Origin of the sequence: Stakelama marina, from assembly GCF_018122655.1 — a bacterium.
GTDB classification, from domain to species: Bacteria; Pseudomonadota; Alphaproteobacteria; order Sphingomonadales; family Sphingomonadaceae; genus Sphingomonas; species Sphingomonas marina.
This window is the reverse complement of sequence record NZ_JAGRQC010000001.1, coordinates 228,186-679,513: the sequence shown is the minus strand read 5'-3', so window position 1 is coordinate 679,513 and position 451,328 is coordinate 228,186. Positions and strand designations below refer to the sequence as shown.

Annotated in this window: 437 protein-coding genes, 4 tRNA genes and 1 pseudogene (1 of these 442 only partly in view); 213 read left to right on the top strand and 229 right to left on the bottom strand. The window is 64.0% G+C overall.

Annotated features, from left to right (window positions below; all coding sequences use genetic code 11):
* The first annotated feature begins 46 nt into the window (after positions 1–46).
* From J7S20_RS03210 to J7S20_RS03200, 3 genes are all read left to right on the top strand, one after another.
* A complete protein-coding gene (locus J7S20_RS03210) occupies positions 47–1,888 on the top strand; it encodes a pilus assembly protein (RefSeq protein WP_284052783.1) in 1,842 nt (613 codons plus the stop codon).
* The gene (locus J7S20_RS03205) at positions 1,885–2,511 is read left to right on the top strand and encodes a TadE/TadG family type IV pilus assembly protein (RefSeq protein WP_284052782.1); all 627 of its coding nucleotides are present in this window, start codon (positions 1,885–1,887) and stop codon (positions 2,509–2,511) included. The genes J7S20_RS03210 and J7S20_RS03205 overlap by 4 nt, the downstream gene beginning before the upstream one ends.
* Positions 2,512–2,606: 95 nt before the next feature.
* Positions 2,607–3,167: a pilus assembly protein gene (locus tag J7S20_RS03200; protein ID WP_284052781.1), complete on the top strand. Its 561-nt coding sequence runs from the start codon at positions 2,607–2,609 to the stop codon at positions 3,165–3,167.
* Between the two features lie 36 nt (positions 3,168–3,203).
* On the opposite strand, the gene J7S20_RS03195 is transcribed toward J7S20_RS03200, so the two are convergent.
* The 3 genes from J7S20_RS03195 to J7S20_RS03185 all read right to left on the bottom strand — a co-directional run bounded on the left by J7S20_RS03195 (position 3,204) and on the right by J7S20_RS03185 (position 6,123).
* The gene (locus tag J7S20_RS03195; protein ID WP_284052780.1) at positions 3,204–4,649 is read right to left on the bottom strand and encodes a pyruvate dehydrogenase complex E1 component subunit beta; all 1,446 of its coding nucleotides are present in this window, start codon (positions 4,647–4,649) and stop codon (positions 3,204–3,206) included.
* A gap of 1 nt (position 4,650) precedes the next feature.
* Positions 4,651–5,697 (bottom strand): pyruvate dehydrogenase (acetyl-transferring) E1 component subunit alpha, encoded by a 1,047-nt coding sequence (gene pdhA / locus J7S20_RS03190; protein ID WP_284052779.1) that lies wholly within the window; start codon positions 5,695–5,697, stop codon positions 4,651–4,653.
* Positions 5,698–5,808: 111 nt separating this feature from the next.
* Complete coding sequence (locus tag J7S20_RS03185; RefSeq protein ID WP_284052778.1) at positions 5,809–6,123, bottom strand: FtsB family cell division protein; 315 nt, start codon at positions 6,121–6,123, stop codon at positions 5,809–5,811.
* Positions 6,124–6,168: 45 nt separating this feature from the next.
* Between J7S20_RS03185 and J7S20_RS03180 the strand changes: the two genes are divergently transcribed.
* The gene (locus J7S20_RS03180; RefSeq protein WP_284052777.1) at positions 6,169–6,540 is read left to right on the top strand and encodes a tRNA-binding protein; all 372 of its coding nucleotides are present in this window, start codon (positions 6,169–6,171) and stop codon (positions 6,538–6,540) included.
* Here J7S20_RS03180 and eno read toward each other — a convergent pair.
* Positions 6,537–7,814, bottom strand: coding sequence for a phosphopyruvate hydratase (gene eno / locus J7S20_RS03175; protein WP_284052776.1), 1,278 nt, complete (start codon positions 7,812–7,814; stop codon positions 6,537–6,539). The two genes, J7S20_RS03180 and eno, sit on opposite strands and share 4 nt — an antisense overlap.
* Positions 7,815–7,961: 147 nt before the next feature.
* On the opposite strand from eno, the gene J7S20_RS03170 reads away from it, so the two are divergent.
* The 5 genes from J7S20_RS03170 (at position 7,962) to J7S20_RS03150 (ending at position 9,971) form a co-directional block, all read left to right on the top strand.
* Positions 7,962–8,480, top strand: a complete 519-nt coding sequence (locus J7S20_RS03170; RefSeq protein ID WP_284052775.1) for a hypothetical protein — start codon at positions 7,962–7,964, stop codon at positions 8,478–8,480.
* A 17-nt stretch (positions 8,481–8,497) separates the two neighbouring features.
* Positions 8,498–8,854: a phage holin family protein gene (locus J7S20_RS03165; RefSeq protein ID WP_284052774.1), complete on the top strand. Its 357-nt coding sequence runs from the start codon at positions 8,498–8,500 to the stop codon at positions 8,852–8,854.
* 9 nt (positions 8,855–8,863) lie between these two features.
* A complete protein-coding gene (locus J7S20_RS03160; protein WP_284052773.1) occupies positions 8,864–9,139 on the top strand; it encodes a hypothetical protein in 276 nt (91 codons plus the stop codon).
* 66 nt (positions 9,140–9,205) lie between these two features.
* The gene (locus J7S20_RS03155) at positions 9,206–9,652 is read left to right on the top strand and encodes a hypothetical protein (protein ID WP_284052772.1); all 447 of its coding nucleotides are present in this window, start codon (positions 9,206–9,208) and stop codon (positions 9,650–9,652) included.
* 88 nt (positions 9,653–9,740) lie between these two features.
* Positions 9,741–9,971: a DUF4170 domain-containing protein gene (locus J7S20_RS03150; RefSeq protein WP_284052771.1), complete on the top strand. Its 231-nt coding sequence runs from the start codon at positions 9,741–9,743 to the stop codon at positions 9,969–9,971.
* On the opposite strand, the gene J7S20_RS03145 is transcribed toward J7S20_RS03150, so the two are convergent.
* The 5 genes from J7S20_RS03145 to carA form a co-directional block, all read right to left on the bottom strand.
* Entirely contained in the window at positions 9,955–10,620 is a 666-nt protein-coding gene (locus J7S20_RS03145) for a rhomboid family intramembrane serine protease (protein ID WP_284052770.1), read from the bottom strand. The two genes, J7S20_RS03150 and J7S20_RS03145, sit on opposite strands and share 17 nt — an antisense overlap.
* Before the next feature lie 4 nt (positions 10,621–10,624).
* Positions 10,625–11,101, bottom strand: a complete 477-nt coding sequence (gene greA, locus J7S20_RS03140) for a transcription elongation factor GreA (protein WP_284052769.1) — start codon at positions 11,099–11,101, stop codon at positions 10,625–10,627.
* Between the two features lie 84 nt (positions 11,102–11,185).
* The gene (carB, locus tag J7S20_RS03135) at positions 11,186–14,575 is read right to left on the bottom strand and encodes a carbamoyl-phosphate synthase large subunit (RefSeq protein WP_284052768.1); all 3,390 of its coding nucleotides are present in this window, start codon (positions 14,573–14,575) and stop codon (positions 11,186–11,188) included.
* Entirely contained in the window at positions 14,575–15,276 is a 702-nt protein-coding gene (locus J7S20_RS03130) for a hypothetical protein (RefSeq protein ID WP_284052767.1), read from the bottom strand. The genes carB and J7S20_RS03130 overlap by 1 nt, the downstream gene beginning before the upstream one ends.
* Positions 15,273–16,526 carry a glutamine-hydrolyzing carbamoyl-phosphate synthase small subunit gene (gene carA / locus J7S20_RS03125; protein ID WP_284052766.1) on the bottom strand — a complete coding sequence of 418 codons (1,254 nt, stop codon included), beginning with the start codon at positions 16,524–16,526 and terminating at the stop codon, positions 15,273–15,275. Before carA ends, J7S20_RS03130 begins: the two co-directional genes overlap by 4 nt.
* A 136-nt stretch (positions 16,527–16,662) precedes the next feature.
* Between carA and J7S20_RS03120 the strand changes: the two genes are divergently transcribed.
* The 11 genes from J7S20_RS03120 to J7S20_RS03070 all read left to right on the top strand — a co-directional run bounded on the left by J7S20_RS03120 (position 16,663) and on the right by J7S20_RS03070 (position 27,194).
* Positions 16,663–17,112, top strand: a complete 450-nt coding sequence (locus J7S20_RS03120; protein ID WP_284052765.1) for a GatB/YqeY domain-containing protein — start codon at positions 16,663–16,665, stop codon at positions 17,110–17,112.
* Positions 17,113–17,156: 44 nt separating this feature from the next.
* Positions 17,157–17,318, top strand: a complete 162-nt coding sequence (locus J7S20_RS16330) for a DUF559 domain-containing protein (protein WP_430980895.1) — start codon at positions 17,157–17,159, stop codon at positions 17,316–17,318.
* Positions 17,290–17,532: an endonuclease domain-containing protein gene (locus J7S20_RS03110; protein WP_430980894.1), complete on the top strand. Its 243-nt coding sequence runs from the start codon at positions 17,290–17,292 to the stop codon at positions 17,530–17,532. Before J7S20_RS16330 ends, J7S20_RS03110 begins: the two co-directional genes overlap by 29 nt.
* The gene (gene dnaG / locus J7S20_RS03105) at positions 17,529–19,385 is read left to right on the top strand and encodes a DNA primase (RefSeq protein WP_284052763.1); all 1,857 of its coding nucleotides are present in this window, start codon (positions 17,529–17,531) and stop codon (positions 19,383–19,385) included. The genes J7S20_RS03110 and dnaG overlap by 4 nt, the downstream gene beginning before the upstream one ends.
* A 13-nt stretch (positions 19,386–19,398) precedes the next feature.
* Positions 19,399–21,429, top strand: coding sequence for an RNA polymerase sigma factor RpoD (rpoD, locus tag J7S20_RS03100; RefSeq protein WP_284052762.1), 2,031 nt, complete (start codon positions 19,399–19,401; stop codon positions 21,427–21,429).
* 217 nt (positions 21,430–21,646) lie between these two features.
* On the top strand, positions 21,647–22,585 hold the full coding sequence (locus J7S20_RS03095) for a PAS domain-containing protein (RefSeq protein WP_284052761.1): 939 nt from the start codon (positions 21,647–21,649) through the stop codon (positions 22,583–22,585).
* Between the two features lie 155 nt (positions 22,586–22,740).
* A complete protein-coding gene (locus J7S20_RS03090; protein WP_284052760.1) occupies positions 22,741–23,346 on the top strand; it encodes a DUF6975 family protein in 606 nt (201 codons plus the stop codon).
* 77 nt (positions 23,347–23,423) lie between these two features.
* Complete coding sequence (locus J7S20_RS03085; RefSeq protein ID WP_284052759.1) at positions 23,424–24,275, top strand: AAA family ATPase; 852 nt, start codon at positions 23,424–23,426, stop codon at positions 24,273–24,275.
* A gap of 18 nt (positions 24,276–24,293) precedes the next feature.
* Positions 24,294–25,187 carry a DUF817 domain-containing protein gene (locus tag J7S20_RS03080; protein WP_284052758.1) on the top strand — a complete coding sequence of 298 codons (894 nt, stop codon included), beginning with the start codon at positions 24,294–24,296 and terminating at the stop codon, positions 25,185–25,187.
* A gap of 191 nt (positions 25,188–25,378) precedes the next feature.
* Positions 25,379–25,942, top strand: coding sequence for a CHAP domain-containing protein (locus tag J7S20_RS03075; RefSeq protein ID WP_284053388.1), 564 nt, complete (start codon positions 25,379–25,381; stop codon positions 25,940–25,942).
* Between the two features lie 73 nt (positions 25,943–26,015).
* Positions 26,016–27,194, top strand: coding sequence for a vWA domain-containing protein (locus J7S20_RS03070; RefSeq protein WP_284052757.1), 1,179 nt, complete (start codon positions 26,016–26,018; stop codon positions 27,192–27,194).
* A 1-nt stretch (position 27,195) separates the two neighbouring features.
* Here J7S20_RS03070 and J7S20_RS03065 read toward each other — a convergent pair whose 3' ends face one another.
* On the bottom strand, positions 27,196–27,489 hold the full coding sequence (locus J7S20_RS03065) for an Hpt domain-containing protein (RefSeq protein WP_284052756.1): 294 nt from the start codon (positions 27,487–27,489) through the stop codon (positions 27,196–27,198).
* Between the two features lie 82 nt (positions 27,490–27,571).
* Between J7S20_RS03065 and J7S20_RS03060 the strand changes: the two genes are divergently transcribed.
* Positions 27,572–29,875, top strand: coding sequence for a coiled-coil domain-containing protein (locus J7S20_RS03060; protein ID WP_284052755.1), 2,304 nt, complete (start codon positions 27,572–27,574; stop codon positions 29,873–29,875).
* Positions 29,876–29,886: 11 nt separating this feature from the next.
* Here the strand turns inward: J7S20_RS03060 and J7S20_RS03055 are convergent, their stop codons facing one another.
* From J7S20_RS03055 to ndhC, 21 genes are all read right to left on the bottom strand, one after another.
* Complete coding sequence (locus J7S20_RS03055) at positions 29,887–30,144, bottom strand: DUF1467 family protein (protein WP_284052754.1); 258 nt, start codon at positions 30,142–30,144, stop codon at positions 29,887–29,889.
* 7 nt (positions 30,145–30,151) lie between these two features.
* On the bottom strand, positions 30,152–31,789 hold the full coding sequence (locus tag J7S20_RS03050; RefSeq protein ID WP_284052753.1) for a ribonuclease J: 1,638 nt from the start codon (positions 31,787–31,789) through the stop codon (positions 30,152–30,154).
* A 34-nt stretch (positions 31,790–31,823) separates the two neighbouring features.
* Positions 31,824–32,612: a type III pantothenate kinase gene (locus J7S20_RS03045; RefSeq protein ID WP_284052752.1), complete on the bottom strand. Its 789-nt coding sequence runs from the start codon at positions 32,610–32,612 to the stop codon at positions 31,824–31,826.
* Between the two features lie 18 nt (positions 32,613–32,630).
* The gene (locus J7S20_RS03040; RefSeq protein ID WP_284052751.1) at positions 32,631–33,368 is read right to left on the bottom strand and encodes a biotin--[acetyl-CoA-carboxylase] ligase; all 738 of its coding nucleotides are present in this window, start codon (positions 33,366–33,368) and stop codon (positions 32,631–32,633) included.
* On the bottom strand, positions 33,335–34,780 hold the full coding sequence (nuoN, locus tag J7S20_RS03035) for an NADH-quinone oxidoreductase subunit NuoN (RefSeq protein ID WP_284052750.1): 1,446 nt from the start codon (positions 34,778–34,780) through the stop codon (positions 33,335–33,337). Before nuoN ends, J7S20_RS03040 begins: the two co-directional genes overlap by 34 nt.
* Positions 34,780–36,315 (bottom strand): NADH-quinone oxidoreductase subunit M, encoded by a 1,536-nt coding sequence (locus J7S20_RS03030; protein WP_284052749.1) that lies wholly within the window; start codon positions 36,313–36,315, stop codon positions 34,780–34,782. The genes nuoN and J7S20_RS03030 overlap by 1 nt, the downstream gene beginning before the upstream one ends.
* Before the next feature lie 13 nt (positions 36,316–36,328).
* Positions 36,329–38,431 (bottom strand): NADH-quinone oxidoreductase subunit L, encoded by a 2,103-nt coding sequence (gene nuoL, locus J7S20_RS03025; protein WP_284052748.1) that lies wholly within the window; start codon positions 38,429–38,431, stop codon positions 36,329–36,331.
* Between the two features lie 7 nt (positions 38,432–38,438).
* Complete coding sequence (nuoK, locus tag J7S20_RS03020) at positions 38,439–38,744, bottom strand: NADH-quinone oxidoreductase subunit NuoK (RefSeq protein ID WP_284052747.1); 306 nt, start codon at positions 38,742–38,744, stop codon at positions 38,439–38,441.
* Complete coding sequence (locus J7S20_RS03015) at positions 38,741–39,355, bottom strand: NADH-quinone oxidoreductase subunit J (RefSeq protein ID WP_284052746.1); 615 nt, start codon at positions 39,353–39,355, stop codon at positions 38,741–38,743. Before J7S20_RS03015 ends, nuoK begins: the two co-directional genes overlap by 4 nt.
* Before the next feature lie 108 nt (positions 39,356–39,463).
* Positions 39,464–39,949 (bottom strand): NADH-quinone oxidoreductase subunit NuoI, encoded by a 486-nt coding sequence (gene nuoI, locus J7S20_RS03010; protein WP_284052745.1) that lies wholly within the window; start codon positions 39,947–39,949, stop codon positions 39,464–39,466.
* Positions 39,946–41,001 (bottom strand): NADH-quinone oxidoreductase subunit NuoH, encoded by a 1,056-nt coding sequence (gene nuoH / locus J7S20_RS03005; protein ID WP_284052744.1) that lies wholly within the window; start codon positions 40,999–41,001, stop codon positions 39,946–39,948. Before nuoH ends, nuoI begins: the two co-directional genes overlap by 4 nt.
* Positions 40,998–43,016, bottom strand: a complete 2,019-nt coding sequence (nuoG, locus tag J7S20_RS03000; RefSeq protein WP_284052743.1) for an NADH-quinone oxidoreductase subunit NuoG — start codon at positions 43,014–43,016, stop codon at positions 40,998–41,000. The genes nuoH and nuoG overlap by 4 nt, the downstream gene beginning before the upstream one ends.
* 40 nt (positions 43,017–43,056) lie before the next feature.
* Positions 43,057–43,656: a hypothetical protein gene (locus J7S20_RS02995; protein WP_284052742.1), complete on the bottom strand. Its 600-nt coding sequence runs from the start codon at positions 43,654–43,656 to the stop codon at positions 43,057–43,059.
* Positions 43,653–44,957 carry an NADH-quinone oxidoreductase subunit NuoF gene (nuoF, locus tag J7S20_RS02990; RefSeq protein ID WP_284052741.1) on the bottom strand — a complete coding sequence of 435 codons (1,305 nt, stop codon included), beginning with the start codon at positions 44,955–44,957 and terminating at the stop codon, positions 43,653–43,655. Before nuoF ends, J7S20_RS02995 begins: the two co-directional genes overlap by 4 nt.
* Entirely contained in the window at positions 44,958–45,116 is a 159-nt protein-coding gene (locus tag J7S20_RS02985; RefSeq protein WP_284052740.1) for a hypothetical protein, read from the bottom strand.
* Entirely contained in the window at positions 45,113–45,781 is a 669-nt protein-coding gene (locus tag J7S20_RS02980) for a complex I 24 kDa subunit family protein (RefSeq protein ID WP_284052739.1), read from the bottom strand. The genes J7S20_RS02985 and J7S20_RS02980 overlap by 4 nt, the downstream gene beginning before the upstream one ends.
* A complete protein-coding gene (locus J7S20_RS02975; protein WP_284052738.1) occupies positions 45,771–45,983 on the bottom strand; it encodes a hypothetical protein in 213 nt (70 codons plus the stop codon). The genes J7S20_RS02980 and J7S20_RS02975 overlap by 11 nt, the downstream gene beginning before the upstream one ends.
* Positions 45,980–47,191, bottom strand: a complete 1,212-nt coding sequence (locus tag J7S20_RS02970) for an NADH-quinone oxidoreductase subunit D (RefSeq protein ID WP_284053387.1) — start codon at positions 47,189–47,191, stop codon at positions 45,980–45,982. The genes J7S20_RS02975 and J7S20_RS02970 overlap by 4 nt, the downstream gene beginning before the upstream one ends.
* Before the next feature lie 20 nt (positions 47,192–47,211).
* Positions 47,212–48,045, bottom strand: coding sequence for an NADH-quinone oxidoreductase subunit C (locus J7S20_RS02965; protein WP_284052737.1), 834 nt, complete (start codon positions 48,043–48,045; stop codon positions 47,212–47,214).
* The gene (locus J7S20_RS02960) at positions 48,042–48,578 is read right to left on the bottom strand and encodes a NuoB/complex I 20 kDa subunit family protein (protein WP_430980893.1); all 537 of its coding nucleotides are present in this window, start codon (positions 48,576–48,578) and stop codon (positions 48,042–48,044) included. Before J7S20_RS02960 ends, J7S20_RS02965 begins: the two co-directional genes overlap by 4 nt.
* Positions 48,569–48,943 (bottom strand): NADH-quinone oxidoreductase subunit A, encoded by a 375-nt coding sequence (gene ndhC, locus J7S20_RS02955; protein WP_284052735.1) that lies wholly within the window; start codon positions 48,941–48,943, stop codon positions 48,569–48,571. The genes J7S20_RS02960 and ndhC overlap by 10 nt, the downstream gene beginning before the upstream one ends.
* Positions 48,944–49,199: 256 nt before the next feature.
* On the opposite strand from ndhC, the gene J7S20_RS02950 reads away from it, so the two are divergent.
* Positions 49,200–49,724 (top strand): YbjN domain-containing protein, encoded by a 525-nt coding sequence (locus J7S20_RS02950; RefSeq protein ID WP_284052734.1) that lies wholly within the window; start codon positions 49,200–49,202, stop codon positions 49,722–49,724.
* A gap of 16 nt (positions 49,725–49,740) precedes the next feature.
* On the opposite strand, the gene J7S20_RS02945 is transcribed toward J7S20_RS02950, so the two are convergent.
* The 6 genes from J7S20_RS02945 to J7S20_RS02920 all read right to left on the bottom strand — a co-directional run bounded on the left by J7S20_RS02945 (position 49,741) and on the right by J7S20_RS02920 (position 54,455).
* Positions 49,741–50,562 (bottom strand): inositol monophosphatase family protein, encoded by an 822-nt coding sequence (locus tag J7S20_RS02945; protein ID WP_284052733.1) that lies wholly within the window; start codon positions 50,560–50,562, stop codon positions 49,741–49,743.
* Between the two features lie 129 nt (positions 50,563–50,691).
* Positions 50,692–51,255 (bottom strand): elongation factor P, encoded by a 564-nt coding sequence (gene efp / locus J7S20_RS02940; protein WP_284052732.1) that lies wholly within the window; start codon positions 51,253–51,255, stop codon positions 50,692–50,694.
* 157 nt (positions 51,256–51,412) lie between these two features.
* Positions 51,413–52,048, bottom strand: coding sequence for a M23 family metallopeptidase (locus J7S20_RS02935; RefSeq protein ID WP_284052731.1), 636 nt, complete (start codon positions 52,046–52,048; stop codon positions 51,413–51,415).
* Between the two features lie 157 nt (positions 52,049–52,205).
* Positions 52,206–52,874 (bottom strand): thiamine phosphate synthase, encoded by a 669-nt coding sequence (gene thiE, locus J7S20_RS02930; RefSeq protein ID WP_284052730.1) that lies wholly within the window; start codon positions 52,872–52,874, stop codon positions 52,206–52,208.
* On the bottom strand, positions 52,871–53,542 hold the full coding sequence (locus tag J7S20_RS02925; RefSeq protein ID WP_284052729.1) for an O-methyltransferase: 672 nt from the start codon (positions 53,540–53,542) through the stop codon (positions 52,871–52,873). The genes thiE and J7S20_RS02925 overlap by 4 nt, the downstream gene beginning before the upstream one ends.
* A gap of 4 nt (positions 53,543–53,546) precedes the next feature.
* On the bottom strand, positions 53,547–54,455 hold the full coding sequence (locus J7S20_RS02920; protein ID WP_284052728.1) for a class I fructose-bisphosphate aldolase: 909 nt from the start codon (positions 54,453–54,455) through the stop codon (positions 53,547–53,549).
* Positions 54,456–54,587: 132 nt separating this feature from the next.
* On the opposite strand from J7S20_RS02920, the gene J7S20_RS02915 reads away from it, so the two are divergent.
* Positions 54,588–55,823, top strand: a complete 1,236-nt coding sequence (locus tag J7S20_RS02915) for an MFS transporter (protein ID WP_284052727.1) — start codon at positions 54,588–54,590, stop codon at positions 55,821–55,823.
* 44 nt (positions 55,824–55,867) lie between these two features.
* A complete protein-coding gene (locus J7S20_RS02910; protein WP_430980892.1) occupies positions 55,868–56,383 on the top strand; it encodes a TlpA family protein disulfide reductase in 516 nt (171 codons plus the stop codon).
* On the opposite strand, the gene J7S20_RS02905 is transcribed toward J7S20_RS02910, so the two are convergent.
* From J7S20_RS02905 to tkt, 4 genes are all read right to left on the bottom strand, one after another.
* Positions 56,380–57,576 carry a phosphoglycerate kinase gene (locus J7S20_RS02905; protein WP_284052726.1) on the bottom strand — a complete coding sequence of 399 codons (1,197 nt, stop codon included), beginning with the start codon at positions 57,574–57,576 and terminating at the stop codon, positions 56,380–56,382. The two genes, J7S20_RS02910 and J7S20_RS02905, sit on opposite strands and share 4 nt — an antisense overlap.
* A complete protein-coding gene (locus J7S20_RS02900) occupies positions 57,551–58,033 on the bottom strand; it encodes an MOSC domain-containing protein (RefSeq protein ID WP_284052725.1) in 483 nt (160 codons plus the stop codon). Before J7S20_RS02900 ends, J7S20_RS02905 begins: the two co-directional genes overlap by 26 nt.
* Positions 58,034–58,143: 110 nt before the next feature.
* Positions 58,144–59,151: a type I glyceraldehyde-3-phosphate dehydrogenase gene (gene gap / locus J7S20_RS02895; RefSeq protein WP_284052724.1), complete on the bottom strand. Its 1,008-nt coding sequence runs from the start codon at positions 59,149–59,151 to the stop codon at positions 58,144–58,146.
* Between the two features lie 24 nt (positions 59,152–59,175).
* The gene (gene tkt, locus J7S20_RS02890; protein ID WP_284052723.1) at positions 59,176–61,152 is read right to left on the bottom strand and encodes a transketolase; all 1,977 of its coding nucleotides are present in this window, start codon (positions 61,150–61,152) and stop codon (positions 59,176–59,178) included.
* 156 nt (positions 61,153–61,308) lie between these two features.
* On the opposite strand from tkt, the gene J7S20_RS02885 reads away from it, so the two are divergent.
* From J7S20_RS02885 to J7S20_RS02870, 4 genes are all read left to right on the top strand, one after another.
* On the top strand, positions 61,309–61,509 hold the full coding sequence (locus tag J7S20_RS02885; RefSeq protein WP_284052722.1) for a hypothetical protein: 201 nt from the start codon (positions 61,309–61,311) through the stop codon (positions 61,507–61,509).
* Positions 61,509–61,811 carry a cell division protein ZapA gene (locus J7S20_RS02880; RefSeq protein ID WP_284052721.1) on the top strand — a complete coding sequence of 101 codons (303 nt, stop codon included), beginning with the start codon at positions 61,509–61,511 and terminating at the stop codon, positions 61,809–61,811. The genes J7S20_RS02885 and J7S20_RS02880 overlap by 1 nt, the downstream gene beginning before the upstream one ends.
* A 174-nt stretch (positions 61,812–61,985) precedes the next feature.
* Positions 61,986–62,543: a 5-formyltetrahydrofolate cyclo-ligase gene (locus J7S20_RS02875; RefSeq protein WP_284052720.1), complete on the top strand. Its 558-nt coding sequence runs from the start codon at positions 61,986–61,988 to the stop codon at positions 62,541–62,543.
* Positions 62,543–62,752, top strand: coding sequence for a DUF2842 domain-containing protein (locus J7S20_RS02870; protein ID WP_284052719.1), 210 nt, complete (start codon positions 62,543–62,545; stop codon positions 62,750–62,752). The genes J7S20_RS02875 and J7S20_RS02870 overlap by 1 nt, the downstream gene beginning before the upstream one ends.
* Positions 62,753–62,813: 61 nt before the next feature.
* Here J7S20_RS02870 and J7S20_RS02865 read toward each other — a convergent pair.
* A tRNA-Asp gene (locus tag J7S20_RS02865) sits at positions 62,814–62,890 on the bottom strand.
* 43 nt (positions 62,891–62,933) lie between these two features.
* Complete coding sequence (locus J7S20_RS02860) at positions 62,934–64,091, bottom strand: AI-2E family transporter (RefSeq protein ID WP_284053385.1); 1,158 nt, start codon at positions 64,089–64,091, stop codon at positions 62,934–62,936.
* 218 nt (positions 64,092–64,309) lie between these two features.
* Here J7S20_RS02860 and glpK point away from each other — a divergent pair, with 218 nt between their 5' ends.
* Positions 64,310–65,782, top strand: coding sequence for a glycerol kinase GlpK (glpK, locus tag J7S20_RS02855; RefSeq protein ID WP_284052718.1), 1,473 nt, complete (start codon positions 64,310–64,312; stop codon positions 65,780–65,782).
* Between the two features lie 24 nt (positions 65,783–65,806).
* On the opposite strand, the gene J7S20_RS02850 is transcribed toward glpK, so the two are convergent.
* A complete protein-coding gene (locus tag J7S20_RS02850) occupies positions 65,807–67,483 on the bottom strand; it encodes a class I adenylate-forming enzyme family protein (RefSeq protein ID WP_430980912.1) in 1,677 nt (558 codons plus the stop codon).
* 225 nt (positions 67,484–67,708) lie between these two features.
* Between J7S20_RS02850 and J7S20_RS02845 the strand changes: the two genes are divergently transcribed.
* The 6 genes from J7S20_RS02845 (at position 67,709) to J7S20_RS02820 (ending at position 75,746) form a co-directional block, all read left to right on the top strand.
* Positions 67,709–68,929 carry a serine hydrolase domain-containing protein gene (locus J7S20_RS02845; RefSeq protein WP_284052716.1) on the top strand — a complete coding sequence of 407 codons (1,221 nt, stop codon included), beginning with the start codon at positions 67,709–67,711 and terminating at the stop codon, positions 68,927–68,929.
* Positions 68,930–69,044: 115 nt separating this feature from the next.
* The gene (locus J7S20_RS02840; RefSeq protein ID WP_284052715.1) at positions 69,045–71,072 is read left to right on the top strand and encodes a 3-hydroxyacyl-CoA dehydrogenase NAD-binding domain-containing protein; all 2,028 of its coding nucleotides are present in this window, start codon (positions 69,045–69,047) and stop codon (positions 71,070–71,072) included.
* Entirely contained in the window at positions 71,072–72,388 is a 1,317-nt protein-coding gene (locus J7S20_RS02835; protein WP_284052714.1) for an amidase family protein, read from the top strand. The genes J7S20_RS02840 and J7S20_RS02835 overlap by 1 nt, the downstream gene beginning before the upstream one ends.
* 2 nt (positions 72,389–72,390) lie before the next feature.
* Positions 72,391–73,578, top strand: a complete 1,188-nt coding sequence (locus J7S20_RS02830; protein WP_284052713.1) for an acyl-CoA dehydrogenase family protein — start codon at positions 72,391–72,393, stop codon at positions 73,576–73,578.
* A 147-nt stretch (positions 73,579–73,725) separates the two neighbouring features.
* Positions 73,726–74,853 carry an acyl-CoA dehydrogenase family protein gene (locus J7S20_RS02825; RefSeq protein WP_284052712.1) on the top strand — a complete coding sequence of 376 codons (1,128 nt, stop codon included), beginning with the start codon at positions 73,726–73,728 and terminating at the stop codon, positions 74,851–74,853.
* Positions 74,853–75,746: an acyl-CoA thioesterase gene (locus J7S20_RS02820; protein ID WP_284052711.1), complete on the top strand. Its 894-nt coding sequence runs from the start codon at positions 74,853–74,855 to the stop codon at positions 75,744–75,746. The genes J7S20_RS02825 and J7S20_RS02820 overlap by 1 nt, the downstream gene beginning before the upstream one ends.
* A gap of 49 nt (positions 75,747–75,795) precedes the next feature.
* Here the strand turns inward: J7S20_RS02820 and J7S20_RS02815 are convergent, their stop codons facing one another.
* From J7S20_RS02815 to J7S20_RS02795, 5 genes are all read right to left on the bottom strand, one after another.
* Entirely contained in the window at positions 75,796–76,596 is an 801-nt protein-coding gene (locus J7S20_RS02815; protein ID WP_284052710.1) for an SDR family NAD(P)-dependent oxidoreductase, read from the bottom strand.
* A gap of 11 nt (positions 76,597–76,607) precedes the next feature.
* Positions 76,608–77,372: an SDR family NAD(P)-dependent oxidoreductase gene (locus J7S20_RS02810; RefSeq protein WP_284052709.1), complete on the bottom strand. Its 765-nt coding sequence runs from the start codon at positions 77,370–77,372 to the stop codon at positions 76,608–76,610.
* Positions 77,373–77,394: 22 nt separating this feature from the next.
* A complete protein-coding gene (locus J7S20_RS02805; RefSeq protein WP_284053384.1) occupies positions 77,395–78,378 on the bottom strand; it encodes a phosphotransferase family protein in 984 nt (327 codons plus the stop codon).
* A 44-nt stretch (positions 78,379–78,422) separates the two neighbouring features.
* Positions 78,423–79,508, bottom strand: a complete 1,086-nt coding sequence (locus J7S20_RS02800) for a Zn-dependent alcohol dehydrogenase (RefSeq protein WP_284052708.1) — start codon at positions 79,506–79,508, stop codon at positions 78,423–78,425.
* Positions 79,509–79,613: 105 nt separating this feature from the next.
* Complete coding sequence (locus J7S20_RS02795; protein WP_284052707.1) at positions 79,614–80,897, bottom strand: acyl-CoA dehydrogenase family protein; 1,284 nt, start codon at positions 80,895–80,897, stop codon at positions 79,614–79,616.
* A gap of 176 nt (positions 80,898–81,073) precedes the next feature.
* Here J7S20_RS02795 and J7S20_RS02790 point away from each other — a divergent pair, with 176 nt between their 5' ends.
* Positions 81,074–82,318, top strand: a complete 1,245-nt coding sequence (locus tag J7S20_RS02790) for a TetR/AcrR family transcriptional regulator (RefSeq protein WP_284052706.1) — start codon at positions 81,074–81,076, stop codon at positions 82,316–82,318.
* A 5-nt stretch (positions 82,319–82,323) separates the two neighbouring features.
* Here the strand turns inward: J7S20_RS02790 and J7S20_RS02785 are convergent, their stop codons facing one another.
* From J7S20_RS02785 to J7S20_RS02770, 4 genes are all read right to left on the bottom strand, one after another.
* Positions 82,324–83,622 carry a spinster family MFS transporter gene (locus J7S20_RS02785; RefSeq protein WP_284052705.1) on the bottom strand — a complete coding sequence of 433 codons (1,299 nt, stop codon included), beginning with the start codon at positions 83,620–83,622 and terminating at the stop codon, positions 82,324–82,326.
* Positions 83,623–83,693: 71 nt separating this feature from the next.
* Positions 83,694–86,477, bottom strand: a complete 2,784-nt coding sequence (locus tag J7S20_RS02780) for a TonB-dependent receptor (RefSeq protein WP_284052704.1) — start codon at positions 86,475–86,477, stop codon at positions 83,694–83,696.
* Positions 86,478–86,705: 228 nt separating this feature from the next.
* A complete protein-coding gene (locus tag J7S20_RS02775) occupies positions 86,706–87,779 on the bottom strand; it encodes an acyl-CoA dehydrogenase family protein (RefSeq protein WP_284052703.1) in 1,074 nt (357 codons plus the stop codon).
* A gap of 97 nt (positions 87,780–87,876) precedes the next feature.
* Entirely contained in the window at positions 87,877–89,094 is a 1,218-nt protein-coding gene (locus J7S20_RS02770; protein WP_284052702.1) for an acyl-CoA dehydrogenase family protein, read from the bottom strand.
* A 166-nt stretch (positions 89,095–89,260) separates the two neighbouring features.
* On the opposite strand from J7S20_RS02770, the gene J7S20_RS02765 reads away from it, so the two are divergent.
* The gene (locus J7S20_RS02765; protein ID WP_284052701.1) at positions 89,261–89,962 is read left to right on the top strand and encodes a glutathione S-transferase N-terminal domain-containing protein; all 702 of its coding nucleotides are present in this window, start codon (positions 89,261–89,263) and stop codon (positions 89,960–89,962) included.
* A gap of 105 nt (positions 89,963–90,067) precedes the next feature.
* Here the strand turns inward: J7S20_RS02765 and J7S20_RS02760 are convergent, their stop codons facing one another.
* The gene (locus J7S20_RS02760; RefSeq protein ID WP_284052700.1) at positions 90,068–90,880 is read right to left on the bottom strand and encodes an SDR family NAD(P)-dependent oxidoreductase; all 813 of its coding nucleotides are present in this window, start codon (positions 90,878–90,880) and stop codon (positions 90,068–90,070) included.
* Between the two features lie 70 nt (positions 90,881–90,950).
* Between J7S20_RS02760 and J7S20_RS02755 the strand changes: the two genes are divergently transcribed.
* The 9 genes from J7S20_RS02755 (at position 90,951) to pyrF (ending at position 100,402) form a co-directional block, all read left to right on the top strand.
* Positions 90,951–92,492: a class I adenylate-forming enzyme family protein gene (locus J7S20_RS02755; protein ID WP_284052699.1), complete on the top strand. Its 1,542-nt coding sequence runs from the start codon at positions 90,951–90,953 to the stop codon at positions 92,490–92,492.
* On the top strand, positions 92,489–93,262 hold the full coding sequence (locus J7S20_RS02750; RefSeq protein ID WP_284052698.1) for a thioesterase family protein: 774 nt from the start codon (positions 92,489–92,491) through the stop codon (positions 93,260–93,262). Before J7S20_RS02755 ends, J7S20_RS02750 begins: the two co-directional genes overlap by 4 nt.
* A gap of 141 nt (positions 93,263–93,403) precedes the next feature.
* Positions 93,404–94,114 (top strand): EF-hand domain-containing protein, encoded by a 711-nt coding sequence (locus J7S20_RS02745; RefSeq protein WP_284052697.1) that lies wholly within the window; start codon positions 93,404–93,406, stop codon positions 94,112–94,114.
* A gap of 84 nt (positions 94,115–94,198) precedes the next feature.
* The gene (locus J7S20_RS02740) at positions 94,199–94,918 is read left to right on the top strand and encodes a response regulator (protein WP_284053383.1); all 720 of its coding nucleotides are present in this window, start codon (positions 94,199–94,201) and stop codon (positions 94,916–94,918) included.
* On the top strand, positions 94,915–96,273 hold the full coding sequence (locus tag J7S20_RS02735; protein WP_284052696.1) for a sensor histidine kinase: 1,359 nt from the start codon (positions 94,915–94,917) through the stop codon (positions 96,271–96,273). The genes J7S20_RS02740 and J7S20_RS02735 overlap by 4 nt, the downstream gene beginning before the upstream one ends.
* 48 nt (positions 96,274–96,321) lie before the next feature.
* Complete coding sequence (locus tag J7S20_RS02730; protein WP_284053382.1) at positions 96,322–97,017, top strand: endonuclease/exonuclease/phosphatase family protein; 696 nt, start codon at positions 96,322–96,324, stop codon at positions 97,015–97,017.
* Positions 97,018–97,036: 19 nt separating this feature from the next.
* The gene (locus J7S20_RS02725; RefSeq protein WP_284052695.1) at positions 97,037–99,328 is read left to right on the top strand and encodes a patatin-like protein; all 2,292 of its coding nucleotides are present in this window, start codon (positions 97,037–97,039) and stop codon (positions 99,326–99,328) included.
* Between the two features lie 52 nt (positions 99,329–99,380).
* On the top strand, positions 99,381–99,731 hold the full coding sequence (locus J7S20_RS02720) for a lipopolysaccharide assembly protein LapA domain-containing protein (RefSeq protein ID WP_284052694.1): 351 nt from the start codon (positions 99,381–99,383) through the stop codon (positions 99,729–99,731).
* On the top strand, positions 99,728–100,402 hold the full coding sequence (gene pyrF / locus J7S20_RS02715; protein WP_284052693.1) for an orotidine-5'-phosphate decarboxylase: 675 nt from the start codon (positions 99,728–99,730) through the stop codon (positions 100,400–100,402). Before J7S20_RS02720 ends, pyrF begins: the two co-directional genes overlap by 4 nt.
* Before the next feature lie 31 nt (positions 100,403–100,433).
* Here pyrF and J7S20_RS02710 read toward each other — a convergent pair whose 3' ends face one another.
* The gene (locus tag J7S20_RS02710) at positions 100,434–100,583 is read right to left on the bottom strand and encodes a lmo0937 family membrane protein (protein WP_284052692.1); all 150 of its coding nucleotides are present in this window, start codon (positions 100,581–100,583) and stop codon (positions 100,434–100,436) included.
* Positions 100,584–100,739: 156 nt separating this feature from the next.
* On the opposite strand from J7S20_RS02710, the gene J7S20_RS02705 reads away from it, so the two are divergent.
* From J7S20_RS02705 to J7S20_RS02670, 8 genes are read left to right on the top strand one after another with little or no spacing between them, the layout of a single operon-like run.
* On the top strand, positions 100,740–101,378 hold the full coding sequence (locus J7S20_RS02705) for a phosphoribosylanthranilate isomerase (protein ID WP_284052691.1): 639 nt from the start codon (positions 100,740–100,742) through the stop codon (positions 101,376–101,378).
* Positions 101,379–101,422: 44 nt separating this feature from the next.
* Positions 101,423–102,652, top strand: coding sequence for a tryptophan synthase subunit beta (gene trpB, locus J7S20_RS02700; RefSeq protein ID WP_284052690.1), 1,230 nt, complete (start codon positions 101,423–101,425; stop codon positions 102,650–102,652).
* Entirely contained in the window at positions 102,649–102,873 is a 225-nt protein-coding gene (locus J7S20_RS02695; protein WP_284052689.1) for a hypothetical protein, read from the top strand. Before trpB ends, J7S20_RS02695 begins: the two co-directional genes overlap by 4 nt.
* The gene (gene trpA, locus J7S20_RS02690; protein ID WP_284052688.1) at positions 102,873–103,688 is read left to right on the top strand and encodes a tryptophan synthase subunit alpha; all 816 of its coding nucleotides are present in this window, start codon (positions 102,873–102,875) and stop codon (positions 103,686–103,688) included. The genes J7S20_RS02695 and trpA overlap by 1 nt, the downstream gene beginning before the upstream one ends.
* On the top strand, positions 103,685–104,542 hold the full coding sequence (accD, locus tag J7S20_RS02685; RefSeq protein WP_284052687.1) for an acetyl-CoA carboxylase, carboxyltransferase subunit beta: 858 nt from the start codon (positions 103,685–103,687) through the stop codon (positions 104,540–104,542). Before trpA ends, accD begins: the two co-directional genes overlap by 4 nt.
* Positions 104,543–104,588: 46 nt before the next feature.
* Entirely contained in the window at positions 104,589–104,984 is a 396-nt protein-coding gene (locus J7S20_RS02680) for an endonuclease domain-containing protein (RefSeq protein ID WP_284052686.1), read from the top strand.
* 3 nt (positions 104,985–104,987) lie between these two features.
* Positions 104,988–106,310 carry a bifunctional folylpolyglutamate synthase/dihydrofolate synthase gene (locus J7S20_RS02675; RefSeq protein WP_284052685.1) on the top strand — a complete coding sequence of 441 codons (1,323 nt, stop codon included), beginning with the start codon at positions 104,988–104,990 and terminating at the stop codon, positions 106,308–106,310.
* A 49-nt stretch (positions 106,311–106,359) separates the two neighbouring features.
* On the top strand, positions 106,360–106,797 hold the full coding sequence (locus J7S20_RS02670) for a DUF6628 family protein (RefSeq protein WP_284052684.1): 438 nt from the start codon (positions 106,360–106,362) through the stop codon (positions 106,795–106,797).
* A gap of 2 nt (positions 106,798–106,799) precedes the next feature.
* Here the strand turns inward: J7S20_RS02670 and J7S20_RS02665 are convergent, their stop codons facing one another.
* On the bottom strand, positions 106,800–108,140 hold the full coding sequence (locus J7S20_RS02665; protein WP_284052683.1) for an AmpG family muropeptide MFS transporter: 1,341 nt from the start codon (positions 108,138–108,140) through the stop codon (positions 106,800–106,802).
* A gap of 63 nt (positions 108,141–108,203) precedes the next feature.
* On the opposite strand from J7S20_RS02665, the gene J7S20_RS02660 reads away from it, so the two are divergent.
* The 4 genes from J7S20_RS02660 to J7S20_RS02645 all read left to right on the top strand — a co-directional run bounded on the left by J7S20_RS02660 (position 108,204) and on the right by J7S20_RS02645 (position 113,987).
* Positions 108,204–109,334, top strand: coding sequence for an aromatic ring-hydroxylating oxygenase subunit alpha (locus tag J7S20_RS02660; RefSeq protein WP_284052682.1), 1,131 nt, complete (start codon positions 108,204–108,206; stop codon positions 109,332–109,334).
* 71 nt (positions 109,335–109,405) lie between these two features.
* Positions 109,406–110,755 (top strand): 30S ribosomal protein S12 methylthiotransferase RimO, encoded by a 1,350-nt coding sequence (gene rimO, locus J7S20_RS02655; protein WP_284052681.1) that lies wholly within the window; start codon positions 109,406–109,408, stop codon positions 110,753–110,755.
* 395 nt (positions 110,756–111,150) lie between these two features.
* Positions 111,151–112,521, top strand: a complete 1,371-nt coding sequence (locus J7S20_RS02650; RefSeq protein ID WP_284053381.1) for a serine hydrolase domain-containing protein — start codon at positions 111,151–111,153, stop codon at positions 112,519–112,521.
* Positions 112,522–112,598: 77 nt separating this feature from the next.
* The gene (locus J7S20_RS02645; protein ID WP_284052680.1) at positions 112,599–113,987 is read left to right on the top strand and encodes a leucyl aminopeptidase family protein; all 1,389 of its coding nucleotides are present in this window, start codon (positions 112,599–112,601) and stop codon (positions 113,985–113,987) included.
* A gap of 9 nt (positions 113,988–113,996) precedes the next feature.
* Here the strand turns inward: J7S20_RS02645 and J7S20_RS02640 are convergent, their stop codons facing one another.
* Together J7S20_RS02640 and tpiA are read right to left on the bottom strand one after the other, a co-directional pair.
* Entirely contained in the window at positions 113,997–114,395 is a 399-nt protein-coding gene (locus tag J7S20_RS02640; RefSeq protein ID WP_488578130.1) for a GFA family protein, read from the bottom strand.
* Positions 114,392–115,144, bottom strand: coding sequence for a triose-phosphate isomerase (gene tpiA, locus J7S20_RS02635; protein ID WP_284052678.1), 753 nt, complete (start codon positions 115,142–115,144; stop codon positions 114,392–114,394). The genes J7S20_RS02640 and tpiA overlap by 4 nt, the downstream gene beginning before the upstream one ends.
* A 128-nt stretch (positions 115,145–115,272) precedes the next feature.
* Between tpiA and J7S20_RS02630 the strand changes: the two genes are divergently transcribed.
* Together J7S20_RS02630 and trpE are read left to right on the top strand one after the other, a co-directional pair.
* A complete protein-coding gene (locus tag J7S20_RS02630) occupies positions 115,273–117,216 on the top strand; it encodes a peptidylprolyl isomerase (protein ID WP_284052677.1) in 1,944 nt (647 codons plus the stop codon).
* Positions 117,217–117,221: 5 nt separating this feature from the next.
* Positions 117,222–118,727: an anthranilate synthase component I gene (gene trpE, locus J7S20_RS02625; RefSeq protein WP_284052676.1), complete on the top strand. Its 1,506-nt coding sequence runs from the start codon at positions 117,222–117,224 to the stop codon at positions 118,725–118,727.
* A 21-nt stretch (positions 118,728–118,748) separates the two neighbouring features.
* On the opposite strand, the gene J7S20_RS02620 is transcribed toward trpE, so the two are convergent.
* Positions 118,749–119,144 (bottom strand): hypothetical protein, encoded by a 396-nt coding sequence (locus tag J7S20_RS02620; RefSeq protein WP_284052675.1) that lies wholly within the window; start codon positions 119,142–119,144, stop codon positions 118,749–118,751.
* Positions 119,145–119,297: 153 nt separating this feature from the next.
* Between J7S20_RS02620 and J7S20_RS02615 the strand changes: the two genes are divergently transcribed.
* Genes J7S20_RS02615 through lexA form a run of 6 tightly spaced genes read left to right on the top strand, consistent with a single transcriptional unit; the run spans position 119,298 to position 124,036 of the window.
* Positions 119,298–119,882: an anthranilate synthase component II gene (locus J7S20_RS02615; RefSeq protein WP_284052674.1), complete on the top strand. Its 585-nt coding sequence runs from the start codon at positions 119,298–119,300 to the stop codon at positions 119,880–119,882.
* Entirely contained in the window at positions 119,879–120,874 is a 996-nt protein-coding gene (gene trpD, locus J7S20_RS02610; protein WP_284052673.1) for an anthranilate phosphoribosyltransferase, read from the top strand. Before J7S20_RS02615 ends, trpD begins: the two co-directional genes overlap by 4 nt.
* Positions 120,871–121,656: an indole-3-glycerol phosphate synthase TrpC gene (trpC, locus tag J7S20_RS02605; protein WP_284052672.1), complete on the top strand. Its 786-nt coding sequence runs from the start codon at positions 120,871–120,873 to the stop codon at positions 121,654–121,656. The genes trpD and trpC overlap by 4 nt, the downstream gene beginning before the upstream one ends.
* Complete coding sequence (gene moaC / locus J7S20_RS02600) at positions 121,653–122,126, top strand: cyclic pyranopterin monophosphate synthase MoaC (RefSeq protein WP_284052671.1); 474 nt, start codon at positions 121,653–121,655, stop codon at positions 122,124–122,126. Before trpC ends, moaC begins: the two co-directional genes overlap by 4 nt.
* Entirely contained in the window at positions 122,123–123,310 is a 1,188-nt protein-coding gene (locus tag J7S20_RS02595) for a molybdopterin molybdotransferase MoeA (RefSeq protein ID WP_284052670.1), read from the top strand. The genes moaC and J7S20_RS02595 overlap by 4 nt, the downstream gene beginning before the upstream one ends.
* Positions 123,311–123,364: 54 nt before the next feature.
* On the top strand, positions 123,365–124,036 hold the full coding sequence (gene lexA / locus J7S20_RS02590) for a transcriptional repressor LexA (RefSeq protein WP_284052669.1): 672 nt from the start codon (positions 123,365–123,367) through the stop codon (positions 124,034–124,036).
* Here lexA and J7S20_RS02585 read toward each other — a convergent pair.
* Entirely contained in the window at positions 124,030–126,129 is a 2,100-nt protein-coding gene (locus tag J7S20_RS02585; protein WP_284052668.1) for a ComEC/Rec2 family competence protein, read from the bottom strand. The two genes, lexA and J7S20_RS02585, sit on opposite strands and share 7 nt — an antisense overlap.
* Before the next feature lie 108 nt (positions 126,130–126,237).
* Between J7S20_RS02585 and gltX the strand changes: the two genes are divergently transcribed.
* Both gltX and J7S20_RS02575 read left to right on the top strand, forming a co-directional pair.
* Positions 126,238–127,677, top strand: coding sequence for a glutamate--tRNA ligase (gltX, locus tag J7S20_RS02580; RefSeq protein ID WP_284052667.1), 1,440 nt, complete (start codon positions 126,238–126,240; stop codon positions 127,675–127,677).
* Between the two features lie 27 nt (positions 127,678–127,704).
* Entirely contained in the window at positions 127,705–128,988 is a 1,284-nt protein-coding gene (locus J7S20_RS02575) for a citrate synthase (protein WP_284052666.1), read from the top strand.
* A 206-nt stretch (positions 128,989–129,194) separates the two neighbouring features.
* On the opposite strand, the gene J7S20_RS02570 is transcribed toward J7S20_RS02575, so the two are convergent.
* From J7S20_RS02570 to J7S20_RS02550, 5 genes are read right to left on the bottom strand one after another with little or no spacing between them, the layout of a single operon-like run.
* The gene (locus tag J7S20_RS02570; protein ID WP_284052665.1) at positions 129,195–130,556 is read right to left on the bottom strand and encodes a sensor histidine kinase; all 1,362 of its coding nucleotides are present in this window, start codon (positions 130,554–130,556) and stop codon (positions 129,195–129,197) included.
* A 2-nt stretch (positions 130,557–130,558) separates the two neighbouring features.
* Positions 130,559–131,665 (bottom strand): DUF2336 domain-containing protein, encoded by a 1,107-nt coding sequence (locus J7S20_RS02565; protein ID WP_284052664.1) that lies wholly within the window; start codon positions 131,663–131,665, stop codon positions 130,559–130,561.
* A 36-nt stretch (positions 131,666–131,701) separates the two neighbouring features.
* Positions 131,702–132,877, bottom strand: a complete 1,176-nt coding sequence (locus J7S20_RS02560; protein ID WP_284052663.1) for a hypothetical protein — start codon at positions 132,875–132,877, stop codon at positions 131,702–131,704.
* Positions 132,878–132,936: 59 nt separating this feature from the next.
* Positions 132,937–134,133, bottom strand: a complete 1,197-nt coding sequence (locus tag J7S20_RS02555) for an exo-beta-N-acetylmuramidase NamZ family protein (RefSeq protein ID WP_284052662.1) — start codon at positions 134,131–134,133, stop codon at positions 132,937–132,939.
* A complete protein-coding gene (locus J7S20_RS02550) occupies positions 134,130–134,690 on the bottom strand; it encodes a DOMON-like domain-containing protein (protein ID WP_284052661.1) in 561 nt (186 codons plus the stop codon). Before J7S20_RS02550 ends, J7S20_RS02555 begins: the two co-directional genes overlap by 4 nt.
* Positions 134,691–134,806: 116 nt before the next feature.
* On the opposite strand from J7S20_RS02550, the gene tyrS reads away from it, so the two are divergent.
* A complete protein-coding gene (tyrS, locus tag J7S20_RS02545) occupies positions 134,807–136,036 on the top strand; it encodes a tyrosine--tRNA ligase (protein ID WP_284052660.1) in 1,230 nt (409 codons plus the stop codon).
* Positions 136,037–136,139: 103 nt separating this feature from the next.
* Positions 136,140–136,460 carry a PilZ domain-containing protein gene (locus J7S20_RS02540; protein ID WP_284052659.1) on the top strand — a complete coding sequence of 107 codons (321 nt, stop codon included), beginning with the start codon at positions 136,140–136,142 and terminating at the stop codon, positions 136,458–136,460.
* Here J7S20_RS02540 and recG read toward each other — a convergent pair.
* The 5 genes from recG to J7S20_RS02515 all read right to left on the bottom strand — a co-directional run bounded on the left by recG (position 136,457) and on the right by J7S20_RS02515 (position 144,133).
* Positions 136,457–138,520: an ATP-dependent DNA helicase RecG gene (gene recG, locus J7S20_RS02535; RefSeq protein WP_284052658.1), complete on the bottom strand. Its 2,064-nt coding sequence runs from the start codon at positions 138,518–138,520 to the stop codon at positions 136,457–136,459. The genes J7S20_RS02540 and recG overlap by 4 nt on opposite strands.
* 294 nt (positions 138,521–138,814) lie before the next feature.
* A complete protein-coding gene (locus tag J7S20_RS02530; RefSeq protein WP_284052657.1) occupies positions 138,815–140,116 on the bottom strand; it encodes a tetratricopeptide repeat protein in 1,302 nt (433 codons plus the stop codon).
* A 2-nt stretch (positions 140,117–140,118) separates the two neighbouring features.
* Positions 140,119–142,473 (bottom strand): glycosyltransferase family 2 protein, encoded by a 2,355-nt coding sequence (locus tag J7S20_RS02525; RefSeq protein ID WP_284053380.1) that lies wholly within the window; start codon positions 142,471–142,473, stop codon positions 140,119–140,121.
* Complete coding sequence (locus J7S20_RS02520) at positions 142,470–143,399, bottom strand: ATP-grasp domain-containing protein (protein WP_284052656.1); 930 nt, start codon at positions 143,397–143,399, stop codon at positions 142,470–142,472. Before J7S20_RS02520 ends, J7S20_RS02525 begins: the two co-directional genes overlap by 4 nt.
* The gene (locus tag J7S20_RS02515) at positions 143,396–144,133 is read right to left on the bottom strand and encodes a PIG-L deacetylase family protein (protein WP_284053379.1); all 738 of its coding nucleotides are present in this window, start codon (positions 144,131–144,133) and stop codon (positions 143,396–143,398) included. Before J7S20_RS02515 ends, J7S20_RS02520 begins: the two co-directional genes overlap by 4 nt.
* Positions 144,134–144,586: 453 nt before the next feature.
* Here J7S20_RS02515 and J7S20_RS02510 point away from each other — a divergent pair, with 453 nt between their 5' ends.
* Positions 144,587–145,744, top strand: a complete 1,158-nt coding sequence (locus J7S20_RS02510; RefSeq protein WP_284052655.1) for an isovaleryl-CoA dehydrogenase — start codon at positions 144,587–144,589, stop codon at positions 145,742–145,744.
* Positions 145,745–145,893: 149 nt separating this feature from the next.
* Here the strand turns inward: J7S20_RS02510 and J7S20_RS02505 are convergent, their stop codons facing one another.
* Complete coding sequence (locus J7S20_RS02505) at positions 145,894–147,978, bottom strand: M13 family metallopeptidase (protein WP_284052654.1); 2,085 nt, start codon at positions 147,976–147,978, stop codon at positions 145,894–145,896.
* Positions 147,979–148,114: 136 nt separating this feature from the next.
* Between J7S20_RS02505 and J7S20_RS02500 the strand changes: the two genes are divergently transcribed.
* A complete protein-coding gene (locus J7S20_RS02500; RefSeq protein ID WP_284052653.1) occupies positions 148,115–149,716 on the top strand; it encodes a carboxyl transferase domain-containing protein in 1,602 nt (533 codons plus the stop codon).
* A 17-nt stretch (positions 149,717–149,733) separates the two neighbouring features.
* On the opposite strand, the gene J7S20_RS02495 is transcribed toward J7S20_RS02500, so the two are convergent.
* Positions 149,734–150,165, bottom strand: a complete 432-nt coding sequence (locus tag J7S20_RS02495; protein ID WP_284052652.1) for an endonuclease domain-containing protein — start codon at positions 150,163–150,165, stop codon at positions 149,734–149,736.
* 80 nt (positions 150,166–150,245) lie between these two features.
* Here J7S20_RS02495 and J7S20_RS02490 point away from each other — a divergent pair, with 80 nt between their 5' ends.
* From J7S20_RS02490 to J7S20_RS02470, 5 genes are all read left to right on the top strand, one after another.
* Positions 150,246–150,743 carry a nuclear transport factor 2 family protein gene (locus tag J7S20_RS02490; protein WP_284052651.1) on the top strand — a complete coding sequence of 166 codons (498 nt, stop codon included), beginning with the start codon at positions 150,246–150,248 and terminating at the stop codon, positions 150,741–150,743.
* A complete protein-coding gene (locus J7S20_RS02485) occupies positions 150,733–151,041 on the top strand; it encodes a DUF3088 family protein (protein WP_284052650.1) in 309 nt (102 codons plus the stop codon). Before J7S20_RS02490 ends, J7S20_RS02485 begins: the two co-directional genes overlap by 11 nt.
* Positions 151,042–151,207: 166 nt before the next feature.
* Positions 151,208–153,094 (top strand): acetyl/propionyl/methylcrotonyl-CoA carboxylase subunit alpha, encoded by a 1,887-nt coding sequence (locus J7S20_RS02480; protein ID WP_284052649.1) that lies wholly within the window; start codon positions 151,208–151,210, stop codon positions 153,092–153,094.
* The gene (locus J7S20_RS02475) at positions 153,091–153,564 is read left to right on the top strand and encodes a GNAT family N-acetyltransferase (RefSeq protein ID WP_284052648.1); all 474 of its coding nucleotides are present in this window, start codon (positions 153,091–153,093) and stop codon (positions 153,562–153,564) included. Before J7S20_RS02480 ends, J7S20_RS02475 begins: the two co-directional genes overlap by 4 nt.
* 158 nt (positions 153,565–153,722) lie before the next feature.
* Positions 153,723–154,175, top strand: a complete 453-nt coding sequence (locus J7S20_RS02470; RefSeq protein WP_284052647.1) for a MaoC family dehydratase — start codon at positions 153,723–153,725, stop codon at positions 154,173–154,175.
* Here the strand turns inward: J7S20_RS02470 and J7S20_RS02465 are convergent, their stop codons facing one another.
* From J7S20_RS02465 to J7S20_RS02440, 6 genes are all read right to left on the bottom strand, one after another.
* Entirely contained in the window at positions 154,176–155,567 is a 1,392-nt protein-coding gene (locus tag J7S20_RS02465; RefSeq protein WP_284052646.1) for an alpha,alpha-trehalose-phosphate synthase (UDP-forming), read from the bottom strand.
* Positions 155,564–157,363 carry a glycoside hydrolase family 15 protein gene (locus J7S20_RS02460; protein ID WP_284052645.1) on the bottom strand — a complete coding sequence of 600 codons (1,800 nt, stop codon included), beginning with the start codon at positions 157,361–157,363 and terminating at the stop codon, positions 155,564–155,566. The genes J7S20_RS02465 and J7S20_RS02460 overlap by 4 nt, the downstream gene beginning before the upstream one ends.
* The gene (otsB, locus tag J7S20_RS02455; protein ID WP_284052644.1) at positions 157,360–158,142 is read right to left on the bottom strand and encodes a trehalose-phosphatase; all 783 of its coding nucleotides are present in this window, start codon (positions 158,140–158,142) and stop codon (positions 157,360–157,362) included. The genes J7S20_RS02460 and otsB overlap by 4 nt, the downstream gene beginning before the upstream one ends.
* A gap of 77 nt (positions 158,143–158,219) precedes the next feature.
* Positions 158,220–159,716: a flavin-containing monooxygenase gene (locus J7S20_RS02450; protein ID WP_284052643.1), complete on the bottom strand. Its 1,497-nt coding sequence runs from the start codon at positions 159,714–159,716 to the stop codon at positions 158,220–158,222.
* A gap of 62 nt (positions 159,717–159,778) precedes the next feature.
* Positions 159,779–164,002, bottom strand: a complete 4,224-nt coding sequence (locus J7S20_RS02445) for a translocation/assembly module TamB domain-containing protein (protein WP_284052642.1) — start codon at positions 164,000–164,002, stop codon at positions 159,779–159,781.
* Complete coding sequence (locus J7S20_RS02440) at positions 164,002–166,158, bottom strand: autotransporter assembly complex protein TamA (protein WP_284052641.1); 2,157 nt, start codon at positions 166,156–166,158, stop codon at positions 164,002–164,004. Before J7S20_RS02440 ends, J7S20_RS02445 begins: the two co-directional genes overlap by 1 nt.
* A 192-nt stretch (positions 166,159–166,350) precedes the next feature.
* Here J7S20_RS02440 and J7S20_RS02435 point away from each other — a divergent pair, with 192 nt between their 5' ends.
* Positions 166,351–167,352, top strand: a complete 1,002-nt coding sequence (locus tag J7S20_RS02435; RefSeq protein WP_284052640.1) for a YihY/virulence factor BrkB family protein — start codon at positions 166,351–166,353, stop codon at positions 167,350–167,352.
* Here J7S20_RS02435 and J7S20_RS02430 read toward each other — a convergent pair.
* Both J7S20_RS02430 and J7S20_RS02425 read right to left on the bottom strand, forming a co-directional pair.
* Positions 167,327–169,450 (bottom strand): malate synthase G, encoded by a 2,124-nt coding sequence (locus tag J7S20_RS02430; RefSeq protein ID WP_284052639.1) that lies wholly within the window; start codon positions 169,448–169,450, stop codon positions 167,327–167,329. The two genes, J7S20_RS02435 and J7S20_RS02430, sit on opposite strands and share 26 nt — an antisense overlap.
* Positions 169,451–169,525: 75 nt before the next feature.
* Complete coding sequence (locus J7S20_RS02425) at positions 169,526–169,978, bottom strand: MarR family winged helix-turn-helix transcriptional regulator (protein ID WP_284052638.1); 453 nt, start codon at positions 169,976–169,978, stop codon at positions 169,526–169,528.
* Between the two features lie 90 nt (positions 169,979–170,068).
* Here J7S20_RS02425 and hppD point away from each other — a divergent pair, with 90 nt between their 5' ends.
* The 4 genes from hppD to J7S20_RS02405 all read left to right on the top strand — a co-directional run bounded on the left by hppD (position 170,069) and on the right by J7S20_RS02405 (position 173,929).
* Positions 170,069–171,145, top strand: a complete 1,077-nt coding sequence (gene hppD, locus J7S20_RS02420) for a 4-hydroxyphenylpyruvate dioxygenase (RefSeq protein WP_284052637.1) — start codon at positions 170,069–170,071, stop codon at positions 171,143–171,145.
* A gap of 184 nt (positions 171,146–171,329) precedes the next feature.
* The gene (gene hmgA, locus J7S20_RS02415) at positions 171,330–172,595 is read left to right on the top strand and encodes a homogentisate 1,2-dioxygenase (RefSeq protein ID WP_284053378.1); all 1,266 of its coding nucleotides are present in this window, start codon (positions 171,330–171,332) and stop codon (positions 172,593–172,595) included.
* A gap of 63 nt (positions 172,596–172,658) precedes the next feature.
* The gene (gene gntA, locus J7S20_RS02410) at positions 172,659–173,345 is read left to right on the top strand and encodes a guanitoxin biosynthesis heme-dependent pre-guanitoxin N-hydroxylase GntA (RefSeq protein WP_284052636.1); all 687 of its coding nucleotides are present in this window, start codon (positions 172,659–172,661) and stop codon (positions 173,343–173,345) included.
* Positions 173,342–173,929 carry an urea carboxylase-associated family protein gene (locus tag J7S20_RS02405; RefSeq protein ID WP_284053377.1) on the top strand — a complete coding sequence of 196 codons (588 nt, stop codon included), beginning with the start codon at positions 173,342–173,344 and terminating at the stop codon, positions 173,927–173,929. The genes gntA and J7S20_RS02405 overlap by 4 nt, the downstream gene beginning before the upstream one ends.
* A 297-nt stretch (positions 173,930–174,226) precedes the next feature.
* Here the strand turns inward: J7S20_RS02405 and J7S20_RS02400 are convergent, their stop codons facing one another.
* The 3 genes from J7S20_RS02400 to J7S20_RS02390 are packed head-to-tail and all read right to left on the bottom strand — an operon-like array spanning position 174,227 to position 176,671.
* A complete protein-coding gene (locus J7S20_RS02400; protein ID WP_284052635.1) occupies positions 174,227–175,645 on the bottom strand; it encodes a coniferyl aldehyde dehydrogenase in 1,419 nt (472 codons plus the stop codon).
* A 23-nt stretch (positions 175,646–175,668) separates the two neighbouring features.
* On the bottom strand, positions 175,669–176,418 hold the full coding sequence (locus tag J7S20_RS02395) for a prepilin peptidase (protein ID WP_284052634.1): 750 nt from the start codon (positions 176,416–176,418) through the stop codon (positions 175,669–175,671).
* Positions 176,411–176,671 (bottom strand): hypothetical protein, encoded by a 261-nt coding sequence (locus tag J7S20_RS02390; protein ID WP_284052633.1) that lies wholly within the window; start codon positions 176,669–176,671, stop codon positions 176,411–176,413. Before J7S20_RS02390 ends, J7S20_RS02395 begins: the two co-directional genes overlap by 8 nt.
* Before the next feature lie 246 nt (positions 176,672–176,917).
* Here J7S20_RS02390 and J7S20_RS02385 point away from each other — a divergent pair, with 246 nt between their 5' ends.
* Both J7S20_RS02385 and J7S20_RS02380 read left to right on the top strand, forming a co-directional pair.
* The gene (locus tag J7S20_RS02385) at positions 176,918–178,105 is read left to right on the top strand and encodes an acetyl-CoA C-acyltransferase (RefSeq protein ID WP_284052632.1); all 1,188 of its coding nucleotides are present in this window, start codon (positions 176,918–176,920) and stop codon (positions 178,103–178,105) included.
* A 61-nt stretch (positions 178,106–178,166) separates the two neighbouring features.
* Entirely contained in the window at positions 178,167–179,897 is a 1,731-nt protein-coding gene (locus tag J7S20_RS02380) for an SLC13 family permease (RefSeq protein ID WP_284052631.1), read from the top strand.
* Positions 179,898–179,907: 10 nt separating this feature from the next.
* Here the strand turns inward: J7S20_RS02380 and J7S20_RS02375 are convergent, their stop codons facing one another.
* Positions 179,908–180,423, bottom strand: coding sequence for an SH3 domain-containing protein (locus J7S20_RS02375; protein WP_284052630.1), 516 nt, complete (start codon positions 180,421–180,423; stop codon positions 179,908–179,910).
* 74 nt (positions 180,424–180,497) lie between these two features.
* Here J7S20_RS02375 and J7S20_RS02370 point away from each other — a divergent pair, with 74 nt between their 5' ends.
* Positions 180,498–181,496 (top strand): 2-hydroxyacid dehydrogenase, encoded by a 999-nt coding sequence (locus J7S20_RS02370; RefSeq protein WP_284052629.1) that lies wholly within the window; start codon positions 180,498–180,500, stop codon positions 181,494–181,496.
* Positions 181,497–181,526: 30 nt separating this feature from the next.
* Here J7S20_RS02370 and J7S20_RS02365 read toward each other — a convergent pair whose 3' ends face one another.
* The 3 genes from J7S20_RS02365 to J7S20_RS02355 form a co-directional block, all read right to left on the bottom strand.
* Positions 181,527–182,930, bottom strand: coding sequence for an NAD(P)H-dependent flavin oxidoreductase (locus J7S20_RS02365; protein WP_284052628.1), 1,404 nt, complete (start codon positions 182,928–182,930; stop codon positions 181,527–181,529).
* Between the two features lie 64 nt (positions 182,931–182,994).
* A complete protein-coding gene (locus tag J7S20_RS02360; protein ID WP_284052627.1) occupies positions 182,995–184,125 on the bottom strand; it encodes a glycosyltransferase family 4 protein in 1,131 nt (376 codons plus the stop codon).
* Complete coding sequence (locus tag J7S20_RS02355; RefSeq protein WP_284052626.1) at positions 184,122–185,015, bottom strand: alpha/beta fold hydrolase; 894 nt, start codon at positions 185,013–185,015, stop codon at positions 184,122–184,124. Before J7S20_RS02355 ends, J7S20_RS02360 begins: the two co-directional genes overlap by 4 nt.
* A gap of 18 nt (positions 185,016–185,033) precedes the next feature.
* On the opposite strand from J7S20_RS02355, the gene J7S20_RS02350 reads away from it, so the two are divergent.
* The 8 genes from J7S20_RS02350 (at position 185,034) to J7S20_RS02315 (ending at position 193,461) form a co-directional block, all read left to right on the top strand.
* Positions 185,034–186,407: a protein adenylyltransferase SelO family protein gene (locus J7S20_RS02350; RefSeq protein WP_284052625.1), complete on the top strand. Its 1,374-nt coding sequence runs from the start codon at positions 185,034–185,036 to the stop codon at positions 186,405–186,407.
* A gap of 82 nt (positions 186,408–186,489) precedes the next feature.
* The gene (gene astD, locus J7S20_RS02345) at positions 186,490–187,905 is read left to right on the top strand and encodes a succinylglutamate-semialdehyde dehydrogenase (RefSeq protein ID WP_284052624.1); all 1,416 of its coding nucleotides are present in this window, start codon (positions 186,490–186,492) and stop codon (positions 187,903–187,905) included.
* 73 nt (positions 187,906–187,978) lie between these two features.
* Positions 187,979–189,316: a glycoside hydrolase 5 family protein gene (locus J7S20_RS02340; protein WP_284052623.1), complete on the top strand. Its 1,338-nt coding sequence runs from the start codon at positions 187,979–187,981 to the stop codon at positions 189,314–189,316.
* Positions 189,317–189,408: 92 nt separating this feature from the next.
* A complete protein-coding gene (cobA, locus tag J7S20_RS02335; protein WP_284052622.1) occupies positions 189,409–190,209 on the top strand; it encodes a uroporphyrinogen-III C-methyltransferase in 801 nt (266 codons plus the stop codon).
* A complete protein-coding gene (locus J7S20_RS02330; protein ID WP_284052621.1) occupies positions 190,206–190,502 on the top strand; it encodes a DUF2849 domain-containing protein in 297 nt (98 codons plus the stop codon). The genes cobA and J7S20_RS02330 overlap by 4 nt, the downstream gene beginning before the upstream one ends.
* 149 nt (positions 190,503–190,651) lie before the next feature.
* Entirely contained in the window at positions 190,652–192,283 is a 1,632-nt protein-coding gene (locus tag J7S20_RS02325) for a nitrite/sulfite reductase (RefSeq protein ID WP_284052620.1), read from the top strand.
* Complete coding sequence (locus J7S20_RS02320) at positions 192,276–192,701, top strand: DUF934 domain-containing protein (protein WP_284052619.1); 426 nt, start codon at positions 192,276–192,278, stop codon at positions 192,699–192,701. The genes J7S20_RS02325 and J7S20_RS02320 overlap by 8 nt, the downstream gene beginning before the upstream one ends.
* Positions 192,694–193,461 carry a phosphoadenylyl-sulfate reductase gene (locus J7S20_RS02315; protein ID WP_284052618.1) on the top strand — a complete coding sequence of 256 codons (768 nt, stop codon included), beginning with the start codon at positions 192,694–192,696 and terminating at the stop codon, positions 193,459–193,461. The genes J7S20_RS02320 and J7S20_RS02315 overlap by 8 nt, the downstream gene beginning before the upstream one ends.
* A 191-nt stretch (positions 193,462–193,652) precedes the next feature.
* Here J7S20_RS02315 and J7S20_RS02310 read toward each other — a convergent pair whose 3' ends face one another.
* Positions 193,653–195,167 (bottom strand): replicative DNA helicase, encoded by a 1,515-nt coding sequence (locus J7S20_RS02310; RefSeq protein WP_284052617.1) that lies wholly within the window; start codon positions 195,165–195,167, stop codon positions 193,653–193,655.
* Positions 195,168–195,292: 125 nt separating this feature from the next.
* On the opposite strand from J7S20_RS02310, the gene J7S20_RS02305 reads away from it, so the two are divergent.
* The 4 genes from J7S20_RS02305 (at position 195,293) to dcd (ending at position 197,527) form a co-directional block, all read left to right on the top strand.
* Positions 195,293–195,775 (top strand): UPF0262 family protein, encoded by a 483-nt coding sequence (locus tag J7S20_RS02305; RefSeq protein ID WP_284052616.1) that lies wholly within the window; start codon positions 195,293–195,295, stop codon positions 195,773–195,775.
* Between the two features lie 7 nt (positions 195,776–195,782).
* On the top strand, positions 195,783–196,460 hold the full coding sequence (locus tag J7S20_RS02300) for a glycoside hydrolase family 25 protein (protein ID WP_284052615.1): 678 nt from the start codon (positions 195,783–195,785) through the stop codon (positions 196,458–196,460).
* Complete coding sequence (locus J7S20_RS02295; RefSeq protein ID WP_347709215.1) at positions 196,457–196,906, top strand: cytidine deaminase; 450 nt, start codon at positions 196,457–196,459, stop codon at positions 196,904–196,906. Before J7S20_RS02300 ends, J7S20_RS02295 begins: the two co-directional genes overlap by 4 nt.
* A 66-nt stretch (positions 196,907–196,972) precedes the next feature.
* Complete coding sequence (gene dcd / locus J7S20_RS02290) at positions 196,973–197,527, top strand: dCTP deaminase (RefSeq protein WP_284052613.1); 555 nt, start codon at positions 196,973–196,975, stop codon at positions 197,525–197,527.
* A 43-nt stretch (positions 197,528–197,570) separates the two neighbouring features.
* Here the strand turns inward: dcd and J7S20_RS02285 are convergent, their stop codons facing one another.
* The 5 genes from J7S20_RS02285 to J7S20_RS02265 all read right to left on the bottom strand — a co-directional run bounded on the left by J7S20_RS02285 (position 197,571) and on the right by J7S20_RS02265 (position 200,663).
* On the bottom strand, positions 197,571–197,942 hold the full coding sequence (locus J7S20_RS02285; protein ID WP_284052612.1) for a tetratricopeptide repeat protein: 372 nt from the start codon (positions 197,940–197,942) through the stop codon (positions 197,571–197,573).
* A gap of 150 nt (positions 197,943–198,092) precedes the next feature.
* Positions 198,093–198,518, bottom strand: coding sequence for an ExbD/TolR family protein (locus J7S20_RS02280; protein WP_284052611.1), 426 nt, complete (start codon positions 198,516–198,518; stop codon positions 198,093–198,095).
* Positions 198,519–198,542: 24 nt separating this feature from the next.
* On the bottom strand, positions 198,543–199,022 hold the full coding sequence (locus tag J7S20_RS02275) for an ExbD/TolR family protein (RefSeq protein ID WP_284052610.1): 480 nt from the start codon (positions 199,020–199,022) through the stop codon (positions 198,543–198,545).
* Positions 199,023–199,106: 84 nt separating this feature from the next.
* A complete protein-coding gene (locus J7S20_RS02270; protein WP_284052609.1) occupies positions 199,107–199,913 on the bottom strand; it encodes a MotA/TolQ/ExbB proton channel family protein in 807 nt (268 codons plus the stop codon).
* A gap of 72 nt (positions 199,914–199,985) precedes the next feature.
* Positions 199,986–200,663 carry an energy transducer TonB gene (locus J7S20_RS02265; RefSeq protein WP_284052608.1) on the bottom strand — a complete coding sequence of 226 codons (678 nt, stop codon included), beginning with the start codon at positions 200,661–200,663 and terminating at the stop codon, positions 199,986–199,988.
* A 224-nt stretch (positions 200,664–200,887) separates the two neighbouring features.
* On the opposite strand from J7S20_RS02265, the gene J7S20_RS02260 reads away from it, so the two are divergent.
* Positions 200,888–201,745 (top strand): hypothetical protein, encoded by an 858-nt coding sequence (locus J7S20_RS02260; protein WP_284052607.1) that lies wholly within the window; start codon positions 200,888–200,890, stop codon positions 201,743–201,745.
* Here the strand turns inward: J7S20_RS02260 and J7S20_RS02255 are convergent.
* The 3 genes from J7S20_RS02255 to J7S20_RS02245 form a co-directional block, all read right to left on the bottom strand.
* Positions 201,742–202,497, bottom strand: a complete 756-nt coding sequence (locus tag J7S20_RS02255; RefSeq protein ID WP_284052606.1) for an SDR family oxidoreductase — start codon at positions 202,495–202,497, stop codon at positions 201,742–201,744. The genes J7S20_RS02260 and J7S20_RS02255 overlap by 4 nt on opposite strands.
* Positions 202,498–202,505: 8 nt before the next feature.
* A complete protein-coding gene (locus J7S20_RS02250) occupies positions 202,506–202,877 on the bottom strand; it encodes a dihydroneopterin aldolase (protein ID WP_284052605.1) in 372 nt (123 codons plus the stop codon).
* A gap of 63 nt (positions 202,878–202,940) precedes the next feature.
* Entirely contained in the window at positions 202,941–203,573 is a 633-nt protein-coding gene (locus tag J7S20_RS02245; RefSeq protein WP_284052604.1) for a glutathione S-transferase family protein, read from the bottom strand.
* An 89-nt stretch (positions 203,574–203,662) separates the two neighbouring features.
* Here J7S20_RS02245 and J7S20_RS02240 point away from each other — a divergent pair, with 89 nt between their 5' ends.
* From J7S20_RS02240 to J7S20_RS02225, 4 genes are read left to right on the top strand one after another with little or no spacing between them, the layout of a single operon-like run.
* Positions 203,663–204,208 carry a GNAT family N-acetyltransferase gene (locus J7S20_RS02240; RefSeq protein WP_284052603.1) on the top strand — a complete coding sequence of 182 codons (546 nt, stop codon included), beginning with the start codon at positions 203,663–203,665 and terminating at the stop codon, positions 204,206–204,208.
* Between the two features lie 11 nt (positions 204,209–204,219).
* Positions 204,220–204,786: a DUF1285 domain-containing protein gene (locus tag J7S20_RS02235; protein ID WP_284052602.1), complete on the top strand. Its 567-nt coding sequence runs from the start codon at positions 204,220–204,222 to the stop codon at positions 204,784–204,786.
* The gene (locus J7S20_RS02230; RefSeq protein ID WP_284052601.1) at positions 204,783–205,385 is read left to right on the top strand and encodes a CoA pyrophosphatase; all 603 of its coding nucleotides are present in this window, start codon (positions 204,783–204,785) and stop codon (positions 205,383–205,385) included. The genes J7S20_RS02235 and J7S20_RS02230 overlap by 4 nt, the downstream gene beginning before the upstream one ends.
* Positions 205,373–206,593 (top strand): CCA tRNA nucleotidyltransferase, encoded by a 1,221-nt coding sequence (locus tag J7S20_RS02225; RefSeq protein ID WP_284052600.1) that lies wholly within the window; start codon positions 205,373–205,375, stop codon positions 206,591–206,593. Before J7S20_RS02230 ends, J7S20_RS02225 begins: the two co-directional genes overlap by 13 nt.
* On the opposite strand, the gene J7S20_RS02220 is transcribed toward J7S20_RS02225, so the two are convergent.
* Together J7S20_RS02220 and parC are read right to left on the bottom strand one after the other, a co-directional pair.
* Complete coding sequence (locus J7S20_RS02220) at positions 206,566–208,170, bottom strand: putative bifunctional diguanylate cyclase/phosphodiesterase (RefSeq protein ID WP_284053376.1); 1,605 nt, start codon at positions 208,168–208,170, stop codon at positions 206,566–206,568. The genes J7S20_RS02225 and J7S20_RS02220 overlap by 28 nt on opposite strands.
* Before the next feature lie 173 nt (positions 208,171–208,343).
* Positions 208,344–210,590: a DNA topoisomerase IV subunit A gene (gene parC / locus J7S20_RS02215; RefSeq protein ID WP_284052599.1), complete on the bottom strand. Its 2,247-nt coding sequence runs from the start codon at positions 210,588–210,590 to the stop codon at positions 208,344–208,346.
* Between the two features lie 146 nt (positions 210,591–210,736).
* On the opposite strand from parC, the gene J7S20_RS02210 reads away from it, so the two are divergent.
* The 4 genes from J7S20_RS02210 (at position 210,737) to J7S20_RS02195 (ending at position 215,163) form a co-directional block, all read left to right on the top strand.
* A complete protein-coding gene (locus J7S20_RS02210) occupies positions 210,737–211,606 on the top strand; it encodes a DUF4349 domain-containing protein (protein ID WP_284052598.1) in 870 nt (289 codons plus the stop codon).
* Positions 211,607–211,712: 106 nt separating this feature from the next.
* A complete protein-coding gene (purC, locus tag J7S20_RS02205; RefSeq protein WP_284052597.1) occupies positions 211,713–212,492 on the top strand; it encodes a phosphoribosylaminoimidazolesuccinocarboxamide synthase in 780 nt (259 codons plus the stop codon).
* Between the two features lie 86 nt (positions 212,493–212,578).
* On the top strand, positions 212,579–213,808 hold the full coding sequence (locus tag J7S20_RS02200) for a transferrin-binding protein-like solute binding protein (protein ID WP_284052596.1): 1,230 nt from the start codon (positions 212,579–212,581) through the stop codon (positions 213,806–213,808).
* Entirely contained in the window at positions 213,808–215,163 is a 1,356-nt protein-coding gene (locus J7S20_RS02195) for a surface lipoprotein assembly modifier (protein ID WP_284052595.1), read from the top strand. Before J7S20_RS02200 ends, J7S20_RS02195 begins: the two co-directional genes overlap by 1 nt.
* Positions 215,164–215,167: 4 nt before the next feature.
* On the opposite strand, the gene J7S20_RS02190 is transcribed toward J7S20_RS02195, so the two are convergent.
* The gene (locus J7S20_RS02190) at positions 215,168–215,317 is read right to left on the bottom strand and encodes a hypothetical protein (RefSeq protein WP_284052594.1); all 150 of its coding nucleotides are present in this window, start codon (positions 215,315–215,317) and stop codon (positions 215,168–215,170) included.
* Between the two features lie 148 nt (positions 215,318–215,465).
* Between J7S20_RS02190 and purS the strand changes: the two genes are divergently transcribed.
* Positions 215,466–215,696 (top strand): phosphoribosylformylglycinamidine synthase subunit PurS, encoded by a 231-nt coding sequence (gene purS / locus J7S20_RS02185; RefSeq protein WP_284052593.1) that lies wholly within the window; start codon positions 215,466–215,468, stop codon positions 215,694–215,696.
* Complete coding sequence (gene purQ / locus J7S20_RS02180) at positions 215,693–216,361, top strand: phosphoribosylformylglycinamidine synthase subunit PurQ (RefSeq protein ID WP_284052592.1); 669 nt, start codon at positions 215,693–215,695, stop codon at positions 216,359–216,361. The genes purS and purQ overlap by 4 nt, the downstream gene beginning before the upstream one ends.
* A gap of 11 nt (positions 216,362–216,372) precedes the next feature.
* Here the strand turns inward: purQ and J7S20_RS02175 are convergent, their stop codons facing one another.
* Positions 216,373–217,122 (bottom strand): queuosine precursor transporter, encoded by a 750-nt coding sequence (locus J7S20_RS02175; RefSeq protein ID WP_284052591.1) that lies wholly within the window; start codon positions 217,120–217,122, stop codon positions 216,373–216,375.
* Between the two features lie 58 nt (positions 217,123–217,180).
* Between J7S20_RS02175 and J7S20_RS02170 the strand changes: the two genes are divergently transcribed.
* Positions 217,181–217,257, top strand: a tRNA-Arg gene (locus J7S20_RS02170).
* Between the two features lie 36 nt (positions 217,258–217,293).
* Here J7S20_RS02170 and J7S20_RS02165 read toward each other — a convergent pair.
* A complete protein-coding gene (locus J7S20_RS02165; protein ID WP_284052590.1) occupies positions 217,294–219,951 on the bottom strand; it encodes a bifunctional acetate--CoA ligase family protein/GNAT family N-acetyltransferase in 2,658 nt (885 codons plus the stop codon).
* 164 nt (positions 219,952–220,115) lie between these two features.
* Here J7S20_RS02165 and J7S20_RS02160 point away from each other — a divergent pair, with 164 nt between their 5' ends.
* From J7S20_RS02160 to J7S20_RS02145, 4 genes are all read left to right on the top strand, one after another.
* Entirely contained in the window at positions 220,116–221,180 is a 1,065-nt protein-coding gene (locus tag J7S20_RS02160; protein WP_284052589.1) for an AI-2E family transporter, read from the top strand.
* A gap of 68 nt (positions 221,181–221,248) precedes the next feature.
* A complete protein-coding gene (locus tag J7S20_RS02155; RefSeq protein WP_284052588.1) occupies positions 221,249–222,484 on the top strand; it encodes a glycoside hydrolase family 130 protein in 1,236 nt (411 codons plus the stop codon).
* A 61-nt stretch (positions 222,485–222,545) separates the two neighbouring features.
* Positions 222,546–224,972 (top strand): phosphoenolpyruvate synthase, encoded by a 2,427-nt coding sequence (gene ppsA / locus J7S20_RS02150; protein WP_284052587.1) that lies wholly within the window; start codon positions 222,546–222,548, stop codon positions 224,970–224,972.
* Positions 224,969–225,898 carry a 1-phosphofructokinase family hexose kinase gene (locus tag J7S20_RS02145; RefSeq protein ID WP_284052586.1) on the top strand — a complete coding sequence of 310 codons (930 nt, stop codon included), beginning with the start codon at positions 224,969–224,971 and terminating at the stop codon, positions 225,896–225,898. The genes ppsA and J7S20_RS02145 overlap by 4 nt, the downstream gene beginning before the upstream one ends.
* Here J7S20_RS02145 and J7S20_RS02140 read toward each other — a convergent pair.
* Positions 225,895–226,284 (bottom strand): DUF302 domain-containing protein, encoded by a 390-nt coding sequence (locus J7S20_RS02140; RefSeq protein ID WP_284052585.1) that lies wholly within the window; start codon positions 226,282–226,284, stop codon positions 225,895–225,897. The two genes, J7S20_RS02145 and J7S20_RS02140, sit on opposite strands and share 4 nt — an antisense overlap.
* A gap of 36 nt (positions 226,285–226,320) precedes the next feature.
* On the bottom strand, positions 226,321–226,686 hold the full coding sequence (locus tag J7S20_RS02135; protein ID WP_284052584.1) for an ANTAR domain-containing protein: 366 nt from the start codon (positions 226,684–226,686) through the stop codon (positions 226,321–226,323).
* Between the two features lie 156 nt (positions 226,687–226,842).
* On the opposite strand from J7S20_RS02135, the gene J7S20_RS02130 reads away from it, so the two are divergent.
* From J7S20_RS02130 to J7S20_RS02100, 7 genes are all read left to right on the top strand, one after another.
* Positions 226,843–227,835 (top strand): zinc-dependent alcohol dehydrogenase family protein, encoded by a 993-nt coding sequence (locus J7S20_RS02130; RefSeq protein WP_284052583.1) that lies wholly within the window; start codon positions 226,843–226,845, stop codon positions 227,833–227,835.
* 123 nt (positions 227,836–227,958) lie between these two features.
* Positions 227,959–229,299, top strand: a complete 1,341-nt coding sequence (locus J7S20_RS02125; RefSeq protein ID WP_284052582.1) for an erythromycin esterase family protein — start codon at positions 227,959–227,961, stop codon at positions 229,297–229,299.
* A 3-nt stretch (positions 229,300–229,302) separates the two neighbouring features.
* A complete protein-coding gene (locus tag J7S20_RS02120) occupies positions 229,303–229,953 on the top strand; it encodes a dienelactone hydrolase family protein (RefSeq protein ID WP_284052581.1) in 651 nt (216 codons plus the stop codon).
* A gap of 14 nt (positions 229,954–229,967) precedes the next feature.
* Complete coding sequence (locus tag J7S20_RS02115) at positions 229,968–230,651, top strand: phosphoribosyltransferase (protein WP_284052580.1); 684 nt, start codon at positions 229,968–229,970, stop codon at positions 230,649–230,651.
* Position 230,652: 1 nt separating this feature from the next.
* Complete coding sequence (locus J7S20_RS02110; protein ID WP_284052579.1) at positions 230,653–230,784, top strand: hypothetical protein; 132 nt, start codon at positions 230,653–230,655, stop codon at positions 230,782–230,784.
* 102 nt (positions 230,785–230,886) lie between these two features.
* Positions 230,887–231,549, top strand: coding sequence for an OmpW/AlkL family protein (locus J7S20_RS02105; protein ID WP_284052578.1), 663 nt, complete (start codon positions 230,887–230,889; stop codon positions 231,547–231,549).
* A gap of 114 nt (positions 231,550–231,663) precedes the next feature.
* Positions 231,664–232,740 (top strand): NAD(P)-dependent alcohol dehydrogenase, encoded by a 1,077-nt coding sequence (locus J7S20_RS02100; RefSeq protein WP_284052577.1) that lies wholly within the window; start codon positions 231,664–231,666, stop codon positions 232,738–232,740.
* Here the strand turns inward: J7S20_RS02100 and J7S20_RS02095 are convergent.
* The 4 genes from J7S20_RS02095 to J7S20_RS02080 all read right to left on the bottom strand — a co-directional run bounded on the left by J7S20_RS02095 (position 232,737) and on the right by J7S20_RS02080 (position 237,391).
* The gene (locus J7S20_RS02095; protein WP_284052576.1) at positions 232,737–234,371 is read right to left on the bottom strand and encodes a bifunctional aminoglycoside phosphotransferase/ATP-binding protein; all 1,635 of its coding nucleotides are present in this window, start codon (positions 234,369–234,371) and stop codon (positions 232,737–232,739) included. The genes J7S20_RS02100 and J7S20_RS02095 overlap by 4 nt on opposite strands.
* Positions 234,372–234,444: 73 nt before the next feature.
* Entirely contained in the window at positions 234,445–235,140 is a 696-nt protein-coding gene (locus J7S20_RS02090; protein ID WP_284052575.1) for an ABC transporter ATP-binding protein, read from the bottom strand.
* On the bottom strand, positions 235,137–236,387 hold the full coding sequence (locus J7S20_RS02085; protein WP_284052574.1) for an ABC transporter permease: 1,251 nt from the start codon (positions 236,385–236,387) through the stop codon (positions 235,137–235,139). The genes J7S20_RS02090 and J7S20_RS02085 overlap by 4 nt, the downstream gene beginning before the upstream one ends.
* Positions 236,384–237,391: an efflux RND transporter periplasmic adaptor subunit gene (locus J7S20_RS02080; RefSeq protein WP_284052573.1), complete on the bottom strand. Its 1,008-nt coding sequence runs from the start codon at positions 237,389–237,391 to the stop codon at positions 236,384–236,386. Before J7S20_RS02080 ends, J7S20_RS02085 begins: the two co-directional genes overlap by 4 nt.
* A gap of 140 nt (positions 237,392–237,531) precedes the next feature.
* Between J7S20_RS02080 and J7S20_RS02075 the strand changes: the two genes are divergently transcribed.
* Entirely contained in the window at positions 237,532–238,668 is a 1,137-nt protein-coding gene (locus J7S20_RS02075; RefSeq protein WP_284052572.1) for a site-2 protease family protein, read from the top strand.
* 25 nt (positions 238,669–238,693) lie between these two features.
* The gene (locus J7S20_RS02070) at positions 238,694–239,515 is read left to right on the top strand and encodes a universal stress protein (RefSeq protein ID WP_284052571.1); all 822 of its coding nucleotides are present in this window, start codon (positions 238,694–238,696) and stop codon (positions 239,513–239,515) included.
* A 15-nt stretch (positions 239,516–239,530) separates the two neighbouring features.
* Here J7S20_RS02070 and J7S20_RS02065 read toward each other — a convergent pair whose 3' ends face one another.
* Positions 239,531–240,361 (bottom strand): universal stress protein, encoded by an 831-nt coding sequence (locus J7S20_RS02065; RefSeq protein WP_284052570.1) that lies wholly within the window; start codon positions 240,359–240,361, stop codon positions 239,531–239,533.
* A gap of 4 nt (positions 240,362–240,365) precedes the next feature.
* Positions 240,366–242,966 (bottom strand): cation-translocating P-type ATPase, encoded by a 2,601-nt coding sequence (locus J7S20_RS02060; protein WP_284053375.1) that lies wholly within the window; start codon positions 242,964–242,966, stop codon positions 240,366–240,368.
* A 232-nt stretch (positions 242,967–243,198) separates the two neighbouring features.
* Here J7S20_RS02060 and J7S20_RS02055 point away from each other — a divergent pair, with 232 nt between their 5' ends.
* Positions 243,199–244,191: a sodium:calcium antiporter gene (locus J7S20_RS02055; RefSeq protein WP_284052569.1), complete on the top strand. Its 993-nt coding sequence runs from the start codon at positions 243,199–243,201 to the stop codon at positions 244,189–244,191.
* Between the two features lie 10 nt (positions 244,192–244,201).
* Here J7S20_RS02055 and trxC read toward each other — a convergent pair whose 3' ends face one another.
* From trxC to J7S20_RS02030, 5 genes are read right to left on the bottom strand one after another with little or no spacing between them, the layout of a single operon-like run.
* The gene (gene trxC / locus J7S20_RS02050; protein WP_284052568.1) at positions 244,202–244,636 is read right to left on the bottom strand and encodes a thioredoxin TrxC; all 435 of its coding nucleotides are present in this window, start codon (positions 244,634–244,636) and stop codon (positions 244,202–244,204) included.
* Positions 244,633–244,959, bottom strand: coding sequence for an ArsR/SmtB family transcription factor (locus J7S20_RS02045; RefSeq protein ID WP_284052567.1), 327 nt, complete (start codon positions 244,957–244,959; stop codon positions 244,633–244,635). Before J7S20_RS02045 ends, trxC begins: the two co-directional genes overlap by 4 nt.
* Positions 244,956–248,171 carry an efflux RND transporter permease subunit gene (locus tag J7S20_RS02040; RefSeq protein ID WP_284052566.1) on the bottom strand — a complete coding sequence of 1,072 codons (3,216 nt, stop codon included), beginning with the start codon at positions 248,169–248,171 and terminating at the stop codon, positions 244,956–244,958. The genes J7S20_RS02045 and J7S20_RS02040 overlap by 4 nt, the downstream gene beginning before the upstream one ends.
* Positions 248,168–249,190 (bottom strand): efflux RND transporter periplasmic adaptor subunit, encoded by a 1,023-nt coding sequence (locus tag J7S20_RS02035; protein ID WP_284052565.1) that lies wholly within the window; start codon positions 249,188–249,190, stop codon positions 248,168–248,170. The genes J7S20_RS02040 and J7S20_RS02035 overlap by 4 nt, the downstream gene beginning before the upstream one ends.
* 16 nt (positions 249,191–249,206) lie before the next feature.
* Entirely contained in the window at positions 249,207–249,542 is a 336-nt protein-coding gene (locus tag J7S20_RS02030) for a rhodanese-like domain-containing protein (protein WP_284052564.1), read from the bottom strand.
* Between the two features lie 117 nt (positions 249,543–249,659).
* Between J7S20_RS02030 and J7S20_RS02025 the strand changes: the two genes are divergently transcribed.
* Genes J7S20_RS02025 through J7S20_RS02015 form a run of 3 tightly spaced genes read left to right on the top strand, consistent with a single transcriptional unit; the run spans position 249,660 to position 252,426 of the window.
* Complete coding sequence (locus tag J7S20_RS02025; RefSeq protein WP_284052563.1) at positions 249,660–250,943, top strand: NAD(P)/FAD-dependent oxidoreductase; 1,284 nt, start codon at positions 249,660–249,662, stop codon at positions 250,941–250,943.
* 11 nt (positions 250,944–250,954) lie between these two features.
* Entirely contained in the window at positions 250,955–251,158 is a 204-nt protein-coding gene (locus J7S20_RS02020) for a YgaP family membrane protein (RefSeq protein WP_284052562.1), read from the top strand.
* An 8-nt stretch (positions 251,159–251,166) separates the two neighbouring features.
* Positions 251,167–252,426, top strand: coding sequence for a TolC family protein (locus J7S20_RS02015; protein WP_284052561.1), 1,260 nt, complete (start codon positions 251,167–251,169; stop codon positions 252,424–252,426).
* A 24-nt stretch (positions 252,427–252,450) separates the two neighbouring features.
* Here J7S20_RS02015 and J7S20_RS02010 read toward each other — a convergent pair whose 3' ends face one another.
* The 9 genes from J7S20_RS02010 to J7S20_RS01970 all read right to left on the bottom strand — a co-directional run bounded on the left by J7S20_RS02010 (position 252,451) and on the right by J7S20_RS01970 (position 258,977).
* Complete coding sequence (locus tag J7S20_RS02010; protein WP_284052560.1) at positions 252,451–253,275, bottom strand: universal stress protein; 825 nt, start codon at positions 253,273–253,275, stop codon at positions 252,451–252,453.
* Between the two features lie 64 nt (positions 253,276–253,339).
* Positions 253,340–253,780, bottom strand: a complete 441-nt coding sequence (locus J7S20_RS02005; protein ID WP_284052559.1) for an Hsp20/alpha crystallin family protein — start codon at positions 253,778–253,780, stop codon at positions 253,340–253,342.
* A 60-nt stretch (positions 253,781–253,840) separates the two neighbouring features.
* The gene (locus J7S20_RS02000; RefSeq protein ID WP_284052558.1) at positions 253,841–253,993 is read right to left on the bottom strand and encodes a hypothetical protein; all 153 of its coding nucleotides are present in this window, start codon (positions 253,991–253,993) and stop codon (positions 253,841–253,843) included.
* Positions 253,994–254,075: 82 nt separating this feature from the next.
* Positions 254,076–254,678 carry a Crp/Fnr family transcriptional regulator gene (locus J7S20_RS01995; protein WP_284052557.1) on the bottom strand — a complete coding sequence of 201 codons (603 nt, stop codon included), beginning with the start codon at positions 254,676–254,678 and terminating at the stop codon, positions 254,076–254,078.
* Positions 254,679–254,818: 140 nt separating this feature from the next.
* The gene (locus J7S20_RS01990) at positions 254,819–255,220 is read right to left on the bottom strand and encodes a response regulator (RefSeq protein ID WP_284052556.1); all 402 of its coding nucleotides are present in this window, start codon (positions 255,218–255,220) and stop codon (positions 254,819–254,821) included.
* A gap of 44 nt (positions 255,221–255,264) precedes the next feature.
* Positions 255,265–255,888 (bottom strand): response regulator FixJ, encoded by a 624-nt coding sequence (gene fixJ / locus J7S20_RS01985; protein ID WP_284052555.1) that lies wholly within the window; start codon positions 255,886–255,888, stop codon positions 255,265–255,267.
* Entirely contained in the window at positions 255,885–257,384 is a 1,500-nt protein-coding gene (locus J7S20_RS01980; RefSeq protein ID WP_284052554.1) for a PAS domain S-box protein, read from the bottom strand. The genes fixJ and J7S20_RS01980 overlap by 4 nt, the downstream gene beginning before the upstream one ends.
* 87 nt (positions 257,385–257,471) lie before the next feature.
* Complete coding sequence (locus J7S20_RS01975; RefSeq protein WP_284052553.1) at positions 257,472–258,158, bottom strand: NAD(P)H-dependent oxidoreductase; 687 nt, start codon at positions 258,156–258,158, stop codon at positions 257,472–257,474.
* A 15-nt stretch (positions 258,159–258,173) separates the two neighbouring features.
* Entirely contained in the window at positions 258,174–258,977 is an 804-nt protein-coding gene (locus tag J7S20_RS01970) for a universal stress protein (protein ID WP_284052552.1), read from the bottom strand.
* Positions 258,978–259,238: 261 nt separating this feature from the next.
* Here J7S20_RS01970 and uxaC point away from each other — a divergent pair, with 261 nt between their 5' ends.
* Both uxaC and J7S20_RS01960 read left to right on the top strand, forming a co-directional pair.
* Positions 259,239–260,654 carry a glucuronate isomerase gene (uxaC, locus tag J7S20_RS01965; protein ID WP_284052551.1) on the top strand — a complete coding sequence of 472 codons (1,416 nt, stop codon included), beginning with the start codon at positions 259,239–259,241 and terminating at the stop codon, positions 260,652–260,654.
* Positions 260,651–262,117 (top strand): mannitol dehydrogenase family protein, encoded by a 1,467-nt coding sequence (locus J7S20_RS01960; protein ID WP_284052550.1) that lies wholly within the window; start codon positions 260,651–260,653, stop codon positions 262,115–262,117. The genes uxaC and J7S20_RS01960 overlap by 4 nt, the downstream gene beginning before the upstream one ends.
* Positions 262,118–262,130: 13 nt before the next feature.
* Here the strand turns inward: J7S20_RS01960 and manD are convergent, their stop codons facing one another.
* Entirely contained in the window at positions 262,131–263,381 is a 1,251-nt protein-coding gene (manD, locus tag J7S20_RS01955; protein WP_284052549.1) for a D-mannonate dehydratase ManD, read from the bottom strand.
* Between the two features lie 103 nt (positions 263,382–263,484).
* Positions 263,485–264,240, bottom strand: coding sequence for a FadR/GntR family transcriptional regulator (locus tag J7S20_RS01950; protein WP_284052548.1), 756 nt, complete (start codon positions 264,238–264,240; stop codon positions 263,485–263,487).
* Positions 264,241–264,426: 186 nt separating this feature from the next.
* On the opposite strand from J7S20_RS01950, the gene J7S20_RS01945 reads away from it, so the two are divergent.
* Positions 264,427–264,684, top strand: a complete 258-nt coding sequence (locus J7S20_RS01945) for a hypothetical protein (protein WP_284052547.1) — start codon at positions 264,427–264,429, stop codon at positions 264,682–264,684.
* A gap of 2 nt (positions 264,685–264,686) precedes the next feature.
* Here the strand turns inward: J7S20_RS01945 and J7S20_RS01940 are convergent, their stop codons facing one another.
* The 4 genes from J7S20_RS01940 to J7S20_RS01925 form a co-directional block, all read right to left on the bottom strand.
* Positions 264,687–266,183, bottom strand: a complete 1,497-nt coding sequence (locus J7S20_RS01940; protein ID WP_284052546.1) for a UxaA family hydrolase — start codon at positions 266,181–266,183, stop codon at positions 264,687–264,689.
* 53 nt (positions 266,184–266,236) lie between these two features.
* Positions 266,237–267,244, bottom strand: coding sequence for a sugar kinase (locus J7S20_RS01935; protein WP_284052545.1), 1,008 nt, complete (start codon positions 267,242–267,244; stop codon positions 266,237–266,239).
* Between the two features lie 190 nt (positions 267,245–267,434).
* Entirely contained in the window at positions 267,435–268,211 is a 777-nt protein-coding gene (locus tag J7S20_RS01930) for a sulfite exporter TauE/SafE family protein (RefSeq protein WP_284052544.1), read from the bottom strand.
* 79 nt (positions 268,212–268,290) lie between these two features.
* Positions 268,291–269,244: an MBL fold metallo-hydrolase gene (locus J7S20_RS01925; RefSeq protein ID WP_284052543.1), complete on the bottom strand. Its 954-nt coding sequence runs from the start codon at positions 269,242–269,244 to the stop codon at positions 268,291–268,293.
* 107 nt (positions 269,245–269,351) lie between these two features.
* On the opposite strand from J7S20_RS01925, the gene J7S20_RS01920 reads away from it, so the two are divergent.
* From J7S20_RS01920 to J7S20_RS01905, 4 genes are read left to right on the top strand one after another with little or no spacing between them, the layout of a single operon-like run.
* A complete protein-coding gene (locus J7S20_RS01920; protein ID WP_284052542.1) occupies positions 269,352–270,008 on the top strand; it encodes a peroxiredoxin in 657 nt (218 codons plus the stop codon).
* The gene (locus J7S20_RS01915; protein WP_284052541.1) at positions 270,005–270,361 is read left to right on the top strand and encodes an ArsR/SmtB family transcription factor; all 357 of its coding nucleotides are present in this window, start codon (positions 270,005–270,007) and stop codon (positions 270,359–270,361) included. The genes J7S20_RS01920 and J7S20_RS01915 overlap by 4 nt, the downstream gene beginning before the upstream one ends.
* A gap of 16 nt (positions 270,362–270,377) precedes the next feature.
* On the top strand, positions 270,378–270,962 hold the full coding sequence (locus J7S20_RS01910; RefSeq protein ID WP_284052540.1) for a methyltransferase family protein: 585 nt from the start codon (positions 270,378–270,380) through the stop codon (positions 270,960–270,962).
* Between the two features lie 31 nt (positions 270,963–270,993).
* Complete coding sequence (locus J7S20_RS01905) at positions 270,994–271,827, top strand: class I SAM-dependent methyltransferase (RefSeq protein ID WP_284052539.1); 834 nt, start codon at positions 270,994–270,996, stop codon at positions 271,825–271,827.
* Between the two features lie 3 nt (positions 271,828–271,830).
* Here the strand turns inward: J7S20_RS01905 and J7S20_RS01900 are convergent, their stop codons facing one another.
* Positions 271,831–272,724 (bottom strand): MBL fold metallo-hydrolase, encoded by an 894-nt coding sequence (locus tag J7S20_RS01900; RefSeq protein WP_284052538.1) that lies wholly within the window; start codon positions 272,722–272,724, stop codon positions 271,831–271,833.
* A 154-nt stretch (positions 272,725–272,878) separates the two neighbouring features.
* On the opposite strand from J7S20_RS01900, the gene J7S20_RS01895 reads away from it, so the two are divergent.
* Entirely contained in the window at positions 272,879–273,421 is a 543-nt protein-coding gene (locus J7S20_RS01895) for a hypothetical protein (protein WP_284052537.1), read from the top strand.
* Here the strand turns inward: J7S20_RS01895 and J7S20_RS01890 are convergent.
* From J7S20_RS01890 to J7S20_RS01875, 4 genes are read right to left on the bottom strand one after another with little or no spacing between them, the layout of a single operon-like run.
* Positions 273,418–274,128 carry a Crp/Fnr family transcriptional regulator gene (locus J7S20_RS01890; protein WP_284053374.1) on the bottom strand — a complete coding sequence of 237 codons (711 nt, stop codon included), beginning with the start codon at positions 274,126–274,128 and terminating at the stop codon, positions 273,418–273,420. The two genes, J7S20_RS01895 and J7S20_RS01890, sit on opposite strands and share 4 nt — an antisense overlap.
* 48 nt (positions 274,129–274,176) lie before the next feature.
* Entirely contained in the window at positions 274,177–274,299 is a 123-nt protein-coding gene (cydX, locus tag J7S20_RS01885) for a cytochrome bd-I oxidase subunit CydX (protein WP_284052536.1), read from the bottom strand.
* A gap of 11 nt (positions 274,300–274,310) precedes the next feature.
* Positions 274,311–275,450, bottom strand: a complete 1,140-nt coding sequence (gene cydB, locus J7S20_RS01880; protein WP_284052535.1) for a cytochrome d ubiquinol oxidase subunit II — start codon at positions 275,448–275,450, stop codon at positions 274,311–274,313.
* Positions 275,451–275,465: 15 nt separating this feature from the next.
* On the bottom strand, positions 275,466–277,037 hold the full coding sequence (locus J7S20_RS01875) for a cytochrome ubiquinol oxidase subunit I (RefSeq protein WP_284053373.1): 1,572 nt from the start codon (positions 277,035–277,037) through the stop codon (positions 275,466–275,468).
* Positions 277,038–277,163: 126 nt separating this feature from the next.
* Here J7S20_RS01875 and cydD point away from each other — a divergent pair, with 126 nt between their 5' ends.
* Both cydD and J7S20_RS01865 read left to right on the top strand, forming a co-directional pair.
* Positions 277,164–278,825: a thiol reductant ABC exporter subunit CydD gene (gene cydD, locus J7S20_RS01870; RefSeq protein WP_284052534.1), complete on the top strand. Its 1,662-nt coding sequence runs from the start codon at positions 277,164–277,166 to the stop codon at positions 278,823–278,825.
* Positions 278,822–280,441, top strand: coding sequence for an amino acid ABC transporter ATP-binding/permease protein (locus J7S20_RS01865; protein WP_284052533.1), 1,620 nt, complete (start codon positions 278,822–278,824; stop codon positions 280,439–280,441). The genes cydD and J7S20_RS01865 overlap by 4 nt, the downstream gene beginning before the upstream one ends.
* Here the strand turns inward: J7S20_RS01865 and hemN are convergent, their stop codons facing one another.
* From hemN to J7S20_RS01845, 4 genes are all read right to left on the bottom strand, one after another.
* Complete coding sequence (hemN, locus tag J7S20_RS01860; RefSeq protein ID WP_284052532.1) at positions 280,442–281,764, bottom strand: oxygen-independent coproporphyrinogen III oxidase; 1,323 nt, start codon at positions 281,762–281,764, stop codon at positions 280,442–280,444.
* A gap of 231 nt (positions 281,765–281,995) precedes the next feature.
* The gene (locus J7S20_RS01855; protein ID WP_284052531.1) at positions 281,996–282,829 is read right to left on the bottom strand and encodes a 4-(cytidine 5'-diphospho)-2-C-methyl-D-erythritol kinase; all 834 of its coding nucleotides are present in this window, start codon (positions 282,827–282,829) and stop codon (positions 281,996–281,998) included.
* 7 nt (positions 282,830–282,836) lie between these two features.
* Positions 282,837–284,399, bottom strand: coding sequence for a tetratricopeptide repeat protein (locus J7S20_RS01850; protein WP_284052530.1), 1,563 nt, complete (start codon positions 284,397–284,399; stop codon positions 282,837–282,839).
* A 43-nt stretch (positions 284,400–284,442) separates the two neighbouring features.
* The gene (locus tag J7S20_RS01845; RefSeq protein WP_284052529.1) at positions 284,443–286,104 is read right to left on the bottom strand and encodes an electron transfer flavoprotein-ubiquinone oxidoreductase; all 1,662 of its coding nucleotides are present in this window, start codon (positions 286,102–286,104) and stop codon (positions 284,443–284,445) included.
* Positions 286,105–286,217: 113 nt separating this feature from the next.
* On the opposite strand from J7S20_RS01845, the gene J7S20_RS01840 reads away from it, so the two are divergent.
* Genes J7S20_RS01840 through moaB form a run of 3 tightly spaced genes read left to right on the top strand, consistent with a single transcriptional unit; the run spans position 286,218 to position 289,217 of the window.
* Positions 286,218–286,931, top strand: coding sequence for a uracil-DNA glycosylase (locus tag J7S20_RS01840; protein WP_284052528.1), 714 nt, complete (start codon positions 286,218–286,220; stop codon positions 286,929–286,931).
* 41 nt (positions 286,932–286,972) lie between these two features.
* Positions 286,973–288,700 carry a lytic transglycosylase domain-containing protein gene (locus J7S20_RS01835; RefSeq protein ID WP_284053372.1) on the top strand — a complete coding sequence of 576 codons (1,728 nt, stop codon included), beginning with the start codon at positions 286,973–286,975 and terminating at the stop codon, positions 288,698–288,700.
* Positions 288,690–289,217, top strand: a complete 528-nt coding sequence (moaB, locus tag J7S20_RS01830) for a molybdenum cofactor biosynthesis protein B (RefSeq protein WP_284052527.1) — start codon at positions 288,690–288,692, stop codon at positions 289,215–289,217. Before J7S20_RS01835 ends, moaB begins: the two co-directional genes overlap by 11 nt.
* Positions 289,218–289,223: 6 nt before the next feature.
* On the opposite strand, the gene J7S20_RS01825 is transcribed toward moaB, so the two are convergent.
* Positions 289,224–289,577, bottom strand: a complete 354-nt coding sequence (locus J7S20_RS01825; protein ID WP_284052526.1) for a VOC family protein — start codon at positions 289,575–289,577, stop codon at positions 289,224–289,226.
* 53 nt (positions 289,578–289,630) lie between these two features.
* On the opposite strand from J7S20_RS01825, the gene J7S20_RS01820 reads away from it, so the two are divergent.
* Positions 289,631–290,704 (top strand): PA0069 family radical SAM protein, encoded by a 1,074-nt coding sequence (locus tag J7S20_RS01820; RefSeq protein ID WP_284052525.1) that lies wholly within the window; start codon positions 289,631–289,633, stop codon positions 290,702–290,704.
* A 63-nt stretch (positions 290,705–290,767) separates the two neighbouring features.
* Entirely contained in the window at positions 290,768–293,386 is a 2,619-nt protein-coding gene (locus tag J7S20_RS01815) for a M1 family metallopeptidase (RefSeq protein ID WP_284052524.1), read from the top strand.
* 63 nt (positions 293,387–293,449) lie between these two features.
* Here the strand turns inward: J7S20_RS01815 and J7S20_RS01810 are convergent, their stop codons facing one another.
* Both J7S20_RS01810 and dnaE read right to left on the bottom strand, forming a co-directional pair.
* Positions 293,450–295,063 (bottom strand): long-chain fatty acid--CoA ligase, encoded by a 1,614-nt coding sequence (locus J7S20_RS01810; protein ID WP_284052523.1) that lies wholly within the window; start codon positions 295,061–295,063, stop codon positions 293,450–293,452.
* Positions 295,064–295,082: 19 nt separating this feature from the next.
* Positions 295,083–298,622 carry a DNA polymerase III subunit alpha gene (gene dnaE / locus J7S20_RS01805; protein ID WP_284052522.1) on the bottom strand — a complete coding sequence of 1,180 codons (3,540 nt, stop codon included), beginning with the start codon at positions 298,620–298,622 and terminating at the stop codon, positions 295,083–295,085.
* Between the two features lie 115 nt (positions 298,623–298,737).
* Here dnaE and J7S20_RS01800 point away from each other — a divergent pair, with 115 nt between their 5' ends.
* Positions 298,738–299,307 (top strand): HdeD family acid-resistance protein, encoded by a 570-nt coding sequence (locus tag J7S20_RS01800; protein ID WP_284052521.1) that lies wholly within the window; start codon positions 298,738–298,740, stop codon positions 299,305–299,307.
* 3 nt (positions 299,308–299,310) lie between these two features.
* On the opposite strand, the gene J7S20_RS01795 is transcribed toward J7S20_RS01800, so the two are convergent.
* The 5 genes from J7S20_RS01795 to J7S20_RS01775 all read right to left on the bottom strand — a co-directional run bounded on the left by J7S20_RS01795 (position 299,311) and on the right by J7S20_RS01775 (position 303,383).
* Positions 299,311–299,790: a glutathione peroxidase gene (locus J7S20_RS01795; RefSeq protein ID WP_284052520.1), complete on the bottom strand. Its 480-nt coding sequence runs from the start codon at positions 299,788–299,790 to the stop codon at positions 299,311–299,313.
* Complete coding sequence (locus J7S20_RS01790) at positions 299,753–300,268, bottom strand: hypothetical protein (RefSeq protein ID WP_284052519.1); 516 nt, start codon at positions 300,266–300,268, stop codon at positions 299,753–299,755. Before J7S20_RS01790 ends, J7S20_RS01795 begins: the two co-directional genes overlap by 38 nt.
* Positions 300,269–300,524: 256 nt before the next feature.
* Positions 300,525–301,466 carry a hypothetical protein gene (locus tag J7S20_RS01785; protein WP_284052518.1) on the bottom strand — a complete coding sequence of 314 codons (942 nt, stop codon included), beginning with the start codon at positions 301,464–301,466 and terminating at the stop codon, positions 300,525–300,527.
* Positions 301,466–302,140 carry an ABC transporter ATP-binding protein gene (locus J7S20_RS01780; RefSeq protein WP_284052517.1) on the bottom strand — a complete coding sequence of 225 codons (675 nt, stop codon included), beginning with the start codon at positions 302,138–302,140 and terminating at the stop codon, positions 301,466–301,468. The genes J7S20_RS01785 and J7S20_RS01780 overlap by 1 nt, the downstream gene beginning before the upstream one ends.
* Complete coding sequence (locus J7S20_RS01775; protein WP_284052516.1) at positions 302,133–303,383, bottom strand: lipoprotein-releasing ABC transporter permease subunit; 1,251 nt, start codon at positions 303,381–303,383, stop codon at positions 302,133–302,135. Before J7S20_RS01775 ends, J7S20_RS01780 begins: the two co-directional genes overlap by 8 nt.
* Before the next feature lie 549 nt (positions 303,384–303,932).
* Here J7S20_RS01775 and J7S20_RS01770 point away from each other — a divergent pair.
* Positions 303,933–304,409: an Hsp20 family protein gene (locus tag J7S20_RS01770; RefSeq protein ID WP_284052515.1), complete on the top strand. Its 477-nt coding sequence runs from the start codon at positions 303,933–303,935 to the stop codon at positions 304,407–304,409.
* Positions 304,410–304,504: 95 nt separating this feature from the next.
* Here J7S20_RS01770 and pyrG read toward each other — a convergent pair whose 3' ends face one another.
* Together pyrG and secG are read right to left on the bottom strand one after the other, a co-directional pair.
* On the bottom strand, positions 304,505–306,139 hold the full coding sequence (gene pyrG, locus J7S20_RS01765) for a CTP synthase (protein WP_284052514.1): 1,635 nt from the start codon (positions 306,137–306,139) through the stop codon (positions 304,505–304,507).
* A gap of 85 nt (positions 306,140–306,224) precedes the next feature.
* Positions 306,225–306,608 (bottom strand): preprotein translocase subunit SecG, encoded by a 384-nt coding sequence (secG, locus tag J7S20_RS01760; protein ID WP_284052513.1) that lies wholly within the window; start codon positions 306,606–306,608, stop codon positions 306,225–306,227.
* 226 nt (positions 306,609–306,834) lie between these two features.
* Here secG and J7S20_RS01755 point away from each other — a divergent pair, with 226 nt between their 5' ends.
* The 8 genes from J7S20_RS01755 to eda all read left to right on the top strand — a co-directional run bounded on the left by J7S20_RS01755 (position 306,835) and on the right by eda (position 314,539).
* Positions 306,835–307,161, top strand: coding sequence for a MarR family transcriptional regulator (locus tag J7S20_RS01755; RefSeq protein ID WP_284053371.1), 327 nt, complete (start codon positions 306,835–306,837; stop codon positions 307,159–307,161).
* Positions 307,091–307,849 (top strand): C40 family peptidase, encoded by a 759-nt coding sequence (locus tag J7S20_RS01750; RefSeq protein WP_284052512.1) that lies wholly within the window; start codon positions 307,091–307,093, stop codon positions 307,847–307,849. The genes J7S20_RS01755 and J7S20_RS01750 overlap by 71 nt, the downstream gene beginning before the upstream one ends.
* On the top strand, positions 307,846–308,790 hold the full coding sequence (gene argC / locus J7S20_RS01745; protein WP_284052511.1) for an N-acetyl-gamma-glutamyl-phosphate reductase: 945 nt from the start codon (positions 307,846–307,848) through the stop codon (positions 308,788–308,790). Before J7S20_RS01750 ends, argC begins: the two co-directional genes overlap by 4 nt.
* 102 nt (positions 308,791–308,892) lie before the next feature.
* The gene (gene zwf / locus J7S20_RS01740; protein WP_284052510.1) at positions 308,893–310,350 is read left to right on the top strand and encodes a glucose-6-phosphate dehydrogenase; all 1,458 of its coding nucleotides are present in this window, start codon (positions 308,893–308,895) and stop codon (positions 310,348–310,350) included.
* 74 nt (positions 310,351–310,424) lie between these two features.
* Positions 310,425–311,129: a 6-phosphogluconolactonase gene (gene pgl / locus J7S20_RS01735; protein ID WP_284052509.1), complete on the top strand. Its 705-nt coding sequence runs from the start codon at positions 310,425–310,427 to the stop codon at positions 311,127–311,129.
* Positions 311,129–312,949, top strand: coding sequence for a phosphogluconate dehydratase (edd, locus tag J7S20_RS01730; protein ID WP_284052508.1), 1,821 nt, complete (start codon positions 311,129–311,131; stop codon positions 312,947–312,949). Before pgl ends, edd begins: the two co-directional genes overlap by 1 nt.
* 22 nt (positions 312,950–312,971) lie before the next feature.
* A complete protein-coding gene (gene glk / locus J7S20_RS01725; RefSeq protein ID WP_284052507.1) occupies positions 312,972–313,940 on the top strand; it encodes a glucokinase in 969 nt (322 codons plus the stop codon).
* The gene (eda, locus tag J7S20_RS01720; RefSeq protein ID WP_284052506.1) at positions 313,937–314,539 is read left to right on the top strand and encodes a bifunctional 4-hydroxy-2-oxoglutarate aldolase/2-dehydro-3-deoxy-phosphogluconate aldolase; all 603 of its coding nucleotides are present in this window, start codon (positions 313,937–313,939) and stop codon (positions 314,537–314,539) included. The genes glk and eda overlap by 4 nt, the downstream gene beginning before the upstream one ends.
* Positions 314,540–314,648: 109 nt before the next feature.
* Here the strand turns inward: eda and mltG are convergent, their stop codons facing one another.
* From mltG to fabD, 7 genes are all read right to left on the bottom strand, one after another.
* Entirely contained in the window at positions 314,649–315,617 is a 969-nt protein-coding gene (mltG, locus tag J7S20_RS01715) for an endolytic transglycosylase MltG (protein ID WP_284052505.1), read from the bottom strand.
* Complete coding sequence (locus tag J7S20_RS01710) at positions 315,614–315,934, bottom strand: GIY-YIG nuclease family protein (RefSeq protein ID WP_284052504.1); 321 nt, start codon at positions 315,932–315,934, stop codon at positions 315,614–315,616. Before J7S20_RS01710 ends, mltG begins: the two co-directional genes overlap by 4 nt.
* 230 nt (positions 315,935–316,164) lie before the next feature.
* Positions 316,165–317,424, bottom strand: coding sequence for a beta-ketoacyl-ACP synthase II (fabF, locus tag J7S20_RS01705; protein ID WP_284052503.1), 1,260 nt, complete (start codon positions 317,422–317,424; stop codon positions 316,165–316,167).
* Between the two features lie 120 nt (positions 317,425–317,544).
* Entirely contained in the window at positions 317,545–317,781 is a 237-nt protein-coding gene (locus J7S20_RS01700) for an acyl carrier protein (RefSeq protein ID WP_184002312.1), read from the bottom strand.
* 159 nt (positions 317,782–317,940) lie between these two features.
* Positions 317,941–318,678, bottom strand: coding sequence for a 3-oxoacyl-[acyl-carrier-protein] reductase (gene fabG / locus J7S20_RS01695; RefSeq protein ID WP_284052502.1), 738 nt, complete (start codon positions 318,676–318,678; stop codon positions 317,941–317,943).
* Positions 318,679–318,682: 4 nt separating this feature from the next.
* A complete protein-coding gene (locus J7S20_RS01690) occupies positions 318,683–319,108 on the bottom strand; it encodes a GxxExxY protein (RefSeq protein WP_284052501.1) in 426 nt (141 codons plus the stop codon).
* A 38-nt stretch (positions 319,109–319,146) separates the two neighbouring features.
* Entirely contained in the window at positions 319,147–320,082 is a 936-nt protein-coding gene (gene fabD / locus J7S20_RS01685) for an ACP S-malonyltransferase (protein ID WP_284052500.1), read from the bottom strand.
* A 176-nt stretch (positions 320,083–320,258) separates the two neighbouring features.
* Here fabD and J7S20_RS01680 point away from each other — a divergent pair, with 176 nt between their 5' ends.
* The 5 genes from J7S20_RS01680 to J7S20_RS01660 all read left to right on the top strand — a co-directional run bounded on the left by J7S20_RS01680 (position 320,259) and on the right by J7S20_RS01660 (position 322,844).
* Positions 320,259–320,669 carry an RcnB family protein gene (locus J7S20_RS01680; protein ID WP_284052499.1) on the top strand — a complete coding sequence of 137 codons (411 nt, stop codon included), beginning with the start codon at positions 320,259–320,261 and terminating at the stop codon, positions 320,667–320,669.
* A 214-nt stretch (positions 320,670–320,883) separates the two neighbouring features.
* Entirely contained in the window at positions 320,884–321,249 is a 366-nt protein-coding gene (gene rpsF, locus J7S20_RS01675; protein WP_284052498.1) for a 30S ribosomal protein S6, read from the top strand.
* 18 nt (positions 321,250–321,267) lie between these two features.
* Positions 321,268–321,492, top strand: a complete 225-nt coding sequence (rpsR, locus tag J7S20_RS01670; protein WP_284052497.1) for a 30S ribosomal protein S18 — start codon at positions 321,268–321,270, stop codon at positions 321,490–321,492.
* A gap of 13 nt (positions 321,493–321,505) precedes the next feature.
* Positions 321,506–322,126 carry a 50S ribosomal protein L9 gene (gene rplI, locus J7S20_RS01665; RefSeq protein WP_284052496.1) on the top strand — a complete coding sequence of 207 codons (621 nt, stop codon included), beginning with the start codon at positions 321,506–321,508 and terminating at the stop codon, positions 322,124–322,126.
* 379 nt (positions 322,127–322,505) lie between these two features.
* On the top strand, positions 322,506–322,844 hold the full coding sequence (locus tag J7S20_RS01660) for a hypothetical protein (protein ID WP_284052495.1): 339 nt from the start codon (positions 322,506–322,508) through the stop codon (positions 322,842–322,844).
* A gap of 10 nt (positions 322,845–322,854) precedes the next feature.
* Here the strand turns inward: J7S20_RS01660 and J7S20_RS01655 are convergent, their stop codons facing one another.
* The gene (locus J7S20_RS01655) at positions 322,855–323,535 is read right to left on the bottom strand and encodes a L,D-transpeptidase family protein (RefSeq protein WP_284052494.1); all 681 of its coding nucleotides are present in this window, start codon (positions 323,533–323,535) and stop codon (positions 322,855–322,857) included.
* A 345-nt stretch (positions 323,536–323,880) separates the two neighbouring features.
* Here J7S20_RS01655 and J7S20_RS01650 point away from each other — a divergent pair, with 345 nt between their 5' ends.
* From J7S20_RS01650 to J7S20_RS01640, 3 genes are read left to right on the top strand one after another with little or no spacing between them, the layout of a single operon-like run.
* Positions 323,881–324,483, top strand: a complete 603-nt coding sequence (locus tag J7S20_RS01650) for a murein L,D-transpeptidase catalytic domain family protein (RefSeq protein WP_430980891.1) — start codon at positions 323,881–323,883, stop codon at positions 324,481–324,483.
* Positions 324,484–324,536: 53 nt separating this feature from the next.
* Positions 324,537–325,043 (top strand): CinA family protein, encoded by a 507-nt coding sequence (locus tag J7S20_RS01645; protein WP_284052493.1) that lies wholly within the window; start codon positions 324,537–324,539, stop codon positions 325,041–325,043.
* The gene (locus J7S20_RS01640) at positions 325,040–327,097 is read left to right on the top strand and encodes an NAD(+) synthase (RefSeq protein WP_284052492.1); all 2,058 of its coding nucleotides are present in this window, start codon (positions 325,040–325,042) and stop codon (positions 327,095–327,097) included. Before J7S20_RS01645 ends, J7S20_RS01640 begins: the two co-directional genes overlap by 4 nt.
* Here J7S20_RS01640 and J7S20_RS01635 read toward each other — a convergent pair whose 3' ends face one another.
* From J7S20_RS01635 to J7S20_RS01625, 3 genes are all read right to left on the bottom strand, one after another.
* Positions 327,098–328,201: a transporter substrate-binding domain-containing protein gene (locus J7S20_RS01635; RefSeq protein WP_284052491.1), complete on the bottom strand. Its 1,104-nt coding sequence runs from the start codon at positions 328,199–328,201 to the stop codon at positions 327,098–327,100.
* Between the two features lie 237 nt (positions 328,202–328,438).
* Positions 328,439–329,596, bottom strand: coding sequence for a sensor histidine kinase (locus J7S20_RS01630; protein ID WP_284052490.1), 1,158 nt, complete (start codon positions 329,594–329,596; stop codon positions 328,439–328,441).
* A gap of 7 nt (positions 329,597–329,603) precedes the next feature.
* The gene (locus tag J7S20_RS01625; protein WP_284052489.1) at positions 329,604–330,914 is read right to left on the bottom strand and encodes a sigma-54-dependent transcriptional regulator; all 1,311 of its coding nucleotides are present in this window, start codon (positions 330,912–330,914) and stop codon (positions 329,604–329,606) included.
* Between the two features lie 42 nt (positions 330,915–330,956).
* Here J7S20_RS01625 and J7S20_RS01620 point away from each other — a divergent pair, with 42 nt between their 5' ends.
* From J7S20_RS01620 to J7S20_RS01590, 7 genes are all read left to right on the top strand, one after another.
* A complete protein-coding gene (locus tag J7S20_RS01620; RefSeq protein WP_284052488.1) occupies positions 330,957–332,321 on the top strand; it encodes an efflux RND transporter periplasmic adaptor subunit in 1,365 nt (454 codons plus the stop codon).
* 16 nt (positions 332,322–332,337) lie between these two features.
* Positions 332,338–333,015: an ABC transporter ATP-binding protein gene (locus tag J7S20_RS01615; RefSeq protein WP_284052487.1), complete on the top strand. Its 678-nt coding sequence runs from the start codon at positions 332,338–332,340 to the stop codon at positions 333,013–333,015.
* 27 nt (positions 333,016–333,042) lie between these two features.
* The gene (locus J7S20_RS01610) at positions 333,043–333,711 is read left to right on the top strand and encodes a head GIN domain-containing protein (RefSeq protein ID WP_284052486.1); all 669 of its coding nucleotides are present in this window, start codon (positions 333,043–333,045) and stop codon (positions 333,709–333,711) included.
* Positions 333,712–333,742: 31 nt separating this feature from the next.
* Positions 333,743–336,145 (top strand): ABC transporter permease, encoded by a 2,403-nt coding sequence (locus tag J7S20_RS01605; protein WP_284052485.1) that lies wholly within the window; start codon positions 333,743–333,745, stop codon positions 336,143–336,145.
* 87 nt (positions 336,146–336,232) lie between these two features.
* On the top strand, positions 336,233–336,415 hold the full coding sequence (locus J7S20_RS01600) for a hypothetical protein (RefSeq protein WP_284052484.1): 183 nt from the start codon (positions 336,233–336,235) through the stop codon (positions 336,413–336,415).
* Positions 336,405–337,013 carry a DUF6151 family protein gene (locus J7S20_RS01595; RefSeq protein WP_284052483.1) on the top strand — a complete coding sequence of 203 codons (609 nt, stop codon included), beginning with the start codon at positions 336,405–336,407 and terminating at the stop codon, positions 337,011–337,013. Before J7S20_RS01600 ends, J7S20_RS01595 begins: the two co-directional genes overlap by 11 nt.
* Before the next feature lie 979 nt (positions 337,014–337,992).
* Positions 337,993–338,934, top strand: a complete 942-nt coding sequence (locus tag J7S20_RS01590) for a TQO small subunit DoxD (RefSeq protein WP_284052482.1) — start codon at positions 337,993–337,995, stop codon at positions 338,932–338,934.
* Positions 338,935–339,018: 84 nt separating this feature from the next.
* Here the strand turns inward: J7S20_RS01590 and J7S20_RS01585 are convergent, their stop codons facing one another.
* The 3 genes from J7S20_RS01585 to J7S20_RS01575 form a co-directional block, all read right to left on the bottom strand.
* Positions 339,019–339,510, bottom strand: a complete 492-nt coding sequence (locus tag J7S20_RS01585) for a cytochrome b (RefSeq protein WP_284052481.1) — start codon at positions 339,508–339,510, stop codon at positions 339,019–339,021.
* A gap of 49 nt (positions 339,511–339,559) precedes the next feature.
* Positions 339,560–340,918, bottom strand: coding sequence for a hypothetical protein (locus J7S20_RS01580; protein ID WP_284052480.1), 1,359 nt, complete (start codon positions 340,916–340,918; stop codon positions 339,560–339,562).
* A 349-nt stretch (positions 340,919–341,267) separates the two neighbouring features.
* Entirely contained in the window at positions 341,268–342,200 is a 933-nt protein-coding gene (locus J7S20_RS01575) for a YihY/virulence factor BrkB family protein (RefSeq protein WP_284052479.1), read from the bottom strand.
* Positions 342,201–342,275: 75 nt separating this feature from the next.
* Here J7S20_RS01575 and J7S20_RS01570 point away from each other — a divergent pair, with 75 nt between their 5' ends.
* Complete coding sequence (locus tag J7S20_RS01570) at positions 342,276–344,492, top strand: adenosylcobalamin-dependent ribonucleoside-diphosphate reductase (protein WP_284052478.1); 2,217 nt, start codon at positions 342,276–342,278, stop codon at positions 344,490–344,492.
* A 77-nt stretch (positions 344,493–344,569) separates the two neighbouring features.
* Here the strand turns inward: J7S20_RS01570 and J7S20_RS01565 are convergent, their stop codons facing one another.
* From J7S20_RS01565 to J7S20_RS01550, 4 genes are all read right to left on the bottom strand, one after another.
* The gene (locus J7S20_RS01565) at positions 344,570–345,970 is read right to left on the bottom strand and encodes an alginate export family protein (RefSeq protein WP_284052477.1); all 1,401 of its coding nucleotides are present in this window, start codon (positions 345,968–345,970) and stop codon (positions 344,570–344,572) included.
* A 274-nt stretch (positions 345,971–346,244) separates the two neighbouring features.
* Positions 346,245–346,616, bottom strand: a complete 372-nt coding sequence (locus J7S20_RS01560; RefSeq protein WP_284053413.1) for a phage integrase central domain-containing protein — start codon at positions 346,614–346,616, stop codon at positions 346,245–346,247.
* Positions 346,510–346,779: an Arm DNA-binding domain-containing protein gene (locus J7S20_RS01555; protein WP_284052476.1), complete on the bottom strand. Its 270-nt coding sequence runs from the start codon at positions 346,777–346,779 to the stop codon at positions 346,510–346,512. Before J7S20_RS01555 ends, J7S20_RS01560 begins: the two co-directional genes overlap by 107 nt.
* A gap of 159 nt (positions 346,780–346,938) precedes the next feature.
* Positions 346,939–347,028 (bottom strand) — tRNA-Ser (locus tag J7S20_RS01550).
* Positions 347,029–347,165: 137 nt separating this feature from the next.
* Here J7S20_RS01550 and hspQ point away from each other — a divergent pair.
* The 6 genes from hspQ to J7S20_RS01520 all read left to right on the top strand — a co-directional run bounded on the left by hspQ (position 347,166) and on the right by J7S20_RS01520 (position 350,669).
* A complete protein-coding gene (hspQ, locus tag J7S20_RS01545; RefSeq protein WP_284052475.1) occupies positions 347,166–347,546 on the top strand; it encodes a heat shock protein HspQ in 381 nt (126 codons plus the stop codon).
* 137 nt (positions 347,547–347,683) lie between these two features.
* A complete protein-coding gene (gene rplU / locus J7S20_RS01540) occupies positions 347,684–348,106 on the top strand; it encodes a 50S ribosomal protein L21 (protein WP_284052474.1) in 423 nt (140 codons plus the stop codon).
* A gap of 28 nt (positions 348,107–348,134) precedes the next feature.
* Positions 348,135–348,404 carry a 50S ribosomal protein L27 gene (gene rpmA / locus J7S20_RS01535; protein ID WP_284052473.1) on the top strand — a complete coding sequence of 90 codons (270 nt, stop codon included), beginning with the start codon at positions 348,135–348,137 and terminating at the stop codon, positions 348,402–348,404.
* A 171-nt stretch (positions 348,405–348,575) separates the two neighbouring features.
* On the top strand, positions 348,576–349,130 hold the full coding sequence (locus J7S20_RS01530; protein ID WP_284052472.1) for a GNAT family N-acetyltransferase: 555 nt from the start codon (positions 348,576–348,578) through the stop codon (positions 349,128–349,130).
* A 108-nt stretch (positions 349,131–349,238) separates the two neighbouring features.
* Complete coding sequence (locus J7S20_RS01525; protein ID WP_284052471.1) at positions 349,239–349,769, top strand: MafI2 family immunity protein; 531 nt, start codon at positions 349,239–349,241, stop codon at positions 349,767–349,769.
* Between the two features lie 81 nt (positions 349,770–349,850).
* The gene (locus J7S20_RS01520) at positions 349,851–350,669 is read left to right on the top strand and encodes a DUF2711 family protein (protein WP_284052470.1); all 819 of its coding nucleotides are present in this window, start codon (positions 349,851–349,853) and stop codon (positions 350,667–350,669) included.
* A 756-nt stretch (positions 350,670–351,425) separates the two neighbouring features.
* On the opposite strand, the gene J7S20_RS01515 is transcribed toward J7S20_RS01520, so the two are convergent.
* The 3 genes from J7S20_RS01515 to J7S20_RS01505 form a co-directional block, all read right to left on the bottom strand.
* Positions 351,426–352,664, bottom strand: a complete 1,239-nt coding sequence (locus tag J7S20_RS01515; RefSeq protein ID WP_284052469.1) for a Shedu immune nuclease family protein — start codon at positions 352,662–352,664, stop codon at positions 351,426–351,428.
* 371 nt (positions 352,665–353,035) lie between these two features.
* Positions 353,036–353,338 carry a HigA family addiction module antitoxin gene (locus J7S20_RS01510; protein WP_284052468.1) on the bottom strand — a complete coding sequence of 101 codons (303 nt, stop codon included), beginning with the start codon at positions 353,336–353,338 and terminating at the stop codon, positions 353,036–353,038.
* Positions 353,328–353,618: a type II toxin-antitoxin system RelE/ParE family toxin gene (locus tag J7S20_RS01505; protein ID WP_007014453.1), complete on the bottom strand. Its 291-nt coding sequence runs from the start codon at positions 353,616–353,618 to the stop codon at positions 353,328–353,330. Before J7S20_RS01505 ends, J7S20_RS01510 begins: the two co-directional genes overlap by 11 nt.
* A gap of 115 nt (positions 353,619–353,733) precedes the next feature.
* Between J7S20_RS01505 and J7S20_RS01500 the strand changes: the two genes are divergently transcribed.
* Complete coding sequence (locus J7S20_RS01500; protein WP_284052467.1) at positions 353,734–354,366, top strand: tyrosine-type recombinase/integrase; 633 nt, start codon at positions 353,734–353,736, stop codon at positions 354,364–354,366.
* A gap of 151 nt (positions 354,367–354,517) precedes the next feature.
* Positions 354,518–354,892 carry a CPCC family cysteine-rich protein gene (locus J7S20_RS16325; protein ID WP_430980890.1) on the top strand — a complete coding sequence of 125 codons (375 nt, stop codon included), beginning with the start codon at positions 354,518–354,520 and terminating at the stop codon, positions 354,890–354,892.
* A gap of 164 nt (positions 354,893–355,056) precedes the next feature.
* Here J7S20_RS16325 and J7S20_RS01495 read toward each other — a convergent pair whose 3' ends face one another.
* Positions 355,057–355,218, bottom strand: coding sequence for a hypothetical protein (locus tag J7S20_RS01495; protein WP_284052466.1), 162 nt, complete (start codon positions 355,216–355,218; stop codon positions 355,057–355,059).
* A gap of 299 nt (positions 355,219–355,517) precedes the next feature.
* On the opposite strand from J7S20_RS01495, the gene J7S20_RS01490 reads away from it, so the two are divergent.
* From J7S20_RS01490 to lptG, 9 genes are all read left to right on the top strand, one after another.
* Positions 355,518–356,108, top strand: a complete 591-nt coding sequence (locus J7S20_RS01490; protein ID WP_284052465.1) for a TetR/AcrR family transcriptional regulator — start codon at positions 355,518–355,520, stop codon at positions 356,106–356,108.
* Between the two features lie 43 nt (positions 356,109–356,151).
* Positions 356,152–357,204: a GTPase ObgE gene (gene obgE / locus J7S20_RS01485; protein ID WP_284052464.1), complete on the top strand. Its 1,053-nt coding sequence runs from the start codon at positions 356,152–356,154 to the stop codon at positions 357,202–357,204.
* A gap of 37 nt (positions 357,205–357,241) precedes the next feature.
* Entirely contained in the window at positions 357,242–358,369 is a 1,128-nt protein-coding gene (gene proB, locus J7S20_RS01480) for a glutamate 5-kinase (protein WP_284052463.1), read from the top strand.
* Between the two features lie 121 nt (positions 358,370–358,490).
* Positions 358,491–359,402 carry an NAD-dependent epimerase/dehydratase family protein gene (locus J7S20_RS01475; protein ID WP_284052462.1) on the top strand — a complete coding sequence of 304 codons (912 nt, stop codon included), beginning with the start codon at positions 358,491–358,493 and terminating at the stop codon, positions 359,400–359,402.
* Between the two features lie 83 nt (positions 359,403–359,485).
* On the top strand, positions 359,486–359,728 hold the full coding sequence (locus tag J7S20_RS01470; protein WP_284052461.1) for an acyl carrier protein: 243 nt from the start codon (positions 359,486–359,488) through the stop codon (positions 359,726–359,728).
* 5 nt (positions 359,729–359,733) lie between these two features.
* Positions 359,734–360,990, top strand: coding sequence for a serine palmitoyltransferase (gene spt / locus J7S20_RS01465; protein WP_284052460.1), 1,257 nt, complete (start codon positions 359,734–359,736; stop codon positions 360,988–360,990).
* A gap of 51 nt (positions 360,991–361,041) precedes the next feature.
* Entirely contained in the window at positions 361,042–363,021 is a 1,980-nt protein-coding gene (locus J7S20_RS01460; protein WP_284052459.1) for an ATP-binding protein, read from the top strand.
* Positions 363,022–363,112: 91 nt separating this feature from the next.
* Complete coding sequence (gene lptF, locus J7S20_RS01455; protein WP_284052458.1) at positions 363,113–364,303, top strand: LPS export ABC transporter permease LptF; 1,191 nt, start codon at positions 363,113–363,115, stop codon at positions 364,301–364,303.
* Positions 364,300–365,397, top strand: a complete 1,098-nt coding sequence (gene lptG, locus J7S20_RS01450; protein ID WP_284052457.1) for an LPS export ABC transporter permease LptG — start codon at positions 364,300–364,302, stop codon at positions 365,395–365,397. The genes lptF and lptG overlap by 4 nt, the downstream gene beginning before the upstream one ends.
* A gap of 15 nt (positions 365,398–365,412) precedes the next feature.
* On the opposite strand, the gene J7S20_RS01445 is transcribed toward lptG, so the two are convergent.
* Positions 365,413–366,516 carry a fatty acid desaturase family protein gene (locus tag J7S20_RS01445; RefSeq protein ID WP_430980910.1) on the bottom strand — a complete coding sequence of 368 codons (1,104 nt, stop codon included), beginning with the start codon at positions 366,514–366,516 and terminating at the stop codon, positions 365,413–365,415.
* A 272-nt stretch (positions 366,517–366,788) separates the two neighbouring features.
* Between J7S20_RS01445 and J7S20_RS01440 the strand changes: the two genes are divergently transcribed.
* Complete coding sequence (locus tag J7S20_RS01440) at positions 366,789–367,817, top strand: N-acetyltransferase (protein ID WP_430980889.1); 1,029 nt, start codon at positions 366,789–366,791, stop codon at positions 367,815–367,817.
* A gap of 18 nt (positions 367,818–367,835) precedes the next feature.
* On the opposite strand, the gene J7S20_RS01435 is transcribed toward J7S20_RS01440, so the two are convergent.
* From J7S20_RS01435 to J7S20_RS01400, 8 genes are all read right to left on the bottom strand, one after another.
* Positions 367,836–368,642 (bottom strand): transporter, encoded by an 807-nt coding sequence (locus tag J7S20_RS01435; protein WP_284052454.1) that lies wholly within the window; start codon positions 368,640–368,642, stop codon positions 367,836–367,838.
* A gap of 134 nt (positions 368,643–368,776) precedes the next feature.
* Positions 368,777–369,022, bottom strand: coding sequence for a hypothetical protein (locus tag J7S20_RS01430; RefSeq protein ID WP_284052453.1), 246 nt, complete (start codon positions 369,020–369,022; stop codon positions 368,777–368,779).
* A 164-nt stretch (positions 369,023–369,186) separates the two neighbouring features.
* Positions 369,187–369,957 carry an exodeoxyribonuclease III gene (xth, locus tag J7S20_RS01425; protein WP_284052452.1) on the bottom strand — a complete coding sequence of 257 codons (771 nt, stop codon included), beginning with the start codon at positions 369,955–369,957 and terminating at the stop codon, positions 369,187–369,189.
* A gap of 7 nt (positions 369,958–369,964) precedes the next feature.
* The gene (erpA, locus tag J7S20_RS01420; protein WP_284052451.1) at positions 369,965–370,306 is read right to left on the bottom strand and encodes an iron-sulfur cluster insertion protein ErpA; all 342 of its coding nucleotides are present in this window, start codon (positions 370,304–370,306) and stop codon (positions 369,965–369,967) included.
* 60 nt (positions 370,307–370,366) lie between these two features.
* Positions 370,367–371,515, bottom strand: a complete 1,149-nt coding sequence (locus J7S20_RS01415; RefSeq protein WP_284052450.1) for a M23 family metallopeptidase — start codon at positions 371,513–371,515, stop codon at positions 370,367–370,369.
* 151 nt (positions 371,516–371,666) lie between these two features.
* Positions 371,667–372,458, bottom strand: coding sequence for a ferritin-like domain-containing protein (locus J7S20_RS01410; protein ID WP_284052449.1), 792 nt, complete (start codon positions 372,456–372,458; stop codon positions 371,667–371,669).
* Complete coding sequence (locus J7S20_RS01405; protein ID WP_430980888.1) at positions 372,458–372,925, bottom strand: peroxiredoxin; 468 nt, start codon at positions 372,923–372,925, stop codon at positions 372,458–372,460. Before J7S20_RS01405 ends, J7S20_RS01410 begins: the two co-directional genes overlap by 1 nt.
* On the bottom strand, positions 372,922–375,615 hold the full coding sequence (locus J7S20_RS01400; protein WP_284052448.1) for a bifunctional [glutamine synthetase] adenylyltransferase/[glutamine synthetase]-adenylyl-L-tyrosine phosphorylase: 2,694 nt from the start codon (positions 375,613–375,615) through the stop codon (positions 372,922–372,924). Before J7S20_RS01400 ends, J7S20_RS01405 begins: the two co-directional genes overlap by 4 nt.
* 139 nt (positions 375,616–375,754) lie before the next feature.
* Here J7S20_RS01400 and J7S20_RS01395 point away from each other — a divergent pair, with 139 nt between their 5' ends.
* Positions 375,755–375,895 carry a hypothetical protein gene (locus J7S20_RS01395; RefSeq protein WP_284052447.1) on the top strand — a complete coding sequence of 47 codons (141 nt, stop codon included), beginning with the start codon at positions 375,755–375,757 and terminating at the stop codon, positions 375,893–375,895.
* Between the two features lie 18 nt (positions 375,896–375,913).
* Here J7S20_RS01395 and J7S20_RS01390 read toward each other — a convergent pair whose 3' ends face one another.
* The 3 genes from J7S20_RS01390 to J7S20_RS01380 all read right to left on the bottom strand — a co-directional run bounded on the left by J7S20_RS01390 (position 375,914) and on the right by J7S20_RS01380 (position 377,631).
* Complete coding sequence (locus tag J7S20_RS01390) at positions 375,914–376,552, bottom strand: sigma-70 family RNA polymerase sigma factor (protein ID WP_284052446.1); 639 nt, start codon at positions 376,550–376,552, stop codon at positions 375,914–375,916.
* Between the two features lie 95 nt (positions 376,553–376,647).
* The gene (locus tag J7S20_RS01385; protein WP_284052445.1) at positions 376,648–376,788 is read right to left on the bottom strand and encodes a hypothetical protein; all 141 of its coding nucleotides are present in this window, start codon (positions 376,786–376,788) and stop codon (positions 376,648–376,650) included.
* A gap of 42 nt (positions 376,789–376,830) precedes the next feature.
* Complete coding sequence (locus J7S20_RS01380; RefSeq protein WP_284052444.1) at positions 376,831–377,631, bottom strand: response regulator; 801 nt, start codon at positions 377,629–377,631, stop codon at positions 376,831–376,833.
* A gap of 235 nt (positions 377,632–377,866) precedes the next feature.
* Here J7S20_RS01380 and J7S20_RS01375 point away from each other — a divergent pair, with 235 nt between their 5' ends.
* From J7S20_RS01375 to J7S20_RS01365, 3 genes are all read left to right on the top strand, one after another.
* Complete coding sequence (locus J7S20_RS01375) at positions 377,867–378,040, top strand: NepR family anti-sigma factor (protein WP_284052443.1); 174 nt, start codon at positions 377,867–377,869, stop codon at positions 378,038–378,040.
* Between the two features lie 10 nt (positions 378,041–378,050).
* Positions 378,051–379,634 (top strand): sensor histidine kinase, encoded by a 1,584-nt coding sequence (locus J7S20_RS01370; protein ID WP_284052442.1) that lies wholly within the window; start codon positions 378,051–378,053, stop codon positions 379,632–379,634.
* 293 nt (positions 379,635–379,927) lie between these two features.
* Positions 379,928–380,068, top strand: a complete 141-nt coding sequence (locus J7S20_RS01365) for an entericidin A/B family lipoprotein (protein WP_284052441.1) — start codon at positions 379,928–379,930, stop codon at positions 380,066–380,068.
* Between the two features lie 52 nt (positions 380,069–380,120).
* Here the strand turns inward: J7S20_RS01365 and tatC are convergent, their stop codons facing one another.
* From tatC to argS, 8 genes are read right to left on the bottom strand one after another with little or no spacing between them, the layout of a single operon-like run.
* Entirely contained in the window at positions 380,121–380,894 is a 774-nt protein-coding gene (tatC, locus tag J7S20_RS01360; protein WP_284052440.1) for a twin-arginine translocase subunit TatC, read from the bottom strand.
* Positions 380,891–381,364: a Sec-independent protein translocase protein TatB gene (tatB, locus tag J7S20_RS01355; RefSeq protein ID WP_284052439.1), complete on the bottom strand. Its 474-nt coding sequence runs from the start codon at positions 381,362–381,364 to the stop codon at positions 380,891–380,893. The genes tatC and tatB overlap by 4 nt, the downstream gene beginning before the upstream one ends.
* Before the next feature lie 52 nt (positions 381,365–381,416).
* Positions 381,417–381,659 (bottom strand): twin-arginine translocase TatA/TatE family subunit, encoded by a 243-nt coding sequence (locus tag J7S20_RS01350; RefSeq protein WP_284052438.1) that lies wholly within the window; start codon positions 381,657–381,659, stop codon positions 381,417–381,419.
* 29 nt (positions 381,660–381,688) lie between these two features.
* Entirely contained in the window at positions 381,689–382,264 is a 576-nt protein-coding gene (gene scpB / locus J7S20_RS01345) for an SMC-Scp complex subunit ScpB (RefSeq protein ID WP_284052437.1), read from the bottom strand.
* Positions 382,261–383,001 carry a segregation and condensation protein A gene (locus tag J7S20_RS01340; RefSeq protein WP_284052436.1) on the bottom strand — a complete coding sequence of 247 codons (741 nt, stop codon included), beginning with the start codon at positions 382,999–383,001 and terminating at the stop codon, positions 382,261–382,263. Before J7S20_RS01340 ends, scpB begins: the two co-directional genes overlap by 4 nt.
* A 48-nt stretch (positions 383,002–383,049) precedes the next feature.
* Complete coding sequence (locus J7S20_RS01335) at positions 383,050–384,069, bottom strand: glycoside hydrolase family 3 N-terminal domain-containing protein (RefSeq protein WP_284052435.1); 1,020 nt, start codon at positions 384,067–384,069, stop codon at positions 383,050–383,052.
* 58 nt (positions 384,070–384,127) lie between these two features.
* On the bottom strand, positions 384,128–384,880 hold the full coding sequence (locus J7S20_RS01330) for an SPOR domain-containing protein (protein ID WP_284052434.1): 753 nt from the start codon (positions 384,878–384,880) through the stop codon (positions 384,128–384,130).
* Positions 384,880–386,607 carry an arginine--tRNA ligase gene (gene argS / locus J7S20_RS01325; RefSeq protein WP_284052433.1) on the bottom strand — a complete coding sequence of 576 codons (1,728 nt, stop codon included), beginning with the start codon at positions 386,605–386,607 and terminating at the stop codon, positions 384,880–384,882. The genes J7S20_RS01330 and argS overlap by 1 nt, the downstream gene beginning before the upstream one ends.
* A 135-nt stretch (positions 386,608–386,742) precedes the next feature.
* Here argS and J7S20_RS01320 point away from each other — a divergent pair, with 135 nt between their 5' ends.
* Positions 386,743–387,204 (top strand): low molecular weight protein-tyrosine-phosphatase, encoded by a 462-nt coding sequence (locus J7S20_RS01320; RefSeq protein WP_284052432.1) that lies wholly within the window; start codon positions 386,743–386,745, stop codon positions 387,202–387,204.
* Positions 387,204–388,007, top strand: coding sequence for a fructosamine kinase family protein (locus J7S20_RS01315; protein ID WP_284052431.1), 804 nt, complete (start codon positions 387,204–387,206; stop codon positions 388,005–388,007). The genes J7S20_RS01320 and J7S20_RS01315 overlap by 1 nt, the downstream gene beginning before the upstream one ends.
* A gap of 101 nt (positions 388,008–388,108) precedes the next feature.
* On the opposite strand, the gene J7S20_RS01310 is transcribed toward J7S20_RS01315, so the two are convergent.
* From J7S20_RS01310 to J7S20_RS01210, 21 genes are all read right to left on the bottom strand, one after another.
* Entirely contained in the window at positions 388,109–389,272 is a 1,164-nt protein-coding gene (locus tag J7S20_RS01310; RefSeq protein WP_284052430.1) for a deoxyguanosinetriphosphate triphosphohydrolase, read from the bottom strand.
* Positions 389,269–390,849, bottom strand: coding sequence for an SPOR domain-containing protein (locus J7S20_RS01305; protein WP_284052429.1), 1,581 nt, complete (start codon positions 390,847–390,849; stop codon positions 389,269–389,271). Before J7S20_RS01305 ends, J7S20_RS01310 begins: the two co-directional genes overlap by 4 nt.
* A 168-nt stretch (positions 390,850–391,017) precedes the next feature.
* Positions 391,018–392,544: a cell division protein FtsZ gene (ftsZ, locus tag J7S20_RS01300; protein WP_284052428.1), complete on the bottom strand. Its 1,527-nt coding sequence runs from the start codon at positions 392,542–392,544 to the stop codon at positions 391,018–391,020.
* 115 nt (positions 392,545–392,659) lie between these two features.
* Entirely contained in the window at positions 392,660–393,919 is a 1,260-nt protein-coding gene (ftsA, locus tag J7S20_RS01295; RefSeq protein WP_284052427.1) for a cell division protein FtsA, read from the bottom strand.
* A 35-nt stretch (positions 393,920–393,954) separates the two neighbouring features.
* Positions 393,955–394,863 carry a cell division protein FtsQ/DivIB gene (locus J7S20_RS01290; protein ID WP_284052426.1) on the bottom strand — a complete coding sequence of 303 codons (909 nt, stop codon included), beginning with the start codon at positions 394,861–394,863 and terminating at the stop codon, positions 393,955–393,957.
* Positions 394,860–395,780: a D-alanine--D-alanine ligase gene (locus tag J7S20_RS01285; RefSeq protein WP_284052425.1), complete on the bottom strand. Its 921-nt coding sequence runs from the start codon at positions 395,778–395,780 to the stop codon at positions 394,860–394,862. The genes J7S20_RS01290 and J7S20_RS01285 overlap by 4 nt, the downstream gene beginning before the upstream one ends.
* Positions 395,777–396,676: a UDP-N-acetylmuramate dehydrogenase gene (gene murB, locus J7S20_RS01280; RefSeq protein WP_284052424.1), complete on the bottom strand. Its 900-nt coding sequence runs from the start codon at positions 396,674–396,676 to the stop codon at positions 395,777–395,779. The genes J7S20_RS01285 and murB overlap by 4 nt, the downstream gene beginning before the upstream one ends.
* The gene (gene murC / locus J7S20_RS01275; protein ID WP_284052423.1) at positions 396,673–398,091 is read right to left on the bottom strand and encodes a UDP-N-acetylmuramate--L-alanine ligase; all 1,419 of its coding nucleotides are present in this window, start codon (positions 398,089–398,091) and stop codon (positions 396,673–396,675) included. The genes murB and murC overlap by 4 nt, the downstream gene beginning before the upstream one ends.
* Complete coding sequence (gene murG, locus J7S20_RS01270; protein WP_284052422.1) at positions 398,088–399,200, bottom strand: undecaprenyldiphospho-muramoylpentapeptide beta-N-acetylglucosaminyltransferase; 1,113 nt, start codon at positions 399,198–399,200, stop codon at positions 398,088–398,090. Before murG ends, murC begins: the two co-directional genes overlap by 4 nt.
* Complete coding sequence (locus J7S20_RS01265; RefSeq protein WP_284052421.1) at positions 399,197–400,426, bottom strand: FtsW/RodA/SpoVE family cell cycle protein; 1,230 nt, start codon at positions 400,424–400,426, stop codon at positions 399,197–399,199. The genes murG and J7S20_RS01265 overlap by 4 nt, the downstream gene beginning before the upstream one ends.
* Positions 400,423–401,706, bottom strand: coding sequence for a UDP-N-acetylmuramoyl-L-alanine--D-glutamate ligase (gene murD / locus J7S20_RS01260; RefSeq protein WP_284052420.1), 1,284 nt, complete (start codon positions 401,704–401,706; stop codon positions 400,423–400,425). Before murD ends, J7S20_RS01265 begins: the two co-directional genes overlap by 4 nt.
* Entirely contained in the window at positions 401,703–402,773 is a 1,071-nt protein-coding gene (mraY, locus tag J7S20_RS01255; RefSeq protein WP_284052419.1) for a phospho-N-acetylmuramoyl-pentapeptide-transferase, read from the bottom strand. The genes murD and mraY overlap by 4 nt, the downstream gene beginning before the upstream one ends.
* A complete protein-coding gene (locus J7S20_RS01250; protein ID WP_284052418.1) occupies positions 402,773–404,158 on the bottom strand; it encodes a UDP-N-acetylmuramoyl-tripeptide--D-alanyl-D-alanine ligase in 1,386 nt (461 codons plus the stop codon). Before J7S20_RS01250 ends, mraY begins: the two co-directional genes overlap by 1 nt.
* Positions 404,155–405,570, bottom strand: coding sequence for a UDP-N-acetylmuramoyl-L-alanyl-D-glutamate--2,6-diaminopimelate ligase (locus tag J7S20_RS01245; protein WP_284052417.1), 1,416 nt, complete (start codon positions 405,568–405,570; stop codon positions 404,155–404,157). Before J7S20_RS01245 ends, J7S20_RS01250 begins: the two co-directional genes overlap by 4 nt.
* Positions 405,567–407,285, bottom strand: coding sequence for a peptidoglycan D,D-transpeptidase FtsI family protein (locus J7S20_RS01240; RefSeq protein ID WP_284052416.1), 1,719 nt, complete (start codon positions 407,283–407,285; stop codon positions 405,567–405,569). The genes J7S20_RS01245 and J7S20_RS01240 overlap by 4 nt, the downstream gene beginning before the upstream one ends.
* On the bottom strand, positions 407,282–407,899 hold the full coding sequence (locus J7S20_RS01235) for a hypothetical protein (protein WP_284052415.1): 618 nt from the start codon (positions 407,897–407,899) through the stop codon (positions 407,282–407,284). Before J7S20_RS01235 ends, J7S20_RS01240 begins: the two co-directional genes overlap by 4 nt.
* A complete protein-coding gene (gene rsmH / locus J7S20_RS01230; RefSeq protein WP_284052414.1) occupies positions 407,899–408,852 on the bottom strand; it encodes a 16S rRNA (cytosine(1402)-N(4))-methyltransferase RsmH in 954 nt (317 codons plus the stop codon). The genes J7S20_RS01235 and rsmH overlap by 1 nt, the downstream gene beginning before the upstream one ends.
* Positions 408,849–409,313, bottom strand: coding sequence for a division/cell wall cluster transcriptional repressor MraZ (locus J7S20_RS01225; RefSeq protein ID WP_284052413.1), 465 nt, complete (start codon positions 409,311–409,313; stop codon positions 408,849–408,851). Before J7S20_RS01225 ends, rsmH begins: the two co-directional genes overlap by 4 nt.
* A gap of 331 nt (positions 409,314–409,644) precedes the next feature.
* A complete protein-coding gene (locus tag J7S20_RS01220) occupies positions 409,645–409,992 on the bottom strand; it encodes a hypothetical protein (RefSeq protein ID WP_284052412.1) in 348 nt (115 codons plus the stop codon).
* A gap of 47 nt (positions 409,993–410,039) precedes the next feature.
* Positions 410,040–411,032 (bottom strand): cysteine synthase A, encoded by a 993-nt coding sequence (locus J7S20_RS01215; protein WP_284052411.1) that lies wholly within the window; start codon positions 411,030–411,032, stop codon positions 410,040–410,042.
* Between the two features lie 73 nt (positions 411,033–411,105).
* The gene (locus tag J7S20_RS01210; RefSeq protein WP_284052410.1) at positions 411,106–411,513 is read right to left on the bottom strand and encodes a hypothetical protein; all 408 of its coding nucleotides are present in this window, start codon (positions 411,511–411,513) and stop codon (positions 411,106–411,108) included.
* 133 nt (positions 411,514–411,646) lie between these two features.
* On the opposite strand from J7S20_RS01210, the gene J7S20_RS01205 reads away from it, so the two are divergent.
* Positions 411,647–412,852, top strand: coding sequence for a patatin-like phospholipase family protein (locus J7S20_RS01205; RefSeq protein WP_284052409.1), 1,206 nt, complete (start codon positions 411,647–411,649; stop codon positions 412,850–412,852).
* A gap of 18 nt (positions 412,853–412,870) precedes the next feature.
* Here the strand turns inward: J7S20_RS01205 and J7S20_RS01200 are convergent, their stop codons facing one another.
* Complete coding sequence (locus tag J7S20_RS01200; protein ID WP_284052408.1) at positions 412,871–414,742, bottom strand: ABC-F family ATP-binding cassette domain-containing protein; 1,872 nt, start codon at positions 414,740–414,742, stop codon at positions 412,871–412,873.
* A 157-nt stretch (positions 414,743–414,899) separates the two neighbouring features.
* Between J7S20_RS01200 and J7S20_RS01195 the strand changes: the two genes are divergently transcribed.
* Positions 414,900–415,880 carry an aldo/keto reductase gene (locus tag J7S20_RS01195; protein ID WP_284052407.1) on the top strand — a complete coding sequence of 327 codons (981 nt, stop codon included), beginning with the start codon at positions 414,900–414,902 and terminating at the stop codon, positions 415,878–415,880.
* A gap of 6 nt (positions 415,881–415,886) precedes the next feature.
* Here J7S20_RS01195 and J7S20_RS01190 read toward each other — a convergent pair whose 3' ends face one another.
* A complete protein-coding gene (locus J7S20_RS01190; RefSeq protein WP_284052406.1) occupies positions 415,887–417,845 on the bottom strand; it encodes a M1 family metallopeptidase in 1,959 nt (652 codons plus the stop codon).
* A 256-nt stretch (positions 417,846–418,101) separates the two neighbouring features.
* Here J7S20_RS01190 and J7S20_RS01185 point away from each other — a divergent pair, with 256 nt between their 5' ends.
* Positions 418,102–418,479 (top strand): hypothetical protein, encoded by a 378-nt coding sequence (locus tag J7S20_RS01185; RefSeq protein WP_284052405.1) that lies wholly within the window; start codon positions 418,102–418,104, stop codon positions 418,477–418,479.
* Positions 418,480–418,620: 141 nt separating this feature from the next.
* On the top strand, positions 418,621–419,367 hold the full coding sequence (gene aat / locus J7S20_RS01180; protein WP_284053368.1) for a leucyl/phenylalanyl-tRNA--protein transferase: 747 nt from the start codon (positions 418,621–418,623) through the stop codon (positions 419,365–419,367).
* Between the two features lie 35 nt (positions 419,368–419,402).
* Here aat and J7S20_RS01175 read toward each other — a convergent pair.
* From J7S20_RS01175 to J7S20_RS01150, 6 genes and pseudogenes are all read right to left on the bottom strand, one after another.
* Positions 419,403–419,636 (bottom strand): annotated as a pseudogene (locus J7S20_RS01175) (DUF2155 domain-containing protein); the annotation flags it as partial.
* A 224-nt stretch (positions 419,637–419,860) separates the two neighbouring features.
* Complete coding sequence (locus J7S20_RS01170; RefSeq protein ID WP_284052404.1) at positions 419,861–420,253, bottom strand: NADH:ubiquinone oxidoreductase subunit NDUFA12; 393 nt, start codon at positions 420,251–420,253, stop codon at positions 419,861–419,863.
* 49 nt (positions 420,254–420,302) lie between these two features.
* On the bottom strand, positions 420,303–421,301 hold the full coding sequence (locus J7S20_RS01165) for an alpha/beta hydrolase (RefSeq protein ID WP_284052403.1): 999 nt from the start codon (positions 421,299–421,301) through the stop codon (positions 420,303–420,305).
* 86 nt (positions 421,302–421,387) lie between these two features.
* Positions 421,388–421,894, bottom strand: a complete 507-nt coding sequence (locus J7S20_RS01160) for a DUF192 domain-containing protein (RefSeq protein WP_284052402.1) — start codon at positions 421,892–421,894, stop codon at positions 421,388–421,390.
* 5 nt (positions 421,895–421,899) lie between these two features.
* The gene (locus J7S20_RS01155) at positions 421,900–422,481 is read right to left on the bottom strand and encodes a cold shock domain-containing protein (protein ID WP_284052401.1); all 582 of its coding nucleotides are present in this window, start codon (positions 422,479–422,481) and stop codon (positions 421,900–421,902) included.
* A 66-nt stretch (positions 422,482–422,547) separates the two neighbouring features.
* Positions 422,548–423,078: a regulatory protein RecX gene (locus J7S20_RS01150; protein WP_284052400.1), complete on the bottom strand. Its 531-nt coding sequence runs from the start codon at positions 423,076–423,078 to the stop codon at positions 422,548–422,550.
* A gap of 121 nt (positions 423,079–423,199) precedes the next feature.
* Between J7S20_RS01150 and J7S20_RS01145 the strand changes: the two genes are divergently transcribed.
* From J7S20_RS01145 to J7S20_RS01135, 3 genes are all read left to right on the top strand, one after another.
* Positions 423,200–424,966, top strand: a complete 1,767-nt coding sequence (locus tag J7S20_RS01145) for a fatty acyl-AMP ligase (protein ID WP_284052399.1) — start codon at positions 423,200–423,202, stop codon at positions 424,964–424,966.
* A gap of 74 nt (positions 424,967–425,040) precedes the next feature.
* Complete coding sequence (locus J7S20_RS01140) at positions 425,041–427,410, top strand: putative bifunctional diguanylate cyclase/phosphodiesterase (protein ID WP_284052398.1); 2,370 nt, start codon at positions 425,041–425,043, stop codon at positions 427,408–427,410.
* A 60-nt stretch (positions 427,411–427,470) separates the two neighbouring features.
* Positions 427,471–427,546: transfer RNA gene (locus tag J7S20_RS01135), tRNA-Trp, on the top strand.
* Positions 427,547–427,608: 62 nt separating this feature from the next.
* On the opposite strand, the gene J7S20_RS01130 is transcribed toward J7S20_RS01135, so the two are convergent.
* Positions 427,609–427,740 (bottom strand): entericidin A/B family lipoprotein, encoded by a 132-nt coding sequence (locus J7S20_RS01130; RefSeq protein WP_284052397.1) that lies wholly within the window; start codon positions 427,738–427,740, stop codon positions 427,609–427,611.
* A 234-nt stretch (positions 427,741–427,974) separates the two neighbouring features.
* Between J7S20_RS01130 and secE the strand changes: the two genes are divergently transcribed.
* Positions 427,975–428,172: a preprotein translocase subunit SecE gene (gene secE / locus J7S20_RS01125; protein ID WP_284052396.1), complete on the top strand. Its 198-nt coding sequence runs from the start codon at positions 427,975–427,977 to the stop codon at positions 428,170–428,172.
* A 14-nt stretch (positions 428,173–428,186) separates the two neighbouring features.
* On the top strand, positions 428,187–428,723 hold the full coding sequence (gene nusG / locus J7S20_RS01120; protein WP_284052395.1) for a transcription termination/antitermination protein NusG: 537 nt from the start codon (positions 428,187–428,189) through the stop codon (positions 428,721–428,723).
* A gap of 93 nt (positions 428,724–428,816) precedes the next feature.
* Here nusG and J7S20_RS01115 read toward each other — a convergent pair whose 3' ends face one another.
* Entirely contained in the window at positions 428,817–429,596 is a 780-nt protein-coding gene (locus J7S20_RS01115) for an SDR family oxidoreductase (RefSeq protein ID WP_284052394.1), read from the bottom strand.
* Positions 429,597–430,450: 854 nt separating this feature from the next.
* Here J7S20_RS01115 and J7S20_RS01110 point away from each other — a divergent pair.
* Positions 430,451–431,353, top strand: a complete 903-nt coding sequence (locus J7S20_RS01110; RefSeq protein ID WP_284052393.1) for an OmpA family protein — start codon at positions 430,451–430,453, stop codon at positions 431,351–431,353.
* Positions 431,354–431,423: 70 nt separating this feature from the next.
* Here J7S20_RS01110 and J7S20_RS01105 read toward each other — a convergent pair whose 3' ends face one another.
* Positions 431,424–433,280, bottom strand: coding sequence for a M61 family metallopeptidase (locus J7S20_RS01105; RefSeq protein ID WP_284052392.1), 1,857 nt, complete (start codon positions 433,278–433,280; stop codon positions 431,424–431,426).
* Positions 433,281–433,529: 249 nt separating this feature from the next.
* On the opposite strand from J7S20_RS01105, the gene rplK reads away from it, so the two are divergent.
* From rplK to rplL, 10 genes are all read left to right on the top strand, one after another.
* A complete protein-coding gene (gene rplK / locus J7S20_RS01100) occupies positions 433,530–433,961 on the top strand; it encodes a 50S ribosomal protein L11 (protein WP_284052391.1) in 432 nt (143 codons plus the stop codon).
* 4 nt (positions 433,962–433,965) lie between these two features.
* Entirely contained in the window at positions 433,966–434,658 is a 693-nt protein-coding gene (gene rplA, locus J7S20_RS01095) for a 50S ribosomal protein L1 (RefSeq protein WP_284052390.1), read from the top strand.
* A 143-nt stretch (positions 434,659–434,801) separates the two neighbouring features.
* The gene (locus J7S20_RS01090; protein ID WP_284052389.1) at positions 434,802–435,785 is read left to right on the top strand and encodes an MBL fold metallo-hydrolase; all 984 of its coding nucleotides are present in this window, start codon (positions 434,802–434,804) and stop codon (positions 435,783–435,785) included.
* Between the two features lie 111 nt (positions 435,786–435,896).
* Positions 435,897–436,538 carry a peptidylprolyl isomerase gene (locus J7S20_RS01085; RefSeq protein WP_284052388.1) on the top strand — a complete coding sequence of 214 codons (642 nt, stop codon included), beginning with the start codon at positions 435,897–435,899 and terminating at the stop codon, positions 436,536–436,538.
* 54 nt (positions 436,539–436,592) lie between these two features.
* The gene (locus J7S20_RS01080) at positions 436,593–437,669 is read left to right on the top strand and encodes a phosphatase PAP2 family protein (RefSeq protein ID WP_284052387.1); all 1,077 of its coding nucleotides are present in this window, start codon (positions 436,593–436,595) and stop codon (positions 437,667–437,669) included.
* Between the two features lie 60 nt (positions 437,670–437,729).
* On the top strand, positions 437,730–438,158 hold the full coding sequence (locus tag J7S20_RS01075; protein WP_284052386.1) for a DUF2946 family protein: 429 nt from the start codon (positions 437,730–437,732) through the stop codon (positions 438,156–438,158).
* A 94-nt stretch (positions 438,159–438,252) separates the two neighbouring features.
* Entirely contained in the window at positions 438,253–440,421 is a 2,169-nt protein-coding gene (locus tag J7S20_RS01070) for a TonB-dependent receptor (protein ID WP_284052385.1), read from the top strand.
* 3 nt (positions 440,422–440,424) lie between these two features.
* Positions 440,425–441,102, top strand: a complete 678-nt coding sequence (locus tag J7S20_RS01065; RefSeq protein ID WP_284052384.1) for an energy transducer TonB family protein — start codon at positions 440,425–440,427, stop codon at positions 441,100–441,102.
* A gap of 472 nt (positions 441,103–441,574) precedes the next feature.
* Positions 441,575–442,090: a 50S ribosomal protein L10 gene (gene rplJ / locus J7S20_RS01060; protein WP_284052383.1), complete on the top strand. Its 516-nt coding sequence runs from the start codon at positions 441,575–441,577 to the stop codon at positions 442,088–442,090.
* A gap of 56 nt (positions 442,091–442,146) precedes the next feature.
* Positions 442,147–442,524: a 50S ribosomal protein L7/L12 gene (rplL, locus tag J7S20_RS01055; RefSeq protein WP_284052382.1), complete on the top strand. Its 378-nt coding sequence runs from the start codon at positions 442,147–442,149 to the stop codon at positions 442,522–442,524.
* 85 nt (positions 442,525–442,609) lie between these two features.
* Here rplL and J7S20_RS01050 read toward each other — a convergent pair whose 3' ends face one another.
* The 6 genes from J7S20_RS01050 to J7S20_RS01025 form a co-directional block, all read right to left on the bottom strand.
* The gene (locus tag J7S20_RS01050) at positions 442,610–443,380 is read right to left on the bottom strand and encodes a hypothetical protein (protein WP_284052381.1); all 771 of its coding nucleotides are present in this window, start codon (positions 443,378–443,380) and stop codon (positions 442,610–442,612) included.
* Positions 443,377–443,604 (bottom strand): helix-turn-helix domain-containing protein, encoded by a 228-nt coding sequence (locus J7S20_RS01045; protein ID WP_284052380.1) that lies wholly within the window; start codon positions 443,602–443,604, stop codon positions 443,377–443,379. The genes J7S20_RS01050 and J7S20_RS01045 overlap by 4 nt, the downstream gene beginning before the upstream one ends.
* A 5-nt stretch (positions 443,605–443,609) precedes the next feature.
* Entirely contained in the window at positions 443,610–444,077 is a 468-nt protein-coding gene (locus J7S20_RS01040; RefSeq protein ID WP_284052379.1) for a DUF2975 domain-containing protein, read from the bottom strand.
* A gap of 191 nt (positions 444,078–444,268) precedes the next feature.
* A complete protein-coding gene (locus tag J7S20_RS01035) occupies positions 444,269–445,684 on the bottom strand; it encodes a M16 family metallopeptidase (RefSeq protein ID WP_284052378.1) in 1,416 nt (471 codons plus the stop codon).
* Positions 445,681–447,099 carry a M16 family metallopeptidase gene (locus tag J7S20_RS01030; protein WP_284052377.1) on the bottom strand — a complete coding sequence of 473 codons (1,419 nt, stop codon included), beginning with the start codon at positions 447,097–447,099 and terminating at the stop codon, positions 445,681–445,683. The genes J7S20_RS01035 and J7S20_RS01030 overlap by 4 nt, the downstream gene beginning before the upstream one ends.
* A 101-nt stretch (positions 447,100–447,200) precedes the next feature.
* The gene (locus J7S20_RS01025; RefSeq protein WP_284052376.1) at positions 447,201–447,959 is read right to left on the bottom strand and encodes a hypothetical protein; all 759 of its coding nucleotides are present in this window, start codon (positions 447,957–447,959) and stop codon (positions 447,201–447,203) included.
* 301 nt (positions 447,960–448,260) lie between these two features.
* Here J7S20_RS01025 and J7S20_RS01020 point away from each other — a divergent pair, with 301 nt between their 5' ends.
* On the top strand, positions 448,261–448,437 hold the full coding sequence (locus J7S20_RS01020; protein ID WP_284052375.1) for a hypothetical protein: 177 nt from the start codon (positions 448,261–448,263) through the stop codon (positions 448,435–448,437).
* Between the two features lie 194 nt (positions 448,438–448,631).
* Here J7S20_RS01020 and J7S20_RS01015 read toward each other — a convergent pair whose 3' ends face one another.
* Positions 448,632–449,690, bottom strand: coding sequence for a hypothetical protein (locus tag J7S20_RS01015; protein WP_284052374.1), 1,059 nt, complete (start codon positions 449,688–449,690; stop codon positions 448,632–448,634).
* 380 nt (positions 449,691–450,070) lie between these two features.
* Between J7S20_RS01015 and rpoB the strand changes: the two genes are divergently transcribed.
* Positions 450,071–451,328 carry the 5' end (the start) of a DNA-directed RNA polymerase subunit beta gene (rpoB, locus tag J7S20_RS01010; RefSeq protein ID WP_284052373.1) on the top strand. Its footprint extends 2,897 nt past the window's final position, so only the first 1,258 of its 4,155 coding nucleotides appear in the window; it begins with the start codon at positions 450,071–450,073; its stop codon lies beyond the right edge, outside the window.

Here is a 451,328-nt window from a genome sequence, read left to right as displayed (position 1 = left end):
TCGGCCATAACCCGACATTGGACCGGAATATCATAAGAGCGATTGCATGGGGAAAAAGTCCGAACGCCGGGCGAAACGCGCTCGCACATTCCTGTCGCGGCTCGCCGGAGACGTCCGCGGAAACACGCTGGCGATCATGGCCGCTGCGCTGATACCGCTCGCCGGAATGGTCGGTGGCGGGGTCGACCTGTCGCGCATGTACATCGTCAAGACGCGCCTGCAGCACGCCTGCGACGCCGGGGCGCTTGCCGGGCGCAAGGCAATGGGTGGCGGCGCCTGGTCGCAGGACAATTACTACCCCAAGAAGATGGCGGAACGCTTCTTCATCGCGAATATCAACGACACACTGTACGGCGCCGACAACGTCAGCAAGACGTTTACCGAAAGCGCCGGCAAGGTGGCTGGCCAGGCGTCCGCGCAGCTGCCCATGACGCTGATGCGGATATTCGGCCAGACGACCAAGACGCTGACCGTTACCTGCGACGCCGAAATGCGCCTGCCGAATACCGACGTGATGTTCGTGCTCGATACGACCGGATCGATGGGCGATCCGCAACCCGGCGACAGCCAGACGAAATTGTCGGCGCTCAAAGAGTCGGTGAAGTGCTTTTACGAAATCATGGCCCGGCTCGATACGAACGCGAATTGCACCACGGGCACGCCTTCAGGCGGAACTTCCGATCAGGTCCAGATTCGCTTCGGCTTTGTGCCCTATGCCACCAACGTCAACGTCGGATATTTGCTGAAGCCGCAGTGGATCGCCGACAGCTGGCCATATCAATCGAGAGAGCTTGTTTCGGGCGGCGTCGACGACGGCGGATATTGGGACGCAAACTGGCAAGACGATGGCTGGCATTATTGCAGCCAGATTCCGTCGGATACTCAATCTACAAAATATCAAGTCTCTTATACGTATAATAAATACTTATGCAGATTAGAGCACAAGAGTTACCATCTCAACAATCCTGCTGTTTGGAATTACGGCAAGATAACCAAGGACATATCCGCGCTGAAAAGCGGTTCGACCTTCAATCATTCGTTTCAGTTGAAGATCGGCGACGACGGAACAATGAAGACAATCAAATGGGATGGTTGCATCGAAGAGCGCGCGACGGTCCGCAAGAGCACATATTATCCGATTCCAGCGGGTGCGAACGATCTAAATATCGATATGGTTCCAACCGGCGCGTCAGGAACTCAGTGGGGTCCTGCGCTACCCGACCTGATCTACACGCGAAAGCGCGTCCCCTACTATAATGGCTTTTCCGGCTACTACGATATCGACCCGGTAAACGGCACAACAACAAATTATGGTTCGGACATTTATTACGCTTGTCCTACCGAAGCAACACGTCTCAGCGAATGGAAAGACCCTGTCGCGTTCGACAACTATGTCGACAGCCTAAAAGCGGAGGGTAACACCTATCACGATATCGGCCTGTTGTGGGGCGCGCGTCTCATGTCGCCCGACGGGATTTTCGCGGCGGACAACAAGTTGACCGCCAAGGGCGGCGAAATTGAGCGTCACTTGATCTTCATGACCGACGGTGACGCATGTACCGGGACTAATAATTACACCGCCTACGGTGTAAATTGGTTCGACCGTCGAGAAACCGATCCAAATAGTGCGCCGAGTGCCGGCTGCGGCGAAAAAGGCACGTTAACGCAGCAAGTCAATGCCCGGACGGAAGCACTCTGCACCGCGATAAAGAACAAGAATATTACCCTTTGGGTAATTGCTTTCGGCGACCTTGAAACCTCCACCGAAAATCGGCTTCAGAAATGCGCTACCCCCGGCCGGTATTTCAAAGCAACGAACGCGGCTGCCTTGCAATCGACCTTTAAGCAGATCGCCGATGAAATTTCGCAATTGAGGCTGACCAAATGACGATATGGCTACCCGTCAGAACGTCGATTGGCGTCCTTTCACAGGATCGGCGCGGTATTACCGTTGTCGAATTCGCGATGGTCGCCCCCGTCATGTGCATCATGCTTCTTGGGGGATTCGACGTAGCGCACACCTTGTATATGGATGCCGCGCTTCAGGGCGTTGTCCAGAAAGCAGCGCGCGACTCAGCCCTGGAAACAGGAAGCAGTCAGCAACAACAACAGTTCATCGACGACACGGTGAAGGAAAATGTAAAAGCGTTGGCGAACAATGCTGACGTGCAGATAAAGCGGCGCTTCTATCGCACCTTCACCGAAGCCGCCGCTGCGAAGCCCGAAGACTGGACCGACACCAACGGCGACGGCATCTGCGATGCTGGCGAGCCCTATGAGGACGCCAACCTCAACAATGTCTGGGATAAGGATGGCGGCGACCAGGGTCAGGGCGGCGCGCGGGATGCGACGGTTTACACCGTGACGGTCACCTATCCGCGTATGTTCCCAATTCAGAAATTCATCGGCGGCAGCGATACCACCAGCGTCCAGGCCGTCACCGTCCTGCGTAACCAGCCCTTTGGCGACCAACAGAGCTATGGCACAGCAAAGATACGGAATTGCCCATGAGGACAAGATCGCTTCCGCAGCTTGTACGCCGAGCCACGCGCTTTTGCAGTGACCAAAGCGGCCTTGCGCTGATCGAGTTCGCGTTAACGCTGCCCTTGTTCCTGACTCTTAGTCTAACCGGGGCCGAGATTACGAACTATACTATTACACGGATGCGCGTAAGCCAGTTGGCGTTGCATATTGCCGATAACGCTTCGCGGATCGGCACCGGCAGCCAGCTTCAGGCAAAAACGATCAGCGAGAGCGATATCAACGACCTGCTAACCGGTGCCGGTCTGCAGGCTGGCTCACTAGACCTCTACACGCGCGGACGGGTTATCGTTTCCGACCTCGAACCGATGAGCAATCCCAACACCAGCGGGAAATTCCGGATCAAGTGGCAGCGTTGTCGCGGTGCGATCACGACTCATAAGTCGAGCTTTGGCGAGCAGGGCGACACCGACCTCGATGGAATCGGCAATACCAACCACAAGGCCACGGCAATCGACACCGGCGCGACGATGTTCGTCGAAGTCTTCTACGAATATCAGCCGTTGATCGAAACCTCGCTATCACCGTCGCGCACGATGATAGAAACCGCGTCGATGATGGTCCGCGATAAACGCGACCTCACCAAGATCTACAACACCGAAAACGCGCCGGTTTCATCCTGCTGATGGGAGGCACCGGCTAGCCGTGCCTCCCACTCGGTATCAATCGACGTAACAGACCTTGCGGACCGCTGCGACGACCTTGTCGGCATCGATCAGCGCCATCTTTTCGAGGTTCGCGGCATAGGGAAGCGGCACGTCCTCGTTGGTCACGCGCAGCACCGGTGCATCGAGGTCGTCAAAGCCTTCCTCCATGCAGATCGTCGCGATTTCGCTCGCGATCGAGCAGGTTGGCCAGCCCTCTTCGGCCACGACCAGACGGTTCGTCTTGGCGAGGCTCTTGAGAACGGTAGCCTTATCGAGCGGACGCAGCGTGCGAAGGTCGATGACCTCTGCATCGATATCCTGTTCGGCGAGCTTCTCCGCTGCCTCAAGCGCGACCCCGACACCAATCGAATAGCTGACGATCGTCACGTCCTTGCCCGGCTTCATGATCCGCGCCTTGCCGATCGGCAGCACGAAATCATCGAGCTTCGGCACCTCGAAGGTACGACCGTACATCAGCTCGTTTTCGAGGAAGACGACCGGGTCTTCGGACCGGATCGCAGCCTTCAACAGGCCCTTGGCATCGGCCGCGTCATAAGGCGCGATCACGATCAGGCCCGGCACGCTCGCATACCAAGGGCCGTAATTCTGGCTGTGCTGCGCGGCGACGCGGCTTGCCGCGCCGTTGGGGCCACGAAACACGATCGGACAGCGCATCTGACCGCCCGACATATAGTTGGTCTTGGCAGCCGAATTGACGATGTGGTCGATCGCCTGCATGGCGAAGTTGAACGTCATGAACTCGACGATCGGCTTCAAACCGCCCATTGCCGCGCCCGTACCGACACCGGCAAAGCCATATTCGGTGATCGGCGTGTCGATGACGCGCTTGTCGCCGAATTCGTCGAGCAGCCCCTGCGTGACCTTGTACGCGCCCTGATACTCGGCGACTTCCTCGCCCATCACGAACACGCGGTCGTCGGAGCGCATCTCCTCGGCCATCGCGTCGCGCAGCGCTTCACGGACGGTGGTCTTCACCATCTCAGTGCCCTCCGGGATTTCCGGATCGGCGTTTTCCGCGTCATGCTCGGCCGCGTCGAACATCTTGCGCGCGCCGGTTTCTACCTTGTGCGGGGTCGGGCTCTCGGGAGCGTTAGGTGCCTTGTCAGCAGGCTGATCTTCCTTGGGTGCGGCATTGGCACCCTCGCCCGCCTCGGCCTTGTCCGCCTGGCTCGGCGCCTCGATCGAATCGGCGTCCTCGCCTTCTTCGGCGAGCATCGCGATCACCGCGCCGACCTTCACATTGTCGGTGCCCTCGGCCACGAGAATCTTGGCGATCGTGCCTTCATCGACGGCTTCGAATTCCATCGTCGCCTTGTCGGTTTCGATCTCGGCCATGATGTCGCCGGATTTGACCTCATCGCCTTCCTTGACCAGCCACTTAGCGAGCGTGCCCTCTTCCATCGTCGGCGACAGCGCCGGCATCTTCAGTTCGATCGCCATCTCAATAGGACTCCACCAGCACGTCGGTATACAGTTCGCCGCCCTCGGGTTCGGGCGCATTCTCGGCAAAGTCCGCCGCCTCGTTGATATGTTTGCGCATTTCCTTCTCGACGGTCTTGATATCGTCCTCGCTGACACCGGCCTCGATCAGCTCACGCTTGGCATGTTCGATCGGGTCGGACTTGTCGCGCACCGACTGCACCTCATCACGGCTGCGATATTTGGCGGGGTCGGACATCGAATGACCGCGATAGCGATAGGTCTTCATCTCGAGGATGATCGGCCCCTTGCCGTCACGCACCCACTGGAGCGCTTCTTCGGCCGCGCCGCGTGCAGCCAGCACGTCCATGCCGTCGACCTGGATGCCGGGGATGCGGAAGCTTTCGCCGCGCTTGTAGAGTTGATCCTCGGCCGAGGAGCGATTCACGCTCGTGCCCATCGCATATTGATTGTTCTCGATCACGAAGACGATCGGAAGCTTCCACAGCTCGGCCATGTTGAAGGCCTCATAGACCTGGCCCTGATTGGCCGCGCCGTCGCCGAAATAGGCAAGGCTGACGCCGCCGTCGCCGCTATACTTGTGCGCGAACGCCAGCCCGGTGCCGAGCGGCACCTGCGCGCCGACGATGCCGTGGCCGCCATAAAATTTATGCTCGACCGAAAACATGTGCATCGAGCCGCCCTTGCCCTTGGAGATGCCGGCCTGACGCCCGGTCAGCTCGGCCATGACGTCCTTGGGCGGAATGCCGCACAGCAGCATATGGCCGTGATCGCGATATCCGGTGATCACCGAGTCCTTGTCGGATAGCGCCGACTGTACGCCGACCGCGACCGCTTCCTGACCGATATAAAGGTGGCAGAAGCCGCCGATCAGGCCGAGGCCGTAAAGCTGGCCGGCCTTTTCCTCGAAACGGCGAATGAGCAGCATGTCCTTGTAGAACTGCAGCAGCTCGTCTTTCGACGCCTTGTAGCGCTGCGGCTCTGCCGGGCGTTCGCGGTTGTCCTTGGGGGGTGTACTTTTTCGGCTGCGTGCAGGTGCCTTGGCCACAAATTACCTCTTCTCGTTCCTGGGGGAGGAAGACGGAGGTGCCTATAGTCTCGTTTTCCGCCCGACTGCAACGCCAACGCGCCACAACCGCCGACGTTCACCGCGCACGCGTCATTTATTCAGCGGAATGATAACCTCATCGGGGTGCACCACGTTCAGCTCCTTACGAACCATTTCGTCAGCAAGGTCGGGATTCACATGGCGCGGATCGAGCAGGTCCTTGCGGTTGCGCAGGGTCGCGCGCTGCTTGTCGAGTTGCGCATATTGCGACTTCGCCTGCACCAGCTGACGCTGATAATCGTGATAGGCAAGGATGCCGTTCGGCCCCAGCACGGCGTAATAGACGAAGAACGCCATCAGGATGATCGCCGCCGCCGGCAGTCCGGCGGTGCGAAGTATCGACGATATGGGACGACTGCGAGCCATAGTTAATTTTCGCCCAACCATGTGAACAACGCAAGGATTTTCGACATGCACCTGACGCCGGAAAAAGGCGCTCCACCGGCGCCCGAGATCGAGTTCGACCAGTTCCTCGCGGTCGATATCCGGATCGGAACGATTATCGCCGCGGAAGACTTTCCCGAGGCACGCAAGCCCGCGATCAAGCTCCGCATCGATTTCGGTGACCCGATCGGCGTTCGCAAATCGAGCGCGCAGATCACCCGGCATTATGAACCCGAAACGCTAATCGGTCGCCAGGTCGCTGCGGTCGTCAACTTCCCGCCGCGCCAGATCGGCCCCTTCATGTCGGAGGTGCTGACGCTAGGCGTGCCCGATGGCGACGGGGAAGTCGTGCTGTTCGCGCCCGACCAGCCCGTCGCCAACGGTTCGCGAATCTTCTAGCCGCGCAGCACCGAGCGACCGGCATAGCGCGCCACGTCGCCCAGTTCCTCCTCGATGCGGATGAGCTGGTTGTATTTCGCAAGCCGGTCCGACCGCGCGAGGCTGCCGGTCTTGATCTGGCCGCAATTGGTAGCAACCGCCAGGTCGGCAATCGTCGCATCCTCGGTCTCGCCCGAACGATGCGACATTACCGCCGTGTAGGATGAACGCTGCGCCAGGCTGACCGCCTCCAGCGTCTCGGTCAGCGTACCGATCTGATTGACCTTCACGAGCAGCGAATTGGCCAGCCCGCGCTTGATCCCGTCGGCAAGCCGCTTCGGATTGGTCACGAACAGGTCGTCGCCGACCAGCTGCACCTTGTCGCCCGACAGGTCGGTATGCGCCTTCCAACCCTCGAAATCGTCCTCGGCCATACCGTCCTCGACCGACAAGATCGGATAGCGACCGATAAGATCATCGAGATATTCGGCCATTTCCTGCGGGCTGAGCGTCTTGCCCTCGCCTTCCATGTGGTACGCGCCGTCGCGGAAAAATTCGGTCGAAGCGCAGTCGAGCGCCAGCATGACGTCGTCGCCGGGCTTGTAGCCGGCGGTCTCGATCGATTTCATGATGACGTCGAGCGCATCGGTGGTCGAGGCAAGCGCCGGCGCAAAGCCGCCCTCGTCGCCGACAGACGTCGAAAGGCCGCGTTCGCTGAGCGCCTTTTTCAGCGTATGGAAGATTTCCGAACCGCAACGGACCGCCTCCGCGATGCTGTCGGCCCCGACCGGCATGACCATGAATTCCTGGAAATCGATCGGGTTGTCGGCATGTTCGCCGCCATTGATGATGTTCATCATCGGCACGGGCAGCAGATGTGCGCCGACGCCCCCGACATAGCGATACAGCGGCAGGCCACGCGCATCGGCCGCAGCCTTGGCGACGGCCAGGCTCACGCCCAGGATCGCGTTCGCGCCAAGCCGCCCCTTGTTGTCGGTGCCGTCGAGCTCGATCATCATGGCGTCGATCTCGCCCTGATCCTCGGCCTCGACGCCCAGCAAGGCTTCGGCGATATCGGCGTTGACCGCTTCGACCGCCTGGCTGACGCCCTTGCCCATATAACGTGACTTGTCGCCATCGCGCTTTTCGACGGCCTCGTGCGCACCGGTCGACGCGCCCGACGGCACCGCTGCGCGACCGAAGCTGCCGTCTTCGAGCATCACGTCGACCTCGACCGTCGGGTTGCCGCGACTATCGAAAATCTGGCGCGCGTGGATGTCGATGATTGCGGTCACGAAATGATCTCCCTACCTGTAATGACGGGCCGGCGGTTGGCTGCGCAGCCCTCTACGCCGTCACGCGGCACAGGGCAATTCGCATCGGGCATGGAACCGGCCAGCGCGCTTGTGGTTGTTTCGCTTGAATGATGAAAGGGTTCCGAAATGGCTGAAGAAAAGACTCCCGCGACCCCGATCAAGGAGGGACCGGGAAGTGCGACACCTTCCTCGACTGCGACTGCACCGAAAGCGCCCAGGGCGTCACCCAAGCCCGCCGCGCCTGTGAAGGACGGCGCCGGCAAGGCCAAGAACGCAAAGGAAGTGATAAAGGAGGAAGCCGGAAAGGCCTCCCGCCAGGCAGGCGACAAGGCCCGCGGCTATGCCGAGCAGGGCAAGGAAAAGGCGACGGGCGCGCTCGACGAAGCGGCCAAGGTCATCAAGGACGCAGCCGGCAGCGTGGATGACAAGTTCGGTTCGGAATATGGCCGCTATGCGCACAGCGCCGCCGGTTCGGTTTCCGATCTCGCAGACCGGCTGCGGGACGCCGATGTCGACGACCTTCTCGAAGAAGCGCGCCAGTTCGTTCGCAAAAGCCCCGCCATCGCGCTGGGCGCCGCGGCCGCGGTCGGATTCATTTTCGCCCGCATCCTCAAGTCCGGCATCGATTCGGACACATCGATCTGACATTGAAACGAGGCACCGTGCAGAACAACGGACCGGAAGAGCCCGGCCTCGGCACCCAACTCGCACAGCTCGCGCGCGAAACGCGCGACTGGGCGAGGGCCGAAGGCGAATATTACAAGGCGCTGGCCCGGGATCGCGCCAACGACGTGAAGCTGGCGCTGGCGCTCGGCGTGGCGGGAGCGACGCTCGCTTACGCCGCGCTGATCGCGTTGCTCGTCGGCGCGATCATCATCCTCATGCCTGTGGTGGGCGCGATATGGGCGGTGGTCATTGTGACGGGCATAGCACTCGCAATGTCCGCCCTCATGGTTCGCGCGGCACTGCGCTTTTTCCAGAACGCCAAGCGCCCGGCGACCCCACGCGACAAACTATAGGCCGAATCATTGAGCGACAGTCAGCAACTCCGTACCGCCAATGCCGAAGCGCTGCAGGCACGTTATCAGATGCTCGCGACGTTCGAGCAGGTGAAGCGCCGCATGCGGCCCGCCAACCTGGCCGACGAAGCCAGGGGCAAGATACGCGACAAAACAGAAATCGCGGTGGCAACGGGCGCTCGCGCCCTTTCCCGACACCCCGTACTGTTGCTTGGTATGGCGACCGTCGCCGTGTTGTTCCTGTCCAAACGATCGCGTCGCGGTAGCCGCGCGAAGGCGGCATGAAACCGCTGACCGCATCAGGAGTTTGAACTAGAAATGGGCGCACCGCCCGAAGAAAGGATACCGTCCATGACCGACACCCGGACCCCGCCCCAGAGCAAGAGCGGAATCCGCGCCAAGGCGCGCTCGGCAATCGACAAGACACAGGAAAGCGCAAGCGAAACCTATTCCAGCGCTCGCAAGCGCACGCGCGATGCCGCGCACCGTGCCGGCGAGGGCGTTGAGGCCAACCCGCTTGCCGTTCTGATCGGCGGAGCAGCGGTGGGCATGCTCGCAGGCGCGCTCATCCCGAGTTCGGAACGCGAAAAAGAAGCGCTTCGCCCGGTCGGAAAGCGCGTCGCCGAAGGAGCAAAAGCCGCGGCGCTCGCAGCACGCGACGCGGGCAAGGAAGAATTCGAATCGCTCGCCCCCGATCGTGAGACCGCGAAGAACAAGGCCAGCGGCATCCTGGGTCACATCGCAAAGGCCGCGGTTGACGCGGGGAAATCGGCCGCGACCGAAAAGAAATCGTCCTGAGGCGGAGATTCAGGCGTTCGGGGGCTTGAGTGACGCGCATGAGCGGCTATGCGCTTTCGCCGAACCTGATCCCCCGGGAGTTTGAACGATGAGCCTTTTGCACCTCGTATTCGGCGGCCGCGTCAGCGACCCGCAGACGCTGGATTTCACCGACCTGAAGGATATCGACGTCGTCGGCATCTTTCCCGACTACAAGAGCGCCGAAAAGGCGTGGCGCGCCGCCGCACAGCGCACCGTGGACGATGCCGAGATGAAATATGTCGTCGTACATCTGCACCGGCTGCTCGAGCCCGATATCGCGCTCACTCCGAAAAGCTGACGGGACGAGGCTCCGCCGCGCCGGAGCGCCACCTCAACAGCGGGCGGGCAAGCACCAGCCCAGCAATAAAGCCACCGACATGCGCCGGCGCTGCGACCGGCATGTCGGTGCCTGCGCTCATGATCCCGATCATCAGGTTGAGCACGGTCCAGGCAACCGCCAGCCACACGACGTGAACAACGCGCGCCGGTATCGGACCGATCGCCTTCGCCCGCGAACGGCCATAGAGCAGCGCATAGGTCCCCATCAGCGCCGAGATCGCGCCGCTCGCGCCGATCATCGGCACCTGCGCACCCGGACCGGCGAGCCACTGCGCAGCAACCGATGCATAGGCGCCGACCAGATACAGCACCGCAACCGCCTTCCATCCGAGCAGCTTTTCGCATTGCTGCCCGGCGAACAGCAGCATGAACAGGTTGAAGCCGAGGTGGAGAAAGCCGCCATGTACCAGCGTGGCGGTAAGCGGCGTCAGGATCAGCGGCGCCAGCTTGTACTGCGCCGCGAAATAGGACGTTCCCGATACGCGCGCAGGAATGAACCCGGCCCATAGCGCAGCGGGTTCGATCCAGTTCAGCAGGATGATAGCGACGCTGACGACGAAGGTCAGCGCCGCGATTGCAAAGGTCGCAGGCGCACCGCGCGCCCGCATCGGCTTAAATGAACTCGATTTTGGACACGAGATAGTAACGGTCGCCCGAAGGCACCGTCACTTCGACCTCGTCATCGACACGCTTGCCGATCAGCGCGCGGCCCATCGGCGAGTTGTACGAGATGCGACCCGCCTTGGCATCGGCCTCGGTCTGACCGACGATCTGGTACTTCACCGGCTTGTCGTCCTCGTCGAGCATCGTCACCGTCGCGCCGAACACAACCTTGTCGCCCGAAAGCTCCTTGGGGTCGATGACCTGCGCGCGGCTCAGCTTGTCCTCGATATCTGCAATCGAGGCCTCGATCTGGCCCTGGCGCTCTTTCGCTGCGTGATATTCGGCGTTTTCCGACAGGTCGCCGTGCGCGCGCGCCTCTTCGATCGCATCCACGATCTGCGGACGTTCCGCCTTCAGCGCCTTCAACTGCTCGGTCAGCTTTGCATGGCCCTCGGCCAGCATCGGCATCTTTTCGACCGTCGCCATAGATCTCGAATCCCTTGTCTCACAGCCCCTGTTTCAAGCGTCCCATATCCGGGCCGCCCGCACCTTAACATCGATTGGGGAGGTTCAGTTGTGCGGTTGCGAATAATAGGTCTGCAAGGACCGCACTTCAAGGGACTGGCGCGAAAGTGCCACAATCGCCTGCGCCGCCGCGTTGCTGGCAGGTGCCGTGGTGAAGTACGGAACCTTCTGGCTGACCGCCGATGCGCGGATCGATTTCGAGTCCTGAAGCGACTGCCAGCCTTCGGTCGTGTTGAAGATCAGATCGACGCCGCCGTCGAGGATCCGGTCGACGATATGCGGCCGCCCCTGCGCAACCTTGTTGATCCGCTCGATCTCGATGCCCTGCTGCGTCAGATAGTCCGCGGTTCCGCCAGTCGCGACGATCTTGAAACCATGATCGGCGAGCATCTTCGCGCCCTCCACGATCACGGGCTTGTCGCTGTCCTTCACGCTGATGAAGACGGTGCCGCCCGTCGGCAGGACCACGCCCGCGCCGAGCTGCGACTTCGCGAAGGCGACGGCGAAATCGCTATCGATCCCCATGACTTCGCCGGTGCTCTTCATTTCCGGCGAGAGCACGGGGTCGACACCGGGGAAGCGGCTCCAGGGGAATACGGCTTCCTTCACCGCGACATAGTCGATCGCGCGGTCGATCCTCGGCAGATCAGCAAGCTTCTCGCCCGCCATCACGCGCGCGGCGATCTTGGCGATGGGCGCGCCGATCGCCTTGGCGACGAAGGGCACGGTGCGGCTCGCGCGCGGGTTGACCTCGATCAGATAGACCTCGCCATCCTTCACCGCGAACTGGATGTTCATCAGGCCGCGCACCTTGAGCGCCCGCGCCAGCGCCTCGGTTTGCTTCTCGATCTCGGCGATGATGTCGTCGGGCAGGCTATGCGGCGGAATCGCGCAGGCGCTGTCGCCCGAATGGACGCCGGCTTCCTCGATATGCTGGAGCACGCCCGCGACGACGACGTCGGTGCCGTCGGCAATGGCATCGACATCGACCTCGATCGCGTCGCGCAGATACTGGTCGATCAGCACCGGACTGTCGCCCGAAACCTGCACCGCGGTTTCGATATATTCCTCGAGCTGCTGCGTGGAATCGACGATCTCCATCGCCCGACCGCCGAGCACATAGCTCGGGCGTGTCAGCACCGGATAGCCAATGCGTTCGGCCACCGCGATCGCCTCGTCACGGCTGCGCGCGATGCCGTTGTCGGGCTGTTTCAGGTCGAGCTTGGCAACCATCGCCGCAAAGCGTTCGCGATCCTCGGCAAGGTCGATCGCATCGGGCGCGGTGCCGAGGATCGGAATCCCCGCTTCCTCAAGAGCACGGGCCAGGCTGAGCGGCGTCTGCCCGCCGAACTGGACGATGACCCCCGCCAGTTCGCCCTTCGACTGTTCGACATGCAAAATCTCGAGAACGTCCTCGACGGTCAGCGGTTCGAAATACAGCCGGTCTGAAGTGTCGTAATCGGTCGAAACCGTCTCGGGATTGCAATTGACCATGATGGTCTCGAACCCGGCCTCTTCGAGCGCGAAACAGGCGTGGCAGCAGCAATAATCGAACTCGATGCCCTGCCCGATCCGGTTCGGCCCGCCGCCGAGGATCACGACCTTCTTGCGGTCGCTCGGCATCGCCTCGTTCTCGGGCTCGCCAAAGCTCGGCGCCTCGTAGGTCGAATACATGTACGGCGTCTTCGCTTCGAACTCGGCGGCGCAGGTGTCGATGCGCTTATAGACCGGGCGCACGCCCAGCTTGTGGCGCAGCTTGCGCACCTCGGCCTCGGTCACACCGCCGGTCATCGCCTTGACCGCCTCGTGAATCAGCCCCGAGCCACGCGCCACCGCGCGCTCGCTGCCCTCGCGCAGATTCGCCGATTGCAGCGCCAGCCAGGCGAGCCGCTTGTCCGAAAAGCCCATCGATTTGAGCTTGCGCATACCGGCGGCATCCTGCGGCAGGCCGCCGCGGCACACCTGCTCCTCGGCACGCACGATCTCGGCGATGCGTTCGAGGAACCACGGATCGTATTTGGTGATCGCCTGCACATCAGCGACGGTCAGTCCTTCGCGCAATGCCTGCGCCACGACGAGCAGGCGTTCGGGCGTCGGCTTAGCGAGCGCCGCCTCGATCACCGGACGTGTCGCGCCGCGCAGCCGCTCGACCGTGTTGAAGCCCGAAAGCCCGGTTTCCAGCCCGCGCAGCGCCTTCTGCATCGATTCGTGGATGTTTCGGCCGATCGCCATGACCTCGCCCACCGACTTCATCGCGGTGGCGAGCACGGGTTCGGCGCCCTTGAACTTTTCGAAAGCGAAGCGCGGGATCTTTGTCACGACATAGTCGATCATCGGCTCGAACGATGCGGGCGTGACGCCGGTGATGTCGTTGTCGATTTCGTCGAGCGTGTAGCCGACCGCCAGCTTCGCCGCGACCTTGGCGATCGGAAAGCCCGTCGCCTTCGACGCCAGCGCAGAGGAACGCGACACGCGCGGGTTCATCTCGATGACGACCAGCCGGCCGTCCTTCGGATTGACTGCGAACTGTACGTTCGAACCGCCTGTTTCGACGCCGATTTCACGCAGCACCGCCAGGCTGGCATTGCGCATGACCTGATATTCCTTGTCGGTCAGCGTCAGCGCCGGTGCGACGGTGATCGAATCGCCCGTGTGCACCCCCATCGGGTCGACATTCTCGATCGCGCAGATGATGATGCAGTTGTCCGCGCGGTCGCGGACCACCTCCATCTCATATTCCTTCCAGCCGAGCAGCGACTCGTCGATCAGGATCTGACCGACCGGCGATGCCTCGATGCCGGAGCGCGCATAATGTTCGAATTCCTCGCGGTTATACGCGACGCCGCCGCCGGTGCCGCCCAGCGTGAAGGCCGGGCGGATGATCGCGGGCAGGCCGATCTCGTCCATCAGCTCCATCGCGCGCACGACGCCGCGCGGCTTGTCATAGCCGATAACGCGGCCGTTCTCGTCCTTGATCTCCGGCGCGGCGGCGATCGCGGCGCGCGGGGATTCGAGGCCGATCCTGTCCATCGCCGCGCGGAATTTCTCGCGGTCCTCGGCCTTGTCGATCGCCTCTGCATTGGCGCCGATCATCTGGCAGCCGAACTTCTCCAGCGTACCGTCGCGGTCGAGCGCGAGCGCGGTGTTGAGCGCGGTCTGCCCGCCCATCGTCGGCAGAACGGCGTCGGGCCGCTCCTTCTCGATGATCTTGGCGACGATCTCGGGCGTGATCGGCTCGACATAGGTCGCATCCGCCAGCTCGGGATCGGTCATGATCGTCGCCGGGTTCGAATTGACGAGGACGATCCGGTAGCCTTCCTCGCGCAGCGCCTTGATCGCCTGCGTACCCGAATAATCGAACTCGCACGCCTGCCCGATGATGATCGGACCGGCGCCGATGACGAGGATGGAGGAAATGTCAGTGCGTTTGGGCATTATTTGAAAGCCTGAGAAAAAATAGTAAAAAACAGGCCAGCCAATCCAATGATATCGGCAGCTCGACTAATAAGACGCCAGATTTCTTCGGAGGGCGGTTCGGGCGCATCAACCAATTCACGCGCAGCTTTTAGGTAAGCTGCCGCTTGCATTGTTTTGAAGTTGTCGGCATGCGCGCCTGGCAGACTATCCAGCGCCTTGTTAATCAAACTGCTTACAACTCTCGCATTACGCGCATCAACAATGGTTTTCGTTAATCCAGTCCACTCAGCACTATTCACTGTGATGGCAGCATGACGGATGTCAGCCTCGGGAACGTCACCGACTATAATAAAGTCGCCGCTTTCCGTGACGATTGGAACTCCGTCTTCGGTGACTAGCGAATTCGCAGGTGTGCCAACTGCTAACTGGTCGAATCCGCTTGCCTCATAAACGCCTTGGTCAGTCAGACAATAAGACGCCTCGTAGTCCCGTTCTCCCATTTTAGTCTCTAACAGTCCGTCAGAAACCATCTGGTCAAGAATCACGCGAAGTGCTTCTTTGGAATAGACTTCATCCTCCACGTCGTAGCTATCTGCGTACGGAACTGATTGACCTGCCACGTTTTCAAACAGCGTCGTTAGACTGCGAAACGGGTTCTCATCCTCGCGAGAGGAATTAAAATAATCGAGCACTGCTCGCTCGGTCCCTTGTTCGCTCACCCCAACATCCCCACAAAGCGCTCGAACAGGTAGAAGCTGTCCTGCGGGCCTGGGCTGGCTTCGGGGTGATACTGGACGGCGAAGACGGGCTTGTCGGTCAGTTCGAACCCGGCGTTGGAGCCGTCGAACAGCGACACATGCGTCTCGCGCGCATTGGCGGGGAGCGTATCGCCCTTCACGGAAAAGCCGTGGTTCATGCTGGTGATCTCGACCACGCCGTCGCTCAGCCGCTTGACCGGGTGGTTGGCACCGCGATGCCCCTGGAACATCTTGGTCGTCTGAGCCCCCACCGCGAGCGCGAGGAGCTGATGGCCCAGGCAGATGCCGAAGATCGGCAGGCCCGTGTCGATCAGCTTCTGGATCACCGGCACGGCATATTCGCCGGTCGCCGCCGGATCGCCGGGGCCGTTCGACAGGAAAATGCCGTCGGGCTTCAGCGCCATGACATCGTCGAAGCTGGCGGTGGCGGGAAGGACGGAGACCTTTGCGCCGGCCTCCACCAGGTTGCGGTAGATGTTGCGCTTGGCACCGTAGTCGATCGCGACGACATGGGGGCGAGCCCCGGTTCCGGGTTTCTCGACTTCGCTCGAAACCAACGGTTGGCTTGTGGAGTCGTCGCCTACATCTCCGTTCGTGCCGAGCGAAGTCGAGACACGTTCGCCCTCGCCCTCATACCCGAACCCCAGCCGCCAAACGCCGCCTTCCCAGCCGTAATGCGTCTCGGTCGTGACCTCTTTCGCGAGGTCCATGCCCTCGAGCCCCGGCCAGTCGCGCGCCATCTGGAGCAGCTTCGGAATGTCGAACTCGCCCGCCTTCGAATGCGCGATCACGCCGTTGGGCGCTCCGCCCTCGCGGATACGCCGGGTCAGCGCGCGGGTGTCGATACCGGAAAGGCCGATGCGCGCGTGGCCCGCCATCCACTGGTCGAGCCGCTCGACCGAGCGGAAATTGGACGGCTCGGTCACGTCCTCGCGCACGATCATGCCGAGCGCATGCGGGTCGTTCGCCTCGATATCTTCGGCATTGGTGCCGACATTGCCGATATGCGGAAAGGTGAAGGTGATGATCTGCCCGGCATAGGAGGGATCGGTCATCACCTCCTGATAACCGGTCATCGCGGTGTTGAAGCAGACCTCGCCGACGGCCTCGCCCTCGGCACCGAAGCCCCTGCCCCACAACACGTCGCCTGACGCCAGAACCAATACCCCCGTCGCTCCTTCGGGCACGAGGTGGCGTTTGGCGTCGGCCATGGTGGCGGGCACTCCTAAAGACTAAGGTTCCGGCGATGTCGCTAAGCCGTGTCCGCTAGACGCACCCGCCGGGGTCGTCAACCGCCTCTCGTTGCATTACATCGCACGCGACACTGATTCCAACGAAAGCAGTTCCATGATCCGCGACGATATCAAAGCCGCACTCGTCACCGCGATGAAGAGCGGCGACAAGCAGACCACCGCCACGATCCGCCTCGTTCAGGCGGCCGTAAAGAACCGCGACATCGAAGCGCGCGGCAGCGAGGTGGCCGATGACGACGCGCTGGTGACCGAGGTGCTGCAGAAGATGGTCAAGCAGCGCCGCGAATCGATCGACATGTATGAAAAGGGCGGCCGCGCCGAACTGGCGGAGGCCGAGGCGGCGGAAGTCGCCGTCATCGAACAGTTCCTGCCCGCCCAGATGGACGAGGCCGAGACCAAGGCCGCGATCGAGCAGGTAAAGGCCGATGTCGGCGCGACCGGCATGAAGGATATGGGCAAGGTGATGGCCGAACTGAAAGCGCGCCACGGCACCCAGCTCGACATGAGCAAGGCCAGCGGACTGGTGAAGGCGTCTTTGGGTTAAGGGCAGGTCTCCCCTCCCGCTAGCGGGAGGGGTCGGGGGAGGGAATGGAAACTCGGACCAAAGCCCGTAGGCTCAGGCGCGATGCGACGCCGGCGGAGCGCCGCCTATGGGAATTTCTGCGAGCGCGTCAGGTCGCAGGAGTCCGGTTCAATCGCCAAGGTCCCCATTGGTCCTTTCGTGTGCGACTTTGTCTCCCGGGGTGCTAAACTCGTCATCGAAGTCGATGGCGGGCAGCACGCTTCGCAGACGGAACAGGATCGCGATCGCTCGCGCTTTCTGGAAGCCGAGGGGTATCGCGTGATCCGGTTCTGGAACAACGATGTGATAGAGCGGGTCGAAGGTGTGGTGACGGAGATCGAGCGCGTATTGGTCGAAATGCCCTCCCCTAACCCCTCCCGCAAGCGGGAGGGGAACCCATGACCCTCACCCCCGCATTCCTCGACGAACTGCGCGCTCGCACGACGCTGTCCACGCTCATCGGCAAGTCGGTGAAGCTCCAGCGCGCGGGGCGTGAATGGAAGGCGTGCTGCCCGTTCCACCAGGAAAAGACGCCCAGCTTCACGATCAACGACGACAAGGGTTTCTACCACTGCTTCGGCTGCGGCGCGCATGGCGATGCCATTCGCTGGATGACCGATCAGCGCGGCCTGCCCTTCATGGACGCGGTGAAGGAACTCGCCGCCGCCGCCGGCATGGAAGTACCCGCCCCCGACCGCCGCTCCGCGGAACGCGCCGAGCGGCAGAAGGGGCTCCACGAGCTGATGGCCGACGCCGCGCAGTGGTTCACCGAACAGCTTCACGGCCTGCCCGGTGCCGAGGCTCGCGCGGTGCTCGAACGGCGCGGGATCAGTGCAGAGACGGCGCGCCGGTTCGGGTTCGGCTTCGCTCCCGATTCGCGCAGCAAGCTCCGCCAGGCGCTGTCGAATTACGGCGATCCCAAGCTGGTCGAGGCGGGCATGCTGATCCAGGTCGAGGGCAAGGAGCCCTATGACCGGTTCCGCGGGCGGCTGATGATTCCGATTCGCGACGTTCGCGGCCGCGTGATCGCATTTGGCGGACGGATCATCGGCGACGGTGAGCCGAAATATCTCAACTCGCCCGAAACCCCGCTCTTCGACAAGGGACGTAACCTCTACAATCTCGACCGGGCACAGGCCGCCGCGCGCAAGGCTGGCCGGGTGATAGCGGTCGAGGGCTATATGGACGTGATCGCGCTCGCCCAGGCCGGGTTCGAGGAAGCGGTAGCGCCCCTCGGCACCGCGATGACCGAGCAACAGCTCGAGCGGCTGTGGCGGATGGCCGATGTTCCGCTGCTCTGCTTCGACGGCGATTCGGCGGGACAAAAGGCGGCGATGCGCGCGGCCTTGCGAGCACTGCCGATGCTCCAGCCCGGACGCAGCCTGGGATTCGTGGTGCTGCCCGAGGGACTCGATCCGGACGATCTGGTCCGCCAGCGCGGTCCCGCCGCCTTCGAACAGCTGCTCAAGAAACCCGAACCTCTGGTCGAGCGCATCTGGGCGCACGAGGTCACAGCCGAACCGATCGAAACGCCCGAAGCGCGCGCCGGGCTGCGCCACCGCCTGACCGAACATGCGCAGACGATCGGCGATCCGGTGGTACGCTCCGAATATCTTGCCGAATTTCGGCGGCGCTTCGACCAGCTTTTCGCGCCTCCCCCGCGCCGCGCCTTCCAGCCGCGTCAGGGCGGCCAGCGCCGTGGGCCGTGGAAGCCGCCCGAACCGCCCCCTTCCGCCGAGGCGCGCAACGTCAACAGCGGTGGTATCGACCGCGTTCTGGCGAAAGCCGTACTGGCCGGACTGATTCGCCATCCCGCCGAAATCGCCCGTCATATGGAGGTGCTCGGCACGCTGAAAATGGCAGATGGAGCGCTTGGGAGACTGTTCGAGGCGGTAATCGACGTCGCGCTTGAAGATCAGGCGCTTGATGGCGCGCGATTGCGCACCATATTGGCATCGTCCGGGTTCGACGAGATGGCCAGCGACCTGTTGCGAGCTGACACGCTACCTTTCTCTTTCACGCAAAGCGGCGCCGACGAAAGCCGTGCGCGGGCGGATCTGGACGAGGCGATAGCAGTGCTCGCAGCGCGACCCGCGGTCGATGCGGCACTGGCCGATGCGACGGCTGCGGTGCAGAATGGCTTTACCGAAGAGGCCTTTGCGCGGCAGGTGGCGCTGGTAAAGGAACGACAAATGCTGGAAGCGCGTCTTGCAAATCTGATGCTGGGCGACGAAGACAGCGGCACTATTGCGTAATCGAGGGCAATTGATGGCGAAGGCGAATACGGCGGAAGTCGCTGACAACGAGACGGGCGACGCTCCGCTGATCGATTTGAACGAGGGGTCGCTCAAAAAGCTGGTCGCCCGTGCGAAGAAGCGCGGGTACATCACCGTGGACCAGCTCAACGAGATGCTCCCGCAGGACCAGATGTCCTCCGAGCAGATCGAGGACGTGATGGCGGCGCTCAACGATATGGGCGTGAACGTCGTCGAGAATGAGGAAGCCGGCGAGGACGGCGAACCGGACGACGACACGCCCGATGAGGTCGATGCGGGTTCGGACAGCTCGAAAAAGGCTTCGACCAACGAGGCTCCGAAGAAGAAGGAAACGGTCGATCGCACCGACGATCCCGTGCGGATGTATCTGCGCGAGATGGGCGCGGTCGAACTGCTCAGCCGCGAGGGCGAAATCGCCATCGCCAAGCGCATCGAGGCCGGCCGCGACACGATGATCCTCGGCCTGTGCGAAAGCCCGATCACCTTTCACGCGATCATCGACTGGTCGAACGCGCTGAACGAAGGCGAAATGCAGCTGCGCGAGATTCTCGATCTCGACGCGATGCTGACCAAGGAACCGGCGCCCGAAAGCCTCTCCGACGAGGATGAGGACGATAATGGCGAGATTTCCGAAAAGACCGCCGGCCCGTCGTTCAAGGAAGACGACGATGTCGAGGACGAGTCGGAGGATGACGAAGAATCGTCGATGACCGAGCGCCGCGCCAAGCGGAACGAGGATGACGACGAAGAGGACAACACCCTCTCGCTCGCGCAAATGGAAGAGACGCTCAAGCCGCAGGCGCTCGAGAAATTCGCGACGATCACCGAGCTCTACAAGAAATTCTCGGCGATGCAGTCGAAGCGGCTCGACGCGATGGCGGCGGGCGGTGAGCTTTCCGCAGCCGATGAGCGCAAGTACCAGAAGCTGCGCGAGGACCTGACGGCAGAGGTCGAAAGCGTCCAGTTCCACCAGGCGAAGATCGAATATCTCGTCGACCAGCTCTACAGCTTCAACCGGCGCCTGACCGCGCTGGGCGGACAGATGCTGCGCCTTGCAGAGCGGCACAAGGTCAAGCGCCGGGACTTCCTCACCCAATATGTCGATCACGAGCTCGACGAGGGCTGGCTGACCGCCGTCGCCAAGATCGACAAGAAGTGGAAGGCCTTTGCCGACGCCGAGGGCAATGCCGTCGACCGCATCCGCACCGAAATCGCCGAGATTTCTCAGCAGACCGGCATGGCGCTCGCCGAATTCCGCCGCATCGTGAACATGGTGCAGAAGGGCGAACGCGAGGCGCGAATCGCGAAGAAGGAGATGGTCGAGGCGAATCTGCGCCTCGTGATCTCGATCGCGAAGAAATACACCAATCGCGGATTGCAGTTCCTCGACCTGATCCAGGAAGGCAATATCGGCCTGATGAAGGCGGTCGATAAGTTCGAATATCGCCGCGGCTACAAATTCTCGACCTATGCGACCTGGTGGATTCGCCAGGCGATCACTCGCTCGATCGCCGACCAGGCGCGCACGATCCGTATCCCGGTCCACATGATCGAGACGATCAACAAGCTGGTCCGCACCAGCCGCCAGTTCCTCCACGAGCAGGGCCGCGAGCCCACGCCCGAGGAAATGGCCGAGCGCCTCTCCATGCCGCTCGAAAAGGTGCGCAAGGTGATGAAGATCGCCAAGGAGCCGATTTCGCTCGAAACGCCGATCGGCGATGAGGAAGACAGCCATCTCGGCGATTTCATCGAGGACAAGAATGCGGTCATTCCGGTGGATGCCGCCATTCAGTCCAATCTGAAGGAAACGGTGACGCGCGTCCTCGCCAGCCTGACGCCGCGTGAGGAGCGCGTGCTGCGCATGCGTTTCGGCATCGGCATGAACACCGATCACACGCTTGAGGAGGTCGGCCAGCAGTTCAGCGTGACCCGCGAACGTATCCGCCAGATCGAAGCGAAAGCGCTGCGGAAGCTCAAGCATCCCAGCCGCAGTCGCAAGATGCGGAGCTTCCTCGACCAGTGATATGATCGATTCCCGGCGGCCCCGCGAAGGAGCCGCCGGGAATTTTCTTTTCCGGCCACACGAGCGCCTCGCTAACAGGGGCTCAGATCAATTTTCTCGGCCATGCCGGACGCTCGTGTTTTCGCTGCCGTCGACAATCGCATCCAATTCGGTTCGAACCCATTGTTTCTCGGTTCGTCCAACTGACTCTCCGCGGATAACGGGGAGTATCAATCACATGGCCAGCAGTGTGCAGACGGGCGAGTATGAACAGCTTGCGCAGCATCAATGTGTCACCGCATCCGAAATCGTCCGGCATTTTGGCGTCTGGCAAGACCGGGCGCACGATCATCCGATCTATATCGTCCAGAACGGTCAACCCGACCTTGTGCTAGGTTCGGTCGACATGATGCAAAACGGCGGCGACGGCGCAGAGCCTGGCGTCGCCCCGGCGCTTGCGGCCGACGACCTGCTCGACCTCTTCAGCGAAACAGTGTTCCTGCTCGACGAAGCGTTGCGGATTTCGAAAAGCAACGCCTCCGCGCGGCGGTATTTCGGATGCAGCGAAGTCGCCTTGCGCGGCAAGACGCTGGCGCAGGCGTTACCCAAACCGTTCGGCACTTGCCTCGATCAGGTCGCCGAGCGCGTTGCGCGCTGCGGTTCGACGGAGTGCGTCGAAATCGAGCTTGAAAGCGGATTGGAGCGCGCTCTCGCGGTAACAATAGCGCCCGTCGGAGGCGGGCTGGCGCTCGTCGGCGAAAATATCGCCATTCGCGAACAGCGCGACCGCGCGGTGGCATCGCTTGGCGCGCTCGATTCGGCACTGGCCGCCATGCGCGGCATTGCCGAGGTCCGAATCAACGCCAGGGGGTTCGTCGACGCGCCGACCGAAAGCTTTACCGCCTTCATCGGCCATGACGCCGAAATGGTCCGGAGCGTCCGCTTTGCGAGCCTGTTCGACATGGGGTCGCGCGCCGGCGTCAACGAGGCGATCGAAACGGTCTTCAGGGAAGCGAAGTCGATCGGGATTGCAGCCGACCTGCTGGCCGACGGCACCCAGACGGTGCCGGTACGCCTCGGCCTTGCGCCCCTGCGACGGAATCTTGCGGTTGTTGGAGTGAAAGTGGTGATCGCGCTCGAAAATCTCTCCGGTTCCGGAAAGCCTAACGCGTCGTAAACCACGTCTTTACGTGCTTCGGTATATGCCTTTCGTGCATTTGGGGGTGACAGCATCGGCAATAGGGCCCGATGCGAAGCAAGGCAGAGGAACCGATGTCAGTCCACTCCGCAGAAATCGCAGGATTCGGGGGCGCATGGGAAACCTTGCGGGCGTTGGTTCGCACCGACGGTAGCGCGACTCAGGCCGCTGTCTGGCATCTTGCCAATCAGAATACGCCGATCCGCGATCTTGCCGACGCGGTGCATTTCCTCTGCGTGCTGCACGGCCGCCATCCCGGGGTTATCGAGCTTGCCGCGAATCACTCCGGCACCGACGCGGCCCAGGGGTGGCTCAGCGTCGCTGCGGATGCGTTTGCGCAAGAACGCGGCTATCTGGCGACGCTTGCCGCGGCCGCCGGTCCTCCGCCCAGCACGCCCGGTCAGGCCGATTCGGAAACCGCAGTGATGGCGCAACATCATGCGCTTGAAACCCTCGGGAAGTCGGACCGGATCGGATGTGCGCTCGGCGCCGCCATTACGCTCGTTCTGGAGTGGCACGCCATCCGGCAAGCGCTGGACAGCACGGCGCGGCGGCTGGGTGTCGATGTGCCGGATTGCGACCTGCCTCCCGATCATGAAAGCGCAGCACTCGTTTCCGCGCTGGCGGGTTCGCTGTCGGTGGAGCGTGCGCTGCTCTTCGGTGCGGACCAGTTGCTCGCACAACATCGCGGGCTGTGGCAGCTCGTTGAAACACGGGTCGAGGCGCGCGACCAGCTCTGACGCGACCATGCGGCTTGCGCTGCACCTGCCCGGCCCGTTATCGCATACCCGGAATTCTAATCACGATCGGGAATGCAATGCGCTTCGAAGGCACCCAGAGCTATGTCGCCACCGACGATCTGAAGGTCGCGGTCAACGCCGCCGTCACCTTGCGCCGCCCCCTTCTCGTGAAGGGAGAGCCCGGGACCGGAAAGACGGTACTCGCCTATGAAATCGCCAAGGCCGTCGAGGCGCCGCTGATCGAATGGAACGTCAAATCGACGACCAAGGCGCAGCAGGGCTTGTACGAATATGATGCGGTTGCTCGGCTACGCGACGGCCAGTTGGGCGACGAGCGCGTCCATGACATCTCCAACTATATCCGCAAGGGCAAGTTGTGGGAGGCGTTCACCTCCGAACAGACCCCCGTCCTGCTGATCGACGAGATCGACAAGGCGGATATCGAGTTCCCCAACGACCTGCTTCAGGAACTCGATCGCATGGAATTCCATGTGTACGAAACGAAGGAGACGGTCCGCGCCAAGGAACGCCCGATCGTCGTCATCACGTCGAACAACGAAAAGGACCTGCCCGACGCGTTTCTGCGCCGCTGCTTCTTTCACTACATCAAATTCCCCGACCGCGAGACGATGCAGGCGATCATCGACGTGCACTTCCCGGATATCCAGAAGCTGCTCGTGTCGCGCGCGATGGATATCTTCTACGATGTTCGCGAAGTGCCGGGGCTGAAGAAAAAGCCATCGACCAGCGAGCTGCTCGACTGGCTGAAGCTCCTGATGCACGAAGACATGCCGCTCGACGTGTTGCAGTCCAGGGATCCGTCGAAGGCCATCCCTCCCCTCCACGGCGCGCTGCTCAAGAATGAGCAGGACGTGATGCTGTTCGAACGCCTCGCCTTCATGGCGCGGAGGCAAGGCGGCAAGGGCTAACGGGCGGAGCGCTGGTCGGTGAGCGCGCCACCACCGCCGCGCGGTGCCACCCGCTTCGCTCGTATCCGGGCGCGGCTTGAGGCTGCGCAGCCGACCGGCGGGTGGCAGGCTCATTTATACGAATTCCTGTTGTTCGGTTTCAAACAGGGCTGGGCGTGCCTGTTTGGCGGATTGATGGTCGCGCTGCTGCTCGCGACGCATTTTTTCTATCCCGCCGACGCCTGGCTGGCTCGCTATGATTTCCTCACGCTATGCGCGCTCGTGATCCAGATCGCGATGCTCGCATTCCGCCTCGAAACGATCTCGGAGGCCAAGGTGATCCTGGCCTTTCACGTCGTCGGCACGGTCATGGAAATCTTCAAGACTGCCCACGGATCTTGGATCTACCCCGAACCCAGCGTCCTCCGTATCGGCGGCGTGCCGCTATTCTCCGGGTTCATGTATGCATCGGTCGGCAGCTATATCGCGCGTGTCTGGCGCATCTTCGACTTTCGCTTCGACGGATATCCGCCGCGTTGGACGACCTACGCGCTCGCCCTGGCGATCTATACCAACTTCTTTTCGCACCATTGGCTACCCGATATCCGCATCTTGCTTTTCGCGGCGACGGGAATGCTGTTCTGGCGCACGCGAATATGGTTCACGCCCTTCCGCAAGCCACGCTGGATGCCGCTGCTGTTCGGCTGGCTGCTCGTCGCGCTCTTCATCTGGCTGGCGGAAAATGTCGGGACCTTCTCGCACGCCTGGCTCTACCCCGGGATGCGCGAAGGCTGGGCGCCGGTCTCACCCCAGAAGCTCGGCGCATGGTACCTGCTGATGATCATTTCCTTCGTTCTCGTATCGATCGTCCAGCGAACCGATCGTATCGCGAACCGGGGAAGTCAGCCCCGCGCCGCAGCGCCGACCGGCTGACGACACGCTAACCGGCGTCGGTCTCGCGCTACGGCTTTCGTTATCGAAGGATCGCCCAGCGACGCAGTTTCGCGCTCTCCGGATTCGACTGGATATTGTACGCAAGGCAAGGTGAGGTCGAACACGGTAAATCGGTAACTAACCAGCTTCGCCAACCTTCCGGATAGCGCAACGCGCCATGATCCGTGGTGATGAAGCTTCGCCGCGCACATTTGCTCGCCGCAATCGTATCGCTGGCCGCGACGCCTGCCAGCGCGGGATCGATTCTCGATTATGTCGGTCAGTGCGTTCCCTTTGCCCGTCAGGCATCGGGGATTCAGATCCACGGCGACGCCTGGACCTGGTGGGCAAAGGCCAAGGGTAGATATGAACGCGGACAGACGCCCGAGATCGGCTCGGTACTGGTCTTCGCGAAATCGCCGCAACTGCCGCTCGGGCATGTCGCGGTCGTCAGCCGGATCGTCGACAGGCGTGTGCTGATGATAACCCATGCCAACTGGTCACGCATCGACGGCGAGCGCGGCCATGCCGAGCGCGATGTCACGCTGTTCGACGTGTCGAAGGCCGGCGATTGGAGCGAAGTCCGCGTCTGGTACCGCGACAGTCACGGTCTCGGCGCCACCACCTATCCGACCTATGGCTTCATCTACGGCGAAAGCGCGAGCGCCAATGTCGCCGATGCGCAGCCATCGCCCGAACTCACCGAAAGACATCCCGACTATGTCGCATCGCTGCTCGACGCCTATGCCCGGTAGGCGTCCCCGGGCTTTACGCGGCGACTAAGCGGCTGCAAAATGCGGGCTTTGGCCGATCTGGTGGAAGCCTTCGATGTTCTTTTCCTTCGTCGATGAATTACGGGCCGCGGGCATCCCTGCGAGCATGAAGGAGCATCTGGTGCTTCTGGAAGCGCTGGACCGCAACGTCATCGAGCGCACGCCCGAGGCGTTCTATTACCTGTCGCGTTCGATCTTCGTGAAGGAAGAAGGGCTGCTCGACCGGTTCGACCAGGTCTTTGCCAAGGTCTTCAAAGGCATCGCATCGAGCTATGGTCAGGAACCCACCGAAATTCCCGAGGAATGGCTGCGCGCGCTCGCGGAGAAATATCTCTCGCCCGAAGAAATGGCGAAGATCGAATCGCTCGGATCCTGGGACGAGATCATGGAGACGCTCAAAAAGCGGCTCGAGGAACAGGAAGGGCGGCATCAGGGCGGCAACAAGTGGATCGGCACCGGCGGCACCTCTCCCTATGGCAATTCGGGCTATAATCCCGAAGGCGTGCGGATCGGCGGCGAGAGCCGGCATAAGCGAGCGCTGAAGGTCTGGGAAGGCCGCGAATTCCGAAATCTCGACAGCACCCGCGAACTCGGCACGCGCAACATCAAGGTCGCGATGCGCCGGCTACGTCGCTTCGCGCGGGAAGGTGCCGCCGAAGAACTCGATCTCGACGCGACCGTCGAGGACACTGCCAAGCAGGGCTGGCTCGACGTCCATATGCGGCCCGAACGCCACAATGCGGTCAAGCTGTTGCTGTTCCTCGACGTCGGCGGGTCGATGGATCCGTTCATCAGGATCTGCGAGGAGCTGTTTTCCGCAGCGACGAGCGAGTTCAAGAACCTGGAATTCTTCTATTTTCACAATTGCGTGTACGAGGGCGTGTGGAAGGACAACCGCCGCCGCTTCACCGAACGAACGCCGACCTGGGACGTGCTCCACAAGTTCGGGCACGATTACAAACTGATCTTTGTCGGCGATGCCGCGATGAGTCCCTATGAGATCAGCCATCCCGGCGGATCGGTCGAGCACTTCAACGAGGAGGCTGGCGGATTATGGATGCAGCGGCTGACCAACACCTATCCGTCAGCTGCGTGGCTGAACCCGGTGCCGCAGGAACAATGGGGGTATTCGCAGTCCACCCGCATGATCCGCGAGTTGCTCGACGACCGGATGTATCCGCTGACGCTCTCCGGGCTCGATGACGCGATGCGCGAACTCAGCCGCAAGAAATAGCTTAGAGCCGCGATACCGCGCGGTGCAGCTTGCGGAGCATTTCTTCGCTTCCCGCTCCCGCGCGCGCAGCCTCTTCGGCAAGCCCCATCAGCCGCACGGCGCCGAAGCTCGCCGCAAGACCCTTTATCCGCATCGCGGCACCGCGCCAGGCAGCGTCGGTGTCCGCGCTTTCCATCGCTTCCATGTGCCGTTTGGAACTCTCGAGGAACGCCTCGCGCAATTCGGCGATCAGGCCGGGCTCGTCGCCCACCGCCGCCGCCAGAGTCGCATCGATTGCACCGGGATCATAAGCCATGCCCCATGGGTACCCGAAAGAGCTTAACGCAACGTATCGCAAAACTGTTTGCCCTGCGCGAATTCGTGATAAACATGTGACCATGAACGGGGGATCGCAGATCGTCGGGCTTCGACCCAATCAGGAACCGGATCCGCAGGATGCGGAGCCCATTGCTGCCGAACAGCCGGCAGAAACTTTCGAAGAACAGGATGAAGCGGTCGAATTCGACGACCCTGACGCCTATCCCCGCGCACCGTGGCTATGGCCCGCAATCGCCATTCTTGCCGCCGCGGCATGGCTCGGCGCGATGCTGTACCTCAGCCTGCCCGCGCTTTCGGCCCCGATGCAGCCGGTGGCGCTTGTCGAGTTCATCGCGGCGCTTTGCATTCCGCCGACGCTGATCGGCATCATCTGGCTGCTTGCCATGCGGACCAGCCGGGCCGAAGCATATCGCTTCGGCGCGACCGCCCGTGCGATGCGCGCCGAAGCCGAAAGCCTCGAGCGGATGGTCGCCGCACTGTCGCGCAAGATCGAGGCGAACCGTGCCGAACTCGCCGAACAGACCAATGCGCTGATGGCGATGGGCGACGATGCGGCGGAGCGGCTGCGCGCTGTGAGCAACGGCATGGGCGACCAGGCCAAGGCAATCGACAATTCGACGCGCACCCTGGCGAGCGCGGCCGGCGACGCTGAAAAGTCGCTCAATGTCGTCCTTGCCTCGCTGCCCAAGGCGCATGAGGAAACCGTCGCACTATCGAAAACGCTCGAAGAATCGGGGCTGACCGCCGGCAAGCACGCAGCCGCGCTCGATGCGCAGCTCGCCTCGCTCGCGCAGCGCGGGCGCGAAGCGGACTCGGTCGCAAATGGCGCCGCCGAAAAACTCGCCGCGCATATCAGCCGGATGGAGGCGACCAGCGAATCCGCTAGCGCCCGGCTCGAACAGGTGACCGGCGAAATGTCGAGCGCGGTCGATCATGTTCTCGAACGCGCGGCACAGGCTGTCGACGAGGCGCGCAAGGGCATCACCGCACAGGGCGAAGCGATGCTGGCGATGATCAGCACCAACCAGAGCGCGATGGAGCGAGCTGGCGAGGAAGGTATCGCGGCGCTCGCTCAGCGGATCGAAACGGTCGATGCCGCCATCGCCCAGATTGCCGAAAAGCTTGGCCAACAGCACGAAAGCGGCACCGCGCTTTTCCAGACGATCGAAAGCGGTGCCGAGGCCGCCGACGCCCGCTTCGAACGACTCCATGCCGACGGGACGAAGCGTGCGCAGGAACTGGCCGCGTCGTTCAGCGCGCTTACCGAAACCGCCGCGGCGATGCGCGAAGCGATGAAGTCGGGCGACGAAACCGCGCATCAGGTGATCGCGACCGCCGAACATCTTCTCACCGCGCTCGATGCCACTGCGCGTGAAATGGACGAAACGATGCCGGGCGCGCTCGAGCGGCTCGACCAGCGCATCAATGCCAGCCGCGAAGTTGTGGCGGCATCCAAGCCCGAACTCCTTGCGCTTGTCACCGCCGCCGAGAGCACGCACGACGCGATCGAGGCGATTGCGGTCGTGGTGGCCAACCAGCGCGATACACTCGGAACGATCACCCAGTCGCTTCTCGAAAATCTGGATATCGGGCGCGGGCGGATTTCCGATGTTCAGAAAATCGTAGATGCGACAGTCGAAAGCACGCAGCGTTTCGCCGACGAAGCGGCGCCGCAACTTGTCGAAGCGCTCACCAAGATCCGCGAAACTGCTACATCGGCGAGCGACAAGGCGCGTTCGACGCTGGCAAGCGTGATCCCCGCGGCCGCCCGCAAGCTTGAACAGGAAGGCGCCGATGCGCTGGGTCGCGCGGTCGACAGCTCGGTCAACCGTCAGATTGCCGAGCTCCACCGCACGACCGAAGAGGCAGTGGCGATGGCAGCAAAGGCGTCGGAACGCCTTGCCGGCCAGATGCAGTCCATTTCGGAAACGAGCTCGCAGATCGAAGCAAGGATCGAAGAAGCGCGCGCCGAACGCGAGGAAAACGACCGCGACAATTTCGCGCGCCGCGTCTCGCTGCTGATCGAAGCGCTCAACTCAGCCTCGATCGACATCACCAAGACGTTCAGCCACGAAGTCTCCGACAGCGCGTGGGCAGCCTATCTGAAGGGCGATCGTGGGGTCTTCACCCGGCGTGCGGTGCGTCTGCTCGAACCGCACGAAGCGCGCGAAGTCGGCCGGATGTACGACGAAGACGGCGAATTCCGCGAGCAGGTCAACCGCTACATCCACGATTTCGAAGCGATGCTGCGCCATATCCTGTCGCTGCGCGATGGATCGCCGCTCGGCGTCACGCTGCTTTCGTCCGATATGGGCAAGCTCTACGTCGCGCTCGCGCAGGCAATCGAGCGGCTCCGCACCTGACCGCTTGCGCGTCAGTTGTAGAAGTCGAGCATTTCGACCGTCACCCAGCCATATTCCCAATTGACAATGAACAGGGCGAAGACGAAGGTCGCGACGATCGTGGTCTGGATCGCGATCCGGCGTGCCGGAAACTGGCCGGGCGCGCCGTCGGCCTGACCCGGCACCCGGTCATGATCTTCCTCGCCGGGCCTGACATTGAACGGCAGCACGAGCAGTGCGCACAGCACCCAGACGAGGAAATAGACCGCAATCGCCGATTGCCAGGCCACGGTACGGTCAGACCTCTACGATCAGCACATCGACGACAGGCTTCTTGCCTGTCCAGCGAGTCGCGGTCCGGCGAACTGCGAGCCTCAGGCTCTCGCGCAGGCCCTCTATATCGCCGGCGCCCTTGCCCGCCGCCTCGGCAGCGGCATCGGCCGCCTCATCGATAAAGGCATCGCGATCTTCCTCGATCGGTACCCCCGAAAGGCGCAGTTGCGGCGCACCGACGAGCTTGCGCCTCGCATCGACCGCGACTGCGACCGAAATCTGGCCATTGAAACCCAGCTTGCGCCGCTCGTTGATCGTGCTGCCATCAGCCGGAAGGATGACATCGCCATCAAGCGCGAGCCGACCGATCGGCGCGTGCCCGACCTTTTCCGGCGTTCCGGGCGCAATGCGAACGATGTCGCCATCGGTCTGCACAAGCGCACGGGGAATTTCATTGGCAAGGCCGAAGCGCGCATGTTCCATCAGATGGCGCATCTCGCCATGGACCGGGATCAGCAATTCGGGGCGAATCCAGCGGTACATCTGCTGCAACTCGGGGCGCCCGGGATGGCCGGACACATGCACATGCGCCTGGCGCTCGGTAATCATCTCGACACCCTTCGCCGCGAGCTGGTTCTGGATTCGCCCGATCGCGACTTCGTTCCCCGGGATTTGCTTCGACGAGAAGATCACGCGGTCGCCGGCGTCGAGAGAGAGCGGGTGCGCTCCGTCGGCAACACGCGCCAGCGCTGCGCGCGGTTCGCCCTGCCCGCCCGTCGCGATTATCATCACGTCCTTGCGCGGCAGCCCCATCGCGGTATCGAAATCGACCGTCTTCGGGAAATCCTTCAGATAGCCGGTTTCCTTCGAAACCCGCAAAATGCGTTCGAGCGAACGCCCTGCGATACACACCGTTCGACCGGCGTCGCGCGCAACTTCGCCGAGGGTCTTCAGTCGCGCAGCGTTGGATGCGAAGGTGGTTACCAGCACACGTCCCGCCGCTTCTTCCACTACCTTGTCGAGGCCCGCCCGAACGCTGGTTTCAGAGCCTGACGCGTCGGCATTGAAAACGTTGGTGGAATCGCACACCAGCGCCAGAACGCCCTCATCGCCGATCGTCGTCAGCATGTCGGCCGTTGCCGGCGAGCCGAGCACCGGCGCGTCGTCGAGTTTCCAGTCGCCGGTGTGGAGTACCCGGCCATAGGGCGTTTCGATCAGGACGGCATTGCCCTCGGGAATCGAGTGCGCAACGGGAACGAAGCGAATTCGGAACGGATCGACATCGAAAGCCTCGCCGGGGTTGATGACGTGCAGATCAACGTCGTCCGCAATCCCTTCCTCTTCCAGCTTGCCCCTCACCAGTCCTGCGGTGAACGGCGTCGCATAGATCGGCACGCCGAGATCGAGCGCGAGATAGGGCAACGCCCCGATATGGTCCTCATGACCATGGGTGATTACGATGCCGGTAAGGCCGTCGAGCTGCTCCTCGATGAACTGCAGATCGGGCAGCAGCACGTCGATGCCCGGATAGGCCGGGTCGGCGAAGGTCACGCCGCAATCTACCATCAGCCAATGGCCCTTACAGCCATAGCAATTGACGTTCATACCGATCTCGCCCGATCCGCCGAGCGCGACAAAAAGCAGTTCGTTTCCTGGAGTCACTCTATCCCTGTCATGGTTGCGAGGATGCGCCGATTCAGCGCGCATTCCCTACATGGGCGCGCGACCACAATAAGGCCAGCCCCTGCAAGGTCAGGTCGGTTTCGACCGCGTCGAAGATATCGGTATGTTTTTCGAACAATATGGCGAGTCCTCCGGTCGCAACGACCTTTACCGGGCGGCCGATCTCCGCCTTCATCCGCGCGGTCAGGCCTTCCATCATCGCGATATAGCCCCAATAGACGCCGATATTCATCTGCTCGACGGTATTTCGGCCGATGACCGAGTCGTTCGCCGGTGCCTCGATCGCGATTCGCGGCAATTTGGCCGCGGCGCTGACCAGCGCATCGATCGAAAGATTGATGCCCGGCGCGATCACGCCGCCCTTATAGGCACCGCGATAGTCGATGACGTCGAACGTGGTGGCCGTCCCGAAATCGATGATGACGAGATCGCCGCCAAACTGTTCGTGCGCGGCGATCATGTTGAGCGCTCGGTCAGCGCCCAGATTCTGCGGTTCCTCGACATCGAGCGCCATGCCCCATCCGGCATCGCCCTGCCCCGCGACAACCGGGTCGACGCCGAAATATTTGGTCGAAAGCACTTCGAGATTGTGAAGCGCGCGCGGTACGACCGTACCGATAATCACGGCATTCACATCGCTGCGCTGATACCCTTCCAGGTGCAGCAACTGGCTTAGCCAGACCGCATATTCGTCGGCGGTTCGCCGCGCATCGGTGGTGATCCGCCAGCGCGTGCGGATTTGGCCGTCCTCGAACAGCGCGAACACGATATTGGTGTTTCCGGCATCGATCGCGAGCAGCACGACCGCATCTCCTTCAGATCAGATCAGGAATATATCACCTGCGTGAATGACACGCCGCTCGCCAGAGGCCAAGCGCAGGATCAGCGCACCATCGCGGTCGAGGCCGTCGAACAGTCCCTCGATGCTGTCGCCATCGCCCGTGCGCGCGGTGAGCGCAGTGCCGACCGGATGCGCCAGTTCCAGCCAGCGCGCGCGCACCGGTCCCAGGCCCTCGCTGCGCCAGCGTCCGAGCCAGCGCGCGAAGCTTTCGGCAAGCGTTTCGGCAAACGGCCCGGGTTCGACCTGCGCTCCCCGCTCGGCGAGTGATGTGGTGGCACGGTCGAGCCCGACCGGGTGATGCGCCAGATTGACACCGAACCCGATCACCACGGCGTTGTCCGCGCGTTCGAGCAGGATACCCGACAGCTTGGCGCCGTCGATCAACAGGTCGTTCGGCCATTTCAGCGTGACCTGCGCGCGGCAATATACCGTGACCGCTTCGGCAAGCGCGACGGCGGCGACCAGCGCAAGCGTCGCCGGAGCCGGGTCGCCGGGCCGTAGCCGAACCAGCGTGCTGGCATAGAGGTTACCGACGGGCGATTCCCACGCCCGCCCCTGACGTCCGCGCCCTGCCGTCTGGCGATCAGCACGGAGCCAGAGGCCCTCGCGCGCACCGCTACGCGCAAGGGCAATCAGATCGGCATTGGTCGATCCCGTCTCCGCGAGCGACTGTATTTCGGGCGTCAGAACAGCGCCCGTGCCGCGGTTGCTGCCCATGCGCCCAGCGCCGGAATCAGCAGATAGCCAAGCGGAGAGATGAACGCGGCGGACAGCGCGATCAACCCGCCCTCGACAACGCTTCCCGTCTTCGGAAAGGCCGGCGCGGCTTCATCGAAATACATCGTCTTGACGATACGCAGATAATAATATGCGCCGATCACCGAGGCGGCGATACCGATCACCGCCAGCGGGAACAGCCCCGCCTGGACCGCGGCGCTGAACACGACGAACTTCGCGTAGAAACCGAACAGCGGCGGGATACCGGCAAGCGAGAACATGAACATCGCAAGCGCCGCAGCAAGTGCGGGACGCGTCTGCGACATCCCCGACAGCGCGGCAATGTCTTCGACCGGTCGTCCTGCCTCGTCGCGCATCTGGAGCACGATCAGGAAGCTGCCCAGCGTCATGGCGATATAGATCGTCATGTATATCAACACCGACGACACGCCCGCCTGCGTCCCGGCGGCAAGGCCAATCAGCGCGAAACCGATATTGTTGATCGACGAATAGGCAAGCAGCCGCTTGATGTTCGACTGGCCGATCGCGGCCACCGCACCGAGCACGATAGAGGCGAGTGCCGCGAAGATGACGATCTGGCGCCACTCGGCCGCCGCCGGCCCCATCGCCTCCACAGCGACGCGAAGCGCCAATCCGATGGCGGCAACCTTCGGCGCGCTCGCGAAGAACGCGGTTACCGGCGTCGGCGCACCTTCATAAACGTCGGGCGTCCACATATGGAACGGCACCGCCGAAATCTTGAACGCCAGCCCCGCGAACACGAACACCAGCCCGAACAGCAGCCCCGTCGAGGTCCCCGCCGCATAGCGCGCGGCGATATCGTCGAACAGCGTCGTGCCGGAGAAACCATAGACCAGCGAGATACCGTAAAGCAGGATGCCGCTCGCCAGAGCGCCGAGCACGAAATATTTCAGCCCCGCCTCTGCCGACCGCGTGTCGCGCCGCATGAAGCTCGCCAGCACATAGGCGGCGAGGCTCTGCAGTTCCAGGCCGACATAAAGCGTCAGCAGGTCGGCGGCCGACACCATGATGCCCATGCCGACTGCCGAGAGCAGGATCAGCACCGGATATTCGGGTTTCAGGTCATCACCGCTCGTCGCGCCGAAGAAGCGCGGGGCGATAATGATCGATACGCCCGCGGCGATATAGATAAGCAGCTTGGCGAACGCCGCAAAAGCGTCGGCGCGATAAAGGCCGTAGAACGCTTCGCCGCCGCTCGAAGCCGGGCCGATAAGCGAGATACCCGCGCCGACAAGCACGGCCACCGCGGCCCAGCTAACGCCGCGCGAAGATCGCTGACCGCCCCATGCGGCGACCATCATCAGCACGAGCGCGCCGATCGACAGCACCACCTCGGGCAGCGTCATGACGAGTTGCGATGCGTAGGACATCAGTGCGCCTCCCCATGGCTTGCTTCTGCGGCATGCGCCTGCGGAGCGCCGGCTGTCGGCAGCGAGTCGCCCTTGGGCTGTGCGCGGTCGATGCGGTGGAGCAGGATCGTCACGTCCTGCCGCATCGGCGCGATGAAGCTTTCGGGATACACGCCCATCCACAGCACAACCGCTGCGATCGGCACGAGAAGCGCCAACTCGCGCTTGCTCAGGTCAGGCATCGCCTTCACGTCGTCCTTGGTCAGTTCGCCGAATACCACGCGGCGATAGAGATAGAGCATGTAACCGGCACCGAGGATGATACCCGTGGTGCACAGCAAGGTGATCGTCGTCGACACCTGATAGGTGCCCATCAGGCTGAGCAGTTCGCCGACGAAGTTGCTGGTGCCCGGCAGGCCGATCGAGGCCATCGTGAACAGCAGGAACAGCACGGCATAGCGCGGCATATTGATGGCGAGGCCGCCATAGCGGTCGATCTCACGCGTGTGCAGCCGGTCGTAGATAACGCCGACGCACAGGAACAGCGCGCCCGAAACCAGACCGTGGCCGAGCATCACCAGCATCGCGCCCTCGATGCCCTGCCGGTTGAACGCGAACAGGCCGATCGTGACGATCGCCATGTGCGCCACCGATGAATAGGCAATCAGCTTCTTCATGTCGCTCTGCACCAGCGCGACGAGCGAAGTGTAGATCACCGCCACCGCCGACAGGCCGAAGATCAGCCAGATGAGCTGCGACGAGGCCTCGGGGAACATCGGCAACGAAAAGCGCAGGAAGCCGTATCCGCCGAGCTTCAGCAGCACGCCGGCCAGAATAACCGACCCCGCGGTCGGCGCCTGAACGTGCGCATCGGGAAGCCAGGTGTGAACCGGCCACATCGGCATCTTCACCGCGAAAGAGGCGAAGAAGGCGAGGAACAGCCAGGTCTGCGCGTGAACCGGGAAGTTGTACGCCATCAGGTCGGGAATGTAGGTCGTGCCTGCCGTCTGGCTCATCCACAGCATCGCGATCAGCATCAGCACCGATCCGAGCAGCGTGTAGAGGAAGAATTTGTAGCTGGCGTAGATGCGGTTCACCCCGCCCCAGATGCCGATGATGAGGAACATCGGAATCAGGCCCGCTTCGAAGAACACGTAGAACAGGAACAGGTCCTGCGCCGCGAACGTACCGATCATCAGCAACTCGGTCAGCAGGAACGCCGCCATATATTCGGGCACGCGGGTCTGGATCGCTTCCCAGCTCGCGCCGATGCAGATCGGCATCAGGAACACCGACAGCATGATCAGGAGCAGCGCAAAACCGTCGATGCCCAGCGCCCAGGAGAAGCTGCCGAACAGCGGACCGCTATTTTCGACGAATTGCCACTGCGCGCCGCCGATGTCGAAATTGGCCCACATGACAATGCCGAGCGCCAGATCGACGAGCGTAGCGGCAAGCGCCAGCCAACGCGCCGACTTTGCGTCGAGAAACAGGCACACGATAGCGGCGACCGCCGGGATCGCGAGCATGACCGAAAGGATAGGAAAACCGTTCATCGCTCTGCCACCCTTACCGCGTGATTGCCCAGGTAACCGCGGCGGTGAGGCCGATCAGCATGACGAATGCATAAGCGTAGACATATCCTGACTGGAGGCGCCCCGCGAGGCGGCTGCCGAAAGAAACAACCGCGGCAGAGCCGTTGGGACCGAAGCGATCGATCGTGCCTTCATCGCCGCGCTTCCAGAAGAAGCGTCCGATGGCGAATGCGGGACGCACGAAGATCGTGTGATAGATCTCGTCGAAATACCATTTGTTGAGCAGGAACCGGTGGAGCACCCGGAACTGGCTGACGAACTGCGCCGGCAAATCCTTGTTGCGGATATACGCATACCACGCGGTGAACAGGCCGATCAGCATCACGACAGTCGCCGCCAGCTTGCCCCATTCCGGAATCTCATGCGCTGCATGCGCAAGATGTTCGTTGAAGAAGATGCTGCCCTTCCAGAAATTCGCTCCCGCCTGCGGGTCGATGAAGAACTGGTGGAAGAACACGCCCGCGAACACCGCGCCCGTCGAAAGGACGATCAGCGGGATCAGCATGTTGATCGGGCTTTCGTGCGGGTGATAGCCGCCGGTACCTTCGGGCAACTGTGCCGGATCGACACCATGCGTCGACGGTTCGTGCCCGGCATCTTCGGCATGCGGATTGTCGGGCACTTCCTGTGACGGGTGCTCGACATGCGCATCTTCGGCTTCATGATGGCCATGCGCTTCGTGGATCGCGTGCTGGACATGTTCCGAATTGGCCCAGCGCGGCTTGCCCCAGAAGGTCAGGAACATCAGGCGCCATGAATAGAAGCTGGTCAGCAGCGCCGCGATGACACCCGCCCAATAGGCCGGATAGCTGCCCGCCGCGAACGCGCTCTCGATGATCGAATCCTTCGAATGGAAACCGGCGAAACCGATATCGACAAAGGGAAGCCCGACGCCGGTAATCGCCAGCGTCCCCGCCATCATCGCCCAGAAGGTGACCGGGATTTCCTTACGCAGCGCGCCGTAATAGCGCATGTCCTGCTCATGGTGCATCGCGTGGATGACCGACCCCGCGCCCAGGAACAGCAGCGCCTTGAAGAAAGCGTGGGTGAACAGGTGGAACATCGCCGCGCCATAGGCGCCGACGCCCGCTGCAAAGAACATATAGCCAAGTTGCGAACAGGTCGAATAGGCGATCACGCGCTTGATGTCGGTCTGAACCGTGCCGATCGTGGCTGCGAAGAAGCAGGTCAGCGCGCCGATAAAGGTCACGAAGCCGAGCGCCGTCGGGCTGGTTTCGAACATCGGCGACAGGCGGCAGACCATGAACACGCCCGCGGTCACCATCGTCGCGGCGTGGATCAGCGCGGAAACCGGCGTCGGGCCTTCCATCGCGTCGGGCAACCAGGTGTGGAGCCCGATCTGCGCCGACTTGCCCATCGCGCCGACGAACAGCAGCAGGCACAGCACGGTCATCGTGTCGTAACGGTGGCCAAGGAACCCGATCGTCGATCCGGCCATGCCGGGCGCCGCCGACAGGATGTCGGGGATCGACACCGTGCCGAACACAAGGAAGGTGCCGAAGATGCCGAGCATGAAGCCAAGATCGCCGACGCGGTTGACGACGAATGCCTTGATCGCGGCGGCGTTGGCGCTCGGCTTCCTGAACCAGAAACCGATCAGCAGGTAGCTGGCGAGGCCGACGCCTTCCCAACCGAAGAACATCTGGATCAGGTTGTTCGCCGTCACGAGCATCAGCATCGCGAAGGTGAACAGCGACAGATAGGCGAAGAAGCGCGGCTGATCCGGGTCCTCTTCCATATAGCCCCAGCTATACAGATGGACGAGCGCGGAGACGGTCGTGACGACCACCAGCATTACCGCGGTCAACGCATCGACACGCAGCGCCCAGGCAACGTCGAGATCACCCGACTGCAGCCAGGTCAGCACCGGCGCGACATAGGGCTCGCTCGTCCCCGACAGGAATCCGATGAAGATCGGCCAGGCGAGGATGCACGCGATGAACAGCGCGCCCGTCGTTACGACCTTCGGCAGCACCGTGCCGAACGCCCTGTTGCTAAGCCCCGCGAAAGCGGCAGCGAGCAGCGGAAGAAATACAATGAACTGGATCGAAGTCACCGAACGATCACCCCTTCATCCGGTTGACGTCATCGACCGCGATCGAGCCGCGGCCACGGAAATAGATCACCAGGATCGCAAGCCCGATCGCCGCCTCACCGGCAGCGACGGTCAACACGAACATGGCGAATACCTGCCCCACCAGATCGTGGAGATAAGCGGAAAAGGCGACCAGGTTCAGGTTCACCGACAGCAGGATCAGCTCGATCGCCATCAGGATGACGATCAGGTTCTTGCGGTTGGCGAAGATGCCGAGCACGCCCATCGTGAACAGGATCGCCGAAACGACGAGATAATGCGTAAGGCCGATCACAGCTCCACCCCCTGCCCCACGGGCGCATCGACGTTGCGGATCGCGTCCTTTGCGCGACGATTGATCTGGCGGCTGATCTTCTGCGGCCGCGCATCCTTGCGCTGGCGATGCGTCAGAACGATGGCGCCGATCATCGCGACGAGCAGCACCAGCCCGGCGCCTTCGAACACGAACAGATAGCGCGTGTAGAGAAGCTCGCCGATCGCCTGGATATTGGGGACCGACGGATCAACGGGCGCAATCGGCTTGGCCAGTTGCAGGCTGCCGGTCCACACGCTGCCGAACGCATAGAACACGATTTCCGCGACCAGCCCCAGCGCAAGCGCAAAGCCGATCCAGAAATATTTGACGAATCCCGCCCGCAGCTCGGCAAAGTCGATGTCGAGCATCATCACGACGAACAGGAACAGCACCGCGACCGCGCCGACATAGACGATGACCAGCAGCATGGCGATGAATTCCGCCCCCACCAGCACCATCAGCCCGGCGGCGTTGAAAAAGGCGAGAATCAGCCACAGCACCGAATGCACCGGGTTGCGGGCCGATATCGTCATGGCGGCGGAAATCAGCACCACCGCGGCGAAAAGGTAAAAGGCGATTGCTTGGATCACAGAATGAACGTGCCCCTTGCGATCCGTTGGCCCTGGGCGTTGGAACCGACGAGCAGGACGCCCGCGAGACCCAAACCGAACGGATAGGAATCAGATGTCACGGCGCGCTTAACGGTACGGCGCGTCGGCGGCAAGGTTCGCCGCAATCGCGCGTTCCCAACGATCGCCATTTTCGAGGAGTTTGTCCTTCTGATAGATCAGCTCCTCGCGCGTTTCCGTCGAAAATTCGAAATTCGGCCCTTCGACGATGGCATCGACCGGGCAGGCCTCCTGACAGAGGCCGCAATAGATGCACTTCGTCATGTCGATGTCGTAGCGCGTCGTGCGGCGCGACCCGTCGTCGCGCGGCTCCGCCTCGATCGTGATGGCAAGCGCCGGACAGATCGCCTCGCACAGCTTGCACGCGATGCAGCGTTCCTCGCCATTGGGATAGCGGCGGAGCGCATGCTCGCCGCGAAAGCGCGGGCTTACCGGATTGTGCTCATAGGGATAGTTGATCGTCGCCTTCGCCTTGAAGAAGTAGCTCAGCGTCTTCAGGTGAGCGCCGATGAACTCCCAGAGCGTGAAGGATCGTATCGTCTGCGCGACACTCATGCGGGAACTCCGAAACGGGTGAACATCAGAAAGCCCGACACCAGGACCACGAAAATCAGGCTGAGCGGCAGGAAGATTTTCCATCCCAGCCGCATAAGCTGGTCATAGCGATAGCGCGGAACCGTCGCCTTCACCCAGCTGAACAGGAAGAAGAAGAACGACATCTTGGCGAGCATCCAGATGATGCCCGGTACGGCGTATAGCGGCGCCCAGTCGAACGGCGGCAGGTAGCCACCCCAGAACAGCACGGCGTTGAGTGCGCACATCAGGATGACGTTGGCATATTCGCCGAGCCAGAAGAGCGCGAAGCTCATCGACGAATATTCGGTCTGATAGCCGGCAACGAGTTCCGATTCGGCCTCGGTCAGGTCGAACGGCGCGCGCTGCGTCTCCGCCAGCGACGAGATGAAGAATACAACCGACATCGGGAACAGCAGCAGGTTGAACCCGAAACCGTTGAAGATGCCGAACCCGTACACCCCGCGCTGCGCCTCGACGATGCCCGTCAGGTTGAACGTGCCCGCCCACAGCACGACCGAGATCAGGACAAAGCCGATCGAGACTTCGTAGCTGACCATCTGCGCCGCCGCGCGGATCGCCGAATAGAAGGGATATTTGGAGTTCGACGCCCAACCCGCGAGGATGATGCCGTACACCCCAAGGCTCGACGCCGCGAGCACGTACAACAGGCCGACATTGATATTGGCGAGCAACACGCCGGCCTGGAACGGGATCACCGCCCACACGATCAGCGCGACCGTGAAGGTGATGATCGGCGCCATCAGGAACAGCACCTTGTTCGAGCTCGACGGGATGATCGTTTCCTGAAGGAATACCTTCAACCCGTCGGCGAACGATTGCAGCAGCCCCAGCGGCCCGACCACATTGGGTCCGCGCCGGAGCGCCATCGCCGCCCAGATCTTGCGGTCGGCATAGATGATCATCGCGACCGCCAGCATCAGCGGCAGAGCGATCACCAGAATGCCGATGATCGTGGCGAGGAACCACGCCCAGCCATGCATCATGCCCAGGGATTCGAACCAGGCGGTCATTCGGCGGCCTCCGCAAAGTCTTCGCCATGCACGAGTTCGGCCGAACAGCGCTGCATCGTCGGGCTGGCGCGGCAAATGGCGTTGGTCAGGTAGAAATCGGCGATCGGATAGGCGACCTCACCCTCGCTCTTCTTGTCGAGCGCGGGCGGGTTCCATTCGAACGTCATCAGGCCTTCGTTCGCGAGCGCGGGAGCATCCGCCGCCATCTGCGCACGCAATTCCTCGAACGTGTCGAACGGCAACGTGTGGCCCAGCTTTTCGGACAGTGCGCGCAGGATCGTCCAGTCCTCGCGCGCATCGCCCGGCGCGAACACCGCGCGGTCGCCGCGCTGCACGCGCCCTTCCAGGTTCACATATGTGCCCGGCTTCTCGGCATAGCTTGCGCCCGGCAGAATGACGTCGGCGGCATGCGCGCCGACATCGCCGTGATGGCCGATATAGACCTTGAAGCTGTCGGCGAAGCGCGAATAGTCGACTTCGTCGGCGCCAAGGAAGAAGGCGAGCTTGGGCCTGGCCGCAACGATATCGCCGATTCCGCCCGGCTGCGCATAGCCGAGCATCAGCCCGCCCATCCGCGCCGCCGACATGTGCAGCACGTTGAAGCCGTTCCACTTCGTGCCGTCCTCCAGCTCGCGAACGAGCTTGAGCGACTTGGCGAGCGCCAGCGCACCGCCATGGCCGCCGGCAAGCGCCGCACCGCCGACGATGACCACCGGCTTCTCTGCATCCTTGAACGCATCCTTCACCGCCTTGGGCAGCTTGCCCAGCAGCGACAGATCGTTGCCCAGCCATTCGACCTTGTAGGTCAGATCGGTTTCGGGACCGATGCCGAAGACCTTCGCACCGCGCTTGCGGATCGCCTTGCGGATGCGCGTATTGACCAGCGGTGCTTCCCAGCGAACATTCGATCCGACGATCAGGATCGCATCGGCCTCTTCAAGCCGCGCGATGGTGGTGTTGAAATTTACGGCCGACAGGCTGGAGACATCATAGTCCATGCCCGTCTGCCGCCCCTCGATCAGCGAGGAGCCCATATCCTTCACCAGCGCCTTGGCCGCGAACATCGTCTCGCAATCGACAAGGTCACCGGCGATCGCGGCGACGCTCGATCCGGCATTAACCGCGGCGATCGCATCGAACGCCTCTTCCCACGTCGCCGGATGCAGCTTGCCGTCGCGGCGGACATAAGGCTTGTCGAGACGGCGCCGGACGAGCCCGTCGACCGCGTGGCGGGTCTTGTCGCTCGCCCACTCCTCGTTGACCTCGTCATTGACGCGCGGCAGCGAACGCAACACCTGCCGACCGCGACTGTCGAGGCGGACATTGGTGCCGACCGCGTCCATCACGTCGATGGCAAGCGTCTTTTTCAGCTCCCACGGCCGCGCCTCGAACGCATAGGGCTTCGACGTCAGCGCGCCGACCGGGCACAGATCGACGACATTGCCCGAAAGCTCGCTCGTCACCGCCTCTTCGAGATAGCTGGTGATCTGCATGTCCTCGCCGCGATAGATCGCGCCGATCTCCTCGACACCCGCGACTTCCTCGGCAAAGCGCACGCAGCGGGTGCAATGGATGCACCGGGTCATGATCGTCTTGACGATCGGCCCCATATATTTCTCGGTGACCGCGCGCTTGTTCTCGTCATAGCGCGACCAGCCCTTGCCATATGCCATGGCCTGGTCCTGCAGGTCGCATTCACCGCCCTGGTCGCAGATCGGGCAGTCGAGCGGATGGTTGATGAGAAGGAATTCCATCACGCCTTCGCGCGCCGCCTTCACCATGGGCGAATCGGTGCGGATTTCCTGCCCTTCATTCGCGGGCAGCGCGCACGAAGCCTGCGGCTTGGGCGGCCCCGGCTTCACCTCGACAAGGCACATGCGGCAATTGCCGGCGATCGACAGCCGCTCATGATAGCAGAAGCGCGGGATCTCCTTGCCGGCAAGCTCACACGCCTGCAGCACGGTCGCCCCCTGCGGGACTTCGATCTCGGTTCCGTCTACGGTTACCTTGGGCATTATCGATTCATTCCATCGGTCGTATTCTGTCGGTGCATTTTCATGCGCCGGCTTCCAGCGTTCGGAAGGCTGCGGTAGCAAGCATCGCGCGCTCACCCGCCGCGCTGATGTTCAGCGGCGCGATCATCCGGCTGCAGGCATGGAGCGCCGGAGCAAGTGCCTCGATCGCATCGCTCTCGTTCACAGTCGCGACCTTCGTGTCGAACAGGGCGGCAGCTCGGTCGGGCGCCGAGCGCACTACACAGGCCGCGACCTTGTCACTGGGGGAAAAGGCCGGCGTCTCGGGTCCGGCAGCCGCCTTCGCGAAACGCACGTTGAGCGGCTGCGAACCCTTTTCAATCAGCCGTTCAGCGATCGCGCCGGCGAATAGCAGGTTGCTCGACTTCAGCTTTCCATATTTGCGGAAGCAATATCCATTGTTGCGTGCCAGCACCTTCAGCGAGGCCTGATAAGCCGGGCTGCGAAAGTCCTGACGCAACGTCTCGGCGGACTTTTCCGGGCTTTGATCCGCGACGCAAGCACCGAAATCCTGCACCGTTTGACGCGCTTCGGGCGATGCACTCGACTGATCACGCGCATCCGCCGAGGACAGTGTGGCAGCGAAAACTGCGACCGAGCATAGGGTAGCGACCAGCCTCACTCTGCAGCCTCCATCATCGGTTCGGTGCCGCCACCGCGCTTTTCGGTGATGCGGCGCTCAAGCTCGGGGCGGAAATGGCGGATCAGGCCCTGGATCGGCCATGCCGCAGCATCGCCGAGCGCGCAGATGGTGTGGCCTTCGACCTGCTTGGTCACCTCGAACAGCGTATCGATTTCAGAAATATCCGCGTCGCCGGTGCGCAGCCGCTCCATCACGCGCCACATCCAGCCGGTGCCTTCGCGGCACGGTGTGCACTGGCCGCAGCTTTCGTGCTTGTAGAAATAGCTGATCCGGCTGATCGCCTGAACGATGTCGGTGGACTTGTCCATGACGATGACGGCAGCGGTGCCGAGGCCCGATTTGAGGTCCTTCAGCCCGTCGAAATCCATCGGGCAGTCCATGATCTGCTCGGCCGGGACCAGCGGGACCGACGATCCGCCCGGAATGACCGCGAGCAGATTGTCCCAGCCGCCCCTGATCCCACCGCAATGCGTCTCGATCAGTTCGCGGAAGGGAATGCTCATCGCCTCTTCGACGACGCACGGCCGCTCGACATGGCCCGAGATCTGGAAGAGCTTGGTGCCCTTGTTGTTCTCGCGCCCGAAGCTCGCGAACCATTCGGGTCCGCGCCGCAGGATCGTCGGGACGACCGCGATCGATTCGACATTGTTGACCGTCGTCGGGCAGCCATACAGCCCCGCGCCCGCCGGGAACGGCGGCTTCAGCCGCGGTTGCCCCTTCTTGCCCTCGAGGCTTTCGAGCATCGCGGTCTCTTCGCCGCAGATATAGGCGCCCGCGCCGCGGTGGCAGAACACGTCGAAATCATAGCCCGAACCGCACGCATTCTTGCCGATCAGCCCCTTGTCATAGGCTTCGGCGATCGCGGCGAAGAGAACCTCCGCTTCGCGGATATATTCGCCGCGGATATAGATATATGCCGCCCGCGCGCGCATCGCGAAACCGGCGACCAGCGCGCCTTCGATCAGCTTGTGCGGATCGTGGCGAATGATCTCGCGGTCCTTGCACGAGCCGGGTTCGGATTCGTCGGCATTGATGACGAGGAAGTTCGGCCGGTCGGGCTTCGGCTCCTTGGGCATGAAGCCCCATTTGACACCGGTGGGGAAGCCCGCGCCGCCGCGCCCGCGAAGCCCCGAGGCCTTGACGCGGTCGATGATCGTGTCCTGCCCGATTTCGAGCAGCTTCTTCGTATCGTCCCAATCGCCGCGCTTCACCGCAGCATCGAGGTTCCACGGCTGATAACCGTAGAGATTGGTAAAGATGCGGTCCTTGTCGGCGAGCATCTAGCGTCCCTTCCCGATCAGCTTTTCGGCGAAGAAATAGGCGACCACGGCAAGGCCCAGCCCAACCGCGAACACGATCAGACCCAGCGCGATCTTGAGCACCAGGACCAACAGCACGATGGCTAGGATGCCGATGGCGAGCGCGATCAGCAGGTTCATGCCCATTCCCCGCGATAGTCGTGATTTTCCTCGACCATGTCCTTGAGCGTCGTCGGCCCGCCGACGGGCTCGCTGGTCTGGCGGCCCGGCTCCTGCGTGCCCGTCTTGGGCTGCTTGCCCTCGGCCAGCGCATCGAGCACGGCGACGGTGCGCTCGTAATCGAGGTCTTCGTAATTGTCGTCGTTGATCTGGACCATCGGCGCGGTCGCGCAATTGCCCATGCACTCGACTTCGGTCAGCGTCCACATGCCGTCCTCGGTCGTGTGGCCCTTCTTCATGCCCTTCGACGCGCAGGCGCGGAACACCTCGTCCGATCCGCGCAGCCAGCACGGCGTCGTGCCGCATACCTGCACATGGTATTTACCGACCGGCACCAGGTTGAACATGGTGTAGAAGGTCGCGACTTCGAGCACGCGGACATAGGGCAGATCGAGTTCGCGCGCGACGAACTCGATGACCGGAATGGGCAGCCACCCTTGCGTGTTCGTCTCCACACCCACCTGCCGCTGGGCAAGGTCGAGAAACGGTATCGTACAAGATTGCTGCCGTCCTTCGGGATAGCGCGCCAGCACTTCCTTCGCCTTGGCGGCATTTTCCTCGGTCCACGCGAAAGCGCCCCAGCGCTCGCGGATTTCCGGCGTATCGGGGATGGTTTTAGCGGCCATTGCGTTCACACTTCCCGTTCTTGCGGCGGCGCGCAATGATGGACACCCAGATCGGCGTGAAGATGGCGACCATGATCGCGAGAGACACTCCGTGATTCTTGCTCGGCGTCGCGTCGTGCGGAGCGACGAAGGGCACCAGCAATCCCGTCGCCGCGAAAATCAGCGCCGCCAAGGCAATCAAGATCGTCTTGCGCTGGCTCACCGGTCACACTCCCCGAACACGATATCCATCGCGCCCAGAATGGCGGTGGTGTCGGCGAGCATGTGCCCCTTCGACATGAAATCCATCGCCTGCAAATGGCTGAATGCCGTCGGGCGGATCTTGCAGCGATAGGGTTTGTTCGATCCGTCGCTGACCATGTAGATGCCGAATTCGCCCTTCGGCGCCTCGGTCGCGACATACACCTCGCCCTCGGGCACGTGATAGCCCTCGGTATAGAGCTTGAAGTGATGGATCAGCGCTTCCATCGAGTGCTTCATCTCGCCGCGCTTGGGCGGGCCGACCTTGCGGTCCATCGTCATGATCGGACCTTCGGGCATTTCGGCCAGGCACTGCTTCATGATGCGCGCCGACTGATAGACCTCTTCGACGCGGACCATGAAACGATCATAGCAATCGCCATTGGTGCCGACGGGAATTTCGAAATCCATCCGGTCGTACACGTCATAGGGCTGCGACTTGCGGATATCCCAGGGGATGCCGGCCGCGCGGATCATCGGACCCGAAAAGCCCCATTTGATCGCGTCGTCGCGGCTGACGACCGCGATATCGACGTTGCGCTGCTTGAAAATCCGGTTTTCCGCGACCAGGCTGATGGCATCGCCGAACAGCTTGGGCAGCCGCGTATCGAGCCAGTCGCCGATATCGGTGAGCAGCTTCAGCGGCACGTCCTGATGGACGCCGCCGACGCGGAAATAGTTCGAGTGCATCCGCGCGCCGCTCGCGCGTTCGAAGAAGTTCATGCAGTCTTCGCGAATCTCGAACATCCACAGGTTCGGCGTCATCGCGCCGACGTCCATGACGTGGCTGCCGAGGTTGAGCATGTGGTTCGAAATGCGCGTCAGCTCTGCGAAGAACACGCGCAGATACTGCGCACGCAGCGGCACCTCGAGGTCGAGCAGCTTCTCGACCGCCAGCACGAAGCTGTGCTCCATGCACAGCGGCGAACAGTAATCGAGGCGGTCCATATAGGGGAGCGCCTGCGCATAGGTCTTGTACTCGATCAGCTTTTCGGTGCCGCGGTGGAGCAGGCCGATATGCGGATCGACGCGCTCTACGATTTCACCGTCCAGCTCCATGACGAGGCGCAGAACGCCGTGCGCCGCTGGATGCTGCGGCCCGAAATTGATCGTGTAGTTCTGGATCTCGACATCGCCCGTGGTCGGGTCGGGCGACTGCTGCTGAACCATTTCTTCTGCGATTTCGGCCATTATTCGTCCTGGCCTCCCTGCTTGGTCGGCACGACATCGGGGTCCTTGGGCTTGTCCTTCGGCTGATTGCCGGGATCATCTTTGCCCGCCCCCGTCTGTTCTGGCCTTTCGGTCGTCTTGGGCTCGGTGGCCTTGGGCTCGACCTTGGCGTCGTCGGCCTTTTTCTGTTCCTCGGCCGTCACCGGCGACGGAGCGCCCTTTGCCTCGGGCTCTGCACCACCCGCCTTTTCATCGCCGGGGAGCACATATTTCGCACCCTCCCAAGGGCTCATGAAGTCGAAGGTGCGGAAGTCCTGCGCCAGCTCGACCGGTTCATAGACCACGCGCTTCGCCTCTTCCGAATAGCGCAGCTCGACATAGCCCGTCAGCGGGAAGTCCTTGCGCTGCGGATGCCCGCGAAAGCCATAGTCGGTCAGGATACGGCGCAGATCGGGATTGCCGTCGAACAGCACGCCGTACATGTCGTACACCTCGCGCTCCAGCCAGCCCGCGACCGGCCAGATACCCGTCACCGACGGCACCGGCCTTTCCTCATCGGTGCGCACATGGACGTGAAGCCGGTGATTGCGCGTCAGGCTGAGCAGGCAATAGACCACCTCGAACCGCTCATCGCGCTCGGGATAATCGACGCCAGCAATTTCCATCAGCTGCTGATATTCCAGCCCCGGCGTATCGCGCAGCGCGACCATCGTATCGACCAGCCCATCGCGCGTGACGTGCAACTGCACCTCGCCCACGCGCTCGACCGCGTCGAACAGCCGATTACCAAGCGCGGAGCGCGCCGTCTCGATCACGCCGTCATTATCGGCAAATTTAGGTGCGGGCGCCCTCATCGTTCGATCGTCCCTGCACGACGAATCTTCCGCTGCAACTGCATCACGCCATAGAGCAGAGCCTCGGCAGTCGGCGGGCAGCCCGGCACATAGATATCAACCGGCACGATGCGGTCGCATCCGCGCACCACCGAATAGCTGTAATGGTAATAGCCGCCGCCATTGGCGCAGCTGCCCATCGAGATGACGTATTTCGGTTCCGACATCTGGTCGTACACCCGGCGCAGCGCGGGCGCCATCTTGTTGCACAGCGTGCCGGCAACGATCATCACGTCCGACTGGCGCGGCGAAGCGCGCGGCGCGGCGCCGAACCGCTCCATGTCATAGCGCGGCATGTTGACGTGGATCATCTCCACCGCGCAGCAGGCAAGGCCGAACGTCATCCACCACAGCGAGCCGGTACGCGCCCATTGAAACAATTCTTCGGTTGATGTGACAAGGAAACCCTTGTCGGTCAGTTCGCCGTTCAGATCGTTGAAAAACTGCTGATCGGGCAGCTTCCCTTCGGGCGGAGCCGTAAGTTCTACTCCCACTCCAACGCTCCCACTTTCCATGCATAGGCAAGACCCAGCGCAAGCTCGGCGATGAACACCATCATCGAGATCCAGGCCGTCCAGCCGATATCAAATACGCTCACCGCCCACGGATAGATGAACGCCGCCTCCAGGTCGAAAACGATGAAGAGGATCGCCACCAGGTAAAAGCGCACGTCGAACTGGTTGCGCGGGTCCTCGAACGCCGGAAAGCCGCACTCATATTCGGTGAGCTTTTCCGGATAGGGCTTGTGCGCGCCCGTCAGGCGACCGACGATCATCGGCAGCACGACGAACGCGATCGAAAGCGCCAGGGCCACCCCCAGAAACAGGAGGATCGGCAGATATTGCGAAAGGTCGACCAAATGTCATCTCGCGGTTGCGGAAACTTGGGGCGCTTCTAGGACGCTCCCCCCGCTCCCGCAAGGCCCGGAACCGATGAAAATTGCTCGCAATTGCGGGGCGGCGATCACCCGTTCCTCGCGAGACGCGCATACACGGTGGCACCAAATCCGCCGCTGATACGTTCATCGCCACGATAATGCCGAAAATGCCATCCATTACGGCAACTTCACCGGAGGGCCGCCCGGCCTGTCGACCGACTTTCGTGAGGGGTTCCAGATGATTAAGGCCGCGATTCTGGCGGGCGCCGCTATGTCGCTCCTGTGCCAACCGGTCACCGCGCTCGCCGCCGCCCGGGGACAGAACACGGCGGTCGCCCGGCCCGTTCGCGAACCGAGGAACATCACCGCCGATCCCAACAAGATCGCGGAGATTCTGCGGGCCTATGGGTTCAAGCCGCAGATCAGCCAGTCCTCGAACGGCGATCCCTATATCGCCATCGCCAATTCGGGCACGCGCTTCCTGATCTTCTTCAACAACTGCGTCGAGGGCCAGAACTGCACGACGATCCAGTTCTATGCCGGCTTTTCAACCGATACGCCGCCGCCGTGGAAGCTGATCAACCAGTGGAATCGCGACAATCGATTCGCCAAGGCCTATATCGACGATGAAAACGATCCGCGCCTCGAAATGGACATGAACCTGAACGAGGGCGGGATCGCGCGCAGCAATTTCGTCAGCAATTTCCTGATCTGGCTACGCCTGCTGAACGCCTTCAAGACGCATATCGGCTGGGAGAAATAAGGCCCCGTCGCCTTGATCAGCGGTTGCGCAGTGCCCCCGCGACAAGCTTGTGCAGCTTGGAATGCAGCGTGTCGTTGGCTGCGAGGAACTCGCTGCGCTCCATCGCGCGGTCGGCACCGCGAAAATCGGTGACGAAGCCGCCTGCTTCGCGGACGAGCAGCAGCCCCGCCGCGACATCCCACGGCTTCAGGTCGCTTTCCCAGAACCCGTCATACCGACCGGCCGCCACCCAGGCGAGATCGAGCGCCGCCGATCCGAACCGGCGAATCCCCGCAACCTCGGGAGCAACCGCGCCGAAAATCCGGCTCCACTGCGCAAAATTTCCATGGCCGAGGAACGGGATGCCGGTCGCGATCAGCGCCTCGTCGAGATTGCGACGCGACGATACGCGCAGCCGCCCGTCGTGCAGCCATGCACCCCTCCCCTTTTCGGCCCAGAAGCTTTCGTCGGTCAGCGGCTGATAGACGAGCGCGGTCGTGATTTCGGGCTTGCCCTGGCTGCCGTGCGGGTCTTCCACCGCGATCGAGATCGCGAAATGCGGGATGCCGTGGAGAAAGTTTGTCGTGCCGTCGAGCGGATCGACGATCCAGCGCGGCTTGTCGGGATCGCCTTCGATCTCACCGCCCTCTTCGAGCAGAAAGCCCCAATCGGGACGCGCTTTCTTGAGTTCGTCGTACAGCGTGCGCTCGGCGCGCTGATCGGCCATCGACACGAAGTCGGCCGGCCCCTTGCGGCTGACCTGCAGGTGCTGAACCTCGTTGAAGTCGCGGCGAAGGCGCGGCGCAGCCTTGCGCGCAGCGCGCTCCATGACGGTTAGAAGGCCGGAATGGGCAACCACAACAATCTCTCCTGCCGCTTGCGGGAGGGGCCGGGGGTGGGCTCCCGGTCGACCGCAAACGGTGGCATTCGCAACTCAGCGCGCGCCCACCCCTCGATCCGCTCCCGCCTGCGGGAGGGAAAAATCAGGCTATTCGGCCCGCTTCACATATGCCTGTTCGTACACATCGACGACAACGCGGGTTCCCGCGCTGATGTGCGGCGGAACCATGATGCGCACACCGTTGTCGAGCACGGCGGGCTTGTACGACGACGATGCGGTCTGACCCTTCACGACGGCGTCGGCCTCGACGATCTCGGCCTCGACCTGGTCGGGCAGTTGAACGCTGATCGGCTTTTCCTCGTGCAGTTCCATGACGACATCCATGCCGTCCTGAAGGAACGCCGCTGCGTCGCCCAGAATGTCGGTCGGCAGCGTGATCTGCTCGAACGTGTCCTTGTCCATGAAGGTCAGCATGTCGCCGTCCTGGAACAGGAACTGGAAGTCCTTGGTGTCGAGCCGGACCTTCTCGACCGTCTCGGCCGAACGGAAGCGCACATTGGTCTTGCGGCCGTCGATGAGGTTCTTCATCTCGACCTGCATATAGGCGCCGCCCTTGCCGGGCTGGGTGTGCTGAATCTTGACGGCGCGCCAGATGCCGCCCTCATATTCGATGATGTTGCCGGGACGAATGTCCACGCCGCTGATCTTCATGGGTCTACCCGTTTGGAAAGAGCATTATGACGGCTCACGACAAGCCGTCTCGTGCGCGGCCCTTTAAGGGCTCTACCCGCGAAGGGCAATCCCGCGATGGCGGTTGCGACCGACCACCATCGGTCCGCGACCGGGACACCGGCGATACGGAGATCAGTCAGCTCGGGCCTGTCGTCCCGACAAGCAGCGGATAAGGGTCGACCGGGGTTCCTTGCCACCAGCCATCCTTCGGCCCCATGCGCGACACCGCAAAATGCAGATGGTAGTTGCCGACCCCAGCGTTGCCGCTATCGCCGACGCTCGCGATCCACTCGCCCGCCTTCACCTTCTGGCCCTCGTGCAGTCCGGGCGCATATCGGTCGAGATGGGCATAATAATAGGTCGTCTTGCCATCGGATGAGCGCTCATAGATCGTGATCCCGCCGCCGCCTTCGCTGAAATAGAGCTTCTCGATCGTTCCCGGTGCCGCGGCCACGACCGGAGCCCCTTGCGGCGCCATGATGTCGAGCCCTTCATGCGTGCGCCCGCCTTCCCCGCGGGGGTCTCCGAAATTGGGTTTCAACGCGCTGCGCGAAACGTCGGCTACCGGGACGGTAAGCAGATCGGGCTTGGCGGCCAGCGTAGCGGGCTGATCAACCCGATCGGGCGTGCCGAAGGTCATCAGCCGCTCGCTCGCCGGTGTAGCGGCCTCCGTAGGCGCCGGCGCGACGGAGATCACGCGTGTAGTCGCGGCGAAAAGCGCCACGACAACCAGCATGAGCGAGACCATCACCCATCCAAAGCGTGACAGCATCACGCCGCTTCACGCCTGATCAGGGCCAGACAGGCGACAGGGAAAACGGGCGCAAGGCCCGCCAAATCAGGCAATTGGTTTCGCACGAACGTCCTTTCAGCAGTCGAAGCTACCGGAGAAGAACGATTTTTCGCCGAACTGTTTCCCGGTCGCGGCCTCAGCCCCGGTCGAGCAGCTTTGCGAAGGCGCGCACCGCCGTGGCCTCGTCGCCATTCCAGACGCTTCCGCACACCGCCAGAAAATCTGCCCCCGCCTCGATCAGCGGCGCGGCATTGTCCGGCGTGATCCCGCCGATCGCGACGCAGGGAAGCTCGAACAGCGTGGTCCACCAGGAGAGGATCGAGGGATCGGGCCTATGGCTCACCTCCTTGGTGATGGTCGGATAGAAGCTTCCGAACGCGACATAGTCGGCCCCAGCCTCGCCCGCCTCCATCGCGAGGTGGCGGCTGTCATGGCACGTAACCCCGATCTGTACATCGGGGCCGAGGATGCTCCGCGCCTCGCGCGGGTCGCCGTCGTTCTGGCCGAGATGCACGCCGTCGGCGCCGAGCCGCTTGGCCAGGCTGACACTGTCGTTGACGATAAAGGCAACGTCATAGTCGGAGCAAAGCGCCTGAAGAGGCTCGGCCGCACGCGCCGCGGCATGCTGGTCGATGTCCTTCACGCGGTACTGAAACGCCGCAACCGGCCCCGAATCCAGCGCGCGTGCCAATCGCTCGACGAAATCGCCCGACACATCGAGCGGGGAAATCAGGTAGAGCTGGCAGGGATCACGATCTTCGCGTTCAAAGCTGTCGGCAAAGCCGGGGTCGAGTTCGTCTGTCATTCGTCGCCAACGATCATCAAGGCAAATCCGTCCCATTTTTTTGCGCCGACCGTCTGCACCGCCGTTGCGTCGAGGCGCGGCTCGGCAGCAATCGCTTCGAACAGCCGCCGCGTACCCACGATCCGGGAGTCGCTGCTGTCGCCGTCGAGGACTCCGCCTTCACGAACAACGTTATCGACCACGATCACCGTACCCGGCCGCGATAGCGCCACTGCCGCACGCAGATAGTCGGCATTGTTTTCCTTGTCAGCGTCGAGAAACACGAAATCGAACGGTGCTTCGTCGTTCTCCAGCATGTCCTTCAGCGCTTCAAGCGCCGGGCCGACGCGAACCGTCACCCGGTCCGCGACCCCGGCACGTTCGAGATTGCCGGCCGCGACCGCGGCATGATGCGGATCGATCTCCAGCGTCACGACGCGACCTCCATCGGGCACCGCGCGCGCCAGCCAGACGGTCGAATAGCCGCCCAGCGTCCCGATCTCGAGGATGCGCCTCGCGCCCGACATCCGCGCCAGCAGATGCAGCATCTTGCCCTGCGCCGGCGACACGTCGATCGCTGGCAGCCCCGCCCGGACATTGGCCTCCAGCGCATCGTCGAGCGCACCGTCGCGCGCGATCAGATGTTCCTCGATATACGTATCGACCGCGCGCCAGTCGTTGTCGGCCAAGGATTTATTCCTCGTTCTTGTAAATCCGGATGATCCTGTCGAGCATCGCCAGCGCTTCGTCGCGCGGCCGCTGGAAGGTGTTGCGACCGATGATCGAGCCGTTGCCACCGCCGTCGCGAATATCGCGCGCGTCCTGATATACGGCGTCCGAACCCTTTGCCGCGCCGCCCGAGAACACGACGATCCGGCGCCCGTTGAAACAGCTCTTTACGACATGCGCCACGCGCTTAGCCTGGGTCGAGGCGTCGAAATTCTCATACGCCTTCTGCGCTTCCTTCTGCTCGATATGGTCGGTCGGCAGCTTCACCTTGATGACGTGCGCTCCGAGCAGCGCCGCCATGTGCGCGGCATAGGCGCCGACGTCGAGCGCGAGTTCACCCGCCTTGGAAAGCTCGCCACCGCGCGGGTAGGACCAGATCACGGTGGCCAGTCCCACCGACTTCGCCTCCAGCGACAGTTCACGGATTTCCTCGGCCATGTCGAAGAAATGCTCCGACCCCGGATAGACGGTGAAACCGATCGCCGAACAGCCGAGGCGCAGCGCATCGTCGACGCTGCCGGTCACCGCCTGATCGCGCTCGGTCGCCCAGCTGTTGGCGCTGTTCAGCTTCAGGATCGTCGGTATCTGCCCCGCGAAAGTGTCGGCGCCCGCTTCGAGCATGCCGAGCGGCGCCGCATAGGCCGAAAGCCCGGCATCGATCGCCAGCTGATAATGGTAATGCGGGTCATAGGCCGGTTCGTTTACGGAGAAGCTGCGCGCCGGGCCATGCTCGAACCCCTGATCGACGGGCAGGATGACCATCTTGCCCGTCCCGCCGAGCCTGCCCTGCATCAACATGCGCGCCAGGTTCGCCTTCGTCCCCGGGCAATCCGATTCATATTTGTCGAGAATGGCCTTAACAGTCGGCGTCATCAGTTCTTCCCCGTCGGCTATGGTTATGCATTCGTATGTGGTCCGCCTGATAGCCAGCCACCCTGTATGCTGCAACGAAGATTGCGGCGCAGTCACTTGCGCTATGCGCTTCGGCTTCCTCTATGGGGTGCGATGCACGCGCCCTCTCCATCGCAACCGCCCGCCCAGCGCAACCTTTCCAAAGGCCTGACGCTGCTCCTCGCCATCGCGTGCGGCGCGCTGGTTGCAAATCTCTATTATGCGCAGACGCTGATCGACACGATCGGGCCGGAGGTCGGCCTTTCGCCTCAAATCGCGGGCTCGATCACCACGCTGACGCAGCTCGGCTACGGCGCGGGTCTCGCACTGTTCGTCCCCCTTGGCGACCTGTTCGAGAACAAGCGGCTGGCGCTCGTGACGACGTTCGGCGCGATCCTCGGCAGCGTCGGCATAGCACTTTCGGGCGGCCCGGCGATCTTCCTCGCTGCATCGCTGGTTACCGGCGTCTGCGCGACGGGCGCGCAGGTTCTGCTACCGCTGGCGTCGCACCTTGCGACCGAGGAGCGCCAGGGACGCGTTATCGGCACGATCATGAGCGGATTGCTGTTCGGGATCATGCTCGCCCGGCCCGCGGCCAGCTTTCTCGCCCACCTTCTTGGTTGGCGGTCGATCTTCTACGTATCGGCGGCGCTGATGACCGCAATCTGGCTCGCGCTCTTCGTTTACTGTCCCGAACGGCGGCCGGAGGGCAAGCTGGGCTATGGTCAGATACTGGCGTCGGTTGCCGGGCAGCTCCGGCAGTATCGAGCGCTTCGCCTGCGCGCATTCTACCAGGCGATGCTGTTCGCGGCGTTCAATTTGTTCTGGACGGCGGCACCGCTTGAACTGCTCCACAATTTCGATTTCAGCCAGGAACAGGTCGCCTGGTTCGCGCTCGCCGGAGCAGGTGGCGCGCTGGCCGCGCCGCTCGCCGGCAGCCTGGCCGATCGCGGGCTGATGTGGTGGACGTCGCTCGGCGCGCTGTTGATGCTGACGCTATCGTTCGTCGGCGCAGACTTTGCGGCCGCCGCAACCAGCGTAATCGCCTTCGCGGTTACCGCGGTGCTGATCGATGCGGCCGTGCAGCTCAACCAGATCACGGGGCAGAAGATCATCTTCGCGCTGTCCAAAGAAGCGCGTGCCCGCGTCAATGCAGCCTATATGACCGTCATGTTCGTATTCGGCGCCAGCGGATCGCTGATCGGTTCGGCCACCTTCGAAAGCGGTGGCTGGACGCTAAGCGCGCTCACCGGCGCCGCGATGGGTGGCATCACGCTGATCGTGTTCATCTTTTTTGATCGCGGTGCCAGCGCCACAACAAACAGCGCTGGGGGCAACTCGCCCGCTTGACGCCCGCCCCGTCAGGCGGCACGACCTGTTTGGGGGGGGATATCATGAAACGCAGACTGGTTATCGCATTTGCCATGCTTAGCCTGGGCGCGTCGCTCAGTCCGGCAGTTGCCGAATCGCCCGAACTCAATCAGCCCGCACCCGATTTCAAACTATATCTGGTTGACGGAACGAAGGTTCGCTTAAGCGATCTTCGCGGTCAGGTCGTCGTGCTCAACTTCTGGGCGACCTGGTGTGCGCCCTGCCGCGAGGAACTGCCGTTGCTTGACCGATATTACCGAGTTCAGAAAGCGCATGGCCTGAAGGTTTTTGCGATCACGACGCAGGACTCGGTGCCGCTTTACAGGATGCGAAAGCTTTTCGCCGCGATGGCGATACCTGCGGTTCGCAGGGTATCCGGCCCCTATCACGACCTCGGTGCGGTTCCGACCAACTACGTCATCGGACGAGCAGGCCTGATCCGCTATGCGAAGGCCGGGGCGTTCGATCTCGACACGCTTAACAGCATCTTGGTTCCGCTGCTCAACGAGCCTGCCCCCGAAGGCACCCCCCTGAATTAAGAAGCAAGCGCCGCGACGCCGGGCAGGTCCTTGCCTTCCATCCATTCTAGGAACGCGCCGCCCGCGGTCGAGACGAAGCTGAATTCGTCCGCAACGCCCGCCTGATTGAGCGCGGCGACGGTATCGCCGCCACCGGCGACCGACACGAGCTGACCTTCCTTGGTCAGCGCCGCCGCCGTCTTGGCGAGCGTTACCGTCGCGACGTCGAACGGCGGTGTCTCGAACGCGCCCAGCGGACCGTTCCACACCAGCGTCTTACACGTCTTGAGTGCATCGGCCAGCGCCTCGGTCGCCGCCGGACCGATGTCGAGGATCATCTCGTCCGCCGCAACCTCGTGCACGTTCACAGTGCGCGTTTCGGGGTTGGGCTTGAATTCCTTTGCCACCACCACGTCATAGGGCAGGTGCACGGTGCAGCCCGCGCTGTCGGCGGCGTCCATGATCGCCTCGGCAGTGTCGGTCAGGTCGTGCTCGCACAGGCTCTTGCCGACATCGACGCCGCGCGCGGCGAGGAAGGTGTTGGCCATGCCCCCACCGATGATCAGATGATCGACCTTGCCGACCAGATGCTTGAGCACGTCGAGCTTGGTCGAAACCTTGGCCCCGCCGACGACCGCAGCCACAGGATGCTCGGGATTGCCCAGCGCCTTGTCGAGCGCGTCGAGTTCGGCCTGCATCGCACGCCCGGCAAAGGCGGGCAAACGGTGTGCGAGCCCCTCGGTAGAGGCATGCGCACGGTGCGCCGCCGAAAAGGCGTCGTTGACGTAGAAGTCGCCGAGCTTGGCCATGGCATCGGCAAGCGCGGGATCGTTCTTTTCCTCGCCGGCATGGAATCGCGTATTCTCGAGGATCGCGATATCGCCCTCGCCCATCGTCGCGACCGCGTCCTGCGCGCCTTCACCGACGCAATCGTCGATGAACCGCACCGGGCGGCCAAGCACCTGCTCATAGGGCTTGGTCACCAGCGCCAGCGACATCTCCGGCTTGCGCTCGCCCTTGGGCCGACCGAAATGCGCGAGCAGCAGCACGATCGCGCCCTTGTCGGCAAGCTCGGTAACCGTCGGGATCGTCGCCTTCAGCCGCGTGGCGTCGCTCACCTTGCCATCGGCCATCGGCACGTTGAGGTCTTCGCGAACGAGCACGCGCTTGCCGCGCACATCGCCCATGTCATCCAGCGTCTTGAAGCTGCGCATCCTGTTCGATCCTTATCCTGTCGCCGACCGCGATACGGCCGGGCGTGATCACCTTGGCGAGCGCGCCGCCGCGCCAGTCGGGCGTCAACGCCGCCTTCAGCCCCGGCGCCACTTCTTCCATTCGGCTGCACGGGTCGCATTCCTGCGTGATTTCGAGGACGAGCGTGTCGCCGATGCGGACCCGCGTTCCCGGCATCTGCGGCAGGTCGAAATCCGCGACCAGCAGATTGGCCCGCCGGTTCCACCAGTCGAGGCTATGACCAAGTTCGGCCATCGCCGCATCCCAGTCACCCGCCTCGATCAGCGACACCTGACGCCGACCCTTGCCACCCGGCTTCACGCTGCCGCGAAAGTCGCCGGCAAGCCCGCCCTCCACGCTGACCTCGATCGCGTCGAGCGTCTCCATGGGCCCGCGCGGACGACCATGGCGGGCAATGCCGGCGAGCTCACCGTTCATATGCAACGTCCCTCCGTTCGCTTCGAACGTATTCGAGAAGTGCCGCTGCACAGACCGCGGCCATGTGTCTCGACGTCGCTCGACACGAACGGGGGTGGGTCATTCTACGCTCAGCCGAGCTTCGCCATCGCGCCGGCGGTGTCGACCATGCGGTTCGAGAAGCCCCATTCATTGTCGTACCAGCTCACGACGCGCACAAGCTTGCCGTCGAGCACCGCGGTTTCGAGGCTGTCGACCGTCGATGAAGCCGGCGTGTGGACGAGGTCGATCGATACCAGCGGCTCGTCGGTATAGGCGAGCACACCCGCCAACGGACCGCTTTCCGCCGCCTTTTTCAGGATCGCGTTGACCTCGTCCTTGGTCACGTCGCGCTTCGGCGTGAAGGTCAGGTCGATAAGGCTGCCATCGGGAACCGGCACGCGCACGGCCGATCCGTCGAGCTTGCCCTTCAGCTCGGGAAGCACCTCGCCCACCGCGCGCGCAGCGCCCGTCGTGGTCGGGATCATCGACATACCCGCGGCACGCGCGCGGCGCAGGTCCTTGTGGATCTGGTCGAGAATCTTCTGATCGTTGGTGTAGGCGTGGATCGTCGTCATCAGGCCACGCTCGATGCCGATCTCGTCGTTGAGCACCTTGGCGACGGGGGCAAGGCAGTTGGTCGTGCACGACGCGTTCGACACGATCTTGTGATCGTTGGTCAGCTTGTCGTGGTTGACGCCGTACACCACCGTCAGGTCAACATTCTTGGCGGGCGCGGAAATCAGCACCTTCTTCGCACCGGCATCGATATGCTTCTGCGCGCTGTCGCGGTCGGTGAAGAAGCCGGTGCATTCGAGCACCAGATCGACGCCGTTATCCTTGTGCGGCAGGTTGGCCGGGTCGCGCTCGGCGGTAACGTGGATCTTCTTGCCGTCGATGACGATGTCGTTGCCGTCGACTTCCACCTTGCCCGGATAGCGGCCATGGACCGAATCGCGTTCGAACAGCCAGGCGTTGGACTTGGCGTCGGCGAGATCGTTGATCGTCACCAGTTCGAGCCCGCAATCCGGACGCTCCAGGATCGCGCGTGCTACCAGGCGACCGATGCGCCCGAACCCGTTGATCGCAACCTTCGTCATCTGTCCAAATCTCCTGTCTGGATGTTAGCCGAGCGTCGAGACGATCTTCGCCTCGATCGCGCCCGCGGTAAGTTCGAAATGGTCGTACAGCCGCGCACCCGGCCCGGAAGCGCCGAAACGGTCGAGCCCGAACCGCAGCCCGTTCACCATGGTGTAGCGTTCCCAGCCCATCGTCGTTCCCGCCTCGATCGATACACGCAGGATTTTCTCGGGCGCGACATTGGGCAGGATATCGTCACGATAATCCTGCGGTTGGGCATCGAAGCGCGACCAGCACGGCATGGACACCACATCGGCACCGATACCGCGTGCTTCAAGTTTTTCGCGAACCTCGACGGCGGTTTCGACTTCCGAACCGCTGGCGATCAGGATCACGCGGCGCTCGGCCTCCGCCGCCTTCAGCCGGTACGCGCCGCGTGCGCAACGATTTTCCTCCGCTTCCGCGCGAAGCTGCGGGAGGTTCTGGCGTGAGAGTGCGAGCAGCGACGGCCCGTCCTTGCGCGACACCGCCAGCTCCCAGCATTCCGCCGTCTCGACGGTATCGGCGGGGCGATAGGTATCGAGATTGGGAATGACGCGCAGGCTCATCATGTGCTCGATGGGCTGGTGCGTCGGGCCGTCTTCACCCAGTCCGATCGAATCGTGCGTCATCACATAGACGACACGCGCGCGCTGCAGCGCCGAAAGCCGGATCGCCGGACGCGCATAATCGGAAAAGACGAGGAAGGTGCCGCCATAGGGGATGACACCGCCGTGCAGCGCCATGCCGTTCATCGCCGCGGCCATGCCGAACTCGCGAATGCCGTAATAGACATAGCGGCCGCCGTAATCGTCGCGGTCGAACGTGCCGAGCCCCTTGGTCAGCGTGTTGTTCGACCCCGTCAGGTCGGCCGACCCGCCGACCGTTTCGGGCAGCGCGGCGTTGATTGCCTCAAGCGCCATCTCGGACGCCTTGCGCGTCGCCACCGTCTTCGGCTCGCCGAGCAGCCTGGTGACATGATCCCTGACCGAAAAACCCTGCGGCAGATCGCCGGCCATGCGGCGTTCGAATTCTTCGCGCTGGTCGCTATTTGCGAGGCGTTCCTGCCATTTTGCGTGAGGCGCAGCACGGCTCTTTCCGTTCTGCAGCCAGACCTCGCGAATGTCGCCCGGAACCTCGAACGGCGGATAATCCCAGCCGAGTTCCTTGCGCGCCGCTGCGACCTCTTCATCGCCAAGCGGCGAACCGTGCGTCTTGGCCGTACCCTGCTTGTTGGGCGCACCCTTGCCGATGATCGTGCGGCAACGGACGAGCGTCGGCCGGTCGTCCTTCACCGCCGCATCCATCGCCCGCGAAATATCGGCGAAACTATGCCCGTCGCATTCGACGACGTGCCAGCCGGTCGCTTCGTATCGCGCGGGAATATCCTCGCTGGTCGACAAACCGGTATCACCGTCGATGGTGATCTTGTTGTCGTCCCACAGCACGATCAGCCGGCCCAGCTTCAGATGCCCGGCAAGCCCGATCGCCTCGTGATTGATGCCTTCCATCAGGCATCCGTCGCCGGCGATCACCCAGGTGCGGTGATCGACCAGGTCATCGCCGAACTCGGCATTCAGGTGCCGCTCGGCCATCGCCATGCCGACCGCCATCGCCAGCCCCTGCCCCAGCGGCCCGGTCGTGCATTCGACACCCGGCAGTTCGAAATTTTCCGGGTGGCCCGCGCACGGGCTGCCGACCTGACGAAAATTCTTGATGTCTTCGATCGTCGGACGCGCATAGCCGGTCAGATGGAGCAACGAATAGAGCAGCATCGACCCATGCCCCGCCGACAGCACGAAGCGGTCGCGGTCGGCCCATTTGGGTTCCGCCGGATCATATTTCAGATACCGGGTGAACAGCACCGTCGCGACGTCTGCCATGCCCATCGGCATGCCCGGATGGCCCGAATTCGCGGCCTGAACCGCATCCATCGAAAGGGCTCTGATCGCGTTGGCGAGGTCGGTGTCGGTAACGGGCATCGCGCTCTCCGGAAACGGCGTGACAATGGGCGCGCCGGACGAAGCGGAGTCTGCACCGGCGAATCGTTGGTTGCCACGCCTTTGGGGCGACGACCCGCCTTCGTCAACCGGCGACCGGTGCTTGCCGCCCGCCCGCGCCCGGCTTATCCATGCTGCATGGCCGATGACAGTTCAGACGCAACCATGGATCGCATCGAGAAGGCATTGGCGCGCATAGAAAAGGCCGCCGCCGCCCGGGCCTTCGCCGCGGACTCGATCGCGCGCCGACACGCCAAGCTGCGCGCGCGGATGGAAGAGGCGGTGCAGGCGCTCGACGAATTGATCGAGCGTCAGGATGGCAAGGGGGCGGACGAATAATGGCCGAAGTCACGCTGAACGTCGCCGGTCGCGCCCATACCGTCGCCTGCCGCGACGGAGAGGAACCGCAACTTCGCGAACTGGCGGCGATGCTCGACAACCATGCCGACACCGCCATCAAGGCGTCGGGCGGCCTTTCGGCCGAACGCACCATGCTCATCATCGCGCTGATGCTGGCCGACGAACTGGCAGAGGCGCGGCGCAACCCGCCAAAGGGCGTTCCCGATTCGACGCTCGATCGCATCGCGGACCGACTCGAAGCAGTTGCCAGCGCCCTTGAGGACGAAACCGCAAGCTCCTAAATATCCTCATGGCGGGCACTGCCTGGTACGAGCTTTAGCGATTATCCCTGAGGCGATAGAAACATCCAAGGGAGCTGTCCCTGTTCGGGCCCTGGCCCGATGCACACGGCGCCCACCTGACGTTACTGGCGTCAGAGGATATTCGAGCAAACGGCCTCAAGGTGGTCCCGCCACATGACTTTTCCCCACGATCACAAGCAAGCCCTGCGGGCGAAGATGCGCGCCGAACGCGATCGGTTCGCGGCGTCGAACCAGATGGTCATCATGCCTCCGCGCGCCTTGCTCACCCGGCTGAAACCGGGCCTGATCGTTGCGTCCTACCATCCGATCGGGGCGGAGGCCGATCCTTCCCACCTCCACATGGCGGCGCATGACGCAGGCGCCCGCCTGGCGCTGCCCCATGTCACCGGCAAGGCGACACCGATGCGCTTCCTCGCCTGGCATCCCGACCACGATCTGGCCGAGGGTCCGTTTGGCCTGCGGCAACCGCTGGGCGATGAGGAACTTGCCCCCGACATCATCCTGACGCCGTTGATCGCCTTTGACCGCGATCTGAACCGGCTGGGCCAGGGGGCGGGACATTACGACCGGGCATTCGCCCAATATCCCCGGGCATGGCGGCTGGGCGTCGCATGGTCGGTACAGCAAACCGATTCGCTTCCCAGCGATTCGTGGGACATACCGCTCCACGCGATCGTCACCGAACGCGCTTATCTGGAAAAGGAAGATTGATGCAGCCGACCTGGCGCAAACCAGCGGGAATGTTGATGATCCTGGCGCTGATCGCGCTCTGGGTCGTGCTTATCGCCAGCTTCTCGGCAGGAATCGGCTCGCTTCCCGGGATCGTGCAACTGCTCGTTTATATCGTCACCGGGATGATCTGGATCGCACCGCTGAAGCCGTTGCTTCGCTGGATGGAAACCGGGCGCTGGAAAGCCTGAGCGACGTCGCTCGAAACCTTTCGCCAAATCCGTGCGGTGAGGAAAATTCACCAGCAGAAAATGGCGCGAGTGACGGGACTTGAACCCGCGACCTCCGGCGTGACAGGCCGGCGCTCTAACCAACTGAGCTACACCCGCGTGCTAGCGAGGAGGCGGCTGTTAGAGGAGCGATTCCGGGGTGTCAACCGGATTGCGCACCATTTTCGCCGGAAGTTTTTTCCGGCGGCGCCGGATCGTGGACCAGCGTGCCGTGTTCGAACAGGAAACCGGCGATGTCGGGCTTGCCCGCGGCCTCCAGAATCGTCTGGATGATGATGAGCAGCGGCACCGCCAGCAGCGCGCCGGGGGTCCCCCACACCCAGCCCCAGAAGCTGAGCGAGATGAGAATCAGGATCGGATTGATCGTCAGTCGGTGACCGACGATGGTCGGGGTGATGATGTTCGCCTCGATCAGATGCGCGCCGATCATGATAAGCGCCGGCAACAGCGCCCACCACAAATCATTATAGGTCATCAGACCGCCGACGGCGAGCAGCAGCGCGGCGACGATCGGACCCAGATAAGGGATATAGTTGAACACCGCGACCAGACCGCCCCACATCAGCGGCGTCGGCATCCCGACCAGCCACAGCGCAAGCGCCACGCTCAGCCCCAGCGAGATGTTGATGACGGTGATCGTGCCGAGATAGGCCGAGGTGTCATCGACCACGTCCTGAATAACGCGCGCGGTGGCCATCGCTCCGTCGAAACTTGTCCGGCTCGTGATCGCGCTCCGCCGCAGCCGGGTCCAGCCGGACAGGAAGAAGAAGATGACGAGGATCGAAAAGAACATCTCGATCAGCGCCGACGGCGCGGACGTCGTGAACAGGTCCATCAGCGACTGCGGCGGCGCGGCGGTCGACACGACCTCGCGCTGATTCACCGGCGCCGAGGCGAGGTTCTGGATCAGCCGGTTCACGAAATGCTCGAGATTCGAATAGAAATCGATCAGTGGCGCGACGTTGCGCTGAATCTGGTCGATCCGGTCGGGCAGGATCTGCGCCCAGCCCCAGGCGGGGACGACAATCGACGCCAGCGCCGCGTTGGCGAGGATCAGAAACAGAAGCACGCATATCAGCGATGCGAAGGGTGCCGGCATCCGGTGCCGCTCGAGCCATTCGAGGACCGGCACCAGCGCGATGGCGACGACGATCGCCGCCGTCAGCGGAAGAAAGAATTCGGACCCGGCCTGCAGCGCAAAGGGAATGGCGAGCAGCAGGCCGATCGTCGCGACCAGCGTCAGCCCCGCGAGCAGACGGTCGCGGCGAAGCTCTTCGGCGGCAACCGCATCGCGCAGCATCCGTTCGCGTTCGGCGACGTCATCGTCGACCGGCGATGCGTTGCTAACCTCGGCTTCTCCGATGCCCGACTGATCGTTCAATCTTTTCCCTTTCGACCTGCAAGGCCACTCTAACGCGAACGGGCGCGCTTGTAATCAGGTCAGCGCCCAATCTCGATCAATGCTTTCGCGCGCCGCAAGCGTTGCCCGGCACCGGCACAGGCTCTAGCGTGCCCACCATGTCGCAATATATTCTGGTCCTCGACGAAGGGACGACCTCGACCCGCGCGATGCTGTTCGATCAGGGCGGCGCCTGCCATGGCAGCCGCTCCGCCGAGCTGACGCAGCATTATCCCGAGCCCGGCCGTGTCGAACATGACGCCGCCGAAATCTGGAACCGGACTTTCGCCTGTGCGCAGGCGATGGTCGAAAAGGCCGGCGGGCCGGAGCGTATTGCCGCGATCGGCATCACCAACCAGCGCGAAACGATTATCTTCTGGGACCGCGTCACGGGAGAACCGCTCGCTCCCGCCATCGTCTGGCAGGACCGCCGCACCGCCGCCTTCTGCCGCAAGCTCCGCCAGTCGGGCGAGGAGAGCGCGGTCCAGGCGCGCACCGGCCTGCTGCTCGACCCGTATTTTTCAGGCTCGAAGATTTCGTGGGCGATGCACAATCTGCCCGAGGTCGCCGAAGCAGGCGACCGTCTCGCCATCGGCACCGTCGAGAGCTGGCTGATATGGAAGCTCACCGGCGGCCTGCACGTCACCGACGCGACCAACGCATCGCGCACGCTGATGATGGCACTGGGCAGTGGCAGCTGGGACGACGGCCTGATCGACCTGTTCTCCGCACCGCGCGATGCCTTGCCGGAGATCATCGACTGTGCCGGGCAGTTCGGCACGACCACCCTTTTCGGCGGCGAAATCCCGATCTGCGGACTTGCGGGCGATCAACAGGCGGCGACGATCGGACAGGCCTGCCTCGAAAAAGGCGAGAGCAAGGGTACCTATGGCACGGGCGCCTTCGTCCTCACCAATGCGGGCAGCACGCCGCCCAAGTCGCGCAAGCGCCTGCTCTCGACGGTCGCCTGGCAGATCGGCGGCAAACGCACCTATGCGCTCGAGGGATCGATCTTCGTCGCGGGCAGCCTGATCCAGTGGCTACGCGATTCGGTGGGACTGATCGGAACGGCCGCCGAAACCGAGGAAATCGCGCGCAGCGTCACCGACAATGGCGGCGTCTATTGCGTGCCGGCGCTGAGCGGCATCGGCGCTCCGCACTGGCAACCGGACGCGCGCGCCGCGATTTCGGGCATGAGCTTTTCGACCGGGCGTGCGCACATCGTCCGTGCCGCGCTTGAGGCGATGGCGCATCAGACGGTCGATCTGAAGACTGCCTTTGCCGCCGACGGCGCCGACTGGTCGCGGCTCAGGATCGACGGCGGCATGGTCGCCAACGACTGGATGGCGCAGGACCTCGCCAACATGCTCGCGATCACTGTCGAGCGCCCGCAATTTGCCGAGACCACGGCGCTGGGCGCAGCGATGCTCGCAGGCGTGGGCTGCGGATGGTTCGAAGACCTCCACGCTGCCGCCGCGATGCGCGGAGCCGTCGACGAGTTCGAACCGACGATTGCCAAGACCGTGCGCCAGAAACGGCTCGACGGCTGGCAGCACGCCGTAGAAAGCGTGCTCGGCGCCGCGCACGACTAAGATGCTGGCCGGAACCGCTCCCGGCTAAGCCGCCTGCTCCGACGGGAACAAGGTCTTCAGCTCGCGCTTCAATATCTTGCCATTGGCGTTGCGCGGCAGCGTTTCGTCGGTGAAGCGCACCGCCACCGGAACCTTGAACGCCGCCAGACGCTCGCGCACCCAGTCCTGAAGCTCGGCCTCGGTCGCTGTCATTCCGGGCGCGAGGTGCACGACCGCCGCCGGTTCCTCGCCCAGCGTGCGGTGCGGAATACCGATCAGCGCGGCATCGGTGACCGCCGGATGCGAATAGAGTACGTCTTCGACTTCCGACGAATAGATGTTCTCGCCGCCACGGATGACGATGTCCTTGGCGCGATCGACGATGAAGCAGAAGCCCTCCTCGTCGAGCCGCGCAAGGTCGCCGGTGCGCACCCATCCATCGACGAAGGTTGCAGTCGTCGCCTCGGGCTTGTTCCAATAGCCCTTCACGATCATTGGCCCCTTCGCCCACAGCTCGCCGACCTGCCCTACGGCCAGTTCGCGTTCGCCGTCTTCGGACATGATCTTCAGGTCGGCGACCGGCACCGGCGGGCCACAACTTGTCGGGCGGTTGAGATAATCCTCCGCACCGTGGCTCGTCACCGTCGCCATCGTCTCGGTCATGCCCCAGCCATTGCCGGGAAGCGCACCGAATTCGGTATAGATGCGCTTGACCAGTTCGGGTGCGGCGGGCGCGCCGCCATAGGCGATGTTCTCAAGGCTCGACAGGTCGTATTTGTCGCGATCGGGGTGTTCGAGCAGCTGCCACGCGATCGTCGGCACGCCGCCCGTCATCGCGACCTTTTCGCGCTCGATGATCTCCATCGCCTTTACGGGATCCCATTTGTACATGAAGACCATCGCCGATCCGCTGGCGATCGTCGTCATCATTCCCGCACTGCATGCCGTCACATGGAAAAGCGGAATGACAAGCAACGAGGTGCGCGGTTCGGGCTCGGGCGGCTGTTCGCCGCGGCGCAGATAGGATCGCGCTGCCGAATATCCGCCCGAAAATATGTTGGTGACGATGTTGCGGTGCGTGCCCAGCGCGCCTTTCGGATTGCCGGTCGTGCCGCTGGTATAGAAAATCGTCGCATCGTCATCGGGCGCGATCTCGGCGGACGGAAACGCGATGTCAGACAGATTGGCCCAGGTTTTCGCGCCCCCGATCAGCTCCTCGAAATGGCCGAACTTGCCGTCCAGTTCGGCATCGGTGCGACTGACGAAAACACGCTCGAGCTTCGTCATATTGGGATAATGTTCGGCCAGCCGCCCATGCCTGCCGCCGTCGAGGAACAGGATTTTCGCGCCCGAGTCGTTGATGCCATATTCGAGCTCGCCGCCCGTCCACCAGGCGTTCAGCGGAACGATGATCGCGCCGATGCTGGTCGCGGCGAAGAAGATCACCGGCCATTCGGGCAGGTTGCGCATGGCAAGACCGACGCGGTCGCCCTTCCCCACCCCCATCTCGCGCAGTTTGGTCGCAAGATGCGCGACCGCGCGGTAGTTCGCTTCGTAGGTGACGCGTTCATCCTCATAGATGGTGAACAGCCGCGCCCCATGGCCGCGCGAGAGCTGGATCAGCGCCCCAAGCGAGGGCGGCGCATTCTTCCACACGCGCGTCGGCACGCCCCGAATGGTCGCCATATCCATTTCGAAACGCTGGCCGGGTGCGCACAGCATGTCCTGTATTTCAGCCAGGCTGAGCTTGGGCCAGGACGGGTCGAGTTCGATCAGGGGTTCGGTGGCCAAGGCGTCCTCTCTTCGCGGTCTTGAATGTTGGGTTTGCTCGGGCAACCCGTTTTCACGAACGTTAGTGTTGATTCAGGCAGCGCTCAAGGCAATAGATAATGCGCAGAAAAGATGATCGCGGCAAAACGCGATTCGAACCGGAGGTATGGAGGCCTGATGAAAATCGCACGCGCAGACAAGCATGGCTTTGACGCCAGTCGATTGGCGCGGATCGATGACTTCCTGAAAGAGCGCTATATCGACTCGGGCAAGCTGCCGAACGCGCAGTTGCTGATCGCGCGCGACGGCCAGCCGGTACATTTTTCACATCAGGGCGCCGCGCGCGAAGGCGGCAAGACGATCGACGAGGGCTCGCTGTTCCGCATCGCGTCGATGACCAAGCCGATCACGTCGATCGCATTCATGACGCTGGTCGAACAGGGCAAGGTCGCGGTCGATACGCCGGTCCATCACGTCCTTCCCGAATTCAAGGGCGTCGGCGTCTATGACGGCGGTGGCGGCGGCGTTCCCTTCGTCACCCGGCCGACCGCGCAGCCGATGCGGATGGTCGATCTGCTCCGCCACACCTCCGGCCTCACCTACAGTTTCCAGAACCGTTCGAACATCGACGCCGCGATGCGCGAGGGCAAGCTGGAGAATTGGCATGGCGGGCTGACGCTCGACGAATTCGTCGCCGCGGTCGCCAAGCTGCCGCTCGAATTCTCGCCGGGTGATGCATGGAATTATTCGGTATCGACCGACATTCTCGGCGCCGTCGTCCAGCGCGTCTCCGGTCAGCCATTCGACGCGTTTCTGGCCGAAAATATCTTTCGGCCGCTCGGCATGAACGACACCTTCTTCCAGGTGCCGGAAGGCAAGCTCGACCGATTGACCGACTGCTACACACTCGCGCCCGGCAAGGGGCGCGAGATGTACGATCGCGGCGAATCCTCGGCATGGTCGCGCAAGCCGAAGCTCGTCTCCGGCGGCGGCGGGCTCGTCTCGACGGCGCTCGACTATCACCGTTTCTGCACGATGTGCCTCAATGGTGGTGAACTCGACGGCGTCCGCATCGTTGGTCGCAAGACGATCGACCTGATGACGATGAACCATCTGCCGGGCGAATCGGACCTGTCGAGCATGTCCAAATCGCTGTTCAGCGAAGCCGCCAATGCCGGAACCGGGTTCGGCCTCGGCTTCGCGGTGACCGACGATGTCGCGAAATCGATGATCCCCGGATCGAAGGGCGAATATTATTGGGGCGGAATGTTTTCGACGGCGTTCTTCATCGACCCCGTCGAGCGGCTGCACATGGTCTTCATGACCCAGGTCAGCCCGTCGAACACCTACCCCATCCGCCGCGAACTGAAGACGCTGATCTATTCGGCGCTGACTTGAAATTTTTGCCCGTCATCCCGGACTTGGTCCGGGATCCAGAGCGGCGGGCGCAACACAGATCGGCTCTGCATTCCGGCGTTCGCCGGAATGACGGAGCAGCAAAGGAGAACAACACATGACATCCCCCATCCGCACCGAACGCCACGGCGACGTGCTCGTCATCATTTCGGACAATCCTCCCGTCAACGCGCTCGGCGCCGCGGTCCGCCAAGGCCTTGAGGCCGGGATCAAGGAAGCGCAGGGCGACAGCGCGGTGAAGGCGGTCGTCATCCGCTGCGACGGCAAGACCTTCTTCGCCGGCGCCGACATCACCGAATTTGGCAAGCCGATGCAGGAACCGGCCCTGCCCGTCCTCGTCGACATGATCGAAGCCTGCGACAAGCCCGTCGTTGCCGCGATCCACGGCACCGCGCTCGGTGGCGGCTGCGAGGTTGCGCTCGGCTGCCACTACCGCATCGCCGTCCCCTCGGCGAAGCTCGGCTTCCCCGAAGTGAAGCTCGGCCTGCTTCCCGGTGCCGGCGGCACGCAGCGCGCACCGCGCATCGCGGGCGTCCCGCTCGCGCTGGAAATGACCGCGAAGGGCAATCCGATCTCGGCCAAGAAGGCGAAGGACGCCGGGCTGGTCGACCGCCTCGCCGGTGAGGACAGCCTTGTCGAGGACGCTCTCGCCTTCGCAAACGAGATGATCGGCAAGACGCCACTGCCGCGCGCGAGCATGATGGACGCCAAGCCCGATCCGCAGGCGGTCGAAGAGTTCAAGAAGAAGAACGCCCGCCGCTTCCGCGGTTTCGACGCGCCCGCCGCCAACATCGCCTGCGTCGTCAAGGCGACCGAGGTACCGTTTGAAGAAGGCATCCAGTTCGAACGCCAGGAATTCATGAAGCTGATGATGGGCGTCCAGTCGGCGGCGCAGCGCCATATCTTCTTCGCCGAGCGCAAGGCGGCCAAGATCGACGACGTGCCCGATGACATCCAGAAGCGCGACATCAAGCGCGTCGGCGTCATCGGCGCCGGCACGATGGGCGGCGGCATCAGCATGAACTTCCTGTCGGCGGGCATTCCGGTGACCATCGTCGAGATGAACCAGGAAGCGCTCGATCGCGGCACGGGCGTCATGCGCAAGAATTACGAAAATACCGCTGCCAAGGGCCGGATCACGCAGGATCAGGTTGAGCAGGCGATGGGGCTACTCAATCCCACGCTCGACTTCGACGCGCTCGGCGAATGCGACCTCATCATCGAGGCGGTCTATGAGAATATGGACGTGAAGAAGGATATCTTCGGCCGGCTCGACAAGATCGCCAAGAAGGGCGCGATCCTCGCGTCGAATACCAGCTATCTCGACATCAACGAGATCGCCGCCAGCACCTCGCGGCCCGAGGATGTCCTGGGCATGCACTTCTTCTCGCCCGCAAACGTCATGAAGCTGCTCGAGGTCGTGCGCGGCGACAAGACCGCGAAGGACGTCCTGGCGACCGTCATGGCGCTCGCCAAGAAGATTCGGAAGGTCGCGGTCGTCGCCGGCGTCTGCCACGGCTTTATCGGCAACCGAATGCTGATGCCGCGTCAGGTCGAGGCGCAAAAGCTCCTCATGGAAGGCGCGACGCCTGAACAGATCGACAAGGTCCATGTCGAATTCGGCATGCCGATGGGGCCGTTCCAGATGTCCGACCTCGCCGGCGTCGATATCGGCTGGCACCGCGACGAGAGCCGCATCGAAAGCATCCGCGACGCGCTGTGCGCCGAGGGCCGCTGGGGCCAGAAGAAGAAGGCGGGCTTCTACGATTACGACGACAAGCGCAATCCGTCGCCGAGCCCGCGCGTTGCCGAGATCATCGAGGATTTCCGCAAAAAAACGGGCGCCGAACAGCATGAGGTGACCGAGCAGGAAATCGTAGAGCGCACGCTCTATCCGATGGTCAACGAGGGCGCGAAGATCCTCGAGGAAGGCAAGGCGCAGCGCGCGTCGGACATCGATGTCGTGTGGATCTACGGCTATGGCTGGCCGGTCTATCGCGGCGGCCCGATGTTCTGGGCGGACACGGTAGGGCTGAAGACCATCGTCGAGGGACTTGAAAAGCACGGCTTCGACGTCGCCCCGCTGCTGAAGCAGAAGGCCGAAAAGGGCGAACGGTTCAACTGATGCCCGACCGGACCGCCTTAGACGTCGCCCAGCAAATCCGCGCCGGCCAGTCAACGGCCGTCGCGGAGTGCGAGGCGGCGATCGCGCGGATCGAGGAGCGCGACGGCGACATCAACGCCGTCGTCATCCGCGATTTCGACCGCGCAAGGGCGCTGGCCGAGGCGGCCGACCGCCGCCTCGCCGCCGGCGACACGGCACCGCTGCTCGGCGTGCCGATGACGGTCAAGGAAAGCTATGACGTCGCCGGGCTCAAGACGAGCTGGGGCTTTGCCGAGCACCGCGACCACGTCGCGAAAAAGGATGCGGTCGCGGTCAAGCGCCTGAAACGCGCCGGCGCCGTCATTCTCGGCAAGACCAATATCCCCGTCGGTCTTGCCGATCTGCAATCGAACAATCCCAATTACGGCCGGACCAACAACCCGCACGATCACAGCCGGACCTGCGGCGGTTCGTCGGGCGGCGCGGCGGCCGCACTCGCAAGCGGAATGGTACCGCTCGAAATGGGCTCGGACATCGGCGGTTCGATCCGTGTGCCTGCGCATTTCTGCGGAGTTTGGGGCCACAAATCGACCTTCGGCATGCTGCCGACCGACGGCCATTTCTTCCCCGGGACGGATGGCGCACGAGCGGTGCTATCGGTGATCGGGCCGATGGCGCGCGATCCCGACGACCTGATCTGCGCGCTCGATATCGTCGGCGACCTGCCCCTCCCCCGCCCGGAACCGCGCGACACCGGCGACTGGCGTATCCTTGTCCTTGCCGACCACCCGAAAGCGGTGACCTCGGACGACACGAGAAAGATGCTCGACGACGTTGCGCACTCCTTCGAACGGCAAGGCGCGACCGTCGCCAGGTCGTCCGATCTCGTTCCCGATCTCGCGCAGCAGCACCGCGACTACATGCATATGCTGAACATCGCGATGACGCGCGGCCAGCCGGTCGGCGACCATCCCAAGCCGACGCTGATCGAATGGTTCGACCTCCAAGACCAGCAGGCGCGCAACCGTCGCCAGTGGAACGCGCTGTTCGAAAAATTCGACGCGGTGATCGCGCCTGTGCTCGGCACCAATGCCTTCCCGCACGACGACACCCCGCTCGCCGATCGCGTTCTGGCGATCGACGGCGAGGAAACGCCGTTCGGCGCGCAATTCGCCTTTCCCGGCCTCGCCACCTTCCCCGGCCTGCCCGCGACGAGCGTGCCGATCACGCGCGATGCCGACGGCCTGCCGATCGGCGCGCAGGTCATCACCGATACCTATCAGGACCATCAGGCGATCGCGGTCGCGCGCCTGGCGGCCTCCCTCATGAGGAGCTGATCATGTCCGACCTTGAAACCTTTCGCGCCGAAACGCGGGCCTGGCTCGAAGAAAACGTCCCCGCCTCGATGCGCGAACCCGTGCGCAGCGAAGCCGACGTCAACTGGGGCGGCCGCCGCGCCGACTATTCGAAGAACCCCGACCAGAAGCTCTACATGGAGCGCATGGCGACACGCGGCTGGACGGTGCCAGACTGGCCGAAGGAATATGGCGGCGGTGGCCTGAGCCCGGCCGAAACCAAGATACTTCGCGAGGAAATGCGGCGCATCAACGCCCGCAATCCGCTCAACAGCTTCGGCATCTCAATGCTTGGCCCGGCGCTCCTCAAATACGGCACCGAAGAGCAGAAGCTCGAACATCTGCCGAAGATCGCGCGCGGCGAAATCCGTTGGTGCCAAGGCTATTCGGAGCCCGGCGCCGGGTCCGACCTCGCCGGATTGCAGACCTGGGCCGAGGATGCGGGCGATCATTACATCGTCAACGGCCAGAAGGTCTGGACGAGCTATGCCGACAAGGCCGACTGGATTTTCTGCCTCGTCCGCACGTCGAAGGAATCGAAACAGGGCGGCATCAGCTTCGTGCTGTTCGACATGGAATCGGACGGCGTCTCGACCAAGCCGATCCTGCTCATCTCCGGCTATTCGCCGTTCTGCGAGACCTTTTTCGACGATGTGAAAGTACCCAAGGCAAACCGCATCCATGATGAGAACAAGGGTTGGGACGTCGCCAAATATCTGCTCGGCCACGAACGCGAGATGATCTCGGGCATGGGGCTTTCGACCAGCAGCGGCAATCCGCTGATCGACGGCGCGATCGCGACCGTCGGGCTCGATAAGGACGGTCGACTCGCCGACCCTATCCTGCGCGCCCAGCTTGCGCTGTTCGAGGTTCGCGCCAAGGCCTTCACGGCGATGTCGGAGCGCTTCATCGACGAGCTGAAGGCAGGCCGCGCGCATCCCGCGCAACCGAGCATGATGAAATATTACGGCACCGAACTGAACAAGAGCCGCAACGAACTGGCGATGGCCGCAGGCGGCTCCGACGCGCTCGACTGGGACAGCGAACAGTCGAACGGCGGCGCCGCCTCACGCGCATGGCTGCGGTCGAAGGGCAATTCGATTGAGGGCGGCACCAGCGAAATCCAGCTCAATATCATCGCCAAGCGGATATTGGAGTTGCCTTCAACCTAACGGTCGTTCCTGCGCAGGCAGGGACCCATGACTGTTTCCCGCAAAGGACCGACGCCAACAACAATCGCCACCGCCAAGTTCAGCCAAAGTGGCCCATGGCCGAAGCGATAGCCCCCCTGCCTCCGCAGGGGCGACGGAGAGAATGGAATGCCCCTCTACCTCAACGACGAACAGACGATGCTCGCCGACACCGCGAAGGATTTCGTCGCCGAACACGCGCCCGTAAAACACCTTCGCGAGCTTCGCGATGCTGGTGATTCCACCGGGTTCAGCCGCGATCTGTGGAAGCAATTCGCCGAAATGGGCTTTACCGGCATCCTGATCCCCGAAACCGATGGCGGGCTGGGACTGGGTAATGTGGAAGCGGGCGTGGTGCTCGAGGAGATCGGCCGCAACCTGTCGCCCTCCCCGTTCCTTTCGACAGCGGTCGCGGCGGTCGAGGCGCTGAAGCACTCGCCCCAGCGTGATCGCTGGTTTCCGGGCATCGTCTCAGGCGAAACCGTCGCCGCCATCGCCATCGACGAAAAGGCCAAACACGGCACCGGCATCGCGATGAAAGCGGAACGCTCGGGCAACGGATTCAGGCTGACGGGGAGCAAGCAATTCGTCACCCACGGTCATGTCGCCGACCTGGTTCTCGTCGCCGCGCGCACCGCCGGATCAGCCGACGACAAGGACGGCATCACTCTTTTCGCGGTCCCGAAGGATGCCGCCAACATGACCGCCGACCCGCGTCGGCTGGCCGATTCCAGCCTCGCCTCTCATCTGGCGTTTGACGGCGTGGAAGTCGATGCCGACGCAGTCATCGGTGAGGTCGACCAGGGTGCCGGCCCGCTTCGCGCTTTGCTGTCGGCCGGTCGCACGGGCGCATCGGCCGAAATGCTCGGCGTGGGCGGCGGCGCGATGGACATGACCTTCGACTATCTGAAGGAACGCAAGCAGTTCGGCGCCCATCTCGGCAGTTTTCAGGCGCTCCAGCACCGCGCAGCGCATCTCTATTCGGAAATGGAGGTGGCGCGCGCCGCCGTCCTTAAGGCGCAGCAACTGCTCGATGCCGGGTCGGAAGAAGCCGAAGGCGCGGTCTCGGTGGCCAAGGCGATGACCGGCCTCGCCACCACGCTGGCGGTGCAGGAAGGCGTGCAGATGCACGGCGGCATCGGCATGACCGACGAATATGACATCGGTTTCTATATGAAGCGCGCGCGCGTACTTGCCGAAATGTTCGGCGATGCCAATTATCACGCCGACCAACTCGCCCGCGCAGCAGGATATTGATGGAAGACACAAACTCGAGACCCGCCACCCCCGAAGCGCTCACCAAACAGCTCGTCGAGCTGCTCGATGTCGAGGAGGTCGATACCGACCTCTATCGCGGAGCTCGCCAGCCGGGCGGCGTCGGCCGCGTGTTCGGCGGACAGGTGATCGCGCAGGCGCTCCAGGCCGCGCAGCGCTCGACCGACGAGCATGGCAAGGTCGCGCACTCTCTCCACGCCTACTTCATGCGGCCGGGCAACGAAGACTATCCGATCATCTACCGCGTCGTTCGCGACTTCGAAGGGCGCAGCTTCGCGACGCGCCGCGTGATCGCGATGCAGCGCGGCAAGCCGATCCTCAATATGGCCGCATCGTTTCAGGCACCCGAAGACGGGCTGCACCATCAGGATGCGATGCCCGATGTTCCGGGCCCGGACGACCTGCGGTCCGAAAGCGAATTGCGCGCGGAAATAGAGGATCAGGTGCCGGAAAAGATGCGCGCCTTCTTCCTGCGCCCGAGGCCGATCGAGATTCGCCCGGTAAACCCGCGCAACTGGTTCTCTCCGAAAAAGGGGCCGCCGGTTCAGCATAGCTGGTTCCGCGTCTCCTCGGCGCTACCCGACGACGCCGCGATGCACCGCGCGATGCTCGCCTATGCCTCCGACATGTCGCTGCTCGGCACGGCCATGATCCCGCACGGGGTCAACTGGATGACCAACAGGATGCAGAATGCCAGCCTGGACCACGCATTATGGCTTCACGAACCGTTCCGCGCCGACGAATGGCTGCTATACGCCTGCGACAGCCCATGGTCGGGCCATGCCCGCGGTTTCAACCGCGGCCGCATCTTTTCGCAAGACGGAAAGCTGGTTGCGGACGTTGCGCAAGAAGGGCTAATCCGCCTTCGCGAATAGCGCTGTTTGGCGTTCGTGTTTGCCTCGACCCAACCCAAGCCGAGGTTCGCTAAACCGCGGTCTTGCCATATTCCTGCCGCGTGACCGGATGACTGGACGAAAGCCCGCCATCGACCGCGATAGCCTGTCCATTGACATAGCTCGCCGCGTCCGATGCGAGGAACGCTACCACCTCGGCCAGTTCCTCCGGCTGCCCGGCGCGGCGCAGGGGATTGAGCCTCCCCACCCGATCCATTTTTCCGGCATCGCGCGCATAGTCGAACGTTGGCTTGGTCATGCCGGTTTCGGTCAGCCCCGGGCAAACCGCGTTCACCCGAACGTTCGATCCCGAAAGCTGTTGCGCGGCGACCTGCGCCAGGTTGATGACGCCGGCCTTCGACGCCGAATAGGCCGGCGATCCCGCACCGGAACGGATGCCGGCGACACTCGCCGTCAGCACGATCGCACCGCCGCCGCGCTCGACTATCTTCGGTGCGGCGTGCTTGATCGCGAGAAACGGGCCGACCAGATTGACCCTCAGGACTTCGGTCAGCAGCTCGACGGACGTATCGAGGATATTCGCCAGCCCGCCGGAAATGCCGGCATTGGCGAACATGATATCGATGCCGCCGAATTTCTCGACGGCGAGCGCCACCGTCCGTTCGACATCGCTTTCGACACCCGCGTCGATCTGGGTGGCTACCGCCTTGCCACCGGCCGCCGTGACAATATCCGCCGTTTCCGCCGCGCCCTCGGTCTTGTCGGCGCAGATGACCCGGCCGCCCTCCGCCGCGAAGAGTTTCGCCGCAGCACGCCCGATCCCCGATCCGGCGCCCGTGACGATGATCGACTTTCCTTCGAAACGCATCATCGGCCCCTTCCTCAGATCGTCGCGCCGCCATCGACGACGACAGCTTGTCCGGTCATGTAGCTGCTCGCCGGCGAAGCGAGGAACACGACCGCGCCCGCAATCTCTTCGGGCTGGCCGATCCGGCGCATGGGCAGCGTCTTGTTCACCGCCTTTTCGCGCTCGGGGTCTTCCCACAAAGCACGGGCGAAGTCGGTCTTGATGAGCCCCGGCGCGATGCAGTTCACGCGGACATTATCCTTGCCATATTCGACGGCATAGTTGCGCGCGAGCTGGAAGTCCGCCGCCTTGGAAACATTATACGCTCCGATCACCGGTGAACCGCGAAGCCCGCCGATCGAGGAAACGATGATGATCGATCCATCGCCGCGCTCGCGCATTTCGGGGGCGACCATCTGGATCAGCCAGTGGTTGGACACGATGTTGTTGTCGAGGATCTTGCGGAATTGCTCGTCCTCGATTCCCGCCATCGGTCCGTAATAGGGGTTCGATGCGGCATTGCAGACGAGGATGTCGACCTGCCCCCATTCGCGCCGCGCCGTGTCGACGAGATTCTGAAGCGCCGCCTTGTCGGAAATATTGGCCGCCACCGCGATCGCGCTGCCCTCGCCGCACCGAGCGTTGATTTCGGCGGCTGCCTCGTCGCAGGCCTCCTGCTTGCGGCTCGAAATCACGACCTTCGCGCCCTGTTCGGCAAGCGCCATCGCCGACGCCTTGCCGATGCCGCGCGACGATCCGGTGATGATGGCAACCTTGCCGCCTAAATCGAACAGTCCCATTCACGCTCTCCCGTCGTTTTTTTCAGCCTGCTCCGGCCTTTTTCGCAAACTCCCACGCGGCCTCGGCAAGCCCCGGCACACGCGCCGCGGTCGCCTCCGCCTTGGCGTTCGAGGCATTGCCGTCGAGCCAGCGCTTCTTGATCCCCTGAACGATCCCCATCAGGCGAAACAGATTGTACGAAAAATACCAGTTGAGATCGGGCACACCGTCACGCCCGGTCTTTTCGCAATAGCGTTCGGTGACCGCTTCCAGCGTCGGAATGCCGGTCTCCGGCCCGGTACGGCCCATCACGCCCGAACGCCCCTCCGGCTCGGTCACCCAGTTCATTGCGAAATACGCGAAATCGGCCAGCGGATCGCCCAGCGTCGACAATTCCCAATCGAGCACCGCCAGAATCCGTGGCTCCTGCGCGGCGAAGATCATGTTGTCGATGCGGTAATCGCCGTGGACGATCGAAGTGCGGTCCTGCTTCGGAACCGTGCGGGGCAGGAACTCGATCAGCTTTTCAGCAGCCTCGATATCGTCGGTCTGGCTGGCACGATATTGCTTCGTCCAGCGACCTACCTGGCGCTCGAAATAGTTGCCCGGCTTGCCATAGCTGCCCAGCCCGACCGCTTCGTAGTCGATGGCGTGCAAATCGGCGAGCGTATCGACCATCGCATGATAATGCGCGGTCCGCTCGGGCGGAGTCAGGTCGGGCAGCGTCCCGTCCCACAGCGTCCGCCCCTCGACCATCTCCATGATGTAAAAGGGCGCGCCGATAATGGTGTCGTCCTCGCACAGGCCATAGGGTCGCGCGACCGGAAAGCCTGTCGGATGGAGCGCGTCGATCAGACGATATTCGCGGTCGACGGCATGCGCTGACGGAAGGATCGGCCCGAACGGCTTGCGCCGCAGGACATAGGCGCCGCTCGCCGCATCGATGCGATAGGTCGGGTTGCTCTGTCCGCCCGCAAACTTTTCATAGGTCAGCGGCCCTTCGAACCCCGCGACATGCTCGCGCATCCAGTCGGTGAGTTTTTCCGCATCCAGATCCTGCACCGTCTCGCTCACGAGAAGTCGATCACGGAGCGCACCGTGCTCCCCTCGCGCAGCTTGTCGAAGGCGCTGTTGATGTCTTCGAGCCGGATCGTTTCGGCGACCATCGTGTCGAGGTCGAGCTTCCCGTCGAGATACATCTGCACCAGTCGCGGCATGTCGGTCGGGAATTGCGTCGATCCCAGCAGCGAGCCCTGCATCTTCTTGCCCGTCAGAAAGGTCGGCCCGGGAATGCTCACGCTGTTACCCGGCGCGATCATGCCGAGGATCGTTGCCGTGCCCCCGCGCCGCAGGATATTCCACGCGAGTTCGGCCGTATTGGGGCGCCCGACCGCCTCGATGGCGTAATGCACGCCGCCTTCGGTCAGGCCCAGCACCTGCTTGACCAGATCATCGGCGGCGGCATCGAAGCTGTGCGTCGCGCCCATCTTCTCGGCAAGCGCGCGCTTCTCGGGCACCGGATCGATCGCGATGATCTGTCCCGCACCGGCAATCTTCGCGGCGTTGATCGCCGACAGGCCGATCCCGCCCGCCCCGATCACCGCGACGCTTTCGCCCGGCTTCACCTTGCTGTCGTTGAACACCGACCCCGCTCCGGTGATGACCGCGCAGCCGAGCAGCGCCGCCCGGTCGAGCGGCATCTCCTTCGAAATCGCGACGCACGCGTTTTCGTGGACCAGCATCATCTCGGAAAAGGCCGAGAGGTTCAGGAACTGCGCGACGGGCGTGCCATCGGCAAGCGCGATGCGCGGTTCGGCCTCCTTGGGCCTGCGCGTGGACGGATTGACGCACAGCGAAGGCCGCCCGGTTACGCACATCTCGCAACTGCCGCAGAACACCGTGAAAAAGGTGATGACATGATCGCCGACCTTCAGATTGGCGACATCGCTGCCCACCGCTTCGACCACACCCGCCGCCTCATGGCCCGGGACGGTCGGGACCGGATGCGGAAACGCGCCATCGACGAAATGCAGGTCCGACCGACACACGCCGCAGGCAACGGTGCGGATCAGCACCTCGCGCGGCGCGGGATCGGACAGCCGGATATCCTCGATCGTCAGCGGCTGCTTGGCCTCGTGCAATATGGCTGCCTTCAACGCTTCTCTCTCCTCTCGTCGGCCCTGCGCAGGCAGGGGCCTGTCGCTTTCCGTCGTGTCCCCCTCGCCAGCGTCATGGACTCCCGCTTCCGCAGGAGCGATGGATCAGCGCGACGCCGCCATCTGTCCGCTATCCGGCCGATCCGCCTTGAACTCCGCGTATTTGCCGAACTCGGAACGCGCGATCGCGCGGTTATGGACCTCGTCGGGACCATCGGCAAAGCGCAGCGTCCGCATGCTCGCCCAGGCGCTCGCCAGTCCGAAATCACCCGACACGCCGGCGCCGCCATGCGCCTGGATCGCATCGTCGAGAATCTGCAGCGCCATCATCGGCGCCTGCACCTTGATCATCGCGATCTCGTCCTTGGCCGCCTTGTTGCCGGCCTTGTCCATCATGTCGGCGGCCTTGAGGCAGAGCAGCCGCGTCATCTCTATATCGATGCGCGCGCGGGCGATGCGCTGTTCCCATACCGAATGATCGGAAATGCGCTTTCCGAACGCGATACGCGACACCAGTCGCTTCGCCATCGCCTCGATCGCGGTCTCGGCCACGCCGATCGTCCGCATGCAGTGATGGATCCGCCCCGGGCCGAGCCGCCCCTGCGCGATTTCAAAACCGCGCCCCTCGCCAAGGATAACATTTTCCACCGGCACGCGGACATCCTTCAGCACCACCTCGCCGTGACCGTGCGGCGCGTGGTCATAGCCATAGACGCTCAGCATCCGTTCGATCGTCACCCCCGGGGTGCCGAGCGGAACCAGGATCTGCGATTGCTGGGCGTGGCGCGCGGCGTCGGGATTGGTCTTGCCCATCACGATCGCGATCTTGCAACGCGGATCGCCGGTACCGCTCGACCACCATTTGCGCCCGTTGATGACATAATGGTCGCCATCGCGGACCATCGACGTTTCGATATTGGTCGCATCCGACGAAGCCACGGCGGGCTCGGTCATCAGGAAGGCGGAACGGATTTCGCCTTCCATCAGCGGCTTGAGCCAACGGTCCTTCTGGTCGCGCGTGCCATAGCGGTGGAGCACCTCCATGTTGCCGGTGTCGGGCGCCGAACAGTTGAAGCATTCGCTCGCCCAGCCGATCTTGCCCATCTCCTCGGCGCACAGCGCATATTCGAGGTTGGTGAGTTGTTCGCCTTCAAACTCGAAGCTGTCGTCGACATGCTGCTGGCCCGAATGCGGCGGCATGAAGAGGTTCCACAGCCCCTCCTGCTTGGCGATCGCCTTCACCTCTTCGACGACGGGCACGACCTGCCAGCGATCGCCCTCGCGCACCTGCGCCAAATATTCCTTCTGGCGCGGTCGGACATGCTTGTCGATAAAGGCCTTCACCCGGTCCCGAAAATAGGTTTCGCGCTCGGTAAGGGTAAAGTCCATCGCCACTCTCCATCGCTGACCGTTATCGGCCGTTTGCCCATCGCTTAAACCGTACCCGTTTTTCGGTAAAGCCATATCGGGCATCTTTTTGCGTCGCGGCGACGGAGCGAAACCCTAGCGCTTCGCGATATGCAAAAAATGCTGTCGCTTCGAACCCGATTTGCTAAACAGGTGGAATGAGTGGAGCGGATGCTGCCGCGGGGGCGGCGGAAAAGGGGACGAAGCGTTTTCAGGCGAAGCGGGATTCGATCCTCGCCGCAGCCGCGGACGCGATCAACGAGCAGAGCGCGAAGGGCATGACCTTCGCCGACGTCGCACGGCGCGTCGGGCTCAACACCACGAGCGTTACCTATTATTTCAAACGCAAGGAAGACCTTGCGGCGGCGTGTTTCGACTACACGCTCAACTATCTTCAGGCGATGCTCGACGAGGCGATGGAGGAACCCACGCCCGAGGCGCGCGTCGACAAGCTGCTGTCGATCAACATCGCGCGGCTCGCCCGCATCGAACGCGGCGACGAAACCGCCTATGCCGTGCTGTCCGACCTTCGCGCCATGGAGGGCGAGGTCAAGATCGAGCTGCTGCGCAAATGGCAGAAGGTCTTCCGCTCGACCCGCCAGCTATGGGGTGAGGAAAAGTCCCGCGAGCACAAGGATCTGCTCGGCGCGAGGGCACACGTCCTGCTGGAAAACATCTTCTGGCTTGCGGCATGGCTCGATCGCTACTCGCTCGACCAATATGACCGGGTCGAGGCGCGGCTTATGGAGGTATTTCGCTACGGCGTCGCGGTCGACGGCGCACGGTGGCAGCCCCGGCTGCTCGATGTCGCCTATAAAGAGCCGGAACCGGGCCGCGAATCGTTTCTCGTCGCGGCGACGCGCCTCATCAACGAACTCGGTTATCGCGGCGCGTCGGTGCAGAAGATCGCGTCCGAACTAAACGTTACCAAGGGCAGCTTCTACCATCATCTCGATGCCAAGGACGATCTGGTAATCGAATGCTACAAGCGCAGCTTCGACACGATTACCGAAGCGCAGCGAGAGGCCGACGCCGGCGGCGGAACGCACTGGCAGCGCCTGTCGAGCATGATCGCGACGCTGCTTGACGTACAGTTTTCCGAACACGGACCACTGCTGCGCACGACCGCGCTTTCGGGGCTTCCGCCGCGCGCGCGACAGGTGATGATCGACCGTTCGAACCGCATCGCGCGCCGCTTTGCCGGAACGATCAGCGACGGCATCGCCGAACAGTCAATCCGTCCGGTCGATCCGCTGATTGCATCACAGGCGCTGATGGCCGCGCAGAACGCTGCATTCGACCTGCGCAAATGGGCGTCGACCATGCCGAGGGAGCGCGCAATCGCCTATTACGGATCGACGATCGCCTTCGGAATGTTCGACGACCGCATTCTCGATTTCTGATGGGATCAGCGGACAGCCGTTCCGGCGTGGCGCTTGAGCAGCGTGGCAGCGCGCCAGTAGTGGAAGATCGCCCAGGGCGTAACCGCCGCGAAGATCAGCATGGCATAGCGCAGCGAATCCTCGCCCATCTGTGGCCGTAGCGCATCGCTGATGATGCCGACCAGCGTCGGCCCGAGGCCGAGGCCGATCAGATTGATGACGAGCAGCGTGATCGCCGCCCACAATGCGCGCAGCCGGACCGGCGCCAGCCCCTGGATCAGCGCGAAGGTGGGGCCGAGATAGCTATTGGCGAGCAACACCGAGGCGAAATAGCTGGCAACCGCGATCACAGGATCGCCGATCAGGTAGAATCCGGCGAGAAAGGGCAGCGCCAGCAGCTTCAACACCGCGACCATCGAACTCTGTGCATGAAGCCCGCGCGTGCGCGCCAACCGGTCGGCCAGCTTGCCGCCGCCCACCGCAGAAATGGTTCCGCAGATTCCGCCGATAGGCGCGACATATAACGCAATCTGCAACACCGTGATGTCGAGCGAGCGCTGCATGAAGCTCGGCCCCCAGGCGGTGAGCCCATAACCGATCATCGATGTCAGGGTGACGCCGATCACCAGATGCACCGCAGGCGCATTTCGCCCGAGCGATGCGAAGCCCGCGAGCAGGCCCGGCATCGTATCCTGATCATTCTCGACCACGCGGTCGGGGTCCGAAAGCCCGCGTCGCGGCTCGATCACGAAAAAATACACCGCCAACGCCAGGATAAGCCCGGGCACGCCAACGGCGAACATCGCCGCACGCCAGCCATAGAAACTGGCGACCGTTCCGCCGACGATCGTCCCGATCGACGCGCCCAGCACGACGCCGAGCGAATATATCCCCATCGCACCCGCTCGTTTTTCGGGCGGATAGAGGTCGGCGATGATCGAATGGCTGGGCGGCGACGATCCCGCCTCGCCGACCCCCACGCCGATCCGCGCGGCGAGCAGATGTCCGAAATTGAGCGCAAGTCCACCCGCCGCGGTCATCGCGCTCCAGATCGCCAGCGCGGCAGTGATGATGTTCTTGCGATTGAAACGGTCGGCAAGCCGCGCGACCGGGATGCCGAGCGTCGCGTAAAACAGCGCGAAGGCGAAGCCCGCGAGAATGCCGAGCTGCGTATCGCTCAGCTGAAGATCGTGTTTTATCAGCTCCTGCAGGATCGCCAGGATCTGACGGTCCATATAGCTGAAGAAATAGGTGAGCGTCAGCAGCGCGAGCGTCAGTCCGCGCCGCCGCATCGCGAGCGCATCGCGATCGGCCGCCCCGGCCATATGCTGGTCAGCAGGCCCGGCGTTCCCGTGCCGGGCGGACGACCGATTATCGGCCGCCCGCCCCGCCAGGGTCAGAACTTGCCCCGCAGCGTGATACCGTAGGTCCGCGGTTCGGCAAGGAAGGCCGAATAGGTCTGTTGCGGCGCTATGAAGGACGTGTTGAACGCGACCTGCGTATATTGGGTGTTGGTCAGGTTCTGCGCCCAACCCTCGATCGCCCAGCGCTGGTCAGGCCCGCGAATACCGATACGCGCGTTCACAAGGACATATCCGTCCTGTTCCTTGCCGTAGAGCAGATCGGAACCGGTGTTGTAATCGCTCGTCATCCGGGCGTTGACGTAGAACAGCCCGGACAGACCCGAATTGCCAAGCGGCGGGGTGTAGGACATCGACGCCGTGCCCGTAATCTCCGGCGCGTTCGACAGATTGTCGCCGGGCAGCAGGCGCAGCGCCGGATCGAGCGGCGTACCGTTGTCGTTGCCGATCAGATTGTGACGATACCGCGTGTCGGCATAGGTGATCGCCATCGTCATGTTGAGATAGCGAACCGGATCGAGCGACGTCTGGAGTTCGACACCCTGCGCGATCACACCGGCCTGCACATTGTCGGGCGAACACGCCCCGGTAGTCCCGCTGGCGTCCATGTCGGCACCGTTCAGATCGCTCGAGCAGGAATTGATGTTCTGCACGAGGAAGACCGAACCGTTGAACGTGTTGAGCTGGAAATTCTTGAACTCCTGACGGTACGCAGCGATGCTTGCCGAGAATTTCCGCGTGGCGTATTTCGCGCCGATCTCGAACGCGTTGACTGTTTCCGCGCCGAACTGAAGATTCGCGGTGCTACCCGCCGCGATCGGTCCGACCAGGATGCCGACCGGGCTGGTTCCGGTCAGGGCCGAACGGTCGAGGTTGAAACCGCCTGCCTTATATCCGTGCGAATAGCTGGCGTAGACCATCAAATCGTCGATCGGCTTGTAGGAGACGATCGCGGTGCCGGTAAACTCGTCGTCGCTGCGCTTGTCGTTCAACGTGACGCCGTTGAGTTCGGCGGTGGAATTGCCTTGGCATGACAGGGTGATGATCCCTGCAGCCAGCGCCGACGCCCCCGTGGCGAGCAGCGGCGACAGCAAGGCCCGGTTGGCGGGGCAGATCGTGTTGTCGTTCTGAAACGCGGCGTCAAACTTCTTCGTCTCGTGGGTGTAGCGAAGGCCGAGCGTCACATCGAGCTTGTCAGTGACGTGAATGATATTGTGCGTGAACCCGGCGAAGCTCTCACTCTTCTGGTTATAGACGTCGACAACACTGCCCATGTCGTTGAGCTGCGCCAGATTGTCGAGCCCGGCGACGATCAGCGCTCCCGCGCCGCCCAGTGGCGTGAGCCCGCTATTCAGCGCGGCTCGCGTTCCGCTGCCCAGACAACCTGTGTTCCCGGGATTAACAGCCGAATCACCGAAGCCAGCAGCCGCAAGGCCGAGCGTCACCCGGCAGGGCGCAAAGGCACCATATTGCGACCCAAAGCGCAGATTGTCGCGAACCTGCAGATCCTCATTGGCGTAGAAGGCGCCGACCAGCCAGTCGAGCTTGTTGTCGAGCAGCGACCCGTTGAAGCGCACTTCCTGCGTGAAGGTCTTGAACGCGCGCGCACCGGCATTTTCGTTCGGCGCGCGGTAGAGAATATCGACGCCGGTATAGTCGGTATCCGAACCCTGATAGTTCGAATATTCGCGGTAACCGGTGATCGACGTCATCTTGATGTCGCTGAACTGGTAATCGGCCTGCAACGAAACGCCGTAATCCTCGGTCTGTCCCTCATAGGAGCGTCCCGGGCTCAGATAGAGCGTGCGGTCGAACGTACTCTGGTTGAGTGCGCGCGGGTCCTGTCCCAGCGCGAGCAGGACCGGAATGATCGGATTCTGCGTGCTGGTAAGCGCAGGCGCGCCCGGCAGCGGCCGCGCATAGGAATCGAGACCGGGGCTGACGCGCGCGAGCGGCGCGAATTCGGGCTGTACGAAGGTCGCCGCGCAGCACGCCTCGTTCTTTTTCGAATAGTCGCCGATCAGGCGCAGGCTGAGGTCCGAATTGGGCTCGTAGAGCAACTGCCCGCGGACGAGATAGCGATCCTTGTTGTTGATCCGCGTATCGTTGACCGCATCGTAATAAAAACCGTCGCGCTTCACATAAACGCCGTCCACACGCGCCGCGAGCGTCTGGCCGAGCGGGGCATTCACACCGCCTTCGACGCGGATGTGATCGTAATTGCCGTAGGTGAAGGCGCCATAGCCCGAAAATTTGAACTCGGGCGGCGCGGTATAGATGCTGATAAGGCCGGCCGAAGAGTTGCGCCCGCCCAGCGTTCCCTGCGGACCGCGCAGAATCTCGACGCGCTCGATCGGCCCGAGCTCGCCAAGCGCGTTGCCGCTGCGCGAGCGATAAACACCGTCGATGAACACCGCGACGGAGCTTTCCAGCCCGGGATTGTCCCCCACGGTGCCGATGCCGCGGATACGCGCCGAACCGTTCGCCTCGTTACCGGTCGAGGACACCAGCAGCGACGGAGCGACCTGGTTCAGCTCGCGAATGTCGCTCGTGCCCGACTTTTCGAGCGTGGCGGAGGAAACCGCCGAAATGGCGACGGGAACGTCGGCGAGCACCTGGGCGCGACCCTGTGCCGTGACGACGATTTCATCATTTGCCTGAACATCGGCCTCGGTCGTGGCCGGGCTCGCTTCCGGGGCGGGCGTTTGCGTCTGCTGCCCCGCGGGCTCCGCGGCCTTTTCCGCCGCATGCGCCGGCATCGCCAGCGAAAGACCCAGTACCGGAGCGGCGCAAGCCGCGAGAAGGTGGCGCTTCGTCATATGTCATCCTCCCTGGCGGCTGCACTTATTAGTCTGCATACCGCATCATCGAATAAGACCAGATTTCGATTTTTCGTCAAGTCGGCACATTCTCCATTATGCCGCTTTTTTAGCTGCGTTGCCTTTATGCCATAGTGGCAATCGGCACCCGGAAACCACTCCGTCCAAACTGAAACCGGATTTTCGAAAGCTGCTCGCTTACGCCAGCGTCGCCGCCGGCGCCCGCGATCAGTATCCGCTCAGCCGCGCGAAACGCTCGCGGTGCCAGGCCGCATTGCCCCATATAGTCTCAAGCACCTGCGCACGCTTTATGTAAAAGCCCGCATCATGCTCGTCGGTCATGCCGATGCCGCCATGGAGCTGGATCATCTCGCGGCTGACGAGATGCAGCGTATCGCCCGCCACCGCCTTTGCCAGGCTGACCGACTGTGCGACGTCCGGCCGATCGGCATCGATCGCCTCGAGCGCACCCTCGACCGCCGAGCGCATCATCTCCAGCTCGGTGAACATCTTCGCCATGCGGTGCTGCAGCGCCTGAAAGGTCGATAGTTTCTGGCCGAATTGAACGCGCGTCTTGAGATAGTCGTTGGTCTGCTCGAACGCGCTTTCCGCCATCCCGAGCATTTCGGCGCAGGTGGCCGCCGCCGCGCGGTCGCACACCTTTTGCAGCAGATCATCGCCCCCGTTCGCGAGCTTGTCAGCGGGCGCGCCGTCGAAGGCCACCTGCGCATGGCTGCGCGAATCGGCCATTTTTCGCGTCGCGCGTGCCACACCGGCATCGCCCTCAACGAGATACAGCCCATCCGACGCGGCAACCACGAACAGCTGCGCGCTATCGCCCTCGGCGACGAACTCCTTGGTGCCCGACAGCTTGCCGCCCGAAACGCTCGCCTCGATACGAACGGGATCGAAATTCGGCCCCTCATCGACGGCAACGGTCGCCACGACCTCTCCCGCCGCGATCTTCGGCAACCATTTCGCCTTCTGCTCATCCGAGCCGCCAAGGATGATCGCAGCGGTCGCCGCCGCGGTCGCGCCCAGCGGCGTCGCAACCAGCGTCCGCCCGAGCTGTTCGAGAACCGAGCCGAGCGCCAGATATCCCATGCCCGCACCGCCATGTTCCTCTGGCACCAGGATGCCGGCCCAGCCCATCTGCGCCTGTTCGGACCATGCCGCCGGGTCATATCCTTCGACCGGCGCAGCCGCGCGCATCTTGCGGAACGCGGTCACGGGCGATTCATTGTCCGCCCATTCGCGCGCCATATCGCGCAGCATCGTTTGTTCTTCGGTCAATACGGCCATTATTCCCTCTCCGGACCGATCGTCATGCCGGCGAAAGCCGGCATCTCCCGCCACATTCCCTGCGGCCGGCGACCCCGGCTTTCGCCGGGTGACGAAATTACTGGTGATCGAGCATCCCGAGGATGCGTTTCGCAATGATGTTGTTCTGGATCTCGGTCGACCCGCCATAAATCGACACCGCCTTGCCCCACAGCCAGGTGCGCGTCTGCGCCAGTTCTTCCTCGCTGAAGCCCTCGCCTTCCCAGCCGAGGCCGGCCATGCCCATGATCTCCATGCCCAGCTCGGCACGGTTCTGGGTGATGCGCGCACCCACATTCTTCATGATCGACGACGCCGCCGACGGCCCCTGATTGGCCTTCGCCTCCAGCGCCGCCCTCCGCATCGTCAGCATGAAGGCGCGCGTGTCCATCTCGTGCCGTACGATCCGCATCCGCAGATCGGGGTCGGCGATACGACCCTCGGCATCCTCTCCGCGATATTGCTTGGCGAGCTTGCTCAGCGGCGTTCCGCCGAGCAGCCGGCTTGCCGACCCTCCACCCGACAAGCTGGTCCGCTCATGCTGAAGAAGCCTTTTGCCGATCGTCCAGCCCTGCCCTTCCTCACCGACACGGTCCTTCTTGGGGACCTTCACATCGTTGAAGAAAGTCTCGCAAAAGGGCGATTGGCCGGAGATCAGGCGGATCGGCCGCACCTCCACGCCCGGATCGTTCATATCGATCAGGACGAAGGTGATGCCCTCATGCTTCTTGGTCTTGTCAGTGCGCACCAGCGCGAAACACTTGTCGGCCCATTGCCCACCACTGGTCCAGGTCTTCTGCCCGTTGACGACATAATAGTCGCCCTTGTCCTCGGCGAAGGTCTGAAGGCTCGCAAGGTCCGATCCCGCGCCCGGTTCCGAATAGCCCTGGCACCAGCGCACTTCGCCCTTGGCAATCGCCGGAATGTGCTCGTGCTTCTGCTCTTCGGTGCCATATTCGAGCAGCGTCGGCCCGAACATCATCACGCCCATGCCGCCGATCGGATTCCACGCCCCGATCCGGCCCATTTCCTCCTGCAGCACGCGCGCCTCGGCCCGGCTCAGGCCGCCGCCGCCATATTCCTTCGGCCAGGTCGGAACACCCCAGCCCTTTTCGCCCATCGCCTTTTTCCACGCGACCTCGTCGGCGGTCGGCTCCGAGCCGCCCTCTACCGCCGACATGGCGTTGTCCTTGCCTTTCAGCGACGACGGAAAATTTTTGGCCAGCCATTCCCGCGCCTCAACGCGGAACGCGTCGAGCGGATCGGCGAGCGTCTCTGTATCGGGTGCGGTGGCCATGCCTCTCTCCTGAATTCGGGCGCGTCGGACTGCGCACATCATTTGATTTGAAGATGCGGTATGGCGAAACGCGCGTCAAGCCGGTTCAGCGTTCGTGAAAGACATGCTTGCAGCATATCGGCTGCGCCCCCAAGTGCACGCCAGCAGCAACAAGGGCACAGCGCGCATGATCGATCTGCATTACTGGCCGACGCCGAATGGCCATAAAATCACGATGTTCCTCGAAGAGGCCGGGCTCGACTACGCAATCCAGCCGGTGAATATCGGCGCGGGCGACCAGTTCGCCCCCGACTTCCTGAAGATCGCGCCGAACAACCGGATGCCGGCTATCGTCGATCATGACCCCGCCGGCGGCGGCGAACCGGTCGCGATCTTCGAATCGGGCGCCATCCTCATGTATCTGGCGGAAAAGACGGGACGTTTTCTGCCCACCGATACGCGCGAACGCTATCAGGTCATCCAATGGCTAATGTGGCAGATGGGCGGCCTTGGGCCGATGCTTGGCCAGAACCACCATTTCAATCGCTACGCGCCTGACAAGATACCTTATGCCATTGATCGGTACGTCAACGAAACGAACCGGCTCTACGGTGTCCTCGACCGCCGGCTGGAGGGTCGCGATTTCATCGCCGACACCTATTCCATCGCGGACATGGCCTGTTATCCGTGGATCGTGCCCTATGAAGCACAGGGCCAGGACCTGAACGACTTCCCCAACATCAAGCGCTGGTTCGAGGCGATCCGCGACCGTCCGGCGACCGTCGCGGCTTACGCCAAGGGAGAGGACGTCCGCCCGTCGAGTCAGAGCGAGATGACCGACGAGCAGAAGAAGGTGCTGTTCGGGCAGACGTCGAAGTCGGGACGCTGAGCTTCACCAAACCGTCACTCTGAACCCGTTTCAGCGTCCATTGTGCCAGATGATCCGGCGGCCGAGACGGCAATGTGAACGCTGAAACAAGTTCAGTACGACGGACTAGACGTCGCGCCCCGGCCGTCGCGACAGACCGACATCGAGGTGCATGCCGGCATCGAGCAACATCACCTCGCCCGTGACCACATGCGAGGCTGGGTCGAGCAGCATCTCGATCGGGCCGGCAATATCCTCGGCCATCGCCGCCATGTGCATCGGCGTACTGGCGGCGATGCGCTCGTTGAGCCGGGCAAAACCTTCCGCACCCAGTCGCTCCTCGAACCAACCAGTCCCGACATAGCCGGGCGCCACCGCGTTCATGCGGATCTCGGGCGCCAGAACGCGTGCCAGGCTCTTGGTCATGGTAATCAGCGCCCCCTTCGATGCGGCATAGGCGACCGACGATCCGATCCCGAAAACGCCCGCGACCGAGGCGACATTGACGACCGCACTCGCCGGCCCCTGCCTGAGCGCGGGCGCACAGGCGCGGATCATCTGAAACGCCGCAACGACGTTGAGCTGGTAAATGTCGTGAAAGTCCTTGCCCGACAGCGCGTCCATATCCTCATGGTCGGCGAATTTGGTGCGCCCTGCGTTGTTGACGAGATAGTCGAGCCGCCCGAACGCGTCGGTCGCCGCGCCGGCAAGTGCGCGGCACTGCGCATCTTCGGCGATGTCCGCCTGCACCGCGATCGCATCGTTCCCGACTTCTTCGGCGAGTGCCTCCGCCGCGTCCCGGCTATGCGCATAGTTGATAACGCAGCGCACACCCCGCACCGCCAATCGCCGAACCACCGCTGCGCCGATTCCGGTCCCACCGCCGGTAACGACCGCAACCTTGCCCTCCATCGCCTCGTCCATGTCCTTCTCCGTCATTTTCGAAAATCGCGTATGGCATTTCGCGCTGCGCTCGCCTAGCCAAGGGCGCGAAATGCAAGGAGAGACGATGCCGACCGCCGAGGCGATGCTGCAAAGCGACTTCGCGACCATGCCCGACCTGATTCGCGCGCACGCCGCGGAACGGCCGGACAAGACCGCGATCGTCAGTCCCGGCAGGGTGATAGATTTCCGCACGCTCGATGCCCGCATGGACCGCGTCGCGGCCGCGTTGCAGCGCGACAGTGTGCCTCGGAAAAGCGCCGTCGCCATCCTCGCCGCACCGTCGATCGACTATGCCGTGGTTTTTCTCGGCGCGGTCCGCGCAGGCTGCGCGGCGACGCCGATCGCACCCTCCGCCACGCCCGAACAGATCGCCGCGATGGTCGCAGACAGCGGATCGCCACTGCTGTTCGTCGATGCCGCAAACGCCGCCGCCATCGCCGGGGCGGGCATCACTGCCGAACAGATTCGCCTCGACAATAGCGACGGCGGCCGCGCACTTTCGGACTGGCTCGCACCAGAGGGCGCGGCACCATCGCCGGTCACCATTGCACCGCAAGACCCGTTCAACATCATCTATTCATCGGGCACGACCGGCACGCCAAAGGGCATCGTCCAGCCGCACGCGATGCGCTGGGCGCATATCGCGCGCAACGCCGCCGCCGGGTTCGGCAACGCGGTGACGATGATTGCCACCCCGCTCTATTCGAACACCACGCTCGTCAGCTTCCTGCCCACGCTCGCCTGGGGCGGCACGGTCGTCCTGATGCCGAAATTCGACGCGCACCAGTATCTCGAGCTCGCCGAACAGCACCGTGCGACGCACACCATGCTCGTGCCCGTCCAATATGCCCGCATCATGGCTTTGCCCGATTTCGACCGTTTCGACCTGACCAGCTTCCGCCTCAAGACGAGCACCAGCGCCCCCTTTGCACCGGCGCTGAAGGCCGACATCGTCGCGCGCTGGCCGGGGCTGCTCGTCGAATATTACGGCATGACCGAAGGCGGCGGGACCTGCATCCTCAACTGCACCGCCAATCCGACCAAGCTCCATACCGTCGGCCAGCCGGTCGAGGGCCACGACATCCGCCTGATCGACGACGACGGTAACGAAGTGCCGCAAGGCCAGACCGGCGAGGTCGTCGGCAGGTCGCCGGCGATGATGAGCGGCTATCACGGCCGCAAGGATGCCACCGACGCCGCGACCTGGCGCGACGCGCACGGCAACCTCTTCATCCGCCACGGCGACATCGGCCGCTTCGACGAAGACGGCTTCCTCCAGCTCATGGACCGCAAGAAGGACATGATCATCTCGGGCGGGTTCAACATCTACCCCTCCGACCTCGAGGCGGTGCTGCGCGAACATGAAGGCGTCATCGATTGCTCGGTCATCGGCGTGCCATCGGAACGTTGGGGAGAAACCCCCGTCGGCTTCTATGTCGGTAACGGCGATGCAGACCCCGACGCCATACTCGACTGGTTCAACGGCAAGGTCGGCAAGACGCAGCGTCTCGCCGCGCTCGAACCCATCGACGAACTGCCGCGCAGCGCGATCGGCAAGGTCCTGAAGCGCGAACTGCGCGACCGCTGGCTGGAGAAACACGCATGACCCCGCTCGCCGACATCCTGTCGCAGGCAAGCGCCACCGATACCGGCTTCACCACCGCAATTCCCGCCGACTGGATGCAGGGCCGCACCGCCTATGGCGGGCTGTCGGCAGCACTCGCGCTCGATGCCGCGAAGCAGATCGAATCCGACCTGCCGCCGCTGCGCTCGGCACAGATTGCGTTCATCGGCCCGCTCGCCGGCAAGGTGACGGTCGAGGCGTCCAAGCTACGCCGCGGCCGCAACGCCGCCTTCATTCAGGCCGACGTGACGAGCGAGGCCGGGTTGGGATTGCGCGCCACCTTTTGCTTCATGGCCGCGCTGTCCTCGGCGATCCGCCACGATGCGACACCCAGGGCCCCGATCACGCCGCCGGGGAAAGGCGCGAAAATCTACACCGGCCCCGACGAGTTCTTCACCGGCAATTTCAACTTCGTCGACACGAAAGACGGCCTCGACGCTGCCGAGTGGCTGCGTTGGGGTCGCCTTCGCGCGCGCGACGGCCTCGATCCCACGACCGAGCTGATCGCGGTCGCCGATGGCCTGCCGCCCGCCGCGTTCAAGCTCGCCGAACAGAAACAGACGCCGCTCAGCTCGCTCACCTGGATCATCAATCTGCTGACGCCAGAACCGACCACGCGCGACGGCTGGTGGCTGCTGAGCGCCAAGACCGACAGCGCGCATGACGGCTATTCCAGCCAACGCATGGCGCTCTGGAATGCCGATGGCGAACAGGTGGCGGAGGCCATGCAGGGCGTCGCCATCTTCGGCTGAGCGCTCGATCGCACACCGCGACAATTTGCGACAATTTCCTGGCTTGCTGACAAATCCTCGCGACAGCCGGCCCGTAGAAGGGTCACCGTAGCGCGAACGGAATGAACCTGGCGCGCAAGCTTGCAGAGGATTATCGCAGTCATGAAGAAACTCATCATTTCAGCCGCTCTGGCGGCCACGTCGCTGACCGGTGTCGCCGTCGCGGCGCAGCAGCAGCCTGCTCCCGCCGGTCGTCACCACCTTCGCGCGGACGCGAACAAGGATGGCGTCGTCACCCGCAACGAAGCCCTCGCCGCTGCCGATGCCCGGTTCGCCCGTATGGACGCGAACAAGGACGGCCAGCTCTCGCCCGACGAAATGGGCCGTCATCACAGAGGCATGCGCGGACATCACGGCAAGCGCGGCGCTCGCTGGATGAAACGGCTCGACACTAATGGCGACGGCACCGTGTCCGCCGAGGAGAAGCAGGCCGCCCGCGCCAAGTGGCAGGAGCATCGCGGAGAGCGTGGACATATGCGCGGCCAGATGCACGAACGCATGATGCAGCGGTTCGACACCAACAAGGACGGTACGCTTTCCGATAGCGAGAAACAGGCCGCCCACGCCCAGTTCGAAGCGCGCCGCGACCAGATGCGCCAGCGCATGATGGCAAGGCTCGATACCGATGGAAATGGCGTCATCAGCCAGGCCGAGTTCCGCGCAGCGGCGATGAAGCGCTTCGCAATGGCCGATACCAACAAGGACGGCAAGATCGACCAATCAGAGCGCGCCGCCGCCCGCGCCGCGATGAAGGCACGCTTCGACCAGATGCGCGGTGCCGGTGGTCCTCCGCCGCCCCCGCCGGCCCAGTAACTCTCTCCCTGAACTGCCGGGTGGCTTGCCCCCTCGCCGCCCGGCCCCTTTTTCTCACATCAATTTATGGCTACCGCGATGGACATGGCCGAAACCCCGCACCTGCTGCTGGTCGATGACGAGCGCTCGATACGCGAACCGTTGGCGCAATATCTGACGAAGCAGGGATTTCGCGTCACCCAGACCGCGGATGCCGAAAGCGCGCGCGCGCGGCTGAACGCCTATGCCATCGACCTCGTCATCCTCGACATCATGATGCCCGGCGAGGACGGGCTTTCGCTGTGCCGCCACATCCGCGAAACGAGCGAAACGCCCGTCATCCTTCTGACCGCGAAAAGCGAGGAGACCGACCGTATCGTCGGGCTTGAAATGGGTGCCGATGATTATGTCGTGAAACCCTTCTCCCCGCGCGAGCTTGCCGCCCGGATCAAGGTGGTGCTGCGGCGCATGGCGGCAGGCGGTACGCGCCAGACCGCACCCGAAGCGGGGTCCTTTGCCTTTGCCGGCTGGGTTCTGAAGACCGGCGAGCGCACACTGGTCGATCGCGAAGGCGTTTCGGTGCCGCTTTCGACCGGTGAATATAACCTCCTCCTCGCGCTCGCGCAGCGGCCGCGCCAGGTGCTTACGCGCGACCAGCTGCTCGACCTGACACAGGGCCGCGAAGCTGCCGCGTTCGACCGTGCGATCGACAATCAGGTCAGCCGCCTGCGCAAGAAGATCGAGGCAGACCCGAAGAACCCGGCGCTCATCAAGACCGTCTGGGGCGGCGGCTATACGCTCTCGGCAGAGGTCACGCGGCTATGATCCGCTCGTTCTGGCCGCGCAGCCTCCCCGGCCAATTGATGTTGCTGGTCGCGATCCTGCTCTTCGTCGCCCAGGCGATCAATTTCGCGCTGCTGCTCAACGGCAGGCGCCAGCTTCGCTATGCGCAGTACACCGTGCCCGCGATCAACCGCGTCGTCGATTCGATGGAAAGCCTGCGTTCCGGCCAACCGGTCGTCGATCACCACGGCATGCGCCAGACACGTACCGGTCCGGTCAGCCTGATCCCGACCGACCGGCATGATGCGCCGCAAGTCGAACAGGGCATTCGTGACGGGCTCGCCACCTCGGGCATCAAAGTCGGTACGATCGCGACGATGGTCCGCGATATGCGACCCGGTGATATGCGGTTTCGCCATCTCGGCCCGCGCCGCGCCGCGCGAATGCGACGCCTTGGCAACGAATTGCTGATCGCGGTCGAACTGCCGGCCAAGGGCTGGCTCAACGTCCGCATGCCGTGGCCCGGTGCGAACAACTTCATCTTCTGGCAGCTGATCGCGCAAACGCTCGTCATCTATCTCGTGACGCTTATTCCGATGTTCTGGATCGGGCGGCGCATCGCGCGGCCGCTGCGCGACCTGACCGCCGCCGCACGCAGCTTCGATCCCACCACGCCCGGCACGCCCGTCGCCGAACGCGGGCCCGGCGACGTCCGCGCGGTCATCACCGCGTTCAACAACTTGTCGGACCGGGTGACGGCAATGCTCGACGAAAAGGACCGGATGCTGGGCGCGATCGGCCACGATCTGCGCACCCCGCTCGCCGCGCTGCGCGTGCGCATCGAATCGGTCGAGGATGAAGGCGACCGGTCGAAAATGGCCGACACGATCGACGAGATGAACCGGACGCTCGACGACATCCTTTCGCTTGCCCGGCTGGGCCGCCCCAGCGAGCCCGCGACGCAGGTCGATCTTTCGGCGCTGGTCGATGCGGTCGTCGACGATTTCCGCGATATCGGCGCGGACGTCACGGCGGTCGATGCACCGCGCATGCCGGTGCTGATCCGCCCGTCGCTGATGCGTCGCGCGCTGCGCAACCTGATCGAAAACGCCGTCAAATACGCCGGTTCGGCCGAAGTCGCGCTGCGTCAGGACGACGGCCATGTCAGCATAGAGGTGGCCGACCAGGGCCCCGGTATTCCCGATGCGCAACTGGCAGCGGTGTTCGATCCGTTCACCCGGCTGGAAACGTCGCGAAATCGCGAAACGGGTGGTATCGGCCTGGGCCTCGCGCTTGCCCGCGCCATCGTTCGCGAGGCCGGAGGCGATATCATATTGGCCAATCGCGATGGCGGGGGCCTGTCGGCGACGATACGGCTGCCGCGCAGACGCGGTTGATGATTGCGTTCGGACCTTTTTAGGCGGTGGAGCGATACAATCGTGAAGATGATAAAGGTCGCGAGCTACAACACCCATAAATCGGTTGGCACCGATCGCCGGCGCAGCCCCGAGCGCACGCTCCACGTCCTCAACGAGATCGACGCCGATATCATCGCGTTGCAGGAGGCCGACCGCCGCTTCGGCAAGCGGATGAGCGTCATCGCGCCGCATCTGCTCGACGAACATACCGACTGGAAGCCCGTTCCGGTCACGATGCGCCCGATGAGCATGGGCTGGCACGGCAATGTCATCCTCGTTCGCAAGGACGCGCAGATCGTCGATTGCGAACCGATCCACCTGCCCGCGCTGGAACCGCGCGGCGCAGTGATGGCGGATGTCAGGGTAAAGGGCATACTGGTTCGCGCCATCGGAATGCACCTCGACCTGTCTGGGCTGTGGCGCCGGCGTCAGGCGCACGCCATTCTGACGCATGTCGGGTCGAGCACGAAGGCGCTTCCATCGGTCCTGATGGGCGATCTCAACGAATGGAGCGCGGCGCGCGGGTGCCTGCGCGACTTCGGCCACCATTATAATTTCGCATCATGCGGGCCGAGCTTTCACGCCCGTCGGCCCGTCGCCCGTCTCGACCGGATCATGGCGTCACAGGACCTGAAAATCGTCGATGCCGGCGTGCATGACAGCGCGGCTGCGCGCACCGCTTCCGATCACTTGCCGATCTGGGCTACTATAAAGACCAGATGAGCGGGATGGGCCGATAGGCATGCAGGACAAGGAACTTCGCCTGGCGCTGGTGTGCTATGGCGGCATCAGCCTTGCCGTCTATATGCACGGCATCACCAAGGAAATCTGGCGCCTGGCGCGCGCGAGCCGCGATTTTCGCGACGGCGAGGACAGCGGCAATGGCAGCCAGGCGGTGTACCGCGAACTGCTTGCCGAAATCGGCGAGGCGGCGGACCTGAAACTTCGGGTGATGGTCGACATCGTCGCGGGGGCCAGCGCGGGCGGCATCAACGGCGTTTTCCTGTCGCAGGCGATCGCGACCGGACAATCGCTCGAACCGCTGACCGACATGTGGCTGGAAAAGGCCGATGTCGAGGCACTGCTTGCCCCGGCACGCGCTCCTTCCACCAGGCTCACCAAATTCTGGGCGCTTCCGATCGCCTGGATGGTCGCCGGACGCGGCACCAATGTCGATGAAACGGTCGACCCCGAGTCGCGCGACGAGGTCCGTGCCAAGCTCGAACATTTCGTGCGGTCGCGCTGGTTCGAACCGCCCTTTGGCGGCGAACAGATGCTGACGATGATGTTCGACGCGCTCGACGCCATGGCGAAGACGCGAGTCAGCCCCCGCCTGCTTCCGCCCGATCAGCCGCTCGATCTGTTCGTCACCATCACCGATTTTGCCGGTCACCCCGAACGGTTGCGACTCAATTCGCCGCCCGAAGTCGTCGAGACCGAGCATCGGCTGGTCTGTTCGTTCAGCGACCGTGGGCATATCGGCGACGCGCTCGCGCATCCGGCCGAACTCGCCTTCGCCGCGCGCGCGACGTCCAGCTTTCCAGGTGCCTTTCCGCCGTTCACCGTCGCCGAAATCGACAAGGTCGTCGCCGATCGCAAGGTCGAGTGGTCGCACCGCGAGGCGTTTCTGGAACATGCGCTTCCGCGCCAATATGCCGCGGGCGCAATCGATTCCGCGGTGCTGATCGACGGATCGGTTCTCGCCAACGCGCCGTTCCGTCCGGCGATCGAGGCGCTGCGCGAACGCCCGGCGCGCCGTCAGGTCGATCGCCGCTTCGTCTATATCGACCCCACGCCAGGCCACCGCTTCGCGGCGTCGAACCGTTCGAAAGAGGCACCCGGTTTCTTCCAGACGATTATCGGCGCGCTGTCCGAACTGCCCCGTCAGCAGCCGATCCGCGACAATCTGGAAGAACTTGCCCGGCGGTCGGAGCAGATCACGCGGATGCTCGCCATCGTCGACAAGATCCGCGCCGAGGTCGAAACGCAGGTCGTCTCGCTGTTCGGCTATACGCTGTTTCTCGATTACCCGACGCCGAAGCGGATCGTTGGATGGCGCCGCCGCGCGCAGGTCGGTGCTGCCGCGAAGGCCGGGTACGGACACGCCTCCTACGGCCTTTTGAAGGTCGACGGCATGATCGACCGTATCGCCGACCTCTTTCACGCGATCGGCGACCAGCCCGGACCCGATCGTCGCCGGACGATCCGCGAAGCCGTCGACAAGGCGGTTCGCCAGCGCGGCTATGACGATTTCAGCGGAGCCGGCGGCGACAATGCCTCTCCCGCCACACTCGATTTTCTGCGCAAGCACGATCTCGCCTTCCGCATCCGCCGCCTGCGGCTCGTCGCCCGGCGCCTGACCGAACTCGATGCCGAGCACCGGCAGGCCGAACTGACACCGGTCCGCGACGCGGTGTACGAGGCCTTGTCGGCCTATCTCGAATGCGAGCGCGCCGAAACCTTCGCCGAATTGAAGCCCGAAATCCGCAAGCTCGGTGCCGATGCCGACCCGCTGCTCGACCGCCTGGCCGAGATGATGGACCTGCCCGCACTCGATGCGCGAACCGATGAATTGCTCTCGGCCGGGCTTAGCGCACTGTCGAAGGAACTTCGTCGCCCGCTGCTCCTCGCTTATCTCGGCTTTCCCTTCTTCGACATCGCCACGCTGCCGCTCTTGCAGGGCGAAGGCCTTGACGAGTTCGACCCGATCCGCGTCGACCGGATCGCACCCGACGACGCGACGGCCATTCGCAAGGGCGGTGCGGAGGCCACGCTCAAGGGTATCCAGTTCAACAGCTTCGGCGCGTTTTTCAGCCGGGGCTACCGCGAAAATGATTATCTGTGGGGTCGCCTCCACGGCGCCGATCGGCTGATCGACATCGTGCTTTCGACGCTTCCGCCAACCTCGCGCCTCAAACCGGGCCACGTCACGAGCATCAAGCGCCGCGCCTTTCACGCCATTATCGACGAAGAGGAACCCCGGCTCGTCAATATCGCGGGACTCATCAAATCGCTTCGCGAAGAAATCGGTTAGCACCAGCGCCGGGCTTTGCGCCCATCGCGCCAGCGGTTATGACATCGATTCGATGCAGTTCTTAAAAACCCTCTTCTGGGCGCTCCTGATCGGCCTTGCCGGTGCCTTCACCTATGGCAACTGGACAACGGTCCAGATTCATCTGTGGGGCGGCCTGATCGCAGAGGTGAATCTGCCATTGCTGCTGCTCGTCGTGTTCCTGCTCGGCTTCGTGCCTATGCTGCTCGCCTATCACGCGGTACGCTGGCGCCTGCGACAGCGGCTTGCGAGCAGCGAGCGTGCGCTCAACGACCTTCGCAAGGCACAGGCGGGATCGGCATCGTCCCCGGCGCAGGACCCGGGCGACGCTCCGCCGTCCGCGCGTGTCGAAGGCGACGCGACCAGGCCGGTGGACCAGCCATGAACTCCCCCATCTATGTTGCACTCGACACGCCCGATATCGACCGGGCGAAAGCGATCGCGAAAAAGGTGCAGTCGCATGTCGGCGGAATCAAGCTGGGGCTTGAATTCTTCATGGCCAATGGTCGCCACGGCGTCCACGCGATGGCCGAAATCGGTCTGCCGATCTTTCTCGATCTGAAGCTGCACGACATTCCCAACACCGTCGCCAAGGCGATTCAGGCGCTACGTCCGCTCGACCCGGCGATCCTGACGGTGCATGCCGCCGGCGGGCGCGCGATGCTCGAGGATGCAAAGGCCGCGGCCCCGACGGGTACGAAGGTCGTGGCGGTCACGATGCTGACCAGCCTCGACGACAGCGACCTGCGCTCGGTAGGATTCCCGCCCGACCCGCACGAACAGGTGCTCCGGCTTGCCGACCTCGCCAAATCGGCGGGCGTGGACGGCATCGTATGCTCTGGTGCGGAGGTAAAGGCCGCCCGCAAGGCGTGGAAGGACGGATTTTTCGTCGTTCCCGGCGTTCGTCCGAAAGCTGGCAATTCGGGCGATCAGAAGCGCGTCGTGACACCGCGCGCCGCGCTGGACGGCGGTGCATCGGTGCTCGTCATCGGACGGCCGATCACCCAGGCCGACGATCCCGACCAGGCCGCCCGCGCGATCGAGGCGACGCTTTAGGCCCTGCCCACAGCGCCGCCCCCATCCATGTTCAAAGCCTGCGACGGCCCGAAATCAGCTGGAACAGGATCACGATGACCGCGATCACGAGCAGCAGGTGGATCAGGCCGCCCGCGACGTGGAACGCGAAAAAGCCCAGCAGCCACAGCACGAGCAGAATGATGGCAATGGTCCACAACATCGGAAAACACCCTTTCAGAACAACCACCTCTCCGGCGGTCCGGTAGGGTACCAACCCCGAACACAGCCAACCGTTCCACAGCGGGAACGACCCTGCCCGCTTTTTCCGGACGAATTGCGCCTTGCGGCAGGCGCATCGAAGCGCGACATGCAGGACATGCCGACCACCGCCAAGATTTGCGGACTTTCCGAACCCCATACGCTGGAAGCCGCGATCGTCGGCGGAGCGAGCCATGTGGGATTCGTCTTCTTTCCGCCCAGCCCGCGCAATCTGGAGTTCAGCCGCGCTGCCGGGCTTGCCGCTCAGGTGCCCGCGCGAGTGAGCAAGGTCGGCGTCTTTGTCGATCCCGACGACACGCTGCTCGATACGGCAATCGCCTCGGCGAGGCTCGACGCGCTGCAACTCCACAAGACCACCCCGGCGCGCGCCGCCGCCATCCGTGCGCGCACCGGTCGCGAGGTCTGGGCGGCCGTCGCGGTCAGGAAGCGCGAAGACCTCGGCGCCGCGCGCGGCTTTGCGCAGGCTGCCGACCGCATCCTGTACGACGCGAAGACGCCCGACAATGCCGCGCTTCCGGGCGGGATGGGGGTGCGGTTCGACTGGTCGCTGCTCGATGGCTTCGATCATCCCCTGCCCTGGGCGCTCTCGGGGGGGCTCGATGCCGCCAACGTTACCGAAGCGATCCGGCGCACCGGAGCGCGGACCGTCGATGTGTCGTCCGGCGTTGAAATTGCGCCCGGAACCAAGGACGCCTCGCGGATCGCAGCGTTTCTCTCGGCGGTCGCGAGCGCCTAGCTTCTCTCGACAGACGAAACGAAATCGCTAAACAGCGACGCACAATGAACGCACCCAACTCCTATCGCGCACAGCCCGACGAGCGCGGCCATTTCGGCGACTATGGCGGCCGCTATGTCGCCGAGACGCTGATGCCGCTGGTTCTCGAACTCGACCGCGCCTATCGCGCGGCCAAGGACGATCCCGCTTTCACCGCGGAATTCGAAGATCTGCTCGAACATTATGTCGGCCGCCCCAGCCCGCTTTATTACGCCGAGCGGCTGACCGAGGCGCTGCGCGAGGATGCGGCTCCGGGCAAGGGCGCGCAGATCTGGTTCAAGCGCGACGAGCTCAATCACACCGGCGCGCACAAGATCAACAACTGCATCGGCCAGATCCTGCTCGCCCGCCGCATGGGAAAGACGCGGATCATCGCTGAAACCGGCGCCGGCCAGCACGGCGTCGCCACCGCGACGGTCGCTGCCCGCTTCGGCCTGCCCTGCGTCATCTATATGGGTGCCAAGGACGTCGAGCGTCAGCAACCCAACGTGTTCCGCATGAAGCTGCTCGGCGCCGAGGTGCGCGCGGTGGAATCGGGCGCGCGCACGTTGAAGGACGCGATGAACGAGGCGCTGCGCGACTGGGTCGCCAATGTCCACGACACCTTCTACATCATCGGCACGGCGGCGGGGCCGCATCCCTATCCCGAGCTCGTCCGCGATTTTCAGAGCGTCATCGGCCGCGAAGCCCGCGAACAGATGCAGGCGCGCGCCGGACGCCTGCCCGATCTGCTCGTCGCCGCGATCGGCGGCGGATCGAACGCCATCGGCCTGTTCCATCCCTTTCTCGACGACCCCGATGTCAGGATGCTCGGCGTCGAAGCGGCAGGCGAAGGGCTGGAAAAGAAGCACGCCGCCAGCCTTGCCGGGGGCTTTCCGGGCGTTCTCCATGGCAACAAGACCTATCTGTTGCAGGATGAGGACGGCCAGATCGCGGAGGCGCACTCGATCTCGGCAGGCCTCGATTATCCCGGCATCGGCCCCGAACATGCCTGGCTGAAGGATATCGGCCGCGTCGACTATATTTCGGTGACCGACGATCAGGCGCTCGACGCCTTTCAGCTCCTGTGCCGCACTGAAGGGATCATTCCCGCGCTCGAACCCTCGCACGCGATCGCGGCGGTGGCGTCCAGGGCGCGCGAGATGGACGATGATCGCATCATTCTCGCCAATCTGTGCGGTCGCGGGGACAAGGACATCTTCACCGTCGCCGAAGCACTGGGGGTCGCGATATGAGCCGTCTGCAATTCCTGCTCGTCAATTTCTTCGGCTGGTTTCTCGTAATAGAACTGCTCGGCATCCTCGCGCTCAACCTGATCGACAATGCGGCGATCAGCCTGTCGCCCTCGACCATTTCATCGACGGCGCTCGTGATCCTGTTCCTCGTCGCGATCCTCGGGTCGGCGCTCTTCACGCGGCATTTCCTGCGCCGGCGTGCGCGGCAGGGTATTCGCTGATGACGCAGCGCCTTGCAGATACATTCGCCTCCGCACGCGGGGCGGGCCGCGCCGCGCTGGTGACCTTCATCACCGCGGGCGATCCCACGCCCGCCGCCACCCCGGCTATTCTCGACGCGCTCGTCGAAGGCGGTGCGGACATAATCGAACTCGGCATGCCGTTTACCGATCCGATGGCCGACGGTCCCGCGATCCAGGCCGCCGATCTTCGCAGCCTCGCCGCCGGTACGACGACCGCCGATATCCTTTCGATCGCGCGCGCCTTTCGCGAGCGGCATCCCGATGTCCCGCTCGTCCTGATGGGCTATGCCAACCCTATGGTCCGTCGCGGGGCCGATTGGTTCGCGGCAGCGGCGCGCGACGCGGGCATCGACGGCGTGATCTGCGTCGACATTCCGCCCGAAGAAGATGAAAGCCTTGGGCCTGCACTGCGCGACGCGGGTATCGCATTGGTCCGCCTCGCGACGCCGACGACCGACGCCGCGCGCCTTCCCACCGTCCTGAACGGCGCGGACGGATTTCTCTATTACGTCTCGGTCGCCGGCATCACCGGCAAGCAGCAGGCCGCGCAGGACACGATCGAAGCCGCGGTCGGACGGCTGAAGGCGGCGACGGACCTGCCCGTCGCGGTCGGCTTCGGCGTTCGCACACCAGATCAGGCTGCCGCCATCGCGCGCGTCGCCGACGGTGTCGTGGTCGGCTCGGCCATCGTCGAGCAGATTGCCGAACACGGCGCCGACGCACCCGGCCCGGTGCGCGATTATGTTCAGACACTGGCGGCCGCGATCCGCGCCGCAGCAAAGGAAACCGCATGAGCTGGCTCAACCGCGTTCGCAACGCGATCCCCTTCATCACCAAGCGCGAAACGCCCGACAATCTCTGGCACAAGTGCAAGGGGTGCGGGCAGATGGTGTTCCGCAAGGAATGGGAAGACAATCTGCACGTCTGCCCCAATTGCGAGCATCACGGCCGGATCGGCCCGCATCTGCGCTTCCAGTATCTGTTCGACGATCAGAAGTTCACCATTCTCCCCAGCCCCAAGGTTGCCGAGGACCCGCTCAAGTTCCGCGATTCGAAACGCTATGCCGACCGGCTGAAGGCGGCGCGCGCGCAGACCGGTGACCAGGACGCCTTTCTGAATGCACGGGGCACGATCGACGGCAAGAAGGCGGTGGTCGGCGTCCAGAACTTCGCCTTCATGGGCGGGTCTATGGGCCAGGCGGTCGGTGAGGCTTTCATCGCCGGCGTCGAAGCAGCGATTGCCGACAAGGCGCCCTTCATCGTCTTCACCGCGAGCGGCGGCGCGCGCATGCAGGAAGGCATCCTCAGCCTGATGCAGATGCCGCGTTCTACCGTGGCGATCGAGATGCTTCACGATGCAGGCCTTCCGTACATCGTCGTCCTTACCGACCCGACCTCGGGCGGCGTGATGGCGGCCTATGCGATGCTCGGCGACGTGCATATCGCAGAGCCGCAGGCGACGCTGGCCTTCACCGGTCGCCGCGTGATCGAAAGCACAATCCGCGAAAAACTGCCCGAGGACTTCCAGACCAGCGAATATTATCTCGAGCACGGCCTGATCGACATGGTCACCCATCGCAAAGACCTGCGCGAAACGCTGGGCAAGCTGATCGGCTTCCTCAGCAACGGCCGTGCCGAGGCGGCTTAGGGCCTAAAGCCCTCTCCCCTGCGGGGAGAGGGTTGGGAGAGGGGCAGTGCCCAAAACCGACGAACATCTCCTCCGGCACGCCAAAGCAATGCGAAGCGAAATGACCGAACCGGAACGCCGGCTTTGGCAAGCTATTCGCGGAAAGCGATTGTGCGGAACCAAGTTCAGTCGCCAAGTGATCGTCGGCCCTTACATCGCCGATTTCGTGGCCAGATCTCACAAGCTTGTGATCGAGATCGACGGCGACACCCATGCCGATACCGGGCGCGATGTTTGTCGGACAGGCTATTTGGAATCACAAGGTTATCGCGTGATCCGTTTCACCAATAATGACGTAATGGCAAACCTCGAAGGAGTCGCCGAAGCGATACTGGCTGCCGTTTCGGCTACCCCTCTCCCAAACCCTCTCCCAAACCCTCTCCCCGACGGGGAGAGGGCTTAATCGATGCCCGACCACGCCGTTTCGACCGATGCAGCGGTCCAGCAACAACTCGACCGGCTGTGGGCACGTGGTCCCGGCGCCGACATACTCGGGCTCGACCGCATCACCCGGCTGCTCGACCGGCTGGGCAATCCGCACCGTAATCTGCCGCCCATATTCCATGTCGCGGGGACCAACGGAAAGGGGTCGACCTGCGCCTTTCTGCGCGCCGCACTCGAAGCGGATGGCAGGCAGGTTCACGTCTTCACCAGCCCGCATCTTGTTCGGTTCAACGAACGCATACGCCTTGCCGGAAAGCTGATCGAAGACGCGGCGCTCGCCGCCCTGCTCGCCGAAGTGCTCGACCGCGGCGGAGACATTGGCGCGAGCTTTTTCGAAGTCACCACCGCCGCCGCATTCCTCGCCTTTTCGCGCGTACCGGCCGATGCCTGCATCATCGAGGTCGGGCTCGGGGGTCGGCTCGATGCGACCAACGTCATCGAACATCCAGCAGCCTGCGGCATCGCGCAGCTCGGCATCGACCATGAAGCGTTTCTTGGCAGTTCGCTGACGGGAATCGCGAAGGAAAAGGCAGGCATCGCCAAAGCCCGTGCGCCGCTCGTCACGCTCCCCTATCCCGCCGACATCGCCGCCGCGGTTCGGGAGATCGCGGACGCGAAGCAGGCGATGCTCGCTGCGGGGGGCACCGACTGGCACTTCGACCGCACCGACGAACAGGTGGTCGTGACCGCCCCACACGGAGAGATTTCGGTTCCCGCACCGCGACTGGCCGGCGTCCATCAGGGCGCAAACCTCGCGCTCGCGCTCGTCATGCTCCGCGCTCAGACGCAGCTCGCGGTGAGCGACTACGCGCTCAAGGAAGCTGCGACCCGCGCGGATTGGCCGGCGCGCATGCAGCGTCTTGCCCCCGGCCCACTCACCCGTCGCCTGCCCGCCGGAAGCAGCGTATGGCTCGATGGCGGACATAACCGGGCAGCGGCCGCCGCCGTCAGCCAGGCGCTAGCCGAACGCGCAGCGGGTCGCCGCGTCCACCTCGTTCTCGGCATGCTGTCGAACAAGGACGCTCGCGGACTGCTCTCGCCCTTCATGACGTTGGCCGAGTCGCTGACCGCCGTCCCCGTTCCCGGCCACGACCATCACGCTCCCGATAGCCTGACCGCGCTGGCCGAAAGCCTTGGCATTCGCGCCACCGCGACCGCACCCGATGTCGTGTCGGCCATCGATCACATCGCGGCCACCGGCGAGTCGCAGCCGCTCGTGTGCATCCTCGGTTCGCTCTATCTGGCGGGCCAGGTCCTCCGCGAAAATGACGAGCATCCCGACTGATCCCTTATTGCTATTGACTTGCAATAGAGGATTGGAGAGGCTGCGCAACATGACGACGAACAGCCCCCAGCCGCTCGATGCGCTCACCACCATGCTGCCGCACCGCCAGCCCGATTCGCGCATGGCGCGCCTGGCGCTGTTCGCGGTCCGGCAGATGGGCGCCAACGGTCTCCACGACGCGCATGCGCAGCACGCACTGTTCCTGACCTTCGGCCAGCGCTATCGGCGGCCGCTCACGGCGCTGCGCACGCTGGTGTTCGAACTGTCGCAAACGTCCTCGCGCCCGATCAGAATCGCGCCGCGCTGCTGCTGCCGCATGACCGCCGATGAAGAGGCGCTGGTCACGATCCTCCAGCGCGCCACCGACAATGCGCCCGCCGCCGAAATGCTGCTCGCCGACCTGACCGGTTGCCGCACGACGCCCGGCCTGTTCATGACGGTGCAGTTCGTCGCCGACGCCTTCGCCGACGCGGGACGGCCGCTTTAACGCTATTCGGCGGCCTCCGCTGCCCGCGCGTCGCCCTCGCCCTGCGTTCCCGCGCTGCCGATCGACCGATCGACCAGCCCGCTCTTCATCATCCAGGCGTACAGGATCACGCCGGGCAGCGCGACGACGGTGGTGAGCAGGTAGAAATCGACATACCCCATCCACTCGATCAGCGCGCCCGCCGTCGTGCCGGTGATGAACCGCCCGACGATCGCCGCTCCCGCCGAGATCAGCGCATATTGGAATGCGGTAAAGCGCAAGTCGCAAAGCGCGGAGAAATAGGCGACGACGACGACACCGCCGAAGCCGCTCGCGAAATTCTCGAACCCGATCGCGCCGCCCATGCCCCAGTTCGAATGCCCCATCGCGGCAAGGCCGGCGAAGCTCAGATTAGAAATTGCCATCAGGATCAGCGCGAGCAGCACCGATCGTTTCATGCCCATCCGTGCATAGAGAATGCCGCCGACGAAAATCCCGATCAGATACGCCCAGAAACCCAGCCCGACATCGAAGAACGCGATCTCGTCATTGCTGAACCCCAGATCGTCGAACAGCAGCCGGAAGGTCAGATTCGCGAGCGTATCGCCAATCTTGTGGACGAGAATGAAGATCAGAACGATCACCGCGCCCTCGCGTGAGAAGAACTGCGCGATCGGGTCCCATACGGTGTGCAGCATCGCCTGCACGCCTTTGCGCTCTATGGGGTCGCGGTGCCGCTGCGGCTCGCCGAGCAGCAGCCCGGTCAGCATCGCCGGAAGCGCGAGCAGCGCGCAGGCGAGATACGCTGCTTCCCAGCCATAGCGCGCTGCCATGACCAGCGCGATCGCGCCTGCGCCCGCCGATCCGATCCGCCAGCCATATTGCGACATGCCCGACCCGACGCCGAGCTGGCGCGGCTCGAGGATTTCGATGCGATAGGCGTCGATGACGATGTCGAAGGTCGCGCTGGCAAATGCGACGAGGATCGCCGCGATCGCCGTCGCCTCTATATCCTTGGTCGGCTGCTGGATCGCCAGATTGGCGACCGCCAGCATCACCAGGACACCGGTAACCAACAGCCACGACACGCGCTGGCCCAGCCGCCCGAGCAGCGGAATATGCACGCCGTCGACAATCCACGCCCACAGCCATTTGAACGAATACACCAGAAAGGCGAGGCTGAACGCCGTCACCGTCGATTTCTCGATATTCGCCTGCGCGAGCCGCGTCGTCAGCGTCGCCGCGATCATCGCGAAGGGAAAGCCGGACGAGATACCGAGCGCAAGCGCCGCAAGCGGCGCCTTTTCGAAATACGGCTTCACCCCGTCGATCCAGCTTCCGCCGCCGGCGCTCGATTCACGCATTTACCACTTGCTCCCCGAACTGATTTGGCGCGACACTAGCGGAAAAGGTGGAGAGGAACAGCCATGAACGCGCTCACGCCCACCCGCGGACAACTCGCTTTGGCGAAGCAGCTCGCCGAGGGCGGGTCACGTGCGCATGGCGGCACCAGCCATGTCGATGCCTCGGTCTATACCGATCCTTCGCGCCACGCGCTCGAACAGCAGCGTATCTTCGGAAAGGTACCGCTCGTCATCGCGCCGTCCGCGCTGCTTCCCGACAACAACATGGCCGTGCCGCATGACGGTTTCGGCAAGCCGCTCCTCATCGCCCGCGACGGCGACGGACGGGCGCATGTCTTCCTGAACGTCTGTCGCCACCGTGGCACGCGCCTTGTCGAGGGCTGCGATGCGGTGAAGTCGCCGCGCCTCGTCTGCCCCTATCACGCATGGACCTACAAGCTCGACGGATCGTTGACGGGCGTCCCGCGCCCCGAAACCTTTCCCGGCCTCGACAAATCCCAATTCGGCCTGAAGCGGCTTCCGACCTGCGAGGCAGGCGGCCTCATCTGGTTCAGCTTCGACGAACAGGCCGATTTCGCCGAGGCCGAAGCGCTGGGCGAGGATTTCGCGGCGTTCGACCTGTCGGGCCAATATTGCTTCCGCAGGCGCACGCACGATGTCGCCGCCAACTGGAAACTCATCATGGATGCGTTTCTGGAAAGCTATCACGTCGCTCGCCTCCACGCGCAGACGATCGGCAAGTTCTTCAAGGACGGCGTTTCGACCGCCGACACGATCGGCCCGCACCAACGCTCCGCCGTCGGCCGCGCCGCCGAAGACGACGCGCTGTCGTCGAGCGACTGGCAAGTGCTGCGTTCCGCGATCACCTTCACCTATCAGATGTTTCCCGGAACCGTGCTGATCGTCAGCCCCGATTACATGAACCTGATGACGCTGATGCCGCAGAGCGAATCGCGCGTTCTGGTCGAGGATTTCATGCTGATTCCCGAACCACCCGCCACCGACAAGGCGCGCGACCACTGGGAACGCAGCTGGTCGCTGCTCGATGGCGGCGTGTTCGCCAGCGAGGATTTCCGCGCCGCCGCGCTTTGCCAGCAGGGGCTGATGTCCGGCGCGCTCGACCGCATTACGCTCGGCCAGCTCGAAACCGGCATCCGTACCTTTCACGACGCGGTCGAGGCGCGGCTCGGCTAGCGCGATGTGCAGCGCCGCCCGCGCGTCGCCACTGGCAATTGCCGCAAAAATCGCTATGTCGCGCGGCAATCATGGCAACCAAACTTCCTGAACCGCCCAAGGTGGGCATGGTGTCGCTCGGCTGTCCCAAGAATCTGGTCGATAGCGAGCGCATCCTCACCAAGCTGCGTTCCGACGGCTATCAGCTGTCGGGCGACTATTCCGGCGCGGACGTCGTCCTCGTCAACACCTGCGGCTTTCTCGACAGCGCCAAGGAGGAAAGCCTCGAAGCGATCGGAGAGGCAATCGCGGAAAATGGCCGCGTCATCGTCACCGGCTGCATGGGCAAGGAAGCCGAGACGATCCGTACCCGCTTCCCTGACGTCCTCGCCGTCACCGGCGCGCATCAGTATGAAGAGGTGGTCGGCGCCGTCCACACCGCCGCGCCGATGCCGCCCAGCGCCTATCTGAACCTCGTCCCCGAAAGCGGGCTGAAGCTCACACCGCGCCATTACAGCTATCTGAAGATTTCGGAAGGCTGCAACCATCGCTGCTCCTTCTGCATCATCCCCAGCCTGCGCGGCGACCTCGTCAGCCGCCGCCCCGACGCGATCCTTCGCGAGGCCGAAAAACTGGTTGCCGCGGGCACGAAGGAACTGCTGGTCATCAGCCAGGACACCAGCGCCTACGGCATCGACATCCGCAAGGAACCGCGCATGTGGAAGGACCGCGAGGTCGTCCCCCACATGACCGATCTGGCACGCGAACTTGGCCGCATCGCTCCGTGGGTGCGGCTCCACTATGTCTATCCCTACCCCCATGTCGACAGCGTCATCCCGCTAATGGCCGAGGGGCTGGTCCTCCCCTATCTCGACATCCCGTTCCAGCATGCCAGCCGATCGGTGCTGAAGGCGATGCGCCGCCCCGCCAACGAGGCGAAGGTCCTGGAGCGCATCAAGGGCTGGCGCGAGATCTGCCCCGACATCGCGATCCGTTCGACCTTCGTCGTCGGCTTTCCCGGCGAGACGGCGGACGATTTCGAATATCTGATGGACTGGCTCGACGAAGCGCAGCTCGACCGTGTCGGCGCGTTCCGCTTCGAACCCGTCGAAGGCGCAGCCGCCAACGACCTTCCCGGTGCCGTGCCCGAGGAGGTGAAGGAGGAACGCTACGCCCGCCTGATGGAAAAGACCGCTGCCATCTCTGCGGCGAAGCTGCAGGCGAAGGTCGGCCGCACGCTCGACGTGATCCTCGACGCGGTCGACGAGGAAGGCGGCGCCACCGGCCGCTCGACCGCCGACGCACCGGAGATCGACGGCGAAGTCTTCCTCCGCGACGCCGGCCACCTGTCGCAGGGCGACATCGTGGCGATCGAAATCGAGGACGCCGACGAGCACGATCTGTACGGCGTGCCGGTCGGCCAGGCCGATCGGATCGTCTAAAGCGCACCGTCACTCGTCACCCCGGACTTGATCCGGGGTCCATGGCGCAACATCCGATCCCTTCGCTTCGGCGAATGTCCGCCCATGGATGCCGGATCAAGTCCGGAATGACGAATGCGATAACCCAGCCCCCCAACACAATCTCCGTCACTCTGAACTCGTTTCAGGGTCCACCGAACGGCAAACGTCGGCGTCGCTTTCAGCGTGAACAACCCTCGTCGCCAAAAATTCCCTGTCCTACCTGCTCACGTTTTGCCACAACGCCGTCCATGACTATCTCAGCCACCTCCGCCCGCCCGACCCGCACTTTTGACCGGGAGGGTGATCCGGGGGGGACGTACCGCTTACTTCGCAAACTTTCACCGCGCCGGGCCGCGCGGATCGGCTTGGCCGCGATGCTGCTCGCCGCGCCCTTGCCCGCCCTCGCGCAAGCACTGACCGCCGATCAGAGCGCGAAGGTCGACACCATCGTTACCGACGCACTCAAATCGTCGCAGGTGCCGTCGGCCTCGATCGCGATCGTGCGCGACGGCAAGATTGTCTATGCCAAGGCCTATGGCGATCAGGGGCCGAATGTCGCGAAGACCACGCCCGATGCCCGGTACCAGATCGCCTCGATCTCAAAGCAGTTCACCGCCGCGGCGATCCTGCTGCTGGAGGATCAGGGCAAGCTCAGCCTCGACGACAAGGTCGCCAAATACTTCCCCGAAATAACCGGATCGGACACGATGACGATCCGTAATCTGCTGAGCCACACATCAGGCCTGCAGGATTACTGGCCGCAGGATTACAGCTTCGCGCTGATGGAAAATCCGGTCACGCCGCAGCAGATCGTCGATCGCTGGGCGAAGAAGCCGCTCGATTTCAAACCCGGCACCAAGTGGCAATATTCGAACACCGGCTATGTCGTTGCCGGCATGATCGTGGAAAAGGTGTCGGGCGAAAAGCTGCTGCCGTTCCTGCGCGAACACTTCTTCCAGCCGCTCGGCATGGACCCGATCAATCAGGATCTTGCGCAGGGCAAGGGCTTTCCCACCGGCTATCATCGCTATGCGCTCGGCCCGGTGCGCCCCGAAAAGCCCGCCGCGGCCGGCTGGCTGTGGGCGGCCGGTGAACTGGCGATGACGGCAAGCGACCTCGCCCGCTGGGACATTGCCCGCATCGACCGCAAGATCATGCCCGCCAGCGACTGGGAGGAACAGGAAACCAATATCCGCCTCGCCGACGGATCGCCCACCGGCTACGGCCTCGGCGTCTCGATCTCGCAACGCGACGGCGACAAGGTCGTCAGCCATGGCGGCGAAGCGGTTGGCTTCCTCAGCGACAATGTCGTCATCCCGGCGGAAAAGTTCGCGGTCGTCGCGCTCGTCAACGCCGATTTCGGCCGGGCGACGGGGCAGATCACCCACGGCATCGCCAACTTGCTGCTACCGCCCGCGCAGGATCAGACGGTCGAGGATGCGCGCACCGATCTCGCCCGCAAATTCTACGCCGAGCTACAACAGGGCGAGCCCGACCGATCGCTGCTGACCGAGGACGCGGCCTATTATTTCACGCCGCAAGCGGTGAAGGACTATGCCGACAGCCTAGGCCCGCTCGGCAAGCCCGAAAGTTTCGAACCGATCGGCGGGCCGCGCCTGCGTGGCGGCTTCGTCAATCGCAACTACCGGATCACCTATCCCGACCGGAAACTGCTCCTCGTCACCTATGCCGAACAGGGCAAGGACGGAAAATTCGAGCAATATATCGTGATGCCGGGCGGCTGATCCCGACGGCGTCGGCGCGCAGGCCAATGTGAAGCATTCGCTTTGCGCCGCGCCGCTTCCGCCCTACATCAACCGGCATGACCGATTACGCCAAGCTTCTGAAGGCCGATAACGGCCAATCCGCCCGCACCATCCACCTCGTCGACAAGTCGACCTTCGACGACTGGCTCAAGGCGCAGCCGCAGCGTCACCGTACCGCCGTCGCGGCGCAGAAACTGACGCCGACCGGCTATGCCAGCGCGATCCTGCCGGGCGACGGCGCGGAAGACTGGTCGGTCGTCTCGGTTGTGGCGAACGTCGACGCGCTGTCGCCCTGGTGCCTGGCAAAGCTCGGCGAAACGCTGCCCGAGGGTACCTATCGGCTGGCCGAAGGCGAACCCGGCCCGGCGATGTTCGGATGGTTGACCGCGCAATACCGCTTCACCCGCTATAAGGACGACAATGGCGGCGGCGAGCGCGTGCTTCTGACCGGCGAGCCGGCGCGGATCGAAGAAACGGTGCGGCTGGCGGAAGCGACGGCGAAGGTCCGCGACCTCATCAACACGCCCGCGGGCGACCTTGGCCCGGCGCAGCTTGAAGCTGCGATCAAGGACCTCGGCGAAACGCACGGTGCGACGGTTGGTGTAATCCAGGGCCGCGAGCTAGAACGCGACTATCCGATGATCCATGCCGTCGGACAGGCCGCCGGAGAGGGCCGCGAACCAAGGCTGATCGAGCTCGAATGGGGTCGCGATGGCGATCCGCGCATCGCCATTGTCGGCAAGGGCGTGTGCTTCGATTCAGGTGGCCTCGACATCAAGCCCGCCGCCGGCATGAAGCTGATGAAGAAGGACATGGGCGGCTCCGCGCACGCCATCGCGCTGGCCGGTCTGGTAATGGCCGCGCGGTTGCCGGTTCGGCTTCACCTCCTCGTTCCCGCCGTTGAAAATTCGGTTTCGGGCAATGCTTTCCGCCCCGGCGACGTCCTGCGCACCCGCAAGGGCCTGACCGTGGAAAATACCAACACCGATGCAGAGGGTCGGCTGATCCTCGGCGATGCGCTCGCCAAGGCGGGCGAGAGCAATCCCGAGCTGATCGTCGATTTCGCGACGCTTACCGGCGCCGCCCGAGTCGCGCTCGGTCCCGATCTGCCCGCGACCTTCATCCGCGACGAAGATCTGGCGAGCCAGTTCCAGGCGGCGGCCGATGCGGAGAGCGACCCCATCTGGCGGATGCCGCTATGGGATGCGTATGACGAGATGCTAAAATCGGACATTGCCGATCTGGTGAATGCTCCAGAGGGCGGCTTTGCCGGCGCCGTCACCGCCGCATTGTTCCTGCGCCGCTTCGTGCCGGAAGGCACCCCATGGGCGCATCTCGACGTGTTCGGATGGCGGCCGAGCGCCAAGCCCGGCCGTCCCAAGGGTGGCGAAGCCTATGCCCTGCGCGCCGCCTACCGGATGCTCAAGGATCGATATGACGGGTAAGGGACCGCCTCAATCGAAGTGTTCGATGCCCTCGCCAACGACCGCGACCCAATCCAGCTTGCGCTCTTCATACACCGAATAGAGCGGCGTCGGCAGTTTTTCGGGGGCATCGAAAACACCGATCGGAAAGGCGCACACCTCTGGCTCCTGCTGCGTTACGTAAAACGCAGTGCCGCCGCATTCGGGACAGAAATAGTCACGGATCCAGTTTCCGGACTGTGCGGCTCGTTCGAACGTCCGCGTTTCTCCGGACACCGTCACTGCCCCGCGCTCGAACCGCGCCTGCGCTGCGAACGCGCCGCCGGTGCGCCGCTTGCAAGCACCGCAATGGCAAACCGACACGCGGATCGGTTCACCTTCGCAGGTCATGCGAAGTGCACCGCAGCGACAGGATGCCGAATAGGTCACCGCGATACCTTGGCCGCCGCCTCGATGATCGGCACGAACTTCTCGGCGGTCAGACTGGCCCCGCCGACCAGTGCGCCGTCGACATCCTCGAGCGACAGGATGCTTTCGGCGTTCTTGCCGGTCACCGACCCGCCATAGAGAATGCCGATACCCGCGGCTTCCTCACCGACCATCCGGCTCAGCTTGGCACGCGCAATCGAATGCATCGATTCGATCTCATCGGGGGTCGGCGTGCGTCCCGTACCGATCGCCCAGCGCGGTTCGTAGGCGAGCGTGAACCAGCTTGCCGCTGCGCCTTCGGGCACCGATTTCTCGATCTGCGCCTGCACGACACGTTCGGCGCGTCCGGCATCGCGCTCGGCCTCCGTCTCGCCGACACACAGGATCACCCGCAGCCCGGCCTCGTGCGCGGCTGCGGCCTTCGCCCATGCGTCGTGGCTCGTTTCATGCTGGTCGGCGCGGCGCTCGGAATGGCCGACAATCGTCAGCGTCGCGCCCGTTTCGCGCACCATTTCCGCCGAGACGCAGCCGGTATGGGCGCCGCTCTTTTCAGCGTGAACGTCTTCGGCCCCGATCGGCAGTTCCCCCGCCACCGCGACTGCCCGCTCGATCAACGTAAACGGCACGCACAGCGCGACATCGACGCCGGTGTTGCGCGAGGCAGCCGCGGCAATCGCCTCGATCTCGCCAAGCTGCGCACGCAGCCCATGCATCTTCCAGTTGCCGGCAACCAGCTTGCGACGCGTCATGTTCTTCCCCTGCCGTTGTGGTGTTTTTCCTCGCACTACCAGCGCGAACGGGTTGCACAAGCTTGAAGCGCGCGGCGCGGCAGCCTAAAGCGTCGCGCAATTCCCATTTCGATTGCCAAAGGCCCTTCATGCTCAATCTGCTTCGGCGTCTCGTCAGTTCCACCATCGGCAAGATCGTCGCGCTGATTATCCTCGTCGTCATCGCGCTCGCTTTCGCTGCTGGCGATATCAGTTCGTTCCACAATGGCGGCGTCAGCGGTACCAGCGTGGCGGAAGTCGGCGATACCGGGATCAGTGAGAACGAACTCCGCGACCGGATGCAGAATGCCGTCGACGAAGCGCGCCAGCGGCAGCCCGACATCACCATGGCCGATTTCGTCCAGCAGGGCGGTGTCGACCAGACGCTCAACCGTATCATCAACGGCATCGCGCTGGAGCAGTTCGCCCAGGAAACCGGCATGCACGTCAGCAAGCGCGCGATCGACGGCCAGATCGCGAGCATTCCGGTCTTTCAGGGCCCCGATGGAAAGTTCAGCCAGACGCAATTCGATCAGGTGCTGAAGGCGCAGGGACTGACGGCCGACGCGCTGCGGCAGAGCATCCGCCAGAGCATGCTCGCGCGGTGGCTCGTCGCCCCCGCCGGTGAAGCGACCAAGGTCCCGCAGGCTTTTGCCCTGCCCTATGCCTCGCTGTTGCTGGAGAACCGCCACGGATTGATCGGCGTGGTTCCCACAGCCGCGGTCGATCCAGGTGCCAAGCCCTCCGACAAACAACTCGCCGCCTATTACAAGCGCGAGATCGGCACCTATACGATCCCCGAGCGCCGCGTCATTCGCTATGCGGTCATCTCGCCGAGCGATTTCGATCAAAAGGCGCAGCCGAGCGAGGCCGAGATCGCGCAAGCCTATAAGGCGGCGGGAACGCGCTTCGCCGCCAGGGAAGAGCGCTCGATCGACCAGGTCGTTGTCGCGGACAAGGCCGACGCCGACAAGATCGCGCAAAAGGTAAAGAGCGGCACCTCGGTCAAGGCGGCGGCGCAGGCTGTGGGCCTGGAAGCAACCACGATTTCCAACGTGACGAAGGACGATCTGGCTGGTCAGTCCTCGCAGGATCTCGCGAACGCGGCATTCGCGGCCAAGCAAGGCGACGTTGTGGGCCCCGTGCAATCGCCGCTCGGCTATGTCGTGGCAAAGGTCACCGACGTCCGCCAGGTCGCCGGAAAGACGCTTGCCGAAGCAACCCCGGAGATCCGCCAGGAGCTGACCAAGCAGAAGAAGGTCGAGCTTATCAACAATCTGCAGGACAAGCTCGACAACGGCATCACCGACGGTTCGACCTTTTCCGAGCTGGTTTCCGACAACAAGCTCGACGCCAAGCAGACCCAGCCCGTACTCGAAAGCGGGATCGACCCCGAACATCCCGACCAGAAGCCCGCCCCCGAACTGTCCAAGGTCTTTCAGGCCGGGTTCGCCGCCCAGCAGGGTGACGCGCCGCAGCTGGTCCAGCTTGGCGACGACGGCACCTTCGCGGTGGTCGCGCTCGGCAAGGTCGTGCCGGCCGCTGCCAAGCCCCTGAAGGCGATCCACGACCGGGTACTCGCCGACTATATGAAGGATCAGGCGAGCAAGAAGGCGCGCGCCCTTGCCAACAAGGCGGTGCAGGAGATCAACAAGGGCACCGATTTCGACAAGGCGCTGCAGGGTCTCAAAACCCCGATGCCGCCGCCGCAGAAGGTCGACATCACGCGCGGCCAGCTCGCGCAGAACCGCCAGCAGGTTCCGCCGCCGGTGGCGCTGATCTTCTCGATGAAGGAAAAGCAGGCGAAACTGCTCGAAGCGCCCAATGAATCGGGCTGGTTCGTCGTCTATCTCGACAAGATCGACAAGGGCGATGCCAAGGGCAATGATGCGCTGTTGAAGGCAACGCGGAGCGGCCTTTCGGGTGTTCTCGGCGACGAATATGCGCAGCAGTTCATCGACGCGATCCGCGGCAAGTTGGGCGTGAAGAAGAATCCCAGCGCTATCGCCAAGGTCCAGACCGATCTCGGTGGCGGCGCACCGGCCGCACCCTGATCGCGATGATACAGGGAGTCGAACAGGCGCGCGGGGCGCTCGGCGACGGGCGCCCCGCTTTGCTCTGGCGTCGTCAGATCGCCGACACCGAAACGCCTGTTGCCGCCGCGCTGAAGCTGATCGAACCCGGCCGCGGCGACTTCCTACTGGAATCGGTCGAGGGCGGATCGGTGCGCGGGCGACACAGCCTGATCGGTCTCGCGCCCGACCTCGTTTTCCGCGCCAATGGCAACCGCGCCGCGATCAATCCGCGCTGGCAGTCCAACCGGGAAGCCTTCGAGCCGTGCGAGGAACCGACGCTGGATGCGCTGCGTGCGCTGGTCGCGCGGTGCAGAATGGACGTTCCAGAGGCGCTGCCCCGCGCGCTTGCCTGTCTGGTCGGCTATTTCGGATACGAGACGATTGGTCTGGTCGAAAAGCTGCCACAGCCCGAAGCGGACCCGCTCGACCTGCCCGACATGATGTTCGTGCGCCCCACGGTGTTGCTGGTATTCGACCGGCTGGCCGATGCGCTCTTCATCGTGTCGCCCGTCTGGCCGGCCGAGGGAGTTTCGCCCGACGCGCTGGTCGAATCCGCCATCGAGCGTATCGACGCGACCGCTGCCCGACTGGCGAACACGCCCGTTCCCGCCGGTCCACGCGCCGACAGCGAGGAAATCGCGCTTACCCCCACGCTCGCGCCGGGCCGCTATGCCGACATGGTGGCGCGGGCAAAGGAATATATCGCTGCCGGCGACATCTTTCAGGTGGTGCTTGCGCAGCGCTTCACCGCGCCCTTCACGCTGCCGCCCTTCGAGCTTTACCGTGCGCTCAGACGCGTCAATCCCTCGCCCTTTCTCTACCATCTCGACCTTCCCGGCTTCGCGCTGACGGGGTCGAGCCCGGAGATACTGGTGCGCGTCCGCGATGGAGAGGTGACGATCCGTCCGATCGCGGGCACCCGGCCGCGCGGCCGGACCGCCGCGGAGGACGAGGCGAACCGGCAGAGCCTGCTCGCCGATCCAAAGGAACGCGCGGAGCACCTGATGCTTCTCGACCTGGGCCGCAACGATACCGGACGCGTCGCGACCGCCGGAAGCGTGCGCGTGACCGACAGCTACATGGTCGAATTCTACAGCCATGTGATGCACATCGTCTCCAACGTGGTCGGCGATCTGCGCCCCGACCGCGATGCGCTCGATGCCCTGTTCGCCGGCTTTCCGGCAGGCACGGTCAGCGGTGCGCCCAAGGTGCGCGCATGCGAGATCATCGCCGAACTGGAGGCTGAAAAGCGCGGCGCCTATGCTGGCGGCGTCGGCTATTTCTCACCCGACGGGTCGCTCGATTCGTGCATCGTCCTGCGCACCGCGGTGGTCAAGGACGGCATGATGCACGTTCAGGCCGGCGCCGGGATCGTCGCCGACAGCGAGCCGGCCTATGAACAGCGCGAATGCGAAGCGAAGGCCGGCGCCCTGCTCGCCGCCGCGCGCGAGGCACTGGCACAGGCGGACGAACCGGGCTTCGGGAATTAAACGCGAGCGCGAGCGACCGCGTTATTTCGGCACGTTGCTTTGGCGCTGCTGTTCCTTTTTCGCTTCCGCCGCGCGGCGGATCATCTCGGCAGTGCAGCCGGTCTGACCGCCGGTGCCGATCGGGGAACAGCTATCGGGCAACCCGGCACGATTGACGTCCTCGACCATTTCAGCGCGGCGCGTCCACGCCTGATGCGCCACATCGGGCGGAGAACGGCGGAATTCCTTCGGGATACGATAGGGAGACTCCCCGGCGTGAGCGCACACGACGATCTCGTCCCCTTCCGCCTTGGGGCATTTCTCGTCGCCATAGAGAACGACGCTGCGCACCCGCTGCGGCGGTTGCGACGTTTCGCCGTCCTGCATCGGCGGCGCGACGGCCGCGGCGGCAAGGGCAATGGGGAGCAACACGAACATGAACCAACCTCCTGACGCCCGAGCGGCGCTACGTTCAAACTGGCCATCACCGGCCATGCGTACAATAGCAACGCCGAAGATGTACGGGATGTTGCGTACTCCGCCACCACGCTATCCGGTTGCGCTGATGCTGTGCGGCGTTATGGCGGTGGCATGATCCTGGTCATCGACAATTATGACAGCTTCACCTGGAACCTCGTCCATTATCTGATGGAGCTCGGCGCCGAGGTGGAGGTGGTGCGCAACGACGCGATGACGGCGGCCGAGGCGCTGGCGACAGGCGCGCGCGCCTTTCTGATTTCGCCCGGCCCCTGCACCCCGAACGAAGCGGGCATCTCGCTCGATCTGGTCGCGGCCTGTGCGGAGGCCCGCAAACCGCTCCTCGGCGTATGTCTGGGTCACCAGGCGATCGGCCAGCATTTCGGCGGAAAGGTCGTTCGCGGCGGATTGATGCACGGCAAGACCTGCCCGGTCGAACATGACGGCACGGGCGTCTTCAAAGGACTCCCTTCGCCCTTCACCGCAACGCGCTATCACTCGCTGATCGTCGAGGATGCACCGCAAAGCCTGAAGATCAACGCGACCGCCGACGATGCTTCGGTGATGGGCTTTCGCCACGAATCGCTGCCAATTCACGGCGTCCAGTTTCACCCCGAAAGCATCGCCACCGAACATGGCCATGCGCTGCTCGCCAATTTCCTGAACGAAGCGGGTATCGCGGCGAGCGAACCGGCATGACCACCATCGCGCCCCTCCCCGACGTATCGACGCCGCTGTCGCGCGAAAGCGCAGCCGAAGCCTTTGCAGCGATCCTCGACGCGAAGGTTTCCGAAGATGCGATCGCATCGTTCCTGATCGCGCTGTCCGAGCGCGGCGAAACAAGCATCGAGATCGCCGAGGCTGCGCGCGCGCTTCGCGACCGGCTGATCCCGATCTCGGCCCCCGAAGGCGCAATCGACGTGTGCGGCACCGGCGGCGACGGGCATCACACGCTGAACGTCTCGACCGCCGTTTCGCTGGTCGTCGCGGCATGTGGCGTACCCGTTGCGAAGCATGGCAACCGCGCCGCGTCGAGCAAGTCGGGGGCGGCGGACACGCTGGAGGCGCTCGGCCTCGACATGGAGCGCGCAGGCGCGCTTGCCGAACGGTCTCTGGCCGATCTCGGCATCGCGTTTCTGTTCGCCGCCAACCATCATCCGGCAATGAAGCGGATCACCCCCATCCGCCAGCGCATCGGACGGCGGACGATCTTCAACCTTATGGGGCCGCTGGCCAATCCCGCGCATGTCACGCGGCAGCTGATCGGTATCGCCCGGCCCGATTACGCGCCCGTATATGCCGAGGCGCTGGCGCAACTCGGCAGCGAAGGCGCGCTTGTAGTGTCTGGCGACGAAGGGCTTGACGAACTGTCGTGCGAGGGCGGCAGCATCGCGGTTTCGATCGGCTGCGTTTCCTTGCCCGACCGGATCACCCCTGCCGACGCAGGCCTGCCCAACCACCCGCTTGCCGCGATCAGGGGCGGGTCTTCCGAAGAGAATGCCGCCGCGTTGCGCGCACTGCTCTCGGGCGAACAAGGTGCCTATCGCGACGCCGTGTTGCTGAATGCCGCCGCCGCGCTGGTCGTTGCAGGCCATTCGCCATCGCTCGGCGAGGGTGCCGCAAGCGCCGCCGAAGCGCTCGATAGCGGCGCGGCATCCGACCTTCTCGACCGCTGGATCGCCTATCGATGACCACGATGCTCGACCGCATATTGGAATCCAAGCACGATGAGGTCGCGGAGCGGCGGCGCACGATCTCGCGCGCCGATCTCGATGCCAGAATCGCTGCGCAAAGTGCTCCGCGCGGTTTTCGCGCCGCACTCGATAGCAAGGCCGGCAGCGGCTACGGCCTGATCGCCGAGATCAAGAAGGCAAGCCCGTCCAAGGGGCTGATCCGCGCCGATTTCGATCCTCCGGCCCATGCCCGCGCCTATGCCGCCGGGGGCGCGGCCTGTCTCTCGGTACTGACCGACGAGCGCTGGTTTCAGGGTTCGGCCGATTATCTCGCCGCCGCACGCGCAGCCTGCGACCTTCCCGTGCTGCGCAAGGATTTCATGATCGACCCCTGGCAAACGGCCGAAGCGCGCGCGATGGGGGCCGATGCAATCCTCATCATCGTCGCCGCGCTGGACGACGGCGCGATGGCGGAAATCGAAGCGGCTGCGATGGAACAGGACATGGACGTACTCGTCGAAGTCCATGACCGCGACGAACTCGATCGTGCGCTGGCCCTCAAATCCCGACTGATCGGCGTGAACAATCGTAATCTCAAGGACTTCACGGTCGATTTTCAGCGAACCTATGAACTTGTTGGCCACGCGCCCGGTGATTGCACCTTCGTCGCCGAAAGCGGCCTGTCGAAAAGATCCGATCTCGACGCGATGGCCGAACACGGCGTGCGCTGCTTTCTGATCGGTGAAGCACTGATGCGCCAGAACGATGTGGAAGCCGCAACGCGGGATCTGATCGGATGAGCGAACTCACGCATCTCGACGATCGGGGCGCGGCGCGCATGGTCGATGTCGGCGGCAAGCAGGTCACCGCACGCGAAGCGGTCGCGCGCGGTCATATCAGCATGTCGCAGCACGCCGCCGCCGCCATCCGCGACGGCACCGCAAAGAAGGGCGATGTCCTCGCCGTCGCGCGCGTTGCCGGGATCATGGCATCGAAACGGACGAGCGACCTGATTCCGCTGTGCCACCCGCTGCCGCTGTCGCGCGTCGAGATCGACCTGACAGTCGAGGATGCTGGCGTAACGGCGACCGCGACTGCAACGACCGACGGGAAGACCGGGGTCGAAATGGAAGCACTGACCGCCGTTTCGACGGCGCTCCTCACCATCTATGACATGGCAAAGGCGCTCGATAAGGCGATGGTCATAAACGATATTCGGCTGCTGTCGAAACGCGGCGGAAAATCGGGCGACTGGCAGCGCGAGGCATGACCACGCAACCGTTGTTGCCCGTTGGCGAAGCACTCGACCGATTGCTCGCGCTAGCCCCTGCCATCGACACCGAAACGCTCGCGCTGCCGGAGGCCGCGGGACGCTGGGCCGCCGAAGCGATTGCCGCACGGCGCACCCAGCCAGAGGCCGATCTTTCGGCGATGGACGGCTATGCGATCCGTTATGCCGACCTGCCCGGCCCATGGCGGCTGGTGGGTGAAAGCGCTGCCGGACATCCGTTCGCCGGACGCATCGACAGCGGCGAAGCGGTACGCATCTTCACCGGCGCCGCGCTGCCCGAAGGCGCCGATACGGTGATGGTGCAGGAGGAAACCGAGCGCGACGGCGAAAATGTCACGCTCACGGGCGAAGGGCCGCGCCACCGCGGGCGCAATGTCCGGGTCAAGGGACTCGACTTCAGCGACGGTGAAATACTCATCGCGGCGGGCGAGCGCCTCACCCCCGCCCGGGTGGCCTTGGCGGCGGTTGGCGGGCACGGAACGATCATGGTGCGTCGCAGGATTCGAGTCGCCATCGCCGCGACCGGTGACGAACTCGTCCCGCCGGGAGAGGCTGCGCCGGGCAAGCTCCCCGAATCGAACGGAACCATGCTCGGCGCGCTGATCGCCGACCTGCCGGTGAAAATCGTCAATCTCGGCATCCTTCCCGATAGTCAGGAATTGCTCGAAAGCGCGTTTCGCCAGGTCGATGCCGATATTCTCGTGACAACCGGCGGCGCGTCTGTCGGCGACCACGACCTTGTTCGCCCGGCGCTACAGGCCGCGGGCGCCGAAATCGATTTCTGGCGGATCGCACTCAGACCGGGCAAGCCGATGATGGCAGGCAAGCTGGGCGATACGGCGGTGATGGGTTTGCCCGGCAACCCCGTTTCCGCCTTTGTAACCGCGACGCTCTACCTGCGCCCGCTTATTGCGGCGATGAGCGGTGCGAGCGCGCCCGTTCCGCGCACATATTTGGCGCCCTTGGGCGAAGACATTCCCGCGAATGGCGGACGGAAGGACTATCTTCGCGCCGCGCTGATCGACGGCGCCGCCTATGCCGCGTCGATACAGGACAGCTCGATGCTCCGCACGCTCGCGCGCGCCAACTGCCTTATTCTGCGTGAACCCGGCGCGCCGGCCGCACACAAAGGCGACTCGGTGGAAATCCTGCCCATCGCTTGACTTGTTCCGCGACGTTTCCTAGAAGTTCCTCGTCTGTTCCAACGGAGGACTTCCATGCTCACGCGCAAGCAGCACGAGCTTATCTGCTTCATTTCGGACCGGCTCAACGAAACCGGCATCTCGCCTTCGTTCGAGGAAATGAAGGAAGCGCTCGACCTCAAGTCCAAATCCGGTGTCCACCGGCTGATTTCGGCGTTGGAGGAGCGCGGTTTTCTGCGCCGCCTGCCCAACCGCGCGCGTGCGCTGGAAGTGCTGCGGCTGCCCGAGCGCCCGTCGGCACATCGTCCGGCTGCTGCGGTGGTCAAGCGGCCCGCACAACCTCGTCCCACTCCCGAGCCCGCCAATGACGTGGTCGAAATTCCGCTGCATGGTCGCATCGCAGCCGGCGTTCCGATCGAAGCGCTCGAAGGTGCGCAAAGCCTGCCCGTTCCGGCGGCGCTGCTGGGGTCGGGTGAACATTATGCGCTGGAAGTTGCCGGCGATTCGATGGTCGATGCGGGTATTCTCGACGGCGACTATGCGCTGATCCGCCGTACCGACGTGGCGCGCGACGGCGAGATTGTCGTAGCGCTGATCGAGGATAATGAAGCGACGCTCAAATATTTCCGCCACGAAGGCGCGATGATCCGGCTCGACCCGGCGAACCGGTCCTATGATCCGCAGCGCTACCGCCCAGATCAGGTTCGCGTACAGGGCAAGCTTTCGGGCCTGTTGCGCCGCTATTGACGTCGGGCGCCGCGCGTTCGACGCCCGTCATACAGTCTGACCGTCGGCGGATCGTGCCATGGATGCAGGCTGCCCGGTGAACGCGCCGTGCGGACTGCGGCGTCGGCGAACGTGACAGTGACGCCGCCGGTGTTCGCCAGCGTGCGCGCATCGAGCTTCAGCCAGCGCGGGCGGCACCATCGCGGCAACCACCGGTCGCTGACGACGATATCGGCCGCCCGGCACGCCGGCTCCAGCACCGGCCGCGGAATCAGATAGTCGCTCCGCGTCGCGAGCAGACGCCAGCTTCGCTTGCCACCCGAATAGCTGATCAGGCAGCTGTCATGGCTGCACCTGGCGAAGTGCTGTTCGTCGATATTGGCCAATTCGCCGTCGACGCCGCCATTTTCACCGAACGCGTCGCGGATATAATCACCCGACCGGTTGCGAAGGATCGCCATGCCGCCATCGGGTGTACGGATCGCCATATGCGTCCCGTCCGCGCTGACCAGCAGATCGGGCGGTGGGGTCGCGAGCGCCCAGCCGAGACCCAGAGCGACAGGCGCGATGCCCAGCCACCGGGCGTTTGTTCGCCACAATGCGATCCACAGTCCACCGATCACGATCGAGGCAAAGGCGGCGGCTGGCATGACCGGCAGCGCGGCGACCGCACCAGGGGCCGAAGCAGTCATATGCGCCAGCGCGAGCAATCCGCGCAGCGCACTCCCCGCCGCCCACCAGAACGGCGCACCCAGCCCGACCGTATCGAGCGCGAGCGCCACCGCCTCGAACGGCATGATGACGAACGTGGTCAGCGGTATTGCGACGATATTCGCCAGCGCGCCGTACAACCCCGCCTTGTGGAAATGATACAGCGCGATCGGCATCAGCGCGATCTCGACGACCAGCCCGGTCAGAAACAGCGACAGCAAAGCGCGCGCGATCCGTCGCCACCACGCTTCGTCGCGGCGCGCGAACCATCTCCGAACGCGCGGATGTTCGTGCAGTGCGATGATCGCCGTCACCGCGGCGAAGCTCAGCTGAAAGCTCGGCCCGGCCAGCGTTTCGGGCCAGAGCAGCAGAACGATCGTCGCGCCGACCGCGACCAGCCGAAGCGTAATCGCCTCGCGCCCCATCGCGATCGCCGCGAGGACGAGCAGCGCCGCGACGCAGGACCGCACCGTCGGCACCTGCGCGCCCGTCAACAATGTATAGGCGACCGCAGCCAGCGCCCCCGCCCCTGCTGCCACCAAGGGCAGCCTGACGCGCAATGCAAGCCCGGGAAAAAGCGCGAGCAGCCGGAGGACGATCAGCATCGTGGCACCGACCACGGCCGTCACGTGAAGGCCGCTGATAGAGAGCAGATGCGCCAGCCCCGAACGCCGCATCGCCTCCGCATCGGCATCGGGAATGGCGCCCCGGTCGCCCGTCGCCAGCGTGGCCGCGATCGCACCGGCGCTCCCGCCTACGCTCGCCTGCACATGATGCGAAAGCCGGTGCCGAAAATCGCTTGCGATAGGCGCCCCCGGCTTCAGCACCTCGACCGGTTTGAAAGCGCGACCGGTCGCGCCGATACCCTGGAACCACGCGACGCGCTGAAAATCATAGGCGCCGGGCACCGCGGGCGGCGGTGGCGGCATCATCCAGCCGCGCAGGTGAATGACGGCGCCCCTGCCCAGTCCTTCCGGAACATCCTTGTCGGACAGATTGACACGCACCACCGGCGGCAGGTTCGGTGCATCGCGCACCGCCAGCCGCATCCGCACGATGTCGCGCGCGGGAAGCGGCTCGATTGATTCGACGCGGGCGGTGAATTCGGCGACGCCCTCATGCGCCAATACGGGGGCAGCGACATGATCGGCTCGCCACCAGATGAGCGCGCACCCCAGCGCCGCGGCGACAGCACCCAGCGCGACGGCTCGCGACAATCGTCCGCCACGCGAAAGTGCGGCCGCCAATATCGCAGCGCCGATGGCGAGCAGGATGAACGCGCCCCAGCGCGACGAACCCGGCAGCGCGAACCAGGCGGCGACGCCCGCGCCCAACAGCACCGGAAGCCATAATGGAAGCTGGTCGCGTTCCGATTCGAGCCAGCGTTCGACGCTTTCCTGCACAGCACGCAGCCGCGATGCGCCCGCGAATTGAAGCGGCCGAAACCCCGTGCTACGGGCAGGCGCGGCTGAACTGGCCATCTTCGTGAACTAGCTTGGGAGCAAGTGCGCTTGGGCGCAACACCTGATACCGCCACGCCGGCGAACGGCACCGTCGTCACCCGCTTCGCCCCGTCGCCGACGGGGTTTCTGCATATCGGGGGCGCCCGCACGGCATTGTTCAACTGGCTCTTCGCCCGCCATCACGGTGGCAAGTTCCTGCTGCGTATCGAGGATACCGACCGCAAGCGCTCGACCGAGCCGGCGATCGAGGCGATCCTCGACGGAATGCGCTGGCTCGGCCTCGACTGGGATGATGACGCGGTCTTCCAGTTCGCTCGCCAGGAACGCCATGTCGAGGTCGCGCAAGCGCTGCTCGCGTCGGGCAACGCCTATAAATGCTATGCCGCGCCCGAGGAACTTGCCGCCCTTCGCGAGGAACAGCGCGCCGCCGGCAAGCCCATCCGATATGACGGGCGCTGGCGCGACCGCGACCCCGCCGAGGCACCCGAAGGCGCGCCCTTCGTCGTCCGGCTGAAGGCCCCCAGGGAAGGCGCGACGACGATCGATGACCGCGTCCAGGGCAGCGTCACGGTCAACAATGCCGAGATCGACGATTTCGTCCTGCTGCGCGCCGATGGCACGCCAACCTACATGCTCGCGGTCGTGGTCGACGACAACGACATGGGCGTCACCCACGTCATCCGCGGCGACGACCATTTCAACAACGCCTTTCGCCAGCTGCCGATCATCCGCGCGATGGGCTGGTCGGAGCCGGTCTATGCGCATGTTCCGCTGATTCACGGCGCGGACGGCGCCAAGCTTTCGAAGCGGCACGGCGCACTCGGCGTCGATGCCTATCGCGACGAGATGGGGTATCTGCCCGAAGCGGTCTCCAACTATCTGCTGCGCCTCGGCTGGGGGCATGGCGACGAGGAGATCATCAGTCGCGACCGGGCGGTCGAGCTTTTCGACCTTTCGGGCGTCGGCAAATCGCCGTCGCGGTTCGATTTCAAGAAGCTCGAGAACCTGAACGGACATTATATGCGAGAGGCCGACGATGCCCGGCTCGCGGAACTTGCCCGGTCGTTCCTTGGTTTCCAGCCTGACGAGATGCAGATGGCGCTTTTCGAAAAGGCGGTTCCCGTACTCAAGGTTCGCGCCAGCAACCTGATCGAGCTGGCGGGCGGCGCTACCTTCCTTTTCCGCAGCCGCCCGCTCGAATTGGACGAACGGGCAGCGGCTCTGCTAGAGGGCGACGCGCGGGCGATTCTCACCCATGTGCACGCCGCGCTCGAAGCGCTTGGCGGCTGGGACGCGGAAACGCTCGAATCCACGGTACGCGACGTGGCCGAAACGCAGGGCGTGAAGCTGGGAGCGGTGGCGCAACCGCTCCGCGCAGCACTGACCGGGCGCAAGACCTCGCCGGGGATTTTCGACGTGCTCACCTTGTTGGGACGCGAAGAAAGCCTAGCTCGTATCGCAGACCAGATGGCCGGTCCGGCCGCGTAAGATAAGAACAGAGAGAAAGGATCATCGATGAGCGACACCGCCAAGCTGCAGGTTTCCGGGGAAGACAGCGAATATCCCGTCCTGTCGGGCAGCGTCGGTCCGGATGTCGTCGATATCCGCAAGCTGTACGCGCAGACGGGCCGTTTCACCTATGATCCCGGCTTCACGTCGACCGCGAGCTGCGAATCGGGCCTGACCTATATCGACGGCGGCGAAGGCGTCCTTCTGCACCGCGGCTATCCCATCGGCCAGCTCGCCGAACAGTCGAGCTTCATGGAAGTCGCCTATCTGCTCCTCAACAAGGAGCTGCCGTCGAAGGATGAACTCGACAAGTTCATCTGGACGATCACGCGCCACACCATGGTGCACGAACAGCTCGCGACCTTCTTCCGCGGGTTCCGTCGCGACGCGCATCCGATGGCGATCATGTGTGGCGCGGTCGGCGCGATGTCGGCCTTCTACCACGACTCGACCGACATCACCGATCCGCACCAGCGGATGGTGGCGAGCCACCGCCTGATCGCGAAGATGCCGACGCTGGCTGCCATGGCGTATAAATATTCGATCGGTCAGCCGTTCCTCTATCCCGACAACGACCTCAGCTATACCGGCAACTTCCTGCGCATGACCTTCGGCGTGCCGGCGGAGAAATACGAGGTCGATCCGGTGGTCGAAAAGGCGCTCGACCGCATCTTCATCCTGCATGCCGACCATGAACAGAACGCCTCGACCTCGACCGTGCGGCTTGCCGGTTCGTCGGGCGCGAATCCGTTCGCGTGCATCGCGGCGGGCATCGCCTGCCTGTGGGGCCCGGCGCATGGCGGCGCGAACGAGGCCGCGCTCAACATGTTGCGCGAAATCGGCACGCCCGAGCGCATCCCCGAATATATCGCACGCGCCAAGAACAAGGACGATCCGTTCCGCCTGATGGGCTTCGGGCACCGCGTCTACAAGAACTACGATCCGCGCGCGACGGTGATGCAGCAGACCGTGCGCGAAGTGTTCAAGGCGATGAACGTCCAGGATCCCGTGTTCGACGTCGCGCTTCAGCTTGAGGAAATGGCACTCAACGACGATTATTTCGTCGAGAAGAAGCTCTTCCCGAACGTCGATTTCTATTCAGGCGTAATCCTGTCGGCGATCGGTTTCCCGACCTCGATGTTCACTGCGCTGTTCGCGCTCGCGCGTACCGTCGGCTGGGTCGCGCAGTGGAACGAGATGATCTCCGACCCCGCGCAGAAGATCGGCCGTCCGCGCCAGCTCTATACCGGCCCGACGCAGCGCGATTACGTTCCCGTCGACAAGCGCTGACATTGCCGCTCCTGCGCAGCCTCGTCCTGATCGCCGGCCTGCTGGCGATCGCGATGGGGCTGCTCTGGATCGGACAGGGGCTGGGGCTGATCCTGTGGCCGCGATCCAGCTTCAGGCTCGATCGGTCGGTCTGGGCGCTATGGGGTGCGGGGCTTGCGGTTTCGCGCTCGTGGCGCTTTCCAGAAAACTGCGCTGACCGGAAAGACTCAGTCGCGCGCCGGCAGCATCAGAATGAAACGCGCGCCCTCGCCCGGTGCGCTGTCGACGGTAATGTCGCCGCCCATCGCGCGAGCCAACTGGCGCGAGATATAAAGGCCCAACCCGCTGCCCTCCGTCTCGCCGGGGTCGAGCCGCTCGAACTTTCCGAAAATGCGCTCATGGTTTTCCGGCGCGATGCCCTTGCCCTGATCGGCCACGATCACGCACGCCATGTCGCCTTCGCGTTCCAGGCGCAGCCACACCGTTCCGCCCTTCGGCGAGTAGCGCACCGCGTTGCCGATCAGATTGACCAGCACCTGCAGCGCACGGCGAAATTCGCCCGTTGCCGGCATCGTTTCGCGCTCGCTGAGCCGATCGATCCGGACGTCGCCCTGTGACGCGCGCACGCCGAGAAGTCCCGCCGCGCGCCGTGCGATATCGGCCAGGTCGATCGCTTCGGGAGAAATCTCGAAATCCTCGCGCTCGACAAGCTGAAGATCCTCGAGGTCGCTGACAAGGCCGAGCAGATGGCGGCCCGCGCTCGCGATATCCGCGGCGTAGCTGGCGTAATCGTCACGCAGCGGCCCTTCGGTCTGGGCATGGATACTGTCGGCATTGGCGATGATCCGGCTCAGCGGATCGCGCAGCGCCTTGTCGAGGCGGCGTCCGAAATCGACCGGGAATGCCGCACCCTCGCTCGACTGCGCAGCCTTCTTGTCCGCATCCTCGACCAGCTCGGCGGCGCCGACCAGTCCGGAGAACCGACCACTGCCGTCTGTCCGCGTAACGGCCGAGAGGTAAACCGCCCGCCCGTTCGCGCGGATTTCGGCGCGCTGCCCGGCAAATTCCTCGCCCGACGTCACCGCCGCGAGGATCGGGAAGCCATGTTCGGGATCGTCCGAAAGTCGGAACAGATCGGTCAGCGGATGGCCCAGCATCGCTTCGGGCTGGAACCCCTCGGGCTTGCCCGCGCCCGCGGTCAGCCGCGTGATATGAAGCGAGGCATCCGTTTCCCAATGCCAGTCGCCCGCCATCGCGGCGAAATCGGCATCGCGCGTGGCCGCCGCGACCGACGACCAGTCGCGAATTTCCGTCCATCCGCCAAGTTCCAGCGTTACCCCGCCATCGGCGGGCTCCACACTGGCCCATAGCTCGAGCTCCGCTTCGTCCTCGCCAACGACGACCTGCCGCGACAGCGCGATGCCAAGGCGCATCGCCAGCCGAACCAGTCGGGCGAGTTCGGGTACAGCAAGCGGTTCGCCGATAGCGCCCCCTGCCCGACGGTTGAGTTCCTCCAGCCGCTGATCCGCCTCGGTCAGCTTGCCTTCCGAATCGATCCTGCCGACAACGGGCGGCATACGGTCGAGCATGTTCACCATCCCACCCATTTCGGCGCGAGCGCGCGCAGGGCGTGGCGATATTCCGAATCGAGCGTCAGATGCGCAAGTGCCGCGCGCGCATCGTCGGGTGCAATCTCCATCAACGTGTCGAGCGTGTCGGCCAGTGCTTCTATGTCGTGGCGCGATCCGGCTTCGGACAGCAGGAAGGCAGCGCGCGCGATCATGTCACGAGGCAGGTCGGCAGCACGCATCGCAACCCAAAGGCCATTGCCCATATCGTCGAAGATCAGGTCACGGATCGCGGAAAATTCGACGCGCAAGGCCCAGGCGAGCAGTGCAGTGAACAGCGAAATGCGCCGGTCCGCCAGCGACTGGTCGATCATCTCGACCAGCGATTCGCCAGCTGCTTCAAGCGTCGCGGCCAGCCGCATCGCCGCTTCCTCGGCGTCGATGTCTTCCGAATGATTGTCGATCGACCGGCGCGCGCCGTCGCACAGCGCAAGGTCGAGCGCGTCGGCTTCCATCTTCCCCGACGAACGAATCGCCAGCCGAATTGCCGCCGCGACGCGCCAGACTAGCGGACCACGGATCGGTTCGGGCAGGATAACCGGCCCCGATCCGTCGCCGTTGTCGGCATCGGCCTCTGCCTTGAGCAGCGCCATAGCGGCGGGCGTGACCATCATATGGTCGCGTTCGGCCAGTCGCGCGAGCAGGCTCGGCTGGTCATGATGTTCGGGGGCCTGTGGCGGGATCGCGCTACCCAGCAAGCGCAGCCGCGTGACGGCAACGACTTCGGCGGCGACGCGGCGGTTCGATTCGGAATCTTCCGAAATCACGCGATCGGCCACCGTCGGCAGCGTTTCGACGCGTTCGGCAAGCGTCTCTTCTCCGATCGACAACAATTGCGGCACCGCGACCGCCCGTATCTCTTCTTCCACGGCGACGACGGTGGCGCGCAGCGCCATGCCGACCGCCCAGCGACGGCGATCGTCGAGCCAGGCCGAATCGCCGCGCAATACGGTGCGAAGCGCAGCCATCTCGCGACCGCGCGCACGCGCCGTCAGCGCCGCAACGGAGGCAAGCAGACGATTCGCGCCCTTGGCGGCGCCACCATGCATATCGACATCACGGCCGGACATAAGGCTGTTCATAGCGGGAATGTCGTTAAGACCGCACTAAGCCTTTTCGCGAACCTGCTCGACCGATGACGCCATCGTCAGCAGCGCATAGGCAGCAGTCACCCCCAGCCCGATCGTCGTCAGCCCACCGACGGCAAACGGTGTTACCAGCAGCAGATAGGCCGTAGCGCTGCCGTACCATACGCGCTTGCGACCCGGCATCCGGTCGACCATCGTTCCGACCGCGACCGTCACCGCCGCCAGAACCGCCGCAGTGGCGGTGAAGCTGCGCAAACTCTCGTCCGCACCTGCCGCCAGCACGGCGATGCCGCACAGGATGATCGTCGCACCTTCCTGCCACCGCGCCGGTCGGTCGTCCCCGCGCAGCCAGCTCAGCAGCGACCCGGTCGAAAGACTCATGACCGCGAGCAGCGCAACGCACAGCGCGATCGCCGGAAAGCGAAATCCGAACAACGTCAGCGATGCGACCGAAAGCAATGCTCCGGCGCCGATCACCGCCCAGTCGGGCACGCTGCGCCGCACGAGCCACGGCAGCGCCAGCCGCGTGATCGGGGTGAAGATATAGCGGTCGGCCCACCCGGTCCGCTGGTTGGCGAGTGCGGCAAGAACCGCGTTGCTCCGGCTGGCCAGCGCATCACGATCGCGCTCGACGCCATGCCCCGCGCGTTTTGCCGAACTGGGCAGCAGGACCTGGCGCGCACCCTCCTGAACGCAAACGCGCAGCAAGCTCGACTGGAAATCATATTCGCGGGGAAGTGCGGCGATATCCCCCAGTCGCGCCGCCGAAATCAGCGCGACGCCTGCCCAGCAATGGTTCGAATCGACGCGTTCGACGGAAGCGGGCGTCTGTTCGTCGACGGTCACGAGCAGCGCGTCGGGCGCTTCGCCGGCCATCTGGTGAACGACGCCGTCGGTCGTGACCAGACCGTCGGCGAGGATGATGAGGTTGGCGAGCGGATGCGCCTTCGCCGCAGCTTCTTCGGCCGAGCGCACGACATCGACCGCGATATCGCGCTTGCCGATCCGGCTGACCGCACCCAGCAGTGCCGGCGTGACGCGCCCCACGGCGACGAGGATATGCCCCACGCCCGCCGCGATCAGCAGCCGCGCCTGGTATTCGAGCAGCGTCATGCCGCCAAATGGCAGCGTCGCCGCCAGCGTATCCGCCGCGTCGTCCGATTCCTCGGTCGCGAAAATGAGCCCCGCAAGCATAACCGGCTGTTAAGCGAGCCTTTCGCCGCGCACAATCGCTGTATCGAGAAAGCCGGCGATCAGTATCGCAGATGGGACCGGCGGATGTCTTCCCATGCCCGTTCGTCGGGCGCGGTCAGCGCGTCGAGATCGCCGGGTGTTGCGGCACCATCATCGACCCATTCGCGCAAGGCCGGTCCGCCGTTGATGACATCGATGGGAAGCTTTCCGAACGCATATTCATAGGGGAAATCGCGCCACAGCTCGTAATCGGGATAAAGCCTGCGGATCGCCTTGAACGCCAGCGACTGCAGCCGCCACGGCCGGAATGCGGCATGGTCATACCCCGGCCCCTCGGCATGGATATGGACGCCGCTGCACAACATCCCGACATGCTTGTGAAAGGTCGGTTCGAACCAGCAGTCGCGCAGCGTGCACCCCTTCAGCCAATCGGGCGCCATGCCGCGCATCTCCGCCATCACCGCGCGCGCATCGATATCGGGCGCGCCGAACAGCTCCAGCGGGCGCGTCGTCCCGCGCCCTTCGGACAGCGTCGTGCCTTCGAGCATCACCGTGCCCGCATAGTCGCGCGCCATCGACACATTGGGCGCATTGGGGCTGGGATTGACCCACACCCGCTGGGGCGGCCAGCCGAATCCGGGCGCGGCCTCGGGCTTCCACCCTTCCATCTCGACGATCCGGTACGCGACATCGAGGTCGAAATGGTCGACGAACCACAGCCCCATCTCGCCGAGCGTCAACCCGTGCCGCATCGGCATGGGCCCGGCGCCGACAAAACTCTCCCAGCCAGGACGAAGCGTCAGCCCCTCGACCGGGCGCCCCGCGGGATTCGGTCGGTCGAGAACCCACACTTCCTTGCCATGCTCGGCGGCGGCTTCGAGCATGTAGAGCAGCGTCGTGATGAAGGTGTAGATGCGGCAGCCAAGGTCCTGCAGATCGATCAGCAGCACATCGAAGGTCTGCATCGACTGGCCTGTGGGGCGCCGAACCTCGCCATATAACGAGAATACGGGAACGTGGTGGACGGGATCGTCGAAATCGGGCGATTCAACCATATTGTCCTGCTTGTCGCCGCGCAGTCCGTGCTGCGGCCCGAACGCCGCGGTCACGTCCACCCCCGCCGCGATCAGCGCGTCGAGCGTGTGCGTCAGGTCCTCGGTCACCGATGCAGGATGGGCGAGCAATCCGACGCGCCGCCCTTCGAGCGGCTTTCGCAGATCAGGGTCGGCGAGCAGGCGGTCGATTCCGAATTTCATGTCCGCTTCGCTGCCGGGACTTTCAGCGCGAAGCAAGCGCGATCGTGAAAATCGGGCTTCGCTTGAGAATGCGCGAGCGCCCAATAGGATTTGCTGCCGTTCTTTCCCTCGATCACCGCCGACAGGCCGACATCCAGCGAAACCTCGCGATAGGCGGGGGGTAGCTCCACAAGAAGATGCATCTCCGCCCGGTCGCGCAGCCGCCGCCACTTGCCCGCGATCATCGCCAGATCATCGGCCGTGGTCATCCCCTCGCGATACGCATCGAAGCGGTATCCGGCCCATTGCCCGGAGGTCGCCGCGTTGACTTCATGGTAGTCGCAACCGTTTTCGCGCGCGACGAACATCTCGAAACAGCTATGTCGCCACAGTTCGTCCGCGCGCTGCCAGAGGCCCTCGCCACGCTCCCGCTCACCCGGCCACGCGATCGCGCCGATATTGCCCCTCGCGCGAAAGCTGATGCCAAGGCAGGCGCCACGCCGCGGCGCGACGGTGACGGTTATGCCGCCCAGCGCCTCGCAGGGCGTTTGGGGATGAGGGATCAACTTTGCCTGCACGCTCGCTCCGACCCGATTTACGGATGCGGTAGATGGAAGGACAATGCTTCTGCAAGTCCGTGGCAAATACCCAACAGGGTTGCCTGTCCTTGCCGACATGCTAACCGCAATCCATCATGACCGAATATCGATCAGACCTGCTGAACCTGCTCTCAGAGCGCGGCTATATCCACCAGATGACGGACGCGGAGGGGCTCGATGCCCTTGCTGCCAAGCAGGTCGTGCCCGGTTATATCGGTTTCGACGCGACGGCATCGTCGCTGCATGTCGGCAGCCTCGTTCAGATCATGATGCTGCGCCGGCTTCAGCAGGCCGGTCACAAGCCGATCGTCGTAATGGGCGGCGGCACGACGAAGGTTGGCGATCCTTCGGGCAAGGACGAGAGCCGTCAGCTTCTCGACGACGCTGCGATCGCCGCCAATATCGCGTCTATCCGCAAGGTTTTCGAACAGTTCCTGACCTTTGGCGACGGTCCCACCGACGCGGTGATGGTGGACAATGCCGAATGGCTCGACGCGCTCGATTACATCCCGTTCCTGCGCGATGTCGGGCGGCATTTCACGATCAACCGTATGCTCAGTTTCGATTCGGTGAAGCTGCGGCTCGACCGTGAACAACCGCTCACCTTCCTCGAATTCAACTATATGATCCTGCAGGCCTACGACTTTCTCGAACTGTCGCGCCGGGCCGGGTGCCGCCTGCAAATGGGCGGATCGGACCAGTGGGGCAATATCGTCAACGGCATCGAACTGACGCGCCGGATCGAGGGTACCGAGCTGTTCGGCCTCACCACGCCGCTGATGACGACCGCCGACGGTGCGAAAATGGGCAAGACCGCGGCCGGTGCCGTGTGGCTCAACGAGGATCGGCTGTCGGCCTATGATTACTGGCAATATTGGCGCAACGCGGACGACCGCGATGTGGGCCGCTTCCTCCGCCTGTTCACCGATATGCCGCTCGACGAGATCGCCCGCCTCGAAGCGCTCGAGGGTGCGGAGATCAACGAGGCAAAGAAGGTGCTTGCCGATGCGGCCACCACCATGTGCCGGGGCGCGGATGCCGCACGCGAAGCCGCGGAAACCGCGCGCAAGACCTTCGAGGAGGGCGTAGGTGGCGAGGCGCTGCCCAGCATGGCGGTCTCGGGCGAAATCGGCATCGTCGATGCACTTGTCGGACTAAATCTCTGTGCATCGAAGGGGGAGGCACGCCGCCTCATCAAGGGTGGCGGCGCGCGCGTCGATGGCGAAAAGATTGCCGATGAAGCGCAGATCATTGTGGTTTCCGGCTCCGATGTTCGCATTTCGGCCGGCAAGAAAAAGCACGGTTTGCTGACGCCGGGCGCCTGAACGCTTTGGTATGATAAATTCCTGTTAAACCTGTTCCTTGCAGACTGATTCACGGGTGGCCCGATAGGGTCGAGTTCAAGCCGGGTGGATTAGGGGTGCGTTTATGAGCTGGACGGTTGGCAATCTCGCGGTGCGCGATCAGCGATCGGTCGACCGTGACGAGGTTCATTACCGCGCCAGGGCGTTCGGCCCCGATGCTAAGGCGCTCACGCTGCTCGTCGTCAATATCTCCCCGCACGGCCTGATGGCGCGCGCCGAAACCACATACCGCGAAGGCGAAAAATTGCGCGTCAGTCTTCCCGTGGCGGGCACGGTGGATGCCGAAATCCGCTGGTCGCTGGGCGGGCGGATCGGTTGCCAGTTCGATCCGCCGATTGACCGCGCCAGCTATTACGAACTGCTCGCCGCGATGGTCAGCGCCTAACCCGAACGCAGCAGCCCGACCGCCGCGTCGCGTTCGAACAGATAGAGCGCGATTCGCGCAGCCGCACCGCGCTCCCCCTTCAAACCACCGTCACGCTCGATCAGCAGACGCGCGTCCTGGTTCGCCGCTGGCAACAGCGCCGACATGCTGTCGGGCGTGGCCAGCCGGAACTCCATCTCGCCCGATTGCCGCGTGCCGAGCAGTTCGCCTGCGCCGCGCAGCCGTAAATCCTCCTCGGCAATCCGGAAGCCGTCATTCGTCTCGCGCATCAGCGCTAGCCGCGCTCGCGATGTCTCGCTCAGCGCGTTGCCGCGCAGCAGCAGGCAGATCGACTTGCCCGAACCGCGTCCCACGCGCCCGCGCAACTGGTGGAGCTGCGCCAGCCCGAACCGGTCGGCATGTTCGATGACGATCAGCGTGGCATTGGGAACATCGACACCGACCTCGATCACCGTGGTCGCGACGAGCACGCCCAGCTTGCCGCTCGCGAACTGCTCCATCACCGCATCCTTGGCCGGCCCCTTCATCCGGCCGTGAACCAGCCCGACCCGATCGCCGAACCGCTTGGCGAGCACCGCCGCGCGGTCCTCCGCGGCGGCAAGATCGCTCTTGGCGCTTTCCTCAACCAGCGGACACACCCAATAGGCCTGCCCCCCACCCGACAGGTGGCGCGCAAGGCCATCGACCACCTCGTCCATCCGCTCTTCGGACACGACGCGCGTCTCGATCGGCTGGCGGCCCGGCGGCATCTCGTCGAGCCGGCTGACATCCATCTCGCCATATTGCGCGAGCGTCAGCGTGCGCGGGATCGGCGTCGCGGTCATCACCAGCAGGTGCGGCGGACGTTCGGCCTTGGCCTGCAGCATCATCCGCTGCGCGACACCGAAGCGGTGCTGTTCGTCGACCACGACCAGCCCCAAATCCTTGTAGTTCACGCCTTCCTGAAAGATCGCGTGCGTGCCGATCAGAATATCGATCGAGCCGTCGGCCAGCCCCATCAGCACGCCTTCGCGCACCCGCCCCTTGTCGCGGCCCGTCAGGATGGCGAGGTTGACCCCGATCCCGGCCAGCATCCGGCTGAGCGTCTCGTAATGCTGGCGCGCGAGGATCTCGGTCGGCGCGAGCAGCGCCCCTTGCGCCCCCGCTTCCGCCGCCATCAGCAGCGCCATCGCCGCGACCAGCGTCTTGCCCGACCCGACATCACCTTGCAGCAGCCGCAGCATCGGCCGCTGCTGCGCCAGGTCTCCCTCGATCTCGGCAATCGTCCGCGCCTGCGCCCCTGTCGGCGCATAGGGCAGATCGAGCCGGTCGCGAAGTCGCCCGTCGCCTGTCAGCGGCCGCCCCCGCTTGCTCCGCGCCTCGCCGCGTACGAGCAGCAGCGCGAGCTGATTGGCGAAAATCTCGTCATAGGCGAGCCGCTCGCGCGCCTTCGCGTCCGATGGGTCGGCGTGAATTTTTTTCAGCGCGTCGAGCCAGTCGGGCCAGCCATGCTGCGCCTTGACGCTCGGCTCGATCCATTCGGGCAGGTCGGGTGCGCGCCCGATCGCCTGTTCGGCAAGCGCCGCGATCCGCCGCGACGTGATCCCTTCCGAAAGCGGATAGATCGCCTCGCGCTCGGGATGCTCCTCGGCCTCGTCCAGCGGCACGACATAGTCGGGATGCACGATCTGCAGTTCCTGCCCGTACATCTCCAGCTTACCCGAAACGCGCCGCTGCTCGCCCAGCGGAAGCAGCTTCCGTACCCATCCCGAATTGCCGCCGAAATAGACGAGGCTGACATAATTGCCCTTCGCGTCGGTCGCATGGACGCGCATCGGCCCGCGACGCGTCGCCCCGGCCTTGTAATCGGTCGCGGTCAGCGTGATCGCGATCACCCGCCCGGCATCGGCCATGTCGAGTTCGTCGCGCGGAAAGCGGTCGATCCATCCCGTCGGCAGGTGAAAGGCGATATCCACCGCCCGTTCCAGCCCCAGCCGTTCGAGCGGCCTGGCAAGCGCCGGCCCGACACCTTTCAGCGCAGTCGTCTCGGCAAAAAGCGGGTTGAGGATTTCGGGGCGCATGCGACGGGATTAGGGCAGCAAGCTTCGATGCGAAAGCCGGGCTTCGCCACTATCCTCCGACAGCAACCAAAAAAATGATAATAGCTGCCAGCATCCCACCGAAAAGGAGAATCAGCGTGCCGAGCCAAATGGCCCAGGCCTTCCACGAACGTCTGTCCTCCGGACCGTCTTCCCAGGGGGAAAGCGCAACCGACAACAGGAATTCAACGAGCAGCGACATTTCAATACCATAGCCTGCCCTCACCCAAGTACAACGCGTCATAAACGAAACACGCCTCCCAAGGCCATGCGCGTTCAGAAGCGGTAGATCAGCGAGGCCAGCGGGTAGATGCCCGATCGTTTCCCGCGCTCGACATATTTCACGCCCGCCTCCGCCCAGACATGGCCGCCGGGCGAATAGCGCATGCCCAGATAATGCGCGGTCTGGTCCTCGCTGTCCTTATAGTCGTCGGCACGGAACCGGTAGAGCGACGACCAGCGGCCGTTCCAGCTATAGCTGACCTGGGCAAGCGCGGTTCCCTTGATCGTGTTGTCGAGGTCGGGATTGGTGATGTAGTTCGCGGCCAGTTGCAGCCGCGGCGTGACGCGGTATTCGGCGCCGGCCCGGACCAATACCGTCGTGCGCTGGTCCGACGCGCTGGTCGCCCCGTCGTTCAGGTCGCGCAACAGGCCGCTACCGATGGTGGTCGAAAATCTCGGCGACCATTGCGAACGCAATTCCACCTCGAACTTGTGCGCGCTGAAGGTCTGCCTGCTCGTTTTCAGCCGCGTCGCGCGCAGCGAATAGCGCGCGGTTACAACCTGATCGGGCGTGACCGGCACCGCATAGCGAATACGGAATTCCTGGAACCGGTCGATCGCAGCGAAATCGGTGACGGGATTGTCATAGCTATATCGCGATAACCGCGCATCGACCTGAATATAGTGCTGAAACCCGAAATAATGCTGATATCCTGCCCGCCAGTCGCGCCGTACATAGATGTCCGGACGTTCCTCGCGTTGCCACTCGCCGGTCACTTCGTCGCCATTGGCAAGCGGAAGTCCCATCCCCGCCGACAGCGTTTCGAACGACAGGTCGCGTTCGTAAAATAGCGCTACTCGCGGCATGGTATCTCGCAGAAAGGTCCGCCTTTCGGAAAGGACCTCGGGGTCGTCGGGCCACCGCGCGACCGCCTGGTCATAGGCTGAACGCGCCGCACCGAAGTTGCGGTCGTAACGATAGGTGAGCGCAATCCCCAGTTCGGCATCGGGGTTGTCCGGTGCGATCGCAGCCGCATGGCGATAGGCGTCGCGCGACTCGGCAAGCCTTCCCTTCCAGCGCAACACCCTGCCGAGACCACGCCATGCCTCGGCATTGTCAGGGTTTTCCGCGATCGCCGCGCGATATTCGGCAATTGCCGCATCCCACCGGAAATCGCGGATCTGGCGCTCGGTTTCCTCCGACAGCGTCGTTCCGTCGCGCGGCGCTTCCCCCGCATTGGTCTGCGCCGTGGCGCCCGGTACAGCGGCCAGCATCGCACCCAGCGCCAATGCGGGCAGCAACGTCGCCAGCACCGCGCGAAAGCGACCGCCCCCGCAAGAGATTGCCCCCCGCATCGTCATCCTCCCTTGAGCCGCGCCAGCGTTTCCCAATGCTTGCGCGACAGGCGCCGCCCCGGCGTGATCCACAGATTTCGCGCCCCGCCACGCACCGCCGCGGAAATACTGTCCCCCATCGCGTCGGCGGGGACGCTGTGATGATGGCGATCCCACAGCCCGATCGAATGCCAGTATCGGTCGGGCCCCAATTCTCGGGAAAGATAGCGCGCCAGCTTGCCGCTCGAATCGGGTTCGAGGCCATTCAACGCGAAATAGTCCCATACGACGAGTTGATCGACGCGCGGCAGAATCAGGTCGTAATTCTGCCCGTTCTCCCGGCTGTTGCGCGAGAAATTCCCCCGGCTCACCTTTACGTCGGCGATCAGGCGCTTGTCGTGGAGCCGGGCCGCAGAGGACAACCGCCCCAGGATCGTCGCGACCTGCTTCGAACGCCATTCGGTGAGGTGCCGGTCCAGATGATTGATGCGGCCGTCGCTGCGCCGCGGCCATCCCCGCTTGCCGGTCGCGCGCCTGAAAGCGGCAAGACAGCGGTCGTCGAAACAATAGCGGTCGTAATAAAGCTCGGTGATGCAAATCTCGTCCACCGCGCTCCCCGCCGCGAGTGCCGAGCACGCATCGACGAGAAGCGCGCCGAACTCGCCCTCCGCCAGACAGGTCGAACAGACGATATCCTCGCTTCGGTTGCCATGCTCGTCGGCCGCGCGGCAATTCGGATTCTGCGTCAGGTAGAGCGGCGCGAACACGTCGAGCACGGCGGAGACCCGGTGTCCCTTTTCACGGAGCGCCGTAACCGCGGTTTCCAGCATATCGTCGGCGGTGTCGGTTTGCGGCTCGCTCCACCACCGCACATGTCCCGGCCAGCGAAAGAACGTCCAGTCGGCCCTTCCCGCCGAAACCGCGATCCGTTCTGCAATCCCCAGTTCGGGCACGGCGAGCACATCGTGCAGGGCGGCGCGCCAGCTCGGCCAGTCGGGAAAGTGGATCGCCACGGCGAGCTTGAATTCGGGCAAGGGTTCGTGGATGCGCAAAGCAGCGCCGCCGGGTATCCCGCGGATCAGCCCGCCGCCCGCGCCCAATGCCACCAACCCCGCAATCCCGGCCGTAAGCTCGCGGCGACCGATCGCATGGACGGGAATGCGCGCGACCTGCTGGGCGCCGCGGCGATCGAGCTTGTTCCACAGCTCCGGCCGTGCGCGGAGCTCCGCCCAGATCGAATAGAGCACGACCGCGTTGTAGAACACGCTCATCGGGACGAGCATGACGATATAGGGCAGATAAACGATGTCGCGCGGACGATCGTCGAGAGCGACTGCGATCGTGGCGATCAGCAACGTCGTCAGCAGGCCGAAATATCCGATAATGGCGGTGACGGTCAGCGACAGCGCGCCCGTTCCGACGATCCAGGGTAACAGCGCCAGCAGACTGATCTGAAGCACCGGAATCGCCACCATGCTCACCGTCAGCAGCGCGAGATACGGCCCGAACAGACCAAAGCGGAGGCGCCCGAGCATCGCCCGGTGATCGCGCACGACCTTGATATAGCTGCGCATCCAGCGCACGCGCTGCTTCCAGAGGCCGCTCAGGCTGTGCGGGCATTCGGAAAGCACCTTGGCGCGCGCGCCATAGACGATGCGAACGCGTTCGCGCTGCAATCGCAGCGTCAGTTCGAGATCTTCTCCCCAGACTTCCCGGAAACCGCCGATCGAACGGAGAATATCGGTGCGCACGAACCCCAGATTGCCGGGGATGATCGGCAGGATTCGCGCAACCGAAAGCGCGCGGCGGACATAGCCGGTACCGACATGCGAGGTGACGACGAGCATCTTCTGAAGCCAGCCCTGCGGAGCCAGCGGCGTATCGTTGCCACCGACCGCTCCCACCGCCGGATCGGCGAGATATGCCACACCTCTCGCAATCGTGGTCGGCGTGAAGATCGTGTCGGCGTCGGTGAACAGGATCACCTCGCCGGTCGCGACGGCGATGCCTGCGTTCAACGCGGACGCCTTACCGCCATTTTCCTTCGCCAGATAGCGGATCGCACCGCGATCGATCAGGTCGCGCAGCATGTCCTCGCTATGGTCGGTCGATCCGTCATTGACGACGATGACCTCGAAATCGGGATAGCGCGAATGGAGTATCGAGCGCACTCCCGCAACGATGGTCCGCGCTTCGTTATAGGCGGGTACGATCACCGACACGCGCGGCGGGACCATCATGCTTGCGCGGCGAAGCGCGCCGCGTTCCCATATCAGATAGGCGAGGACGAGCGGCACCATGACGAACGGGAGCAGCCCGAAGACCAGAATTACCGGCCCCGCCCAGCCGATATATGTCGCAAAGGCCGTGCCGATCATCCCGGCCACCCGCCCTGTTGCAGCGCGATCATTTCGGCAATCAGCTCCGGCGCGTCGAGTAGCCTGGCGCCGACCCGCGGATTGATCTCCAGAATATAGGGCTTACCCTCGCGGTCCCGCCTTATGTCGACATCGAGCGGCCCCTTCAGCGCTAGTGCCGAAGCGGCGGACACCGCCAGGCGCGCTACATCGGGTGCGGTTACACGCCGGACCGACAGCGCATTGCCCGTCAACCCTTCACGCAGCGCGAGCTTTTCGAGCACGGCAACCGCCAGCGGCATTTCCCCCTCGGCGCGGCCGGGCAACAGCGCGACGATATATTCCGCGCCGGGCAGAAATTGCTGCCACAAGGTCGCATCGCCGGGTGCCGCTTCGGGCAGGCGGTCGTACACCGTCACGCCACGACCGCCCCTGCCGATCCGCGGCTTACCGAGCAGCGGAAGCCCAAGCTCCGCGACCTCGGGGCAATCGGGCGCGCCTATCGCGCTCGCGGGCACGGCGATCCCTGCTGCGCGCAGCCGTTCGACCGTATGCCATTTGTCGGCACAGATCGCCGCGCCCGCGGGTTCCGGAACGAACACCGCGACACCCGACCGCCGCAGATCGTCGGCAAGCATCGCCACGCTCGCTATCTCTTCGGCGACAGTCGGCACCAGCCAGTCCACCGCATGATTCGACAACATGGCGCCAAGCTGCGCGGCATAGTTGGGATCGCTTACCGGCAGCGCGGTTTCGAACTCGCCGAACGGGAACGGCACGCGCCGCATGTCGCACCCGATCACCGAATAGCCCGCACGTGCGAGCGCCGCGGACGCAGCCCGCCCCGCCGGTCCCCCGACCCCGGTCACCAGCACGCGGCGACCGCACGGAACCGCAGCCGGTTCGGGCACTGCGGGCGCACAGGCGATCTGACGCAGCGCGGTCACAGCGCTTCCGACTGCACACGAATGGCGAAAAAGCCCTCGGCAAAACGCAACTGCGCCTGGTTCCCGCGCACCCGGGCGATGCTCCGGATCAGATCGGGTGAAAAATAGGGCTTGTCGCTCTGGCTGAAATGGCAGCCGAGCGCGGCCAGCTTCTGTTCGATATAGGGCGAGGCGTCGATAAAGACATTGGGACGAAACTCAGCCGGCGTATTGGGATTTTCGTAACAAAGCAGCGTCGGCACATGACGGCACGCCTCGTTGCTCGCCTCGAAGACCTGGCGATGGTCCATATGCCGGTCGAGCGGCGTGTGCGTCAGGACGATGTCGGGTTTCAGCCGTTGCACCTCGGCCTCGATCGTCTGCCGCACCGCATGGTTGTGCGCCGACAGCTGCCCGTCGGGAAACTTATGGAATTCCACCGAGTCGAGCTTGATGATCGCCGCGGCGTCGCGCGCCTCGTTCTGGCGCTGTCCGCCGCGCGCGCGTTCGGCGCCGCGGCCCGTCTCGCCGCGCGTCATAACGACCGCGCGCGTAGAGTATCCCGCCGCCTTGTAGCGCGAAAGCGTCGCTGCGCAGCCAAATTCGATATCGTCCGGGTGCGCCCCGATCGCCAGCACTTTCCTGACGGGCCGGACTTCGGTCACCGGTTCGACCACGATGGGCGCCTGCGGCACCGTCGCGACAGCCGTGCGGCGGGTGGCGCGGTGGCCCAGGACCAGCCAGGAAACGATCATGCCCAGCGTCAGGCTGGCACCGGATCCGGCAGCGGCGGCGCGAAGCCATGACGCATGACCGGGGGAAAGGTGCAAGGGCGAGCTGTGGCGAGCCTCGCCGCGAGCGGCGTTTCTCATATCCACATCGCGATCCGCCAATGGTCGACCGATCAGCAGGGCGTCCTGATCGACATCACGCATGCGCGCCAGCAAAGCGGGAAATTCCATAGCTCCCCCTTCCGAAACCGTGCCGTTCGGACCGCTCAACGGTATCGAATGCTTATACTTTCTGTTGGAGCGCGATGAGTTGCGAAAAGACACAAACCGGGAAGATGTCGCGCGACCCTCGTCGGAAACGAGATCGCCCGACAGGCGCCCGGTTGCTCGCTGCGCGCAGGCTTCCCGGAGCCGGAACATTACGGTAGGGCCGCTGCTTGAACGGATATGGCCGAAAGCGGCCGCTAGGGAGAGACGATGCAACCAACGATGGATTTCGCGCTCGGCGAAACCGCCGACATGATCCGCGAGACGACCGAGCGTTTCGCAACCGACAAGATCGCGCCGATCGCGGCGGAGGTCGATGAAACCAACCGCTTCCCCCGCGACCTGTGGCCGCAAATGGGAGAGCTGGGTCTGCACGGCATCACCGTGGAGGAAGAATTTGGAGGTCTGGGCCTCGGCTATCTCGAACATTGCGTCGCGATGGAGGAAGTCTCGCGCGCATCGGCCTCGATCGGGCTGTCCTATGGCGCGCACTCCAATCTGTGCGTCAACCAGATCCGCCGCTGGGGCAACGAGGAGCAGAAGAAGCGTTATCTGCCCCGACTGATCTCCGGCGAGCATGTCGGCAGCCTCGCCATGTCCGAAGCTGGTTCGGGCTCCGACGTCGTGTCGATGAAGCTGAAGGCGGAGGCAAAGGGCAACGACCGCTATGTCCTCAACGGTACCAAGTTCTGGATTACCAATGCGCCCGAAGCGAACACGCTCGTCGTCTATGCCAAGACCGAGCCCGAGGCCGGACCAAAGGGCATCACCGCATTTCTGATCGAGCGCGATTTCGCCGGTTTCTCGGTATCGAAAAAGCTCGACAAGATGGGGATGCGCGGTTCGGATACCGCAGAACTCGTCTTCGACGATTGCGAGGTTCCGGCCGAGAATGTGCTCGGCGAGGTCAACAAGGGCGTTCAGGTGCTGATGAGCGGCCTCGACTATGAACGTGCGGTTCTCGCCGCCGGGCCGCTCGGCATCATGCAGGCCTGTCTCGACACCGTCCTGCCCTATGTCCGCGAGCGCAAGCAGTTCGGCACGCCGATCGGCAGCTTTCAGCTCATTCAGGCAAAGGTCGCCGACATGTATGTCGCGCTCAATTCGGCGCGCGCTTATGTCTATTCGGTCGCGCGAGCCTGCGATGCGGGAAAAACGACGCGCTTCGATGCGGCGGGCGCGATCCTGCTGGCGTCGGAAAATGCTGTCAAATCAGCGCTGGAGGCGATCCAGGCGCTCGGCGGCGCCGGCTATACGAAGGAATGGCCGGTCGAACGGCTATTGCGCGATGCCAAGCTCTATGACATCGGCGCCGGAACCAACGAAATCCGCCGTTTCCTGATCGGGCGGGAACTTATCGGCGCGTAATCGCATGTTAGAGCGAGTTTGCTGAACTTGCTTCAGCATCCATGCGCGGTCGGGTGCTCTTTTTCAGTCCTACGTACAGAGCAACCGGCCGCGCATGGAATCAACGGCATTGGCCGGTCGGGCGCGGCGTATCCGCCGCGCCCATTGCATCACCAGACATGAACCCGCTTGTCGGCGGGCAGATACAGTTTCGCATTCGGCTTGACGTCGAACGCCTTGTACCACGCGTCTAGGTTACGCACCGTTTCCGCCCGGTATTTCGCGGGCGCATGCGCATCGGTCGCGATGCGCGCCTTCAGCGCCTTGTCGCGGATTTTCTCGCGCCAGCTCTGCGCAAAGGCGAGGAAGAAGCGCTGGTCGCCGGTCAGCCCGTCGATCACCGGCGCTTCCTTGCCGTTCAGCGATGCGTGATACGCTTCATAGGCCGCGGTCAGGCCGGCGACATCGGCGATGTTCTCGCCCAGCGTCTGCTGCCCGTTGATGTGGATGCCGGGCAGCGGTTCATAGGCATTGAACTGCTTGACCAGCGCCTGCCCCTGCTCCTCGAAATGCTTGAGGTCTTCGGGCGTCCACCAGTTGCGCAGCCGCCCCTCGGCATCGAAATCCGCGCCCAGATTGTCGAAGCTGTGGCTGATCTCATGCCCGATCACAGCACCGATCGAGCCGTAATTGGCAGCCGGATCGGCATTGGGGTCGTAGAACGGCGCCTGCAGGATCGCCGCTGGGAAATTCAGCGCATTCTGCAACGGCAAATTCACCGCGTTCACCGTCTGCGGCGTCATCCACCACTCGTCCTTGTCGGGCGCCTGGTTCAGCTTGGCGAGCTGGTGCTTGTATTCGGCCATTTCGGCGCGGTGGAGGTTTCCGACCGGATCGTTCGGCTTGATGACCAGCCCCGAATAATCGCGCCAGCTCTCGGGATAGCCGATCCCGACATGCATCGTCTCGATCTTCTTGAGCGCTTCCTGCTTCGTCTTGGGCGTCATCCAGGTCAGGTTCTCGACGCGCTTGTGGAATGCCGCGAGAATGCCCTGCACCATATTCTGGATGTCGGCCTTGGACGATGCGGGGAAATACCGTTCGGCGTACAGCTTGCCGACAGCGTCGCCCAGATTGCGATTCAGGCTGGAAATCGCGCGCTGGTCACGCGGCCGCTGTTCGGGCGTACCGTTCAGTTCCTTGCTGTAAAAGGCGAAATGCGCGTCGTCGAATTTCTTCGGCAGCGCGTCGGTCACCTGATCGATCGCATGAAAGGTCAGCCAGTCTTTCCAGGCTTGAAGCGGTTCGGACTGGACAAGCTTGGCGGAGCCGATCACCGCCTGCGGCTGCCACACGATAAAGCCCTGCCGGTCGCCGAGCTGCGCGGCGTTCCAGAAGCCGTCCCAGTCGATCCCCGGCGCCTTCTTGGCAAAATCGGATCGCATCCACGGATTGTCGGCCTTGTGCGCGTCCTGGCTCTCGACGATCCCCTCGTGCGTCTTCGCGATCTTCATCTCGAGGTCGAAGATACGCTGCGCGCGCGCATCGGCATCGTCGATCCCGGCGAGCGTCAGCAACTTGGCGATATACGCCTTATATTCGCTGCGGATCTTCGCCATGTCGCCATCGGACGATGTGTAATAGTCCTTGCCCGGCAGGCCGAGGCCGCCCTGCAGCACATAGGGCCAGTTCTGGTTCGGATGGTCGAACGCCTGGCTGACAAAGATGCCGAACAGGTTGGGCGTTTCGAAATCGGTGGCGTTCAGCGGATCGACATCGGCGCGTATGTTCGCGCCCAGCATCTTCGACAATTGCTGCTTGTCCGAAACCGCGGAGATCGCATCGAGATCGGCCTTCAGCGGTGCAAGGCCGCGCTGCTCGATCCCGTTCGTGTCCATGAACGCCTTGTAATAGTCGGCGATGCGGCGCGTGTCGGTGCCCTCGGCCGCATTCGCCTTCACCGCATCGTCGACGATCTGCCGGTTATGCGCCTCGGCCTTTTTGAACACTTCCAGAAAAACGCCGGTGCTCGACCGGTCGGGCGGAATCTTGGTGTTCTTGCGCCAGGTGCCGTTGGCATATTCCTCGAAGTCGTTGCCGGGCTTTACCGTCTTGTCGAGCCCTGCCAGGTCGATCCCAACATCCGGCTTGGTCGCCTTGGCTGCCTGGCTGTTGTCCTGTGTCGCGGACTGGCCGGACGGGGTGCAGGCGGTCGTCGCAAGAAGGGCCGCGACGAGTATCGAGCTGCGCTTCATCAAGAAAATCTCTCCTTATCTAGGTGTATGGCGCGGGGGATACACCGGGAACTTCGGGCGCGCCAGCGGCTTCCCTTCATGGGGCGCTGCCGCTAGGCATGCGCGCGAACGATAATCGAGAGGACATGACTGCAAGATGAGTGCGCCGGCGCTGGATACGATGATCGCTCCCGACAGCGAAGCCTTTCGCGCCAATGCCGCGCACAATCGCGATCTTGCCGAGCAGCTTCGCACCGATGTCGCAAAAGCCGCGCTGGGCGGCAGCGAGCGGTCGCGCGAGCGTCATGTCGGGCGCGGCAAGCTGCTCCCGCGCGACCGTGTCGAGATGCTGCTCGATCCCGGCAGCAGCTTCCTCGAGATCGGCCAGCTCGCAGCGTGCGACATGTATGGCGGCGACGTTCCCGGTGCCGGCCTGATCACCGGCATCGGCACGGTTTCGGGCCGCCAGTGCATGATCGTGTGCAACGACGCGACGGTGAAGGGCGGCACCTATTACCCGATGACGGTGAAGAAGCATCTCCGCGCACAGGAGATTGCCGAGCAGAACCGCCTGCCCTGCATCTATCTCGTCGATTCGGGCGGCGCGAACCTGCCGCATCAGGCCGAAGTCTTTCCCGACCGCGACCATTTCGGTCGCATCTTCTTCAACCAGGCGAACCTGTCGGCCAAGGGCATCCCGCAGATCGCCTGCGTCATGGGAAGCTGCACCGCCGGCGGCGCCTATGTCCCCGCCATGTCCGACGAGACGGTGATCGTGCGCGAACAGGGAACGATCTTCCTCGCCGGCCCGCCGCTGGTGAAGGCCGCGACCGGCGAGGAAATCTCTGCCGAAGACCTTGGCGGCGGCGACCTTCACGGGCGCAAGTCGGGCGTCGTCGACCATGTCGCCGAAAACGACCATCACGCGCTGACCATCGTCCGCGACATCGTCTCGACGCTGCCCCCCAACCGCGTGCCCGAAGTCGCGCTGCAGGAGGTGCGCGAGCCGCGCTACGCGCCCGAACAGCTCTACGGCATCGTCCCGCAGGACGTCCGCGCGCCCTATGACGTGCACGAGATCATCGCGCGCATCGTCGACGGTAGCGAGTTCCACGAGTTCAAGGCGCTCTACGGCAACACGCTGGTCTGCGGCTTCGCGCATATCTGGGGCATGCCGGTCGCGATCCTCGCCAATAACGGCGTGCTGTTCAGCGAGAGCGCGCAAAAGGGTGCGCACTTCATCGAGCTCGCCTGTCAGCGCCGCATCCCGCTCCTGTTCCTCCAGAACATCTCGGGCTTCATGGTCGGCGGCCGCTATGAAGCGGAGGGCATCGCCAAGCACGGCGCAAAGCTCGTAACCGCGGTCGCGACCGCGCAGGTGCCCAAGATCACGGTGCTGATCGGCGGCAGCTTCGGCGCCGGCAATTACGGCATGTGCGGCCGCGCCTATTCGCCCAATTTCCTGTTCACCTGGCCCAACAGCCGGATCAGCGTGATGGGCGGCGAACAGGCGGCAAGCGTCCTCGCTACCGTCCACCGCGACGCGGATAACTGGTCGGACGAGGAAGCGGAGGAGTTCAAGGCCCCGATCCGCAAGAAGTACGAAGATGAAGGCAATCCGTGGCACGCGACTGCGCGGATGTGGGACGACGGCATCATCGACCCCGCCGAAACCCGCGACGTTTTGGGCCTGGCCTTCGCCGCGACCCTCAACGCCCCCATCCCCGAACGCGCCAAGTTCGGCGTGTTCCGGATGTGATTACGGACTGCGTCTCCTCAATCCTCCCCGAGCTCGCCTCGGGGAGGGGGACCGCCCGGCGCAGCCGGGTGGTGGAGGGGCAGCCGCGCGCGCGCAGCATCAACAACGGCCTGAACAACATCACCCACGTTCCGCAGAACGTCGGCCGCAGGAATCCTAAGAGTAGCGATGTCCCGCGCGCCGAAATAACGGTCCCGCTCAACATCGCGCTCAGCCCGATCGGAATCGGAATGCGCTTCCCCGTCGATCTCGACAATCAGACGCGCATCGCTGCAATAGAAGTCGAGGATATACGGTCCCGACGCGCTCTGCCGCCGGAATTTCAACCCCAGCGGCCGCTTGCGCAATTCGCGCCACAGCAGCACCTCGGGCAGCGTCATTTTCCGACGCAGCGATCGCGCGCGCGCCGTCGTGCCCGCCTTGGCCTTCGGCGCCGTATTTCTGAGCATGCTCTCCACCCCTCCACCATGCTTCGCATGGTCCCCCTCCCCGAGACAAGCTCGGGGAGGATCGCACCGGAGCACCGTTGATGCCGCTTTCCCTTCTCCTTGCAGGACTTCTGCAAACCACCCCCGTCCCCCCGCTACCGCCGGCCAATCCCGGCCCGCCGCCGACGCCCGATGTCGCTGCGGTGATGCAGCCGATCGACGCCATGTTTGCCGGTCTCGCCGCGCATGACGCAGCCGCGATCCGTGCGCAGGTGCGGCCCGAGGGCGGCGCTACGGTCGCGATCGAGAAGCCCGACGGCACGAAACAAATCCGCCATCTCGGTTGGGACGAATTCACCGCCGGCATCAAACCCGGGCCCGAGAAGTACGAAGAACGCCTCATCAACCCCGCGGTCGAGGTCGATGGCGACATCGCGATGGTGTGGGGCAATTACGTCTTCCTCGTCGACGGCAAGGTGCAGCATTGCGGCGTCGACCATTTCGACCTCGTCCGCGAAAACGGCGCGTGGAAAGTGCTGAACGTCACCTGGTCGCAACGCACCACCGGTTGCCCGGCAGGAGGCGACGATGGCGCGTGACCGGCTCTATCTGCTCGAACCGCGCTTTACCGACGAAGCGCTGCCGGGCCGCGTGTTCTACTGCAAGGACTGCGTAACCGTCGAAGGGCTGCTCGCTGCCTTTCCCGACCGCGCCGACGATATCGAGATCATCCGCGCGCCCTATGCCCGCCCGCGCACCGCCGTCGTCGATGCGATCGGAGAGGACAATCAGAACCTGCCCGCACTCGTCTTTGCCGAAGGCGGGTTCGTCAACGATATCGAGGGACTGCTAGCCGCGCTGCACCAGCGCCACGGCTTCCCCGAGCGACATCCATGATGAAGGCTGATTTTCCTACATCGCATCAAGCTGATAGCCGTGTCGCGATGATCGCGCCGCTTGCCATTCGCCTTTCCTCCGCCGCGCCGCATTTCGAATGTCGCGGGAGCGGGACCAAGGGGGGACGTACCACTAACTTCGCTAACTTTCGAAAGGCCGGTTCGTTTTGAAATCGCTCCTCATCGCGAATCGCGGCGAGATCGCCTGCCGCATCATCCGCACCGCGCGCGCCATGGGCATCCGCACCGTCGCCGTCTATTCGGACGCCGACGCGAACTCGCTGCATGTCCGTCAGGCCGATGAAGCGCTCCGTATCGGCCCCGCCGCCGCGACCGAAAGCTACCTCGTCGGAGAGCGCATCATCGCCGCGGCGAAGGACAGCGGCGCCGATGCGATCCATCCCGGCTACGGCTTCCTGTCCGAAAATGCCGACTTCGCGCAAGCGGTCAGCGATGCCGGGCTGATCTGGGTCGGCGCGCCGCCCGCCAGCATCCGCGCGATGGGGCTGAAGGACGCCGCTAAGAAGCTGATGGACGAGGCCGGCGTGCCGACGACCCCCGGCTATCTCGGCGAGGACCAGTCGCCCGACCGGCTGAAGCAGGAAGCCGATGCGATCGGCTATCCCGTGCTCATCAAGGCGGTCGCCGGTGGCGGCGGCAAAGGCATGCGCCGCGTCGACGACGCCGCGACGTTCGAAGAAATGCTGACCTCGTGCAAGCGCGAGGCGTCTTCGTCGTTCGGTGACGACCGCGTGATCATCGAGAAATACATCCTCTCGCCGCGCCATATCGAGGTGCAGGTGTTCGGCGACACGCATGGAAACGTCGTTCACCTGTTCGAGCGCGACTGCTCGCTCCAGCGCCGCCATCAGAAGGTCGTCGAGGAGGCCCCCGCCCCCGGCATGGATGCAAAGACGCGCGAGGAAATCTGTGCCGCCGCCGTCCGCGCGGCCAAGGCGGTCGACTATGTCGGCGCGGGCACGATCGAATTCATCGCCGACGCGTCCGAAGGGCTGCGCGCCGACCGCATCTGGTTCATGGAGATGAACACGCGGCTTCAGGTCGAGCATCCGGTGACAGAGGAAATCACCGGCCAGGACCTGGTCGAATGGCAGCTCCGCGTCGCCGCTGGCGAGCCGCTGCCCCGCGCACAGGACGAGCTGTCGATCGACGGCTGGGCGGTCGAGGCACGGCTCTATGCCGAGGACCCGGCGACCGGCTTCCTGCCCTCGACCGGCACGCTCGCCACCTTCTACGCGCCCGACGACATCGCCCGCGTCGAAACCGGGGTAGAGGTGCTCGACGCGATCTCGCCGCATTACGATCCGATGATCGCGAAGATCATTTGCCACGCCGACACGCGCGACGAAGCGATCGACGATCTTGCCGAGGCAATGGCCGAGACCAATGTCTGGCCGGTCAAGACCAACGCAGCGTTTCTGCGCAACTGCCTGCTCAGCCACGGCTTCCGCTCGGGCGAGGCGACGACCAATTTCATTGCCGATCACCTCGATGATCTGAGCGCCGCCCCCGCCCCGTCCGACGCGGCGTGGCAGATGGCGGCCCGCGCGCGCCACCGCATCGACGGCAGCGAGAGCGCCGAGCCGGTGACGTCGGCACCGTGGTTCGCGGGCTTGCGCCTCAACGCGGCCCCGCGCGCTCAGGCGGCGGTGGTGCATAAAGGCGAGCTGCGCGTGGTCGAGCTTGCCGATATCGACGCGTCCGGCGGCTGGGCGATCGAGAAGGAAGGCGTGGTCGTGTTCGAGGACGGCCAGCCCTTCCTCTTCGAAACCCCGCACGCGCTCGCGCGCGGCGGAGCGGCAGCGGCGGACGGCGCCATCCTCGCGCCGATGCCGGGCAAGGTCATCGCCGTCGCGGTCGAGAACGGCGCGACCGTTACCAAGGGCCAGACGCTGCTCACGCTCGAAGCGATGAAGATGGAGCACAGCCTGACCGCCCCGTTCGACGGCACCGTCGGCGAGCTGTCGGTCGCGACCGGCGAGCAGGTCACCGAAGGCACCGTTCTCGCCGTGGTCGAACCGGAGGGCGCATGAGCGACTTCGTCATCCGTGATGCGACCGCCGACGACCTTCCGGCGATCATCGCGCTGCTCCAGCAGGACCAGATGGGCGGCGAGGACGACGATCCCGGCCCGCCGCTCGACGATCGCTACCGCACAGCGTTCGACGCGATCGCGGACAACCCGAACGACCGCCTGCTCGTCGGCGAACTCGATGGCCGCGTCGTTGGCACATTCCAGCTGACCTTCATCCCCGGCCTGCTGTTCCACGGCGGGTGGCGAGGGCTGATCGAGGGCGTCCGCGTCGACAGCGCGGTGCGCGGCCGTCAGCTTGGCCGGCAGATGATGGAATGGGCGATCGAGCGCTGCCGCGAAAAGGGCTGCCGCATCGCCCAGCTAACCTCCAACCGAGCGCGCGTCGACGCGCACCGTTTCTACGAACGCCTAGGCTTCGTCGCCAGCCATGTCGGCATGAAGCTGCACCTCGACAATTCGTCAACCTGACGCACCAACCGTCACCCTGAACTCGTTTCAGGGTCCACTTTTGTTTTCGCGGCTCGTGATCTTGTTTTCTCGACACCGCCGATCGCCAAGATACTGCTGACCCGCTCGGTGGCTGCTGAAACAAGTCCAGCAGGACGCGCAATATTGAGGAGACCCCGATGCCCGGACGCTATTTCGACGAATGGCAGGCTGGCGACAGGATCGAGCACGATCTGCGCCGCACGGTGACCGACACCGACAATGTCATGATCACCACGCTGACCCATAATCCGCAGCCGCTTCATCTCGACGCCGAATATGCCGGTGCGACCGAGTTCGGTCGGGTGGTGGTCAACGGCATCTTCACCTTCGGGCTGATGGTCGGCATCTCGGTCGGCGACACCACGCTTGGCACGCTCGTCGCCAATCTCGGCTACGACAAGGTCGTGATGCCCAAGCCGGTATTCATCGGCGATACGCTCCGCGCCACCAGCGAGGTGGTCGAGAAGCGCCCGTCGAAGTCGCGCCCTGGACAGGGGATCGTCACCTGGAAGCACCAGATGTTAAACCAGCGCGACGAGGTGGTGTGCGAATGCCTCCGCTCCGCACTGCTGAAATCGAAACCGACCTGATCAGTCGGCGCCGACTGTCTCGCTCATCAGCGCCTCGGTAAAGCGTTTGCGCCACCAGATGACGTCTTCGGTCTCGATATTGTCCATCATGGCGCGCCAGCGCTTCAGCCGCTCCTCGCGGCCCATGCGCAGTCCCTGGACGATGGCGTCGGCCATCTCCTCTGAACTATAGGGATTGATGAGCACCGCGCCGACCTTCAGCTGCTCGGCAGCGCCGGCAAAGCGCGACAGGATCAGCACGCCGGGGTCTTCGGGGTCCTGCGCCGCGACATATTCCTTGGCGACAAGGTTCATCCCGTCACGCAGCGGCGTGACCAGCCCGATCCGCGCCGCACGATAGATGCCGGCAAGCTGATCGCGCGGATAGCCCTGGTTGACGTATCGGATCGGCACCCAGTCGACATCGGCATAGGCGCCGTTGATCCGTCCCGCGAGCCCCTCGAGCGTGGTGCGAATCTTCTGATAGCTCTCCACGCCGCCCCGCGACGGCGGCGCGATCTGGAGCAGGAACACTTCCTTGCGCTCTTCGGGGTGCCGCTCGAGAAAACGTTCATAGCCGAGGAAGCGCTCGTCGAGCCCCTTGGAATAATCGAGCCGGTCGACCCCGACGATCATGTCCCGACCGACCGCGCTGTCCTTCATCTGACGATACGCAAGCCGCGCGGTAGGGCTGTTCGCACCTTCGATAAATTCCTTGGCGTCGATCCCGATCGGCGCCGCGATGGCAAGCACCTTGCGACCCTCGAGTTCGATCATGCCGTCGTCATGGACCGTCGCACCCAAATCCTTTTCGGCAAAGTCCTGAAAGGATTCGAGCCATTCCTGTGTATGAAAACCGACCACGTCATAGGCGAACATCGTCTTCGCCAGTTCGGCAGCTTCGGGCAGCGTGTTGAGCAGGCGGCGCGGCGGCCAGGGGATGTGGAGGAAGAATCCCATACGGTTTTTGCACCCACGTTTCCGCAATCCCTGACCCAGCGGAAACATGTGATAGTCCTGAATCCAGACGACATCGTCTTCTTCGATCAGCGGACGAACGGTGTCGGCAAACCTGTCGTTCACCCGCTGATACCCGCCGGCGAACCCGCGCTCATATTCGGCAAGGTCGATCCGATAGTGGAAGAGCGGCCACAGCGTCCGGTTGGCGTAGCCGTTATAATATTCGTCGAGATCCTGTTCTTCGAGGTCGATTGTCGCCGATGTCACGCCGGCATTGCGCTGAAAGTTGATATGGCCGTCGAAATGGTCGGTCGTCTCGCCCGACCAGCCGAACCAGATGCCGCCATATTCCCGAAGCGCCGCGGACAGCGCTACCGCAAGCCCGCCCTGCGCACCGGAATTGGAATCCTTCGGCGCGGAGACGCGATTCGAGATAATGATAAGCCGGCTCATCGGATGGCGCTCCAAGGTTTGCTCAGCAAGACCGCACAATTAATCATGCCAACCAGCGAATAGGTTTGCGGGTAGTTCCCCCACAATTCTCCGCTGACCGGATCAATATCTTCGGAAAGCAATCCGGCAGCGGTGCGCCGCGATAACATTTCTTCGAAAAGTTCGCGAGCATCGGCATTTCTACCGGTGAAATGAAGCGCCTCGATCAACCAGAAGGTGCAGACATTGAATGCCGTTTCGGGCAGGCCGAAATCGTCTTCGGTCGCATAGCGCAGCATATGCGACCCTCGGCGAAGTCCCCGCTCGGTCGCTTCCAGCGTACCGCGAAACCGTTCGTCGTCGGGAGAGACGAACTTCAACTCCAGCAGCTGCAACAGGCTTGCATCGAGATCGTCGCCGCTGAACGTCGCGGACATGTGATTGCCCTTTTCGCGCCACGCCGATTTCTCGATCGTGTCGCGCATCGTATCGGCACGTTCTCGCCAGAATTTCTGACGGTCGGGAAGCTTCAGACGCTCCGCAGCATTGGCGAGCCGGTCGCACGCCGCCCAGCACATCGCCGCGGAATAGGTATGGACCGATTGACGGGTGCGCAGCTCCCAAAGACCCGCATCGGGCTTGTCATACACTTCCCATGCCCGTTCGCCGATGCGTTCCAGCGATTCGAAATCCTCCTCGCCGGCGATACGGAACAGGCGATGGTCGAAAAACGCCTGCACATTGGACAGTACGATCTGGCCATAGGCGTCGTGCTGGACCTGTTCATGGGCCTGGTTCCCGACCCGCACCGGCCCCATCCCCCGATACCCCGCCAGCCGGGACGCCTCTGTCTCCGGCAGGATGGTTTCTCCGAGTAGCCCGTATAGCGGCTGAATGAAGCCGCCCTCGGCCTCATCGACGATGTTGCGCAGATAGCCGAGATAGCTTTCGAGGACATCGAGCGCGCCAACGCGGTTGAGCGCCTGTACGGTATAATAGGCGTCGCGAATCCAGCAGTAGCGATAGTCCCAGTTGCGCTGCGATCCTTCATGCTCGGGGATCGAGGTGGTAAGCGCAGCGACGATCGCGCCCGTCTCCTCATACTGGCAGAGTTTCAGCGTGATGGCCGACCGGATCACGACATCCTGCCATTCGAGCGGCGTGGCGAGTCCGCGCGCCCAATCCTGCCAGTGATATACGGTGTAGTTGAGCATCTCCTCGACACTCGTGGAGATATCGCCCGAAAAACTCTCGTCAGGGCCGAGGAAGAAATGCAGCGGGCGTTCGACGCGAAAGGCGCGTTCTTCGTTCACCAGCCCTACGGGCGCATTGGTCGAGAGGCGCAACTGCAACCCGTCGAGCATGTAGCGAATATGGTTCGACCCGCTCGTCCTGCGAACATTGGGGTCACCCCAGTTCCGCGTCGGACGTAGCCGGACGCGCACGCGCGGGCTCCCGTGCACGGGGCGCACGATCCTGGCGAAGGATACCGGCCGATAGGTTCGCCCCAGTCGTTTGAAGCGCGGACAGAAATCAATCAGTTCGACGGCATTGCCATGATGGTCTGTCAGCGTACTGACGAGGACCGGCGTGTTACGGATATATTCCTGTTCGACCTTCACACAGTCTTCGAGGTCGATCGCCCACAGACCACCCGCATCCTCCGCCGCAGGGTCGTGCCCGTTAAGCAGGGAGGAAAAGACGGGATCGCCGTCAAAGCGGGGCACACATCCCCAGACCAGCCGCGCCTGACGGTCGATCAGCGCGCTGACCTGGCAGTTGCCGATGGGATATAGATCAAGTGATGCTGCACTCACCGTAGCGCCTCCTTGGCCGCTTCGAGCCAATCGAGTGTCGCGGTGACATCGTCCAGTCGGTAGCGTGCCAGAGTCGGCCTGACATCACCGACAAGTATTCCAGCGCCGCCGAGTTGGGCGACGGCCTCGAACCCGTCCTCGTCCGTCACGTCATCTCCCAGAAATACAGGACTGCTGCCGGCAAAGGGCGGTGTGTCCATGAACGCCGCGATCGCAGCCCCCTTGTGCGCACCGGCGAGACGGAGTTCGAACACTTTCTTTCCGGCCTGCAGCTTCAGCCCGGTGGCATCCGCCAATTGCTCCACCAGCAAACGCGACGCATCTTCTGCTTCTGCTGCAGCCTCGCGATAGTGAAGGCCAACGCCAAATGGTTTTTCCTCGATCAGCACACCATCCCAGTGTTCGGCGAACGCTTTCAGTTCCGCTGTTGCGGTATCGAGTCCGTCCGGCCGGGCCGGTACGACTTCCCTGCCATCGGCCCAGCGCATTTCGAGGCCGTGGCTCCCACTGACCGCAAAGCCTTCGCCCAGATATTCGGCGATGGATTGCATGGGTCGTCCGCTGACGATCGCCAACCGCCCATCAAGCGCCGCAGCCAGATGTTTCACGAGCGAGCGCAGCCGCGCATCCACCTCTATGCCGTCGGGGCGCGCAGCGATTTCAACGAGCGTCCCGTCGAAATCGAGAAACAGGCTGGAGCCTCGCAAGAGATCACGTGGCGGATTCGCCAGCGCGCCGATTCCGTCGGTCTGCGGCGCGTTGGTCGCGGCGTTGGTCATAAAAGCAGTGCCTCCCGAAAGTGCCGAACGTTCGTAACGTCGCTGCGTTGCGGAATAAACCGCCGGGAGGTGAGATTTTATGCCGGGACCGCCTCCGGCCCGGCTGCCGGAGCCGTTTTGGGAACGGGATTCGAAAATTCCATGTGATCGTCGATCGACCCGAATTTCAGTGACAGAACGTCCAGCGTATAGTTCTGATGCACCCGCCAGGGCTTGGTCGTGCCCTGCTTGGGAAAACGATCGATCGCGCGCTGGACATAGCCCGAGGTGAAATCGAGGAACGGCTCTTCTTCGACGTCGCCTTCCACTCGCGGCGTACATTGCCGAAGCCCACGTGATTTCATGGTGTTGAGCAGCCTGCAGACATAGTTGCAGGTCAGATCCGCCTTCAGCGTCCAGGACGCGTTGGTATAGCCGAACGACGAAGCCAGATTGGGAATATCCGAATACATCATCCCCTTGTAATTCAGCGATTTCGCCGGATCGACCTTCTTCCCGTCGACCGAGAAATCGAGGTCGCTCATCAACTGCAGTTCCAGCCCGGTCGCGGTCACGATGATATCGGCGTCGATTTGCTCGCCCGATTTGAGGCGGATGCCCGTCTCGGTAAAACGGTCGATATGGCCGGTAACCACCGATGCCGAACCGTCACGGATCGAGGCGAAAAGGTCTGCATCGGGCACCAGGCACAACCGCTGGTCCCAGGGATTATAGCTCGGCGTGAAATGCGTAGCGACGTCGTAATCGGCCCCGAGTTCATCGCGGACCATGTCGATCAGGCGTTCCTTCGTCTTTTCGGGCTTCTTGCGCGCAAGCCGGTAGAAAATCTGCTGCAGGATCACATTCTTCCAGCGCGTCAGGCCGTAGGCGACCTTGGCGGGCAATTTTGAACGCAACCAGTTGGCGAGTTTGTCCTCCGACGGACGCGCAACGATATAGGTCGGCGACCGCTGCAGCATCGTGACATGCGCTGCCGATTTGGCCATTTCGGGCACAAGCGTAACCGCTGTCGCACCACTGCCAATCACGACGACATGCTTCCCCGAATAATCGAGATTCTCTGGCCAGAACTGGGGGTGGACGATCTCGCCGGTAAAATCCTCGCTACCCGCGAATTCCGGCGCATGTCCCTTGGCATAGTTGTAATAGCCCGAGCACATGAAAAGGAAGTTGCAGGTATAGCGCACCTCTTCGTTTTCCGGTCCGCGCTGAGCGACCACGGTCCATGCCGCATCTTCGGTCGACCATGCAGCGCTTACGACGCGGTGCTGGTACCGGATATGCCGATCGATGCCGTAATCGGCGGCGGTATCTTCCAGATATTCGAGGATCGAAGGGCCGTCGGCAATCGCCTTCGCATTCGTCCATGGCCGGAACGAATATCCCAGCGTGTACATGTCGGAATCCGAGCGAATCCCGGGATAACGGAACAGGTCCCAGGTGCCGCCAAGCCGTTCCCTCCCTTCCAGGATAACATAGCTGCGGTCAGGCGATTTCGCCTGAAGATGGTAGCCCGCGCCGATCCCCGAGATCCCCGCCCCGACCACGACAACGTCGAAATGCTCGATGTCCATTTTCGTCTCTCCCACGATACCGAATATTCGATTTCGCTTTGCAACGGAAGAGCGGAGGTTGGTCAGTAGTCCTTCGAGTAGCGAATGCTCGCGCCCGAACCACCGAACGAGCTGGTGTGCGACAGGATACTGAGTGCCTTGGTAAGCGAGATTTCGAGTTGGGTGGCCGTGAAGCCCTTCGCATCGGTGATGATCTCGACATAAATATTATCGGTCAGATACTTACCGGCAGCGAGTGCAGTACCGCGTCCGCTCGCCTGATCGCTTCCCAGAATGCGCAATCTGTCGATACCGGTCGCCGAGCGAAGCTTGCCAAGCGGATTGAGTCCGCCGCCCGAACCGCGGAGCGAATTCAGCGCCGCGGCAAGCTGGATCGCCTGCGTCGCCGAAAGATTGGTTACCGAACTTCCGAACAGAAGCCGCGAAACGACCTCTTCCTGCGGCAAGGCCGGTGTGGAAGTGAACGCGATCTGGGGGTTTTGCGCGCTACCGGTGATATTCAGGATCGCGGTTATGCCTTCCGCAGTCGTTGTCGCCTGGATGTTGAGCTGCGGGTTGCTGATCGCCCCGCCTTCGAAGCTGACGACCCCGCGATTGAGCTCGAACCGCTTTCCGGCAAAGGAATAGGTGCCGCGCACGACCTGCATCGTTCCGCTGACCCGCGGATTGGCGGAGGTGCCGCGAACACGCAGATCGGCCTGCCATTCCGATTCTAGCCCCATGCCCGACACGTAAAGCCGATCGTTGGCATGAATGCGGATGTTCAGCTTGAAGAGTCCTGGCAGCCCACCCGACTGGTCGGGGCTGGTCGGTTTCTGTCCCTTGCGTCGCACACCGGTCAGTTCGGGCACCTCGGCCGATCCCTGCCGAATGATCTTGTACCGCGCCTCGGGTATCGTGAGATCACCGGTGATCGAAGCGCTGTTGCCCGGATCGTTCTGAACGCGAAGCTGACCGGTCGCGGTCGCACCGAGACCGTCGCTTTTGGCCAGACGCGCATCGTCAAGCTTCGCCACGATGTCGATTGGAAATCCTGCATTCGATGACAATCCGACATGACCCTGCGCTTCGATCGTGCCGTCACCCGCATTCGCGGTGAGCTGGTTGAGCTCGAAACGGTCGTTCGTGAAACGGCCGTCGATCTTCATATTGGTCAGGCGAGTGCCATAGGTTTCGTTCTGATATGTCAGGCCGCTCGAATGGACGATCCCGGTGAGCTGCGGCGACTGAACGCGCCCGCCAAAATCGGCGGCCACCGCGATCGGACCCGACATCTGCTGATCGGCAAATCCGGCAAAGGAAAACAATACGCCCGAGGGCCCGTTATACCGGATGCCTCCCGATAGCGGCGCGGACATCAGCCGGGTCACCCATGATCCCGCCCCCGGCGGCAGGGGACGCAGCGTCGCAACCATCCGACCGACCGTCGTCGTGCCACGCTTGACAAGCGCCCGCGCATCGCCGCCGTCGGGCAACAGCTTGCCGACAAATTCGATGTTCACCGGCTTGGATACTGTCGCGATGCTTGAGCGCTGAAAATTGGCGATGTTCAGCCGCGCATCCGCCTTGGGAAAGCTCGCGCCGCTGGGCTTTGCAAAATCCAGACTCCCGGTCGCCGTACCGCCGATGCCGAGATCGGGCACAAAGGCGTTGACGACCGAAAGGTCGAGCTTGTCGAGCCGCGTCTGTATCGACATTCCGTTTCCATAGGTCCCGGCAATCCGCATCGCTCCCTTGTCGAGGTCGATCCGGGTCGGAAGCAGCTGATAGCTGCCACCGGTCTTGCGGATGCGCATTGCATCAGCAGTCTTGAAGCCGATGCCGTTCGCGCTGCCTTTCAGCGCAACCAGATAATCGTCAGGGTTCAGGCGAGCATTCGCCGCAAGCTCGAACGGCACGCCCGAAGACCCGTTGGCGACCAGTTGCGCGGTGCCGTTGCCGCCCCGATACTTCACCTTCGCGCGGGCCTTCGCGATCACGAATTTGCCCATTTCGAAATTTGCGATCTGCGCGTCGCCCTGAACCTCGGGCGCCTTGGGGTACAGCGTGGCGGTCGCGTCGATAATCGCGCGACCGATCGTCATACCCGCCGCCCCGGGGATTTTGGCGTTGCTCGCGCGTGCCTTAATGTCGGCGCGTTGATACTGACCGGCGGCGCTCAGCTGTGCCTGACCGTTGACGCCCGATCCGGCGAAATCGACACGGCCGACAAAGGGACCCGCGCCGGTTTGCTGAACACGTCCCTTCAAATCCATGCCGGCGAAACGGCCGCTGCGGATATCAACCGAAAGCGCTTTTCCCGTCTGAACCAGCAAGTCGGCGTTGAACGGGCCGTAGTTCGTGCCGCCCTTTGCACTGACGGCATATGCGCCGCCCTTGCCGCGCACGCGAGCCTCCAGATCGACGAGGCCCACGCCCAGTCCGGGCCGCGGCGCGCGCAGCAGAACGACGGGTGCGGTCAGGCTTCCGCTGACGCGCGCGTGCAGGGGTCCATACGCCTTGGAATAGGCATCGGCGTTGACCAGCAACGGCCCGGCGGGGTCATATTGACCTGCTCCACTCGTTACGTGGAAATCGGGGGCATTTACCCGCAGGTTCGAGAATTTGATGACACCGGCGGGCGTATAATCGACGTCGACGCGCGCATAGGCGTTGCCGCCAAGGAAATTGCGCGCACCGTTGTTGAAGATGCGCTGGGTGCGCGCGACGACCCGGCCACGGATGCCAAAGCCGCCCTTGGGCGCCGAATAGAGATCGGCATCGGTCTGGAGATTCAGGATGCCGATACTGTCGACACGATAATCGTTGACCCGACCCTTCAGCGCGCCGGTATATCGCCCCGTGGCAGTGTCGGCGACGACGATCGCCGTCGCGTCGATATTGTCGCTGCGCAGCCGCAGATTGTCCGACAGCACCTTCGATCCGTTGATCGCCAGATCGCCGTTGATCCGGACGTTGTGCAAAAGCCCGCCAGCAGCGGCGTTCAATCCCGTGACCGCGCGAGCTCGAGCGTTGACCGGGATCAGGATATGGTTGGCGTCGACCTTCGCCTGGCCCTCGGCATAGAGCTGTTCGACGACGGTATTGCCAAAGCCGATCGCCCCCGCCTGGATCTTGTAATCGACGGTCGGCGTCTTGAACGGTCCGTTCAGCGCGAGCGCCGCGCGCACCGAACGCCCCCGAAGCTTTGGCGCGATGAGTGCTGGCTTCAGGAGCAGTGCTTCGGCGCGGAAGTCGCCGAAACGGTTATTCGCCAGATCGATCAACCCCCGGGTCGATAGCGAAAACGCATCCGAGCGCAGGCGCAGCCGCGTATCGGCCTTGCGCTGGTCGAGCGTCGCGTCGAGCGCGATGGCAAGTTTCGGAGAGGTCAGTCGCTCGACCGGGCCTTTCAGGTACAAGCCCGGGTGCGCGTCCCCGCGGACCTGAAACGTCCCATTTTGTTCGGCAATCCGAAGATTTGCGAGCGACTTTCCGCCGAGCGTTCCATTCACCCGACCGTTCCACGCCTGCCAACTGCCCTGCCCCTCGACCGACAATGCCAGCGGCGCATCGAGCTTTGCCAGTCCGCCGATCAATCCGTTTCTGGGCGCCCGAAGTTGCATATCGATATCGAGCCTGTTGGCATCGGGCACGGCATCGAGCTTCAATGCCAACCGATCGCCACCCGCAACACCCTGCGCACGCAACGTCGCGGCATGGGCCAGAATCTGCGCGCGCCGGTCGGCAATATGCACCTGCCCGGAAACGCGTGCGATGTGGCGCTGACCGGTTACCGGTGCACCGATATCGATCCGGTCGATCGCCAGCTTGTTGACGTCAATGTCGATATTGGGGAGCAGCGGCTTGTTGCTGGGTCCCGTCGATTTCAGTTGCGGCAGGCGATCGAGGCGCACCAGTGGGCTCGACAATTCACGCACATCGATATGGTTGTTGACATAAGCGAAGGGTCGCCAGTCGAGCGTAATTTTCGGCGATGACAGGAAAACGCCCTTTGGATCCCTGACGCGAACGTCGCGCAGGATCATGCGCCCATAGATCGATCCGTCGATCCGCCCGACCTTGACGTTCAGGCCCGACGCCGTCGTGATTCCGCCAATCTTGTCGGCAATGAAGCGTTTGCCGAAATCGGTGTTCAACCCGGTGAAAAGCAGCACGACAAGAAGCGCGAGGCCCGCCAGCGCGATGCCGAACCATTTTGCGATACGCTGCCACAACGGACGCCGCGTGACGACCACGACTTCATCGCCTGCGGGCGTGTCTTCGGGGGTTGTATCCTCGGCCATCAGAATGCCTGACCGATCGAAATATAGACCGCGACCGTCGGATCGCCCTTACGCCTGTTGATCGGCGTCGCCACGTCCACGCGAAGTGGTCCGAAATTGGTATAGAAGCGACCGCCCAGCCCCGCTCCGAAGCGGAGGTCCGATCCGCGTGGATAGACAGTGTCGTAGGACTGGCCGGCATCAACGAAGGGGACGATCCCGAAATTGCCGAACCGGTAGCGTGCCTCGAGCGAAAATTCGTTGAAGCTCAAACCGCCGATCGGCTTTCCGTCGGGCGCCTGCGGGCCGAGCGACTGATAGGCATAACCGCGCACCGAACCGCCGCCGCCGGCATAATAACGGCGCGACGGCGGCAGGTCGTTGCGACTGATCCCCGCAATCGTCCCGACCTTAGCCCGGCCGGCGATGACGAGGCTGTCACTGACCGGATAATAGCCCGTCCCTTCCAGCGTAATCCGCGAATAGGGGCGAAAGCCGCTCTTTACCGCCGCTTCAGGGCTGACATTGGCATGGATGCGAAAGCCCCTGGTCGGGTTCAGCAGGTCGTCGGACGTATCGAAGCCGGCGGTGAGAGGAAGCGCTGCGATTCCGAAGGTCTTGCGCTGCCGCTCGCCGGCATCGAAATTATACACATCCTCATTGGTACCGATCAGTTCGAAGCCATAGCCATAGGTGAACCGCTTCTGCCAGATCGGCGTGGAATCGTAGGAAATTCTACCGAACAACGACCCGGTAAATGCCTCATAGGCATCATATTTATTGTGGTTGGCCGATATGCCCAGTGTGACGGTACGGTCGCGCCTGCCGGCGTTGGAGCGGCGGAACGTCGTACTCAGACCCTGTTCCAGCGTGCCGGCGACGCCCTTTACGATCAGCGCGCCTTCGGGTGGGAAAAGGTTGCGATGCGTCCACGACCCCTGAAGCCGGATGCCCTGCCCCGTGCTATATCCGGCTTCGGCTGCCAATGTGCGCGGCGGCCCGGCATTCTGGTGCACCAGCAAATCCACATATTCGGTACCGTCGGGCGCCTTTTTACCGGTGCGCACGGGTTTGACCGATACCGAGGAGAACAGGCCGGTGGCGACCAGCGCCTTGCGCAGATCATCCACCTTGCGCACGTCATAAAGCTCGCCGCGGTCGAAGCGCGCCAGGACGCCGACATGCTCTGCGCTGAACGCGAGGTCGCCATTGGTGCGATACCCGCCGAATGAGGAGCGCGGTCCCAGCGTGTAAGGCAGCGTATACGCGCCGGTATAGCTTTGGCCGTCGAGCAGGATGTCGCGGTCACCCAGCTCGAAGAACGGATACCCTTCCTGCGGAAGTTTCAGCGAGACATTGGCCTCGGCACCCTGCACCCGATCGGCCTCTATCGGATCGCCGACCTTCAGCGGCAACGCCTTGTCGACCAGCCCGGCCGGTGTGGTCGGGTCACCTTTGGTCGTGATCGAGCCAAGCGTATATTGCTTGCCGGGATCGGCATTGATTACGGCGCGAACTTTCCCGGACTGATCGGTAACCTGCTCGATCTTCGAGGTCGCCGTTCCGTCGTAATAGCCGATCGATTTCATCAGCCGGACGGCAAGTTCCTCGTCCTCTTTCGCGCGCGCGCGAACCATGGTCGCGTTCGCCGCCTTGCCGCCGCCGTCCTCCAGCGCGGAAAGATCGTGAAACTGGCCCTCAAGCCCCACCTGATCGAGACCATGGACCACCGTGTCATAGGAAATCTCTACGTTCGAATTGTCGGTAACGCCTGCGATCTCGGGCGGAGGTGTCGAATCGAACGTATCGATGGGCGGCAAAGGCTGCGCCAGCTCACTCTCGTCGGGAAGCTGCTGCGGAGGAGCAAGCTCGCCGGTGGGAGTGGTGCCAGTCGTCTGTGAAGTTGCGCCGGGCACCGGCATCGGCTCCAGCGGAGCATTGATATTGTCGCTCAGCGGCGGCAGCGCCTTGTCGAACTCGTTTTCAGGGATAATCGGTTCGTCGGCCTGCGACACTGCGGTCGCATCCGCGGTTGCCTGCTTTCCGTCGCTCGACTGCCCCGAATTGCCGTTCGCCTGCGCCGCATTGGACGGCAGCGCGCCGAGCGCGGTTGCAGGGACAAGTACGACGCCAGCGATCGCCACTTTCCAGATCGTTCGCCGCGCCGTCTTAGCCACACACTCCCCTTCGCTCGCGGGGAGGCAGGTTTCCGCACCGCCCCCCGGAAAGGCATCAAACGCGCGTCGCTCGATTTTGCTCCACCGGTTTCGGTCCATGGCACTGAAATCAAGACAATTGCCATTGATGTGCATCGGATCGCCGCGATGTCGCGTTGGTCAAGCCAAGCGTCAGTCAAGGAACCGATCCACATGAACGCAGCAGCGCCAGCCGACCCGTCCAACATTCCCGGCTTCGATTCCACCCATCCCTGGCGTCATCCTTGGAAAGCCTGGAAGGCAATCTTCGGGCGCATCTATGTAATGACCGGCTATCACAATCTGTCGCTGATGGCCGCGGGCATGGCCTTTTTCGCGTTCCTTTCGATCGTACCGCTGCTCGGTGCGATCGTCATGACCTATGGGCTCGTCGCCGACCCTGCCACCGTTGCAGCCCATATGAAAACGATCATCCAGCTCGTGCCGGCGGACGCGGCTCGCCTGATACAGGACCAGTTGACCAGCATCGCCAGCACCGCCGCCGACAAGGCCGGGCTTGGCCTGGCGATCGCGCTTTTCTTCTCTCTGTTCGGAGCGATGAGGGCGGCGGGCGGAATGATCGGTGCGCTCAACGTCGTCTACGAAGAGGATGAAACACGCAGTATCATCCGGACGACGCTGTTATCGCTCGTGCTGACGGTCGGCGCGGTATTCGCGGCGATTATCGGCGTAATCGCGGCAGCCGTCTTGGGATATCTGAAGCAGTTTGCCGACATACTCGGCCATTCGGGTGTCGTCCTGATCCAGATTGCAACCTGGATTGTCGCCGGAGCCATCGCTAGTGGCGGCTTCGCGTTCGTATATCGCTTCGGGCCCGATCGGGCCCGGGCGGAATGGCGGTGGTTATCGATCGGTTCGGTAGCCTCGACATTGCTATGGCTGCTCGCGACCGTACTCTTCGGTCTCTATGCCGCCAATTTCGCCAATTACAACGCGACCTACGGCGCGCTGGGAGCGGTCGTGGTGCTGCTGATGTGGTTGTACGTTTCGGCCTATGCAATTCTGATCGGCGCCGAGATCAACGCAGAAGCCGAACGGCAAACCGGCGTGGACTCGACTACCGGTACGCCGCGCCCGTTCGGAGAGCGCGGGGCAACCGTCGCGGATACGCTGCCGAGCCAGCGTCAGGTCAAGCCGAAACGTTCGAAATACTGACTTCGGCGCCGCCAGCGTCGCGTTCCTTCGTGCGCTGCCGGAACTTGTGCAACAGCGGCTCGGTGTAGCCGTTCGGCTGATCGGCGCCTTCGAACACCAGCGCGCGTGCCGCCTGAAAGGCAAGGCTGTCCGCCTCGCGCCCCGACATCGGCCGATAGGAGGGATCACCGGCATTCTGCGCATCGACCTTTTGCGCCATCCGCCGTAACGCAGCCTCGACATCATTGGCGGATGCCACGCCGTGAAGCAGCCAGTTGGCCATGTGCTGCGAGGATATGCGAAGCGTGGCACGATCCTCCATCAGGCCGATATCGTTGATGTCGGGCACCTTCGAACAGCCCACCCCCCGATCGACCCAGCGTACGACATAGCCAAGGATTCCTTGCGCGTTATTGTCGAGTTCGCGGCGCACCTCCTCGGCGCTCCAGTTGCGCCCTTCGGCCACGGGCACGGTCAGCAACTGGCCGAGCGACGGAATCGCTTCGCCCGCAATTTCACGCTGGCGGGCGAACACATCGATCTGGTGATAATGGAGCGCGTGGAGCGTCGCCGCCGTCGGGCTGGGCACCCAGGCGGTGTTCGCGCCCGATTTCGGATGACCGATCTTCTGTTGCAGCATGTCGGCCATGCGGTCGGGCGCGGCCCACATGCCCTTGCCGATCTGCGCCTTACCCGAGAGCCCGTGCGCCAGGCCGATGCGTACATTTCGATCCTCATATGCGGTCAGCCAGGCACTCGTCTTCATCTCGCCCTTGGGGATCATCGGGCCGGCGCGCATCGCGGTGTGCATCTCGTCGCCGGTTCGGTCGAGAAAGCCGGTATTGATGAAGACGATGCGCTCCTTCACCGCATGGATGCACGCGGCGAGATTGGCCGAGGTCCGGCGCTCCTCGTCCATCACGCCGACCTTGATCGTGTGCCTGCCCAGCTCGAGCAAGTCCTCGACGGCATCGAACAGCCGGTCGGTGATGGCGCATTCGTCCGGCCCATGCATCTTCGGCTTCACGATATAGATCGAACCGGCGCGGCTGTTGCGATATTTCCCGAGCCCGCGAAGATCGTAGAGCGCGATCAACGAGGTCATGATCGCATCGAGCACGCCCTCGGGCGCTTCAGCTCGGTCAGGCAGAAGGACAGCCGGCGTCGTCATCAAATGGCCGACATTGCGCACGAACAGCAGCGAACGTCCCGGCAGCGTGAATTCTGCCCCATCCTGCGCGGTATAGCTGCGGTCGGGTGCGAGACGGCGGGTCAGCTTTTTTCCGCCCTTGTCGAATGTCTCTTCGAGGTCGCCCTTCATCAGGCCAAGCCAGTTGGCATAGGCCGCGACCTTGTCCTCGGCATCGACCGCAGCCACCGAATCCTCAAGGTCGACAATCGTCGTCAGCGCTGCTTCCAGAATAACATCGGCAATACCCGCCGGGTCGTCCCGGCCGATCGGGTGTTCGCGGTCGACGACCACTTCGATATGCAAGCCGTTGTGGCGAAATAGCAGCGACCGACCATCGCGTCCGACGAGCTGATCGGGAGCGGCAAGCTGTGGCTCGTTCCCTGCAAAATCAGCCCAGGAGCCCGATTTCAGCGGCACCGCCTCGTCAAGGAACCGCTTTGCACGCGCGATCACCTGCACACCGCGTTCGGGATCATAGCCACCCGGCTTCGCGTCGCCGGGAATAGCGTCGGTACCATAGAGCGCGTCGTACAGACTGCCCCAGCGTGCATTGGCGGCGTTCAGGACGAAACGCGCGTTGAGAACGGGCACGACAAGTTGCGGCCCCGCCATGGTCGCGATCTCGGGGTCGACATTTTCGGTGCCGATCGTGAAGCGGTCGGGCTCATCGACCAGATAGCCTATGTCGCGGAGGAAAGCCTCGTCCGCCGCTTCGCCCGATTCATATCGTGCGTCGATTTGTGCCTGCAACGCGTCGCGCTTTTGCAGAAGCGATCGGTTTTCGGGAGTAAAGCGGGCGAAGATATCGGCCACGCCGCGCCAGAAGCCGTCGGACCCTATCTCCAGTCCCGGCAGCACCTGCTCTTCGACGAACCGGGCAAGCGGTTCCGCGACTTTCAGGTCGGCACGGGCAAGCAACTGGGACATGATTCCTCCTCGATCGTCGGCAGCGATGGCGCCTGGGGAGGGCAAAGCCTGATTAGTGGAAACGGCGAGACAAGATCAAGTCGCTTCGACTTCGAACCCGGCTGCGGCGTCTTCCAGCCGTTCGAGCATCGAACGAAGCTGGCCGATCTCCTTTTCCTCGAATTCGGCAAAGATTCGCCGTTCGAGTTCCAGCGCCTTTGGCGCAACCTGCTCGTACAATTCCTCGCCGGAACGGGTGAGCCGGAGCAGATGCGATCGCTGGTCGTGCGGGTTTGGCTCGCGCTTCACCAGCCCGCGTTCGACCAGCCCGATCGCGGCGCGGCTGACCGTCACCTTGTCCATTCGTGTCATCACGCCAAGCGCCTGCTGGCTCATCCCCTCGCCCTCGGCAAGCACCGCGACCAGCCGCCATTCGGGAATTTTCAGCCCGAACATCGCTTGATAGGCGGTAGCGATCACGTTCGACACACGGTTCGAAGCGATCGACAGGCGATAAGGGAGAAAGCCGTCGAGATGGAGCGTTGACATGAAACAACCCTAACTGCGTGCCTTTACTCGACGCTAGCACATTGGTAGTTAGTTTCAATTGATACCAGTTTCCCGAACCGGAGAGATGTGATGGAACCCCGCGAAAACCCGATGGGCCTCGATGGCTTCGAATTCGTCGAATTCACCAGCCCCGATCCGGAGGCGCTCGGCAAGCTCTTCACGATGATGGGCTTCACCCATGTCGCGAATCACAAGACCAAGAAGGTTCGCCGCTATCAACAGGGCGACATCAACTTCCTGCTCAACATGGAGCCCGAGGGCCAGGTCGCCGATTTCCGCGGCGACCACGGACCGTCGGCCAATGCGATGGCATTCCGCGTCGCCGATTCCGACAAGGCGCTGAAGATGGCGGTCGAGCGCGGCGCGACCGAGGTTAAGGGCAAGAACGGCCCCGGCGAGTTGGACATTCCGGCAATCGAGGGGATCGGCGGTGCGAATTTGTACCTGGTCGACAAATACGGCGAGGAAACCATCTACGACACCGATTTCGAGCCGGTAGAAGGTGCGACGCCCGACCAGAATTCGGTCGGCCTCGAGACGCTCGACCATCTGACGCACAATCTGAAGCGCGGCCGGATGGATTTCTGGGCGAACTATTACGAGTCGATCTTCAACTTCCGCGAAATCCGCTATTTCGATATCGAGGGTCAGCAGACCGGCCTTCTGTCGCGCGCGATGACCGCGCCCGACGACAAGATCCGCATCCCGCTGAACGAGAGCCGCGACGATCACTCGCAGATCGAGGAGTTCATCAAGGATTATAAGGGCGAAGGCATCCAGCACCTCGCGCTGACCACCGACGATATCTTCGCGACCGTGGACAAGCTGCGCGCGAACGGCGTGAAATTCCAGGATACGCCCGACACCTATTACGAGCTGATCGACAAGCGCCTGCCCGGCCACGGCCACGACATCCAAAAGATGAAGGAGCGCAAGATCCTGATCGACGGTTCGCCCGAGACCGGCGAAGGCCTGCTGCTGCAAATCTTCACCGCCAACATGGTCGGTCCGATCTTCTTCGAGATCATCCAGCGCAAGGGCAACGAAGGCTTCGGCGAAGGCAATTTCAAGGCGCTGTTCGAATCGATCGAACTCGACCAGATCAAGCGCGGCGTGATCCCGGCCAAGGACAAGGCCGAAGCTTGAACGCCTGACGAGTAAGGAGAGGCCGGTCGGTCGCGCAGGAGGATTTAGCGACCGGCAGGAAAACGGCCCGCGGCCGCCGCCATGCCCGCCCACAAAAAGGGGGCGTGATAATCAAAACGACGCGCATGGCGGCGGTTCGCACCTCAACCAGATACGGGAGAGAAGCCCAGTGTCCGACGGATACATGACCGGTTTCGGCAATCATTTCGCGACCGAGGCAGTCGCCGGCGCCTTGCCCGAAGGCCGCAATTCTCCTCAGAAGCCCGCATTCGGCCTGTATGCCGAGCAATTGTCGGGCACCGCCTTTACCGCGCCTCGTTCGGAAAACCGGCGCTCGTGGCTCTACCGCCTGCGCCCGTCCGCTGCGCACCCGCCCTTCCGCCGGTACGAGGGCGCCGACCTGTTCGCGCCGGGGACGGTGGACGCACCGCTTGCGCCCAACCGGCTGCGCTGGTCACCAATGGGCTATGACGACGAGGACGCCGATTGGCTCGACAGCATGGTCACGATGCTCGCCAGCCACCCGCCCGAAAGCCAGTCGGGCGTCGCCGTCCACATCTACCGCGCGTCGAAGGACATGGAGCGTCGCGCGTTCGTGTCCGCCGATGGCGAGCTGATCGTCATTCCCGAACAGGGGCGCGTGACTCTTCTCACCGAAATGGGGCGGATCGACCTGAAGCCCGGCGAAATCGCGCTGGTCCCGCGCGGCGTTCGATTTCGCGTCACCCTGCCCGACGGAAAGGCGCGCGGCTATGTCGCGGAAAATCATGGCGCGCCGTTCCGTCTGCCCGACCTCGGCCCGATCGGCGCCAACGGCCTTGCCAATCCACGCGATTTCGAAACGCCGGTTGCCTGGTTCGAGGATGTCGAAGGCGATTTCGAGCTGGTGCAGAAATATCTCGGCAGCCTGTGGAGCACCAATCTCGGGCGCAGTCCGCTCGACGTCGTCGCATGGCACGGCAATCTCGCACCCTGCAAATACGACCTGTCGAAATTCAACACGATCAACACGGTCAGCTTCGACCATCCCGATCCGTCGATCTTCACCGTGCTGACCTCACCCAGCGACATGCCGGGAACGGCCAATGTCGATTTCGTGATCTTCCCGCCGCGCTGGATGGTGGCCGAAGACACGTTCCGCCCGCCCTGGTTCCACCGCAACGTGATGTCGGAGGCGATGGGGCTGATCCACGGCGCCTATGACGCCAAGGCCGAAGGATTCGCACCGGGCGCGCTCAGCCTGCACAACCAGATGGCCGGACACGGACCCGATGTCGAAAGCTGGCGCAACGCCAGCGAGGCCGAGCTGAAGCCGCATAAGATCGAGGACACGATGGCGTTCATGGTCGAAAGCCGCTGGGTCTTCCGCCCGACCGAATTCGCGGTCGAAACCGCGCAGAGCGATTATGACGAAGCCTGGTCGGGCTTTCCGAAGGCGCAGGTCGAATAGGCGGGAACGCGTTTCCGCGCGCGGCGTTTTATAGCGGCAAAACAACAGGATGCCGCTTGATCTATGTTTAGCTGGAAGCACGAGGCACAGGAGCGTCTCGAATCCTTGCTGTTCGACCATGTGTCCGACCGCGGGTTCCCCTGCGTCGGCGCGAAGGCGGCGCTTGCGCGCGGCACGCTGTCGGTGCTCGCCTGCGACCGGATCGACAGCGGTTGGGACGATGTGCGCATCCATGACGCGCTGCTGCGCTTCGCCGAATCTTATAAGCGCGAGCCCGAAATGTATCGCAGCTTTGCGGTGGTGTTCGACGGTCCGGGCGATCTGGACGAAGAAGCGTTCGAGCGTGCACTGTGGGACCGGGTGCAGTCGCTCTCCGACAAGGATGTCTGGCGCGGTCAGAACTATGACTACCGCGTCAGCGCCGATCCCGACAATCCGCACTTCTCGCTCAGCTTTGGCGGCGAAGCGTTCTTCATCGTCGGGCTGCATCCGAATGCGAGCCGCCCGGCGCGGCGTTTCGACCGCCCTGCCCTCGTCTTCAACCTGCACGACCAGTTCGAGCGGTTGCGGGCCGAGAACAAATATGAGGGAATGCGCGAAAAAATCCTGACGCGCGACGAGGCGCTGGCCGGATCGCGCAATCCCATGCTGGCGCGGCACGGTGAGTTGAGCGAGGCGCGGCAATATAGCGGGCGCGCGGTCGATGGCGGCTGGCGCGCGCCCTTCAAATATCGGGGAGCGGAACAATAGAACCCCAGGTCATTCCCGAACGCAGCGGCACCGCCTTTAAGCTGAAGAAAGGCCAGACGCTGATCGTCATCGATCCGAAGGGCGAGCAGGTCGCCGACCTCCTCGCGTTCAACGCGGACGATATCGACGAGGTAATCTCGTCAGGTCGGACGTTCGACTATGCCGAGCGGATTTATCTGTCGACCGGCAACAAGCTTTATTCGAACCGGTCGAACGTGATGCTCGAGATCGTCGAGGATATGGTCGGGCGGCACGACTTTCTGCTGACGCCCTGTTCGGTCGACACGTTCGACCATTTCTACCCCGACCTGCCGCGTCACCGGGGATGCTTCGGCAACCTCGCAGAAGCGCTGGCACCCTATGGCGTGACGCCGGCGCAGATCCCGACCGCGTTCAACTGCTTCATGAACGTGCCGATCGACGGCGAGACCGGCGAGCTGAAGGTGCTGCCGCCGATCAGCAAGGCGGGCGACCATATCGCGCTGAGGGCCGAGATGGACCTGATCATCGGGCTGACGGCGTGCTCGGCGCCCGATTCGAATGGCGGTACGTTCAAGCCGATCCATTATCGGATCGAGGCTTAGCTTCACACAATTCGCGGTGATGTTTTACGAAAGTTGCGGCTGGCTGTAATTTCGTTGCGGGCGGCTTGTAACCATGCTGACGGTGAGAAACAGCGGTCCGCTACGGTGGCACGGACGCGGTGTTGTAGGAAAGCTTTTCGGTCGAACGCCCGCGTCGTCATGCTGAACTTGTTTCAGCATCCACCCTCCAACTTCCACATGTGCGAATTTGGCGCCGTGGACCCTGAAACGAGTTCAGGGTGACGGAAGCGGGCGTGGTGGGCGATGCCCCATACTCCTGCATTTGCAGGATCACGGCTACCCCTTCATCTGGCGGGCGATGGCCTTGCGGGTGGTGCTGCCATAGGGCGGCTTGAGCCCAGCGAGCTTTGCCACGTCGAGCTTCGACTGCTGGAAAACGCTGCGCGCATGGCTGAACGTCTGAAAGCCGGCGCGGCCATGATAGGCGCCCATGCCCGACGGGCCGATGCCGCCGAAGGGCAGTTCCTCCATCGAGACATGGAAGATCACGTCGTCGAGCGTCGCTCCGCCCGAAATCGTGCGGTCGAGCACGCGGCGGCGCTCGTCATCATCCTTGCCGAAATGATAGAGCGCCAGCGGACGGTCGCGGCGATTCACTTCCGAAATCGCCTGATCGACGGTGTCATAGGTACGCACCGGGAGGATCGGCCCGAAAATCTCTTCCTGCATCACCGTCATGTCGTCGGTCGCGCCGCGGACGATGTGAAGCGGCATCTTGCGGCTGTTGGTGGCGCTAAAATCCTCGTTGGCCGGATTGACCGTGACGACATCGGCACCCTTGGCGCGGGCATCGTCGAGCCAGTCGTTGAGCCGCTGATAGTGCCGGTCGTTGATGACGGCGGTATAATCGGGATTGTCGAGCAGCGTCGGATAGAGCGTCGAGGCGGCACTGGTCAGCTTGTCGACCACCGCCGGTTCCTGTTCGGCGGGCACCAGCATGTAATCGGGCGCGAGGCATATCTGGCCGGCATTCATCATCTTGCCGATCGCCACGCGCTCTGCCGCGCGGTCGAGATCGGCGCCTCGGCTGACGATCACCGGCGACTTGCCGCCGAGTTCGAGCGTGACGGGCACCAGATTGTCGGCTGCGGCGTGGAGGATGTGCCGCGCAATGCCGGTGGCGCCGGTGAAGATCAGATGGTCGAAGGGCAGTTCGGCAAAGGCCTTGCCGACATCCGGCCCGCCGGAGACGAAGGCGAGTTCGGTGGGGTCGAAATAGCGCGGGCAGAGTTCTTCGAAGAGCGAAGCGACCTGCGGCGTATATTCGCTGGTCTTGACCATCGCGCGGTTGCCGGCGGCGAAAATGCCAGCGAGCGGTGACATCACCAGATTGACCGGGAAATTCCACGGGCTGATGACGCCGACCACGCCCTTGGGCTGATATTCGACGCGCGCCTTCGCGCCGAGCAGCCCGAGCGGAAACATGGTCGGGCGCTTGTCGGCCTTTGCCCAGCCATCGACATGCTTGGCCGCGTGCCGCAGCGGCGTGACCGATGCGGCGATGTCGGTAATCATCGATTGTTCGCGGCTGCGATGGCCGAAATCTTCCGAGAGCGCATCGCAGAAACTGTCGGCATGATCGGCGATCATCGCGGCGGCACGCTTCAGCCGGTCCTTGCGCAGCGGGATCGGCACCGGCAACGCTTCCATGAAGTCGGCACGCTGTGCTTCGAGCATCGCATTCAGATCGGCCATCGTCGCTCTCCAGTTTTATTTCGCTACTGGATAGCCTGAATCATCCAGCAGGGAAATGCCGCGAGCGCGAGCAGCGTCCCGAGCGGCAACTGGTCGGTCGCAGATAGCCGGCCGCGGCGCAGGCGAAGGATGAGCGCAGCGGCGAGGCCGATCATGCTGGCAGCGAATAGCAGCAGCGCCAGATCATGCCAGCCGAGCCACAGCCCGATGCCACCCATCAGCTTTGCGTCACCGCCGCCCAGCCCGTGCCGTCCGCGCACATTGCGGTAGAGCGCCGCCACCGCCCACAGCACCACAAAGCCGGCAACCCCGCCGATCAGCCGGTCCTCGATGGGCGGCGCGAGCCCGATCAGTCCGGTCGCCAATCCGCCTAGCGCGAGCGCCCCGGTCAGCAGATTGGGCAGCCAGAAAGCACGCAGGTCGAGCGCGGCGAGCATCAGCAACAGCCAGCCGAAAACGGCGCCCGCGGCTCCATTCCAGTCGGGTGCAACCGCCGCTGCGCCGATACCGATGGCAAGACCCAGAAGCTCGACCAGCGGGTGCAGCCAGTCGATCGGCGCACCACATTCCCGACAGCGGCCGCGCTGAACGGCATAGCTGAAAAGCGGGATCAGCTCGGCGGCGGTGAGCGTCCTGCCGCAGCCGTCACATTCGGATCTCCCCCTGAGCGCCGAGCGTTCCTCCGGCCAGCGTATCGCCACCGTGGCGATGAAGCTGCCGAAGACGAGGCCCAGCACACCGAGCGCGACCAGCCACCAGACCGGATCAGCCATCGGGCTTCTTCCGGATCAGATAGCGATAGACGCCGAAAATATTGATTCCGAAGAGAACGGCGTTCTGCGTGCCGAGCGCGCCGTCTTTCGACAGAACCGCCGCGACGATCCATGCAATGCTGGAGGCGACGAAGACGATGAAGCCGAAACCGACGACGCGGCGCCCGAGGTCTAGCGAGACCATGAACGCCGCGGAGATGCCGGTGCCGGTGGCGAACCACTTGATGGCCTGAACGAGGGGAGAATCTTCCATCGTCGCTTAACGTCGGCGCGCCGGATTCGGGTTCAGGATGATGGCCGGATTCCTAATTGGCTTCAGATGCTTCGGTCATATTCGTCTCGCCGTCCCGACGAAAGTCGTAACCCGGACAACCAGCGCGCGCGGCTCTGGAACCAAAGTCGCGTGCGGGACGGCATGATATTGTGATCCGGCTTTTGCAAAAATTCGTCGCACTTCCTAGATCGTATCAAACGAAACGAACCTCTTCAGGAGAACTCCATGTCCGCCGATCCCGTCGTCATCCTGTCCTATGCACGCACGCCGATGGGAAGTTTCCAGGGAAGCCTTTCCGGCGCATCCTCGACCGAACTCGGCGCGACGGCGGTCGGGGCGGCAATCGAGCGTGCCGGGCTGAAGGGCGATGCGGTCGAGCGCATCTATATGGGCTGCGTCCTGCCTGCGGGGCTTGGCCAGGCGCCCGCAAGGCAGGCGGCGCTGGGTGCGGGGCTGCACAAACATATCGAGGCGACGACGATCAACAAAATGTGCGGCAGCGGGATGCAGGCCGCGATCATGGCGTCGGACGCGCTTGCCGCGAGTTCGGTCGACATGATCGTCGCGGGTGGCATGGAGAGCATGACCAACGCACCGTATCTGTCGATGCGGCACCGCTCTGGCGCGCGGCTGGGCCATGACAAGATGATGGACCACATGTTTCTCGACGGGCTGGAAGATGCGTATGAGCCGGGCCGGCTGATGGGCAGCTTTGCCGACGAGACGGCGAAGGAATATCAGTTCACCCGCGAAGATCAGGACAATTTCGCGATCGCCTCGCTCGAACGCGCGCAGAAGGCACAGAAGTCGGGCGCATTCGACCGCGAGATCGTGGCCGTCGAGATCACCGGCCGCAAGGGCACCGACACGGTCCGCCTCGACGAGCAGCCCGCGCGCGGAAACATCGACAAGATTCCCACGCTTAAGCCGGCCTTTTCCAAGGACGGAACGGTGACTGCGGCCAATGCCTCCTCGATTTCCGACGGTGCCGCCGCGCTCGTCATGACGCGGGCATCGATCGCGGAGAAACTGGGCCTGACACCCGTTGCGCGCGTGGTTGCGCACGGCGCCCATGCGCACGAACCCTCGCGCTTCACCACCGCGCCCGTATCGGCGATGGAAAAAACGCTGGAAAAGGCCGGATGGAATATCGGCGACGTCGACCTGTTCGAGGTCAACGAGGCCTTTGCCTGCGTCGCGATGATCGCGATGCGCGACCTGTCGATCCCGCACGACGTGCTCAACATCAATGGCGGCGCCTGCGCGCTGGGGCACCCGATCGGCGCGAGCGGCGCGCGGATCACGGCGACGTTGCTCGCGGCGCTTCAGAATTCGGGCCAGAAGCGCGGCCTGGCATCGCTGTGCATCGGTGGCGGCGAAGCGACGGCAATGGCGGTCGAGCTGATCGACTGACACCGCCGGGACGGGATATTGGGCAGGTGACGGCGCGTCCGGCTTCGCCCATAGTGGCACGATGAACCCCGCCGCGCTCAGCGCCATCGTTCTGGGCATCGCGCTCCTGCTGTTCGTATCGGAGCGCGTTCGCCACGATCTCGTCGCCCTGCTGGCGCTGTTCGCCTGCCTGGTGCTGGGGATCGTGACGCCCGAACAGGCATTTGTCGGCTTTGCCGACCCGGCCGTGCTGACGGTGGCGGGCATCCTGATCGTCGGGCGCGCGATAGAATTGTCGGGCGTCGCGGCCGCGATCGCGCGCACCGTGATCCCGCACCATGCCAGCTTTACGGTGCGATTGTCGCTGCTGCTGATCGTCGCGGCGCTCTTGTCCGCGTTCATGAACAATATCGCGGCGCTGGTCATCACCATGCCGATCGCCGCCGATGTCGCGCGCGGTGCGAAGAAGCCGCCCGCCGCGACGCTGATGCCGCTCGCCTTCGCCACGATCCTGGGCGGGATGACGACGCTGATCGGCACGCCCGCCAACCTGATCCTGTCGTCGGTGCGCACGAGCGAACTCGGCAAGCCGTTCGGCTTTTTCACCATGGCGCCGGTCGGCGTCGCGGTGACGGTCGTCGGGCTTGGCTATCTGGCGGTGATGGGGTGGCGCCTCTTGCCGGTGCGCCGGTCGGGCGTGCGCGAGACGCGACCGCCCTGGCGCGTGTTCGAATTGCGAGCACCCGAAGCGATTGCCGGGCATCAGCTCGCGCAGCTCTTGCCGGTGCTGCGCAACGCATCGACGCGCGTGCTCGCGCTGTTTCGCGGTGGTGTCGAGATCGCCGCCAATGCCACGACACAGCTCAAGGGCGGCGACCGCATGCTGGTGCTGTCACGCGTCAACCAATGGATCGCGGCCGAGCGCAGTGGCCTCGACCATAGCGCACCCGACCGCGACGATACCGAGGTGACCGCGCGCGTGGTGGTCGCGCACGGTTCGTATCTGATCGGTCAGGGGCATGAGGATATCCGCCTGCGTACCGAGGGCAGGCTGCGCGTCGTCGCCGTCGGCCCCCGCGCGGCGCGCGAAAAGCAGCCGCTATCCTCGATGACGATCCATGCCGGCGACCAGCTGTTCCTGCGCGGCCCCGCCGATGCGCTGCGCCGGTTCATCGCACAGGCGCGCGTGCTCGAGATCGACCGGCTCGATCCGCCCAGCGTCACACGCTCGACAGCGGCGCTGATCCTCGGCGTTTTCGGCCTTGCGATCGTGCTGGTGGTGACGGGTTGGACGACGCCGGCGGTCGCTTTTGTCGGCGCAGCGGTGGTCATCGCCACGTTCAAGCTGATCCCGGCGGAAGAAACCTATCGGTCGATCGACTGGAGCGTCATCGTGCTGCTTGCCGCGATGATTCCCGTCGGCCAGAGTTTCGAGCAAACGGGTGCGGCGAGCGAGGTCGCGGCATTTCTGGGCCAGTCGCTGGCCGGGATGCCGTTGTTCGTGACGCTGGCCGCGCTGTGCGGGACGACGCTGCTGCTGTCGATCTTCCTCAACAATGTCGCGACCGCGGTCATCATGGGTCCGCTGGCGGTCGAAGCCGCGCGGCTGCTGGGCATCGATCCCGATGCAGCGCTGCTCGCCGTGCTGATCGGCGCGTCGTCGGATTTCCTGACCCCGATCGGGCACCAGAACAACCTGCTGGTGATGGGACCGGGCGGATACCGCTTCACCGACTATATCCGGATGGGCGGGCTGCTCGTCGTCCTCGTCATCGGGACCGCGGCGGGCGTCCTGACGCTGGCCTATAGTTAGTTGACCGGCGTCAGAGTTCCTCGCCGGGGTCGACGCCCCAGAGATGCGTCTGTTCGACATAGCCGCCCTTGTCGCCGACCTTGAAATAGCACCAGCCGCGCGCGCAATCGCTCAGCCGGCCGACGACGCCGGGTTCGGCGCGATATTCAATATGCGCGTCGAAGCTCGGCGACGAACGCATCGCCGCGATCCCGCCGGTGACGATCGCGGTGCGGCGCGCGCTGAGCAGGCCGACCTGTATCCAGCCCTGCGTGCCGCCCGGGTCCTCAACCTTGCGCCAGTCATTGTAGATATCGACCACCTTGATCGGCAGATCGGCGCGGCGATAGAGCCATTCGATCGGATAGTTGCGCCCCGGCCCGGTGCGCATATGCGCCTTTCCCGCCGAGATCGAAGCGTAATAGGGCAGCTTGCGCTTCTGCGCGGCGGCGGTGCTGCCGAAGGTCGCGACGACCGCTCCCAGCGCGCCGAGGCACAGGAGGAACAACAGCCAGAATGTCAGGGGAGAGCGTTTCGAAGCCTGCATGAACGCGATCTAGCGCGCCGAGCGCGTCCGCTTCAACCGTTGACTGCACGGGCCGGTGACGCCAATCGGGACATATGAGCGACAGCCCCCGCCCTTCCCGCCCGCGCGTCGTCGTAACCCGGCGGCTTCCGGATGCGGTCGAGGCGCGAATGGAGGAGCTGTTCGATGCCGCTTTCAACGCTGACGACACCCCCTTCGATCGCGACGCTCTGAAACGCGCGGTCGGCGACTGCGACGTCTTCGTGCCGACCGTCACCGATACGATCGATGCCGATATCATCGCCGCGGCGGGCGACCGGCTGAAGCTGATCGCCAATTACGGCGCGGGATATGACCATATCGACCTGGCCGCCGCGCGCGCGCGCGGCATCGTCGTCACCAATACGCCGGGCGTCCTGACCGACGACACCGCCGACATGACGATGGCGCTGATCCTGTCGGTACCGCGACGGCTGGCCGAGGGCGAGAAGCTGGTGCGCAGCGGCGGGTGGCGCGGCTGGGCACCGACCGGGATGCTGGGCCACCGTATCGGCGGCAAGAAGCTGGGCATCATCGGCATGGGGCGCATCGGGCAGGCGGTCGCGGCGCGCGCACGCGCGTTCGGGCTGACGATCCATTATCACGGCCGCCACCGCATTCCCGATACGCTGGAGGCGCAACTGGGTGCGACCTGGCACGAGAATCTCGACGATCTGCTGCGCTGTGCGGACATTCTTTCGATCCACACGCCGCACACGGCCGAGACCGAGCAACTGCTCGATGCCCGCCGGATCGCGCTGCTGGGGCCGCAGGTTTATGTCATCAACACCGCGCGCGGAGAGATCATCGACGAAAATGCGCTGATCGACGCGCTGGAGGAAAGACGGATCGCGGGGGCCGGACTCGACGTCTATGCCAACGAACCGAATGTCGATCCGAGATTGCTCAAGCTTTCGAACGTGGTCCTTCTGCCGCATCTCGGCTCTGCCACCTTCGAAGGGCGCGAGGCGATGGGGCACAAGGTGATCGCCAATATCCGCACCTGGGCGGACGGCCACCGGCCGCCCGATCAGGTTCTCGAAGGCTGGATCTGACCGCCGGCCGAGACCGGGACCACCGCCCGGTCAATCGCCGGTAAGAATGCGATCGACGAGTTGCTTTACGGTCGGGACGAAGCCGTTCGAATAGAACGGGTCGCGCTTGAAATTATAGGCGTTGTGGCCCGCGAACATCAGGTTTTCATCGACCGGCCCGCCATGCGCGATGTTCTGCAGCGTCTTCTGGATGCAGAAGCTGCGCGGATCGGCCAGCCGTCCCGTCGAATTGGTTTCGGTATCCGCCCATGACGAGAACTGGCACTGGCTGAGGCAGCCCATGCAATCGGCCTGATCCTTTCGGATTTCCTGCTTTTCGTCCGCATCGACGAACACGAGCGTGTTGTCGGGGGTCTTGAGCGCTTCGGTATAGCCCTCGCCGACCCATTGACGCGCGCGCAGCAGATCGCCCTTGGTCACCCAGAAATTCTTGCCCTTCACGCCTGCGTCGAGCTGGAACTGGTGGTCGCCCGCTTCCTGCTTGGAAAAGGCAATCTGGCGTTCGGAACGTGCTTCGAGGTTGCGGAGGAACGGGTTGCGCACCGCCGAGGAATAAAAACCCGTCGGCGAGAAGCGGTGCAGCAGCACGTCGCCTTCCTCGAGCTGGGTCAGCCGATCCTTCCACTCCTGCGGGATCGGGCTTTCCTTGGTCAGCAGCGGACGTGTACCGAACTGAAAGGCGATGGTGCCGAGTTCGGGATTGTCGATCCAGTCCGCCCAGTCGCGCAGATACCAGACGCCGCCCGCCATCACGATCGGCACTTCGTCGGAAATGCCGCCTTCGCGCATGGTTTCGCGCAGCGCCTTCACGCGCGGATATGGGTCCTGGGGCTTGAGCGGGTCTTCGGCATTCGACAGGCCGTTATGACCGCCGGCAAGCCAGGGATCTTCGTAAACAACGGCGGCAAGCCATTCCGATGCCTTGGAATATGCGCGTTTCCACAAGGCGCGGAACGCGCGGGCCGAACTGACGATCGGCAGATAGCTGACCTCGTAAGAGGCGGCGATTTCCGACAGTTTGTACGGCATGCCGGCGCCGCAGGTCACGCCCGCGACCAGCCCCTTGGTACGTTCGAGCACGCCGTGCAGAACGCGCTGCGCGCCGCCCATTTCCCACAGCACGTTGATGTTGATCGCGCCCTTGCCGCCGGCGATGTCGAACGCGCGCTTCACCTGCTGCACCGCGCCCTCGATGGCGTAGGCGATCAGTTCTTCATGGCGTTCGCGGCGGGTAAGCGAATTGTAGACCTGCGGGATGATCTTGCCTTCGGCGTCGTAACTGTCGGCATTGACCGCGGAAACCGTACCGATACCGCCGGCCGCCGCCCAGGCGCCCGCGCTGGCATGGTTGGTCGCGGCAACACCCTTCCCGCCCTCGATCAGCGGCCATACTTCCTGACCGTTGTAAATGATGGGCTTCAGGCCTTTGAACACGAATCCTCCAGATAAAATTTGCGCAACTGTAACGAGTCGCCGGTGACAACGCGAGGGAATTGCATCAGACGAAATAGTCCGGTTTGCCGATCGCCTCGCCATAGAGCCGCGCATAGGCGGCAATCATATCCTTTTCATCGAACAACGCCTGGGCGCGCGTCCGGTTCGCCTCGCCCAGCGTCTTTCGCCCGGCCGCGTTCTTGGCGAGTACCTGGAGCCGGTCACGCAGACCGACCTCGCTCCAGTCGGGACTGATATAGTGGCGGTTCATCTCGCACACCATTTCGATCACATCGCCCACCGGCGGCGCGACGACAGGCAGCCCCGCCGCCATCGCTTCCATCACCGATATCGGCTGTTGCTCGCTGAGCGAGGACAAAGCGAACAGATCGAACAGCCCCATATAGCGATGCGGTTCGGGCAGGAACCCGGGCAGCAGGATAGTGTCTTCCATCCCCATCAGTTCGGCGGTCTCGGCGATCTTGTCGCGCTCCGGCCCCTCGCCGACGATGACGAGCTGGGTCTTGGCGATCATGCCGCCCACCGCGCGGACGAGCGCCGGCAGGTTCTTGACCGGACGCAAACCGGCGACGGTCCCAATAACCACCGCGCCGGGATTCCGTTTGAAACCGGGGATCGCTTTCGGATCGGGTGTGCCCGCATATTTGGCAACTTCGATGCCGTTCGAGATCCGGTGCACGCGTGCGGCGGGCTGTTTCCATGCCTTGTGCGCAATCTGTTCGAGCGTGTGCGACGGCACGACGAGCGCATGGGCCGATCCCAGCGCGACACGCCGGTACATGTTGCGCACCGGGTTGAGGCGCTTGTTCTCATCCTCGTTGAAGCCGTCTTCGTGATGGACGACGGGCGGCATGCCCTTCGAATAGACGCGCCGCGCCATCACACCGTCGATCGCGCCCCAATTATAGGTCAGGACAAGGTCGAAGCGCGCCATGAACCTGGCGATGGCTTCGTAGCGGGCAGCCGAGGGCTTTCCAACGAGCGGCGGCGGGTTCTGGGCGATTTCATGTTTGACGCCCTTCGCGATCGCGTCCCGCGCGCCGAGTTCGTCGGGCACGCCCGAAACGATGGTGTGACGCGCCTTGTCGCCAAAGGCGTTCATCAGGCGAACCGCGCGCGCTTCCTTGCCCCCGAGCGAAAAGCTCGAGTGGAGATGCAGGATATTGACGCTCATCGTTTCGCCTCGCCCTCCAGCACATGTGCGAGCAGCCGGTCGATCGCCTCGACCGCTGCCGGTTCCTCGAGCGTGGGCGCATGGCCGGTATCGGGAATTTCGGCAAGTTCCACACCGTCGAACCGCGCCGCCATCTTTTCCGCCGTGGCCTGACCGAATATATCCGAAAGCGCGCCGCGCGTGACGAGTACCGGGCGCCCGGCAAGCGCATCGAAGGCCTTCCACATGTCGGGCCCGGCTTCATTTCCCGGCACGCGAAACGGCTCGGCGATGCGCATATCGTAATCGAGCGTGATGCGGCCCGACGGCGCCAGGCGGTAAAGCTGCTTCGCCATCCGCAACCAGTCGCCGATTTCATAGGTCGGATAGACATCGGCATTCGCCTCTGCCGTGGCGCGCGCGGCGTGCATCCAGGTCGGGTGCGAACTGCCCCTGCCGACATAGCCGCGAATGCGCGCCAGTCCCGCCGCTTCGAGCTGGGGGCCGACATCGTTGAGGAGCGCGCCCGCGATCCGGTCGCGCTCTGCCGTTGCCAGCAACATCGTGAGAATGCCGCCCAGCGACGTTCCGAAAGCAACGAAACGTTCGAGCTTCAATTCGATGCGCAGCGCCTCGATGTCCTGAAGATATGTCAGCGGGACATAGGTCATCGGGTCCTTCGCATAGGCGCTTTCGCCGCGCCCGCGCAGTTCGACCACAATGACGCGCCAATCGCCGGCGAGCCGCTCGGCCACGCCTTCGAAATCGCGGACGTTTCGCGTGAGCCCTGGAATGCAGAGGATCGGCGGCCGGTCTTCGCGCCCGGGATAGTCGCGATAGTGCAGACGGAGGCCATCCTTCGACCACCAGAATCCGTCCGTAAAATTCGAAAGGTTGCGTCGTTCGTCCATCGCCACCCATATCGCTGTATGATCTTCGCACCGCAAGCGACAAGCTATACCCCCGAAACGGCACTGCTCGACCTGGGCGAACCCTTTTACGACCCGGTCGAAGCCGCGGACTTTCCCAGGACCATTCTGCGCTTTCGCAACGACCGCTGGGCAAGGGCGGTCGGGCTGGATGCGCTGGACGACGCCGAGTGGAAGGCGCATTTCGGCCGCTTCGAGCCGCTCGATCGCTCGCTGCCGCAGCCGGTTGCGCAGCGCTATCACGGGCATCAGTTCCGCATCTACAATCCCGATATCGGCGACGGGCGCGGCTTTACCTTCGCCCAGCTTCGCGACGGCAACGGCCGACTGCTCGACCTTGGCACCAAGGGATCGGGACAGACGCCCTATAGCCGGTTCGGCGACGGGCGGCTGACGCTGAAGGGCGGCGTTCGCGAAGTGCTGGCGACCGAAATGCTGGAAGCGCTGCGCGTCGAAACCTCGAAGAGCTTTTCACTGATCGAAACCGGCGAAGCGCTGGAGCGCGGTGACGAACCGTCCCCCACCCGCTCTTCGGTGCTGGTACGGCTGAGCCACGGCCATATCCGTATCGGCACGTTCCAGCGGCTGGCCTATCACAAGGATGCGGAGGCGATGGAACGGCTGATCGCCTATGTGCTGCGCCATTATTACGGCGAGGATGCGGGCGAAGACGGCGCACACCGCCTGCTCGACCATGTCGTTTCGCGCACCGCACGGCTGGCGGCGAGCTATATGGCGGCAGGCTTCGTCCACGGTGTCCTGAATTCGGACAATATCAACGTCACCGGCGAAAGCTTCGACTATGGCCCATGGCGGTTTGCGCCGACCTGGAACCCGGATTTCACCGCCGCCTATTTCGACCATGCGGGGCTATACGCGTTTGGCCGCCAGCCCGAAGCGATCCATTGGGACGCGATGCAGCTCGCGGTCGCGCTGCGCACGGTGAGCGAGGCGCAGCCGCTGATCGACATTCTCGAACATTTCGGCGAGCGCTATCAGCGCGCCGTATCGGACGCGATCCTGTGGCGGCTTGGCCTGCGACCGGGCGACACCGCCGCCGACCGTACGCTGGTGCAGACGGTCGAAAAGGCGCTGCGCAGCGAATCGACCGGCATCGACCGGTTCTTCTTCGACGCCTTTGGCGGCAGGCTGCCCGACAGCTATGGCCCGGCATTCGACGATGTCCGCGCGATGCTGTCTGCGCGCGAGCCGCGCACGCACCGGGAACATCCATATTGGTCGGAAGGTTCGCCCTGCTCAATGCTGATCGAAGAGGTTGAGGAAATCTGGGGCGCAATCGACCGCAACGACGACTGGGCGCCGTTTCACGCCAAGATCGCCCGCATCCGCGAAATGGGCGAAGCACTCGCCTGAGCGGCAAGGGTGTGGAAACAACGACGATTTTGATGCAAGAGCGGGCAAACCCGCCGGAACACCAGCTTTCAAGAAAGACAATATGGCCGGACAGGAACTGATTTCGACCGAACCCGCAACGGGTGCGACATTCTGGCGCGGCAAGGCAGGCGATGCCGATGCCGAAGTGGCCGCCGCGCGCGCAAGCTGGGCCGAATGGGCCGCGCGCCCGCTGACCTATCGCATCGAGGCGCTGCGCCGCTTCGCCAATGTCGTGCGCGCCCGCGAAGAGGCGTTCACCGACATCATCGCCCGCGAAACCGGCAAGCCGTTGTGGGAGGCGAAGACCGAGGTCCAGTCGGTCATCAACAAGGTCGATATCTCGGTCACCGCCTATTCGGACCGCACCGGGCAGCGGCGGCTGGAAGGCCAGATGAACGTGCGCATGGCGCTGCGCCACAAGCCGCACGGCGTGCTGGCCGTGCTGGGGCCGTACAACTTTCCCGCGCATCTGCCGAACGGGCATATCGTGCCCGCGCTGCTCGCCGGGAACGCGGTGGTGTTCAAGCCATCGGAAAAGACGCCGGCGACGGGCGAATATCTCGTCAAATGCTTCCACGAGGCGGGCATTCCCGAAGGTTGCGTCCGCCTGCTGCTGGGTGGTCCCGAACAGGGCAAGGCGCTGTCTTCGCATCCCGATATCGACGGGCTGCTGTTCACCGGTTCGGCGCGCACCGGCATCGCGCTCAACCGCCAGTTCGCCGAGCACCCGGAAAAGATTCTCGCGCTTGAAATGGGCGGCAACAACCCGATCATCGTCTGGGGCAGTCCCGATCTCCATTCGGCGGCGGTGCTGATCGTGCAGTCGGCGTTCACCACCGCCGGCCAGCGCTGCACTGCAGGGCGGCGGCTGATCGTCGAGCCGCGGCTCTACGAACCGCTGATGGAAGAGCTCGGCAATATTCTCGACCGGATGATCGTCGGCGAACCGCATGCCGATCCGCAACCCTTTATGGGCCCGGTCATCGACAACGACACCGCCGACATGCTGACCGAGAGCTTTCTTGCGCTTTCGACGCGCGGTGGCCGTCCGCTGCGCCACATGCAGCGCCTGATCGAAGGACGCCCGTTCCTGACGCCGGGGCTGATCGACATGACCGAGGCGAGCGACCGCCCCGATATCGAGCTGTTCGGCCCGATCCTGCAGGTCATGCGCACCGACGATTTCGAAGCGGCCATCGCAGAGGCGAACAACACGCGCTACGGCCTGTCGGCATCGCTCATCAGCCAGGACCCCAAGCTGTACGAGCAATTCTGGGCAAATATCCGCGCAGGTATCGTCAACTGGAACCGACCGACCAACGGCGCTTCGTCCGCCGCGCCGTTCGGCGGCATCGGCTGGTCGGGGAACCACCGCCCCAGTGCGGCCTATGCCGCCGATTACTGCGCCTATCCGGTCGTTTCTTCCGAATCCGACCAGGCACGCGCCAGCATCGGGATCGGGCTGCGCGACGGATAGGTTCGACCCGCTGGAAGCCGCCGCGCGATACCGCTACCAAGGTAGCGATAACGCAAAATGGGGAGGCTTGGCGATGCTCGACAGGCGATCGATACTTGGCGGCGGACTTGCACTCGCTTCGGGGGCGGCACTGCCGGCGTCCGCAGCGCCACCGAAACGCGGTTTCGTCACGCGCGACGGGGCCGAGTTCAGGATCGACGGCAAGCCCTATCGCTATGTCGGCGCGAATATGTGGTACGCGCCCTGGATCGGCGCGGCCAATCCACCGGGCGACCGCGACCGGCTGAAGCGCGAGTTCGACCGGCTGGCCGCAATGGGCGTCGGCAATATTCGCATCGCCGCCTCCGCCGAGGAAGGCCCGCTGAAACATTCGGTCCGGCCGGGGTTTCGGGCCAAGGCGAAGGGCTGGAACGAAAACCTGCTCGGCGGGCTGGACTTCACGCTTGCCGAAATGGCGAAGCGCGACATGAAAGCCGTTCTGTACCTGACCAATTTCTGGGAATGGTCGGGCGGGATGATGACGTATCTGTGGTACGCAACGGGCCGTTATATGGACATGGGCGATCCCGCCCATCCCTGGCCCGACTTCCCCAATGCCGTGTCGAAATTTTACGGGAACGCCGACGCGGTCGGCATGTACCGAGACTGGATTCGGGCGGTGGTCGGGCGGACCAACACGCTGACGGGCAAGCGCTATCGCGACGATCCGACGATCATGGCGTGGCAGCTTGCCAACGAACCGCGCCCCGCGGGCGACATGGAAACCGCGCGGCCGGTGCTCGATTCCTTCTACCGCTGGGTGCAGTCGAGCGCGCAGCTCATCAAATCGCTTTCTCCCGACCACCTTGTCTCTACCGGAAGCGAAGGGCTGCAAGGCACGCTGAACAGCCGCGAAATCTATATCCGCGAACATTCGATCCCCGAAATCGACTATTGCACGGCGCATATCTGGCCGCTCAACTGGGGCTGGGTCGACGATCACGACCTGGGCGGAACCGAAGCGGCGGGCGCCGAAAAGGTCGGCGAATATATCGCGCGGAGCTGCGACCTTGCGCAGAGCATCGGAAAACCGCTGGTGTTCGAAGAGTTCGGCTATCCCCGCGACGGCGGCGGTTACGATCCGGCGGGCAGCACGCGGTACAAAGATGCCTATTATGCGCGCATCTATGACGCGATCGGGCGCGACATCGCGAACGGCGGTCCATCGAGAGGGTCCAACTTCTGGGCCTGGAACGGCGAAGGACGCGCGGCACATGGCGACCATCGCTGGCAGAAGGGAGACCCGCTGCTTGGCGATCCTCCACACGAACCACAGGGATGGTACGGCGTGTTCGACAGCGACGAGAGCACCCGCGCGGTGATCGCGGCCCATGCCAGGGCGCTGTCGGGTACGCCGGAATCCGGCGCCTGAGCCGACCCGAAGCACCGCTGCATAGCTTTGCTAGCCCGGCACAAAGCAACGCTGCTTTGTGATCGCCCCGTCGCGAGCGCATTTTCACGCTCATGGCAAATCTACTCGATCCGCAGGCGCGTGGGCGCGTCATCCTGGTCGGCGCCGGCCCCGGCGATCCCGGCCTGTTGACCGTTCGCGCGGTCGAGGCGCTGAAAGCGGCCGACATCGTCGTCCATGACGGCCTGGTCGATGCGCGCGTGCTCGACCTCGTGCCCGAGGGTGCGCAACGCATCTCGGTCGCCAAGAAGCGATCGCGCCACACCGTGCCGCAGAACGAGATCAATGCGCTGATCGTCGCACATGTTCGCACCGGCGCGGTCGTCGTGCGGCTGAAGGGCGGCGATCCGTTCGTGTTCGGACGCGGCGGGGAAGAAGTCGAGGCCGTCCGCGCCGCCGGACTGCGCGTCGAGGTCATCCCCGGCGTGTCGGCGGCGCTCGGCTGCGCGGCGGAGGCAATGCTCCCGCTCACCCACCGCGACTGGTCGAGCGCCGTCAGCTTTGTCGCCGGCCAGTGCAAGGGCCTGTCCGATCAGAACTGGTCGGGGCTCGCCGGCAAGGGCCGCACGCTCGTCATCTATATGGGCGTGGCGACGGCGAACGCGATTTCGGAAAAGCTGATGGCAGACGGCGTCGCGCCCGACATGCCGGTCGCGGTGCTCGAACGCGGTACGCTCGACGGTAGCCGCGCGCTGCGCACGCTGCTCGCCGATCTCGGCCCGATGGTCGAGCGCGAGCAGGTGCAGAGCCCGGCGATCATCGTCGTCGGTGAGGTCGTCGACCTTTCCGATGCCGAGGACAGGCTCGGCCACTGGGCGCGCCGCGCGCACAGCATCCACGGGACGATCGCATGAACATCCTGACCGGAAACGACCTGAAGACCGGCGACGTGATCTGGTGGACCGGCAGCGACTGGTCGCGCCATGTCGAGGACGCCGCCGATGTCGGCGACAATGGCGAGGCGATCGCGCACGAGGAAGAAGGCGCGCGCCGCGTCAACTCGCCCTACGTCATCGCCGGCGAGAAGACCGACAAGGGCCCGCGCCCGGCCCATATCAAGGACCGCGTCCGCGCGCTCGGCCCGACCGTGCGCCCCGACCTGACGCTGAAGCCCGCCGATCCCGAGGCCGGGAGCTGGGTAATATGATGATGTTTCAAAACTCCTCTCCGGCACGGGGAGGGGGACTGCGCCCGCATGGCGTGGTGGAGGGGGATCGACCCCAAGCGCATCGAATGTGGAGAGCCCCCTCCACCGTGCTGCGCATGGTCCCCCTCCCCGTTTCGGGGAGGAATTAGATGTATCGTTACGACCAATATGACCAGCAAATCGTCGACACGCGCGTCGAGGAATTTCGCGACCAGGTGAAGCGTCGCCTTTCGGGCGCGCTGACCGAGGATCAGTTCAAGCCGCTGCGGCTGATGAACGGGCTCTATCTGCAGCTTCACGCGTACATGCTGCGCGTCGCGGTGCCCTATGGCACACTCGATGGGCGGCAGATGCGGATGCTCGCCGAGATCGCGCGCAAGTACGACCGCGGCTACGGCCATTTCACGACGCGCCAGAACATCCAGTACAACTGGATCAAGCTCGCCGACGCGCCCGACATTCTCGCCGATCTGGCGACGGTCGAGATGCACGCGATCCAGACCAGCGGCAACTGCATCCGCAACATCTCGTCGGACCAGTTCGCCGGCGCCGCGGCCGACGAGATCGCCGACCCGCGCCCCTGGGCCGAGCTGCTGCGCCAGTGGAGCACCTTCCACCCCGAATTCAGCTACCTGCCGCGCAAGTTCAAGATCTGCGTGATCGCGTCGGACGAGGACCGCGCGGCGATGCGGCTGCACGATATCGGCATCCAGCTGGTCGTCCGCGACGGCCAAATCGGCGCGAAGGTCTTTGCCGGTGGCGGCATGGGTCGCACGCCGATGATCGCGCCCGAGATCAATGACTTCGTGGCCATTGCTGACCTGCTGTCTTATGTCGAGGCGGCGCTGCGCGTCTATAACCGCCATGGCCGCCGCGACAATATCTACAAGGCGCGGATCAAGATCCTCGTGAACGACCTCGGCGCCGAGGAATATGCCCGGCAGGTCGACGAAGAATTCGCCGGCATGAAGGCGCGCGACATCGATCCGCCCGCGGCCGAGTTCGACCGGATCGCGGCGTTCTTCGCGCCGCCCGCCTTCGATGCCGATGCGCCCGACACGATCGACCGCAGCGATCCCGACTTCGCGGTCTGGCTCGACCAGAATGTCCGCGCGCACAAGCAGCCGGGTTATGCCATCGCGACGATCAGCCTGAAGCCGGTCGGCGGCATCCCCGGCGACGCCTCTGCCGAGCAGATGGACGTCGTCGCCGACCTTGCCGAGCGCTACAGCTTGGATGAGGTGCGCGTGACGCACAGCCAGAACCTCGTGCTGCCGCATGTCCGCAAGGCCGATCTGTATACGGTGTGGCAGGCGCTGCGCGATGCGGGGCTGGCCGAGGCCAATCTCGACCTGATCAGCGATATCATCGCCTGCCCCGGGCTCGATTATTGCAGCCTCGCCAATGCGCGTTCGATCCCCGTCGCGCAGAAGATCGCGCAGCGCTTCGCCGATCTCGACCGGCAGCGCGAACTCGGCGAGCTGAAGCTCAAGATTTCGGGCTGCATCAACGCCTGCGGCCACCACCATGCCGGGCATATCGGCATTCTCGGCGTCGACCGGAAAGGCACCGAAAACTACCAGCTGCTGCTCGGCGGATCGGGGGCCGAGGATGTCAGCCTCGCCAAGATCACCGGCCCCGGCTTCGACGAGGACGGCGTGGTCGACGCGATCGAGAAGGTCACCAACGTCTATCTCGGCGCGCGGCAGGACGACGAACGCTTCGTCGACACCTATCGCCGCCTCGGCATGGAGCCGTTCAAGGAGGCCATCTATGGCTGATTTCCTCTATTATCGCGACGACGCCCCGCACGAGGAGCCGGCGGTGACGCTCGACGGCTTTCTTGACCAGGCCAATGCGTCGGCGGTGCGGATCGAGGCCGGCGAGGATGCGCGCGCGCTACTGCCGCATCTCGAGCGGTTGCGGATGATCGAGGTGAGCTTTCCGACGTTCAAGGACGGGCGCGGCTATTCGGCTGCGCAGATCCTGCGCGAGGCCGGCTATGACGGCGAGCTGCGCGCGCAGGGGGACGTGCTGGTCGACCAGATTCCGTTCATGCGCCGCTGCGGCTTCGACAGTTTCTCGCCCGAGACGCCGGTCGATCCGGCAACGCTGCAGGCGTCGCTCGATCGCTACGATCAGGTCTATCAGCGCGCGGCCGACGGCGCCGTGCCGGTGTGGAAGCTGCGCCATGGCTGAAGCGGCGCTGCGCAAGGTCGACCGGATCGACACCGCGCCCCGTTTCAGCGTGGCGGACGCGCACCGGCTCAACAACCTGTTCCGCGGTACCGACACGCGGGAGATGCTGCAGACGGTGCTCGGCGAACGGATGCTGGGCGAGGTCGCGGTCGTTTCTTCGTTCGGCACCGAATCGGCGGTGCTGCTGCACCTGATCGCGTCGATCGATCCGGCGACGCCAATCCTGTTTCTCGATACCGGCAAGCATTTCCCCGAGACGCTCGCCTATCGCGACGCGCTGGTCGAGCGGCTCGGGCTTACCAGTCTGCGCATCCTGACGCCCGATGCCGAGACGCTGGCGACGCGCGACGAAAGCGGGCTGCGCTGGTCCTACGATCCCGATGGTTGCTGCGAAATCCGCAAGGTCGTTCCGCTCGAAACCGCACTGGCGGGCTTCGACGCAAGCATCACCGGCCGAAAGGCCTTCCAGGCCGGCACGCGCACCACCCTGCCCCGCTTCGAGCTCGACGGCGACCGGTTGAAGGTCAATCCGCTGATCGGCTGGTCGAAGGCCGATATCGACGCGTATTTCGACGCGCACGACCTACCGCGGCACCCGCTCGAGACGGAAGGCTATCTGTCGATCGGCTGCGCACCATGCACGAGCAAGGTAGCGCCCGGCGAAGACCCGCGCTCGGGCCGCTGGCGCGGCTGGGACAAGACCGAATGCGGCATCCACGCTCCCGTCGCCGACGGCGATCCGGAGCAGCCTTCGTTCTGACGATCGACGGTCTGCGAGGATAAACGGCTGACGACGGCACCGCTCGGGCCACCGTCATCCTGACGAAAGTTTGGACCCATTCTGCACAACGCCGGACAACTGCCGGAACGAGCCTGGCCGGAATCAAGTCCGGGATGACGACAGAAGCAATGTTGTTACGCGCCAACCGCCGCAGCCACGGCGGATATGCGTCAGTGCGCCATCGAATCGTAGTCGCCGGGGATATAGTCGCTGAAGCGCGTGATCTCGGGTTCGAACTTCATGATGACCTTGCCGGTCGCGCCGTGACGCTGCTTGGCGACGATCAGTTCGGCGAGGCCGAAGACGCGGTTCATCTCGTCGCCCCAGCGCGCATAATCCTCGAAGATCTTGGCGTCGTCGCCGTCTGTCGGCTTCTTGGGTTCCTTTGCGGCGACATAATAGTCCTCGCGGTACACGAACATGACGATGTCGGCGTCCTGCTCGATCGAACCCGATTCGCGAAGGTCGGAAAGCTGCGGCCGCTTGTCCTCGCGCTGTTCGACGGCACGACTGAGCTGCGACAGCGCCATCACCGGCACGTTCATGTCCTTGGCGAGCGTCTTGAGCCCGCGCGAGATTTCCGAGATTTCGTTGACGCGATTGTCGTTCGCCCGGCCCGAGCCCTGGAGGAGCTGGAGATAGTCGACCACGACGAGGCCGAGATCGTCGCCCAGCCGCCGCTTGAGCCGCCGCACGCGCGTGTGCAGGCCGCTGATCGTCAGGCCGGCGGTGTCGTCGATATAGAGCGGCAGGTTGTTGAGATCGGTCGCGGCGTCGGCGAGGCGTTCGAACTCGGCCTTCGAGATCTTGCCCATGCGCAGCGCTTCCGAACTGATCCGCGACTGTTCGGCAAGGATACGCGTCGCGAGCTGATCCGCCGACATTTCGAGGCTGAAGAACGCGACCTTGCCGCCGACCGACTGTTCCTTGGGGATGCCGGCCTCCATATCGTCCATCCAGCGCCGCGCTGCGTTGAACGCGATGTTGGTGGCGAGCGAGGTCTTGCCCATGCCGGGACGGCCGGCGAGGATCATAAGGTCCGAATGGTGCATGCCGCCGATCTTGGCATTGACGCTGTCGAGACCGGTCGTGACACCCGACAGGTTACCACCCGAATTCAGCGCCTTGTCGGCCATTCTTATAGCGATCTTCGAGGCATCGCCGAACGACTTGGTCGCGTTCGCCGTATTGCCCTCGCCCGCGACTTCGTAGAGCAGTTCCTCGGCCTTTTCGATCTGGCTTCGCGGATCGACCACCTCGCTGGTGTCCATCGCGCGCTCTACCAGCGTGCGGCCGACCGTCACCAGCGCGCGGAGCATGGCGAGGTCGTAGATCTGCTGCGCGAACTGGCGCGCGCCGATCAGGCCGGCGCCGCTGCCGGTAAGCTGCGCGAGATAGCCCGGTCCGCCGAGCGCCTGCATCCCGGCGTCCTCGGCGAACATCGGGCGCAGCGTCACCGGTGTCGCGAGCCGGTCCTCGACGCGCAGCGCCTTGATGCGTTCGAAGATGCGCCCGTGAACGGGTTCGAAGAAGTGATCGGGCTCGAGCATGTCGAGAATGTCGTCCGCCAGGCGGTTGTCGATCATCATCGCGCCGAGCAGCGCGGCCTCCGCCTCGACATTGGCAGGCAGGCGGGGAGCTTCGGATTCCGAATCCGAAACGGCGACGGGAAAGGCGGTGGACATTCCCCCTATTCCCAAAAGCCCGGCCAATGCTCAAGGCGATATCGCGGTGCCCGGCTGTGGAAAACGGGCATGAAGATCGCGCATGGCGTTGCCAAGCCGCGGCAAAAACGGCATCGGCATAGATAATGGCCGATCACCGGATCATCGATGTCGAGCTCGACGAGCGCACGATATTGTGGCGCAGTGCCGATATCGAGCAGGAGCGCCGTATCGCGATCTTCGACCTGCTCGAAGACAATCATTTCGCGCCCAAGCGCGAACATGAGGACGGATATGCAGGGCCGTACCGCATCAAGCTGAGCGTCGAGGAAGGACGGCTGGTCCTCGCCATCCACCGCGAGGACGACAGCCATCTGGAAAGCCATGTGCTGGGCCTCGCTCGATTCCGCCGCCCGATCCGCGACTATTTCGCGATCTGCGACAGCTATTACGAGGCGATCCGCAACGCGACGCCGCAGCAGATCGAGACGATCGACATGGCGCGCCGCGGCATCCACAATGACGCGGCGGAGGCGTTGAAGGAGCGCCTCGACAGCAAGATCGAGGTCGATTTCGATACCGCCCGCCGGCTGTTCACGCTCATCTGCGTGCTCCACATCAAGGGCTGAACAGGACGTGCGTCGCCTTTTCCTGCGCATCGTTGCGGTCGCCATCGCGCTGGGACTCATTGCCGCAGCGGCATGGCTGTTCGCGACGCGGTGGCACCCCTCGCCCGAAGACTATCCGATCCAGGGCGTCGATGTCAGCGCCCGCAACGGATCGGTCGACTGGCATATGGTTCATGCGCGCGGCGCCGACTTCGCCTATGCGCTCGCCACAAGCGGCGCGAACGACCGCGACGCACAGTTCGAGCGCAACTGGTCGGCAATCGCGGACGCCGGCATGCGGCGCGGCGCAATGCACCGCTTTTCACTGTGCGACACGGCCGAGGCGCAGGCCGCCAATTTCGTGCGGACAGTGCCGCGGACGCGCGATGCGCTGCCCTCTGCGTTGGAACTCGCATTCGATCCGGGATGTTCGGCCCGCCCCGATCCGCAGGAGGCGGCGCGCGACGTCGCGACCTTCCTGACGCTGACCGAACGGCATATGGGCAAGCCGATGGTGCTGGAAATCTCCCCTGCCTTCGACGCGCAATATCATCTGAGCAGCGAGCTTCCGCGCACCATATGGGCAGAACGTTTTTTCTTTCGTCCCTCCTACCCCGCCAAACCGTGGCGGATGTGGCGGGCAAGCACGATACGGCGCGTCGATGGCGCCGACGGGCCGATCAACTGGGATGTAGTGGCACCATGACCGATATCGAAACCAGAAACCGGCTGATCGCCGCTGCGCGAGAGGCCGCGGGTAACGCCCATGCGCCCTATTCGAACTTCGCGGTCGGCGCGGCGCTGCTGCTGACCGACGGATCGGTGGTGACGGGGACCAATTTCGAAAATGCCAGCTATGGCCTGTCGCTGTGCGCGGAAACGGTTGCGCTCGCGACCGCAAACGTCGGCGGGCGGTTGGGTGACGTCGCGGCGGTCGCTATCGTCGGCGGCGCAATCATGGGCGGCCGGATGCACGGCGACGCGCCGATCTATCCATGTGGCAGGTGCCGCCAGGTCTTGAACGAAGCGGCACAGATCGGTCGCCGCGACCTGACGGTCCACTGCGCCTCGGCCGATGGCGGCGAGGTTCGCACGCACCAGCTTTCCGAGCTTCTGCCGCATGCCTTTGGCCCCGCCGACCTGGGCCTCTGATCCGAAATTTCACTTGCCGGGAGCGGTGACAGCCGCGACAACCGGCCTTCATACCGGGGAGAGCATATGACGATCCTGTCCGACCGCTGGATTCGCGAGCAGGCGCTCGAAAACGGCATGATCGAACCCTTTGTCGAGGCGCAGCGCCGCGAGGGCTGCATCAGCTATGGCCTGAGCTCCTATGGCTATGACGCGCGCGTCGCCGACGATTTCAAGATTTTCACCAATATCGAAAGCGCGATCGTCGATCCGAAGGAATTCGCGCCGTCGAGCTTTGTCGATCGCAAGACAGATGTCTGCATCATCCCGCCGAACAGCTTCGCGCTCGCGCGGACGGTGGAATATTTTCGTATTCCGCGCGACGTGCTCGTCATCTGCCTGGGAAAATCGACCTATGCGCGCTGCGGCATCATCGTCAACGTCACCCCGCTCGAACCCGAATGGGAGGGGCATGTGACGCTGGAATTTTCGAACACGACGCCGCTTCCGGCAAAAATCTATGCCAATGAAGGCGCGTGCCAGTTCCTGTTCCTGAAGGGCAACGAGCCCTGCGAGACGAGCTATGCCGACCGCGCGGGCAAATATATGGGGCAGCGCGGAGTCACGCTACCGCGACTGTGACGATGCACAGCCGCGGCCCCGCGTGACCTGAACCCCCTGCAAATCAACGCGACGTGAACTGCGTGCCCGTGGTCGGCGTCAGCCGCGACAGGCCGATCCGCGCCAGATCGTGTGAATTGGCCACCTGATCGCCGGGCAGCGTCAGGTCCACCGCCTCCACGGTCAGTACATGCGCATAGAGTTCGCGCGCCGCATCGGTACGACCGGTCTGCGCGTACACCGTGGCGAGATTGAGCAGCACCTCGGGACGGTCGGGGAAAATACGCCGATCGGCTTCGAGCGCTTTTTCGGCGCGAGCATAATCGCCGTTCATGATCGCCACATGCGCGTAGCTTCCGTCGTGATCCTTCGCGATCGCCGCGCTGCCCGGCACCGCGATCGTTGCTCCAACCAACAGCATCATTGCCTTACGCATTATCCGTCTCCGCCTGTATGTTTCACTTTTGTGACTCTGTTATGTCACTTTTGTTTCATTTTAGCAAATGGCGACGGACGACAGGAATGACATGCACAAAAAAAGAGGCGGCCGAAGCCGCCTCTTGTCGTTAGATAGTCGAGCTAAACGTCAGAAATCGTTGCGATACTGTTCGTTGCCGACAAATCCCAGCCGGGTGATATTGGCTCGCTTGATGATCGCGAGCACCTCATCAACCTTTTCATACCGCGCATTCGGATCGGGCTGAAAGTGCAGTTCCGGTTCTGTCGGAAGCTGCAGCGTCGCGTCGAGATACTGACGCAGCGTCACCTCGTTGATCGGCGCACCGTTCCAGGCGATCTGCCCGGTCGGGTCGATCGTGACCTTGTTCTTGTCAGGCTCGATCGTCTGCGGATTGTTACTGTTCGGCTGCGGCAAATCGACCTTCACCGCATGCGTCTGGATGGGGATGGTGATGATGAACATGATGAGGAGCACCAGCATGACGTCGATCAACGGCGTCGTGTTGATCTCCATCATCGGTTCGCCATCATCGCTCCCGCCACTCATTGCCATGTCAAATACTCCTCTGGGCGCGTCTTAACGGCGAACCGTGTGCGTACCGGGTTCGGGTTCGGAGATGAATCCGACCTTGGTGAAACCCGCCGACTGCATCGTGTAGATGGTGCCACCGATGCACTTGTACGGCGTGTTGACGTCGCCACGAATATGAACCTCGGGCAGGTCGTCCGGACCGATATTGTCGCCGAGCCGGTCGACTTCAGCCTGAAGCTTGTCGACCGCGCGCTGCAACAGATCCTTGCTGTTGACCTGCTGAAGGTTCCAGAAGACCTGGCAGCTGCCATCGGGGCCGGCGCGCACCGACAGCGAGACATTTTCCGGCTTGGTCGTGGTCGGTTCGAACTCGACCTTCGGAAGCGTCAGGTCAACGGACTGAACCACGACCGGAACCGCGATCAGGAAGATGATGAGGAGCACCAGCATGACGTCCACGAGAGGCGTCGTGTTGATGTCCGACATCGGGGTTTCGGTGGAGTCTCCACCTACGCTCATCGCCATGTGCGCGTTATCCTATTCAACTCTTCGTCACAGCGGCCTGAATGATCGGGACGCGGCACGAGTGCGCCGCGTCCCGTCATGTGATCAGGCGCGCTTCGGCGTGCCGCCGGTCTGGCCGGCAGTCGCGGTCGTCGGCTTGGTCGCCGCCGGGGTGGCCGGCTTGGTCGACTTCGTCGAAACCGTCGCGGTCGGGCGAACCTTGCCGTCCGAAGCGAGGAAGCCGAGAACGTCGTTCGAGAACGCGCTCAGATCCTCGGCGATCGCCTTGTTGCGGCGCTGCAGCCAGTTATAGGCAAGCACGGCCGGAACGGCGACGACGAGACCGAGGGCGGTCATGATCAGCGCTTCACCGACCGGGCCGGCAACGGCGTCGATCGAGGCCTGACCGGCCGAACCGATCTTGATGAGCGCGCGGTAGATACCGATAACCGTACCGAACAGACCGATGAACGGCGCGGTCGCGCCGACCGTGGCGAGGAACGCCAGGCCCTTGTTCAGCTGCGAGTTGATCGTCGCTTCCGAACGCGCGAGCGAACCGTGCAGCCAGTCATGCGCTTCGACCGGATCGGTCAGCTGGCCGTGCTGTTCCTGCGCGGCGAGGCCGTCGTCGACGATCTGACGATAGGCCGAGTTCTTCTCGAGCTTCGCCGCACCTTCGCGCAGGCTGTTCGACTTCCAGAAGTTCGCGCGGACGCGCTTCGCCTGGTTCATGATCTTCTGCTGCTCGAACCACTTGGTGAACAGGATGTAGAGCGAGAAGAAGAGGAACAGCACCAGGATGGTGAAAACGGTCTGCGAGATCAGCCCGCCCTCGCGAAGCGCGGGAATCAGGCCATAAGGGTTGCCCTTGTCAGCGGCCGCGCCGCCAGCAGCGAGAATGGTCGTGAGCATATCAGGTATCTTCCTTTAGAACTATGTCGCCTTTTAACCGGCCGCTCGCCAGCGGGCGAGCGGCCATCAAACTCAGTCGGGCAAATCCCAGCGGAACCGGCTCGACCATGAAGAAGGAATCTTGTTACCGTTCGGGTCTTCTGCCGGATGGAAACGCGCCCTCCGCTGCAGCAATTTGCAAGCGGTGTTATCGAGAAGCGAGGAGCCGCTCGACGAGGTTATCCGGCAATCGGTCACACGCCCGTCCGCATTGATCGACAGCGTGAAGCCGACCGTACCACTATCGCCCGCACGGATTGCTGCCGACGGATAGTCGTCATTGCTGACCCAGTTTGACGGGTTGCCGCGCGGCGACACAGCCTTGGCAACCTTCGGCGGAGCCGGCGGCGCAGGCGGAGCCGGCGGTGCAGGCGGCGCCGGCGGTGCGGGCGGCTGGAAGTCTGGAATAATGTCCGATGTGCGGATCTGAGGCGCCGGCGACGGCGTCTTCACGATCGGCTGCTGCACGACGACCGTGGTCGGCGGCGGCGGAACTGGCGAATTGTCCGGCGGCGGCGGCGGCGGGGGCACATCCGGCGGCGGAGGCGGAGGCGGCGCCACCTCGAACGTGTTCAGATCCTCCTGGACCTTCTTCACATACTGGTAAGCGAGCCCCGTTACGAAGGCATAGCCCGTGACAGCGAGGATGACCGCGACCATGACGATCGCGACGATTCTACTGCCACCAACATCCCGATCAGCATAAGCCATTCAGCAACGTTACTCCTCTATCCTTGCTCGTGCTTGACGCGTTAAACACGGGAAACCGCGTAATCGATCGGCACATATTCTAGCGCCTTTCTGGCGGAGCGCGAGTCTCTATCGCGGCCATTCCCATGAAGCAAACGCTTTGTCAGATCAATTTGTCCTACGATCGCTTCGTGGCAGAATTATTTCTGTATCGAATCCGGCCAATAGCTTAAACGCTGCTCGTTATGAGTGGTTTCCGCATAAAAATTACCGCAGCGCTCGTACTGCCGCTGACAGCCGCAGCGCACGCCCCGCAGACCAGCCAATACGGCGCCGAAGCGCCGCAACCTGCCGGGCCATCCTATGCCCGCACGGTCCAACTGGTCGAAAAGGCGCCGCTTATCGTCGACGGGACGATTCGCAGCCAGGTGGAGATCAAGGGACAGGAAGCGGCGGGCGTCGCACCGGGGGATGCACGCCTTTACGTACAGCTCGACGTGCTCGGCCTGATTCGCGGCCAGGGCGCGCTGGCGCCGCGCGTCGGCTATGTCGTCGATGTTCCGCGCGACAGCCGCGGCCGCGCACCCAAGCTGAAGAATCTGCGGGTGCTGGTCTTTGCCCGCCCGGTCGCGGGCCGCCCTGCGCAATTGCAGCTCGTCGGGCGCAATGCGCAACTGCCATGGTCGCCCGCGCTCGACGCGATGACGCGCAACATCGCAAAGCAGCTGCTTTCGGGCGATGCGCCGCCGACAATCACCGGGGTCGGCAACGCCTTTTACGTGCCGGGTACGCTACCGGGCGAAGGTGAAACGCAAATCTTCCTCGAAACCGACAGCGGCGCTCCGGTCTCGCTTTCGATTCTCAGCCGCCCGCACCAGACCAAGCGCTGGGCGGTGGCGCTTGGCGATATCGTCGGCGACGCCGCCAAGCCGCCCGAGCGGAACACGCTGCTATGGTACCGGCTTGCCTGCGGCCTTCCCGCGCGATTGCCCGACAGCAGCGTGGCCGATCAGGACCCGCAGAACGCCGAGGCCGCGCGGCAGGATTATCAGTTCGTGCTGCAATCGCTCGGCACCTGCGATGCGCCGCAGGACCGGCCCTAATCGCGCCCCAGCCGAACGAAATCGCGATCGAAGCTTTTGAGCGACGCGCCGCCGTCGACGAACACCGTCTGCCCGGTGCTTGACCGCGCGCCGGCAAGATAGAGGACGGCGTCGGCGATATCGTCGGGGCTGGGCAGCCGGTCGAGCGGCATCATCCTGGCAAGCCGCGCCATCTGGGCTTCGCCATAATCGTCGGTGGGTAACGTCAGGCCAGGCGCGACGGCGTTGACGCGCACCCGCGGCGCCAGCGTTACCGCAAGCGTGCGCGTGATTTCCCACAAGGCCTGTTTCGACACCGTATAGGCCTGCTGGTCGCGGTGCGGATGGCGCACGCGCTGGTCGAGAATATTGACGACCGCGGCGCCGACCTCCCCCGCCCCCTCGGCAACCGCTTGCGCCAGCACCATCGGCGCCGCGCCGTTGATGCGGAAATGATCGACAAGCGCCGCCATGTCGGGACTGTCGGCATCGTCGCTGGCGAATAGCGACGCGTTGTTGACGAGCAGATCGACCGGCGCGGCGAAATGCGCGGCGACGTCTGGAACCAGCGCCGCCACCGCGCGCTCATCGGAAAGGTCGGCGACGAAACAGTGATGCCGTACACCCGCAGCGCTCAGACGCGACTCCAGCTCGGGGTCGGGCGCGTGCTCATGGCTGGCATGGAGCGCGACCGAATAGCCTGCCTCGCCCAGCCGCGCCGCGATCGCCGCGCCCAGCCGGTGCGTGCTGCCGGTGACAAGGGCGAGCTTCACCCCCACGCTCACCTGCGATGCCGGACCATCGTGATACCGATCGATTCGCCGGCCTCGGCGATGGCCAGCTTGACGATCCTGATCTCCACCCGCTGTACGCGCTCATCCTCGATGAACAACGTCTGCGCGATATGGTCCGCCACTCCCTCGATGAGGGTGAAGTGAACCCCCTTGGGAAGTGAGGTCGTCGCCGCCGCCTTCAGGTCGAGATAGCTTTTCGACGCCGATAGCGGGGTATCGGGTGCGAAATGTTCGGGGCAGTCGAGATCGACGCTGATCGAGATGCGCAGCGGCTGCGGCAGATGCGTTTCTTCGGAATAGACACCGGTCAGCACCTGGACTTCCAGATCATGAACCTGAAGCTGAAGACGGTCGGACAAGACGCTGCTTTCTTTGATGGATGGTACCCGCGCTTTATCAGAAGGCGGCGCAGAAGAAAGGCGTTACGCCTCCGCGCTCGGCCGGGCGGAGGCGGCCTCGTGCCAGCGCCGGATATTGGCGGCATCGTCGGGCAGCGGCAATTTCGCGCGGCTCGCGAAGTCGATCGTCACCAGCGCGGTGATGTCGGCAAAGCTATAGGTGTCGCCCGCGACCCAATCGCTTTCGCCGAGCCGCTCGTCGAGCGCATCGACGAACGCGCTCCACATGATGCTGCCGCGCGTCGCAAGTTCGGGGATTTGCGGCAGTGCGGGCCATTTCCCCGCTTCGGCGCGATCGGCAAAGGCGGGGACCGAATTTCGCAACACATAGACGGCGGCGGCGTAACCATCGCCTTCTATCCGCCGGGTCCAGCTAGTGATGCGCCCGATTTCAAGCGGTGTGCTGCCGAACAGCGGGGGTTCGGGATGTAGCGCCTCGAAATACCGGCAGATGGCCGCCGATTCGTTCAGCACCTCGCCGCTGTCGAGTTCGAGCGCGGGAACGGCGCCGCGCGGGTTGATTTTCAGATAGGGGTCGCTCAGCTGCTCACCATTGCGCAGATCGATCGTCTTGCGTTCTACCTCGATCCCTTTTTCGGCGAGATAAATCCGCACGCGGCGCGGGCTGGGCGCCCAGGGTGCGTCGTAAAGTTTCACCGATACTCTCCCGCTTCGGCTTTGCGTCTTCGGCGTCAAAGGCTAAAGCGCGCGGCCCGGCGCGTCCATGCCGGATACGGCCAAAGGCGATGTTCGAAGACTTCATCCCCCTCGACCAGATTTCGCAGTCCGCGCTCGAAACGCTCCTCGACGGCGCGTTCGGAACGGAGCGCCATCTGCGCACGGCATATCGGGTGCGCGACGGTGTCGATGCGATTGCCGACCTGAGTTTCGCGCTGTGCGATTCGGGCGGCGACCTGCTGGGTTCGATCCAGTGCTGGCCGGTCTCGCTGCGATGCGCCGATGCTGAATGGCCGCTGATCATGCTCGGCCCGGTCGCGGTGCATCCGCAACGGCAGAATGCCGGGATCGGTCGTGCGCTGGTGCGCGAGGTGCTGCGCCGCTGCGATGGCAGTCCGCTGCCCGGCGCCGATGCGCTGATGCTGATCGGCGATCCCGATTATTATGGCCGCTGGTTCGGTTTCACCGCCGGTCGCACCGCCAAATGGCGCCTTCCCGGCCCGTTCGAGCGCCATCGCCTGCTTGCCAGGGGCGATAGCGTGCCCGATTGCGCAGGCGATCTTGGCCCGCGTCGCGACCGATCCGGCTTGCAGCCCGCCCCGGGCCTGGCCTAACGAGCGGCGCTATGCCGATGCCTCCGCCCCCTGAGCTCGCCAACCTTTCGCTGGCAGAGATTGCGCGCCTGGCGGAAGACAACCAGCTTCCTCCGGTCGAGCAGTGGAATCCCACGCATTGCGGCGACAGCGAAATGCGCATCGCGCGCGACGGCACCTGGTTCCATCAGGGATCGCCGATCGGGCGACAGGCGATGGTGCGGCTGTTCTCGACGATCCTGCGGCGCGAGCCCGATGGTGGATATGTGCTGGTGACACCGGTCGAAAAGCTCGACATCGCGGTCGAGGATGCACCGTTCGTCGCGGTCGAGATGAAGATCGACGGGAAGGCCCGCGACGCGGTGCTGAGCTTTCGCCTCAACACCGGCGACGTGATCGTCGCCGACGCCGAACATCGCCTGCGGTTCGAGGCGCATGACGAGGGCCCACGCCCCTATCTCCATGTCCGCCGGGGTCTGGAAGCGCTGCTCGCGCGGCCGGTATATTACGAACTGGCCAATCTGGCGATCGAGCATGGCGACACGCCGCCGGGCGTATGGAGCAAGGGGTGTTTCTTCGCGATGGAGCCCGGCGCATGACGCTTGCCGAACGCCTTCGCCACGCGCTGATAGACGCGCCGCATCGCGGCCCCGTACTGCTGACCGGCGATTACCGCGATGACGAGGTCGGCAGCGGAGAGACGCTGCTTCCGGCGGCGGTGCTGGTCGCGGTGACCGATCGGCCCAAGCCCGGCGTGATCCTGACCCAGCGGACCGACCATCTGCCGCGCCATCCCGGCCAGATCGCCTTTCCCGGCGGCCGGATCGACGCGACCGACAGCGACCCGATCGCCGCCGCGCTGCGCGAGGCCGAAGAGGAAATCGCCCTGCCCCGCAATGCCGTGGAGGTAATCGGCGAGGTCGATCCCTATCGTACCGTCACGGGCTTCAGCGTCACCCCGGTCGTCGGGGTCATCGCGCCCGACTTGCGCTTCACGCCCGAACCCGGCGAGGTCGATTCGGTTTTCGAGGTGCCGCTCGATTTTCTGATGGACGTCGCCAACCATGTCGAAGCCAGTGTCGAATGGCAGGGCCGCGATCGGCATTATTACGAGATCATGTGGGACGACCGCCGCATCTGGGGCGCGACCGCCGCGATGATCGTCAATCTTTCACGGCGGCTGCGATGGGCGAAATGACACTTCCCGATGCCGCCTGGCGCCATTGGGACGGCCTCGACCGCCTTGCGCGCGTGCTGGGCGCCGAAATTGGCGAGGCGCGCTTCGTCGGCGGCGCGGTGCGCGATACGCTGCTGGGCATCGATGTCGCCGATGTCGATATCGCGACGACACATTCGCCCGAACGCGTAACCGGTCTGCTCGGCGAGGCGCGGATCAAGGTGATCCCCACCGGAATCGCGCACGGCACGGTGACGGCGGTCATCGATGGCAAGCCATTCGAGGTGACGACGCTAAGACGCGATGTATCGACCGATGGCCGCCGCGCGACCGTGGCCTTCACCGACGATTGGCGCGAAGATGCCGCACGGCGCGATTTCACGATGAATGCGCTCTATGCCGACCCGCTGACCGGCAAGCTGTTCGATTATTTCGACGGCCTGGCCGACCTGGAGGACCGGCGCGTGCGCTTCATCGGCGATCCGTTGCAGCGCATCGCCGAAGATCATCTGCGTATCCTGCGCTTTTTTCGCTTCCTCGCACGGTTCGGCGATGCACCCGATCCCGAAGGGCTCAACGCCTGCACCCACCGCGCGAACGACCTGATGGCGCTGTCGCGCGAACGGATAGCCGACGAACTGCTCAAGCTGCTCGTCGCGCGCGACGCGGTTCGCGTCGTCGCATTGATGGTCGAGCGCAGGATCTTCGTACCCGTGCTGCCCGAAATCGGCACGGCCGGCGCCAGCCGCCTTGCTACCCTCGCGCATCGCGAAGCGGCTTCGGGCATCGCGCCGGACCCGATTCGCCGCCTCGCCGCGCTATTGCCCGACGACCCGCAGATCGGCGGCGAGATCGGCGCACGGCTGAAACTGTCCAATGCGCGGCGACGCCGCCTGCGCGCAGCGCTCGAAGCGGAGATCGACGGTGATTCGCGCGCCCTCGCCTATCGGCTTGGCAAGGAAGGCGCGACCGACCGGTTGCTGCTCCATTCGCACAGCGATGGCGAAGCGGCGCAAGCGCTCGCGCCGCTGCAAGGCTGGGAAGTGCCGCGACTGCCGTTAAGCGGCGGCGACCTCATTGCGCGCGGGATCGACAAGGGACCGGAGGTGGCGAAGCTGCTCCGCGCGGTCGAGGACCGGTGGATCGCCGAAGGCTTCCCGGCGAGCGAGAGAACCAACGCGATCGCCGACAGCGTGGTGGATCAGGCGTTGCGCTCCACGAGCAGCTGATACGCCTCATCGGCCGGCAGCGGCTTGGCATAGACATAGCCCTGCCCATAAGCGCAGCCGAGCGCTGCCAGCGTTTGCGACAGCTCGTTGCTTTCCACGCCCTCCGCGGTCGTCCGCATGCCCAGCGCCGTAGCGAGCGAAAGGATCGCGCGGACGATCGCTACCTTGTCGCGGTCGGCAAGCATCCCGGTGACGAAGCTTCGGTCGATCTTCAGCACGTCGATCGGCAGGCTTTGCAGATAGGCGAGGTTCGAATAGCCGGTACCGAAATCGTCCATCGCGAGTGTGGCGCCCAGATCCTTCAGCTCGCGCATCGTCCGCGCGATACGATCGGGGTCCGAAACGATCGCGCTTTCGGTGAGTTCAAGCGTCAGGCGCGAGCCGTCGATGCCGTGCTGCGCCAGCGCATCGCTGACCATCGCGGGCACCTGATCGCGTTGCAACTGGATGGCCGACAGGTTGACCGCGACCTTCACCCCGCAATCGCCGCCCGATGCACGGTCCCACTCGGCCAGCGTGCGCGCGGCCTCTTCCATGGCCCAGCGGCCGAGCGGAACGATCAGTCCCGATTCCTCCGCCACGGGGATGAAGTCCGAGGGCGAGAGGTCCGCCCCGGCTTCGGTGCGCCAGCGCGCCAGCGATTCGAACGATACGATCTTGCCCGTCGCCAGATCGCAGATTGGCTGGAAAGATAACGACATGGCGCCGTTTTCGACCGCGCGGCGCAATTCGGTCTCGATACTGAACTGTGCGCGGGCGACGCGGAAAACCTTGGATTCGTAGACTTCGGTCCGCCCGGTCTTCTTGGCACGCTTTACCGCGAACTGCGCGTGGCGGATCATGTCTTCGACGTCGTTTTCGGCGTCGGCGCCAAGCGCTACGCCGATCGCGCAATCGACGCGGATCTCGAAATCCGAAAGGCGGAACGGATCGGTCAGCGCGCGCTGGATGCGCTTGGCGACCTGCATCGCATCGACCGGCCCTTCGTCCATCTGCAGCAGGACCGCGAATTCGTCGCCGCCCGTGCGCGCGAGCACGTCGCGCCCGCGAAGCGCCCCCTTCAGACGGCGGGCGACCGAAATCAGCAGTTCGTCGCCCGATACCGCACCCATACAGGCGTTCACCCGGCTGAAACGATCGAGATTGATGACCAGCACCGCGTAATCGGCGCGGTCGGACGCGCCGACCCGGCTTTCGATCAGGTCACCGAATCCCGCGCGGTTGGGCAGCCCGGTCAGGCTGTCGGTCATCATCTCGCGGCGCAGGCTGTGCTCGGTGCGATATTCGCCGGTCTGGTCGATCAGCGAAACCATGCAGCGGGCAGTGTCGTGATCGGCGGAACAGCGCGCCAGCGATACCTTGAAATAGCGGCAATCGACCGCATCGCCCAGTTGCCAGAGAAAGTTGGCGCGCAAATCCCGCGAGGCAAGGAAATTGTCGATCTTTGCCCCGAGTTGCTGGAGCAGCGGCGATGTCGATAGCGACGCGCCCAGCCCGGCCCTGCGGAACGGTTCGTTCGCGGCCTCCAGCGACATCGCGCCGTCGGATACCGCGACGATCGCGGCCGGGATCGGCATCATCGCCAGGAATGCCGAGGCATCGCGAGGTATCAGGTACGGCTCGCCACCGCCCTGTTGCGGGTCGTTCGGCGCCACTTTCAGCGACGCGGACCGGGAACGCCTCAATATCATCGGCGATTGCGATAACCGCCAATAGTTAAAGGCGTTTGAATTGATCGGACAAGTATTTGCTAGAAGCGATTGTCGCGCGGAAATCCATTTGGCGGCATCCGCCCCGCCGCCCCCCGCGCTGCACGCCAGTTCGACATGTCACCCTCTGTCCGGGTGCGCCCCTCGCTGCCGCCCATCGTCCAGCTCAGGCCTTCCTCGAAGCGGAAGGTCCGCGCATCGGAAAGGCCGCCGTCGCGGTAGCGCTGGAGCTGGACGCCCTGGCCACGCGTCAGTTCGGCGAGCTCGCTCAGCGGAAAGACCACAAGCTTGCGGTTTTCGCCGACCGAGGCGACATAATCATCCTCTGCGGCGATCGGACGGACGACGGTCAGCCGCGCCTTGCCCTTGGGATTGACGACCTGCTTGCCCTTGCGCGTCTCGGCGATCACATCGGCGGTCTTGACCTGGAATCCGCGCCCGTCGTTCGCCGCGACGAGCAGCTTTTCAGCGACGCTCGCGGCGAGAAAGCCGGCGATGTTGGTCTCGCCGCCAAGGTCGATCATCGACCGGATCGGCTCGCCGAACCCGCGCCCGCCGGGAAGCTTGTCGGCACCGATGGTGTAGAAGCGCCCATTTTCGGCGGCGAGCAACAGCTTGTCGGTGGTCTGCGCATGAAAGGCAAAGCGCGGGCCGTCGCCCTCCTTGAACTTCAGGTCGTCGGTCGCGGCGAGGTCGCCATGCCCCTTCATCGCGCGCACCCAGCCGCGTTCTGACAGGATGACGGTGATCGGCTCGCGCTCGATCATCGCCTCGAGCGGAATTTCGCGCGCCGGCCCGGCCTCCTCGATCGCCGTGCGCCGCGCGCCGAGCGCGGTTTCGGGGCCGTAGCGCTCGCGCACCGCCTTCAGGTCGCGCTTGAGCCGCGTGCGCTGCCGCGCCTCGGAGCCGAGCAGCTGCGTCAGTTCGGCCTGTTCCTTTTCGAGAGCATCGCGTTCACCCCGCAGCTCCATCTCCTCGAGCTTGCGCAGCGACCGCAGCCGCATGTTGAGGATCGCCTCGGCCTGACGGTCGGTGAGCTTGAACTCTTCCATCATCACCGGCTTGGGCTCGTCCTCGGTGCGGATGATCTCGATCACGCGGTCGAGGTTGAGGAAGGCGATGATATAGCCTTCAAGCAGCTCCATCCGGTCGGCGATCTTCGCCAGCCGGTGTTCGGTGCGCCGCCGCAGCACGACGAACTGGTGCGCGACCCATGCCGACAGCGCCTCGCGAAGGCTCATCACGCGCGGCGTACGGTCCTTGTCGAGGACATTGAGGTTCAGGCTGACGCGGCTTTCGAGGTCGGTCAGGCGGAACAGACCGTCCATCAGCGTCGCGGGATCGACGGTGCGGCTGCGCGGTTCGAGGACGATGCGGATCTCGGCATCCGATTCGTCACGCACATCGGCGAGGATCGGCAGCTTCTTGTCGTTGATAAGGCCGGCGATCTGCTCGATCAGCTTGCCCTTCTGCACGCCATAGGGGACCTGATCGATGACCGCGAGCCATTGCCCCCTGCCCTGATCCTCGATCGCCCAGCGAGCGCGCACGCGGAACGAGCCGCGCCCGGTGGCATAGGCCTCGGCAATCGCCGCTTCGCTGTCGGCAATGATGCCGCCGGTCGGAAAATCGGGCCCCTTTACATGTTCGAGCACCGCGGCATCGTCTGCACCCGGCTGATCGACCAGCATGATCGCGGCGTCGATCAGCTCGGCGGCGTTGTGCGGCGGGATCGAGGTCGCCATGCCCACCGCGATACCGCTCGCGCCATTGGCGAGCAGATTGGGGAACATGCCGGGGAACAGCTCGGGCTCGCGATCCTCGCCATTGTAGGTGGCGCGGAAATCGACCGCGTCCTCGTCGAGGCCGGCCATCAGGTCGATCGCGACCTGCGTCAGACGCGCCTCGGTATAGCGGTAGGCGGCGGCGTTATCGCCGTCGATATTGCCGAAATTGCCCTGCCCGTCGACGAGCGGATAGCGCAGCGAGAAATCCTGCGCGAGGCGGACCATCGCGTCATAGACCGACTGATCGCCATGCGGGTGATATTTGCCGATCACGTCGCCGACGACGCGCGCCGACTTCTTGAACGCCTGATTGGGATCGAGCCGCAGCAGCCGCATCGCCCAGAGCAGGCGCCGGTGCACCGGCTTCAGCCCGTCGCGGACATCGGGCAGCGACCGCGCGGTGATCGTGGAGAGCGCATAGACGAGATAGCGTTCGGAAAGCGCGCTATCGAACGGCGCATCGACGATCGCGTTGAAGGGGTCGGTAAGATCGGTTGCCATAAGGTGGCGATAGCAGCCGGATTCACAGGATGCCAGAATGGCCGTGCGACGTCGCGATCATGGGCGATAAAATGTTCAATACCCGGCGATTGACTTCGATTGCGCGCGGCTTGATTTGTGTAGGCGGACTTTTGGGGGAGAGAGTCTTGCGACAGATATTCTTGATTGCGTTCGCGTTTCTTGCGAGTTGCGGCCAGGCCCAGAATGGTTCTGGCGAAAGTGCGCCAGCCTACGACATCAGCCAAACCGGCTCCGACACGGCATTACCCCCAAAAGCCGAGGCATCGAAGGATATCGACGCGCTGAATGTCTCGGTGCCCAAGCTGGCATATACCTATCGGCTCGGTTTTCTGTTGCCCGGGAACAAGATCGCCGAGACGCAGCAGGCACATGCAGCGCTTTGCGCCAAGCTTGGCGCGGCGCAGTGCCAGTTGATGGGGATGAAACGGTCGCTCGGTGACGACCAGACCGGAACCGCCACGAGCAAATTCCGCGTTGCAACGTCCGCCGCCGCGAACTTCCAGTCCGATCTGTCGCGAACGATCGATCAGGCCGGTGGTCGTTCGATCGAGACCGACATCCAGGCCGAAGACGTCTCCAAGGACATGGTTGATGCCGAAGCGCGTATCCGCCAGCGAACGATGCTGGTCGAACGCCTGACCGACATTCTGCGGACCCGGCAGGGCAAGGTCGCCGATCTGGTCGAGGCCGAACGCAGCGTCGCCAAGGCCCAGGAAGAACTCGACGAAGCCAAGAGCTGGTTCGCCGAACTGAAAGGGCGCGTCGCGATGTCCACCTTTACCGTGACCTATCGCGCGGTTGCACCGACCAGCGCCCCTTCGGGCGGGGCACTTTCCGACGCCGTTACGATGTCGGCCAGCGCATTCCTGATCGGCTTGCGCACAATCGCCACCGTCTTCATCCTGCTTCTTCCATGGGCGCTGCTGCTCGGCCTGGTATTCCTTGCGGTTCGCTGGATCAGGCATCGCTGGTTCGATCCCGGGGCGGAAGGCTGATTGCGCGTCTGCCGCCCTTGGCGTATAGCGGCGTCTCTCCTGCCCCGGCCTGCGCGGACCGCCCCGCGTCCGCCGGGGCCGCTTTATTTTTGAAGGGTACCGCGCCATGGCTCGCCGCCGCCAGATTTACGAGGGCAAGGCCAAGATTCTGTACGAAGGCCCCGAACCGGGCACGCTGATCCAGTATTTCAAGGACGATGCGACCGCGTTCAACGCGCAGAAGAAAGGCACGATCAGCGGCAAGGGCGTGCTCAACAACCGGATTTCGGAGCATATCTTCACGCTGCTCGCCGGAATCGGCGTGCCGACCCACTTCATCCGCCGCCTCAACATGCGCGAACAGCTCGTTCGTCAGGTCGAGATCGTGCCCATCGAGGTCGTGGTGCGCAACGTCGTCGCGGGTTCGCTGTCGAAGCGTCTCGGCGTCGAGGAAGGCCAGCCGCTGCCGCGCACGATCATCGAATATTATTACAAGGACGACGCGCTCGGCGATCCGATGATCACCGACGAACATGTCCTTGCCTTTGGCTGGGCGAGCCAGGACGAGCTTCACGACATGGCCGACATGGCGATCCGCGTGAACGACTTCCTGTCGGGACTGTTCGCCGGGATCGGCATCCGCCTCGTCGACTTCAAGCTCGAGTTCGGGCGCATCTGGGACAATGATTACGCGCGCATCATCCTGGCCGACGAGATCAGCCCCGATGGCTGCCGGCTGTGGGACATGGCCTCGGGCGAAAAGCTCGACAAGGATCGGTTCCGGCGTGATCTCGGCGGAGAGGTAGAGGCCTATCAGGAGGTCGCACGCAGGCTGGGCCTGTTGCCCGAAGACAGCGAATCGGCGGTTCTCGATCTCGACAGCCACCGCAAGCGCCGCGGCAAATAATCGCGCCGCCGTCGACGGGCGGGCCTAAATCACTTCTTAACCATCCGGACGCTATCACCCTTGCAGATTTGTAAGGGGGTAGCACCGTGGTTGCGAAGCGGAATCTGATTGTTCTCGGTTGTGCGACGGCACTCGCAGCTTGCGGCGGCGGTACCGGTCCCCAGACGGTTGGCGGCAGCGCGCCGCCCACGGCAGGCGGATCGGGCTCCGGCGATACGCACAGCTTCGTCAATCCCACCGAAGCCAAGACCTATGAGGCGATCGGCGGTGTTCATCACTATGAATATTACACCGATTCCAACAAGACGGTGCAGCGCGGGCAGCTTTATGCCGGCGACGCCAATACCGCGCGCGACAGCGGCATTTCGGTCGCCTACGACCCGCGCGATGCCATTTTCGAACTGACGATCAGCCGCCCCAACGCACAGGTATCGACCGACGGCCGCTTTCAGGACCCGGCGCATCGCACCGATTTCGGCGGCGCGAAGGAACCGCAGGCGGGCGTCCCCAATCTCGATCCGGCAAAGAACATCCAGTATCTTCAGTTCGGATCGGGCAGCGGCAGCCAGCTTCCCACCGGCAGCCCCTATTACACCGCCGGCGCGGCGCAATCCGACTATGTCGTCGGCGCGCGCGACTATACCAGCGACACCTACAGCTTCTTCTATCAGAAGCCGGGCACGACGACGCAGTACGTCACCTATGCCGGCTATGTGCACAATCAGGTATCGGCGAGCGAGATCCAGGACGATCCCGCCAGCCCGTCCTATCTGCGCGAGCAATATCATCTCGATCGCGGCGCGTTCGTCTTTGGCGAGCGCACGACCAACGCGAATGTCCCCAAAACGGGTTCGGGCACCTTTACCGGCGACATGATCGCGACGATGGTGTTCAACCCCGATCTCGACACCAATGCCGGTGCGCCGACCTATTTCCAGTGGATCGACGGATCGCAGACGACGACCGTCGATTTCGGCGCACTGTCGGTCAAGAGCGACTTCACCGGGACCGTCCTTGCCCCGTCGATCGACGCCTATACGAGCGGCGCGAGTTCGATGCCCGCCGGTTCGACCTTCAGCGCCTCTGCTCAGGCGACCATCGATCTGGTCAACAAGGGCGGCTTCACCGGAAGCTTCACCTCCGCGAAGTTCGAGCGGCCGGGTATGAGCGACTTCACCGTCAACATCGCCGGGTCGAGCATCGACGGCGCGTTCTTCGGCCCCAATGGCGAGGAAATCGGCGGCGGGTTCCGCATCGTCGGCGGCACGCCGGACGAGCGGATCGACATTCTCGGCGCGTTCACGGGCAAGAAATAATGCGTATCACGGCGGCGATAGCGCTGCTGGCGGCGACGCTGGCAGCGGTGCCGACGCACGCCCAGACGCTGCTCGATCGCTGCGCGGCGGCGACCTGCAAGGCGCGGCTGACGCCCGAGCAACTGCTCGGCGAAACGCAGGTGCTGATCCGCGACAAGCGCTATGACGAGGCGAAAGTCCTGCTCGCGGCGCTGAGCAAGATACCCGAGCTGCGGTTCGAGACGCGTTACCTGACCGGCATGGTCGCCGCCGCCACCGGCGACAACCAGACCGCAGCCGATGAATATAAGGCAATCCTGGCGAACGACCCCAGCCAGACGCGCGTCCGGCTGGAACTTGCCAAGACGATGCTGGCGATGGGCAAGCCGCAAAGCGCCGACCGCCAGTTCCGCATCGCGCAGCAGGATGACGACCTGCCGCCCGACGTCGCCCGCACCATCCGCACCGTGCGCAATATCATCCGCTCGCGCAGGGCGTGGAGCCTCGACGTCGATTTTGGCATCGCGCCCGATACCAATATCAACAATGCGACCGATGCCAGCACCGTAACCGTGCTCTTCGGATCGATCCCCATTCCGCTGACGCTCGACGAAAAGGCGAAGGCGCGGTCGGGAACCGGCGAAACCGGGTCGATCTCCGCAGGGCTTCGCCTGCCGGTCGCCGACCGCATGGCAATGCTGTTCGACCTCGATTCGATCGGCACCAACTATGCCGGAAGCGATTATGACGACTATCTCGTCCAGTTCGCCGCCGGCCCCTCCTACCGCATAACCGACCGGCTGAGCGTGTCGGGACAGGCCGTCGGCGCGCAACGCTGGTTCGGCGGCGATGTCGTCACACGCCAGGTGGGCACGAAGCTGGGCGCGCAACTGACGCTCAGCGACAGCGACCAGATCGGTGCGCAGATCGACCTGCGCAAGACCGATGCGAAGTTCGACCCGGCATATGACGGTTGGCAGGGATCGGCCTATCTCAGCTACGAACGCGCGGTGTCGAAGACGCTGGTCGCCTCGCTCGGCGCATTCGCGCGGCGCGACTGGCTGGCAGCCGATGCTTATTCGAGCAAGGAATATGGCGGCACTCTGGGGATCGGCGGCGAACTGCCGCTGGGCATCAATTTCGCGGTCAGCGGAACGGTGTCGCGCGCGACCTATGACGCACCGATGCCGCTATTCTCGGTCGAGCCGCGCAAGGACTGGCGCTACGGCGCACGAGCAAGCCTGGGCTATCGCAAGATCCGGGTGCTTGGCTTTTCGCCTTCGATGAGCGTGTCCTACGCCACGACCGACAGCTCGGTACGATATTATGCGACCGACCGGACGCGCTTCCGCTTCACGCTGGCGCGGTATTTCTGAGGGCTCAGCCCTTGGCCTTGAAACCGCAGATGATGCCGAAGACGAAGGTCGCGACGAGCGCGAGCTGAATCCGGCCGTGCGGATCGCTCCAGCCGAAAAAGTCGCCGCCGAAAGCGAACAGCGACACGAACATCACCATTGCGAGAAACGCCATAAATCACCTGCCGATCGTGTTTCGATCCCTGCAATCGCCGGCAAGCTTCGCACAAAGTGGTAAAGGGGGAATGAACCTTGCAGTTCGCCCTCCCCCACGCCATAGCGCCCCGCATCCGCTGTTCGAAGATTCCCCCGGGAGGTCCGCAATGAAGCTCCGCGTCGTCGTTACCCTGAAAAACGGCGTCCTCGATCCTCAGGGCAAGGCGATCCAGCACGCGCTCGGTTCGCTCGGCTTCGAGGGTGTGGCGGACGTTCGCGCCGGCAAGATCTTCGAACTCGAGGTCGCCGACGACACGAGCGACGAGCAGATCGACGAGATGTGCCGCAAGCTGCTCGCCAATACGGTGATCGAAAACTACCGGGTCGAACGCCAATGAAGACCGCCGTCATCGTATTTCCCGGTTCGAACTGCGACCGCGACGTCGCGGTGGCGCTGCGCGACGTATCGGGCACCGCGCCGGCCATGGTCTGGCACGGCGAAAGCGAACTGCCCGACGGGATCGGGCTGATCGCGTTGCCGGGTGGCTTTTCCTATGGCGATTATCTGCGCTGCGGCGCGATTTCGGCTCGCTCGCCGATCATGCAGGCGGTGGTCGGGGCGGCCGGGCGCGGCACGCCGGTAATCGGCATCTGCAACGGCTTTCAGGTGCTGACCGAATCGGGGCTGTTGCCCGGGGCGCTGATGCGCAACAGCGGGCTGAACTTCGTCTGCCGCGACGCCGCGCTGACGGTCGAAAACAACCGGTCGATCTTTACCGATCGCTATCAGGCCGGTGAAACGATCCGCATTCCGGTGGCGCACCACGACGGCAATTACTTCGCCGACGACGATACGCTCGACCGGCTGGAAGGCGAAGGCCGCGTGGCATTTCGCTATGCCGAGAACATCAACGGGTCGGCGCGCAACATTGCGGGCATCCTGAACGGCGCCGGCAATGTCCTCGGCATGATGCCGCATCCCGAACGCCGGATCGAAGCCGCGCATGGCGGTGACGAGGGCCGGCGGCTGTTCGAAGGCCTGCTGGAAACGGTCGCCGCCTGAAGGCGCGGCCGTTACAGCTTCGTGCTGAACGGCGTGAAACTGGTGCCGGTATCGTACACGTCGACACCTTCGCGCCGCTTGAGCGTGCCGACGACGAGATAGGTGAACGGCGTCAGAAGCACTTCCCAGCCGACCTTCAGCACCCACTGCGTCAGCAGCACCTCGAACACGAGCGAATGCGTCCATCCCGTCGCGCCCCAGAAGGCGAGCGGATAGAAGATCAGGCTGTCCACGCCCTCGCCGAAGATCGTCGAGCCGATCGTGCGGGTCCACAGCATCCGGCCCTTGGTCCAGACCTTCATCTTCGCCATGACATAGCTGTTGACGAACTCGCCCGCCCAGAAAGCGCAGATCGACGCCAGGACGATGCGCGGGACCTGCCCGAACACCGCTTCATAGGCGGCCTGATTGCCCCAGTCCGGCGCGGGCGGCAGCGCCACCACGACCCACGCCATGAACGCCATGAACAGCACGGCGCCGAACCCCGCCCAGATGACTCGGCGGGCACGGGCATAGCCGTACACCTCGGTCAGCACATCGCCGAGGACATAGGATACGGGAAAGAACAGGATGCCCGCGCCGAACGGCCAGTCGCCGATCAGCGGCAGATCGACCGTCGCAACCTTGCCCGCGCCAATCACGTTCGACAGCAGCAGGATGGTGACGAACGCCGCCATCAGAAAATCGAAATAGCGGAAATGACCGCCCGAAACCTTGCCCGCCTCGACCGCGTGCGGCGCGCCCTTGCCCCCGTTGTTCATGGCCGATGTATGATCGCTGTTCCGCCCTCGCGCAATTGCCGTTATGGGCGTCGGCGGGGCGCCCGTAGCTCAGTTGGATAGAGCACGAGACTTCTAATCTTGAGGCCGCTGGTTCGAATCCAGCCGGGCGCGCCAACCCGCAGAACCGCACATGGCGCCACCGTGCGACCGTCAGGCGACCGGGGCGATCTGCTTTCGGACGATCATCTCGCCGGGACTGCCGGGAACGGGTGTCGTGGTGAAACCCATTTCGCGTTCCAGCTTCAACGCCGCGACATTGTCGGTGCTTTCGAGCGATTCTACGATCCGGATGCCGTCGGCTTCGGCATAGCGCAGGACATGTTCCATCAGCGTCCAGCTTACGCCCTTGCGCTTCCAGCCCTCGCGAACGGTGATCGCCAGTTCGGCGCGCAGATGGTCGGGGTCGGCGGCCAGCATCGCCACCGCGACCGGGCTGTCCCCCGCAAAGGCGAGAAAGGTCATCGTCCGTCGATAGTCGATCTGCGTCATCGCAGCGATGCGTTCGTGCCCCACCTCGCGCACCGCGCTGAGGAAGCGAAAGCGCAGATCCTCCGGCGTTACATGGCGAAAGAATTCGGACAGCACGTCCTCGTCGGTCGGCACGACCGGGCGAACGTGCAGCAGCTCTCCGCTACGCGTGGTGAGGTCGGCGGCCCATTGTATCGGAACCGGCCGGATCGCGAGGCGCGATTGCGCCGGTTCGGGTGAAATCCGCACGCGCGCATCTAGCGCTATCACGCCGCTTTCGTCCGCAAGTAGCGGGTTGATGTCGAGTTCGACGATGTCGGGCAGATCGACGACAAGCGCCGACACCGCGTTCAGTGCATCGGAAACCGCATCGATGTTGGCGGCCGGGACATCGCGATACCCGGCCATCAGCCGGGCGATCCGCGTCTTTGCGATCATCGCGCGCGCCAGCCGGTCGTCGAGCGGAGGCAGCCCCAGCGCCCGGTCGCCGATCAGTTCCACCGCGGTTCCACCGGCGCCGACCGTCATCACCGGGCCGAAGGTCGGGTCGTCCGCCACGCCGATCAGCAATTCGTGGCCATGCGGGCGCTCCACCATCGTCTCCACCTCGAAACCGTCGAGATGGATATGCGGCTCTTCATGGCTGATGCGCCCCCGCATCGCATGTGCCGCCTCTACCGCGGCCTCTGCATTCGGCAGATCGAGCGCGACACCGCCAATATCAGATTTGTGCGTTACCTGCGGCGAAACGACCTTCACGACGAATGGCGGGTCGAGTTGCTCGCAGGCGGCTGCCACGGCTTCGGGGGTCCGTGCAAACTGCGCGGGCAATACCGGGACGCCATAACCGGCGAGCAGCGACTTGGCCTCTGCTGCGCTCAATATGGTGCGCCCATCATGCCGGGCGGCACGGATGACCGCCATTGCGCGCGCGCGGTCGCTCTCTGCCGCGCGCGCATGAGCGGGGGCCTGCATCAGCGCCGATCGCGCCGCCTCTGCCTGCCAGAGATGGACGAACGCCTGTGCGGCATGGGCGATCGAGCCGAACAGCGGCAACTTCGCCTCCGAAAGGATGGGCCGCACCTCGTCGCAGTTCGAATCGCCCAGCCAGCATCCGACGACCGGGACATGGCCGGGGAAGCGCGACGTATCGCCGACGCAGTCGGCCACCGCCCTTGCGATCTCGGTTCCGGTCGCCACGGCGGTCGGACTGTGGAGCACCAGGATCGCATCGACATCTTCGTCGCGTCCCACCACGTCGAGTGCGGCGGCGAAACGATCCGCATGCGCGTCGCCGACGACATCGATCGGGTTCCCGCCCGACCATCCCGCAGGCAGCACGCCGTCCAGCGCCTCGATCGTCGATGGCCCCAATCGAGCCAGCTCGCCGCCGCGCTGGGTAATCGCGTCGGCGGCGAGAATGCCTGGGCCACCGCCATTGGTGATGACCGCAATGCGGCGGCCTGCCGTGCGACGCGGGGTTGAAAGAATCTGCGCGGCATCGAGCAACCCGTCGAGCGTATCGACCGCGACGATCCCGGCGCGTTCGAACGCGGCCAGATGCACGTCATAGGCCCCGGCCAGGCGACCGGTGTGCGATACCGCCGCGCGGCTGGCGGCGGCGCTCCGCCCCGCCTTCAGCGCAACGACGGGCTTGATGCGAGAGGCGGCGCGCGCGGCGGACATGAATTTCGCGGGATCTGTGATGCTTTCGACATAAAGCAGGATCGCGTCGGTCCCGGGATCGTTCGCCAGAAGATCGATCATGTCGCCGAAATCGACATCGATCATATCGCCCATCGAAATCACGCTGGAAAAGCCCAGCCGGCGGTCGCGCGCCCAATCGAGCATCGCAGTGACCAGCGCACCGCTCTGCGACAGCAGCGCCAGCCGCCCGCGCGGCGCGGTGACCTGCGCGAACGATGCGTTGAGATCGGCCTGGGGAAGCAGGATGCCCAGCGAATTAGGGCCGATGAGGCGAAGGCAATGCCTGCCCGCCGCGTCGAGCACTGCCTGACGCCGTTCCGGATCGTGCAAGCCCGCGGAAATGACGACGGCCATGCGCACGCCCTTCTCGCCGAGTTCGGAAATGACGTCCGCCACCTGATCGGCAGGCGCAGCGACGACCGCCAGATCGGGCGTTTCGGGAAGCTCTGCGACACTGCGGACCCAGCACGGTCCGTCGGCGTCGCTCGCACGCGGATTGACGGCATATACCGTTCCCGCGAAATCACCCAGATTGGCCATCAGGCGCTGCCCGACGCTGCCGTCACGGTGCGAAGCGCCGATGACCGCGACCGAGCGCGGATGCAGCAGCGTATCGAGATTGCGCGTCGTCATATCCTGTTCCCCCGAGAGCCGCGGTTCGCGGCAACCTTGAACTCCGCTCGCCATTGCCGCGCCATCGGGAAAGCCCCGTAGCCGGTGAAATACGGGAAACCCCCAATTTCGCCCGGCCACGCGCGCCCCGAAAGCTGAATTTCGATCCTCGACCGGAGACCGGCATGGCCGATCGCGAAGACAATCCAGGGCAGATCGGGCCAGGGCAGATCAGGCCAGCGCGATCGACGGCCGCGCTGTCGCGCACCGAATTCGCGGCGCGCGCGGCGATCGTAATCGCCTTTGCGGCAACCGCGGTCGCGCTGTGGCAGCTCCGCACGGTGATGATGCTCGCCTTTGCCGCGATACTGGTCGGCGTGCTGCTCGACGGCATGGCGGCGCTTCTGGCGGGAAGGCTGGGATGGCAACGCCGGTTCGCACTGGCCGCGGTCGTGCTGTCCTGCGCCGTGATCGTTCTCGGCGGCATCGTCGCGTTCGGCACGCAGGTACATCATCAGGTGGACCAGTTGATCGCGGCGCTGCCCAGCGGCTGGACCTCGCTGCAAGCGAGAGCGCGTGATATCCCCGCGCTTGGCCAATTGCTGACATTTGTCGGTACGCTGGCAACTCCCGACCGGGGGGCGCAGGCGATCGGAAGCATCCTGTCGGGGCTGGTCAATGTGCTCGGCGGCCTGCTGCTTGCCGCGGCCGGTGGAATTTACCTTGCCGCGCAACCCGATCTCTATCGCCGGGGGCTGTTGGCGCTGGTGCCGGCGTCGAACCGCGAGCGCGCCGCCGAAATCCTAGACAGCGTCGCCGCGGCGCTGCACCACTGGCTTGCCGGGCAAATTGTGGTGATGCTGTTCGTCGGTCTGCTGACGGGTCTTGGCGCATGGGCGATCGGCCTCCCTTCCCCGCTCGCGCTCGGCGTGGTCGCCGGATTGCTCGAATTCATTCCCTATGCCGGGCCGATCCTGACCGCCGTTCCCGCGCTGCTCCTCGCCGCCACCGTGGGGCTGGAGGCGATGGTGCTGACGCTCGTCCTGCTCGTCGCGGTGCAGCAGGTCGAAGGCTATGTGCTGACCCCGCTCGTCCAGCGCCGCGCGACCGCGCTGCCGCCGCTCCTGACGCTGTTCGCGCTGTTCGCCGCGGGCACGCTGCTCGGTACGCTGGGCATATTGCTGGCGGTGCCGCTGACGGTCGCGCTCTACACCGCGCTTCGTGCCATGGTTGGCGAAGCGCGCGCATGACGAAACATGGCCATATTACGGTCAGGCATCATGGCGCGATGCGGCGAGCGAGCCCCGGTCGCACGGTCTTGCGTCCGTTTATCCCGGCCGAAAATCCATTCGCGGCAGAAGGCGCCACGGCATCCCGCGAGGGCGATGTCATTGCCCGCATCCAGTCGCTTCCCGTCGCCGAGGTCAAGCGCGAGCTCGCGCGTATCGAACGCCGCCTGGCGCACCGGCACGACAATGTCGCCGCTGTGCTCGACCGGCGTTTTCACGAGGTCGTGCCGCCGGACGAAGACGGCGGCACGCTCGACCCGGTGCGGCGCCGCCTGATCGGCGCGTATTTCAGCGAGGAATATTCGTTCGAGGCAGCGGCGCTGTTCAACCCCTCGATCGTCGCCCATCCCGAACAGAAGGGCGTCGAACCCGGCGAGTTGCGTTTCCTGATGTCGCTGCGCGCGGTCGGCGAAGGCCATGTCTCGTCGATCATCTTCCAGAGCGGCATCATCGCGAAGGGCGGCGCCATCACGCTCGATCCGCCGAGCGAGCGCGCGGTGTCGCCGCAGATCGAGCTGGTGCCCGGGGGAACGCCGGACGATCCGGGGCTACGCCTGTCGTTCGGCGATACCGACGACCTGTCGGCCATCGTGATCTTCCCCTTTACCTGGCACCGGCGGCACGGGCTGGAAGACCTGCGCCTGACGCCCTTTACCGATGACGACTGCCAGACCGTCCATCTGGGCACCTATACCGCAGTAGGCGGCGAGACGATCCGGCAGGAAGTGCTGCGCACCACCGATTTTCGCACCTTCGAGCTGCAGGCGCTGGGCGGAAAATACGCGCCGACAAAGGGAATGGCGCTCTTCCCGCGTCGGCTCGACGGCTATTACGCCATGCTGGGACGGCAGGACCATGAGAATATCTGGCTGCTGCGGTCGAGCGACCTGTATCACTGGGAAAGCGGCGCCGCGATCATCCGCCCGCGATGGCCGTGGGAGTTCATCCAGATCGGCAATTGCGGCGCACCGCTGGAAATCGACGAGGGCTGGCTGGTGCTGACGCACGGGGTCGGCGCGGTACGCAATTACTGTATCGGCGCGTGTCTGCTCGATCGTGACGACCCTTCCAAGCTGCTGGCGCGCACGCGGTCGCCGATCCTGACGCCATCGTCCCGGGCGCGGAACGGCTATGTCCCCAACGTCGTCTATAGCTGCGGCGGGCTGGTTCATGGCCGGACGCTGATCCTGCCCTATGGCATTGCCGACACGCTGACGACCTTTGCCAGCCTGTCGATCGACGAACTGCTTGCAACCATGGCTTGACCCGGCGGGGTCCGTAGCTTTCCCAATATCACACGAACGGTCGCTGCGAGAGGGTGCGCGCATGGACGATCAAGCTGTTGCCGAACCCGCCGTCACCGCCGCTCCGGTCCGCTGGTTCGAGGATTTGCGCGTCACCGATGTGCCCGTCGTCGGCGGCAAGAACGCTTCGCTGGGCGAGATGATTTCGGCGCTCACGCCAAAGGGGATCGCGGTACCGCCCGGTTTCGCCACGACGGCGGACGCGTATCGCGCCTTCGTTCGCGACGCAGGCATCGAAGCACCGCTGAAAGCCGCAATGGCGGCCTATCGCAGCAAGAGCAGCACGCTGGAAGAAACCGGCGAAGCAGTCCGCCGCCTGTTTCTGGAGGCAGAGCTTCCCGCCGCGCTCACCGATGCGGTCGCCCAGGGCTATCGCCGGCTGTCCGAACGCGTCGGCAAGGCAGAAGCGGCGGTTGCCGTCCGGTCTAGCGCGACGGCGGAAGACCTGCCCGATGCGAGCTTCGCCGGGCAACAGGAAACCTTTCTCAACATCGTCGGCGAGCGCGCGCTGATCGATGCTTGCCGGCGCTGCTATGCCTCGCTGTTCACGGACCGCGCCATTGCCTATCGCGAGGCCAAGGGCTTCGACCATCTCGACGTCGCACTGTCGATCGGCATTCAGGCGATGGTGCGGTCAGACCTTGCCGGATCGGGGGTGATGTTCTCCATCGATCCCGATAGCGGATTTCCCCGAACGGTCGTCATCAGCGCCGCCTGGGGGCTGGGTGAAACCGTGGTTCAGGGAAGCGTCGATCCCGATCGGTATATGGTGTTCAAACCGCTGCTGGACGATGGCGCATACAGTCCCATCGTCGGCAAGGAGCTGGGCGAGAAGGCGCAGAAGCTCGTTTACGGGAGCGGCGGCAGCGCGCGGACCTCGCTCGTCGCCACGACCACAAGTGAACGCCGCGCGCTGGTTCTCGATGACGACGAGGTTCTGCTGCTTGCGCGCTGGGCCGCGGCGATCGAAGCGCATTACGGGCGACCGATGGACATGGAATGGGCCAAGGACGGCGAAACCGGCAAGCTGTTCATCGTCCAGGCGCGTCCCGAAACCGTCCAGTCCACGCGGTCGAACACGGTGCTGCGCAACTGGCGGCTCGACGCGGAGGCAACGCCCGTCGCCAGCGGAGCGGCGGTAGGCGACAGCATCGCGAGCGGGCCCGCCTATGTCGTCCATTCGACCGACGACCTCGCCGCCTTTCCCGAAGGTGCGATCATGATCGCCGCGACGACCGACCCGGACTGGGTGCCGGCAATGCGCCGCGCGAAAGGGATCGTCACCGACCATGGCGGCCCGACGAGCCATGCCGCCATCGTCGCGCGCGAACTGGGCGTGCCCGCGGTGGTCGGCACGAGCAACGCGACGCATATCGTAAAGCCAGGCGAAGTGCTGACCCTGTCCTGCGCCGAGGGCGATCGCGGCAAGCTCTATCGCGGCGCGCTGCCCTTCAGCCATGAAGATATCGATATCGGCACACTGCCCGACACCGCCACAAAACTGATGGTCAACATCGCCAGTCCGTCGGCCGCGTTCCGTTGGTGGCGGCTGCCGGCAAAGGGGATCGGCCTCGCCCGCATGGAGTTCATCATCGGCACGCTGATCCGCGTGCATCCCATGGCACTCGTCCATCCCGAGCGCGTCGAGGACGCCGCCACGCGGAGCGCCATTGCAGAGCGCACGCGCGGCTTCGCCGATCCGAAGGATTATTTCGTCGATACACTGGCGCAGGGCATCGCGCGCATCGCGTCGGCCTATCACCCGCATCCGGTGATCGTCCGCCTGAGCGACTTTAAGAGCAACGAATATGCGCACCTGCTGGGCGGCGCCGATTTCGAGGAGCGCGAAGCGAATCCGATGATCGGCTTTCGCGGCGCCTCTCGTTATTATCACGAGCGCTATCGCGAGGGATTTGCGCTCGAGTGCGCGGCGTTGAAACGCGTTCGCGAAACGATGGGCTTTACCAATGTCGTGGTGATGGTCCCGTTTTGCCGGACGCTGGGCGAAGCCGACAAGGTACTCGCCGAAATGTCGAAAAACGGGCTGGCGCGCGGCGACAAGGGGCTTCAGGTCTATGTCATGGCCGAAATACCCGCCAATATCGTGCTTGCCGAGGAATTTGCGAAGCGGTTCGACGGCTTTTCGATCGGGTCGAATGACCTGACGCAACTGACCCTGGGCATCGACCGCGATTCCGATCTGCTCGCGCCGTTGTTCGATGAGCGCGACCCGGCGGTTACGCGCAGCATCGCCAGCCTGATCGCGAGGGCGCATGAATGCGGGGCGAAGGTCGGGATATGCGGCCAGGCGCCGAGCAACTATCCCGAATTCGCAGCAATGCTGGTCGAACATGGCATCGACAGCATCTCGCTGAACCCCGACAGCTTCGTGACGACACTGCGCCATCTCGCCAAGGTCGAATCCGCCCGGGACGTCGCGGCGGCGTGATCGCGACGCTGACGCTCAACCCGGCGCTCGACATCGCTTCGACAACGCCGGTCGTTCGCCCGACGCACAAGTTGCGCTGCACGCCCCCGCTGCACGATGCGGGCGGCGGAGGAATCAATGTCGCGCGCGCGGTGATCGAAATGGGCGGAGAGGCGTGCGCGGTCTTTCCGGCGGGCGGCCCGGCCGGAGACATGATCGAGCGGCTTCTCGACGAAGCTTCGGTGCCGTTCGCGACCGTCGCGATTTCGGGGCTGACACGCGAAAGCTTCGCCATCACCGAAGCCGATACCGGCAGGCAATATCGCTTCGTCCTGCCGGGACCCGACGTCGATATTGCTGCGCAGCGATCGCTGATCGAGCGGATCGACGGCCTGTCTCCGAAAGCGTCCTACCTCGTCGTCAGCGGCAGCCTGCCGCCCGGCGTCGGAAACGATTTTTTCGCGCGATTGAGGACATGGTGCACCGCGAACGATTGCCGCGCCATCCTCGACAGTTCGGGAGCCGGACTGGTCGAGGCTTCAGCGCTTGGCGCATGGCTGGTCAAACCGAGCCTGAGCGAGCTCGAGGCGATTGCCGGACACGCCCTGCCCGACACCGAGACGCGCATTACGGCGGCGCGCGCGATGCTGCGCTCGCATGGAGCGCACGCGATATTGCTTTCGCTGGGCGCGGCGGGGGCGCTGCTCGTGACCGAAAATGCTGCGCAGCAAATTGCCGCGCCACAGGTGCGCACGGTCAGCGGGATCGGCGCCGGTGACACGATGGTCGCGGCGCTGGTGCTGGCACTGTCTCGCGGTTGGGAGCTCGATGCCGCGGCGCGCTATGGCGTTGCGGCGGGGGCAGCCGCACTGCTGACCCCCGGCACCGACCTTGCGCGCCGCGCCGATGTCGAACGGCTATATACCGAACTGAAGTCGCCGGCCTAAGCCAGGCTGTCGATCACGCGTTGCAGCTTGGCGCGCACCTGATCGGCCGCCTTTGCAAGATCGGGATTGTCGATCGCCTGCATCGACGCCACCGGATCGACCGCGGCAACCTCTGTCTCGCCCTCCTTTTTCTGCTGAACGATGACGTTGCAGGGCAGCATCGTGCCGACCTTGTCTTCGATCTGAAGCGCCTCATGCGCAAGCTTGGGATTGCACGCGCCGAGAATCCGGTAAGGCTGGAAATCGGCGCCGATCTTTTCCTTCAGCGTGGCGGCGATATCGATCCGCGTCAGCACGCCGAACCCTTCGTCCTTCAGCGCCGCCTCGACGCGGGCCTCGGCATCGTCGAGCGACAGCGGCAGCGTGGTAGCGATGTAAAAACTCATGCGACGGTCTCCTTGGCTGATACGGAGCCCGAACGCCTAGAAGCTGTCGTTCGATCCTACCTGTCTCGAACGCTCCACCGCGTCTCGCATGGCATCCATCTTGAACGGGCCGTCGATATGCGCGCCGGCTGGCAACGACTTTTTCACGCGCGCGGCGTCGCCGGTGACGAGCAGCATCGGAACGTCGTGGCGCTGGGCGATCCGGCGACCGGCATCGATTGCGGAGCCTTCGATAATCTGATCGCCGACGACGACCAGGTCGGGCTCGCGAATGTCGGCGGCCTCCACCGCTTCCTCCTCGGTCCAGGCGTGCGCGATGCTCTTGAATCCAAGCGCGCACAGCTGGTCGGTAATGACGCGGCTGACTTCCCTGTTGCCGTCGATGACCAACGCGTGACTCATTCTGTCCTCCGTCGACTCGTGCCCGACTGTTGTGCAGGACCGCGAAGAAAGATGGCTCTCCGCAATTGTACGGAGCCGCACCGTAGCATTACCGATCCCGGCGGTTCTGCGACGGGCCTAGGGTTGCACGCCCTCATGGGCTGACGAGGATCGGACATGCCGAAGATGCGAGCGATGCAGCTTGACCGGGTCGGCGCGGCGCTGCGCCCGGTCGAACGCGCCATTCCGGAGCCGGGCCATGGCGAAGTGCTGATCGAGGTGGCGGCGTGCGGTGTCTGCCGTACCGATCTGCACGTGATCGACGGCGACGTGCCCGCAAACCTTCCCGTCATCCCGGGGCACGAGGTCGTCGGCCGCGTGGTGGCGATGGGCGAAGGCGTATCGGGTCGCGAGATCGGCGAACGCATCGGCGTTCCCTGGCTCGCATCGACCTGCGGCGATTGTTTCTACTGCGAGGCCGGGCAGGAAAATCTTTGCGATCATCCGCAGTTCACCGGCGCAACGCGCGATGGGGGCTATGCCACCCATATCGTCGCCGATGCGCGTTTCTGCTTTCCCATTCCCGACGCGTTCGACGACGTTCATGCGGCACCGCTGCTGTGCGCCGGGCTAATCGGCCACCGGTCCCTGCGCATGGCCGGAAACGGATCGCGGCTGGGCTTGTACGGTTTCGGCGCAGCGGCGCATATCGTCGCACAGGCCGCCATATGGGAAGGCTGCGACGTCTTCGCGCTGACCCGTCCCGGTGACGAACAGGGACAGGATTTCGCCCGCGCGCTGGGGTGCCGCTGGGCGGGTGGATCGGACGAAGTTCCGCCGCAGGAGTTGGACGCGGCGATCCTGTTCGCACCGGTCGGAGCCCTGGTCCCGGCAGCATTGAAGGCGGTGCGAAAGGGCGGGACCGTGGTGTGCGCGGGCATCCATATGAGCGACATCCCATCCTTTCCCTATGCCAATCTGTGGGGCGAACGCGTGGTTCGTTCGGTCGCCAACCTGACGCGCGACGACGGCCGCCACTTCTTCACGCTGGCGGGTCAGATCCCGGTCGCGACGACCGTGACGACCTTTCCTTTGTCGGCGGCGAACGAAGCCGTTCAGGCGGTGCGCGACGGTGCGCTGTCGGGGGCCGCGGTGCTGATTCCCGATTGATCGCCCCGCCCTTCCCCGCCGGTTCCGTAACATTGCGAAGTGATCGCGCCGACAAGCTGGGCGAAGCTTCGACAATGCCGTCCGAGCGCGGGCCACTTGCCGCGACAAACCGGAGATCGGCCGATGAGCTATATCGAACAGCTGACCGAAAAGCGCGGTCCATCCGACGCGATGGTCAACCTGCTGCGCGCGGAAGCGGAGCCGCTGCCCCATCCCGACGACCATGATGCGTTCGGCGCCTTTTTCGATCGCTATGGCGATGCCCGGGTGGTGCTGCTCGGCGAAGCGACGCACGGCACGTCCGAATTCTACCGCGCGCGCTCCGCCATCACGCGCCGCCTGATCGAACGCCACGGCTTTTCCATCGTCGCGGTAGAAGCCGACTGGCCCGATGCCGCGCGGATCGACGATTATGTCCGGCATCAGGCGCTGCGCCCGCGTCGGGGCGACAGCTTCGTCCGTTTTCCGACCTGGATGTGGCGCAATATCGAGGTGCTGCAGTTCGCCGACTGGCTGCGCGGACATAATGAGAAGCTTGCCGAGCAGGACCGCGCCTCGTTTCACGGCCTCGACGTTTATTCGCTCAGCGAGTCGATCCATGCCGTGCTGACGTATCTCGACGGCGTCGATCCCGATGCGGCGGCACGGGCGCGGCAGCGCTATGGCTGCCTGACGCCCTGGCAGGACGATCCCGCCGGATATGGCCGCGCAGCGATCTCTTCGGGCAGTTCGGCCTGCGAGGATGCGGTCGTCGCGCAGCTTCGCGAGCTTCTCGTCAAGCGGCTCGAATATCTTGCGAATGACGGGGAACGCTGGTTCGACGCGGTCCAGAATGCGCGCATCGTGCGCGCCGCCGAACGCTATTACCGCGCGATGTACCGCGGCGGGGCGGAAAGCTGGAATCTGCGCGACCGGCACATGTTCGGCACGCTCCAGGCGCTGCTCGCGCATCGCGGCGACGGGGCAAAGGCCGTCGTCTGGGCGCATAACAGCCATGTCGGCAACGCCGCTGCGACCGCGATGGGCTGGCAGGGCGAATTCAACATCGGCGAACTGGCGCGCATGGCGCATGGCGGCGAAGCGGTCTCGATCGGTTTCGGCACCGATCGCGGCACCGTTGCGGCGGCGAGCAACTGGGACGGCGACATGGAGATCAAGCGCGTCCGCCCCGCGCGTGACGACAGCTATGAAGCGGCATTCCGGCGGACCGGCCTTGCCCGCTCGCTGACCGACTGGCGCGAACCCGGCCGGCACCATCTTCGCGAACAGCTTCGCGAGCCGCTGCTCGAGCGCGCGATCGGAGTGATCTATCGGCCCGAGACCGAGTATGCGAGCCACTATTTCCAGGCGGTGCTCGCCGAACAATTCGACGCGATGGTGTGGTTCGAAGAAACCCGTGCCGTCACCCCGCTCGGCCGCGAACATCCGCGCGGCGCCCCCGAAACCTATCCATTCGGACTGTAAGCCATGGCGACCATTTCCACCGACCAGCACGAAGTCAGCATCGGCGCGGAGAAGCTTACCGGCTTTCTTAGCGTACCGCGCGGCGCGCAGGGCGTCGTCGTCTTTGCCCATGGCAGCGGGAGCGGACGGCTGAGCCCGCGCAACAATCACGTCGCCGCCGCGCTGCGCAACGAGGGGCTGGGCACGCTCCTGCTCGACCTGCTTCACCCCGAAGAAGAAGCCGACCGACGCAACGTGTTCGACATCGCGCTGCTTGCCTCGCGCCTGCTCGTCGCGGCACGCTGGGTGAGCCAGTACGAAGAAGCGGCGACGCTGCCGATCGGGTATTTCGGTGCGAGCACCGGCGGCGGGGCGGCACTTTATGCCGCGGCCAAGGCGCCCGACCTCTGCCGCGCCGTGGTGTCGCGCGGCGGGCGCCCCGACCTGGCCGGGGCGGAAGCGCTGGGGCATGTCCGCGCACCGACACAGTTGATCGTCGGCAGCCGCGACCTGCCGGTGATCGAACTCAACCGCACCGCGATGCGGCACCTGCACTGCGAACGCGAACTCGTCATCGTGCCCGGCGCCCATCATCTGTTCGAGGAACCGGGCACGCTCGATCAGGTCATCGGACATGCCACACGGTGGTTCCGAACGCATCTGGTCGCGGACTGACCGGAAGGAGAAACATGATGCTCCACCGCCCCGCCTTTGCCGACCGCCACGATGCCGGGCGCAAGCTTGCAGCCGCGGTCCGGCGCGAACGGTTGCGCGATCCGCTGGTGCTGGCATTGCCGCGCGGCGGTGTACCCGTCGCCTATGAGGTCGCCCATGCGCTACACGCCGATCTCGACCTGCTCGTGGTGCGCAAGCTGGGAGCGCCGGGATATGAGGAACTCGGTATCGGCGCGGTCGTCGATGGCGACGATCCGCAACTCCTGCTGAACGAGGATGTCGTGCGGCAGCTCGCCCCCAGCCCGGACTATATCCGTCACGAAATGCAGCGCCAGCTCAAGGAAATAGAGCGTCGGCGAAAGGCCTATCTGGGCGAACGGTCGCCAATCCCCATTCGCGGGCGAGACGTGGTGCTGGTCGATGACGGCATCGCCACGGGGGGGACGATCCGGGCGGCGCTTCGCGGCGTGCGCAAGGCGGGGGCGGCGCGGCTGATCCTGGCGGTTCCCGTCGCGCCCGCGGACACGCTCGCCGAGCTTCGCGGGCAGGCGGACGCGGTTATCTGTCTGGAAACGCCCTATCCGTTTCACGCCGTCGGCGCGCATTATGCAGATTTCACGCAGACGTCGGACGATGAGGTGGTCGCGCTGATGGACCGCGCGGCTGCGGAGCGCCGCGATGCGGTGGCGGAGGACTGATGTGGGACCGCGCCTGCGCCCTGCCTGGCTGCTGACCGTGCTCGGCGTGGTCGGTGTCGTGCTTGCGGCATGGGTCGTGATCTTCTTCCTGCGCAACCTCTGGGTGATCCTGAACAGCTACATCCAGACCTGACCCATCCGTAAAAATACCTAGCCCCTTCCATTGCGCTGGATCAAAGCCGTTGTTGCGGACGCGGAATATCCGGTTGGCGTTGTTTTCGAAGGAGAAAGCGCCATGCGCATACTGACCGCCACCGCCATTGCCACCGTCGCGCTCGGCGCAGCCGCCGCACCCGCCCATGCGCAGTCGAACGGCCCCGAAGTCCTCGTTCGCGCACGGGCGATCTGGGTATCGCCGACAGAACGGTCCGGCCCCGTGACCCCGGGCTTTCCGGGCAGCGAAGTCGGCGTCGGCGACAGCGTGATGCCCGAGGTGGATTTCACGCTGAAGCCGACCAAGCATATCGGCGTCGAACTCATCCTTGCCACCACGCGGCACGAAGCGAAGGGTCGCGGCACGCTGTCGGGGATCGATACGCTCGCAAGCACCTGGGTGCTGCCGCCCACGCTGACGCTACAGTATCACTTCGCGCCGGACGCCAAGGTGCGCCCCTATATCGGCGCGGGCGTGAACTACACGATCTTCTATTCCGAACATGCCAGCGACGCGCTCGAAAACGCGATCGGGCCGACCAAGGTCAGCCTCGACGACAGCTTCGGCTATGCGCTTCAGGCGGGCACCGATGTCGATCTGACCGACAAGATATTCCTCAATTTCGACGTCAAATATATCGATATGGACACCACCGCCCGGCTCGACACCAACGGGACGATCAACACCTCGCGCATCCATATCGACCCGCTCGTTTTCGGCGTGGGCGTCGGCACGCGCTTCTGAAGGACCCCTCCTTGGGCCGCCGGTTCGCCGGCGGCCCGTTTTGTCCGGAACATTGCTTACCGACCGGCACGCGCCATCGGCATATCCTGATGCCCGCAACCACAGGAGGATGCGATGCCCGACAAGATGCGTGCGGCGATCTTCGTCAAGCCGGGAGAGATCGTGCTGGGCGAAAAACCGGTGCCGCAGCCGGGCCCGCTCGACGCGCTGATCCGGATCACGACGACCACGATCTGCGGGACGGACATTCACATCCTGAAGGGCGAATATCCGGTCGAAAGCGGACTGACCATCGGCCATGAACCCGTCGGCGTGATCGAAAAGCTCGGTTCGGCGGTCACGGGCTATGAAGAGGGGCAGCGCGTCATCGCCGGCGCGATCACCCCTTCGGGCTGGTCGAACGCATCGCTCGATGGCTGCCATGCCCAGTGCGGCGCCGGAACGCAGCATGGCTGGAAGGCGATCGGCGGTTGGCGCTTCGGCAACACGATCGACGGCGCTCAGGCCGATTATCTGCTCGTCCCCGACGCGATGGCGAACCTCGCGCCCATCCCCGACGGGCTGAGCGACGAGCAAGTTCTGATGTGCCCCGACATCATGTCGACCGGGTTCGGCGGCGCCGAATCGGGACGCATCCGTATCGGCGATATCGTGGCCGTCTTTGCACAGGGTCCGATCGGGCTATGCGCGACCGCGGGTGCACGGCTGATGGGCGCGGCGGAGATCATCGCGGTCGAATCGGTGCCCGCCCGCGTCGAAATCTCTCGCAGGATGGGCGCCGATCACGTTGTCGACTTCACCCGCGAGGACCCGGTCGAGGCGATCATGCGCATCACCAAGGGGCGCGGAGTCGATGTCGCGATCGAGGCGCTGGGCAAACAGGCGACGTTCGAAGCCGCGCTGCGGTCGCTGCGTCCCGGCGGCACCTTGTCGTCGCTCGGCGTCTATTCAGAGGACCTGACGATCCCGCTCGACGCTTTTTCGGCGGGGCTTGGCGACAACAGCATCCGCACGACGCTGTGCCCGGGCGGCAAGGAGCGGATGCGCCGATTGATGGCGACAGTCGAGGCGGGGCGCGTCGATACCGCGGCACTCGTCACGCATCATTTCGGGCTCGACGATATCGAAACCGCCTATGACCTGTTCGGCCACCAGCGCGACGGCGTGCTGAAGGTCGCGATCCGGCCCTAGACCCGCTCGACCAGCGCCGGCTTTCCTTTTCCGGCCATGGTCAAAGCATCGCCAACGACGCTGCGGATACGATCGGCGACCGCTTCGGCGGAGCCGTTCGCATCGACGCTGCGCCACGGTTCGATCAACCCCAGGTCATAGCCCGACTGCACACGCGCGACGCCCGCATCCGCGTCGGAAGCATCTGGCGCGCGGGCGCCGATCCGCTCGACCCGCGTCGCTTCTGCGACGTCGAGCCAGATGCCGATGAACGGCACGGCTTCGGAGCGCGCGACCTGCGCGATCATCCGGCGCTCGCGCTTATCGGCGAAAACGGCATCGGCGATGACGAAGCTTCCGCTGCCGGTCAGTTCACCGGCATGTTCGCCCAGTCGGGAATAGACCATCTCGTTCATCGCATGGGTGTAGGCGGAGGGCGGTAGCGTCGTTTCCGGCGGAACGTTCGCGAGCCGCTTGCGCAATATGTCGCTGCGCAACACGCGTGCGCCCGGCGCAACGCCGAACGCCCCAGCGATCCGGCGCGCAACCGTCGATTTTCCCGATCCCGACAAGCCGCCGATCGCGACCAGCGCCGCCGGCTGCGGTTCGATCAGCCGGTGCGCGAGCCGCAGAAACTCGCGCGCCCTTGCCGCATGTGCCGCGTCATCGCCGTTGCGCCGGCTGGTCGCCGCCAGAACATGCGCGCGGATCGTCGCGCGGACCGACAGGAACAGCGGCATCAGCGCGACGCCGTCCTCGTCGCCCGAAAGATCGCAATAACGGTTGAAAACCAGATTCGCCTGGTCCCCCCGTCCGCGCGAGATCAGGTCCATCAGCAGGAAGGCGAGGTCGTACAGAACGTCGATCGTGGCCAGCTCGTCGTCGAATTCGATGCAGTCGAACGGCGTCGGCGCACCGTCGATCATCGCGATATTGCCGAGGTGCAGATCGCCATGGACGTGGCGGACACGCCCAAGGCGCGCGCGCGCGTCGAGCCGCGCCGACAGATGTTCGGCGGCGTGGCGCTGCTTTTCGATGAGTCCGCTGATTTCTCCGTCGAGCAGATCGAGAAATGCGGCCGAGGTTACCGCATTGCCATCGATGATCTCGCGAAGCGCAGCCGCCCCGCCACCGCCGCGATCGACCGGCGATGCGGCGTGGTAGGCAGCAACGCGGTCGGTGAGTGCCAGCAACGTCGCATCATCGAGCGCGTCGCGCTCCGCCATCCGGTCGAGCAGCTTGTCCTGAGGAAAGCGGCGCATCTCGAGAAGCCAGTCCACCGCCCCTCCTCCGCCCGATATGGCGAGCGCACCGCCCTCGCGCGTCACCGGATGCACGGCAAGGTAGAGATCGGGCGCGGTGCGCCGGTTGAGCCGCAACTCGGCCTCGAGCGCCTTCCTGCGCAATTCCGGCGTCGAGAAATCGAGATAGTCGAAGCGTACCGCACGCTTCAGCTTCCATGCGCGGTCGCCCGACAGGAAGATGCTGGCGGCGTGAGTATCGACGCGATCGGGCGGGTCGCCCCCGAACGCCGCTCCGCTCGCCAGCCATTCGACGACTTCGTGCTGGGCGCGTTCGGCGTCGCGCCAGAAGCGTTCGCCTTCGCGCAGACGGCCAGAGGCGGGGGTGGCATCGTGACGAGGTTTCGGCATGGCGTCTTCCCGATTTGTCGATCAACGCAGCGCGCACCATGCGGCGCCGTTTCGCGCGGCGGAATCGGGGACTCTACGAAGCCGCCATCGTCCCGCCCGCCACGATGTGCCCGTCGAGCATCTCGATCCGGGCATCGGCGTTCGCCGCAATCGCCCCATCATGGGTGACGCAAACGACCGCCCTGCCCTGCTCGCCCGCAACCTGATGCAGCGTATCGACAACGCGCTGCGAATTGACGCTGTCGAGGCTTCCGGTCGGTTCGTCGGCGAGGATCAGTACCGGATCGTTGGCGAGCGCGCGGGCGATCGCCACCCGCTGCCGTTCGCCGCCTGACAGATGGCCGGGCAGCTTGGCGGTCTTTTCGCCGATGCCGAGCTCTGAAAGGAGCATGTGCGCCCTGTCGCGCGCAGCATGCCGGTCGAGCCGTCCCAACCGGCGCATCGGCAGCGAGACATTTTCCAGCGCCGTCAGCTCGGGGAGCAGGAAGTGAAACTGGAAGATGAAACCGAAGCGTTCGAGGCGCAGCCGCGCCCGCGCATCACCGCTGAGCGGCGTCGTATCGCGCCCTTCTATCAGCAGGGTTCCGTCGTCGGGCCGGTCGAGCATGCCGAGCAGATAGAGCAGCGATGACTTTCCGCACCCCGACGGCCCGACAATCGCGGTGAAGCTTCCCGGTGCGATCGCGAAGCTGGCGTCATCGACCAGCGTGACCGGCGGATCGAGCGGCAGGGTGCGGGTCAGGCCGCGCGCCTCGACGATCGCGCTCATGCGGCGCTGCGCAGAATATCGACGGGATCGACGCGCGCCGCCTTGCGCGCCGGCAACCACGCGGCAAGCACGCCGGATGCGAGCGATGCCGCAGCCGCGATCGCATATTGGCGCGCCGAACGATCGAGCGGCAACGACTGGTGTTCGCCGTTGATCGAGAAATCGAGCGAGCCGAGTATCGTCATCAGCCCATAGCCGAGCAGCCATCCGAGCATGATGCCGACCGCCGCAAGCGCGAGGCCTTCGATGACGAAGGTCAGTTGCAGATCGCCTTCGGAAAAGCCAACCGAACGAAGGATCGCGATGTCGCGAACCTTGTCGGCGACGCTGGTCGAAACCGCGGTGTAGATGCCGAAACTCGCCACCAACAGGATCGCCGACACGACACTGTACATGATGACGTTGCGCGTGACGAGCAGCGACAGGAAGTCGGCGGAGCGTTCCTGCCAGCTTTCCGCCTTGTAGCCGAAGCGCCTTTCCAGCCGTGCGGCGACATCGTCGGCGGCATAGGGATCGGCAAGGCGGACACCGATCCGGTTGATGATGAACGGCCGCCCCAGCACCGACTGCGCCTCGCGCAGCAGGACATAACCCGACGATGCGCTGAGCTGCCCCGCGCCGCGCTTGAACAGCCCGACGATACGAAGTGTCCGCGTGCCACCCACCGCCGAGGTTGCGCCGACGACATCGCCCATCTGCAGTCCCATGCGCTGCGCCAGATCCTCCCCGATGATGAGGCCGCCCTGCACCGTCTCCAGATCGCGCAACCGCCCGACGCGCAGATTGTCCTCGATCGTGCTGACCTTCGCCTCGATGCCCGGTTCGACACCGACCAGCCCGATCGCCTCCTCGCGCCCGCCGAGGCGCAGCGTGATACCGCCCGTCAGGCTGGGCGAGCCGATCGCACCCGGCATATCGTCCACCGCGCGCAGGATTTCCTGCCAGTCCTTCAGGCCGCGCACCTCGGTCCGCGCCTTTTGATGCCGGATCGCGACCGCGCCGCCGCGATAGGCGAGCGTCGCGGGTTGCGGCGTCGGGCTGCGCAGCTCGTCGGAGATGATGATGTGCGGCGCGGCGTCGATCAGCGTCTTGATGAAATCGGTCTGGCTGCCGATCATCAGCGCCGATACGGCAAGGAAGAATCCCACGCCGACCGCGACGCCGCTTATCGCGACAAGCGTCTGGCGCTTGCGCAGCGCGATATGCTTGAACGCCAGCCCCGCAAGCAGGTTGAGCCGCCCGCTCATCCCGTGCGCGCCGGACGCACCCGGTCACCTGCTTTCAGGTCCGCAGCCGGTTCGGCGATTACCTGCGTACCGGCGGCGACTCCTGAACGAATCTCCACATTATCGGCGCCGACGATTCCGGTCGTCACCGGCACGCGCCGCGCACGCCCCTGCTCGATCGTCCAGACTGCGCCGTCGCGCACCGCGCTGGTCGGCACGACGACCGCCTGCGCATGCTGCTGCGTGACGATATTGACCTCCAGGCTAAGCCCGATCGGCAGGCCGTTGCCCGTATCGGGCACGATCCGTGCGCGAAAGGCACGCTGCGTCGGATCGCCGCCGGGGGTGATCTCGACCAGCCGTCCCTGCAACACGCGGCCGGGCCAGGCGTCGCTCTTCAACAGCGCGCGCTGCCCGGCGCGCAAGCGCGGCACGTCGCGTTCATCGACGGTCGCCGTCACCCACAGATCGCCCGGATCGCCAATCTGCATCAGTTGCGCATTGGGCGTGGCGAGATCGCCGGGCTGAACGTCGCGCTTCAGAACGATGCCCGAAAGCCCGGCACGCACCACCATCTGGTCGAGCCGGGCGCGTGCGGCCGCCGCCCCAGCGCGTGACGCGGCGCGAGATGCCACCGCCTGGTCGCGTGCAGCCTTGGTCACCCAGCCCTTGCCGAACAGCGTCAGCGTGCGCGCGGCATCGAGCGAGGCGCGCGAAGCCTCCGCCTCTGCCTGCGCGACCTGCATGCGCTGTTCGCGGTCGTCGAGCAGGATGAGCGGCTGTCCGCGCACGACGCGGTCGCCTTCATCGACCAGTACCGAGCGGACGGGCGCCGTCAGCCGGGCGGCGACGCGCGCCGGGTGGCGCGGCTCGACATAGCCGGTCGCATAGACGACCTCGACCGCATTCCCTTTACGCGCGACCGCCATCTTCACGCTCGCGGGCGAAGCGCGCAACGCGAAGAAACCCGCCGCAACGACGACGGGCAGCAGCAGGAGCACGAGCCAGAAGCGGAACCTTTTCACGCCCTTGCGGCTATCGGGCCGGGCGCCGCCGCGCCTTACGGAATTATCCGCAGCCGACGTTCCAAATCTACGCAACAATCCCGATCACATCGCAGCGCGCGCCGCCCTATCCTTTTCGCGAAATCTGGGAGAACGGACAGATGCAAAAACGCTGGGCGATCTCGATCGGCTCTTTCGGCGGCACGGTGGTGCGCATCCACCTGACCTTTCTGCTGCTGCTCGCCTGGATCGGGCTATCGGCGCTGACCGCCGGCGGGCCGCGCGCTGCGCTGTTCAGCATCGCCTTCATCACGGCGCTGTTTGCATGTGTCGTGCTCCACGAATTCGGCCATGTCCTCGCGGCGAGGCGCTATGGCATTCCGACGCCCGACATCACGCTCTACCCGATCGGCGGCATGGCCCGGATCAAGAGCAATTTCGAAGATCCGCGCCAGGAACTCGTCATCGCATCGGCCGGCCCGGCGGTAAGCCTGGGCCTGGCGATCGTACTGATGATCGCAGCGGGCGGCATCGCCGATCCGGCGCGGCTGGCGATGCCGTCCGGCCTGCGTGACTTTGCCGGGCTGCTCGCGCTCGCCAATCTGTCGCTTTTCCTGTTCAATCTGCTGCCCGCCTTTCCGATGGACGGCGGGCGCATCTTCCGCGCCGGCCTGTCGCTGCTGCTCGACCGTGACCGGGCGACGCGCGCAGCGAGCTGGACCGGCAGGCTGCTCGGCCTCGCCATCGGAGCTTATGGCGTCGCCATATTCCATCCGATCCTGATGCTGATCGGCGGGTTCGTCTTTCTCGCCGCCTCGGCCGAAGCATCGAGCGTCGACCTGCGCAAGGCCCTGTCGGGGTACCGCATTGGCGATGTGATGGTGGACGATGTCCACATGCTGACAACCGTCGATCCGCTTTCGACCGCTATCGAAGCACTGATCCGCGGCGAACAGGACCGCTTCCCCGTCGTCGATCCGCGCGGCGCGCCCGTCAGCACGATTTCGCGCAGCGATATCATGCTTGCGACGCAGCAGATTGGTCTCGATGCGCCCATCGCGCAGATCCTCGATCGCAACGCCGTCAGCCTGAGGACCGAGGCGTCCGCACAGGATGCGCTCGCCGCGCTCGAGACGGGCGCCGATCCGGTTTTCGTCGTCGATGCGCAGGGAAAGACGATCGGCATCGTCACGATGAACAACCTTGCCGAATTCCGGATGGTCCGGGCGGCAATCGACCGCCCCAGCCCGCGCCCGACCATATTCGGGCGTCGCGACCATGCGGTCCACAAGGGCTGACCCGATGCAAGACGAGGGGGAAATGATGCCGACCGATAAAGTCCTGCTTGCGACCGATCTCAGCGCACGCTGCGACCGCGCGACCGATCGCGCCTTTCTGATCGCCGACCAGCTAGGCTCGTCGGTGGTCCTCCTCCATGTCGTTCGCAGCGATGCGGACGCCGACGAGTTGCTTCGCAAGGCCAAGGGGGCGCTCGAATCGATTATCGGGCATCGAAGCAGCGACTGGGATGTGATCGTCAGAACCGGCAAGGTCGAACCCGAAATCCTCTCCGCCGCCGCGCAGATCGATCCGCGCGTCATCGTCACCGGGGTCGCACGGTTCAACGATGTGGAGGACCATGTGCTGGGCACCGCCGTCGATCATCTCGTGCGGCGTTCCGACGTTCCCGTTCTGGTGGTCAAGCAGCGCGCGCTAAGGCCGTATCGGCGCATACTCGTCGCCACCGATTTCTCGAAACATTCGCTCGCGGCGGTCCAGGCCGCGCTGTCGCTGTTTCCGGCGGCGCATATCGAGGTGCTGCACTGTTCGCATAACGCCTATGGCGCGTGGCTCGACGAAAGCGAAACGGCGCAGGAAATCGCGCACGAGGCAGCAGCGGAAATGGATGCGTTCATGGCGAAGGTCGATACCAGTGCCCATGACGGCCCGCCCCCGGCGGCGCGGCTGGAGATCGGCGAGACCCAGACCTGTATCGGCCGCGTCATGCGCGACGACGCTTTCGACCTGCTCGTCATGGGCACGCACGGGCGCGGCTGGTTCGCGCAGGCGACGATCGGCAGCACGGCATCGTCGGTGCTCAATTTCGTCGATTGCGACGTGCTGATGGTCCGAACATTTCCCTAGCCGGCCGCGCTACTGTCAGTGCGACAGGAACACCGGCATCCGCGCGTCCTGCAACACGCGGCGCGTCGCACCGCCAAGGATGAACTCGCGCGCGCGTGAATGGCCGTATCCGCCCATGACCAGCAGGTCGCTTCCCCAGTCGGTGGCATGGGCGAGAAGCGCGGCGCCCGCGTTCCTTCCTTCCGCCTCGACATGTTCGATATCCGCGGCGATGCCGTGGCGTTCGAGATGCGCGGCGACCGTTTCCAGCCCGGTACCTTCATCGAGCGCCTTGTCGCCAATGACCGCCACCAGCATTACCGTTTCCGCACGCGCAAGCAGCGGGAGCGCGTCGCCCAACGCGCGAGCGGCCGCGGCACTTCCGTCCCAGCCGATCTGAACCTTCAGGCCAACATCGCCGGTTCGCGTTTGCGGCAGGAGCAATATCGGACGGCCTGAACCGAAGAGCAGCGCCTGTGCCACATCGTCGCCCTCGCCATGGGCGTCGACGGGCACGATCGTCAGATCATAGGCGCGGGCATGCGTCACCAGCTCGCGCGATGGTGCGATCGGCAAGGTCTCGAACAAAAACTGGCCGCCCCGCTGGACGTTCGCGAGCCGGTCCTCGACCTGTTCGAGCAGCAGCAGCGTGTTCGCGCGGCTCCGCCGGTTTTCCTCGGCCGCCAGCTCCTTGCCGGTCACCAGGCCGCTGGCGACATAGCGCGTCAGGCGCGTCAGATCGGTCTGCGAAACCGCGACCGACAAACATGCGTCGAACCGTTCGGCCAATCGCCGGGCCGCATCGATGGCGCTTTCGGGCGTCGGGTCGGGATAGCTGCTCAGGTGCAAGAGAAGGTCTTGGATCATCGTTCTACTCCGCAGCGGTTGAAGCCGAAGGTCCGGTCGATCGTCTCTGGCGCAGCACCGCCTTGGTAATTTCCACTGCGACCAGAACGATCACCGCGCCGCCCAGGCACGCGGCGATTTCGACCATGTTCGGCATCGCCAGCCCCAGAATGCCGCGCGTCGCGGGAAACGACATGGCGAGCAGGTGCAATCCCAGCGCGACACCGACACCGGCGACCAGCCACCGGTTGCGCCTCGGGCTGAAACGCAGGATCGACCGGCGCTCGCTGCTGACCGCGAGCACGAACACGTTCTGGAACAGGACGACCGTCAGCAACGCGAGCGAGCGCGAATCATAGAGGCTGCCGCTGCCTTCGAACCACCATCCGAACAGCGCGACGGTGACGAGCATCATCGCCGCCGCCGGGACGAGCATCTGGGCGAGCGCGTTGCCGTCGATCATCGATGACTTGCGCGACCGTGGCGGCCGTTCGAGTTCGTCACCCTCCGCACCGGCAAGCGCGAGGCCGACATTCTGCGCGGTTTCGGTGACGAGGTTGGCCCACAATATCTGAACCGGTGTCAGCGGTGCGGGCAGCCCCATGGCGAGCGCGCCCACGAACATGCTGATTTCCGCCATGCCGGTGCCGATCAGAAAGATCGCGATACGGCGAAGATTGGCATAGGCAGCGCGCCCCTCCTCGATCCCCGAAACGATCGATGCGAAATTGTCGTCGGTCAGGATCAGGTCGGCAGCTTCGCGCGCGACGTCGGTACCGCCGCTACCCATCGCCACACCGATATCGGCAGCCTGAAGCGCGGGTGCATCGTTCACGCCGTCGCCCGTGACGGCAACCGTGTGTCCGCTTTGCTGCAAGATCCTGACGATCTGAAGCTTTTGCGCAGGCTCGATCCGCGCGAACACGCGCGACCGGACGACCATATCGGCAAAGGCCCGTTCATCCTTCGAAAGCGCGTCGAGTTCGGCACCGGTCACGACGCCGTCACCGCCATCGGCAAGACCAAGCCGAACCCCGATCGTGTGCGCGGTGGCCGGATGGTCGCCGGTCAGCATCCGCACCTCGATCCCTGCCGAGCGGCAATGCGCGATTGCTTCCATCGCCTCGGGCCGCAGCGGATCGAGCAATGCGGTGCAGCCGATCATCCGAAGCCCCGAAGGATGCGCAAGATTTGCCGCGCCGGCATCGGCGGCACAGCCATGCGCAAAGGCAAGCACGCGGTAGCCCTGCCGCGCCACTTCTTCGGTCGCGGCCAGCAGATCGGGCGCGACCTGGTCGCACATCGCGGCAATCGTCTCGACCGCGCCCTTGGCAATGACCTCCACCCCATCGCCGCGCCGCACCGCGACGCTCGCAAAGCGGTTGACCGGCTCATAGGCGAAGAGTTCGATCCGTTCTTCGCCGTCTTCGCCCGGCAGGTCGAACATCGCTGCAAAGCGGAGCAGCGCGACGTCGACGCTGTCGCCGATAAAGTCGCCGTCTTCGGTAGCACCCGCTTCGTTGCACTGGCGGGCGGCGTGCGCCAGCGCGGTTACGGTCGCCGCATGTTCGGGACGATCCCAATCGGCCTCGGCAACCGTTCGCCCCTCATCTGTCAGCAACAGCTCCACGGTCAGCCGGTTCTGCGTCAGCGTGCCCGTCTTGTCGGTGGCAATCAGCGTGCACGCGCCCAGCCCCTCGACGGCGGGAAGCGTCCTGACGATGACGTTGCGCCGCGCCATGCGCCGTGTCGCCGCGGCGAGCGCGATGGTCACCGCAATCGGCAAGCCCTCGGGAATGGTCGCAACTGCCAGCGCGATCGCCAGCATCAGGATTTCCTCGATGCCGCTGCCCTTTGCCGCCAGCGCGACCGCCAGCAGCGCGAGCAGCACCACCGTCCCGACCGCGACCTGCCGCGAAAGACGCGCCAGATCGCGCATCAGCGGCAGGGGTTCGGACGCGACTTCGCGCAGCGACAGGTCGATCCGGCCCAATTCGGTCGCCGACCCGGTCGCAACGACAATGCCGGTCGCCCTGCCCGACGTGATCGTCGTTCCCGCGTGCAGCATGTTGCGCCGATCCGCCGCGCGCGTATCGGCGTCGAGCGTGATCGCCGCATCCTTTACGACCGGCATCGCCTCGCCAGTGAGCAACGATTCATCGGCGTGAAGATTGATCGCCCGCAACAGGCGGATATCGCCCGGCACGCGGTCGCCGCTTTCGACGATGACGATGTCCCCCGGCACCAGGATCGCGGCGTCGCGTTCGGCGAGCTTGCCGTCGCGGCGGACCCGCGCATGTTGGCGGATCATGCTGCGCAGCGCCTCCGCACTCGCGCCGGCGCGCCCCTCCTGAACCGCGCCGATCACCGCGTTGAGCACAAGCACGCCGAGGATGAACGCCGCATCCGATCCATGGCCGACGATCGCCGAAATGATCGCAGCGCCGAGGAGCAGATAGATCAGCGGACTGCGGAACTGGCTGAGAAACAGTTTCACCGCCCCCGGCGGGCGGGCATGGGGGAGCGCGTTCGCCCCATATCGTTCCAGTCGCGAATCGGCATCCGGCTCGGACAGGCCCGATTCCGCGGAGCCGAGACGGCAAACACACTGGTCCGCGTCCAGCATATGCCATGTCGCCCGGGCATCGCGGGGCTCCTGATCCTGAACGCCTTGGCGCATCACTTTCGAGGCATCTGTCATCGGCTTCCGGTCGGCTTTGGCGCAACGGCCGGTACAGACGCTAGAAACGACCGGCTGCGGGCGGGATCAGTAATGCTACGCAAGTCCATGCCCCCGTTCACATATCTGCGTATAATTGCGGAGCGAAGCGAGCCCGCGCCTTCGACATGAATGGCATATGGTATGGCTGTTCTTCGCCCTCTGCACGGTCGCCATAGCGGTCGCCGGACCGGTGCTCGCGCGTGCATCCGACAGGATCGCCGAAGCGCTTGCACTGTCGCGGTCGTGGATCGGGATCATCCTTCTGGCAACCGCCACCTCGCTGCCGGAGCTGGTTACCGGCGTCAGCGCGGTCACGCTTGCGGATGCGCCCAACATCGCGGTGGGCGATGCGCTGGGAAGCTGCATCTTCAACCTGGTCCTGCTCGCGCTGCTTGATTTCCTGTCGCGTTCCGACCCGCTGTTCGACCGCGCCGATCAGGGGCATATCCTGACCGCGGCGCTCGGCGTCATGCTGATCGGGCTGGTCGGGATCGTGCTGGTGGTGGGTCGCGACGCGCTGGACCTGCGCCTGCTCCATATGAGCATTTATTCGCCGCTGCTGATCCTCCTCTATTTCGTGTCGATACGCGCGACCTTCCTCCACGATCGCAAGCTTGCGCCGCGCACTGCACCGCAGGAAAACCGCCGCTCCGCGCTTCGCGGGCCGGTGCAGAGCTACATTCTCGCCGCGCTGCCGATCGTGCTGGCGGGCAGCGCGCTTCCGTTTATCGGTCAAGGGATCGCCGAGCTGATGGGCTGGCGGACAAGCTTTGTCGGGACGATGCTGATCGCGGCGGCGACATCGCTGCCGGAACTCGTCGTCGTGATCGCCGCGCTTCGCCTTGGATCGGCAGATATGGCGATCGCCGGCCTGCTCGGTAGCAACCTGTTCAACATGCTCGTGCTGGCGATCGACGACCTCGCCTATCGCAAGGGCAGCCTGCTTGCCGACGCATCGCCGGTCCATGCCGCATCGGCCTTTGCCGCGGTGGTCATGTCGGGAATCGTGATCGTCGCGATCATCGACCGGCCGAAAGTGCGCTTTTTCGGCGTGACCGGCTGGATCGGCATCGCATTGCTGACCGTCTATCTGGGCAGCGCCTATGCGATGTTCCTGATCGGCGAGTGACGCGGCGCGCCTAGGCCAGCGCCGATCGCACCCAGCGGACGATGCCGTTCTTGTCCATCGCGCCTGCCTGACGCGCGATCTCGCGCCCGTCGCTGAACAGGATCATCGTCGGGATCGACCGTATGCCGAACCGCGCCGCAAGCTGCTGTTCGGCCTCCGTATCGACCTTTACCAGCCGGACCTGCGGATCGAGGTCGCCCGCCGCCGCGGCAAAGGCCGGTTCCATCATCCGGCACGGGCCGCACCAGCTCGCCCAGAAATCGGCCAGCACCGGCTGGCTACCCTTGCCGACAAGCCTGTCGAAGCGCGCCATGTTCACCGCAAGCGGCTTGCCGGTAACGAGCGGCTGGCCGCATTTCCCGCAATTGGGGCCATCGCCCAGCCGCGCCTCGGGCACGCGGTTCAGCGTCCCGCAATTGCCGCACATGATCGTCAGAGCGTTCATGCCGCCTCGTCTCCATTGGTCGGTGCGAAGGCGATGCACAGCGCGCCGATGATCTTTTCCATCTGCTTGTCCGCCACATGATACAGCCGGGTCTGCGCCTGTGCACGCGATTCCACGGCCCCGGCCTCGCGCAGCATCGCCAGATGTTGCGACACCGCCGATTGCGACAACCCGGTCAGCTCGACCAGTTCGCCGACCGACACCTCTCCATCCGACATGCGGCACAGCATTATCAGCCGGTCGCGGTGCGCGAGCACGCGCATATGCTTCGCGACATCGGTGGCATTCTGCTTCAGCAGCTCGAGAGGGCCGTCATATTTCATGGCGTCTCCGTCGCAGGCCGGCCGTCGTCACGCAACACGATATAGATCGCCGGAATGACGAGCACGGTGAGGATCGTCGAAGAGGCGAGACCGAACAGCAGCGAAATCGCGAGTCCCTGGAAGATCGGGTCGGTCAGGATCACCGCCGCACCGATCATCGCCGCCGCTGCGGTCAGGGCAATCGGTTTCACCCGGATCATGCCCGCCTCGATCAGCGTGTCGCGCAGCGACTTGCCCGGTTCGTGCGCATGACGAATGAAATCGACGAGCAGGATCGAATTTCGCACGATGATTCCGGCGAGCGCGATGAACCCGATCATCGATGTCGCGGTAAAGGGCGCACCGAAGATCATATGGCCCAGCACGATGCCGACCAGCGTCAGCGGTATCGGCGTCAGGATCACCAGCGGGATCTTGAAATTACCGAACTGCCCGACGACGAGGACGTAGATTCCGAGCAGCGCCACCATGAACGCCGCCCCCATGTCGCGGAACGTGACCCAGGTAATCTCCCACTCGCCGTCCCACAGCAGCGTGGTGTGGCTTTCATCGGTCGGCTGCCCGTGCAGGCTGATTTCCGGCTTTTGCAGCCCTTGCGCCTTCCAGTCGTGCTTGGCGACGGCGTCATCCACCGCCAGCATGCCATAGATCGGCGCTTCGTAGCGTCCGGCGAGTTCGGCGGTCACCATCGTCGCACCGCGACCGTCGCGGCGGAAGATCGTCTGACCGCCGGGAACCACCTTGGCATCGACAAGCTGTCCGAGCTGGACAAGCTGCGGCCCTCCTGCCCCTTGCGCGACCGCGACGGGCGTGGCGGCGAGCGACTGGCTCCAGCTCCGCTCCGACTGGTCCAGCGCGACGGTGATCGGCAGCGGATCGCGGCCGCCGCCGCGCGGGGCGTAGCCGACCGTCTTGTCGCCGAGCAGAGCGCCGATCGAATCGAAGACCTGGCCTTCGGAAATGCCATATTGGTCGAGCTTCGCGCGGTCGGGGATCAGCCGCAATTCGGGGCGCGGCTGGCCGAAGCTGTTATCGACATCGACGATATAGGGCACCGACTTGAACAGCTTTTCGACCTCCAGCGCCGTCGCCCGGCGGACCGCTTCGTTCGGCCCGTAAATCTCGGCGAGCAGCGTCGCGAGTACGGGTGGTCCCGGCGGCGTTTCGACCACCTTGATCGAACCGCCTTTGGGCAGGTCGAGCGCCTTCAGCTTGTCGCGCAGCGCCACGGCGATGGCGTGGCTGTTGCGGTGGCGTTCGCCCTTGGGCGTAAGCGTGACCATCAGGTCGCCCTGTTCGGGCTTGTCGCGCAGGAAATAGTGGCGGACGAGGCCGTTGAAGTTGAACGGCGCCGACGTGCCGGCATAGCCTTCCATCGCGACGACTTCGGGCACCGTGCGGGTGATCGCTGCGGCATGTTCCAGCACGCGTTGCGTCGCTTCCAGGCTGGTGCCTTCGGGCATGTCGAGGACGAGCTGGACCTCCGACTTGTTGTCGAAGGGCAGCAGCTTCACCGTTACCGCCTTGAAGTAGAACATCGAGCACGCGACCAGCGTCGCGATGCCGACGGCGATGAGGAAGGTCCAGGCGCTGCGCTTCGTCGCGATCACGCGGCCCGCGATCCGGGCGTAGAGCGTGCCCAGCTTGCCGCTGTGCTGATCCTCGCCATGGTCGAGCGCGCGGCGCGCGAAGCGGATCATCAGCCAGGGCGCGATGATGACCGCGACGAAGAAGGAAAAGACCATCGCCGCCGATGCGTTGACCGGGATCGGCGCCATGTACGGCCCCATCAGGCCGGACACGAACAGCATCGGCAGCAGCGCGGCGACAACGGTCAGCGTCGCGATGATCGTCGGATTGCCGACCTCCGCCACCGCATCGACCGCGGCGTCGATATGGCTGCGATCGTCCTTCATCGCCCAGTGGCGCGCGATATTTTCGATCATCACGATCGCGTCGTCGACCAGGATGCCGATCGAGAAAATCAGCGCGAACAGGCTGACGCGGTTGATGGTAAAGCCCATCACGTTCGACGCGAACATGGTCAAAAGGATCGTCGTCGGAATGACGATCGCGGTCACGCCCGCTTCGCGCCAACCGATCGCAAAGCCGATCAGAATGACGATCGAAACCGTCGCAAGGCCGAGGTGGAAGAGAAGCTCGTTCGCCTTCTCATTGGCGGTTTCGCCGTAATTTCTCGTAATGCCGACATCGACGCTGTTCGGGATCAGGTTGCCCTCGAGCGCATGGACGCGCTCTACGACATTGTCCGAAACGGTGACGGCGTTTGCGCCCGCGCGCTTGGCGATGGCGATGCTGACGGCAGGCGCATCGTGCCATTTGCCGTCCGCCTCTTTCGACCAGCGCCACGAACGTTCCTGATGCTGGGTCGGCGCCTGTTCGACGGTCGCCACATCGCGCAGATAAACCGGCGCTCCCGTGACCGACCGGACGGTCAGATTGCCGACCTCTTCCGCCGTCTTGAGCGTGCGGCCGGCAATGACGCTGACCGCTTCGCCATTTTCGCGGACGGTGCCTACCGGAAACGAGCGGTTGGCCTGTTTCGCCGCGTCGAGAACGCTGGAAAGCGGCACCTGATACTGCGCGAGTTTCGCAGGATCGGGGGCGATACGGATCGATTCATGCTGCCCGCCGGTGATGAACGTCAGCCCGACATTATCGACCTTCGCGACTTCGGTACGCAGCTTGCCCGCCAGTTCGTTGAGCGCCTGTGGCGTCCAGTTACCCGGCGCGCCCGGTTTGGGCGTCAGCGTGAGCACGACGATCGGTACGTCGTTGATGCCGCGCACGGTTACCTGCGGCGGCGGAATGCCCACGGGAATGCGGTCGATATTGGCGTTGAGCTTTTCGTTGATCCGGATCGCCGCGTCTTCGGGGTTCGATCCGACCATGAAACGCGCGGTCACCATCACGCCATTGTCTTCGGCCTGGGTATAGACGTGTTCGACGCCGTCGACCGACTTTACGATCGTCTCCAGCGGCTTGCCGACCAGTTCGACCGCGTCGGACGCCGAAAGCCCGGGCGCCGCAACGCGGATATCGACCATCGGCACCTTGATCTGCGGCTCTTCCTCGCGCGGGATCGTCATGGTGGCGATAATGCCGACCATGATCGCGGCGAGAAGGAACAGCGGCGTCAGCGGCGATTTGATCGTCGCCTTGGTGATGTTGCCCGATATCCCGAGGCTCATTTGGATTGCGCCCCGATCAGCGTGTCGCCGGCGCCGACGCCGGACAGGATCTCGACCTTGCCCTTCTCCGCAGAGGGCGCGGTCTGGACGGGAACGGTCGAGGCCGACCCGTCCTTTGCGAGTACGGTGACATAATCGATGCCATAGCGGTGGATGACGAAGCTATCAGGCACCAGCACCGCCTTGCGCGTACCGCTTTCGACCTTCGCCGGAACACGGCGGCCGATCAGCGATCCGTCGATGCCGGGCATCGAAACATCGGCGGTCATCTGGCCCGACTGGACCGAGGGATAGACCTTCACGACCGTACCGGTCCGCTCGCCATCACCGATCCCCGTCGCGCGGACGCGCGAACCGTTATGGACTTCGTCGGCCAGCGTTTCGGGCATCTGGAGCCGCAGGATCGTCGGGCCGGCGGTGATCGTCGCGATCGCCATACCCGGCGAAACCGGCGAACCGGCCGGAATATCGGCCTTCAGCACGCGCCCGGTCGCGGGAGCGCTGACGACGCCCTGGCCGGCCACCGCACCGACCGCCGCCTGCTGCGCCTTTGCCGCGCGGACCTGCGCCTGCGCGGCATCGGCAGCGGCCTTCGCCTGGTCGAGCTTGGCCTTGGCGTACACGCCGTTGTTGTAGAGGAAGCGAACGCGCTCGAGCTCGGCCCGTGCCTGCGCCGCCTGCGCCTCGGCCGCTGCCGCCTGCGCACCATATGCGCCGGCCTTCGGCCCCAGCTGACTATCGACGATGCGACCGATCGTCTGCCCGCGCTTCACCCAGTCGCCGGCGTTGACAGAGAGCGATGTGAGGATGCCGGGGATGCGGGCAAGCGCCTGCGCCTGATCGACCGTGGCGACCTCCGCCGGCACCTCGCGCCAGTTGGCCACCTGCGTTTGCTGCAGTGTCAGGCGCGGACCCGCCGGCGCCTTTTGCGTGGTCGCGGCTTCCTGTTCGCCGCCGCCACATGCCGCCAGCGGCATTGCGAGCAGCAACGCCGCGGTGATCGAGCCCCCGAATCGCATCCCTATCGACTCCTGTTCAGCGTTCGACCGGCAGGCCGGCCTTTTTCCACGCACCGAAGCCGCCGGCCAGGTGCGTGTCGATTTCCGCGCGCGCGTTGGTGCATTTGTCGAGCGCCATTCCCGAACGGCGGCCACCCGCGCAGTTCAGAATCAGCGTCCGCTCACCCGGATCGGGGAGCTTGGACGCCTGAAACGTCGACAGCGGCATGTTCATCGCGCCGGGGATATGCCCCTCGGCAAATTCATTCACCTCGCGCACATCGACGACGAGCGCCTTGCCGTCATCGATCATCGATTTCAGCTCCTGGGCCGAAATTTCGCGGTGCTTGGGGCTACGGGACAATCCGAACATCTTCTTCTCCGGCTATGGGCCAATACTGCAATTATAGGCCCTATATTACCACTTGTGTATATTACTTATACCTAATATATAGATAGTCAAGCTACACGGGGCGCATGGAGGGAAACCATGAGCGAACAGTCGCATATCGTCATTCTAGGCGCGGGCCTTGGCGGCACGATCGCCGCCTATGAAATCCGCGCCGCGCTGAAGGGAAAGGCGCGGGTCACCGTCGTCAACAAAGGCGAGGACTATTGGTTCGTCCCGTCCAATCCCTGGGTCGCCGTCGGCTGGCGAGAGCCCGAAGCGATCCGCGTCCACCTGCCCCCGATAATGGAAAAGCACGGCATCGATTTCGTGTCGGCAGGCGCGCGCAAGGTGCATCCCGACGCAAACCGGATCGAGCTGAACGACGGCAATTCGATCGAGTACGACTATCTGGTCATCGCAACCGGCCCCGAACTCGCATTCGACGAGATAGAGGGCTTCGGCCCCGGCAAGCACACGGTATCGATCTGCGAGACCGGCCACGCCGCCGAGGCGCGCGCGAAGTTCGAGGAACTGTGCGCCAATCCGCGCCCGATCGTCGTCGGCGCATCGCAGGGCGCGTCCTGCTATGGCCCCGCCTATGAAATGGCGATGGTGCTCGATACCGAGCTCAAGCGCCGCAAGATCCGCGACAAGGTCCCGATGACCTTCGTCACGCCGGAACCCTATATCGGGCATCTCGGGCTCGACGGCGTGGGCGATACCAAGGGCCTGCTCGAAAGCGAGATGCGCGACCGGCATATCAAATGGCTGACCAACGCACGCGTTTCCTCCGTCGAGGAACGGCTGATGCATATCGAACAGGTCGATGACGACGGCGCGGTCAAGAAGACCTACGACCTGGATTTCGGCTGGGGCATGCTGATGCCGCCATTTCGCGGGGTCGAAGCGGTGATGGACGTCGAAGGCCTGTCGAACCCGCGCGGCTTCATCCTGACGGACAAGCATCAGCGCAATCCCACATTCGGCAATGTCTTCGCGCTTGGCGTCTGCATCGCGATTCCGCCGACCGGACCGACACCGGTACCGGTGGGCGTGCCGAAGACCGGCTTCATGATCGAAAGCATGGTCACTGCGATCACCGAGAATCTGAAACAGATGATCGATGGCAAGGAACCGACGCATGAGGCGACCTGGAACGCCATCTGCCTTGCCGATTTCGGCGATGGCGGCGTCGCCTTCGTCGCCAAGCCCCAGATCCCGCCGCGCAATACCAACTGGGCGTCGGAAGGCAAATGGGTCCACCTCGCCAAGATCGGCTTCGAAAAATATTTCCTGCGTAAAATCCGCCGCGGCGAAAGCGAGCCCTTCTATGAAAAGCTCGCCCTCCACGCGCTCGGCGTGAAGAAACTGCGTTTCGACTGAGGAGTATCCCGATGAATCTCGACCGTGCCGTCATGGCCTTTGCCGGCCTTATCGTGCTGGCAAGCGCCATTCTTTCCGTGACCGTCAGCCCGTGGTGGATCGCGCTGACCATCTTCGCCGGCGCGAACATGCTCCAGGCGAGCTTCACCGGTTTCTGTCCGGCGGCGATGATCTTCAAGGCGATCGGCCTTCGCGCCGGCAACGCATTCCGCTGATCGTGGCAATGCGAAAGAGCGTGTTTTTCGCGGCGAGCGCGCTCGCCCTCGTGGCTGCATCGCCGGTTTCGGCGCAGGACCTCGATACGACCATCGGCCTCGCCTTCGAAAATTCGCACACGCTCGCCGCCGCACGTGCGCGCGAGGAAGCGGCCAAGGCCGGCGTCGATGCCGCCAGGGCGGAACGCGCGCCCTCGGCCCGCGTAGAGGGACAGATCGGCGTCGGGCGCATCGATCCGCAGGGCTTTTTCGGGCTGACCGCCGACGACGTCACACCGCGTTCGGCCAAGGCCACCGTCGAGTTGCCGCTGTTCACCGGTGGCCGCGTATCCGCCGGCATCGCCCAGGCACAGGCAGGCGCCGAAAGCGCAGCGTTGCAGACGCAGATGACCGCGCTGCAGCTGCGCGTCGACGTGGTGCGCGCCTATACCGACGCGCTGGCGGCAAAGGCGCTCGCCGACCAATATGGCGCGCTGACCGACGCGCTCGACGAAGCGGTGCGCCACGCAAAGCTTCGCTTCAAAGCGGGCGAAGGCACGAGTACCGAGGTTGCCCAGGCACAGGCACGCCGCGCCGAAGCCGAAGCCGGGCTCGCCGCAGCGCAGGGGCGAATCGCGAGCGCCCGCACAAGGCTGGAGGCGCTGGCGGGTCAGCCGGTCACGGTCGAATCCGGGCTGCCCGATCTTCCACCGATCCCTTCCAGCACCGATGAAGCGATGGCGGGCGCGCGTTCGAACAACCCGCGCCTCGCACAGAGCGAGCGTGCGATCGACGCCGCGCGGGCGGGGTTGAAGGCGGCACACGCCGAACGCCTGCCGACGGTCGGTGCCTATGCCGAGGCGGCTTCGGTGCGCGACCAGTTCTTCCCCGGCTACAAGGCCGATTCGGGATCGGTCGGGTTACGCGCACGCTGGGATATTTTCACCGGTGGCCGGACCGCGGCGAAGGAGAAGCGCGCCGATGCCGAACTTCGCGCCGCGCAGGCCGATGCCGTCGCCGCGCGGCTCGCCGTCGATCAGCAAGCGGTCGAGGCATTCGAAGCCGTGCGCACTGCTAAGGTCGTGCGAAGCGCGGCCGACGATCGCGTTCGCGCCGCCGATGCCGCGCTTCGCGGTACCAAGCTGGAAGTAAAGGCGGGCGCAAAACCGCAACTTGCACTGCTCGATGCCGAGCGGGAGGCGATCGAGGCGCATGCCAGCCGCATCAAGGCGGAAGGGGACCTGCTCGTCGCCGCCTACCGCCTGCGCGCCGTGACGGGAATGGACTGACCGCAGAGATCCCCAAGCGGCGCGTCAGTGCGAGAACATGACCGGCAGTCTCGGCTCTTCGGTCAGTTCGCGCGTGACGCCGCCGAGAAACACCTCGCGGATGCGCGAATGGGCATAGCCTCCCACCGCCAATAGGTCCGCGCCCTGTTCGAGCGTGTAATTCTGCAGCACTTGCGCTTCGGGATCGGCGTGGCAGCGCAAATATTGGCTGTGGACGGTGAATCCATGCCGCGTCAAATGCCGCTCAAGGCCAGCCGCCGCGGCCAAATGGCTATCGCCGTGCTCGGGCGCGATGCCGACCATCGCAATGTCGATCCGCGCGCCCGGCTCGGCGAGCTGGACGAGGTCGTGAACCGCGCGCATCGCCTGTGGCGATGGCTTCCAGCCGATCACCGCATGGTTGATGGGCGGCAGATCATGCCCGTTGGGAAGCACGAACAGCGGCGTCCCCGCCGACAGCAACAGACTTTCGAGGATGTGGCGGTACATCCATGGTACCGCCCAGCTTCGCTCATCGCTCAGCAGGATCAGATCGGCGACGGGATGTTGGCGGCGGACATCGGCGGCAGCGGTCGCCACATCGCTCAAAAGACCGCGCACCTCTATCTCCACATCGGATTCGGGCAGCAGCTTGCGGACGCGCTCGATGTCCTCGCGATTGTCGCGTTCAAGGTCCCATGGCGGTACCCATAACGATCCGAACGGCGCCAGATCGGTCGCGATCATCGGCGGGATCGTCATCACCAGCACTTCGATATGCGCGTTCATCCGCTCGGCCGCCGCCGTCGCCTTGTGCAGCAACGCCTTCGCCTTGTCGGCGTTGTCGACGACGATCAGGATATCCTTCATTCTGCCCTCCCCCGATTTCAACGATGCGCCGGCCGCCCCACCCTCGACCGGCGCACCCAATCGATCAATGCGCCTCGACCTTGATCTTGCGCGAGCGCGGCTCCGCCTGCTGGTCCTTCGCGAGCGTCACCGTCAGCACACCCTTTTTGAACCCGGCCGAGATCGCATCCGGGTCGACATCGGCGGGAAGCGGGATGCGGCGTTCAAAGCCGCCATAGCGCCGTTCCCTGAACATGAAGCCCTGGTCGTTGCTTTCCTTTTCCTCGCGCTTCTCGCCCGAGATGCACAGGCTGTCGTTGACGACCGAGACATCGACATCGTCCTCGGACATTCCGGGCAGTTCGGCGGTGAGCCGATAGTCCTTGTCACGCTCGACCATCTCGATCGCAGGTTCGGGGCCAAAGCCGTTGCCGATCGGCAGAAGATCGCGCGCCGGCCGTCCGAAATCTTCGAAAATCCGGTCGATTTCGCTGCGAATCCAGCCGAAAGGGCTGTCGGTTCGCACAGGTTGTCGCGTTGGTATCGTAGCGGGGGTCTGTTCGTTCATCGCAGGGTCTCCCATGGGTCAGGCGAACAGCATGTGATCGCCGTCGTGCAGTTCCGGCACGCCATCGTCGGGATGATGCGGCGGGTCTTCCGGGAGCCAGAATTCAAGCGCGCCGTTCCACCACGCGGTGAACAGCATCAGCGGCAGTAGCGGAAAATCGGCTGGCATCATTTGCGACGTTCCTCGTCCGGTTTTCGGACCCTATGTCGATCGCCGACACCGAACCATCGGGGGATGTACGTACAGCCGAGCCTCAGGCGAAAGCGGCGATGCGAAGCGCTTCGCGGTCGCGCACGATCGCCCCGCGCGGATCGGGCAAAGCGACGGTTCCGGCGCGCTGAAGCGCGGTGATCTTGCGGCTTACCGTTTCGATCGTCAGGCCCAGCAGGTCGGCCATCTCTCCGCGCGTAAGCGGCAACGCGATCCGGCCGCCGTGCGGGATGCCCGACCGTTCGGCAAGTTCCAGCAACAGGCTCGCCACGCGTTCGCCCGCCGTCTTGCGGCCGAGCAGCAGCATCCGGTCGCGCGCGCGCGCCAGCTCGGCAAATGCGCGGTCGAGCAGGGCATGTTCCAGTTCCGGATTGCAGTGGACGAAATCGGCGAACCGACTGCGCCTGAAGACGCAAAGCGTCGAATCGACTGCGGCCGTAACGCGGTGCGCCGCGCCGGTCGCGGAAAGCCGCCCGACAAAATCGCCGGGCAGTACGAGACCCAAAATCTGTTCGCGCCCATCGCTCAGCGACGCACCGATCTTTAATGCGCCGACGCGTAGCGTGCCGACAACGGCAACCTCGTCATCCTCCCAGCGAAAGGTCTGCCCGGCGCGCAGCCGCTCGGTTCGTCCCAGGCGCTTCATCTCGGCAAGCAGGTCGTCCGGAAGTTCGGCGCAGACCGCCGCCCGCCGCGCCGGACACGCGGCGCATGGATGTGCTGGCGGACCGCCCCGCCCGGGCTGTACCCGTTCATCAAGGTCTAGATACACGGCCTGTTATCCGATCAGACCAGCGCGGCGAGCAGTTCGTGCCAGCGCAACGGCTTTTCCAGAATATGCGCGAAGCCTGTCGCCAGCGCCGCGGCGGCGAGCGCAGGGCTGCCGTGTCCGGTAAGCAGGATCGCGGTTCCCGGCCACCCTTCACGCTTCAACGCCCGCAACGCGCCGATGCCGTCGCCATCGCCGAGCCGATAATCGGCAATCAACCAGGCCGCCGACCAGTTCCGCTTGTCGGCAAGCAGCGACGTGACGCCCGAATAGGAGCGCACGTCATACCCCCGCGCATAGAGCAGAAGGTGCATGGACCGCCGCACCTTGTCGTCATCCTCGACGATCAATATGCGCTTACCCCGCCCCGCATCGCGGTTTTCCGTCGTGCGGTCTGTTGCGACAACCGAATTAGCCATATCGCTGGTTTGCAACGAAAGAACGGGCCGGTCTGTACGGAGTTTTACGAAGCCTGTCCGTTCAGCCCGGCGGCGAACGCGATGCGCAGCGCTTCGGACAGGCTGCGGACGTCGAGCTTGGTCATCATGTTGGCGCGGTGGACCTCAACGGTGCGCGGCGAAATACCGAGATCATAGGCGATGGTCTTGTTGGGGTGGCCTCGTACCAGGCCTTGCAGCACATCGCGTTCGCGGTCGGTGAGCTTGGCGATGCGCACCTGCGCCTCCTGTTCGGCAAGGCCGCCATCGACGCCGCGCTCAAGCCGCTCGAACGCGGTATCGATGGCACCGAGCAGCGCGGCCTTTTCGAACGGTTTTTCGAGGAAATCTACCGCTCCCTGCTTCATCGCCTCGACCGCGGTGCCAACATCGCCGTGCCCCGTCAGCACGACCACCGGCATCGCGATGCCGCGCGAATTGAGTTCGCGCTGCACCTCCATACCGTCCATGCCGGGCATGCGGATGTCGAGCAGGATGCACCCCTGTTCCGCCTGCTTCACATCCTTGAGAAGCGCATCACCGGATTCGTAGCTATGTACCGAAAAACCCGACGTTTTGAGCATGAAACCCGCCGATCGGCGCACGGCCTCATCGTCGTCGACCAGATGAATGACCCGCTTGTCGCTCATTCGTGCGTCTCCCCACTGAACAAGGTGAAGGACATGACAGTTCCTCCGCCGGGACGCGGTCCAGCCCAGATCCGTCCGCCATGCGCCTCGACGATGGTGCGGCAGATCGACAGTCCGAGTCCCATTCCACTTTGTTTCGTACTCGCAAAGGCCTCGAACAGCCTAGGGGCGAATTCGGGATCGATGCCAGCCCCCGTATCGGCGACCGATATCTTCACCATGTCGTCATCGGCCGCCTCGGTAGTAACGGTGATTTCGCGCACCGGCGCGTCGGACAGGGCGTCGATGGCGTTGCGGATCAGATTGACGAGAACCTGCTGGATCTGGATTCTGCTGCCGAACACCTGCGGCGCGTCCGGCGACAGGCGAAAAAACGTCCGGATGCTGCGCTCGGTAGCACCGGTGAGCGCAAGGCGGCTCGCCTCGTCGATCAGATGGGTCAGATCCTCGACATGCTTGTCGATTTCACCGCGCGACACGAATTCGCGCAGGCGGCGCACGATCTTGCCCGCCCGCAGCGCTTCGCTCGCCGATTCGGCGGTGGCTTCGCGAATCAACTCGGGATCGGGGTCGCCGGCGTCGATCAGGTCGCGCGCCGCCTCCATGTAATTGGCGATCGCGGCGAGCGGCTGGTTGAGCTCATGCGCAAGCGTCGAGGCCATCGTTCCCATCGCGCTGACGCGAGAGACGTGAACGAGTTCGGCCTGCAATTCCTTTACGCGGAGCTCATGCTGCCGGTGTTCGGTCAGATCGCGGATGAAACCGGTGAAGATGCGGTGACCATCGGTGCGCGTTTCGCCCACCGACAATTCCAACGGAAAATTCGAACCGTCCTTGCGGCGGCCGGTCACGACGCGGCCGATCCCGATGATCCGGCGTTCGCCGGTCTCGCAATAATGGCGGATATATTCATCGTGACGCTCATGGTCCGGCGACGGCATCAGCATCGCGACGTTCCTGCCGGCAACCTCATCCTCGGTATAGCCGAACAGCTTTTGCGCCGCAGTGCTGAACAGGATGATGTTGCCGCGTTCGTCGATCACGATCATCGCATCGGGGATCGTGGCGAGGATCGAGCGCAGATGCTGCTCGCGCTGCAGAAGTGCCTCTTCGGAGGCGCGGCGCCCGGTGATGTCGAACGACAACACGCCATAACCGTGCAGCGTGCCGTCATCGTCGCACAACGCCTGGACCGTTGTGTCGGTGAAAAATTCGGACCCATCCTTGCGGACGCGCCACCCCTCGTCGTGCGCGCGCCCGGAACCGCGAGCCAGCGCAAGGTCGGCAGTCGGCCTTTTCGCCTCCTGTTCGCCCGGCGGATAAAGCGCTGCAAAAGAGCTTCCGAGAATATCGGCCTCGGAATACCCGAAAATCCGTTCCGCACCGGCATTCCAGCTGCTGATATTCCCGTCGGGATCGAGCAGGAACATCGCGCAATCGATCTCTTCCGCAACGAAGCGCGAAAGAAGCTGCTGTTCGAGTGAAGCCTGAGTCATCGGTCCGTCGGTTACAGAACGCGCCGGGTGCGTCCGGGCGACAGACTAGGGTTCCGCGCGGTCAGCGCAATAGCGTCTGCGTGCGATTCAGTTCGTAACAGAAGGCTTGTTCCGGCGCGCCATGACCTCTTCGGTGTGGCGGGCATGCTGTTCTTTCAACAACGTACTCGCCATGCGCCGCGCCCGTGCCGCCACGACATCGAGCATTTCCTGCGCAAAGGCCGGTTTCAGATTCGAAACGATGGCGTCGAAATGAAGGTGGTCGCTGTCGCGCAGTCCGAAGATGTTGGTGACATAGCGATCGAACGCCTCTCGCAGCGCGATCCACTGGCCCTGTTCTTCCAGCCAGGGCATTGTCGATGCCGAGGTCGAGATGCTGAGCAGGTGCATTCCGCTGAGCCGCGCATTGGGGATATGCGCCTTGATGCGCCGGGCGGAGAAATCGGCGCCCATCACCTTGTCGACATAGCCCTTGATGATCGCCGGCGGCAGCCCGAACCAGATCGGATAGACCAGCACCAGCGCATCGGCGCGGTCGAGCATTTCCAGTTCGGCGGTCACGTCGACCGACAGGTGGTAATCGGGGCCCGGCCGCTCGTCGGCGCGCAACAGCGGATCGAACCCCCGCGCGTACAGATCGTTGACTTCCGCTTCCTGTCCGCTTTCGCGCACGCCCCGACAATAGGCTTCCGCCAGCGCATGATTGAAACTGTGCCGGTCGGGATGCCCGACCACCACAAGATGCCGCGGCGGCGCTGCTTCGGCCTGTCCCATGCGCTTCCCTTTCGGTCAGTGAGCCATGAACAGCGGCACCGGCGTGTGCCGGAACATCTGCTGTGTTACCCCGCCGAAAAGCTTTTCGACAAAGCGTGATCGGCCGAACCCGCCCATGACGACATAATCGGCATATTGGCTCGACACCTCCGCCAAAATGGCGGCGCTGGCCTTCTGCCCCGGCGAGGTGACACGGCGCAGCACCGGACGGATATCGTGGCGCGAGCAATATTCGGCAGCCTCTTCGGCCGGTACGGTTACCGAACCATCCTCGATCTCGAGCAGCGTCACCGTCTTGGCGAGTTTCAGGATCGGGATCGCGGCACGTAGGGCGGCATCCGCCTCGGCCGAACCGTCCCAGGCGACCATCGCATGGCCGAACGGATCGAACCGAACGACTTCGGGCGGCACCGCAAGCACCGGCTTGCCCGACGATACGATCAGGTCACCTGCCACGCTCGACAGTTGGCGGTGTGGAAATTCCTTCAGTTCGGCATTGACGACAATGACATCGGCAAGCCGCGAGGCACGTTCGAGCGCACCGCTCAGGTCGCCTGCGGCGTCGACGCATTCCCACGGCACGTCTTCATGGCTCAACCGAGCCTCGATCTTCGCGCGGTTGACCTGCTCGTGCGCCATCTCGTTCGCCATCAGGAGAGCGCCGGTGCTGGGAGAGAGGTAATCGTCGGTCAGAAGCGGCGCGATCGCGACATCGACACAGGTCAGATGCCCACCCAGCGCCCGCGTCAGATCAAGCGCAGCCTGATAGCGCGATTCCTGTCCTTCGTCGTCATGCACGAGCAACAGCACGTTCTTCATTGATCGCCTCCCACAAGGTTCAGGGTACGCTATGACCCAGCAAGGGAGCGCGGCTATCGGTAGGTTTACGGAGCGGAGTTCCGTTCAGCGAGATAGCGCTCCCAGCTTACCGTTTGACGTTCGCTGCGCGCGTAAGTTATCTGACATTTCAAGATAGAATTTTTGGCGCTTTTCCATCCTCGCGGTAGTCCGACAGCACAGCCTCACCCTATTCGCCTTGCGGCCGAGGCGCGGGACCGCAACCACAATCGAGAGCATAGAATGGCAGAACTGACGCTACATCCCGATCGCCTGTTTCCGGCGGAGCCTGCGACGCGCGACATCGCGCGGCGGCTATATGGGGCGGTGAAGGATCTGCCGATCATCAGCCCGCACGGCCATACCGATCCGGCCTGGTTCGACGAAAATCAGCCGTTCGAGGATGCATCGAGCCTGTTGATCATTCCCGACCATTATGTGTTCCGCATGTTGTTCAGCCAGGGCGTAAAGCTCGAAGATCTGGGCATTCCGCGCGTCGATGGCGGGCCGACCGAGGGCGACCACCGCGCGATCTGGCGGCGCTTTGCCGAAAATTACTACCTGTTCCGCGGCACGCCGTCGCGGATGTGGCTCGACTGGGTGTTCGCAGAGATGTTCGGCATGACCGAGATCCTTGGCGCCGACAATGCCGACCAGTATTACGATACGATCGGCGCGGCGCTCGCGACCGACGGCTTCCGCCCGCGCGCGCTGTTCGAACGGTTCGGGATCGAGGCGATCGCCACCACCGAAAGCGCGCTCGACCCGCTTCCGCACCACCGCGCGATCCGCAGCAGCGGCTGGCAGGGAAAGATCGTCACCACCTACCGCCCCGACGCGGTCGTCGATCCCGACTATGAAGGCTTTGCCGACAATCTGCAGCAGCTGGGCGAGATCACCGGCGAAGACGTCGGCACCTGGGCCGGCTATCTGAGTGCACACCGCAACCGCCGCCAATATTTTCGCGAGGTCGGCGGCGCGACCGCGACCGATCACGGGCATCCGACCGCTGCCACCGCCGACCTGTCGTCGGCCGATGCCGAAAAGCTCTACGCCAAGGTCCGCTTGGGCGATTTCACACCTGCCGAGGCCGAACTGTTCCGCGGTCAGATGCTCACCGAAATGGCGCGGATGAGCATCGAGGACGGCATGGTGCTGCAGATCCATCCTGGCGCGCACCGCAATCATAATGACATGGTGATGCGCACGTTCGGCCGCGACAAGGGCGCCGACATCCCGACCCAGACCGATTATGTCGGCGCGCTCCAGCCGCTGCTCGGCCGCTATGGTTCGGACCCTGCCCTCACCATCGTCATCTTCACGCTGGACGAGGACGCCTACAGCCGCGAACTCGCGCCGCTTGCCGGGCACTATCCCGCGCTCAAGCTCGGACCGCCCTGGTGGTTCCACGACAGCCCCGAAGGGATGCGGCGCTTTCGCGAGCGCGCGACCGAAACTGCGGGCTTCTACAACACCGTCGGGTTCAACGACGACACGCGCGCCTTCCTGTCGATCCCGGCGCGCCACGATGTCGCACGGCGGATGGACTGCGCGTTCCTCGCGCGGCTCGTCGCCGAACACCGCCTGCCCGAGGACGAAGCGCAGGAGGTGGCGCACGCCCTCACCTATGGCCTCGTGAAGCAGGCCTACAAGCTGTGAGCGAGCGCCTCTCGCAAGCCGCCACCGCCGATCTTCCCGCCGCGGTAGAGACGCCGGGCTATGACCGCAACGCGGTCACGCAGGGCGTCGTCCATCTCGGCATCGGCGCGTTCCACCGCGCGCATCAGGCTGCGGTGTTCGACGCCGCACTGCGCGCCGGTGACCTGCGCTGGGGCATTACCGGCGTCTCGCTGCGCTCGGGCAGTGTCCGCGACCAGCTCAACCCGCAGGACGGACTTTACAGTCTGGTCGTGCGCGAGGGCGACCAGCAGGACATCCGCATCATCGGTGCGGTCGATACGGTGGTCGTCGCGCCCGAGGACCCTCAAGCGGTGGTCGCCGCGCTGGCCAGTCCCGACACGCATATCGTCACGCTGACCGTGACCGAAAAGGGCTACAAGCTCGACCCCGCGACCGGGCGCCTGCGCGATGACGATGCCGACATCGCCGCCGACCTGCAAAGCCTTGCAGCGCCGCACACCGTGCCGGGACTGCTCGTTGCCGGGCTGGCGCAGCGCAAGGCGGCGGGCCTGCCCCCGTTCACCGCGATCAGTTGCGACAACCTTCCGCATAACGGCCAGCGGCTGCGCAAGGCGGTGATGACCATGGCGCGCGCGCATGACAAGGCGCTCGCTGACTGGATCGAGGCCGAGGGCGCGTTCCCGCAGACGATGGTCGACCGGATCGTGCCGGCGACGACCGACGAGGATATCGCCGCCCTTGCCGAAACACTCGGCGTCGAGGACCGCGGCATGGTCAAGACTGAACCCTTCACCCAGTGGGTGATCGAGAACCGGTTCGCAGGCCCACGCCCCGACTTCGACGCGCTCGGCGTGCAACTCACCGACGCGGTTCCGCCCTGGGAAGACGCCAAGCTGCGCCTGCTCAACGGATCGCATTCGGGGCTTGCCTATCTCGGCGGACTGGCGGGCATCGACTTCGTTCACGAAATGGTCGCGCGCGAAGACGCTCGCCGCTTCGTCGAGACGCTGTGGAACGAGGCAGAGGTCACGCTGTCACCGCCACCGGGGCTCGACATCGCCGCCTATCGCGCCGAACTGATGGCGCGCTTCGCCAACTCCGCGCTTCAGCACCGCACGCGCCAGATCGCGATAGATGGCTCGCAAAAGCTGCCGCAGCGCCTGCTCGCCACCATCGCCGCACGGCGCGAGGAAGGGCTCGCCTCTCCCGCGCTCACGCTCGCAGTTGCTGCATGGATGCGCTGGCAGGGCGGCACCGACGATGCCGGCAAACCCCATACGGTCGACGACCCGCTGGCCGACCGCACCGCCGCCGCGCTCAACGGCTGCGACACGGCAGAGGCGCGGGTGAAAGCATTGCTCGCCATCAACGCGATCTTCCCGACCGAACTCGCAGCGGATCAGCCTTTCCGCTCCGCGCTAACCGAATGGCTGAACATCCTCGAAACCGACGGCGCACTCGTCGCGATGGCGACGCTCTAGCCCGCGGGCAAGGCTACCAGTTCCAGAGCGTTCCGTCGGCGAGCCGCGCGATGGGAAGCTGCTTGGGCTCATATTCGTATTTCGCTGCCAGCTTCTCGTCGAGATCGACACCGTGGCCGGGCTTCTCTCCGGCAAACAAATAGCCATCCTCGAACCGATAATCGTGCGGGAACACCTCGTCGGTCTCTGGCGTGTGGCGCATATATTCCTGGATGCCGAAATTGGGCACCCAGCTGTCGAAATGCAGCGCTGCCCCCATGCAAACCGGCGACAGGTCGGTCGCGCCGTGGCTGCCGGTGCGCACCTGATAGAGGCTCGCGAGATCGGCGATGCGGCGCAGATGCGTGATGCCGCCGGCATGGACGACGGTGGTGCGGATATAGTCGATCAGCTGGTTCTGGATCAGCTCACGGCAATCCCAGATGGTGTTGAAGATTTCGCCGACCGCGAGCGGGGTTACCGTATGCTGCCGGATCAGGCGAAACGCTTCCTGGTTTTCGGCCGGCGTCGAATCCTCCATCCAGAACAGGCGGTACGGCTCCAGCGCCTTGCCGAGCCTGCCGGCCTCGATCGGGGTCAGGCGGTGATGGACGTCGTGAAGCAGCTCGATGTCCGGCCCGTACACGTCGCGCAGCCGCTCGAACAGCTTGGGCGCGTGGTTCAGATAGGCCGGCGTCGACCATAAAGTCTCGGTCGGCAGCGTCCCGTCGGCGGGTTCGTAGTACAGGTCGCCCTTGCCGACGCCATATGCGCCCTTGACGCCGGGAATGCCGCTCTGCGCGCGGATCGCGCGGTAGCCCATATCCTTGTACGCACCGACCTGATCGACGGTCTGCTCGATATCGGCGCCGTTGGCATGGCCATAGACGAGCACACGATCGCGCGACCGCCCGCCAAGCAACTGATAGAGCGGCATCCCCGCCGCCTTCGCCTTGATATCCCACAGCGCGGTATCGACCGCGGCGATCGCGCTCATCGTCACCGGGCCGCGCCGCCAGTACGCGCCGCGATACAGGAATTGCCAGATATCCTCGATCCGCTGCGCATCGCGCCCGATCAGGTTCGGAACGACATGATCGGTGAGATAGGACGCGACCGCGAGTTCACGCCCGTTCAGCGTGGCGTCGCCGATGCCATAGATGCCCTGGTCGGTTTCGATCTTGAGCGTAACGAAGTTCCGCCCCGGACAGGTGATGATCACCCGCGCATCGCGGATCTTGATCGCCCCGTTGCCTGCGCCCGCGCCATTCCCGCCATCGTTCATCGCCATGTACACCTTGTCTGAAGTTCGTTCGGTCGCTGGGCGCGACCAATGTTATCTGACAAGTTGCACGGCGAAGGCCGAGACGCAAGTTGCGGCTATCGATTTATATCGGCGCAAACCGCTGCGTGCGGCTGCGCAATTCGGCGGCCTCCGCACGAACGCGCTCGATCCCGTCCATTTCGGTTGCGGTCAGCAGATTGTCGATCACGCGGCCGAGATGATCGCGCATCGCCTTTCGCGCGCCGGTGGCGTCGTTGGCCGCGATGGCATCGACGATCGCCCGGTGGTCGTCGATGCGGGGCTTGACGCCCGACCGGCGCGATCGTTCAAGCATCTTCATGCACAAGGGAGAACGGTGGCGCACATCCCACAAGGTCTCGACCACCAGCAGGATAGCGTCGTTTCGGGTAGCTTGCGCAATTCGCAAATGAAACTCGCGGTCGGCGACTTCGTCGAGCAGTTCGCGCTCATTCTCCTCGATCATGCGATCGAGAATCATCCTTAAATCAGTGATATCGTCGGCATCAGCCGTTACCGCGGCAAGCGCTGCACACTCGCCCTCGACCAGCCGCCGCGCCTCGGTCAGTTCGAATGCGCCGATATCGAGTTCGGAGGGCGACAGCATCTCGCTCGATCGCTCGGTCACATAGACACCCGATCCGCGACGCGCCTCGACAAGGCCGATGATTTCCATTCCGATCATCGCCTCTCGCAGGGTAAGGCGGCTGACATCGAACCGTTCGACAAGCTCGCGCTCCGGCGGCAACCGATCGCCGGCCTTGTACTTGCCACTCGCGATTTCCGCCTGAAGCGTATCGATGATGGCCCGATAGAGTTTCGGGGCGCCGGAGCCAGCCATGATCTCTCCTGATGTTATAAGCGGACGAGGCTACTCCAATGCGATTGTGCTGTCATCGCCCGACAGGTGTAATGCCGTGAACCGCTCTGCCAGATCGACAGAATGTTATCAGACAGAAGCCGCTTGATAAGCCTGGCATGACGCATGTCGTTACCCCGAGAAGCGAACGAACCGGCCGGTGTAGGAATGCGGATCGGTGCCATCCTCACGCAAATTCGGCAACGAGGATATGAGCGCCCCATGATCCACGGCGTTATCGATATCAGCCACCCCGTATTCGGTTTCGACGGACATATTGCGGCGGCTTTGACGATTCCGTTTCTCGAACGGATCGATGGCTCCCACCCCGTTGCCATCGATGATGCGCAAGCCTTTGCCGCCGACGCGGCCAAGCGCATCTCAGCCGGGCTGGGATGGCACGGCAAAGCGGCGGCGCCACGCTGACTTCAAACGGTGACGCCCTGTTTCCAGATGGCGATTTCGCGTTCGGCGTTGCGTTCGGACCTGGTTTCGGCGCCCGAGGCGGTTTTGGCGACGAGATCGAGCAGTCGGGCGGCGGCCTGATCCATCGGCTCGCCGGTCAGCACGGTGCCGGCGTCGAAGTCGATCCAGCCGGGCTTGCGTTCGGCAAGCGGCGTGTTCGAAGCGATCTTCAGTGTCGGCGCCGGGAATCCCATCGGCGTGCCGCGCCCCGTGGTGAACAGGATCACCGTCGCCCCCGCCGCAGTCAGCGCGGTTGACGACACGGCGTCATTGCCCGGTGCTTCCAGCAGCGTCAGCCCATGTTCGCGCACCTGTTCGCCATAGCGCAGCACTTCAACCACCGCGCTGCGCCCCGCCTTCTGTACCGCACCGAGCGACTTTTCATCGAGCGTGGTGATCCCGCCCGCCTTGTTGCCCGGTGACGGATTTTCATAGATCGGCTGGTCGTGCGCGATGAAATAATTCTTGAAATCGTCGACCACCGTCTGGATCCGGTCGAAGATTGCGCGGTCCTTCGCGCGCGACATCAGCACCTGTTCGGCACCGAAAACTTCCGGGATTTCGGTCAGGACCGGGGTTCCGCCCGCCGCCGCCACCGCATCGGCCACACGGCCGACCACCGGGTTGGCGGAGACGCCCGAAAACCCGTCCGATCCGCCGCACTTCAGGCCGATGACCAGTTCCGACAGCGGCACCGTTTCGCGCTTGTCCCGCTCCGCGATCGCGACCAGCTCGCCGATCATATCGAGCCCGGTTTCATATTCGTCGCCGACCATCTGTGTCGCAAAATAGCGCAGCCGCTCGCGGTCGAGGTCAGGCGCCGATTCGAGCAACGCGTCGATCTGGTTGTTCTCGCACCCCAATCCAATCAGCAGCACTCCGCCCGCATTGGGATGACGCGCCAGGCTCGCGATCAGGTCGCGCGTATGGCTGAGATCGTCGCCAAGCTGCGAACATCCATAGGGATGCGGAAAGGCATGGATGCCATCGACCCGCTCGCCGAACCGCTTTTCGGCCAGTTCGACGAGCCGGCGAGAGGTTTGCGCAACGCAGCCGACGCTGCACAGCACCCAGATTTCGTTGCGCGTGCCGACCCGACCGCTCGCGCGCCGATAGCCCTCGAAGCTCGCCGCCGCGCCGGGTAGCGGCTCAGGCGCCGTGTCGATCGGATCGTAGCGATACTCCTCGACGCCCTCGAGCAGCGTCTTCACATTGTGCGTATGGACATGCTCGCCTGCTTCGATCGCCTGCGTCGCGACACCGATCGGCCAGCCATATTTGATGACCTGCTCGCCCTTCGCGATCGAACGCAGCGCAACCTTGTGCCCCTGCCCTACCCCACCGCGCAGCGTCACCTCCACCCCGCCGACCGCAATCGTCGCGCCCGCCGCCAGATCATGCAGCGCCGTCGCTACATCATCCCTCGGGTCGACACCGTGAAGATCCTTGTGATCGGGCATGAGAATCCCTGATTTATTTGCGTATCGGCGCCTTCCGTAGCAACCGGTGACGCTCAACGCCTGACGTCTACACCCCCGGCAATGAACCCGTCGAGGTCAGCGCGTCCGAACAGGCTGGCATCGCCCGGCAGCGAATGTTTGAGGCTGGTCAGCGCCAGCCCGTTCGCCGCCGCATCGTCGATCGAACGGCCATTGCGCAGCGCATCGAGTACGCCCGCCGCAAACGCGTCTCCGCCGCCGATTCGGTCGACGATACCCGACAGCGTGATCTCTTCGGTCTGGGCATGCCCGTCCCGCGCATCGACGCGCGCCGAAATGCGGTGATGGTCGGAATCGACCACGTGCCGCGCGGTCGATGCGATGATGTCGAGTTTCGGAAACGCCTCGAACGCCGCCTCTGCAGACGCTCTGCGTCGCGCCTCGCCGTCGCTTCCGAAATCGCGGTCGAGCAAAAGCGCGATATCGCGATGGTTGCCGAACAGGATATGCGCCGCGGACACCAGCTTCGTCAGGATCGCCTTGGGATCGCTGTCCCAGCTTTCCCACAGCCGTGCGCGGTAATTGCCGTCGAACGAGATGGTAATATCGCGCACCGTTGCCGCCTCGACGGCGTCCAGCGCCGTCTGCGCAGGGACCGGGCCAAGTGCGGGCGTGATGCCGGACAGGTGCAGATGGTCGACACCATCAAGCAAGGCGTTCCACTCCCAGGCACTCGCGGGAGCCTCGGCAAAGGCCGAATGCGCGCGGTCGTAGATAACGTCGGTGGGACGCAGCCCGGCGCCGGGGGTTACGAAATACAACCCCATCCGCCCCGCCATCCGCCGCACGTGACGGCAGTCGACACCCAGCGCCCTGACGCTCCGCTCGGCCGCATCGCCGAGCGCATTCTCGGGCAATATCGTCGCCAGCGCCACATCATGGCCGAGCAACGCCAGCGCGGCCGCCACGTTCGCCTCGGCGCCAGCGGTCCATATGTCCAGCGTCGGCGTTTGCAGGAGAAGCTGACGCCCCGGCGGCGACAATCGCAACATCACTTCGCCGAAAGCCAGCATCTTCCCCATAAACCATCCCCTCTCGCTTGCCCCATGATCCGAACGTCAGGAGCCATATCGGCTCAGGCGCGGATTTGCACCCATGTTACGGTGCAATGGCGAGGAAGGTTTTGGAAACGGGACGGCCGGCGGTCCCCTCTGATATCACGGTACCGCCTGTACCGAGTGCGCCGATGGCGAACGCCAGGCGATCGGACGATTACTGGCCCGTTGCGCTCTTCCACAGCATATAGGCGGCGACGACGAAGATCAGGATCGCGAAGACGGTGGTCAGCTTTCCGCCGCCGGACAGCTTGCGGGCAAGCACGGTACCGCCAAGCCCGCCGGCGATTCCACCGACGATGAAGATACCGGCGAGCGGCCAGTCGACCAGGCCCGAAAAGGCATAGTTCGCCGCCGTGGTCAGCCCGAATGCGGTGACCGCGACGAGGCTGGTCCCGACGGCATTGATCATCGGCATCTCGGTCGAGGCGACGAGGCCGGGAACGATCAGGAAGCCGCCACCAATGCCGAAAAAGCCGGAAAATATACCGGTGCCGAAGCCGAAGCCCATCACCTTGGGCGCGTTTTCGCGGTTGCACTGGGCACCCGCCTTTCCTCCGCCCTTGCGGCCGCGAAGCATCAGAATGCCGACAACGACCATGACCAGCGCGAACAGGAACAGCAGCTTCTGTCCATCGAACGCCTTGCCAAGCGTGGACCCGCCGATCGCGCCGATAATGCCCGCCGCAGCGTACATCGCGCCGCAACGCCACTTGACCGTATGCGCACGGGCATGGCTGGCAAGGCCTGTCGCAGCGTTGACGGCGACCGCCAGCGCGCTCGTGCCGATCGCCATGTGCGCGCTCGGCACGCCGACGAGATAGACCATCAGCGGGACCGCGAGGATCGATCCGCCACCGCCGACCAGCCCGAGCGAGAAGCCGACAAGCGCACCGGACAGCGCGCCCAGCAGATATTGCATGGGTTCAAGCATTGGCGTCAGAAATCCTCACTCTGGGTCGGGCGTGCGCCCGGTATGAAAATCGGGTCCAGGCGTCGCGCGCCCCGCACGGTCAAACCGAATCCAGCGGAATCTTCAGATAGCGTTTGCCATTGTCCTCGGGCTCGGGAAGGCGACCGCCGCGCATGTTCACCTGCACCGAAGGCAGGATCAGCTTTGGCATGGAGAGCGTCTTGTCCCGCTTGGTGCGCATGTCGAAAAATTCGTCTTCGCTGACGCCGTCATGGACATGGACATTGGCCGCGCGCTCCGCACCGATCGTCGTTTCCCAGACATAGTCGTCGCGCCCAGGCGCCTTGTAATCGTGGCACAAAAGCAGCCGCGCCTCTGCGGGCAGCGAGAGCAGCCGCCGGATCGAGCGATAGAGCTGGCGCGCATCCCCGCCGGGAAAATCGGCGCGCGCGGTCCCGAAATCGGGCATGAAGATCGTGTCGCCGGTAAATACCGCATCGCCGATCACATATGCGAGGTCGGCAGGCGTGTGCCCGGGTACATGCAGCACGATCGCCTCTACCTCGCCCAGCCGGAAGCTGTCGCCGTCGTCGAACAACCGGTCGAACTGCGATCCGTCGCGTTCGAAATCGCTGCCGGCGTTGAACAGCTTGCCGAAGGTTTCCTGGACGGTGATGATCTCGCGACCGATCGCCAGCTTCCCGCCCAGCCGTTCCTGAAGATAGGGCGCGGCGGACAAATGGTCGGCATGGGCGTGCGTTTCGAGCAGCCATTCGACCTTCAGCCCCTCCTTCTCGACATAGGCGATGATGGCATCGGCGCTCGACCGCGCGGTCCGCCCCGCGGCAGCGTCGTAATCGAGCACCGAATCGATGATCGCCGCGACACGCGTCGCCGGATCGTGGACAACATGGCTGGCGGTAAAGGTCGGTTCGTCGAAAAACGTCCGGATCACGGGACGTTTTCCGTCCGGCTTGCGCGCGGTTTCGATGATTTCGGATGCGCGGGCGAGCGCAACATCGTCCGCGACGGTCGGTTGGACAGCATCAGTCATGACAGTCACCATATTTGATTGATTACTTATATTCAATAAGTATGAATTACACTTGCACCAATCAACGCCCTGTCCGAAAAACCCGGTTGCGACAGAAGGGTTCAATTTTGCAGCCAGATACCCAATTACCGAATAGCTGCTCGCCGGTCCGGATCGGCGAGACGATGCCCAATTTCACCGCCCGCAGCACGCAAGGCGTGGTCTCGCTGGACGATTTCCGCGGTCGCTGGCTGGTGCTGTTTTCGCACCCCGCCGATTTTACGCCGGTATGCACGAGCGAGTTCGTCGCAATTGCCCGCGCCGCCGGCGCCTTTGCCGAACTGGGTTGCGATCTGATGGCGCTGTCGGTCGACAGCCTGTTCTCCCACCTCGCGTGGATCCGTGCGATCCACGACCGGTTCGATGTCGAGGTGAGCTTTCCCGTCATCGAGGATCCGACGCTGGAGATTGCTCGCGCCTATGGCATGGTTGCCCCCGATGCCGCCGATGCGTCATCGGTACGCGCGACCTATTTCCTCGATCCTGAGGGCATTCTGCGTGCCTCTTCCTGCTATCCCGCAAGCGTTGGGCGTTCGGTGGCGGAAATGCTGCGGACCGTGACCGCGCTCCAGCGCGCGCAGCAAGGCGACGTGCTTGTCCCTGCCGACTGGACGCCCGGCGAAGCGGTACTCGAAGTGCCGAGCCATTCCGTTTCCGACATACTCGCCGCCGACAGCGCGACCGACTGGTTCTACCGCACGCGCCCCGATGGAGACGCCGAATGAGCGCCGAGATCGAGATCGAGGATGCCGCGGCGCTGCTCAAGGCGATCGGCCACGCGACCCGGCTCACGCTGCTCGACGCGCTCGTCGATGGTGAGCGCGCGGTGGGCGACATCGAAAGCGTGACCGGCATCGGCCAGCCTGGCCTGTCGCAGCAGCTTGGCGTTTTGCGCAAGGCCGGACTGGTGCGGACGCGGCGCGAGGCGAAGCAGATTTTCTACCGGATCGACACCGATCGAATTGCGCAAATGGGCGCGCTGATCGACCGGCTCGGCGGGGCCGGCGAGGCAGATCCGGTCGCGACCCGGATGCGCGCAGGCGGCGGCGCAGCGATGTTCGCGCGCGTCGACCGATGAAAGCGTTCCGCCCGGCATGACCCTGATCGACCACATCCTCTACGCGCTATGCTGGCTGAGCTTCGGGATGGTGCACAGCCTGTTGTCCGGCGCGACCGTGCGCAGCGGGCTCGGGCGCCTCGTCGGGCGCTGGCACCGGCTGACGTTCAACGCCGTGGCGCTGGTCCACCTCGCGCTGATCCTGTGGGCCGGGCGATTGCTGGCCGGCGACGATACGGCGTTCGCATTGCCGGAATGGCTGTTCTGGATCATGAACGCGATGGTCGCCGGTGGCCTGTTGCTCGGCGCAGCGGCGTTGCGGAGCTACCGCGCCGGGCCGTTTCTCGGCTGGGCGCAGCTGCGCGGCGAAGGCGACGACGAAACCGAACTTGAAATCGGCGGACTGCACCGCTGGATGCGCCATCCGCTCTACACGGCCGGCTTTCTGCTGCTCTGGGGCCTGGCGCGATCGCAACTGGCGACCGCGACCGCGCTCTGGGCAAGCCTGTACTTCGTGATCGGCAGCCGGATCGAGGAACGCCGCCTGGTCGCGCGCTTCGGCGCAGCCTATCGGCGATACCGCGCGCAAACCCCGGCATTTTTCCCTCGGCCGGGGCGATAAACCGCTTTTGACAGGAAAAAAGGACCACGGCATGGGCGAAACTCCATCGAGCAGCGACTGGGCGGGCGAGCGCGGCGAGAAATGGCGCGATCAGCTCGACGGTCTCGAAGCAATGCTGGAACCGGTCAATGCGCCATTGATCGCAGCGCTGCGCCCCGAAGGCGCCATGCGCATCGCCGATATCGCCTGCGGCGGCGGCGCCACGACGCGCGCAATCGCAGAGCATTGCGGCACCGGGGCGCAGGTTTTCGGCTTCGACATCTCACCCGCGCTGGTCGAGGCCGCGCGCGAGCGATCGGCGGACATGGATCGCCCGCCGCTGTTCGACGTTGCCGATTCGTCGGCCTTGCAGGTCGAACGCCCCTTCGACCGCGTGGTATCGCGTTTCGGCACGATGTTCTTTGCCGATCCGCCGGCGGCGTTCCGCAACATCGCGGCACTGGTCGCGCCGCAGGGGCGGTTCTCCTTCGCTGTCTGGGGACCGCCACAGGATAATGCGTGGATGGCGACCGTCCGCGAGGCCGTCACGCGCTTCGTAGAGGTGCCCGCGCCCGAACCCGATGCGCCCGGCCCGTTCCGCTATGCCGATCCGACCCCGCTCATCGCGATGCTGCGCGAGGCCGGGCTGCACGATGTGACAGTCGAGGACTGGCGGAACGAAATCGCGCTCGGCGGCGGCCTGCCCGCTGCCAAGGCCGCCGATTTTGCGCTGGCGTCGATGTCGGTCGGCCAGTTGATCGAAGAAGCCGACGAGGCCGCTGCCGCAAAGGCGCGCGAGGCACTTGTCGAACGCTTTGCCGCCGCGGAAACGACGGGCGGCGTCACCCTGCCCGCGCGCGTCCATATCATCAGCGGAACCGCCTGACGCTCAATCGTCCTTGGGCGGCTCGAAATAATCGAGCGGTATCTTCAGGAAGGATCGGCCGCACGCTTCCGGTTCGGGCAGGCGTCCGCCGCGGATATTGACCTGCAGCGCCGCCAGCATCTGTTCGGGAAGCGGCAGCGTGGCATCGCGCTTTTCGCGCAAAGCGACATAGTCCTCCTCGCTCACGCCGTCATGGACATGCTTGTTGCTTTCGCGGTGTTCGGCAACCGTCGCGGCGCACGCGACATCGCGGCCATCGGGGCAATAGTCGTGCCCGACGAACAACATCGTTTCGCGCGGAAGATCGAGGATCGTGCGGATCGTGCGGTAGAGTTCGTGCGCATCTCCGCCGGGGAAATCGGCGCGCGAGGTACCGGCGTCGGGCATCATCAGCGTATCGTGAACAAATGCCTGCTCGTCGGTGACGTAACTGATCGAGGCGAGCGTGTGCCCTGGCGAAAACAGCACACGGATTTCGGTCTCGCCGAGCATGAAGCTTTCGCCGTCGGTGAACAGCCGATCCCACTGCGCGCCATCGGTCGGCTGGTCGGGAAGGCAGTAAATGTCCTTCCACAGCTTTTGCACCTCGCGCACCTTTTCCCCGATCGCGCGCGGCGCCCCAAGCTTTTCGCCCAGATAACAGGCGGCGGAAAAATGGTCAGCATGCGGGTGGGTATCCAATATCCACGCGACATCGAGCGCTTCATCGGCGACGCACCGCAACAGGCTGTCGGCATTTTCGGTCGATGTTCGTGCCGAGCGGCGGTCGAAGTCCAGCACCGGATCGATGATCGCAGCCTTTCGCGTCGCCTTGTCGACAAGAATATATTGCAGGCTGCCGGTCAGCTGGTCGTATTGCCACCAGACCGTCGTGCGGGCGAAGTCGTGCTTGTGCATGGAAGGGCTCCTCTCGCTGCCAATCACCTACGCAATGATTGAAATTGTATAATGTTCAATCACGGTGTCCGCCGCGCATGCCGGCTATCCTTTTGACTGCGATCAATGTCCGGAGTGCGCTCCGCTGCCATCAGGCAGGCGAGAGGAGTGCGGCATGGCCGAAAGCAAAGGCCCGGATGACAAGGTGATTCGACTGTCCGCGCGGACATCGGCGATCCGGCGTTCGGACGTGGCGCCGATCGCCGAGCGGCACCTGCGCGTGCTTGCGATATGCGACCTGCTGGAAGGCCATGCCGATGAACTTCCGGCGCGCCGCGCAGAGGCGGCGTTGATCGGCCATTGCGCCGAGCTGAAGGAGCTTTGCTGGCCCGACCAACCGGCCGAGGTCGAACGTCTCGACAGCTTGTTTCGGCGCCACGCCGAAGACGCGCAGACCGCGTTCTGGATCGCAACGCTGCGCGGATTCCGCATTGCCGATGCCTCGAACGCCCAGGAGCTGGTTGAAGCGCTTGAAACCCAAGGTGACCGGCGGCGTATCACCGGCGATGTTCTGGGCTATGCGCTGCGCTGCCTGTTCGAGGGGTGCCGGCGCACGGTGCAATTCGAACGCCTGCTATGCCTGTCGATCGGCAAGGCCCGGATGACGCAGGGCGCGCGCTCGCTTCTTGGCGGCGAACCGGCGTCGGCGCGGGGTTAGGCGGCCTCGGCGCGCGCCTGCAGCGCATCCCGGTCGCAAATCGTCACAGCCCTTCCGCCAGGCAAGGCAATCACGCCCGCCACCTTCAGCCGCGTCATCTGCCGACTGACCGTTTCGATGGTCAGTCCCAGCACGTCGGCGATCTGACCGCGCGTCAGCGGCAGGTCGAAGGTCAGCGGCCCGTCGGGCACGGCGCGGCACGCGCTCGTCCCCGCGCGCTCTGCCATGTCGAGCAGAAAGCCGGCGACCTTTTCCTGCGCCGAACTGCGCGCGAGCGACAGCATCCGCCCGCGCGCCGTATTGAGCGCCTGCAACGTCCGCTGAAGCAACAAGCGCTCCATGGCATGGTGATCGTCGAGCGCACGTTCGAACGGAGCGCGCGGGAACAGGCAAACCTCGGCCTCGGTCAGCGCGGTCACGGTGAATTCGGCCTTTTCGACATAGGGCTGGCCGACGAAATCGCCGGGATAGACCAGTCCGACAATCTGTTCGCGCCCGTCGGCGGATGCGGCGACCAGCTTCAACACGCCCGAGATCAGATTGCCGCATACGACGCTGTCGTCGCCGGCCCAGAGCAGGGTTTCGCCACGTTCCATTTCGCGCCGGTGGCCGATCGCATTCAGCTGGGCGAGTTCGTCATCGCTTAGCGTACTGCACAGCGCACGGTCGCGCACGGCGCAATGGGCACAGGGTTCGGCCAGCTCCATGCCCACATTATAGAAAAGGGGTCGGCAATTGCCGACCCCCATTTTCGGTTATTCGGCCATGCCGACTTCCTCGTCATCATCGACCGGCAGATGGAACTCGTGCCAGATGCCGTTGAGGATGCCGAAACCGACGGCGAGGCCGAGGCCCAGCACCCAGGTGAAATACCACATCGCTTGGCTCCTCAGTAGAAATCGGGGTTGGTGTTGACTTCCTGCGTGGTCACACGACCGAACATCACCTTGTATGCCCAGGCGGTGTACAGCAGCACGATCGGCAGGAAGACGACGGTGACGACCAGCATGATCCCCAACGTCGTTTCGCTCGACGAGGCGTTCCAGACCGTCAGGCTGGAATGGATGTCGATGCTCGACGGCAGGATATAGGGAAACATCGACAGCCCCACGGTGGAGATGATGCCCAGCGCGCCGATCGACGACCCGCCAAAGGCCATCAGTTCACGACCGGCGCGGATGCCTGCGAGCGCCAGCGCGGTTCCGGCGAAACCGAGGACGGGCGCGAGGATCATCCAGGGATGGAGACCGTAATTGGTCATCCAGCCGCCGGCGACCTGTTCGGTCGTGGTGCGCAGCGGGTTCGACGGACCGAACGCGTCCGCAGCCCCGACCATGCGATAGCCGATATCGCCGAACGCGATCCACAGGCCGCCGATCGCGAAGAGGACGAGCCCGGCGAACGCGGCGAACGTTCCGAAACGGCGGGCACGGTCGTGGACGGCGCCGTGTTCGACCTTGATCGCAAGCCAGGCCGCACCGTGGACGACCAGCATGGCGACCGACAACAGGCCGCACAGCAGCGTGAAGGGCGTGAACAGGCCGATCAGCCCACCCTCGTACCAGGACCGCAAGTCGCTATCGATGCGGAACGGCGCGCCTTGCAACACATTGCCGACCGCAACGCCAAAGACCAGCGCGGGGACGAGACCGCCGACAAACAACGCCCAGTCCCACCGGCTGCGCCACGCGGGATCGGGCTTTTTCGACCGGTATTTGAACCCCACCGGCCGCAGGATCAACGCCGCCAGCACGAGGAACATCGCCAGGTAGAAGCCCGAAAAGCTGACCGCATAAACGAACGGCCATGCCGCGAAGATGGCGCCGCCGCCGAGGATGAACCAGACCTGGTTCCCTTCCCAGGTCGGACCGACCGAGTTGATGACCATCCGGCGCTCCGCATCAGTGCGGGCGACGAATGGCAACAGCGCCGTCACGCCAAGATCGAAGCCGTCGGTGAGCGCAAACCCGATCAGCAGCACCCCGAGCAGCACCCACCAGATCAGGCGCAATATCTCATAATCGAACATCGTTGCTCCTCCCGATCAGGCGGTTACCGGCACGGCGGGAATATCACCGTGCGAAGGTTGCGGGTCTTCGGAATGCTCGTACGGTCCGTGGCGGATCGTCGCGAGGATCAGCCTCACCTCGATCACCGCAAGCGTGCCGTAGAGCAGCGTGAAGCCGATCAGCGTGGTCCACAGCTCCGCGCGGCTGAGCGTAGAGGTCGCCAGGAATGTCGGCAGCACGCCGTCGATCGCCCAGGGCTGACGGCCAAGTTCGGCGACCAGCCACCCGAGTTCGATCGCGATCCATGGTAACGGAATAGCGAACACCGCGAGGCGCAGGAACCACTTCGCGTCCATATGCTTGCGCAGCGAGCACAACAGGAACGCGGTCGCGAACAGCGCGATCATCAGGAAACCGATGGCTGCCATCACGCGGAAGCTCCAGAACATCACCGGCACGTTGGGCACCGTGTCCCACGCCGCCCGGCGCACCTGCTCGGGCGTTGCGGTCGACGGGTCTTCGACATAGCGCTTCAGGAGCATGGCATAGCCGAGATCACGTCCGTGGCGGGCAAACACTTCGCGCGCCGCCATGTTCTGCGGATCCTTCTTCAGCACCTGCACCGCGCGATAGGCCGACTGGCCGGATACGATCCGCTCCTGCGCCTTCAGCACGAGTTCGGACATGCCCGATACCGCTCCGTCGAGGCTGCGCGTAGCGATCAGCCCCAGCACCCAGGGTATCTTCACCTCGTACCGCGTTTCATGCGTCTTGAGATCGGGAACACCGAAAACGGTCAGCCCCGCCGGGCTGGGTGCCGTGTGCCAGGCAGCCTCGATCGCGGCGAGCTTCATCTTCTGGTTGTCGGTGAGCGCGTAGCCGCTCTCGTCCCCCAGAACGACGACCGACAGCGAGGACGCAAGGCCGAAGGCCGCAGCGACGGTCATCGACCGCTTGGCGACATTCACCCATTTCCCGCGCAGCAGGTAATAGGCCGAGATGCCGAGCACGACCACCGATGCGCAGACATAGCCCGCGCTTACCGTGTGAACGAACTTCGCCTGCGCGACCGGATTGAACAGCACCGCGCCGAAATCGGTGACCTCCATCCGCATCGTGTCGGGATTGAAGGTCGCGCCGACCGGATGCTGCATCCAGCCATTGGCGATCAGGATCCACAGCGCCGAAAGGTTGGTCCCCAGCGCGACGAGGAAGGTCACACCCAGATGCGCGAGCTTCGACAGCCGATCCCATCCGAAGAACATGATCCCGACGAACGTGGCCTCCAGGAAGAAGGCCATCAGTCCTTCGATCGCCAGCGGAGCGCCGAAGATGTCGCCGACATAGTGCGAGAAATAGGACCAGTTGGTACCGAACTGGAATTCCATGGTCAGGCCGGTCGCGACGCCCAGTACGAAATTGATCGCGAAGATGCGGCCCCAGAACCGGGTGATCGTTCGCCAGATCGGCCGGTTGGTCATGACGTACACGCTCTCCATGATGACGAGCATGAACGACAGGCCGAGCGTGAGCGGCACGAACAGGAAATGGTAGAGCGCCGTCGCAGCGAACTGGAGTCGCGACAGGTCGATTACCCCCGGATCCATCATGTTTCTCCCGATTTTGGGCAAGTATGATTCGCCCGATACTGTTCCGCAGCTAGGCCCTCGGCGCAGACAGAACATTGACCGCGGTCAAAGACCTTTTGTCCGTGGTGCGCGACGAGCAAGGCCATGACGGCGACAACAGGCGACAAGGCGGCACAACGCGACCGCGCACGATGGCTGCGCGCGGCGGTCGGTCGCGACCCGCGGGTGCGGCTGTCAGTCGCGCTGCTCATCGCCGATGCGGTCGCGGCGACCGGGTTCGCCGGCGGAATCGCAGCGGCGGTTGTGGCTGTGCCCAAGGGCATGGCGGCAGTGCTTCCCTGGGCGGTGCTTGCCATGGCGTCGGGAGCGCTGCGGGGTCTGGCCGCGATGCTCGCCGCGCGAACGGGCGCGGCGGGCGCCGAAACCGTCAAGCTGACGCTGCGCACGCGCGTCGTCGATGCGCTTCTTGCCCGCGCCCCCGGATCGAACACGACCATCGGCACGCTGCTTTCGACGGCGGTCGATGAAGTCGACGCGCTCGACGGCTATGCCGCACGCTTCCTGCCGGCGCGCAAGGCCGCTGCACTCGCGCCGATGCTCGTGCTGGCAGCAGTCGCCGTCGCCAGCCCGATTTCGGCGGCCATCCTCGTCGCGACGCTGCTACCCTTCATCATTGCCATGGCGCTGGCAGGCGGCGCGGCGGCGAACGAATCGCGTCGCCAGTTCGTCGCGCTCTCGCGGCTTTCGGGGCGTTTTGCCGACCGTATCCGCGCGCTGCCCGTCGTGCTCGCCTTTCGTGCGACGGAACGCGAGGCGGAAGCACTGGGACGCGCGGCCGATGAATTGGCGCGCCGGACAATGCGCGTGCTGCGCGTCGCCTTCCTGTCGTCGGCCGCGCTCGAATTCTTCGCCGCGCTGTCGGTGGCGATGGTCGCGGTATATTGCGGCTTCAACCTGCTCGGTCAGCTTCCCTTTTCAGTGCCCGAACAGCTCGATCTGGGGCGCGCCTTTTTCGTGCTGGCGCTGGCGCCCGAATTCTACGCGCCGATGCGGCGGCTCGCCGCGGCCTATCACGACAAGCAGGCGGCCGAGACGGCGTCCGATCGGCTGCGCACGCTCCCCGAACCCATATCCGCGCCGGCAACGCCGATGCCCGTCGGGCTTCCGGCGCTGCGCTTCGACCGGGTGACGATCCGCTATCCCGACACCGGAAGGCCAGCCGTCAACGGCCTGTCCTTTCAGGTCGGCGCAGGCGAGACGGTCGCATTGCTCGGTCCGTCGGGAAGCGGGAAATCCAGCCTGCTTCACCTGCTGCTGGGGCTGGCGCCGCTGACCTCCGGCCGGGTCGAGATCGACGGTGCCGCCCTGCCCGCCGGCGCCAGCATCGCGTCGCTGGCAAGCTGGGCGGGACAGCAGCCATTGGTGATCCCGGGCACGATCCGCGACAACCTGCTGCTGGCGAACGCGGACGCGAGCGAAAGCGAGCTTGCACGGGCAGTCCATGAGGCTGGTCTCGCGCCCATGCTCGCCCGTCGCACCGACGGCATCGACACCCGTCTCGACACCAGGGGCGGCGGAATTTCGGGCGGCGAACGCAGGCGCATCGCACTCGCCCGCGCGTTGCTGAAACCAGCGCCGCTGCTGCTGCTCGACGAGCCCACCGCCCATCTCGACGCCGCCGCCGAAGAGTCGCTGATCGCGACCATCGCGTCGGCGCGCGCCGGTCGCACCACGCTGATCGCGACGCACAGCGAGCGATTGGCGGCGATCGCCGACCGCGTCGTCCGCCTTGGAGAACCGGCATGACCTTCCGCGAGTTGCTGGCGCGAGAACGACGGGCACAGCGCGGGCTTTTGGTCCGCGCCGCGATCCTCGCCGCGCTGACCGCCGCATCGTCGGTCGTGCTTCTCGGGCTGTCGGGCTGGTTCATCACCGCGGCTGCATTTGCGGGCGCAGCCGGCACGACCGCCGCGCTTGCCTTCAACTATATGCTGCCCGCCGCCGGTATCCGGCTGCTGGCGATCACGCGCACCGCGGCGCGCTATGGCGAACGCCTTGCCGGCCATGAAGCCGCCTTCCGCGCGCTCGCCCGCCTGCGGCCGCAACTGTTTCGTGCGCTCGCCGGCGCTCCTGCCGAAAAATCGCTGGCGCTCGGGACCGGCGAGGCCAATGCCCGACTGATCGGCGATGTCGACGCGGTCGAAAATCATTTCGTGCGCATGTCCTCTCCCTGGGGCGTGGCCGCAGCCCTGGCTTCGGGATTGGCGCTGATCGTGCTCGGCGGAATAATGGCTGCGCTGGCGACGCTGGCCTGTCTGGGCGTGATGCTGGCGCTTGCCGACCGTATCGCGCGGCGTTTCGCGGAACGCGGTCGCGCCGTGCAGCGCGCGGGCGGCGAACTGCGCGAGACACTTGCCACGCTCGCCGGTGCCGCGCCCGAATTGCGGTGTTTCGGCCTCGAAGATTATGCCGCCGATCGCATCGCGACATCGAGCCGCAGGCTCGCCAGCGCCCAGCGCCGTCAGGCGGAAGTCGCGGGGTGGTTCGAGTTGCTCCATGCTGCAACGGTCGCCATCGCCGCCGGCACGGCACTGCTCCTCAGCCTTGCGGCCGGCGCACCGCTCGCAGCGCTCGCCGCACTAGCCGCAGCGATGACGATCGACGCTGCCGGCCCAGCGCTTCGCGCGCTGCTCGAACGCGGTCGTTTGCAGGAGGCGGAGGCGCGTCTGGAAGCGCTGGTCGAAGCAGCGGTCCCGCCGCGAACCTGCTCCCCCCTGCCCGCCGATTATTCGATTACGATCGCGCGTCCTGTTTCGTGCCGGATCACGCAAGGCGAGCATATGGCGCTGAACGGCGTTTCGGGGGTGGGCAAGACGACGCTGATCGAAGCGTTTATCGGCCTGCGACCGGTCGCGCGGGGCGCCGTCACGCTGGGCGGGATCGACCTTTCCGAGCTACCCGTCGATGCGGCCCGCTCCTGCTTTGCCTGGATGCCGCAGGATGCGGCGCTCATCGCCGGATCGGTGCGCGAGAACCTGTTGCTTGCAAATCCGGGCGCCGACGAGGTGGCGATGTGGCAGGCGCTGGCGGATGCCGCGCTGGAAGATCGGGTTCGCGCGCTCGATAACGGTCTCGATAGCTGGATCGGCGAGAATGGCGTGCGGCTGTCGGGCGGCGAACGGCGACGGCTGGCACTGGCGCGGGCCTATGTCGCGACCGCGCCCTGGCTGTTGCTCGACGAACCGAGCGAGGGACTTGATGCGGTTACCGAGGCAGTGGTCGCAGCGCGGCTGGCCGACCGGCTCGACCGTACCGGACAGGGCGTGATCCTCGTCAGCCACCGCCCCGCAATGGCCGCGATATGCAATCGCTCGATCATGCTTGAGAGCGCAGATACGGTGGCCGCGCGCGACGCGGCCTGATCACACCGCGCTGCTGAACCGGATCGCGCTGTCCGCGCGGTACGCGTCGAGCGTCGCGGCGATGGCCCTGGCATAAGGCACTGCGGCACGCCGCAGCCGAAGAACATCGCCCTGCCATTCGATCAGACCGTGGTCGGCAAAGGGCCGCAACCGATCGCGGATCGCGGAAAGATCGCCAAGCGCTGTCAGTTCGGCGCTCCCGTGGCAGAGCAGCGCCTCGATCGCGGCGCCGCGCACCCGGTCCTGCCGCGTCCGGCCAACGCCCCGCGCAGTGGCGAAGCGCCCCGCCGCGACCGCGATCTGATAGCGTCCGGCGTTCTTTTCATTCTGTAGCAGATGTGCGGGAAACTCGCTGATCGCGCTTGCGCCCAGGCCGATAAGGACGCGCGCCTGATCCTCGGTAAAACCCTGGAAATTGCGGCGAAGCGAGCCATCCGCCGCGGCCAGAGCAAGCGCGTCACCAGGCTTTGCGAAATGGTCGAAACCGATCGCGGAATAGCCCGCGCCGGTCAGGAAATCATGCGCCAGCGCCGCCTGCGCGAAACGCCGTTCGGCGCCCGGCAAAGCGTTCGCATCGATCCGGCGCTGGCGCGGGATCATGTGCGGGACATGCGCATAGCCGAACACGGCCAGCCGGTCGGGCGCCATCGCAAGGCTCGCCTCCATCGTGCGCATAGGGACATCGCTGTCCTGTCCCGGCAGCCCATACATCAGGTCGAAATTGATCGAATCGAGCCCCGCCGCACGCAACATCTCCATCGTCCTGCGGATGTCCTCCTCCGGCTGGACCCGGCCGATCGCGGCCTGGATCGCCGGATCGAGCGTCTGGACGCCAAGGCTGGCGCGCGTAACACCCGCCTGCGCCATCGCGTCGGCCCATGCGGGAGAAAATCCGCGCGGATCGAGTTCGACCGAAAGGATCGCGTCGTCGCAGGCAAAGGCGCTGCGCAACCGGTCGGTCAGGCGCAGGAAAGCCGCGGGCTCGATCGCATTGGGACTACCACCGCCGAACGCGATCCGTCCGACACGGCCGCGCCCGGACAAACGGTCCGCGACGAGTTGGATCTCGCGCTCGAGCCGTTCGAGATAGTTCGTCAATCGCTGGGGGCGGTTCGCGGCCCCGGTGTTGCATCCGCAATACCAGCAGATCGACTGGCAATAGGGAATATGCAGGTAAAGCGACAGCGCGTCGCCTTCGCCAACCGTGTCGAGCGCGTCCGCCAGGTCGGCCGGCCCCACCGTATCGACGAACTCGGCAGCGGTGGGATAGCTGGTATAGCGCGGAACGGGCCGGGCGAGCAGATCGGGATAATAGGTCCACATGACGCCGCATTGGCCGCTTGTGCGGCATGCTTCATTGATCGCCGTCAAAACGCCGCCGAACATCGATTTCCGGGTAAGAACTTGGGTGGCGCCCGCGCGGACGCGGGGGCCACCCTCGGACGTTGTGCGCCCGGCACGCGATCCGGGTATCCGCTGCTGAGCAAGACCGATGCCAGGTGCGAATCTGCGTCGTTTACACCGCCCGCCGTCCCGCTTCGACACGAATTTCTGTCACGCGAGTGCCGTTTCGGAACACCACCAGCCCGGCTGCGCCGCGCGAACGTTCGCGGCCGCGCGGTGACACTCGTCGGCCCTTGCGAACAGCGCGAAACAGGTCGCGCCCGATCCCGACATGCGCACCAGCCGCGCGCCCTGCTGCCGATCGAGCAGCTTGATAACGTCGCCGATCACGGATTGCAGCGCGATCGCCGGCGGTTGAAGATCGTTGCGAGACGCCATCGCGCTCTGGATCGCCCGTCCGGGCGCAAGGCCGTCGCTCGCCTCGCCCGACCAGCGCGCAAAGACAGCCGGCGTCGATACCGCCACCCCCGGATTGACGAGCAGCGCCGGAATCCCTGCGACATCGTCCACCGCCTCCAGCTTCTCGCCGCGCCCGCGACCGATCGCGGTGCGACCGAACAGACAGGCGGGCACGTCGGAACCAAGTGTTTCGGCGCACCGCATCAGCTCGGGATGGTCGGTCGCAATACCGAACTGCCGCGCCATCGCGCGCAGCGTCGCCGCCGCGTCCGCCGATCCTCCACCGATGCCCGATGCGACCGGCAGATGCTTGGCCAGCGTGATCGCGACCTTGTCGTCGATGCCGAACCGTTCGCGGAACAAGTCGCGCGCGCGGCACACCAGATTGTCGCCTTCCAGCCCCGTCAGCGCCTCGGCATAGGGGCCGGTAATCGCCAGGCGGTCCTCTTCCGCCACATCGACGCTGATCTTGTCGCCGAATTCGACGAACGCGAACAGCGTTTCGAGTTCGTGATACCCGTCCTCGCGCTTGCCGCGGATGTGCAGCGCAAGGTTCAGTTTCGCGCGCGCCGGCTCTATCATCATCGCCCGGTCAGTCCACGCCTTGCTTCAGCCCCGAAGCCAGTTTGGCGTCGATCCGCTGCGCCTCTTCCCCATCGGCATTGACCGCCGCCGCGCGCCAGGCATAGCGCGCCTCGTAATGCCGCCCCGCGCGCCAATAGGCGTCTCCCAGATGTTCGTTGACGGTCACGTCACCCGGCCGCGACTTGGCGGCCTTTTCGAGCAGCGGGACCGCCTTCGCGATCTTCCCGCGCTTGTAATAGGCCCAGCCGAGTGAGTCGGTGATCGACGGATCGTCGGGCCGCAAGCGCAATGCCTGTTCGATCAGCTTCTGCGCCTCGACCAGATTTTCGCCGCGCTCTATCTGCGCATAGCCAAGATAGTTGAGCACGATCGGCTGCTGGGGCGCGAGCTGCTGGGCCTTGCGCAGTACCGGCAGCGCCTCGTTCCACTTGCCCGCCTGTTCGAGCGCGCCGCCGCGTTGCAGGTATAGCGGCCACCCCGCCCGCTCACCGGCCATGTCGATCGCGCGCGCATAGATTTTCGCAGCATCGCCATATTGCCCGACCGAAACGAGAAGGTCGCCATAATCGCGCACCTCGTCGAGATTTGCGCCCGGCGCATCGGCGATGCGACGCGCTTCTTCAAGCGCGAGCTGCTGCTCTCCAGCGCGCGTCAGCATCGTCACGCTTTCATTGCGCGCAGCCCGGGCGAATGGGCTGTCGGCGTCGATCTGCGCGAGCACGCGGTGCGCCTCCATATCGGCGCCGTCGCGCGACAATGCATCGGCGAGCAACAGTCGCGTGCGGTCGTCGCCGGGTTCGAGCAGCAACGAGGAACGACCGAGCAGAACCTGGAGCGGAAGCACGCGTTCGCTCGTCAGGCTGGCCATCAGGTCGGCGTAGAGCAAGGCAATGCCGAACGCGGCATTGGGCTTCACCTTGCGCCGGAGCAGCGCCTCCGGATCGAGGTCCGGCAGGTCGGTACCGCGCAGCACGTTCAGCGCCTCGTCGCGCTTGCCCTTCGCGCGAAGCAGTTGCGCCGCGCCGATCCGAATACCGATATCGCTGCCGTCGGGCGAAAGATCGGCCTGCAGCGCGGCAAGCCCGGCATCGGTGCGCCCCTTTGCAATCAGCAGCAACGCACGCTGCCCGCGCGCATAATGCGCACCGATGGCACTGTCGTTCGCCGCGTCGAGCAACGCGATCGGATCGCCCCGCCGGCTGCCATACGCAACCCACGCATTCAGCGAGGGCTGCAGGAATTCGAGCGGCCCGTCGGCAAGCCCGTCGATCGCAGCGTGTGCGCGCTTCCAGTCGTGGCGCTCGACCGCGTCGGCCAGCGTGAAGAGATAGCTGTCGGGCGAGGCGACCTGATTGCGGTCGAGCACCGCCCCGGCCTGGCGGACAAGGTCGAGGTCGCCCGCCGTCATCGCTTCGCGATAGGCGCGGATGGCGACCACGACATTGTCGGGCGCCGCCTTCAGCGCATCGGCATATCCCGAAACCGCCACCGGCACGTCGCCATCGGCATCGGCTGCGCGCGCCTTCACATAGGCGGCAAGGTCGCCGGTGCTCGCGCTGGCCGGCGCCACCGGGGCCAATGCGCCCAGCGCGACCGCGCCGAGCAGGATACGCCTACATGTTCGGATAATTGGGGCCTCCACCGCCTTCGGGCACGACCCAGTTGATGTTCTGGGTCGGGTCCTTGATGTCGCATGTCTTGCAGTGGACGCAGTTCTGCGCGTTGATGACGAATTTGGGCTCGCCCTCATCCTCGCCCACGACCTCGTAAACGCCCGCCGGGCAATAACGCTGCGCCGGTTCGTCGTACATCGGCAGATTATAGTCGATGGGAACGTTCGGGTCCTTTAGCGTCAAGTGGCAGGGCTGATCCTCTTCATGGTTGGTGTTCGAGAGGAACACCGAGGACAGCCGGTCGAAGGTCAGCTCGCCATCGGGCTTGGGATAGTCGATGGGCGTCGCCTGATCCTTGCGCCACAGGCTTTCATGATCGGGCTTGTGCCCCATCGTATAGGGCATGCGAATGCCCCAATGCTCCAGCCACATATTGACGCCGGCAAGCCCGGTGCCGACCGTGTCGCCATATTTCTTGACGAGCGGCACGACGTTGCGAACCTTGCGCAGCTCCTCATACACCCAGCTATTCTCATAGGCGGTGGTATAGGCGGTCAGCTCGTCGGCCGACCGCTCGGCCTGGATCGCCTCGAACGCGGCCTCGGCGGCCATCATCCCGCTCTTCATCGCGGTGTGCGTACCCTTGATCCGCGGTACGTTCAGGAAGCCCGCCGAACAGCCGATCAGCGCGCCGCCGGGGAAGGTCAGCTTCGGCACCGACTGCCAGCCGCCATCGTTGATCGCACGCGCGCCGTAAGACACGCGCTTGCCGCCCTTCAGGATATCGGCGATCGCCGGATGCGTCTTCCAGCGCTGCATTTCCTGAAATGGCGACAGATACGGATTCGAATAGTTGAGCCAGGTGACGAAGCCGAGCGCGACCTGCCCGTCCTTCTGATGATACAGGAACCCGCCGCCATTCGATCCGCGCGTCTCGCTCAGCGGCCAGCCCTGGGTGTGGATCACGCGCCCCGGCACATGCTTGGCCGGATCGATGTCCCACAATTCCTTGATACCCAGTCCGAAAACCTGCGGTTCGCAATCTGCGCGCAGATCGAAGATGCGCATCAGTTCCTTCGACAGGCCACCGCGCACGCCCTCGGCGAAAAAGGTGTATTTCGCGTGGAGTTCGAGGCCGGGCTGATAATCGGGCTTGTGGCTGCCGTCCTTCGCGACGCCCATGTCGCCCGTCGCGACGCCCTTTACCGATCCGTCGTCGTTGAACAGCACTTCGGCCGCGGCGAAACCCGGGAAGATTTCGACGCCCAGCCCCTCGGCCTGTTCGGCGAGCCAGCGGCACATATTGCCAAGGCTGCCGGTGTAGGTGCCACGATTGTGCATGAAGGGGGGGAGCATGAAGTGCGGCATTTCGGACTTGCCGGTCTTGGTCAGCGTCCAGTGATGGTTCTCGGTCACCGGCGTCGCCGCCATCGGGCAGCCCTGCTCGCGCCAGTCGGGCAGCAGTTCGTCGAGCGCACGCGGATCGATGACCGCGCCCGACAGGATATGCGCGCCGACTTCGGACCCTTTTTCCAGGATGCAGACCGAAAGATCGCCACCCTTTTCGTTCGCCATCTGCTTGAGGCGGATCGCCGCCGACAGCCCGGCAGGCCCAGCGCCGACGATCACGACGTCATAGGGCATGGACTCGCGTTCACTCATCTCCGTCTCCTCCGTGCCTTCGCGCGCGCTTTCCGCCGCGCATCCGCAACCTTTTGTCCGAATGTCGATGCAAGTAGATTGACTGCCGCGTCAACCCGGGATTGAGTGGGGATATGGGGGCAGACCAACACACCGACTGGCAGGCCGAAGCCGCAAGCGCGCTCGAATGGTGGCGCGATGCTGGCGTCGACGTACTTGTCGAGGATGAACCGCGCGACTGGCTCGCACGGCGCCCGACCCCCGATGCCGTAGCGGCAACGCCGGTCGCCGAACCCGCGGCGCTACCCGATACGCTCGACGCATTCGTCGCCTGGCGCACCGGCGAGGACGCCCCCGAAGCGGCATGGAACGCTTCGATCCTGTCGCCGCAGGGAAATCCGCAGGCCGATCTGATGGTGATCGTCGACATGCCCGAAACGGGCGATGCCGATGCCGGCACGCTCGTCAGCGGACCTGCGGGGCGGTTGCTCGACCGGATGCTCGCGGCGATCGGCCTCGACCGCGACCATATCTACCTTTCTTCGCTCGCGCTCGCCCGCCCGCTGACGGGAACGCTGCCCCCCGGCGCGGAGGACCCGCTGGCAGAATTAACGCGCCATCACATCGGCTTGGCGGCGCCGAAACGGGTGCTTTTGCTCGGCCAAACGGTGAACCGTGCCGTTCTCGGGCCGGACGGCGCTCGCCAGCGCGGGCGTTTACATGCGATTAACCACTTGGGGAGAGAATTCCCCACCGTCGCCAGCCTCCACCCGCGTTTCCTGCTGGAACGCCCGGCCGCCAAGGCGGAGAGCTGGAAGGACCTGCAACTGCTGACCGGGGGACGATAACAGTGCGTATCCATCTTCTCCTCGCCGCCGCGATAATCGCGATGCCGGCGGTCGCGCGCGCCGCTGACGAGAAGACGCCGCTTACATCGCAATCGCTTGCCGACGACGGCATTCCGCGCCAGCTCGACGATGCGCAGCGCGCCGGATATCGCGCGGTGTTCGATGCGATCCACCAGCAGCGCTGGGCCGATGCGCAATTGCAGCTGAATGCGATGAAGCCAGGCCCGCTACACGCGATCGCGCTGGCCGAGCTCTATACGGCGGCCAATTCGCCCAAGGTCCCGCTCCAGCCGCTGCTCGCGCTGCTGAACGAAGCGCCCGAACTGCCCGAGGCCGATCAGATCGGACGCCTCGCCCAGCTCCGCGGTGCCGAGAGCCTTCCCGACATCCCCGCCGAACAGCGCCTCGTCTGGCACAATGGCGCGCCGAACCGCGTCCGCCTGCGCATGAGCAAGAGCGACGCGACCGCCGCCGACCTCGCCGACAAGATCAAGCCCTTCATCCAGAATGACGACGGCGCGGGTGCCGAAGCACTGGTGCAGGGCGCGGTCGACAACCTCGACGATGAAGCACGCACCGAATGGTGGCAGCGTGTTTCGTGGATCTATTATCTTTCCGGTGACGACAGCGACGCACGCCGCGTCGCACGGCTCGCGCAGCAGGGCAGCGGCGACTGGGCCGCGCATGCCGACTGGGTCCAGGGTCTCGCGTCCTGGCGGCAGAATGACTGCCGCAGCGCCGAGGCGGCGTTCCAGTCGGTCGCGCAGCGCGCCACCAACACCGACCTTCGCGCTGCCGGTCTCTATTGGGCTTCGCGCGCCGACATGGCGTGCGGTCGTCCCGAACTGATTCAGGCGCGGCTCGAAAGCGCGTCGCAATATGGCGAAACCTTCTACGGCATGCTCGCGCGGCAAGCGCTGGGCATCGTGGACCAGCCGGCGCGCGACGGCGAACGCTTCGTCACACAGGACTGGAACGTCCTCAAGCGGCGCCCGAACGTCCGCGTCGCCGCCGCGCTCCACGAGATCGGCGAGGATGCGCTCGCCGACGAGGTGATCCGCCATCAGGCGAAGATCGGCGATGCCAACGAATATGCCGCGCTGACGCGACTGGCCGGACGGCTCGACCTGCCCGCGACCGAGCTCTGGCTCTCGCATTACAGCCCGGCCGGCGCGCGCCCGATCGAAACCGCGCGCTACCCGCTGCCCAACTGGACGCCCGATGGCGGCTGGCGCGTCGACAAGGCGCTTGTCTATGCCCATACGCTACAGGAATCGCGCTTCGACACCGATATCGTCAGCCCGGCCGGCGCCTATGGCCTTATGCAGATCATGCCGGCCGCGGCCAGCGATATCGGTCGCCAGCGCGGGCAGACGATCGACCGCGCCGCGCTCACCAAGCCCTCGGTCAATATCGAAGTGGGCCAGACTTATCTCGAACGTCTGCGCGACCTGCCGCAGACCGGCGGTTTGCTGCCCAAGGTAATCGCCGCCTACAATGCCGGTCCGTCGCCGGTCCAGGCATGGAACCTGTCCACGCGCGACAATGGCGATCCGCTGCTCTACATCGAGAGCATCCCATATTGGGAAACGCGCGGCTATGTGATGACGGTGCTGCGCAATTACTGGATGTACGAGAAAAAGGAGGGCAAGCCCTCCCCCAGCCGCGCCGCGCTTTCTCAAGGACTCTGGCCCAAATTTCCGGGCATGCCGGGCGCTGCCGGCGTTCGCATGACATCGCGGGGGGTTCGCACCGCCAGTGCCGATTGACGAATCGATCGCGTTTCGCCCGGTGCGGATCGCGCTACTTACCGTTTCCGACACGCGCACGCTGGAAGACGACCGGTCGGGCGACACGCTCGTCGAACGGATCGAAGGCGCGGGCCATGTCATTGCCGACCGCCGCATCGTGCGCGACGATGTCGATGCGATTGTCGGGGACCTGCATGTCTGGATCGACGATCCCGAGGTCGATTGTATCATCACCACCGGCGGAACGGGCGTCACCGGCCGCGATGTCACGCCAGAAGCCGTTGCGCGCGTACAAGACAAGGCAATCGAGGGGTTCGGCGAGCTGTTCCGCTGGCTCAGCTATGCCAAGATCGGCACCTCGACGATCCAATCGCGCGCCTGCGCCTGCGTTGCGCGCGGCACCTATATCTTCGCGCTGCCCGGATCGACCGGCGCGGTGAAAGACGGCTGGGATGGCATTCTGAGGGATCAGCTCGATATCCGCCACAAGCCCTGCAACTTCGTCGAGCTGATGCCGCGCCTCAGCGAACGCTGACCGCCCTCACCCGGCGCCGTCCCCGCCCGACCGTATCCAGACGCCGAGTTCGTGCCCGTGCGGGTCGCGAAAGTGGAATCGCCGTCCGCCGGGGAAGGAAAAGATCGGCAGGGTGATCGTGCCCCCGGCGCGGGTAACCTGTTCCAGCGCAGCCTCGATATCATCGACCTCTATCACCGGCAGCAGCTGCGCGGTCCATTGACCGGTATCTCCGTTGAGACCGAGATCGACATCGTCGGTCACCGTCGCAGCATAATCGGGGCCGAATTCGGCAAGGCTCCACCCGAAGGCGGTCTCGTAAAATTGCTTCAGCCCCGGCACATCGCGCACAGGCAGTTCGACATAGTTCAAACGCGCCATTTCCGCCTCCTCATGTTCTTGATCTGTTCTACACCGTCGCCTATAATCGCGCAATGGCGAAATCACTTCCCGGACGCGGCGCGACACAGAACAGGGAGAGCATGCGCTTTTCTTCGGTGGAGCGAGAGGTCGATGGCGACTGGCTCGACGCGCGCGATGAAATCGACGGCGCGCCGCCGAAGCTGAGGACCAGCGTCGCGGTCGAGCAGCCCAGGACGATCATCACCCGCAACCGGTCGCCGGACATCGGGTTCGACCGATCGATCAATCCGTATCGCGGCTGCGAACATGGCTGCATCTATTGCTTCGCGCGTCCGACCCATGCCTATCACGACCTGTCGCCCGGACTCGACTTCGAAACCAAGTTGTTCGCCAAGCCCGATGCCGCCGCGCTCTTGCGCAAGGAACTCGCGAAACCGGGCTATCAGGTGCGGCCGATCGCCTTTGGCACGAACACCGACCCCTATCAGCCGATCGAGCGCGAATGGCGCGTCACGCGCAGCTGTATCGAGGTGCTTGCGGAAACGAAGCATCCGCTGACCATCACGACCAAGTCCGACCGCGTGCTGCGCGACCTCGACATCATCGCGCCGATGGCGGCAGAGCGGCTCGCCGCGGTGATGGTCTCGGTCACCTCGCTCGACCCCGGGATCGCGCATACGATAGAGCCGCGCGCGCCGCATCCCGAACGCCGGTTGCTGGCGGTGCGCAAGCTTGCCGAAGCCGGCGTCCCGACCTTCGTTTCGGTATCGCCGATCATCCCCTGGGTGACCGATCACGAACTCGAACATATTCTGGAGCGCGCGAGCGAAGCCGGCGCGCGGGCGGCATTCTTCATTCCCGTTCGCCTGCCGCACGAGGTCGCTCCCCTGTTCCGCGACTGGCTCGACACGCATTTTCCCGACCGGGCCGCGAAGGTCATGACAACGATCCGGTCGCTGCGCGGCGACCGCGACAACGATCCCGATTACTTCAGCAGGATGCGCGGGCAAGGGCCATGGGCAGACCTGCTCCGCACGCGCTTTGCCAGGGCCTGTCGCAAATATGGCCTGAACGGCGACCGGGCCGAGCTGCGCCGTGATCTCTTTCGCCCACCGGCCGGTGCTCAGGGCGAGCTCTTCGCCTGAACCATTTGCCTTGTAACAAAATAACCGACTAGGAAGGCGCATCCCTTCCAAGGAGAGACCGACTTGCGCGCCTATCTGATCGCCCTTTGCGCCTTCCTGCTGCCGGTGGCGGCACATGCCGAGGACACCGTCCCCACCGGCAAGCTGCCCGACACCGCCGCGCCGACCGCCTATCGGCTCGACCTGACGGTGCTGCCGTCGCACGACCGGTTCAGCGGCCACGCGGAAATCGACGTGACGATCAAGAAGGCGACGCCGATGCTCTATATGCGCGGCCGCAGCCTGAACGTGACCAAAGCGACCGCCACGATTGCGGGAAAGACCTTTCCGGTCACGCTCAAGCAGATCACCCCGCTCGGCCTCGACCGGCTCGATTTCGGCCGCACGGTCAAACCCGGCAAGGTGACGCTCAAGTTCGATTATGACGCCGATTTCGCTACCGGCACGGCGGGGCTCTATCACCTGAAGGTCGGCGACCAATGGTATAGCTGGACGCAGTTCGAATCGATCGACGCGCGCGCCGCCTTTCCCTCGTTCGACGAACCCGGCTTCAAGACACCCTTTACCGTCAGCCTGACGACGAAGCCCGGCTTCACCGCGATCAGCAACGCACCGCAGACGGGCACGACCAAGGTCGGCGACCTCGTCCGCCACAAATTCGCGGCGACCAAGCCGCTGCCGACCTATCTGGTCGCCTTTGTCGTCGGGCCGTTCCTGACCGCCGACACCTCGGCCGCGCCCACGCAATATCGATCGGACGCGCTGCCGATCCGCATCGTCGCGACGCAGGCGAATAAGGGCAAGCTGGGGTTCGCCAAGCAAAATACGGGGCCGATCGTCGATCTGCTCGAGAAATATTTCGGCGAACGCTTCCCCTTTCCCAAGCTCGATCAGATCGGTTCGCCGATCATGCCGGGCGCGATGGAAAATGCCGGCGCGGATATTTACGGCGACGGCATTCTGCTCCTCGACAAGGATCCGACCACCAGCGCGAAGCAGGAATTCGGCATGGTCGTCGCGCATGAACTGTCGCACCAATGGTTCGGCGACCTCGTCACGCCCGCATGGTGGGACGATATCTGGCTCAATGAAAGCTTTGCCAACTGGATGGGCTACCGCATCGGCAACGAATGGCGGCCCGACCTCAACATCGGCACCAATGCGATCGAGGAAGCCTTCCGGGCAATGGACCTCGACGCGCTGAAGGCCGGCCGCCCGATCCACCAGAAGATCACGCGCGACGCGGACATCAACAGCGCGTTCGACGCCATCACCTATGGCAAGGGCGGGCAGGTCGTGAAGATGATCGCCGCCTATATGGGCGATGCCGAGTTCCAGAAGGGCGTGCGGCTGCACCTGAAACGCCATGCCTATGGCAATGCGACGACCGATCAGTTCTTCCAGTCGCTCGCCGATGCCGCGGGCGATCCGCGCGTGCTGGCCGCGATGCGCAGCTTCGTCGATCAGCAGGGCGTGCCGGTGGTGACGCTGCACCATGACGACGGCAAGCTGGTCGCGACGCAATCGCGCTATTCCTATCTCGGCACCGATCTGGCGCCCGAACAGTGGACCATTCCGCTGTGCATCCGCCGTGCCGATACGAAGAAATGCTCGCTGCTCGAAGGCAAGCCGATGGACATTGCCTTGCCGGGCACCGGCGCAATCATGCCCAATGCGGGTGGCAATGGATATTATCGCTTCCAGCTCGACCCCGCCGACTGGGACGCGCTCATCAAGGCGTCGCCCAGTCTCGTCCCCGGTGAGGGTCTCGCGCTCGACGACAGCCTCTGGGCATCGTTCATGGCAGGCAAGGCCGGGCCTGCTCGGCTGATCGCACTGACCCGCGCGGCGGCGCAGAACCCCGATTCGAACGTGGCGGTCGATAACGGCCATCGCTTCCGGTATCTCGCCAGCCACGGCATCATCCCCGACAATGCCATGCCCGCCTATCGCAAGCTGATCGGCGACACCTATCGCCCGCTGCTCGACCGGCTGGGATTCGATCCCGCGACCAATGGTCAAGCCGGCGACACGCCCGACGAACAGAAACTGCGCCGCGAGGTCGTTGGGCTGCTCGCGGGAGCCGCGCAAGACGATGCGGTCCGCACGACGATCAAGACCGCCACGAAGGCATATCTGGGCGGCGACGAAAAGGCGTTGGCACCGACCTATCTCGGCACCGGCCTTTCGCTGCTGGTTGCCGACAATGACCTCGCCTATGCCAAGTCGCTCGCCGACAAGGCGCTCGACAGCGAGGACGGACAGTTCCGCTCGGCCGCACTTGGCGCGGTCGCCGGATCGGGCAAGTCCGACATCGCCAAATGGCTGCTCGCCAGCCTCGACGATGCCCGCATCCGCCGCACCGAACGGCTGGCGCTGGTCGGCGATATCGCCGGCAATGCCGATACGCGGCAGCTCGCGCTCGATTACATGATCGGCAATTTCGACAAGATCGCCAAGGATGCGGGCATCTTCGCGGCGCTGCGCATTCCCGGCATGTTCAGCGGCAGTTGTTCGATCGAGCAGGCGAATGCGCTGGATACGGCGCTGCGGCCGCGGATCAAGGAAGCCGGCGTCGGCGAACTCGGCTTCAACCGGACGCTCGAGCGCATCCGCGCCTGCGCGCGAATCAAGTCGGCACGTTCGGACGAGGTCGGACAGGCGCTGCTATCCGCCGAATGAGTAAAGGCCCCGGCGGACGCGATGTCCGCCGGGGCCTCCTCCCCCTAACCAGATTTGTGCGCGTCAGGCGGCGCTGAGCTTGAAATCCTTATACTGCTGGCGAATCGCGGTCTTCAGCAGCTTGCCCGTCGCGGTGTGCGGCAGCGAATCGACGAAATGAATCTCGTCGGGCAGCCACCATTTGGCGACATGCTGCGCGAGATATTCCTGAATTTCATCCGCCGAAACATCGCTGCCGCCCTTGCGCACGACTAGCAATATCGGCCGTTCCTCCCATTTCGGGTGATAGACGCCGACCGCCGCGGCCTCCGCCACGCCCGGACAGCCGACCGCGCAATTTTCGAGTTCGACCGAACTGATCCATTCGCCGCCCGACTTGATCACATCCTTCGCGCGGTCGGTGATCTGCATCGTGCCGTCCGGATGGATCACCGATACGTCGCCGGTGTCGAACCAGCCATCGTCGGTCAGCGCGTCGCCGCTCTCGTCCTTGAAATAGCGTTTGATGATCCACGGCCCGCGAACCTGCAACCGCCCGGAACTCTCTCCGTCGCGCGGCAGGACATTGCCATCGTCATCGACGATCCGCATCTCGACGCCGAAGGGAACACGCCCCTGCTTGCAGACCTCGTCGACCTGCTCGTCAAAGCTCATATCGTCCCAGTCGGGCGACCGCGCGCCGATCGTACCAATGGGCGACGTTTCGGTCATGCCCCAGGCATGGTTGACTCGGATGCCCATCTTCATCAGCCGCTCGATCATCGACCGCGGCGCGGCCGATCCACCGATCGTCACGACCTGCAGATGCTGCGGCTCCTCGCCGGTTTCGTCCATGTGCTGGAACATCGCGAACCAAACCGTCGGCACGCCCGCGCTGTGCGTGACCTTCTCGCTGTTCATCAGGTCGCACAGGACCTTCGCCTCGTTGACGGCGGAAAATACGAACTTCATGCCAACGGCCGGACCGGCAAAGGGCAAGCCCCAGCCCACCGCATGGAACATCGGCACCACCGGCAGCGCAACCGAGCGCGCGGAAAGGTCGAACACCGACGGCTGCATTTCGGCGAGTGCATGGATCAGCGACGAACGGTGCGTATAGAGTACGCCCTTTGGGTTACCCGTGGTGCCGCTGGTGTAACAGAGCATGCACGGGTCGCGCTCGTCACCCTCTACCCACGCATAGTCGCCGCTCTCGCGCGCGATCACGCTTTCGAAACTGGCGTCACCGCCTGCCCCGGTCTCCGAACCGGGGTCATAGACGATGTAATGTTCGATGGTTGTCCAGCGCGATTTCAGCTTGTCGACGATCGGCTGAAACATCTTGTCGTAGATCAGCACCTTGTCTTCGGCATGGTTGCCGATGAATTCGAGCTGATCCTCGAACAGGCGCGGATTGATCGTGTGAAGGATGCCGCCCATCCCGATCGCACCGTACCAGGTGACGAGGTGGCGCGCATGGTTCATCGCCAGCGTCGCGACCCGGTCGCCGGGCTTCACGCCCATCCGTTCGAGCGCCTGCGCCAGCTTGCGCGCATCGCGCGCGACCCCGGCCCAATCGGTGCGCGTGCGCGTGCCGTCGGCCCAGTGCGTCACGATCTCGCGATTGCCGTGCTCGCGCTCGGCATGTTCGATCAGTCGCGGTACCCTGAGTTCAAAATCCTGCATCCCTCCCAGCATCGCGCTCTCCTAAGGCGTTCTATCCCGCGGCTCTCAGCCGTCTTATTTCGGCGGTCTTCAATACCGCCCATTCGACACCTTGAAGATTCTCGATCCGCTCGGCAAGCTCTCCGTCGATGCGAAAATCGCAACCGAGCACTATCTCGGTTTCGCCGCGGTCGATCTTGGTGTGCAGCCGGACCTGCCCCTGACCGCCGCGCTGATCCGCGAGCAGCGATGCGAGCGTCGGCAGAACGGCGGGATCGGTAATCGCCAGGTCGAGCACCAGCTTGGCGCTGCTCGCCAGCTGATCGAAGGGCTGGATCGCCTTGATGGTCACGCGCGGCGTATCCTCACCGGGCCGCTTGTCGAGTTCGACGGTCAGCAGACCGCAGCCTCCCTCGCGCGCGGTATCTTCCAGCCGCTTGGCGATTTCGTCGTCGAAACAGGTCGCGACGCACTGGCCGCTGGCGTCCGAAATTCCCGCCATCATATATTTGCGTCCGCGCGCCGATGTGCGCCAGCGCGCATCCTCGATCAGCGCCGCCAGCGTCGCCGTCGTCCGACCGCCTTCGGGCACCTCCGCCTCGGGCAGTGCGGCGATCGGGCGAGCGTGATGGACATTGGCGAGATGCGCGTACCGGTCGAGCGGGTGCGCCGAAAAGTAGAAGCCGAAAGCATCCTTCTCCGCCCCGATCCGCTGCGACAGCGACCAGTGTGCGTCGCCCGGCGGGCGGATCGCCGGTTCGGCACCGCCACCTTCGCCGAACAGTCCGCCCTGCCCGCTGGTGCGCTGTTCATGCGTCCGCGCGGCCACGGCGAGCAGCGTCTCGGCGCAGGCATGGACGCCCGCACGGTTCGGATCGACCGCATCGAAGGCGCCCGCCGCAGCCAAGGTTTCGAGCTGACGCTTGTTGAGCAGACGCGGATCGACGCGCCGCGCGAAATCGTCGAGCGACTGATAGCGCCCCTTGCCCTCACGCTCCTCGACGAGCAATTCCATCGCGCGTTCGCCGACGCCCTTCAGCGCCGCAAGCGCGTAACGCACCGCGAGCCCGTCTTCGCTTTCCTCGACCGAAAACTCCGCCTCGCTGGCATTGATGTCCGGCCCCTCGCACGTGATGTCGAGCCGCTTCATGTCATCGACGAAAATCGCAAGCTTGTCCGTCTGATGCATGTCGTAGCTCATCGACGCTGCGAAGAATTCGTGCGGATGGTGCGCCTTCAGCCACGCGGTCTGATAGGCGAGCAGCGCATAGGCGGCGGCGTGGCTCTTGTTGAAGCCATAGCCCGCGAACTTGTCGATCAAGTCGAACAGTTCGTTCGCCTTCGCCTCGGGGATCTGGTTGTGCTCGGCGCAGCCCGCGACGAAAATCGCGCGCTGCTTGTCCATCTCCTCCTGCTTCTTCTTGCCCATCGCGCGGCGCAGAAGATCCGCGCCGCCGAGCGAATATCCGGCGAGGATCTGCGCCGCCTGCATCACCTGTTCCTGATAGACGAAGATCCCGTAGGTCTCCTTCAGGATCGGCTCGAGCAGCGGATGCGGATATTCGATCCGTTCGCGCCCGTTCTTGCGCGCACCGAATAGCGGGATGTTGTCCATCGGGCCGGGTCGATAGAGCGAGACGAGCGCGATGATGTCGCCGAAATTGGTCGGCCGCACCGCCGACAGCGTGCGCCGCATCCCCTCCGATTCGAGCTGGAACACGCCGACCGTGTCGCCGCGCTGGAGAAGCTCGTACACCCCGGCATCGTCCCAGGTCAGCGCCTCCAGATCGACCTCGATCCCGCGCTTGGCGAGCAGGCGCACCGCCATGTTCAGAACCGAAAGCGTCTTCAGGCCGAGAAAGTCGAACTTCACCAACCCCGCGCCCTCGACATATTTCATGTCGAATTGCGTGACGGGCATGTCCGAGCGCGGATCGCGGTAGAGCGGCACGAGTTCGGCAAGCGGCCGATCGCCGATCACCACGCCCGCCGCGTGCGTCGAACTGTGCCGCGGCAGCCCCTCGAGCTTCATCGCGAGGTCGAGCAGATAGCGAACGTCGCTATCGTTCTTGTATTCCGAATGGAGTTCGCTGACTCCGTTGAGCGCGCGGTCGAGCGTCCACGGGTCGGCCGGCAGGTTCGGCACCAGCTTCGCAAGCCGGTCGACCTGGCCATAGCTCATCTGCAGCACGCGGCCGGTATCCTTCAGCACCGCGCGCGCCTTCAGCTTACCGAAGGTGATGATCTGCGCGACATGATCGCGGCCATACTTTTCCTGCACGTAGCGGATCACTTCGCCGCGACGCGTTTCGCAGAAGTCGATGTCGAAGTCGGGCATCGAAACGCGTTCCGGGTTCAGGAAGCGTTCGAACAGCAGGCCAAGCTTGATCGGGTCGAGATCGGTGATCGTCAATGCCCATGCCACCGCGGAACCCGCGCCCGAACCACGCCCCGGCCCCACCGGAATGTCATGGTCCTTCGCCCATTTGATGAAGTCGGCCACGATCAGGAAATAGCCGGGGAAGCCCATCTGGTTGATGATCCCCAGCTCGTAATCGAGCCGTTTGAAATAGTCGGGAAAGCGCGCCTCTATCTCGGCGTCGGAAAGCGCGGCTTCCTCCACCACCGGCGCGGCATCGCCATCCTGATCGTCGATCGCGACCAGCTTGCGCAGCCGCTTCAGAAGGCCGGCATGCGCATCCTCGCGCAGCTTGCGTGCCTCGCCCTCGATATCGCCGGCAAGGCTCGGCAGGATCGGCTTGCGCTTCGGCGCCGCCACCGCGCAGCGCTGCGCCACGACGAGCGTGTTCGCCAGCGCTTCTGGCAGGTCGGCGAACAGCATCTTCATCTCGCTCGCCGGCTTCATCCAAGCATCGGGCGAGCTTTTCGGGCGGTCGTCGCTGGCAACGTAGCTCGAATTGGCGATGCACAGCATCGCGTCGTGCGCTTCGTGAAAATCCTTGTCCGAAAAACAGCACGGATTGGTGCCGACGATCGGCAGATCGCGGTCATAGGCGAGGTCGAGCAGGTGCGGTTCGGCCTTGCCCTCGGTCTCATCGAGCCGGCGGCAGATCTCGATATAGAGCCGGTCGGGGAACAGCGCCTGCAACCGGTCGGCATAGGCGAGCGCGGCGTCCTGCTGTTCCTCGGCGAACAGCTTGGCGAGCGCGCCCTCGCGTCCGGCGGTAAGCGCGATCAGGCCATCGGTGCGGCCTTCCAGCGCGTCCATCTCGACATGCGCGGGAAGCTCGATCGGTCGATCGAGATGCGCGCGGCTGACCAGCGCGCATAGATTGTCGTAGCCGGTTTCGTCCTGCGCCAGCAACAAAAGCCAGTCGAGCGGCGCTTCGACCTTGTCGGGCATGTCGGGCCGCGCAACCGACAGCATCGTGCCGATGATCGGCTGCACGCCCGCGTCGCGGCAGGCGTCGGAAAACGCCATCGCCGCATACAGCCCGTTACGATCGGTCAGCGCGGCCGCGGGAAAACCAAGCTCTCGAGCAAGCTTGGCGATCGCCTTCGGCTCGATGGCGCCGTCGAGCATCGTGTAGGACGAAAAGATGTGAAGGGGCACGAATCCGGAATGCGGCATCGCGCCACTATGCGCGCTCGCATTGATTCGCGAAACACCCGCATCGCATCGCGGGCCGAATGCGGGAACGGCTCGGCGGATTCATCCGTTTGGTCGGCGACTGGAGGCGCTGACCATGACCGACACACATTTTTCCGACGATCACTCCGATGGCGTGATTCCGCCCGTCCTCGACAATCGCGGATGGGGCTGGATGCTCGCGTTCGGGCTTTTGTCGATCATCATCGGGATCGTGTCGATCTTCTGGCCATTCCCGGCAAGCCTGGCGGCTGCGCTCGTCACCGGATCGCTGCTTTTCGTCGCAGGGGTCGGCGCGCTCGTTTCGGCCTTTTCGGGCCATAATCATGAAAGCCGGACATACACGATCCTGCTCGGCATATTGTCGGTCATCGTCGGTTTGCTGATCTGGTTCGCGCCCGTTGCCGGCGTCGTATCGCTGGCGGTACTGGTAATGGTGTGGCTCGCCTCGCGCGGCGTAATGGAGCTGTATCTGGGCTTTCGCTATCGCCGCAATCGCGGGCTGATGGTGACGCTTGGCATCATCAACCTCCTGCTCGTCGCCGCAATCGTGCTGACAGTCCCGCTGTCGGCGCTGGTTCTGCCCGGCTATATCCTCGGGCTCAGTTTCCTGTTCGGCGGTTTCACGCAGGTCGCACACGCGCTGTCGCACAAGCGCGCGGCCTGATCGTCACAGCAGCTTTTCGATGTCCGCCGCGATGTCTTCGGGCTTGGTCGTAGGCGCATAGCGATCGACCACCCGCCCCTCGCGGTCGACGAGGAACTTGGTGAAATTCCATTTGATCGACTGGCTGCCGAGTACGCCCTTGGCTTCACGTTTCAAACGCCGGAACAGCGGCGCGGCATCGTCGCCATTGACGTCGACCTTGGCGAAGACCGGAAAGGTCACATCATAGGTCGTCGAACAGAAATTGGCGATTTCCTCCGCATCGCCAGGTTCCTGTCCGCCGAACTGGTTGCAGGGGAAGGCGAGCACCGAAAAGCCGCGATCGGCATAGTCGCGGTGCAGTTTCTCCAGCCCGGCATATTGCGGCGTGAAACCGCACTGAGAAGCGGTGTTGACGATCAGCAGCACCTTGCCCGCATGTTCGGAAAGGTCGCGCTCTTCGCCATCAGCCGTCTGTATCCGTGTCGCCAGCAGTTCGGTCATCGGCATCCTCCCTGGCGCGACGATAGAGCAAGTCGAATGCCGGTTTCCAGTGTCCGCCGTCATCGAATGAAACCTCACCGCGCTGGCGAACGGCGCCGTTCGCTTCGATGGTGTAGGTCATGCGCACCAACCCGTCCCTGCCCGGTCCGCCGAAATCGAGCCACAGCCCGGTCAATACCATCTCGCCATGGTTCATGCCGCCGGAGAAGCGGACGATGGCCCCGCTCGAATCGACCCAATACTGGTGCCACTTCCCGTCGCGGCTGTCATAGCTGCTGAGACTACCGCCGCCATCGCCCTTCAGCGGCATCCAGTTTTCCCGGATCGCGCAACCTTCATATTTTCGTTCGATCAGCGAATGCGCAACGATATCGCCACCCTTGAACGGCCGTACATCCCAGCGCCCTACCCAGAAATCGAACGCCCGGTACTCCGCGCCAGCGCACGCCCCTTCGCCGCTTGTGATATCCTGGCCCATTGCCGGGGCTGACCCGAACATAGCCAGAAATGCCACGAGAATTCCGAACATAGCCTCCACCTCTCCCGAGCCGCACCGGGTCGACGGAAGCCAACCCAGGGGTGGGGAGCAAGTTCGAATCGCGTGGACTGCCCGTCCGGCGCTACAGACTGCACCTCATGCATTCCGGGCACATCCGCGCGCGCTCGATACTAACATATGCAAAGAAAATCGCAGCTGGATCGAACTATCGTACCAAGCAAGCCAGCGATGCAGTTTATCGACCGCCGAACCGCGATTCCGTCTCTGGCTCATCCGATATAGCCGCTGCCGGTGTCGACGCAGTTATCGCGCCAACGAAATATTGGCCGTCGAACGCTTCCGTCAGATCGAAACGCCCTTTGGGGAGGGCACCGAGCGAGATTCGCGGCACGCCTTCGGCATGCCAGTCCCCGCGGACGGGGTGAGGACCGCAATCGATATCGCTTTCGGCGATGGGCTCGCCGGCGCTATGCTGGCCGCTTACCTGACAATTCCATGCGTCGCCGCCCGAATAGGTCATACGCAGCGATACCGTATCGGACGGCAGATGCATCCGCATCGGCCGATAGCTTGTACCTGCCCAGCTGACGGGAATCCGTCTGGCGTGCATGCTGCCGACAAGAATCAGCACATGGTCATACGGTGCCGCCTGCGCAGCGTTCAGGATGTTCTCCGCCTGCGCCGCCTCATGCGGCCCGTGCACGGGAAGGTGGGCAAGACGACGGCGCTGGCGATCGTCATGCATCCCGTTGAAGGCAACCACGCGCAGCCGTGCGCCGGCACGATATCGATCGTGCAGCATCGATAGCATGCCGAGCAGCGCCTGACTGGCGACGCCGTCATCGCGCCCACGCCACCCCGGCATGTCGGAGATCAGCCTGTCCTGAAAATCTTGTCCGGCATCTTGCCAGACGCGTTGAAGCGCATCATTCGCACTCGCCTCCATTTCGACGGCGACGAGAACGCTTTCGCCTTTGCCGGCGAGCGCGCATGCAATATTTCCCACCATCGCCGGGGACTGGCTGGTGCCGTGCAGCTCGCCAAAGACGATATATTTCGCCTCCGTTTGAACGATGGTGCTCCACCCAGGCGGCACCTTACAGGAAGGTTCGGCGGAAGCTGGGGAGGCCGTTCCTGCGACCATCGCGGTGGCGATGAAGGCCGCCGCGCGCAGCACTATTCGAGCACGCCTTCATGCAGGCGGACAACGCGGTCCATCTTCTTCGCCAGCCGCTCGTTATGCGTGGCGATCAGCGCCGCCGACCCCTCATGCCGGACCAACCGGAGAAACTCGCCGAGCACGACGTCGGCCGTCGCCTCGTCGAGATTGCCGGTCGGCTCGTCGGCGAGCACGATCGCCGGCTGGTTCGCGAGAGCACGCGCCACCGCGACGCGTTGCTGCTCACCGCCGGAAAGCTGGCTTGGGCGGTGGGTCAATCGCTGGGCGAGGCCCAATGCCGTCAGCAGGCTCGTCGCGCGCTCCTCAGCAGCTTCACGCGTTGCGCCCTGGATCAGCTGCGGCAGCACGACATTCTCGATCGCGTTGAAATCGGGCAGCAGGTGGTGAAACTGATACACGAAGCCCAGCGCATCGCGGCGCAGCTCGGTCCGCCCGCCATTGTCGAGCTTCGCCGCCTCCCTGCCTTCGACCTGGATCGAACCCTCGAACCCGCCTTCGAGCAGCCCGACCGCCTGTAGCAGTGTCGATTTGCCCGAACCCGACGGCCCCAGCAGCCCGACGATCTCGCCCGGTGCGACGTGGAGATTTACGCCGCGCAGAACCTCGATCCGGACATTGCCCTGAACGAAGGTTCGCCGCAGGTCGGTCGTTTGCAGAACCGGCTCACTCATAACGCAGCACCTGCACGGGATCGGTACTCGCCGCCTTGTACGCCGGATAGAGCGTGGCAAGCACCGAGAAGATGAGCGCCATCACGACGATGCCCAGCACTTCGACCGGATCGGTCTTGGCCGGCAGTTCGGTCAGATAGCGCATCGACGGGTCCCAGATCTGTTGGCCGGTCACCAGCCCGATGAACGACACCACGCCCTCACGGAAATAGATGAAGATGAAGCCGAGGATCAGCCCCGCCCCGATGCCCAGCGCACCGATCGTCGTACCCACCGTCATGAAGATTTTCAGCAAGCTGCTTCGGGGGGCGCCCATGGTTCGCAGGATGGCGATGTCGCGCGTCTTCGCACGCACCAGCATGATGAGCGACGACAGGATGTTGAACACCGCGACCAGAATGATGATCGACAGCACGACGAAGGTCACCAGCCGATCGACCTTCAGCGCGTCGAACAGTTGCGCGTTCATCGATTTCCAGGTCGCGACCTGCGCGACATTGCCGACCTTGGCGGCAAGCGGCGCTATGATGCTGTCGACTTTGTCGGGATTGACGGTGTTGACCTCCACCATGCCGACCGAATCGCCCATCAGCAGCAGGTTCTGCGCGTCCTCCATCGGCATGATGACGAACGCCTTGTCATAGTCGTAGACGCCGACCTCGAATATCGCGGATACGCGGTAGGGTATGACTCGCGGCACGGTGCCGAACGGCGTCGCATGCCCCTGGATATTGAACAGCTGGATCTCGCTGCCGACGCTGGCGCCGAGCGCCTCGGCCAGCCGCGAACCGATCGCGACATTGTTGCTGCCCGGCGTCAGCGAGGACAGGTCGCCGACGACGACATTGTCCTTGATCGTCTCGTTGGTGCGGATGTCGGACACGCGCATGCCGCGCACCAGCACCGGCTCGGTACGGCCCTTGTAGGTCGAGATCAGCGGCTGTTCGATCAGCGGAATGGCGCTCGTGACGCCCTTGGTCGCCTTCGCCTCGGCAAGCACCTGCCGCCAGTCGCGCAGCTGACCGTCATAGCCCTGGACGACGGCGTGGCCGTTCAGCCCGACGATCTTGTCGAAAAGCTCCGCGCGAAAGCCGTTCATCACGCTCATCACCACGACGAGCGCGGCGACGCCGAGCATCACCGCGACGAGGCTGATCGAGGCGACGAGGAAGATAAACGCCTCTCCCCTGCCCGGCAGCAGATAGCGGCGGGCAATCATCCGCTCATAGCGCGAGAGAAGCATGCTTGTGGAAAGTCCCCGCCGGTGTTTGGTGGAGCCGCCGCTCTAGAGGGGAAGCAACGTCGTGACAATCCATGCTGTTGCCAAATGAACACAGGATGAAGCGATAATGTCGCCGGGACCGGGAATCCCCATGACAAGCCCCCTGCCCCTCCGTTATTAAAGTCCCACGAAACGCAGGCAAAAGGCCGTGGTTCGGGGAGGCTTTCAGCCCCGTTTGCTAACAGGCAAACGTGCGGGCGAAAGCTGAACAAAGGGGGCTGACGAGCAGTCGTCACGCAGGCGCCCGGGCTGGAAACAGCTCGGGCGTTTCGCATTCCTGCTATCGGCCCGGTCATCCCTTCGCAAGACTCCGCCTGGCGGCCCGGCGGGCGTGTCGAACCACCCGCCGCAAGGCCCGGCTTGCTGCGGCTTACAGCCATCTTGAAAAGCCCGGCGCGCGTACCGAAATATGGTTTGCGCGGCGCCGGTTCACGGGTCGCGCAGGATCCCGGCATCGCGCATCGGCGGGTGCCGGACCGACGTTCAACTTGCTCATTAGGAGATTTTGAAATGCGTCATATTGACCTGACCCCCTATCGCCGTTCGGCAATCGGTTTCGATCGGCTGTTCGACATGCTCGAATCGCGTGCTCGCGACGCGGCGACCGACAATTATCCGCCGTTCAACCTCGAACGGCTGGGCGACGATCATTACCGGATCACGCTCGCGGTCGCCGGCTTCAAGCCCGACGAAATCGACATCACGGCGCAGCAGAACATGCTTCTCGTCGCCGGCAAGAAAGACGATTCGAACGGCCAGCGCGACGGTGATTTCCTGCACCTCGGAATCGCCAATCGCAGCTTCGAGCGCCGCTTCGAACTCGCCGACTTCATCCGCGTCGACAACGCCAATCTCAGCGACGGCCTGCTGACCATCGACCTGGTCCGCGAGATTCCCGAAGCGATGAAGCCCAAGAAGATCGCCGTCGGCTCCGAAGCGCCCGAAGCGATCGAAAACAGCAAGCCCGAACCCGCCGAAGCGGCGTAACGGCCTGCACCGCAGCTAGCGGCGTCTTGCTCCCTTTGACGTCGCGAAGGGGCGCCCGGACAACAGTTCGGGCGCCTTTTTCTTTTAGCTTTCGGTCAGACCAACCGGCTCTGCTTGACCGCTGCGGCGATGAAGCTGGCGAACAGCGGGTGCGGATCGAACGGCTTCGACTTCAGCTCGGGGTGGAACTGGACGCCGACAAACCATGGATGGTCGGGCCGCTCGACGATCTCGGGCAGCATTCCGTCCGGCGACATGCCAGAAAAGACGAGCCCGCCTTCTTCGAGCGGCTCGCGATAGGCCGTGTTGACCTCGTAACGGTGGCGGTGGCGCTCCGAAATGTCGGTCTGGCCATAGATCGACGCGACGACGCTGTTGCCGTCGAGCCGCGCCGGATAGGCGCCGAGACGCATCGTACCGCCCAGATCGCCGCCTGCTTCTCGCACCTGGATACCGCCTTCGGACATCCATTCGGTAATCAGTCCCACCACCGGTTCGGCGGTCGGGCCGAATTCGGTCGATGACGCTTCAGACAGTCCGGCGAGATTGCGCGCACCTTCGATACACGCCATCTGCATGCCGAAGCAGATGCCGAAATACGGCACCTTGCGTTCGCGCGCGAAGCGGACGCTGGCAATCTTGCCCTCCGCCCCGCGTTCGCCGAACGCGCCGGGTACGAGGATCGCGTGGCACGGCTCCAGCGCGGCCGCGACCTCGCCCTCATCGCCTTCGAACAGTTCGGCGTCGATCCAGCGGATATTGACCTTCACCCGGTTGGCGATTCCGCCATGGACGAGCGCCTCGTTGAGCGACTTGTACGCGTCCTGAAGACCGACATATTTGCCGACCACGCCCACCGTAACCTCACCTTCGAGGTTGGTCAGCCGGTCCATGATCTCGGTCCAGCGCGAAAGCTCGGGCTTGCCGCCGGGTTCGATGCCAAAGGCGCGCAGCACCTCCTCGTCGAGGCCCTCGCCATGATATTGCAGCGGCACGGCATAGATGCTCGACGCGTCGAGCGCCGGCACGACCGCCGATTTGGGCACGTTGCAGAACAGCGCGATCTTGGCACGCTCGCTATCGGGCAAGGGCTGTTCGCAGCGGCACACCAGCACGTCGGGTGCAACGCCCAGTGCCGCCAGTTCGCGCACCGAATGCTGCGTCGGCTTGGTCTTCAACTCACCCGCGGCCGAAATATACGGCACCAGCGTCACATGCACGCTGATCGACTGGCCGCGCCCCAGTTCGTTGCGGAGCTGCCGGATCGCCTCGATAAAGGGCAGCGATTCGATATCGCCCACGGTGCCGCCGATCTCGCACAGCACGAAATCCAGGTCATCGGCATCGTCGAGCGCGAATGCCTTGATCGCGTCGGTTACGTGCGGGATTACCTGAACCGTCGCGCCCAGATAGTCGCCGCGCCGTTCGCGCTGGATGATCTGCTGATAGATGCGACCCGACGTGACATTGTCCGACTGGTGCGCCGCGACGCCCGTGAAGCGTTCATAGTGGCCGAGGTCGAGATCGGTCTCGGCCCCGTCGTCGGTCACATAGACCTCGCCATGCTGATAGGGCGACATGGTACCCGGATCGACGTTCAGATAGGGATCGAACTTGCGAATGCGCACACGATAGCCGCGCGCCTGCAGCAATGCCGCGAGGCTTGCCGCCATAAGACCCTTGCCGAGCGAGGAGACCACGCCGCCGGTGATGAAAATGTACCGCGCCATGGGAGGAAAGACCTAGCGAACAGAACTATGATTGGGCAAGCGGCCGAATCCGCTTGCCGGCGAAAAAATTACGATCGGATGCGTTTTATTGCGCGAGCGGGACCGAGCTGTTGTCGGCCGGCGCCGGCTTTTCGGCGGCCACGCCCGCCGCATTGGCGAGCGCATCGCCATCCTGCGGAGCGGGCGCCGTCTCGGTCGCGGCGGCGGGCGATTTGGCGAGCGAGGTGTCGATCTCCGACGAACCGCGCGTCGCCGCCAGCACCGCGAGCGTGATGCTCATCGCAACGAACAACCCGGCAAGGACCGCTGTCGCACGCGTCAGGAAATCGGCCGCGCCGCGCGCCGACATCAGCCCGCCCGGACTTCCCCCGGACGTCAGGCCGCCGCCTTCCGACTTCTGCATCAGGATCACGGTCACGAGCAGTGCCGCGATGATCGCATGGATGACGAGCAGGGTGGTGAAAAGCATGATGGGCCGACAATCAGGGTGGTTGCGAAAGCGGCGACATAAGCGAGAGGCCCCCGCCAATCAACAGCCGATACGGTGCGCTGCCGCAACAATTCCGAAAAGCCGGGAAACTTGCGGGCCTCGCATACGTTAATCTGGCGAAGAACAAAGGCCGTGTGGCCCGCAACCGGTACGAGAATTCGATGTGAACATCCTGACGACTGAGCAGAAGCCCCTATTTTCATGGATGCACACGCTGGTCGATTATGTGCGATCGGGAGAGCCGGACCTGACCAACCGGCAGATGGCGCTCCTGATGATCGTATATCTGGAGGCCGGCCCGCACACCGTCCGCGGCCTTGCCCGCGCACTCAACGTTTCCAAGCCCGTCGTCACACGCGCCTTGAACAGGCTGGGTGCGCTCGGCTATCTGCGCCGCCAGCGTGACGATACCGACAAACGCAACATTTTCGTCGCGCGCACCACGGAAGGGGCAAAATTTCTTGCAGAGTTCGGGCATTTCGTCACCGGCGAACCCATCGCGGAAGCCAACCAGCAGCACATCGAAGCGTAGCCGCTTCTCGCTGTCGGGCCGGTCTGCGCGCATCGATCCGCGGGTTGCCGCGGTACGCAGCGACCTGGCCGATATCCGCCTGGCGGAGCGTGTTTTCGCACCACATTACGCAGCAGCACTGACGCGCACGGTAGCCCTGCAAAGCCCGTTGCGCGGCGCGGCGTCGTCGGATGCGGAGCCGGTGTCGGAGATTCTCCCCGGCGAACCGTTCGACATGCTCGAAATCTCCCGCGACTGGGCCTGGGGACGCTCGCCCGTCGATGGCGCGGTCGGATATGTGGAGCTTTCCGCGCTGACCGATGATGTGCCCGCCGATACGCCCGAACCGACCAGTGGCGATTTTGTCGCGACGGCGGAATCGCTTGTCGGTGTTCCGGCGACGCCGGGCGGCCGCTCCAAAAAGGGGCTCAATTGCACCGGGCTCGTCTTCCTCGCGCTGCAACGCGCCGGAATCGAGTGTCCGCGTTTCTGCGATCTGCAGGCACAGGCGCTGGGAACCGAAGTGCCCGCCAATGCCAGCCTCCAGCGCGGCGACCTGATCTACTTCGACGACCATGCCGCGATCATGACCGACGACAGCAATCTGGTGCATGTCACCGACACGGGTGTCGAACGCGCCGCACTGGCCGATGTCGAAGGGTCGGAGCGCTATGGCGCGATCGTCGCCAGGCGGCGGATCGCGAAATGACGGCGACCGTCTTCATCGACGGCGGCGCCGGCACGACCGGCCTCGAAATTCGCGAGCGGCTCGCCGACCGCGCGGAGCTGACGCTACTCTCGCTCGACGACAGCGAGCGCAAGGACCCGGAAAAGCGCCGCGACGCGCTCAATTCGGCCGATTTCGTCATCCTGTGCCTGCCCGATGCGGCGGCGCGCGATGCAATTGCGATGGTCAGCAATCCGCGAACGCGGATCATCGATGCCTCGACCGCGCATCGCATTGCCGAAAGCTGGACCTATGGGTTCGCCGAGCTCGAACCGGGACAGCGCGAGGCGATTGCCGGTGCAGCGCGGGTCAGCAATCCCGGCTGCTACCCGACGGGGTTCCTCGCACTGGTGCGACCGCTCGTGCGCGCCGGATTGATCCCGCATGACTGGCCGCTGTCGGTCAATGCCATCTCCGGCTATTCGGGCGGCGGCCGCGCGATGATCGCGGCCTTCGAGGACCGGTCCGACGCCGATTTCACCGAAACCGCCTTTCAGGGCTATGCGCTCGGCCTTGCCCACAAGCATGTACCGGAAATGCAGCGTCACGCGCGCATCGCGCATCCGCCGATCTTTGCGCCGGCAGTCGCGCGCACCTATCGCGGCATGATCGTCGAAGTGCCGGTGCCGTTATTCGCCCTTCCCCGCCGCCCCTCGCTAGACGCCTGTGCAACGGCGTTGCGCGAAGCCTATCGCGACAGCCCGCTCGTCACGGTCGCACCGGCCGGCAATGAAGGTGTCGTCCGGATCGAAGAGGATGCGGCGAGCGACCGCCTGACGCTCCGGATATGCGGCAATGACGAAACCGGACAGGCACGGCTGATCGCAACGCTCGACAATCTGGGCAAGGGCGCCGCCGGCGCCGCCGTGCAGAATCTCAATATCATGGCCGGGCTTGAGGAAACTTCGGGACTTCGCGTCTGACGAAGTTTTTGACCAACGTTGTCAACGTTGGCTATTGCCGGGTTCGCAACAGGCCAAACGCTTGCTAGGGAGCGTGGCGAAGACGCAGCGAAAGGAACCGCAATGGCAGAACCCGTCGGCAAATTGCTTTTGTTCGGGGCAACCGGTGACCTTGCGCAGCGGATGTTGCTGCCGTCGCTTTACGGCCTGCACGCCGATGGACTGCTGCCCGACGGGCTGACGATCACCGGCACCGCGCGCTCCGAGCATGACGATCAGGCATATCAGGCGTTCGCCAAGGAAGCGCTCGACACCTTCCTGCCCGAAGACCGCAAGGACGAAAGCGCGGTAGGCACGTTCCTCCAGCGCCTCCGCTACCAGCCGCTCGATGCGTCCACGCTCGAGGGATTCGACGATCTCGCCAAGAAGCTCGGTGACATTTCCGGCGGACTCGCCATTTTCCTGTCGACCGCGCCGTCGCTGTTCGGCCCGACGATCAAGGGCCTCGAATCAGCCGGCCTCGCCGGACCCAATGTCCGCATCGGGCTCGAAAAGCCGCTCGGCCACGACCTCCCGTCGAGCTGCGAGATCAACGACATCGTCGCTTCCGCCTTCCCTGAGGAGCGCACCTTCCGCATCGACCATTATCTCGGCAAGGAAACGGTCCAGAACATCCTTGCGCTGCGTTTCGGCAACGCGCTGTTCGAACCTGTGTGGAACGCGCAGGCGATCGACCATGTCCAGATCACGATTTCGGAGACGGTCGGACTTGAGGGCCGCGCGGGATATTACGACACGTCGGGCGCGCTGCGCGACATGGTTCAGAACCATATTCTCCAGCTTCTGGCGCTGGTCGCGATGGAGCCGCCCGCGAGCTTCGACGGCACCGCGATCCGCGACGAAAAGGTGAAGGTGCTTCGTTCGCTGCGCTCGATCACTCCCGAACAGGCGCCGCATCTGACCGTTACCGGCCAATATGGCAGCGGCGCCGTGACCGGTGAGATCGTCAAGGGCTATGACGAGGAACTGGGCGAGGATTCGGACACCGAAACCTTCGTCGCGATCAAGGCGCATGTCGACAATTGGCGCTGGCAGGGCGTTCCCTTCTATCTGCGCACCGGCAAGCGGATGCCCGAGCGACATTCGGAAATCGTCATCCAGTTCAAGCCGGTGCCGCATTCGATCTTCGCCCAGCGCGGCGGCCTGCTCCAGCCCAATACGCTCGTCATCCGCCTCCAGCCCGAGGAATATGTCCGGCTGCTGGTGATGGCGAAGGAACCGGGGCTCGATCGCGAAGGCGTTCGCCTGCGCGAAGTGCCGCTCGACCTGTCGCTGACCACCGCCTTTGCCGGCGCGCGCCGCCGGATCGCCTATGAACGCCTGCTGCTCGACCTGATCGAGGGCGATCCGACGCTGTTCGTCCGCCGTGACGAGGTCGAGGCGCAATGGGCCTGGATCGATCGCATCCGCGAAGGCTGGAAAGCCAATGCGATGAAGCCGAAAAAATACCCGGCGGGAAGCTGGGGTCCTTCGGCGAGCATCGCGCTTACCGAACGCGACGGCGTCACCTGGCAGGAATAACCGGCCGGGCGCGGACCCGCGCGCCCTCGTGAACCGTTGCTCTGACACTATATCGAACACACAAAGGAACCCGCATGACCGAGATCGAATGGTGGGACTATGACAGCGCCGACGAGATGGCAGAGGCCGTCGCGGGCGATGTCCGATTCATCATCGAAAGCGCGCTGGACGCCCGCGGAGGCGCGGTAATCGCGCTGCCCGGCGGCAAGACGCCGCTGCCGATCTACGACAAGCTCGCCGAGGCGAAGCTCGACTGGAAGCGCGTCACGATCATCCCGACCGATGACCGGCTGGTGCCGATGGGCGACGAGCTTTCCAACATCACCGCCATCGGCAAGGCGTTCATCCCGAAGGGCGCCCGCGTGATGCCGATCACCAGCGAAGCGGCCGAGGACTACAAGGCCGCCGGCCGCGCCGCCGATGCGCGGTTGCAGGACGTTCACTGGCCGCTCGACCTCTGTCTGCTCGGTGTCGGCGCCGACGGACATACCGCGTCGATCTTCCCCGGCCCCGATCTCGACGAAGCGCTGAACGGCCCGCGCGAACGCCGCGCGCTCGGCCTCATGCCCGATCCGCTGCCGCCCGAGGCACCTGTCGCTCGGGTGACGCTCTCGCTCGCCGCGATCACATCCGCGCGCGCGCTGATGCTCGCGGTGTCGGGGCAGAAGAAGAAGGACGTCATCGAAGCGGCAATCGCCGAGGGCGTCGCCTCCCCCTACCCCATCGGACGCGTGCTCGCCGGCGCCGAGCTGCCCGTCGATATCCACTGGAGCGAATAATGGCCCTCCATCCCGAGCTTTCCGCCGTCACCGACCGCATCGTCGAAGCATCGAAGGACAAGCGCCAGCGCTATCTCGACTTGATGAAGCGCGAGCGCGATTCGGGCGCCGACCGGCCAAAGCTCGGCTGCGCGAACCTCGCCCATGCCTATGCCGGTACCGACGAACAGCGCGACCAGATGCGCACCGGGCGCGGCATGAACATCGGCATCGTCACCGCCTATAACGACATGTTGTCGGCGCATGCGACCTATTACCGCTACCCCGAACAGATGAAGGTCTGGGCGCTCGAGGTCGGCGCGACGGCTCAGGTCGCGGGCGGCGTGCCGGCGATGTGCGACGGCGTGACGCAAGGCTATTCGGGCATGGAGCTGTCGCTGTTCAGCCGCGACACCATCGCGATGGGCACCGCGGTCGCGCTCAGCCACCGTACCTTCGAAGGCGCGGCGCTGCTCGGCATCTGCGACAAGATCGTCCCCGGCCTGCTGATCGGCGCGTTGCGCTTCGGCCATCTGCCGATGGTGATGATCCCCGGCGGGCCGATGCGCTCGGGGCTTCCCAACAAGGAAAAGGCGCGCGTCCGCGAGCAATATGCCGAGGGCAAGATCAGCCGCGAGGAACTGCTCGACGCCGAGGTCGCCGCCTATCATTCCAAGGGCACCTGCACTTTCTACGGCACCGCCAATTCGAACCAGATGATGATGGAAGCGATGGGCCTGCACATGCCCGGCGCCGCCTTCGTCAATCCGGGCACGAAGCTGCGCCAGGAACTGACCCGTGCAGCGGTTCAGCGCGTCGCCGAAATCGGTTGGGACGGCGACGACTATCGCCCGCTCGGCGAGTGCGTCGATGAACGCGCGGTGGTCAACGCTGCCGTCGCGCTGCTCGCGACCGGCGGATCGACCAACCATCTGATCCATCTGCCCGCCATTGCGCGGTCGGCAGGCATCGTCATCGACTGGGAGGATTTCGACCGGCTGTCGAAGGTCGTGCCGCTGCTGACGCGCGTCTATCCCAACGGATCGGCCGATGTGAACGCGTTCGAGGATGCCGGCGGCCCGCCGTTCGTCATTCGCGAACTGACCAGGGCCGGGCTGATGCACGGCGACATCCTGAGCATCGCCAAGGACGGGTTCACCGCCTACGGCACCAAGCCGGCGATCGAAGACGACAAGCTCGTCTGGAACGAACTGCCCGCAAAGAGCGACAACGACGCGGTCGTGCGGACGATCGACGATCCGTTCTGGCACGAAGGCGGTTTTCGCATCCTGCAGGGCAATCTCGGCCGCGCCTGCATCAAGATCAGCGCGGTCGAGGAAGATCGTTGGATCATCGAGGCGCCGGCACGCGTCTTTACCGACCAGGCGCAGGTCCAGGCAGCGTTCAAGGCCGGCGAACTCGACCGCGATGTCGTCGTCGTCTGCCGCTTTCAGGGTCCCAAAGCGAACGGCATGCCCGAGCTTCACAAGCTCACGCCGCCGCTCGGCGTCCTCCAGAATCGCGGCTTCCGTGTCGCGCTGGTCACCGACGGACGCATGTCGGGCGCCAGCGGCAAGGTGCCATGCGCGATCCATCTCAGCCCCGAAGCGATCGGCGGCGGCCCGATCGGCAAGGTGCGGGATGGCGATATCATCCGCGTCGATGCCGTGGCAGGCACGCTCGAGGCGAAAGTCGATTCCGCCGAATGGGATGCCCGCGAACACGCAGAAGCACCGCCCCCCGCGATGGGCACCGGGCGCGAACTTTTCGCGATGATGCGCAACGGCGCGGACGAGGCGGAACTGGGCGCTTCCGCGCTGCTCGCACACGCCGAACTATAAGAACGAACGAGAGGGAGGACCCATGGAAATCGTTGCGGTCGATATCGGCGGCACCCATGCGCGCTTCGCCATCGCCGAAGTCGAGGATGGCAAGGTCGTATCGTTAAGCGAACCGATCACGCAAAAGACCGCCGAACATGCCAGCCTCCAGACGGCGTGGCAGGACTTCGGCGAGCAGCTCGGCCGCCCGTTGCCGCGCTCCGCAGCGATAGCCGTGGCTTCGCCGATCAACCAGGAACTCATCAAGCTCACCAACAATCCATGGATCATCCGCCCGCCGCTGATCCACGAACGGCTGGGCGTCGACGTCTATACGCTCATCAACGATTTCGGCGCGGTCGGCCACGCCGTCGCACAGGTCGATAGCAGCCATTTCGTTCACCTTTGCGGGCCCGACAAGGATTTCCCGCAGCACGGATCGATCACCGTATGCGGCCCGGGAACCGGCCTGGGCGTGGCGCAGGTGCTGAATACCAGGAGCGGCTATCATGTGATCGAGACCGAGGGCGGCCATATGGACTTCTCGCCGCTCGATGGCCTTGAAGATGCGATCCTGAAGCGGCTGAGGCGCACCTATACGCGCGTGTCGGTCGAACGCATCGTTGCCGGGCCGGGCATCGTGTCGATCTATGAAACACTCGCCCATATCGAGGGCAAACCCGTCATCAGCCGCGACGACCGCGAGATCTGGGACCTTGCCTTTGGCGGCAAGGATTCGATCGCCTCCGCAGCACTCGACCGCTTCTGCCTCGCGCTGGGGACGGTCGCCGGCAATCTCGCGCTCGCGCACGGGCCGACCGGGGTCGTCATCGCAGGCGGCCTCGGGCTGCGTCTGAAGGACTTCCTGCTGCAATCGGGCTTTGAGGAGCGGTTCGTCGCCAAGGGCCGGTTCCAGTCGCTGATGAAGTCGATCCCCGTAAAGATCATCACCCATCCCCAGCCGGGCCTGTTCGGCGCGGCCGCAGCCTATGCGCAGGAGCATACATCATGAACATCGAAACCATCATGCGCACCAGCCCGGTCATCCCCGTGCTGGTCGTCGAAGATGCCGCCGAAGCCAGGCCGCTCGCCGAAGCGCTGGTGAAGGGCGGCCTCAAGGTCCTCGAAGTCACGATGCGCACGCCCGCAGCACTCGACGTGATCCGGGAAATGAAGAAGGTCGACGGCGCGATCGTCGGCGCAGGCACCGTCGTGAACACCGGGCAGGTGCGCGACGTGATCGACGCAGGCGGTGAATTCATCGTCTCGCCTGGCCTGACGGAGACGGTGGCGCGGCCGATTCTCGACGCGGGCGTTCCCTTCTTGCCGGGCATCGCCAATGCCGGCGACATCATGCGCGGGCTCGACCTGGGCCTACAGCATTTCAAGTTCTTCCCGGCAGAAGCATCGGGTGGCCTGAAAGCGCTGAAGGCGCTCGCCGCGCCCTTCTATCAGTGCAAATTCTGCCCAACCGGCGGGATCAGCGAAGCGACCGCACCCGAATGGCTCGCCTTCGATCCCGTATTGTGCGTCGGCGGAAGCTGGGTCGCGGGCGGCTCGCCCGACGAAGTCGAAGCAAAGGCTCGCGCGGCGTCGAAACTGGCCGGTTAACCGCCAAACGCGCCTTCATGTCGAACTTGATTCGGCATCCAGATCCGCGCGGGTCTTGATTGCAATGCAGCGCCGAAACGGACCCTGACTTCCGTCAGGGTGACGAATACTACATCTCGCCCCGCGCACGGCGGATTGCGTACCATTTGCGCACATTCGCATTATGCTGCTCGAGCGTGTTCGCGAACACGTGCCCGCCCGTGCCGTCGGCAACGAAATAGAGCGCCTGGCTGTCCGACGGATTGAGCACGGCGTCGATCGATGCGCGACCCGGATTGCAGATCGGCCCGACGGGCAGTCCGGGTGAGGCATAGGTGTTGTACCCGTTATCCTCCTCCAGTTCGGACCGCAGGATGCGCCGCCCGAGCGGCTTTCCCTTGGTGATCGGATAGATCACCGTCGGATCGGCCTGAAGAAGCATCCCCTGCTTCAACCGGTTCGAATATACCGCCGCAATCGTTCGGCGTTCCTCGGGCTTGGCGGTTTCCTTCTCGACGATCGAGGCAAGGATTACCGCCTCGCGTGGAGTCTTCACCACGGTGCGCGGCGAGCGCTTCTTCCAGGCCTGGGCAAGATAGTCGCGCATTGCGCGCTGCATCCGCTCCAGCGTTTCCTCGCGGGTGTCGCCGCGCTGATAGCTGTAACTGTCGGGAAGCACGGTCCCTTCCATCGGCACCGCGACCTTGCCGGTCAGTTCGGGCGCGGCCATCAGCCGTTCCTGCACGAGTACCGACGGCAGCCCTTCCGGGATGGTGACAAAGCGCTGCAGCGTCCTGCCGCCCTGCATCATCTTGAGGATGTCGGACTGGCCGATATGCGCCGGCAACCGATATTCGCCAGCGCGGATCGGTTCGCTGCCGCCAAGGACCTTGGCGAAAAGAACGAAGCGCCGCGCCGAATGAACTGCCCCCGCCTGCTCGAGCTTTTCGGCCGCCGCGGTCAGCGTCGCGCCCTTCGGCACGATCACCGTGACATTCTTCGGCGCCGGCCCGGCCCCGCCCCAGCTCTGCATAACAAGAAACAGCGCCGCGACGACGACCAGCGCAAACACAATTCCGAGACAACCAAGCTTTCTCATACAGGTCGCGCGCCACGGCGCTCACCCTGAGCCTGTCGAAGGGTGCTACGCGACAATGCCGGAAGCCGGTGAAACTCGCCGCGCATCAACGCCTCCTTCTTGGCCCTCGACCAGCCCTTCAACCGGCGCTCTAGCGCAAACGCCTCGTCGCGCATCTGGAAATTGGTCGCCCACAACAAGTTCAGGGGCCGGCGCTTCGCAGTATAGGCGCTCGCCGTCCCGGTGGAATGGGCTGCCATCCTCGCATCGAGATCATCGGTGTGCCCGACATAGTAGGAACCGTCTGCACATTGCAGGATATACGTCCAGAACGGCATGACGGCTCACCCTTTCGATCCGGCTTCGACAGGCTCAGCCTGAGCGCGAGTAAAGTTGCGCCCAGCCAACCACAAACCAACCGCGCTCACCCTTAGATCGTCGAAAAGTCCTGCTCACTTTCCAACCCGCTTCGACAAGCTCAGCCCGAGCGCAGGGAAAACCCGACTGTCGCACCCAACCGCGCTCACCCTGAGCTTGTCGAAGGGTGCTTCACCGAGCCGTCGAAAAATCACACCGCCTTCATCACCAGCGATGCATTGGTGCCGCCGAAGCCGAAGCTGTTGTTCAGCACCGCCTTCACCTTGCGCTCCTTCGCCTTGTGCGGGACGAGGTCGACGCCCGCGCAATTCTCGCTCGGATTGTCGAGGTTGAGCGTCGGCGGGACGATCTGGTCGCGCATCGCGAGGATGCAGAAGATGCTTTCGACCGCGCCTGCGCCGCCGAGCAGATGGCCGATCGCCGACTTCGTCGAGCTCATCGACATGTCGCCGATCGCATCGCCGAACAGGCGGCGAACCGCGCCAAGCTCAAGCTCGTCGCCAAGCGGCGTCGAGGTGCCGTGCGCGTTGACATAATCGATGTCCGACAGCGACAGACCCGACTTCCGCATTGCCATCTCCATCGACCGGAACGCGCCCGAGCCTTCGGGATGCGGTGCGGTGACGTGATAGGCGTCGCCCGACAGGCCGTAGCCGACGACCTCGGCATAGATCTTCGCGCCGCGCGCCTTCGCACGCTCATATTCCTCGAGCACGACGACACCGGCACCCTCGCCCATGACGAAGCCGTCGCGATCGACGTCATACGGGCGGCTGGCCCTGGTCGGATCGTCGCGGAAACCGGTCGAGAGCGCACGCGCCTGGCCAAAGCCGGCGATGCCGATCGGGCAGATCGCGCTTTCCGCGCCGCCCGCGAGCATCACATCGGCATCGTCCATTGCGATCATCCGCGCGGCGTCGCCGATCGAATGCGCGCCGGTCGAACAGGCGGTAACGACGGCATGGTTCGGCCCCATCAGGCCGTATTTGATCGAGACCTGACCCGAGATCAGGTTGATCAGGCGGCCATGGACGAAGTGCGGCGAAACGCGCTTCGGCCCCTTGTGTTCGAGCACCAGCGATTCGCTTTCGATGCCCGGCAGGCCGCCGATGCCCGATCCGATCGAACAGCCGGCGCGCAGCCGCTCTTCCTCGGTCATTTCGGTAAGGCCGGCATCCTCGATCGCTTGCCCCGCGGCATCGATACCGAAGACGATGAACGGATCGACCTGGCGCTGAATCTTGTGATCGACGCGCTTGCCCGCATCGAAACCATATTCATGGTCGGCGGGCTTCACCTCGCAGGCATAATTGCTCTGGAAGTCGGTCGCATCGAAACGCGTAATGGTGGCCGCGCCCGATTTGGCGCCAATGATATTCTTCCAGCTCGTTTCGACATCGCCACCCAGCGGGGTGACGAGGCCCAGTCCGGTCACGACTACGCGACGCATGCGATCTCTCCGTACCTCTTCCAAAAACGAACGGCTTCCCGCCCGGGTCAATGCCCTGGGGCGGAAAGCCGTTCCTTCACATTCCAGCCCGCAAAGGGCGGACGATCCCGTTCGCGGGGATCAGCCCTGATGCTCGTCGATATAGGTGATCGCGTCCTTGACGGTCGTGATCTTTTCGGCGGCATCGTCGGGAATTTCCACGCCGAATTCTTCTTCGAACGCCATGACCAGCTCGACGATGTCGAGGCTGTCCGCGCCCAGATCGTCGATGAAGCTCGCATCCTCGGTCACCTTGTCGGCTTCGACGCCCAGATGCTCGACGACGATCTTGCGTACCCGATCGGCGGTCTCGCTCATTATCCCTGTTCCTCTTCTGACTGGGTATTCCAAATTCCTGAACGCACCTAGAGCGAGCCGCGCTGCCTGACAAGAGGCAGACACCGCCTAATCGCCGTCATGCATCCGAATTTTCGGCTGTTTCCGCGCCTTTTGCGGTCTTTTTTACATGCGGCGCCGTCAAAGCATCGCCATGCCGCCGTTCACGTGCAGCGTCTGGCCGGTGACATAGCCCGCCTCCTTGCTCGCCAGATAGACGACCGCGGCACCGATATCGGCGCCTTCGCCCAGCGAACCTGCGGGAATCCGCCCGGTCAGCGCTTCCTTCTGCGCATCGGGCAGCACGTCGGTCATCGCGGAGCGGATGAAACCGGGCGCGACGCAGTTGACGGTGATTCCGCGCGACGCGAGTTCCTGCGCCAGCGCTTTCGACATGCCGACCAGCCCGGCCTTCGACGCGGCGTAATTGGCCTGGCCGGGGTTTCCGGTCGCACCGACGACCGAGGTGATCGAGATGATTCGCCCGAACCGCGCCTTCATCATCGGCCTGGCGGCGGCACGGGCGAGGCGGAACGCCGCCTCAAGGTTGACCTTGATGACCTGTTCCCATTCATCGTCCTTCATCCTCATGGCGAGGTTGTCGCGCGTCACCCCGGCATTGTTGACGAGGATGTCGACCTTGCCGAGCGCCTCGACCGCCCGCGGGACGAGTTGGTCGACCGCCGCGCCGTCCGCAAGATTGCACGGCAGCGCGACATGATCGCCACCCAGTTCCGCCCTGAACGCCTCCAGCTTTTCGGCATTGGAACCCGACAGCGCCAGCCGCGCCCCCTGCTCCGCCAGCGCCCGCGCGATCGCCGAACCGATCCCCCCGCTCGCGCCGGTCACCAGCGCCGTCATTCCTGTCAGATCGAACATTGCATCATCCTTTTGTTGGTTCGCGCAGAGGCGCCGGGAGCGCGGAGGGGTTGTAGTTATTCGCCAACCGCCGCACGCCTTCCTTCAACGTCTCTCCGCCAAAATTTATCAGCAGCCCGATGGGCTGCTTCGTTAGCCGAAGGTAGGTCAGGAGCTGCTTGGCATGAACCTCCGCAAGCTTCTCGACCGACTTGATCTCCACGAGAACGCGGCCTTCGACCAGAAGATCGACACGAAACGCGGCATCGCAGCGAATATTCTCGAACTCGATATCGATCGGCAACTGCCGCAGCACCGAATATCCCATCGCCTGCAACCTCGCGGCGAGAACCGCCTCATAGACGCTTTCAAGCAGCCCCGGCCCGAGGTCTCGGTGGATGCGCATCGACACATCCACCACATCGCCGGTGATCCGGTCGATATCCTCCACCGCGCGCCCTCCGTGTTCTCAGCGCCTCCGCGCGAAATCTAAAGCGTTTTCGCCAGCGCCTCGATGTCGTCCATTGTCACGACGCTCGTCTGGGTCGTGTCGGGCGCGGTGCGCTTTACCATCGCGCTCAGCACCTTGCCGCCCAGTTCGACGAAATCGCCGACGCCTGCTTCCGCCATCGCGAGCACCGATTCGCGCCAGCGGACCATTCCCGTCACCTGCTCGACAAGAAGCGAGCGGATGGTATCGGGATCGGCAACCGGCGCTGCCGTCACATTGGCATAGACCGGGACGAGCGGACCGCGGATCGCGACATCGGCAAGCGCTTTTTCCATCACATCGGCGGCGGGCTGCATCATCGGGCAGTGAAATGGCGCCGAAACCGGCAGCAGCACCGCGCGCTTGGCACCCATTTCCTTCGCCAGCGGCACCGCGCGCTCGACAGCAGCCTTCGCGCCCGAAATCACCACCTGGCTGGGATCATTGTCGTTGGCGACGGTGCAGACATCGCCCTCGGCGGCCGCATCGGCGATCGCCTGCGCCTTTTCTCGGTCGGCGCCAAGGATCGCCGCCATCGCGCCCTCGCCCACCGGCACCGCGGCCTGCATCGCCTGACCGCGCTGCTTGAGCAGCTTCGCCGTGGTCGAAAGGTCGAACGCTTCGGCCGCGCACAGCGCACTATATTCACCGAGGCTGTGCCCCGCGACGAAATCGGCCTTGTCGGCAAGGCGGATGCCGCCTTCCTTTTCAAGCACGCGCAGCGTCGCGATCGCGTTCGCCATGATCGCCGGCTGGGCGTTTTCGGTGAGCGTCAGCTCGTCCTCCGGCCCCTCGGTCATCAGGCGAAAAAGATGCTGGCCCAGCGCCTCGTCGACCTCCTCGAACACCTCGCGGGCGGTCCGGCTGGCCTCGGCCAGCGCCTTGCCCATGCCAACGGCCTGACTGCCCTGGCCGGGGAAGATGAATGCGCGCAATGAAACTCTCCCTTCGCGGAAATACCAATGCGTGAGGCGGTTAGGACGGTTCGCGGCGAACGTCAAAAGCGTGCGACAATTTGCGACCATTTTCCCGGTTTTCGGGACAATTGCGGGACAGCCCGCTCCGATATTGGCCTCATCGCCGAAAGGGCGAAGCGATGAGGAGATTGAAAATGAAGAAGCTCGTTCTTGCCGCCGCGACGGCCTCGATGCTCGCGACACCGGCGCTGGCCGCCCCCCGCCACAACGAATATCAGCGCAGCGACCAGCAACGGACGGTCGAGCGCACGCAACAGCGCACCGTGACCGTCAACCGCACCGTCCGCCATACGCCGCAGGTCCGTTACCAGACGCGTACCGTGCAGTACCGGGCACCCGCCTACCAGTATCGCAGCTGGCAGCGCGGCCAGCGGTTCGACGCGCGCCATGCCCCCGGCTACCGCGAGATCGACTATCGTTACTATCGCGGCCTTCGCGCCCCGCCGCGCGGCTATCACTGGGTACGGTCGGGCAATGACGCGGTCCTGGTGGGTATCGCGAGCGGATTGATCGGGGCGGTGATCGGCGGCGCGCTCGCCAACTGATCGCGACGAACAGGTCCTCCCGGGCGGGGCGGCGGTTTCGACTGCCGCCCCGTTTCTCGATACACAGGGTTGCAAAACGCGGCGATCTACCGCATAGGCGCCCGCAATCGGGGTGAAGGGCCAGTCTCTTCGCCCCCGATTGTTTTTAGACGATAGCCGGAGGGGCGTCCGCACGGTGCGGCGTCAGCGATCGGCCAACAGAGAGAAGCAGCATATGGCTCTGTACGAGCATGTGTTCCTTGCGCGCCAGGATCTGGCCCAGGCGCAAGTGGACCAGCTGGCGGAAACCGCCACCAAGATCATCGAGGACAACGAAGGCAAGGTCGTCAAGACCGAGACCTGGGGCCTGCGCAGCCTCGCCTATCGTATCCAGAAGAACCGCAAGGCGCATTTCGTGATGCTCGAAATCGACGGTCCGACCAGCGTCGTCGCCGAGCTCGAGCGCCAGACCGCGATCAACGAAGACGTGATCCGCTACATGACCGTCCGCGTCGACGAGCATGAGCAGGGCCCGTCGGTCATGATGCGCAAGGGCGACCGCGAGCGCCGTGGCCGTCGCGATCGCGACAACAACAACTAATCGGAAGGGACCAGCAAAATGGCACGACCGTTTTTCCGCCGCCGCAAGAGCTGCCCCTTCTCGGGCAAGGACGCGCCGGTCATCGATTACAAGGACGTCCGTCTGCTGCAGGGCTTCGTGTCCGAACGCGGCAAGATCGTCCCCTCGCGCATCACCTCGGTGAGCGCCAAGAAGCAGCGCGAGCTGGCCAAGGCCATCAAGCGCGCCCGTCACCTGGGCCTGCTGCCCTACGTCGTGAAGTAAGGAGGGCAGATACATGGATATCATTCTGCTGGAACGCGTCGAAAAGCTCGGCAGCATCGGCGATGTCGTCACCGTGCGCGACGGCTATGCCCGCAACTTCCTGTTGCCGAACAAGAAGGCGCTGCGCGCCAACGAGGCGAACAAGAAGATCTTCGAAGCCAATCGCGAGCGGCTTGAGGCGGAAAACGCCGCCAAGCGCACCGAGGCCGAGAAGGAAGCCAAGGGCGTCGACGGCACCACGATCGTTCTGATCCGTCAGGCGTCGAACGCTGGCCAGCTCTATGGCTCGGTCGCGGTTCGCGACGTGGTCGAGGCGCTCGAAGCCGAAGATCACAAGATCAACAAGTCGCAGGTCGTCCTCGAACGCCCGATCAAGACGATCGGTCTTCACGACGTCCGCATCGCGCTCCACCCCGAGGTTTCGGTCACGGTGCAGGTCAACGTTGCGCGTTCGACCGACGAGGCCGAGCTTCAGGCGCAGGGCGTCGACGTGATGGCGGCGATGTTCGAGGATCAGCGCGAAGTCACCGGCTTCACCGAAGAGCGCGATCCCAACGCCGAACCCGGCGAGATCGCGTCGGAAGAAGGCGGCGAGGAAGCATCGACCGAAGAGGGCGAGACGACCGAAGGCTGATCGCACTTCGATCCAAAAGAAAAGGGGCCGTCCGGGATGTCCGGGCGGCCCCTTTTTCATGGCGCGTTGCCATGCCGTTCGGTCAGGGAACCATCACGCAGGCGCTGACGACCGCAGCCAGAGGAATGAGCGACATGACGACGGGGATGACCTTGCGCATAACTGCCTTGTTCGATGTTGATGATGTCGCGCTATCAATGCGCCGCGCGACGAAAGGTTGCGCTACCACAAATCATGCAACGATAAGCGGGCGCATTCCCTCTTAAGGGATTGACGGCATCAACGTCCCTAACCAATTGCTAACGCATATTTTTATGGAACGAGAGCCCGTTTTAGTCATTTTACTGTCACTGTAGGAAGCGTAACTGGGGTAACCGGGGTGACGAAGATGATGAGGGGCGCGCTGCGCGAAACGCGGCGCCTTGGGGTATTTCAGCCTGCACAAATCAGACGGGGCGACGCGGGCGACGATATTCACGTGCTCGACGTTTCGCGAACGGCCGTGCTCGCGCACAGCGATGATCCGCCGGAATATGGAACGGCGTGCAGCCTGGTACTGTGCGGGCAGGAATATCACGCGCATGTCGCATGGGTGCGCCGCAAGCAGTTCGGACTGCGCTTTGCAGAGCCGCTGACCGGCGAGGATATCGGAACCTTTATCGACGGCCGAACGAAGCTGATCGAGGAAGGCCGACGCAAAATCCTCTGCCCGGCCTAGGCTCCGTCCTTCACTTGCCCGGCGGCACCGGCTGGATCACTGCCTTTGCGGGCGCGAATACCGGCTGTCCCGGCCCGGCAAACACCGCCTCATCGTCCGTAACGATATTGAACCGCTCGCTCGTGTAATCGCCCGGCTTCGCAGACAGCAGCGGCGGCGTCCGCGGCCCGGCACGGTCGGGCGCCGATTGCCGCGTCACCAGCACGGGCGTATCGAGGCTGGTCAGCGAATAAAGCCTTTTGGCGAATGCCCTCGGCATACGGATACAGCCGTGCGAAGCCGGGTATCCGGGCAGATATCCGGCATGCATCGCCACACCGCTCCACGTAAGCCGCTGCATGAAGGGCATCGGCGCGTTCGAATAGAGGTTCGAACGGTGGAAAACCTGTTTCTGCAGGATCGGGAATTCGCCCGTCGGAGTCGATTTTCCCGGCTTTCCCGTCGAAACCGACGTCGCGCCGATCAGCCTTCCCGCGCGATAGACAAACAGCGTCTGCATCGGCAGGCTGACGACGATCTCGATCTTTCCCGTTTCACCGACATCGTCCGCCCACACCGACTGGCCGTTGTCCAGAGCACGCGCCGCGTCGAACAGTTCGACCGTTCGCTGTCCGGCAATCGCGGCGCTGCCCGGCGCCAGCAAAGCGAGGGCCGCGGCGGCCAGACCGCTACTCCAGAAACGCGATTTCACTACTGCCTCCCTGTTCTGACGCCTGCCGCAGCGACTCCGGAAACGCTCCGATTATATGGTTAAGCGAGCAGTAAGCAATTTTCGGGCATGGAATGCAGCGACGCCGCGCTCCCGCCAAATTTTTCGGGATATCGTTGAAATCGAAGGCGAACCGTGCCTCGGATGCGATGCGCGCAGGGGCATTTGTCCCAATTTAAGGAACTTTTCTGCTAAGATGCATCCTCGATCACCGGGGAAAGAGCTGGGGATAGTTTTTTGAGTACAGTATTTTCAGGCACGCATTCGCGGCGCACGCTGCTGCGTGCAGGACTTTTCATCGGCGGCGCCGTGGCTGCTCCGTCCATCTTGCGCAGTTCCGAAAGCAACCGCGCATTCCTGCCGGAACCGGGTGCTTCGGCCGCTGCGGCGGCAGAACCGCCTGCGATGTCCGTCCCCAACGGCGTGCGCCCGGAATTGTTCCACCGCGCACTCGCCGCACTGGACCGTCATAGCGGCCGCATCGCCAAGCGCGACATTATCGCGATCGCGGATTTCAACGATTTCTCGGCCAAGCCGCGTTTCCAGCTCATCAATCTGGAAGACGGCAGCGTTAAAGAATTGCTGGTCGCCCATGGCAGCGGATCGGATCCGAAGCATAGCGGCTATGTACAGCATTTCTCGAACGAGCCGGGTTCCAACGCGACGTGCGAGGGTGCGTTCGTCACGTCGAACTATTACACCGGCAAGCACGGCCATTCGCAGCGTGTCGACGGACTCGATCCGACGAACAACAATGCCCGCGACCGCGCGATCGTGATCCACGGCGCCTGGTACGCCAATGCCGACATGATCGACAAATATGGTCAGCTCGGCCGCAGCCAGGGTTGTTTCGCGGTCGGCGAAAAGCACCTCAAGCAGGTATTTGCGAAACTCGGCGAGGGACGCCTTCTGTACGCCGGGAAAGCTTAAGCCGTTCAAGCATTAATGGCGCGACAGTCCTTTTACGCTGAAGGAACCGCGCCATGGCAGAAACGCTTTCCGCGACCATTCCCGACGATGTCGAAATCGCCGTCAGGACGATTTTGGAAAGGGCAAAGGCGAAGGACGCCAGGCTGACTGCGGCGGAAAGCTGCACCGGCGGCCTCCTCGCCTCGCTGCTGACCGATGTCGAAGGCGTCAGCCATGTCTTCGAACGCGGCTTCGTCGTCTACAGCAAGCGCGCGAAGTGCGAACTGCTCGACATTGCGCCCGAACGGATCGAACGATGCGGCGCGGTCAGCCGTGAAGTCGCGGTGGCGATGGCCGATGGTGCGCTTAAGGCACCGCACGCCGATATCGCCATTGCCATTACCGGATTTGCAGGCCCGGCCGGTCCCGACGACCAGCCGGGCCTTGTTCATTTCGCCTGCGCGCGACAGGATGACGAAACCCGCCATCGCCAGGAAGCTTTCGGTGATATAGGGCGCGGGCCGACGCGGATCGCCTGTATCCGCACCGCACTGGAAATGCTGGGGGACGCGCTCGAATGACTGCATCGCACCGATTTCACGCCTTGCACACGCATGGCTTCGTTCGTGTCGGCGCGTGTACGCCGATCGCGACGGTCGGCGACGCAGCGACCAATGCCGAACGCACCATCGCGCTGGCGCGACAAGGCGATGCCGCGGGCGCCGACCTGCTGGTCTTTCCCGAGCTCAATCTGACCTCCTACGCGATCGACGACCTGCACCTGCAGGATGCGCTGTGCGACGCCACCGAAAGCGCGCTGCAGTCCGTTGCCGAGGCTAGCAAGGAGCTGAAACCGGTTCTGCTCGTCGGCGCGGCGCTGCGCCGCAACGGGCGCCTCTACAACTGCGCGGTGGCGATTGCGCGCGGACGCATCCTTGGCGTCGTGCCCAAGACCCACCTGCCCAATTACCGCGAATATTACGAAAAGCGCTGGTTCGCGCCGGGGCTTGGGGTGACGGGACTGGAAATAGAGGTTGCCGGCCAGACCGCTCCGTTCGGCACCGACCTGATCTTTGCAGCGCAGGATCTGCCCGACTTCATATTCCATGCCGAAATCTGCGAGGATTTCTGGGCGACCACCCCGCCCTCTTCCACCGGCGCGCTCGCCGGTGCGCTGATCCTGTGCAACCTGTCGGCATCGAACGTCACCATCGGCAAGTCGCGTGAGCGCGCGATGCTCAGTGCGTCACAGTCGGCGCGCGCGGTCGCCGCCTATGTCTATTCGGCGGCAGGCCCCGGCGAGAGCACCACCGATCTCGCCTGGGACGGCCAGGGCATGATCCACGAACTCGGCGAGCAGCTCGTCGCGTCGGAACGCTTCGATCTCGCGACCGAGATCGTCTACGCCGATGTCGATGTCGAGCGCATCCGGCTCGAACGGATGCGGATGCAGACGTTCAACGATTCGGCTGTCGCTGCCGACCATCCCGAACGCCGGTTCCGCCGCATCGCCTTCTCACACCGGCCACACCACGACGATATCGGCCTGAACCGTCCGGTCCGCCGCTTTCCTTTCGTGCCCAACACGCCCGAAAAGCTCGACGAGGACTGTTACGAAGCCTTCAACATCCAGGTCGAGGGGCTGCGCAAGCGCATCGTCGCCAGCGGCGTGAAGCGCATCGTCATCGGCGTGTCGGGCGGCCTCGATTCAACGCACGCGCTGATCGTGGCGGCCAAGGCATTCGACCGGCTGAAGCGGCCGCGGACCGATATTCTGGGCTTCACCATGCCCGGCTTCGCGACGAGCGATTCGACCAGGACCAACGCCTGGGCGCTGATGAACGCGCTGGGTGTGACCGGCGCGGAAATCGACATCCGCCCTGCCGCGACGCGGATGCTCGAAGATATGGGCCATCCATTCGCCAGCGGAGAGCCGGTCCACGACGTCACCTTTGAAAACGTTCAAGCCGGACTGCGCACCGACTATCTCTTCCGCCTCGCCAATCAGCGCGAGGGGATGGTGCTGGGCACCGGCGACCTGTCCGAACTCGCGCTCGGCTGGTGCACCTACGGCGTCGGCGACCAGATGAGCCATTACGCGGTCAATGCCGGCGTGCCCAAGACGCTCATCCAGTATCTTATCCGCTGGTGCGTCACCGCCGGCCAGTTCGACGACGCCACGCACAGCGTGCTTCAGGCGATCCTCGACACCGACATATCACCCGAACTGGTGCCCGCAGGCGAGGACGGCGAGATTCAGAAGACCGAAGCCAAGATCGGCCCCTATGAACTGAACGATTTCTTCGCGCATCATGTCATCCGCTTCGGGCTGCGCCCGTCGAAGATCGCATTCCTCGCCTGGCACGCATGGCGCGACGCGAATGAGGGGCGCTGGCCGGCGGATTTCCCGCACAAGGCGCGCAACCAGTATGACCTCGCCGAGATCGCGAAATGGCTTGAGGCGTTCCTTCTGCGCTTCTTCAGGACCAGCCAGTTCAAGCGATCGGCGATTCCCAACGGCCCGAAGGTTTCGCCCGGCGGCGCGCTGAGCCCGCGCGGCGACTGGCGTGCGCCGTCGGACGGCACCGCCGATCCCTGGCTTGCCGAACTGCGCGAGAACCTCCCCGAGCTGTGATCAGTCGCGGCCGAGCACCTGCTTGACCTTCGCCGCCCATTCGGGGCTCTCGATCCGCTCGAGCAGCGCACGGTTGAGCGGCTCTCGCATCTTGCTGTCCTGCGGCAGCGCAAAGGCATAGTCCTGCCGTCCGAAGGTGCCGGGCACCAGCCGCAACCCCTTCCCTTCGCCGCCATCGCGGATCAGATAGGCGAGCAGCGGCCGGTCATAGACGAAGGCGTCGATCTGGCCCGAACGCACCGCGGCAAGCCCCGCCTCGATGTCGGGATAGGCGTCGAACGCGACGCCGCGCTCGTCGAGCCAGCCTTGCGCCGCCGATCCGTTGATCGACCCGACATGCGCCGAAGAAAGGTCGCTCGGGCTCTTGATGCTGCTGCTCAGCCGCCCTTCGGTGAGCGAAGACGCGATCAGGCCGGTGAAGGTCGAAATAATCAGGATCGCAGCGAACATCCACACGAGCGCGATCACCTTGCCCGCCATGGTTCGCGGCGCCTTGTCGCCATATCCGACGGTCGTCATCGTCACCGCGGAAAACCACATGCCGGACCCTATTCCGCTGATCGGCCTGCCGCCGAATTCATCTTGATTGTGCCGCCGCTCGACCGCCCAGAAGAGCAAGCCGACGACCAGCAACAGCGCAGCCAGAGCCAGCACCGCCTGTAAGAATCCCCAGGTGAAGAAATTGCGGAACAGAATCAGCCAGCTCGGTGGCGCCTGGCCGATCGCGATGCCGAAACCGGTCGTGTAATAGGGATGCGTGAAATCAACCGCCTTTTCGCGGGCCGGCGTTACGGTAAGCGCTCCGACGCTGGCGGCATAGCGACCATCGGCGACGCCCTGCACCATCCCGTCGAGATCGGTTTGTTCGAACCGGTATTTCAGCCCGGCATCGTCCGCGATGTCGCGCCACAGGTCGATGGCAAGGCCGCTCCACTGCCCTTTCGCGTCCTTCATCGCAAAGGGCGGCGCCTCTCGCGTCGCGATCGCCATCTCGCCGCGCTTGGCGGGTTGCGGCACCGTCTGGGCGGATGCCGGCATCATGGAAAACAGGCTCACGGCAGCGAAAAGGATGCCGAGCAGGCGAAGCGGCAGGATGCGGTTCATCGCACCAGCCTAGCACGTGGTCGCCCGAGCTTGTCCAGCGGACCGATCCATCGACGGAAAAGGAAAGTGGCGGAGAGGGAGGCTTCAGAAAACAGTAGGCTGTTGATTTGATAACAAAAATATTCCCGAACATGGAGTACTGGCCAGAGCTTTGGTGACCCCGGCCGATGAAGCGACTTCCGCCGGTGTCGTGAACCCCACGGACGTATGGGGTCGGTGCTTGTTCCGCAGGGCCGATTATGCTGGCGCCTTAGCGGTTGACGGCGACAACTGCACTATCGGCACGGATGCACGAAATGTCGTACGTTCGCTCCGCTCCAGTGTCAGCGAACCACCATGAGCATGGATGATCTGTTGCGCGAGGCTGAGCCCGACCCCGCTTCCTTCCGTCTTCGTCGAGAAGAAGGGACGAAAAATGCGTTCGGAGCATTCCGGCTCGATGCCCTTGCCATTGTCGGAAATCTCAATTTCCAGATTTGCGGCTGAGGCACGAAACGACAGCAATACGTCTGCGCCGTTTTCATGCGCCGATCGTTCAGCTTCCGCTGCATTTTGCAGCAGTGCCCAGAGGGCCTGACCGATCTGATCACGATCAAGCGATATCGTCACATCTCTATCGACCTGGACAACGAACCGGACCTGCGGCCACTGCACCGCGAACAGGCGTGACATGTCATCGGCAATTTGCCGTACCGCGACAGGCCGTAGCAGCGGCGCGGGCAGACGGGCGAGCGTACGATAGGCCTCCGTAAATCGTTGGAGCCCCTCGGCCAGTCGCGCCAGCGTACCCAATATCTCGCGAAGAAGCGCTGGATCGATTTCTGGACGATCGAGCAAGCTCAAGCCGCTTTCGGAAAGCGATACGATGGGAGCCAGCCCGTTCAGCAATTCATGCCCCAGCACCTGCATCACCTCGGTTGTCGCGCGTGCCTCTGCGGCGCGATCCTCACGCTCAACATCGATCAGCGTTATCACCACCGCTTTCGCCGCCATTCCATCAAGCGTCACGCGATCGATCCGCCAATGGCGGCCCTCGTCTCGGAAATGCGAGCAATCGGGATCGATCAGTTCATCCGGCGCAGGCAGGATACGGTCGTCTGTAGCGAATAGGAGCCGCGCTGCACGATTGAGCGCATGTGCCCGCCCGCCGCGTATCGCAACCATCGGCGTCGGTGCGGCATCAAGTAGCAGGCGATTGACCGAAATGTCGGTTGGGGCCGAAGGCGTTGGCGCCGATTTAATTGGGGCAGGAGACGCTGCAAGCCAATTAAGCGCACTTAGCCACAACCAGATCAGAACGCTTGCGGTACATAGCCCCCAAAAGCCTTGCGACCAGGCAAATGCGGTCGTCCCGCCGCTGATCACGAGCCCGGCCGCCCGCAGCAGCGCCCGCATACGTCGCTTAGAGGCCATACCGTGCAATGCGTCGGTACAGCGCTCCGCGGCTCAATCCGAGCGCGGCCGCGGCTTGCGTTACGTTGTGATGGTGCGCCCGCAGCGCGGCCTCGATTATCGTACGTTCGGCATCGCCCAGATCAAAACCGTCATCTCCTCCCGACGATTCTCCTGGATCGGCGACCGGCGACGGCGCAAGGGCGCTCGCCTTTATAATCTGGTCTTCGGCAAGCAACACCGCGCGTTCAACCGCGAGCGCAAGCCCGCGCACCTCGTCAGGCCAATGCGTAGTTCGCACCAGCGCCTCGGCCGCTTCGCTCAGCCTGACCACCGGTTTTCCGAACCGTTCCGAAGCAAGCCGGGCAAAATGCCTCGCAAGAAGGACGCTATCGTCACCACGTGCATCAAGCGTCGGCACCGCGATTTCGATCGTGGCGATACGTCGCCGCAACGCGGGCCCGATCGGATCAATCGAACCCGCGATGGCGATGCAGCGGCTTGTCGATGGCAGCCGCTCCAAAAGCTGTTCCTGCGCAATCGGATCGAGTTGATCGGGGTGACGCAGGACAAGCGCGCTCGCTGGTTGGTCGAGGCGGCCCCAGGCACTTCGATCACGCAGGTCGATTCTTATCTCGGGCTGGCCAGTCGAATCTCTTGCCGCTGCAAGAATAGCACTGGCAGTCAGCGATCGTCCGCTCCCCGGTCGCCCAGTAATGATTACATCGGCCACGGTGGATCCAACCCGACGGACAAGATCGCGCAGGTGCTCCATCGCCTGGCTTTCACCCAACAGCCCCACCGGCCGACCCGCCACCATGGGTGCCGCAACGACTGCGCTGGCGGACCCGGCCTTTCGCTCAATCGCCGCGCCGACCTTGGCGATCAGATTGGCATTGCGCCAGGGTTTGATCGCGAAGTCACTTGCGCCGAGTTGCATCGCCGTCACCGCAATGCGGATTCCACTATGCGCGGTTATCACAAGGACACAGGCGTCGGGATCGTCCGCCATGATCCGCCGAAGGCATCGCAATCCCTCTTCACCATCGGTCTTGTTCGGCCCGAAATTCAGATCGAGCAGGATTGCGTCGTACCGTCGCTCGGCAAGGCGTGAATACGCTTCCTCGGGCCCGGTAGCGAGATCCAGCCGGTGCCCGGCAATTTCAAAAGCGATCTTCATCGCACGTCCGACCGCCGGATCATCGTCAACCATCAGGATCTCAGCAGCTCTTGACACTGTGATTGCGTGTCCATCTCCGGACACTGCGTCCACATCCGACCGTGACGACGAAACCGATCCGTCAAGAAATGGCTGTTTCATAGTAACTTAGGCTTTCAGGCGGCGATCGTAGATACTGCACCCATGATGACTCGACGCGCTGGATTCGCAACCATTAGTCCTCGGGCACTGCCTGATTTCGCCACAGCGCCGATTACCTGCGATGCCGCAAGCAGCAATGGCCATACCAAGAACGCTTCGCCGGGCGCGGCGATGGATCGAAAAATCACGGGCCAACAGCGGCCATGGTGGCGTCGCCCCCTGGCACTTGGCGGGATTGCACTTGCGCTTGTTGCATTATTCGTCTGGCGATGGATGCCCGAAAGCGGTTCGACCAACATCGTTGCCGCAAATCTGGACATTGGTCAGGTAGAGCGGGCGCCGTTTGCCGACTACCTTCCGGTGCGGGCGACCGTCGAGCCCCGGCTGACGACGCTGGTCGGCATTTCCATCAGTGGTCAGGTGGAGAGGCTGCTGGTGCAGGACGGGGCGATGGTTATCGCTGGCCAACCGCTCGCCACTCTGTCCAACCCCTCATTACGACGCGACGTACTCGCGCAAGAGGCACAAATCGCTGGCCAGCTCAGCAGTATATCAAACGAGACACTGGCGATCGAACGTAGCCGGATGGATCGCACCGCGCAGATCGAACTCGCCAATTATGACCTTCTTCGGGCACAACGCGAACTCGGTATCCGCCAGCAATTGCACGACAAGGGTATCCTCGCTGATGCAGCCCTGAAAAATTATACCGACGAAGTCGCGTATCAAAAACAGCGGCTGGCCCAGCTTCGATCGGGCAGCGCCACCGAAGGCAAGATCACCGCGGAACAACAGACGCGACTGGGCGATGCGCGAGCGCTCCTGCAGGGCAATCTGGCTGCGGTGAGATCAGGACTGGATGCCCTGACCATTCGCGCCCCGGCAGCGGGTCGGCTGACCAATTTCGACGTCCAGCCCGGGCAGGCGTTGAACCCCGGCGATCCGGCGGGCCAAGTCGACAGCGAAGGCTCCTGGAAGCTCGTGGCCGACGTCGATGAATATTATCTCAGCCGGGTTAAGGTCGGACAGGAAGCAAGCGCCGACAAAGCAAAGCTTCACATCGCCAAGGTTCTCCCGACGGTAAAGAACGGCCGCTTCCGTATCGAGCTGACTTTCGATGGCGCCCCCCCCGACGGACTGAATCGGGGCCAGACCGTCGATGTGCGCGTAACACTTGGCAGCACTGCTCCGGCGCTTGTAGCGCCCGTCGGCGGCTGGCTGGACGATAGCGGAGGTTCGTCTGCATTCGTGCTCGACTCCGACGGCAACCATGCACGTCGCCATCCGGTGAGCACCGGCCGCCGCAATCCGCAGCGGGTCGAAATATTGTCCGGCCTTTCGCCGGGGGACAGAATCATCACGTCAAACACCGCCGCCGTGAAGGGCGACGTAATCAACATCAAATGATCGAAGGCGGGAAAACATGATCCGTTTGGAAGGCATCCAGCGCCGTTTTGTCTCGGACGAAGTTGAGACAACCGCACTGGACAATATCAACCTCAATGTGAAGGAGGGAGATTTCGTCGCGATCATGGGGCCGTCAGGCTGCGGCAAATCGACGCTGCTCAACACCCTCGGCACGGTGGATCGGCCGACACAAGGGAAATACTGGTTCGACGAAGAAGACCTGACCGCGCTCGATGAAAAGGAACTGGCCAATTTCCGGGCAGCCTCGCTCGGTTTCGTATTTCAGAGCTTCAATCTGATCGATGAACTGACTGTCGAGGAAAATGTCGCACTCGGCCTTGCGTATCGTCGCGACGTCAAGGACCGCCGCTCTCGTGTCACCGATGCGATGGACAAGGTCGGCATCGCCCATCGTGCCCGTCATTATCCGCATCAATTGTCGGGCGGTCAGCAGCAGCGCGCGGCGATTGCCCGCGCGATCGTCGGCAATCCCAAGCTAATTCTCGCGGACGAGCCCACGGGAAATCTCGATACCGCCAACGGCGAACAGGTCATGAATATTCTCAGCGGATTGAACGCTGAAGGAACCACCATCCTGATGGTGACTCATTCGCCCAGCCAAGCCGATCAGGCACGCAGTCGCATTGAAATGCTTGATGGACGAATCATCGCATCAACCAGCCGCGCACTCTGAGTTCGCACCGTAATAAGGAGCCTGCCCGTGTTCAAATTTCTGCCTGTCCTGATGGTGATAACGGCGACGGCGGCCAATGCCGATGAACGACGGTTCGACACCGGCGCGTTTGCGCAGATTGCACTTGAATCGTCAGATCGAGTGGAGATCGTACAGGGCGACGCGTTCTTCGTCAGTGCGACCGGAGACCCGCATGCGGTCGCGGCACTGAACATCCGGCAAACCGACGGCATGCTGATCATCGGTCGCCAGCCCGATCGATCAGGCGAGCACGGAGCCATTATCACCGTGCACATGCCCGCGCTGCGTGGCGTGCGCATTCACGGTTCGGGCGAGGTACGCGTGGGACCGATGACCGGCGGAGCCTTCAGCGGTGCGGTTTCCGGATCAGGGGACCTGATATTGAGTAACGCTCAGTTCGACCGCGTGGAATTGGATGTCAGCGGCTCTGGCGCGATCAAGGCGAATGGGCGGGCGGCGGATGCCGTCATTCTGCTGCGCGGATCAGGTGAGATCGACACTCAAAAGCTCGCGGTGAAGGACGCGAGGATTACGTTTCGCGGGTCCGGTCAGGCGAATGTCGAGGCGTCAAATTCTGCCGCGATCGAATTTCACGGATCGGGAAATGTGACTGTCTCTGGCGGCGCGAGGTGCGCGATCGAGCGGCACGGCGACGGCACGGTCAAGTGCCGATAATCCGCCACGGCGATCGAGAAGGTCTACAGCCATGAACCGCTTCGCCCTTTTGTCGCTGTACCGCTCGCTGACGCGACATCGGCTTTATGCCGTACTGAATATCGGGGGATTGGCACTGGGGATCGCCGTATTCCTCGTGTTGAGCCTCTATGTGCGCTCCGAGCTCGGGTTCGAGAAATGGCTGCCCAACCACAACAAGGTTTATATCCTTGAAGACGTCTGGAATGTGCCCGGCACGCTGGTCGGCCCTTCACAGGATTCAATGCCGGGAACGCTTGAACTCCTGAAGCAGGATTTCCCTGGCCTGGTGGGCACGCGGATCAAGACACCACCGGCAACTGTGCTTCGCGACGGCGTGGGCACCGACGAGGGAATTGCGCTCGTCGACCCGGAATTCTTCCAATTGTTCGCACTACCTTCCATTAGCGGAAATCCGTCTGCGGCCCTGCTGGATCCAGCGAACATCATTCTGGAACAGCACATCGCTGACAAATATTTTCCCAACGGCGATGCGCTGGGGAATGTGATGACGGTCAACGTCAACGGCAAACCCGGGCTGTACCGCGTCGCTGCGGTCATCGCCGATCTTCCGGCTCAAACGCATCTCAAGCTGGGCATGATTGCACGCCTCGTCCCGCCGAAGGACGACCCGCTATGGTATCATTGGGGAAGCGAAAGCCTGCGCACCTATCTTCATTTCGCCACCCCCAAGCAGGCACAGGAATTCGAAGACCAGCTTGATGCCTTTGTACGGCGTCATGCGGGCGATGCATTTGGCAGCGATCCGCTCGACACATTGCATATGGCATTGTTGCCGCTCGATTCGCTGCATCTCGTGGACCCGTCAAGCAAGGTGACGGTCACGACGCTGGGCCTGGTCGGGCTGGTAACCTTGTTCATTGCGCTGGTGAACTACATCAACCTCGCGGTCGCGCGTTCCGATCTCAGGGCGCGAGAAGTTGCGATGCGCAAGGTGTTGGGCGCATCGCGCGGCGCGCTTATTCGTCAGTTCCTGTCCGAGGCGATGATCGTGGTCGCGCTTGCCGCGTTGCTTGGCTTGGTACTGGCAGAACTCGGCCTGCCGCTTGTTAACGCGGCAGGCGGTCTTTCACTGACAATCCCGTATCGCCTTGTCGTACCCGGGCTAATCGCATTGACGGTGTGCGTCGGATTCGTAGCGGGCGCCTATCCCGCAATGATACTGTCGCGCTTCTCTATTGTCGGTGTACTCGCCTCGTCCCGCGCACCGGGCGGCGGGCGAGCCGGCGCGCGATTGCGCGAAGCGCTCGTCGTGATGCAATTCGGGCTGTCCACCGCTTTCATTATCGGCACGCTCGTGCTCGTCGCACAGACTGCGCATGTTCGTAACGCCTCGCTCGGTTATGATCGTTCGGCACTGGTCGTCGTGCCAAGCTTCAAGGCCCCTGAACTGGGCGAAAGCCAGCTCGCCGAGTTGTTGGACGCTTTCCGACGCGCACCCGATGTGGTGACGGCAACCTATGCCGATGCCGCGCCGGGAGATGACAGCACAATCAACTCAAACAGTATCGAGCTGCCCGGACGGCCCGGCTTCGGTCCCAGTCTGCAAAACGTCGTTGTGGGTCCGGACTTTTTCAAAACGATCGGTGCCCGGATACTGGCGGGTCGCGGCTTCGACACCCGGCACCGCAATGACGATATCAAGAATCGCGACAATTCCGACGACCAGAACATTGTCATCTCGCAGCAAGCCGTTCCTGTGCTTGGGTTCGCTTCACCCGCCGATGCGATCGGCAAACACGTGGGAAAAGGCGCCCCGCGTACGATTATCGGGGTCGTCAGCGACCTGCGTTTCTATTCGCCGCGTCGCCCGATGCAGCCGACCTATTATACCTATCGCTCTAGCCTGCGTTCACAGGCCAGTGATCCTATCGCGATCGTCCGCACGACGAACAGCGTCGCAACCCTCGACGGCATTCGCGCGGCATGGATGCGCATCGCACCCGATGTACCATTCGAGGCAAGGACCGCCGCGCAAAATGTAGCGCGCTATTATGAGGATGACGACCATATCTCGCGGCTGTTCATCATCGGCGCTGTGCTTGCGGTCCTGATAGGGTGCATTGGACTTTGGGGCCTGGCGTCGTTCAACGCGGCGCGTCGGGTGAAGGAGATCGGAATCCGAAAAGCACTCGGTGCATCCTCTTCCGACATCTTTGCGCTCATGGCGGGCCAATTGCTGCGCCCAGTGGTGGTCGCGAACATCATTGCCTGGCCACTGGCGCTATTCGCGATGCGCAGCTGGCTGGCGGGCTTCGACGATCGTGTCGCGCTGTCACCCATATTCTTCATCGTGGCGAGCGCTGTTGCAGTCCTTATCGCACTAATAACCGTATTTGGGCACGCACTTCGCGCAAGTCGCGCCACAACCGCCTGGGCGCTGCACCACGAATAGTGAAACTATTGTGAGGGAGGATTTTATGAAACGGGATGTCATGAAATCACGCAGTGGACGTAATTTCGCTGCATGGGGTCGTCAATCATGACACATTACGATCGAAGCAGCTGGGCGATCTTTGCAAACGACGATCAACTATTTGTTTCGCTGGCGCGTGCGCAAATCGACCTGCAGCGGTTATCGGCAGTAAACTGCCCGCAACAGCGCAATCCATTTCTCACTGACTTCCCCTGCGCTCACCGCTATCGTCTGCATCATGGCAAATGATCTTTCATTTCGATGCCGTTGCGGTGAAGTGACTGGCAAACTCCGTGACGTTGACACTTTGACCGGGGATCATCTGGTTTGCCACTGTTCGGATTGTCTTGCCTTCGTGCGGTTCTGTGATCCCGACCGCGTTCCCGCTGTCATCGATGGTGTGCAACTGTTTCAAACCCGCGTTTCAAGAATGGCAATCACTTTGGGGAAGGAGCTCATTGCCTGTGTTCATCTGACCGACAAGCCAATGCTACGATGGTACTCGAAGTGCTGCCGAACGCCGCTTTTTCATACCGTTCATTCGGGCTGGTATCCGTTCGTCACCATCCACGTAGCCATCCTTGATTATGATCGCCGGGCTGCTGCGATTGGCGAGCCGCGCGGTCACACCTTTGTCAGCAACGTTCCCGCCGCGCTTAGGAATTTTCGGGAAGTTTCCAGATTTGGCATAATGGCACGCTTCACAGTCAGGATGTGGAATGACCTTGTGTCCGGCGACTTCCGCCGCGCAGAGCTGTTCGAACCAGCTTCATTGAAGCCCATCGTCGAACCCAGGCGATTGACTATATCCGAGCGGGCCGAACTTGATGCCCAGACCGCCGGTTAGCCACAAACCTGACGTCCGCTAACCCCACGTCCGGACATCCAGCAGTCAACTCCGATTCCTACCGTTGGGCACCTCTCGCAGATAGATGAACCGACGGCAGGTTTCAGGCAGCCGTTCGAACTTCGCGAACGGCGGCTATGTTCGCGAAAGCGGACCACACTACAGCCGGATTTTCTGAACTGGATCGTTCTTCTCCAGCTCCCATGTCAGGGCCATGTTCATAACCTCATCGATATCGTCGTCGGAGTGCGATGGCGTGCACAGGAAACGATTCGGATCGCAGCCCTCTCCCACAATGATCTCATCGAACGCGTCTCGCTCGACCGGACGGCGGGTATGGTCGTTAGCTGAAGTGCATCGCGACTAACGGTCGGGGCTGCAGAGACAGCTTGCGAAGAAGCGCCGGAACCGCGGGATATGGCATTACCGCGGCTTCGATCACCTGCCGGGTCTGGCGTGGCAAACCGCGCGTGACCGAGCGTAGCGATACCGCGCTCGGGATCAGCCCCTTGTCATGAGCTTAGTCGAGAACAGGCCGATACGTTGGAGGAGACGCCGCGCCGTATCCGGCTTGGTCAGCCAGATCGGCTCCAGAACCGAAACACCTGAACGCGATCGATCGCGTCGATTCGCTTGGCACCGATGTCGCCAAAACATGGTTCTCGAAGCTGGAGATCCAGGAGGCATTGCGCCGGCCCTTCCCCCCTCCTCCCGCCACCCGGCAAGTGTCCGGTGTTCGCGCTCTTGCCGCGCTCGTCGCTGCCGCGACGTTCATCGTTCGCCCCTGGCGATCCAGCCCAACCAGACAAATGCACCCTTTTGACCTGCGTCAACGCCCGGCGTCGTGGCGGTGGTACCGGGAGCGCGTCGCGGTCCTGCGAACCATCACTGTGCCGGCGCTGATGGAAACGCGGGATGCGCGGCGAGTGAACGGGCCGCGACGCAGCGGAGTGTCCGGCCCCAAGAAAAGGAACGGGTTATGGAACAGGAAGTCCGCAAAGCGTCCGATTTCGGTCGCGACTTTGCGCTGCGCGCAGCGGCAATATCAATGGGTTTCGTCTTCTTCATGGGCGGATGGCGCCGGTTCATCAACGTGCCTGCCAAGCACGACATTACCAGCCCCGCATCGCTGGCAAACAAGCTGGTCGAGGCTGCACCGGGCTCCCCGATCGAATCGTGGATCCACTGGATTCTCAACAGCCCGTTCCTCACCGAATGGTCGATCTACCTGATGTCGACGGCGGAAGTCGTTGTCGGCCTTTCGCTGATGCTCGGCCTGTTCACCCGCGCGACCGCGGTCGGATCGGCGATGCTCAACGTCGCGCTCATGATCATCTTCGGCTGGATGGGGTATGAGTGCCTCGACGAATGGACGATGGCGGCACTCGGCTTCGCCATTTCGGTTAGCGTGATGATCCACGGCCCGAGCCTGTATTCGGTCGACAACTGGCTGAAGCGCGACGACTTCGCGCGCCTGTTCGCACGCAATGTCAGCATCGCGCTGACCGTCGTGTCGGTGGTGTTCACCGTCGGTTTCTACAGCTATTTCTTCGGCATCCTCGAACTGCACAAGCGCACCAGCGTCAAGAGCTACCACATCTCGGCGCTTGCGGTGCCGGGCAAGCCCGATCAGGCGCGCCTGTATGTCGATGCCGGCCCGTCCTCGGCCGCCGCCTATGTTCGTTCGATCACCTATCGGATGCGCAATGGCGCCACCGTGGTCGAACCTGCGGCCCGGATCGCGGTGGTCAAAAGCCATTTCGAACCCTGGGCGCACCACTCGGGAAGTGTCACCGACGGCGTGATGAAGCTGCGGCTCGGCGCGATGGTCGACATTCGCATCCCGGCGGGAGCGCAGTCGGCGGTGATCGACATCATCGACAACAAGAACCCCGAGGTGAGCTTCGACACTAAACGTTGATGGAAACATCGTGGCGCGCGAAGCCGCGCGTCAGGGAAAAAATCGGCCGCGGCTCGCACGCCGCGGCCGAATTGCTGCAACGCCTTACGCCATGCGACGAAGGACGTCGGTCCGGTAATAGAAATGCTGCATCAACGCGCCCGCTATGTGAAGCGCCACGAGGATCAACAGCGGCGTCCAGAAAAAGGTATGATAGTGCGCGATCGTATCGTCGCCGGTGAACCATGCCAAAAGGCCGAGCGACGGCATGAGCAACAGGATGGCGTAGATCAGGAAGTGGGTAATCTTCGCCACCCATGTCGACCAGTTCGGCACCTGATCGGGGTGCGGCGGTCGACCTGACCAGAAGCGGTCGATCAGCCGCAAGAACGCCGCGCCCAGGATCAGCGAACCGGCAATGATGTGCAACCATCCGCCATAGGCGATGCCCTGGCTCACCGGCGAACCATGCTGTTCGCCATCCCACATCTGCACCATCCATTCGTGATCGATATATTGCACCACGACCAGGGCGACGATCAGCCAGTGAAGATAAACGTTGAGGCGACTCCACCGGTCGCGCGTCGGTGCAAGCATTTGGGTACTCCGTATCGAAGAAATTGAAAATGGCGCGATGGCACCGGCGCTACTGGTTCCACGGCCTTCCGGGCGACATGCCGGTGACGTAATCGACCTTCGACTGCTCCTCCCAGGAAATCTTCCCGAAGTCGCCGATGATATAGGTCATGTCATACGGCCCGGCTGCCGGCGTCGTCAGAAATTGCGGCGACACCTCCTTGAAATATTTGAGGACCGCAGGCGGCAGGTCTTCGTTGCTGTCGGTCAGCAACAGGGGCGCGTGAAAGCCCATGTGCGAAAGCGGTGCCGATGCCACCGCACCCTGCCAATCGTCGATATTGACCAGCGTGAATCCGTGCCCCGGGCCGGTGATGTTCCATCCCACCATGCCCGCCGGATCCCACATCTTGGCAAACTGAACCGAGGTCTTGATGGCGTCGTTCTTCGGCGGTCCGTTGAAGACGATTGGGTTGTAATTGTCGATCCGCGTGACCGTGCCATAGGGCAGGAGCTGGCGGACGATGTCGGGCGAAATCTGTTTCGGTCCGCCCCAGACATAGATGTGCGCCTTGCCGCGGCGCCGTTTCAGCGCGTCGATCGTCGCTTGCGGCACGCCCTTGTCATTCACCCACAGGAAACCCGTCGGCATATGCGACAGCCAATGCGTGGCGGGAAGCGCATATTTCCAGTGGTCGACCGAGGCGATCATCACGTCCATCACGCCGTTGCCACCCGCACTTGCCACCGCGCCCATCGTCGGCACGCCCGTATCGGGATTTTGCGCCTTTCCGTAATAGGCATCGACCTTGTTCGCCAGCTCGTAGGGGTTGGACGCCGTAATCTGGTCGTGCGAGATATGGAGCTGGTCGAGCTGGCGCAGCACTTCAGGATTCGCCGCTTCGCCGATTGCGATGACCTTGACGTTATTCGCCATCGCCATGCCGGTGGCGCCCAGGCGCTTGATCTCGTCCAGCGTCACCTTGGGGATGCCGTCTTTCCGCACGAAAAGGATGGGCGCATCCATCGGAAAGTGGATCAGCGGGACCGCGCTCATCGCGGTAATCGGGTCGTCGGCGGTGACGAGCAATATGCCCCAGGGCCGGTCGGGCACCTGGTCCTGCTCGCCCTTCGCGTTTTCGGGTCGCGATGCGGTCCACACATGTTGCGTCACCGCTACCGCCTGCGAATATGGGTCGGTACCCCACAAGCGCGTAGTCGTCTTGGTATTCAACGTCTTGAGCGTGGGTTCGCTTTTCGGGGCCTGCGGCATCAGGCTACGCGCGTCAGAGCCATCCGACGGTATGTTCGTTGCGGTCTGCGCACTGGCCGAGCCAGCGACGCTCAGCGCCAACCCGGCAAACGCCGCGCCGACATATTTATAATAATGCTTCGCAGTTATAGAATTGGCTATACGGGGGAAAGGCATGGCAACAGTCCTTGAAGGAGTTAACTCCATTTTATTGGATAATGAGAATCCATATCAATAGAGTATTGGTCATACGCAATAATACTGGATCTATCATTATGTCAGTTATATTACGGCGCTTCTACTAATCCTCGCCTGCGTCTATAATACGCGGCGAGCTTCTACGCGTTCCACAACTCGGTTATTTTTTTCGAATTGAATGAATCTCGCACGTTTAAGCGTACGACCCACTGTTCCTGTGCCGTTCAGTCGGAAGTCAGCCATTCTGTGACGATTGACTGGGTGCCTTTGCGCTAAACCTTCGGAAAGCGCCTCCGCGCTCGGACGGAGCGCGAATGTAGCGCAGGCGTCATTCGACCCCGCCGTCTCGCGCGTCGAGGCCGCTCCCCCATAAAATGGTCACCGCGGCAAGGCGCAGCCAGAGCAGAAGCACGATAATCCCGGCAAGTGCGCCATAGGTCGCGTTATAACTTCCGAAATTGGCGATATAGATGCCGAACAACGCCGTCGCGCCGACGAAAAGGATTGCAGCGGCAATCCCTCCCTTGCTGACACCGCCCCATGCCCGCGCCCGCACCCCGGCCGCGCGATAGATCGAACTGAACAACCAGCCGAGAACGACGAGCAGCAACAGCCATGCTGTCACCACGACGATCATCGCCCCGATTTGCGCCAGCGCGGGAAAGAAAGAACCGACCCCTGCCATCAAGGTGATCGCAGCGGCGGTCGCCGAGACGGCGACGAACAGATGAAGGGCGACGACAAAGGACCGCCAGTATCGGCGGACGAGCCCGACCGCGGGCGCAGCGGTATACAGGCCGATGCTTTGCACCAGCGCACCCGCTCCGCCCAGAACGCCCCAGAGCGCCAGGAGCAGTGCCACCAGACCGCCAAGATAACGCTGGCTGCCCGTACTGGCGAGAATGTTGTTCAGCAAACCTTGCAACAATTGCGCTTCGGACAGCGGCAGCCCGCTTACGAACGAGGTCAACAAGGCCTTTAGCGCCTGGGGAGTGAGCGCGACCGAATAAAGAAGGACAAACGCGGTCATCGCTGGCACGATTGCAAACATTAGAAAATAGGCGATCGTCCCGCTCAATAGAGCAAGTCCGGCACGCGCATCCTTCCGATCGGAAGGGATTGTTGTTGCGCGCGTGCGCTCATCACTGTTTCGGGCCACGGCTTCGTCCGTCGATGTTTTGCTCGATGTCCGAATGATTTGACGTGCGTAGCGGTTCCCTTGAACGCTTCGGACACCGCTCCCGCGCTGCGGAACGGGCAAGGCCTTTGAGGTAGATCAATCGGCCTTCCTGCGGCGCTTATTAATGCTCTCCGCTCGCTGAAACGGAGGGTTGCAATGGGATTCGACAATGCACTTGCTGAAGAGATCTGGACCGCGAAATATCGCTTTCGCCCGGCGCCCGACCAGGGCGACGCCAGCTTCGATCAGACCATCTCGCGCGTTGCCGCAGCGATAGCCGCGGTTGAGCGCGACGACATCCGCGACCTCTGGCGCGACCGGTTCGAGGATGCTCTGCGCGATTTTCGATTCATTCCGGCGGGGCGTATTCTGGCCGGCGCTGGCACAGAGCGCGCCGTCACGCTGTTCAATTGCTTCGTGATGGATACGGTGCCCGACAGCCTGGAGGGCATTTTCGCCCATCTCCGCGAAGCGGCGGTGACGATGCAGCAGGGCGGTGGCGTCGGCATGGACTTTTCGACGATCCGTCCCGCGGGCAGCGCCGTACATGGCGTCGCGGCAGAGGCATCGGGACCGCTCAGCTTCATGGATTGCTGGGACGCCATGTGTCGCACGGTCGAATCCGCCGGCCAGCGACGCGGCGCGATGATGGGGTGCCTCAGGATCGACCACCCCGACATAGAGAGCTTCATCGACGCCAAGCGCGACTCAGCGCGACTTAGAAATTTCAATATCTCCGTGCTGGTGACCGACGCGTTCATGAAGGCGCTGGCCGCGGATGACGATTGGCCGCTCGTCTTTGCAGGCCGCACGTACAGCACCGTGCGCGCCAGGGATTTGTGGGAAAGGCTGATGCGCGCCACCTACGAAACCGCGGAGCCCGGCGTCATCTTCATCGATCGCGTGAACGAGGCGAACAACCTTGCCCATTGCGAGACGATCAGCGCAAGCAATCCGTGCGGCGAACAGATGTTGCCGCCCTATGGCGCCTGCCTGTTGGGATCGATCAATCTGGCGCGACTTGTCGACCGACCCTTTGCGAACGACGCCACGCTGGATGAAGAGTTGCTCGGCGAACTCACCCGCACGGCGATCCGTTTCCTAGACAATGTGATCGATGTCTCGCGTTTTCCGCTGGAAGCGCAGGAACGGGAAGCGAGGAACAAACGACGTATCGGTCTTGGCATTACAGGGCTTGCCGATGCCCTGCTGTTTTGCGGATCGGTATATGGCAGCGGTCATGCGATCGAGCTTACGCGCCGCTGGCTGACGACCATCAAGCGCGAGGCCTATCGCGCATCGGCATTGCTCGCGAAGGAAAAGGGTGCGTTTCCGGCCTATGATGCTGCGATGCTTGAACGCCCCAATCTGGCCTCGCTCGACGAAGAGACGCGCGCGCTGATCGCGGAACATGGTCTGCGCAACGGTTGTCTGACCTCGATCGCGCCGACCGGCACCACCTCGATGCTGGCCGGGAATGTTTCGTCGGGAATCGAGCCTGTCTTTGCCTATTCCTACACGCGCCGCATCCGCCAGCCCGACGGGTCGAAGCGCGAACAGGCAGTAGAGGATTATGCGCTTCAGGTCTGGCGTCGCGAAAAAAATGACGAAACTCCGCCAGAATCGCTATTCGTGAGCGCCCAGACCCTATCGCCCTCCGATCACCTGACGATGCAGGCGACCGCGCAGGCTCTGATCGACAGTTCGATATCCAAAACGGTGAACTGCCCCGAAGACATCGATTTCGAATCCTTCGCCGATATCTACATCGAAGGCTATCATCTCGGCTGCAAGGGACTGACCACCTATCGCCCGAATGCGGTCACCGGCTCGGTACTCAGCGTCGCGACGGCGGAAGACACGCCGCCCGTCGTCGCCGAACCGCCTCTCAAACAGCGGTCCGATACACTCGATGGAACGACGTACAAGCTCCGCTGGCCCGACAGCGCACATGCGGTCTATGTAACGATCAACGATATCGAGACCGATGGCGGCCGCGAACCGTTCGAAGTCTTCGTCAATTCCAAGAACATGGAGCATTACGCCTGGACGCTCGCGCTGACGCGCATGATCTCCGCCGTGTTCCGTCGCACGCGCGACGTCTCTTTCGTTTCGGAGGAACTGAAGGCGGTGTTCGATCCGCGCGGAGGCGCCTGGATGCAGGGACGCTATGTTCCCTCGCTTCCCGCCGCGATCGGCGGCATCATCGAGCGTCATGTAGGCCCGCAGGATCATGCGGCGGCGCAGCCCCGGCATCATCAAGCGGCATCTGCTCCCGTTCCGAAGAGCTGCCCGCAATGCGGGGCCGCGGCACTGGTTCAGGCGGAAGGATGCGCGACGTGCGTCGAATGCGGATTTTCGAAGTGCGGTTGAACGATAAGGAACTGCAGTGCCGCGTGGTGCGGCACTGCAGTTCCGGTTGATCGCTGCCTTTTTGTGCGAAACCTCGCTCAGAAGGTGAAGGTGAGGTCGGTATAGGCGTAGCGGGTGGTTTCGCGGTTCTGCGTCGTCGGCGCGTATTTCAGGAAATCGCCCTTGAACAGCAGCGCGCCGCCGATCTCGAAGCGCAGATTCTTCATCAGCGGATAGCGGGCGCGGGCGAAGATCTGCTGCCCCGCATTGTGGCTCGGGCCGTTCCTGATGCCGCTGCGCCCGAACAGGTCGTTGGGCTGGGGCACCTGCATCAGGCGATAGGTCAGCCATACCCGCCCCTTGCCGGGCTTGGCGGACAGGTCGATCCCGGGCGCGAACACATTGGCGCGCGTCATCGGACCGTACAGTCCCGGCGGCGCGAAATCGGGAAAGATCGCGCCATAAAGCTTGTCGAACCGGGTGATTTTGTCGCTGTCGTCCTGGCCCGAGGCATAGTCGGCGACGAGCGCGACGCGCGGCGACATCGGCCGATCGAAGGTATAGCCGACCTCGCCGTGGAACGCCTGCGCCCAGACGTCGCGCGGCGTCGTATCGCCGGGTGCGGCGCTGCGGTGCGCGGTGCCGAACTGCAATATCGCCTCGAACTCGAAATCGCCCCTGCCGGGCGCCGGCGCCTTCATCAGCCGCGTGCCGGTGGTGTAGAGGTTGCGGTTCTTCGTCGGGTAACGCGGGCTGTCCTCCTCGTGGAGGTAATAGCCATAGCCTTCGATCGTCATGCCCGCGACGGGGCGCTGATAGAACAGCCCGGCAAACTGCTGGTCCAGGCTGTTGCGGTCGATCTCCACCGCATTGTCGTACACCTTCGCCGGGGTCCGCGGCAGGATCATCGTCGGCATCGTCCAGAACGCCGTCAGCGCACTGCCGTCGCTGCCCTTCCGGTCGACCCGCACGCCGAGATAGGCGTTGGTCGTGTTGCGAAAGCGCGGGCTGTTCACCAGCCGCCGCGAACCGAGCGTCATGCGCATCTGGCCGACCCTGACCCGCGTCTTCGACCCCGCGCCCAGCGCGCCGCCCAGATCATAATCGAGATAATATTGCACCGGTTCGAGCGCGTTGACCTCGCCCACGCGGACCGGGCTGTTGTCCGCCTCGCCATAGGTGCGCGAATCCATCACCTCGCCGACCAGCGTCAACGGGCCGCTGCGATATTTGGCCTCGACGCGCGTCTGGAACAGCGCGATATCCTCGTAATCGGGCCCTTTGGCGCGGAACTGCCCGTCGAGCAACTCGGCGCGCGCACGCACCGAACCTTCGATCGAGAATCCGTCATCCGCAGCAGCATTCGCCGCCTGTTGCGCAGAGGCCGCCGGGGCGAAACCCGCCGCTGCCAGACACAGGCAGAGCGATACCGGAAAACACCCCCTGGCGAGCAGGGAACGGCGAACAAACGAAGCCGGTTTGGCCGTGCAATGGGTCATCACTACTAACATCCTTACATGTCGGCACCGCGGCGCCGATGGCTGATCACACATCGCCTCCAAATCCCGCCGGTGCCGGCCATGCAGCGGAACGAAGATGGCGATGAGGCGCGGTATCACCCGCAAAACCGGCGGCGTTGACACAGGTCAAAGGCGTTCGCGCCGACGCGGTGGCGAGGTTCACGGCGTTGCTTGTATGGGGCGCAAGGCGATATCGCCGGGCAGAGCCGGCGACATTGAAACGACGGTCTGTCGAGCGTTCTTCGCCGCAAGGCTACGGCGACGACCTGCGCTCGAGCCCGCGGCATAATTGACCGGCCCGACCTCGAACAGCGTGCGCGACTGGCCGGCGGCGAGGTGCGCGCGCCGTCTCCGATTTGCTGAGCCATATCTCAGCCAGACCATTGCCGACCATCGGGCCAGTAATCTCGGAAACGCGGATGTTTCCAAGCGTCGAAAACGCAAACAGTTCGAGCGCCCGCAACCATTGCGCCTCATGCTTCTCGTTGCGCCAGGTCTTCTTGTTGACGGCGTGCACCTTAAGCGCCGCCGCGCGGAACGTCGGAATACCGCCCGCCTTCCGCTTCTCGAAAACCGGATCGAGCCCCTGCTCTACCCATGTTCCGAACTTCGCGCGCACGCTCACGCGCGCGTGCGAGCGTCACCTTCGAGGCACTGCCAAGCCCAATATCCCGGCGGCCATGTTTCTGCACCCGGCAGCTCCAACTCTTGGCGTCGGTAGTGCTGATGACAAGAAACAGCCCGTCACCGTCGCCAAGACGGCCGGTCCGCTTCGCCGGCTTTGACACCGGTCGGAGAAAGCGTTCCCATCCCGAAATTCTCCCACTTTCCCACACGCAACTTCGGACATCGACGAATGCGAGTGGATGCAGGGGTACGCGAATCACTCCCAAGCCCCAGAGAAAGCTGGCCTTTTCGATTCGCGATGGATGTTGAAAACAGGGTGGTGGCGGAGAGGGAGGGATTCGAACCCTCGGTACCCGTAAGGGCACAACGGTTTTCGAGACCGCCCCGTTCGACCACTCCGGCACCTCTCCGCAAGGCGATTCGCACCCGGTTGCGGGCCGTGATGGCCCCGTGGTGCTGGTCGGTGAGGGCGCGCCATTAACGGAATAGATCGCCCCCTGCAAGGTGTGTGCTTGTGCGAAATTGCGGAAACACTAAATTAAAGGGCATGGCAGGCGAACCCACCCCGTCCGATCCGTTCGACACCGGCGTACCGATGCCGCCGATTTCGCATGCGCGTTTCAATGTCGGCGATGTCGTGCGGCACCGTATGTACGATTTTCGCGGCGTGATCTTCGACGTCGATCCCGTCTTCGCCAACAGCGACGAATGGTACGACGCGATTCCGGAGGGCGCGCGCCCGCGCAAGGACCAGCCCTTCTACCATATCCTCGCCGAGAATATGGAATCGAGCTACGTCGCCTATGTCAGCCAGCAGAACCTGGTCGCCGACGATACCGACGAACCGGTCGACCACCCCGCGATCACCGGCCTGTTCGACGATTATGCGGGTGGCCGCTACCGCCTGCGCCGCGAACATCGCCACTAGGCCCGCGCGCGCCACGAAAATCCCGATTTTCCCATGGGCGGCGGTTGACAAGCCACGCTCGTTCGCATAGCTGGCGCCTTCATTTCCGCGCGAGAGTGGTTTCGCGCGGATACACGCATTTGGAAGTGAAGAGGGCCATGTTCGCAGTCGTGCGCACGGGCGGCAAGCAGTATCGCGTTGCCGCAGGAGATAAGATCGTCGTCGAGAAGATCGGTGGCGAGGCCGGAGATTCGGTCAAGCTGGACGATGTTCTGCTCGCCGGTGAAGGCAGCGACCTGAAGGCCGTGAAGGGCCTCAGCGTCTCCGCCGAGATCGTCGCGCAGGCGAAGGCCGAAAAGGTCATCGTCTTCAAGAAGCGCCGCCGGCACAATTACCGTCGCCGCAACGGTCATCGCCAGCAGCACACGATCCTGAAGATCACCGCGATCGGCGCCGAAAAGGCGAAGAAGGCGGAAGCCAAGGAAACCGAGGCCAAGGCAGCGCCCGCGCCCGCCAAGAAGGCGCCGGCCAAGAAGGCTGCGCCGAAAAAGGCCGCGCCCAAGGCCGACGACAAGGCCTGAGCGACAAGAGATTCGAGGAGTTTAGACAATGGCACATAAAAAAGCAGGCGGTTCTTCGCGTAACGGTCGCGACTCCGCAGGCCGTCGCCTCGGTGTGAAGAAGTTCGGTGGCGAAGCGGTCGTCGCCGGCAACATCATCGTGCGTCAGCGCGGCACCAAATTCTATCCGGGCACGAATGTCGGCATGGGCAAGGACCATACCCTTTTCGCGCTTACCGACGGCCGTGTGTCCTTCAAGGAAGGCAAGCTCGGCCGCAAATTCGCGTCGGTAGACATTATGGCGGACGCCGCCGAATAACGGGCAACCGACCGGGTTGCCCACCAGGGTGACCCGGGTTCCAGGACGGAACCAGCCAAAAAGGGAGACGGGTCACCCCGGCTCCCTTTTTTCGTGCTCCCTCCACCGCGGCCGTAGTCATCCTGTCACCAAAGACGGGCATGGGCGGACGCACCGACGAGGAGAGTGCCCATGTTCATGCGTACCCGGCGTCTCACGTTACGGCCCGGCTGGGCCGAGGACGCCCCCGAACTCGCCGCCGCGATCGGCCATCAGGACGTCGCCCGCATGCTCGGCCGCATGCCCTGGCCCTATTCGCTGAGCGATGCCGAAAGCTTCCTCGCGACCGAAAAGCGCGAAGGTGCCGGCTTCCTCATCTGTTCGCGCGAAGGCGACGATGCGCCGATCATCGGCGGCATCGGCTTCGGCCCGCATGACGATCGGCCGCACGAACTCGGCTATTGGCTCACGCCCGCGGCATGGGGCAACGGCTACGCCACCGAGGCGGGGTTGGCGGTGATCGAACTGGCCCGCGCGCTCGGCGTGCCGCGCCTGACCGCGGGACACTTCGTCGACAACCCGGCATCGGGCAAGGTCCTGCGCAAGCTCGGCTTCCAGCCCATCGCCACGCACAACCGCTATTCGCTCGGCCGCGATGCGTGGACGCCGTGCGCAGAATATGCGCTGCAACTGCGCAGCGAACCGGACCACGGCGGAGACGAACAGGATGCCCGGCTGGCGGCCTGACCCCTCACGGGTCGGGCCGCCCTGCCCCGCGGGCGGAGAATGAGGCGGCTGGCGCCATGCCCGGTAGCCTCCGGAATAATCGGCCGCTTTGCGCCCCCAATTCGGTCATTGCGGTTCGCCAGCCGATTGCCTGAAAGCGGACGGCGTTGCCAATCTGCCTGGGCGGCGGGGAAGTTCGACGATCCGGAACGGCAGCTTCGGAACGCGAAGAGGCATAAGCTGCCGTTCCAAGTGATCGACACCAGCGTCAGCAAACGCCCCATTAACGGTCATGAGGTGTCGATCGCGGACTTCCCGATTGCGGACATTCCGAAGGGCGTTACGATAACAGGCATGACGCCCGTAGCTGCCGATCTAAGGCTTTCAGCGCAGCGCGCCCTGCTAGGGGCGATTTACCCCGAAGTGCGCATGGTCAAGGTCCGGCGGGACGGTAACCGCATCATCTTGACCGCAATTTGCGAGAAGCCGTTCTCCGATAATGCGCTCGATGCTCTCTCTACGGCCGCCGCCGAAATTGCAGCGGATTTTCCCGAGTGCGATTTGGACGAATGCATCGTAGGTAGCAACGAGCCGCTTCCGCGCGAGGACGTATTAGGCGAGGGTTGGCTTTTTGAACGGGCAGAGCATCAGGTCCCCTGACGCCCCAAACCCGGACCTTCACTCTACAGGGATCAAAGCCCGAAAGCTGACATCACACCAGGTCAAAGTGTAGAGCGAGACATGGATAAGATTAATCGAGGCAAGTTTGGCCCGCCTGATGACACCCCGATCATGCCTTGGTATGGCGGCGTATATTCCCACGGGTTTGTTGCCCTCCATCCTTTTTTCATCGTGGAAGGGCTGGACCCGAATACCTGCGAATACGGGACGTTGGTGCTCGAACGGTCAAAGCTCCCCTCAGAACTCGGCTTGCTGGAGTGGATGGACGAAGAAGCGGATAAGCGGCGGGCTTGCAAAGAGATCAAGCCGGAAGGAGTCGATGGTCTGTCCAAGCGTTTCGGCCAACAGATCAGTTGGCGGACAATGTGTCAGCAGAATGATTTCACCAATCATTGCGAACTTGATCGGGCGCTTCGAACAAGCATCGGTGGCCTTCGACACGATCTCGCAGATAATGCCGCTTCGGATCGGCTTGCCTCATATTGTTCTAGGAATCGGATATTTCCGCCGAACGAAGGAAGCTTTCAGCCGCTGATGCAATCGAGCTTAGCGGGTGTTTTTCGACAGGCTGGCTTCCAAAGCGTTCTCGTCGGAGATGAGTTCGGTGATGACGAGCGATTAGTAGACATCGGTTTGATGGAGCGAGACGAACTCTGGGACGGTATGGCTGAGCTTCCGCAATATGGCATCAAGCGCTTAATCGCCCCCGATCGCTCGCTTTTCGCATGGGTTCACTGGGACAGCTTTTACACTATGATATTTGGGACGGATGAAGGGTTACACGGCCTAAAGATCAATCGGCTGTTTGAAGGCTTCTGGTGCTCCGATGAGACGAATACATATTGGCTGACACAAGCCTGTATTCCCCTCGTCGAGTAGATTGCGGACCGCCCGACAGCCGCAAAGATAGGTATGTCCGCTTTCCTGCTTGGCCTGCAAAAGCGCCCGGACCGCAACCCACCCGTCCCGGCCATCCAACGGTACTGACGGGTTCGATGAACGGACGGCAGCTTCCAGCGATCCGTTTCGCGGACTTCTACGTCGGGAATGTTCGCGGATAACGTCGCCCTCCCAACGCGACCGGTGAGGCACAGCTTTTCAAGATTTTAATCGGGTAGCCGCCTTTCCGGACGCGCCGACATTGCGGTTATCTATCTCATCCGTCATCGCTAGCGCGATCAACATGGCGTTTTGGAGGTGCTTCCAATGTCGCAGGCAGATAGGTTGGAGGCTCTGACCAAACTTTCAGTCGGAGCAGCACTGGCATTCTGGTACACGTATTTTATTATTGGCGTCGAACAGGCATATTCGCCAGCGCTACTATTGACGGTCGTTTGGGTGGCGTCGGACGTTCTTTCTAGATACCTCAAGAACAAGGAGGCTGCTTCGGATGACTAAATGTCGTTTCGCGCCCTCTACACTCGAACCGCTTGCGCCGATATAGTCGGACTTGGGCAAAAGCGCCCCCAACCCCAACATTGCCGCCAGGAATTACGCATCAGGCGCCACTGATAACCGGCCGTTCGATGTCAAATCGGCTCGCATGAATGAATGACCGCTATCAGAAAGCCTACTTGGCGCGGTGAACGACCGCTATGTCGGCGTTTCACCTCATATCTGGAACGCGATACTTGATCACGCTTCGCCGATCGCATCCAGTCCGTCATCCTTGCGGCGGCGAAGCGAGGCGAGGATGTTGTCGAGACGCCGCAGCAGGTCATCGTACGTGATAATGTCGATCATGTTGGCGTACTTGCGCTTGATGAGTTCGAGATCCGCCAGTTGTGCCGCGTTGAACGCAGGCGATCCGTCCTGGTTCTTGTCACGGCCGAGAATCAACATGGCCTTGGGATTGGTGATGCGGATTTGGAAATCGGGCGGCAACTTGGCCGAAAATTTCTTGGTCAGTTTCTCTTCGCTCGCCGGTCCGCCTTTACCCAAGTGGAAAAGGTATTTCTCGGCCTGCATGATCGTGCCCGAGAATTCGGCCGTCGGGACGTAATTGTCGCGATAGCGCGTCTTTCGTAGCAAGACGTCGGCGAACGGCTTCTTGATCTCGATGATGTCGATGTTGCCGTTGACGTCGACCAGAGCCAAGTCGATCTGCCGATGCGTGACGCGGCTAGGCTTTGTGTAACGGTCCTCGATCGGCACTTTCTCAAGAACCGCGATATACTTGGGGAAAATAAGCAGCAAGATTGCGACGAGTTGCGACTGCCATTCCTCCTCGCTCTTATCCCCGGCCTTAAGCCAAGTGCGCAGTGTCTCCCGCACCAGTTCGAACTTCTCAATCTCGGTCTCGATGAGTTCGTCCGCCCGCAGCGATGCCCGTTCTCGCCGCGCCGTTCGCTTGCTGAGGTAGGTCTCGTAGGCCCCGCGAAAATCACGCTGCGGCTCGATATATTCTCCAATGATGCCGGCGACTCGAGCTTCGGCATAGCGGTTCAACTCGTACGTGTTGGGAAACCGCTTAATCAAATCCTTGAAGACCTCGGCGGGGATGGCATCCTCGTGCGAACCGCCGACGATGATCGGTTCATCGGGCGATATGACCTTGGCGATCCGCTTGAAGATAGAAATGTCGCGCTCGGCGACGAACAGCTTGCGCCGCCAATCAATGCCAGTCCTAGCAATCCAGACATCGTTTTCTATGTCCAGCTTGCGACCCGCTATTCGATAGTAATTGCGCCCGCCCCGCGCCAGGCTGAAGCGATAGGTGAAACTGTCGATCTCGTGTTCGTCGGCATCGTCCGGCTCCTCGAGTAGGTCGCCGCGTTCGAAAGTGAAGACCTTACTTATCTCTACTTCACCGCGCTTCTTGATCTCCTCCCACACCCAAGTTCCGCCTTGGATGGTCGCCTCGTATTCGACCACGACGCTCGCCTTATTAAGCTTGAACTTGACCATTCGCTAAGTCACCTGCCCATGTGAAAAACGCTCGGCATCAATGTTCTGGCTTCGTAGGCGGCCGCCATGGAGTCCGCCGCTTTGATAGTCACGATGATATTGTTGCGGCCGCGCAGCGTTTCTTCCAAATCTCCGGCCTGTTTTATGCGGATTGATTACGAAAGCGTGACTTCTGTCGTCAAGAAGCACTCACCATTAGTTTATCTCTTGATGTCCGCGGCAGGCCAATGAACTGACGGTCGGCTTGCCTCCCCCGTTTCCTCCATACCAAACCGTGAACGAACGGCCGCTTTCAGGGTAGCCATTTCGAGGCTCGAACTTCCGCTTTGTTCGCGATGTCAGGCAGCTTTTGCGAGCTTCTCGACCTTGATGTCATTTTCGTGCTCGCGGGCCTGGGCCAGCTCATAGGTCGTCTGCATCCGCAACAGAGTGTCGGCCTTGATGCCGAAAGCCTTCTCAAACCGGATAGCCATATCGGCAGACAGGTTCGCATTGCCATTCAGCAAGGTGCTCAATGCCTGCCTCGATACGCCAAAATGCTCGGCCAAAGCCGTCACGCTGACCTCTGCAGGCTCCACGATTTCTGTCTTCAACCAGTCGCCCACGTGGACCGCGAGCGAAGGGTGCATCTTAAGCGCCATGATAATCCTCCAGATCCATATCGATTAGCGCGCCTTCATCATTCAAACCGAACGTCATCCGCCAGTTTCTCGTAACCGTCATCGACCAGCTTCCCTTCCGATCGCCAGTCAGCTCATGCAATCCGAAGTTCGGAGGCACCGACAGTTCTTCGAAGCTTTCCGCAGCGTCGATAAAAGCGAGCATCTTGCGCAGCCGCCCCGCATCTCCAACCAGGCCTTTGGCGTTGCCCGTCTCAAAGAAGCGGCGCAGGCCTTTGTGCCTGATGCTCTCTATTTCCATCGCTTGGATATAGCGGAACGCCGTGAAATCGTCAAGTGTCGCGCGACACATGTCGGAAGACGCGACGCGTGGATCCTATACTCGCGCTAGCCATCCCGGCCATCGGAGAACTATCATGGGACATTCAGACCTCGACCCGGCCATTCATTATCGGAGCCCTTGGAACGCAGGGAAAATAGTTGGGCCGAAGCGCCCGCTGAAGCCTCGCGATATCTGGGCGATCCGCTTCTATCTCGACGAACACAAACGTCTGCGCGACCGGGCACTGTTCGATCTCGCCATCGACAGCAAATTGCGAGGCTGCGATCTCGTCAAAATCAGGATCGGCGACCTGATGAGCGCGGGGTTATTTCGGGATCGCGCGACCGTCATCCAACAAAAGACCGATCGACCCGTGCAGTTCGAGATCATGATGGAAGCACGCAAGAGCCTGACGACATGGCTCGATCGGCGCGGCGGCACGATTCGCGACTTCGTATTCCCAAGCAGGAACGATTATCTCGGCCATTTGAGCACACGGCAGTACGCTCGTCTTGTCGACGAGTGGGTTTCAACGATTGGCCTCGACAAGCGGGAGTATGGCACGCACTCGATGCGCAGGACCAAGGCAGCACTGATCTACAAAGCCACAGGCAATCTTCGGGCCGTCCAGACCCTGCTGGGTCATACGAACATCGAGAACACGGTCCGTTACCTAGGCGTCGATGTGGATGATGCCCTGACACTGTCCGAACGGACGGAAATTTGACACTGGTTCCGGCTTCCCGAGGTCGCCGGGAAGCCGGTTCATCCATATGAACGATCGGCAGGTATCGGCGGGCGTTCTGACACAAAGAAGGGCCGCTTTGTTCCCGGAAACCGTCGGCTAACCGAGGCCGCGAGCGAAGGGCGGCATTTCTATGTTTATTGCCCGGAAGGTGCATTCTAAACCCGACCCCTTAGCGGACATAGCCAGACGCGCTATGAAGAGCGCTGAGCGAAACAGGGCGAAGAACATGGTCTGGCACAACGTCGTGAAGGATAGCGAGAAGGTCGCGAGCTATAGGTGCCCATGCTGTAGTCGCCTAACTTTGAAGGGCCGGGGCATGTTCGAGATTTGCCCTGTCTGTTTCTGGGAGGATGATGGTCAGGACGACCATGATGCAGACGTGGTGCGGGGTGGTCCTAATCGCACACTCTCGTTAGCCGATGCTCGCCGAAACTACTTGGCTGTCGGAGCGGCAGACCCAGTCGATCTACCTCATGTTCGAGTGGCGACCAGCGACGAAATATAAATAGCAAGAATGTCCGCATCCCACAACATTTCGGACGATTAGGTCACGCCAGGTGATGCCGATAATCGGCCGTTCGTTGTCGTATCAGCCCGCATGAATGAACGACCGCTAACGGGAAGTCGATTTGGTTGGCGCTACGTCTGCTTTGTTCGCTTTCCCGCCTGTCAGCGGTTGCGCTCTCGGCGATCAATCGCGAGGTCGGCGAGATACCACGCTAAACCGAGTCCGAGGGTGACCGTGAAAAATGCGAGCCAACCAAGGCGAAAACCGCCAGCGATGCCACCAGCTATGACCGGCATTGCGACGCCGACGACCTTCTTGCCCATGCCGGTCCCTTCAATGAGATTTCCAATCTAAGCACCGTGTCCGCTTTCAGGCAAGCCGTAGATGGCTCCGAAGGGCCGAGATGCGGCGAAAGCGGTCCGGCGCGTGGTTCAGCACTTACGGCAGCTTTCCCGCTTCGATCATCTGAAACCGGACAGTCAGCTGACGGCCCTTCGCCGACGGTGCGAAGTACGATCGCGCGTAACCAGCGACCGCGAAACATCCCTCTCCCCCTTTGCGTTCGCGGCGATTTTCCGTCACAAGCGGGCTTTGGAATAGCGGGTTCGCAAATCACACCAGCATGGCAACCATTCGCAAACGCCTGTCCCCCGAAGAATCGCGCATCGCCGCACTCGAAGCCGCCCGCAGCCTGTTGATCGAAGCGGGGCCGCAGGCGGTTACGCTGAAGGCGGTGGCGACGCGCATCGGGCGGACGCATGCCAATCTGCTCCACCATTTCGGGTCGGCGGCGGGGCTGCAAAAGGCGCTGATCGAAAGCATGGCGGACACCATCACCGCGAAGATCGGCGCGGCGGCGATGAAGGCGCGCGCGGGCGACCAGAACCCGCGCGAGGTCGTCGACCTGACCTTCGATGCCTTTGACAAGGAAGGCGCCGGCGCGCTGGCGAGCTGGATGATCCTGTCGGGCAATGAAGACGCGCTCGACCCGATTCTGGAGGCGATCCACCGCCTCGTCGACGAGCTTGCCGAGGGGCATAGCGAGCAGACGAAGCCGATCCACGAAGAAACGCTGCAACTGGTGCTGATGGCGCTGGGCGACGCATTGCTGGGCGGGCCGATGGCGCGCGCGCTGGGATTGCCGCGGGAAAAGGCGCGAGAACTGGCGTGCAACACCCTGCTCGCCGGTCGCCATTCTCCGGTCGCGGGTTAACGCAACACTGGCGAAATCGCGACGCTTCGCTAGATAGCCCTGCATGCACTTCCTCGATCAGGCCAAAATCTACGTCCGTTCCGGACATGGCGGACCCGGCGCGGTCAGCTTCCGGCGCGAGAAATATATCGAATATGGCGGCCCCGACGGCGGTGACGGCGGCAAGGGCGCCGATATCGTGTTCGAGGCGGTGGCCGGTCTGAACACGCTCATCGACTTTCGCTACACGCAGCATTTCCGCGCCCCGCGCGGCAAGGGCGGCGCCGGCCAGAACAAGACCGGCGCGGGCGGCAAGGACCTTGTCATCCAGGTTCCCGTCGGCACGCAGGTGCTGAGCGAGGACAAGGAACATGTCCTCATGGACTTCACCCGCGTGGGCGAACGCAAGGTGTTCCTGCGCGGCGGCGATGGCGGGCGCGGCAACCTGTCGTACAAAAGCTCGACCAACCGCGCTCCGCGCCAGCACGGTACCGGCTGGCCGGGCGAAGAAGCCTGGGTGTGGCTGCGGCTCAAGCTGCTTGCCGATGCCGGGCTGGTCGGGCTGCCCAATGCGGGCAAATCGACCTTCATCAACGCGGTGACCAATGCCAAGGCAAAGGTCGGCGATTATGCCTTCACCACCACGCGGCCGCAGCTCGGCGTCGTCAAGCACAAGGGTCGCGAATTCGTCATCGCCGACATTCCCGGGCTGATCGAGGGCGCGGCCGACGGCGCCGGGATCGGCGACCGCTTCCTCGGCCATATCGAACGCTGCAAGGTGCTGCTCCACCTCGTCGATGCGCATGGCGACGATCCGGGCGCGGCCTATCGCACCGTGCGCGAGGAGCTGGAGGCGTATGGCGCCGGGCTGACCGACAAGCCCGAAGTCATCGTACTCAACAAGGCCGATCTGCTCGACGACGAACTGACCGAAGCGCTAACCGCCGAACTGGCAGAGGCCAGCGGCGCGGACGTGCTGCCGATGTCGGGCGTGTCGGGCCAGGGTGTCGAAGCCGTGCTCGACCGTCTGCTCGCCGCGATCCCGATGGAACAAGCCGCCTCTCCGGGCACTGATGCTGCGGACGGCGAAGACCCTATCGAATGGTCGCCCATTTGAGCTATTCTATCTGTAAACCAACGCCAGGAGGCCCGACTTGAACCAGGCGGACCGCTTTTCGCCCGAACGCTGCCCCCGACTGATCGTGAAGGTCGGCTCGGCACTGCTCGTCAGCCCCGATGGCGAGGTCCATCGCGCGTGGCTCGAAACGCTTGCGCATGACGTCGCCGAACGGATTCGCGCCGGACAGGAAGTCGCCATCGTCAGCTCGGGCGCGATCGCGCTCGGCGCGCGCCGGCTCGGTCTGCCCGGGGGCGGACGCAACAGCCTGGAAGATGCGCAGGCCTCTGCCGCCACGGGCCAGATCGCGCTCGCGCATGTCTGGGCCGAACTGCTCAATGCCGAAGACCTGACCGCCGCACAGGTGCTGGTGACGCTGGGCGATCTCGAGGATCGCCGCCGCTATCTCAACGCCTCCGCCACGCTCAGCCGGTTGCTGACGCTTGGCGTCGTGCCGATCGTCAACGAAAACGACACCGTCGCGACCGAACGCATTCGCTTTGGCGACAATGACCGGCTTGCCGCGCGCGTCGCGCAGGCTTGCGAGGCTGACGGTGTGGTCCTGCTGTCCGACATCGACGGGCTGTACGATTCCAACCCTTCGACCAACCCCGATGCCAAGCTGATCCCCGTTGTCGAGGAAATCGACGCGGAGATCGAGGCGATGGCCGATACCGGGTCCAACTCGGGCATGGGCTCTGGCGGCATGGTATCGAAGATCGAGGCCGCGCGCATCGCGACCACGGTCGGCGCCGACCTCGCCATCATCTCGGGTCATCACGATCATGCGCTGGCGCAGTTCGCCGAATCGGGGCACGGCACCGTGTTCGTCGGATCGGGCACCGCGGGCGCGCGCAAGGCGTGGCTCGCCGGCGGCCTGACCGAGGCGGGCACGATCATCATCGATCAGGGCGCGGTCGACGCGCTTCAGAACGGCAACAGCCTGCTGCCCGCCGGCGCGATCCGCATCGAGGGTGAATTTACCCGCGGCGACCTCGTCCAGATCGTCGATTCGAAGCACAACCGCATCGCCCGCGGGCTCGCCGAATATGACTATCAGGATGCGCAGCGCATCATCGGTCGCCGCAGCGAGGATATTCCGCGCATCCTCGGCTATGCGCCGCGATCCGCGCTTGTCCATCGCAACCATATGGCGGTGCTTTGAACGGATTGCGTCCCGATCCCGCGCTCAGGCTGAGCCTGTCGCAGCATCTTTCGCGTGGTTCGCGCGCTACGACGGTCGTTCTACCCACCCCGCCGCTGGCTGATCGCGAGCACGAGCGACCATGGCGTTGATCGCGGTTACCGGTGCGACAGGATTTGTCGGTAGCCATCTGCTCGAACTCGCGCGTGACGCCGGACACCGCGTCCGCGCACTCACCCGCCGCCCGCAAGAGGCGATCGACGGTGTCGATTGGGTGCCGGGTTCGCTTGACGATCGCGACGCACTCGTTCGGCTGGCCGAAGGGGCCGATGCCGTCATCCACGTCGCCGGCGTGGTCAACGCGCCCGACAAGACGGGCTTCGAACACGGCAACATAGAGGGTACGCGCAACATGCTCGCCGCGACCGAGCAGGCGGGCGTGGGACGATATGTCCACGTCTCCTCGCTCGCGGCGCGCGAACCGCAATTGTCGCGCTATGGCTGGTCGAAGGCAGAGGCCGACAAGCTCGTCGAGGCGTCGGGTCGCGATTGGGCGATTGTGCGTCCACCCGCAATCTATGGCCCCGGCGACATGGAAATGCTCGAACTGTTTCGCCTCGCGAGCCGCGGTATCGCGCTGCTTCCGCCCGGCGGCCGGCTGTCGGTCATAGAAGTGCGAGATCTCGGTCGGCTGCTGCTCGAACTCGCGGTTCGGCCGGAGGCTGCGAACCAGCGCATCTTCGAACCCGATGACGGTGAAGCCGGCGGCTGGTCGCACAAGCAGTTCGCGCGCGCGATCGGCAATGCGGTCGATCGCAGGGTAGCCGCCATCGCCCTGCCCCGCCCGCTGATGCTGGCGGGCGCGCATCTCGACCGGCTGGTTCGGGGCAAGCGCGCCAAGCTGACTCCCGACCGCGTCGCCTATTTCTGCCACGAAGACTGGGTTTCCGATCCCGGCAACCACCCGCCAGAGGCGCTGTGGCGCCCCGAAATCCAGACCTCCGCCGGCCTTGCCGCCACCGCGGCGTGGTATCGCGCGCAAGGGCTGCTATAGAAGCGCCGAAAAGCCGCCGCATTTGCCTGTCACGGGCAAACGGGCAAATACGAGACACATATCAATACCCGCAAAGGACGTTCATGAGCGACCGCCAACAGACTTTCGCCAAAGTCGCCGAGCTGATCGAGCCCTTCAACAAGAAGGGTGTCGAGCTGACCGACAGCACCACCTTCCAGCACGATCTGGAATGGGACAGCCTGACCGTGATGGATTTCGTCGCCGCGATCGAGGACGAATTCGACATCATCATCACGATGAACATGCAGGCCGAGATCGAAAATGTCGGCCAGCTCGTCGATGCCGTAGAGAAGCTGAAGGGCTGATCCGAATGACCGAAGCCGGCCAGACCGCCGACGCCCACGCCGGACAGCCCGGCAGCGCCGACAGCGACCTGATGAGCAAGTTCGATCCGCTGATCGCGGAGCGGCAGGCGCTGCTCGATTCGGGCGTCACTGATCCCTTCTCGATCGTCATGGAGCAGGTGAAATCGCCGACCGAGGCGGTGATTTCGGGCAAGGACACGATCCTGCTCGGCACCTACAATTATATGGGCATGACCTTCGATCCGGACGTCGTGCAGGCGGGCAAGGACGCGCTCGACCAGTTCGGTTCGGGCACCAATGGCAGCCGTATGCTCAACGGCACGTTCCGCGATCACATGGGCGTCGAACAGGCGCTGCGCGATTTCTACGGCATGTCGGGCGCGATCGTCTTTTCGACCGGCTATATGGCCAATCTCGGCATGATCTCGACGCTCGCCGGCAAGGGCGAATATGTCATCCTCGACGCCGACAGCCATGCCTCGATCTATGATGGCTGCAAGCAGGGCTATGCCGACATTGTCCGCTTCCGCCACAATTCGGTCGAGGATCTCGACAAGCGGCTCGGCCGCCTGCCCAAGGAACCGGGCAAGCTCGTCGTGCTCGAAGGCGTCTATTCGATGCTCGGCGACATCGCTCCGCTGAAGGAAATGGTCGAAGTTTCCAAGAAGCACGGCGCGATGGTACTGGTCGACGAAGCGCATTCGATGGGCTTTTTCGGTCCCAATGGCCGCGGCGTGTACGAGGATCAGGGCCTCGACGACCAAGTCGATTTCGTCGTCGGCACCTTTTCGAAATCAGTCGGCACGGTCGGCGGATTCTGCGTGTCGAACCACCCCAAGTTCGAGGCGATCCGCCTCGCCTGCCGCCCCTATATCTTCACCGCCAGCCTGCCGCCCAGCGTGGTGGCAACCGCGGAAACGTCTATCCGCAAGCTGATGCACGCGCACGAAAAGCGCGCGCGGCTCTGGGACAATGCGCGCAAGCTGCACGGCGGGTTGAAGGAAATGGGGTTCCGCCTCGGCACCGAAACCCCCGACAGCGCGATCGTCGCGGTGATCCTCGACGATCAGGAACAGGCGGTCGCGATGTGGCAGGCGCTGCTCGAAAGCGGCCTGTACGTAAACATGGCTCGTCCGCCGGCAACGCCTGCGGGCACGTACCTATTGCGCTGTTCGCTATGCGCGGAGCATAGTCCAGAACAGGTCGACAAGGTGCTGGCAATGTTCAAGGCGGCCGGAACCGCGACCGGGGCGATACGCTGAACTTGTTTTGCTGTTTGGGGGGCAGCGCGGACATCAGGTGCGGGGAAGGGAATGCGCGCTAGCGAAAGCAACAGCGCCGAGGACGTGAAGACGCCGCGATCGGCCTGGCGGACGACGCTGATGGTCGTCATCGGGTTGATGGGCGCGGCAGTGATCGCCGGTATCATCTTCACCATGCGCGACGCCGACCGCGAACGCGACCGCGCCCTCGCCCTTCAATCGCACAGCTACGAGGTGATGATCCTCGCCCGTACGCTTTCGGAAACGATGGCGAGCGCGGAGGCGTCGCTCGGCCGCTATGTCATCAGCGGAGAGCGCGAGATCGGGCAGGTCTATTCGGACCAGTGGTTGCGCGCGGGCACGATCATCGGCCAGCTTCGCCGCTCCTCCTACGGAAACCCGACCCAGCTTCGCCAGATCGACGCGCTGGAAACCAGCTATCGGCGGCGCGGCAAGGAACTCGACCGCATCGCCTGGTACACCCAGCACGACCAGAACCAGAAGGCATATGCCTTTTACAACGCCGACCGCGACACTCCGGCGCTGCGGCACCTGACGCGCAATCTCGACGGCGTCATCGCCACCGAACGCAACCTCTTGCGCCTGCGCACGGCGGCCGCGCAAACCACGCTGGCGCAATCGGCGACGATCACGAAAGCGCTGGTCGCGCTCGGCATCCTCCTGATCCTGGCCGCGATCGCGCTGGCCTGGCTGACGGTGCGCGTGCTCGGTGAACGCGCCATGGCCGATGCAGAGGCGGCGAGCGAGCGTGAGCGTTCCGAAGCGCTCGAAGCCGCAGTCGAGAGCGCGACCGAGCGATTGCGCGAAGAAGCAAAGGAACGCGAGGCTGCCGAAGCCAAGCTGCGCCAGATCCAGAAGATGGAGGCGGTCGGCCAGCTGACCGGCGGTATCGCGCATGACTTCAACAACATGCTGGCGGTCGTGATCGGCGGTCTCGAACTCGCCAGACGCCATGTCGAAAGCGGTGCGGCGGGCGCCGTGCAGCATATCGACAATGCGATGGAGGGCGCCAAGCGCGCCGCTGCGCTGACCCGGCGACTGCTCGGCTTCGCCCGCTCCGAGCCGCTGCTACCCGAAGCGATCGAGGGCGCATCGCTGATCGGCGAGATGCAGGAGCTGTTCGAACGCACGATCGGCGAGGCGATCTCGGTCGAGGTTCATGACGCCGGTCTGGGCTGGAAGGTCTGGGCGGATCGCCATCAGCTCGAAAACGCGATCCTGAACCTCGCGGTCAATGCGCGTGACGCGATGCAGGGTCGCGGAACGCTGACCATCGAAACCGGTGGCCGCACGCTCAAGGAAGGCGAACTGGCCGAGTGCGAGGCGGGCGACTATCTGGCGATCAGCGTCTGCGACACCGGCTGCGGCATGCCGCCAGAGGTCGTCGAACGTGCATTCGAGCCGTTTTTCACGACCAAGCCGGTCGGCAAGGGCACCGGCCTCGGCCTCAGCCAGATTTTCGGGTTCGTTCGCCAATCGCGCGGGCAGGTGACCATCGATTCGGTCGAAGGTGTCGGCACCACCGTAACGCTGCTGCTTCCCCGCCATGTCGAAGTGGCCGAGGCCGCATTTGCAGAGGCCGTGCCTATTGCCGCAGCGCCGGCGGCACCGTCGGACGCGCTCGACATCCTCGTGGTCGAAGACGACGAACGTGTGCTTGCGGCCACCGTCGCCGTGCTCGAGGAACTGGGCCACAATGTGATCGCCTGCCCCGCCCCGCTCGAAGCCCCGGCAAGGATAAAGGCGGCGGCGCATGTCGACTGCATCGTTACCGACGTGATGATGCCCGATCAGACCGGTCCGGAGTTGATCGACCAGTTGGGGGCCATGCTGGACGGCGTCGGCGTGATATTCGTTACCGGCTATGCCGGCGACACCGCCGACAGCGCGCAATTCGGCGGCCATATCGTGCTCAGAAAGCCCTATACGATCAACGGCATGGCGGACGCGCTGCGCCAGGCGATGGCGGCTGTCCATAAGCAGCCCGAGGCGCGGCGCGCATCGGCGTGAAGGGGCTGACGCGGCAATATGCTGCCGCTATAGCCAATCTGCACCCGCAACCGACGCGTCCCTTCCCGCGAAAGGCCAGATTTTTCCGACGATGAAAGCGATCGATCGCTACATGGCCCGGCTCATCGCGGTGCCGCTCATATCGACGCTCCTGATCGCGGCGATGCTGCTGGTGCTCGACCGGATGCTGCGGCTGTTCGATTTCGTCGCGACCGAAGGCGGGCCGATCAGCGTGGTATGGCGGATGCTCGCCAACCTGCTGCCCGAATATCTTGGCCTCGGCATACCCATCGGGTTGCTGCTCGGAACGCTGCTCGCCTTTCGCCGGCTGGCCACCTCGTCCGAGCTCGACGTGATGCGCGCGGTCGGCATGGGCTATTCGCGGCTGCTGAAGGTGCCGTACATGTACGCGATCGCGCTCGCGCTGCTCAATCTCGGCATCGTCGGCTTCGTCCAGCCCTGGGCGCGCTACAATTACGAAGGATTGCGGTTCGAACTGCGCTCGGGCGCGCTGGGCGCGTCGATCAAGGTGGGCGAATTCACCAATTTCGGTGACAAGATGACGCTCCGGATCGAACAGAGCCACAATGGCGGCGCCGATCTCGAGGGGATTTTCCTCAACCGCAAGATGGACGATGGCGGCTGGCTGGCAGTTACCGCGCAGAGCGGCAAGTTTCTCGCCACCGACGACCCCGACACGATCATCTTTCGCCTGACCAACGGCACGCTGGTCCACGAAGCGCCGGGATTCGTCGTGCCGCGGGTTCTGACCTTTACCGCGCACGACCTGCCGATCGATCTGCCCAAGCTCAAGAATTTCCGAAAACGCGGCGACAATAATCTCGAACTGACGCTGCCCGAATTGCTGAGGGTCGGGCACAGTCCCGCGGTATCGGAAGAACAGCGCGATACCAGCCGCGCCAATTTCCATTTCCGCGTCGTAGAGGCGGCGACGATATTCCTGCTGCCGCTGCTCGCGCTTGCGCTTGGCGTACCGCCCAAGCGATCGACATCGGCGCTCGGCGTCTTCCTCGCGCTCGTCATGCTCATCACCTATCACAAGGTGAACGAATATGGCGCGTCGATCGGCGGCCTTGGCCGGATCGACCCGGTCATCGCGCTATGGGGCCCGTTCCTGATCTTCGCCGCGCTCGTCATTCGCATGTATTATGTCGCCGCCTTCGTGCCCGGCGGGCAGCCGATCGGCTCGCTCGAACGCGGGGCGACCAAGATCGGCAAGGCAATTTCCAAACGTCTTCCAGGCAGAAAGCGCACGGCATGAGCCAGGCCGACTTCTTCCCCTCGCGCACGATCTCGATCTATATGGCGCGGCTGTTTCTCGTTCGGACCTTCGCCATTCTGGCGGGGCTGGTACTGATCCTCCAGACGCTCGACCTGCTCAGCGAATCGGGTCGGATATTGGCGCATCCGGGCAACGGACAGGCGGAAATCTGGCACTATGTCAGCCTGCGCACCCCGCAGATCATCGCCCAGTTCCTGCCCTTCGCCGCACTGTTGGGCACGATCATCACGCTATCGACGCTCAATCAGAACAGCGAGATCGTCGCCCTGAAATCGGCGGGTCTTTCCGCGCATCAGGTGCTCGCGCCGCTGCTGATCGCCAGCCTAGGCGTCGCGGCGATTTCGTTCACCTTCAACCAGCGCGTCGTGGCGCGGGCGACAGCGACGCTAAACCAGTGGAAGGATGTCGATTACGGGCCGCTGCCGATCGACCATGGCAACCGATCGAACATCTGGGTCCGCGACGGCGGGAATCTGATCCATGTCAACCAGATCGGCCAGGTGAACGGACAGGAACGCCTGGCTGGCGTCACCATCTACGAACGCGACGGTGGAACGCTGCGCGACATCGTGACCGCGCCGATCGGCCAGCGCGACGGCGACGCATGGCGGATCGAAAACGCCATCCGCTTCGACGTTGCCAGCGGGGAGAAAACGAAAATCCCCGCCGCGCGGTTCGGCAAGGGGATCACGCCCGGCCAGTTCACGCTATCGAATGTCGATGCCGACGGTCTGTCGTTCGGCGAACTGCGCTCGGCGATTACCGACCTGAAGGAGGCCGGACGGCCAACCAAGGCGCTGGAAGGGTCGTTGTGGCACAAGCTGTCGGAACCGCTGTCGGCGGTACTGATGCCGCTGCTCGGCGCGGTGTCGGCATTCGGCATCGCGCGGTCGGGCAAGCTGTTCCTGCGCGCGGTAATCGGGATGGCGCTGGGTTTCGCCTATTTCGTCGCCGACAATTTCGCGATCGCGATGGGCAATCTCGGTGCTTATCCGCCGTTCCTCGCGGCGTGGGCGCCGTTCCTGCTGTTCCTGCTGATCGGCGAGGCCGTGCTCTTCCGAACCGAGGAATAGCCGCCGACGCCGCTCTTAGCGGCGACGGGCGCTGATCGTGCTGCGCGCGATCCGCCCCACGAGCACCGGCATCCCCGTATGGCTCGCCTTGTGGAACGGCGAATCGAGCTCCAGCGCACCGGTAATGCGGCGATGTGCCTCGCCCAGCGAGTGATAGGGAAGGCTAGGCAGCAGGTGGTGCAGCGCGTGATAGCGCAGTCCGACCGGCGCCCACAGCATCGGCAGCATCGCCGGCGGCGGGACATTGACCGAATCGAGATACTGCGCGGTCACGCTCATCGGCTCGCCCTCATTTTCCCACAGATGCGCGACCAGCGTGCGAAGCTGGTTGATCACCGCCACGCCCGACGACACGGCCAGCAACACGATGAATGCGTGCAGCGGAATGATGCCGGTGCCGACCATCACGAGCAGCGCGATAGCCCATAGGCTGGCCGCTGCTTCGATCCGGTGCCACTGGGCGCGGAAGTCGCCTTCGGGCAGACGGCGGCGGAAGGAGGGGTTGATCGACAGCGACGAATAGCGCTCGACGACTGCCTTGCGCAGCGACGGCATCACCACCGACAGCGGCGACAGGACCGCGTAGCGGATCAGCAGGCCGACGGGCGCCAGCGCCGCCACCAGGATGAAGGTCGGCAGCGTCCACGGCTTCATCAGCGCGAGCGGCAGATATTCGGGATCTTCGACCGTGCCATAGCGTGTCTTGGCATGATGCAGCGTATGAACGCCTTCATACATGAAGGACGGGGTCAGCATCGGAATGCCGACCAGCAGGTTCCAGCCCAGCCGGAACCCCGGCATGGCGGCATGCTTGATATGCGTCAGCTCGTGGATGAAGCTGATCGCACGGTACAGCGCCAGTACGGCGACCACGCCCGCGACGATGGCGAGCCAGGTCGTATGCGACGTCGCCGCCACGTAAAGCGCGGGATAGCCGATCGCTACCGACGCGATCAGGTCCGACCAATATATCGCCGGCCGCGCCTTGTTGATGTCGCGGGTCAGTTCGGCCGCGGCGCGCAGCATGGCCTTGTCCTCCGCCGCGCGGTGCGTAGCGGCGGGACGGGCGCTGCTGCTGTCCGCGGCGGCGCCGCGATCGAGACGAAGAGAGCTTTCCATAAGCTGTGCCATTGACCCCAGATAGTGGCGATTGCGAGGCAATTTGAGGTTGCGATTGCGCTGGCGTCCTAGCTTGGCGCAAACATGGTTGACAGCGCCGCACCCAGACGAGAGTGCGTTATCAAACGAAAAGGCGCTTTTCCTTGACCCAGAATATATCGATCCGCCCCGTCGCAAACAACGCCGACCGCAAGGCTTTTATCGATCTCCCTTATCGACTTTATCGAAATGACCCCAACTGGGTTCCTCCGCTGAAAAGCGAAGTCGCGGGGATGATCGACCCGAAAAAGAATGGCTGGTTCAGCCATGCCGAAGGGCAGCTTTTCCTCGCCGAACGCGGTGGCGCGGTCGTCGGACGCATCTCCGCGCATCTCGATACGCTCGCCCTGACGATGCCGCGCGCACAGGGCTTCGGGCCCGGCGCGGGGTTCTGGGGCATGTTCGAGGCGGAGGATTCCGATACCGCCCGACTGCTGATCGAACGCGCCGAACAATGGCTGCGTGAAAAGGGGATGGACCGTGCGATCGGCCCGGTTTCGCTGTCGGTCTGGGAAGAACCGGGCCTGCTGACCAAGGGGCATGACCATCCGCCGACGGTGATGATGGGCCATCACCGCCCCGAATATCAGGGCTGGATCGAGGCCGCTGGCTATCAACCGGTCAAGCAGCTCATGACCTATGAGCTCGACATCACGCAGGATTTCCCGCCGATCGTCCAGCGCATCATCAAGTCGGGCGAGCGCAACGACCGCATCGTCATCCGCAAGGTCGACAAGTCGAAATTCGATCAGGAAGCGGCGATCATCCTCGCCATCCTCAACGACGCATGGTCGGACAATTGGGGGTTCGTCCCCCTCACCCAGCCCGAAATCGACGATGTCGGCAAGAAGCTGAAACCGATCGTGTTCGAGGATCTCATCATGATCGCCGAACTCGACGGCGAACCCGTCGCGTTCATGATTACCCTTCCCGACCTCAACGAAGCGATCAAGCCGCTCGGCGGATCGCTCCTGCCGTTCGGCTGGGCGAAGCTGCTCTGGTGGCTGCGCAAACCCAAGGCAAAGACGATGCGCGTGCCGCTGATGGGCGTGGTGAAGCGCCTGCAATCATCGCGCATGGCGAGCCAGCTCGCCTTCATGATGATCGAATATATTCGCCGCGCGGCGGTTCGGCATTACGGTGCCTCGCGCGGCGAAATCGGCTGGATTCTCGACGACAATCAGGGAATGGTCGCGATCGCCGAAACGATCGAGAGCCGCGTCAACAAGGTCTATCAGGTCTATGAGAAGACGCTGGGCTGACGCGGCTCCCGCCGATCGTTAAAGCGCGGTAGCGAAACCGGTCAGGATGCGGAAATCGGGGCTTTCGGCGTTGAGGCCGATCTCGCCGCCGATATCGAACTGCAGACCGTGGCGCGGTTCCCAGGCAAGCGACGCCGCCGCGAGCCAGTCGGTGGCGTGACCATGCGGGTCACGGTCGCGTTCGACCTTCATTTCCAGCGCGCTGTCGATGCCGTGGCCGAGTTCGGTAATAAGCCCGACGACGCCGCCATAGGCAAGGTGCCGGCCGTCACGATCCTCGTCGACGGCCGCGCGGACCTGCGGCATCGCGGCGATCTCGACGCCCTCGCCGATCGAATAGCTGATTGGAAGCGCCAGCCCGGCACCCCAGTCGCCGGCGCCGATATGGTGATCGCCGGTAGGCAGCGTGGCATACGGCAGAAGCGCCACCGCGAAACCGTGTCCGCTCGGATTGGCAAGGCTCTGCTTCACGCCGACATAGACGTCGCCGACACCTTCATATTCATGGACTTCGTGATGCGCTTCGTCGGCGATGCGGACATGGCCATAGGGCGTCCAGCCAACGCGCACCTCGGTCGTCTCGGTCACGCCCGCCCGCAGCACGAAGCTGCCGGCAAGGACCTTGTCCTCGCGTTCATGGTCGAAGGTGACGCGCTCCCAATCGACCGCCGATACTTCGAGCACCGCCGATCCCGGCGGCACGATGCACGCCGATATGGCGAGATCTGGCCGATCCGGGCAGAAACGGGCTTCTTCGGTTTCGCTCGCGACCGCAGGCGCGGCGAAGACAAGGGCGCAAAGCGCCGGGGCGAATAGTTTTTTCATGCCCACTTCTTAGGAAGCAGGGACGCCGTTCCGACTTGTTCTTGTGAAATTTTTGCTTTTCGGCGGATCGTCGAGCACGTCCGCGAATATGGCCGGGCGCTCCAGTGACGTTCCGGAGCGCCCGCCTATAGGCCTTAGCGGTCGAGCGGATCGATGCCCTGCTTCAGCCAGTCGCGATAGCTGTGGCAGGTCTTTTTCGCGATTCTCGACCCGGTAAAAGGCTCATGCTTGACGCAAATCGTCCGATCGAGACTGACGCTGCGATCGCTCGGCTGCATCGTCGTCGCCTGGTGTTCGGTCTGCGGCTTTTCTTCATGCGCCGTGGCGATAGTCGCCGTGCAAAGCGCGAGGCCGCCGGCGAAAACAATGAGTGTACGCATTTGGTAATCCTCCCAAGACTGTACCGGTCAACACGCCGGCAGCTGTCTTAGTGCATTACATGTGCCAAACACCTAAGTCGTTGTTATTCGGTATTTGTTAGAATTTTGGTGTGGCGAATACTGCCGATGTCCGGCAGCCATGACCAAGGTTCTGGAATTTACGCCTAGCGTAGCCGGACCCAGGTCGGTGCATGGTCACTCGCCTTTTCGCGTCCGCGATACGCCTTGTCGACGCCGGCGTCGCCGAAGCGGTCCGCCGCCATCGGACTCAGCAGCAGATGGTCGATGCGAAAGCCCGCGTCCCGCTGCCAGGCGCCGGCCTGATAATCCCAGAACGTCCATATTCCGCCGGCGGGAAACCGCGTGCGCAGGCTATCGGTCCAGCCCTGGGCGAGAAGCCTGCGATACGCCTGACGCGATTCGGGCTGCATCAGCGCATCGCTCGCCATGGCCTTCACCGAAAAGACGTCGTCGTCATTGGGGATGACATTATAGTCGCCAGCAAGAACGACTTCGCGTTCCTCCGCGAGCAGCGTTGCCGCGCGTTCGTTCAGCCGTTCGAACCAGTTGAGCTTGTAATCGAATTTCGGCCCCGGGACGGGGTTCCCGTTCGGCAAATAGATCGACGCGACGATCAGCCCGTCGACATCCGCCTCCAGATAGCGGCTGTGCGTGTCGTCGGGGTCGCCACCCAGTCCGCGCTGGCGCTCGACAGGATCGCTGCCCCTGGAGAGGATCGCGACGCCGTTGAACGCCTTTTGCCCATGCCAGAGCGCGCCGTAACCGGCATCGCGGATATCCTGTTCGGGAAATGTCTCGTCGGAGCTTTTGAGTTCCTGCAGGCAGACGATATCGGGCGATTCCTCGGCCAGATACTCCAGCAACCGCGGTAGCCGGGCCTTGATGCCGTTCACATTGTAGCTGACGATCTTCAAGGCGCGTTCAGACCGCGAAACTGGAACCGCAACCGCATCCGGCGGCGGCATTGGGATTTTCGACCCGGAAAGCCGTCCCGCCCAGCGATTCGACGAAATCGACCGAGCAGCCGCGAACCAGGTCCATGCTCACCGAATCGACGACAAGCCGAACCCCATCGGTTTCGGCGATATTGTCGTCGCCTTCCGGCTGTTCGGCGAGACCGAAGCGGTATTGAAAGCCCGAACAGCCGCCACCTTCGACCGAGAGCCGAAGGATCGCCGGCTTGCCCTGCTTCTCCGCGATCATCGCCACGCGTGCCGCGGCGGCCTCGGTCAGGTGAATGTCGGAACTCTGCGCTTGCGTCATGCTTGCGAGATAGGGTCGCAAGCGGAAATCGGCAAGCCGCCCGCCCTGCCCGGATTCCGCTTAGCTAGCGGGACCACCGACCGATGCGAGCTGCTGATTTGCCTGCGCACGGTCCTGGATCGCGACCAGGTCGGACGTGGTCTTCAGATAGGGCATCGGGTTGACCGCATGGCCGTCGATGCGAACCTCGTAATGCAGGTGGCTGCCCGTCGAACGGCCCGTCGACCCCATCAGCGCGATCAGGTCACCACGATGAACGCGCTGATTGTCCTTCACGAGGATCTTCGACAGATGGCCATAACGCGTTTCGATACCGCGGCCGTGATCGATCTCGACCATGTTGCCATATCCGCCCGCGCGCCCCGCACGATCGATGATGCCATCGGCGGTGGCATAGACCGGCGTGCCCTTGGGACCGGGAATATCGACACCGGCATGCATCGCGGACGTGCCGCGGAACGGATCGGTGCGCACGCCGAAGGTGCTCGAAAAGGTTACATGCTCGACCGGCTTAAGCGACGGGATCGAGATCACGCCCTTTTCAAGCGTGTCGAGCTTCTTCCAGGCATTGAACAGCGAACGGAACTGCGCGTCGGCGGTGTGCTGCGCCGCTTCCTCGGTCGCGCTCACCGGCTCATAGGGTCCGCCCATCGCAGCGGCAAAGCGCTCCGGCTTCAGCCCGAGCTGGCGCAAATGCGCGGCGGTCGCGTCGTAGCGCGCCTCGGCTGCCTTGCGCGCCTGAACCGCGAACGCGATCTGACGACCTTCGAGCTTGTCGAACGGAGCGACCGTCTTCGCCGCGATCGGCGTGCCCTTCTCGGTCTCGTCGGCAGAAGCCACCGCTGCGAGCTGCGACGGGTGCCCCTTGCCCGACAGCACGGCGGCGATCATCGCCTGGCGTTGCTCGACGCGCGCCGCGCGCGTCGCGGCGGCTTCGCGGATCGTTGCCATATCGGCCTGGATCGACGCGACCTTGGTCTGCATCCGTGCGAGCCGCGCCTCGGGCGACTGGTCGCCCATGACGCCGCTGGCAGCGATCGCCCCCGCGGTCGCCGACGTCACGCCATAGGCGGAAAAGCAGACCGTGACAGCCGCCACTGCGCCCATCAGGGCCTGTTTGCGTCCGCTAAGGCTGAAACGACGCAATTCGCGTCCATCGTGAAAGATGAAATCACGCGTCGTGAAGATTTTTTGGAACCGTGCGATCAAATTCGCGTTCGTATGACGTACAGCGTTGATGCCCATTATTCCCCGGCGATTTCTATTACAGAACGCCGCGAATTGCAGCGTTCGTGCGACCATCGAAACCGAAAGCAGCCCCTCCGCATCCGGTAATGGTTATTTTGTGGAGGGTTAATTGCTATTTCGCAAGCGGACCATAGTAAGACCGGGTTAAACCGGCAGATCGACGCGCCGAGTCGTTGAACGGCGGCTTCAACACCCCTGTAAAATATTCGCGGACAAGCGCTTGCCAATGCGTTTCGCAAGCGATTCGATCCTCGCGACAGCCATGTTCGAACCACCGCGTACCGATCCCGACATGCCGGATTTCGTCGGTGTAGATGCGGTCGAGGATGCGCGCCGTCGCCTCATCGCCGGCGCGCCTTGCGCGCTCGACGGTCGTGGGCGTCACGTCCAGTCCGCGCGCCTCCAGAACCATCGGAACCACCGCCAGCCTGGCAAGCGGATCGTGCGCGGTTACCCGCGCCGACTCCCACAATCCCGCATGGGCGGGCAGCGCGCCATATGCGCTTCCCAGCGCGCGCAGACGGCGATCGAGCAGCGCGAAATGCATCGCCTCGTCCGCGCCGACCGACAGCCAGTCGTCGACGAACGCACGCGGAAAACGCGCCCCGAAACGACCCGCCATGTCGAATGCCAGGTCGATCGCGACGAACTCGATATGCGCAAGCGCGTGGAGAAGCGCGATGCGGCCGCGTTCCGAACCACCCTTGCCGCGCCTCGGCATCCGGTTCGGCGGCAGCAGTTCGGGCTTGTCCGGCCGTCCGGGTTCATCGGGCATGTCGACATCGAAACGCGCCTTGAGCTCACCGCGCCGCCACGCGCGCACCACGGCCCGCGCCCGCACGACCTTGTCGCGCGGCTCGCACGTCAGCAGCACCTCGCGGATGGCCTCGGCGACCGATTGCATCAACCGAGGTCCTTCACCGCCTCCAGCACGGCCTCGACATGGCCGGGAACGCGCACCTTGTGCCAGACGCGCACCAGCTTGCCGCCGGCATCGAACAGAAAGGTCGAACGCTCGATCCCCATATATTTGCGCCCGTACATGTTCTTTTCGACCCAGACGCCGAACGCCTCGGTAACCGCGCCATCGGCATCAGTTGCCAGATCGACGGAGATGTCATGTTTTTCGGCGAATTTACGGTGCTTTGCAGGCGAATCCTTAGAAATACCAAGAACCTTTGCCCCGGCATCGGCAAAGTCGCCCAGCGCCGCGCTGAATTCCTTCGCCTCGCGCGTGCAGCCGCTCGTATCGTCCTTGGGATAGAAATATACCACCAGTGGCTGCCCGGAATAGTCCGGCAGCTTCGCCTTGCTCTCATCGGGCAGTTCGATTTCGACATTCGGCAGGCTGTCGCCTTCAGCGATGGTCACGCTTCATCTCCATTTTCTGCTTCGCCGCGCACCGCTTGCCAGCACGCGCGCACCTCCTGCCGGGTGCGATCGAACGACGCAAGCACACCGTCCCAATCCTGTTCCCCGACCGCATGCGCGACCAGGGCACGCGTCGCCTCGGGCGGCGGCTTGGCATCTGGCGCCACCAGCCGCAGCGTAACCAGCATCCGTGTCAGGAACAGATGCGCAGCGCGCAGCGCTTCCGGCAGCAAGCCGCCACGGCAAAGCGATTCAATCGCCGTGCCGAGATGCGGATCGAACGCCGTGCGGTGGCGCAACTGCTGAACATGAACCGCGAATTCGAGGTCGACCAGCCCGCCGTCGAGCAGCTTGGCGTCGAGCGGCCCGGCAGGCGGTTTGTGCGCTGCCATCTCGTCGCGCATGGCTGCGGCATCCGCGGCGATATCGCGCGCGGGGCGGTCGCCGTTCAGCACATCGCAAATGATGTCGCCGATCGCCTTTCGCGCGCTTTCCGAACCGTAAACCGGCCGCGCGCGCGTCAGCGCCATATGTTCCCACGTCCATGCGCTCTCGCGCTGATATTTGGCGAAGGCGTCGAGCGACACGACCAACGGCCCCTGCGCGCCCGACGGGCGCAGCCGCGTATCGACCTCGTAGAGCGGGCCCGAGGCGGTGGGCACCGAAAGCGCGGCGCTGACGCGCTGTGCAAGGCGATTGTAATAGAGCACTGCACCCAAAGGCTTTTCGCCATCGGATTCGCTCGCATAATCGCCGGTAAAACAGTAAATGAGGTCGAGGTCCGATGCGTGGGTGAGCTGTTCGCCGCCCAACCGTCCGAGCGCCAGGATAACGAGTTCGCTGTCCGGCACCTTGCCATGGCGTTCGGAAAATTCGTCGATCGCAGCGGTTGTCAGGACCTGCACCGCCGCCTCTGCAAGCCTTGCATAGCCCGCAGACACTTCCACCGGATCGCTCGCCCCGGCGACGATCTGCGCGCCCAGTGCGAACCGCTTCTCATTGACCACGCGGCGAACATGATCGAGCAATTGCTGATAATCGGCGCCACGCTCCGCGGGCATCATCTCGCGGGCCAGCGTCGCAATGTCGGGCATGGGGTCGAGCGCGGACGCGTCGATCAGCCCATCGAGCAGTTCGACACGACGGCCGAGCATGTCGGCCAGCGTCGGCGCATGGCACAAAATACTGCTCAACAGGCGCGCCAGCGCCGGCTCCGCCTCGATCAGGTGAAGGAAATTGATCGCGCTCGGCAGCTTTGCGAGCAGCGCATCGAGGCGCAGCAACGCCGCCTGCGGGTCCGCCGCGCCCGACATCGCCTCGACAAGCCCCGGCAGCACCGCCTCCAGCGCATTCTGCGCCGCCGAACTGCGGAGTGCCGGATAGGATGCCGAACGCCATTTCTCGATCCGCTTGATCGCGTTTTCCGGCTCGGCGAAGCCCGCCGCGTTCAGGCGTTCGGCCAGGCGGTCGGTGTCGTTGGGCAGGCCCGGCGCGTCGTCGGCCGCAACCAGTGCATCATAGACCGCCCCGACGCGCTCGACATGCGGACGCAGCGCATCCAGCAGCGCGTCTCCGCTTTCCAGCCCATGTAGCCCGGCGACGCCATCCAGCTTTTCAGGCGCATTCGGCAACATGTGTGTCTGCCGGTCGTCGATCATCTGCACCCGGTGTTCGATCGTCCGCAAAAGCCGGTACGCCGCCGCGAAATCGCGTGCTTCGTCGGGCGCGATCCATTCCGCCTCGCCCAGCGCCGCAAGCGCATCGAGTGTCGCTGGCGCGCGCAGTTCGGAATATCGACCGCCATGGATCAGCTGGTGGACCTGTGCGAAAAATTCGACTTCGCGGATGCCGCCGCGCCCGCGTTTCAAGTCGAAGCCCGGTCCCAGCACCTGCCCGGTATCGTGATGATCGCGAATGCGCCGGGTGATCGCGCGAATCTCACGTATGGCGCCGAAATCGAGCGACCGGCGCCACACGAAGGGGCGGATCGCACGCAGAAAATGCTCGCCAAGCTCCATGTCTCCCGCGGCCGCGCGCGACCGGATAAACGCCGCGCGCTCCCACGGCAGCGCAGCCGATTCATAATGCGAGATGGCGGCATTGACGGGCAGCGCGACCGGGGTGACTTCGGGCGAAGGCCGCAACCGCAGATCGACGCGCAGCACATACCCGTCGCGGTCGAGCCGCTGGAGCAGTTCGATCACACGCCGCGCGATCCGCACCGCCGCCTCCTCGGGCACCTCTCGCGGACGGCAGGGAAGCGTTTCGGGGTCGAAAATCAGGATCGGATCGATGTCCGAGGAATAATTGAGCTCGTGGCTGCCCTGTTTGCCGAGCGCGATTGCCGCGAAGCCGGTCGGTTCGGCATCGGGCGTGCGTTCGGATATGGCGGTGCGGATCGCAAGATCGAGCGCACGATCCGCGAAATCGGACAATATCCCCGTGACGCGTTCAAGCGGATATGCGCCCGACAAATCGCCCAGCGCGGTCACCAGCGCGATCCGGCGCCTTTCGATGCGCAGACGGCTGCCCGCCGGCAGCGTTTCGTCGGATACCGCGCAGTTGGCCAGCGGATCGGCGACAGCCTCGTCGATCGCATCGACCAATTGTTGCTCTCGCGCAATGAGCCCCGAAAGAAAGGGAGAATATTTCTCCGCACGGGCAATGGCGTCGGCAATCGATGGCGTCATGACTGTGTCCCCAAGGTCACATTTCCTCTTGGTCGGGGATAATCGAGATTAATCGAAGGAAACGATTCTGCGAAATGCTCGTTTAATGTGCATGTCGAACACGCCCCCCTTCTCGGGCAACCAAGCCCAAAGACGCCCGATGGTGGTGTCGGAGCCGCGCGCGTATGACGCGGTGGGGTCGACGCTGCGCGACGCCTATGGCGGCGATTCCGCCATTCCGGACGATATGCTGAATTGTCTCGATCAGCTTGACGGAAAGACCGGCTCGCGCACGAACTGAGCGAAGCGGGACCGCGGTTCAGCGGTCCCGGCTCAGATCGTCGACTTCGCCCATGATCGTATCGAGCGCGCTCTTTTCTCCGCCGTCATGCTCGCTGCGCGGCGACAGGTCGCCGTCGTTGAGCACGCCCTCCAGCGCCACGCGACCGCGCGCGACGCGGCTCTTGATGGTGCCGACGGCAACACCGCAAATCTCTGCCGCCTCCTCATAGGCGAAACCGCCCGCACCGACGAGGATCAGCGCCTCACGCTGCGGCTGCGGCAGGTGGAGAAGCGCGCGCTGCATGTCCGATAGCTCGACATGGCGATCCTGGCTCGCCGGCGCGGCAAGCAACCGGTCCGCGACCAGATCGTCCCATTCTCCCTTGAAGCGCGCGCGGCGCATTTGCGAGAGGTAGAGGTTACGAAGGATGATGAAGGTCCAGGCGCGCATGTTCGTGCCCGCCTGAAAGCGCTTGCGCGCGGCCCATGCCTTGAGCAGCGTTTCCTGCACCAGATCGTCGGCAAGGTCACGGCTACCCGATAGCGAGCGCCCGAATGCACGCAGATGCGGGATGACCTGCGCCAGCTGCTCCTTGAACTCCGGGTCCGACAGCGCAACGTGCGGCTTTTCCTCGCCGTCCGCCTCCGTGCCACCCCGATTGTCGGATCGGCTCATTCCATCCCACTCGAATACATGTGAAAAACCCTGTTATCGCGAAGATAGGGCCACCGGTAAGCAAATACCAGTGGCGCCGATCCGCAAAAGCGCCGTCATCCGGTCCAGACGATGATGGCATAGATGATGACGATCAGGACCATGGAGATCGCCAGAATGTACCGCGTCATGTGCGGCGTGGTGCCGGCGCGGGCGCGATCGGTGTTAACGTGCGTTTCTTGGTCTTTATCAGCCATACGCCATCAACCCCCGAAAGTCGTTTTGTGTCCGTTCCGTGTTCAGTCGGCCGGAACCGTCGCCTGATCGAAGAACAGTGCCTGGCTGATCGCCGCCTTCACCGTCGACCGCTGGAACGGCTTGGTGATGAGGAATGTCGGCTCCGGCCGTTCGCCGGTCAGAAGACGTTCCGGGAAGGCGGTGATGAAGATCACCGGCACGTTGAATTCCGCAAGGATGTCCTTCACCGCGTCGATGCCCGAACTGTCATCGGCCAGCTGAATGTCGGCGAGGACGAGACCGGGACGGTCCTCCATCGCCAGAGCCACCGCTTCGTCCCGCGTGACGGCAACACCGGTCACGTCATGACCCAGATCGCGGACGATCGTTTCGATATCCATCGCGATGATCGGCTCATCCTCGATCACCAGCACGCGCGACCGCGTCTGCTTCTCGATCTCGCCGAGCGCATCCTCGATAAGCTGTTCGACCTCTTCCGGCGAACGGTCGATCAGATAGGCGGTGTCTTCGGTCGTGAAACCTTCCATCGCGGTCAGCAACAGCGCCTGACGCGACAAGGGGGCGATGCGCGCCAGTCGGGCGCGGGCGATCGCCTCGTTATCGGAGGACTGGCTTTCATCGACCTTCCAGTCGTCGGGGTGCGTCGACGACCAGATTCCCTGGAACATCCGGTACAGCCCGAGCCGGGGGTCGACATCTTTCGGAAATTCTTCGGGCGCCGCGACGATCGCCTCCAGCGCGGCGCGTACATAACGATCGCCCTCCGCCTGGCTTCCGGTGAGCGCACGGCCGTAGCGGCGCAGGAAAGGAAGGTGCGGTGCGAGCTGCTGTCCTAGCGACATGAGCGGATATTTCTCCTCCGTTGGACCACGAAATTGGGACGTGGTCCGCGTATCTTCAACCATAATCTCGGCGCACGGAAGAGTACCCCTCCCCAAAAATGCACCGGTTGATGGAACAAACGACGCGGTCTTTTGTTTCATCGATCCGAAATGAGTTTTATGGATGGTACGGTAACCAGTCCGGTTGATGTCAATTTGCAGAGCATCCGGCACTGCCGGCAGCGAGGGGGATAGCGTGCGATCGGAACACGATCGAAAAGAAGAGGTCGAAAAGGGACGGCGGAAAAAGGCCGATGGCCCCGACAGCAAGAACAAGAATGTTGGTGATGCCCTCCGCGCGGTTTATCGCGAGGCGGTTTCCGAGGAAGTGCCCGACGAGATGATCGACCTTCTGAACAAACTTGGCTGATCCCCCGCTCATGACAGAGCGGAATCAGCGGTCTTCCCGTCCAGACAAAAGCACCTCCGCGCTCGCCCGGCTACCCACCGGCGGCAAGGTTTTTCTCATCCTCAGCGCGGCATTGTTGCCGCTCGCGACAATCGTATTCTTCGCCTCGCTGCAAACGACGCGGCTTGCCGATGTGGAGGCGCGCGCCCGGCTGCGCGTCGCCGCCGCGGAAGGGTCGCGCGCGCTGTCGAACGAATTGCTGGGCGATATGACGGCGCTGCGCGTGGCGCTGAACGCACTCGACCAGGACCCCGAAAACAGGCCGAGCTGCGCGCGCGCGCAGGGCGTCTTCGCGCAGCAATTCGCCGCCGGAACGCAGTTCTCGATCTATGGTTCGGATGGAAAGCTGCTGTGCGGCAGTGCGATCCGCCCCGGCCTGATGCCCGAAATCACCAGCCCGCGCCTCACCGCCATGCTCGTTCCCGGTCAGGGATTGTCGATCGCTGTGGCAGGGCATCGGGCGGGCTCCTACGCCGTCGCCTTCTTTCCGCTCGATTTCCTCGCGCGCGTCTCGCGGCCGAGCGGCTTCATGCCCCCCTATGCGGCAACGCTGGTCCGCGGCGACGAGGCGCTGTCGCTGCAGGAACTGACCGCAAAGGGCCCACTCGACCGGCGCGAACGACAGACGGTCGATCTGGGTGTCGACGGGATCGCGATGCAGATGTCGGTGCGCTCGGCGCCGATCAGCTCACCGGTGATCGTGACGATGCTCCTGCCGCTCATCATGTGGGCGGCGGCAGCCGGAATCGCCTGGTTCGTCGTCGATCGCCTGCTCATCCGCCCGCTGCGGCGATTGCGGGCGAGGGTCGACGCTTATCATCCGGGTGAGGTCATCGAACTGCCCCCGACCAGTGCGGTGCCCGCGGTCGAAATTCGCGAGCTCGGTAATTCCTTCCGCGACATCAGCGAAACGGTCCGCACGCACGAGGCGGATCTCGCGCAGGGGCTTGTGCAGCAGACGCGGCTGACGCGCGAAGTCCATCACCGCGTGAAGAACAATCTTCAGGTGATCGCCAGCCTCATCAATTTCCACGCGCGCAGCGCCAAGGGCGACGAAGCGAGCAGCGCCTATTCGACGATCCAGCGCCGCGTCGATGCGCTCGCGGTCGTCCATCGCCACCATTATGCGGCAGTCGAAGCGCATCACGGCATAGAAATTCGCTCGGTAATCGGCGAACTCGCCTCGAACCTGCGCGCAACCGCGCCCGAGGATTCGGCACAACTCGGCCTGACGCTCGATCTCGATCCGTTTCTGGTGTCGCAGGATACTGCGGTCGCGGTCGCGTTCCTGCTGACCGAACTGATCGAACTCGCGATGAAGTGCGACAGCAGGGCGAAGGTCGCGATCCTGCTCAAGCCATCGGATAGCGATGGATTGGCGACATTGTCGGTCGAATCCCCGGCACTGATGGAAAGCCCGGTATTCGACCAGCTCAACGATACGCGATATGGTCGGGTGATCGCCGGACTCGCGCGGCAATTGCGCGGAACGCTGCACCACGATCCGATGACCGGCACCTATGAAATAGCCATTTCGATCAAGGGTGTGAGCTGAGTTTCGTATTTTTTTGCGTAATGCGGGAACCGCCCCCGACACGACGCGTTCTGCACTTCGGATAGTGAATTTTTTGCCCCCCCGCTCTCGCTATCCAAGACATGGGCCCGGAAGCGTCAACCCCCTCCCCCCCCCCGGTGACGCTTCCGGGCTCAATAATTTTGGGGCGACCCCAGTCCCTGCATTTCCCAACCGACGACGATGCCGCGCAGAAACATTGTCTGCCCGGAACGAATCTGCGGGTCCGCGCATTGAAGCGCATACGCCGCACGTTTCAACTGGTGGAGAATGTCATGCGTAAGCGTAAGATCATGAGCCTCGCGATGCTGGCGGGCACGCTGTTGGTTGCCGCCTGCAACACGGTAGAGGGCGTGGGCAAGGATGTTGCCTCTGCCGGTGACACCGTGGCCAATACGGCCGACGACGCCAAATAAGCCTCGGTTACCCGCAAAAGACTATTCGGGCCGCGCATTGCCGCGGCCCTTTTTATGCGGTCCCGGCTTCGCGCTTGCGCCGTCGCTCGGTGATGCGGATGCCGATGATGCCGATCTCGTAAAGCGCGATCAGCGGACCGGCGAGCAACAGCTGCGACCCGACATCGGGCGGCGTCAGCACCGCCGATATGCCGAACGCGCCGACAATCGCGTAGCGCCGCGCGCCGGCAAGCTGCTGCCGCGTCACGATACCCGCCCGCTCGAGCAGCATCAGCAGGATCGGCAGCAGAAACGCCAGGCCGAACGCGAACAGGAACTGCATCATGAAATCGAGGTAGTTGCCGACGGACGGCAGCGCTTCCTGATCGATCCCGCCGAAATTCCCCTGGTAGCTGAGCAGGAATTTCAGCGCGACGGGCACGGCAACGAAATAGGCCATCGACGCCCCCATGATGAACAGCACCGGCGTCGCGACCAGAAAGGGCAGCAGCGCCTTCTTCTCGCGGCGATACAGGCCCGGTGCGACGAACTGCCACAATTGGTTCGCGATCACCGGGAACGACACCATCAGCCCGGCAAAGAACGCCACCTTGATGCGGACGAAGAACGCCTCGAAAATCTGGGTGAAGATGATTTTCTGCTGCCCGGCATGGACCAGCGGCTGGACCAGGAACGCGAAGATGTTCTCGGCGAAGAAATAACAGCCGATAAAGGCCAGCAACAGCGCGCCTACCGACCAGAGCAGCCGGGACCGCAATTCGATCAGATGATCGAGCAGCGGCGCCTGGCTGTTGTCGATTTCATGGTCGTTGTCGTCATCGCTCATCGCGTGGCAGCATCCTTGTCGGCACCCTCGGACGCGCCTTCGTCCTTGATCACCGGCTTTTCGGTGAGTTCGGGCTTGCCCGATTCGGCGATGGTGGAATCGAGCGGAAGCTGCGGCTCGCTGTCGTCATCCTTGTCCGGTGGCGGCGCGTCGGAACGGGGTGGTTCGGGCCGAGGCTCCGAATCGGCTTCGGATTCTACCGTCTTCTCGTCATTCGGCGCCGGCAGCGATTCGGGCGGATGCTCGCGCATGATGCGCTCATTTTCTGCCGCCCATTTCTTCTCCAGTTCCTGAAGCTCGGCCTCGCGGATCACCGCGTCGATGCCCGACCGGAACTGGCGCGATATGGCGCGCGCGCGACCGACCCACTGGCCGACAAAGCGCATCGCCTTCGGCAAATCCTTGGGACCGATGATGAGGATCGCCACCACGACAACCACCAGCAATTCGGTCGGAGCGACGTCTAGCATCTATTTCCAGGCTCGGATCGAAAGCGCCCGAAAAGGGCGGGAATCAAGACTATCAGCGTTCCTCGCGCGGACGCTCTGCATCGCGCTCGCGGTCGTATTTGGGCTCCGAATTGCGCGAGGATTCGAGGCGCGACGGCTCACGCCTGTCGCTCTCGTCTTCCTCGGCCATGCCCTTCTTGAAATTCTTGATACCCTTCGCGACGTCGCCCATCATGTTTGAAAAACGACCGCCACCAAGCAACAACACCGCCACCACGGCGAACAGCAGCCAGTGAACCAGGCTGAAACCACCCATTACGAAATCTCCTCGCGTTCTGACCCTATCTAGGCCTCTTCGTCGCGATTTTCTACCTCGGCCTGCTCCATCGCGAGATCGACGGGGTCGAGCAGTCCGGCAGCGCGCAAATCATCGATTCCCGGCAGGTCGCGCCGGCTGGCAAGCCCGAAATGGTCGAGAAATCCTTGCGTCGTCGCATAAGTGAGCGGCCTGCCCGGCACCTCGCGCCGTCCCGCCGGGCGAATCCAGCCCGCCTCCATCAGCACGTCGAGCGTGCCCTTGGAAATCTGCACACCGCGAATCGATTCGATTTCGGCGCGCGTCACCGGCTCGTGATAGGCGATGATCGCCAGCGTTTCGGTGCCCGCGCGTGACAGCTTTCGCGGCTCTTCGCGGTCGCGGCGCAGCAAGTGCGCCAAATCGCCCGCCGTCTCGAAATGCCAGCGCTCGCCGCGCCGGACGAGCGCGATGCCGCGTTCGGCATAATGCTCCGACAATGCATCGAGCACCGGCCGGACATCGGCATCGCCCAGATGCGCCTTGATCTCATGGATGGTCAGCGGCTCCTCCGCCGCGAACAGCACGGCTTCGACCGCGCGGGTCAGATCGTCGGGTGTGCTCATGCCGGACCACGCAGATATAGCGGCGCAAAAGGCGATTTCTGCTTCAACTGCACCTTTCCCTGCCGCGCAAGTTCCAATGCGGCGAGAAAGCTCGACGCCAGCGCCGACTTGCGAAATCCCGGGCTGGCATCTGCGGGCAGAAAACTCTCGATGGTCGACCAGTCGATCCGCTCGCCGACCATCGCCTCGACTCGCGCGATCGCCGTCTCCAGCGTCATTACCGGGCGCTGCGCGACGACGTGCAGCACCGGCCGCGTTCTCGCGCTGACCCGGCCATAGGCAGCGATCAGATCATAGATTTCCGCCTGCCAGACGGTCTGACGGATCGTCCGCAGCCCTTCCGGTGCTCCGCGCGTGAACACGTCGCGCCCCAGCCGGTCGCGCGCCATCAGCCGCGCCCCGGCGTCGCGCATCGCGTTCAGCCGCTCGAGCCGCAATTGCAGCCGCATCGCCAGTTCTTCGGGGCTCGGTTCGACCTCGGGGTCGCGCGGCAAGAGCAGCGCCGACTTCAGATAGGCGAGCCATGCCGCCATCACGAGATAGTCCGCCGCCAGTTCGAGCTTCAGCGACTGCGCATGACCGACATAATCCAGATATTGCTCGACCAGGTCGAGGATCGAGATTTCGCGCAGATCGACCTTCTGATTGCGCGCAAGCGCCAGCAACAGGTCGAGCGGCCCTTCCCAGCCGTCGATATCGATGGTCAGTCGCTCGTCCTCGCCCCGCGCATCGGTCATCGGCGGAGTAAAGCCGCCCCGGCCGCCGACGGCAAGACCGTCATCGCATCACGCATCCGCTTGCGCGATCGCGAGCAGTTCGTCGCGCTTGGCGATCAGCGCGTCCAGCTCGGCTTCCTCGCATCCGTCGGCGATCGTCGCCATCGCCCGGTCTAGCCGTTCGCGTCCCGCTGTGGTCAGCTCGCCGGTGCGCTCGGCAATATCGACCATTTCATTCATCCGCGCCCAGCAATCGAGCGCGACGTCGCAGCCAGCCGCAATCGCCGCCGCCGCCTTTTCGCCCGCTGACCCGCTGAGCGCCTTCATGTCGATATCGTCGGTCATCAGCAGCCCGTCAAAGCCGATGCGCCTGCGGATGACATCCTCGACGATCACCGGCGACAGCGTCCCCGGACGCTCGCTATCCCAGGCCTCATAGACGACATGCGCGGTCATCCCCATCGGCGCGTCTTTCAGCGTATGGAACGGCTCCAGATCGCTTTCCAGCGCATGCGCATCCGCCTTCACCACCGGCAGTTCGTAATGGCTGTCGACCACCGCGCGCCCATGGCCGGGCATGTGCTTGACGACGCCGACGACGCCACCGCGGCGCAACCCCTCTATCGTCGCACGGCCGAGCGCCGACACGCGCATCGGTTCGGCGCCGAATACGCGTTCGGCGATCGCGGGCGTCGTCTCGGGCTGGCGGACATCGAGCAGCGGCAGGCAATCGACCGTAATACCGACCTCGGCCAGCATCAGCGCGATCGCCTGCGCATTGACGCGCGCCGCCTCGATCGCCGATGCCGGGGCGATTTCGTACAGCGCGTCGAACGCGGGTCCCGCCGGAAAGGCTGGCCATTCGGGCGGCCCCATCCTCGCGACCTTGCCGCCTTCCTGATCGATCAGGATCGGCAGGTCGTCGCGGCCCGACAACGTTCGCAATTCGTCGGTCAGCGCGCGAAGCTGCGCTCGGTCGCCGACATTACGCTTGAACAGGATATAGCCGACCGGGTCCGCCTCGGCGAAAAAGGCGCGCTCGGCATCGGTCAGGGAAAGGCCGGACAGGCCATAGATCACGGGCTTCATGGCCCTGCGCTAGCAAATCCCGCGCGCGGCGGGGAGAGGGTTCCGGACGCTCAGCGCGTCACTGCGCCGGAATGTAGCACGCCTCGCCCGCGACCTTCAGCTTGCCGCACAATTCCTTCGCCGCGCTCGCGCTGCCCGCGTTCACGCGCAGACGATACACGGTGTTGCCGTTCACTTCCGCCTTCTGGACGGTTTCGCCGAGCGGCTCGAGATAGGAAAAGCGCTTGGAAAGCCGCGACCATGCGGTCTTGGCACCGCTCTGATTGGGGAAGGAGCCGAGCTGCACGACCGAGCCGCCGCCGCCCGAACTGTGCTTGTTCACGCTGGTCTGCGCGGGCGCCTTGGCCGCGACTTTTTCGGCGGAGGTCGGCACCTGCGCGACGACTTTCGCCGCGCCCTTGTCGGGCGCCTGCTTCTTCGGCGCCACGCGCTTGCCGTCGACCGGTGCTTCGGGAAGCGCGTTCACGTCGACCGATCCGTTGGTCGTGCCGCCCTCGCTGGCGACATAGCGTGCGTCGCCCTCGCCCGCGACCTTCATGCCCCCGGCCTGGTTCGGCTTGACCTTGTAATCGCCTTCCTGCGCCGCGATCAGCTCGCCATTGCCGCTCCCGCCGCGATGATTGCTCAGCCACAGATATCCGCCGACGATCGCCGACACGATCACGAGGCCCACCACGACGAGCAACGCCATCCGCCCGGGCGACGGACCATCGTCGAAATCCTCGTCCGCGGTTTCCAGCCAGGGCAGCCGGTCCTCGTCCGCAAACGGCTCCTCGCGATGGGTGCTTCCGTCCGCGCCGGTATCGGTCATCAGTGCATCTCCTCGACGGCCCTGACCCCCATGATCCCCAGGCCGTTACGGATAATCTGCCCGATCGCGTCGGCGAGGAAAAGCCGCGAACGTGTCAGATCGGGATCGTCGGCCACGACGAAACGCCGCCCCGGCTGATCGTTTCCGAGGTTCCACAGCGCGTGAAAATCGGCTGCCAAGTCATAGAGATAAAAAGCAATACGGTGTGGTTCACGCGCCGATGCCGCGCCCTCTACCACGCGCGGAAACTGCGCCGCGCGCTTCACCAGCGCCAGCTCCTCTGTATCAAGCCGGGACAGGTCGGCATCGCCGCCCTCGATCCCCGCCTCGGCCGCCTTGCGCTTCAGCGAGGCGACTCGCGCATGCGCGTACTGGACATAGAAGACCGGATTGTCCTTCGACGCCTCTACGACCTTGGCGAAATCGAAATCCATCTGCGCATCGGCCTTGCGCGTCAGCATGGTGAAGCGGACGACGTCCTTGCCGACCTCGTTCACGACATCGGCGAGCGTCACGAAATTGCCCGCGCGCTTCGACATCTTCACCGGCTCGCCGCCGCGCAGCAGCCGCACCATCTGGATCAGCTTGACGTCGAACCGCGTCTTGCCTTCGGTCAGCGCGGCAACGGCGGCGACGATGCGCTTCACCGTACCGGCATGGTCGGCGCCCCAGATGTCGATCAGCTGATCGGCCTCCTGCGCCTTCTGATAGTGATAGGCGAGGTCGGCGCCGAAATAGGTCCAGCTTCCGTCGGACTTCTTGATCGGCCGGTCCTGATCGTCGCCGAATTTCGTCGAACGGAACAGCGGCAGTTCGACCGGCTCCCAATCCTCGGGCGTCTCGCCCTTCGGCGCTTCGAGCAGCCCGTCATAGACAAGGTCGTGCTCGCGCAGCCATTTCTCCGCCGCCTCGGGCTTGCCGGCCTTCTGCAATTCGGCCTCGCTCGCGAAGATCTCGTGATGGATGCCGAGCAGGGCGAGATCCGATTTGATCATCTTCAGCATCGCCGCGACCGCTTCGGCGCGGAACAGCGCCAGCCATTCGCCCTCGGGCTTGCCGACATACTGGTCGCCATATTCGTCGGCGAGATGCTGGCCGACCGGCTTCAGATAATCGCCGGGATACAGCCCCTCGGGGATCGATCCGATATCCTCGCCCAGCGCCTCGCGGTAGCGCAGATGCGCCGAGCGCGCGAGCACATCGACCTGACCGCCCGCGTCGTTGACATAATATTCGCGAACGACCTTGTGCCCCGCGAATTCGAGCAGGTTGGCAAGCGCATCGCCCACCACCGCACCGCGGCAATGGCCCATGTGCATCGGCCCCGTCGGATTGGCCGAGACATATTCGATATTGACGGTGACGTCCTTGCCCATGGCCGACTTGCCGTACTCGTCGCCGTCGTCGGTGATCGCGCGCAGTTCCTCGCGCCACGTCGCATCGGTCAGCGTCAGATTGATGAAGCCCGGCCCGGCGACCGCGACCGAGGCGACCTCGTCGAGCTTCTCCAGCCCTGCCGCGATCGCTTCGGCAAGCGCGCGCGGATTGGTCCTGGCCGGTTTGGCCAGCACCATCGCCGCATTGGTTGCCAGGTCGCCATGGCTGGGATCGCGCGGCGGTTCGACCGTGACATTGCGTCGCTCCAGCCCCTCGGGCAGCACGCCGTCGGCGACGAGCTGATCGAGCACGGCATCGAGATGGGCAGCGAAACGGGCGTAGAGCGTCATGGATTCAGCCTGATATTTCGAAAGCGCGCGCTTTACCCGATGACCGCGCAACTGCAAAGGCGCAGCTGACGCCCCTCGCCCGTCGATGCGACTGAATTGGACTCGTACAGTTGCGACGGAGTACGACGGAACACCATGACCAAAGCCGCCATCCTCTTCGTCTGCCTCGGCAATATCTGCCGCTCCCCGCTCGCCGAAGCCGCATTTCGCGCGGAAGCCGAAGCGGCCGGCCTCGATGTCGCCGTCGATTCGGCGGGCACCGGCAACTGGCATGTCGGAGAGCCGCCCGACGACCGCGCGCAGGCGGTGGCGGCGAAGCACGGGCTCGACATCTCGGGCCTGCGCGCGCGACAGGCGAAGCGCGATGACTTTTACCGCTTCACCCACATCTTCGCGCTCGATCGCGACAATCTCGACATACTCGAAGCGTTGCGCCCCGACGACGCCACCGCCGAACTCGCGCTGCTTCTCGACTGCGTACCGGGGCGCGAGGGCGAAGCCGTGCGCGACCCATATTATGGCGGGCAGGACGGGTTCGACACGACCTGGGATGATGTCACCGCCGCCGCCCGCGCGCTCCTTGCGCGTCTCGACTGATGGCCAATACCGCAGAGCGCATCGCTGCCCTGCTCGGCAGCGGCCCGGTCGAATTATCGCCGATGTCGGGCGGCGACCTGTCTTCGGTATTTGCAATATACGACGATAACGGCCGCGATCTCGTTGCCAAACAGGGCGGCGCGGCCGAAGTCGAAGCCCGGATGCTGCGAGCCATCAGTGCCAGCGGCGCTCCGGCGCCCGACGTGATCGCCGCCGAGGACGACCTGCTCGTCATTGCGCGCTGCCCCAGCGGCGGAAGCCGCAGCGGAAGCTGGGCAAGCCTCGCCGACATACTCGATACGCTCCATGCCAGCGAAGGCGATCGCTATGGCTGGCCCGACGACTATGCCTTCGGAAAGGTCGCGATCGTCAACCGCGAGAGCACGGACTGGGCAGCCTTCTGGGCCGAGAACCGCCTCGCCTGCCACATCCCCCATGTCGATACCCGGTTGGCGAAGCGGCTGGAAAAGCTCGCCGCGAACATCGCTGGCCACCTGTCCCATGATCCCCGGCCCTCGCTGCTCCACGGCGATTTGTGGGGCGGCAACATCCTGTTCGCCGATGGCCGCGTGTCGGCGCTGATCGACCCCGCCTGCTATCATGGCGACCGCGAAGTCGATGTCGCGATGCTGACGCTGTTCGACCATCCGCCGCGCGATTTCTTCGCCCGACTGAACCTCGCCGTCGGCTGGGAAGAACGCCAGCCGCTGTACCGCCTGTGGCCGCTCCTCGTACATCTCCGCCTGTTCGGCAGCGCCTATGCCGGTCAGGTCGACGCGGAACTACGAAAGCTGGGCTGTTGATTTCCGTTGTTCCTGCGCCGGCAGGAACCCATGTCTCTCGAAGCGCTCGCTGCGGCTGAAGTGAGAGCGATAGGCTCCTGCCTGCGCAGGAGCAACGCGGATCAAAACCCCGCGGGCAGCGAAATCGGCCCGACCAGTTCGCGGTAGCGCTGAATGGCGTAGCGATCGGTCATTCCGGCGATGAAGTCGGCGATGTGGCGGCTGCGATGCGGCTCGTCGGCGGGCAGCGGCTCGCGCCACCCTTCGGCCATCCGTGCGGGATCGTCATGATAGGCTGCGAACAGCCCGGCAACGATGCCATGCGCCGTCTCCGCCGCGGCAAGCTGCTGCGGATGGTGATAGAGATTGGCGTACATGAACCGTTTCAGCGTCCGTTCGTCCTCGCGCATCGCATCCGAAAAGCCCACCAGGCACTGGCCCGCCGTGCGAACATCCTCGACGCTGCCGACGCCGGCATCCGCAACGCGCGCTTGCGTTTCGGCGATCAGGTCGTTGACCATCGTGCCGATCTGCGAGCGGATCAATTCGCCGATCAGCCGGTCCTCGGGCAAATTGGGATAGCGCGCCCGCACGGCGTCCCAACCGCGCGCAACCAGCGGCACCTCGAGCAACTGGTCGAGCGTCAGCAACCCTGCCCGCAACCCATCGTCGATATCGTGATTGTCATAGGCGATATCGTCGGCGATCGCCGCGACCTGCGCCTCGAGCGACGACCATTGCCGCAATTCGAGCGGAAACGCCGCGTCGGCGGCGCCAAGCGCCCACCCCGGATAGCGGACCGGCCCATTGTGCTTGGCCAGCCCTTCCAGCGTCTCCCAGGTCAGGTTGAGCCCGCGCCAGGTCGGGTACGGGCTGTCGATGTGCGTCAGCGCGCGCAGCGTGTTGCCGTTGTGGTCGAAGCCGCCCTTCCCCTCCAGCGCGGCTTTCAGCGCATCCTCGCCGGCATGGCCGAAGGGCGGATGACCGATATCGTGCGCCAGGCACAGCGCCTCGGTAAGGTCCTCGTCGAGGCCGAGCGCACGCGCCACCGTCCGGCCGATCTGCGCAACCTCCAGACTATGCGTCAGCCGGACGCGAAAATGGTCGCCGTCGGGCGCCATGAACACCTGCGTCTTGTGGCGCAGCCTGCGAAAGCTGATCGAATGGATGATCCGGTCGCGGTCGCGCTGGAAGGCGTTGCGCGGACCGCGTGTCCCCTTTTGTTCTTCATAGAGGCGGCCGCGGCTGCGCTCCGGGTCCGATGCCCAGGGCGCGCGCGCACTCATTGGATGTCGAGCTTCTCGATCTTCTGCCCCGCATCACTGGTGAAGGTGAATGCGGAAAGCCCCTTGCCGGCCAGCTTGTTGACGAAGTCCTGCGCATCGGCTTCGCTGTCGAACGGTCCGGCGAGCAGCCGGTTGGTAAAGCGCAGCGGCGTCGTCCAGGCCTGCTTGCCCTTGAACGCCTCGGGCGCCTTGTCCTTCAGCCGGTTCCATTCGCGCGGCAGTGTCTTTTGATTCGCGCCGCCCGCGACCTGTACCCAGTGGCGCGCCGGATATTGCTTGGCCGGATCGGGTGTCGATTTCTTCGGCTTGGCCGTTGGCTGCGGTTTCGCCGCCGGCTTCTCCGTCGCAGGTGTCGGCGCGGCCTCTTCCTTGCGCTCCGAAGCGGCGGTCGTCGCGCCAAAAGCGGGTCGCGGCGCTTCTGCGCCGGGCATCGGCGCAACGCCCAACTCGGACGCAGGCACAGAGATGCCACGCATGATCGCGCCGATCCGGTCCTCTTCCGACCCGATCGACGACGGTGCGGTTTTCTCGGTTGCCGGTGCCTTCGCGACCTTCTGCTCGGCGGCCGGTGGCGTATCGGGCGCCGTCGCGGGTGGCGGCATCGCCGGCTGCATCGCGGTTGCGGCGACATGCTCGCTTGTGCTTGCGAGCGGGGCGGACGAAGTCACCGGCTTCTGAACGGGTTCAGCCTCGGCCTCGGCCAGCCGGACCGGGATCGTCTGCTGCTGTTCGGCCTTGGGCTGCGTCTTTTCCTGCTTCGCGCGGCGCTGGCGACGCGGCTTGCGCGCCTTCCGCGCGGGTTCGGCGCTCGCGACCTCGACGCCCCCGCCCTGTTCGCCGCGAAGCGGAAGCGGCGGCGCAAGCTGGGCATCGGCGATTTGCGCGGGGCTAAGCGACAATTGTCCGAAATGCACCGCGAACGCCTTTTCGGCGGGCGACGCGTCCGCCAGACGGCGGAAAAACGCGGTCAGATTGCCGGAGAAGTCGGGCAGGATCGTCCGCACGATCTTGTCGGCGCCCGCAATGTCGCCGTTCATCGCCAGGTTGAACGCCTGCGCACGCCACGCTCCGCGATCCTGTTTGCGCAACATCGGGTCGAGCATATCGGCCGCCTGTTTGCGATCGCCGCTGATCGCGAGCGACAGGGCAAGCCGGCGGCGAACCTCGGGATCGTCACCCTTGCTCAATGCGAGGCGATAGTCGGATTGCGCATAGTCGGGATGGCCGGTCAGATCATAGGCAAGGCCCCGGTCGGCCGCAAAATCCGCAATCGGCACGCCCTTCTGTTCGGCCTGCGCGAAAAGCCGCAGCGCCTCCCCCGGACGTTCGAGAATGACATAGGCCGCTGCCCTGCCGGCTGTAATCCGCGGATCGTCGGGCGACACATCCTCGGCGCGCTGAAAGAACTGAAATGCGGCGGCCGGCTCGCCCAGCCGCACGCTCAGCCGCCCAGCCTCTATCAGCGCATCGAGATTTTTCGGGTCCTTGGCGAGGATCCGCATTTGCGCCGCCAGCTTGTCGGCATGCGGCGTTGCGGGCTGCACGATCTCTTGCGCGGCCACGGGCGGCGCGCTCACGCAGCACGCGGCCATGGCCAGCGCGAACAGGCTATAGGGGGCGGAAATCGATAGCTTCATGTGGGTCGAACGATAAACCACATCGCGTCTGAACCGGCGCTTACCCCGGTCGCCAGCCTCGGCAAGGCGGTTCGTGGCTGCGACGAACCGCCTGCAAAGGGCCGACAATTACTGATTGTTCTGGCGGTGGAGGAAACGCGGAATATCGAGCGAATCCTTGCCGTCTTCCTTGTCCTCGTCGCGCGCCGCCGCACGTCCCGACATCCGTTCGAACAGCGTTCCGCCGCTCTTCGGACGCGCAGGGCGCTCGGGCTTCGCCTCTTCGGCCTTTTCGCCTTCGGAATCGAGCGCGGAGCCCGGCGTCAGCCAGCGACGGCGCGGAGACGGAGCCGGCTCCTCGGTCGTCATCGCAGGCTCTTCGTCCGACTCGACGACGGTTTCGGCACCGAGCAGCAGCTCGTCCGAATCGTCTTCGCTGGTGATTTCGGTTTCCTCGGCCGGCGCCTGGTCTTCACCGGCGGTCGCCTCGTCACCGCTGTCGGAGGAATCGGCCTCGAATTCCTCGACCGCCTCGGTTTGCGCGATCTCTTTCGCTTCGTCGGATGCATTGTCGGCCGTTTCCGGCTCCGGCGCATCTTCGGTGACCGGCGCAATCCCGCGACGCGGTGTACTGAACGAAAAGGTGCGAGCCTGGTTCTCGGGCGCGGCAGGCGCCGATGCGGCGTGTTCCTCGGCCTCGATACCCGTGGCTACCACCGACACGCGGATCTTGCCGTCGAGTTCGGGATTGAACGCCGAACCCCAGATGATGTTGGCATCTTCATCGACCAGCTCGCGAATGTGGTTCGCCGCCTCGTCGACCTCGAGCAGGCGCATATCCTCGCCACCGGTGATCGACACGATGACACCCTTGGCGCCCTGCATGCTGACGCCGTCGAGCAACGGATTGGCGATCGCCTTTTGCGCGGCCTCGATGGCGCGGCTGTCGCCTTCGGCTTCGCCGGTGCCCATCATCGCCTTGCCCATCTCCTGCATCACCGAACGGACGTCGGCGAAGTCGAGGTTGATGAGGCCGGGCATGACCATCAGGTCGGTGATGCCGCGCACACCCTGCTGCAGCACCTCGTCGGCCATTTCGAACGCTTCCTTGAAGGTCGTGTTCGCATTGGCGACCAGAAACAGGTTCTGGTTGGGGATGACGATCAGCGTGTCGACATATTTGTGCAGTTCTTCGATGCCGGTATCGGCCGATTTCGCACGACGCTTGCCCTCGAACGCGAACGGCTTGGTCACCACGCCGACGGTCAGGATATTCATGTCGCGCGCGATCTTCGCGATCACCGGCGCAGCGCCCGTGCCCGTGCCGCCACCCATGCCGGCGGCGATGAAGCACATATGCGATCCTTCGAGCGCCTGCTGAACGGCCTCGACCGTTTCCTCTGCGGCGGCGCGGCCGATCTCGGGCCGCGATCCGGCGCCCAGCCCCTGCGTGATCTTCGCGCCGAGCTGGATACGCTGCTCGGCCGTCGACTGCTTCAGCGCCTGCGCATCGGTATTGGCGACGACGAACTCGACGCCCTGCACCTCGGCGCGCATCATGTTCGCGATCGCGTTGCCGCCTGCACCGCCGACGCCGATCACCGTGATCCGCGGGCTCAGCTCGTCAACATCTTGTGGAAGGAATTCGATACTCATCCGTCATTCTCCCCCGCGCGTCGCATAGTATGGCGGCGCACAAAAACTCGCTGCCCGTTCTGCATCAACGCGGTACTCGGTTAAACCCCCCTTGGCGTCCGAATGTAACATTCCGTCAATAATTTGTTCGGATCGCCGTCCATAGACGCTTCAATAGCGCACCTGGACTCGGCCGCACCACCATCATTTCATCGGCATCGACCGATCGCAGATCGATCGGATCGGCCGCCGCGAACATCGCCAGACCCGCCAGCGTCGCAAAGCCCGGCCCCGAATGCGCATCGGGCAGCGCGGTCAGCCCGCGTGCACGGCCGACGCGCACCGTGCGGCCCAGCGCCTGCTGCGCATAATCGGCGATTCCCTTCAGCTCCGCGCCGCCGCCCGTCAGCACGATCTGGCGCCCCACCGGGTCTTCGAAATTCAGCTTGCGCAGTTCCTTCTGAATCTCCGCCATCAGCCGGTCGAGCCGCTGCCGGATCACCGCAATCAGCTGCGCCCGCGTGATCCGCGCTCCTTCCACGCCGTCCTCGGGCGCGATCGGGGCGACATCGATCATGTCGTGATTGTCGCGCGGACTCATATTGGCCGAGCCATAGAAACACTTCATCCGCTCCGCCTGTGCACGCCGCGTGCCGAAGGCGGAGGCGACATCGTCGGTAATGTCCGCGGCGCCCATGGGGATCGATGCCAGTCCGGTCAGCATTCCCGCCTCGAACACCGAAACATTGGTGATGGCGGCGCCGATTTCGACCAGCGCCACACCCAGCTCGCGCTCCTCGTCGGACAGGCAGGCAAGCCCGGTGGCAAGCGGCGCGGCAATGATCGACTTCACCTCCAGATGCGCAGAACGCACGCACAGGTCGAGGTTGCGAACCGGCGACCCGTCGGTCGCGACGACATGGATCTCGACGCCCAGCCGGTCGGCGTGGAGGCCCAGCGGCTGCTTGACCCCCGCCAGCCCGTCGAGCGTGTACCGCGTCGGCTGTGCGTGCAGGATCATCCGGCCATTGGGATCGATGGCGTTGCGCCCGGTTTTCAGCAGATGATCGACATCGGCCTGTTCGACGCGGTGGCCGCCAAGGTCGATCTCCAGCTTGACGAGATCGGACAGCAGCCCGCCAGCCGAAAAGCTTACCCACACATCCTCGATATTGACGCCGGCGATCTTTTCCGCCTGCTCGACCGCCTCGCGCACGGCAAGCTCGGTCGCCGCCATGTCGGAGATATAACCGCGCTTGACGCCCTTGCTCTCACGCTGGCCGGTGCCGAGCACGACCAGTTCGTTGCCGTCGCCCTTTTGCGCGATCAGCGCACAGACCTTCGACGACCCGATATCGAGCGCGGTAATCAGTCCTTCCGGTGCCGTCCTTGCCATTGCCGTTCGCTTCCTTCGCCCCCCGAAAAACGACGTTATCCGCCCTTTTCGTCGCCCATGATCGTCTTCATCGCATCGTCGGACATGCGCACCACCAGTTTCGACGGATCGCGCATGTCAAAGCGCAGATATCCCTTGCCGAGCAGCCCTTGCGTCCCGTCCAGTTCGGCGAATTTGGCCAGTGCCTTGGCGGCGGGAATTTCGCCTTCCGGAAGCGACAGGCGTTCGCCCGACATGAAGATAATGTCCCAGCGCCGGTTCCCGATCCAGCTCGCCGCCTTGACCATCGGTTTCAGCGCCGGCGCCGCCTGCATCAGCCGGCGATAGGCGGGCTCATGCGAATTGGCGCCATCGCCGATCACCAGCGGAAGATCGGGCATCGCATCGGGCGACACCGGCTCCAGCAAGACGCCGTGCTCGTCGATCAGCATCAACTGTCCGTTATTCTGCCAGATCGCCGCCGGCGTCCGCTCGACGATGTCGATGACCAGCGTATCGGGCAGCCGCCGCGACACGCGCGCATCGGCGACCCAGCCATAGTTGAGCAGCCGTTCGCGCACCTTCGACAGATCGACCAGCGGCATCGCCCGCGATTGCTGATCGAGCGCCATGGCATAGACCGACATCCGGTCCATCCGCTTCAGCCCCGACACCTCGATCTGCCCGACACGCAGCCCCGCATCGCCGACCGTCTCGGCGGCGCTGCGATACGCCGCCTGCGGGAGCCCCAGCCATGCCGCAAGCACGATCGCGGCGGCCACCACCGCGCTGAAAATGCCCCAGGCGATGATCCGGTGCAGCGTCTGTTCGCTGAACGGAAGCGCCGCCACCGCATGGTCGAGTACGCCCGGCCGGTTGGCGCGCGACTGCTGCCGCCGCCGCTTGGGCTTCGACGTCGTGCGCCGCGACTGCGAGCGTGACCGGGAGGTGGCGGCTCGGCTCACAGCGCCTCCTCGACAATGCGCTGAACGAGTTCGGCATAGCTCATGCCGATATGTTTCGCCTGTTCGGGGACGAGGCTGAGCGGCGTCATGCCCGGCTGCGTATTGACCTCGAGCAGGAACAACCCGGCCTCGCCCTGGCTGTCGTCCCAGCGAAAATCGGAGCGCGAACAGCCCTTGCAGCCGAGCAACCGGTGCGCCTCGACCGCCATGCGCTTGCACGCCTCGGCGATCTCGTCGGGAATGTCGGCGGGGCAGACATGCTCGGTCAGCCCGTCGGTATATTTGGCGTCATAGTCGTAGAAGCCGCTCTTGGGCTTCAGCTCGGTGACGCCCAGCGCCCGATCGCCGAGCACCGCCGTCGTCAGCTCGCGTCCGCGAATGAACGGTTCGGCGAGCAGCTCCTCGAACTCGGCCCAGGGCCCCTTCGCGTCGCGCGCGATCGGATTGCCGTAATTGCCCTCGTCGGTGACGATCGCCACGCCGACCGACGAGCCTTCGTTGACCGGCTTCAGAACATAGGGGCGCGGAAGCGGGTCCTGTTCGTGGATGTCGGTGCTCTTCACGATACGACCGCCGGGCATCGGAATCCCGGCCGGCACAAGCGTCTGCTTGGTCAGCACCTTGTCGATCGCGATCACCGAGGTGACGAGCCCCGAATGCGTGTAGCGCAGCCCCATCAGGTCGAGCATGCCCTGCACGCTGCCGTCCTCGCCGGGCGTGCCGTGGAGCGCATTGAACACGAGGTCGGGCTTCACCTCGGCAAGCCGTTCGGCCACGTGCCGGTCCATGTCGATCCGCGTTACGCGGTGGCCGTTCGCCTCGAGCGCATCGGCGATGCCCGCGCCCGACATCAGCGAAACCTCGCGCTCGGCCGACCATCCACCCATCAGAACGGCGATGTGCAGCTTGTCGGTCACGCCTCAACTCCCACGCGCTGGATTTCCCATTCGAGTTCGATGCCCGACTGCGCCTTCACCCGCGCGCGGACGTCCTCGCCCAGTCCCTCGATATCGGCGCTCGTCGCACTGCCGAGGTTGAGCAGGAAGTTGCAATGCTTCTCGCTGACCTGTGCATCGCCGCGCGTCAGCCCGCGACAGCCCGCCGCGTCGACCAGCGCCCAGGCCTTGTGCCCATCGGGGTTCTTGAAGGTCGATCCGCCCGTCTTCGAACGAAGCGGCTGCGATTCCTCGCGCGCTTGCGCGATACGGTTCATCTCCTCGGCGACGACCGCCGGGTCTTCCTCATGCCCGCGAAGCGTGGCGGAGACGACGATCGCGCCCTCTGGCAGCTCTGAATGGCGATAGCTGTAATTCAGTGCTTCGGCCGCCAGCGTGCGCCGCTCGCCACTGCGCATCACGACCTCGCACTCGACGAGCACATCCGCCACTTCGCGGCCATAGGCGCCGCCGTTCATCCGCACGAAGCCGCCGACCGTGCCGGGGATCCCGCGCAGAAATTCGAGCCCGCCGACCCCTGCGTCGCGCGCCTTGGACGACACCAGAATGCCGGAGGCGCCACCACCGCAGCGCATCGTCGTCGCGTCGATCTGCTCGACCTGCGCGAATGGCTTGCCCAGCCGCACGACGACGCCCGGCACGCCGCCGTCGCGAACGATCATGTTCGATCCGAGCCCCAGCCCCATCACGGGCACCGCCGGATCGAGTTCCGCCAGAAACTGCGCGAGGTCGTCGGCGTCCCTCGGCTCGAACAGCCATTCGGCAGCCCCGCCGGACTTGAACCAGACGAGCGGCGCAAGCGGCGCATTCGGGGTCAGCTTGCCCGCCACCTTCGGCATGGCGATCGCTTCGCTCATGCCGGCACCTGCTCGATCGCGTCGGCAAGGCCCGCCGCCCATTTGGTGATGTCGCCTGCGCCCAGACACACGACCAGATCGCCGTTGGCGATCAGGTTACGCAGCTTTTCGGCAAGGTCGTCCTGATCCTCGACCGCCATCACCGCATGATGGCCGCGCCGCTTCAGTCCCTCGATCAGCGCCGCGGAATCGACGCCCTCGATCGGCTGCTCGCCCGCGGCATAGACGGGCGTCACAAGGACGATATCGGCGTCGTTGAACGCCTGCGCGAACTCTTCCATCAGATCGTTCAACCGGCTGTATCGGTGCGGCTGCATCACCGCGATCACGCGTCCGAACGCACTCTCGCGCGCCGCCGACAGCACCGCGCGAATCTCGACCGGGTGATGACCGTAATCGTCGATGATCGACACCGTGCCGCCGCCGCGCTCCAGCTCGCCGACCTTGGTGAAACGCCGCTTCACCCCGCCGAACTGGGCAAAGCCCTTTTGGATTGTCTCGTCGTCGCAGCCGAGTTCGAGCGCCACGCCGATCGCGGCCAGCGCATTCTGGACATTGTGCCGCCCCGCCATCGGCAGCTCGACACCCTCGATCGTGCGCGTATCGCCGTCGCGCGAACGGATGACGACGTCGAACCGGTTGCCGCCGCCCTGCGGCGTGACGTTGATCCCGCGGATATCGGCCTGGCTGGCAAAGCCATAGGTGACGATGCGCCGGTCGGCGACGCGCGGGATGATCGACTGCACCTCGGGATGGTCGAGACACAGCAGCGCCGCGCCGTAAAAGGGCACATTCTCAATGAACTCGACATAGGCATCCTTGACCGCGTCGAAGGAGCCGTAATGGTCTAGATGTTCGGGATCGATGTTGGTCACGACCGCGATCGTCCCGTCGAGCCGCAGGAAGCTGCCGTCACTCTCATCGGCCTCGATCACCATCCAGTCCGACGCGCCCAGCCGCGCGTTCGATCCATAGCTGTTGATGATGCCGCCGTTGATGACGGTCGGATCGATATTCCCGGCGTCGAGCAGCGCGGCGACCATGCTCGTCGTCGTCGTCTTGCCGTGCGTGCCGGCGACCGCGACGGTCGATTTCAGCCGCATCAGTTCGGCGAGCATCTCGGCGCGGCGCACCACGGGCACGCGGCGTTCGAGTGCCGCCTCGACCTCGGGATTGCCGCGCTTGATCGCGGTCGACACGACGACCACCGCGACATCGGCGACATTTTCGGCGTCATGGCCGATATGGACGGGGATGCCGCGCTTGCGCAGCCCCTCGATCACATAGCCGTCGGCGACGTCCGACCCCTGAACGCTATAGCCCAGATTGTGCATCACCTCGGCGATGCCCGACATGCCGATGCCGCCGATGCCGATGAAATGGATGGTGCCGATATCGGTCGCGACGCCTTTCATGCCCGCGCCTCCGCATCGTCGCCCAGCCGCTCGACAAGGTCGGCAAGCTCGCGCGCGGCATTGGGGCGACCGCACCCGCGCGCACGCTTCGCCGCATTTTCGAGCGCCTTGGTATCGAGGCCGAGCCGCTGCATCTGTTTCGCCAGTTCGTTGGGCGTGAAATTGGGCTGCTGGATCGACCGCGCGCCGCCCGCTTCGACGATCTCGCGCGCATTGGCGGTCTGATGGTCGTCGGTGGCGATGGGCAGCGGAACCAGAATCGCGGGCCGTCCCGCCGCGGTCAGTTCGGCGATGGTCGAAGCCCCCGCCCGCGCGATCACGATATGCGCCCAGGCAAGCTGTTCGGGCATGTCGGGCAGATAGGTCGCGATCTCGGCCGGGATCTGATGCTCCAGATATTTGGCGCGCACCTTTTCGATATCCTCGGGCCGCGCCTGATGCGTCACCTGCATCCGCCTGCGGAAATGCACCGGCAGCATGGCGAGTCCGTCGGGAACCACGTCGCTCAACACGCTGGCACCCTGGCTGCCGCCGGTCACCAGCACACGAAAGATGCCGTCGGGCTCGAGCATCGGATAGGGCTTGGCGCGCAGCGCAAGGATCGCCTCGCGCACCGGATTGCCGACGAGGTGGACCTTGTCGCTCCACGCGTCCTTCAGGCGGTCGACCTGCGCATAGGAGGTCGCGATCGCATCGACCTTGCGCGCGACCAGCCGGTTGACGCGGCCGAGCACCGCATTCTGTTCGTGGATGACCGTCGGGATATCGCGCGCGAACGCCGCCAGCATCGCCGGCATCGCCGGATAGCCGCCAAAGCCGATCACCGCCGAGGGCTTGAAGCTGCGATAAAGCTCGATCGCCATAGACCGGCCGCTCAGCATCTGCCGCCCGGCCTTGATCCAGCTCAGCGGATTCTTGCCGAAACGCCCCGCGGGAAGGACATGCGTCTGGATGTCGTCGAACAGCCCGGGAAAGCGCACGCCGCGTTCGTCGCTGACCAGCGCGACCCCGTGGCCGCGCCGGATTAGTTCGCCGGCAAGCGCGGCTGCCGGCACCATGTGCCCGCCCGTGCCCCCGGCTGCCAGAACGAAATGGCGACTGACCGTCATTTACCGACCCATGCGTTGGTGTAGGAAGATCGGCTCAGATACGGATTTCGTCGCGTAAAGGCCAGCAACAGTCCCATCCCGATCGAAAGCGCCACCATCGACGATCCGCCATAGCTGATGAACGGCAAAGTCATGCCCTTTGACGGCGCGATTCCGGTGTTCACCGCCATGTTGATCATGCCCTGGACGCCGAATTGCGCGGCCAGTCCGGAGGCGGCGAGCAGGCGGAACGGATCGTCCTCGTCGAGCAGCTTGACGAAAACGCGCACGACGATCGCGAGGAACAGGATCGCGATGATCGCGCAGGCGATATAGCCGAACTCCTCGCCCACCACGGCATAGATGTAATCGGTATGCGCCTCGGGCAGGCGGAACTTCTGCACCCCCGCCCCCGGCCCCGTGCCGGTGATGCCGCCACCGGTGATGACGGCGTGCGCCATGTCCATCTGATAGGTGTCGGCGGCGCCATTGCTCGTCGCGTCGGGAAACAGGAAGCTGTCGATCCGCGCCCGCGCCGTGCCGTAGAACAGATAGGCCATGACGATACCGCCCAGTCCGGTGCCGACCAGCGCAGCCATGATCCGCGGCGAGGTGCCGGCGATCATCAGCAGGATCATCCAGACCGACCCGAACACGATCGTCTGGCCGAAATCGGGCTGGAGCATCAACAGCGTGCCGACGACGGCAGTCATCGCCAGCGTAATCGGCACGACGGGCAGATGCTCGTCCTTGGCACGCAGCGAAAGCACCCAGGCGGTGGCGACGATGAAGAAGGGCTTCAGAAATTCGGAAGGCTGAAATTGCGCGATGCCGACGCCGATCCAGCGCCGCGCGCCATTGGCCTCGACCCCGACCAGCGGAACCGCCGCCAGCAGCGCGAGAAACGCCACCGCCCCGATCAGCGCCATGCGCCGCGCCAGCGTCACCGGCAGCATCGATACGACCAGCAGAACCGGCACCGACAACGCCACCCAGCCGACCTGCCGCCAGAAATAGAACATCGCCGCGATGTGGTGCGACGCGCCCGAATAGCGTTCGGCGGACGCGGGCGACGCCGCCGCCACCGCGACCAGCCCGATCGCGATCAGCACGAAGGCGAGCAGCAGCAGCACACGGTCGATATCGTGAAACCACGCACCGATCGGCGAACGGCTTGCCCGGCCGAGCTGCTTTTCCATCCGCGTCCTGATCCGGACCCCGTCCTCGTCGCGCATCACGTCGGTCATTCAAGTCCCCCCACGAGTTCGCGAAAAATCTCGCCGCGTTCCTCGTAATCGCGAAACTGATCGAACGATGCACAGGCCGGCGACAGCAGCACCGTCTCGCCCGGCCGCGCATTGCCCGCCGCGTGCGAAACCGCATCGCGCAACGTCCCGCACCGCGACACCGGCATGTCGGGCGACAGCAGGTCGGCAAATCGCGCCTCGGCCTCGCCGATCGTATAGGCCTGCCGCACATTTGCGAAGCCGGGCCGGCATGGGTCGAGATCGTCTGTCTTCGCCTGCCCGCCCAGGATCCAGTGGATATTCGCAAACGCCATCAGCGCTGGCGCGGCAGAGGTCGGGTTGGTCGCCTTCGAATCGTTGACGTACAGCACCTCGCCCACGGTCGCGACGCGCTCCATGCGGTGCGGCAGCCCGCCGAAACTCTCCAGCCCGGCATCGATCGCTTCGCGCGACAGGCCAAGCGCTTCGCACACCGCAATCGCGGCGAGCGCGTTCTGCGCGTTGTGCGGCCCTTGCAGCGAAGGCCAGCGCGACTGATCCATGCAAACGCCCGGCGCAATCTTGGTCAGATGCTCGCCGCGCGACGACAGCGATCGGGCGACCTCGTAGGACGGCGTGTCGCCGATCCCGATGACCGCGTCATGCTCCGGCGACTGCATCGCGAACAGCCGCGCCTTCGCCGCTGCATAAGCTTCGAAACCGTCATAGCGGTCGAGATGATCGGGGGTAATGTTGAGCAGCACCGCCACCTCGCAATCGAGGCTCCGCGTGAGGTCGATCTGATAGCTCGACAGTTCGAGCACATAGACACCGCCTGCTGGAAGCGGCTCCTGTTCGAGGATCGGCAGCCCGATATTGCCGCCCATCAGGACCGGCTTGCCCGCCGTCTCGACGATGTGCCGGACGAGCGCGGTCGTCGTCGATTTGCCGTTGGTGCCGGTGATCCCGACGACCTTGTGCGGCGGCAATTCTCCGCGCGCCTGCGCGAACAGTTCGATATCGCCGATGATCGGCACGCCCGCCTTCGCGGCATGATGCGCGATCGGGTGGCGGTTGAGCGGCACCCCCGGCGACACGACTACCGCGTCGAACCCGGCCAGATCGATGTCGAGCGGATCGGCGAGTGTCGCGCCCGATACGCGCGACCGCGCCTCCTCGCTCGCATCCCACGCCGTCACCTCCGCGCCGCTCGCCGTCAGCGCAGCAACCGTCGCCCGGCCCGAGCGCGCCAGCCCCAGCACCGCAAAGCGTTTGCCGCGCCAGGTCTCGCTTGCGATCACCGGATCTTCAGCGTCGAAAGGCCGGCCAGCGCCAGCACCAGCGCGATGATCCAGAACCGGATCACGACGGTCGGTTCGGACCAGCCGAGCTGTTCGAAATGATGGTGGATCGGCGCCATCTTGAACACGCGCTTGCCGGTCCGCTTGAAGAAGAAGACCTGGATGATGACGCTCATCGCCTCGACGACGAACAACCCGCCGATGATGCCGAGCACGATCTCGTGATGCGCGACGACCGCGATGGTGCCGAGCGCGCCGCCCAGTGCCAGGCTGCCGGTATCGCCCATGAATACGGCGGCGGGCGGCGCGTTGAACCACAGAAAGGCGAGCCCCGCGCCGACCATCGCACCGCAGAAGATGGCAAGGTCACCCGCGCCGGGCACATGCGGGATGCCCAGATATTCGGCGAACTTCACGTTGCCGACCAGATAGACGATCACCATGAACGCGACGCTGGCGATAATGACCGGCATCGTCGCCAGCCCGTCGAGCCCGTCGGTCAGGTTCACCGCATTGCCGAAGCCGACGATGGTGAACGCCGCAAAGGCGATGTAGAACCAGCCGAGATCGATCGCATAGCCCGACAGGAAGGGCAGATATAGCAGCGTACCCGTCTGGCGGATGATGATCCACGACGCCACGCCCGCGATCAGGAATTCACCCAGCAGCCGCACCCTGCCCGGAACGCCCGCGGTGCTCGATTTCTTCACCTTGTCGTAATCGTCGAGAAACCCGATCGACCCGAAGCCCAGCGTCACGAACAGGCTCGCCCAGACGAACGGATTGGTCAGGTCCATCCACAACAGGATGGCGAAAGCCAGCGAGGTCAGGATCATCAGCCCGCCCATCGTCGGCGTACCGCGCTTCGCAAGGTGCGACTGCGGTCCGTCGTCGCGGATCGGCTGTCCCTTGCCTTGGCGCACGCGCAGCCAGCCGATGAATTTGGGGCCGATCACCAGCCCGATGATGAGCGCGGTCGCCACCGCTCCGCCGGTGCGGAAGCTGAGATAGCGGATAAGGTTCAGCGCGCCGGGAAAACCCAGATGTTCGGCGATCAGGTACAGCATTACTTTGTTCCCGCCAGTGCCGCGACCACGGCCGACAGCCCGACAGCATTCGATCCCTTGATGAGCACCGCATCTCCGGGCGCCAGCTCCGCCATCAGACGGTCGCGCGCCTCCGCGGCGGTGGCCACATGGACGAAATCGATCCGCCCCTCAAGCGCAGATGCAAGCGGCGCCATGCCCGGACCTACCAATATGGCGCGCGAAACACTCGCTTCGCCGATGGGGGCCGAAAGCTCGGCATGATAGGCGTCGCTATGTTCGCCCAGTTCGCGCATTTCGCCGAGCACGACGAGCTTGCGCCGGTCCTTCTCGGCGCCGAGCACGGCAAGCGTCGCGCGCATCGACGACGGATTGGCGTTGTAGCTTTCGTCGATGACCAGCGCGTCGCCGTCACCGACCTTGGCCAGAAAGCGCGCACCGCGCCCGGGAAGGCCGCCAAAGTCGGCAAGCGCCAGCCCCGCGCTTGCCAGGTCGCCACCCACGGCATCGACCGCCGCCAGGATCGCCAGCGAATTGGAAATCCAGTGATCGCCCGGTTGCGAGATGGTGTAGCTGACCTCGCGCTCGCCCAGCCGCGCGGTGACGAAGGTGCCGCCCGCCGACATGCGCATCTTTTCCACCGCGCGAACGTCCGCACCCTCGCCAAAGCCGAAGGTAACGATCGATTCGGCATGCGGCCTGGCCGCGGCGATCAGACGGTCGCGGTGCGGACTGTCGAACGGGATAATCGCCGTACCGCCGGGTTCGAGCCCCTGAAAGATTTCACCCTTGGCGTCGGCAATCGCGCTCTCGTCCTTGAAGAACGCGGTATGCGCGGGCGCGATCGCCGTCACGATCGCGACATGCGGCCGCACCAGCCGCGTCAGCGCCGACAATTCGCCGGCATGGTTCATCCCCATTTCGAAGATGCCGAAGCGCGTATCGGCGGGCATCCGCGACAGGCTGAGCGGAACGCCCGTATGGTTGTTGTAGCTTTTGACCGACCGGTGCGCCCGCCCGGGATCGCAGCGATCGAGCGCCGCGAACAGCGCCTCCTTGGTTCCGGTCTTGCCCACCGAACCCGTCACGCCGATGATCTTCGCATCGGTGCGCGCCCGCGCCGCGCCGCCCAGCTCCTCCAGCGCCGCCATCGTATCGGCGACGCGAACATGCGGGTGCGGCGTGTCCTGAGACACGACCGCACCCCAGGCCTTGCTCGCATAGGCCTGTTCCAGAAAACGGTGTCCGTCGGTCGCCTCGCCCGACAGCGCGATGAACAGGTCGCCCGGTTCGACCTCGCGGCTGTCGAAAGTGACTCCGAAAACGGAAAACTCGGTCGATGCGACGCCCGAAGTCGCCTTCGCAATCTCGTCAGAGGTCCAGAGCGGTGCCTTTTCCGTGGTCATGCCGCTGCCTCCCGCGCGACGCTGACATCGTCGAACGGCAGCACCATGTCGCCGATGATCTGCCCCTGCTCGTGCCCCTTGCCGGCAAGCAGCACGATATCGTCCGGCCCCGCCTCGGCAATCGCCGCCGCGATGGCCGCGCGGCGTCCGTCGATCTCGACCGCGCCGGGAGCGCCCTTCATGATCTCGCGCCGGATCGTCGCCGGATCTTCGCTGCGGGGATTGTCGTCGGTGACGATGACCATGTCGGCGCCCGCCGCGGCGACCTGCCCCATCGGCTCGCGCTTGCCCGTATCACGGTCGCCGCCCGCACCGAACAGCACGATCAGCCGCCCCGCGACATGCGGCTTCAGCGCCGCGATGGCAGCCTCCAGCGCGTCGGGCGTGTGCGCGTAATCGACATAGACCGGCGCACCCGACTTCGCGATCACCGCGCGTTCCAGCCGCCCGCGCACCGGCTGCAGGCGCGACAGATTGGCGATCGTCGTCGCCACATCGCCGCCCGTTGCAATCACCAGCCCGGCGGCGGTGAGCGCATTGGCCGCCTGATAGGCACCGATCAGCGGCAGGTTGACCTTGTGCTGGCGGCCTTCCGCCTCGATCACCAGCCCTTGGCCGAGCAGCGTCGGATCGCGCGATACGAGCCGCAGCGTCTCGCCGTGCTGGCCGACGGTAATCAGCCGATTGCCCCGCGCGCGGGCAAGATCGATCACGCGGTCCGAATTGGGATCGTCCACCCACACCACCGACGTTCCATCGGGCGACAGGACCTCGGCAAACAGCCGCAGCTTGGCGGTGAAATAGGCCGCCATGTCGCCGTGATAATCGAGGTGATCGCGGCTGAGATTGGTGAATGCCGCAGCCGCGACCGGCACGCCTTGTGTCCGGTATTGCGACAGGCCGTGGCTCGACGCCTCGAACGCGACATGGCTGACGCCCTCGCGCGCCAGCCCGGCGACATTCGACAGAAAGGTGACGACATCGGGCGTCGTCAGACCGGTGGAGACGCTTTCATCGGCGGTGCTGACGCCAAGCGTCCCGATCGAGGCCGCATGATGCCCGGCCATCCGCCAGAGCTGGCGCGTCATCTCGACGGTCGATGTCTTGCCGTTGGTGCCGGTCACCGCCACCGCGGTTGCCGGAAACGGCGCGAAGAACTGCGCCGCCAGGTCGGCAAAGCAGGCGCGCGGATTGTCGGCGGGGATATGCACGGCGCCTTCGACCTCGGCCTCGCGGCGCGCGACGACGGCAACCGCGCCGCTCTTCACGGCGTCGCGGATAAAGTCCTCGCCATTGACGCGGGTGCCCTGGAACGCACCGAAGACGGTGCCCGGCGCCACCTTGCGATGGTCGATCGCGAAGCCGGTTACGGTTGCGGTTTCTTCACCGCCGGTGAGTGTCCCAAGTTTCATTCCGCCGAAGCCAGATCCTCGCCAGGTGCATGCCACAGAAGCGGCGTTATGTCGGATACGTCGATGTCGCGGTGCAGATTGGGCGTCACGCCCAATAGCGGGCCGGCGCGTTCGATCGTGTTGCGCACGACCGGAGCTGCATTCCACGCCGCGGTGGTGAAGCCGTAGGTTTCCTTGGTGCCGACCGGAGCCACTAGAGTCGCCATTACCACATATTGCGGATTGTCCATCGGAAAAGCCGCTGCGAATGTCGATACGTTGCGATGCTTGGCATAGCCGCCCGCATCGGCCATTTCCGCCGTTCCCGTCTTGCCGCCGACACGGTAGCCGGGCGCGCTGCCCTTCTTGCCCGTTCCGTCGAGCACGACGAGGCGCAGCAATTGCCGCAGCCGCGCGCTCGTCGCCTCGGAAAAGACTCGCGTGCCCTTTTCGGTATGGCCGTCCTGATCCTTGATGAGCGTCGGTTCGCGCAGGATGCCGCCATTGACCAGCGCGCAATAGGCGGTCGCCAGTTGCAGCGGCGTCACCGCGATACCGTGGCCATATGCCGTCGTCATCGTCGTCGTCCGGCCCCAATAGCCCGGCCATTGCGGCGTGCCCTTTTCGCGCAGTTCGATGGTCGGCTTCTCGTCGAAGCGGAGCTTGCGGAACAGCGCCTTCATCCTGTCCTCGCCCATCAGGTCGGCGATGCGCGCGGTTGCGATGTTCGAAGAATAGATCAGCGTTTCGGGGATATTGAGCCAGCGCTCCTGCTCGTCGCCGGGATCGTCGTGGATCGTGAAGCGCCCGACCTTCATCGGCTTGGTGGCGTCGAACCGCCGCGCCATCGACGTCACCGTGCCGGTGTCGATCGCCTGCGCCATCGCCAGCGGCTTGAAGGTCGAGCCGAGCTCATAGGTCGATTGCGTCACATTGTTGCGCAATTCGTCGTCGGTGGCGTGCCTGATATTGTTGGGGTTGAACGTCGGCATCGACACCATGGCGACGATTTCGCCGGTATGGACATTCATGACGATACCGCTCGCCGCCCGCGCCTGGAACGTCGTCATCGCCTGGGCGAGCTGGCTCTGCATCGCCGCTTCCACGCGCATGTCGATCGACAACTGCAACGGATTGCCGCGCTTGTCGGGATCGGTCAGCCGGTCGTTGAACGCGCGCTCGATCCCGCGCATGCCCTTTCCGTCCGCACCGACAAAGCCCAGCACATGCGCGGCAAGGTCGGACTGCGGATACAGCCGTTCGGGTTCGCGGCCCAGCGCGATCGCCGGCTCGCCCAGCGCGTTGACGCGCTCCACCGTCGCGGGCAGCGCGCGACGCGCGAGATAGGTGAAATTGCTGTCGAGGTTGAGCTTGCGCCAATACCAGCCAGCATCATGATCGGGCATGATTTCAGCAAGCTTTTCAGAAAGCTGCCGCTTGTCGCCGATTATCTTGCGCGGATGCACGCCGATCGACCAGGCATCGATGGTCTGCGCCAGCGGCGCGCCGTTGCGATCAACGATATCGCCGCGCGGCGGAACGAACGCATCGGAAATGCTGTGCGCCTTGTACGGTTCGGCGGAAATCGCGAGCTGGGCGAGCCGCCCCAGAATAACCATGCACCCCGCCGCGAAGATCAGCATGACGACCATCAGCCGCACATGCGCGGTGGCGACCAGCCCATGCCGGCCGCCGCCACGGCGATCCACACTGTTCGGGGCGACGAGGACGATCACCGAAGCACGGCCGACTCGATCCGCGCGCGGCGCGCGAGGTCGCCGAGCGTCGAATCGCTGAGCAGCTTCTCGTCGAGCATCGCGACCTTCTGCTCCTTGATCGGCTGGGTACGATCGGCAGCCGGGTGCTTGTCATGCTGAACCGATGCGGTCTGCATGACGGCGGAGCCATTGTCGTCGGCCGATGCGGTGCGCGTCTCGACCGCCCGGCTTACGGTCGGCGCATCGCTCTGCTGCGCCTGCCCCTCGCCCGCCGCCGTGCTGGCATGCGGCGCATCGGCGAAGTCGTAGGACGCATATTGCATCACCTGTCCGCGGTTGCCCGAATCGAGCTGCGCGACGCCCACCGCGCCCGCATCCAGATATTGCCCCGCGGTCGGCGCCTGCAATGCGAGCAGATCGGTGTTCCAGCGTTCAAGCTGCGCCATGTTGGAGCGCGTCTTGAACTCGATATTCAGGTTTCGAATGTCGTTTTTCGCATCGGCGATGGCGCGCTTGACCGACTGCACCCGGGCACGCTCGGCCGCGACCTGCGACGTCACGAGGTAGCAGGACGGCGCCACCACCATGAACGACAAAAGCCAGCCCATACCCTTGAAGCCGTACCCGGCCATCACCTTTCTCCCTTGGTCATCCAGGGCGCGGCCGCCGTGCGGCGCGCCACGCGCAATGTTGCCGATCGCGCACGCGGGTTGCGGGCGATCTCCGCCTCACCCGCGCGCACCGCGCGTGCAGGCTTTTCGAAACTCGGCGCCACCGCATCGGCCTTGACCGGCAAGTGGCGCGACCCGGCGGGTTCGCTTCCCGAACGTTCACGCAGGAAGCGCTTGACCAGCCGGTCCTCCAGGCTGTGAAACGTCACCACCGCCAGCCGACCGCCGGGCTTCAGCACGCGCTCGGCGGCGCGCAATCCATGCTCCAGCTCGTCGAGTTCGCGGTTCAGATGGATGCGGATCGCCTGGAAGGTCCGCGTCGCGGGGTCCTTCTTGTCGTGCGGGCGCCAGCCCAGCGCCTTGCGCACCACCGCGGCGAGTTCGCCGGTGCGCGTCAGCGGGCGCGCCGCGACGACCGCCTTCGCGACCCGGCGCGACCGCGGCTCTTCGCCATAGCGGTAGAGCACGTCGGCGATGGCTTCCTCGTCGGCGGTGTTGACGAAATCGGCGGCACTTTCGCCCGCCTGGCTCATCCGCATGTCGAGCGGCCCGTCGGCCTGGAACGAAAATCCCCGCTCGGCCTGATCGAGCTGCATCGACGAAACCCCGATGTCCATCGTCACGCCGTCGACGGGCGACAGCCCGCGCTCAGCCAACGCATCCTCCATCGCAGAGAAAGGCGCATGGATCAGCGTCAGCCGGCCATCGCTTTCGGCCACCAGCCGTTGACCGCCCTCGACCGCGGCAGGATCACGGTCGAAGGCGGTCACCTCGGCTCCCCGCTCGAGGATAGCCTTGCTGTATCCGCCGGCCCCGAAGGTCGCATCGACGTGCCGCTCGCCGGGCAGAATGGCGAGCGCGTCGATCACTTCGTCGAGCAGGACGGGTACGTGCGGAGACCGGGGGGCGCTCACAGCTCGATCCCCTTTTCCGCGAGGTAGAAGCGGCAGGCTTCCTTCATGATCTCGGGCGCACGCTCATGCTCGAGCAGTGTTGCCGGATCCCAGATCTCGATCCGTTTGAGGACGCCGTAGAAAAAGGCATGCTTGCCGATACGGGCATAGCTGCGCGGAAATGCGGGCAGGATGAAACGACCGGAGCTGTCATATTGGGCAGGTTCGGCAGCACCGGCGCCTTCGCGCAGGATATTGAAATCGATCTCGCCCTTGTCGCCGACATACTGGCTTTCGCGCGCTTCGAGCTGTTCCCACAGCGCATCGCCCTGCGCCTCATCATAGGCGACCAGGCAGCGCTCGCTCTCGTGTGCGCCGATCAGGAAATTGCGCGCGGGCTTGCCGCCGGCATCGGCGCCCGAATTCTTCTCGAGTGCGGCGCGCAGGTTCGACGGGATGGCGACACGACCCTTGTCGTCCACCAACTGAAGTCCGACGCCTCGATATGCGCTTCGTGCAGCCACGCCCCACCTTCTACGCGCGCAAACCTCCGCTCCCTGACGCGCGGCCATCGCCACGCGCCGGTCGAATCCAGCCGGAAAACGAAGAGTCTGCCCTGTTCATGAATTCGGTACCCCAACGCACCGGGGAATTCAATGGGAGATCGCGGGCGATTTGGGGATTTGACCCCATTTTCTGGATTACTGACGCTATTTACCGTTTATATACTATTTTTGTATTTGTTTTGTTCTTGCGACCCCGTAGTCATACGGAGGCGCCCGCTTCGCGCAGGCGCGACTCGTCGCACGCGTCTCAATGGACCTTGGAGCTGTCTTTCTGCTTTTCGGCCGAAATCTGGCTGGCAATCTTGGCGGCGTTCGCCGGCTCGACAGCGGTCACGCTCGGCGCGACTCCCAGTTCGGCAAGCGGCTCGTCTGGCGCGGTTGTCTCCGCCGTATCGGTTGCATTGGGCGGTGCCGCCATATTCGCCACCACCTGCTCGTTCGAAGCGCCCACCGCCTCTACCGCACCCTCGTCATTGGCCGAGGTGAAGATCGCGCTGCCCAGCCCGATCAGCACGAGGATCAGCGCTAGGCCGGTCATGCCGACTCGGACGCGTTGCATCGTCTGGCGCGCTTCGGATGGAGTGGTTTCGCTCACAGAGCCCGAAATATAGGGTTGCGTTCGGGCCTTGTCGACTGCGCCGGTCAGTCGGCGGCAAGCCAGGGAAATACGGGAAGGTCCTTCTTCTCGAGCCATTCGCGATTGTAGAGCGTCGAGAGATAGCGAAAGCCGGTATCACACAGGATCGTCGCGATCCGCTTGCCGGGGCCAAGCTCCTTCGCCAGCCGCACCGCGCCCGCGACATTGATGCCCGACGACAGGCCCAGGCAGAGCCCCTCTTCGGCGAGCAGGCGGCGGACCCATTCGAGTCCTTCTTCGTCGGAAATGCGAAACTGCGTATCGACCGGCGCACCTTCCAGATTCGCGGTGATGCGCCCCTGCCCGATGCCCTCGGCGACTGACGATCCCTCGGACTTCAACTCGCCATGCGCATAATATTCGTACAGCGCGGCACCATAGGGATCGCTGAGCGCGATCGTGACGCCTTCGTCCTTTTCCTTCAGCCCCAGACCGACGCCCGCCAGCGTGCCGCCGGTACCGACAGCGCAGGTGAAACCATCGACGCGCCCCTCCATCTGTTCCCAGATTTCGGCGGCGGTGCCGACGATGTGCGCGCGGCGGTTGGCGACATTGTCGAACTGGTTCGCCCAGATCGCGTTCTCTGTTTCCTCGGCCAGCCGGCGCGAAGTGTGCACGAAATGCCCCTGGTTCGAATAGGGCGCGGCGGGCACCGTCACCAGCTCGGCGCCCAGCGCGCGCAGCGTGTCCATCTTCTCGCGCGACTGCGTTTCGGGCATGACGATGATCGACTTGTAGCCCTTGGCATTGGCGACGAGCGCGAGCCCGATACCGGTATTGCCCGCCGTCCCCTCGACGATTGTGCCGCCGGGCTGGATCAATCCCTTCTGTTCAGCGTCCTCGACGATGAAAAGCGCGGCGCGGTCCTTTACCGACGCGCCGGGATTGGCAAATTCACACTTGCCGAAAATGTCGCAGCCGCTCGCCTCGCTCGGCCCTTTCAGCCGGACGAGCGGCGTGTTGCCGATAAGCGCGAGCGTATCCTTGGTCACATGCATGGCGCGGACAATGCCGCGCGACGCGACGGCTCGCAAGCAAGCACTGATATGCCCAACGAAACGCCCGCTTGGCTTAGCCTGCGAGCGGCCGATTGCGAAGCGTCTGCAAGTCCTCTGCGAACAGCCATGCCTCCGCCGATGTCACGCTCTCGAAGGCGCGGACATTGTCCCTTCCCTCCAGCGTGCGCATCAACTGGCTGCGGGCAAGCGTCCGCGCGGCGACAAATGCCAGGCGGCGCGAATGATATCGCGCATCGCCCAGCACCTGGCGAAACGCGGCAACGCTGTCCTGCGGCTGGATTTTCATCTCGCGTATGTCGTTCAGCGTAAGGTGGCGGTTCGGCCCGCACCGTAACTTCGCGTGCGCCGCTTCGCGCGCCACGATGAAGCTGGCGATATCCTGGGTGGTGAACAGCCCGCACATCGTAATGCGGACCAGATCGCGTTCGGGCTCGGCGACTATCTCGAAATCTGCACTCATGATGCGGATATCGATAACGCTATCAAAGCTACCAATTCACTAACGAAGGTTCTGCTTGCGGGTAAACATGCCCGATCGCCGCTTTCGTCGCTCGCAGGTTGCGAATGCCGTCGCGGACCGCCACTAAAATGCGGTGAGCGTTCGCGTTGTCCTGTCGGCCCTGTTCCTGTCGCTGCTGTCGGCCTGCGCGTCGATCGATCGCGCGCCTTTCACGCGCGTCGAACAGGCGCAGGCGGTCATCCCCGACATCACCCATGCGCGCTTCTGGGCCGATGCGCCCGACGCCGCCCGGCGCATGACGCCGCCGATCGATCCTCCGGGCGGCACGATCACGCTCGCACTGTCGAGCGGCGGCGACGACGGCGCGTTTGCCGCTGGCTTTCTGAATGGCTGGAGCGAGTCCGGGTCGCGCCCCGATTTCACCGTCGTCACCGGCGTCAGCACCGGTGCGCTGGTCGCCCCCTTCGCCTTTCTCGGACCGCAATGGGACGATCGCGTGCGCCGCGTATTCACCGGGCTGGACACCAGCGACGTGCTCGACATGCGCTTCCCGCTGGCGATCCCCTTTTCGCCGAGCGCGATGTCGGCGAAGCCGCTCAAATCGCTGATCGACCGCGAAATCACCGATACGGTCATCGACGCCGTGGCACGCGAGTATCGCAAGGGCCGCCGCCTGTTCGTCGAAACCGCGAATCTCGATGCGCAGCGCGCCGTCGTCTGGGACATGGGCGCCATCGCCGCCAGCGACGCACCCGGCCGCTATGCGCTGTTCCGCAAGGTGCTGCTCGCCTCGTCCTCGCTCCCAGGCGTCTTTCCGCCCGTCGCAATCGACACCGAAGCGAACGGCCGGACGGTGCGCGAACTCCATTCCGACGGCGGCACCGTATCGCAGATACTGACGCTTCCCGATGATCGTGCGGCGCCGCTCGGCAAACGCCGTCCGGCCAAGCTCTACATCATCGCCAGCAGCAAATGGGGCGCCGATTTCCGCTTCGTGACGCCAAAGACGATCCCGGTGATTCGAAACGCCTATAATCTCGCGCTGCAATCGGCGCTCGCGGCGGAGGTGAAGGCCGCTTATTACCTCGCGCGGCAGCGCGGAACCCAGTTCCGCTTCGCCTATATCGGCAGCGATTTCGGCGCGCGCAAACACCCCATGTTCGCCAACTGGTACGTCAATCGAATCTATGGCTACGGCCTGCGCCGCGGGCGGATGCAGGCCTGGGCGACCCAACCGCCCGATGCGCGCGATCTCCACCTCCTGGTCCCCAGGCAGCCGCAACCGGATCTGCCGGTCGCAGCAAACCCATCCCGGGGCGCGAGCGGTTCGCCCAACTGACCCCCCGCGTTACCGCGCTCAGACGCCTGCCGCCTCCAGCGCCTCGCTCGCCTCCATCCAGCGCATCTCCGCCGCCTCGATCCGCGCCTCGACATCGGCGCGGCGTTTCATCAGGTCGGTCATCGTCAGCTTGGCGAGGTGCGCCGCCGCCTCGTCGGGTGCGAACATCGCGCGGTCGATATCGCTGCGCTCGGTGGTCAGCTTTTCCAGCTCGCTCTCGGCCGCCTTGGCCTCCTTGCGCAGCGCCTTCGATTCCTCGCGCGCCTGCGCCGCCGCACGGCGTTCGTCCTTGCGGCTGACCTTCTTTTCCGACTTGCCCTCGGACTTCGCCTCGCTGCCCAGCACCAGCGCGACATAATCGTCGATACTGCCGTCGAAAGGCACCGCCGTCCCGTCATCGACCAGCACCAGCCGGTCGACCGTCGTTTCGACCATATGCCGGTCGTGGCTGACGATCACCACCGCCCCGGCATAGTCGTTCAGAGCGCGGATCAGCGCCTCGCGCGCATCGACGTCCAAATGGTTGGTCGGCTCGTCGAGGATCAGCATATGCGGCGCGTCGCGCGTGATCAGCGCCAGCGCCAGCCGCGCCCGCTCGCCGCCCGACATGGTGCCGACCAGCGCCGTCGCGCGGTCGCCTGAAAAGCCGAACCGGCCGAGCTGCGCGCGCACCGCGGCAGGCTTTGCATCCGGCATCACCCGCGTCATATGCGCGAGCGGCGTGTCGTCGGCGTCAAGCTCCTCGACCTGATATTGGGTGAAATAGCCCACGCGCATCTTGCCCGACCCGCTGACCGTCCCGTCCATCGGCGAAAGCTGCCCGGCGAGCAGCCGCGCGAGCGTCGTCTTGCCGTTGCCGTTGCGTCCCAGGAACGCGATCCGGTCGTCGGGGTCGAGCCGCAGGTTGAGCCGCCTGAGCACGGGCGTCTCGCCATAGCCGACGCTCGCATCGTCGAGCGTCACCAGCGGCGGGCGCAGTTCGTCGGGATCGGGAAAACCGAACGACAGTGTCGGATCTTCGGCCACCGCCGCGATCGGCGTCATCTTCGCCAGCGCCTTGGCCCGGCTCTGCGCCTGTTTCGCGGTCGAAGCGCGCGCCGAGTTGCGGCGGATATAATCCTCCAGCTTCGCGCGCTGCGCCTGCTGGTTGGCCCGCGCCGCCTCGAGCTGCGCCAGCCGCTCGGCGCGCTGCTTCTCGAACGCGTCATACCCGCCGGGATAGAGCGTCAGCCTGCCCTGATGCAGGTGCAGGATATGGTCGACGACATTGTTGAGGAAATCGCGCTCGTGGCTGACGATCAGGATCGTCGCACGGTAGCGCTTCAGGAAATCCTCGAGCCACAGCACCGCCTCGAGGTCGAGATGGTTAGAAGGCTCGTCGAGCAGCAGCACATCGGGTTCGGAAAACAGCAGCGCCGCCAGCGCCACGCGCATCTTCCACCCGCCCGAAAAGCTGTCGAGCGGCCGGTGCTGCGCTTCCTCGTCGAACCCCAGCCCCGACAGGATGCGCGCCGCCCGCGACGGCGCGGCGTGCGCGTCGATCGCCAGCAGGCGCTCATGCACCTCGGCCAGCCGGTGCGGCTCGGTGCAGGTCTCGCTCTCCGCCATCAGCGCGGCGCGTTCGGTATCGGCGGCCAGCACGGTGTCGAACGGCGAGGCGTCGCCCGCCGGCGCTTCCTGCGCGATATAGCCGAGCCGCGCGTCCTTCGGCATCTCTGCCCCGCCGCCATCGGGATCGAGCAGCCCCGCCACGACGCGCACCAGCGTCGATTTTCCCGCGCCGTTGCGGCCGATGAGCCCGACGCGCGACCCCGGCGGCAGCGCCGCACTGGCATGGTCGAGGATCGTGCGCCCGCCTAGGCGCACCGTGATGTCGTTCAGATTGAGCATGGTCGCCCGCGCCGGTAGCAGGACACGCGGCGAAGCGCATCCCCTTTAGTCCGTCATGTCACGCGGCCATGGAAAGCTCCGCCGCGATCGCACTCGTTGCGAAACGCCTTCGCCGTCCCGACATGCGGACCCCGCCCGAACGAAAAGGAGAGCATCCATGGACTATGTTAAATTCGGAAATACCGGCATGGATGTGTCGCGGCTGTGCCTTGGCTGCATGACCTATGGCGTGCCCGATCGCGGCGGGCATCCCTGGTCGCTCGATGAGGAGACCAGCCGTCCGCGCATCCGTCAGGCGCTGGAGGCGGGCATCAATTTCTTCGACACCGCCAATATCTATTCGGACGGCACCTCGGAAGAAATCGTCGGCCGCGCGCTGAAGGATTTCGCCAGGCGTGAAGAAGTCGTTCTCGCGACCAAGGTCCATGGCCGCATGCGCCCCGGCCCCAACGGCGCGGGGCTGTCGCGCAAGGCGATCATGCACGAGATCGACGCGAGCCTGAAACGCCTCGGCACCGATTATGTCGATCTCTACCAGATCCACCGGTTCGACGACGACACGCCGATGGAAGAAACACTGGAGGCGCTTCACGACGTCGTGAAGGCGGGCAAGGCGCGCTATATCGGCGCATCGTCAATGTACGCGTGGCAGTTCGCGACGATGCTGCATCTGTCCGAAGCGAACGGCTGGACGCGCTTTTCCTCGATGCAGAATTACGTCAACCTGCTCTACCGCGAGGAAGAGCGCGAGATGCTGCCGCTATGCGAGGCCGAAGGGATCGCCGTGATCCCGTGGAGCCCGATGGCGCGCGGTCGCCTGACGCGGCCCTGGGACACCAGCACCGAACGCTCCGAAACCGACAAGTTCGGCCGCACGCTCTACGAAAAGACGCAGGCCGCCGACCGCGCCGTGGTCGAACGCGTCGGCGAGATCGCAAAGGCGCGCGGCGTCCCGATGGCGCAGATCGCGCTGGCCTGGGTGCTGGCGAAACCGGTTGTCACCGCGCCCATCGTCGGTGCATCCAAGCCCGAACATCTGGACGACGCGATCGCCGCGCTCGACATCGTGCTCAGCGACGACGAAATCGCACGGCTCGAAGAACCCTATATACCGCACGATATCGTCGGCTTCCGCTGATCGCGCTCAACCGGCCGTCCAGCGATTGTTCGCGCGGTCCTTGTCGGGCAGGCGGTGATCGGGGTCGAGCACCGCGCTCACCACCTTCGACGTACCGCCGATCGGGACCGCCGTTTCTGCCTGGCGAATCCACGTCTCGGCGGGCAGCCGCACGTCCTTGGTCGATCCGTCGGCAAAGGCCACGCGCAGCGTCACCGGCATGACCAGCTTGTCCTTCGCCGCGACCGACACCAGCGCGCCCTTGGCCGGATCGTCGTCGACATAGGAAACGCCCGTCACGGCGAGGTCCATCTGCCAGTTGTTCAGATACCAGCCGCGCCACCACCAGCTCAGATCCTCGCCCGCATCGCTTTCCATCGCCCGGAAGAAATCGGCCGGCTTGGGGTGCTTGAACGCCCAGGCGGCGGTGTAGCGGCGGAATGCGTGGTCGAACCGCTCCGGCCCCAGAATTTCCTCGCGCAGCAGCCTCAGCCCCAGCGCGGCTTTGAAATAGGTGACCGGGTGGCGATATTTTTCGGTGATCGTATCGGCGCGGCTCATGATCGGCGGCGCGTCCTTGTCGGCCAGGACCGGCAATATCTCGTCGACCGGATTGCCGCCGCCCGGCGCATATTCGCCGTCGCGCTTCGGCCCGTATTCGCCGCCGTTGAAATCGTCCGATTCATAGGTGTCGATAAAGGTGTTGAACCCTTCGTCCATCCACGCATCGCGACGCTCGTTCGATCCCACGATCATCGGGAACCAGCCATGGCCGATCTCATGCGCCGAAATCCAGAAGAGCTGCTTTCCCTTGTCGTCGATTCCGTCGAACACGATGCCCGGATATTCCATTCCCGTCGCCGGTCCGGCGATGTTGATCGCGGCGGGCCACGGATAGGCGAACCAGCGGCGCGAGAAATTCTCGACCGCGTCCTTCATATATTCGGTCGAACGACCCCAGCGATCCGCGCCTGCGCTCTCGGCCGGGTAGAAGCTTTCGGCGAGCGAGGTCTTGCCGTCCGGCAGGTTGATCCGCGCGGCATCCCAGGCGAATGCGCTCGATGCGCTGAACGCCACGTCGCGCGTGTCGTTCATCCGGTAATGCCAGGTCAGCGTGCCGCCCTGTTTCGGCCGCGTATCGGGGTCCTCGATTTCCCGCGGCGAACGGATCATCACCGTGGTGTCGCTGTGCTTCGCGCGTTCGAAGCGTTTGCGCTGTTCCGCCGTCAGCACCTCTTGCGGATTGACCAGCTCGCCCGACCCGGCGACCAGCATGTCCGACGGCACGGTGATCCAGTAATCGAAATCACCATATTCAAGGTAGAATTCCTGCGACAGATACGGAAGCGTGTCCCAGCCGCGGATGTCGTCATAGACCGCCATGCGCGGATACCACTGCGCCAGGTCGTAAATCTCTCCGTCGCGCGATCTGCCCCATGCCATGCGGCCGCCGAACTTGCCGGGAATGGTAAAGCGATAGCGGATCGTGACGACCGCTTTCTCGCCCGGTTTCAGCGGCGTCGGCAGTAGAAGCTGTGCGCGCGTGTCGCTGATCAGCGGCTTCACGTCGACCGCATCCGCCCCCGCCACCGCGACCTGCGCGCTTTCCAGCGTCATTCCGCCGGTCGTCCCGCGCACCGGCCCGCCGGCGGCGAGATACCCCCGCGAGTTCGCCTTGTAGAGATTCTGTTCGAGCTGCAGCCACAGCACCTTCAGCGTGTCGGGGCTGTTGTTGGTATAGTTGATCTCGGTCGTGCCGGTCAGAACCTTGTCCTGCGGATCTAGCGTCGCATGGATTCGGTAATCGGCCCGGTTCTGCCAATATTGCGGCCCCGGCATGCCATTGGCCGAGCGATAGACATTGACCGCCTGCCCCAGATCGAGCGGCGCGAAGGTCTCGCGCGGATTATATCCAGGCCCGCTGGCCGCCGTCAGAACGGTCGCCGCCGCCAGCAACCCCAGCCTAGCCACCCGAGCAATCGTCATCCGCACCTTCCTCCATGATAGCGGTCACACAAAATCGGCCGCACAGGACAACCTTGCCGGTGCCCTAGCGTGCGATCAACCGCCGTCGCACCCGATAGCCATAGCCGCACGAACGCGCCGATTCGGACCGATTTCAGGGATTTGCACCGAAATTACTTCGCGTCGAGCGCAACTTGCCGCGCCGCACAACGACATTTTATTACGAGGCACAATGGGTATTGACGATTCGTGCTGCATAAGCGAAGCAGCGCGCGTCATGAAAAAGACCCTCTTTACCCTTTGCACCGCACTGGTGGCGCTCCCCCTCGCCGCCTGCAACCACAAGCCGGAAGTCGTCGATACCCGGGCTCCGGACCCGATGAACGATGCGCTCCAGAACGCCGCGCCAGTCGAGCTCCCGCCGTCGATGACGGCGAGCAAGAGCTTCCGTTGCTCGGACAACAGCCTCGTCTATGTCGACTTCTTCTCGGGCGGCAAGGAAGTGCACTTCCGCGAAACCAAGGACGGCAATTCGGCGGTCCTGAAGGCGAACGACGAAGGCGGTCCGTGGACCGACGGTTCGGTCACCGTAAAGGGCGATCAGAACTCGATCACCTATACCAAGGACGGCAAGTCGCTGACCTGCAAGGCCTGACCGCGATACCAAGCCAGTTTGAAAATGGGCCGGTGCAGCGATGCGCCGGCCCTTTTCTGTTGCGCGGATGCTTGCATGGCGCGGTCTGCGTGGGGCATTCTCGCCGGTGATGGAATATCGGCAATTTCGTGGTCGGCCGGCATGACGACGCCCTTGCAGGAACTCGATCCCCAACTGGTGTTACGCGCCTATGCGATGGGCGTGTTTCCGATGGCCGACCACCGCGAGGCCAGCGGAGTCTATTGGGTCGAACCCAAATATCGCGGGATCATGCCGCTCGACCGCTTCCACCTGTCGCGCTCGCTGCGCAAGACGATCGTCGGTGAGCACTTCCACGTCACCGCCGACCGCGCCTTTGGCGATGTCATCGCGCTATGCGCCGAAAGCGCCCGCGACCGGCCCGACACCTGGATCAACGGCTCGATCGAGCGCGTCTTCCTGCAACTGCACGACGCAGGCTTCGCCCATTCGGTCGAATGCTGGGACGGCGATCGGCTCGTCGGCGGGCTGTACGGCCTCGCGCTCGGCCGCGCCTTTTTCGGCGAAAGCATGGTCAGCCGCGCGCGCGATGCGTCCAAGGTCGCCATCGCATGGCTCGTCGCGCGGCTGAAGGTCGGCGGTTTCACCCTGCTCGACTGCCAGTTCCAGACCGATCATCTCGCGTCGCTTGGCGCGGTGGAAATTCCGCGCGACGATTATGTCGCGTTGCTGGCCTCTGCGCTGGGCGATGCGTCGGGCGAAGGCTCCGCCGGGGCCGCATCGGTCGATGCCGATTTCTTCGCGCTCGATGCACTGGGCGAGGATGCGACGCGCCCTGCCGAAGGCGATTCGGTAGCGGGACCGGTTTCGGGGAAGGTCATCGCACAGCTTTTGGGCCACACGTCATAGATCGGATCGATGACGACGTTGAGCGACGGCCGCTCCTTGTAGAGCCAGCCCGAAAATATCCGTTTCCAGCTATCGTCGGTCTGATGGACATCGACCTGGACGAACGCGCCGGTATAGGTCTGCGGCTCCCACGGCGCGGTGCGCTCGCATGCGCGCAGCCGGACGACGACATCGCCCAGCCGCGCCGCCTGACCCGGCTTCAGCTTGATGTCCCGGCTCTCGCCATTGCGCTTGTTGAGGACGCCCAGCACCGCCACGCGGTCCTTCATCGGCGTCGCGCCGCGATTGGGATCGTTCTGCGTATCGACGGCAATCGTGGCGACATCTTCGGAGGTGCTGCCGCGGTCGAGGACGCCGCCGCTATCATCGGCGGGCGCGTCGGACGTGATCGTCGTGCGGTCGCTGCCGCCCCAATGCTCGACGCCCTGCCAGATACCGACGCCGACCAGCGCGGCCGCAATCGCACCGCCCCCGGCCAGCATCCATTTGCGGTTCACGCGTCGGGGCTCCACGCCTCATAGTCGCCGGTGGCGCGCGCACGGTGGCCGCCCGCCTCAAGCGCGCCGGGCGGGCGATAGGCAAGCGCGGTTCCGGTCAGGTTGGGCACTGCCGGCTTCTGCCATTTGCGCACCGGCACGGGGGCCTCGTCGGGCGTTTCTTCGATATGGTGGTGCAGCCAGCTGAACCATTCGGGCGGCACGCGGCTGGCGTCGTTGGAGCCGCTGTAGATTACCCAGCGGCGCGGATTGCCGGCGGTGTCCTTGCCGCCTTCGTAATAGACGTTGCCGAGCGAGTCTTCACCGACCCGCTTCTTGCCGCGCAGTCCGAACATCGTGCCCCAGCTTGCGCCGGTCCACCAGGTGAATGGATTCAGATTCATGCCCATGGCCGCGCCGATTACCGCGTGTCCGCCGCGCGGGCAACTGTCCTTCGCGTCAATCTTCGCCGGGATGTGCCTTGATATAGGCGGCGACCCCATCGACCAGCCCGTCCGCGAGCGGCAGATCGGAATTGGCATATGTCGCCAGATTGGCGGCGCGCGCGTCCGACGCGACCGATTTCAGGACATGGTTCATGTCGGGAATGACAAGCGTACCCGCCCCGGGCTGCGCCGCGGTCAGCGCGTCGAAATCGGGTTTCGTGACCTGTATGTCGCGCGTGCCCCACACGATCAGCAGCGGCCCGTCATATTTCGCCGCCAGCCTTGCCGGATCGTAGTGGAACAGGTCGATCTCATAGTCTTGCACCGCCGGATTGAACATGCGCGCCACGACTGGGCTCATGCCCGACACGTCGACCGTCCTGCCCGCTTCGAGCGAATCGATCGCCTTCATCGCGTCGGGTACGATGGCGGCGGCTGCGGGATTCGAACGAAGCTGCTCGCGCATCACCTCGCCGATCGGTCGACCGGCACCCTCCAGCGACACGAGACCGCACAGATGATCCAGCTTCTGCCCCGCGGCCAGCGCGACGAGCGCGCCCTCGCTATGCCCGATCACCCAGACGCACGGCGCGCCGGTGCGGTCGCGGATGCGCGACACCCATGAAGCGACATCATCGACATAGGCCCCGATCGTCACCTTGTTGGCATCGGCGATCGCTGCCTTGCTGCCGAACATTCCGCGCTTGTCGATACGAACGCTCGATATGCCCCGCGCCGCCAGCCCTTGCGCCAGCAGCTTCAGCGAACCGGCCCTGACGCCCATCGGACTGTTACCGTCGCGATCGGTCGGCCCCGACCCGGGGATGATGAGCGCGACCGGCGCGCCCTTGCCCGCATCGATCTCGCTTCCCTGCAACGCGCCATCGGGACCGGGCGCCTCGATCGTGCTTTCGGCGGGCGCTTGCTGCCCAGCCTGCGCAGCGCATGGCACCGCAAACATCGCCATCGCAAGCAGCATGGCGCCGCCTGCTCCACGTCCGTCGAACACCATCACCGATCTCCCGAGTCGCTCGAATTGTGATATCATAATTATATCAAACGACCGATGCAGGCAATCGGCGACGGGAAATGTTGAGGTCAGCCGGCGGAATGGTCCCAACTGACCTTGTCGCCCTCGGCGATACCAAGCTCGGAACTGCGGCCACCGCGAATCTCCAGCACCGCGCCCACCGGCTCGCCCGAACTGATCGGCGTCGTGTCGAACGGAACCGCATTCTCGGCAATTCGCGCGATCGTGCCGTCGGCGCGAATGAAGATGATATCGAGCGGGCTCGGCGTATTCTTCATCCAGAAACTTGCTTCGCGCGGGGCGCCGCCGCCGGCCGGATAGGGCCAGAACAACATCCCGAAATCGTCGGCCAGGTTGCGGCGGTACATCAGACCGCGCTCCTGCTCCGCGGCGCTTTGCGCCAGTTCGACCTGAAAGACATGCGCGCCGTTCGCGCTCTTGATCGTCAGCGGTATCGCCTTCGCCGTCGCGGTGGCGTCGTTCGCGGCGGCGGTCGTGCCGTCATTGGTGCATCCTGCGCACAGGCCGAGGAGCGCGGCCGAAACAGCCACGACGAATGTCCGGGGCATGGTCATGATGTTCAGTCGATCCTTTCAATCGCCACTGCGAGCGGCCCCTTGTCGCCTTCGGCGATGCGGGCGCGCAAGGGCTGATCGGGTTCGACCTCCTCGATATCGGCGCCGCGCAGCGTCTCCATATGCACGAAGATGTCGCCCGGCACTTCATCGCCGACCAGGAAGCCATAGCCCTTCAGCCGGTTGAACCACTTCACCCGGACATCCTGGAATGGCCCCGCGCTGTCGGCGAGTTCGTGCCGTTCGGACCGGTGCCCGCCGGCGCGAGAACGCGGCTGCTCGACGGCGTCGCTCAGATCGATCGACAGGATCTGCCGCGCCTGATAGCCGCGCTGACGCGATACCGCCTTGCATTCGACATGCGCGCCTTCGGGCAACGACCGGCAGCCATGTTCCTGCAATATCGAGAAATGCACCAGAACGTCGCCGATATCGTCATCCTCCGCGACGACGAATCCGAAGCCCCTGGTGATATCGAACCATTTGACGCGACCTGCCACCAGCACGCCATCATCAGCCGCATCGCCCTTGTCCGACGACGCGCCATCATCATAGCAATTGGCCGCAACCTGCGAATCCACACGCATGCTTCTAACTCCCCCCGCAGGAGTTTTAACACAGGATTGCGCGCACGGGCAAATCCGCCTTCAATTTCAAGGATCGAGCAGAAAAGAGCAATCCTCGCCCGGCGCGAGCCGAACCAGCGTCCGGGCAATTTCGAAGCCGTGCCCTGCACGCACCATGGCGGCAATCTGCTTTTCCTGCGTCGCCCGGTCGGCTTCTTCCGCGCCGAACGGACCGATCCGCCGCCGCCTCGCGAACGCGATCGCAGTTTCCGCCGCACGCTCTTCGATTTCGGGCGTCAGCGCGTCTGCATCCTCGCCCTCGATGCCCGCCTGGCGCAACGCCATCGTCACCCGGCGCGCGCCCAGCCCGCGCCGCGCCATCGACCGCGCCCGCGCTTCGCCGAAGGCGCGGTCGTCGACATAGCCGAATTCCGCAAAGCGCGCGACGATGCCGTCGATGTCGGGCGTGCCATCCTCGAAACCGCGCTCGGTAAGCTTTCGCGACAGGTACCCGGCCAGCTTCGCGCGCGTCGTCGCATAGCGCTCGACATAGCGCAGCGCGAGTTTTTCGAGCGTTTGCGCGGTCAGCGGCGGCGGTTTTCTGCGGGTTCGGGACATGCGCCATGTTTGTGCCACAGTGCCAACCGATTTTGAACGTCAGTGCGTACCAGATGGCTGGGGATTCGATCCACAACGGCCCGTTCGCAACCAGGGGCGCGAGAACAAGATTATGACGACGATGGTTTCAGAAGTGAAAACGGCAAAGGACGGCGCCACGGCCGCGCTTTCGCCGACACCGACCGCCGATGCCCTTCCCCGCCGTTTCGCGGATTTCGCGACGGTGCCGGAGGCGCTCGAATATGCCGCGCGCGGCGTCCGGGGACTGAACTTCCACGATCCGCGTGGGACGCTGACGCGTCCCTATCCCTTTTCCGAGCTGCGCGAAGATGCGCTGAAACAGGCCTATCGCCTGATCGCCGCCGGGGTGAAGCCCGAGGACCGGATCGCGCTGATCGCCGAAACCGTGCCCGAATTCGCAGCGCTGTTCTTCGGCGTGATCTATGCCGGCGCCTGGCCGGTTCCCCTGCCGCTGCCGACCAGCTTCGGCGGCCGCGAATCCTATATCGACCAGCTTCGCGTCCAGCTCCAGAGCTGCGATCCGCTGATGCTCGTCTATCCGGCAGAGCTTTCCGACTTCGCCGGTGAGGCGGCCGCCCAGTGCGGCATTCGCGGCATCGACTGGCAGAGCTTCGCCGAGACGGAGGCCCCGGCCGCGCCGCTGCCGGAGGCAAAGCCCGACGACATCGCCTATCTGCAATATTCCAGCGGCTCGACGCGGTTCCCGCACGGCGTCGCGATCACCCACCATGCGCTGCTCAACAACCTCGCCGCGCATTCGCACGGAATGGAGCTTGTCGATACCGACCGCTGCGTTTCATGGCTTCCCTGGTATCACGATATGGGGCTGGTCGGCTGCTTTCTGTCGCCGGTCGCCAACCAGGTTTCGACCGACTATCTGAAGACCGAGGATTTCGCCCGCCGCCCGCTGGCGTGGCTCGACCTCATCAGCCGCAACAAGGGCACGACGCTCAGCTATTCGCCGACCTTCGGCTACGACATCTGCGCACGCCGCATGTCCAGCCAGACCAAGGCGTCCGACCGGTTCGACCTGTCGCGCTGGCGCGTCGCGGGCAACGGCGCCGACATGATCCGCCCCGATGTGATGCAGAGCTTCGTCGACGCGTTCGCCGATGCGGGATTCAAGGCGTCGGCCTTCCTGCCGAGCTATGGGCTGGCAGAGGCGACGCTCGCGGTGTCGATCATGCCGCCGGGCGAAGGCATCCAGGTCGAACTGGTCGAGGAAACCCAGCTTTCCGGCAGCCAAGCCGATAATGACGACCGTCCCCAGCGTTTTCGGGCGATCGTCAATTGCGGCCGACCGGTCCGCGATATGGAGGTCGAGATCCGCGAGGAAGACGGCACCCCGCTGCCCGAACGCGCGATCGGCAAGGTCTGGTGTCGCGGCCCGTCGGTCATGGTCGGTTATTTCCGCGATCAGGACGCGACCGATGCGTGCATGGCGGACGGTTGGCTCGATACCGGCGACATGGGCTACATGTCCGACGGCTATGTCTATATCGTCGGCCGCGCCAAGGACATGATCATCATCAACGGCAAGAATCACTGGCCGCAGGACATCGAATGGGCCGTCGAACAATTGCCGGGGTTCAAGGCCGGCGACATCGCCGCCTTTGCGATCACAACGCCGGGCGGAGAGGAAACCCCGGCGGTACTCGTCCAGTGCCGCACGTCGGACGATAGTGAACGTTCGCGCCTGCGCGACGATATTCGCGAACGCGTCCGGTCGATCACCGGCATGAACTGCGTCGTCGAACTCGTCCCGCCCCGTACCCTCCCGCGCACCAGCTCGGGCAAGCTCAGCCGGGCGAAGGCGCGCAACCTGTATCTCGCCGGAGAGATCAAGCCCTACAGCATCGCCGCTTGAGTGGCGGTTACGGCAAGCCCGGAAATATCGGCGAAATTTGTGCAAGCATAACCAAGCGCTAACCTAGGCCGGTTATGTCGGCTGGCGTGACCAACCATGCCAGAACCCAATTCGCCGACACGCGAGTCGATTCGCTCGCGCTGTTGGGCCTTCGCGAACCGCGCGGAACCAGCGACTGGGGGCCGGTTCGCGCCGCCCAGCTCAACGCGGCCGGCCAGCTCGCACTGTTCGCCGTTGCGGCCAATGCCGTGGCGGCGGCACTGGTCGTGCTGCTCTTCAGCCGCGCCGTCCCGCTGTTGCAGCTTTATGGTTGGGGAGCGCTGGTTGCGACGGTCGCGACCGCCGTCGCACTGCGCCGGCTGTCGGTGCGCAAGCACACGACCGAAACCGCCACGCTTGACCGCATTCGCGACACCTGGCTCGACGGCGCGGCGCTTGCGGCCGTATGGGCGATACCGCCGCTCGCATTCGGGCTGTCCGCCGATACCGGCGCGATATTGGGCCTGACCGTCGTCGTATCGCTGTTGATGACCGCATCGGCCATGGCAATGGCGGCGCTACCGCTGGCGACGATCCTGTTCCTGTCGGTGGTCGGCGGCGCGATGGCATTTCTGTTCTTCTCCACGGCCAGCCTTACGCTTGCCGCAACGTCGCTCGTCTTCACGCTACTGCTGGCGACCGCCTGCTTCGAACGCGGCAAGGCGCTGGTGACGCTGCGCGCCAATGAAATCGCGCTAGCGGAGCGCGACGAAACCGTCAGCCTGTTGCTCCGCGAGTTCGAAGATGCCGATGCCGACTGGTTGTGGGAGATCGACGCGCAGCGCCGCGTCGTGCGCGCAAGCCCGCGCTTCGCGCGGTCGATCGGCGTCGATCCGACGACCGTCAACGGCCGCTCGTTCCTCGAAATCCTCGCGGGGCCGACATGGGAAAAGGGCAATTTCGCCGCCGGTCTGCGCGACCTTTCTAAAAAGCTCAACGCGCGCGAAAGCTTCCGCGACCTCCTGCTTCCCGTATATGTGGAGGATCAGGAGCGCTGGTGGGAAATGACCGCCAGCCCGCGCTTCGACGACAGCGGCTCGTTCATCGGATTCCGCGGCGTCGGCTCCGACGTGACCGAGGCGCGCGAGTCGGCGGACAAGATCAACCGCATGGCGCGCTATGACACGCTGACCGGCCTTCCCAACCGCCTGCTCATCAACGAAACGCTCGCAGGCGCTATGGCCGAGGCCGAGAAATGGGGCACGCGCTGCGCCTTCATGATGATCGACCTCGACCGGTTCAAGGCAGTCAACGATACGCTCGGCCACCCGATCGGCGACCGCCTGCTCAGCCGCGTATCGCAGCGGCTGTCGCAGCTGATGACCGAAAACGAGATGATCGGTCGGCTGGGCGGCGATGAATTTGCCGTCGTCGTCCGCGACGCGCGCGATACTGCGGCGATCGACCGTCTCGCGCGGCAGATCATCGACGCTCTGTCCGCCCCCTATGAGGTCGATCAGCACACCCTCTATATCGGCGCCAGCGTCGGCATTGCGATCGGCCCGCGCGACGGCCGCACCGCCGAAATGCTTATCCGGTCGGCGGATCTTGCGCTGTACCGGTCGAAGGATGCGGGCGGCGGCGTGTTCCACGCCTATGAACCGCAGCTCCATGTCGAGGCAGAGGAACGCCGCGTGCTAGAAATCGCGCTGCGCAGCGCGCTCAAGAACGATCAGTTCCACCTTCAATATCAACCCGTGGTGGAGGCCGGCAGCGGCGCGCTGAAGGGCTTTGAAGCACTGCTGCGCTGGACGCATCCCGAATATGGCAACATCCCGCCGTCCAAGTTCGTGCCGCTGGCCGAGGATGCGCGCCTGATCGCGCCGATCGGCGAATGGGTTTTGCGCACCGCCTGCCACGAAGCCGCCAGGTGGAACGACTCCACCCGCATCGCGGTCAACGTCTCGCCCGAACAGCTCCACAATCCGAACTTCTTCAACCTCGTCACGCAAACGCTGGCGCAAAGCGGGCTGCATCCCGACCGGCTCGAACTCGAAGTCACCGAAAGCGTGTTCATGCACGAAGGAACCTGCGCGGTTCAGGTGCTCGACAAGCTCATCGATCTCGGCATCCGGCTGTCGCTCGACGATTTCGGCACCGGCTACTCCTCGCTCGGCTATCTGTCGCGCACGCGCTTTTCTACGATCAAGATCGACCGCAGCTTCGTGCAGGGCGCATCCAAAAACGAGCGCGAGGCGGTCGCAATCATCCGCGCCGTGGTCGCGCTGGCGCAGAGCCTCGGCATGGGCACGACCGCAGAGGGCGTCGAGACCGAGGAAGAGCATCAGATGATCCAGCAGCTCGGCTGTACCAAGGTGCAGGGCTATTATTTCGGCCGCCCGCTACCGGTCGGCGAAGCTCGCGCGCTGGCGCAGCGCCATGGGCGCGACAGCGCTGCCGCCTGACAAGCATCGCAAGACCCTCTTGCCCCCCGGCCCGCGTATCGCTACAGCCCGCCTCCGCACAGGAGTGTAGCTCAGTTGGTAGAGCATCGGTCTCCAAAACCGAGGGCCGCGGGTTCGAATCCTGCCACTCCTGCCATTTCCCGCAATAGCATCAGCAGAAACCGCAGCGTTTCGGCGCCGCGTGCGCCAACCGCCGCGCTATTTCGCGCCGTTGGCGGTCTTGGCGACGGTGTTGCCCACCGACTGGACGTCGCGACCGACACCCTCGATCGTGTTGCAGCCGCTCAAGACGACCGCTCCGGCGATCAGCAACATGGCCCATGCGCGCATCTCTGGTAACCCCTAGCAAGCGTTGAGATGCTTCTATCTACCCGCTTCGGCGACGCGGGCAAGATAGCACGCAGCGCCGCGCGATCTGGCGGCTTGCACCGGTCGCCGTTAATCGCTAGATGCCGTTTCCAATCCGACAGCGTGGATGGGCCGCGCCGGTTTCTTCCATAAAGAACCGGGCAGCGGCTCTATGCCCCGCGGCCGGTACCGATTTGAACGAGAAGAGTGCGACAAGTGGCGAAGACCTCTCCCGTAGAATTCATGCGTCAGGTCCGCGCAGAGACCGCCAAGGTGGTCTGGCCGACGCGGCGCGAAACGATCATGACCGCGGTCATGGTGATGATCATGACCTTCATGCTGGGCGTGTTCTTCCTCATCATCGATTCGGGCTTCGACGCGATCGTCAAGGCCCTGTTGTCGCTGGCCAATTAAGAGAAGCGGAGCACATGTCGCGCTGGTACATCATTCACGCCTATTCGGGCTTCGAGAACAAGGTTCGTGACGCGATCATGGCCGAGGCCGAGCGCATGGGGCTCGAGGCGCTGGTCGAGGAGGTCGAGGTACCGACCGAAACCGTGACCGAGGTTCGCCGCGGCAAGAAGGTTCAGTCCGAACGCAAGTTCTTCCCCGGCTATGTGCTGGCGAAGCTCAACATGAACGACGACGTCTATCACCTCGTCAAGAACACGCCGAAGGTGACGGGCTTTCTCGGGTCGAGCGGCAAGCCGCAGCCGATCAGCGAGGCAGAGGCCGCGCGCATCCTCAACACCAAGGAGGAAGCCGCCGCCGCGCCCAAGCAGCAGGTCAAGATCGACTACGAGATCGGCGACTCGATCAAGGTGCTCGAAGGCCCCTTCGCCAGCTTCAACGGCGTCGTCGAAGAACTCGATTTCGACAAGTCCAAGGTCAAGGTGTCGGTGTCGATCTTCGGCCGCGCGACGCCCGTCGAACTCGATTTCGATCAGGTCGAACGCTCCAAATAAGCCCGCGACCGACGCGGCAGCGATCATCGAAAGACGGGGCGGACGCGCAATCGGCGCGCCACCCCGTTTCTGTTTGAGCGCCGGACGATCGGCTCAGCCCGGCGATGCCGCCGATCCGGCCAGAAGGCCGCCATCGATCGTCAGTTCGGCCCCCGTCACATAGGCAGCCTCGTCGCCCGCGAGCATCAGCGCGACCGCGGCGACCTCCTCGGGCATGCCGAACCGCTTCAGCGGCGTATCGGCGACGAGCGCCGCCATACGCTGCTCCCGGTCCGGCCCCATCCCCAGCATCGGCTCCCACATCGGCGTCAGCACGGCGGCCGGATGGATCGAGTTGCAGCGGATCTGCCATCCCTGCTGCGCGCAATAGAGCGCGACGGTCTTGCTGTGGTTGCGGATCGCCGCCTTGGACGACGCATAGGCCGCGGCCAGCGGGATGCCGACCATGCCGGAGCGCGACGAGATGTTGATGATCGACCCGGTCCCGCGCGCTTTCATCGCGCCGATCGCATAGCGACAGCCCAGGAACGTGCCGTCGAGATTGATGCGATGCACCGCACGCCAGTCGTCGAGGCTCGCATGTTCGGGATCGTGTGGCACCGTCCCCTGCTCGAACCCCGTAACGCCCGCATTGTTGACGACGATGTCGGCGGTCGGAACGCACTCGGCCAGCCGCTGCCAGTCGCGCTCCTCGCCTATATCGAGCCGCTCGAATTCGCACCCGATCTCTGCGGCGGTCGCCGCACCCGCAGCCTCGTCGCGGTCGGTCGCGACCACGCGAGCGCCCTCTTCATGGAATCGCGCGGCGATCGCACGACCAATTCCCCGCGCGGCGCCGGTGACGACGCACGTCTTGTTGTTCAGTTTTCGCATGATGTTCTCGAACCAGAGATCCAGATCGGCGGATCGCTCCACCGGTTACGGCTTACCGCGTCAGCGGTTGCACTGGATCATTTCGAAAACTCCCGAAGCAAGGCGCGACCTCATAGCCGCAAGCGCGCAGACAGGCAAATCACGCTGCCCGCGCTGTAAAGAACCGGCAAAGAACCGAGGCGAAAACCAGTACGCCAAGCGTATCGCTGGACCAATCGCCCCCGTTATCCGTCGCGACCGGTGACCTTTTTCCTCGCCGCGACACCGATCGCGCCAAGTGTCCCCAAAGTCCCGAGTGCGCAAACCGACAGCAGCACTATTGTTGCTTCGTTCATCAACCTCTCCCTACCGGGTTCCCGGTTCTTATTGTCCAAGCAGACTGTCGATCTCGACTCGCTTGCACAAGGGTAATTCGTGGCTGCACTGCACAATCGACTTTCAATGGCGCTGAATTGCAGCAAATTGTTTCCGAAATTGAACTTCGTCATCTCGGGTTTCGACAGGAACTCCACGGCACGATTTCGGGTAACGCGCCCCTGTGTGGCCTCGTCATCGAGGCCGCTATTCCTGCTGGGATAGCTCAACTCCGCCCTCTCCACCGCGACCGCGGACTCGCTCCCGATCGCGAATCGAAGCCTGCGGAAGGCAGAGCGATACCGGCGCCGAGAGCCTCCTCTGTCCCGCACGGCCTGCATCCACTCGCCCCGCGATCACCTCGAACCAACCGGGCAAGCGCCGCGAGCGCCGCCACGTTCATCTGCGCGAAAGGTGGAAAATGCGCGACGGGGCAGCGGTCGGGGACAAGCTGCGATCACGCACGCCCGGACCGATTGGTTTTTTGAAGGAGTTCCGCAATGAGTGTCATGTCCAACAGCCCGCGAGCCCTGCTGGTGCTTGCCATGCTCGCCGGCACTGCCGCCCCCGGCCTGGCGCAACCGCTACAGGATCCGTCCGCAATCGATGACCAGGTGACCGTGACGGGCGAACGTCTGCCCGATCCGGCCGAGATGACCGAAGGCCCCGATGTCGAAGGCATCATCTCGGCACGCAACGACGGCAGCATGCAGGTCACGACCGCCGATGGCACCACCAAGGCAATTGCCATCAGCGACGCTACGAAGATCAGGTCCAGCGGCGGTTTCCTGGGCCTCAGCAGTAGCAAGCTTTCGGCGAATGCGCTGATGAACGGCTTGCCGGTCCGCGTCGAGACGCTGCAATCCGGCGACATGCTGCTGGCAAGCGAGGTCCATCTCAAGAACAAGGACCTCAGGACCGCGTCGATGATCCACAATGGCACCGATCAGCAGTTCGGCGAACAGGGCGAGGCGATCGCGCAGAATGCCGCGGCGACCAAAGCGCTGCGCGGCCATGTCGGCGATATCGACCAGTATAACGTCAAGAGCACGACGAACGTGAACTTCGACACCGGCAAGGCGGTGCTGTCTCCCGAGGCGAAGCAAAATCTCTGCACCACCGCGAGCACGGCCGAGAATATGGACAACGCCCTGCTGCTGGTGGTGGGCTATACCGATTCGACGGGCAGCCAGGAATACAACCAGCGGCTCAGCGAAAAGCGCGCCGGCAACGTCGTCAATTATCTGCAGCAGGCGTGCGGCTGGAAACCCTATCGCATGCTGACCCCGACCGGGATGTCCGAAGCGGACCCGGCGGCAAGCAACGCGACGGCGGCGGGCAAGGCGCAGAACCGCCGCGTGGCGGTCAACATCCTCGTCAGCAAGGGTCTCGACGAACTCTGAAGACGCGTGCCGGGGTGGGCTTGTCCCACCCCGGCCTGCCGTCACGAAATTGCCGGGCCGCGGGCGCCCTTTACTTTCCCAGCCACGCCGCGCGGAACGCCAGTTGCGCGGGCGTGACCGTTCCTCCCGCCGCCTCGGCGCGTACGATCTCCAGTGTGGGATCGGCATCGGGCGTCACCGTCGCCCGCTGCTCACCCGCGCGGTTGCGATAGACGACCGTCACCGCCCTGCCCGGCTTCATCGCTTCGAGCGCGGCCTTCCAGTCGTCAGCACTCGCCAGCTTGCGCCCATCGATGCTGACGATCCGGTCGCCGCGATCGAGCCCGGCCTTGTAAAAAGGGCTGCCCGGCGCCGGAATTTCTCCCAGCAGCACCGCGCCGTCCTTTGCATCGACACGCGAAGCACCGACCCAGCCGGCCTTCGGATTCGCCTCGCGCAGGATCAGCCCGGCAGGCTTCAGGAGCGGCGCGAAATCGGGCAGAACGCTCCCGCGCACCGTCGCCGCGAAGAAGCGCTCGGCAAAGGCCTTGTCACCCGTCAGTTCCGCCAGCCCCGCCTGCAGGTCCTTCGGCGCATAGGGCTTCGCCGGTGCATAATCGGTCTGATAGCGCCCGTTCCGCAGCCACATATGGCGCATGTAATCGTCGAGCGTCTTTCCGTATTTCTCGCGCAGCGTCAGGTCGAGCGCGAGCGCGACCACCGCGCCATAGGGATAATAGCTGGTGAAGATGTTCTCGTTGACCGGGTCGATCGCCGTCGCGGCATCGACGAAGGGCGCACGCAGGCTCATTTCCTGCGGCGATCCGTAATGCCTGCCGGGCGCGTTGATGATGTAGCTCAGCGTTCCGCCAAGCTGCTTCAGATAATGGTCGGTCGAACTCAGCCCCGCGCGGCGGATCATCAGCGGCCCGTAATATTGCGTGAAGCCTTCGGCGAACCACAGCGATGGCGTCGGATCGGCCCTGGTGAAATCGAACGGCTCCAGCCCCTGCGGCCGCAACCGCTCGACATTCCATGCATGGGTGAATTCGTGGCTGGCGGTATTGATCTGCGAATAATCGCCGTCGGCCAGCGATCGTGGCTGGCTGATGAAGGTCGAATCGCGGTGCTCCATCCCGTCGCCCGAAATCTGCGGCATGTAATCGGCGATGAAGGTATAGGTGCCGAAATCGAGCGGCGGCGGCCCGCCGAACACCTTGAAATGCTGCTGGATCAGCGTTTTCAGCATGTCCGCGAAATGATCGACGGCGGCCGCGTCGTCCTCGCTGTGCACCGCCAGGCGGAAGGTATAGTCCTTGCCGTTCGCCGCGGGCACTTTCCACGTCCGCATCCGGAAGTCCGAAATCTCGGTCGGGCTGTCCATGAAGAATTGCAGGTGCGGCGCCCAATAGGTGTTCGCCGCCCCCTTCGCCGCTGGCATCTGCGTCGCGACCTTCCAGTCGTCCAGCGGATGATAGGTGACGCGGATCGGCCGGTCGTCATAGCCCTTCGCCCACATGAAGGTCGCCGGCATGTTCAGATGCGCGTGTGTCGGGTCGATCTGCGAATAGGTGCCGCCGCCGCGATCGCCGTACAGCGTATAGGTGACGGTAACCGCGCCGCCCTGTTGCGACACCTTCCAGCTATAGGGATCGTCGCGCTCGATCGGCAGCGGCCGCCCCTTCGCGTCGGTCGCGGTCACCGAATAGACATTCTTGGCGAATTCGTGGAGCGCGTAACGACCGGGCGACGACCGCGCCATGCGGAACTCGACCGTTCCGGGCTTCAGGTCGCGATAGGTGACGCTGATCCGCGCCTCGTGATGCACGGCGTTGGGAAAGCTGACATCGTAACTGACCGGCGCATCCGCGCCCGGATCGCGCGCCTGCGCCTGCGCCGTACCCACCGCCAGCGCGAGCACCGCCGCCGTTCCCAGAAACCGTGTCATCCTGTACCCTCCCGATCGCGACCGGCCACCGTCATAGGCGAGTGATACGGCACAGGTCCAGCGGTGCGCGGCACGGGCCTGCGGGACTTGCGAACCGCGCCGCTTTGCGCTAAGCGCGCGCCCTTCCACGGCACAGTTCATGGAAATCCGTGCGGGAGATTGCCGTCAGGCGATCGCCTGGACCGCTAAACTTGAAACTGGCCGGGTGCGGCATTCGCTGCGCGCGGCCCGTCAACAGAGTGAGACATCATGGCCAAGAAAATTTCGGGCTATATCAATTTGCAGGTGCCCGCCGGCGCCGCAAACCCCTCTCCGCCGATCGGCCCCGCGCTCGGTCAGCGCGGTGTCAACATCATGGAATTCTGCAAGGCGTTCAACGCCGCGACCGGCGACCTTGAAAAGGGCGCGCCGATCCCGACGAAGATCACCGTCTATGCCGATCGCAGCTTCTCGTTCGAAACGAAGACGCCGCCCGCCACCTATCTCATCAAGAAGGCGATCAACCTCAAGTCGGGCTCGAAGGAGCCGGGCAAGGCCGTCGCCGGCAAGATCAAGCGTTCGCAGCTGGCGCAGATCGCCGAGACCAAGATGAAGGATCTGAACGCCAACGACATCGAAGCGGCGACGAAGATCATCGAAGGCAGCGCCCGCGCGATGGGCCTCGAAGTGACGGAGGGCTGATCCAATGGCAAAGCTGACCAAGAAGCAGAAGGCATGGGACATCGACGGCGAAAAGCTGCACGGTGTCGACGAAGCCATTTCGCTGGTGAAGAAGAACGCCACCGCCAAGTTCGACGAGACGATCGAGGTCGCGCTGAACCTCGGCGTCGATCCGCGCCACGCCGACCAGATGGTCCGCGGCGTCGTCAACCTGCCCAAGGGCACCGGCAAGTCGGTCCGCGTCGCGGTGTTCGCCAAGGGCGCCAAGGCTGACGAGGCCAAGGAAGCCGGCGCGGACGTCGTCGGCGCCGAAGACCTGATGGAGCAGATCCAGGGCGGCAATATCGATTTCGATCGCTGCATCGCCACGCCCGACATGATGGGCGTCGTCGGTCGCCTCGGTAAGGTGCTGGGTCCCAAGGGCCTGATGCCGAACCCGAAGCTCGGCACCGTGACGATGGACGTGAAGAAAGCGGTCGAGGACGCCAAGGGCGGCCAGGTCGAATACCGCGTCGAAAAGGCCGGCATCATCCATTCCGGCATCGGCAAGGCGAGCTTCTCCGAAGCCGATCTGCGCGAGAATTTCGACGCGCTGGTCGATGCGGTCGTCAAGGCCAAGCCCTCGGGCGCCAAGGGCAAGTACGTCAAGAAGATCGCGCTCTCGTCCTCGATGGGACCGGGCGTAAAGGTCGACACGACCGAGGTCGCGGCGGCGTAAGCCTTTACCCAACCGAACAGCGAAGGGGCCGGGAAGCGATTTCCGGCCCCTTTTCTTGTGCGCCCGACACCCGCAACCGGCTGTGGATCATTCGCGGGCAAGCCTCTACCGTACCCGTGACACGAAACGGGGAGCCGACACAGATGCCGCGCACGAAGCCGTTACGAACCGCACTCGCAACCGCCGCGGCGGCGGTCACGCTCGCCAGCGCCCCGCTCTCCGCCGCGGATGCGCCCGCCCCGCTGCCCTTCACGCTCAAACAGGTCGGCCCCGGCGTCTATGCCGCGATCGACGGGCCGAAGGGCAAATCGGGCTCCAATGCGGGCTTCGTCATCGGCGACGACGGCGTGCTCGTCATCGACAGCTTCTTCCATCCCGACGCAACGAAAAGGCTGGTCGAACAGATCCGCAAGCTGACGCCCAAGCCGATCCGCTACGTCGTCGATACGCATTATCATATCGACCATGTCGGCGGCGACGCGGTCCTGCGCCAGGCCGGCGCGACGATCATCGCGCACCGCAACGAACGCGCCTGGGTGCGCACCGACAACCAGCATCTGCTGGGCGATCGTCTGACCCCGGCGCTGAAGGCAACGATCGAGAAGCTGCCGCTGCCCGACATCACCACGCGGCACCGGATGACGGTCTGGCTGGGCAGCCGCAAGGTCGTGATCGAACCCGCGCTCGGCCATACTGGCGGCGACCTGATGGTCAGCGTTCCGGACGCCAATGTCCTGTTCTGCGGCGACATTCTGTGGAACCACGTCTCGCCCAACATCATCGACGGCAATGTGACCGACTGGATCGCGACTACCGACCGCCTGCGCACCGCTCCCGACGCCGGCACGATCACGTTCGTGCCAGGACATGGCGATATCGCGACCGCCAGCGACATCGCGGCGTTCGAAGGCTATCTCACCGACCTGAAAACGCTTGTCGGACGCGAACGCAGCGCGGGACTGTCGGGGCAGGCGCTGGTCGATGCCGCGATGCCAGCTTTCCGAAAGAAATATGCCGACTGGCCCGCATTCAGCTATTTCGCCCCGCTGCAACTCAAATTCATGGATCAGGAGCTTTCAGGCACGAAGCGGGTGCCGAAGCCCGTTCCCGCCGGACCCGCAGACTGACCCAGCCGCAGCCCGGGCTGACGCCCCGCCCCGGTTCAGCGAGGCGAAAACCGCCGCGCGCTATCGTCCGGCGACTGGACCTGCCCGCACCTGCCCCATAAACGGACCGCGATGCTCAAGACCCTCTATCTCGCCCTCGCCGTGCTCATTCTCGGCGCCGCCGCCCCCGCGCTTGCACAGGACACCGTGCATGTCCGCATCGTCACCAGCGCCGGACCGGTCACGCTTGCGCTCGATGCCAAGCACGCGCCGAAGACGGTCGCCAATTTCATGAAATATGTCGATGACGGCCGGTTCGTCGGCACCGAATTCTACCGTGCATCGCGGCGCAAGGGCGATGCGAAACATGGGTTCGTGCAAGGCGGCATCGCCCGCGACGCGCGCCGCATCCTGCCCTCGGTCCCGCTCGAGCCGACCAGCCAGACCGGCATCCACCACACCGACGGAACGATCTCGATGGCGCACGGGGCCGACCCCGATTCCGCCGATGGCAATTTCTCGATCATGGTCGGCGACAATCCCAGCCTCGACGCGCGCGGCAAATATCGCGGCTTCGCGGCGTTCGGCCATGTCATCAAGGGCATGGACATCGTCCGCCGCATCCTCGCGCTGCCGACCGGCGGCGGACGCGGAGAGATGCGCGGTCAGATGATAAAGCAACCGGTAAAGATCATCCGCGTCGATCGCCTCGACGGCACCCCGCATCCCACCGGCGGCCCCAAACCCTGGCTCATCAACATCCGGCGCCACTGACGCATCGTCACGGGCCAAAGGTTTCTTAACCACGATCCGCTATCGCTCCGGCCCATGTTAGAATCGCTGCCCGGCCCCGTCCGCGCCGCTATCGCGCCGCTCGCCATCACGCTGCTGTTCGTGGCGATGGTGGTGCCGAATCCGGCAATCCGGTTGGAGCATTTCGTACTCATCGCCGAAAACCACGTGTCGCGAAACTATAACGTCCTCGCCATCGCCCTTGTCGCGGCAATCCCGGCTTCGCTCGTCGCGCAGATCGCGCGCGGCCGCACTGGCGAACGTCCATTGGCGTTCCTCGTTCGCGTCATTCAAGAACGCTGGCACCAGGATCGGCTGCTCTCCTTCGTGCTTCCACCATTCTCCTTTGCACTTCTGCTGAGCGCGTTCACCAGCTTCAAGCAATGGATACTTCCGGGTGCCGGCTTCGACATGGACTCGACCTTTGCCGATATCGGGCGACTAATCTTCCTCGGCCGTGACGGCTGGCAGGTTACCCATCTGCTGCTGCCATGGCCGATCGCGACAAAGGTCTTCGACGTGGCCTATCTGATCTGGTTCGTACCGATGATTCTCTTCGTGCTGCTCAGTGGTTTCCTGCCACTCCGCATCCGAACCCGCTATCTGATCGCGTTCACGCTCGTCTGGATCGTGCTCGGTACGGTCATTGCCTATCTGCTGCCGAGCGCCGGCCCCTGCTATTTCGAAACCTTCCATCACTCCGACCGCTTTGCACCGCTGCTCGATACGCTGAGCGCGCAGAACACGGCGCTCGAAACCAGCTACGGCTGGAACCTGCTGGCGCTGAGCGGTCAGGCCGAACTGCTGCAGGGCTATCAATCGCAGACGGTGATGCTCGCCGGCGGAATTTCGGCGATGCCTTCGCTACACGTCGCGATGGCCACGCTCTTCGCTTGTGCGGGCTTCGCACTGTGGCGACCGCTCGGCGTCGGCCTCACGCTGTTCGCACTGATAATCTTTATCGGTTCGGTTCACCTCGGCTGGCATTATGCCGCCGACGGTATCGTCGCGGCCATACTCACGCTCCAGATCTGGAAGGTGGCGGGTTTTGCGACCACCCACCTGCTCCGCGAAACACCGGCAACAATGACGGCGGAACCGCAGCCCGCCTGACGGGCGGGACAATTTGTCCATATTGTCCGCCGCGCCGGGTCTGCGTATTCGCCGCGAACGATGGGAATAGCCGATTTCCGCAAGGGTATGCTCAACGCCGCGCTGATGGTCGCGGCGCTGGCGGCGCTTGCCCTCAACGTGGCCGTTCCTCCCGGCTTCATGCCCGCGCGCGTCGCCGACGGATCGACGCGCGTCGTCATCTGTACCGGCTATGGTCCGCTCACCGCCGAAATCGGCGCTGCGTCGATGCCGGGAATGCACGCCGCCGCCGATCACGGAAAGCATCATGACGGATCGGGCGCCGATATGCGCTGCGATTTCGCGGGCCACTCGGCGCCGTCGGTGCCGACCGTTCCGGTTGCGCTGCTCACGACCGTCCCGCCCGCCTATCCGGTGTTCCACCCGCTACGCGGCGCCGGCCAGGTGCCGGGGCGCGGCATGCCGGCGCCACCGCCGCCCAGCCGCGCACCACCGATGCTCATCGCCTGAAACTTCGTGACGGCCGGTCCCGCATCGGTCGCCTGACCATTTCTGCCGCCCGGTGCGCATGTGCCGGTTGCGGCGCGTATGAGCATGGAACCCAATGACAATCTTCACCACGCCGCGCCTTCGTGCGCGCTCGCTCTGCCTTGCCGGCACCGCATTCGTTTCGATTTTCGCCACCCCCGCCTTTGCGCAGCGGGCGACGGCGCTTCCCGACATCGACGTCGCGTCGGATGCGCTGCCGCCCGCGACGCCGCCCGGCGCCAGACGCATTACCCGCGACGACCTCGACCGGCAGGATATGGGGAGCAGCGACACCGCGGATATCCTCGCCCGCCTTCCCGGTGTCAGCGCATTCGGCGCAGGCGGCGTTTCCAGCCTTCCGGTCGTTCGCGGTCTCGACAATGGCCGCGTCGGCATCCTGATCGACGGGATCAAGGTCGATGACGCCTGCCCCAACAACATGAATCCGCCGCTGTCCTATACCGATCCGCAAACCGTATCCGCGATTACCGTGGTCACCGGCGTTTCACCGGTCAGCCTTGGCGGAGACACGATCGGCGGCAACATCCTCGTGGAAACCGCCCAACCGAAATTCGCGCAATCGGGGCGCACGCTCGTCACCGGCAATGTCTCGACCTTCTACCGCTCGAACGGCGATGGTTTCGGCGGCGCGGCCAGCGTTACGGCGGCAACCGATCGGGTCAGCCTCACCTATGACGGCAGCTATACGCAGTCGGACAATTACGAAGGCGGCGGCAACGACGGCATCGTCCGCTCGACCGAATATGCCAAGACCGACCACGCGCTCACCCTCGCCGCGCAGACCGGCATCGGCCTGTTCCGCGTACAGGGCGGGATCCAGCGCGCGCCTCGCGAAGGCTTTCCCAACCAGCGGATGGACATGACCGACAACAGGTCATGGTTCCTGAACGGCCGCTGGCAGAACTGGTTCGCCTGGGGCGATGTCGACCTGACCGTCCACTACCGCGACACCGATCACCGCATGAACTTCCTCGCCGACAAGGGCGGAACCGCGAATGGCGGCATGCCGATGAATACAGAGGTTCACGCCGCCGGCTACACGCTGAAGCTCTCGCTCCCCGTCTCGGCGCGCGACACGATCCGGGTCGGCAGCGAGTTGCACCATCAATGGCTCGACGATTACTGGCCGCCGGTCGGGGGCAGCATGATGATGGGGCCGAACACCTTCGTGAACGTGAACGCCGCGCATCGCGACCGGCTCGGCACCTATGCCGAATGGGAAGCGAACTGGGCCGACGGGCTCACCAGCACCATCGGCATCCGCAACGATCAGGTCTGGATGAACACCGGCGATGTCCAGCCCTATGGCACCGGCATGATGCAGATGGCCGACGCGATGGCGGCGGCTGCGTTCAACGCCGCCGACCATGCGCGGCACGATAGCAACTGGAGCGGAAGCGCACTCCTCCATTATCGGGCATTGGACGGCGTCGCGCTCGATCTCGGCTATGCGCACAAGGTCCGCTCGCCCAACATCTACGAACGTTATGCCTGGGGCCGCGGCACGATGGCGAGCAACATGATCGGCTGGTTCGGCGATGGTAACGGCTATGTCGGCAATCTGAACCTTGCCCCCGAACGCGCCGACACGATCAGCGGCGCGGTGACGTTCATCGGTTCGGGCGGCACGCCATGGTCGCTGAAGATCGCGCCCTGGTTCACGCATGTCGCCGACTATATCGACGTCGTGAAACTCGGTGATGTCCGCAACATGATGGGTATGCCGACCGGCTTCGTGCAGTTGCAGTTTGCCAATCGCGAAGCGCATTTTTACGGGCTGGATGTCTCGGGCGATGTCGCCCTGTGGCAAGGCACGGACGGCGCCGCCGCGCGGATGAGTTTCGGCGCGAGCTGGCTTCACGGGCAGAACCTAGCCGATGACGATCCGCTCTATCACCAGATGCCGTTCAACGCCTCGGTAGCGCTCGATTATGCGAACGCCGGCTGGGACGCGCATGCAGAGATACAGGCGGTCGCCGACAAGACGCGCGTCGATCCCACCCGCGTCGAGCCGAAAACCGACGGCTATACGCTCGTAAATCTGGGCACGGGCTATACGTGGCGTGGCATCCGGCTGGGCGTCGAGGTCGCGAACCTGTTCGACACCGCCTATGCTCCGCCGCTGGGTGGACAGTCGCTCGGCGACCTGAAGGCAACGGGCATCCTTCGCCCGGTTCCCGGACGCGGGCGAAGTTTCAACCTGTCGCTGTCGGCGAAGTTCTGACGCATGTCCGGCGATCCAGCGAGCCGCTATCGTCCGCCCCGAGCGCAAGTGCGCGGCGCGACGGTCGCCGCTGCCGCGCTCGCGGGATTGTCGGCATTCGTCCTTTTTGCGGCTCCCGCACCCAACCCTGCGGCTCCGCAAAGCGCCGCGCTGAAAACCTTCGATGTCCTGCCCGCCGAAAAGCCCGCGCCCCTGCCCGCCCCCCAGCCCGAATCGGTGCCGACCAAGCCCACCCGGCCGGTCCGATTGCGGGAGAGCACCGCTTCGCTCCCAAGGCGGACCGAAGCACCATCAGTTCCTCTGACAGCCCCGCATCCGCCACTTCCCGATGCTGCGCCGCCCCTCGACATCAGGCTGCCTGCCGCGCCGCTGCCACCGCCACCACCGCCGCCTCCCCGCGAGCAAGCCGATAAATCGGCACGCGACGCCTATGCCCGATCCCTATGGCAGCGCATCGCGGCGCGGCGCCCGTCGGGCGTGCATATTCCCGGCACCGCCGAACTCACCTTCAGTCTCTCCGCATCGGGGGCGCTGGAACGGGTCTCGGTCACCGGGGCCAGCGGCAACGCAGCACTCGACCGGCTGGCGCTGCGGACCGTGCGCCGCGCTGCGCCCTTCCCGGCCCCGCCTGCGGCGCTTGGCAGAGAGCCGACCTTCACCATCGCCTTCCGCTTCGACTGAGCGGAAACATCTTTCCTACACGCACCGACCCGTGCCAGAATCGCGCGCGCTCTTTGACCTGTCCGAAAACGCTCCCGACCGAAGCGCAACGATATTTCGTCGCAGGGCAAGTTTCGCAAAGGATGAGCGCGAATAGTGTGAAGCCAAGCGCTCGGCCACCCCGCCATTGACTTTGCGTCGATTCGCGCTAAATGCCGCGCTTCGTCGGATCGGGTTCGCCCGTCCGGCAGCCGTCCGAGACAGCAGGTGGGCGCTTCGCCCTTAATCTCCTGCCAAGACGGGGAAGAGATTTACCGATCCGCTTTCCAGACCGGAAGGCGTCGGGTCCAGCCAGGGACATGCTCTGGCCGCGACGATTTTTGCCCCTCGGACAATTGGAACGCTGCGTTCGGCTTCGGCTCGGGCGCGGCAGTGTGAACCGGATGCGGTCGCGCCACGGCGCAGCCCCGCATCCATTGTTGAGGAGACCGGCATGGATCGTTCCCAGAAGACCGAAGCCGTTGCCGAGCTGAACCGCACCTTTTCCGAGGTTGGCGTGGTGGTCGTCACCCGCAACCACGGTCTGACCGTCGCACAGGCGGACGACCTTCGGCGGAAGATGCGCGACGCCGGTGCGAGCTACAAGGTCGCGAAGAACCGCCTTGCCAAGATCGCGCTCGACGGAACCGATTATGCGGGTCTTTCCGACCTGCTCGTCGGTCCCACGGCGCTTGCCACATCGGAAGACCCGGTTGCCGCTGCCAAGGTGGTGGTCAACTTCGCCAAGGACAACGAGAAGCTCGAAGTCATCGGCGGCGCGATGGGCAGCACCATGCTCGACGCGGAAGGCGTGAAATCGCTTGCTTCGCTTCCGTCGCTCGACGAACTGCGTGCCAAGATCGTGGGCCTTGTACAGGCGCCCGCGACCAAGCTCGCAACCGTCACCCAGGCGCCGGCGGCTCAGCTCGCGCGTGTGTTCGGCGCTTACGGCGCCAAGGACGCGGCATAAGCCCGCGGCCCGAGACTATCCCGATATTCAACCGATTTTGATTTGGAGTTTTTGAAATGGCTGACCTGAACAAGCTCGTCGACGATCTGTCCGAACTGACCGTCCTCGAAGCCGCCGAGCTTTCGAAGATGCTCGAAGAGAAGTGGGGCGTTTCGGCCGCTGCGGCGGTTGCGGCTGCTCCGGCTGCCGGCGGCGCCGGTGGCGAAGCCGCTGCCGAAGTGAAGGACGAGTTCGACGTCGTCCTGACCGGCGACGGTGGCAAGAAGATCAACGTCATCAAGGAAGTCCGCGCCATCACCGGCCTGGGCCTGACCGAAGCGAAGGCTCTCGTCGAGGGCGCGCCGAAGGCGGTCAAGGAAGGCGTGTCGAAGGACGAGGCCGAGAAGCTCAAGGCTCAGATCGAGGCCGCTGGCGGCACCGTCGAGCTCAAGTAAGCTTGTCGCGCACCGCCTTACCGGCGGTCCGAAAAAAGAGAGGCGGTCCGGAAACGGACCGCCTCTTTTTTGTGATTGGGTGGGATCAGGCGCCGACCGCCAGCGCATCTGCACCACCCGCCACCGGCTGCGAACGGACGCGCGCGACATGATCGGCAACGCGGTACTGGATCGCACCGAGTAGCCCGGCCAGAAAACCGACCACCACCGCATCAAGCGCCATCGCCGCCAACACCACCGCATCGCTGTGCCCGCGCGCCCAGATGTGCAGCCCTGCATGTGCGAAGTTGAACGGTATTCGGGCCAGCAGCGTCAGCAACGCTCCCCACAGGAAATACCAGCCGACGCGCTTTGCGGAGCCGAGCGGTCCCGGATCCTGCCCGCCAAGCGCCGCCGACACGTACCAGGCGAACAACAGTGGCTCCAACAGGATCTGACCGATCCCGGCAACCGACGTCACGAGTTGCGATATATGCTTGTCGGTAATGCCCAGAACCGCAGCGAATACGATGCCGAATAGCAGCATCTCAACCAGCAGCACGGGTGCGAAAACCTTTATCGCGGCCCTGTCGGGTGACCTTGCGAACGCGGCATCGCCGGTCGCGTAATAGCGGATGGCAAAGAACCCGACAGCGAAGATCGACAACATCTTGAAACAACCGAACACCGCACGCAGCGGCGCTGTTCCCGCTGCAGCACGAACGGTGTCGCTCGCTGCGAAGAAACCGAGATGCAGTTCGATCAGATGCTGGGTGAATTCGACTGCGATCATCGCCGCGAAAACCAGCGGCAACGCCCGTGCATAGCGCCATGTATCGCGATAGACCGTCAGCAGCGCCCCGAAAAACGTCTTCATTGCCCGTCCTCCACTTCTTCTTCGGCGGCAAAGGCCAGAATGTCGCCGGGTTGGCAGTCGAGCGCCCGGCAGATCGCCTCCAGCGTGGAGAAGCGAACCGCCTTGGCCTTGCCCGTTTTCAGGATCGAGAGATTGGCGATCGTGACGCCGACCTCTTCGGAAAGTTCGGTCAGCGACATGCGCCGCTCACGCAGCAAGTCGTCGAGATGGACGGTCACCGGCATGGCGATCACACCGTCCCTTCAAGGTCGTCGCGCATATCGGCGCCGACCTGGAAAACCCGCGCCAGGACGAACAGCAGCAGTACCGCAATCCATCCGCCGATCGCGGGCGACCATGTCATCGTTTCCGCCCCGGCACTGCGAATCCAGAACAGCACCGCTCCGAGGCAAAGATCGAGAATCTGTAACCCCAGCATCCCCCATGCAATCGCCAAAACACGGCGTGCATTGGCCTGACGGAACGGGTCGCCCTCCCCCACGCTGCGCACGATCGCCAGCGCGCTGATAACAATGCGATGAAAGAATACGGAACCGATCACGCCGGTCAGAACGCCGACCTCCATCGCCGCCAGCATCTCTGCGATTGCTGCGTCCGCGCCGTATTTCGCAGCCAACATCGTTTCGACGAAATTTCCGGGGACCAGCGCAATCACGCCGAAGATGACGAAAGCGCTGGCCACCGCGATGTTCAGCACCATGGCGATCCTGAGCACCACCGTCGCCGCCCCGAGCAGTCTGTCGCGTCGCATGTCGCATCTCCCTTTCGCAAAGAGGCTAGAGATTTATCGATAAACGGCAATACTTTTTATTGATATTCGATATTTTTGGCTATCGCGTAAAAAAAGGGCGGCCCGGAGGCCGCCCTTTCGCCAGGTCTTTCGTTCGGTCAGGGAATGGTAACCGTCTTGAAGTCCATCCCCTTCAGTTCGGGCAGCGCCTTCAATTGCGGCTCGACCGTTTTCAGATCGCCGACGACGACCAGCGTCATCTTGTCGAGCGGGACCGTCGTCTTGATCGCATCGCTCATCTGCTGGGGCGTCACCGCCAGCACCGACGGGACGTAGTTATCCAGCCAGTTTTCGGGCAGGTTGAGCGTATCGACGCTCGCAAGCGAAGAAAGCACCGACGAAGCGGTCGAGTTCTGGATCACGAACAATCCCGACAGATAGTTGCGCATACCCTGCGCTTCCTGATCGCTCGGCGCCGTACCCTGCATCTTGCGGATTTCGGAGAATACCTCGTGCAGCGCGGGGCCTGTCGATGCGGTCGTCACATCGGCGTCGAACTCCCACATCGCGTCGCCGGGATGATGGGTGATGCTGGACCGCGGCGAATAGGTATAGCCCTTGTCTTCGCGAATATTCTTCGTGATCCGCGAGCTGAACGATCCGCCGAGCAGCGCATTGGCGACGCGCAGCGGAATATCGCCCTGCGCCCCGGCCTTTGCCGCCGGAAAAGCCAGCCGGATCGTCGATTGCGGCGCGCCCGGACGATCGACCAGAATCACCTGCGGCCCCGGATTGGGCGTGGCCGGCAGCGAGAGCCGGTCCGGCCCAGCCTTCCAGTCGCCGAATGTCTTCGCGATCGCCGCCTTCACAGCGTCGCGGTCGAACTGCCCGCCGACATAGATATGCGCCCGTTCGGCTCCGTAATTGGCGTCGTAGAACGCCTTGGCCTGATCGAGCGTGTAGCCGGCGAGTTGTTCCTGTGTCGGGAACGTATGCCCATAGGGATGATTGCCATAATAGGCGCGAGCAAGCGCCGCATCGGCAAGCGATTGCGCGCGCGACAGCGCCTGGGCGAGGCGTCTCTGCCAGTTCGCCTTCACCCGGTCGAACTGGTCGGCGGGAAAGTCGGGCCGCAGCGTGACATCGCCAATCAGCTTCACCGCATCGGCAGCGTCTTCGGACAGGACGTTCATCGCGACATAGGTCTGTTGCGGCGATACCGACACGTTCAGATCGCCGCCCATGCCGGCCGCTCGCGTGGCGATCTGCTCGGCGGACATACCCCCTGCCCCTTCCTTGAGCATGTCGCCCGTCAGGTCGGCGAGCCAGGTATCGTCCGCCTCGTTCAGATTGCCCGCGAATACACGCAGCGCGACAACCGCTTTCGGCGTGTTGCCGAAGGGCACGAAGGTGACTTCCATCCCGTTGGGCAGCGAATAGGTCTCGTTGGCCGGCAGCGAGAACGGCTTCGGCGTGCCGATGGGCGGCGGGTTGGCGGGAACCTCCTGCGCGGTCGCGGGAAGCGTTGCGGTCGCGGTCAGGGCCGCGGCGATTGCGATCAGCGCGCGCTTCATTTGCCTGCTCCCTCGGCAGTTGCGGGCTGCTTGGCGCCGCCCGGCACGATGGTGAAGATGGATCGGTTGGTCGGCCGCAGATACTCGTCGGCCGTCTTCTGGATCAGCGCGGGGGTGACCGCGGCAAAGCCCTGATCGATCTGGTTGACCTTCGATGGGTCGTTGTCGAAAAGCGCATATACCGCGAGCAGATCGACCAGCCCGACGCGACCGCCGCCACCGACGGTGTCATAGAGGCTGGACCGGATCTTGGTCTTGGCACGGTCGAGCTCGGCCTGGCTGACGGGCTTGGTGCGCAGGTCGTTGACGACCGAATCCACCGCTGCCGTGATCTTCGCGTCCGAGACATCGGCGTCATGCGTAAAGTTGAACATCCACAGCATCGGGCCGTCATAATTGTACATATTGCCCAGAAACGCGTTGATGCCACCCGATACATTGCCCGCGATACCGGTATCCTGCACCAGCTTCTGGTAAAGGCGGCTGTCGTCGCCCTGCACCAGCATCTGGTCGATCAGGCCCATCGCGTACCATTCGGGCGTTCCGCGCTTCGGCATGTGATACCCGGCCGAGTAACCGGGCTTGGGGGCCAGCTTGTCGACGCGGCTGCCGGTCTTTTCCTTGGTCTGGCGCGGCTCGGAGATGTCGGGCTTGGAAACGTCAGGCCCCTTCGGGATATTCCCGAAGTATTTCTGCACCTTGGCCTTTGCCTCGGCATAGTCGATATCGCCCGCGATCACGAGCACGGCATTCGAAGGCACATAGAATTTGTGCGAGAATTCCTTGGCATCCGACACCGTCGCAGCCTCGATCTCGCTCAGGTCGCCGTAGAAATTATGGCTGTTATACCAGTTGGTATTGGCGAGCATCGGCAGATCGATCCACGGCCACGAACCATAAGGCTGGTTGAGGACGTTGACCTTCACCTCGTTGCCGACCACGCCCTGCTGGTTCTTGAGCACGGTTTCGTTGATGACCGGGTTCGCCATCCGGTCCGCCTCTAACCAGAGCACGCGGTCGAGCACGTTCGACGGAACGACTTCGAAATAATTGGTGTAATCGAACCGGGTCGATCCGTTGAGCACGCCGCCATTGTTGCTGATCGTGCCGATCAGCGTTCCCTTCGGCGCGTGTTCGGATCCCTGGAACATCAGATGTTCGAACAGATGCGCAAAGCCGGTGCGGTCGCGCGGTTCGATGCGAAACCCGATGCCGTAATAGACCGCGACCGTAACCGTGGGCGCGATATCGTCCTTGGCGAGGACGACGCGAAGGCCGTTGGGAAGCGTGAAATACTGGGTGTCGATGGCGAGCTTTTGCTCGGCGAGCGGCGGTGCCGCGGGTTCCGCCGACGCTGCCAGCGGCAATATTGACGCCGACAGCGCAAGCGCGGCGGCGAGCCGTTTGATACGCATTTGTCCCTCCCTGGGTGCTGTTTTAGCTGTGTTAGCCTATCAGCACGGTTGCAAAGGACAAGCTGCGTTTGTTCGGAAACGGACTCCCCCCTCGCGGAGGGTCAGGCCGGTATCGCAACCCGGTGCGGTCTCGCTTCGACCCGGTCATGCATGCGCGTGGGCTGATCGAGGAATATCGGGCCCAGCTTGTCGCTCGACGCTTGTTGACGCCCGACCATGACGACGGCAGCCGCGCGGCGAGCGCTACCGCTCTTGTAACGTACATCGACGATAATCATGGGGATGAAATAGGGTCTTCCCCCCGCCTGCATCACCCGCATCCGGTTTCTCGGCAACGTAAGGCGCGACTGGATCCGCTTGCTGCCCCCGGCGGCAATCCTCGATTTGGGGAGGTAGGGGCTCGGCGGGGCGGCGAGCAATTGCGCTACCTCGGCATCCTGCTGCTGATGCGCGCTGCGCAGCCAGGCCGCAACCACGACGTCATCGGCATCGACACCGCCGGGATTGTCGACGCTGATGACGAATTCGACCACGCCCTCGCCCTGCGCGGTTCCCGCACGGATCGGCTGGATCGTCACGCGCAACGGCTCTGCCGATGGCGCCGCAGGAATATAGGCGGGTTCGGCATCGGCTTCCGGTTCAGCCTCCGAAACCGACGATGCCTCTTGCCCACCGTCATCGAGCTCGTCCGGCGTAACGGAGCGCAGCACCTTGCGCCATCCCCGCCTGTTTCTCAGAAACGCAAGCGCGGCAAGGCCAAGCACGGCGATACCACCGGCCAGGGCAAACCATATCCACGCAGGAAGCCCCTTCCGCACCGGCGCGGGCGCGGGCGCCGCGTCGTTGGTAATGTCGGTCACCGCGACCGGCGGCTCTTCAGGCTGCGGCGTCGCACTCGGGCTTGGCGACGGGGTCGGCGATGCGATCGGGGCCGGACGAGCTTCAGGCGGCGCGGCCGGCGGTCGTTGCGCGCGGGCCGGCGCAGTCCGGCGCGGCGGCGGCGCGGCAGTCGCCCGGGGCGCGGGCGTGGGTTCAGGAACCGTTGGGGTTGGGGTTGGGGTCGGCGACGGCTGCGGCGTGGCGGCGGGTGCCGACTGGCGGTCGTTCGGGCCGGGTGTCGCGCTGGGCGTTGGCACCGAATAGAATTTGATCGGCGGCGATATGATCGTCGGCGACCGTGAGGGTGTGGGCGTAGGCGTCTGCAAATTCGTCACCGGCGCGATCGATTGCAGGTTGCGCGGCTCTTCCTGCGCGGCTGCGGGCAACGGCATTATCGCCGCAACGGCGCTTGTGGCCATCAGGCTGTTTCGAACGATCTTCCCCATTTGGCGCGCATAGACGACACGACCGATACGGTAGCTGAACGGGTGGACGGGGAGACGGCGTTCCACAAATGGCCTTGGGCTGCGATACATCGGGTTAGCGGAATACCCCTCCCGCAGCAGAGATCAATCTCGGATCGACAGGCCGCCATTTGCGCGCGAAAAATGGCCGGGCGGAACACCCGGCCATCCTTCTCGTATCTTTGCTCCTCAGCTGTCGAACGCTGGGCGCAAACCGCCCTTCGTCCAATTGAGCGGATTGGTGGCCGGACGCGCGTTCGGTCGCGGCGTGGCGCGTTGCGGCGCGGTTTCGGCAGCGCGTTCGCTAGCCGCCCAGGGCATTTCGGCGGGCCGACCGGCAGCTTCGGCAGCAAGCCGCTCCCTGCGATCGTAGAAACGCGCGCGGGCGAGGCGCTTTTTCAGCGTCAGGAACGGATTGTCGGGCGTAGGGCCGGCAAGAGCGGCGCGTTCGTGACGCCCCAGCCCGTCCTGCGCGCCGACGGCAGCCGCCGGCGCGACCACCGGTTGCGGGCGAACAAAGCTCGGCTCGACGGCCTCCTTGGAAGCGACATCGGTAGCCGGGGCCTCATAAGCGCGGTTGCGCTGCGGCTCGACAATCGGGGCGGTACGCTTGCGACGCATTACCATTGCCGCGGCGAGACCGGCGATCACCACCGCCGCACCTGCGAGGCCGATCCAGAGCAGCGCATTATTGTCGGGTCGCAACGACTGCTGCGCGCTCGAACCTTCCGGCCGGGCGGCTGCCGGTGTCGAGACCGTTTGTTGCACGGGAGGGCCGGAGGTCGCGTCCTGCTGCGAAATCGGCGCGGCGTCGGCAGGCGGATTGTCCTCACTTGCCGTCGCTGTCCTCGCCTTTGGTTGCGGAGCGGCAGTCGCCTTGGACGAGGCGGTTCGCTCCGTGACCGGTTTCGCCGGTGCAGTCGCCTGCTCCTCGGTCACCGGCGCTTCGTTGGGAACCTCGGACGCAAGGGCGGCGGGTGTTTCGCTGGCTGGAGCCGTGCTTTCGGTGGCGAGCACCGCAGGCGGGTCGGCTACCGGCGCCGAAGACTGCGACGGACGGTCGGACGCCATATCCGGTGCCGCCAAGCCCGACAGGTCGGGCGGAGCGACGGTTCCGGGCGTCACCGCGTCGGGCGTCGATTGCGGCGTTGCCGCCATGTCCTGCGCCATTGCGGGGGTTGCGACGCTGGCGAGCGCAGCAGCGATAGCCGCGCCGGCCAGATACGAGCTTTTATGTGCCTGTGTCATAGCCGCCACACAAAGCGATCCGCTCGATCCGGTTCCGAAACAGCCTGAAAATCAGGACGAGGCGAGCCATAGCATCGACCAAATCGCGTCGTTTATCCGACGTTCAGCGACCGTTTATCCGGCGTTCAGCAAGCGAAATCGGCCTCGCGCGGGTTTGACAGGTCCCGCCCCTGCGCCTATATCCAACAAACCTGAGCGGTCGAGAAATGGCACGTCTTCGCGCAGCGTGCCGGACGGATGGACCGTCAGGGATCATAAGACGCTGAAAGCTGCAAGTTTTCCGGCAGGAAGACGTGCGGCTTTTTCGCGTTTTGTGGCGTGCCCGCCCGGTGGCGACCGGGACGAAATTCTATTCGACGCAAGCGAGGCGAACAGCACCCATGGCTACCAAGGCAATCGAGGGCGGCACGGCAAAGCGCCGCATCCGCAAGGTTTTCGGCGACATCCACGAAGTCGTGCAGATGCCGAACCTGATCGAGGTTCAGCGCGAATCCTACGAACAGTTTCTGCGGTCGGACCCGTCGATCGACTATGTCTCGGGCCTGGAAAAGACGCTGCGCAGCGTTTTCCCGATCCGCGATTTCGCCGGCACCGCCGAACTCGACTTCGTGACCTACGAACTCGAGCCGCCGAAGTTCGACGTCGAGGAATGCCGCCAGCGCGGGATCACCTACGCCGCGCCGATGCGCGTCACGCTGCGCCTGATCGTCTTCGAGGTCGATCCCGATACCGAGGCCAAGTCGGTTCTCGATATCAAGGAGCAGGACGTTTACATGGGCGACATGCCGCTCATGACCGAGAACGGCACCTTCTTCATCAACGGCACCGAGCGCGTCATCGTCTCGCAGATGCACCGGTCGCCGGGTGTGCTGTTCGACCACGACCGCGGCAAGACGCACGCCAGCGGCAAGTTCCTGTTCGCCGCGCGCGTCATCCCCTATCGCGGTTCGTGGCTCGATTTCGAATTCGACGCGAAGGACATCGTCAACGTTCGTATCGACCGCAAGCGCAAGCTGCCGGTCACGACGCTGCTCTATGCGCTTGGCCTGAACTCGGAAGAGATCCTCAACCACTTCTACAATCGCATCACCTGGGTGCGCGGCGAAGGCGGCTGGCAGATTCCGTTCGCGCCGGAAAATTGGCGTGGCCAGAAGCCGGCGTTCGACATCGTCGATGCGTCGTCGGGCGAGGTCGTGTTCCCCGCCGGGCAAAAGATTTCCCCGCGCGCCGCGAACAAGGCGGGCAAGGACGGCCTCGAAACGCTGCTGATCCCGACCGACGAGATTTTCGGTCGCTATTCGGCCTATGACCTCATCAACGAAAAGACCGGCGAGATCTATATCGAGGCGGGCGACGAGGTTTCGGCAGAGAATCTCGAAAAGCTCGACAAGGCGGGCATCGACCGGATCGAGCTGCTCGATATCGATCATGTCAGCACCGGCCCCTGGATCCGCAACACGCTGAAGGCCGACAAGGCCGAAGACCGCGATCAGGCGCTTTCGGACATCTATCGCGTGATGCGCCCCGGCGAGCCGCCGACGCTCGAAACCGCCGAAGCGCTGTTCGGTGGGCTGTTCTTCGATCCCGAGCGCTATGACCTGTCGGCCGTTGGTCGTGTGAAGCTCAACATGCGCCTCG

What these genes read in the sequence shown, in the direction of transcription:
- J7S20_RS03210 (WP_284052783.1), top strand. Translation starts at nt 47, where the DNA reads ATGGGGAAAAAGTCCGAACGCCGGGCGAAACGCGCTCGCACATTCCTG.
- J7S20_RS03205 (WP_284052782.1), top strand. Translation starts at nt 1,885, where the DNA reads ATGACGATATGGCTACCCGTCAGAACGTCGATTGGCGTCCTTTCACAG.
- J7S20_RS03195 (WP_284052780.1), bottom strand. Translation starts at nt 4,649, where the DNA reads ATGGCGATCGAACTGAAGATGCCGGCGCTGTCGCCGACGATGGAAGAG.
- J7S20_RS03185 (WP_284052778.1), bottom strand. Translation starts at nt 6,123, where the DNA reads ATGGCTCGCAGTCGTCCCATATCGTCGATACTTCGCACCGCCGGACTG.
- J7S20_RS03180 (WP_284052777.1), top strand. Translation starts at nt 6,169, where the DNA reads ATGCACCTGACGCCGGAAAAAGGCGCTCCACCGGCGCCCGAGATCGAG.
- J7S20_RS03170 (WP_284052775.1), top strand. Translation starts at nt 7,962, where the DNA reads ATGGCTGAAGAAAAGACTCCCGCGACCCCGATCAAGGAGGGACCGGGA.
- J7S20_RS03155 (WP_284052772.1), top strand. Translation starts at nt 9,206, where the DNA reads ATGACCGACACCCGGACCCCGCCCCAGAGCAAGAGCGGAATCCGCGCC.
- J7S20_RS03150 (WP_284052771.1), top strand. Translation starts at nt 9,741, where the DNA reads ATGAGCCTTTTGCACCTCGTATTCGGCGGCCGCGTCAGCGACCCGCAG.
- J7S20_RS03145 (WP_284052770.1), bottom strand. Translation starts at nt 10,620, where the DNA reads ATGCGGGCGCGCGGTGCGCCTGCGACCTTTGCAATCGCGGCGCTGACC.
- greA (WP_284052769.1), bottom strand. Translation starts at nt 11,101, where the DNA reads ATGGCGACGGTCGAAAAGATGCCGATGCTGGCCGAGGGCCATGCAAAG.
- carB (WP_284052768.1), bottom strand. Translation starts at nt 14,575, where the DNA reads ATGCCCAAACGCACTGACATTTCCTCCATCCTCGTCATCGGCGCCGGT.
- carA (WP_284052766.1), bottom strand. Translation starts at nt 16,526, where the DNA reads ATGGCCGACGCCAAACGCCACCTCGTGCCCGAAGGAGCGACGGGGGTA.
- J7S20_RS03120 (WP_284052765.1), top strand. Translation starts at nt 16,663, where the DNA reads ATGATCCGCGACGATATCAAAGCCGCACTCGTCACCGCGATGAAGAGC.
- J7S20_RS16330 (WP_430980895.1), top strand. Translation starts at nt 17,157, where the DNA reads ATGGAAACTCGGACCAAAGCCCGTAGGCTCAGGCGCGATGCGACGCCG.
- dnaG (WP_284052763.1), top strand. Translation starts at nt 17,529, where the DNA reads ATGACCCTCACCCCCGCATTCCTCGACGAACTGCGCGCTCGCACGACG.
- rpoD (WP_284052762.1), top strand. Translation starts at nt 19,399, where the DNA reads ATGGCGAAGGCGAATACGGCGGAAGTCGCTGACAACGAGACGGGCGAC.
- J7S20_RS03095 (WP_284052761.1), top strand. Translation starts at nt 21,647, where the DNA reads ATGGCCAGCAGTGTGCAGACGGGCGAGTATGAACAGCTTGCGCAGCAT.
- J7S20_RS03085 (WP_284052759.1), top strand. Translation starts at nt 23,424, where the DNA reads ATGCGCTTCGAAGGCACCCAGAGCTATGTCGCCACCGACGATCTGAAG.
- J7S20_RS03075 (WP_284053388.1), top strand. Translation starts at nt 25,379, where the DNA reads ATGAAGCTTCGCCGCGCACATTTGCTCGCCGCAATCGTATCGCTGGCC.
- J7S20_RS03070 (WP_284052757.1), top strand. Translation starts at nt 26,016, where the DNA reads ATGTTCTTTTCCTTCGTCGATGAATTACGGGCCGCGGGCATCCCTGCG.
- J7S20_RS03065 (WP_284052756.1), bottom strand. Translation starts at nt 27,489, where the DNA reads ATGGCTTATGATCCCGGTGCAATCGATGCGACTCTGGCGGCGGCGGTG.
- J7S20_RS03060 (WP_284052755.1), top strand. Translation starts at nt 27,572, where the DNA reads ATGAACGGGGGATCGCAGATCGTCGGGCTTCGACCCAATCAGGAACCG.
- J7S20_RS03040 (WP_284052751.1), bottom strand. Translation starts at nt 33,368, where the DNA reads ATGGGCAGCAACCGCGGCACGGGCGCTGTTCTGACGCCCGAAATACAG.
- nuoN (WP_284052750.1), bottom strand. Translation starts at nt 34,780, where the DNA reads ATGTCCTACGCATCGCAACTCGTCATGACGCTGCCCGAGGTGGTGCTG.
- J7S20_RS03030 (WP_284052749.1), bottom strand. Translation starts at nt 36,315, where the DNA reads ATGAACGGTTTTCCTATCCTTTCGGTCATGCTCGCGATCCCGGCGGTC.
- nuoI (WP_284052745.1), bottom strand. Translation starts at nt 39,949, where the DNA reads ATGAGTGTCGCGCAGACGATACGATCCTTCACGCTCTGGGAGTTCATC.
- nuoH (WP_284052744.1), bottom strand. Translation starts at nt 41,001, where the DNA reads ATGACCGCCTGGTTCGAATCCCTGGGCATGATGCATGGCTGGGCGTGG.
- nuoG (WP_284052743.1), bottom strand. Translation starts at nt 43,016, where the DNA reads ATGCCCAAGGTAACCGTAGACGGAACCGAGATCGAAGTCCCGCAGGGG.
- nuoF (WP_284052741.1), bottom strand. Translation starts at nt 44,957, where the DNA reads ATGCTCGCCGACAAGGACCGCATCTTTACCAATCTCTACGGTTATCAG.
- J7S20_RS02985 (WP_284052740.1), bottom strand. Translation starts at nt 45,116, where the DNA reads ATGAACCTGCTGATCGCGCTCGCCATCGGCATCCTAGCCATCGTGCTG.
- J7S20_RS02980 (WP_284052739.1), bottom strand. Translation starts at nt 45,781, where the DNA reads ATGGCCGCTAAAACCATCCCCGATACGCCGGAAATCCGCGAGCGCTGG.
- J7S20_RS02970 (WP_284053387.1), bottom strand. Translation starts at nt 47,191, where the DNA reads ATGGTTCAGCAGCAGTCGCCCGACCCGACCACGGGCGATGTCGAGATC.
- J7S20_RS02965 (WP_284052737.1), bottom strand. Translation starts at nt 48,045, where the DNA reads ATGAGGGCGCCCGCACCTAAATTTGCCGATAATGACGGCGTGATCGAG.
- J7S20_RS02950 (WP_284052734.1), top strand. Translation starts at nt 49,200, where the DNA reads ATGATTAAGGCCGCGATTCTGGCGGGCGCCGCTATGTCGCTCCTGTGC.
- efp (WP_284052732.1), bottom strand. Translation starts at nt 51,255, where the DNA reads ATGAAGATCAGCGGCGTGGACATTCGTCCCGGCAACATCATCGAATAT.
- J7S20_RS02935 (WP_284052731.1), bottom strand. Translation starts at nt 52,048, where the DNA reads ATGCTGTCACGCTTTGGATGGGTGATGGTCTCGCTCATGCTGGTTGTC.
- thiE (WP_284052730.1), bottom strand. Translation starts at nt 52,874, where the DNA reads ATGACAGACGAACTCGACCCCGGCTTTGCCGACAGCTTTGAACGCGAA.
- J7S20_RS02920 (WP_284052728.1), bottom strand. Translation starts at nt 54,455, where the DNA reads ATGACGCCGACTGTTAAGGCCATTCTCGACAAATATGAATCGGATTGC.
- J7S20_RS02915 (WP_284052727.1), top strand. Translation starts at nt 54,588, where the DNA reads ATGCACGCGCCCTCTCCATCGCAACCGCCCGCCCAGCGCAACCTTTCC.
- J7S20_RS02910 (WP_430980892.1), top strand. Translation starts at nt 55,868, where the DNA reads ATGAAACGCAGACTGGTTATCGCATTTGCCATGCTTAGCCTGGGCGCG.
- J7S20_RS02905 (WP_284052726.1), bottom strand. Translation starts at nt 57,576, where the DNA reads ATGCGCAGCTTCAAGACGCTGGATGACATGGGCGATGTGCGCGGCAAG.
- J7S20_RS02900 (WP_284052725.1), bottom strand. Translation starts at nt 58,033, where the DNA reads ATGAACGGTGAGCTCGCCGGCATTGCCCGCCATGGTCGTCCGCGCGGG.
- gap (WP_284052724.1), bottom strand. Translation starts at nt 59,151, where the DNA reads ATGACGAAGGTTGCGATCAACGGGTTCGGGCGCATCGGTCGCCTGGTA.
- tkt (WP_284052723.1), bottom strand. Translation starts at nt 61,152, where the DNA reads ATGCCCGTTACCGACACCGACCTCGCCAACGCGATCAGAGCCCTTTCG.
- J7S20_RS02885 (WP_284052722.1), top strand. Translation starts at nt 61,309, where the DNA reads ATGGCCGATGACAGTTCAGACGCAACCATGGATCGCATCGAGAAGGCA.
- J7S20_RS02880 (WP_284052721.1), top strand. Translation starts at nt 61,509, where the DNA reads ATGGCCGAAGTCACGCTGAACGTCGCCGGTCGCGCCCATACCGTCGCC.
- J7S20_RS02875 (WP_284052720.1), top strand. Translation starts at nt 61,986, where the DNA reads ATGACTTTTCCCCACGATCACAAGCAAGCCCTGCGGGCGAAGATGCGC.
- J7S20_RS02870 (WP_284052719.1), top strand. Translation starts at nt 62,543, where the DNA reads ATGCAGCCGACCTGGCGCAAACCAGCGGGAATGTTGATGATCCTGGCG.
- J7S20_RS02860 (WP_284053385.1), bottom strand. Translation starts at nt 64,091, where the DNA reads ATGCTGCGCGATGCGGTTGCCGCCGAAGAGCTTCGCCGCGACCGTCTG.
- glpK (WP_284052718.1), top strand. Translation starts at nt 64,310, where the DNA reads ATGTCGCAATATATTCTGGTCCTCGACGAAGGGACGACCTCGACCCGC.
- J7S20_RS02850 (WP_430980912.1), bottom strand. Translation starts at nt 67,483, where the DNA reads ATGCTGTGCGCACCCGGCCAGCGTTTCGAAATGGATATGGCGACCATT.
- J7S20_RS02845 (WP_284052716.1), top strand. Translation starts at nt 67,709, where the DNA reads ATGAAAATCGCACGCGCAGACAAGCATGGCTTTGACGCCAGTCGATTG.
- J7S20_RS02840 (WP_284052715.1), top strand. Translation starts at nt 69,045, where the DNA reads ATGACATCCCCCATCCGCACCGAACGCCACGGCGACGTGCTCGTCATC.
- J7S20_RS02835 (WP_284052714.1), top strand. Translation starts at nt 71,072, where the DNA reads ATGCCCGACCGGACCGCCTTAGACGTCGCCCAGCAAATCCGCGCCGGC.
- J7S20_RS02830 (WP_284052713.1), top strand. Translation starts at nt 72,391, where the DNA reads ATGTCCGACCTTGAAACCTTTCGCGCCGAAACGCGGGCCTGGCTCGAA.
- J7S20_RS02825 (WP_284052712.1), top strand. Translation starts at nt 73,726, where the DNA reads ATGCCCCTCTACCTCAACGACGAACAGACGATGCTCGCCGACACCGCG.
- J7S20_RS02820 (WP_284052711.1), top strand. Translation starts at nt 74,853, where the DNA reads ATGGAAGACACAAACTCGAGACCCGCCACCCCCGAAGCGCTCACCAAA.
- J7S20_RS02815 (WP_284052710.1), bottom strand. Translation starts at nt 76,596, where the DNA reads ATGATGCGTTTCGAAGGAAAGTCGATCATCGTCACGGGCGCCGGATCG.
- J7S20_RS02810 (WP_284052709.1), bottom strand. Translation starts at nt 77,372, where the DNA reads ATGGGACTGTTCGATTTAGGCGGCAAGGTTGCCATCATCACCGGATCG.
- J7S20_RS02805 (WP_284053384.1), bottom strand. Translation starts at nt 78,378, where the DNA reads ATGCGCGAGCATGTCGCGGGGTTCGAAGGGCCGCTGACCTATGAAAAG.
- J7S20_RS02795 (WP_284052707.1), bottom strand. Translation starts at nt 80,897, where the DNA reads ATGGACTTTACCCTTACCGAGCGCGAAACCTATTTTCGGGACCGGGTG.
- J7S20_RS02790 (WP_284052706.1), top strand. Translation starts at nt 81,074, where the DNA reads ATGAGTGGAGCGGATGCTGCCGCGGGGGCGGCGGAAAAGGGGACGAAG.
- J7S20_RS02785 (WP_284052705.1), bottom strand. Translation starts at nt 83,622, where the DNA reads ATGGCCGGGGCGGCCGATCGCGATGCGCTCGCGATGCGGCGGCGCGGA.
- J7S20_RS02780 (WP_284052704.1), bottom strand. Translation starts at nt 86,477, where the DNA reads ATGACGAAGCGCCACCTTCTCGCGGCTTGCGCCGCTCCGGTACTGGGT.
- J7S20_RS02775 (WP_284052703.1), bottom strand. Translation starts at nt 87,779, where the DNA reads ATGGCCGTATTGACCGAAGAACAAACGATGCTGCGCGATATGGCGCGC.
- J7S20_RS02770 (WP_284052702.1), bottom strand. Translation starts at nt 89,094, where the DNA reads ATGGCCACCGCACCCGATACAGAGACGCTCGCCGATCCGCTCGACGCG.
- J7S20_RS02765 (WP_284052701.1), top strand. Translation starts at nt 89,261, where the DNA reads ATGATCGATCTGCATTACTGGCCGACGCCGAATGGCCATAAAATCACG.
- J7S20_RS02760 (WP_284052700.1), bottom strand. Translation starts at nt 90,880, where the DNA reads ATGACGGAGAAGGACATGGACGAGGCGATGGAGGGCAAGGTTGCGGTC.
- J7S20_RS02755 (WP_284052699.1), top strand. Translation starts at nt 90,951, where the DNA reads ATGCCGACCGCCGAGGCGATGCTGCAAAGCGACTTCGCGACCATGCCC.
- J7S20_RS02750 (WP_284052698.1), top strand. Translation starts at nt 92,489, where the DNA reads ATGACCCCGCTCGCCGACATCCTGTCGCAGGCAAGCGCCACCGATACC.
- J7S20_RS02745 (WP_284052697.1), top strand. Translation starts at nt 93,404, where the DNA reads ATGAAGAAACTCATCATTTCAGCCGCTCTGGCGGCCACGTCGCTGACC.
- J7S20_RS02740 (WP_284053383.1), top strand. Translation starts at nt 94,199, where the DNA reads ATGGCCGAAACCCCGCACCTGCTGCTGGTCGATGACGAGCGCTCGATA.
- J7S20_RS02735 (WP_284052696.1), top strand. Translation starts at nt 94,915, where the DNA reads ATGATCCGCTCGTTCTGGCCGCGCAGCCTCCCCGGCCAATTGATGTTG.
- J7S20_RS02730 (WP_284053382.1), top strand. Translation starts at nt 96,322, where the DNA reads ATGATAAAGGTCGCGAGCTACAACACCCATAAATCGGTTGGCACCGAT.
- J7S20_RS02725 (WP_284052695.1), top strand. Translation starts at nt 97,037, where the DNA reads ATGCAGGACAAGGAACTTCGCCTGGCGCTGGTGTGCTATGGCGGCATC.
- J7S20_RS02720 (WP_284052694.1), top strand. Translation starts at nt 99,381, where the DNA reads ATGCAGTTCTTAAAAACCCTCTTCTGGGCGCTCCTGATCGGCCTTGCC.
- pyrF (WP_284052693.1), top strand. Translation starts at nt 99,728, where the DNA reads ATGAACTCCCCCATCTATGTTGCACTCGACACGCCCGATATCGACCGG.
- J7S20_RS02710 (WP_284052692.1), bottom strand. Translation starts at nt 100,583, where the DNA reads ATGTTGTGGACCATTGCCATCATTCTGCTCGTGCTGTGGCTGCTGGGC.
- J7S20_RS02705 (WP_284052691.1), top strand. Translation starts at nt 100,740, where the DNA reads ATGCCGACCACCGCCAAGATTTGCGGACTTTCCGAACCCCATACGCTG.
- trpB (WP_284052690.1), top strand. Translation starts at nt 101,423, where the DNA reads ATGAACGCACCCAACTCCTATCGCGCACAGCCCGACGAGCGCGGCCAT.
- J7S20_RS02695 (WP_284052689.1), top strand. Translation starts at nt 102,649, where the DNA reads ATGAGCCGTCTGCAATTCCTGCTCGTCAATTTCTTCGGCTGGTTTCTC.
- trpA (WP_284052688.1), top strand. Translation starts at nt 102,873, where the DNA reads ATGACGCAGCGCCTTGCAGATACATTCGCCTCCGCACGCGGGGCGGGC.
- accD (WP_284052687.1), top strand. Translation starts at nt 103,685, where the DNA reads ATGAGCTGGCTCAACCGCGTTCGCAACGCGATCCCCTTCATCACCAAG.
- J7S20_RS02675 (WP_284052685.1), top strand. Translation starts at nt 104,988, where the DNA reads ATGCCCGACCACGCCGTTTCGACCGATGCAGCGGTCCAGCAACAACTC.
- J7S20_RS02670 (WP_284052684.1), top strand. Translation starts at nt 106,360, where the DNA reads ATGACGACGAACAGCCCCCAGCCGCTCGATGCGCTCACCACCATGCTG.
- J7S20_RS02665 (WP_284052683.1), bottom strand. Translation starts at nt 108,140, where the DNA reads ATGCGTGAATCGAGCGCCGGCGGCGGAAGCTGGATCGACGGGGTGAAG.
- J7S20_RS02660 (WP_284052682.1), top strand. Translation starts at nt 108,204, where the DNA reads ATGAACGCGCTCACGCCCACCCGCGGACAACTCGCTTTGGCGAAGCAG.
- rimO (WP_284052681.1), top strand. Translation starts at nt 109,406, where the DNA reads ATGGCAACCAAACTTCCTGAACCGCCCAAGGTGGGCATGGTGTCGCTC.
- J7S20_RS02650 (WP_284053381.1), top strand. Translation starts at nt 111,151, where the DNA reads ATGCTGCTCGCCGCGCCCTTGCCCGCCCTCGCGCAAGCACTGACCGCC.
- J7S20_RS02645 (WP_284052680.1), top strand. Translation starts at nt 112,599, where the DNA reads ATGACCGATTACGCCAAGCTTCTGAAGGCCGATAACGGCCAATCCGCC.
- tpiA (WP_284052678.1), bottom strand. Translation starts at nt 115,144, where the DNA reads ATGACGCGTCGCAAGCTGGTTGCCGGCAACTGGAAGATGCATGGGCTG.
- J7S20_RS02630 (WP_284052677.1), top strand. Translation starts at nt 115,273, where the DNA reads ATGCTCAATCTGCTTCGGCGTCTCGTCAGTTCCACCATCGGCAAGATC.
- trpE (WP_284052676.1), top strand. Translation starts at nt 117,222, where the DNA reads ATGATACAGGGAGTCGAACAGGCGCGCGGGGCGCTCGGCGACGGGCGC.
- J7S20_RS02620 (WP_284052675.1), bottom strand. Translation starts at nt 119,144, where the DNA reads ATGTTCGTGTTGCTCCCCATTGCCCTTGCCGCCGCGGCCGTCGCGCCG.
- J7S20_RS02615 (WP_284052674.1), top strand. Translation starts at nt 119,298, where the DNA reads ATGATCCTGGTCATCGACAATTATGACAGCTTCACCTGGAACCTCGTC.
- trpD (WP_284052673.1), top strand. Translation starts at nt 119,879, where the DNA reads ATGACCACCATCGCGCCCCTCCCCGACGTATCGACGCCGCTGTCGCGC.
- trpC (WP_284052672.1), top strand. Translation starts at nt 120,871, where the DNA reads ATGACCACGATGCTCGACCGCATATTGGAATCCAAGCACGATGAGGTC.
- moaC (WP_284052671.1), top strand. Translation starts at nt 121,653, where the DNA reads ATGAGCGAACTCACGCATCTCGACGATCGGGGCGCGGCGCGCATGGTC.
- J7S20_RS02595 (WP_284052670.1), top strand. Translation starts at nt 122,123, where the DNA reads ATGACCACGCAACCGTTGTTGCCCGTTGGCGAAGCACTCGACCGATTG.
- lexA (WP_284052669.1), top strand. Translation starts at nt 123,365, where the DNA reads ATGCTCACGCGCAAGCAGCACGAGCTTATCTGCTTCATTTCGGACCGG.
- J7S20_RS02575 (WP_284052666.1), top strand. Translation starts at nt 127,705, where the DNA reads ATGAGCGACACCGCCAAGCTGCAGGTTTCCGGGGAAGACAGCGAATAT.
- J7S20_RS02570 (WP_284052665.1), bottom strand. Translation starts at nt 130,556, where the DNA reads ATGCTCGACCGTATGCCGCCCGTTGTCGGCAGGATCGATTCGGAAGGC.
- J7S20_RS02565 (WP_284052664.1), bottom strand. Translation starts at nt 131,665, where the DNA reads ATGTCCGGCCGTGATGTCGATATGCATGGTGGCGCCGCCAAGGGCGCG.
- J7S20_RS02560 (WP_284052663.1), bottom strand. Translation starts at nt 132,877, where the DNA reads ATGCTTGCGGGGCTCATTTTCGCGACCGAGGAATCGGACGACGCGGCG.
- J7S20_RS02555 (WP_284052662.1), bottom strand. Translation starts at nt 134,133, where the DNA reads ATGAAATTCGGAATCGACCGCCTGCTCGCCGACCCTGATCTGCGAAAG.
- tyrS (WP_284052660.1), top strand. Translation starts at nt 134,807, where the DNA reads ATGACCGAATATCGATCAGACCTGCTGAACCTGCTCTCAGAGCGCGGC.
- J7S20_RS02540 (WP_284052659.1), top strand. Translation starts at nt 136,140, where the DNA reads ATGAGCTGGACGGTTGGCAATCTCGCGGTGCGCGATCAGCGATCGGTC.
- recG (WP_284052658.1), bottom strand. Translation starts at nt 138,520, where the DNA reads ATGCGCCCCGAAATCCTCAACCCGCTTTTTGCCGAGACGACTGCGCTG.
- J7S20_RS02530 (WP_284052657.1), bottom strand. Translation starts at nt 140,116, where the DNA reads ATGCGGGGGGCAATCTCTTGCGGGGGCGGTCGCTTTCGCGCGGTGCTG.
- J7S20_RS02525 (WP_284053380.1), bottom strand. Translation starts at nt 142,473, where the DNA reads ATGATCGGCACGGCCTTTGCGACATATATCGGCTGGGCGGGGCCGGTA.
- J7S20_RS02515 (WP_284053379.1), bottom strand. Translation starts at nt 144,133, where the DNA reads ATGATCGTTTCCTGGCTGGTCCTGGGCCACCGCGCCACCCGCCGCACG.
- J7S20_RS02510 (WP_284052655.1), top strand. Translation starts at nt 144,587, where the DNA reads ATGCAACCAACGATGGATTTCGCGCTCGGCGAAACCGCCGACATGATC.
- J7S20_RS02505 (WP_284052654.1), bottom strand. Translation starts at nt 147,978, where the DNA reads ATGAAGCGCAGCTCGATACTCGTCGCGGCCCTTCTTGCGACGACCGCC.
- J7S20_RS02500 (WP_284052653.1), top strand. Translation starts at nt 148,115, where the DNA reads ATGAGTGCGCCGGCGCTGGATACGATGATCGCTCCCGACAGCGAAGCC.
- J7S20_RS02495 (WP_284052652.1), bottom strand. Translation starts at nt 150,165, where the DNA reads ATGCTCAGAAATACGGCGCCGAAGGCCAAGGCGGGCACGACGGCGCGC.
- J7S20_RS02490 (WP_284052651.1), top strand. Translation starts at nt 150,246, where the DNA reads ATGCCGCTTTCCCTTCTCCTTGCAGGACTTCTGCAAACCACCCCCGTC.
- J7S20_RS02485 (WP_284052650.1), top strand. Translation starts at nt 150,733, where the DNA reads ATGGCGCGTGACCGGCTCTATCTGCTCGAACCGCGCTTTACCGACGAA.
- J7S20_RS02475 (WP_284052648.1), top strand. Translation starts at nt 153,091, where the DNA reads ATGAGCGACTTCGTCATCCGTGATGCGACCGCCGACGACCTTCCGGCG.
- J7S20_RS02470 (WP_284052647.1), top strand. Translation starts at nt 153,723, where the DNA reads ATGCCCGGACGCTATTTCGACGAATGGCAGGCTGGCGACAGGATCGAG.
- J7S20_RS02465 (WP_284052646.1), bottom strand. Translation starts at nt 155,567, where the DNA reads ATGAGCCGGCTTATCATTATCTCGAATCGCGTCTCCGCGCCGAAGGAT.
- otsB (WP_284052644.1), bottom strand. Translation starts at nt 158,142, where the DNA reads ATGACCAACGCCGCGACCAACGCGCCGCAGACCGACGGAATCGGCGCG.
- J7S20_RS02450 (WP_284052643.1), bottom strand. Translation starts at nt 159,716, where the DNA reads ATGGACATCGAGCATTTCGACGTTGTCGTGGTCGGGGCGGGGATCTCG.
- J7S20_RS02445 (WP_284052642.1), bottom strand. Translation starts at nt 164,002, where the DNA reads ATGGCCGAGGATACAACCCCCGAAGACACGCCCGCAGGCGATGAAGTC.
- J7S20_RS02435 (WP_284052640.1), top strand. Translation starts at nt 166,351, where the DNA reads ATGAACGCAGCAGCGCCAGCCGACCCGTCCAACATTCCCGGCTTCGAT.
- J7S20_RS02430 (WP_284052639.1), bottom strand. Translation starts at nt 169,450, where the DNA reads ATGTCCCAGTTGCTTGCCCGTGCCGACCTGAAAGTCGCGGAACCGCTT.
- J7S20_RS02425 (WP_284052638.1), bottom strand. Translation starts at nt 169,978, where the DNA reads ATGTCAACGCTCCATCTCGACGGCTTTCTCCCTTATCGCCTGTCGATC.
- hppD (WP_284052637.1), top strand. Translation starts at nt 170,069, where the DNA reads ATGGAACCCCGCGAAAACCCGATGGGCCTCGATGGCTTCGAATTCGTC.
- hmgA (WP_284053378.1), top strand. Translation starts at nt 171,330, where the DNA reads ATGACCGGTTTCGGCAATCATTTCGCGACCGAGGCAGTCGCCGGCGCC.
- gntA (WP_284052636.1), top strand. Translation starts at nt 172,659, where the DNA reads ATGTTTAGCTGGAAGCACGAGGCACAGGAGCGTCTCGAATCCTTGCTG.
- J7S20_RS02400 (WP_284052635.1), bottom strand. Translation starts at nt 175,645, where the DNA reads ATGGCCGATCTGAATGCGATGCTCGAAGCACAGCGTGCCGACTTCATG.
- J7S20_RS02395 (WP_284052634.1), bottom strand. Translation starts at nt 176,418, where the DNA reads ATGGCTGATCCGGTCTGGTGGCTGGTCGCGCTCGGTGTGCTGGGCCTC.
- J7S20_RS02390 (WP_284052633.1), bottom strand. Translation starts at nt 176,671, where the DNA reads ATGGAAGATTCTCCCCTCGTTCAGGCCATCAAGTGGTTCGCCACCGGC.
- J7S20_RS02385 (WP_284052632.1), top strand. Translation starts at nt 176,918, where the DNA reads ATGTCCGCCGATCCCGTCGTCATCCTGTCCTATGCACGCACGCCGATG.
- J7S20_RS02380 (WP_284052631.1), top strand. Translation starts at nt 178,167, where the DNA reads ATGAACCCCGCCGCGCTCAGCGCCATCGTTCTGGGCATCGCGCTCCTG.
- J7S20_RS02375 (WP_284052630.1), bottom strand. Translation starts at nt 180,423, where the DNA reads ATGCAGGCTTCGAAACGCTCTCCCCTGACATTCTGGCTGTTGTTCCTC.
- J7S20_RS02370 (WP_284052629.1), top strand. Translation starts at nt 180,498, where the DNA reads ATGAGCGACAGCCCCCGCCCTTCCCGCCCGCGCGTCGTCGTAACCCGG.
- J7S20_RS02360 (WP_284052627.1), bottom strand. Translation starts at nt 184,125, where the DNA reads ATGAGCGTCAATATCCTGCATCTCCACTCGAGCTTTTCGCTCGGGGGC.
- J7S20_RS02355 (WP_284052626.1), bottom strand. Translation starts at nt 185,015, where the DNA reads ATGGACGAACGACGCAACCTTTCGAATTTTACGGACGGATTCTGGTGG.
- J7S20_RS02350 (WP_284052625.1), top strand. Translation starts at nt 185,034, where the DNA reads ATGATCTTCGCACCGCAAGCGACAAGCTATACCCCCGAAACGGCACTG.
- astD (WP_284052624.1), top strand. Translation starts at nt 186,490, where the DNA reads ATGGCCGGACAGGAACTGATTTCGACCGAACCCGCAACGGGTGCGACA.
- J7S20_RS02340 (WP_284052623.1), top strand. Translation starts at nt 187,979, where the DNA reads ATGCTCGACAGGCGATCGATACTTGGCGGCGGACTTGCACTCGCTTCG.
- cobA (WP_284052622.1), top strand. Translation starts at nt 189,409, where the DNA reads ATGGCAAATCTACTCGATCCGCAGGCGCGTGGGCGCGTCATCCTGGTC.
- J7S20_RS02330 (WP_284052621.1), top strand. Translation starts at nt 190,206, where the DNA reads ATGAACATCCTGACCGGAAACGACCTGAAGACCGGCGACGTGATCTGG.
- J7S20_RS02325 (WP_284052620.1), top strand. Translation starts at nt 190,652, where the DNA reads ATGTATCGTTACGACCAATATGACCAGCAAATCGTCGACACGCGCGTC.
- J7S20_RS02320 (WP_284052619.1), top strand. Translation starts at nt 192,276, where the DNA reads ATGGCTGATTTCCTCTATTATCGCGACGACGCCCCGCACGAGGAGCCG.
- J7S20_RS02315 (WP_284052618.1), top strand. Translation starts at nt 192,694, where the DNA reads ATGGCTGAAGCGGCGCTGCGCAAGGTCGACCGGATCGACACCGCGCCC.
- J7S20_RS02310 (WP_284052617.1), bottom strand. Translation starts at nt 195,167, where the DNA reads ATGTCCACCGCCTTTCCCGTCGCCGTTTCGGATTCGGAATCCGAAGCT.
- J7S20_RS02305 (WP_284052616.1), top strand. Translation starts at nt 195,293, where the DNA reads ATGGCCGATCACCGGATCATCGATGTCGAGCTCGACGAGCGCACGATA.
- J7S20_RS02295 (WP_347709215.1), top strand. Translation starts at nt 196,457, where the DNA reads ATGACCGATATCGAAACCAGAAACCGGCTGATCGCCGCTGCGCGAGAG.
- dcd (WP_284052613.1), top strand. Translation starts at nt 196,973, where the DNA reads ATGACGATCCTGTCCGACCGCTGGATTCGCGAGCAGGCGCTCGAAAAC.
- J7S20_RS02285 (WP_284052612.1), bottom strand. Translation starts at nt 197,942, where the DNA reads ATGCGTAAGGCAATGATGCTGTTGGTTGGAGCAACGATCGCGGTGCCG.
- J7S20_RS02280 (WP_284052611.1), bottom strand. Translation starts at nt 198,518, where the DNA reads ATGGCAATGAGTGGCGGGAGCGATGATGGCGAACCGATGATGGAGATC.
- J7S20_RS02275 (WP_284052610.1), bottom strand. Translation starts at nt 199,022, where the DNA reads ATGGCGATGAGCGTAGGTGGAGACTCCACCGAAACCCCGATGTCGGAC.
- J7S20_RS02270 (WP_284052609.1), bottom strand. Translation starts at nt 199,913, where the DNA reads ATGCTCACGACCATTCTCGCTGCTGGCGGCGCGGCCGCTGACAAGGGC.
- J7S20_RS02265 (WP_284052608.1), bottom strand. Translation starts at nt 200,663, where the DNA reads ATGGCTTATGCTGATCGGGATGTTGGTGGCAGTAGAATCGTCGCGATC.
- J7S20_RS02260 (WP_284052607.1), top strand. Translation starts at nt 200,888, where the DNA reads ATGAGTGGTTTCCGCATAAAAATTACCGCAGCGCTCGTACTGCCGCTG.
- J7S20_RS02240 (WP_284052603.1), top strand. Translation starts at nt 203,663, where the DNA reads ATGTTCGAAGACTTCATCCCCCTCGACCAGATTTCGCAGTCCGCGCTC.
- J7S20_RS02235 (WP_284052602.1), top strand. Translation starts at nt 204,220, where the DNA reads ATGCCGATGCCTCCGCCCCCTGAGCTCGCCAACCTTTCGCTGGCAGAG.
- J7S20_RS02230 (WP_284052601.1), top strand. Translation starts at nt 204,783, where the DNA reads ATGACGCTTGCCGAACGCCTTCGCCACGCGCTGATAGACGCGCCGCAT.
- J7S20_RS02225 (WP_284052600.1), top strand. Translation starts at nt 205,373, where the DNA reads ATGGGCGAAATGACACTTCCCGATGCCGCCTGGCGCCATTGGGACGGC.
- J7S20_RS02220 (WP_284053376.1), bottom strand. Translation starts at nt 208,170, where the DNA reads ATGCCGATCCCGGCCGCGATCGTCGCGGTATCCGACGGCGCGATGTCG.
- parC (WP_284052599.1), bottom strand. Translation starts at nt 210,590, where the DNA reads ATGGCAACCGATCTTACCGACCCCTTCAACGCGATCGTCGATGCGCCG.
- purC (WP_284052597.1), top strand. Translation starts at nt 211,713, where the DNA reads ATGGCTCGCCGCCGCCAGATTTACGAGGGCAAGGCCAAGATTCTGTAC.
- J7S20_RS02195 (WP_284052595.1), top strand. Translation starts at nt 213,808, where the DNA reads ATGCGTATCACGGCGGCGATAGCGCTGCTGGCGGCGACGCTGGCAGCG.
- J7S20_RS02190 (WP_284052594.1), bottom strand. Translation starts at nt 215,317, where the DNA reads ATGGCGTTTCTCGCAATGGTGATGTTCGTGTCGCTGTTCGCTTTCGGC.
- purS (WP_284052593.1), top strand. Translation starts at nt 215,466, where the DNA reads ATGAAGCTCCGCGTCGTCGTTACCCTGAAAAACGGCGTCCTCGATCCT.
- purQ (WP_284052592.1), top strand. Translation starts at nt 215,693, where the DNA reads ATGAAGACCGCCGTCATCGTATTTCCCGGTTCGAACTGCGACCGCGAC.
- J7S20_RS02175 (WP_284052591.1), bottom strand. Translation starts at nt 217,122, where the DNA reads ATGAACAACGGGGGCAAGGGCGCGCCGCACGCGGTCGAGGCGGGCAAG.
- J7S20_RS02165 (WP_284052590.1), bottom strand. Translation starts at nt 219,951, where the DNA reads ATGACGACGCGCAATCTCGATACGCTGCTGCATCCGCGCTCGGTCGCG.
- J7S20_RS02160 (WP_284052589.1), top strand. Translation starts at nt 220,116, where the DNA reads ATGGCCGATCGCGAAGACAATCCAGGGCAGATCGGGCCAGGGCAGATC.
- ppsA (WP_284052587.1), top strand. Translation starts at nt 222,546, where the DNA reads ATGGACGATCAAGCTGTTGCCGAACCCGCCGTCACCGCCGCTCCGGTC.
- J7S20_RS02140 (WP_284052585.1), bottom strand. Translation starts at nt 226,284, where the DNA reads ATGAGTTTTTACATCGCTACCACGCTGCCGCTGTCGCTCGACGATGCC.
- J7S20_RS02135 (WP_284052584.1), bottom strand. Translation starts at nt 226,686, where the DNA reads ATGAGTCACGCGTTGGTCATCGACGGCAACAGGGAAGTCAGCCGCGTC.
- J7S20_RS02130 (WP_284052583.1), top strand. Translation starts at nt 226,843, where the DNA reads ATGCCGAAGATGCGAGCGATGCAGCTTGACCGGGTCGGCGCGGCGCTG.
- J7S20_RS02125 (WP_284052582.1), top strand. Translation starts at nt 227,959, where the DNA reads ATGAGCTATATCGAACAGCTGACCGAAAAGCGCGGTCCATCCGACGCG.
- J7S20_RS02120 (WP_284052581.1), top strand. Translation starts at nt 229,303, where the DNA reads ATGGCGACCATTTCCACCGACCAGCACGAAGTCAGCATCGGCGCGGAG.
- J7S20_RS02115 (WP_284052580.1), top strand. Translation starts at nt 229,968, where the DNA reads ATGATGCTCCACCGCCCCGCCTTTGCCGACCGCCACGATGCCGGGCGC.
- J7S20_RS02105 (WP_284052578.1), top strand. Translation starts at nt 230,887, where the DNA reads ATGCGCATACTGACCGCCACCGCCATTGCCACCGTCGCGCTCGGCGCA.
- J7S20_RS02100 (WP_284052577.1), top strand. Translation starts at nt 231,664, where the DNA reads ATGCCCGACAAGATGCGTGCGGCGATCTTCGTCAAGCCGGGAGAGATC.
- J7S20_RS02095 (WP_284052576.1), bottom strand. Translation starts at nt 234,371, where the DNA reads ATGCCGAAACCTCGTCACGATGCCACCCCCGCCTCTGGCCGTCTGCGC.
- J7S20_RS02090 (WP_284052575.1), bottom strand. Translation starts at nt 235,140, where the DNA reads ATGAGCGCGATCGTCGAGGCGCGCGGCCTGACCCGCACCCTGCCGCTC.
- J7S20_RS02085 (WP_284052574.1), bottom strand. Translation starts at nt 236,387, where the DNA reads ATGAGCGGGCGGCTCAACCTGCTTGCGGGGCTGGCGTTCAAGCATATC.
- J7S20_RS02075 (WP_284052572.1), top strand. Translation starts at nt 237,532, where the DNA reads ATGCAAAAACGCTGGGCGATCTCGATCGGCTCTTTCGGCGGCACGGTG.
- J7S20_RS02070 (WP_284052571.1), top strand. Translation starts at nt 238,694, where the DNA reads ATGCCGACCGATAAAGTCCTGCTTGCGACCGATCTCAGCGCACGCTGC.
- J7S20_RS02065 (WP_284052570.1), bottom strand. Translation starts at nt 240,361, where the DNA reads ATGATCCAAGACCTTCTCTTGCACCTGAGCAGCTATCCCGACCCGACG.
- J7S20_RS02060 (WP_284053375.1), bottom strand. Translation starts at nt 242,966, where the DNA reads ATGCTGGACGCGGACCAGTGTGTTTGCCGTCTCGGCTCCGCGGAATCG.
- J7S20_RS02055 (WP_284052569.1), top strand. Translation starts at nt 243,199, where the DNA reads ATGGTATGGCTGTTCTTCGCCCTCTGCACGGTCGCCATAGCGGTCGCC.
- trxC (WP_284052568.1), bottom strand. Translation starts at nt 244,636, where the DNA reads ATGAACGCTCTGACGATCATGTGCGGCAATTGCGGGACGCTGAACCGC.
- J7S20_RS02045 (WP_284052567.1), bottom strand. Translation starts at nt 244,959, where the DNA reads ATGAAATATGACGGCCCTCTCGAGCTGCTGAAGCAGAATGCCACCGAT.
- J7S20_RS02040 (WP_284052566.1), bottom strand. Translation starts at nt 248,171, where the DNA reads ATGAGCCTCGGGATATCGGGCAACATCACCAAGGCGACGATCAAATCG.
- J7S20_RS02035 (WP_284052565.1), bottom strand. Translation starts at nt 249,190, where the DNA reads ATGCGATTCGGGGGCTCGATCACCGCGGCGTTGCTGCTCGCAATGCCG.
- J7S20_RS02030 (WP_284052564.1), bottom strand. Translation starts at nt 249,542, where the DNA reads ATGTTCGGATTGTCCCGTAGCCCCAAGCACCGCGAAATTTCGGCCCAG.
- J7S20_RS02025 (WP_284052563.1), top strand. Translation starts at nt 249,660, where the DNA reads ATGAGCGAACAGTCGCATATCGTCATTCTAGGCGCGGGCCTTGGCGGC.
- J7S20_RS02020 (WP_284052562.1), top strand. Translation starts at nt 250,955, where the DNA reads ATGAATCTCGACCGTGCCGTCATGGCCTTTGCCGGCCTTATCGTGCTG.
- J7S20_RS02015 (WP_284052561.1), top strand. Translation starts at nt 251,167, where the DNA reads ATGCGAAAGAGCGTGTTTTTCGCGGCGAGCGCGCTCGCCCTCGTGGCT.
- J7S20_RS02010 (WP_284052560.1), bottom strand. Translation starts at nt 253,275, where the DNA reads ATGAAGGATATCCTGATCGTCGTCGACAACGCCGACAAGGCGAAGGCG.
- J7S20_RS02000 (WP_284052558.1), bottom strand. Translation starts at nt 253,993, where the DNA reads ATGATGCCAGCCGATTTTCCGCTACTGCCGCTGATGCTGTTCACCGCG.
- J7S20_RS01995 (WP_284052557.1), bottom strand. Translation starts at nt 254,678, where the DNA reads ATGAAGCGCCTGGGACGAACCGAGCGGCTGCGCGCCGGGCAGACCTTT.
- J7S20_RS01990 (WP_284052556.1), bottom strand. Translation starts at nt 255,220, where the DNA reads ATGGCTAATTCGGTTGTCGCAACAGACCGCACGACGGAAAACCGCGAT.
- fixJ (WP_284052555.1), bottom strand. Translation starts at nt 255,888, where the DNA reads ATGAGCGACAAGCGGGTCATTCATCTGGTCGACGACGATGAGGCCGTG.
- J7S20_RS01980 (WP_284052554.1), bottom strand. Translation starts at nt 257,384, where the DNA reads ATGACTCAGGCTTCACTCGAACAGCAGCTTCTTTCGCGCTTCGTTGCG.
- J7S20_RS01975 (WP_284052553.1), bottom strand. Translation starts at nt 258,158, where the DNA reads ATGGGACAGGCCGAAGCAGCGCCGCCGCGGCATCTTGTGGTGGTCGGG.
- J7S20_RS01970 (WP_284052552.1), bottom strand. Translation starts at nt 258,977, where the DNA reads ATGAAGAACGTGCTGTTGCTCGTGCATGACGACGAAGGACAGGAATCG.
- uxaC (WP_284052551.1), top strand. Translation starts at nt 259,239, where the DNA reads ATGGCAGAACTGACGCTACATCCCGATCGCCTGTTTCCGGCGGAGCCT.
- manD (WP_284052549.1), bottom strand. Translation starts at nt 263,381, where the DNA reads ATGAACGATGGCGGGAATGGCGCGGGCGCAGGCAACGGGGCGATCAAG.
- J7S20_RS01950 (WP_284052548.1), bottom strand. Translation starts at nt 264,240, where the DNA reads ATGGCTGGCTCCGGCGCCCCGAAACTCTATCGGGCCATCATCGATACG.
- J7S20_RS01945 (WP_284052547.1), top strand. Translation starts at nt 264,427, where the DNA reads ATGCGGATCGGTGCCATCCTCACGCAAATTCGGCAACGAGGATATGAG.
- J7S20_RS01940 (WP_284052546.1), bottom strand. Translation starts at nt 266,183, where the DNA reads ATGCCCGATCACAAGGATCTTCACGGTGTCGACCCGAGGGATGATGTA.
- J7S20_RS01935 (WP_284052545.1), bottom strand. Translation starts at nt 267,244, where the DNA reads ATGGGGAAGATGCTGGCTTTCGGCGAAGTGATGTTGCGATTGTCGCCG.
- J7S20_RS01930 (WP_284052544.1), bottom strand. Translation starts at nt 268,211, where the DNA reads ATGCTTGAACCCATGCAATATCTGCTGGGCGCGCTGTCCGGTGCGCTT.
- J7S20_RS01925 (WP_284052543.1), bottom strand. Translation starts at nt 269,244, where the DNA reads ATGACTGATGCTGTCCAACCGACCGTCGCGGACGATGTTGCGCTCGCC.
- J7S20_RS01915 (WP_284052541.1), top strand. Translation starts at nt 270,005, where the DNA reads ATGAGCGCCGAGATCGAGATCGAGGATGCCGCGGCGCTGCTCAAGGCG.
- J7S20_RS01910 (WP_284052540.1), top strand. Translation starts at nt 270,378, where the DNA reads ATGACCCTGATCGACCACATCCTCTACGCGCTATGCTGGCTGAGCTTC.
- J7S20_RS01905 (WP_284052539.1), top strand. Translation starts at nt 270,994, where the DNA reads ATGGGCGAAACTCCATCGAGCAGCGACTGGGCGGGCGAGCGCGGCGAG.
- J7S20_RS01900 (WP_284052538.1), bottom strand. Translation starts at nt 272,724, where the DNA reads ATGCACAAGCACGACTTCGCCCGCACGACGGTCTGGTGGCAATACGAC.
- J7S20_RS01895 (WP_284052537.1), top strand. Translation starts at nt 272,879, where the DNA reads ATGGCCGAAAGCAAAGGCCCGGATGACAAGGTGATTCGACTGTCCGCG.
- J7S20_RS01890 (WP_284053374.1), bottom strand. Translation starts at nt 274,128, where the DNA reads ATGGAGCTGGCCGAACCCTGTGCCCATTGCGCCGTGCGCGACCGTGCG.
- cydX (WP_284052536.1), bottom strand. Translation starts at nt 274,299, where the DNA reads ATGTGGTATTTCACCTGGGTGCTGGGCCTCGGCCTCGCCGTCGGTTTC.
- cydB (WP_284052535.1), bottom strand. Translation starts at nt 275,450, where the DNA reads ATGTTCGATTATGAGATATTGCGCCTGATCTGGTGGGTGCTGCTCGGG.
- J7S20_RS01875 (WP_284053373.1), bottom strand. Translation starts at nt 277,037, where the DNA reads ATGGATCCGGGGGTAATCGACCTGTCGCGACTCCAGTTCGCTGCGACG.
- cydD (WP_284052534.1), top strand. Translation starts at nt 277,164, where the DNA reads ATGACGGCGACAACAGGCGACAAGGCGGCACAACGCGACCGCGCACGA.
- J7S20_RS01865 (WP_284052533.1), top strand. Translation starts at nt 278,822, where the DNA reads ATGACCTTCCGCGAGTTGCTGGCGCGAGAACGACGGGCACAGCGCGGG.
- hemN (WP_284052532.1), bottom strand. Translation starts at nt 281,764, where the DNA reads ATGTGGACCTATTATCCCGATCTGCTCGCCCGGCCCGTTCCGCGCTAT.
- J7S20_RS01855 (WP_284052531.1), bottom strand. Translation starts at nt 282,829, where the DNA reads ATGATGATAGAGCCGGCGCGCGCGAAACTGAACCTTGCGCTGCACATC.
- J7S20_RS01845 (WP_284052529.1), bottom strand. Translation starts at nt 286,104, where the DNA reads ATGAGTGAACGCGAGTCCATGCCCTATGACGTCGTGATCGTCGGCGCT.
- J7S20_RS01840 (WP_284052528.1), top strand. Translation starts at nt 286,218, where the DNA reads ATGGGGGCAGACCAACACACCGACTGGCAGGCCGAAGCCGCAAGCGCG.
- J7S20_RS01835 (WP_284053372.1), top strand. Translation starts at nt 286,973, where the DNA reads ATGCCGGCGGTCGCGCGCGCCGCTGACGAGAAGACGCCGCTTACATCG.
- J7S20_RS01825 (WP_284052526.1), bottom strand. Translation starts at nt 289,577, where the DNA reads ATGGCGCGTTTGAACTATGTCGAACTGCCTGTGCGCGATGTGCCGGGG.
- J7S20_RS01820 (WP_284052525.1), top strand. Translation starts at nt 289,631, where the DNA reads ATGGCGAAATCACTTCCCGGACGCGGCGCGACACAGAACAGGGAGAGC.
- J7S20_RS01810 (WP_284052523.1), bottom strand. Translation starts at nt 295,063, where the DNA reads ATGCTGGGAGGGATGCAGGATTTTGAACTCAGGGTACCGCGACTGATC.
- dnaE (WP_284052522.1), bottom strand. Translation starts at nt 298,622, where the DNA reads ATGCCGCATTCCGGATTCGTGCCCCTTCACATCTTTTCGTCCTACACG.
- J7S20_RS01800 (WP_284052521.1), top strand. Translation starts at nt 298,738, where the DNA reads ATGACCGACACACATTTTTCCGACGATCACTCCGATGGCGTGATTCCG.
- J7S20_RS01795 (WP_284052520.1), bottom strand. Translation starts at nt 299,790, where the DNA reads ATGACCGAACTGCTGGCGACACGGATACAGACGGCTGATGGCGAAGAG.
- J7S20_RS01790 (WP_284052519.1), bottom strand. Translation starts at nt 300,268, where the DNA reads ATGGGCCAGGATATCACAAGCGGCGAAGGGGCGTGCGCTGGCGCGGAG.
- J7S20_RS01780 (WP_284052517.1), bottom strand. Translation starts at nt 302,140, where the DNA reads ATGAGTGAGCCGGTTCTGCAAACGACCGACCTGCGGCGAACCTTCGTT.
- J7S20_RS01775 (WP_284052516.1), bottom strand. Translation starts at nt 303,383, where the DNA reads ATGCTTCTCTCGCGCTATGAGCGGATGATTGCCCGCCGCTATCTGCTG.
- J7S20_RS01770 (WP_284052515.1), top strand. Translation starts at nt 303,933, where the DNA reads ATGCGTCATATTGACCTGACCCCCTATCGCCGTTCGGCAATCGGTTTC.
- pyrG (WP_284052514.1), bottom strand. Translation starts at nt 306,139, where the DNA reads ATGGCGCGGTACATTTTCATCACCGGCGGCGTGGTCTCCTCGCTCGGC.
- secG (WP_284052513.1), bottom strand. Translation starts at nt 306,608, where the DNA reads ATGCTTTTCACCACCCTGCTCGTCATCCATGCGATCATCGCGGCACTG.
- J7S20_RS01755 (WP_284053371.1), top strand. Translation starts at nt 306,835, where the DNA reads ATGCACACGCTGGTCGATTATGTGCGATCGGGAGAGCCGGACCTGACC.
- argC (WP_284052511.1), top strand. Translation starts at nt 307,846, where the DNA reads ATGACGGCGACCGTCTTCATCGACGGCGGCGCCGGCACGACCGGCCTC.
- zwf (WP_284052510.1), top strand. Translation starts at nt 308,893, where the DNA reads ATGGCAGAACCCGTCGGCAAATTGCTTTTGTTCGGGGCAACCGGTGAC.
- pgl (WP_284052509.1), top strand. Translation starts at nt 310,425, where the DNA reads ATGACCGAGATCGAATGGTGGGACTATGACAGCGCCGACGAGATGGCA.
- edd (WP_284052508.1), top strand. Translation starts at nt 311,129, where the DNA reads ATGGCCCTCCATCCCGAGCTTTCCGCCGTCACCGACCGCATCGTCGAA.
- glk (WP_284052507.1), top strand. Translation starts at nt 312,972, where the DNA reads ATGGAAATCGTTGCGGTCGATATCGGCGGCACCCATGCGCGCTTCGCC.
- eda (WP_284052506.1), top strand. Translation starts at nt 313,937, where the DNA reads ATGAACATCGAAACCATCATGCGCACCAGCCCGGTCATCCCCGTGCTG.
- mltG (WP_284052505.1), bottom strand. Translation starts at nt 315,617, where the DNA reads ATGAGAAAGCTTGGTTGTCTCGGAATTGTGTTTGCGCTGGTCGTCGTC.
- J7S20_RS01710 (WP_284052504.1), bottom strand. Translation starts at nt 315,934, where the DNA reads ATGCCGTTCTGGACGTATATCCTGCAATGTGCAGACGGTTCCTACTAT.
- fabF (WP_284052503.1), bottom strand. Translation starts at nt 317,424, where the DNA reads ATGCGTCGCGTAGTCGTGACCGGACTGGGCCTCGTCACCCCGCTGGGT.
- J7S20_RS01700 (WP_184002312.1), bottom strand. Translation starts at nt 317,781, where the DNA reads ATGAGCGAGACCGCCGATCGGGTACGCAAGATCGTCGTCGAGCATCTG.
- fabG (WP_284052502.1), bottom strand. Translation starts at nt 318,678, where the DNA reads ATGTTCGATCTGACAGGAATGACGGCGCTGGTGACCGGCGCGAGCGGG.
- J7S20_RS01680 (WP_284052499.1), top strand. Translation starts at nt 320,259, where the DNA reads ATGAAGAAGCTCGTTCTTGCCGCCGCGACGGCCTCGATGCTCGCGACA.
- rpsF (WP_284052498.1), top strand. Translation starts at nt 320,884, where the DNA reads ATGGCTCTGTACGAGCATGTGTTCCTTGCGCGCCAGGATCTGGCCCAG.
- rpsR (WP_284052497.1), top strand. Translation starts at nt 321,268, where the DNA reads ATGGCACGACCGTTTTTCCGCCGCCGCAAGAGCTGCCCCTTCTCGGGC.
- rplI (WP_284052496.1), top strand. Translation starts at nt 321,506, where the DNA reads ATGGATATCATTCTGCTGGAACGCGTCGAAAAGCTCGGCAGCATCGGC.
- J7S20_RS01645 (WP_284052493.1), top strand. Translation starts at nt 324,537, where the DNA reads ATGGCAGAAACGCTTTCCGCGACCATTCCCGACGATGTCGAAATCGCC.
- J7S20_RS01640 (WP_284052492.1), top strand. Translation starts at nt 325,040, where the DNA reads ATGACTGCATCGCACCGATTTCACGCCTTGCACACGCATGGCTTCGTT.
- J7S20_RS01635 (WP_284052491.1), bottom strand. Translation starts at nt 328,201, where the DNA reads ATGAACCGCATCCTGCCGCTTCGCCTGCTCGGCATCCTTTTCGCTGCC.
- J7S20_RS01630 (WP_284052490.1), bottom strand. Translation starts at nt 329,596, where the DNA reads ATGCGGGCGCTGCTGCGGGCGGCCGGGCTCGTGATCAGCGGCGGGACG.
- J7S20_RS01625 (WP_284052489.1), bottom strand. Translation starts at nt 330,914, where the DNA reads ATGAAACAGCCATTTCTTGACGGATCGGTTTCGTCGTCACGGTCGGAT.
- J7S20_RS01620 (WP_284052488.1), top strand. Translation starts at nt 330,957, where the DNA reads ATGATGACTCGACGCGCTGGATTCGCAACCATTAGTCCTCGGGCACTG.
- J7S20_RS01615 (WP_284052487.1), top strand. Translation starts at nt 332,338, where the DNA reads ATGATCCGTTTGGAAGGCATCCAGCGCCGTTTTGTCTCGGACGAAGTT.
- J7S20_RS01605 (WP_284052485.1), top strand. Translation starts at nt 333,743, where the DNA reads ATGAACCGCTTCGCCCTTTTGTCGCTGTACCGCTCGCTGACGCGACAT.
- J7S20_RS01600 (WP_284052484.1), top strand. Translation starts at nt 336,233, where the DNA reads ATGACACATTACGATCGAAGCAGCTGGGCGATCTTTGCAAACGACGAT.
- J7S20_RS01595 (WP_284052483.1), top strand. Translation starts at nt 336,405, where the DNA reads ATGGCAAATGATCTTTCATTTCGATGCCGTTGCGGTGAAGTGACTGGC.
- J7S20_RS01590 (WP_284052482.1), top strand. Translation starts at nt 337,993, where the DNA reads ATGGAACAGGAAGTCCGCAAAGCGTCCGATTTCGGTCGCGACTTTGCG.
- J7S20_RS01585 (WP_284052481.1), bottom strand. Translation starts at nt 339,510, where the DNA reads ATGCTTGCACCGACGCGCGACCGGTGGAGTCGCCTCAACGTTTATCTT.
- J7S20_RS01580 (WP_284052480.1), bottom strand. Translation starts at nt 340,918, where the DNA reads ATGCCTTTCCCCCGTATAGCCAATTCTATAACTGCGAAGCATTATTAT.
- J7S20_RS01570 (WP_284052478.1), top strand. Translation starts at nt 342,276, where the DNA reads ATGGGATTCGACAATGCACTTGCTGAAGAGATCTGGACCGCGAAATAT.
- J7S20_RS01565 (WP_284052477.1), bottom strand. Translation starts at nt 345,970, where the DNA reads ATGACCCATTGCACGGCCAAACCGGCTTCGTTTGTTCGCCGTTCCCTG.
- hspQ (WP_284052475.1), top strand. Translation starts at nt 347,166, where the DNA reads ATGGCAGGCGAACCCACCCCGTCCGATCCGTTCGACACCGGCGTACCG.
- rplU (WP_284052474.1), top strand. Translation starts at nt 347,684, where the DNA reads ATGTTCGCAGTCGTGCGCACGGGCGGCAAGCAGTATCGCGTTGCCGCA.
- rpmA (WP_284052473.1), top strand. Translation starts at nt 348,135, where the DNA reads ATGGCACATAAAAAAGCAGGCGGTTCTTCGCGTAACGGTCGCGACTCC.
- J7S20_RS01530 (WP_284052472.1), top strand. Translation starts at nt 348,576, where the DNA reads ATGTTCATGCGTACCCGGCGTCTCACGTTACGGCCCGGCTGGGCCGAG.
- J7S20_RS01520 (WP_284052470.1), top strand. Translation starts at nt 349,851, where the DNA reads ATGGATAAGATTAATCGAGGCAAGTTTGGCCCGCCTGATGACACCCCG.
- J7S20_RS01510 (WP_284052468.1), bottom strand. Translation starts at nt 353,338, where the DNA reads ATGGCGCTTAAGATGCACCCTTCGCTCGCGGTCCACGTGGGCGACTGG.
- J7S20_RS01505 (WP_007014453.1), bottom strand. Translation starts at nt 353,618, where the DNA reads ATGGAAATAGAGAGCATCAGGCACAAAGGCCTGCGCCGCTTCTTTGAG.
- J7S20_RS01500 (WP_284052467.1), top strand. Translation starts at nt 353,734, where the DNA reads ATGGGACATTCAGACCTCGACCCGGCCATTCATTATCGGAGCCCTTGG.
- J7S20_RS16325 (WP_430980890.1), top strand. Translation starts at nt 354,518, where the DNA reads ATGTTTATTGCCCGGAAGGTGCATTCTAAACCCGACCCCTTAGCGGAC.
- J7S20_RS01495 (WP_284052466.1), bottom strand. Translation starts at nt 355,218, where the DNA reads ATGGGCAAGAAGGTCGTCGGCGTCGCAATGCCGGTCATAGCTGGTGGC.
- J7S20_RS01490 (WP_284052465.1), top strand. Translation starts at nt 355,518, where the DNA reads ATGGCAACCATTCGCAAACGCCTGTCCCCCGAAGAATCGCGCATCGCC.
- obgE (WP_284052464.1), top strand. Translation starts at nt 356,152, where the DNA reads ATGCACTTCCTCGATCAGGCCAAAATCTACGTCCGTTCCGGACATGGC.
- J7S20_RS01475 (WP_284052462.1), top strand. Translation starts at nt 358,491, where the DNA reads ATGGCGTTGATCGCGGTTACCGGTGCGACAGGATTTGTCGGTAGCCAT.
- J7S20_RS01470 (WP_284052461.1), top strand. Translation starts at nt 359,486, where the DNA reads ATGAGCGACCGCCAACAGACTTTCGCCAAAGTCGCCGAGCTGATCGAG.
- spt (WP_284052460.1), top strand. Translation starts at nt 359,734, where the DNA reads ATGACCGAAGCCGGCCAGACCGCCGACGCCCACGCCGGACAGCCCGGC.
- J7S20_RS01460 (WP_284052459.1), top strand. Translation starts at nt 361,042, where the DNA reads ATGCGCGCTAGCGAAAGCAACAGCGCCGAGGACGTGAAGACGCCGCGA.
- lptF (WP_284052458.1), top strand. Translation starts at nt 363,113, where the DNA reads ATGAAAGCGATCGATCGCTACATGGCCCGGCTCATCGCGGTGCCGCTC.
- lptG (WP_284052457.1), top strand. Translation starts at nt 364,300, where the DNA reads ATGAGCCAGGCCGACTTCTTCCCCTCGCGCACGATCTCGATCTATATG.
- J7S20_RS01445 (WP_430980910.1), bottom strand. Translation starts at nt 366,516, where the DNA reads ATGGAAAGCTCTCTTCGTCTCGATCGCGGCGCCGCCGCGGACAGCAGC.
- J7S20_RS01440 (WP_430980889.1), top strand. Translation starts at nt 366,789, where the DNA reads ATGATCGACCCGAAAAAGAATGGCTGGTTCAGCCATGCCGAAGGGCAG.
- J7S20_RS01435 (WP_284052454.1), bottom strand. Translation starts at nt 368,642, where the DNA reads ATGAAAAAACTATTCGCCCCGGCGCTTTGCGCCCTTGTCTTCGCCGCG.
- J7S20_RS01430 (WP_284052453.1), bottom strand. Translation starts at nt 369,022, where the DNA reads ATGCGTACACTCATTGTTTTCGCCGGCGGCCTCGCGCTTTGCACGGCG.
- erpA (WP_284052451.1), bottom strand. Translation starts at nt 370,306, where the DNA reads ATGACGCAAGCGCAGAGTTCCGACATTCACCTGACCGAGGCCGCCGCG.
- J7S20_RS01410 (WP_284052449.1), bottom strand. Translation starts at nt 372,458, where the DNA reads ATGCAATCGGTCGCCGAGGCCATCCGCGAGGTGCTGCTGACGTGCGAG.
- J7S20_RS01400 (WP_284052448.1), bottom strand. Translation starts at nt 375,615, where the DNA reads ATGACGCCATCGATTGCCGACGCCATTGCCCGTGCGGAGAAATATTCT.
- J7S20_RS01395 (WP_284052447.1), top strand. Translation starts at nt 375,755, where the DNA reads ATGGTGGTGTCGGAGCCGCGCGCGTATGACGCGGTGGGGTCGACGCTG.
- J7S20_RS01390 (WP_284052446.1), bottom strand. Translation starts at nt 376,552, where the DNA reads ATGAGCCGATCCGACAATCGGGGTGGCACGGAGGCGGACGGCGAGGAA.
- J7S20_RS01385 (WP_284052445.1), bottom strand. Translation starts at nt 376,788, where the DNA reads ATGGCTGATAAAGACCAAGAAACGCACGTTAACACCGATCGCGCCCGC.
- J7S20_RS01380 (WP_284052444.1), bottom strand. Translation starts at nt 377,631, where the DNA reads ATGTCGCTAGGACAGCAGCTCGCACCGCACCTTCCTTTCCTGCGCCGC.
- J7S20_RS01370 (WP_284052442.1), top strand. Translation starts at nt 378,051, where the DNA reads ATGACAGAGCGGAATCAGCGGTCTTCCCGTCCAGACAAAAGCACCTCC.
- J7S20_RS01365 (WP_284052441.1), top strand. Translation starts at nt 379,928, where the DNA reads ATGCGTAAGCGTAAGATCATGAGCCTCGCGATGCTGGCGGGCACGCTG.
- tatC (WP_284052440.1), bottom strand. Translation starts at nt 380,894, where the DNA reads ATGAGCGATGACGACAACGACCATGAAATCGACAACAGCCAGGCGCCG.
- tatB (WP_284052439.1), bottom strand. Translation starts at nt 381,364, where the DNA reads ATGCTAGACGTCGCTCCGACCGAATTGCTGGTGGTTGTCGTGGTGGCG.
- J7S20_RS01350 (WP_284052438.1), bottom strand. Translation starts at nt 381,659, where the DNA reads ATGGGTGGTTTCAGCCTGGTTCACTGGCTGCTGTTCGCCGTGGTGGCG.
- scpB (WP_284052437.1), bottom strand. Translation starts at nt 382,264, where the DNA reads ATGAGCACACCCGACGATCTGACCCGCGCGGTCGAAGCCGTGCTGTTC.
- J7S20_RS01340 (WP_284052436.1), bottom strand. Translation starts at nt 383,001, where the DNA reads ATGACCGATGCGCGGGGCGAGGACGAGCGACTGACCATCGATATCGAC.
- J7S20_RS01335 (WP_284052435.1), bottom strand. Translation starts at nt 384,069, where the DNA reads ATGAAGCCCGTGATCTATGGCCTGTCCGGCCTTTCCCTGACCGATGCC.
- J7S20_RS01330 (WP_284052434.1), bottom strand. Translation starts at nt 384,880, where the DNA reads ATGACCGATACCGGCGCGGACGGAAGCACCCATCGCGAGGAGCCGTTT.
- argS (WP_284052433.1), bottom strand. Translation starts at nt 386,607, where the DNA reads ATGACGCTCTACGCCCGTTTCGCTGCCCATCTCGATGCCGTGCTCGAT.
- J7S20_RS01320 (WP_284052432.1), top strand. Translation starts at nt 386,743, where the DNA reads ATGACCAAAGCCGCCATCCTCTTCGTCTGCCTCGGCAATATCTGCCGC.
- J7S20_RS01315 (WP_284052431.1), top strand. Translation starts at nt 387,204, where the DNA reads ATGGCCAATACCGCAGAGCGCATCGCTGCCCTGCTCGGCAGCGGCCCG.
- J7S20_RS01310 (WP_284052430.1), bottom strand. Translation starts at nt 389,272, where the DNA reads ATGAGTGCGCGCGCGCCCTGGGCATCGGACCCGGAGCGCAGCCGCGGC.
- ftsZ (WP_284052428.1), bottom strand. Translation starts at nt 392,544, where the DNA reads ATGAGTATCGAATTCCTTCCACAAGATGTTGACGAGCTGAGCCCGCGG.
- ftsA (WP_284052427.1), bottom strand. Translation starts at nt 393,919, where the DNA reads ATGGCAAGGACGGCACCGGAAGGACTGATTACCGCGCTCGATATCGGG.
- murB (WP_284052424.1), bottom strand. Translation starts at nt 396,676, where the DNA reads ATGAGCGAAGCGATCGCCATGCCGAAGGTGGCGGGCAAGCTGACCCCG.
- murC (WP_284052423.1), bottom strand. Translation starts at nt 398,091, where the DNA reads ATGAAAGGCGTCGCGACCGATATCGGCACCATCCATTTCATCGGCATC.
- murG (WP_284052422.1), bottom strand. Translation starts at nt 399,200, where the DNA reads ATGACGGTCAGTCGCCATTTCGTTCTGGCAGCCGGGGGCACGGGCGGG.
- J7S20_RS01265 (WP_284052421.1), bottom strand. Translation starts at nt 400,426, where the DNA reads ATGACCGACGTGATGCGCGACGAGGACGGGGTCCGGATCAGGACGCGG.
- mraY (WP_284052419.1), bottom strand. Translation starts at nt 402,773, where the DNA reads ATGCTGTACCTGATCGCCGAACATCTGGGTTTTCCCGGCGCGCTGAAC.
- J7S20_RS01250 (WP_284052418.1), bottom strand. Translation starts at nt 404,158, where the DNA reads ATGACCACGGAAAAGGCACCGCTCTGGACCTCTGACGAGATTGCGAAG.
- J7S20_RS01245 (WP_284052417.1), bottom strand. Translation starts at nt 405,570, where the DNA reads ATGAAACTTGGGACACTCACCGGCGGTGAAGAAACCGCAACCGTAACC.
- J7S20_RS01235 (WP_284052415.1), bottom strand. Translation starts at nt 407,899, where the DNA reads ATGGCCGGGTACGGCTTCAAGGGTATGGGCTGGCTTTTGTCGTTCATG.
- J7S20_RS01215 (WP_284052411.1), bottom strand. Translation starts at nt 411,032, where the DNA reads ATGCATGTGACCAAGGATACGCTCGCGCTTATCGGCAACACGCCGCTC.
- J7S20_RS01210 (WP_284052410.1), bottom strand. Translation starts at nt 411,513, where the DNA reads ATGAGTGCAGATTTCGAGATAGTCGCCGAGCCCGAACGCGATCTGGTC.
- J7S20_RS01200 (WP_284052408.1), bottom strand. Translation starts at nt 414,742, where the DNA reads ATGCTCAATCTGAACGACATCACGGTGCGCCTAGGCGGGCGCACGATC.
- J7S20_RS01195 (WP_284052407.1), top strand. Translation starts at nt 414,900, where the DNA reads ATGGACTATGTTAAATTCGGAAATACCGGCATGGATGTGTCGCGGCTG.
- J7S20_RS01190 (WP_284052406.1), bottom strand. Translation starts at nt 417,845, where the DNA reads ATGACGATTGCTCGGGTGGCTAGGCTGGGGTTGCTGGCGGCGGCGACC.
- J7S20_RS01185 (WP_284052405.1), top strand. Translation starts at nt 418,102, where the DNA reads ATGAAAAAGACCCTCTTTACCCTTTGCACCGCACTGGTGGCGCTCCCC.
- aat (WP_284053368.1), top strand. Translation starts at nt 418,621, where the DNA reads ATGACGACGCCCTTGCAGGAACTCGATCCCCAACTGGTGTTACGCGCC.
- J7S20_RS01170 (WP_284052404.1), bottom strand. Translation starts at nt 420,253, where the DNA reads ATGGGCATGAATCTGAATCCATTCACCTGGTGGACCGGCGCAAGCTGG.
- J7S20_RS01165 (WP_284052403.1), bottom strand. Translation starts at nt 421,301, where the DNA reads ATGGTGTTCGACGGACGTGGAGCAGGCGGCGCCATGCTGCTTGCGATG.
- J7S20_RS01160 (WP_284052402.1), bottom strand. Translation starts at nt 421,894, where the DNA reads ATGACCATGCCCCGGACATTCGTCGTGGCTGTTTCGGCCGCGCTCCTC.
- J7S20_RS01155 (WP_284052401.1), bottom strand. Translation starts at nt 422,481, where the DNA reads ATGCGTGTGGATTCGCAGGTTGCGGCCAATTGCTATGATGATGGCGCG.
- J7S20_RS01150 (WP_284052400.1), bottom strand. Translation starts at nt 423,078, where the DNA reads ATGTCCCGAACCCGCAGAAAACCGCCGCCGCTGACCGCGCAAACGCTC.
- J7S20_RS01145 (WP_284052399.1), top strand. Translation starts at nt 423,200, where the DNA reads ATGGTTTCAGAAGTGAAAACGGCAAAGGACGGCGCCACGGCCGCGCTT.
- J7S20_RS01140 (WP_284052398.1), top strand. Translation starts at nt 425,041, where the DNA reads ATGTCGGCTGGCGTGACCAACCATGCCAGAACCCAATTCGCCGACACG.
- J7S20_RS01130 (WP_284052397.1), bottom strand. Translation starts at nt 427,740, where the DNA reads ATGCGCGCATGGGCCATGTTGCTGATCGCCGGAGCGGTCGTCTTGAGC.
- nusG (WP_284052395.1), top strand. Translation starts at nt 428,187, where the DNA reads ATGTCGCGCTGGTACATCATTCACGCCTATTCGGGCTTCGAGAACAAG.
- J7S20_RS01115 (WP_284052394.1), bottom strand. Translation starts at nt 429,596, where the DNA reads ATGCGAAAACTGAACAACAAGACGTGCGTCGTCACCGGCGCCGCGCGG.
- J7S20_RS01110 (WP_284052393.1), top strand. Translation starts at nt 430,451, where the DNA reads ATGAGTGTCATGTCCAACAGCCCGCGAGCCCTGCTGGTGCTTGCCATG.
- J7S20_RS01105 (WP_284052392.1), bottom strand. Translation starts at nt 433,280, where the DNA reads ATGACACGGTTTCTGGGAACGGCGGCGGTGCTCGCGCTGGCGGTGGGT.
- rplK (WP_284052391.1), top strand. Translation starts at nt 433,530, where the DNA reads ATGGCCAAGAAAATTTCGGGCTATATCAATTTGCAGGTGCCCGCCGGC.
- rplA (WP_284052390.1), top strand. Translation starts at nt 433,966, where the DNA reads ATGGCAAAGCTGACCAAGAAGCAGAAGGCATGGGACATCGACGGCGAA.
- J7S20_RS01090 (WP_284052389.1), top strand. Translation starts at nt 434,802, where the DNA reads ATGCCGCGCACGAAGCCGTTACGAACCGCACTCGCAACCGCCGCGGCG.
- J7S20_RS01085 (WP_284052388.1), top strand. Translation starts at nt 435,897, where the DNA reads ATGCTCAAGACCCTCTATCTCGCCCTCGCCGTGCTCATTCTCGGCGCC.
- J7S20_RS01080 (WP_284052387.1), top strand. Translation starts at nt 436,593, where the DNA reads ATGTTAGAATCGCTGCCCGGCCCCGTCCGCGCCGCTATCGCGCCGCTC.
- J7S20_RS01075 (WP_284052386.1), top strand. Translation starts at nt 437,730, where the DNA reads ATGGGAATAGCCGATTTCCGCAAGGGTATGCTCAACGCCGCGCTGATG.
- J7S20_RS01070 (WP_284052385.1), top strand. Translation starts at nt 438,253, where the DNA reads ATGACAATCTTCACCACGCCGCGCCTTCGTGCGCGCTCGCTCTGCCTT.
- J7S20_RS01065 (WP_284052384.1), top strand. Translation starts at nt 440,425, where the DNA reads ATGTCCGGCGATCCAGCGAGCCGCTATCGTCCGCCCCGAGCGCAAGTG.
- rplJ (WP_284052383.1), top strand. Translation starts at nt 441,575, where the DNA reads ATGGATCGTTCCCAGAAGACCGAAGCCGTTGCCGAGCTGAACCGCACC.
- rplL (WP_284052382.1), top strand. Translation starts at nt 442,147, where the DNA reads ATGGCTGACCTGAACAAGCTCGTCGACGATCTGTCCGAACTGACCGTC.
- J7S20_RS01050 (WP_284052381.1), bottom strand. Translation starts at nt 443,380, where the DNA reads ATGAAGACGTTTTTCGGGGCGCTGCTGACGGTCTATCGCGATACATGG.
- J7S20_RS01045 (WP_284052380.1), bottom strand. Translation starts at nt 443,604, where the DNA reads ATGCCGGTGACCGTCCATCTCGACGACTTGCTGCGTGAGCGGCGCATG.
- J7S20_RS01035 (WP_284052378.1), bottom strand. Translation starts at nt 445,684, where the DNA reads ATGAAGCGCGCGCTGATCGCAATCGCCGCGGCCCTGACCGCGACCGCA.
- J7S20_RS01030 (WP_284052377.1), bottom strand. Translation starts at nt 447,099, where the DNA reads ATGCGTATCAAACGGCTCGCCGCCGCGCTTGCGCTGTCGGCGTCAATA.
- J7S20_RS01020 (WP_284052375.1), top strand. Translation starts at nt 448,261, where the DNA reads ATGATCGTCGGCGACCGTGAGGGTGTGGGCGTAGGCGTCTGCAAATTC.
- J7S20_RS01015 (WP_284052374.1), bottom strand. Translation starts at nt 449,690, where the DNA reads ATGACACAGGCACATAAAAGCTCGTATCTGGCCGGCGCGGCTATCGCT.